At 55.0% G+C, this 457,082-nt stretch carries 396 protein-coding genes, 5 tRNA genes, 1 pseudogene and 2 riboswitches (1 of these 404 running past the window's edge); of the genes and pseudogenes, 149 read left to right on the top strand and 253 right to left on the bottom strand.

All coding sequences use genetic code 11. The features are described 5' to 3' along the window. From HED22_RS07350 to HED22_RS07380, 7 genes are all read right to left on the bottom strand, one after another. Nucleotides 1-830, bottom strand: partial view of a lipopolysaccharide biosynthesis protein gene (locus HED22_RS07350; RefSeq protein ID WP_167720698.1) — the 5' portion only. 598 nt of this gene lie to the left of the window's left edge; only the first 830 of its 1,428 coding nucleotides appear in the window; it begins with the start codon at nt 828-830; its stop codon lies off the left edge, out of view. 62 nt (nt 831-892) lie between these two features. Next, nucleotides 893-1,648: a class I SAM-dependent methyltransferase gene (locus HED22_RS07355; RefSeq protein WP_167720700.1), complete on the bottom strand. Its 756-nt coding sequence runs from the start codon at nt 1,646-1,648 to the stop codon at nt 893-895. Further along, entirely contained in the window at nt 1,645-2,718 is a 1,074-nt protein-coding gene (locus HED22_RS07360) for a GNAT family N-acetyltransferase (protein WP_167720702.1), read from the bottom strand. The genes HED22_RS07355 and HED22_RS07360 overlap by 4 nt, the downstream gene beginning before the upstream one ends. Then, a complete protein-coding gene (locus HED22_RS07365) occupies nt 2,719-4,038 on the bottom strand; it encodes an O-antigen ligase family protein (RefSeq protein WP_167720704.1) in 1,320 nt (439 codons plus the stop codon). It abuts the gene before it with no gap. After that, nucleotides 4,039-5,184, bottom strand: coding sequence for a glycosyltransferase (locus HED22_RS07370; RefSeq protein WP_167720707.1), 1,146 nt, complete (start codon nt 5,182-5,184; stop codon nt 4,039-4,041). It lies immediately after the preceding gene. 74 nt (nt 5,185-5,258) lie between these two features. Next, complete coding sequence (locus tag HED22_RS07375; protein WP_167720708.1) at nt 5,259-6,140, bottom strand: polysaccharide deacetylase family protein; 882 nt, start codon at nt 6,138-6,140, stop codon at nt 5,259-5,261. 67 nt (nt 6,141-6,207) lie between these two features. Beyond that, entirely contained in the window at nt 6,208-7,374 is a 1,167-nt protein-coding gene (locus tag HED22_RS07380; RefSeq protein WP_167720710.1) for a glycosyltransferase, read from the bottom strand. Between the two features lie 313 nt (nt 7,375-7,687). Between HED22_RS07380 and HED22_RS07385 the strand changes: the two genes are divergently transcribed. Then, on the top strand, nt 7,688-8,554 hold the full coding sequence (locus HED22_RS07385) for a trans-aconitate 2-methyltransferase (RefSeq protein WP_167720712.1): 867 nt from the start codon (nt 7,688-7,690) through the stop codon (nt 8,552-8,554). Next, nucleotides 8,554-9,333: a class I SAM-dependent methyltransferase gene (locus HED22_RS07390; protein ID WP_167720714.1), complete on the top strand. Its 780-nt coding sequence runs from the start codon at nt 8,554-8,556 to the stop codon at nt 9,331-9,333. The genes HED22_RS07385 and HED22_RS07390 overlap by 1 nt, the downstream gene beginning before the upstream one ends. Before the next feature lie 132 nt (nt 9,334-9,465). Here HED22_RS07390 and HED22_RS07395 read toward each other — a convergent pair whose 3' ends face one another. Then, complete coding sequence (locus HED22_RS07395; RefSeq protein WP_368484485.1) at nt 9,466-9,927, bottom strand: Lrp/AsnC family transcriptional regulator; 462 nt, start codon at nt 9,925-9,927, stop codon at nt 9,466-9,468. Between the two features lie 179 nt (nt 9,928-10,106). Here HED22_RS07395 and HED22_RS07400 point away from each other — a divergent pair, with 179 nt between their 5' ends. Continuing rightward, nucleotides 10,107-11,078: a nucleoside recognition domain-containing protein gene (locus HED22_RS07400; protein WP_167720719.1), complete on the top strand. Its 972-nt coding sequence runs from the start codon at nt 10,107-10,109 to the stop codon at nt 11,076-11,078. Between the two features lie 10 nt (nt 11,079-11,088). On the opposite strand, the gene HED22_RS07405 is transcribed toward HED22_RS07400, so the two are convergent. Both HED22_RS07405 and HED22_RS07410 read right to left on the bottom strand, forming a co-directional pair. Next, the gene (locus tag HED22_RS07405; RefSeq protein ID WP_254869828.1) at nt 11,089-12,282 is read right to left on the bottom strand and encodes an alpha/beta fold hydrolase; all 1,194 of its coding nucleotides are present in this window, start codon (nt 12,280-12,282) and stop codon (nt 11,089-11,091) included. Then, nucleotides 12,179-12,982: a hypothetical protein gene (locus tag HED22_RS07410; RefSeq protein ID WP_167720721.1), complete on the bottom strand. Its 804-nt coding sequence runs from the start codon at nt 12,980-12,982 to the stop codon at nt 12,179-12,181. The genes HED22_RS07405 and HED22_RS07410 overlap by 104 nt, the downstream gene beginning before the upstream one ends. A 328-nt stretch (nt 12,983-13,310) precedes the next feature. Between HED22_RS07410 and phaR the strand changes: the two genes are divergently transcribed. From phaR to HED22_RS07425, 3 genes are all read left to right on the top strand, one after another. Next, nucleotides 13,311-13,928: a polyhydroxyalkanoate synthesis repressor PhaR gene (gene phaR, locus HED22_RS07415; protein WP_167720723.1), complete on the top strand. Its 618-nt coding sequence runs from the start codon at nt 13,311-13,313 to the stop codon at nt 13,926-13,928. A 278-nt stretch (nt 13,929-14,206) separates the two neighbouring features. Then, entirely contained in the window at nt 14,207-14,563 is a 357-nt protein-coding gene (locus HED22_RS07420) for a hypothetical protein (RefSeq protein WP_167720725.1), read from the top strand. Between the two features lie 167 nt (nt 14,564-14,730). Continuing rightward, the gene (locus HED22_RS07425; protein WP_062956477.1) at nt 14,731-15,126 is read left to right on the top strand and encodes a helix-turn-helix domain-containing protein; all 396 of its coding nucleotides are present in this window, start codon (nt 14,731-14,733) and stop codon (nt 15,124-15,126) included. Between the two features lie 156 nt (nt 15,127-15,282). Here the strand turns inward: HED22_RS07425 and proB are convergent, their stop codons facing one another. From proB to rplU, 4 genes are all read right to left on the bottom strand, one after another. After that, complete coding sequence (gene proB / locus HED22_RS07430; RefSeq protein WP_167720728.1) at nt 15,283-16,407, bottom strand: glutamate 5-kinase; 1,125 nt, start codon at nt 16,405-16,407, stop codon at nt 15,283-15,285. Further along, entirely contained in the window at nt 16,404-17,441 is a 1,038-nt protein-coding gene (gene obgE / locus HED22_RS07435; protein WP_167720729.1) for a GTPase ObgE, read from the bottom strand. Before obgE ends, proB begins: the two co-directional genes overlap by 4 nt. Nucleotides 17,442-17,608: 167 nt before the next feature. Continuing rightward, complete coding sequence (rpmA, locus tag HED22_RS07440) at nt 17,609-17,869, bottom strand: 50S ribosomal protein L27 (protein WP_101245546.1); 261 nt, start codon at nt 17,867-17,869, stop codon at nt 17,609-17,611. Nucleotides 17,870-17,904: 35 nt separating this feature from the next. Next, nucleotides 17,905-18,216, bottom strand: coding sequence for a 50S ribosomal protein L21 (gene rplU / locus HED22_RS07445; RefSeq protein WP_008889408.1), 312 nt, complete (start codon nt 18,214-18,216; stop codon nt 17,905-17,907). A 314-nt stretch (nt 18,217-18,530) separates the two neighbouring features. On the opposite strand from rplU, the gene HED22_RS07450 reads away from it, so the two are divergent. Further along, nucleotides 18,531-18,620: transfer RNA gene (locus HED22_RS07450), tRNA-Ser, on the top strand. A gap of 87 nt (nt 18,621-18,707) precedes the next feature. On the opposite strand, the gene mntR is transcribed toward HED22_RS07450, so the two are convergent. Beyond that, entirely contained in the window at nt 18,708-19,136 is a 429-nt protein-coding gene (mntR, locus tag HED22_RS07455) for a manganese-binding transcriptional regulator MntR (RefSeq protein WP_167720731.1), read from the bottom strand. A gap of 141 nt (nt 19,137-19,277) precedes the next feature. On the opposite strand from mntR, the gene HED22_RS07460 reads away from it, so the two are divergent. The 9 genes from HED22_RS07460 to HED22_RS07500 all read left to right on the top strand — a co-directional run bounded on the left by HED22_RS07460 (nt 19,278) and on the right by HED22_RS07500 (nt 28,981). Next, nucleotides 19,278-20,252 (top strand): metal ABC transporter solute-binding protein, Zn/Mn family, encoded by a 975-nt coding sequence (locus HED22_RS07460; protein WP_167720733.1) that lies wholly within the window; start codon nt 19,278-19,280, stop codon nt 20,250-20,252. Nucleotides 20,253-20,307: 55 nt separating this feature from the next. Further along, nucleotides 20,308-21,108, top strand: coding sequence for a metal ABC transporter ATP-binding protein (locus tag HED22_RS07465; protein ID WP_254869831.1), 801 nt, complete (start codon nt 20,308-20,310; stop codon nt 21,106-21,108). A gap of 5 nt (nt 21,109-21,113) precedes the next feature. Beyond that, nucleotides 21,114-22,343 carry a metal ABC transporter permease gene (locus HED22_RS07470; RefSeq protein ID WP_167720735.1) on the top strand — a complete coding sequence of 410 codons (1,230 nt, stop codon included), beginning with the start codon at nt 21,114-21,116 and terminating at the stop codon, nt 22,341-22,343. After that, complete coding sequence (locus tag HED22_RS07475; protein WP_167720738.1) at nt 22,340-23,290, top strand: metal ABC transporter permease; 951 nt, start codon at nt 22,340-22,342, stop codon at nt 23,288-23,290. The genes HED22_RS07470 and HED22_RS07475 overlap by 4 nt, the downstream gene beginning before the upstream one ends. Nucleotides 23,291-23,335: 45 nt before the next feature. Further along, the gene (locus tag HED22_RS07480; protein WP_167720740.1) at nt 23,336-24,277 is read left to right on the top strand and encodes a hypothetical protein; all 942 of its coding nucleotides are present in this window, start codon (nt 23,336-23,338) and stop codon (nt 24,275-24,277) included. A 148-nt stretch (nt 24,278-24,425) separates the two neighbouring features. After that, nucleotides 24,426-25,277 (top strand): GNAT family N-acetyltransferase, encoded by an 852-nt coding sequence (locus tag HED22_RS07485; RefSeq protein ID WP_254869832.1) that lies wholly within the window; start codon nt 24,426-24,428, stop codon nt 25,275-25,277. 478 nt (nt 25,278-25,755) lie between these two features. Next, nucleotides 25,756-26,529, top strand: a complete 774-nt coding sequence (locus HED22_RS07490) for a motility protein A (protein ID WP_167720743.1) — start codon at nt 25,756-25,758, stop codon at nt 26,527-26,529. A 44-nt stretch (nt 26,530-26,573) separates the two neighbouring features. Beyond that, nucleotides 26,574-27,506, top strand: coding sequence for an OmpA family protein (locus HED22_RS07495; protein WP_167720745.1), 933 nt, complete (start codon nt 26,574-26,576; stop codon nt 27,504-27,506). Between the two features lie 62 nt (nt 27,507-27,568). Continuing rightward, complete coding sequence (locus HED22_RS07500) at nt 27,569-28,981, top strand: pentapeptide repeat-containing protein (RefSeq protein WP_167720747.1); 1,413 nt, start codon at nt 27,569-27,571, stop codon at nt 28,979-28,981. Here HED22_RS07500 and HED22_RS07505 read toward each other — a convergent pair. The 9 genes from HED22_RS07505 to HED22_RS07545 form a co-directional block, all read right to left on the bottom strand. Next, a complete protein-coding gene (locus tag HED22_RS07505; protein ID WP_167720749.1) occupies nt 28,978-29,493 on the bottom strand; it encodes a GNAT family N-acetyltransferase in 516 nt (171 codons plus the stop codon). The genes HED22_RS07500 and HED22_RS07505 overlap by 4 nt on opposite strands. An 8-nt stretch (nt 29,494-29,501) precedes the next feature. Continuing rightward, nucleotides 29,502-31,457 (bottom strand): DNA mismatch repair endonuclease MutL, encoded by a 1,956-nt coding sequence (gene mutL / locus HED22_RS07510; protein ID WP_167720751.1) that lies wholly within the window; start codon nt 31,455-31,457, stop codon nt 29,502-29,504. A 118-nt stretch (nt 31,458-31,575) separates the two neighbouring features. Continuing rightward, the gene (locus HED22_RS07515) at nt 31,576-32,907 is read right to left on the bottom strand and encodes a pitrilysin family protein (protein WP_167720753.1); all 1,332 of its coding nucleotides are present in this window, start codon (nt 32,905-32,907) and stop codon (nt 31,576-31,578) included. Between the two features lies 1 nt (nt 32,908). Next, complete coding sequence (locus HED22_RS07520; protein WP_167720755.1) at nt 32,909-34,333, bottom strand: pitrilysin family protein; 1,425 nt, start codon at nt 34,331-34,333, stop codon at nt 32,909-32,911. A 190-nt stretch (nt 34,334-34,523) separates the two neighbouring features. Beyond that, nucleotides 34,524-35,105, bottom strand: coding sequence for a DUF3035 domain-containing protein (locus HED22_RS07525; protein ID WP_167720757.1), 582 nt, complete (start codon nt 35,103-35,105; stop codon nt 34,524-34,526). Between the two features lie 53 nt (nt 35,106-35,158). Beyond that, complete coding sequence (gene lspA / locus HED22_RS07530; RefSeq protein ID WP_167720759.1) at nt 35,159-35,629, bottom strand: signal peptidase II; 471 nt, start codon at nt 35,627-35,629, stop codon at nt 35,159-35,161. 64 nt (nt 35,630-35,693) lie between these two features. Continuing rightward, complete coding sequence (gene ileS, locus HED22_RS07535; protein ID WP_167720761.1) at nt 35,694-38,531, bottom strand: isoleucine--tRNA ligase; 2,838 nt, start codon at nt 38,529-38,531, stop codon at nt 35,694-35,696. Nucleotides 38,532-38,640: 109 nt separating this feature from the next. Beyond that, entirely contained in the window at nt 38,641-39,597 is a 957-nt protein-coding gene (locus HED22_RS07540) for a bifunctional riboflavin kinase/FAD synthetase (RefSeq protein ID WP_167720763.1), read from the bottom strand. Nucleotides 39,598-39,727: 130 nt separating this feature from the next. Then, nucleotides 39,728-40,165: a MaoC family dehydratase gene (locus HED22_RS07545; protein ID WP_167720765.1), complete on the bottom strand. Its 438-nt coding sequence runs from the start codon at nt 40,163-40,165 to the stop codon at nt 39,728-39,730. 241 nt (nt 40,166-40,406) lie between these two features. On the opposite strand from HED22_RS07545, the gene HED22_RS07550 reads away from it, so the two are divergent. Beyond that, nucleotides 40,407-41,198, top strand: coding sequence for a class I SAM-dependent methyltransferase (locus tag HED22_RS07550; RefSeq protein ID WP_167720767.1), 792 nt, complete (start codon nt 40,407-40,409; stop codon nt 41,196-41,198). Here HED22_RS07550 and HED22_RS07555 read toward each other — a convergent pair whose 3' ends face one another. Next, nucleotides 41,199-41,990: a sterol desaturase family protein gene (locus HED22_RS07555; RefSeq protein ID WP_167720769.1), complete on the bottom strand. Its 792-nt coding sequence runs from the start codon at nt 41,988-41,990 to the stop codon at nt 41,199-41,201. It abuts the gene before it with no gap. Nucleotides 41,991-42,167: 177 nt separating this feature from the next. On the opposite strand from HED22_RS07555, the gene HED22_RS07560 reads away from it, so the two are divergent. From HED22_RS07560 to HED22_RS07570, 3 genes are all read left to right on the top strand, one after another. Then, on the top strand, nt 42,168-43,196 hold the full coding sequence (locus HED22_RS07560; protein WP_167720771.1) for a M23 family metallopeptidase: 1,029 nt from the start codon (nt 42,168-42,170) through the stop codon (nt 43,194-43,196). A 581-nt stretch (nt 43,197-43,777) separates the two neighbouring features. Next, a complete protein-coding gene (locus HED22_RS07565; RefSeq protein ID WP_167720773.1) occupies nt 43,778-44,104 on the top strand; it encodes a hypothetical protein in 327 nt (108 codons plus the stop codon). Between the two features lie 59 nt (nt 44,105-44,163). Further along, nucleotides 44,164-45,027 (top strand): NUDIX hydrolase family protein, encoded by an 864-nt coding sequence (locus HED22_RS07570; protein ID WP_167720775.1) that lies wholly within the window; start codon nt 44,164-44,166, stop codon nt 45,025-45,027. Nucleotides 45,028-45,110: 83 nt separating this feature from the next. On the opposite strand, the gene HED22_RS07575 is transcribed toward HED22_RS07570, so the two are convergent. From HED22_RS07575 to HED22_RS07585, 3 genes are all read right to left on the bottom strand, one after another. Then, nucleotides 45,111-45,593, bottom strand: coding sequence for a hypothetical protein (locus HED22_RS07575; protein WP_167720777.1), 483 nt, complete (start codon nt 45,591-45,593; stop codon nt 45,111-45,113). A gap of 113 nt (nt 45,594-45,706) precedes the next feature. After that, nucleotides 45,707-46,168 (bottom strand): methylmalonyl-CoA mutase, encoded by a 462-nt coding sequence (locus HED22_RS07580; protein WP_167720779.1) that lies wholly within the window; start codon nt 46,166-46,168, stop codon nt 45,707-45,709. 124 nt (nt 46,169-46,292) lie between these two features. Next, nucleotides 46,293-46,955 carry an NnrU family protein gene (locus HED22_RS07585; protein WP_167720781.1) on the bottom strand — a complete coding sequence of 221 codons (663 nt, stop codon included), beginning with the start codon at nt 46,953-46,955 and terminating at the stop codon, nt 46,293-46,295. A 198-nt stretch (nt 46,956-47,153) separates the two neighbouring features. Here HED22_RS07585 and HED22_RS07590 point away from each other — a divergent pair, with 198 nt between their 5' ends. Then, nucleotides 47,154-47,594, top strand: coding sequence for a GcrA family cell cycle regulator (locus HED22_RS07590; RefSeq protein WP_167720784.1), 441 nt, complete (start codon nt 47,154-47,156; stop codon nt 47,592-47,594). A gap of 104 nt (nt 47,595-47,698) precedes the next feature. Here HED22_RS07590 and HED22_RS07595 read toward each other — a convergent pair whose 3' ends face one another. Further along, on the bottom strand, nt 47,699-48,967 hold the full coding sequence (locus HED22_RS07595; RefSeq protein WP_217701871.1) for an MFS transporter: 1,269 nt from the start codon (nt 48,965-48,967) through the stop codon (nt 47,699-47,701). A gap of 256 nt (nt 48,968-49,223) precedes the next feature. On the opposite strand from HED22_RS07595, the gene HED22_RS07600 reads away from it, so the two are divergent. Further along, on the top strand, nt 49,224-49,922 hold the full coding sequence (locus HED22_RS07600; protein ID WP_167720786.1) for a helix-turn-helix domain-containing protein: 699 nt from the start codon (nt 49,224-49,226) through the stop codon (nt 49,920-49,922). Between the two features lie 11 nt (nt 49,923-49,933). Here HED22_RS07600 and HED22_RS07605 read toward each other — a convergent pair whose 3' ends face one another. Both HED22_RS07605 and HED22_RS07610 read right to left on the bottom strand, forming a co-directional pair. Then, on the bottom strand, nt 49,934-50,407 hold the full coding sequence (locus HED22_RS07605) for a hypothetical protein (RefSeq protein ID WP_167720788.1): 474 nt from the start codon (nt 50,405-50,407) through the stop codon (nt 49,934-49,936). A 382-nt stretch (nt 50,408-50,789) separates the two neighbouring features. Next, entirely contained in the window at nt 50,790-51,272 is a 483-nt protein-coding gene (locus tag HED22_RS07610) for a hypothetical protein (protein WP_167720790.1), read from the bottom strand. Between the two features lie 413 nt (nt 51,273-51,685). Here HED22_RS07610 and HED22_RS07615 point away from each other — a divergent pair, with 413 nt between their 5' ends. Beyond that, complete coding sequence (locus tag HED22_RS07615; protein ID WP_167720792.1) at nt 51,686-52,729, top strand: helix-turn-helix domain-containing protein; 1,044 nt, start codon at nt 51,686-51,688, stop codon at nt 52,727-52,729. 134 nt (nt 52,730-52,863) lie between these two features. Further along, nucleotides 52,864-53,793 (top strand): DMT family transporter, encoded by a 930-nt coding sequence (locus HED22_RS07620; protein WP_167720794.1) that lies wholly within the window; start codon nt 52,864-52,866, stop codon nt 53,791-53,793. A gap of 27 nt (nt 53,794-53,820) precedes the next feature. On the opposite strand, the gene HED22_RS07625 is transcribed toward HED22_RS07620, so the two are convergent. The 8 genes from HED22_RS07625 to HED22_RS07660 all read right to left on the bottom strand — a co-directional run bounded on the left by HED22_RS07625 (nt 53,821) and on the right by HED22_RS07660 (nt 62,481). Continuing rightward, complete coding sequence (locus tag HED22_RS07625; protein ID WP_167720796.1) at nt 53,821-54,714, bottom strand: ketopantoate reductase family protein; 894 nt, start codon at nt 54,712-54,714, stop codon at nt 53,821-53,823. Nucleotides 54,715-54,787: 73 nt separating this feature from the next. After that, nucleotides 54,788-55,720 (bottom strand): nitrilase-related carbon-nitrogen hydrolase, encoded by a 933-nt coding sequence (locus tag HED22_RS07630; protein ID WP_167720798.1) that lies wholly within the window; start codon nt 55,718-55,720, stop codon nt 54,788-54,790. A gap of 100 nt (nt 55,721-55,820) precedes the next feature. Further along, nucleotides 55,821-56,861 (bottom strand): extracellular solute-binding protein, encoded by a 1,041-nt coding sequence (locus HED22_RS07635; protein WP_167720800.1) that lies wholly within the window; start codon nt 56,859-56,861, stop codon nt 55,821-55,823. A gap of 85 nt (nt 56,862-56,946) precedes the next feature. Beyond that, nucleotides 56,947-57,741: an ABC transporter permease gene (locus tag HED22_RS07640; protein WP_167720802.1), complete on the bottom strand. Its 795-nt coding sequence runs from the start codon at nt 57,739-57,741 to the stop codon at nt 56,947-56,949. Beyond that, nucleotides 57,738-58,628, bottom strand: a complete 891-nt coding sequence (locus tag HED22_RS07645) for an ABC transporter permease (RefSeq protein ID WP_167720804.1) — start codon at nt 58,626-58,628, stop codon at nt 57,738-57,740. The genes HED22_RS07640 and HED22_RS07645 overlap by 4 nt, the downstream gene beginning before the upstream one ends. A gap of 2 nt (nt 58,629-58,630) precedes the next feature. Further along, nucleotides 58,631-59,725: an ABC transporter ATP-binding protein gene (locus HED22_RS07650; protein WP_167720806.1), complete on the bottom strand. Its 1,095-nt coding sequence runs from the start codon at nt 59,723-59,725 to the stop codon at nt 58,631-58,633. Between the two features lie 251 nt (nt 59,726-59,976). Then, the gene (locus HED22_RS07655) at nt 59,977-61,200 is read right to left on the bottom strand and encodes a CaiB/BaiF CoA-transferase family protein (protein ID WP_167720808.1); all 1,224 of its coding nucleotides are present in this window, start codon (nt 61,198-61,200) and stop codon (nt 59,977-59,979) included. A gap of 90 nt (nt 61,201-61,290) precedes the next feature. Next, a complete protein-coding gene (locus tag HED22_RS07660; RefSeq protein WP_167720810.1) occupies nt 61,291-62,481 on the bottom strand; it encodes an acyl-CoA dehydrogenase in 1,191 nt (396 codons plus the stop codon). A 200-nt stretch (nt 62,482-62,681) separates the two neighbouring features. Here HED22_RS07660 and gcvA (HED22_RS07665) point away from each other — a divergent pair, with 200 nt between their 5' ends. Continuing rightward, nucleotides 62,682-63,599, top strand: a complete 918-nt coding sequence (gcvA, locus tag HED22_RS07665) for a transcriptional regulator GcvA (RefSeq protein WP_167720812.1) — start codon at nt 62,682-62,684, stop codon at nt 63,597-63,599. A gap of 15 nt (nt 63,600-63,614) precedes the next feature. Here the strand turns inward: gcvA (HED22_RS07665) and HED22_RS07670 are convergent, their stop codons facing one another. From HED22_RS07670 to HED22_RS07680, 3 genes are all read right to left on the bottom strand, one after another. Next, complete coding sequence (locus tag HED22_RS07670; protein ID WP_167720813.1) at nt 63,615-65,066, bottom strand: hypothetical protein; 1,452 nt, start codon at nt 65,064-65,066, stop codon at nt 63,615-63,617. After that, nucleotides 65,063-66,229, bottom strand: coding sequence for a hypothetical protein (locus HED22_RS07675; RefSeq protein ID WP_254869834.1), 1,167 nt, complete (start codon nt 66,227-66,229; stop codon nt 65,063-65,065). The genes HED22_RS07670 and HED22_RS07675 overlap by 4 nt, the downstream gene beginning before the upstream one ends. Before the next feature lie 243 nt (nt 66,230-66,472). Further along, nucleotides 66,473-67,609, bottom strand: coding sequence for a homogentisate 1,2-dioxygenase (locus tag HED22_RS07680; RefSeq protein ID WP_167720815.1), 1,137 nt, complete (start codon nt 67,607-67,609; stop codon nt 66,473-66,475). Between the two features lie 209 nt (nt 67,610-67,818). Here HED22_RS07680 and HED22_RS07685 point away from each other — a divergent pair, with 209 nt between their 5' ends. Next, on the top strand, nt 67,819-68,238 hold the full coding sequence (locus HED22_RS07685; RefSeq protein ID WP_167720816.1) for a cupin domain-containing protein: 420 nt from the start codon (nt 67,819-67,821) through the stop codon (nt 68,236-68,238). A gap of 63 nt (nt 68,239-68,301) precedes the next feature. On the opposite strand, the gene HED22_RS07690 is transcribed toward HED22_RS07685, so the two are convergent. From HED22_RS07690 to HED22_RS07705, 4 genes are all read right to left on the bottom strand, one after another. Then, nucleotides 68,302-68,378: transfer RNA gene (locus tag HED22_RS07690), tRNA-Arg, on the bottom strand. Nucleotides 68,379-68,537: 159 nt separating this feature from the next. Further along, the gene (locus tag HED22_RS07695; protein WP_167720818.1) at nt 68,538-69,062 is read right to left on the bottom strand and encodes an acyloxyacyl hydrolase; all 525 of its coding nucleotides are present in this window, start codon (nt 69,060-69,062) and stop codon (nt 68,538-68,540) included. A gap of 88 nt (nt 69,063-69,150) precedes the next feature. Next, nucleotides 69,151-70,107, bottom strand: a complete 957-nt coding sequence (gene pip / locus HED22_RS07700; RefSeq protein WP_167720820.1) for a prolyl aminopeptidase — start codon at nt 70,105-70,107, stop codon at nt 69,151-69,153. 120 nt (nt 70,108-70,227) lie between these two features. Continuing rightward, the gene (locus HED22_RS07705) at nt 70,228-70,947 is read right to left on the bottom strand and encodes a hypothetical protein (RefSeq protein WP_167720822.1); all 720 of its coding nucleotides are present in this window, start codon (nt 70,945-70,947) and stop codon (nt 70,228-70,230) included. A gap of 277 nt (nt 70,948-71,224) precedes the next feature. On the opposite strand from HED22_RS07705, the gene HED22_RS07710 reads away from it, so the two are divergent. Beyond that, nucleotides 71,225-72,703 (top strand): M48 family metalloprotease, encoded by a 1,479-nt coding sequence (locus HED22_RS07710; protein ID WP_167720824.1) that lies wholly within the window; start codon nt 71,225-71,227, stop codon nt 72,701-72,703. A gap of 85 nt (nt 72,704-72,788) precedes the next feature. Here the strand turns inward: HED22_RS07710 and HED22_RS07715 are convergent, their stop codons facing one another. From HED22_RS07715 to fdxA, 3 genes are all read right to left on the bottom strand, one after another. Further along, the gene (locus HED22_RS07715) at nt 72,789-73,592 is read right to left on the bottom strand and encodes a hypothetical protein (protein WP_167720827.1); all 804 of its coding nucleotides are present in this window, start codon (nt 73,590-73,592) and stop codon (nt 72,789-72,791) included. 92 nt (nt 73,593-73,684) lie between these two features. Then, complete coding sequence (locus HED22_RS07720; protein ID WP_008889261.1) at nt 73,685-74,185, bottom strand: CarD family transcriptional regulator; 501 nt, start codon at nt 74,183-74,185, stop codon at nt 73,685-73,687. Between the two features lie 310 nt (nt 74,186-74,495). Then, on the bottom strand, nt 74,496-74,831 hold the full coding sequence (gene fdxA / locus HED22_RS07725) for a ferredoxin FdxA (RefSeq protein ID WP_114120550.1): 336 nt from the start codon (nt 74,829-74,831) through the stop codon (nt 74,496-74,498). A 313-nt stretch (nt 74,832-75,144) separates the two neighbouring features. Between fdxA and HED22_RS07730 the strand changes: the two genes are divergently transcribed. The 5 genes from HED22_RS07730 to HED22_RS07750 are packed head-to-tail and all read left to right on the top strand — an operon-like array spanning nt 75,145 to nt 80,743. Next, nucleotides 75,145-77,634, top strand: coding sequence for a bifunctional diguanylate cyclase/phosphodiesterase (locus HED22_RS07730; RefSeq protein ID WP_254869835.1), 2,490 nt, complete (start codon nt 75,145-75,147; stop codon nt 77,632-77,634). A gap of 60 nt (nt 77,635-77,694) precedes the next feature. Continuing rightward, nucleotides 77,695-78,069, top strand: coding sequence for a response regulator transcription factor (locus tag HED22_RS07735; RefSeq protein WP_167720829.1), 375 nt, complete (start codon nt 77,695-77,697; stop codon nt 78,067-78,069). Then, nucleotides 78,066-78,689 (top strand): chemotaxis protein CheC, encoded by a 624-nt coding sequence (locus HED22_RS07740; protein WP_167720831.1) that lies wholly within the window; start codon nt 78,066-78,068, stop codon nt 78,687-78,689. Before HED22_RS07735 ends, HED22_RS07740 begins: the two co-directional genes overlap by 4 nt. A gap of 12 nt (nt 78,690-78,701) precedes the next feature. Next, nucleotides 78,702-80,321 carry an ATP-binding protein gene (locus tag HED22_RS07745; RefSeq protein WP_167720833.1) on the top strand — a complete coding sequence of 540 codons (1,620 nt, stop codon included), beginning with the start codon at nt 78,702-78,704 and terminating at the stop codon, nt 80,319-80,321. Nucleotides 80,322-80,359: 38 nt separating this feature from the next. Beyond that, on the top strand, nt 80,360-80,743 hold the full coding sequence (locus tag HED22_RS07750) for a MerR family DNA-binding transcriptional regulator (protein WP_167720835.1): 384 nt from the start codon (nt 80,360-80,362) through the stop codon (nt 80,741-80,743). 21 nt (nt 80,744-80,764) lie between these two features. Here HED22_RS07750 and HED22_RS07755 read toward each other — a convergent pair whose 3' ends face one another. Further along, entirely contained in the window at nt 80,765-81,169 is a 405-nt protein-coding gene (locus HED22_RS07755; protein ID WP_167720837.1) for a YbaN family protein, read from the bottom strand. Between the two features lie 146 nt (nt 81,170-81,315). Between HED22_RS07755 and arfB the strand changes: the two genes are divergently transcribed. Further along, nucleotides 81,316-81,732: an alternative ribosome rescue aminoacyl-tRNA hydrolase ArfB gene (gene arfB / locus HED22_RS07760; protein ID WP_167720839.1), complete on the top strand. Its 417-nt coding sequence runs from the start codon at nt 81,316-81,318 to the stop codon at nt 81,730-81,732. A 31-nt stretch (nt 81,733-81,763) separates the two neighbouring features. Here the strand turns inward: arfB and HED22_RS07765 are convergent, their stop codons facing one another. After that, complete coding sequence (locus HED22_RS07765) at nt 81,764-82,378, bottom strand: TetR/AcrR family transcriptional regulator (RefSeq protein WP_167720840.1); 615 nt, start codon at nt 82,376-82,378, stop codon at nt 81,764-81,766. A 141-nt stretch (nt 82,379-82,519) separates the two neighbouring features. On the opposite strand from HED22_RS07765, the gene HED22_RS07770 reads away from it, so the two are divergent. After that, nucleotides 82,520-83,302 carry an acyl-[acyl-carrier-protein] thioesterase gene (locus HED22_RS07770; protein WP_167720842.1) on the top strand — a complete coding sequence of 261 codons (783 nt, stop codon included), beginning with the start codon at nt 82,520-82,522 and terminating at the stop codon, nt 83,300-83,302. A gap of 3 nt (nt 83,303-83,305) precedes the next feature. On the opposite strand, the gene HED22_RS07775 is transcribed toward HED22_RS07770, so the two are convergent. From HED22_RS07775 to HED22_RS07855, 17 genes are all read right to left on the bottom strand, one after another. Next, nucleotides 83,306-83,929 carry a ribonuclease HII gene (locus tag HED22_RS07775; RefSeq protein ID WP_167720844.1) on the bottom strand — a complete coding sequence of 208 codons (624 nt, stop codon included), beginning with the start codon at nt 83,927-83,929 and terminating at the stop codon, nt 83,306-83,308. A 74-nt stretch (nt 83,930-84,003) separates the two neighbouring features. Next, nucleotides 84,004-84,534 carry a GNAT family N-acetyltransferase gene (locus tag HED22_RS07780; protein WP_167720846.1) on the bottom strand — a complete coding sequence of 177 codons (531 nt, stop codon included), beginning with the start codon at nt 84,532-84,534 and terminating at the stop codon, nt 84,004-84,006. A 99-nt stretch (nt 84,535-84,633) separates the two neighbouring features. Beyond that, nucleotides 84,634-85,038 carry a Na+/H+ antiporter subunit G gene (locus HED22_RS07785; protein WP_167720848.1) on the bottom strand — a complete coding sequence of 135 codons (405 nt, stop codon included), beginning with the start codon at nt 85,036-85,038 and terminating at the stop codon, nt 84,634-84,636. A gap of 12 nt (nt 85,039-85,050) precedes the next feature. Further along, complete coding sequence (locus HED22_RS07790; RefSeq protein WP_167720850.1) at nt 85,051-85,320, bottom strand: K+/H+ antiporter subunit F; 270 nt, start codon at nt 85,318-85,320, stop codon at nt 85,051-85,053. After that, nucleotides 85,317-85,808, bottom strand: a complete 492-nt coding sequence (locus HED22_RS07795) for a Na+/H+ antiporter subunit E (RefSeq protein WP_167720852.1) — start codon at nt 85,806-85,808, stop codon at nt 85,317-85,319. The genes HED22_RS07790 and HED22_RS07795 overlap by 4 nt, the downstream gene beginning before the upstream one ends. A gap of 17 nt (nt 85,809-85,825) precedes the next feature. After that, nucleotides 85,826-87,358, bottom strand: a complete 1,533-nt coding sequence (locus tag HED22_RS07800; protein WP_167720854.1) for a monovalent cation/H+ antiporter subunit D — start codon at nt 87,356-87,358, stop codon at nt 85,826-85,828. Next, entirely contained in the window at nt 87,358-87,714 is a 357-nt protein-coding gene (locus tag HED22_RS07805; RefSeq protein ID WP_167720856.1) for a Na+/H+ antiporter subunit C, read from the bottom strand. The genes HED22_RS07800 and HED22_RS07805 overlap by 1 nt, the downstream gene beginning before the upstream one ends. A 1-nt stretch (nt 87,715) precedes the next feature. Further along, complete coding sequence (locus HED22_RS07810; RefSeq protein ID WP_167720858.1) at nt 87,716-90,580, bottom strand: monovalent cation/H+ antiporter subunit A; 2,865 nt, start codon at nt 90,578-90,580, stop codon at nt 87,716-87,718. Nucleotides 90,581-90,760: 180 nt separating this feature from the next. Continuing rightward, nucleotides 90,761-91,969 carry an MFS transporter gene (locus HED22_RS07815; protein ID WP_167720860.1) on the bottom strand — a complete coding sequence of 403 codons (1,209 nt, stop codon included), beginning with the start codon at nt 91,967-91,969 and terminating at the stop codon, nt 90,761-90,763. Nucleotides 91,970-92,028: 59 nt separating this feature from the next. After that, nucleotides 92,029-93,195, bottom strand: a complete 1,167-nt coding sequence (locus HED22_RS07820) for a PLP-dependent aspartate aminotransferase family protein (RefSeq protein ID WP_167720862.1) — start codon at nt 93,193-93,195, stop codon at nt 92,029-92,031. Nucleotides 93,196-93,424: 229 nt separating this feature from the next. Continuing rightward, on the bottom strand, nt 93,425-94,657 hold the full coding sequence (locus HED22_RS07825) for a phenylacetate--CoA ligase family protein (protein ID WP_167720864.1): 1,233 nt from the start codon (nt 94,655-94,657) through the stop codon (nt 93,425-93,427). 61 nt (nt 94,658-94,718) lie between these two features. Further along, the gene (locus tag HED22_RS07830) at nt 94,719-95,501 is read right to left on the bottom strand and encodes an ABC transporter ATP-binding protein (protein ID WP_167721422.1); all 783 of its coding nucleotides are present in this window, start codon (nt 95,499-95,501) and stop codon (nt 94,719-94,721) included. Between the two features lie 155 nt (nt 95,502-95,656). Then, nucleotides 95,657-96,901, bottom strand: a complete 1,245-nt coding sequence (locus HED22_RS07835; RefSeq protein ID WP_167720866.1) for an ABC transporter substrate-binding protein — start codon at nt 96,899-96,901, stop codon at nt 95,657-95,659. A 105-nt stretch (nt 96,902-97,006) separates the two neighbouring features. Further along, on the bottom strand, nt 97,007-98,080 hold the full coding sequence (locus tag HED22_RS07840) for a branched-chain amino acid ABC transporter permease (protein ID WP_167720868.1): 1,074 nt from the start codon (nt 98,078-98,080) through the stop codon (nt 97,007-97,009). An 18-nt stretch (nt 98,081-98,098) separates the two neighbouring features. Then, the gene (locus tag HED22_RS07845; RefSeq protein WP_033067796.1) at nt 98,099-98,992 is read right to left on the bottom strand and encodes a branched-chain amino acid ABC transporter permease; all 894 of its coding nucleotides are present in this window, start codon (nt 98,990-98,992) and stop codon (nt 98,099-98,101) included. Between the two features lie 60 nt (nt 98,993-99,052). Then, a complete protein-coding gene (locus tag HED22_RS07850) occupies nt 99,053-101,002 on the bottom strand; it encodes a long-chain fatty acid--CoA ligase (RefSeq protein ID WP_167720870.1) in 1,950 nt (649 codons plus the stop codon). A 2-nt stretch (nt 101,003-101,004) separates the two neighbouring features. After that, nucleotides 101,005-101,814 carry an ABC transporter ATP-binding protein gene (locus HED22_RS07855; RefSeq protein WP_167720872.1) on the bottom strand — a complete coding sequence of 270 codons (810 nt, stop codon included), beginning with the start codon at nt 101,812-101,814 and terminating at the stop codon, nt 101,005-101,007. Between the two features lie 809 nt (nt 101,815-102,623). On the opposite strand from HED22_RS07855, the gene acnA reads away from it, so the two are divergent. Beyond that, complete coding sequence (acnA, locus tag HED22_RS07860) at nt 102,624-105,311, top strand: aconitate hydratase AcnA (protein ID WP_167720874.1); 2,688 nt, start codon at nt 102,624-102,626, stop codon at nt 105,309-105,311. Nucleotides 105,312-105,472: 161 nt separating this feature from the next. Here the strand turns inward: acnA and HED22_RS07865 are convergent, their stop codons facing one another. After that, nucleotides 105,473-106,120 carry a GNAT family N-acetyltransferase gene (locus HED22_RS07865; RefSeq protein WP_368484486.1) on the bottom strand — a complete coding sequence of 216 codons (648 nt, stop codon included), beginning with the start codon at nt 106,118-106,120 and terminating at the stop codon, nt 105,473-105,475. Between the two features lie 235 nt (nt 106,121-106,355). On the opposite strand from HED22_RS07865, the gene HED22_RS07870 reads away from it, so the two are divergent. From HED22_RS07870 to HED22_RS07920, 11 genes are all read left to right on the top strand, one after another. Continuing rightward, nucleotides 106,356-108,911, top strand: coding sequence for an EAL domain-containing protein (locus HED22_RS07870; protein WP_167720878.1), 2,556 nt, complete (start codon nt 106,356-106,358; stop codon nt 108,909-108,911). A gap of 97 nt (nt 108,912-109,008) precedes the next feature. Further along, nucleotides 109,009-109,761 (top strand): thioredoxin family protein, encoded by a 753-nt coding sequence (locus HED22_RS07875; protein ID WP_254869840.1) that lies wholly within the window; start codon nt 109,009-109,011, stop codon nt 109,759-109,761. A 144-nt stretch (nt 109,762-109,905) separates the two neighbouring features. Beyond that, nucleotides 109,906-110,619 (top strand): heme ABC exporter ATP-binding protein CcmA, encoded by a 714-nt coding sequence (ccmA, locus tag HED22_RS07880; protein ID WP_167720883.1) that lies wholly within the window; start codon nt 109,906-109,908, stop codon nt 110,617-110,619. Continuing rightward, a complete protein-coding gene (ccmB, locus tag HED22_RS07885) occupies nt 110,616-111,281 on the top strand; it encodes a heme exporter protein CcmB (protein WP_167720885.1) in 666 nt (221 codons plus the stop codon). The genes ccmA and ccmB overlap by 4 nt, the downstream gene beginning before the upstream one ends. 60 nt (nt 111,282-111,341) lie before the next feature. Beyond that, nucleotides 111,342-112,130, top strand: a complete 789-nt coding sequence (locus HED22_RS07890; RefSeq protein WP_167720887.1) for a heme ABC transporter permease — start codon at nt 111,342-111,344, stop codon at nt 112,128-112,130. Beyond that, nucleotides 112,127-112,324, top strand: coding sequence for a heme exporter protein CcmD (gene ccmD / locus HED22_RS07895; RefSeq protein WP_167720889.1), 198 nt, complete (start codon nt 112,127-112,129; stop codon nt 112,322-112,324). Before HED22_RS07890 ends, ccmD begins: the two co-directional genes overlap by 4 nt. A 12-nt stretch (nt 112,325-112,336) precedes the next feature. Then, the gene (ccmE, locus tag HED22_RS07900; RefSeq protein ID WP_167720891.1) at nt 112,337-112,825 is read left to right on the top strand and encodes a cytochrome c maturation protein CcmE; all 489 of its coding nucleotides are present in this window, start codon (nt 112,337-112,339) and stop codon (nt 112,823-112,825) included. Between the two features lie 134 nt (nt 112,826-112,959). Beyond that, the gene (locus tag HED22_RS07905; RefSeq protein ID WP_167720893.1) at nt 112,960-115,023 is read left to right on the top strand and encodes a heme lyase CcmF/NrfE family subunit; all 2,064 of its coding nucleotides are present in this window, start codon (nt 112,960-112,962) and stop codon (nt 115,021-115,023) included. Then, complete coding sequence (locus tag HED22_RS07910) at nt 115,020-115,556, top strand: DsbE family thiol:disulfide interchange protein (protein WP_167720895.1); 537 nt, start codon at nt 115,020-115,022, stop codon at nt 115,554-115,556. Before HED22_RS07905 ends, HED22_RS07910 begins: the two co-directional genes overlap by 4 nt. Next, nucleotides 115,553-116,053, top strand: coding sequence for a cytochrome c-type biogenesis protein (locus HED22_RS07915; RefSeq protein ID WP_167720897.1), 501 nt, complete (start codon nt 115,553-115,555; stop codon nt 116,051-116,053). The genes HED22_RS07910 and HED22_RS07915 overlap by 4 nt, the downstream gene beginning before the upstream one ends. Before the next feature lie 46 nt (nt 116,054-116,099). Beyond that, nucleotides 116,100-116,807 carry a cytochrome C biogenesis protein CcmI gene (locus tag HED22_RS07920; RefSeq protein WP_167720899.1) on the top strand — a complete coding sequence of 236 codons (708 nt, stop codon included), beginning with the start codon at nt 116,100-116,102 and terminating at the stop codon, nt 116,805-116,807. 2 nt (nt 116,808-116,809) lie between these two features. On the opposite strand, the gene HED22_RS07925 is transcribed toward HED22_RS07920, so the two are convergent. The 3 genes from HED22_RS07925 to HED22_RS07935 all read right to left on the bottom strand — a co-directional run bounded on the left by HED22_RS07925 (nt 116,810) and on the right by HED22_RS07935 (nt 120,093). Continuing rightward, nucleotides 116,810-117,097 carry a hypothetical protein gene (locus tag HED22_RS07925; protein WP_167720901.1) on the bottom strand — a complete coding sequence of 96 codons (288 nt, stop codon included), beginning with the start codon at nt 117,095-117,097 and terminating at the stop codon, nt 116,810-116,812. 16 nt (nt 117,098-117,113) lie between these two features. Further along, entirely contained in the window at nt 117,114-118,967 is a 1,854-nt protein-coding gene (locus HED22_RS07930) for a lytic transglycosylase domain-containing protein (protein ID WP_167720903.1), read from the bottom strand. Nucleotides 118,968-119,199: 232 nt separating this feature from the next. Further along, a complete protein-coding gene (locus HED22_RS07935) occupies nt 119,200-120,093 on the bottom strand; it encodes a uracil-DNA glycosylase family protein (RefSeq protein WP_167720906.1) in 894 nt (297 codons plus the stop codon). Nucleotides 120,094-120,366: 273 nt separating this feature from the next. On the opposite strand from HED22_RS07935, the gene HED22_RS07940 reads away from it, so the two are divergent. From HED22_RS07940 to HED22_RS07960, 5 genes are all read left to right on the top strand, one after another. Then, nucleotides 120,367-122,004, top strand: coding sequence for an electron transfer flavoprotein-ubiquinone oxidoreductase (locus HED22_RS07940; RefSeq protein WP_167720908.1), 1,638 nt, complete (start codon nt 120,367-120,369; stop codon nt 122,002-122,004). Nucleotides 122,005-122,171: 167 nt separating this feature from the next. Then, nucleotides 122,172-122,795 (top strand): DJ-1/PfpI family protein, encoded by a 624-nt coding sequence (locus tag HED22_RS07945; RefSeq protein ID WP_167720910.1) that lies wholly within the window; start codon nt 122,172-122,174, stop codon nt 122,793-122,795. Nucleotides 122,796-122,991: 196 nt separating this feature from the next. Next, a complete protein-coding gene (locus tag HED22_RS07950) occupies nt 122,992-124,707 on the top strand; it encodes a tetratricopeptide repeat protein (protein ID WP_167720912.1) in 1,716 nt (571 codons plus the stop codon). A gap of 21 nt (nt 124,708-124,728) precedes the next feature. Continuing rightward, complete coding sequence (locus HED22_RS07955; protein WP_167720914.1) at nt 124,729-125,658, top strand: 4-(cytidine 5'-diphospho)-2-C-methyl-D-erythritol kinase; 930 nt, start codon at nt 124,729-124,731, stop codon at nt 125,656-125,658. Between the two features lie 78 nt (nt 125,659-125,736). Continuing rightward, a tRNA-Gln gene (locus tag HED22_RS07960) sits at nt 125,737-125,811 on the top strand. A gap of 95 nt (nt 125,812-125,906) precedes the next feature. On the opposite strand, the gene HED22_RS07965 is transcribed toward HED22_RS07960, so the two are convergent. From HED22_RS07965 to coxB, 14 genes are all read right to left on the bottom strand, one after another. Further along, complete coding sequence (locus HED22_RS07965) at nt 125,907-126,878, bottom strand: sensor domain-containing diguanylate cyclase (RefSeq protein WP_167720916.1); 972 nt, start codon at nt 126,876-126,878, stop codon at nt 125,907-125,909. 176 nt (nt 126,879-127,054) lie between these two features. Continuing rightward, the gene (locus tag HED22_RS07970) at nt 127,055-127,978 is read right to left on the bottom strand and encodes an ROK family protein (RefSeq protein ID WP_167720918.1); all 924 of its coding nucleotides are present in this window, start codon (nt 127,976-127,978) and stop codon (nt 127,055-127,057) included. A 118-nt stretch (nt 127,979-128,096) separates the two neighbouring features. Beyond that, nucleotides 128,097-129,356 (bottom strand): pitrilysin family protein, encoded by a 1,260-nt coding sequence (locus HED22_RS07975; protein ID WP_167720920.1) that lies wholly within the window; start codon nt 129,354-129,356, stop codon nt 128,097-128,099. 47 nt (nt 129,357-129,403) lie between these two features. Then, the gene (thrC, locus tag HED22_RS07980) at nt 129,404-130,801 is read right to left on the bottom strand and encodes a threonine synthase (protein ID WP_167720922.1); all 1,398 of its coding nucleotides are present in this window, start codon (nt 130,799-130,801) and stop codon (nt 129,404-129,406) included. A gap of 190 nt (nt 130,802-130,991) precedes the next feature. Then, the gene (locus HED22_RS07985) at nt 130,992-131,411 is read right to left on the bottom strand and encodes a cyclic nucleotide-binding domain-containing protein (RefSeq protein ID WP_167720924.1); all 420 of its coding nucleotides are present in this window, start codon (nt 131,409-131,411) and stop codon (nt 130,992-130,994) included. A 115-nt stretch (nt 131,412-131,526) separates the two neighbouring features. Next, nucleotides 131,527-133,014 (bottom strand): carboxypeptidase M32, encoded by a 1,488-nt coding sequence (locus tag HED22_RS07990; RefSeq protein WP_167720926.1) that lies wholly within the window; start codon nt 133,012-133,014, stop codon nt 131,527-131,529. Between the two features lie 65 nt (nt 133,015-133,079). Continuing rightward, a complete protein-coding gene (locus HED22_RS07995; protein WP_167720928.1) occupies nt 133,080-133,811 on the bottom strand; it encodes an SURF1 family protein in 732 nt (243 codons plus the stop codon). Nucleotides 133,812-133,817: 6 nt separating this feature from the next. Beyond that, nucleotides 133,818-134,183 (bottom strand): DUF983 domain-containing protein, encoded by a 366-nt coding sequence (locus tag HED22_RS08000; RefSeq protein ID WP_167720930.1) that lies wholly within the window; start codon nt 134,181-134,183, stop codon nt 133,818-133,820. A 27-nt stretch (nt 134,184-134,210) separates the two neighbouring features. Further along, nucleotides 134,211-135,011: a cytochrome c oxidase subunit 3 gene (locus HED22_RS08005; RefSeq protein ID WP_167720932.1), complete on the bottom strand. Its 801-nt coding sequence runs from the start codon at nt 135,009-135,011 to the stop codon at nt 134,211-134,213. Nucleotides 135,012-135,096: 85 nt separating this feature from the next. Then, a complete protein-coding gene (locus tag HED22_RS08010) occupies nt 135,097-135,687 on the bottom strand; it encodes a cytochrome c oxidase assembly protein (protein ID WP_167720934.1) in 591 nt (196 codons plus the stop codon). Between the two features lie 6 nt (nt 135,688-135,693). After that, nucleotides 135,694-135,834: a hypothetical protein gene (locus HED22_RS08015; RefSeq protein ID WP_167720427.1), complete on the bottom strand. Its 141-nt coding sequence runs from the start codon at nt 135,832-135,834 to the stop codon at nt 135,694-135,696. After that, complete coding sequence (cyoE, locus tag HED22_RS08020) at nt 135,831-136,757, bottom strand: heme o synthase (RefSeq protein WP_167720936.1); 927 nt, start codon at nt 136,755-136,757, stop codon at nt 135,831-135,833. Before cyoE ends, HED22_RS08015 begins: the two co-directional genes overlap by 4 nt. Nucleotides 136,758-136,836: 79 nt before the next feature. After that, nucleotides 136,837-138,420 (bottom strand): cytochrome c oxidase subunit I, encoded by a 1,584-nt coding sequence (gene ctaD, locus HED22_RS08025; protein ID WP_167720938.1) that lies wholly within the window; start codon nt 138,418-138,420, stop codon nt 136,837-136,839. Nucleotides 138,421-138,431: 11 nt separating this feature from the next. Beyond that, nucleotides 138,432-139,280 carry a cytochrome c oxidase subunit II gene (coxB, locus tag HED22_RS08030; RefSeq protein ID WP_167720940.1) on the bottom strand — a complete coding sequence of 283 codons (849 nt, stop codon included), beginning with the start codon at nt 139,278-139,280 and terminating at the stop codon, nt 138,432-138,434. A gap of 791 nt (nt 139,281-140,071) precedes the next feature. Between coxB and HED22_RS08035 the strand changes: the two genes are divergently transcribed. Continuing rightward, a complete protein-coding gene (locus tag HED22_RS08035; RefSeq protein WP_254869844.1) occupies nt 140,072-140,896 on the top strand; it encodes a hypothetical protein in 825 nt (274 codons plus the stop codon). 99 nt (nt 140,897-140,995) lie between these two features. On the opposite strand, the gene HED22_RS08040 is transcribed toward HED22_RS08035, so the two are convergent. Further along, nucleotides 140,996-141,574 (bottom strand): YqgE/AlgH family protein, encoded by a 579-nt coding sequence (locus tag HED22_RS08040; protein WP_175581163.1) that lies wholly within the window; start codon nt 141,572-141,574, stop codon nt 140,996-140,998. Between the two features lie 320 nt (nt 141,575-141,894). Here HED22_RS08040 and HED22_RS08045 point away from each other — a divergent pair, with 320 nt between their 5' ends. Then, the gene (locus HED22_RS08045; protein WP_167720944.1) at nt 141,895-144,108 is read left to right on the top strand and encodes a protein-disulfide reductase DsbD domain-containing protein; all 2,214 of its coding nucleotides are present in this window, start codon (nt 141,895-141,897) and stop codon (nt 144,106-144,108) included. Between the two features lie 204 nt (nt 144,109-144,312). Further along, nucleotides 144,313-144,792 carry a peroxiredoxin gene (locus tag HED22_RS08050; protein ID WP_167720946.1) on the top strand — a complete coding sequence of 160 codons (480 nt, stop codon included), beginning with the start codon at nt 144,313-144,315 and terminating at the stop codon, nt 144,790-144,792. Between the two features lie 95 nt (nt 144,793-144,887). Here HED22_RS08050 and HED22_RS08055 read toward each other — a convergent pair whose 3' ends face one another. From HED22_RS08055 to HED22_RS08085, 7 genes are all read right to left on the bottom strand, one after another. Further along, nucleotides 144,888-145,292 carry a hypothetical protein gene (locus HED22_RS08055; protein WP_254869845.1) on the bottom strand — a complete coding sequence of 135 codons (405 nt, stop codon included), beginning with the start codon at nt 145,290-145,292 and terminating at the stop codon, nt 144,888-144,890. A gap of 210 nt (nt 145,293-145,502) precedes the next feature. Further along, nucleotides 145,503-146,420 (bottom strand): protein phosphatase CheZ, encoded by a 918-nt coding sequence (locus HED22_RS08060; protein ID WP_167720948.1) that lies wholly within the window; start codon nt 146,418-146,420, stop codon nt 145,503-145,505. A 204-nt stretch (nt 146,421-146,624) separates the two neighbouring features. Beyond that, entirely contained in the window at nt 146,625-148,121 is a 1,497-nt protein-coding gene (gene gcvPB, locus HED22_RS08065; protein ID WP_167720950.1) for an aminomethyl-transferring glycine dehydrogenase subunit GcvPB, read from the bottom strand. Next, the gene (gcvPA, locus tag HED22_RS08070; protein ID WP_167720952.1) at nt 148,118-149,473 is read right to left on the bottom strand and encodes an aminomethyl-transferring glycine dehydrogenase subunit GcvPA; all 1,356 of its coding nucleotides are present in this window, start codon (nt 149,471-149,473) and stop codon (nt 148,118-148,120) included. The genes gcvPB and gcvPA overlap by 4 nt, the downstream gene beginning before the upstream one ends. Nucleotides 149,474-149,475: 2 nt before the next feature. Continuing rightward, nucleotides 149,476-149,847 (bottom strand): glycine cleavage system protein GcvH, encoded by a 372-nt coding sequence (gcvH, locus tag HED22_RS08075; protein ID WP_167720954.1) that lies wholly within the window; start codon nt 149,845-149,847, stop codon nt 149,476-149,478. 70 nt (nt 149,848-149,917) lie between these two features. Further along, a complete protein-coding gene (gene gcvT / locus HED22_RS08080; RefSeq protein WP_167720956.1) occupies nt 149,918-151,060 on the bottom strand; it encodes a glycine cleavage system aminomethyltransferase GcvT in 1,143 nt (380 codons plus the stop codon). A 139-nt stretch (nt 151,061-151,199) separates the two neighbouring features. Next, a riboswitch (glycine riboswitch) is annotated at nt 151,200-151,297 on the bottom strand. A 101-nt stretch (nt 151,298-151,398) separates the two neighbouring features. After that, the gene (locus tag HED22_RS08085; RefSeq protein ID WP_167720958.1) at nt 151,399-151,956 is read right to left on the bottom strand and encodes a hypothetical protein; all 558 of its coding nucleotides are present in this window, start codon (nt 151,954-151,956) and stop codon (nt 151,399-151,401) included. 258 nt (nt 151,957-152,214) lie between these two features. Here HED22_RS08085 and ispH point away from each other — a divergent pair, with 258 nt between their 5' ends. From ispH to HED22_RS08105, 4 genes are all read left to right on the top strand, one after another. Further along, nucleotides 152,215-153,162 (top strand): 4-hydroxy-3-methylbut-2-enyl diphosphate reductase, encoded by a 948-nt coding sequence (gene ispH / locus HED22_RS08090; protein ID WP_167720960.1) that lies wholly within the window; start codon nt 152,215-152,217, stop codon nt 153,160-153,162. Nucleotides 153,163-153,207: 45 nt separating this feature from the next. Beyond that, nucleotides 153,208-154,176 (top strand): homoserine kinase, encoded by a 969-nt coding sequence (locus HED22_RS08095; protein WP_167720962.1) that lies wholly within the window; start codon nt 153,208-153,210, stop codon nt 154,174-154,176. Nucleotides 154,177-154,200: 24 nt separating this feature from the next. Further along, nucleotides 154,201-154,650, top strand: coding sequence for a ribonuclease HI (gene rnhA, locus HED22_RS08100; protein WP_167720964.1), 450 nt, complete (start codon nt 154,201-154,203; stop codon nt 154,648-154,650). A 269-nt stretch (nt 154,651-154,919) separates the two neighbouring features. Continuing rightward, nucleotides 154,920-157,280, top strand: a complete 2,361-nt coding sequence (locus HED22_RS08105; RefSeq protein ID WP_167720966.1) for a bifunctional diguanylate cyclase/phosphodiesterase — start codon at nt 154,920-154,922, stop codon at nt 157,278-157,280. An 86-nt stretch (nt 157,281-157,366) separates the two neighbouring features. Here HED22_RS08105 and HED22_RS08110 read toward each other — a convergent pair whose 3' ends face one another. Then, nucleotides 157,367-159,424 (bottom strand): protein meaA, encoded by a 2,058-nt coding sequence (locus tag HED22_RS08110; RefSeq protein ID WP_167720968.1) that lies wholly within the window; start codon nt 159,422-159,424, stop codon nt 157,367-157,369. 291 nt (nt 159,425-159,715) lie between these two features. Here HED22_RS08110 and ccrA point away from each other — a divergent pair, with 291 nt between their 5' ends. From ccrA to HED22_RS08125, 3 genes are all read left to right on the top strand, one after another. Then, the gene (gene ccrA / locus HED22_RS08115; RefSeq protein WP_167720970.1) at nt 159,716-160,996 is read left to right on the top strand and encodes a crotonyl-CoA carboxylase/reductase; all 1,281 of its coding nucleotides are present in this window, start codon (nt 159,716-159,718) and stop codon (nt 160,994-160,996) included. A 200-nt stretch (nt 160,997-161,196) separates the two neighbouring features. After that, a complete protein-coding gene (locus HED22_RS08120; RefSeq protein ID WP_167720972.1) occupies nt 161,197-162,864 on the top strand; it encodes an acyl-CoA dehydrogenase family protein in 1,668 nt (555 codons plus the stop codon). A 235-nt stretch (nt 162,865-163,099) separates the two neighbouring features. Then, complete coding sequence (locus tag HED22_RS08125) at nt 163,100-165,190, top strand: methyl-accepting chemotaxis protein (RefSeq protein WP_167720975.1); 2,091 nt, start codon at nt 163,100-163,102, stop codon at nt 165,188-165,190. A gap of 86 nt (nt 165,191-165,276) precedes the next feature. Here the strand turns inward: HED22_RS08125 and HED22_RS08130 are convergent, their stop codons facing one another. The 8 genes from HED22_RS08130 to HED22_RS08165 all read right to left on the bottom strand — a co-directional run bounded on the left by HED22_RS08130 (nt 165,277) and on the right by HED22_RS08165 (nt 173,228). Then, complete coding sequence (locus tag HED22_RS08130; RefSeq protein WP_167720977.1) at nt 165,277-166,614, bottom strand: ferric reductase-like transmembrane domain-containing protein; 1,338 nt, start codon at nt 166,612-166,614, stop codon at nt 165,277-165,279. 238 nt (nt 166,615-166,852) lie between these two features. Then, on the bottom strand, nt 166,853-167,311 hold the full coding sequence (locus HED22_RS08135; RefSeq protein WP_167720979.1) for a hypothetical protein: 459 nt from the start codon (nt 167,309-167,311) through the stop codon (nt 166,853-166,855). Nucleotides 167,312-167,388: 77 nt separating this feature from the next. Next, on the bottom strand, nt 167,389-168,555 hold the full coding sequence (locus HED22_RS08140; RefSeq protein ID WP_167720980.1) for an adenosylhomocysteinase: 1,167 nt from the start codon (nt 168,553-168,555) through the stop codon (nt 167,389-167,391). Nucleotides 168,556-168,658: 103 nt separating this feature from the next. Continuing rightward, nucleotides 168,659-169,363 carry a glutathione S-transferase N-terminal domain-containing protein gene (locus tag HED22_RS08145; protein ID WP_167720982.1) on the bottom strand — a complete coding sequence of 235 codons (705 nt, stop codon included), beginning with the start codon at nt 169,361-169,363 and terminating at the stop codon, nt 168,659-168,661. A 168-nt stretch (nt 169,364-169,531) separates the two neighbouring features. Continuing rightward, nucleotides 169,532-169,972, bottom strand: a complete 441-nt coding sequence (cynS, locus tag HED22_RS08150) for a cyanase (RefSeq protein WP_167720984.1) — start codon at nt 169,970-169,972, stop codon at nt 169,532-169,534. Nucleotides 169,973-170,009: 37 nt separating this feature from the next. Next, complete coding sequence (locus HED22_RS08155; protein ID WP_167720986.1) at nt 170,010-170,918, bottom strand: ABC transporter ATP-binding protein; 909 nt, start codon at nt 170,916-170,918, stop codon at nt 170,010-170,012. Nucleotides 170,919-170,929: 11 nt separating this feature from the next. Further along, nucleotides 170,930-171,760, bottom strand: a complete 831-nt coding sequence (ntrB, locus tag HED22_RS08160) for a nitrate ABC transporter permease (RefSeq protein ID WP_167720988.1) — start codon at nt 171,758-171,760, stop codon at nt 170,930-170,932. 1 nt (nt 171,761) lies between these two features. Further along, complete coding sequence (locus HED22_RS08165; protein ID WP_167720990.1) at nt 171,762-173,228, bottom strand: CmpA/NrtA family ABC transporter substrate-binding protein; 1,467 nt, start codon at nt 173,226-173,228, stop codon at nt 171,762-171,764. A 212-nt stretch (nt 173,229-173,440) separates the two neighbouring features. Between HED22_RS08165 and HED22_RS08170 the strand changes: the two genes are divergently transcribed. From HED22_RS08170 to rbsK, 8 genes are all read left to right on the top strand, one after another. Beyond that, nucleotides 173,441-175,387, top strand: a complete 1,947-nt coding sequence (locus tag HED22_RS08170; RefSeq protein WP_167720992.1) for a sigma 54-interacting transcriptional regulator — start codon at nt 173,441-173,443, stop codon at nt 175,385-175,387. A gap of 86 nt (nt 175,388-175,473) precedes the next feature. Further along, on the top strand, nt 175,474-175,668 hold the full coding sequence (locus HED22_RS08175) for a twin transmembrane helix small protein (protein ID WP_167720994.1): 195 nt from the start codon (nt 175,474-175,476) through the stop codon (nt 175,666-175,668). 46 nt (nt 175,669-175,714) lie between these two features. Next, nucleotides 175,715-176,287, top strand: coding sequence for a cob(I)yrinic acid a,c-diamide adenosyltransferase (locus HED22_RS08180; protein WP_167720996.1), 573 nt, complete (start codon nt 175,715-175,717; stop codon nt 176,285-176,287). Nucleotides 176,288-176,542: 255 nt separating this feature from the next. Beyond that, on the top strand, nt 176,543-177,292 hold the full coding sequence (locus HED22_RS08185) for an electron transfer flavoprotein subunit beta/FixA family protein (RefSeq protein ID WP_167720998.1): 750 nt from the start codon (nt 176,543-176,545) through the stop codon (nt 177,290-177,292). A gap of 15 nt (nt 177,293-177,307) precedes the next feature. After that, nucleotides 177,308-178,243: an electron transfer flavoprotein subunit alpha/FixB family protein gene (locus HED22_RS08190; RefSeq protein WP_167721000.1), complete on the top strand. Its 936-nt coding sequence runs from the start codon at nt 177,308-177,310 to the stop codon at nt 178,241-178,243. 68 nt (nt 178,244-178,311) lie between these two features. Further along, nucleotides 178,312-179,199, top strand: coding sequence for a 3-hydroxybutyryl-CoA dehydrogenase (locus HED22_RS08195; RefSeq protein WP_167721002.1), 888 nt, complete (start codon nt 178,312-178,314; stop codon nt 179,197-179,199). A gap of 160 nt (nt 179,200-179,359) precedes the next feature. Beyond that, nucleotides 179,360-180,826 (top strand): xylulokinase, encoded by a 1,467-nt coding sequence (gene xylB / locus HED22_RS08200; RefSeq protein ID WP_167721004.1) that lies wholly within the window; start codon nt 179,360-179,362, stop codon nt 180,824-180,826. Nucleotides 180,827-180,973: 147 nt separating this feature from the next. After that, nucleotides 180,974-181,900 (top strand): ribokinase, encoded by a 927-nt coding sequence (rbsK, locus tag HED22_RS08205; RefSeq protein ID WP_167721006.1) that lies wholly within the window; start codon nt 180,974-180,976, stop codon nt 181,898-181,900. Nucleotides 181,901-181,916: 16 nt separating this feature from the next. Here the strand turns inward: rbsK and HED22_RS08210 are convergent, their stop codons facing one another. Next, nucleotides 181,917-182,477, bottom strand: coding sequence for a TlpA disulfide reductase family protein (locus HED22_RS08210; RefSeq protein WP_167721008.1), 561 nt, complete (start codon nt 182,475-182,477; stop codon nt 181,917-181,919). Nucleotides 182,478-182,508: 31 nt separating this feature from the next. Between HED22_RS08210 and argH the strand changes: the two genes are divergently transcribed. The 4 genes from argH to HED22_RS08230 all read left to right on the top strand — a co-directional run bounded on the left by argH (nt 182,509) and on the right by HED22_RS08230 (nt 187,964). Then, nucleotides 182,509-183,924 carry an argininosuccinate lyase gene (argH, locus tag HED22_RS08215; protein WP_167721010.1) on the top strand — a complete coding sequence of 472 codons (1,416 nt, stop codon included), beginning with the start codon at nt 182,509-182,511 and terminating at the stop codon, nt 183,922-183,924. After that, the gene (locus tag HED22_RS08220) at nt 183,921-184,067 is read left to right on the top strand and encodes a lipoprotein (RefSeq protein WP_167721012.1); all 147 of its coding nucleotides are present in this window, start codon (nt 183,921-183,923) and stop codon (nt 184,065-184,067) included. The genes argH and HED22_RS08220 overlap by 4 nt, the downstream gene beginning before the upstream one ends. Then, a complete protein-coding gene (gene lysA, locus HED22_RS08225; protein WP_167721014.1) occupies nt 184,064-185,335 on the top strand; it encodes a diaminopimelate decarboxylase in 1,272 nt (423 codons plus the stop codon). Before HED22_RS08220 ends, lysA begins: the two co-directional genes overlap by 4 nt. 172 nt (nt 185,336-185,507) lie before the next feature. Next, nucleotides 185,508-187,964, top strand: coding sequence for a DUF4175 domain-containing protein (locus HED22_RS08230; protein ID WP_167721016.1), 2,457 nt, complete (start codon nt 185,508-185,510; stop codon nt 187,962-187,964). 80 nt (nt 187,965-188,044) lie between these two features. Here the strand turns inward: HED22_RS08230 and HED22_RS08235 are convergent, their stop codons facing one another. Further along, nucleotides 188,045-188,869, bottom strand: coding sequence for a DUF3426 domain-containing protein (locus tag HED22_RS08235; protein ID WP_167721017.1), 825 nt, complete (start codon nt 188,867-188,869; stop codon nt 188,045-188,047). A gap of 350 nt (nt 188,870-189,219) precedes the next feature. Here HED22_RS08235 and ftsE point away from each other — a divergent pair, with 350 nt between their 5' ends. From ftsE to HED22_RS08255, 4 genes are all read left to right on the top strand, one after another. Next, complete coding sequence (gene ftsE / locus HED22_RS08240; protein ID WP_167721019.1) at nt 189,220-189,897, top strand: cell division ATP-binding protein FtsE; 678 nt, start codon at nt 189,220-189,222, stop codon at nt 189,895-189,897. A gap of 68 nt (nt 189,898-189,965) precedes the next feature. Continuing rightward, nucleotides 189,966-190,868 (top strand): ABC transporter permease, encoded by a 903-nt coding sequence (locus HED22_RS08245; protein WP_167721021.1) that lies wholly within the window; start codon nt 189,966-189,968, stop codon nt 190,866-190,868. Between the two features lie 125 nt (nt 190,869-190,993). After that, nucleotides 190,994-191,722 (top strand): YdcF family protein, encoded by a 729-nt coding sequence (locus HED22_RS08250; RefSeq protein ID WP_167721024.1) that lies wholly within the window; start codon nt 190,994-190,996, stop codon nt 191,720-191,722. Nucleotides 191,723-191,812: 90 nt separating this feature from the next. Further along, nucleotides 191,813-192,652, top strand: a complete 840-nt coding sequence (locus HED22_RS08255) for a 1-acyl-sn-glycerol-3-phosphate acyltransferase (RefSeq protein ID WP_167721026.1) — start codon at nt 191,813-191,815, stop codon at nt 192,650-192,652. A gap of 72 nt (nt 192,653-192,724) precedes the next feature. Here HED22_RS08255 and HED22_RS08260 read toward each other — a convergent pair whose 3' ends face one another. The 6 genes from HED22_RS08260 to HED22_RS08285 form a co-directional block, all read right to left on the bottom strand. Further along, nucleotides 192,725-193,699, bottom strand: a complete 975-nt coding sequence (locus HED22_RS08260) for a DMT family transporter (RefSeq protein WP_167721028.1) — start codon at nt 193,697-193,699, stop codon at nt 192,725-192,727. After that, complete coding sequence (locus HED22_RS08265; RefSeq protein WP_167721030.1) at nt 193,699-194,259, bottom strand: gamma-glutamylcyclotransferase; 561 nt, start codon at nt 194,257-194,259, stop codon at nt 193,699-193,701. Before HED22_RS08265 ends, HED22_RS08260 begins: the two co-directional genes overlap by 1 nt. 47 nt (nt 194,260-194,306) lie before the next feature. After that, the gene (locus tag HED22_RS08270; protein ID WP_167721032.1) at nt 194,307-195,188 is read right to left on the bottom strand and encodes a DMT family transporter; all 882 of its coding nucleotides are present in this window, start codon (nt 195,186-195,188) and stop codon (nt 194,307-194,309) included. Nucleotides 195,189-195,268: 80 nt separating this feature from the next. Continuing rightward, nucleotides 195,269-196,234, bottom strand: coding sequence for a prephenate/arogenate dehydrogenase family protein (locus tag HED22_RS08275; RefSeq protein WP_167721034.1), 966 nt, complete (start codon nt 196,232-196,234; stop codon nt 195,269-195,271). Between the two features lies 1 nt (nt 196,235). Further along, complete coding sequence (hisC, locus tag HED22_RS08280; protein WP_167721036.1) at nt 196,236-197,333, bottom strand: histidinol-phosphate transaminase; 1,098 nt, start codon at nt 197,331-197,333, stop codon at nt 196,236-196,238. 51 nt (nt 197,334-197,384) lie between these two features. Beyond that, nucleotides 197,385-198,257: a chorismate mutase gene (locus tag HED22_RS08285; protein WP_254869846.1), complete on the bottom strand. Its 873-nt coding sequence runs from the start codon at nt 198,255-198,257 to the stop codon at nt 197,385-197,387. A 260-nt stretch (nt 198,258-198,517) separates the two neighbouring features. On the opposite strand from HED22_RS08285, the gene HED22_RS08290 reads away from it, so the two are divergent. From HED22_RS08290 to HED22_RS08305, 4 genes are all read left to right on the top strand, one after another. Continuing rightward, a complete protein-coding gene (locus HED22_RS08290) occupies nt 198,518-199,627 on the top strand; it encodes a homoserine O-acetyltransferase (RefSeq protein ID WP_368484490.1) in 1,110 nt (369 codons plus the stop codon). Nucleotides 199,628-199,629: 2 nt separating this feature from the next. After that, nucleotides 199,630-200,277: a methionine biosynthesis protein MetW gene (metW, locus tag HED22_RS08295; RefSeq protein ID WP_167721042.1), complete on the top strand. Its 648-nt coding sequence runs from the start codon at nt 199,630-199,632 to the stop codon at nt 200,275-200,277. A 113-nt stretch (nt 200,278-200,390) separates the two neighbouring features. Then, the gene (locus HED22_RS08300; protein ID WP_254869847.1) at nt 200,391-201,236 is read left to right on the top strand and encodes a hypothetical protein; all 846 of its coding nucleotides are present in this window, start codon (nt 200,391-200,393) and stop codon (nt 201,234-201,236) included. A 23-nt stretch (nt 201,237-201,259) separates the two neighbouring features. Next, complete coding sequence (locus HED22_RS08305) at nt 201,260-201,547, top strand: hypothetical protein (protein WP_167721046.1); 288 nt, start codon at nt 201,260-201,262, stop codon at nt 201,545-201,547. A 28-nt stretch (nt 201,548-201,575) separates the two neighbouring features. On the opposite strand, the gene moaE is transcribed toward HED22_RS08305, so the two are convergent. The 7 genes and pseudogenes from moaE to HED22_RS08340 all read right to left on the bottom strand — a co-directional run bounded on the left by moaE (nt 201,576) and on the right by HED22_RS08340 (nt 208,611). Next, on the bottom strand, nt 201,576-202,031 hold the full coding sequence (moaE, locus tag HED22_RS08310) for a molybdopterin synthase catalytic subunit MoaE (RefSeq protein WP_167721049.1): 456 nt from the start codon (nt 202,029-202,031) through the stop codon (nt 201,576-201,578). 24 nt (nt 202,032-202,055) lie between these two features. Beyond that, on the bottom strand, nt 202,056-202,607 hold the full coding sequence (gene pgsA / locus HED22_RS08315; protein WP_167721051.1) for a CDP-diacylglycerol--glycerol-3-phosphate 3-phosphatidyltransferase: 552 nt from the start codon (nt 202,605-202,607) through the stop codon (nt 202,056-202,058). A 175-nt stretch (nt 202,608-202,782) separates the two neighbouring features. After that, nucleotides 202,783-203,535, bottom strand: a complete 753-nt coding sequence (locus HED22_RS08320) for a hypothetical protein (protein ID WP_167721053.1) — start codon at nt 203,533-203,535, stop codon at nt 202,783-202,785. A gap of 93 nt (nt 203,536-203,628) precedes the next feature. Beyond that, nucleotides 203,629-205,464 (bottom strand): annotated as a pseudogene (gene uvrC, locus HED22_RS08325) (excinuclease ABC subunit UvrC); the annotation flags it as partial. Between the two features lie 806 nt (nt 205,465-206,270). Continuing rightward, on the bottom strand, nt 206,271-206,711 hold the full coding sequence (gene folB, locus HED22_RS08330) for a dihydroneopterin aldolase (protein ID WP_175581164.1): 441 nt from the start codon (nt 206,709-206,711) through the stop codon (nt 206,271-206,273). 102 nt (nt 206,712-206,813) lie between these two features. Continuing rightward, complete coding sequence (locus HED22_RS08335) at nt 206,814-207,584, bottom strand: SDR family oxidoreductase (RefSeq protein ID WP_167721055.1); 771 nt, start codon at nt 207,582-207,584, stop codon at nt 206,814-206,816. 64 nt (nt 207,585-207,648) lie between these two features. Then, complete coding sequence (locus HED22_RS08340) at nt 207,649-208,611, bottom strand: calcium/sodium antiporter (protein ID WP_167721058.1); 963 nt, start codon at nt 208,609-208,611, stop codon at nt 207,649-207,651. A 358-nt stretch (nt 208,612-208,969) separates the two neighbouring features. Between HED22_RS08340 and HED22_RS08345 the strand changes: the two genes are divergently transcribed. Further along, nucleotides 208,970-210,718, top strand: coding sequence for a cation:proton antiporter (locus HED22_RS08345; protein ID WP_167721060.1), 1,749 nt, complete (start codon nt 208,970-208,972; stop codon nt 210,716-210,718). Between the two features lie 91 nt (nt 210,719-210,809). Here the strand turns inward: HED22_RS08345 and phoB are convergent, their stop codons facing one another. The 6 genes from phoB to HED22_RS08375 all read right to left on the bottom strand — a co-directional run bounded on the left by phoB (nt 210,810) and on the right by HED22_RS08375 (nt 216,966). After that, nucleotides 210,810-211,508 (bottom strand): phosphate regulon transcriptional regulator PhoB, encoded by a 699-nt coding sequence (gene phoB, locus HED22_RS08350; RefSeq protein WP_167721062.1) that lies wholly within the window; start codon nt 211,506-211,508, stop codon nt 210,810-210,812. A 16-nt stretch (nt 211,509-211,524) separates the two neighbouring features. Then, nucleotides 211,525-212,247, bottom strand: coding sequence for a phosphate signaling complex protein PhoU (gene phoU / locus HED22_RS08355; protein ID WP_167721064.1), 723 nt, complete (start codon nt 212,245-212,247; stop codon nt 211,525-211,527). A gap of 22 nt (nt 212,248-212,269) precedes the next feature. Continuing rightward, nucleotides 212,270-213,073 carry a phosphate ABC transporter ATP-binding protein PstB gene (pstB, locus tag HED22_RS08360; RefSeq protein ID WP_167721066.1) on the bottom strand — a complete coding sequence of 268 codons (804 nt, stop codon included), beginning with the start codon at nt 213,071-213,073 and terminating at the stop codon, nt 212,270-212,272. 1 nt (nt 213,074) lies between these two features. Then, nucleotides 213,075-214,424 (bottom strand): phosphate ABC transporter permease PstA, encoded by a 1,350-nt coding sequence (gene pstA, locus HED22_RS08365; RefSeq protein WP_167721069.1) that lies wholly within the window; start codon nt 214,422-214,424, stop codon nt 213,075-213,077. Further along, the gene (pstC, locus tag HED22_RS08370) at nt 214,417-215,796 is read right to left on the bottom strand and encodes a phosphate ABC transporter permease subunit PstC (protein WP_167721070.1); all 1,380 of its coding nucleotides are present in this window, start codon (nt 215,794-215,796) and stop codon (nt 214,417-214,419) included. Before pstC ends, pstA begins: the two co-directional genes overlap by 8 nt. Nucleotides 215,797-215,931: 135 nt before the next feature. After that, nucleotides 215,932-216,966, bottom strand: a complete 1,035-nt coding sequence (locus HED22_RS08375; RefSeq protein WP_167721071.1) for a PstS family phosphate ABC transporter substrate-binding protein — start codon at nt 216,964-216,966, stop codon at nt 215,932-215,934. Nucleotides 216,967-217,375: 409 nt separating this feature from the next. On the opposite strand from HED22_RS08375, the gene HED22_RS08380 reads away from it, so the two are divergent. Beyond that, nucleotides 217,376-217,678: a hypothetical protein gene (locus HED22_RS08380; RefSeq protein ID WP_167721072.1), complete on the top strand. Its 303-nt coding sequence runs from the start codon at nt 217,376-217,378 to the stop codon at nt 217,676-217,678. Nucleotides 217,679-217,785: 107 nt separating this feature from the next. On the opposite strand, the gene glcF is transcribed toward HED22_RS08380, so the two are convergent. From glcF to HED22_RS08400, 4 genes are all read right to left on the bottom strand, one after another. Beyond that, entirely contained in the window at nt 217,786-219,111 is a 1,326-nt protein-coding gene (gene glcF / locus HED22_RS08385) for a glycolate oxidase subunit GlcF (protein WP_167721073.1), read from the bottom strand. After that, nucleotides 219,111-220,370: a glycolate oxidase subunit GlcE gene (glcE, locus tag HED22_RS08390; RefSeq protein WP_167721074.1), complete on the bottom strand. Its 1,260-nt coding sequence runs from the start codon at nt 220,368-220,370 to the stop codon at nt 219,111-219,113. The genes glcF and glcE overlap by 1 nt, the downstream gene beginning before the upstream one ends. A gap of 104 nt (nt 220,371-220,474) precedes the next feature. Next, complete coding sequence (locus tag HED22_RS08395; protein ID WP_167721432.1) at nt 220,475-221,959, bottom strand: FAD-linked oxidase C-terminal domain-containing protein; 1,485 nt, start codon at nt 221,957-221,959, stop codon at nt 220,475-220,477. Between the two features lie 16 nt (nt 221,960-221,975). Next, nucleotides 221,976-225,446, bottom strand: a complete 3,471-nt coding sequence (locus tag HED22_RS08400) for a pyruvate carboxylase (protein WP_167721075.1) — start codon at nt 225,444-225,446, stop codon at nt 221,976-221,978. 433 nt (nt 225,447-225,879) lie between these two features. Here HED22_RS08400 and HED22_RS08405 point away from each other — a divergent pair, with 433 nt between their 5' ends. From HED22_RS08405 to HED22_RS08415, 3 genes are all read left to right on the top strand, one after another. Continuing rightward, nucleotides 225,880-227,283 (top strand): cache domain-containing protein, encoded by a 1,404-nt coding sequence (locus tag HED22_RS08405; RefSeq protein WP_167721076.1) that lies wholly within the window; start codon nt 225,880-225,882, stop codon nt 227,281-227,283. Nucleotides 227,284-227,342: 59 nt separating this feature from the next. Then, on the top strand, nt 227,343-228,023 hold the full coding sequence (locus HED22_RS08410; protein ID WP_167721077.1) for a response regulator transcription factor: 681 nt from the start codon (nt 227,343-227,345) through the stop codon (nt 228,021-228,023). A 180-nt stretch (nt 228,024-228,203) separates the two neighbouring features. Beyond that, nucleotides 228,204-228,938, top strand: coding sequence for a Crp/Fnr family transcriptional regulator (locus HED22_RS08415; protein WP_167721079.1), 735 nt, complete (start codon nt 228,204-228,206; stop codon nt 228,936-228,938). 37 nt (nt 228,939-228,975) lie between these two features. Here the strand turns inward: HED22_RS08415 and HED22_RS08420 are convergent, their stop codons facing one another. The 4 genes from HED22_RS08420 to HED22_RS08435 all read right to left on the bottom strand — a co-directional run bounded on the left by HED22_RS08420 (nt 228,976) and on the right by HED22_RS08435 (nt 232,003). Continuing rightward, nucleotides 228,976-229,746, bottom strand: coding sequence for a hypothetical protein (locus tag HED22_RS08420; protein ID WP_254869852.1), 771 nt, complete (start codon nt 229,744-229,746; stop codon nt 228,976-228,978). Between the two features lie 65 nt (nt 229,747-229,811). Continuing rightward, the gene (locus tag HED22_RS08425; protein WP_167721081.1) at nt 229,812-230,171 is read right to left on the bottom strand and encodes a TraR/DksA family transcriptional regulator; all 360 of its coding nucleotides are present in this window, start codon (nt 230,169-230,171) and stop codon (nt 229,812-229,814) included. A 103-nt stretch (nt 230,172-230,274) separates the two neighbouring features. Next, on the bottom strand, nt 230,275-231,489 hold the full coding sequence (locus HED22_RS08430; protein ID WP_167721085.1) for a hypothetical protein: 1,215 nt from the start codon (nt 231,487-231,489) through the stop codon (nt 230,275-230,277). Between the two features lie 154 nt (nt 231,490-231,643). After that, nucleotides 231,644-232,003, bottom strand: a complete 360-nt coding sequence (locus HED22_RS08435) for a hypothetical protein (RefSeq protein WP_368484487.1) — start codon at nt 232,001-232,003, stop codon at nt 231,644-231,646. A gap of 433 nt (nt 232,004-232,436) precedes the next feature. On the opposite strand from HED22_RS08435, the gene HED22_RS08440 reads away from it, so the two are divergent. From HED22_RS08440 to HED22_RS08455, 4 genes are all read left to right on the top strand, one after another. Beyond that, nucleotides 232,437-234,299 carry an ABC transporter substrate-binding protein gene (locus HED22_RS08440; protein ID WP_254869853.1) on the top strand — a complete coding sequence of 621 codons (1,863 nt, stop codon included), beginning with the start codon at nt 232,437-232,439 and terminating at the stop codon, nt 234,297-234,299. A gap of 48 nt (nt 234,300-234,347) precedes the next feature. Beyond that, on the top strand, nt 234,348-236,708 hold the full coding sequence (locus HED22_RS08445) for an ATP-binding protein (protein ID WP_167721088.1): 2,361 nt from the start codon (nt 234,348-234,350) through the stop codon (nt 236,706-236,708). 270 nt (nt 236,709-236,978) lie between these two features. Beyond that, complete coding sequence (locus HED22_RS08450; protein WP_167721090.1) at nt 236,979-237,203, top strand: hypothetical protein; 225 nt, start codon at nt 236,979-236,981, stop codon at nt 237,201-237,203. A 160-nt stretch (nt 237,204-237,363) separates the two neighbouring features. Continuing rightward, on the top strand, nt 237,364-237,591 hold the full coding sequence (locus HED22_RS08455; protein WP_044829259.1) for a hypothetical protein: 228 nt from the start codon (nt 237,364-237,366) through the stop codon (nt 237,589-237,591). Nucleotides 237,592-237,772: 181 nt separating this feature from the next. Here the strand turns inward: HED22_RS08455 and gltB are convergent, their stop codons facing one another. Next, the gene (gene gltB, locus HED22_RS08460; RefSeq protein ID WP_167721093.1) at nt 237,773-242,323 is read right to left on the bottom strand and encodes a glutamate synthase large subunit; all 4,551 of its coding nucleotides are present in this window, start codon (nt 242,321-242,323) and stop codon (nt 237,773-237,775) included. A 28-nt stretch (nt 242,324-242,351) separates the two neighbouring features. Continuing rightward, on the bottom strand, nt 242,352-243,782 hold the full coding sequence (locus HED22_RS08465; RefSeq protein WP_167721095.1) for an NAD(P)-dependent oxidoreductase: 1,431 nt from the start codon (nt 243,780-243,782) through the stop codon (nt 242,352-242,354). A gap of 265 nt (nt 243,783-244,047) precedes the next feature. Between HED22_RS08465 and HED22_RS08470 the strand changes: the two genes are divergently transcribed. Next, the gene (locus tag HED22_RS08470) at nt 244,048-244,878 is read left to right on the top strand and encodes an undecaprenyl-diphosphate phosphatase (protein WP_167721097.1); all 831 of its coding nucleotides are present in this window, start codon (nt 244,048-244,050) and stop codon (nt 244,876-244,878) included. 49 nt (nt 244,879-244,927) lie between these two features. Continuing rightward, a complete protein-coding gene (locus HED22_RS08475; RefSeq protein WP_167721098.1) occupies nt 244,928-245,473 on the top strand; it encodes a GNAT family N-acetyltransferase in 546 nt (181 codons plus the stop codon). Here the strand turns inward: HED22_RS08475 and HED22_RS08480 are convergent. The 8 genes from HED22_RS08480 to HED22_RS08515 all read right to left on the bottom strand — a co-directional run bounded on the left by HED22_RS08480 (nt 245,470) and on the right by HED22_RS08515 (nt 254,257). Continuing rightward, the gene (locus HED22_RS08480) at nt 245,470-246,231 is read right to left on the bottom strand and encodes an enoyl-CoA hydratase/isomerase family protein (protein ID WP_167721100.1); all 762 of its coding nucleotides are present in this window, start codon (nt 246,229-246,231) and stop codon (nt 245,470-245,472) included. The two genes, HED22_RS08475 and HED22_RS08480, sit on opposite strands and share 4 nt — an antisense overlap. Then, entirely contained in the window at nt 246,228-247,538 is a 1,311-nt protein-coding gene (locus HED22_RS08485) for a phenylacetate--CoA ligase family protein (protein WP_167721102.1), read from the bottom strand. The genes HED22_RS08480 and HED22_RS08485 overlap by 4 nt, the downstream gene beginning before the upstream one ends. Beyond that, on the bottom strand, nt 247,535-248,218 hold the full coding sequence (locus tag HED22_RS08490) for a TetR/AcrR family transcriptional regulator (protein WP_167721103.1): 684 nt from the start codon (nt 248,216-248,218) through the stop codon (nt 247,535-247,537). The genes HED22_RS08485 and HED22_RS08490 overlap by 4 nt, the downstream gene beginning before the upstream one ends. Before the next feature lie 128 nt (nt 248,219-248,346). Further along, complete coding sequence (locus HED22_RS08495; RefSeq protein WP_167721104.1) at nt 248,347-248,622, bottom strand: DUF3572 domain-containing protein; 276 nt, start codon at nt 248,620-248,622, stop codon at nt 248,347-248,349. 28 nt (nt 248,623-248,650) lie between these two features. Then, entirely contained in the window at nt 248,651-249,043 is a 393-nt protein-coding gene (locus tag HED22_RS08500) for a hypothetical protein (RefSeq protein ID WP_167721105.1), read from the bottom strand. A 162-nt stretch (nt 249,044-249,205) separates the two neighbouring features. Continuing rightward, nucleotides 249,206-250,063, bottom strand: a complete 858-nt coding sequence (locus HED22_RS08505; protein ID WP_167721106.1) for a protein phosphatase 2C domain-containing protein — start codon at nt 250,061-250,063, stop codon at nt 249,206-249,208. 73 nt (nt 250,064-250,136) lie between these two features. Further along, nucleotides 250,137-251,306 carry a hypothetical protein gene (locus HED22_RS08510; protein WP_167721107.1) on the bottom strand — a complete coding sequence of 390 codons (1,170 nt, stop codon included), beginning with the start codon at nt 251,304-251,306 and terminating at the stop codon, nt 250,137-250,139. 209 nt (nt 251,307-251,515) lie between these two features. After that, a complete protein-coding gene (locus HED22_RS08515; protein WP_167721108.1) occupies nt 251,516-254,257 on the bottom strand; it encodes a cation-transporting P-type ATPase in 2,742 nt (913 codons plus the stop codon). On the opposite strand from HED22_RS08515, the gene HED22_RS08520 reads away from it, so the two are divergent. Continuing rightward, nucleotides 254,256-254,429 (top strand): hypothetical protein, encoded by a 174-nt coding sequence (locus tag HED22_RS08520; RefSeq protein ID WP_167721109.1) that lies wholly within the window; start codon nt 254,256-254,258, stop codon nt 254,427-254,429. The genes HED22_RS08515 and HED22_RS08520 overlap by 2 nt on opposite strands. A 123-nt stretch (nt 254,430-254,552) precedes the next feature. Here the strand turns inward: HED22_RS08520 and HED22_RS08525 are convergent. Further along, nucleotides 254,553-254,639 (bottom strand) — tRNA-Leu (locus tag HED22_RS08525). Between the two features lie 463 nt (nt 254,640-255,102). Here HED22_RS08525 and HED22_RS08530 point away from each other — a divergent pair. From HED22_RS08530 to HED22_RS08540, 3 genes are all read left to right on the top strand, one after another. Next, nucleotides 255,103-256,506, top strand: a complete 1,404-nt coding sequence (locus tag HED22_RS08530) for an autotransporter domain-containing protein (RefSeq protein WP_175581167.1) — start codon at nt 255,103-255,105, stop codon at nt 256,504-256,506. A 135-nt stretch (nt 256,507-256,641) separates the two neighbouring features. Beyond that, the gene (gene bluB, locus HED22_RS08535; RefSeq protein ID WP_175581168.1) at nt 256,642-257,328 is read left to right on the top strand and encodes a 5,6-dimethylbenzimidazole synthase; all 687 of its coding nucleotides are present in this window, start codon (nt 256,642-256,644) and stop codon (nt 257,326-257,328) included. Between the two features lie 9 nt (nt 257,329-257,337). Continuing rightward, the gene (locus tag HED22_RS08540) at nt 257,338-257,592 is read left to right on the top strand and encodes a hypothetical protein (RefSeq protein WP_167721111.1); all 255 of its coding nucleotides are present in this window, start codon (nt 257,338-257,340) and stop codon (nt 257,590-257,592) included. A 50-nt stretch (nt 257,593-257,642) separates the two neighbouring features. On the opposite strand, the gene HED22_RS08545 is transcribed toward HED22_RS08540, so the two are convergent. The 4 genes from HED22_RS08545 to HED22_RS08560 form a co-directional block, all read right to left on the bottom strand. Beyond that, the gene (locus HED22_RS08545) at nt 257,643-257,987 is read right to left on the bottom strand and encodes a hypothetical protein (protein ID WP_167721114.1); all 345 of its coding nucleotides are present in this window, start codon (nt 257,985-257,987) and stop codon (nt 257,643-257,645) included. Between the two features lie 95 nt (nt 257,988-258,082). Then, on the bottom strand, nt 258,083-258,841 hold the full coding sequence (locus tag HED22_RS08550) for a molybdopterin-binding protein (RefSeq protein WP_254869854.1): 759 nt from the start codon (nt 258,839-258,841) through the stop codon (nt 258,083-258,085). Nucleotides 258,842-258,905: 64 nt separating this feature from the next. Next, nucleotides 258,906-259,337 carry an 8-oxo-dGTP diphosphatase MutT gene (gene mutT, locus HED22_RS08555; RefSeq protein ID WP_167721117.1) on the bottom strand — a complete coding sequence of 144 codons (432 nt, stop codon included), beginning with the start codon at nt 259,335-259,337 and terminating at the stop codon, nt 258,906-258,908. A gap of 85 nt (nt 259,338-259,422) precedes the next feature. Continuing rightward, nucleotides 259,423-261,456 carry a tetratricopeptide repeat protein gene (locus HED22_RS08560; RefSeq protein WP_167721119.1) on the bottom strand — a complete coding sequence of 678 codons (2,034 nt, stop codon included), beginning with the start codon at nt 261,454-261,456 and terminating at the stop codon, nt 259,423-259,425. A 281-nt stretch (nt 261,457-261,737) separates the two neighbouring features. Between HED22_RS08560 and HED22_RS08565 the strand changes: the two genes are divergently transcribed. Next, on the top strand, nt 261,738-262,553 hold the full coding sequence (locus HED22_RS08565; RefSeq protein WP_254869905.1) for an alpha/beta hydrolase: 816 nt from the start codon (nt 261,738-261,740) through the stop codon (nt 262,551-262,553). A gap of 53 nt (nt 262,554-262,606) precedes the next feature. On the opposite strand, the gene secA is transcribed toward HED22_RS08565, so the two are convergent. After that, nucleotides 262,607-265,315 (bottom strand): preprotein translocase subunit SecA, encoded by a 2,709-nt coding sequence (secA, locus tag HED22_RS08570; RefSeq protein ID WP_167721125.1) that lies wholly within the window; start codon nt 265,313-265,315, stop codon nt 262,607-262,609. Nucleotides 265,316-265,650: 335 nt separating this feature from the next. On the opposite strand from secA, the gene HED22_RS08575 reads away from it, so the two are divergent. The 4 genes from HED22_RS08575 (at nt 265,651) to argJ (ending at nt 270,513) form a co-directional block, all read left to right on the top strand. Next, on the top strand, nt 265,651-266,766 hold the full coding sequence (locus HED22_RS08575) for a hypothetical protein (RefSeq protein ID WP_167721127.1): 1,116 nt from the start codon (nt 265,651-265,653) through the stop codon (nt 266,764-266,766). 58 nt (nt 266,767-266,824) lie between these two features. Beyond that, nucleotides 266,825-267,949: a hypothetical protein gene (locus HED22_RS08580; RefSeq protein WP_167721129.1), complete on the top strand. Its 1,125-nt coding sequence runs from the start codon at nt 266,825-266,827 to the stop codon at nt 267,947-267,949. Nucleotides 267,950-268,234: 285 nt separating this feature from the next. Beyond that, the gene (locus HED22_RS08585; protein WP_167721131.1) at nt 268,235-269,101 is read left to right on the top strand and encodes a peptidylprolyl isomerase; all 867 of its coding nucleotides are present in this window, start codon (nt 268,235-268,237) and stop codon (nt 269,099-269,101) included. A gap of 182 nt (nt 269,102-269,283) precedes the next feature. After that, nucleotides 269,284-270,513, top strand: a complete 1,230-nt coding sequence (gene argJ / locus HED22_RS08590; RefSeq protein ID WP_167721133.1) for a bifunctional glutamate N-acetyltransferase/amino-acid acetyltransferase ArgJ — start codon at nt 269,284-269,286, stop codon at nt 270,511-270,513. An 82-nt stretch (nt 270,514-270,595) separates the two neighbouring features. On the opposite strand, the gene HED22_RS08595 is transcribed toward argJ, so the two are convergent. Both HED22_RS08595 and HED22_RS08600 read right to left on the bottom strand, forming a co-directional pair. Further along, complete coding sequence (locus tag HED22_RS08595; RefSeq protein ID WP_167721135.1) at nt 270,596-271,870, bottom strand: pentapeptide repeat-containing protein; 1,275 nt, start codon at nt 271,868-271,870, stop codon at nt 270,596-270,598. Nucleotides 271,871-272,051: 181 nt separating this feature from the next. After that, complete coding sequence (locus HED22_RS08600) at nt 272,052-273,323, bottom strand: pentapeptide repeat-containing protein (protein WP_167721137.1); 1,272 nt, start codon at nt 273,321-273,323, stop codon at nt 272,052-272,054. 351 nt (nt 273,324-273,674) lie between these two features. On the opposite strand from HED22_RS08600, the gene HED22_RS08605 reads away from it, so the two are divergent. The 4 genes from HED22_RS08605 to HED22_RS08620 all read left to right on the top strand — a co-directional run bounded on the left by HED22_RS08605 (nt 273,675) and on the right by HED22_RS08620 (nt 278,881). Continuing rightward, the gene (locus HED22_RS08605) at nt 273,675-274,898 is read left to right on the top strand and encodes a response regulator (protein WP_167721139.1); all 1,224 of its coding nucleotides are present in this window, start codon (nt 273,675-273,677) and stop codon (nt 274,896-274,898) included. Between the two features lie 129 nt (nt 274,899-275,027). Beyond that, entirely contained in the window at nt 275,028-276,251 is a 1,224-nt protein-coding gene (locus HED22_RS08610) for a response regulator (protein WP_167721141.1), read from the top strand. Nucleotides 276,252-276,263: 12 nt separating this feature from the next. After that, entirely contained in the window at nt 276,264-277,469 is a 1,206-nt protein-coding gene (locus HED22_RS08615; RefSeq protein ID WP_167721143.1) for an HD domain-containing phosphohydrolase, read from the top strand. Continuing rightward, nucleotides 277,466-278,881 carry a nitrogen regulation protein NR(II) gene (locus tag HED22_RS08620; RefSeq protein WP_167721145.1) on the top strand — a complete coding sequence of 472 codons (1,416 nt, stop codon included), beginning with the start codon at nt 277,466-277,468 and terminating at the stop codon, nt 278,879-278,881. Before HED22_RS08615 ends, HED22_RS08620 begins: the two co-directional genes overlap by 4 nt. Nucleotides 278,882-278,886: 5 nt before the next feature. Here the strand turns inward: HED22_RS08620 and HED22_RS08625 are convergent, their stop codons facing one another. The 3 genes from HED22_RS08625 to HED22_RS08635 form a co-directional block, all read right to left on the bottom strand. Continuing rightward, nucleotides 278,887-279,207 carry a YnfA family protein gene (locus tag HED22_RS08625; RefSeq protein WP_167721147.1) on the bottom strand — a complete coding sequence of 107 codons (321 nt, stop codon included), beginning with the start codon at nt 279,205-279,207 and terminating at the stop codon, nt 278,887-278,889. A gap of 20 nt (nt 279,208-279,227) precedes the next feature. Next, nucleotides 279,228-280,238, bottom strand: coding sequence for an asparaginase (locus tag HED22_RS08630; protein ID WP_167721149.1), 1,011 nt, complete (start codon nt 280,236-280,238; stop codon nt 279,228-279,230). A 185-nt stretch (nt 280,239-280,423) separates the two neighbouring features. After that, the gene (locus HED22_RS08635; protein WP_167721152.1) at nt 280,424-280,846 is read right to left on the bottom strand and encodes a two-component system response regulator; all 423 of its coding nucleotides are present in this window, start codon (nt 280,844-280,846) and stop codon (nt 280,424-280,426) included. 296 nt (nt 280,847-281,142) lie between these two features. Beyond that, nucleotides 281,143-281,311: riboswitch (cobalamin riboswitch) on the top strand. A gap of 122 nt (nt 281,312-281,433) precedes the next feature. Between HED22_RS08635 and HED22_RS08640 the strand changes: the two genes are divergently transcribed. The 3 genes from HED22_RS08640 (at nt 281,434) to meaB (ending at nt 286,762) form a co-directional block, all read left to right on the top strand. Beyond that, nucleotides 281,434-283,482 carry a methylmalonyl-CoA mutase family protein gene (locus HED22_RS08640; RefSeq protein ID WP_167721153.1) on the top strand — a complete coding sequence of 683 codons (2,049 nt, stop codon included), beginning with the start codon at nt 281,434-281,436 and terminating at the stop codon, nt 283,480-283,482. Between the two features lie 2 nt (nt 283,483-283,484). Further along, complete coding sequence (gene scpA, locus HED22_RS08645; protein ID WP_167721155.1) at nt 283,485-285,638, top strand: methylmalonyl-CoA mutase; 2,154 nt, start codon at nt 283,485-283,487, stop codon at nt 285,636-285,638. A gap of 68 nt (nt 285,639-285,706) precedes the next feature. Further along, nucleotides 285,707-286,762: a methylmalonyl Co-A mutase-associated GTPase MeaB gene (meaB, locus tag HED22_RS08650; RefSeq protein WP_167721157.1), complete on the top strand. Its 1,056-nt coding sequence runs from the start codon at nt 285,707-285,709 to the stop codon at nt 286,760-286,762. A gap of 61 nt (nt 286,763-286,823) precedes the next feature. On the opposite strand, the gene HED22_RS08655 is transcribed toward meaB, so the two are convergent. Beyond that, a complete protein-coding gene (locus HED22_RS08655; RefSeq protein ID WP_156518936.1) occupies nt 286,824-286,976 on the bottom strand; it encodes a hypothetical protein in 153 nt (50 codons plus the stop codon). A 334-nt stretch (nt 286,977-287,310) separates the two neighbouring features. On the opposite strand from HED22_RS08655, the gene HED22_RS08660 reads away from it, so the two are divergent. After that, nucleotides 287,311-288,309 carry a tRNA-dihydrouridine synthase gene (locus HED22_RS08660; protein WP_167721159.1) on the top strand — a complete coding sequence of 333 codons (999 nt, stop codon included), beginning with the start codon at nt 287,311-287,313 and terminating at the stop codon, nt 288,307-288,309. An 86-nt stretch (nt 288,310-288,395) separates the two neighbouring features. Here HED22_RS08660 and HED22_RS08665 read toward each other — a convergent pair whose 3' ends face one another. From HED22_RS08665 to HED22_RS08675, 3 genes are all read right to left on the bottom strand, one after another. Beyond that, nucleotides 288,396-310,571, bottom strand: a complete 22,176-nt coding sequence (locus tag HED22_RS08665) for a hypothetical protein (RefSeq protein WP_167721161.1) — start codon at nt 310,569-310,571, stop codon at nt 288,396-288,398. A 244-nt stretch (nt 310,572-310,815) separates the two neighbouring features. Further along, entirely contained in the window at nt 310,816-312,123 is a 1,308-nt protein-coding gene (locus HED22_RS08670; protein ID WP_167721163.1) for an HlyD family type I secretion periplasmic adaptor subunit, read from the bottom strand. After that, nucleotides 312,123-314,621 (bottom strand): type I secretion system permease/ATPase, encoded by a 2,499-nt coding sequence (locus tag HED22_RS08675; protein WP_167721165.1) that lies wholly within the window; start codon nt 314,619-314,621, stop codon nt 312,123-312,125. The genes HED22_RS08670 and HED22_RS08675 overlap by 1 nt, the downstream gene beginning before the upstream one ends. Nucleotides 314,622-315,040: 419 nt before the next feature. Between HED22_RS08675 and HED22_RS08680 the strand changes: the two genes are divergently transcribed. The 3 genes from HED22_RS08680 (at nt 315,041) to HED22_RS08690 (ending at nt 317,106) form a co-directional block, all read left to right on the top strand. Beyond that, nucleotides 315,041-315,934, top strand: a complete 894-nt coding sequence (locus HED22_RS08680) for a M48 family metalloprotease (RefSeq protein ID WP_167721167.1) — start codon at nt 315,041-315,043, stop codon at nt 315,932-315,934. Between the two features lie 6 nt (nt 315,935-315,940). After that, complete coding sequence (locus tag HED22_RS08685; protein ID WP_254869856.1) at nt 315,941-316,276, top strand: HNH endonuclease signature motif containing protein; 336 nt, start codon at nt 315,941-315,943, stop codon at nt 316,274-316,276. 98 nt (nt 316,277-316,374) lie between these two features. Further along, nucleotides 316,375-317,106 (top strand): MarC family protein, encoded by a 732-nt coding sequence (locus HED22_RS08690; RefSeq protein WP_167721169.1) that lies wholly within the window; start codon nt 316,375-316,377, stop codon nt 317,104-317,106. On the opposite strand, the gene HED22_RS08695 is transcribed toward HED22_RS08690, so the two are convergent. Further along, a complete protein-coding gene (locus HED22_RS08695; RefSeq protein ID WP_167721171.1) occupies nt 317,103-317,858 on the bottom strand; it encodes a hypothetical protein in 756 nt (251 codons plus the stop codon). The genes HED22_RS08690 and HED22_RS08695 overlap by 4 nt on opposite strands. A 111-nt stretch (nt 317,859-317,969) precedes the next feature. Further along, nucleotides 317,970-320,351, bottom strand: coding sequence for a 1-deoxy-D-xylulose-5-phosphate synthase N-terminal domain-containing protein (locus tag HED22_RS08700; protein WP_167721173.1), 2,382 nt, complete (start codon nt 320,349-320,351; stop codon nt 317,970-317,972). 363 nt (nt 320,352-320,714) lie between these two features. Between HED22_RS08700 and HED22_RS08705 the strand changes: the two genes are divergently transcribed. Together HED22_RS08705 and HED22_RS08710 are read left to right on the top strand one after the other, a co-directional pair. Further along, complete coding sequence (locus HED22_RS08705) at nt 320,715-321,740, top strand: ABC transporter substrate-binding protein (protein WP_167721175.1); 1,026 nt, start codon at nt 320,715-320,717, stop codon at nt 321,738-321,740. 305 nt (nt 321,741-322,045) lie between these two features. Then, nucleotides 322,046-322,984 (top strand): ABC transporter substrate-binding protein, encoded by a 939-nt coding sequence (locus tag HED22_RS08710; protein ID WP_167721177.1) that lies wholly within the window; start codon nt 322,046-322,048, stop codon nt 322,982-322,984. A gap of 67 nt (nt 322,985-323,051) precedes the next feature. On the opposite strand, the gene HED22_RS08715 is transcribed toward HED22_RS08710, so the two are convergent. After that, nucleotides 323,052-324,278, bottom strand: coding sequence for a methionine gamma-lyase (locus tag HED22_RS08715; RefSeq protein ID WP_167721179.1), 1,227 nt, complete (start codon nt 324,276-324,278; stop codon nt 323,052-323,054). A 225-nt stretch (nt 324,279-324,503) separates the two neighbouring features. Between HED22_RS08715 and HED22_RS08720 the strand changes: the two genes are divergently transcribed. Further along, on the top strand, nt 324,504-326,129 hold the full coding sequence (locus HED22_RS08720; protein ID WP_167721181.1) for a sigma-54-dependent transcriptional regulator: 1,626 nt from the start codon (nt 324,504-324,506) through the stop codon (nt 326,127-326,129). A gap of 104 nt (nt 326,130-326,233) precedes the next feature. Further along, nucleotides 326,234-327,016: a 3-hydroxybutyrate dehydrogenase gene (locus HED22_RS08725; protein ID WP_167721183.1), complete on the top strand. Its 783-nt coding sequence runs from the start codon at nt 326,234-326,236 to the stop codon at nt 327,014-327,016. Between the two features lie 78 nt (nt 327,017-327,094). Here the strand turns inward: HED22_RS08725 and HED22_RS08730 are convergent, their stop codons facing one another. The 3 genes from HED22_RS08730 to HED22_RS08740 all read right to left on the bottom strand — a co-directional run bounded on the left by HED22_RS08730 (nt 327,095) and on the right by HED22_RS08740 (nt 329,625). Beyond that, the gene (locus tag HED22_RS08730; RefSeq protein WP_033070750.1) at nt 327,095-327,277 is read right to left on the bottom strand and encodes a DUF1508 domain-containing protein; all 183 of its coding nucleotides are present in this window, start codon (nt 327,275-327,277) and stop codon (nt 327,095-327,097) included. A 106-nt stretch (nt 327,278-327,383) separates the two neighbouring features. After that, the gene (locus tag HED22_RS08735) at nt 327,384-328,622 is read right to left on the bottom strand and encodes a family 16 glycosylhydrolase (protein ID WP_167721185.1); all 1,239 of its coding nucleotides are present in this window, start codon (nt 328,620-328,622) and stop codon (nt 327,384-327,386) included. Nucleotides 328,623-328,749: 127 nt separating this feature from the next. Continuing rightward, entirely contained in the window at nt 328,750-329,625 is an 876-nt protein-coding gene (locus tag HED22_RS08740) for a LysR substrate-binding domain-containing protein (RefSeq protein ID WP_167721188.1), read from the bottom strand. Between the two features lie 121 nt (nt 329,626-329,746). Here HED22_RS08740 and HED22_RS08745 point away from each other — a divergent pair, with 121 nt between their 5' ends. Further along, nucleotides 329,747-330,871 carry an S-(hydroxymethyl)glutathione dehydrogenase/class III alcohol dehydrogenase gene (locus HED22_RS08745; protein WP_167721190.1) on the top strand — a complete coding sequence of 375 codons (1,125 nt, stop codon included), beginning with the start codon at nt 329,747-329,749 and terminating at the stop codon, nt 330,869-330,871. Between the two features lie 77 nt (nt 330,872-330,948). Beyond that, a complete protein-coding gene (fghA, locus tag HED22_RS08750) occupies nt 330,949-331,803 on the top strand; it encodes an S-formylglutathione hydrolase (protein WP_167721192.1) in 855 nt (284 codons plus the stop codon). Nucleotides 331,804-331,905: 102 nt separating this feature from the next. On the opposite strand, the gene HED22_RS08755 is transcribed toward fghA, so the two are convergent. From HED22_RS08755 to HED22_RS08840, 18 genes are all read right to left on the bottom strand, one after another. Beyond that, nucleotides 331,906-332,502, bottom strand: coding sequence for an energy-coupling factor transporter transmembrane component T (locus HED22_RS08755; RefSeq protein WP_167721194.1), 597 nt, complete (start codon nt 332,500-332,502; stop codon nt 331,906-331,908). Continuing rightward, nucleotides 332,499-333,173 (bottom strand): energy-coupling factor ABC transporter ATP-binding protein, encoded by a 675-nt coding sequence (locus HED22_RS08760; protein WP_167721196.1) that lies wholly within the window; start codon nt 333,171-333,173, stop codon nt 332,499-332,501. The genes HED22_RS08755 and HED22_RS08760 overlap by 4 nt, the downstream gene beginning before the upstream one ends. An 84-nt stretch (nt 333,174-333,257) precedes the next feature. Then, a complete protein-coding gene (locus HED22_RS08765) occupies nt 333,258-333,806 on the bottom strand; it encodes a biotin transporter BioY (protein WP_167721198.1) in 549 nt (182 codons plus the stop codon). Nucleotides 333,807-334,003: 197 nt separating this feature from the next. Continuing rightward, nucleotides 334,004-334,363 carry a helix-turn-helix transcriptional regulator gene (locus HED22_RS08770; protein WP_167721200.1) on the bottom strand — a complete coding sequence of 120 codons (360 nt, stop codon included), beginning with the start codon at nt 334,361-334,363 and terminating at the stop codon, nt 334,004-334,006. Continuing rightward, nucleotides 334,350-334,796: an SRPBCC family protein gene (locus tag HED22_RS08775; protein WP_167721202.1), complete on the bottom strand. Its 447-nt coding sequence runs from the start codon at nt 334,794-334,796 to the stop codon at nt 334,350-334,352. Before HED22_RS08775 ends, HED22_RS08770 begins: the two co-directional genes overlap by 14 nt. 197 nt (nt 334,797-334,993) lie before the next feature. Continuing rightward, complete coding sequence (gene ureG, locus HED22_RS08780) at nt 334,994-335,614, bottom strand: urease accessory protein UreG (protein ID WP_008888415.1); 621 nt, start codon at nt 335,612-335,614, stop codon at nt 334,994-334,996. Continuing rightward, nucleotides 335,611-336,321, bottom strand: a complete 711-nt coding sequence (locus HED22_RS08785) for an urease accessory protein UreF (protein WP_167721205.1) — start codon at nt 336,319-336,321, stop codon at nt 335,611-335,613. The genes ureG and HED22_RS08785 overlap by 4 nt, the downstream gene beginning before the upstream one ends. Next, on the bottom strand, nt 336,308-336,853 hold the full coding sequence (locus HED22_RS08790) for an urease accessory protein UreE (protein WP_167721207.1): 546 nt from the start codon (nt 336,851-336,853) through the stop codon (nt 336,308-336,310). The genes HED22_RS08785 and HED22_RS08790 overlap by 14 nt, the downstream gene beginning before the upstream one ends. 18 nt (nt 336,854-336,871) lie before the next feature. Next, entirely contained in the window at nt 336,872-338,584 is a 1,713-nt protein-coding gene (ureC, locus tag HED22_RS08795) for an urease subunit alpha (RefSeq protein WP_167721209.1), read from the bottom strand. 17 nt (nt 338,585-338,601) lie between these two features. Next, a complete protein-coding gene (locus HED22_RS08800; RefSeq protein ID WP_062956783.1) occupies nt 338,602-338,907 on the bottom strand; it encodes an urease subunit beta in 306 nt (101 codons plus the stop codon). 11 nt (nt 338,908-338,918) lie between these two features. Then, a complete protein-coding gene (locus HED22_RS08805) occupies nt 338,919-339,221 on the bottom strand; it encodes an urease subunit gamma (protein WP_167721211.1) in 303 nt (100 codons plus the stop codon). Between the two features lie 26 nt (nt 339,222-339,247). Next, nucleotides 339,248-340,180 (bottom strand): urease accessory protein UreD, encoded by a 933-nt coding sequence (locus tag HED22_RS08810; protein WP_167721213.1) that lies wholly within the window; start codon nt 340,178-340,180, stop codon nt 339,248-339,250. Between the two features lie 191 nt (nt 340,181-340,371). Continuing rightward, nucleotides 340,372-341,067, bottom strand: coding sequence for an urea ABC transporter ATP-binding subunit UrtE (gene urtE, locus HED22_RS08815; protein WP_167721215.1), 696 nt, complete (start codon nt 341,065-341,067; stop codon nt 340,372-340,374). Between the two features lie 11 nt (nt 341,068-341,078). After that, nucleotides 341,079-341,876, bottom strand: coding sequence for an urea ABC transporter ATP-binding protein UrtD (gene urtD, locus HED22_RS08820; RefSeq protein WP_254869860.1), 798 nt, complete (start codon nt 341,874-341,876; stop codon nt 341,079-341,081). Beyond that, a complete protein-coding gene (urtC, locus tag HED22_RS08825) occupies nt 341,873-343,048 on the bottom strand; it encodes an urea ABC transporter permease subunit UrtC (RefSeq protein WP_167721217.1) in 1,176 nt (391 codons plus the stop codon). The genes urtD and urtC overlap by 4 nt, the downstream gene beginning before the upstream one ends. Before the next feature lie 3 nt (nt 343,049-343,051). Next, nucleotides 343,052-344,644, bottom strand: a complete 1,593-nt coding sequence (gene urtB / locus HED22_RS08830) for an urea ABC transporter permease subunit UrtB (RefSeq protein ID WP_254869861.1) — start codon at nt 344,642-344,644, stop codon at nt 343,052-343,054. 249 nt (nt 344,645-344,893) lie between these two features. After that, nucleotides 344,894-346,168: an urea ABC transporter substrate-binding protein gene (gene urtA, locus HED22_RS08835; protein WP_167721221.1), complete on the bottom strand. Its 1,275-nt coding sequence runs from the start codon at nt 346,166-346,168 to the stop codon at nt 344,894-344,896. Nucleotides 346,169-346,531: 363 nt separating this feature from the next. Continuing rightward, the gene (locus tag HED22_RS08840) at nt 346,532-347,485 is read right to left on the bottom strand and encodes a LysR family transcriptional regulator (protein WP_167721223.1); all 954 of its coding nucleotides are present in this window, start codon (nt 347,483-347,485) and stop codon (nt 346,532-346,534) included. 100 nt (nt 347,486-347,585) lie between these two features. Here HED22_RS08840 and HED22_RS08845 point away from each other — a divergent pair, with 100 nt between their 5' ends. Then, nucleotides 347,586-348,569, top strand: coding sequence for an MBL fold metallo-hydrolase (locus tag HED22_RS08845; RefSeq protein WP_167721225.1), 984 nt, complete (start codon nt 347,586-347,588; stop codon nt 348,567-348,569). A 101-nt stretch (nt 348,570-348,670) separates the two neighbouring features. Here HED22_RS08845 and HED22_RS08850 read toward each other — a convergent pair whose 3' ends face one another. Further along, nucleotides 348,671-349,867: a urate hydroxylase PuuD gene (locus tag HED22_RS08850; RefSeq protein WP_167721227.1), complete on the bottom strand. Its 1,197-nt coding sequence runs from the start codon at nt 349,865-349,867 to the stop codon at nt 348,671-348,673. 279 nt (nt 349,868-350,146) lie between these two features. On the opposite strand from HED22_RS08850, the gene HED22_RS08855 reads away from it, so the two are divergent. Beyond that, nucleotides 350,147-351,058: a LysR family transcriptional regulator gene (locus HED22_RS08855; protein ID WP_167721229.1), complete on the top strand. Its 912-nt coding sequence runs from the start codon at nt 350,147-350,149 to the stop codon at nt 351,056-351,058. Between the two features lie 82 nt (nt 351,059-351,140). On the opposite strand, the gene HED22_RS08860 is transcribed toward HED22_RS08855, so the two are convergent. The 3 genes from HED22_RS08860 to HED22_RS08870 all read right to left on the bottom strand — a co-directional run bounded on the left by HED22_RS08860 (nt 351,141) and on the right by HED22_RS08870 (nt 354,006). Then, nucleotides 351,141-352,178, bottom strand: coding sequence for a histone deacetylase family protein (locus HED22_RS08860; RefSeq protein ID WP_167721231.1), 1,038 nt, complete (start codon nt 352,176-352,178; stop codon nt 351,141-351,143). A 77-nt stretch (nt 352,179-352,255) separates the two neighbouring features. Then, on the bottom strand, nt 352,256-353,425 hold the full coding sequence (locus tag HED22_RS08865) for a methyl-accepting chemotaxis protein (RefSeq protein WP_167721233.1): 1,170 nt from the start codon (nt 353,423-353,425) through the stop codon (nt 352,256-352,258). A 47-nt stretch (nt 353,426-353,472) separates the two neighbouring features. Beyond that, nucleotides 353,473-354,006 (bottom strand): PAS domain-containing protein, encoded by a 534-nt coding sequence (locus HED22_RS08870; protein ID WP_167721235.1) that lies wholly within the window; start codon nt 354,004-354,006, stop codon nt 353,473-353,475. A 455-nt stretch (nt 354,007-354,461) separates the two neighbouring features. On the opposite strand from HED22_RS08870, the gene HED22_RS08875 reads away from it, so the two are divergent. After that, the gene (locus tag HED22_RS08875) at nt 354,462-354,839 is read left to right on the top strand and encodes a hypothetical protein (RefSeq protein ID WP_167721237.1); all 378 of its coding nucleotides are present in this window, start codon (nt 354,462-354,464) and stop codon (nt 354,837-354,839) included. A gap of 133 nt (nt 354,840-354,972) precedes the next feature. Here HED22_RS08875 and HED22_RS08880 read toward each other — a convergent pair whose 3' ends face one another. The 9 genes from HED22_RS08880 to uraH all read right to left on the bottom strand — a co-directional run bounded on the left by HED22_RS08880 (nt 354,973) and on the right by uraH (nt 365,813). Next, entirely contained in the window at nt 354,973-356,055 is a 1,083-nt protein-coding gene (locus HED22_RS08880) for a BMP family ABC transporter substrate-binding protein (RefSeq protein WP_175581169.1), read from the bottom strand. A gap of 207 nt (nt 356,056-356,262) precedes the next feature. Further along, on the bottom strand, nt 356,263-357,183 hold the full coding sequence (locus tag HED22_RS08885; RefSeq protein ID WP_167721239.1) for an ABC transporter permease: 921 nt from the start codon (nt 357,181-357,183) through the stop codon (nt 356,263-356,265). After that, nucleotides 357,183-358,262, bottom strand: a complete 1,080-nt coding sequence (locus tag HED22_RS08890) for an ABC transporter permease (RefSeq protein WP_175581170.1) — start codon at nt 358,260-358,262, stop codon at nt 357,183-357,185. The genes HED22_RS08885 and HED22_RS08890 overlap by 1 nt, the downstream gene beginning before the upstream one ends. Continuing rightward, a complete protein-coding gene (locus HED22_RS08895) occupies nt 358,249-359,856 on the bottom strand; it encodes an ABC transporter ATP-binding protein (protein ID WP_254869908.1) in 1,608 nt (535 codons plus the stop codon). Before HED22_RS08895 ends, HED22_RS08890 begins: the two co-directional genes overlap by 14 nt. Nucleotides 359,857-359,943: 87 nt before the next feature. Then, nucleotides 359,944-360,417: a nucleoside deaminase gene (locus tag HED22_RS08900; protein WP_368484488.1), complete on the bottom strand. Its 474-nt coding sequence runs from the start codon at nt 360,415-360,417 to the stop codon at nt 359,944-359,946. 110 nt (nt 360,418-360,527) lie between these two features. Continuing rightward, nucleotides 360,528-361,562, bottom strand: coding sequence for a xanthine dehydrogenase accessory protein XdhC (xdhC, locus tag HED22_RS08905; RefSeq protein WP_167721241.1), 1,035 nt, complete (start codon nt 361,560-361,562; stop codon nt 360,528-360,530). Nucleotides 361,563-361,565: 3 nt separating this feature from the next. Further along, a complete protein-coding gene (xdhB, locus tag HED22_RS08910; protein ID WP_167721243.1) occupies nt 361,566-363,962 on the bottom strand; it encodes a xanthine dehydrogenase molybdopterin binding subunit in 2,397 nt (798 codons plus the stop codon). Continuing rightward, entirely contained in the window at nt 363,955-365,451 is a 1,497-nt protein-coding gene (xdhA, locus tag HED22_RS08915) for a xanthine dehydrogenase small subunit (protein ID WP_167721246.1), read from the bottom strand. Before xdhA ends, xdhB begins: the two co-directional genes overlap by 8 nt. 8 nt (nt 365,452-365,459) lie before the next feature. Beyond that, nucleotides 365,460-365,813 carry a hydroxyisourate hydrolase gene (gene uraH / locus HED22_RS08920; RefSeq protein ID WP_033070534.1) on the bottom strand — a complete coding sequence of 118 codons (354 nt, stop codon included), beginning with the start codon at nt 365,811-365,813 and terminating at the stop codon, nt 365,460-365,462. Between the two features lie 696 nt (nt 365,814-366,509). Here uraH and puuE point away from each other — a divergent pair. From puuE to HED22_RS08940, 4 genes are read left to right on the top strand one after another with little or no spacing between them, the layout of a single operon-like run. After that, complete coding sequence (puuE, locus tag HED22_RS08925) at nt 366,510-367,424, top strand: allantoinase PuuE (protein WP_167721248.1); 915 nt, start codon at nt 366,510-366,512, stop codon at nt 367,422-367,424. Nucleotides 367,425-367,447: 23 nt separating this feature from the next. Further along, nucleotides 367,448-367,975: a 2-oxo-4-hydroxy-4-carboxy-5-ureidoimidazoline decarboxylase gene (uraD, locus tag HED22_RS08930; protein ID WP_167721250.1), complete on the top strand. Its 528-nt coding sequence runs from the start codon at nt 367,448-367,450 to the stop codon at nt 367,973-367,975. Nucleotides 367,976-368,032: 57 nt separating this feature from the next. Then, nucleotides 368,033-369,049: an allantoicase gene (gene alc / locus HED22_RS08935; RefSeq protein WP_167721251.1), complete on the top strand. Its 1,017-nt coding sequence runs from the start codon at nt 368,033-368,035 to the stop codon at nt 369,047-369,049. A gap of 12 nt (nt 369,050-369,061) precedes the next feature. Then, nucleotides 369,062-369,568, top strand: coding sequence for an ureidoglycolate lyase (locus HED22_RS08940; RefSeq protein ID WP_167721253.1), 507 nt, complete (start codon nt 369,062-369,064; stop codon nt 369,566-369,568). A gap of 2 nt (nt 369,569-369,570) precedes the next feature. On the opposite strand, the gene HED22_RS08945 is transcribed toward HED22_RS08940, so the two are convergent. Continuing rightward, entirely contained in the window at nt 369,571-370,248 is a 678-nt protein-coding gene (locus HED22_RS08945; protein WP_167721256.1) for an HAD family phosphatase, read from the bottom strand. Nucleotides 370,249-370,254: 6 nt separating this feature from the next. Then, nucleotides 370,255-370,947, bottom strand: a complete 693-nt coding sequence (locus tag HED22_RS08950; protein WP_254869863.1) for a tetratricopeptide repeat protein — start codon at nt 370,945-370,947, stop codon at nt 370,255-370,257. Nucleotides 370,948-371,209: 262 nt separating this feature from the next. Between HED22_RS08950 and HED22_RS08955 the strand changes: the two genes are divergently transcribed. Both HED22_RS08955 and HED22_RS08960 read left to right on the top strand, forming a co-directional pair. Continuing rightward, nucleotides 371,210-371,479 carry a type II toxin-antitoxin system ParD family antitoxin gene (locus HED22_RS08955; RefSeq protein ID WP_167721260.1) on the top strand — a complete coding sequence of 90 codons (270 nt, stop codon included), beginning with the start codon at nt 371,210-371,212 and terminating at the stop codon, nt 371,477-371,479. Then, a complete protein-coding gene (locus HED22_RS08960) occupies nt 371,469-371,813 on the top strand; it encodes a type II toxin-antitoxin system RelE/ParE family toxin (RefSeq protein WP_167721262.1) in 345 nt (114 codons plus the stop codon). The genes HED22_RS08955 and HED22_RS08960 overlap by 11 nt, the downstream gene beginning before the upstream one ends. Nucleotides 371,814-371,919: 106 nt before the next feature. On the opposite strand, the gene HED22_RS08965 is transcribed toward HED22_RS08960, so the two are convergent. The 12 genes from HED22_RS08965 to HED22_RS09020 form a co-directional block, all read right to left on the bottom strand. Then, nucleotides 371,920-372,702 (bottom strand): succinate dehydrogenase iron-sulfur subunit, encoded by a 783-nt coding sequence (locus tag HED22_RS08965; protein WP_062956809.1) that lies wholly within the window; start codon nt 372,700-372,702, stop codon nt 371,920-371,922. Between the two features lie 25 nt (nt 372,703-372,727). Then, complete coding sequence (sdhA, locus tag HED22_RS08970; RefSeq protein WP_167721264.1) at nt 372,728-374,524, bottom strand: succinate dehydrogenase flavoprotein subunit; 1,797 nt, start codon at nt 374,522-374,524, stop codon at nt 372,728-372,730. 4 nt (nt 374,525-374,528) lie between these two features. Next, the gene (gene sdhD, locus HED22_RS08975; RefSeq protein WP_167721266.1) at nt 374,529-374,912 is read right to left on the bottom strand and encodes a succinate dehydrogenase, hydrophobic membrane anchor protein; all 384 of its coding nucleotides are present in this window, start codon (nt 374,910-374,912) and stop codon (nt 374,529-374,531) included. Between the two features lie 25 nt (nt 374,913-374,937). Then, a complete protein-coding gene (gene sdhC, locus HED22_RS08980; RefSeq protein WP_167721268.1) occupies nt 374,938-375,318 on the bottom strand; it encodes a succinate dehydrogenase, cytochrome b556 subunit in 381 nt (126 codons plus the stop codon). 318 nt (nt 375,319-375,636) lie between these two features. Continuing rightward, nucleotides 375,637-376,749: an endonuclease/exonuclease/phosphatase family protein gene (locus HED22_RS08985; RefSeq protein WP_167721270.1), complete on the bottom strand. Its 1,113-nt coding sequence runs from the start codon at nt 376,747-376,749 to the stop codon at nt 375,637-375,639. A 114-nt stretch (nt 376,750-376,863) separates the two neighbouring features. After that, complete coding sequence (locus HED22_RS08990) at nt 376,864-377,913, bottom strand: MaoC family dehydratase (RefSeq protein ID WP_167721273.1); 1,050 nt, start codon at nt 377,911-377,913, stop codon at nt 376,864-376,866. 114 nt (nt 377,914-378,027) lie between these two features. Beyond that, nucleotides 378,028-378,906 (bottom strand): CoA ester lyase, encoded by an 879-nt coding sequence (locus HED22_RS08995; RefSeq protein ID WP_167721275.1) that lies wholly within the window; start codon nt 378,904-378,906, stop codon nt 378,028-378,030. Between the two features lie 180 nt (nt 378,907-379,086). Continuing rightward, nucleotides 379,087-380,187 (bottom strand): serine hydrolase, encoded by a 1,101-nt coding sequence (locus HED22_RS09000; RefSeq protein ID WP_167721277.1) that lies wholly within the window; start codon nt 380,185-380,187, stop codon nt 379,087-379,089. A gap of 119 nt (nt 380,188-380,306) precedes the next feature. Next, nucleotides 380,307-380,639, bottom strand: coding sequence for a hypothetical protein (locus HED22_RS09005; RefSeq protein WP_167721279.1), 333 nt, complete (start codon nt 380,637-380,639; stop codon nt 380,307-380,309). 43 nt (nt 380,640-380,682) lie between these two features. Then, nucleotides 380,683-381,246 (bottom strand): EndoU domain-containing protein, encoded by a 564-nt coding sequence (locus tag HED22_RS09010; protein WP_167721281.1) that lies wholly within the window; start codon nt 381,244-381,246, stop codon nt 380,683-380,685. A gap of 42 nt (nt 381,247-381,288) precedes the next feature. Next, complete coding sequence (locus HED22_RS09015) at nt 381,289-382,665, bottom strand: ATP-binding protein (protein ID WP_167721283.1); 1,377 nt, start codon at nt 382,663-382,665, stop codon at nt 381,289-381,291. A gap of 198 nt (nt 382,666-382,863) precedes the next feature. Continuing rightward, complete coding sequence (locus HED22_RS09020; RefSeq protein WP_167721285.1) at nt 382,864-383,718, bottom strand: alpha/beta fold hydrolase; 855 nt, start codon at nt 383,716-383,718, stop codon at nt 382,864-382,866. Nucleotides 383,719-383,846: 128 nt separating this feature from the next. Here HED22_RS09020 and HED22_RS09025 point away from each other — a divergent pair, with 128 nt between their 5' ends. Further along, the gene (locus HED22_RS09025; protein WP_167721288.1) at nt 383,847-384,728 is read left to right on the top strand and encodes a LysR family transcriptional regulator; all 882 of its coding nucleotides are present in this window, start codon (nt 383,847-383,849) and stop codon (nt 384,726-384,728) included. Between the two features lie 162 nt (nt 384,729-384,890). On the opposite strand, the gene HED22_RS09030 is transcribed toward HED22_RS09025, so the two are convergent. From HED22_RS09030 to pspA, 3 genes are read right to left on the bottom strand one after another with little or no spacing between them, the layout of a single operon-like run. Further along, nucleotides 384,891-385,478, bottom strand: coding sequence for a hypothetical protein (locus tag HED22_RS09030; RefSeq protein ID WP_175581171.1), 588 nt, complete (start codon nt 385,476-385,478; stop codon nt 384,891-384,893). Continuing rightward, the gene (gene pspB, locus HED22_RS09035) at nt 385,475-385,732 is read right to left on the bottom strand and encodes an envelope stress response membrane protein PspB (protein WP_254869864.1); all 258 of its coding nucleotides are present in this window, start codon (nt 385,730-385,732) and stop codon (nt 385,475-385,477) included. Before pspB ends, HED22_RS09030 begins: the two co-directional genes overlap by 4 nt. Before the next feature lie 48 nt (nt 385,733-385,780). After that, nucleotides 385,781-386,458: a phage shock protein PspA gene (gene pspA, locus HED22_RS09040; protein WP_167721290.1), complete on the bottom strand. Its 678-nt coding sequence runs from the start codon at nt 386,456-386,458 to the stop codon at nt 385,781-385,783. A 169-nt stretch (nt 386,459-386,627) separates the two neighbouring features. Between pspA and pspF the strand changes: the two genes are divergently transcribed. Both pspF and HED22_RS19590 read left to right on the top strand, forming a co-directional pair. Further along, entirely contained in the window at nt 386,628-387,626 is a 999-nt protein-coding gene (gene pspF, locus HED22_RS09045; protein ID WP_167721292.1) for a phage shock protein operon transcriptional activator, read from the top strand. A 137-nt stretch (nt 387,627-387,763) separates the two neighbouring features. After that, nucleotides 387,764-390,784, top strand: coding sequence for an RNA-directed DNA polymerase (locus HED22_RS19590; protein WP_217701873.1), 3,021 nt, complete (start codon nt 387,764-387,766; stop codon nt 390,782-390,784). A 41-nt stretch (nt 390,785-390,825) separates the two neighbouring features. On the opposite strand, the gene HED22_RS09055 is transcribed toward HED22_RS19590, so the two are convergent. From HED22_RS09055 to HED22_RS09095, 9 genes are all read right to left on the bottom strand, one after another. Continuing rightward, nucleotides 390,826-391,959, bottom strand: a complete 1,134-nt coding sequence (locus tag HED22_RS09055; protein ID WP_167721294.1) for an acyl-CoA dehydrogenase — start codon at nt 391,957-391,959, stop codon at nt 390,826-390,828. Nucleotides 391,960-392,033: 74 nt separating this feature from the next. Continuing rightward, on the bottom strand, nt 392,034-392,654 hold the full coding sequence (locus HED22_RS09060) for a carbonic anhydrase (protein ID WP_167721296.1): 621 nt from the start codon (nt 392,652-392,654) through the stop codon (nt 392,034-392,036). Between the two features lie 142 nt (nt 392,655-392,796). Beyond that, entirely contained in the window at nt 392,797-393,108 is a 312-nt protein-coding gene (locus HED22_RS09065; RefSeq protein WP_167721298.1) for a transcriptional regulator, read from the bottom strand. 4 nt (nt 393,109-393,112) lie between these two features. Then, a complete protein-coding gene (locus HED22_RS09070) occupies nt 393,113-394,087 on the bottom strand; it encodes a sodium-dependent bicarbonate transport family permease (RefSeq protein ID WP_167721300.1) in 975 nt (324 codons plus the stop codon). Nucleotides 394,088-394,252: 165 nt separating this feature from the next. Beyond that, nucleotides 394,253-395,440: an acetyl-CoA C-acyltransferase gene (locus HED22_RS09075; RefSeq protein WP_167721302.1), complete on the bottom strand. Its 1,188-nt coding sequence runs from the start codon at nt 395,438-395,440 to the stop codon at nt 394,253-394,255. Nucleotides 395,441-395,487: 47 nt separating this feature from the next. Then, nucleotides 395,488-396,660 carry an isovaleryl-CoA dehydrogenase gene (locus HED22_RS09080; protein ID WP_167721304.1) on the bottom strand — a complete coding sequence of 391 codons (1,173 nt, stop codon included), beginning with the start codon at nt 396,658-396,660 and terminating at the stop codon, nt 395,488-395,490. A gap of 115 nt (nt 396,661-396,775) precedes the next feature. Further along, nucleotides 396,776-397,240, bottom strand: coding sequence for a PaaI family thioesterase (locus HED22_RS09085; protein ID WP_167721306.1), 465 nt, complete (start codon nt 397,238-397,240; stop codon nt 396,776-396,778). 547 nt (nt 397,241-397,787) lie between these two features. Beyond that, nucleotides 397,788-398,621 (bottom strand): ABC transporter substrate-binding protein, encoded by an 834-nt coding sequence (locus tag HED22_RS09090; RefSeq protein ID WP_167721307.1) that lies wholly within the window; start codon nt 398,619-398,621, stop codon nt 397,788-397,790. Nucleotides 398,622-398,900: 279 nt separating this feature from the next. Further along, nucleotides 398,901-400,673 (bottom strand): DEAD/DEAH box helicase, encoded by a 1,773-nt coding sequence (locus HED22_RS09095; protein ID WP_167721309.1) that lies wholly within the window; start codon nt 400,671-400,673, stop codon nt 398,901-398,903. 408 nt (nt 400,674-401,081) lie between these two features. Between HED22_RS09095 and HED22_RS09100 the strand changes: the two genes are divergently transcribed. Continuing rightward, nucleotides 401,082-402,752: a methyl-accepting chemotaxis protein gene (locus HED22_RS09100; RefSeq protein WP_167721311.1), complete on the top strand. Its 1,671-nt coding sequence runs from the start codon at nt 401,082-401,084 to the stop codon at nt 402,750-402,752. A gap of 74 nt (nt 402,753-402,826) precedes the next feature. On the opposite strand, the gene HED22_RS09105 is transcribed toward HED22_RS09100, so the two are convergent. Together HED22_RS09105 and HED22_RS09110 are read right to left on the bottom strand one after the other, a co-directional pair. Beyond that, a complete protein-coding gene (locus tag HED22_RS09105) occupies nt 402,827-403,687 on the bottom strand; it encodes a prephenate dehydratase (protein WP_167721313.1) in 861 nt (286 codons plus the stop codon). Between the two features lie 68 nt (nt 403,688-403,755). Then, nucleotides 403,756-404,496 carry a 3-deoxy-manno-octulosonate cytidylyltransferase gene (locus tag HED22_RS09110; RefSeq protein ID WP_167721315.1) on the bottom strand — a complete coding sequence of 247 codons (741 nt, stop codon included), beginning with the start codon at nt 404,494-404,496 and terminating at the stop codon, nt 403,756-403,758. Nucleotides 404,497-404,850: 354 nt separating this feature from the next. Here HED22_RS09110 and HED22_RS09115 point away from each other — a divergent pair, with 354 nt between their 5' ends. The 3 genes from HED22_RS09115 to HED22_RS09125 all read left to right on the top strand — a co-directional run bounded on the left by HED22_RS09115 (nt 404,851) and on the right by HED22_RS09125 (nt 407,334). Next, nucleotides 404,851-405,525, top strand: coding sequence for a cytochrome c family protein (locus tag HED22_RS09115; protein WP_167721317.1), 675 nt, complete (start codon nt 404,851-404,853; stop codon nt 405,523-405,525). A gap of 171 nt (nt 405,526-405,696) precedes the next feature. Beyond that, nucleotides 405,697-406,479, top strand: a complete 783-nt coding sequence (gene hisN / locus HED22_RS09120; protein ID WP_167721319.1) for a histidinol-phosphatase — start codon at nt 405,697-405,699, stop codon at nt 406,477-406,479. Between the two features lie 60 nt (nt 406,480-406,539). After that, nucleotides 406,540-407,334 (top strand): inositol monophosphatase family protein, encoded by a 795-nt coding sequence (locus HED22_RS09125; RefSeq protein WP_167721322.1) that lies wholly within the window; start codon nt 406,540-406,542, stop codon nt 407,332-407,334. Between the two features lie 37 nt (nt 407,335-407,371). On the opposite strand, the gene HED22_RS09130 is transcribed toward HED22_RS09125, so the two are convergent. From HED22_RS09130 to HED22_RS09150, 5 genes are all read right to left on the bottom strand, one after another. After that, the gene (locus HED22_RS09130; protein ID WP_167721324.1) at nt 407,372-408,031 is read right to left on the bottom strand and encodes a LysE family translocator; all 660 of its coding nucleotides are present in this window, start codon (nt 408,029-408,031) and stop codon (nt 407,372-407,374) included. Further along, entirely contained in the window at nt 408,028-408,528 is a 501-nt protein-coding gene (locus tag HED22_RS09135) for a DinB family protein (protein ID WP_167721326.1), read from the bottom strand. The genes HED22_RS09130 and HED22_RS09135 overlap by 4 nt, the downstream gene beginning before the upstream one ends. Nucleotides 408,529-408,556: 28 nt before the next feature. Continuing rightward, nucleotides 408,557-409,498: a DMT family transporter gene (locus tag HED22_RS09140; protein WP_167721328.1), complete on the bottom strand. Its 942-nt coding sequence runs from the start codon at nt 409,496-409,498 to the stop codon at nt 408,557-408,559. 127 nt (nt 409,499-409,625) lie between these two features. Continuing rightward, complete coding sequence (locus HED22_RS09145; protein WP_254869869.1) at nt 409,626-411,569, bottom strand: potassium/proton antiporter; 1,944 nt, start codon at nt 411,567-411,569, stop codon at nt 409,626-409,628. A 145-nt stretch (nt 411,570-411,714) separates the two neighbouring features. Further along, the gene (locus HED22_RS09150; RefSeq protein WP_167721330.1) at nt 411,715-412,176 is read right to left on the bottom strand and encodes an Lrp/AsnC family transcriptional regulator; all 462 of its coding nucleotides are present in this window, start codon (nt 412,174-412,176) and stop codon (nt 411,715-411,717) included. A gap of 206 nt (nt 412,177-412,382) precedes the next feature. Here HED22_RS09150 and HED22_RS09155 point away from each other — a divergent pair, with 206 nt between their 5' ends. The 4 genes from HED22_RS09155 (at nt 412,383) to HED22_RS09170 (ending at nt 416,023) form a co-directional block, all read left to right on the top strand. Further along, nucleotides 412,383-413,330: a DMT family transporter gene (locus HED22_RS09155; RefSeq protein WP_303047727.1), complete on the top strand. Its 948-nt coding sequence runs from the start codon at nt 412,383-412,385 to the stop codon at nt 413,328-413,330. Continuing rightward, nucleotides 413,323-414,273: a DMT family transporter gene (locus HED22_RS09160; protein ID WP_167721334.1), complete on the top strand. Its 951-nt coding sequence runs from the start codon at nt 413,323-413,325 to the stop codon at nt 414,271-414,273. Before HED22_RS09155 ends, HED22_RS09160 begins: the two co-directional genes overlap by 8 nt. 4 nt (nt 414,274-414,277) lie before the next feature. Further along, the gene (locus HED22_RS09165) at nt 414,278-415,183 is read left to right on the top strand and encodes a DMT family transporter (protein ID WP_167721336.1); all 906 of its coding nucleotides are present in this window, start codon (nt 414,278-414,280) and stop codon (nt 415,181-415,183) included. 78 nt (nt 415,184-415,261) lie between these two features. Then, nucleotides 415,262-416,023: an SDR family NAD(P)-dependent oxidoreductase gene (locus HED22_RS09170; protein WP_167721338.1), complete on the top strand. Its 762-nt coding sequence runs from the start codon at nt 415,262-415,264 to the stop codon at nt 416,021-416,023. 87 nt (nt 416,024-416,110) lie between these two features. On the opposite strand, the gene HED22_RS09175 is transcribed toward HED22_RS09170, so the two are convergent. The 3 genes from HED22_RS09175 to HED22_RS09185 all read right to left on the bottom strand — a co-directional run bounded on the left by HED22_RS09175 (nt 416,111) and on the right by HED22_RS09185 (nt 417,935). Then, nucleotides 416,111-416,398: a 4a-hydroxytetrahydrobiopterin dehydratase gene (locus HED22_RS09175; protein ID WP_167721340.1), complete on the bottom strand. Its 288-nt coding sequence runs from the start codon at nt 416,396-416,398 to the stop codon at nt 416,111-416,113. Between the two features lie 61 nt (nt 416,399-416,459). Beyond that, nucleotides 416,460-417,095, bottom strand: coding sequence for a uracil-DNA glycosylase family protein (locus HED22_RS09180; protein WP_175581172.1), 636 nt, complete (start codon nt 417,093-417,095; stop codon nt 416,460-416,462). A 3-nt stretch (nt 417,096-417,098) separates the two neighbouring features. Beyond that, nucleotides 417,099-417,935, bottom strand: coding sequence for a glutathione S-transferase family protein (locus tag HED22_RS09185; RefSeq protein ID WP_368484489.1), 837 nt, complete (start codon nt 417,933-417,935; stop codon nt 417,099-417,101). 103 nt (nt 417,936-418,038) lie between these two features. On the opposite strand from HED22_RS09185, the gene HED22_RS09190 reads away from it, so the two are divergent. Together HED22_RS09190 and HED22_RS09195 are read left to right on the top strand one after the other, a co-directional pair. Then, nucleotides 418,039-419,439: a M17 family metallopeptidase gene (locus tag HED22_RS09190; RefSeq protein WP_167721342.1), complete on the top strand. Its 1,401-nt coding sequence runs from the start codon at nt 418,039-418,041 to the stop codon at nt 419,437-419,439. A gap of 104 nt (nt 419,440-419,543) precedes the next feature. Continuing rightward, entirely contained in the window at nt 419,544-419,891 is a 348-nt protein-coding gene (locus HED22_RS09195; protein WP_167721344.1) for a MarR family transcriptional regulator, read from the top strand. A 273-nt stretch (nt 419,892-420,164) separates the two neighbouring features. Here HED22_RS09195 and HED22_RS09200 read toward each other — a convergent pair whose 3' ends face one another. From HED22_RS09200 to gcvA (HED22_RS09230), 7 genes are all read right to left on the bottom strand, one after another. Further along, complete coding sequence (locus HED22_RS09200; protein ID WP_167721347.1) at nt 420,165-420,872, bottom strand: LysE family translocator; 708 nt, start codon at nt 420,870-420,872, stop codon at nt 420,165-420,167. 148 nt (nt 420,873-421,020) lie between these two features. After that, entirely contained in the window at nt 421,021-421,632 is a 612-nt protein-coding gene (locus HED22_RS09205) for a hypothetical protein (RefSeq protein ID WP_254869872.1), read from the bottom strand. A 162-nt stretch (nt 421,633-421,794) separates the two neighbouring features. Next, complete coding sequence (locus HED22_RS09210) at nt 421,795-423,429, bottom strand: ABC transporter ATP-binding protein (protein WP_167721348.1); 1,635 nt, start codon at nt 423,427-423,429, stop codon at nt 421,795-421,797. An 11-nt stretch (nt 423,430-423,440) separates the two neighbouring features. Further along, nucleotides 423,441-424,472, bottom strand: coding sequence for an ABC transporter permease (locus HED22_RS09215; RefSeq protein WP_167721350.1), 1,032 nt, complete (start codon nt 424,470-424,472; stop codon nt 423,441-423,443). 2 nt (nt 424,473-424,474) lie between these two features. Further along, nucleotides 424,475-425,596, bottom strand: coding sequence for a microcin C ABC transporter permease YejB (locus HED22_RS09220; protein ID WP_167721352.1), 1,122 nt, complete (start codon nt 425,594-425,596; stop codon nt 424,475-424,477). Between the two features lie 3 nt (nt 425,597-425,599). Next, complete coding sequence (locus tag HED22_RS09225) at nt 425,600-427,501, bottom strand: extracellular solute-binding protein (protein ID WP_254869875.1); 1,902 nt, start codon at nt 427,499-427,501, stop codon at nt 425,600-425,602. A 225-nt stretch (nt 427,502-427,726) separates the two neighbouring features. Further along, a complete protein-coding gene (gene gcvA, locus HED22_RS09230) occupies nt 427,727-428,662 on the bottom strand; it encodes a transcriptional regulator GcvA (protein WP_167721353.1) in 936 nt (311 codons plus the stop codon). 169 nt (nt 428,663-428,831) lie between these two features. Here gcvA (HED22_RS09230) and HED22_RS09235 point away from each other — a divergent pair, with 169 nt between their 5' ends. Next, entirely contained in the window at nt 428,832-429,041 is a 210-nt protein-coding gene (locus tag HED22_RS09235; protein WP_167721355.1) for a DUF1127 domain-containing protein, read from the top strand. A 248-nt stretch (nt 429,042-429,289) separates the two neighbouring features. Here the strand turns inward: HED22_RS09235 and HED22_RS09240 are convergent, their stop codons facing one another. The 3 genes from HED22_RS09240 to HED22_RS09250 form a co-directional block, all read right to left on the bottom strand. Further along, complete coding sequence (locus HED22_RS09240; protein ID WP_167721357.1) at nt 429,290-430,567, bottom strand: bifunctional 2-polyprenyl-6-hydroxyphenol methylase/3-demethylubiquinol 3-O-methyltransferase UbiG; 1,278 nt, start codon at nt 430,565-430,567, stop codon at nt 429,290-429,292. A 103-nt stretch (nt 430,568-430,670) separates the two neighbouring features. Continuing rightward, on the bottom strand, nt 430,671-431,663 hold the full coding sequence (locus tag HED22_RS09245) for an NADPH:quinone oxidoreductase family protein (RefSeq protein WP_167721359.1): 993 nt from the start codon (nt 431,661-431,663) through the stop codon (nt 430,671-430,673). Between the two features lie 125 nt (nt 431,664-431,788). Continuing rightward, nucleotides 431,789-432,094 (bottom strand): hypothetical protein, encoded by a 306-nt coding sequence (locus HED22_RS09250; RefSeq protein ID WP_167721361.1) that lies wholly within the window; start codon nt 432,092-432,094, stop codon nt 431,789-431,791. A 349-nt stretch (nt 432,095-432,443) separates the two neighbouring features. On the opposite strand from HED22_RS09250, the gene HED22_RS09255 reads away from it, so the two are divergent. After that, nucleotides 432,444-432,533 (top strand) — tRNA-Ser (locus HED22_RS09255). A gap of 56 nt (nt 432,534-432,589) precedes the next feature. Beyond that, entirely contained in the window at nt 432,590-432,868 is a 279-nt protein-coding gene (locus tag HED22_RS09260; protein ID WP_254869876.1) for a hypothetical protein, read from the top strand. A gap of 1 nt (nt 432,869) precedes the next feature. Here HED22_RS09260 and HED22_RS09265 read toward each other — a convergent pair whose 3' ends face one another. Continuing rightward, nucleotides 432,870-433,376, bottom strand: coding sequence for a MarR family winged helix-turn-helix transcriptional regulator (locus tag HED22_RS09265; RefSeq protein ID WP_167721363.1), 507 nt, complete (start codon nt 433,374-433,376; stop codon nt 432,870-432,872). 82 nt (nt 433,377-433,458) lie between these two features. Between HED22_RS09265 and HED22_RS09270 the strand changes: the two genes are divergently transcribed. Further along, nucleotides 433,459-434,346 carry an EamA family transporter gene (locus HED22_RS09270; protein WP_167721365.1) on the top strand — a complete coding sequence of 296 codons (888 nt, stop codon included), beginning with the start codon at nt 433,459-433,461 and terminating at the stop codon, nt 434,344-434,346. A 35-nt stretch (nt 434,347-434,381) separates the two neighbouring features. Continuing rightward, nucleotides 434,382-435,044: an NAD(P)-dependent oxidoreductase gene (locus HED22_RS09275; protein WP_167721367.1), complete on the top strand. Its 663-nt coding sequence runs from the start codon at nt 434,382-434,384 to the stop codon at nt 435,042-435,044. 79 nt (nt 435,045-435,123) lie between these two features. On the opposite strand, the gene HED22_RS09280 is transcribed toward HED22_RS09275, so the two are convergent. The 7 genes from HED22_RS09280 to HED22_RS09310 form a co-directional block, all read right to left on the bottom strand. Continuing rightward, nucleotides 435,124-435,897 carry a pyrroline-5-carboxylate reductase gene (locus tag HED22_RS09280; protein WP_167721368.1) on the bottom strand — a complete coding sequence of 258 codons (774 nt, stop codon included), beginning with the start codon at nt 435,895-435,897 and terminating at the stop codon, nt 435,124-435,126. Continuing rightward, nucleotides 435,894-436,490: an RNA 2',3'-cyclic phosphodiesterase gene (thpR, locus tag HED22_RS09285; protein WP_167721370.1), complete on the bottom strand. Its 597-nt coding sequence runs from the start codon at nt 436,488-436,490 to the stop codon at nt 435,894-435,896. Before thpR ends, HED22_RS09280 begins: the two co-directional genes overlap by 4 nt. Before the next feature lie 55 nt (nt 436,491-436,545). After that, nucleotides 436,546-437,412: a pirin family protein gene (locus tag HED22_RS09290; RefSeq protein WP_167721372.1), complete on the bottom strand. Its 867-nt coding sequence runs from the start codon at nt 437,410-437,412 to the stop codon at nt 436,546-436,548. A 117-nt stretch (nt 437,413-437,529) separates the two neighbouring features. Further along, nucleotides 437,530-438,570: an NADP(H)-dependent aldo-keto reductase gene (locus HED22_RS09295; protein WP_167721374.1), complete on the bottom strand. Its 1,041-nt coding sequence runs from the start codon at nt 438,568-438,570 to the stop codon at nt 437,530-437,532. A 138-nt stretch (nt 438,571-438,708) separates the two neighbouring features. After that, on the bottom strand, nt 438,709-439,827 hold the full coding sequence (locus HED22_RS09300; protein WP_167721376.1) for an FIST C-terminal domain-containing protein: 1,119 nt from the start codon (nt 439,825-439,827) through the stop codon (nt 438,709-438,711). A 145-nt stretch (nt 439,828-439,972) separates the two neighbouring features. Continuing rightward, entirely contained in the window at nt 439,973-440,677 is a 705-nt protein-coding gene (locus tag HED22_RS09305) for a J domain-containing protein (protein ID WP_167721378.1), read from the bottom strand. Nucleotides 440,678-441,645: 968 nt separating this feature from the next. Continuing rightward, nucleotides 441,646-442,371, bottom strand: a complete 726-nt coding sequence (locus HED22_RS09310; RefSeq protein WP_175581173.1) for an arylesterase — start codon at nt 442,369-442,371, stop codon at nt 441,646-441,648. Nucleotides 442,372-442,607: 236 nt separating this feature from the next. Between HED22_RS09310 and HED22_RS09315 the strand changes: the two genes are divergently transcribed. Both HED22_RS09315 and HED22_RS09320 read left to right on the top strand, forming a co-directional pair. Further along, on the top strand, nt 442,608-443,297 hold the full coding sequence (locus HED22_RS09315; RefSeq protein ID WP_167721472.1) for an ABC transporter ATP-binding protein: 690 nt from the start codon (nt 442,608-442,610) through the stop codon (nt 443,295-443,297). Continuing rightward, nucleotides 443,294-445,852 (top strand): ABC transporter permease, encoded by a 2,559-nt coding sequence (locus HED22_RS09320; RefSeq protein ID WP_167721379.1) that lies wholly within the window; start codon nt 443,294-443,296, stop codon nt 445,850-445,852. Before HED22_RS09315 ends, HED22_RS09320 begins: the two co-directional genes overlap by 4 nt. Nucleotides 445,853-445,956: 104 nt before the next feature. On the opposite strand, the gene HED22_RS09325 is transcribed toward HED22_RS09320, so the two are convergent. Next, complete coding sequence (locus tag HED22_RS09325; protein WP_167721381.1) at nt 445,957-447,573, bottom strand: acyl-CoA synthetase; 1,617 nt, start codon at nt 447,571-447,573, stop codon at nt 445,957-445,959. Nucleotides 447,574-447,681: 108 nt separating this feature from the next. Beyond that, nucleotides 447,682-449,232 carry a hypothetical protein gene (locus HED22_RS09330; RefSeq protein ID WP_254869878.1) on the bottom strand — a complete coding sequence of 517 codons (1,551 nt, stop codon included), beginning with the start codon at nt 449,230-449,232 and terminating at the stop codon, nt 447,682-447,684. Nucleotides 449,233-449,491: 259 nt separating this feature from the next. Between HED22_RS09330 and HED22_RS09335 the strand changes: the two genes are divergently transcribed. Then, nucleotides 449,492-450,211, top strand: a complete 720-nt coding sequence (locus tag HED22_RS09335; protein WP_064787759.1) for a Bax inhibitor-1/YccA family protein — start codon at nt 449,492-449,494, stop codon at nt 450,209-450,211. Nucleotides 450,212-450,295: 84 nt separating this feature from the next. Here HED22_RS09335 and HED22_RS09340 read toward each other — a convergent pair whose 3' ends face one another. Together HED22_RS09340 and htpX are read right to left on the bottom strand one after the other, a co-directional pair. Beyond that, entirely contained in the window at nt 450,296-451,915 is a 1,620-nt protein-coding gene (locus HED22_RS09340) for a hypothetical protein (RefSeq protein WP_167721383.1), read from the bottom strand. Nucleotides 451,916-452,107: 192 nt separating this feature from the next. Continuing rightward, the gene (gene htpX / locus HED22_RS09345; RefSeq protein ID WP_167721385.1) at nt 452,108-453,121 is read right to left on the bottom strand and encodes a zinc metalloprotease HtpX; all 1,014 of its coding nucleotides are present in this window, start codon (nt 453,119-453,121) and stop codon (nt 452,108-452,110) included. 295 nt (nt 453,122-453,416) lie between these two features. Between htpX and HED22_RS09350 the strand changes: the two genes are divergently transcribed. Continuing rightward, a complete protein-coding gene (locus tag HED22_RS09350; protein WP_167721388.1) occupies nt 453,417-454,055 on the top strand; it encodes a hypothetical protein in 639 nt (212 codons plus the stop codon). A gap of 74 nt (nt 454,056-454,129) precedes the next feature. Here HED22_RS09350 and HED22_RS09355 read toward each other — a convergent pair. Further along, nucleotides 454,130-457,082, bottom strand: a 2,953-nt coding sequence (locus tag HED22_RS09355; RefSeq protein ID WP_167721390.1) for an efflux RND transporter permease subunit, incomplete at its 5' end; no start/stop codon positions are given.

The raw sequence follows: 457,082 nt of genomic DNA on the forward strand, positions 1-457,082 counted from the left end.
TTCCAATCAGACAATTTGGTATACTTTACCATTTCGGGAAACAACAACCACCAGAGCGGCGCGCCGAGAGCAACAATAGTCGAAAGCAACATCACAGCTGCCACATACTGAGCTACAAACTCGGGCCCGAGGTATCTACCCACGACCAAGCGATCACCGAGATTGGATGCCCACTCCGCCAAACCAGCCAGCATAAAGGGAATACCAGCCAAAAGAGTTCCAATCGCAGGGAGAGAATAAGGACTCTCTATTTCTTCCTTCTGGCAGAAGACCATGACAACAATAAGAATGAAAATGACTACTAGCTTGGAAATACCGAGCAAAACCACCGCGAGCCAAATCGAAAGCGCCCCCAAATAAGCGGCAACAAGCAAAGTTGCAATGTGAACTGCTATTGATGCAAATTGCACATACAGAGACTGTCGTACCTTTTGCATAGCCCGCAAATATTCCTGTACAAGCGCCTCCAGCGCGGCGAGCCATGAGAGAACTGCCACCAAAATCATCAGATTTGTTTCACTGGTGCCCACATCCAATGACAGGAAGGTCGCAACTTCCGAGGAGAAAACACAAAGAAGCGCACCAAACCCCGCACAAATAAGTGAAATCATTGCCGCCGCAACATAAAGCGTTGCTCGGGAACGATTGTCGTCTTTGGATCCTGCGAGGCGCCGAATGACTGAGTAGCCGATCCCGGCAGAAACAACTGGTACAAGTGCGAACGAGAATGCGAGCACCTGGGTGTAGCTTCCGAAAACTGCAGCCCCAAGAGACCATGCAAGCAAGGGAGTTATGACAAAACCACTGCCCCTCGCAGCAGCTTCGGCCACAAACCGTATGCCCAAATCACTTTTGAAAAATGTTGTAACGCTACCTATAGATCGAAGGATCACTAAAGCCCCCTCTTTTTAACCACAAAATAGTGTCGGGTAGCGAATAACGGCATCCACTTCGAAACTATGCCGTCCAAATCGGGATACCTACCATTTTTATGGATTAATCGGCGAAAAACGGGGTACTTGTCAAAAAATGGCAGTAGCAGAAACGGACTCAACACCCCAGTTGGGATGTCTTCAATTATATCTCCGCCTAAGTTATCAATAAGTGAGGTAGCTCGAGTTCGAGAAATCGGGAATATACCTGGGAAACCTCGCTTTCGGTAGTATCTTCGCCAGTAAAGCCAACCGAAATTCCAGACATTTCCAATATCAAGAATTACGATTCCGCCCGGCTTCACTACTCGCATCAACTCTGCGATAGCAGTATCTTGATCAGGCAATAGCAACAGAGTCGCGTAACTCCACGCGATATCAGCTGAAGAGTCCTTTACTGGTAACGAAGGAGCAGAAGCGCAAATTGCATGTAGTCGATGTACCGCATCCTTAGGAAGGGATATAGCATTTGCGCGATTATTCATCGCTACTAGCATACCTTCACTCAAATCTATGCAAAACGTATCACATTCGAATTTTAAAGCGGTATCAATCGCGTGACGCCCGTTGCCTCCCCCTACATCAACGGCACATCCTCCTTGTGGGGTGTATTTCTCAATTAAATGCCACTTCAGCCACTGAGGATACTCCTCGCCAATCTCAGTTTCATAATTAGTTGCTCGAGAATCGAAGTGTCTTTGGGAGTTGGTATTCAAGTCGCTGCTCCACCTTTACGACAATGCCTTAGCATTCCAAGCAAACCTTCAAGCAAAGGCCTGTGGCAAATCGACCCGCGGTAATACGGAAACAACTGTCCTCCAAACGATTTCTTGAAATCGTTCAACCCTTTTTGCTTTCCTTCGTGGACTGCAGGAAAAGCTTCGCCGCACTCAAGATACTCGACGCCTTGGGCCCGGAAATACCGTATAGCTGCCCACATGCCAAAATCATTTGCACAAAGCTTTAACGCATCGTCGCTACTGGCAACGGTCCAGTATAGTGCTGACCCCTTATAAACCAAGAAGTTCTGGATTGTCAGAACCCTGTTGTCATCTCGCACCACGACAGTTTTGCACATCTTTTGTCTGGAAATATTTTCGAAAATTTCCTTGAAATATGCTTGTCGATGGGGGGGAATTCCGTTTCGGCTGCATGTGACAAGATGCAGTCCATAATATGTTTCAAGTAAACTTTGGTCTGGTTCGATTATTTCAGCAATCAGCCCTGAGCGTTTAGCCTTGTTTATTTGCTTTCGGCTTCGGTGTTCGAGCCCTTCCCATAGCTTTTCATCTCCACCCTCGACAAAAAGTCTAAGCATCCAAGTTTGAGTCGACGCATCTTCTGCACCGAAATAACATAGCGGGTTGGGAAAGGGGCGGTGAATAGACCGTATTTCTGGACTTAAGGGGGCAACAGACAGATCCGTTCGCCGTATCCTTTGCTTTCTAGCCAGCCTCGCTATTGTGTCCAAAATACTTTCCTGAACTTTCTTCACTGAACGGCGAGGCAAATCTGGATCGAGCGCGGGACTTCCGGTGCTCTCAAAGTGACCTCCGAGAAGAGAGTTCAGTGATCGCGAGTGCACGAGCACAAGAGGGACGAGCGCAACAATTTTTTGCCCATTTGCAGCATCGCAAACACAAAAACTGAAATCTTCCGTGCGTTTCCAGGTTGCCCTAGCATCGAGCATTTCAGACCGGTGCCACGCCCAGGCAGCAGGAAAGCCATCAGCTGCAGCATCCCAAGCGGCCCTATCGCAATCCTTGCGTTGAACGATTTGGTACATTCAAATCCTCTTTTCCAATTCTGTTCTTTGAAAAGAGAACAACAACCCTACCATGAAGAAAAATATCAGGTGAATGTAGTGAAAACGGGTGACGCTCAAATCAACTGATTGAGCAACGAAAAGCGCGACCAAGGTTACAGAAATGCAACCCATAACTTTATCAATTCGGGAATTGCCATTGAGCTGCCGACTACCAACAAGAATAAAGCTTATCCACATAGCGACGAGCAAAGTTAGCCCAACAACGCCAGTTTCGATAACTGCGTTCATGAATACTGAATGTACAGCCATTTGCCCCGCACTAGCGCCAAACGAAACTTCAGCCCCAACACCGAACCCACCCCCGAAAGCCCAATTCCCCAAAGCAGCTTGAGATGCTTCAAGCAGGAACGGTCCTCTGATACTCGCGATAAGGGATTCTTGCTCAAAAACCCAAGCAGGTAGAATTGATAGCTGAAGCAAGTCTCCTTTCATCATCACGATCACGCTGGGAATGAGCAAAGCTGCTATCACCATCACGGCAACCAAGAACCTGTAATTGGCTACTCGAGATAAGAATAAATACAGGAAGCCTGACACCAAAATAAGCACCGCAGATCTTGAACCGGAGAGGATTACCCCGACAAGCATCAGTGCGAACAGAACTCTGCATGCTTTTGGAGCATCTTGCCTAATCCCCGCCAATAGCAACATGCATATTGCTGCCACCATTCCCAAACCATTCGGATTAGGGAAGAAACCTGAGAACCTTTGCAGTTTGACAAGCTCTCCGTCGATTAGAAAAAGTCTTTGTCCTAAAGTTTGTGAGAACTCCAAACCGAACAAGTAAATCGTTCCTCTTCTAGCCGGATATGTATTCCATAGATCGGCAAATAGGCCGATAACAGCGTAGACAACGCAAATTGTCGTGATCCCGGAAAGTCCAAGGACGAATCCTTTGACCACCGTTTCCGGCTTATCAACGAGCGCAGCAGCAAGATAAAGCATAACTGCCGGGAAAATCGCCAATATTGATCTCTTTAGGGTAAGTAAAGGGTATTCAGACCAGAATACTGAAGCACAAGCATAGATGCACCACAATCCCAGCAAGACAGTCGCCCGTTCTAGCAAAACAGTTTTCAAAGAAGAGATCTTTATAGTGGTTGCAAGTGTCAGGCCGACAAATCCCGCGACAAACACAATGAACTGCAACGCACCCGATAACTCAACGAACTGATAATCTATGCGAATGCGCATGAATGGTAGCAGAATAAGCAGCCCGACCAGAACCCCATACCAAAAATCTGGCACAGGATATCTTTTTTGAAGAAACCCACTCATCTACAGCAACTCATCAATCATTGAGCGAAACTTCGCTCCGACATTGGTAGACTGATACTCTTCAAGCAGTCTGATATTTTTCGTAGAGGGCGCTTTCCTATATGCAACCCACTTTTTCAAGGCGTCGGAGACTGCACTTACATCGCTGGGATCAGCAACCATACCTCCCAGCTTATTCACAACCGTTGTGATAACCCCTTCCCTGCTAAGTGCCAGGACAGGCTGACCACTGCCTATGTAGTCAACAAGCTTAGAAGGCAGATAAATGCTCTTACCCACACCGGGTGCATCCACAAGCACTAACAAATCGGCTTCCTGCATCTTTGATAACGCTTCAATATGAGGAAGTTGCCCCTCATATTTCACACGTTTTAAAGAAGTCTCAGGAAATCGGTGCGTCAAACTCTCGTAGGATTGATACCATGGCCCGTAAATCTCAAGAGTTAGATTCTGTCCATCGTCCATTTTCAATTGGTCGATCGCAGAGAAAAGTACATCAGGCGTTCTGGTTCCGTAGAACGATCCAAACAGCCTCAAAGTAAGGTTGTTATGATCAGGTTCTTTGTGGGCTCGGAACTTCTCATATAGCGCAGGGTCATAGGAATGCGGCACAACCGTGGACTTCCTATCCAGAGATGTTTGATGCACGTTGAAATGTTTCCGCATACCCTCGGTTGGAAAAACTAGGTGATCGGCAACATCCAAAACTTTCATTTCCTGTCGCTTGCTCCAACTGGAGAAAAATGGAATATCTGCTTGATGGTCCGCGTTCGACCAAGGATCTGAGAAACATGCAACCCAAGGGAGATCCGGATACCGTTTTTTTAGGGAGAGGCCTACAAGATGGGCGGAGTGATACTGTGAGCGGGTCACAAGACAATCGTAATGGCCTTCCAATATCAGCTTGTCTGCTTTCCGAAGTACTGCATGGTTGAGCAGCAGCCACCTATCCGGACGAAACGGCAAGCGAGAAAAACGACATATCTCTTGCAGAAGTTTTAGTCCAGAAACCCTGTATACACTGCCGTTGATCTCTTCGGCGTATCGCCCCATACTACAATCGAGGGCTGTTGATACTAGGCCATTTTCAAGTGATAGAACATCAACACGGCAGTCAGGCAAATTGCGCAGCAGCTTTGCTGTCACGACCCCTTCCGGGCTCACAGTCGGCGGATAGCAGTACCCAATAACAAGAATTCGGGGCGAACTACTCATAGCCATCATTTTGCCTTCTCAACCAAAGACAAGATTTCCCTGTCATCCAAGTGCAAAGACCGCCCAACTGACAATTTAGACAAGGCCGCAAGCACCTCTGGTTCGTTCGCTATATCTGCCGGATCGAAGTATAAGTTCAAAAGCAAGGGCACATTTTGCCCAAATAAGCGGGCGTATTCCGCTAGCTCGTCGATGAGTTTCTCCCTGCCAAGAGCATCTGGCGCAGACAGAAACCCCCAACTATCGATTAGCTGAGCCGGTTTATTCAAACAACCATTCAACGGAAGCTCTACCAAACTAGGTGCGACCGTATAAACTCCACCGCTGAGTGCACCTAAAACTGGGAGTGTCGAACTCGACACACGGTAACCCAAAGTATTCAAATACCGATACAAGCTTTCTAATTGCTTCAGGCTGTTGAATTCCCCGAAGTGGGGCGTTCTGAACACTTGCGGCGCCTCCCCTGTCAATTCTGTCAGAAGCTTATGACCAAGCCGGATGTCCTCTTTCCATACGTCCGCCAACACGTCACGATAAGTGAAGGTTGAAAATGGCTTACCCGTTTTTCGATCTACTTCCGCATGGCGGCGATAACCGTGATTGACAAACTTCGCGCCTAGATCAAGTAGTTTGCTGTACTCGTTCCAATTAGCTTCCAGAAGCTCTCCAGGGACTGCAAAGTCTGCAGTCATCCCGTGTTCATGCAAATATCTTTGCACATGAAGTGAGGCTTCGGCGTCCCTGCTTGTATCGCAATCGAAGGAAAGCAATAGAGTTGGCGTTTTTAAGCCAACTTGCTGCGCCCACTGAATAAGTTTTCTCTTGTAAGCACGCGGAAATATCCGGAACTTCGTCCTAGAGAGCAAAACGTTATATCTGTTTATCATATTAATATCGCGAACCGGTCAGCCTGAGGAGCGTAAATCCCAGTTTTCTCCCGGCTTCCAAATTACTTCACATCTCAAGGGAATGATAAACCTGACAGTATCCACGTGCCGACTGCAGAATTGAGAACTCCTCCTTGGCTCTAACCCTACCTGCACGCCCCATTGTGTCGGCAACTTCACGGTTTTCTATCAGGTATGACATGGCTTCGGCTAGCTTCTCAGGATTTCTGGACGGAACAACCATACCGGTCACCCCGTTTACAACCGCTTCAGGATTGCCTCCAACATCAGAAACAATCATTGGAATTCCAGCTGACATGCCTTCCAAAACAAAGTTTGAAAACCCTTCTTCATGCGACACCAACACCCCAACATCTGAGGCAGCTAGATATCTGTCGATGTTGGGTTGCTTCCCAACAAAATGCAACCGCGACCTGATAGAGTATTTTTCTGCAAGTTGTTCCATCTCGCCCTGTTTTCCTGCCCTATTGTCACCAATAATTATAAGGCACCAATCACAGTTCAGAGAATTGGTTGCTCCAAGAAGGCAACAAGCTTTGATGAGGTCCAGCCCTCCCTTGTAAGGCAAAAGATTTGCTACAAACAGAAACACAATCGTTTCTTTTCTTATTCCGAGCTCCTCTCTGACCGATTTAAGATCCGGGCTTGTTGTCTTTGTGAACTCCGGGACACCGTTATATATTAGACTCAGCTGCCTGCTCGAGACGAACTCTGTTTGTTTGAGTTCCTCAACCACCGCCTTCGAATTCGCTAATATTAACGACATCTTACCATGCAAGAATTGTTCAGTTTGACGAACCCATTTCGGATACTTGGTGAGATAACGGTTCAAACTCCGCCTGCTCATAACCTTCTTGGAAGAGTGGAGTAAAGAAATCGGTCCCAGAAGCAGATATGCTGCAGGCAAGAAAAAGTGAACTATGCGCGGATTTCGTGAAAATAAATAGTAAAGGAAAAACAAACAGGTCCAAACCGTCGTAACCGGCTTAAAAACCAGAGGAATATGCTTGGGCCACCCACTTATAGGCGGGGTCACAACCTTGATATTCTCTTCTCGCATTTTTTCAGCGAGTTCACCTGGACGTTCGAAACAAAAAACTTCAATGTCGAAACCTGCTTCGGCAATAGCAGGTAGCGTGCGCAGCAAGTGCGTTTCGGTACCGCCACGCTCAAGTGACCGAATAACAATCGAAATTTTTGTAGCATTAGCCATTCGGGCCAATCCGAAACACCATACGCACCGTTACATTTTCCGAGCAGCCAAGCACATGAGGCAAGTCGCGCTGCTTTCAATCCTAATACAGAAGTCCTAACCTACTTAGCGCAACTGCCCAATCAAAACTTTCCAATCAGAGATCGCGGACTGGGTTTTAAAAAACCAGCAACCAAATTACACACTAGAAAAATTTGATTTTATTTTCGTCGATAGAGCGCCAAACAAACTAACTGTCTGATCATCAATTGTCATCCGGGTATTAGTCTGGCAAATTCCACAAAGTTTCTTTGATTGACACAGGATGACCGGGTTGGATTACCAAACTGAAATTAATGGAGATGGGATCCGAGGCCTCAAGCCGCGCCTTATCTACTTTATTCAAAACTTTCGACGGAATCTACGTCCAGCAAGGAAACTAAAAGCAAGTAACTTTTCGACATCTTCACTATTCAGAACGCCGAATGCAATTCATGCTTGGTCACCGGGGCGCGGCTTATCGGAAGAGTTCATTATTCAGTATCTACCCAAACTCATTTTCGACAAGACCTCAACAAATCCGGAAGGCATTTCCATTCTTGATATAGGGTGTGGATCGGGCAGATCGGTCGAGCTTTTTAAAGAAGCCGGTTTAAACGGTAAATGGCATGGAACCGATATTGACCATCGTTTTGTTGAACGCGACAGCACCAAGTTTGTCACATCTTTCTCTCAAGGGGATATTCTCACTTCCGAGTGGGAACAAGAATTTGATCTGATCTATACTAATTCCGCACTTGAACACATCCCCTTCGCCCATGACTTTCCTAACAAAATAGGGAATTGGCTCAAACCCGGGGGCATGCAGGTCCATATCGTTCCTGCTCCAACTTCCCTGTTCTTGTATTTATGGCATGGGTGGCGCCAGTATAGCCTCAGAAGAATTGAGGAGGAGTTCCAGGATAGCAATATCGAAGTTTTCCCGATTGGAGGCTTTTTCACCTCTGCCCTACAGTTTTTCTTCATTACTTTCTGGGAAAACATCCTCAGAATTTCTATAAGAGAAAAATTCAAAAAGACATATAAATGGCTGTTATTTAGAGCAATAAGAGCCGATCGGCATGCTCCAATTTTTCCGGTCTTTTATGTCGTGATTGCCACAAATGATCCAGCACATACAAAAAACAACAGAGTTTCATGATGAGAGCCGACTATTCAACCAAGTCTGATCCAAGCCTTAATGAAGAAGACCGGCTTGACAATCATTGGACAAAAAACTGGAACAAGATTGATAATCAACGACGCGCACAATGGCGTATAAAAGTAAGGCCAGAGTACAAGGTTGTCAGAAAATACGCACCGCCCCCCGGAGAAAATATAAGAGTTCTTGATGGTGGGTGTGGGCTTGGTGAATGGTGCATCTTACTTAAGGACTTAGGCTACGAGCCTTACGGCCTTGACTTGAGCACACCTACCGTTCAAGAACTTCGTTCCGAATTCCCCGACATGCACTTCGTGCGCGAAGATATTCGCAAGACTTCTTTTGAGGACAACTTCTTTGATCTCTACATTTCCTGGGGAACTTTCGAACATTTTGAAAATGGTCTACAGGATTGTTTTGAAGAGGCATATCGTGTTTTGAAACCTGGTGGCACACTGATCATCAGTGTGCCATTCTACAATCACCGTTTGAGAGAAATTGATGAAAAGAACGGTGTTCCAGTTAAAGATGAAGCTGTCAACGAGTTCTATCAGTGGCGTCTTGAGCCTGATGAATTGGCGAACCAGTTCAAAATCGGCGGCTTCGACACCAAACATATTGAACCGATTTATACGCGCGAGGGGCTGAACCGGCATATGCATCACGCATATGGTGTTCCCTATGGCAAACTTAGCCGCCTGTCGGCGCTGGCGCTGTCTCCTTTCGCAGACCCACATAAATATGCGCATATGCTGATCGGTGTTGGTCAAAAGGTCTAACACACCCTCTTTTGATCAAGCTTTTATGCTCTTCTTCAGGGCCCGGCCATAATTTTCAGGCCGGGCTTGTTTGCTTGCCAACTCATGCTGCCTCACCTCGCCATAGCAGCAAACCCCCGACGCTTAACCAACCTAAAAGGACGGTCCCATTTCATCCTTAAGCGTTTCGGTGATGATATAGGTGCGATACCAGACGATATTGTCATCGGCATCAAACAGGGTTTCGCACAGGGCGGTATATTCGGCCATGTCGCGCATCTGAAGGATCATCACCCCGGTCACCTCGCCGGTGACGACATGGCACTGGCGCACAGCATCCAGTTCACGGACCTTGCGGATGAAGTCCTGGCGGAACTGATTGCCGTGGCGATGAAATTCAAGATTGATCACCGCCCCAAGCGGTCGCCCGACTTGGCCCGGGTCAATCACCGCGACGGTTTTGCGGATCACCCCGGATTGCCGTAACTTGGCGACCCGACGCAAACAGGCCGAGGGGGACAAACCAATGCGGTCCGCCAGCTCTGCATTGGGGATATCGGCGTTTTCCTGCAAGTGACGCAGGATTTTGGTATCGATCTGGTCCAGTTCTGGCACTTCTACGCAACTCCACAGCGTCAACAGGAAAAAAACGCTTCCATATTGCACGAAGTTACCTAAATACGCTGCACCAAAATCGAAAACACGTGGCATGATCGCGGCGTTCGACCAATTTATCTGCGCTCACCACCAACGCCTGAAGCACCACCTTTAAAACCAATACGGAATGCCGCCCCATGCATCGCTATGCCTTTGATCTGATCAACCGCAGCCAGAAACTGTTCATCACCCTGATCAAGGTGATGTTGCCGGTAATGGTGATTGTCCGGATTGCCGAGGAGTTCGGGGCGGTTGACCTGGTATCAGAATGGCTGACACCGGTCATGGCGCTGATTGGCCTGCCGCCGGAAGCCGGGCTGATCTGGGCGACCTGTGTTTTGGTCAGCATGTATGGTGCGGTCGGCGCCTTTGTCGGGCTGGCGGCCCATCTGGATATGACGGGCGCACAGTTGAGCGCGCTGTGTGCGATGATGCTGTTTGCCCATGGCCTGCCGGTCGAACAGGCGATTGTCAAACGGGCCGGGGCGAGCTTCTGGGCGACCACCGGCCTTCGCGTGGGTGCCGCAATTGGTTATGCCGCCCTGGTAACCTGGGTGAGTGATTTGACCGGCTGGCTATCCGAGCCGGTTGATTTTTCCTGGATGGTCGGGGGTGAAACTGCAAATGCCACCGCTGGTCTGGCCGGCTGGATGGAGTGGTCCATTCAGATGGTCAAATCGCTTGTCGTGACCTTTGGCGTGATTGTCGGGTTGTTGATCCTGCTCGATATTTTGGAAAAAACCGGGATCACCGCGCGCATCACACAGGCCATGATGCCGATCCTGCGCATTTCGGGCATTTCGCGCGACGTGGCACCTGTGACCACCATTGGTGTCTTGCTCGGTATCACCTATGGCGGGGCGCTGATCATTGATGAGGCACGCAAGAACAATTACCCCAAACGCACGCTTTTCCTGTCGCTCAGCTGGTTGTCGCTGTCACATTCGCTGATCGAGGATACGGCGATCATGCTCGCACTTGGTGCGGATATCTGGGTGGTGCTGGTGGGCCGGGTCGTCTTGACACTGATCATCATTGCGCTTCTGGCCCGCCTGACCCTGCGCTGGGCGCCAGAGCGCGCACAACTTGCCACCGAAACTGCCGATTAGCGCAAAGACGTCAGTTCTTCTTCGCCAGCCAGTCGACAACCGGCTTCCATGTGGATTTCTCCGCACGCGATCCGACCATCATGCCGATGTGACCGGCAGAAGGATGGAGTTCCTCGCGGATATCCTCGGGGCAGGCTTCAAACAGGGCCTGTGCGCTTTCGGGCGGGACGATACGGTCATTTTCCGGAATGACGGTCAGCACCGGGCAAGACAAATCTGCCGGGGTGATATCAATGCCATCAATCTGCCATTGGCCCTTGGCCGGGCGGTTTTCGACATACCAGCCAATCAGGCAGTCGACCGCAACGCGTCGCGGCAAGGGCACACCATCATTGAGCCAGTCTTCAAGGGCGACAAAATCCTGTGCCCTGGCAGAATCCATTGCCATCGCCTGAAAGCGTCGGAATTTTTCGCCCATCATGAAGGGATCAAGGCTGGCAAACAGGCTTTGCAATACGTCCACAGGAAGCGTGTCATGAATGGCCAGCATCTGTGGCAAGGAGGGCGCAAAGGCGGCAGCAATGCGTGACTGGGTCGGGCCGGCTGCCATGAAGTCCCACGGGGTTGCCAGCAGAACAAGCTTTGACACCTGTGCCGGATCGAGAAGCGTAGCGGCCAAGGCCAGCACACCGCCCATGCAATAGCCGATCATCGGTACTGGTCCGCCATTCATATCCGCGACGTCCTGAAGGATCGTCACCAAGCGGCCAGCAACATAATCATCAAGGCCAAAGTTGGCTTCGTCCATACCGGGATAGCCCCACTCAACCAGAAGCGGTCGATAGCCACATTTGGCAAGATAACGGGCAAAGCTTCGCTTTTCATTGAGATCAAGGATGTAGCCGCGGTTCACCAGCGACGGGACAAGCAAAACGATCTCGCCGGTCTCATCGCCCTTGGTGTCAGCAGTCGGGCCATAGTCATAGACCCGTGTCGATCCCTCTTCCCAGAGGATCGGGATATCCTTGCGGTCCTCATCGCGTGGACGGCGATAGGGATGGCGTTGATAAGCGCGCACCCCGTCATGGAATCCCGCGTGACGGTCAAAGGCGACACGATCAAGCGCCTGAGCGACATCGTCGGGATGAAAGGCCTCCATCTCAGCCAGAAGTGTTTCCGCCTTCTCCTTCAGTTCCGGCTTCCAGGGCAGCAATTGTTTCAGAAAGATCGGCAATGCGGCGCGCGAGCTGAGCCAGCTCGTCATCTCGACTGCCAGATGCATCGGAAGCGGCCTTGGCCCCGCCCGTTTCTGGTTTTCCCGCTTTGGCGGACGTGGCTTTTGATTTGGCGGACTGATCATTCTTCCCCTGCCCCTTTGCAGCATTTTTTGCAGCACGTTTGGTCTTGGAAGTCTTTTTCGGCTTATCGGCGGCGGCTGTTTCCGCGCTGTCTTGTTCGGATGCCTTCCCGGCAGCACCGGCGGCATTGGCATTCGCGGCGTCGGCACCGGCAGTGGTTGTAGACGGTTTTGGTCCCATCCCGGTCATGCCCGCCATGGCCGACATATCCGGCGCAAATGGCATGCCCGCGAATGGGGATGCCGGCAATTCGCGCGCGGCCTTTGCCATCTGATCCATCATCGCCTGTAACGGGTTGGCGGCAGCCATGGCATCCCCCATCGGGTTGCCGACCGCAGCGGACGGGTGCTGGCCCATGGCCATCTGGCCGATCAGCTTGCCCCAGGCTTCGAACCCTTCGCCCATGCGGGTGGTATCAGCCCCAAGAGAGGCATAAAGACGCCCGATGGCACTGGCAGCGTGCGCGCCGTCTGCAGTTGCTGCGACCTGTTCACGCCAGAGTTCGAGAAACTGGCGCGCAAGCTGTTCAAGCCGTTCGTCATCCGGGTCTGAAAACCCGGCCCCTGTTTCTTCGGGTTGGTCCGGGCCGTTTGTCCGCTTGGCCATCGGCGATACCTTCATTATTGCTTGATGCAAAGCATATTTGCTCGGCAACACTATAGAATGTTGGCGGGCATGGGAAAACGAATTCCCGTGCTGTGCTGCAGCAAACTGTATCCAAAGTTGTTTTTCGCACTGCACTTCACGTTGAATACTGGACACATTGGAAAATTCGCGGCACTCTCTTGGTCTTCTGAGCGAATGCAAAATCGAAAATGCTGCGCAACATCGTAAATGCACAACGTGATTTGCCGGGGCGCAAAGCAGGTGGACAGACACCACCGGGAAGTTCGCCAGACAAACGTCCGGGAAACAGGGAAGCAGGAAAGACGCCATGACCAACAAGAAATCAGATGATCAGGATCGCATCATTATCAAGAAATATGCGAACCGCCGCCTCTACAACACGGCGACCAGTTCCTATGTGACGCTTGATCACCTTTCGCAGATGGTCAAAGACAATACCGACTTTGTTGTCTATGACGCGAAATCGGGCGAAGACATCACCCGCCCGGTCCTTACCCAGATTATTGTCGAGGAAGAAAACAAGGGGCAGAACCTTCTGCCGATCAGCTTCCTTCGCCAATTGATTGGCTTCTATGGTGACAGCCTTCAGGGACTGGTGCCGAGCTATCTTGAACAGGCGATGCGCGCCTTTGGCCATAATCAGGAACAGATGCGCGAATACATGCAGGGTACCATGCAGGGCATGTTCCCGTTTGGCCAGTTCGAGGAAATGAACAAGCAGAACATCGCGCTGTTTGAACAGACGATGAAAATGTTCTCGCCCTTCATGCAGGATGAAAACGGCGAACCAACCGGTGACGGTCCGAAAAAGCCGACAGCACCCGCAGGCGCAAAACCGGATGCCTCATTGGATGAGCTTAAAAGCCAGCTTGAAGCAATGCAGGCACAGCTCAACAACCTTGCCGGCGGTAAATCCGACAAATAAGACACCCCGCCCACATCCCGGGGATCACGGTCAAAAAGGCGAAGCCACCAGAAGTGCTTCGCCTTTTTTCATGCCCGCACGTCATGCGCACGCACCAGGGCAAATGATGGCCCCTCCGCGCGGCACCAATCCTGCATAAACCTTTCGTTAACTTTTTTAGAACGCCCGGCACCGCCGACAGGCGGCAATTTTTGCCGGGTTACTGCCATGTCCACATACCGAAACACACGGAGTCCCGAAATACACAGGCAACAATGACCCAATAGACCGAAAAACTTATGACCGCGATCACACCGATTTCCATGCCCCCGGCCCGCAGGACAGAAACTGCGAGCAGTGGAACCGATGGTCCTGCCGGGATCGGAATCGATCAACTTGCGCAAATTTCGCCTGTGGAAAAAATTGCGCAAGATGGTGGCGCGTGGCTGCAACCCCATGATCTTGGGGGCAGTGCAGCATTTTGGACCCAGCTTTTAGGTCAGCTCCTGCCTCAGGAAAACCTTTTGCAACCGCCGGTCATTCAGTCCGCGCATGCCAGCTATGCGCATCATCACAAACCAGACAGCGTAGAAACGAACGTCTTTTTTTCGCCTTCTACACTAGACAAAGACAGTAAAATTGACCTATATAGCTAGCTTCTGGCGGAAAGCTGCAATGATTATCTGACCAATGTTCAGGTACAAGTCATCACATTTCAGAGCCTTAAAGGTGCTGAAATGGGAATGATAAATCGGGAAAAATAACAAGCCCGACAGCATCCGAAGTGGGGAATAATAACTGGCGGTTGATAACGGATTATAACATGACTGAGAATGCTCAAAACGAAGAACCGAAACGCGCAAACCGCGCCACTGACACTGACCGTTATGTTGGTCAGCGTATCCGCGAACGTCGCATCATGCTGGGCCTTTCCCAGCAGCAGATGGCAGACCTGATTGGCGTCACCTATCAGCAGGCTCACAAATACGAGCGCGGCATTAACCGCATCTCTGCTGGTCGCCTTTACGAGATCTCCCAGGTACTTGGCGTTCCGGTAAGCTATTTCTATGAAGGCCTCGAAGGCAATCAGGAAACCGAGCTTAACGCGCGTCAGCGTATGTGCCTCGAACTTGCGCGTAACTTCGCAAGCATCAAGCACGAGAAGCATCAGGAAGCACTGAGCCAGATGGCCCGTGCCCTTGCCGATCAGGCTGCTTAAGTCCGCTTAACCGGACGATAGTGCCACCGCAAAAAAGGCTGCTCTTCGAAATGAAGGGCGGCCTTTTTTATGCTGTATCGCGATTTGCAGGGTCGAAGCACAAATAAAGTGGCGCAAGCGCCCCTTCCCAAGCCTTTTTATAATGCAGGGCCAAAGCTATGCCTCGACCAGCACCAGATCATCGGAATGAATGATGGCATTGCCACGGGTAAAGCCAAGGGTCGCTTCGATATCGCCCGATGCATGCCCCATCAAAAGACGGGTTTCCTCAGCACCATAGGCCGTGATGCCACGTGCGATCTGTTCGCCATCGGCACCCAGCACCCGCACAGCATCCCCATGCTTGAAACGTCCATCCACGCCGGTTATGCCGGCCGCCAGAAGGTTCTTGCCAGCACGCAGAGCCTTGGCAGCACCAGCATCGACCACAATCGCCCCAGACGCCTTGAGCGAGGTTGCGATCCAGTGACGGCGTGCGGCTAGCGGGCTTTCACTGGGCAGAAAGACGGTATTGGGCGCACCTTCAAGCTGGGCTTTAAGCGGATGATAGATGGTGCCGCGCGCAATGATCATGCGACAGCCAGCCTTCATGGCGATTTCGGCCGCCTGCAGCTTGGTCACCATACCGCCGGAGCTGTACATGGTCGGCGCGACACCGGCCATATCGAAAATCTCGGGTGTCAGTTCGCGCACTTCCGGGATCAGGTCGGCATCCGGATTCTTGCGTGGATCGGCGGTATAAAGACCATCGATGTCCGAGAGCAGCACCAGCGTATCGGCCGAGATCATATGCGCGACCTTCGCACCCAGACGATCATTGTCGCCAAAGCGGATTTCCTCGGTCGCAACCGTATCATTTTCATTGATCAGCGGAATGGCACCACGGGCCAGAAGCGCATTCAGCGTGCCACGCGCATTGAGGTAACGACGACGGCCTTCCATGTCTTCGAGCGTGACAAGCACCTGCGCCATGGTCAGACCATTGCGGCCAAGCGCTTCCTGCCAGACCTGCGACAGGCTGATTTGCCCGGTGGCGGCAGCGGCCTGCTTATCGGCCAGACTGATTGTGCGGTGATCAAGCCCCAACAAGCGACGGCCAAGGGCGATCGCGCCACTGGATACCACGATGACCTCCACCCCGCGTTCACGCAGAAGGGCGATGTCATCGGCGAGGGCCTCAAGCCAGGCACGACGGAGCTTGCCGGTATTTTCATCAACCAGCAGGGCCGAGCCCACCTTGATGATCAGTCGCTTTGCATCCGCCAGGGCGTGGTTTGTCACGGCTGGAAGCCCTCTTCTTCGCGACCTTCCATGGCGCGGCGTTCACGCTCCCCATCGATATAGGCGCGGATTTCACGATGGATTTCCTTAAGCCCCTGCTGGGTCGCTCCAGAAACGATATGGACCTTTTTACCGATGCCCTTTTCAAGGATTTCACGCTGCTCCTCGACCATTTCGGGCAGGAGTTGATCGGCCTTGGACAGGGCAACGATCTCTGGCTTTTCGATCAGTACCTCGGCATAGCCTTCAAGCTCTTCACGCACCGTCTTATAGGTCGCGACAGGGTCTTCTTCGGCGCAGTCGATCAGATGAACCAGCACTTCGCAACGCTCGATATGGCCAAGGAAGCGTGTGCCGATGCCCTTGCCTTCGGAGGCGCCTTCGATCAGGCCGGGAATATCGGCCAGAACAAACTCATGATCATCGACATTCACCACACCGAGCTGCGGATGCAGGGTAGTAAACGGGTAATCGGCGATTTTCGGCCGCGCATGCGAGGATGCCGCAAGGAAGGTTGACTTCCCGGCATTCGGCAGGCCAACAAGACCAGCATCAGCGATCAGTTTAAGGCGCAACCACACCCACATTTCCTCAGCCGGCCAGCCTTCTTCGGCGCGGCGCGGTGCCTGGTTGGTAGAGGATTTGAAATGCGTGTTGCCACGCCCGCCATCGCCGCCACGACAGAGCATGTATGTCTGTCCCGGCTTGACCATATCGACAATCAGGGTTTCGCGGTCTTCGGCCAGAACCTGTGTTCCGACGGGGACCTTGATGGTAATGGACTTGCCCGAACGACCGGTGCGCTGCCGGCCCATGCCATGCATGCCGACTTCGGCCTTGAAGTGCTGCTGATAGCGGAAATCGATCAGGGTGTTGAGGTTCTCGACCGCCTCAAGAATGACATCGCCACCGCGGCCGCCATCGCCGCCATCCGGTCCACCATACTCGATGTATTTTTCACGGCGGAAGCTGACCGAACCGGCACCGCCGCGGCCACTGCGCACATAAATCTTGGCTTCATCGAGAAACTTCATAACCGGTCCTTCGGGCGTACCCGTTCATCATTTTGTATTGGCACCCCGGCGCGCGAGGATCGCGCATCAACGAGGCATAAATTTCTATAGCACATACAACAAGGGAGGAATGATTGCTCATTCCTCCCTTGCAAAATTCGGTACGAAGACCGCACCCGACGGGAGGCTTACGCCTCGGCCGGAACGACGGTTACGTAAGTACGACCCTTGAAGCCCGACTTGAACTGGACGGAACCGTCCACAGTCGCAAACAGGGTGTGGTCTTTGGCGAGGCCAACATTGTCACCGGCATGGAACTTGGTACCACGCTGACGAACGAGAATGTTGCCTGCGACAACTGCCTGACCACCGAATTTTTTAACGCCGAGACGGCGACCTTCGGAGTCACGACCGTTGCGCGAACTACCACCAGCTTTCTTATGAGCCATGAAACTCTCCTAAAACTGCATCTTGGCCTGATAAATCAGGCTTTGATGTCCTTGATGCGCAGAACAGTCAGGTTCTGGCGATGACCATTTTTACGACGGTAGTTATGCCGACGCTTTTTCTTGAAAACGATCACCTTGTCGCCCTTGGCCTGTTCGAGAACTTCTGCGGTAACAGAAGCACCTTTGACCAACGGAGCACCAACTTTCGGCGCACCGTCGCCAGCAACCATGAGAACTTCTTCAAGCTTCACGGTATCACCGGCCTGGGCAGCGATCTTTTCGACTTTGATAACGTCGTTGGCAGCAACTTTATACTGTTTGCCGCCAGTTTTGATGATTGCGTACATCTAAAAGTTCCTGAAAAACATTCTGGAAACACAAACGCGCGCTTCGGTGCCGCTGCTAACAGATACCGAACCGCTGCGAAGAACGGGTGAATTACCGCTTTTACCCCGGAGAGTCAACCACAGAGTGACCGACAGAGCCCCGGAACGCGCACGCCCAAGCCGCAGATTTTAGCAGGGTCAGCGCAGTTTGCATTTCCCACAGACCAGCCACGACGGATCGCCTTGTGAAAGAGTGCGCAAAATTTGAGATTTCCCTCTTGCAATCTCGCGCCCATCCCGGTAAACACCGCCTCGAACGCCAAGACCACACATGCGGAGAGGTGCCGGAGTGGTCGAACGGGGCGGTCTCGAAAACCGTTGTACTAGCAATAGTACCGTGGGTTCGAATCCCACCCTCTCCGCCATTCCTCAGAAAAGAAATTTTGCACCATACAAACTCCGAGCGAGTGCAGCAGTACTCGTCTGGAATCTTGGCGCCTTTCTAACAGCAGCTAGAACTTAACTGCTTTGGCAAACACCGCCAATGTCTCCTCACTCACATGATGCTCGATACCCTCAGCATCGAACTCGGCGACCTCGGGATCAACCCCGATCGATACGAGGAAGTTATAGACGATCTGGTGGCGTTCGCGACATTTTTTGGCAAGCGTTTCGCCTTTTTCTGTCAAGAAGATCGAGCGGTAGGGGCGTGAGGTGACGTAGCCGTCGCGTTCCAGGCGTTTGATGGTGTTATTGACTGTAGCAGCCGTCACGCCGAAGCGCTCGGCAAGGGCGACGGAACGTGCCTCCCCCTCCTCAGCGATCAGGTCGCCGATCATTTCCACATAATCTTCGGTCACTTCACGGGCATGTGCGTCACGTAAGCGCGCGAAAACTTCGGCCTTGTTATGGCGCGGATTCAGTTCCGTGTCTTTGCCCATTGGTCTCTCCACTCCAGACTCCTGAAATCTTCATAACAAGTAAGTACGCAAATAGCAATTTAGCCTTGACTAACTTTACAAGTCCGCACATAGATAGTGGGTATTCGTCAGAGTAATTCCAATTTGCCTTCGGAAGCCCAGATGCAATTGTTTTCCGCCGCCCGTCATATCGTTTTTGGCCTTACCCTGTTTTGCGCCGCACTGGCGGCGGGCGTGAGTATTGCGCATGCAAAACCACTGAATGTTGTCGCGACGACATCCATGATTGCCGATGCCGCGCGCCAGGTTGCCGGGGACCGTGCAGAGGTCAAGGCCCTGATGGGGCCGGGTGTTGATCCGCATTCCTACCGCCAGACCCGAAGCGATATCGCCGCCATGGCACGTGCGGACCTGGTATTGTGGCATGGTCTTTATCTGGAAGCGCAACTTGAAGAGTTCTTCCTTGATCTTGAAAAGCGCCGCAATGTTGTCGCGGTCGGCGAAGCCATTGCACGTGACAAGCTTCTGAGTCATGCCGAATATAAAGGCCGGTTTGACCCGCATGTCTGGATGGACCCCAAGCTTTGGGAAACGGTTGTTTATGCTGTACGCGATGCGCTGATCAATACGGACCCCGCGGGTGAGGCGACCTATCGCGCCAATGCCGACGCGCATGTTGCCGAGATCAAGAAACTGATCAGCTATATGACGTCTGTTACCGCGACCGTGCCAAAGAAAAGCCGGGTGCTGTTGACGGCCCATGATGCCTTTAGTTATTTCGGGCGTGGTTATGATTTTGAAGTCCTGGGCATTCAGGGTATCTCCACAGAATCCGAAGCTGGCCTGCGCCGGGTCGAGGAACTGGTCAACACCATCGTGGAGCGCAAGATTTCGGCCGTTTTTGTCGAAAGCTCCGTACCTGAGCGCAATGTGCGCGCCCTGATCGAAGGGGCTGCTGCGCGGGGTCAGGACGTGGTGATCGGGGGGACACTTTATTCTGATGCCATGGGTGATCCGGGCACCTACGAAGGAACCTATATTGGCATGATTGATCACAACGCGACGCTGATCACCCGCGCCCTTGGCGGCCAAGCACCCGCAGGCGGATTTCAGGGCAAACTTGCCGCCGGTTCATAAGCCGGACATATAAAATGCCAGACTTGTTGATTTAAAGCGAAACAGGACAAACACCATGAGCAGCGCCAAACTGGTAGCAGAATCAGGCAAGATACTGGACGCAGCATCCAAGGACGCACCGTTGACCGTGCGCGGCCTGACGGTATCTTATGGCAACAAGCCTGCGGTGTTTTCTATTGATGCCTCTATCCCGGTTGGCTCGATGACAGCCATCATCGGCCCGAACGGTGCAGGCAAATCAACCTTCCTGAAAGGCGCGCTTGGCGTCGTGCCCCGTCTTTCCGGCGAAGTGCGGATTTTTGGCAAGCTGTTTGAAGATGCCCGTGATCGGGTTGCCTATGTGCCGCAACGCGCCAGTGTTGACTGGGATTTCCCGGCGCGCGTAATCGATGTCGTTCTGATGGGGCTTTATGGATCAGTCGGGCTGTTTCGTCTGTGGCGGGCACGCCATCGTGAACAGGCGATGGAGTGCCTCGAACGGGTCGGCATGGCCGACTTTGCCGAGCGACAGATCGGTCAGCTTTCCGGCGGACAGCAGCAGCGCGTTTTCCTGGCCCGCGCCTTGGCCCAGAATGCCGAATTCTACCTGCTGGATGAGCCGTTCGCCGGTGTTGATGCCGCGACGGAGCGTGCGATTGTTTCCGTGCTTAAGGAGCTTAAGACCGAAGGGCGCACTGTGGTCTGTGTCCACCACGATCTGTCGACGGTGGCGGAATACTTTGATCGGGTTCTTCTGATCAATGTCAGGCGCATCGCCGAAGGCCCGGTCGAGACGACCTTTACAGCCGAGAACCTGCAGGAAACCTATGGCGGGCGGCTTGCCGCAACCCATATTGATGAATTGCATCTGGCCTGACGGATATGAGTTTTATTGATTACTTCATAAGCGCTCTTTTCCTGCAGGCTGGCTATAACAGCGCGCTTGTCGCCGTTGGTGCAGGCCTGCTTGGACTGTCGGCCGGCAGTGCCGGGGCGTTTATATTCCTGCGCAAACGCGCACTTGTTTCCGATGCGATCAGCCATGCTACCCTGCCCGGTGTCGGGCTTGCCTTCATTATCATGGTGGCCTTTGGCAGCGATGGGCGCTGGTTGCCGGGTCTTATTCTTGGATCGGCGATTTCATCAGCCATCGGGCTTTTGATGGTGGAATGGATCACCCGCAAAACCCGCCTGACCGAAGACGCCGCAATCGGCGCTGTCCTGTCGGTATTTTTTGGGCTTGGCATTGTGCTTCTGACTGTCATCCAGAGCATGTCATCGGGTCGTCAGGCCGGGCTTGAGAACTTCCTGCTGGGTTCCACCGCCGGCATGCTGATTTCCGAAGCCACCACCATCGCGATTGCCGGGGCGCTGGCCGCCGCGTTTGTTTTCCTGCTCAGGCGTCCGATGACGCTGGTTGCCTTTGATCCGGAATATGCCGCAACCACCGGGGTCAACGTGCGCAATATCGATCTGGCGATGATGGGGCTTGCCCTTATTGTCACGGTGATCGGGCTTAAGATCGTTGGTCTTATCCTGATTGTCGCACTTTTGATCATTCCGCCAGTGGCTGCGCGCTTCTGGACCAATCAGGTCGGCAAGATGATCGGCATTGCGGCCCTGGTCGGGGGGCTGTCGGGATATATCGGCGCGGTATTGTCTGCCGCCGAAGCATCTCTTCCAACCGGGCCGATCATTGTTCTGGTTGCCTTCGGGTTCTTTTTGATCTCCGCGCTGTTTTCGCCGTTGCGTGGCGGGCTGGCATCCGCACTCCGCCATCAACGGTTTCAGCGTCGGGTCCATCGCCGACAAGGACTTCTGTCACTGGCACGGCGTGAACCGATCTATGACGGGCTGACCATTCGCATTCTGCGTCGGGCTGGCATGATCCGGGCTGATGGTGTTGCGACCGCACGCGGGCGAATTGCTGCGGAGAAAGCCGCACGGGATGAAGCCCGCTGGGCGATGGCACGTCGGATGCTGCCCGATGATTCCGCAATTGAACGTTATGACGGACTGACCCCGATCGAACGCATGATGACGCCCGACCAGATCGCCGAGATCGACCGTATGATCCAGAGCGCACAAAACACCGCAGGAGCCAAGGCATGATCGATAATCTGATCACAGCCCTTGGGGCGGAATTTGTCCAGCTGAGCCTGACACCGATTCTGATCGGTATATTGGCTGCCATTGCCTGTGCACTTCCGGGTAATTTCCTGCTGCTGAGGCGTCAGGCGCTGATCGGTGATGCCATCAGCCATGTGGTTTTGCCCGGCATCGTTGCCGCCTTTCTGGTGACCGGATCAATCACCGCCGTGCCGATGATGCTTGGTGCCGGCGGGGCTGCCATCGTTGCCGTTGTCATGATTGAAATTGTCAAACGGCTGGGTCGGGTTGAGCCGGGAGCTGCGATGGGGCTGGTCTTCACCACGTTGTTTGCCGTTGGCGTCCTGTTCCTTGAAATCACTGATACCAGCTCGGTGCATCTGGATGTTCAGCACGCGCTGCTTGGCAATCTTGAAAGCCTGATCTGGTTTGATGCCGAAGGTTGGGGATCGCTTTTTGATCCCGAAGCACTGGCAACGCTGCCGCCACAATTGCCGCGTCTGGCAATTGTCCTGGTCGGTATTGGCCTGTTCATTTTCCTGTTCTGGAAAGAGTTGAAAATCTCGACATTCGACGCCGCCTTTGCCGGTGCGATTGGTATCCGCACCCGCGCCCTTGGCTTTGCCCTTGTCGTGGCAACGGCTGTCGCAGCTGTCGCGGCCTTTGATGCGGTCGGATCGATCATCGTGATTGCCATGTTTGTTTGCCCGCCGGCCAGTGCGCGACTGATGACCAATCAATTGGGGCGTCAGGTTGGCTGGTCGGTTGTGTTTGCCACAATCTCTGCCGTTCTGGGCTATGTGTTTGCCGGGTATGGCCCGGGCTGGTTCGGATCACCCTACGCGGTCAGTGCTGCGGGCATGATTGCCACGGTGTCGGGTGTGATCCTTCTTCTGACCTGCCTGTTTGGTCCGCAACGTAAACGCACGGGCCAGCGGGCCGAAGCCTGACACTTTCCAGTCGCACCAACGCCGGTGGACGGGCATAGTGATCATATGATTGCTTTGGCCCGGACATACCTTCAGCGAATTGGCCTGATTGCGACACTGGTTCTGATCTGTGCCGGTGCCAGCCACGCGCAGGCGACCGCGCCCACAGCAAACACCACCGATCTGGCATCGGAACTCAGAGAGTTCGGGAACATCGACCTGTTGGTCTTTGACGGACGGGAAGACTTCTTAAGGCAGATTGACGAGGCGCTTGGGCTTGGCAACATCAAGAACCCGGATCAGACCTTTGCCAAGCTTCCCCGGTCGCCCTTCACCTTAACCGGTCGCAAAGGTAATGCAGCCTTGGCAACCTGCCGGATTTTTGTCCCGGTCAGGATCACACCGGAAAACAACACCGAAATCTTTGCCGAACTGATGCGCAACTGGTTTGGCACACGGCTTAACTATGCCAGCAATGCCGATCTGACTTATCGCTGGCTGATCTTTCATGAAGTCCGCCATTGCCGCCCGGATCATTTCGGTGGCGATGACCTAAAGGATCACAGTGACGAGCACGAAGCGGATTTGTTTGCCTTTGACGCATTGGCAAATACGCATAACCGCGATCAGCTGGCCACCGATATCATTGCATTTCGCATGATCACATCTGCCCTGATTGCGGAGCCCAGCCACATGACCGGCTTGTCATTAAAACATGCGCTGGAAAGACCAAACGAAGCCCCAACGTTCGATGCCAAACAGGAAATGGTCGCCTTCCGGGCTGTGCGCAGGATGATAAGCCAACGCGCCAACTCAATTGCCACAGCGGCCAACCCAACCAATCGTGAACTGATCCGCGCCATTACCGAATTGCGCAGTGAAATTGATCAGACAACGGTCCCCGCGAACAATCCGCTGATTGCTGACATCCTGAATGCACTTGATAACGCGATTGCACATTTCGCCCCGGACTTGCATCAATCGGTTGCCAATGTCCGAGCGAATTGATCAGCCCCGATCCGCCAAGGGCATGTATTCTCAATTAAAAAATTTCATTGATTTTGCAGTCCCGTGATAGATGTTTGGCAGATGTGTTTGCCTTGCCCTTCTGGGCAAACCCGACATTCATCTGATCATCATAAGTCTGAAAAAAGCGATGCCTGATAAAATCCGCCGTCTCAAATCATTCGAGTTTCCCCTTGCCGTTGAATGGGCTGCCAAAGAAGGCTGGAATCCTGGTCTTGCCGATGCAGAGGTGTTTTTTAACACCGATACGGACGGGTTTTGGGGCGCGTTTGACAAGCAAGGATTGGCCGCCGTGATTTCAGCGGTGCAGTACAGCTCGGATTTCGGGTTTGTCGGGTTTTATATCTGCCGCCCGGATCGGCGCGGATCGGGTCTTGGCTATCGGCTATGGCAGACGGTGCTTGAGGACAGTGTTCTCAAGACCATTGGCCTCGACGGCGTTGTTGATCAGCAGGATAACTATCGCAAGTCAGGCTTTGAATTTGCCCATCGCAATATCCGCTTTGGTGGCGTGGTCACCACGAATGTCGCAATCCCCGATGATCTGATCACGCTTGATCTGCATGACATTGCCATTGTCGATGCCTTTGAACAGACCTGTCATCTGTTCCCTGAAAGTCGGATAAATTTCCTGCGCGGCTGGATCGGCAACGACAAACACACCGCCCTTGCCCTTAAGGGACCCATGGGTATTCGCGGTTATGGTCTGATCCGCCCATGCATTGAAGGCCATAAGATCGGCCCGTTGTTTGCACAGAACGCGGAAGATGCGCAAACCTTGTTTGGCGCCCTTTTGCAAAGCCGTTCTGATCAGAGCAACAAGGTCTATCTGGACGTGCCCGAACCCAATCAGGCCGCAGTTGATTTGGCCAAAGGGCACGACATGGTGCAGGAGTTTGAAACTGCACGCATGTATAAAGGTCCGGCACCCAAGCTTGATCTTGATAATATTTTCGGGATTTCGTCGTTCGAACTTGGTTAGATCGACCCGAGTTTCCTACGCAAAGCACAGAAAAATCAGAATCTGTCAGGATTCCGGTCCTGTTCGCCAACAGCCTCAGCGTGTAAAAGCAATCACAGCACCCCTATGGATAATGACCTATTATTCTTAGGGCGGGGTTGAGCGCTTTGTGAAAGTCTGGCAACAAACATTTAATGCCAAAAGTATAGCGTCAACTAAACCAACGCCGTAATTTTACACGTTGGTGTCCCTGTTTGCGGAACGCTTTTCGCCTTTATGCGCAGGAAGTTGTCGCAAGCATATGGAAAACCGGTAACGCAAACCCAATTTCAGGAGTGTAGTAAGCGTTTCATTTCCATCTGGTAGGTTCCCGTGCAGTCGTTCGCCCTGCATGGCTGTCAGACAACCGATAAGTTATGACCCGCCACGTGTTACCTGCCGTCATTGGGCACCTGCACGTTTCAGGAATTTGTTTTAAAGCCGGATACTAAAAACCGACATGGATATTGCGACACTTATTGGAATTATCGCCGGGATGGGCGTTATTGTTGGCGCCATTTTGCTGGGCGGCAGCCTTGATTCCTTTGTCGACGTGCCGTCGATCATGGTGGTGTTTGGCGGAACAGCGGCAGCAACCCTGATCAAGTTCCCCATGCGCGATGTAATCAAGTCCCTCAAGATCGGGATCGGCATTGCGTTTAAGAACCCCAAGGAAGATCCGCTTTCAATCTATGAAAAGGCCATTGAGCTTGCCGGTATTGTCCGCAAGAACGGCCTTCTCGGCCTTGAAAGCGTCGAGATCGACAACGAAATCATGGCGCGTGGTATTCGCATGTGCGTGGATGGTCACAGCGGCGAAGTCATCCGCAGTTCGATTTCAAGCGAAGTGGAAAAATCGATCCAGAATGACGAACTTGGCGAACTGATGTTTCGGGGCATTGGCGATACTGCACCGGCCTTTGGCATGATCGGCACGCTGGTTGGTCTTGTGCAGATGCTTGCCAACCTGTCTGACCCGGATGCAATCGGCCCCGCGATGGCGATTGCCATGCTGACAACATTCTATGGTGCCGTTCTGGCCAACCTGATCGCGCTTCCTGTTGCCGACAAGCTTGCGCTTAAGGTCGACCGACTGAAAAACACCAAACAGCTGATCATTGAATCGGTCGTGCAAATTCAGGCCAGCCAGAGCCCGATGGTCATGAAGGAAATCCTTGGTCCTTACATTCCGGGCGGTGTTCCGGCCGACGAAGAAGCCGGCGGAGGAGAATGATTATGGTGGCGGCGCGCAAACAGGCAACAGGCTGGGCATAGTCCATGGCAAAGAAACCCGCAGCAGGCGCACCGGCTTGGATGGCGACATTCGCCGATCTGATGTCGTTACTGCTTGTCCTGTTTGTATTGTTGCTGACTTTCGCCGAGATGGATGTCATCCGCTATAAACAGATTGCCGGGTCCGTAAAGGCCGCATTCGGGTTTTCCCAGCAGGATCAGCTTGCCGGGGTGATCGAGCTTGATGGCTCAATAGTCGGCAAATCGCTTAAGGCACCAACCCCAGATACTCCGCGCGTCGTGTCTGAAATTCCGCAGGCTGACACACCAGAGGTCGAAAGCAAGGAAACCGACAGCAAGGAAGAAAAGGCCGAGGCGCTTGAAGAAACGCTGGGCAAGGTTCTGGATAACATGGGCCTTCAAGACAAAGTCGGGCTGGAACGTGTCGACGGTGAAGTCATAGTGCGCTTTCCCAACGAACTGGCTTTTCCGTCCGGCTCATCAGGCATGACAGAGGAATTTGCGGCCATCCTTAACCGCGTTGCGCCGGTCATCAACCAGACCGAAGGCGAAATTCAGGTCGCCGGTCATACCGACAATGTTCCGGTTTCGGCGTCGTCACCCTATATATCAAACTGGGACCTGTCAGCGGCGCGTGCGACATCGGTTCTGCACTTTCTGATCGATCAGAACGGCACCGACCCGACCCGCATGGTCATTCAGGGATATGGCGACAGTCGACCACTGGCCGCCAATGACACACCCGAAGGGCGGGCAACCAACCGTCGGGTCGAAATTACCATTGAAATGCTAGACAGCAACTATGCGCCGGGCAGTGATGGATCAGCAGACGATGGTGAGTTCAGAGCACCATCAGAAGGTGGGGATGAGGTTGGCGACGGTATGATCGCACCAGGCGGTGGAACCGATGATGACAGAAAACGACGCACCTTCAGCATTCCGTCTGACGGGCCCTGACGGATAGCCGTCCAAAGGGCCCGACTGACAAGAACCTTTGAGCAAAGGGAACACCGCGCATCATGGCTGGCCATGACAACAAGAAAAAGACGATCCTGTATGCAGATTACAGCGAACGGAACATCAACGCAGCACGCGCCGCTGTTGAGCCGCTTGGCTTTGGCAAATTTGTCGAGTGTGATGACCGTGACCGTACGGTCGAACTGGTGTCCGAGCTCAAACCGGACCTGGTGTTGATCGGTCTTTATCTTGATGGCATTCGGGGCATTTCCACCATCCGCGCCATCCGGGATTCGGCAACAGATGCCAATCCGCACGGACGCGAGGTTCCGATCCTTCTGGGTGCGCCGAAGCTTGATCGGCGCGGCATGCGCGATGCCGTAGATGCCGGTATCGAGGGCGTTTTCCGCCAACCGGTCGATGCGGAGCGTCTGGCCAAGATCATTGACATGGTTGCCAAAAAACCGCGCCGCTTTGTGTTGGAAGAAAACTATTTCGGCCCGGCCCGTCCACAGGATCTTGCCAAAGCTGGCGGGCCAACACCCGCGCCTGAAAAAACCGGCTCGGCTGTGACGCCCGCACCTGCGTCTGCGTCTGCGTCTGCGTCTGCGTCTTCAGAGGCCGTGGATGGTTCTGATAAAACCGGAAAGCTGGAAAATGATGGTGCCGGTCCCAAAACGCGGACCCGAACACCCACAGCGTCCCCGGCGGTCGGCATCACAACCAATCTTGACATTGCCGATACCCGACCGCGCCTGAATGGCACGGGACAGACATTTGACGATGGCGAGCTTGTCGGCGTTCCGACCGCGCGCGACAAAAAGACCCGCACCCAAAATGTGGAAGCCATGCAATCAGCGCGCGAAGCCTTAAGCCCGGCGATCACACAAACTGAAACCAAGTCAGCCGAACCGCCCGAAGACGAGATTGTCCCCGAAGACACCCTTGAGGCCGAGGATGAAGAACTCGTCGAAATCGATCTTCATGAAGCCCTGATCAGTCACAAACTTTGGGTCGATACAGGCGGACGCGAAGGCACGGTGATGTCCATCGAACATGCCGACCTGCGCGAGGCCGAGCTTGAAGGCATTGACCTCAGCCGGTGCGGCCTGCCCTTTGCCAGTTTTCAGCGCGCCAATTGCAAGGATGCAGTTTTACGCCGCTGCAATCTGATTGCAGCCGACTTTGTGGAAAGCAATCTGGATAACGCCAATCTGGCGGCAAGTCGCCTGTCGGGCGCGCGTTTTAACAAGGCGGTGATGCGCAATACGGTGTTTCTCGGGTCTGACCTGTCCAACGCCAACTTCCGGGGCATGCAGCTACCAAACTGTGATCTGAGTGGTACCAATCTGGCGGGGGCTGATTTTCGCGATGCTGATCTGAGCGGCACACGCGGCCTGTTTGCCGAACAAATCCAGCGCGCACGCGTCAACGCCAATACACGACTTCCCCGTGATCTCAAATTGCGCGATTAATCCGGTTCCCGGACCATATGCAGGCTGGGGAAACTGAAATCCGGGGCAAAGGGGGCGGCAAAATCGCCGATCACCCGAAAGCCGCAGGATTCATAAAACCGTCTCGCCGTAAGCGTGGAATAGCATTCAAAGCGGGTTACGTTTCCTGCTGCCTTGGCATCCTTTACACAGCGATCAAACAGCATGCTGGCAATGCCTTTGCGGGCATGAGCCGGATCAACCGCGAAATGCCGAACATGGGCAAGACCGCTTTGAACATCCCCAGCTGTGCTGCCCGGTCGCACCGCGGTCCAGCCGCCGGCGCCCACAATGTCACCGGCCTCGGATTTGGCAATATAGTAGGTACCTGAATTCAGCAGATCGGGTTTTGCAAAGGTCAGAAACGGCATGGCGCGCGCAAGAATTTCGGGCGCATAGTCATTGGCAAGAAATGTCGAATAGGACCGCGCAAACAACGCACTGACAGCGGCTGCGTCATCAAGTGTTGCAACATCAATCGTGATTTCTGCCATCTGGTTTCCTATCTGCGGCCAAACATCTTTTCGATGTCATTTAGCTTCAGTTCGACATAGGTCGGACGGCCATGGTTACATTGCCCGGAATGCGGGGTGGCTTCCATCTGGCGCAAAAGCGCATTCATTTCATCAGCATTAAGCTTGCGCCCTGATCGCACCGAACCATGACACGCCATGGTGGCGCAGACATACATCAGGCGATCCTTCAATGCCATGCCCTGCCCCAGTTCGGCGATCTCATCGGCCATGTCGCGCACCAGTGCACCAACATCGACCTTGCCCAACAAGGCGGGCACTTCGCGGACCACAATGGCACCGGGACCGAACGGCTCGATCACCAGACCAAGCTCGGCAAATTCTTCGGCCCGATCGCCAATACGATCAGCCGATGCTTCATCAAGCTCGACCACTTCGGGCAGTAACAAGCCCTGTCGCTTCACACCGTTTTCGGCCAGATCGGCCTTCATGCGTTCATAGACAATGCGTTCATGGGCAGCGTGCTGATCGACAATCACCAACCCATCACGGGTCTGGGCGATGATGTAGTTGGCATGCACCTGACCGCGCGCCGCACCCAGCGGATGATCAACAAACTTGCCTTCATCGGCGATGTTATCAATCCGTGCTGATGGCGCGGCTGCGTCATAGCCGCCCGACAGGGCTGCTGCGGCAGCCGCAGCAAAGCCACCGCCCGCCATGTTAGCGCTGTCATCCGTGCCGCCGAACTCGCGCCCGCGATCAAACAGACCGCCATATCCTGTCTGCGGATCGCCTGGTGCCTGTGCCGCATAGTTGCGTTCAACAGCCGAATGGCTTGGAACATTTGGCTGATACTGGCCGATGTTAAATCCGCTTCCACCACCGGTACGGTTACTGCCACCATACGGAAGTGAGGGTCCCTCACCTTCGCGGCGAACAGCCCCCAGCGCCATATCGGCCACCGTGGTTGAGGCACGATGCCCCGCCCCGGCCAGCGCATGTTTGAGCGCGCCAACAATCAGCCCGCGCACCAGTCCCGGATCGCGGAACCGGACCTCGGTCTTGCCGGGATGGACGTTGACATCGACATCACGCGGGGTGAGTTCAAAGAAAAGCGCCAACAACGGATGGCGATCACGTGCCAGAAAATCCTGATAGGCCCCACGTACGGCCCCCTGCAGCAGCCGGTCCTTGACCGGGCGGCCATTGACAAACATGAACTGCATCTGGGCGTTGCCACGGTTCAAGGTCGGCACACCGGCATAGCCGGTCAGGCGGATGCCTTCACGCTCTGCCTCGATCTGAAGGGCATTGTCCTGAAATTCGCGGCCCATGACAGCACCCAACCGTTTGAGGCGGGCGTCAAACAGATCGCCCTCGCAGGCCGGGTAATTCAGGATCGTTTTGTTGTTATCGCCACTCAGCGTAAAGCCGACATCAGGCCGCGCCATGGCCAATCGGTCCATGATTTCACGCGCATACATCTGTTCGGTCCGCGCGGTTTTAAGGAACTTCAGGCGTGCCGGCGTGGCATAGAAAAGGTCACGCACCTCAACCCGTGTGCCATAGGGATGGGCGGCTGGTTCGGGTTCGCCCTTGGCCCCGCCTTCAACCGCCAGCGTCCAGGCGTTTTCAGAGCCCCGCACCCGGCTGGTCAGACGCATGCGCGAGACCGATCCGATAGATGGCAGGGCTTCGCCGCGAAAGCCCATGAAACCGATATTGAACAGATCATCATCAGGCAGTTTCGAGGTCGCGTGGCGTTCGACCGCAAGCCCGAGTTCTTCGGGCGTCATGCCCTTGCCGTCATCGGTGACCGACAACAGTGTCCGCCCGCCATCGCGCAGATTGACGTCCACCTTGGTCGCCCCGGCATCAAGGGCATTTTCCACCAGTTCCTTTAGCGCAGCCGCAGGCCGTTCGACGACCTCACCGGCGGCAATCTGGTTGATCAGGTTCTGTGGCAGGACGCGCAGGGTCATGAAGGCGGTGCTCGTAATGTTCGGATTATTATCTTGGTTGAGATGAACCTATCAAAGCACAAAGCGCGGCGAAATCCCTTTCACCGCGCTTTACAGCTTTTCAGGTTTAAACCTGCGATCAGAAGGCCAATTCACCTTGGGGCTTGCCCACCACGGTAACCGTGACATTGGCCGGGTCCATCAGATTGGCAGCCACCCGGTTGACGTCATCAAGGGTGACGGCATTGACCATGTCATTGCGGCGATCGAGGAAATCCATGCCAAGGTCTTCCTTTTGCATGCCAACCAGCATGCCTGAAAGGTTCCCAAGGCTGGTGAAGCGCAGTGGGAAGGCGCCGGTGAGGTAGGCCTTGGCATTCTGAAGTTCTTCCTGATCTATGCCATCCTGCTTCATCTTGGACCATTCCGCGCTGATCAGCGACAGGCTCTGACCAATCGCGTCATTGCGCGTAGCAACCCCGCCCATCATCATTTCGGCATGATCAAGATCGGCAAGGTAGCTATAGACGCCGTAAGCCAGCCCGCGCTTTTCACGGACTTCCTCGGTCAGGCGTGAAGAGAAACCGCCACCGCCGAGGATGTAGTTCATCACATAGGCGGCATAGAAATCCGGGTCATGGCGTTTGATGCCTTTCTGCCCCCAGATCGCCTGACTTTGCGGAATGTCCTGTTCGATGATTTCGATATCGCCAAACTTTGGCGTGATATCGGCAACTTCGGGCAGATCGCTTTGATCTGGAAGCGTGCCAAAGGCCTCATCAAGCAAAGGACCAAGTTCGTCGGCTGTAATGTCACCGGCAACGCCGACAATCAGATTGTCCTTGGCAAAGGCCCGGCGCACGAAACCGCGAAAGTCATTGGCATTGAGCCCGGCAACCGTTTCAAGTGTACCTGACGGCGGGCGACCATAGGGATGATCGCCAAAGATCGCACCAAAGAAAGTGCGGCTGGCGATATCGCGGGGATTGTTTTCCGCTTGTTTCAGGCCCGAGACGATCTGGGCACGAATGCGTTCAACCGCCGCGTCATCAAAACGCGGCTCAGACAAAGCAAGGCGCAACAGATCAATCGCGGTGTCGCGTTCACGCGTCAAAGTGGTGAGGGAACCAGAAAAATCATCGCGGCCAGCATCAAAGGACAGGCTGATGGAACGATTTTCCATCTCACCGCGGAAGGTCTGGCTGTCCATCGCGCCAGCCCCTTCGTCAATCAGGCCCGACACCATATTGGCAAGGCCAAGCTTGCCTTCCGGGTCGGTCGCAGCCCCGGCACCGGTAAAGGCGATATCCATGGTCATGAGCGGGTTCATGTGATCTTCGATCAGCCAGGCCCGAATGCCGCCATCCGAAATCACTTCCTGAACTTCAACTGCCTTGGCCTGTTGCGCGAAACCAAAACCCAGTGTCGAAGCAAAGGCCACACCGGCAATCTGTTTAAAGAGCTTGTTCATATCAGTGCACTCCTTCGCCAGACGTGATCGGAAGGGCCGCACCCGCCCCAGTGACCGGACCACCTTCGGGCGGCATCAGCCAGCCAGTGACAGACTTCTTGTCATTAAAGACTCGTTTGGCAGCGTCATTGACCTGATCCACCGTCACGGCAGAAATCCGGTCCGGCCAGCTTTCGACCTGATCAACGGTCAAACCGACCGCCAGCGACTGACCAAGAACGCGCGCCCCGGCCGAGAGCGAATCACGGGCAAAGACCGCACTATCAAGCAGCTTTTGCTTGGCACGGTCGAGTTCATCCTGGGTGATACCACCGGCAAGAAGCTTGGCGATTTCGCCGTCAATCGCCTGTTCAAGATCGGCAAGATCAACATCGCCGCGCGGCACGCCATACACCCCGAATGTCGCCAGATCGACAGCGACCGGATTATAGAATGTGCCAACGCTTGAGGCGATTTTCTGATCAACGACAAGCGATTTGAAGAAGCGGCTGGTTGTTCCTGATCCAATGATTTCGCTCAGCACATCAAGGGGTGCCGCATCATTATTGTCATCGGTGTTGTACGATGGGGCAAGATAATAGCGCGACCAGGACGCCTGACCGACCTGCGGGTCGCGCATGGTTACTTTGCGCGGGGCATGTTGAACCGGTTCCTGAACACGGTTGCGGGTCATGTCCTTACCACGCGGAATGACGCCATAGTATTTCTTGGCCATCGGCAGCAGCTCATCCATCGTGATGTCGCCTGCGACAACCAGAATGGCGTTATTGGGCGCATACCAGTCGTGATAAAATTCAAGCGCGTCTTCGGTGGAAAGCTTTTCCATTTCGTTTCGCCACCCGATGATCGAACGACCATAAGGGTGCGCCATATACAGACTTGCACGCATCTGTTCACCCAGAAGCGCGCCCGGATTGTTATCAAGGCGCGAACGGCGTTCTTCAATAATCACGTCGCGTTCCGGCAGAACCACATCATCCGAAAGCTTCAGATTTCTCATGCGGTCGGCTTCCATCTTCATGACCAGATCAAGCCGGTCACGGGCGATATTCTGAAAGTATCCGGTATAATCCCAACTGGTAAACGCGTTGTCATTGCCGCCATTACGCGCTACGATTTTTGAAAAATCGCCCGGCGCAATATCATCGGTTCCCTTGAACATCAGATGTTCAAGGAAATGCGCGATGCCCGACACACCGCGCGGTTCATCAGCCGACCCGACCTTGTACCAGACCATATGGGTCACAACCGGTGCACGATGATTTTCCACCAGCACGACCTGCATCCCGTTATCAAGGGTTGCGGTTTGCGGATTGAATACCGCCGCAAGTGACAAACCCGGCACAAGTGCCAGGGTAAGTGCGGCCAACAAGATCGCAGACAAGAAGCCGCGCGTCTTGGATCGGAAAGTTTCAGGAATTGTCATTGTGGCGTCCCATTCCAATTCAGGTATGGTTGTGCAAAGAGGGGATGAATGCGGCGGGTGCAGAACAGGGCGACCGCATTCAACAGACATTTCTTAAGAACCGAATATGACAGAACAAGGGCGCGAAACCATCGCGCCCTTGCCCTAATTCATCAAATTGTCGTGTGGTCGCAAGACCAAGCCGCCCAGCTTAGAAGATATCTTCCAGCCAGCCTTTTTGTTTGCGTTCGATCACAGGGGTGTCCGCACCACCGGAAACATTGTCACCCAAGGCCTGCTGGTCGCGGATACGTTTGGCTTCTGCGGCCGGGTCAACCACGGATCCGAATTCCGGCTTTTCCTGCCAGAACAGAAGATCATCAACCACACCTTCGCTTTCGGAAATGAAGATCGAGGTTTCACGGTCCACCGTGTTGCGGATGTCGGGATCGGCATATTGCGCGCCGGATGCCGACAGAAGGGCAACCTGACCTTTGCTGCGGGTACCCTCGGTAATATCACGCTTTACGGCGTTGGGATCATCACCGACCAGAATACGGCGTGCCTGATCGGTGGTTGAACCAGTCTGCGGGCGCGGTGCGCCAGGATCCGGGACACGCAGGGTAAAATCCGGCGGCAGGCTTAGCGGTGCACGCGAGACAACCTGAAATTCGTCCGGAGACTGTTTGTTCAGGCCAAAGGTTTCGCGTGTTGATTCACAACCGGAAACGCCAAGCGCAAGTCCGCCCAGCAATGCAATTTTGAAAATTTGTGTCGTCAGTTTCCGGGCCATTTGCGCCTCATTAAAACGTCTAGACCGGGCCTTGCCAGCCCAGTGAAAATTCATCAGCTAGATTTTTTACCGCCAAAAAGGGAATCGATCAACAGTAGCGCCGCACCAACCGTGATTGCGCTATCGGCAATATTGAAAACCGGCCAGTGATATCCTGCAACATGCAGATCGATGAAGTCAGTCACAGCCCCGTGGCGCAAACGGTCCACCAGATTGCCAATCGCCCCACCAATGATCATTGCCAAAGCAAAGCGCAGCATGGAATCGCGCGTGCGTCCCATCCAGATACCAAAGCCGATTGTGATCGCCGCGGTGACGGCAATCATCACCCAGGGCGCCTGCCCCTGAAACAGGCCAAACGAAACGCCCGGGTTCCAGGCCAACACAAAGTTCATGAATGGCGTGACTTCAATCACGCGAAACGGGTTTGAAAGACCATCAATGGCCAGCGCCTTGGTCCACTGGTCGACACCAAACACGATTGCAATGACGATCAGACCAAACACAAAGGCACGATGTTTCATCAACACTCTTTCTGACTTGCCGGGATGCGCCCTGCGATGTCGCAGGGCGTCCCATTTGCCGACCTTATTCGGCGGCAATTCCCATTTCATCAACGGCATCCGCACAGCGGTTGCAAACGGTTTTGTGTTCGGCGTGACTGCCGACTTCCGGCAGGGTTTGCCAGCAGCGTTCACATTTGGCCCCCTCTGCCAGTGCCGGCACAACTCCGACACCTGCAACATCTTCAAGGGTATAGGCACCTTCCGGTGCGTCACCTGTAATCAGTTCGATGTCAGATGTAATGGCAATTTCGGCAAGATTAAGGCCATTCAGCGCTTCGACATATTCTGCTGCCGCATAAACCTTTGGTGCGGCATCAAGGCTTGCGCCAATGCGTTTTTCCGCACGTTCCAGTTCAAGCGCACCGGTGACGACACGGCGAAGCTTGCGGATTTTGGCCCATTTGGTTGCCAGTGCGTCGTCTTTCCAGCCATCGGAAACCGTATTGAAGGTTTCCGCGTGAACCGAGCTTTCCGCACCATAACGCGCACGCCATGCTTCATCGGCGGTAAAGCACAGAACCGGCGCCAACCAACGTACAAGGCAATCAAACACGCGATCCATGACAGTACGAGCCGCACGGCGGCGCAGGCTGCTTGGCGCGTCGCAATAAAGCGCGTCCTTGCGGATATCGAGATAGAAGGCCGACATGTCGAGCGCACAGAAGTTATGCAGTTCGATAAACATGCTGTGGAAGTCGTAGTCTGCCGTCGTCTTACGCACCATGTCGTCAAGGTGGCTCAGACGATGGAGAACCCAACGTTCAAGTTCCGGCAGTTCGTTGTCTGCGACTTTTTCGTCTTCGCTGAATTCGGCGAGGTTGCCCAGCAGGAAGCGCAGCGTGTTGCGCAGGCGACGATAGATATCGGAATGACGCTGAATGATTTCATGACTGATGCGCAGATCATCGTGATAATCCGAGCTCACCACCCAAAGACGCAGAATATCCGCGCCAAGCTTGTTGATCACATCGTTTGGCGCAATGACGTTGCCCAGCGACTTGGACATCTTGCGGCCTTCGCCATCAAGCACGAAGCCATGGGTCAAAACCGCTTCATACGGCGCGCGGCCACGGGTACCGCAAGACTCAAGAAGCGAGCTGTGGAACCAGCCGCGATGCTGGTCCGAACCTTCGAGATACAGGTCGGCGGGCCATTTCAGGTCCTGACGCTCTTCAAGCACGAAGGCATGGGTCGAACCGGAATCAAACCAGACATCAAGCACGTCGGTGACCTGTTCGAAATCATCGGCGTTGTACTTGTCGCCGAGGAAATACTGCGCATCACGGGTAAACCACGCATCGGCACCTTCTTCGCAGAAGGCTTCGTAAACACGATCAAGGACTTCCTGGTCGCGCAGCGGCTGGCGGGTGCTTTTTTCGATGAACACCGTGATCGGCACGCCCCATGCCCGCTGACGCGATACGCACCAGTCCGGGCGGTTGGCAATCATGGAATGCAGACGGTTACGACCGGCTTCCGGCACAAAGCGGGTTTCATCAATCGCCTTGAGCGCCTTTTCACGCAGGTCATTGTCCTGCATGGAAATGAACCATTGCGGCGTGGTGCGATAGATCACCGGTGCCTTGGAACGCCACGAGCACGGATAGGAGTGCTTGAGACGGCCACGCGACAGCAGCGCGTCCACTTCGACCAGCTTGGCGATGACGGCTTCGTTGGCACCGGCTTCCTTGCCGTTTTCGTCATAGATGCGTTCACCCGCAAACAGCGGCACGGTCTGATAATAGGCACCGTCACCATCAACCATTTCCGGAACTTCCAGACCATATTTCAGACCTGTCTGGTAATCGTCCGGACCGTGGGTCGGTGCGGTATGGACAAAGCCGGTACCGGTATCGGTCGTGACATAGTCAGCGGCCAGAAGCGGCACGTCAAAATCATAACCCTGACCGCGGAACGGATGGGCCGAAAGCGTGCCTTCAAGTTCGGAACCCTTGAAGGTACCGACAACCTTGTGAGCGGTAATGCGACCGTTTTTGCACAGATCTTCAAGCAGATCGGTACAGACCGCCATCTTCTCGCCGACCTTCGACCAGGCTTCTTCGGCGGTTTCGGTGACTTCGATGACGGAATATTCGATGTCTTCGCCATACGAAATCGCACGGTTGCCCGGAATGGTCCAAGGGGTCGTGGTCCAGATGACGATGGTCGCATCTTTGAGCAGATCAACCTTGGTCTCGGTGACCGGGAAACGCACATAGATCGTCTTGGAGGTATGGTCGTGATATTCGACTTCGGCCTCGGCAAGGGCGGTTTTTTCCACCACCGACCACATGACCGGTTTGGAGCCCATATAGAGCGAACCGTTCATCAGGAACTTGCCAAGTTCACGCGCAATAGATGCCTCGGCCTTGTAATCCATGGTGACATAGGGGTTGTCCCAGTCGCCCATCACGCCAAGACGTTTGAATTCCTCGCGCTGGATATCAAGCCATTTCTGGGCGAACTCGCGGCATTCCTTGCGGAATTCGGCAATCGGAACATCGTCCTTGTTCTTGCCCTTGGCGCGGTACTGTTCTTCGATCTTCCATTCAATCGGAAGGCCATGGCAGTCCCAACCCGGAACGTAAACCGCGTTCTTGCCCAGCATCTGCTGCGAACGGGTGATGACATCTTTTAGGATTTTGTTCAGCGCATGACCAATATGCAGATGGCCGTTGGCATAAGGCGGGCCATCATGGAGGACAAACATTTCACGATCGGCCGAAATACCGCGAATTTTGCCATAGAGGTCCTCGTCCTTCCACTGCTCGAGCAGGGTGGGCTCCATCTTTGGCAAACCCGCCCGCATCGGGAAATCGGTCTTGGGCAGGATAACGGTTTTCTTGTATTCGACACTCATCGTGACGGTCCTGTCGTCTTGAACAAATTAAAAGGGCGAACCCCCAAAGGTCTCGCGAAAAGCTGATCTTGCGAAAAGCGCGCGGATCATAGCGGGTTCGTCAACAAATTCAAATCTTGCCGAGAATATCCTTGGCAGCGATCACATCTGCCGCGATCTGGGCTTTCAGGGCATCAAGCCCATCGAACTTCTTTTCCCCGCGGATAAAGCCGTGCAGGCGCACGCGCACACGCCGGCCATAGATGTCCTGATCAAAGTCAAAAAGGTGCGCTTCAAGCCCGGCATCATCATCGCCGCCAAAGCTTGGCCGCACACCGATATTGGCGACTCCGGGCACCCAGCGTTCCACGGTTTTGCCATCGGCCTCGGAAACCAGCCCAAGTTCGACAGCATATACACCGAATTTCGGGCGCAGATGATTACCAAGCGGAACATTTGCCGTCGGGAACCCGATGGTCCGTCCACGGGCATCGCCATGGGCGACAGTCCCGCCGATTTCCCAGGGGCGCCCCAACAGGTGCTTGGCGTCTTCGGGGCGTCCATCGCGGAGCGCCTGACGGATTGCGGTCGAGGAATAGATAATCCCGTTATCATGGGTCACAGCACGCACCGCGGTAACGCCAAAACCGGATTTTTCACCGATGGCGCGCAGCAACTCGACATCCCCTGCCCGGCCCTTGCCAAAGCAGAAATCCCAACCGACTACGACATGCTTGGCACCAAGCCCCGTGACCAGAACACGTTCAACGAATTCCTCGGCGGTCATGGCGGCAAAATCGCGATTGAATTCGACTTCATAGAACAGGTCGATATCAATGCCGCCAGCCGCGGTTTCGCGGTCCTCGGCCGAGGTCAGGCGAAACGGCGGATCATCGGCACGAAACAGCATGCGCGGATGCGGCTCAAACGTCAGGATCGCAAGCGGCGCACCAAGATCGCGGGCAATCGCACGGGCCTGATCCAGAAGCTTCTGATGCCCCAGATGCAGTCCATCGAAATTGCCGATCGCCACTACGGCGCCGCGCGCATCGTCGGTCAGGTTCTCAAAAGATCGAAAAACGCGCATTCGCGCTGGTCTCTCTTTGCTGCGGTCCATGCCTGCCGACCTTTTATCGGCAAATCCAGCAGGCAGCTATATAGGGCGCAGGCCCGAAGCGTAAAGACTTTTCCGACAAAAAAGCGAGCCTTCCCTGACCCTAGCCGCGCGATGGTACCATCACCGTTGCTTCGCCCGAGATCACACAGCGATCCCCGACATAGCAATTGGTTTCGAGAATGGCGCGTTTCTTTTCTGGCATCATTTCGCGAACAGTGACGCGCGCGGTTACGGTGTCACCAATGCGGACCGGTGCCTTGAACTGCAAATTCTGGGACAGATAAATCGTTCCCGGACCCGGCAGGCGGGTGCCAAGGACGGTGGAAATGAACCCTGCCGAAAGCATGCCATGAGCAATCCGGCCTTCGAACATTGTGGTTTCGGCATAGTCCTGATTAAGGTGCACCGGGTTGGTATCACCCGTAATCCCGGCAAACATGACGATATCGGTTTCGGTTACCGTTTTGCCATAGCTTGCTGACAGACCAATCTCCAGATCTTCGAAATACAGCCCATGAAGTCCGTCGCGTTCGTCCATTTCCTAGAAACCCTTTGCCTTTTGCGCGCTGGCTCACACTGCAGATGTCGCGCTTATGATTATTTTGCAATGCAATATTTGTAATTTTATTGCGCATTTTTAGAAATGAGCAATGCCTATTTCGTCGAATGACCAATTGTCACACGCTTGAAATTGCCAGAAACGACGACATATCAGGGCATGCCCACCCGGCATCATAAAAAAGAATTCAGAAGATCAAATCTTTAGGGAGCGCCCCACAATGAACACCACAATTGCCGACACCTATGAAATTGCCATGGGTCGATGGAGCCGCCGTCTTTCACGTAGCTTCCTTGATTTTGTTGCCGCACCGTCCTGCGGGGCACTGGTCGATGTTGGCTGTGGGACCGGAAGCCTGACACTGGCGGCGGCAAACCGCTATCCGAATGCGCGGGTTGTCGGCATTGATCTTATTCCCGACTATTTAACCGATGCCCTGCGTCAGGAAGCGGCAAATATCGAACTCAAGACCGGTGATGCGTCATCCCTGCCGTTTGAGGACAAAAGTTTTGATACCGCCTGCTCGCAACTTTTGATCAATGATCTGGAAGACCCGAAACAGGCACTTGGCGAAATGGTGCGGGTGACCAAACCAAATGGGCAGATTGCGGCATCGGTCTGGGACCGGTCGGGAGGTCTGACCTTTATCCGGCTGTTTCTGGATGCAGCGGCCATTCTGGCCGGGGTCGAGGGCGAAAAACTGCGCGAAGAGATTTTCGACGTCCCCTGTGAGGACGAAGATGATCTTTACGATCTTTGGTCGGATGCCGGATTGCAGGATATCGACACGACGACCTTGGCCGTGCGCATGGATTTCATTGATTTCGATGATTACTGGCAATCGCTGATGGGCGCGCACAGCCTGATCCGCAATTTCTTTAACCGGCAATATGCTGACACAGCCTATGAAATTCAGCAGGCCACACGCCTGGCATATCTTGGCGGCAAGACAGACGGGCGGCGATCCCTTGTGGCATCGGCCATGGCGGTGCGCGGTGTGGTTCCGGTTTAATTAACGACGCCCGAACGGCATCCATAAAACACCCAGCAGGCTCTGACTGTCCTTGTCGCGGAATTCGTCAAGGCCGATCTGCATGTCGTGATCATTGACCTTGGTGTGGTCGATATAGCTGACAAACAGTCGATCCCATATCGACAGGATATTGCCATAGTTGCTGTTGGTTTCGCGCATGACGCTGGAATGATGTACCCGGTGCATGTCAGGAGTGACGATCAACATGCGCAAGCCGCGATCAAGGCTTTTGGGCAGATGCACATTGCCATGATTGAACAGGGCAAAGCCGCTGAGCATGCTTTCATAAATCACCACTGCCCAAGGATCGGCCCCGATCAACAGGACAAAGAAAGACTTGTAAAGCGCGGATGCGACTATCTCGAAGGGATGAAAACGCACAGCGGTCGAGACATCAAATTCGGTGTCACAGTGATGCACCCTGTGAAACCGCCAGAAGACCGGCACGATATGCGTCAGGCGATGTTGCCAATAGATCGCACAATCCAGAAGGACAAAGGTAACCAGCCCCGATAACAACGGGGGCAACCCGACAAGGTTATTGATCCCCCAACCGTTTGCCTGTGCCCAAATGGCCGTTGCAATCATCGCCGCCCCGATGGTGAAGCGTGCCAAAGCAGCACTCAGCAGCAAAAGGCCGAAATTGGTCAGCCAGCGCATGGGACGACGCACCGCTTCCTTCGGTCGATAGGGTGCCAAGGCCTCCCACAAGGCCATGACCGCCAGAATGGCGGCAAAGATACCCAGCCGAAACAGTCCGCTCTGATCCATTTCATCCTGCCTTGTGTGATGAGGTCGGGTTCGTATTCGTCATCTTGAAGTGATAGCGGATATCGCAACATGCAAACAATATCTTGAACATCGCGGTATCATCACCTTTATGTTAGAGAAAGGCGATTAACACTGAAACGCCATCTTACAACGGCAAATTTGAATACAGGGGGCTTTATGCCAGAACGATCAGGATCTTTTCGAACACTCTTTCTTTCCGTGTTCGCGACCCTGTCCTTTGGCAGCACTGCCCTTGCAGACGGCCCGCCGTTTGATCTTCCGGTCGATTGTGCGGGCAACACCTGTGACATCGTACATTATGTCGATCATGATCCGGGCCCTCAAATTCGCGATTATGCCTGTGGCACCACGACATATGACGGCCATCGCGGCACGGATTTCGCCATTCCCGACGAAGCCACCATGCTTGAAGGCGTGTCGGTGCGTGCCATTGCCGATGGGACAGTCATCGCTGTGCGCGAAGGGGTCGAAGACATCGATTCCGGTCGCATTTCGCCAAACAGCCTTGAAGGCATTGAATGCGGCAACGGTATTCTGATTGATCATGATGATGGCTGGCAGAGCCAGTATTGCCATCTGCGCCGCAGCTGGGTCGCAGTCAAACAGGGTGACCGCGTCAGCCGCGGACAAGTCATTGGCCGGATCGGCATTTCCGGCCAGGCAACCTTCCCACACCTGCATTTCAATCTGCGCAAGGATGGTGAACTTGTTGATCCGTTCAGCGGCACGGCCATGGGTGCAAGCACACCCAATGACTGCAGTGTTGATAATGCCGCCCTTTGGTCAACTGGGGCCCGTGCCCAGCTGACCTATAATGAGATTACACTTTATGGTCATGGGTTTTCGATGGCACGCCCGACCGCATCGGACCTTAAACGGGGCTATGGCAAGGACCAGGAACTGCCACGCACCAGCCCGGGCCTTTATTTCTGGGCCTATCTGATCGGTGCCAATGACGGTGACGTCATTCGCATGAGCCTGCAAACGCCAGACGGCAAAGGCGGACATCGCGACTTTGCCGTTGATCTGCCCAACGATGCCGGCCCACGTGCGAAGTGGTTCTTCATCAATATGGACCGCCCCGGAAGCTATTGGCCGGCGGGCACCTATCAGGGTGAAATTACCTTTACCCGTGGTGACAATACCCGGCGCGTGATTGGCCAGAGCACCGTTACCATCCGCTAGCTGGCAAAATTTAGCGAATCGTGGCGGGAACTTCGCAAGCGCCGGTGTGTTTTACAACATGGAAAGTCCCACTGTGTGGCCAACAGGCAAGGTCACCGCAATTTGTGACAAAACCGACAGCAAAAACGCGACCTTTTCCATGAGGTTGAAAGTTTTTTGACGTTTTTTGACTCACAGCACTTGTAACTCGCCCTTTTGCCTGCCTATATTTGGACTGTGCCGAGACCTGCACATTGCCACTACCTGTCAGAAGACGGAGTAAACATGATGAATAAGCGCAAAGCCGTTGCAATCGCCATTGCTCGTGAACAGCAGATCGCCCGTTCGATGGAAATCCTGTTCGCCGGTACCATTCTTGCCGTGATCGCATCGCTTCTGGTTCTCTGATCCAGCCTTCGCTTTCATCATTTGCGTCCCCTTTCAAACCGACCGGTTTTGAAGAGACCCTCTATTAAAAAGCTTCATGACACATCACAGCATTCTTTCGGTCATCATTGCGCGAATTATCAGCCCGGTTGTCTAAGGACACCGGGACGTATCTGTTCGCCTTTTTGATGCACTGAATATCTGTGAGCATTGTCATGACTGATCATGCATTTGCTGCGTCCACCCACGACGCGCATACCCAAAAATCCGTTTATTGTTTCTCCGTTCACGCTGCAGCTGAACCCGATGTCATGCCGCGCGTTCTTGAGCTGTTTGCCAAGCGAAACCTCGTCCCGGCAAGCTGGCACTCAAGTGTCGCCGAAGGTTTGCGTGGTTATGAAGAACTGCAGATCGACATTCAGGTCCAGCAGCTTGAAACCAAGGTCGCCGAGCACATCGCACGCTGCCTGCGTCAGATCATCCACGTAAATACAGTTCTGACGTCGGAAAAAGGCTATTCAAACTCGGCGCTTAGCGCTTAGGCTGTCTTGGTGCGCGGCGCTGCACCATTTCGCAGCGCCCTTGCCGACAGGAGTTCGACTTGGCCTATATTGATCACATCCACGCCTGCAATAACGCCAATCTCGCACGCTATGCCCGCTTTAGGATTGGCGATCTTCCGGTCGGGGCCATCCGTTCGGAATTTGCCACCGCGCTGACAGGCCTTGGCGATATGTTCATGCGCGACGAAAACGGTGAGTATGGTTTTGGCCCGCAGATCAAAACTGTTGATGCGCGAAACCGGACCCTGATCGAGGCCACCGAAGCCCTGTGTCAGCAAGGTGTAATCAAACAGCTGCACGGCGAGAAGTTTGATATCCGTAACCGTCTTTCCGATGACCCGCTATGTCAGTTGGATCGGTTTGCCATGCCGTATTTCGGATGCCGGTCATGGGGTGTGCATATGAACGGCTTTGTCCGCAAGGCCGATGGCATTCACATGTGGATCGCCAAACGTGCGATGGACAAACCGACCTATCCCGGAATGCTTGATAATATGGTGGCCGGCGGCCAGCCAACCGGCCTTGGTTTTCGCGAAAACATGATCAAGGAATGTGCCGAAGAAGCCGGAATTCCCGCTGACCTCGCACAGAACGTTTTGCCAATCGGGACCATTTCATACCTTTATGAAACGGACGAAGGGCTCAAGCCGGACGTTATGGTCAATTTCGATCTGGAACTGCCAGAGGATTTCGTCCCGCATTGCGCCGATGGCGAGGTTGAGCAATTTGATCTGCTGCCCATCGCCGAAGTGGCCGAGATTGTCCGCACCGGGTTTGACTTCAAATTCAATTGTGCCCTGGTGGTGATTGACTTCCTGATCCGCCAGGGCCATTTGACCGCCGATAACGAGCCGTCCTATTGCGATCTTGTCACCGGCCTTCACCGCAGCCTTGAGCCCTGAACCGACACTTTGCAATACCTGAAAACAAAAAGGCACCAGCCCGACCGGGATGGTGCCCTTTTGTTTAAAATACAGGTTGTCGTTTACTGACGCGGTGTGTTTGGGCCGCCCATCAGCGCGCCGACGGCCATCACGGTCAGCTTTGCCCGCAGATCCGGGTCAAGCTCATCAAGATCACTTTGCTTGCTGCGCAGCGCCTTGACTGCCTCATTGATCAGTTCCTGACGATGGGCATCCTCTGGCGTTGCGATCTTGCTTTTCTTTTTGCCAAGTTTGGCATCCGCGGCATTCAGGGCCTTCATGATTTCGGTATGCGGGGCGTCTGCCTGCTCGGTCAGGGTTTCAGCAAGGGCCAGTGCACGGGCTTCTTCAACCGACATGCCTTCATCCTGGTGGGCAAGGGCGCGGTCCTCAATGCGGCGTGCCTGACGCGCCTGGGCCGCTGTTTGCTCGGCCGTCGCGCTGTCACGCACGTGCAGGGATTGTGCGTCACTATAAGCCTGAATCGCATCCCGGCCCTTTTTGCCGACAAAGACGCGCATCAGCGTTTCCTTGAGCAATCCCATACATTCGTCCCTTGATTAAACATGCCGCCTCAGAGTGCAACTGCTAAGCGACCAGTATGCGCCCAAAGGGTTTCGAAAACATTGCCCGCCGGTCAGCGAAATTTTGCAATGTTCTAAATATGTTGTGCAACCCGGCCTTCTTCAACTGCCAAAATATAGTCGATCAGGGCTTCGCAATCGCTTGTCTGCAGATGTTCAAGATCACAGACAAAATCAACATTGCCCGCTGCCGGGTCGTCAGCTTTGCCAACGATACCCACTTTGACATACTCGCCGTCCAGCGCATCAAGGGCGGCAATCAGATCGGCAACACTGACACGATCTTCTACCGTCAAGGATGTCCGGATAAGAACCAGCATATCGGCATCGCAATCAATGACCTGTCGGGCGATGGATTGTGCATCGGAATGACCGGGCGCGACATCGACATCAAACCCCCCATCAGCAAACAGGGTGGCAACTTGTTTGTGGTGTTTTTCTTCGACTATCGATGCCGTCGCCAGAAGAAGCCGCGGGTGACGACCTTCCATCTCGGCAAATTTGGCCAGACTGCTCGCAAGTTGAGGAGACGTCATGTTACCTCGCTTGAAACTGCCCTTTGCCGTCCAACACGGCAAACCGGGCCAGCGCAGGTGCCCTGCGCAAGTTACAGTATCCCTGTCAAAACCTTGGCTGACAAGCTTTGCAATAAGAAGCCTGTTACCAACCCGTCATGATAAGCGGATCAACACCAATCACATGACCATGCCCGCCAAGGATAAGAACATAGAGAACAACACCCGCAAGAAGGTCACGTCCCCGGACCGCGCCCTGCAGCAAGCCAGCAGGTGAAAAGCGTCGGGTTGCGCCAAGCAGCGCCGCCTGTTGATCAGGTGCAACTTCGCGCAGACGGATTTTCTCCATGCGCCAGAAACCAATCAGGGCAAAAAGACCGCTGCCGCCAAAGAACATGACAGCCACCACATCACCATTGGCAATCATGTGTCCGATCCCCCAGATCATCATGCCCAGCAAAAGCGGATGGCGGCAGAAGCGATTGATGCCAGGTTTCGCCGGATCAAATCCTGTTTTTCGACCGATTGACAGCGGACAGGGTTGAAGAATGGCACATGCCCACAAAATACAGGCAGGTAACATCACAATAACAAGAAGCTGCGCCTGCCAGGTTTGATGGTCCCAAAGCAAAAACGACTCCGCGACAAGAACCTCGTGAATGACCCAGCCAAACAACAAAATTGACAGGACCGAGAAGCCGACAATGTAGGGACGATAGCCGATACGTCTGACAAGCCTTTCGCGCAGCAGCCCGGGTATGATATGGCCCGCAAGGAAAACGGTAATCGCAATGAAAAACCCGGTCAAAACACGATCCCCTCTTTACATTGTGGCTTCAACATGCAAATTGCCCTGTTCGCACGCGGGCGAAAGGATGCGAATCTCCAAGCCCCTTGCGTTACACGATATTAGCGGATACCTCTGTATCCCTGTTTGACATCGAACAACAAGCCCTTGCCGTGGGATACTCCGACGGCAGACCAAGAAATACGGAATATACTCGAAATGAGCTGGACGCCGGAAAAGATTGAATTGCTGACCTCGCTCTGGAATCAGGGCTGGACCACGGCACGCATCGGTGAGGAACTCGGCGTCGGCAAGAATGCTGTCGTTGGCAAGGCACACCGCCTCGGGCTGCCAAAGCGCCCGTCCCCGATCCAGCGCCGTGCCGAGGAAGCAGAAAAGAAGACGGCACCGGCCCCCAAACAACAGACCAAAGGCATTTCGATCTTTGATCTGGGCCCGGGCATGTGCCGCTGGCCGTTTGGCGATCCGGGCGATGATGACTTCCATTTCTGCGGCAAAAAGAATGTTCCGAGCAAGCCCTATTGCGACGAGCATTGCGCTGCGGCCTATCTGAACGGCAAGAATCCCCGCGAAGACAATCCCCCTGCACAGCAAGGTGCGGCGGGCGCCAAAGGTCCGCAGGCTGCAAACAAGAAATAAGTCGCATGCGTGCGATACGGCATCTCACGATGCCAACAAAGATAAAAAGGCCGCCCATATATCGGGCGGCCTTTTTGTTTATTCGCTGCCCGCTTACGTCGTCCTTAGGCGGGATGAAGCTGGGGAGATTTGTATCCCTTGACCACCTCATTGCCCGGTTCCGGATCGTGCGGCACATTCAGTGCCAGCACCAGTGAAACAAAGGCCATGGCGGCACCTGCCAGGAACACCGCGCCCGGCGAAATCAGCCACAGCAATCCGAAGGCTGCCGGAATGAAGACCGCCGCGATATGGTTGATCGTAAAGCTGACACCGGCCGTCGAGGAAATATCAGCCGGATCGGCAATCTTCTGGAAATAGGTTTTGATGGCGATCGCCAGTGCGAAGAACAGGTGATCAATCACATACAGTCCGCCGGCCAGTACGTGGTTTTCAACAAAGGCGTAGGAGATGAAAACAATGAACAGTCCTGCATATTCAAATATCAATGCGCGGCGTTCGCCCCATTTGCCAATCATCTTGCCGATCTTTGGTGCAAGAAACATGTTGATCACGTGGTTTAGCAAATACAGCAGCGTGATGGTTGCCGCGTCATAACCAAACTTTTCAACCATCAGGAAGCCGGCAAAGACGGTAAAGATCTGACGGCGGGCACCACTCATGAAAGTCAGCGCATAATAAAGCCAATACCGTTTGCGCAGGATCAGTTTCTTGGTTTGCGGGTGGGCATCGGAAAATTTCGGGAATGCCCCCCAGACAAACAGTGCAGCAAGGATCGTCAGCGCCCCGCCGAACAGATAGACATAACGATATTCAACGCTGAACACTTCCAGCATGACCCAGACCATGCCAAACATCACCAGCGACGAAATCGATTTTGCTGAAAGCTGCCGGCCCATGACCATTGCGGTTCGGTCCTTGCGCACCCATTGAAGCGACAAGGCCTGCTGCATCGTTTCAAAGTAGTGGAAGCCGATCGACATCAGAACCGTCGTGCAATAAAGCCCGATCACTGTCGGGAAATAGCCCGAAATCGCAACGCCAATGCCAAGTACAAGCAACGAGATAACGGCAAATGTCTGTTCGCGCAGGATCAACAGCACAAAGATCGCGGTGAAGGCAAGAAAACCCGGGATTTCACGTAGCGACTGCAAAATCCCGATCTCACGCCCGGTAAAGTCGGCCATTTCGATCGAAAAGTTGTTTAAAAGCGCCATCCAGGTCGAAAAGGACAATGGCATGGCCGCTGCCATCACGATCAACAGGACTTCCGGATTGCGCCAGCCCTTATGGACCGGGGCTGCAGGTGCGTTGGTCGCATCACCAAGTGGGGCCGCGTGATTGCTGGCTTCGGGTATGATTTCCTTGGACATTTCTTCTCCTGGGACAGGGCCGCTTTGGTGGCAAAGACCGTGTCTCATCTTGTGCGTTTTGGAATGCGACCAAGTTAAACCTGTCCGATCCGTCTGTCTTGCGTTAATCTGCCATCATATATCGCAATCAGGACATTTTGAGTTTCACCACGGCATGGTTCATATCCTAAACACCTTTGACGGACGCCCGGAGCATCACAACAAGGTCCCTCGCCCCCGGGAATTGCCACGGGCGGTATATGTGCGGGTCAGTGACATGCCAGCGGGCTATCACGTCGCCGCGCATAGCCACGACTGGAACCAGCTTTTATATGCGATTGAAGGCACAATGACCGTGGTGACGGAGGCCGGGATGTGGGTCGTACCACCACAGCGCGCGGTGTGGGTTCCCCCGCACACGCAGCATGCCGTGACCTGTACAGGCTTTACCCGTGCACGCCATCTATATATCGGTCGGGATGTTGACACCAATCTGCCCGACCGTTGCATGGTTCTGGAAGTCAGTCCGCTTTTGCGTGAACTGATTCGCGCAGCAACGGAAATCCCCGTCGAGTATGATGAGGACGGCGAAGAAGGACGGCTGATCCGTGTATTGCTGGATCAGATCAAGGCGCCAGATCAGGACAAGCTCCACCTGCCTGCCCCAAAGGATCCTCGACTGGCAAGAATTTGCGATCATTTGCAAGGTGATCCGGCGGATAACCGCACGCTTGAGGATTGGGCAAAGGTCTGCGGTGCATCCAGCCGCACATTGGCGCGACTGTTCCAACGTGAAACCGGCATGCCGTTTCGCGAATGGCGGCAGAAGCTTCGGCTCCTTTATGCGCTTGAAAAGCTTGCCAATGACCGGTCGATCACGGAAATCGCCCTTGATCTGGGATACGAAACCCCATCGGCCTTCATTGCAATGTTTCGCAAGGTCACCGGACGGACACCGGGAAGTTATTTTCGCTAAGCCCGGAACAGTCAGTGTTCGTATCGCGTCACGCTTGGTTTCGGCGGAAGGATATCGTGGTCCGGTTCAAGATATGTTCCATACCGCTTCGTCACTTTGCCATGATCCACACTGGGCGTTTGCCCGTTTGCGCACATGTTATGAAGCTGGACCATCAATTCTGATGACCAACCGCTTCGTTGGTGCGGCGAACTTCGGTCTGTCTGATTGGAAAACTTGTCATTGCTGAGCCGATCAAGGCGTTTATCCGCCTTCGGTGAGATCGTCCCATCAAGATGCCTGACACGAAGACCTTCGATAAATGCCATCATTTCCATCACGGACTTCAGCATTCTGAAGCTGTCTTCGAAGGTTCGCGTTACCGCGACTGATGCTTCGTCAATATAGTCGGAAAACAATCCATCTATCGCCGTGTCAGAAGGCTCATCACCATTTGTTTCAGTTTCTACCAGAAACTTCCACGCCTGATGATTAGGCTCATTCACGCGACGTCCGGGAAGAATATGGCTGTTAGGCCCCCAATCACGGCCCAAACCGTTACAATTGGCTTCTCCCTTCCGGCGCGCCGGATGTGGTGTACAAGACATCATCTCTAACCCCAGAGAACAACATTAAGCTTCACTGATATTCATGTCCTTAACATGAACGCAGATCTTCCCACTCTGTGAACGGACATGTGTCTTATTATTGCGTGCAATACTATCTCAAGCTGCCTGCTCAAAATGCACATTTCATCCATATAGATATTCAAATTACCCAGAAATGGCGGAAATTGACCGTTCAAGCACTCAAAAGTACTTTGCACCGCCACTGATGGCGCGCCTTGGCGCTACTGCCACGAGATTTCAGGATATCAGGGTCAAGACCCTAGTTTCGCAGTGTTTCCGAATGGTCGGTTGAAGACCTTGTATCGTTGACCGGGACGATCTTCTGCCCAAACAGTTTTGCACTTTGGTGCCTGATTGGTTCCGGGGTCCAGTCACGTTCGAACATGGTTTGGATTTCTGCCAGAACGCCAGGTGCCCAGCCTGTTTTGGCCCCAGTTTGTGCGCCAGAATCTTCGCAATTACCTGTCATTTCGGCGGTACGGTCGGTTGCTGCTGACAATACCTTGTCATTTGCACAAGACCGCATGCCCTCAAGAACGAGGATCATCCGTGCCAGCGGCGCGAGTGTCTCGTGATCAGGTTCGCAAAATTCTGTATTGGCAGATTCAGATGAACACTCATTCTCGGCGTTCATCGTTTTCGCATCATTCAGTTCTGACGGTGCGGCCCTTTCCGGGCGGTCACAGTCGCGCTTTTCCGCGCGCGATGTTAGTCGCGCTGACGGCATCTCAATCAGATCCATATTCTCCCCCAGAGAAAATATCACTTCACACTGATAACTCCGGCCCTTGTTTTTTTATTTTGATCAGAGGCCGGTCATATTTTTCATCCATTTAACATGTGGATTGCAGTCCCGATGCACGAAGCGTCCAAAAAAATATGCAAAGCGTCCAAGATCGACAGATTGTCTCAAGACATACACCAGATTGACGGGTCGTTTGGCCCCGCACCGGCATCGTCGGGCTCGCGACGCTACGAAATCATATTATTTTTGAACATAATAATATTCGGAATTATACCTTTTGGACTTTGACGGGCAGAATAAACTGTTCCTATTATACAAAAGATCTGGAGCTATTCGACTCTAGAGCGTGGCACCAAAATGACCGGCGCAAGTAGCGTTGTTTGCTTTGAAAGCAAAACCGGGGATCAGGCATGACAGACACACCACAGAACACGCACACCTTTTTCACCGTCAATGACCTTCCAATGTCAGTGCGTTATGACATTTGGAAAAGCAGCATTGACTGCATATTCGATGTCGAAACCGTTCCAGAAATCCGCAAAAATGATTTCCATGCGACGGTCGATGCCGATCTTCTGGGATCGATGATGCTGGCACGCACCGTCAGCAAGCATCAGTTCTGGTCGCGCAGCGAAGCCGCAATCGCCAATGACGGCATGGACCATTATATGGTTCAGTATTTCCATGGCGGAGGCATGTCTTCGGAAGAAGGCAAGGACGGTCAAACAATTGCCCATGGCGGATTGCTGTTTCAGGACCTTTCTCAGGTCGCGCGAGCGGTGACGACTGATTTTGACAATCTGGTGATGATCTTTCCAAGGCAGCTTCTTGAAAGTCGTTTGACGCTTCCCGAAGATCACAATATGCGGTTTCTGAGCCCGCGTGATCCGATGGTGCAAATTCTTGCCAGTCTGATGTTGTCTTTCAAGGAAAACGCACATTCTTTCAGTCCCGAACAGGCCAGCGTGCTGGAAAATAGCTTTGTCGAAATGCTGGCCTCCTGCCTGAATTCGGCCCGTGGCGGAACATCTGAAACGACCCACAAGCGCCAAAACCTTGAGACCATGGCTCTGGTCCGCCAATATTTCCGCAAGAACTTCACGTCCCCTGATCTGACACCGGACCGCGCGGCGAAGGAACTTGGGATATCGCGCTCCAAGCTCTATCAACTGATGGAGGATTATGGCGGGGTCTATCGCTTTATCCGCGACTTGCGCCTGCGCCACGCGATGGCTCTGCTCGGGTCCCCGAAAGAAAGCAAGCGGTCTCTTTATGACATTGCGCTTGAATGCGGCTTTGCAAGCGACACCAGCTTCATCCGCGCTTTTCGCGAAAAGTACAACATGACCCCGGGTGACTTCCGCCGTAATGCCCAAAACGGTCGACAGGATATAATTCATCCAAGCGACGAAGAGCGTGATCGACGATACGAGGAATGGCTGCACTCGCTGTAATGCGATCGATTTGTGAGTGAGTGCATTGAATTATCGTGCAGTCTGACATGAGAATTTATCAGTATTGCCCATTCTGAACTTGCGATATTCCTGACAATCAGGTCCGCCACCTGCCACTTTTCAGGAAAATCCCGATGAACAGTTTCTGGTCTGGAATAGGGTTACGCCTTGCCGCGACCGGATTGTTCGGCGTGATGAATTTGTTTGTCCGCTTGGCATCGTTTGATGCCCCAACCGGGCAGATCGTCTTCTGGCGCAGCAGTGTGGCGCTGATACCAATTGTGCTGTACCTCATCTGGCGCAAAGAATTTCCCAGAGCCCTGAGAACCAAACGCCCGCTTGGTCACCTCAAGCGCAGCACATATGGCTGCATTTCGATGTTTCTGGCTTTTGTCTCGCTGGCCTATCTGCCACTTGCCCTTGCCACCGCCCTTGGCTTTCTGGCGCCACTGATCCTGATCCCTGTTGCGATCATCACGCTTCGCGAAAATCCCGGCTGGCTTGTCATCGGTGCGACCATTGGCGGGTTTGCCGGCGTGTTCCTGATGCTGTGGCCAACGCTGTCGACCCCGGGGCTGGATCATAACACCCTGATCGGGATTGGTGCCGGCGTTGCCTTTGCGGTTACCACCGCCTTTGCCAAGGTACAGATCAAGGCGCTTACAACCACGGAGCCATCGGGCACGATTGCCTTTTACTTTGCCGTGATCTGTTCCATCGGTGGGCTTTTGACGATCCCGTTTGGCTGGGCACCACTTTCAATGAACAGTCTTGTTTTCTTAATGGGAGCAGGGCTGACCGGTGGACTTGCTCATATCGCGATGACAGAGGCTTTGGCACGCGCACCTGCCTCGACGCTGTCGGCCTTTGAATATACCGCGATGATTTGGGCGATCATTCTTGATCTTGTGGTATTTGGCGTTTTGCCAGCCCCCGTCAGCCTGATGGGCGGCGTCCTGATCGTTCTGGCCGCGGCATTGGTGATGTTTAACGATCAGATCATCGCACTGGTCGCCCGCGCATTTCGCAAATCAGGCCAAACTGCGGACAGCCCGGCGGAATAATTGCTGATCAGCAAATTCTCTGTGCCATCAGGAACCTTTGCTTTCCTGAAGTTTGGTCAGGGCATGCAGGGCAAGATTGGTCGGGGTTGGAATATCGAGCTCCTTACCTTTGCGCACGATATATCCGTTCAGAAAATCGATCTCACTTGATTTGCCACGCGCCAGGTCCTGTGCGGTTGAGGAAAACTGACCGGGCATGGTATCCGCGATCTTCTCAATCGCCCCCCAGACGTCACCGGGCACCGTCACACCGCATCCCTTGGCGACCGCCAGACATTCATCCACTGCATTGCGCATGACATCCCAAATGCCAACACCCGCCACGACTTCACCATAGGGCCGCTGGGTAATGGCCGACAGCGCGTTATAGGCACAGTTCAGGATCATCTTGGCCCACAGGGCACCTTCGGCATTTTCAGATACCTCGACCGGTATTTTCGCCGGAATGAGGGTATCGACCACGGTCTGACTTTGTGCCGATGGACCGATGACAAGTTCACCGCGTCCGTGATGTTTGACGTGACCCGGCCCACCCATACTGGTTGCCACATAGACCACCACCGGAATGACAGGCTGGCCAAGAACGCCACTGAGGCGTTCGGCATTATCGACACCGTTCTGCAGGCTAAGAACGATGGTGTCGGCGGATATGAACGGCTTGATCTGCTCGCCTGCCTCAATCGTGTCGGTGGACTTGACACAGAAAAGGATCATTTCAGCCCCGGCGACGCCAGCCGCATCGGTATCGCCAGTAACGGAGACATATTCCTGTGACGCGCCAAAATCGAGCAACAGGCCATCACGGTTCATGGCCTCGACATGGTTGGGACGTCCGATCAGGGTAACGTCATTCCCGGCGCGAGCCAGCATTGCCCCATAGTAACACCCGACTGCACCGGCCCCCATTACCGCAATTTTCATCTTAGCCTTGCTCCTGATCGTTAAGTCCGTTGTTTTTTGGCATATGAACGTGTTGCTGCTCCGAAAGCAGCTCCTAGCCGTGCTTGATCACAGAAACATGATCCGCGGTCCAACCGCCCGGCCAGACTTCTGCCTCACCATTGCGCAAGGAACGCACCAAACCAACTGGCACATTCTTGGCAATCAGAAGTTCGCCATCCGCACCGTCATCAAAGGTTGGCTCTGTCTCGGCAAAGCGGCCGATGTGCCCCAGTTCCGGCTCGCACGGGGTAAAGACCGAACAGCCGGAATAGTTGGTCGGGTTGTTGGTGGTGTTCACCGCGGCCCCCGTGGTGCCACAGGCCGCGACAACGGTCATCAATTCAACAGCGCGTGCCTTTGCACAGCCAAACACCCGGTTATAGCCCGAAGGTGTGAGTGTCATCGACGGCACCAGCAACAGATCAATATCAAGCGGTGCAAGCAGGCACGACAATGCCGGCATTTCGATATCCAGACAAATCAGCACCGCAACATTGAGCCCGCGCCATTTGATCACATTGAAAGCCGTGCCCGGGGTCAGGTTCCAGTTTTCCGGCTCCTGCTCACCGGGTGTCAGGGACAGTTTGTCCTGAATGATCGCATCGCCTTCTGGCGTAAAGATCATCGCACTGTTGGTTTGCCCGGCTGCCGGGTTTTTTGGATCAATGTGCCAGGGCATACTGCCCGCAACGAGCAGCATGTCGTGCTTCCTGGCATGCTCGGCGGCGTGTTTGCGGGCCTCGGAGGCAAGGTCGGCCATCCATGCGATTTCCTGACCGGTTTGTAATCCCGTCGGCTTGAAGGCCAGCCATTGTTCGCTGGCATATTCCGGCAGCACGAAGATTTTTGCACCCTGCTTGGCAGCCTCGGCCATCTTGGCATCGATATGGTCAGCCCATCCGGCCAGATCAGCCACGGGTCGACCAAGGTTCGTCGCCCAAAGGGCCAGTGTTGCATATTCAGGGAAGGATGCCGGAGACGTCATGATCAGCGTTCCTTGGAAATCATGGGGTGGTGAGCACAAAATAACATGATCCGGCCATCATACGACAGCCGGATCATATAGATAGAACATGGCGCCAAACTTAGTTTTTAAGCTTGGTCCACACGCGGTTACGCAGATCACGCGCCTTGACCGAGCAGTTCTGCGACGCAATCAAAAGGTCTGCGTATTCTTCAGGCATGTTCACAGCCGGATCACTGGTCAGCGACGGATCCATGAATTCGCCGGTACCCTTGATCGAGTTCATGTAACCGGCATAGTTCGATGCCGCAGCGGCATTTTCCGGTTTCATCATCCAGTTGATGAAGGTTTTGGCGTTTTCAAGGTTTGGCGCGCCATCCGGAATGACGAAGTGGTCAGCCCAGTAGGTCAGGCCTTCCTTCGGATAGACAAAGACCGCTTCCGGGATGCTTTCCTTGGTCCGGTGAGCTGCACCGTTCCACTGCATGTGCATCTGAACTTCGCGCGCCGACATGCGGTCGATGGTCCCTTCAGAGCTGTAAACAGCGATGTAGGGTTTCTGTTTCATCAGAACATCAAGGACCTTCTGGGCCTGTTCCGGGTCTTCGGTGCATTTTTCAACGCCGGCATAGTAGGACGCTGCATTGAACATTTCGACTTCGTCGTTCAGCGCACCGATCTTGCCACGGAATTCTTCACGCGGTTCAAAGAATTCTTTCCAGCTGTTTTCAAGCTCGCCGTCAATGGCAGCCGCGTCATAGGTGAAGCCGGTGGTGCCCCAAAGATACGTCACGGAGTATTCGCGCTCCGGATCGTATTTCATGGTGTCGTGCGGCTTGGCAACATTGCTGAAATTCTCAAGGCTTTTGGCATCAAACTTGGTTGCCAGCCCTTCCTTGATCATCACATCGACCATGTAGTCGGATGCAACAGCGATGTCATAGCCCGACGCACCTGCCTGAAGCTTGGCAAGCATGGTTTCGTTGGAATCATAAACATCAAGGGTCACCTTGATGCCGGTTTCTTCCTCGAACTTTTCCATCAGATCCGGCGGAAAATAGTTCGACCAGTTATAAAAGAACAGTTCGCCAGCGGCCTGCGCCGAACCGGTCGACAGCATGGCGATAGCGGATGCTCCCAGAAGTACGGAACGTAGTTTCATCGTGAGACTCCCAAATAAGGACGGTGCGTTGTTTTGTTATTCGGATGGCCAGCCCGTCCGGTGAACCCGCCATCCCGTTTGGAATTCAGTATCGGATACGATCAATCATGAACGAGATGCTGACAAACACGATTGAGACAATCAGCATCATCGCAGAGACAGCATTTACCTCGGGTGTGATGCCAATGCGGATCATCCCGAAGATATAGATGGGCAAGGTCGTTGACCCGGCACCACCAACGAAATAGGAAATGACAAAGTCATCGAGCGAGATGATGAAGGATAACATCGCGCCCGACAAAATCCCGGGCCACAGCAACGGCAAGGTCACCCGCCGGAAGGCTTTCCAATCATTGGCATAAAGATCATTTGCCGCCTCGACCAGAGCCGGGTCCATGCCTTCCAACCGTGCGCGGATCGGAAGATAGGCAAACGGAATACAAAAGACCGTATGGGCAAGAATCACGGTAAGAAGACCCAGCTTTATGCCCAATGCGACAAAGAACAAAAGGGTCGCAATCGCCGTTACGATTTCTGGCACCAATAACGGCAGGACCAGCATCGCCGAGACGCCCGCCTCCCCCTTGAACCGTCCGCGTGACATCCCCATCGCAGCAAGCGTTGCGGCAATGGTCGCCAAAACGGTTGCCGAGATTGCTACGACAATGGAATTCTGGGCTGCGCGCAGCATGTCATCATTGGAAAGGGCCGTGACATACCAGTCCATGGTAAAACCGGTCCAGATCGTCGCCAGACGGTTTTCGTTAAACGACAGCGCGATCAGCACCACGATCGGCAGATAGAGATAGGCAAAGAAAAACATTGCCGTCGAGGTGATCCCGCGGAAACGCCACAGCGGGTTGGAAGCATCGACTTTCATCGGCTTTCCTCCGGCAATGATTTGAACTTGAACGAATAGATCATCATCGAGATCAGAACGAGTGCCAGCAGCACAAAGCCAAGCCCCGCACCAAGCGGCCAGTTACGTGCAGCCCCAAACTGGCTACCGATCAGGTTGGCAATCATCATGAACTTGCCACCACCCAGAAGTTCCGGTGTGACATATGCGCCAAGGCAGGGAATGAAGACCAGAATGCTGCCTGCAGCAATGCCTGGTGCTGCAAGCGGCAAGATCACCCGGCTCATGGCACGTCGTTTGTCCGCGCCAAGATCAAAGGCGGCCTCGACCAGACGGTGATCAAGTTTTTCAAGACTGGCGTAAATCGGCAGAACCATGAACGGCAGATAGGTATAGGTCAGACCGATCGACACGGCATAGGGCGTGTAAAGGATATCAAGCCCGCCGGTCTCAAGCCCCATCCAGTTCAAAACACCATCGATCAGGCCGCCATTGCGCAGTAACAACATCCACGCGTAGTTCCGCACCAGAATGTTGGTCCAAAACGGGATCGTCACCAGAAAGATCAGGAAGTTCCGGCGGCTTTGCGGTTGGGTTGAAATGTAAAACGCGGTCGGAAAGCCCAGCAAAAGCGCAAAGACCGTCGTCATTGCCGACAAACCAAAGGAGCGGGCAAAGATCTGCAGGTAGTCGGTATTGACCACCAGGTTGTCCATCAGATCGCGTTCAAAGATGAAACTGATATAGGCATCCATCGAAAATGCCCCCCAGTTCACCCCGCCGTAATCGCCGCGTTCCAATATCGAAACATAGGCCATCTGAAACAGCGGCACGGCCATGAAGAAGCCGATATAGACCACCGCAGGCGCGACCAACCAAAATCTTTTGGATCGTAATATGTTGCCCATGATCAGTCTGCCAGTACCCGAATTGCATCGGGCGACATGGTGATGGCAACACGGTCACCCTCCGCAAAGTCGGCGTTGGCCCCGACACCGTTTTGCATCCGGACTGTCAGCCTTGCGTCATTGCCAAGATCAATCTGATAGGTGGTATCCGTTCCGAAATAGATGACGGTGGAAACCGTGCCGGCAAGCTGATCGGCACCGGCTTCACTATCAGCAATCAGACCGAGGCGTTCCGGCCGAACCGAGACAGTCACCTCGCCACTGCGTTGATCTGACACGTCCTGTGTCAGCGCGATCACCTGACCGCCCGCAAGTTTGACGGCACGTTTGCCCGCACCTGCATCAACAAGATCACCAACAAGGAAGTTACTGTCACCGATAAAGTCGGCGACAAACCGATGGGTCGGCGCTTCATAGATTTCGCGCGGCGCACCGATCTGAAGAATTTCGCCGGATTTCATCACCGCAATGCGATCTGACATCGCCAGAGCTTCTTCCTGATCATGGGTGACAAAAACAAAGGTAATCCCGGTTTCGGTCTGCAGGCGTTTGAGTTCGACCTGCATTTCCTTGCGCAGTTTCAGATCAAGGGCAGAAAGCGGCTCATCAAGAAGCAAAACCTTTGGCGCGGGTGCAAGGGCGCGCGCCAAAGCGATACGCTGTTGCTGACCACCGGAAAGCTGGCTTGGCAGGCGATCACCATATTCGGCCAGGCGCACCAGTTCGAGCATCTCTTCTGCGCGGCCATCAGCCTGTTTACGACTGGTACCCTGCATTTCCAGACCAAAGGTGATGTTCTGTTTGACCGTCAGATGCGGGAACAATGCATAGGACTGGAACACCGTATTGATCGGGCGCTTGAAGGGTGGCAGGTCATTCAGTTCCTTGCCTTCAAGCAGGATCTGCCCCGAGCTTGCCTGTTCAAAGCCACCAATCAGGCGCAGGAGCGTCGTTTTGCCGCAGCCCGAGGGGCCCAACATGGTGAAAAATTCGTTCTGAAAGATATCAACCGACACTGAGTCCAGTGCCGTGACCTTGTCTCCGCCCGATCCGAATATTTTGCTAACTGACCGTGCTGAAATGACGACTTCTGACATGTAGTTCCCCGATTTTGTATTTTGTAAAATGATATAAAATCTACAGAGACTTGCAATCCGGGGGAGGCGAAAGCAGCGTTAATTGCAGAAGTTCCGCAATATCCTCGGTAAAAGGGTATGCAAATTGGTACTGATTGCGTCAGATCGCCCGTTTTCAAAAGAATGTGCAGCGCGTCATTCAACCATAAGAGAGGATGATCCGAAAAAGCACAATCTCCAAGAGTTATTCCTGACCCGAATTCAAACTCAAATCACACGATGCCCGCGTCTCTCAGTTTTGCGATTTGCGCATCACTGAGATCAGCCACCTTGCGCAGAATTTCATCACTGTGCTGTCCCAGCATCGGCGGTGCTTTTTCATCCATGATCGGTGTTTTGGAAAACTTGATCGGATTGGCGACGGTGGGAACGGTTCCTGCCGTGGGATGATTGAGCTGTTTGACCATACCGCGATGCTGGACTTGCGGGTTTTCAAATACGCGATCAAGGGTATTGATCGGACCGCACGGCACATTTGCCTTTTCCAGCGCGTCAATCCATTCATCGGTGGTTTTTCCAACCATCGCCTGACGGATCAGCGGCACAAGATCATCGCGATTGGCCACACGCTTGCGATTGGTGGCATAGCGTTCATCAAGCGGCAAGGCATCAAGTCCTGCGACCGCGCAGAAGCTTTTGAACTGGCTGTCATTGCCAACCGCAAGGATCAGGTAACCGTCCGCCGTCGGGAAGGCTTCGTAAGGAACGATATTGGGATGCGCATTACCAAGACGGCCCGGTGCGTTGCCGGTCGCAAGATAGTTCATCGCCTGATTGGCAAGAACAGCTGTCTGCACATCCAGAAGGGCCAGATCGATATACTGCCCCTCACCCGTGGCATCGCGGTGGCGCAAGGCCGCCAGAATGCCAATCGTTGCATAAAGCCCTGTAAAGATATCAGCAACCGCAACGCCAACTTTCATCGGCTGACCACCCGGCGCACTATCGGGGGCACCGGTGATGCTCATCAGGCCGCCCATGCCCTGGATCATGAAATCATAACCCGGCCGGTCCTTATAGGGGCCGTCCTGACCAAAGCCTGTGATCGAGCAATAGACAAGCTTCGGGCTCACCTTGGAAAGGGATGCATAATCAAGTCCGTATTTGGCGAGGCCACCGACCTTGAAGTTTTCCAGCACCACATCACTTTCGGCGGCAAGATTGCGCACAATCTCCTGACCTTCGGGTTTGGTGATATCAATTGTCAGTGATTTCTTGCCGCGATTGGCGGTGAGGTAATAGGCCGCTTCGGTCGTGTCTTCACCCTTTTCATCCTTGGCAAAGGGCGGGCCCCAACCGCGGGTATCATCACCAGCGCCGGGACGTTCGATCTTGATGACTTCGGCCCCCATATCGGCAAGGGTCTGGCTGGCCCACGGGCCTGCCAGTACACGCGAAAGGTCAAGAACACGAAGCCCGGAAAGTGCGCCAGTCATCTGAATATCCCGAAATATCGACTTGGAAAAAGCAGGTAGAACCAAATCGGGCGACAACATTTCTGCTGTCGCCCGATCAGGGTATTTGGATCAGCCTTCGGCGGTGAAGGCCTGAATTCCGGTCTGTGCACGCCCGAGGATAAGGGCGTGAACATCGTGGGTACCTTCGTAGGTATTGACCGCCTCAAGGTTCATCATGTGGCGGATGACATGGAATTCATCGGCGATGCCGTTGCCGCCATGCATGTCACGGGCAACACGGGCAATTTCAAGTGCCTTGCCACAGTTGTTGCGCTTCATCAGTGAAATGGCTTCCGGTGCGCCTTTGCCTTCGTCAAGCAGGCGACCAACCTGAAGTGCACCCTGCAGACCAAGAGTGATTTCGGTCTGCATGTTTGCCAGTTTCAGCTGGATCAACTGATTTGCCGCAAGCGGACGACCGAACTGTTTACGATCCATGGTGTACTGACGTGCAGCATGCCAGCAGAATTCAGCAGCCCCCATCGCACCCCATGCAATGCCATAACGCGCCTTGTTCAGGCACCCGAACGGACCGCCAAGGCCCTTGACGTTCGGCAGCATGTTTTCTTCTGGCACAAAGACATTGTCCATGACGATTTCGCCGGTGATCGACGCACGCAGCGAAAACTTGCCTTCGATTTTCGGTGCCGACAGCCCCTTCATGCCTTTTTCAAGGATGAAACCGCGAATAACACCATCGTCATCCTTGCCCCAAACGACAAAAACATCTGCGATCGGGCTGTTGGTGATCCACATTTTGGCACCCGACAGGGTGAAACCACCATCGGTTTTGCGCGCACGGGTTTTCATGCCACCCGGATCGGAACCGTGGTCCGGCTCCGTCAGGCCAAAGCAACCAACCCATTCACCAGTTGCCAGTTTCGGCAGATATTTCTTGCGCTGCTCTTCGCTGCCATAGGCATAGATCGGATGCATCACGAGCGAGCTCTGCACCGACATTGCCGAGCGATAACCGGAATCAACGCGTTCAACTTCGCGGGCCACAAGACCATAGGCCACGTGGTTGACACCCGGTCCGCCATATTCCTCGGGGATAGTCGGGCCAAGCAGGCCAAGTTCACCCATCTCGGTCATGATTTCACGATGGAAAATCTCATGACGGTTGGCTTCCAGAACGCGGGTCTGGAGGTTTTCCTGACAATATGCACGGGCCGCATCGCGGATCATGCGTTCGTCTTCGCTCAACAGCTCTTCGAGCAGGAGCGGATCTTCCCAATGAAACGGTGCGCGGCTTGCCATTCGCCTGGTCCTTTTATGAATTTTTGTACAGAAAGCAGGGGCAGCGCCATAGAAGGGCGAGATGACGCTACCCCTGAAAAGCTTACTTGCTTATGTGATTAAGCTAGGAATTGGCAGAGCAAGTTGCAAATGATAAAAGCGACATAGGTTATGCAAAAAACTCATGAACTCGTTTCACAGCACGACAACAGGATACCCGTTTGGCCCGTCGCATTCCCAGCCTGAAGGCCCTTAGTTGCTTCGAACAAACCGCCCGGTTTGGCAGCGCATCGCGCGCCGCCGAGGAACTCTATCTGACACAAAGTGCTGTCAGCCGCCAGATACAGGGCCTTGAAACCTGGCTTGGATGCAAGCTGTTTGCCCGCGAAAAACAACGCCTTGTGCTGACGCCAGAAGGCGAAAGCTATATGCAATCCATCCGCCCAGCACTTGATCAGCTTGAAAGTGCGACACTTACCCTTTTGTCCGGCGGTTCGGAAAGCGGGGTTTTGACAGTTGCCGCGCCACCGACATTCGGATCGCGCTGCCTTATTCCATTATTGCCTGAGTTTCGCAGCAAGTTCCCTGAAATCGCCATTAACTTTATCTCGCGCATCGGCATGCCGGATTTTGATCGCGAACAAATTGATATTGCTGTTCTATTTGGCGAAGGACAGTGGTCAGAACTGGATGCCCATATCCTGCATGACGAGGAAATGGTCCCGATTTGCAGCCCACAGTTGGTTGCCGATCTCGGCCGCGCGCCAAAGGCAGAAGATTTGCGGAACTTTCCATTGCTGCATATCGCAACCCGCCCGCGCGGCTGGGCTGACTGGCTTGCGGCAAGTGACTTAAGTGACATTGACGGTGAGAACGGCCCGAAGTTCGAACATTTCACCATGGCCATGCAGGCTGCGGCTGCCGGGCTTGGCGTGGCCCTGCTACCGACCTTTGCGATTGAGGATGAACTGGCAACCGGCAGGATCATCGCCCCGTTCGGGCACCCCAAAGCCAGCCCGTTTCACTATTATGCCTGCTGCCCCAAAAGCCGCGCACGGCTTCCCAAAATACGGGCTTTCATGAACTGGCTTGACCAACTTGATAGCGTCAAAAGCCTTACGCGGGAAATTGCCATGTAAGGCAACAGGATCAGATCAGCTTGCCTTCTGATCCGTGGACAATGCACGCAATGCATTCATACCGCGACGGCGCAACACATCGGCATCATCCGGGCCATCAACGATTTCAAGCAATCGTACAGTTGCCATCAGATTACGCTGCGCGTTCGGAATTTCTTCGGGTGTCAATCGGCGCATGCCATCAACGCCGGTACGTCCGATCTGATTAAGTTTTTTCTTCAGTTCCACCACCGCCTTGGCCGCCGAACTTTGCGCCGCCAGCACATCGGAAATACGCGCCGTTTCAGCAATCGCCTCTGCCGATTTCTCGGCGGCAAGGACCTTCTCGTCGTCAAATTCCTGGGTGAAGATCGGACGGGCAAGTCCGCCACGCCCGGAACCCGGTCCCTGCGCAGCTTCGAGCTTTGGCAAAGCATCAATCACACGTTCCGGCGTTGCGCCAAACATCGTATCGGCCAAGGCCCGTGACACCCGTCGACGTGTATCAAGCAGCTTTTCACCCCAACGCCCGTCCTTGCGAATTTTGAATTCGCGGGTGATGCGGACAAATTCGGATGCATACCAGCGCGCAAGCGAGAGGATATGCGCCTCATCCTTGCCAGTACCGACACCTTGTTCGATTTCCGTCACGGTTTCGGCCAGAAGATCAATGATCAGATCGCCGGTCTCAGCAAGGTTGGTTTTTTCGATGGTTCGGTCGTCAGACTTCGTCGACAACACACGGATCAGTTTGAACAATTCGCTCGGGCGCAGCAGGCGCGACAAAACTGCAAGCAGGAACATTGGCTCGAAGCCGGGCTTGGTCTTGGAGATCGACACGAAAAGATCACGCAACCACTTCACATCATTTGCATCCAGAACCCTGATAGGTGCAGACGGGAAACGTTCGCGCAACTGAGCGATTTCTTCGCCGACTGTCAGGATTTTGCCAACTTCCGCAAAGGCGGTCATGTGCACGCGCGCCCCCAGACGGGTTGCAAGCGCGCGTTCCTGCTTTACGCCACCCTGGGATTCTGCGATCTGCTCTTCGATCGTGCGTGCACCAATCTTCCAAAGCATGCGTTCAGCAATGGCAAGCTTGGCTGTATCGCGCGTGGCCGCAGCCCGTTCAATGTCTTTCATTGCCTTCTGGAAATCAGGCCCACCGGATTCCACGACCACATTCCAGATCGGGATCAACGAAGATCGACTGATCCTGACACTTTTGTCATTCGGCTCGCCGGAGGTCAGCAAATCTTCGAACGGATCGCAGAACTGACGCATTGGTGTGGGATAGCGTTCCGGCTTAAGCGAGGCCAGACGCGGACGCAGGATCTGCAGAATGGTTTCATGCGGCAGAGGCAGCTTGGGATCGACACGGTCGCTTTCGATTGCGCGTGTGAAACGGGCAATCTCGTTGCTGTTGAGTGACTCAAACAGCTGTCCAAGCTGGGAAGCGCCAAGTTTTCCGGCGTCTTCAATCTTCATGCCGACTGTCTCCTGAAGCGTTCGAGACGATCCATCATATCGGCGTCAATTTCGCCACTGCCAAGTTTACGCAATTCGCCGGCCCAAAGCATCTGGTTGACGCGCACATCAACCCAGAACTGTTGCTCGGCGACGGCGATTTCCGATATTGGCAGAACAGGTGCAAAGCTTGCAATTTCTTCGACGGTTTCGCGTTGCTTGGAACGGTCTGTCAGGGAACGCTTTTCCCATACATCAATCAGTTCCTGCCAACCATCAAGCAACCACCAAAGATATTCGATGGTTTTACCGATATCCTTCTTCGCAAGTTCCCAATCGGTCAGAACCTTGCCAAGTTCGCTGTTCCAGCTATCGACCTCGGCTATGCGCTTCAAGGCGTGATCGCTGGTCGAACGGGTCGCGCTTACGATACGACCGGCCATAAAGCGGAAGTCGGATTGCTCGGAATTTGCCCATTCGTCGATATCCTTGGCAAACTTCTTAAGCCCGGTCGCCAAAACACGCAGCTGCCCCTGACAGCCTTCAAGATCAAGGCCAACCGGGGCAATCATTTTGCTCCATTCGCCAAGACTATCAATGATGGTGTCATTGGCGACCTTGTGCTCGGATGCAAACCGGTTAAGCGCCTTTCGAGCGCGAATCTGGCCCTCGGTGGTCATCAGTTCTTCGCGCTTCATGTCCTTGACCGCAGATCCGCCCAGCTGGCGCAGGGCCTGATGTAAAACCGCCATCTGACCAAGTTCGCGCGATGCCTTTTCATTCCAGTTCCGGCGCGTGCACACACGCGCCAACTCCACACCGCCAACGCCGGTGGCGCCGACCGCACGGCTATGTTCAAGAATAGTTTGTGGCCGGATTTCTTCAAGTTCCAGCACGCGATCAAACAGCATGCGATCATGAACCGACAGATCAAACACTTCGCGCAATGTATCAAGCGGCATTTCATAGGTGCCAAGCCCGCCCGACAGGCCCGGCAACATGATCATTTTCCGGCCAGCCTTGCCAATCGACACCCGGGCATAACGCAGGGTCTTGGTCGTAAAAGGCGTCCTGACACCACGTGCCTCAAATGTATGCGGCAAGCACAACAATGGGTCTTCCGGCACCTCATGCGGCTCAGGAGTCTTGTGGCTAACGGATTTTACGATCTTCTGCTTATTCATTATTGGCTTTGGTTAACCGGTATCGGCGCTGATGTCTAGCGGTCACCCTGATACCCCTCAAAATCAGGATTTCCAGCGTTGGGAGGCAATGCGTACGGAACGCCTTGTCATGTTATCCAAACACGTACTTAACGGTTCAAACTACCCCGACAAGTTGACAAATACATTAACAATCTTCCGCGAAATTACCATCAACAACTCGCGGCGCTAAACTGCCATTTTTCGCGCAAAGTCATCAAGTGCTTATAGCGTTTCCTCTGCCTTTTCCCAAGTTTTGACATAGGCTTTCCATTCTGCTCCGGCAGGTATCGATTCATCGATGTTCAGATACACCCGGCTGTCGATCATGATGGCCACCTCGTCGGTCTCGACCGGCGCCTTGATCATTTTATTCTGATAGGCACTTGGGTGGGGACCATGCGGGAAGCCACTTGGATGAAAAGTCGCCATACCAGCCTTGATTTCGCCTCGACTGAAAAACTCTCCGCGATGATAGAAGATGAACTCGTCTGCATCTTCGTTGGAGTGATAGAAGGGTACTCGCATGACGCCAGACTGCCCTTCCCCCACCTTCGGGATAAAGGTGCTGATCGAAAAGGTATCGGTCACAAAGGTACAGTGGGCGGCGGGCGAAGACCGGTGTCCATCTGCGTGCCGTTTTGCCAGATCACGCCAGTTCAGTTTGACCACACAAAGATCCCCTTCCCACCCGATCGCATCCAGTGGATTGAACGGATAGGTCAGGGTCGAAACATGTCCGTTGCGTTTGATATGGATTTCCCAGAAGGCGTCGTCTTGCTGCGCGATAAAGGCATCATCAATCTTTGGCAGGGTGAACAGCATGGGATCAATTGCCCCCTCCCCACTTGATGATGGGTTGGGCAGCTTGAAGGCACCTGCAGTGGCCTCCATCATCATGAATTCCGAGATTTCAGTAGGCTCGATCCGCCATGCTGTCCCACGAGGCAGAAGGATATAATCTCCGTCACGATAAGATAAGTGCCCATAATCACAGAACAATTCACCTGCACCATCATGGACGAATATCAAGGTGTCCCCGTCAGCATTGCGCGCCAGTGCGTGCATTTTGCCTTCGGTTTTCCAATAGCGAAGTTCCATCCGCTCATTATGTAAAACCCGACGCGCCTGAAGCGGACAGGCAGGCCCTGGCGAGAGCTTCGCAAGGGAAAATGCGCGTGGTCGCAAAGGGCCTTCAAACGTTGCCCATCCTGCGGGAGGATGACGGTGATAGATTTGCGCGGCGGGGCCTTGAAAACCGGCACGACCAACTTCGCGCTGATAGGTTTTGCGACCGCCCTGCCCGTCCGGGCGCGAGACACACTCACCTTCACTGTTGGGAAGCCTGATCCAGCTCGTCATTTTATCCTCCCATATCGTTTTATTGGGTAACTGTGCACATCACTAACGTGCACGCCCCCTATCTAGCGATATGAGAAAGAAGCACTTGATTTTCAAGCAATACGAATTGAAGACGCAAAATCACTGAGCATCTTTATGCATTCGCAAAATCAACCTATGATGGCACCACAATTATTCAAAGACACTGCGCATATCAGGGACCGAAAACGATGTCAGATCATGATACTCAGCAGGCCATTTTCCTGGGGCAGGGCAAGGGCCGCAGCTATGACATGGGTCGTATCAAGGCCAATTTTAAGGCGGATGGTCAGGAAACAGCCAATCAGTATTCCATCTCCGAATGGTGGATGGAGCCCAACACCAAAGGTATCGGCGCGCATGCCCATGATGACGGGAACGAGATTTTCTATGTGTTGGAAGGCACAATGAGCTTTCTGATCGGCGAGAACTGGCAGGACGCAGAAAAAGGCAGCTTTATCTATGTTCCGGCAGGCTTGCAGCACGATTTCGAGAACCGCGGCACAGAAAAGGCGGGGGTGCTAAATATCTTCGCGCCAGGCGCATTTGAAGAAAATATGCCCAAGATCGTTGAATGGTTCAAAGAGAACCCACCGCAGGATGCGGTGTGAAACCATCCGGTGTCGCGGAGCCGCATCAGGGTGCGCTTCGTTTTTATGATCATGGAAGGTAAATGGTGCGCCCGACAGGATTCGAACCTGTGGCCCCCAGATTAGGAATCTGGTGCTCTATCCTGCTGAGCTACGGGCGCACTGCTTGGAAGCCGCTTTCCATTAGCAGTAAATCCGGTGGTGATCAATCCGCGAGGGTACGGATTTTACCATATCGCCGGACCCAACCCGTGCCTAAAAGCAAATCAGCCGAGGATGCGATCACCCTCGGCTGATTGAAATCTTTATGAATGATCGCCTTAGTCGAACAGGCGCTCAATCGGGAAGGAATAGGTCAGAGACAGGATTTCCGTACCCGGGTTCTCGTCACCGATGCTGGCGTTCGAGATGTGCGAGATACCAAGGCTCAGACGTTCATGGCTGTCAAAGCGGAAGCCGAGCTCAAGACCCGAACGGAATTCGATCCAGTGACCAAGATCTTCGCCATTGCCCTGATGATATGCACCAACCGAGGTATAGACGCTGGAAACGAAATGATCGCCCCACAAAACGTCAACCGCAAGACCGCCATAACCGTGAACGGCACCTTCGGAGGTCACCATCACACCGCCGATCGGGCGGGTCACATCAAACATCGCGTGCTGGGCACGGTAGTTCAGACGAAACTCGGCTGCTTCTTCATCTTGCGTGATGTCGACCATACCGGTCGAAAATTCCAACAGCCCGGAATCGTTATCATTTCCAAGAATTTGCTGCGCGTGCGCCGTGCTCCAGAAACCGAACAGAACGCAAACTGCAAGCAGTTTCCCCAAAACCAACTTCATTAACCAAGTCCCCACTAGATCAATCGGTAAGCTATACTAACCGACAGTTTTCTAAACTCAACAACACAATGCTGTTTGTACGTTAATTTTACACGAACTTTTTGCCATCAAACCGGTTTGTTGACCGCACCAGTTCCCGGATGATGCCGGGCTCGCTGACCGCATGCCCGGCATCATCAACAATGACCAACTCCGAGCCCTCCCAGGCATTGTGAAGAGCAAGTGCTGAAACCGGCGGACAGACGACGTCATATCGCCCCTGCACGATGACAATCGGCAGATGGGAAATGCGATCCACATTCCCGATCAACTGGTCGTCTTCAAAGAAGCAACGATGGACAAAGTAATGGTGTTCAAGCTTGGCCAGTGCCAAGGCGATCTGATCACCTTCAAAATCTTCGACCAGTCCGTCATCGGGCAAAAGTGTACAGCATGTCGCCTCATAGGCAGACCAGACACGTGCAGCCTCAATGGCGGCCTCTTCGCCGTCCTTGCCAGCAAAAATATCGGCGTAGCGGTCAAGAAGCGGCTGGAATCCCGGATTTTTGCCAAAACCGGCAGCATCAAGGAAGCGGCGTTCTGCCTCGGGGAAGAACCTTCCCATACCTTCCATGAACCATTTGATTTCAGACGTCGTGCCAAGAAAAATGCCACGCAGGACAAATCCGGTAACGCGATCCGGGCAGGCTTGACCATAAGCAAGTGCCAACGTGGAGCCCCAGGAACCACCAAACACCAGCCAGCGGTCAACACCACGCGCTTCGCGTAGGGCTTCGATATCGTCGATCAGATGGTCAGTGGTGTTGTTTTCAAGGCTTCCGAACGGGCGTGATTTGCCCGCTCCGCGCTGATCAAACAGAACGACACGGTACTTTTCCGGATCAAAAAACCGACGACTGTTGGGTGAAATGCCGGCCCCAGGGCCGCCATGCAGGAAGATGACCGGTATACCTGCCGGATTGCCGGTTTCTTCCCAATAGATTTCGTGACCATCGTCACGCGACAGCCATCCTGATTGATGGGGCGAAATTTCGGGGTAGAGCACGCGAAGGACCTCTTTGATTTGATACCAACAAGTCGACTTGGCCGGTGGTGGCGCAGGCAAGAAGTCTCATGAACCGGACCAAAAGAACAAGCCCCAATTGCGACGGACTGCCTATCCCGGCTAACGGGATAGGCATAGCCACAATGGCTCCTGCACTGCGATGTATGGCCCGCCGCGACTTTCGACCATACCGCGCACCCGAACCTTTTGCCCGATCCAGTCGTTCATGGTGCTCTGGAAATCTTCGTCTTGCGCAAAGGCGTCACGTATCGTGGCATCCAACGCGATAGTTAAATCTTCACGCCAGTGTGCCCCAAAATTCAGATAACTGCGCCATTCCTGATGCTCAATGCTCCTGATTTCACCATCAATCACGGCAAACCTGCCAATTGCGTCTCTTGCCGTTGGTGTTGCTTCGGAATCCTCCCGGTCGGCGACACCATAATAGGCCGTGTCCGGATCACGAGCTGACCACATCCCGGTTCGGCCTTTGATTGCACCATCTTCTGCACGGATCAGATCATCAACATTCTGCCCGGTTTCAGGCAAAAGCATCGCCAGACCATCCTTGAGTAACACCGCACGCCAGTCGCCAACATTTTCACTATCAATGCGAACCGATGTGCGACCAAGAAAATCAGGCTGATCGGAAAGGGCTTTGACAGTAACCTTTTGGGCACTGAGTTCCAGCAGCCTTTCTCTTGCCGCGCCCTCATAGTCCGGGACAAACGCGATATCTGCCAATCGGAACAATTTGTTCGGGACTTGAGATGCAGTTAACCCGTCGATCGCATCAATGCCAAGGAACACATTGCGCCATACTTGACCAGGCTCGGACACTGTCGCATCCACGGCCTCAGTAGTATCGCTTCCGCATCGCCAATCATTGGCCACTGCAGGCAGGCTTGCGGCGATAAAGAGGCCAACGAGGACCAACCACAGAGCGCTCGCGCGCGCTGATGGCAAGCTGGCCCAAAAATTTCCCCATTTTCGATGCCATATAGGGGATAGCGAAAAGATTGAATGATCAGGAAACACGCGCTACCAATTCCCGGTTGGTTTCGCAAATACAATTCGCGACAGCTTACGCGGCCAAAGGACACGAGGAAAGATATCAATGGGCTGGCTGAATTTCCGTTCACATAAACACCTTGCCGGCGTGCTTGCAGCAATTGCGCTGAGCACAGCAGTTGCCGGATGTTCGACAAACCGGGCAACCGGTGAAGACAGCTTTACGGCCTTCATGTCGCCCGAGCAGGAAAAACAGATCGGCTCGCAGGAACATCCGAAAATGGTCAAGGAATTCGGTGGCGAATACACCGAAAAGGACCTGCAGGCCTACGTAACCGAAGTCGGTGAAAAACTTGTCGCGGTGTCAGAAACCCCGAATGAGAAATTCACCTTCACAGTGCTGGATTCCCCGGTTGTCAACGCCTTTGCCCTGCCCGGTGGTTATGTCTATATCACGCGTGGTCTGGCCGCCCTTGCCACCAACGAAGCCGAACTGGCCGGTGTTGTTGCCCATGAAATCGGGCATGTGGTTGCCCGTCACTCTGCCCAGCGTTACAGCCGCGGCGTTCTGACTCAGCTTCTCGCTGGCGGGCTTGCAGTTGCAATTGGTAACGGGGCCGGCGAGCTGATTGGCCAAGGGGCGAACGCCTATCTTAAGGCCTTCTCGCGCGAGCATGAATTCGAGGCCGACATGCTTGGCATTCGATACATGACCAAGGCCGGATATGACCCGAAGGCCATGGCATCTTTCCTCAAGAAGTTGCGGGCCCATTCGCGCTTGCAGGCGAAACTCGCCGGGCGTTCGCCAGATGATGTTGACCAGTATGACTTCATGGCAACCCATCCACGCACCCTTGACCGTATCGAGCAGGCCCGTCAAAGCGCCAATGTCACCACAGTAGCCAACCCGGAACTTGGAGCCGTGCCCTATATGACGGCAATTGACGGCATTCTATATGGCGACGGCCCCGATCAGGGGTATGTCCGCGGACAGGAATTTGTTCATGTGCCGTTGAATTTCAGATTTGAAGTTCCTGATGGCTTCACGATGACCAACCAGCCGACAGCCGTTATCGCCCGGGATAACAAAGGTGCGCAGATCATTTTCGAGGGGGCGCCAGGCGCCAAGGACATGCGTCTTGATCACTACCTTCAGAACGGGTTCTCAAAGCAGATTGCCATTCGCAATATCGAGATGCTGGATATCGAAGGCCAGGAAGCCGCCACCGGCAGTGCGGATATATCGCTGCGCTCTGGACCGGCACGTCTGCGGGTGGTCGTGATCCGTCACGGCAACTCCGCCTATCAATTCCTGTTTGTTACGCCGCTTGACCAGGCCGATAGCTATAACCTGCCATTGCGTCGCACGACCTATAGCTTCCGCCCACTTACCGATCGGGAAAAGAAGATTTACACCCCGCTTCGGATCAAGGTGCGGGCAGTTAACCCGGAATATGATCTGCAAACCTTTATCGACGATATGGAAGTCGACAAGGCACCGGCGGAAACCTTTGCCATAATCAATGGCCTTGGCAGCGGTCAGTCCCCGACAGTTGGATCACTGGTAAAAGTGGTTAAACACTAAAACAGTAACCAGAACATCTACCCAAACAAGAAAAGGCAGCATTTTCGTGCTGCCTTTTCTTTTTTTCAGACCGACCTGTATCTGTTTAGCTACTGGTAAGCTGCTCGATGATCGCACCCTGACCGTCAAGGGCTGCTGCGATCAAATAGCCACCTCGTCCCGCCCCGCCGTCCAGCGACAGGGTAAATTCACGTTCCTGCAAACCAGCTTGCCCCTGAGACGCCCCCCGGACAATCCGCGCGCAGTCGTAATAACGTTCGGTAATGGCTTCAAACATAGATCCGCCCCACCAGAAAGTATCGGTCTGACCGGTGAGTGGCCGCGATCCATCAAGTCCGGTATGGACAAAGATCAGACGCCCATCCGTTGAATAGGCAGCATGTTTAAGATCCGACAGCAACGCGTTGTGGCCGCTATGGCGTCGCACGGCATCGGCAAATGCCGATGTCCACTGTGAAATCGCATGTGCGCCCTGATACATGGTCCTTTGGACATTGGCTGGATCAAAGCCATAGGCCTGCACCGTTCCGGCAATGCCGCGGGTTAGCATCCAGTCAAATACTTCTCCGGGGTTCGGGGCAAACTGGATCTGCTGTAACTTGGACAGCATTTCTTCGGCCGCACCGCGCAGGAAGGCGATATCAGCGATATCAACGCCGTCTCTGGCGATGAAAAAGCGACGAAACAGTAACAATTCATTGATGGTGGCAATGACGTTTTCTGCGGTGCCATCGCCCCAGTAATTGCCAAGATAGACGAGCTTGTCACCCGGCTTGATGCGTTGCGCAAGTTTCTGATGAACAGCACTTAATGCGCCTTGGTCACCATTGATTGCACCAACGACCCAGATTCGCTCAGCCGGCTTGATTGGCGCCAGAACTGTACTCATCGCTGTAACCTGCCCAAAACAAAAATAAAACCGGCCCAAGCGTATCGTGCGGGCCGGTTTTTATAAATAGTTGTCTGAAGGGGCCTTCGCAATCAGGCTGCCTTCTGCAAAAGCTTTTCAAGCTTACCTGACGCCTTGTCCTTGTCGATTTTTTCAATCGCAGCCAGTTCGTCCACGAGGCGCTCAAAGGCAGCTTCATAAATCTGACGTTCAGAGAAGGACTGTTCCGGCTGGGTCGCGCTGCGGTGAAGGTCGCGCACGACTTCAGCGATCGAAACCGGGTCACCTGAATTGATCTTCGCTTCATATTCCTGCGCGCGGCGGGACCACATGGTACGTTTAACGCGCGCGCGGCCCTTAAGGGTAATCAGCGCGGAGTCCATCTGCTTTTTCGAGGAAAGCTTGCGCAGACCGGAGTTGCCAACCTTGTTCACCGGCACGCGCAAGGTCATGCGGCTCGATTCAAAGGTAATCACATAAAGGCGTAATTCCTGCCCCGCAATTTCCTGGGTTTCCAGGCCATCGACACAGCCAACACCATGTGCGGGGTAAACAACGTAATCGCCAACAGCAAACGGCAACTTATCCGACATCAAGCATCCTTCCGGCCCAATCAGGCCTGGTCATTCAACTGCAACACTACAGAACCAGCGACGCAAAGAGCTTCACGCGACCAAGCTTTTTGGCAAAGTCGCGGTTCAGACAGGGAATTCAAATACGGAAATCCGACATTTCGGAACGAGCCTGTCGAGCCCTTAGCGCGAATTGTGGACAATAACACAACACGTCATCAGTTTACAGGTATTTTCCCGGCGACCCGTTCAATGCAGCCATGCGCGAAACCCACTGGCGCGAACCAGTGGGTCAAAAATCGCATGTAATATCCGTGGGTTAGCCCAGGAATCAATCGCCAGTTCCGGGTGCTTCGGACAGCATTTCTGTTTTGCCCGATTTGCCGTTCCATTCATCCGCATCCGCAGGCGCGTCGCCTTTGCGGGTGATATTCGGCCAAACTTCTGCGAATTTACGGTTGATCTCCAACCAGTTATCCAGATTCGGCTCGGTATCGGGAATAATCGCTTCGGCAGGGCATTCCGGTTCGCAGACGCCGCAATCAATGCATTCATCAGGGTGAATCACCAGAAAGTTTTCACCTTCATAGAAGCAATCGACGGGGCAAACCTCGACGCAGTCCTGATACTTACACTTGATGCAGTTTTCTGTCACCACATAGGTCATGGTGTAACTCCGTACAGGTTGCGGGGCCAGATTGCGGCTGCACCCGCTTTCGGCCGTGTTCTCTCTCGGGAATTGGGTTATCACGCACTGCTGTTGTGTGCAACTCCAATAAAACCCTAATTTTTTGCGTAGTATAATGTCTGTTTGGCACTGACCTGACGCTTAGAACACAAATCGATTGGGTCCGAGCCGGCTGCAGTGCAGCGCAGACCATACAGATTTCTCGTGGCTTTTCCAGTTCCTAAATGCCGCCGAGAATTGCTTTTGGCACCGCAAAGCCATAGTCTGCTTTGAAGGGGTTAAAACACACGAAATGGCGGGGTTTGGTTTGCCAGAAAAAGGCCTTGATCAACAACGGCTTAGATGGCGCGATCGCTTGTCTGTCAGACAGGCGAGGATTGCGGTCGGGCTTACTTTGCTGATCGGCCTGATGTTTAGTGGCATTCAGATTATCTGGGATCTGCGCGAAGAACAGAACCTGATCGATCGCACAGTCAACCAGGTTCTCGCGACCTTACGCGAATCTGCTACCCAGGCCGCCTACGGTCTTGATGAAACACTGGCCGCGCGCGTCGTTTCCGGCATTTTCGAATATGAGCCTGTCTATGAGGCTGAACTTCGTGACAATTTCGACAATGTCCTTGCCCGGAAGACCGAACAACCGATCAGCTCGAACCGCACCTTCCTGACCCAGATCATGTTCGGGGAAAACCAGGAATACGAAATCCAGCTCAACACTGACGGACCAAATGGGTTGGTTGGTCACCTGAGTGTGAAAATCGATACAGACCTGATCGCCGACGGTTTCCTGAACCGCGCATCGCGTATCCTTTTGTCGGGTGTCATGCGCAACTTGTTGCTTGGTCTGGTTCTGATGGCATTTTTCTATACCACACTGACCAAGCCTCTTCTGGGCATTGCAGCACAACTGCGCAACATCGATCCCGAAAAACCGGACTCTGCGGCCATCGACATTCCGGCCAACCATGCGCGGAACGAACTGGGCCTGATCCTGCAAACGACGCGTGGGCTGATGGAGCGCGTTTCCTCCACACTCGAAAGATTGCTGGAAACCCAGCAAAAAGTACGCGATCGCGAAAGTCGTCTGAGCGCCATTGTCCAGAACGTTGCCGATGGCATTATGACCATCACGCCGAACGGTCACATCGTCGAATATAATGCGGCGACCAAAGAGATCCTTGGCATGATGCGTGATGAATCCCCAAAGGGCCGGACGCTTCATGAATTCCTGATGCCCCGTGCCATCCCCCTTCTTGAACACAGTCTTGAAGAACTGGCAGCGCAAGCACCCAGCGGCGAAACAGTCGAAAAGCGCTTCACGCTGCCAATTATTCGCGCCGATCAGAAGGAAATTGATATATCGATTGCCTTGCGCCTGATCCCCGACAGCGCCACACCACTGATGACGGCAGTAATCAACGACATTACCGTACGCAAGCGCTACGAGGAGCAACTGGTCTACATGGCCAATCATGACACGCTGACCAACCTGCCCAACCGCAGCATGCTTGAAAACAGCCTGTCAAAAGCCTTGCAAAACCATAAAGACAATGCGGCCGAACGAGTTGGTGCAACCGCGATCCTGTTTATCGACCTTGACCGTTTCAAGCTCATCAATGACAGCCTTGGACATGATGTTGGCGACCTTTTGCTCAAGGCGGTTGCGCTTAGACTTCAAAAAGTCATTGGACGTCAGGAGATCGTCGGTCGATTGGGCGGTGACGAGTTCCTGATCATTATTCCTGACCTCAAGGAAACACAGGATGCCGTCATCTTGTCGCAAGCCGTGCTGGATGCTCTAGCGCCAGCCTTTGACATCAAGGGACGTGTATTGTTCGTTACGCCATCCATCGGGATTGCTCTTTATCCATCAGATGGCGAAGATTTCCCGGCCCTGATGCGCAATGCCGACACGGCGATGTATAGCGCGAAATCCAGTGGTGGCGGCACCTATCACTTCTTCACCAAGACCATGAACGAAAGTGCCATGGCGCGTCTCGTGATTGAAAATGATCTGCGCGAGGCATTGGTAAAGGATGAGTTCGAGCTGCATTACCAGCCCAAGGTCGACTTGCGGACCAATCGGGTCTGCGGGCTCGAAGCCCTGATCCGCTGGAAGCAGCCCGGCCGGGGATATATATCGCCCATGCAGTTCATCCCCGTTGCCGAGGAAACAGGACTAATAGGCAAGATAGGCGAATGGGTTTTCCGCGAAGTCTGCCGACAGATTGCTGAGTGGGATGCGCAATCAATTCCGGCAACGCCGATTGCCGTTAACCTGTCCCCCCGCCAACTGATCGAAGGCCGGATCACCGAAACCGTTTCACGTATTCTTTCAGAGACCGGTACACCAGCCGCCCGGATCGTTCTGGAAGTTACAGAAACGGCGATGATGCAGGACATCAAGAAGTCCACGACAATCCTCGAAGAACTGCGCCATTTGGGCCTGAAAATAGCGGTCGATGATTTTGGTACAGGTTATTCGTCGCTGGCCTATCTAAAACGCCTGCCGATCAACACCATCAAAATTGACCGTTCCTTTGTCAGGGATGTCACCATTGATACAGATGATGCCGCAATTACCCGCACTATCATTGCGATGGGTCACAACCTTGGTCTCAAGGTCGTGGCAGAAGGTGTGGAAACAAACGAACAGATGCAATTCCTTAGAGAATGCAATTGTGACGAAGTCCAGGGCTTCCTGATTGCAACACCCCTGCCACCCGGTGAGGTTGTCGAATTTGTTCGACGCCCTGCCGTCGATATTGAAACCGAACTTTAGCCCCGCCGGGCTATTACATTTATATCGGCCCCGGCTGAGCCCCGCATAATCGAGAAGAAGATGCCAAACACAAAATCCGTTTTGCTCGTTGATGACAGCAAGTTCGCCCGCCTTCTGGTCAAGGCGTTCATTTCCAGCAACTTCGCAGATTGGCAAATTGATGAGGCCGAAGACGCCAACAAGGCGCTCGAGATGGTCGAAGCCAAGACCTATGACTACATGCTGGTTGATTTCAACATGCCGGGTATGGACGGGCTCGAACTAGGTGAAAAGTTGCGCGGGCGCTTTCCTGAGGCTGTAATCGCCCTTCTGACTGCCAATATTCAACAGGAAATCCAGAACAAGGCCGAACGCCTCGGACTTGATTTCATTCCAAAGCCCCCAACCGAAGACAAGATTCGCGACTACATCGCGTCGCGGGAAGCAACCCGATGATCGAACTCACCGAACTTGAACATGATACGATCAGTGAACTGATCAATATTGGTGTCGGACGTGCCGCGTCGTCGCTCTCGGAAATGGTCGAGCAACCTGTCGAACTGACGGTACCTGCAATATCATTTGTTGAACGCTTCTCTGACAGCGAGCTTGCCAATGCGCCGACAGAGGTTGTCTCTGCCGTCAGTCAAAGCTTCCACGGTCCCTTCACCGGCGAGGCCATGCTGGTCTTTCCAGAGGTTCGCAGTCTGGAACTTGTTCGTAGCCTTCTGAAAGTTGACGTGCCGCTGGATACGCTGACCGATTTGGAGCAGGAAGCTTTGATGGAGGTTGGCAACATCATCCTCAATGCCTGTCTTGGCAGCATTTCAAATGTATTGGGCGAACCGATAAATTGCTCCATGCCGACATTCCGAAAACGTGAAACCCGGGCGTTGCTTGACGATGATGAGACGGAAGGCAGCGAAGGAACAAATCCCGTTCTGATGATTTTGCATGTACAATTCATGCTGCGTCAGAACGATATTGATGGCTACGTCCTGTTCGTCATGGACCTTGAATCCATCCAGATGTTGCGTGAATTGGTGCGGCGTTTTTTGGCCAACTCCCTTGAGTAACCGGTGGGGTGAATGACAAAACTGCAATCCGAAAAAAAGAGCCCTTCACCGTCCTTTGATCTGAACCGTGACAGTGATGCTGCCGATCTTTTCGCAGCTTTACTTGATACGGCAGACACCGGTCTGATTGCGCTTGCCCCGGATGGCACGATTTGTCATTGGAACCAATGGATGCAAAGCCGATCTGGCAAGGATGCTGACCAGGTGATGGGCAAGGCCTTGCAAGATGTGTTTCCGGATACGAAGCTTGGCCGTGTCAGTCTGGCGATTGAAGATTGCCTTAAATTCGGCATGCCTGCGGTGATTTCGCCGTCCCTTAATCAGGGGGCCTTGCCGCTCCGGCCCTTGCCACAGTTCGCTGCCAGTTTTGATCGCATGGAGCAGTCCATACGCGTTCATCCAATCAAGACCAAGCGCAATGGCACTTTGTGCTCCCTGATCATCCGCGATGTCACACTTGCTGTGCAACGCGACCGGCTTTTACGCCAACAGGCTGCTGAACTGGCCGACCTTGTCACGCAAACCAAACGTAGCGAAGGCCGTACACGCGCCATCCTGCAAAATACCGTTGATGCCATTCTTGTCGCTTCTGATGATGGCAGTATCGAACCGCTCAATGCGCGCGCGCAGGAACTTTGTGGCCCGACCGGCGATCCGGAACTGCGCAACATCATCCGCTTTCTGTTGCCTGACAGCGAACATACTCCGCTGACACCGCCACCGCCCAACCGTCTGTTGACCGACCTTGGCACCGGCGTGATCGAGGTCCTGGCCTCCACGCTTAGTGGGCGCAATGTCCCGCTTGAAGTCGCGATCAGCCATTTTTCCGCCGATCAGCGCTACCATTATATCATCACGCTGCGCGACATTTCCCAACGCAAACGCCACGAAAAGGAAATCCAGCGCACCATGCAGGAGCTTGAGCGCTCCAACGCAGAGCTTGAGCAATTCGCCTACGCTGCCTCACATGACTTGCAGGAACCGCTTCGCATGGTTTCAAGCTATACCCAGTTATTGGCACGCCGCTATGAAGGTCAGCTTGATGACACCGCAGATGAGTTCATTCATTACGCGGTTGATGGTACCCAGCGCATGCAGCGGATGATTGACGATCTTTTGACCCTGTCGCGCGTTGGTCGCCATGGCAAACCATTCAATCCAGTGCCGCTCGATAGCCTGTTTGATGCCATTGTCACCAACTTCAAGCGTGCCGGATCGGCCCCGGAAGGCAACATTATTCGCGAGGGCATTTTGCCGACTGTTATGGGCGATGCCAGCCAACTCTTGCTGCTATTCCAGAACCTTGTGTCAAACGGGCTTAAATACAGCGACCCGACGGATGGGCAGGTTCGTATTTTTGCATCAGAAACGCCGGACAGTTATCGGATTTTTGTCGCCGATAACGGGATTGGCATCGATCCGCAATATCACGAAACGATCTTTGAGGTTTTCAAACGTTTGCATGGTTATGGGGATTATGCCGGAACGGGCATTGGCCTTGCGATCTGCAAAAAGATTGTTGATCGCCATGGTGGTAGCATTGATGTCACCAGCGAACCCGGTGAAGGCAGTACCTTCTGTGTGGAGCTTCCAAAAGAATTGCCGATTGTCGCCGCTGGTGAAAGCATGTAGCTTTCAGTTTACGTAAGCGTAAAGATGATTGAGCCACCATGAACGACAGCTACACCATCACCGACCTTGCCCGCGAATTCGAAGTCACCACCCGAACCATCCGGTTTTACGAGGATCAGGAACTGATCTCGCCCGAACGGCAAGGTCAGACCCGGATCTATAGCCAGCGTGACCGTGTACGCCTGCGCCTTATCATGCGCGGAAAGCGGCTTGGTTTTTCGCTAAAGGAAATTCGCGATCTTCTTGATCTCTACGATGGCGACCGCAGCGAGATCACCCAGCTGACCACGTTGGTCGACAAGGTCAATGAACGGCGCGAGACACTCCGCAAACAGCGCGAAGACATTGACGCGACCCTTGATGAGCTCGATAAGCTCGAAGAAACCTGTCAGGAAGAATTGTCGCGCAAGAAGACTGGCTGACAGCCTTGGCTTTGACCGCCATTATGGCCCTGGATTTGTGGTTTCCTGTACTTTGGCCAGACGGGCCTCGGACGGACGCGACAGGATAAAGCAGCTGACCGGGATGGCGACCAGAAGCTGGATCATCACCACCCAGCGGTTCTCAATCAACACCAGCGACGCCGTAATCACCACAAGAAACGCAACCATTGCCAGGGTCTTGGCACGACGGCTGATCACACCATAGTCGTTCCATTGACGGATCGACGTTCCAAAACGCGGGTGATTGCATATCCAGTCATGTAACCGCGGCGATCCCTTGGCAAAAAGCCAAGCCGCCAACAGCATGAAAGGCGTGGTTGGCAGAAGCGGCAGAAAAATACCGATCACGCCAAGACCAACCGAAAGCCACCCAAGGGCCAGATAGATATGCGAAAGGCGCAGCATTGATTTCCTGTTTACAGTCGGTCCCGCCCCTGACAGGTTAGACCAAGGTAATGTAGGCACAGAAATTCGTAAATTCAATCAATAGCCAACCGTTATACCCAGTTAACTGATCAACTTGAAACGCTCGAAAATCTGCACGGTTTCCCATGCTTGAAATTGAAAATGGCCTCTATCTGGATGAACGCCATCTGAACTTTCAGTTTGTTCGTGCCTCTGGCCCGGGCGGGCAGAACGTCAATAAGGTATCCAGTGCCGTTCAAATGCGTGTGCGCATTGATGACCTGACCGAGTTGCCACTGCGCGTACGCAATCGCCTGCGCGAACTTGCTGGCAGCAAGCTGACCAATGACGGTGAAATTGTCTTTGACGCCCAGCGCCATCGCACACAGGAACGCAACAAACAGGATGCGATTGACCGTTTCCTGGCTTTGCTGCGCAAGGCAGCCGAGCGCAAAAAATACCGTGTCAAAACCCGCCCCAGCCTGTCGGCCAAACGCAAACGCGTGGATTCCAAAAAGAAACGTGGCGACACCAAAAAGATGCGGCAGAAGCCATCATATTAAATGAACATATTTGTTTATTTAATATGGCTCCCTAGCCAAGCGGGCATTTCTGAATCCAGTCTTCCATGAGGGCTGCGATCTCCACAGTGTCGAGACCATTTTCCGACAGGCTGCGCCATGTCGAAAATTGTACCGCATGATGCACAACGGACTGACAGAGCACGCTTCGCTGCCGTATGGCTGGTAAATGACTGAGAATATCATGTTGCATGGTTAGAAGCTGCTGATCGAAGTTGGCCAGCAGCCCCGCCAATTCAGGCAACTTGTCGCGATCCGAAAGCAAGGCAGACCAAAGCAGCGCCTTTTCGCTATAGTAGCTGTAAAGCATACTCAGAATTGCGATTGGCCAGTTTTCAGGTGCCACATCATTGCGCCAGTCATTTGGGTCCGGCATCGGGTTTTCAGACGCAAAGTGTTTTACCACCCCGGCCATCAGGTCCGTTTCCGCGGGGAAATGGCGATAGACCGTCAAACGTTGAACAGATGCCCGTAAGGCTACCGCGCTGATGGTCGTTGCTGCCGGACCAACCGAACAATACAGTTCCTGCGCGGCATCAATAATCCGCTGATGGGTTTCCCGCTCCTTGCTTGCACGTTTGGTCTTATTGTACGCTCTTGCCATTAACGCCCCACCACCTTTGTTCAACATTAATCCCAATACCCGATCTTCACTATGATCATAGCACAGCTGCCAATTTCAAGTAACACATTAGTTCATTGAAATTATCAGTGCGCTCCTTGGCCCACTTGCTTGGCATACCCCCAGCCTTACCTGAAAGGCCGCAAAATGACCCCTGATTGGAACCATATCTGCAGTGCCGAACGTCCAATCAATTGCGGTTGGGCCGGGACATATCGTGTGCGCTATTCCGAAATTGGCAATAACGGAAAGGTTATGCTCCCAGCCCTTGCAGATTACATGCAGGATGCAGCTGGCTGGGGGGCACGCATCCTGAAACTGGCCTATGACGACACGGTTGATCAGGGAATTGCCTGGGTATTGGCGCGCATGGTCATTCATATCCGCGACTATCCCGGTAATGGCGAAGACATTCTGGTTGAAACCTGGCCATCGGGTGTCTCGCGCCGGGTTGCAACGCGTGACTTCCGCCTTACCAATAACAAGGGCGAGGTCATCGGTGTCGCACAAAGTTTCTGGGTGATGTTTGACCTGACAACCCGTCGTGCGGCGCAATGGCCCGATTGGATCGAAGAACGCCTGCCTGATCCCCCCGGCCCCAAACTGATCGAACCGCCTTTACGCCCGCCATTCACCAAGGCCCCCTTACCAACCGTCGACAACATCAAGGCCCGGCCATCGGATCTGGACCTTTACGGGCATGTTAACAATGTGCGTTTGATGCAATGGGTGATGGGTATCGCGGGCCAAGATGGTCGGCCGGATTTTCATCCCGAAAGCCTAGATATTCAGTTCCGTACCGAATGCCGTGTGCATGAACATGTTGCCATCCGTCACACAGATGGCTTTGCCGCCATCACCCGCAAAGAGGATGGCACCGATCTGGTCCGCGCCCATATCGTTCCGTTCAACCAGACTGCCCTAGCTTAACGCCTAGCGGCCATCCATCATGGCATCAAACAGATCGGCAATCGGTTTAAAGCTTTTGCGGTGATGGACAGTGGGGCCGACTTCGCCCAACCCGGCCATGTGTTTCTTGACCCCATATCCCGCATTGCCTTCCCAACCAAAAAACGGGTAGCGTACCGCAAGGCGGGCCATGGCGCGGTCACGTACGACCTTGGCGACAATTGACGCTGCGGCAATAGACAGCGACTTGCTGTCGCCCTTAACAACCGTTTCAACAGCGCATGACAAACCGGGATCCCGATTACCATCGACCAGCGCCTGATCCGGCAAATCATCAAGGCGATTAACAGCACGACGCATGGCGACATATGTCGCCTGCAAAATATTGATCTGATCAATTTCGCGTACAGATGCCGCACCAATGCCGACCTCGGCACAGCTCATGATAACTTCGTAAAGCCGGTCACGCTTCTTGGCCGATAGCTTTTTGGAATCATTGAGCTCCGACACCAGTTCCACCGGCAGTCGGTCATCGCGCGGCAGGATGACGGCGGCAGCAACCACCGGCCCCGCCAATGGCCCACGACCAACTTCGTCGATCCCGGCAATTCGCCCGTGATACTGATCTTCAATGGCAAAATCTGGCATGCTGTATGGCGTCCCTCTCTGCTATTTGTCTTAGCAAGTCCCAAAGCTTCGGACAACAAACGAGAAGCGATAATCTAATCGGGATTTTCCATACAGCCACGAAGAACTTGATAATCTTCCAGTGTCATCGCATGACGCAAATAGCCGTCAATCACCCTGTCAGCCGTCATGCCCAGTTTTTCCGCGAGCTTTCGTGAGGCCATATTGCGTTCATCGATATCAGCAACAATGGATGGAAGTTCGATACGAGAAAACGCGTGATCAATGATTGCCGATGCGGCTTCGCTGGCAATGCCCTGCCCCCAGTAATCGGGATGCAGGCGCCAACCAATTTCGATCTCGGGCCCTGTGCCATCCTCGGGGATCAGCAATATCCATCCCAGAAAGTGATCAGGCTTGGTCTTGGCAAAGATCGACCAGTAACCAAGGCCATTTCCATAATCCTGTTCGATACGCGCCTTGATGAATGCCTTGTGCTGAACCGGGTCATCCCATGGGCCGCGAATGAAATCGACAACGCCCCGCGCTCTGTCCATCGCAAGGCAGGCGTCAAAATCGTCCATTGTCCGTGGACGCAGAATGAGGCGCTCGGTTTCAAAAATCATCGGAATATGGGATCACCATGGTTACGCTATCGACACCATAACAAAAAAACGGCACCGGTTCCCCGGTGCCGCCTGATCTTGTCAAAGGTCCTGACCCTTTCAGGTTTCCTTTTCCTCATATTCTTCGCTGGGGTCATAGCCCTCTGGCCCGATCGGGTCAAAGGTGGCCCAGCCTTCATTCTGATTGCTTGGTGGCAGATCCTTGTTCGGATCAACATTCAGCAGCATGTAGGCCTTGGCAATCAGATTGGCCGTGATCGGCGCAGTCAGGAAGATGAACAGCGTAATCAGCAACTCATGAATGGTGAAATGCCCGCGCTCGACCCAGAAGAACAGCATGGACGCGATCAGCACGCCACCAAGACCAACCGTGCTCGCCTTGGTCGGTGCATGCAGACGCGGCAAAAGATCGCGCAGCTTGATCATCCCGAACGACCCAACCAGCAGAAACACCCCGCCAATCACGATCAGAAGCGAAATAATGAGTTCAACAACAAACGGCATTGTAACGCTCCCTTATTCGATTATGTCGCCGCGCAAGACGAACTTGCAATAGGCCACGGTTGAGACAAACCCGAACATCGCAAACAGCAATGCCCCTTCGAAATACATCGCGGTTGCCTTGCCAATCCCATACAGAACCAGAAGGGCGATACCGTTGATCGCCATGGTATCGACGGCCAAGACACGGTCTGCCGTGGTCGGCCCGACGGTCAGGCGATACAGGTTCATCAAAAGTGCCAGCGCCACACAGACGAAGCCGAAATTCAGTGCATATTCGATCATTCGAAAATCTCCTTCAGACGGCGTTCGTAGCGATGCTTGATGTCGTCGACAACCGCCTGCGGGTCCGGCGCATGCAGGCAATGCACAAGCAGGCTTTTGGCATCGGCACTCAGATCAATCGTCACTGTACCCGGCGTCATGGTAATCGTCCCGGCAAGGGTCGTAATCGCCTCGGGCGAGGTCAGTTCAAGCGGTACGACAACCGACTTTGATTCCAGACTGTCGGTTTTCCGAAACAGGATCAAACCGGCCACAATCACGTTGGCCACCAGAATGTCCCACATCACGATCAAGCCGTACTCGCAAATCGCATAGGCATTGCGCACACGCGGGCGGGCGGGCCAAAAGTTTGCTGTGATCAACGGAATGATGATCGCCAGAATAAGACCAAAGATCACCGCACCGGCCGAAATCTCATTGACGAGAAAGACCCAGACAATAAGCAGCACCAGGGTCAAAAGCGGATGGGGCAGATAACGTTTCATCATCTTTCTATCCTCTCCCCTTATTGACCGACCAGTGCGAGGGCGTTTTCACCCAGCACTGCTTCGATATATTGCGACGTATCAAAGAGCTGCACGGAAACGCCTTGCAGATAATCACTTATCGGCCCGGCAAAGATCGTCAGCGCCACCAAAGCACCGAGCATACCGCAACTTGCGATGATCGGCAGAACTGGCCATTTCGCGCCTTCGACCGTGATTTCACCATCAACCGAGGAGCTCTTCCAGAACAGGACACTGCCTGCCCGGCCAAAGCCGACGATACACATAAGCGAGGTCACAAGTATGATCGACCAAATCCAGATCATGGCATCGCTGTCACGCGCCGCATCAAGGATCTGAAGCTTCCCGATAAAGCCACTGAGTGGTGGCATCCCCGCCATTCCGATTGCCCCGACAAAGAACAGAACAGCAAGGAAGCCGGACTGATGGAAGCGCGGCGCAGTATGCAGGCTGTCACCAAACTGCCCACGGCGTGACACCACAAGATCAGCAATCAGGAACAGGGCCGCTGCCGAGAAGGTCGAATGCAGCAGATAATAAAGACCCGCCGAAATGGCTTCTGGCGTGAACAGCCCGATAGCAATCAACAAGGTTCCCATCGACCCGATCACCGAGAAAGCAATCAGGCTGTTAAGGCGTTTTGCCGCCAGAACCCCGGTCATACCAACTACGAGCGTGATCAATGCCGCTGGCAGGATATAGGGTTCTGCAAGCCATGCCATGTCACCGGCCATATCGCCAAAGGCCAGCGAATACAGCCGCAGAACCGAATAGGCTCCAACCTTGGTCATGATGGCAAACAGGGCTGCGACCGGTGCCGGCGCATTGGCATAGGTGCCAGGCAACCAGAAATGGACCGGAACCAGGGCTGCCTTGACGCAGAACACCAGAAGCAGGATCAACGCCCCCGCACGCAGAATAGCCGCATCGCCAGACGCCACATTAGTCACCTGAATGGCTAGATCGGCCATATTGAGCGTGCCCGTAACGGAATAGATCATGCCAACACCGACCAGGAACAAGGACGACCCGGTCAGGTTGATAACGACATATTGCATGCCCGCTTTTAGTCGATCCGCGCCCGCGCCATGCAGCATCAAACCATATGACGCAATCAGCAGAACTTCGAAGAACACGAACAGGTTAAAGACATCACCGGTCAGGAATGCGCCATTGACCCCCATCAACTGGAACTGGAACAAGGCGTGGAAATGCTTGCCGCGCTGATCCCATTCGCTTGAAGCAAACAGGACAACACCAAGACCAAGAAGCGATGTCAGGAACACCATCATCGCTGACAGGCGATCAAGCACCAGAACAATGCCAAACGGTGCCGGCCAATCGCCCAAGGCATACATTTCCGGATCATGCCCATTGGCAAAGATCACAAGCGACAAGGTCACCGCCACAAGCCCGACGGTCGCCGCAATCGAAAAGACACGCTGCAAAAGGATATCGTGACGCACCGCCAGAACAATCAGAGCGGCCATCACGGCGGGCAGCACTATGGGAACAACAATCCAGTCACCCATCAGTTTTTATCTCCTGCTTCGGATGGCTCGCCAACCGGGCGACCGTCAACATGGTCATTACCAATTTCGAGATAAGCCCGGATCGACAACACAACGATCAGTGCGGTCATCCCGAACGAAATCACAATTGCCGTCAGCACAAGTGCCTGTGGCAAGGGATCGGTATATTCGGTAACCCCCTCACGCAGGATCGGCGGCATATTGATAGTCAGGCGTCCCATGGCGAACAGGAAGACGTTCACCGCATAGGACAACAATGCCAACCCGACAACCACCGGGAAGGTCCGCCCGCGCAGCAACAGGTATGTCCCGCAGGTCGTCAGAAGCCCAATACTGCTTGCGACAAGAAATTCCATATCAGGCCTCCTTTTCCGGCGTTACCAACGGTGCCGACGGGTCGTGATCCATCGGTTCGGCATTTATATCGACATGCTCGGCCATGCGTTCGACCTGCGACAGTTTGGCAAGGGCCAGCATGACAGCCCCGACAACCGTCAGGAACACACCAAGATCAAAGCCCATGGCAGATGCCAGTTCGAACTCGCCTACAATCGGCAGATGGACATGGGTAAAGCCACTGGTCAGGAACGGCAGGCCGGCAACCCAGGCCGCCACGCCGGTAATTGCCGCAGCAATCACACCAAGGCCGATCATGCCGTGGTAATGCACCTTCATACGGTTCTGGGCCCAGCCAAAGCCCGACGCCATATACTGCATGATCAGCGCAACCGAAACGACCAGACCGGCAATAAAGCCGCCGCCCGGCTCATTATGACCGCGCAGGAAGATGTAAACACCAACCATCAAAGACAGCGGCAACATCACACGCGTGGCAACAACCATCATCATCGGGTGACGGTTTGGCGAACGCCGTAGTTCAACCACCCAACTGGCAAGACGTTTTGCAGCATCTCCCTTGGTCACGGTTTCGATCAGGGCAAAGATCGACAAGGCTGCGATCCCCAGAACGATGATCTCACCAAAGGTATCAAAGCCACGGAAGTCAACGAGAATGACGTTCACAACGTTGGTCCCGCCACCTTCAGTCTTTGAATTCGCCAGATGATAGGACGAGATCGTATTGGGCAGATCACGTGTCATGATCGCCCAGATCACACCACCAATACCAAGGCCCGCCGCAATGGAAACAATGCCATCGCGCATCTTGCGCCCAGGCAGACTTTCCTTTGGCGTTTCCTTTGGCAGGATATTAAGGGCAAGCAGCATCAGAATAACTGTCACCACCTCGACCGAAATCTGTGTGAGAGCAAGGTCGGGAGCGGACAGATAGATGAAGCCAAGCGATACGATCAGGCCAACCACACCAACCAGAAGCAAGGTCAGCAAACGGTTGTGATGCATAAAGACCGCAGCCACACAGGTCACGACCAACAACAACCAGCCAATTGCCGCAGGCGGTGAAACTTCAAGAAGCTCCCGCGAGCCAGACTGGAAGTCCGGCTGGGCATAGAAGCCCGAAAGGCCGATACCAATCGCACCGATCACCATGATTGCAAGATAGCGCTGCAGCGACCCGTTATGCAGATTGTCCGAAACCAATCGGCTGAGTGCGACGGATTTGGCAATTCCGCAGTCAAACATTGCCTTGGCATCGGGGCGCGACAGGTTCGCGGTTGCCGACATCAGTCCGCCATGGCGGAGCAATAACAAGGAACCGCCGATAATCGCGATCACGCTCATACCAAGTGCCGGTGTCAGGCCGTGCCAAAGTGAAAGGTGATATTCCGGCAATTCACCACCGACAACAGCACCGGCAGTCGCAGCCACCAGCGGTCCTGCGATGGTAGCCGGGAACAGACCAATCAGAACCACCAGAACCGTCAGCAGTGCGGGCGGTGCCCACATGCCAAAGGGCGGATCATGCGGATGGTGCGGCAGGTTTTCATCACGCGGCTTACCGAGCCAGACATGGAAGATAAACCGGAAGGAATAGGCCACCGAGAACAGGGCACCGACCGTCGCCAGCAGCGGCACAACCCAGTTCTGGTCAAACCACATGGTATGCCATGCTTCTTCCAGCATCATTTCCTTGGAAATGAACCCATTGAACGGAATGATACCGGCCATAGAGGCTGCGGTAATAATCCCGATGGTACCGGCAATCGGCATCAGGTTGAGCAATCCACCGAAGCGACGAATATCACGGGTCCCGGTTTCATGATCGACAATGCCTGCCGTCATAAACAGCGCGGCCTTGAAGGTTGCGTGGTTGATGATGTGAAACACCCCGGCCACTGCGGCCATCGGGGTTCCGAAACCAAGCAACATGGTCACAAGACCAAGATGACTGACCGTCGAATAAGCCAGAAGGCCTTTAAGGTCGTGCTTGAAGATCGCAATCCAGGCACCAAGCACCATGGTCACCAGACCGGCCGTCGCAACGATATAGAACCATTCCGGCGTACCCGAAAGAACCGGCCACATGCGGGCCATCAGGAAGATGCCCGCCTTCACCATTGTGGCCGAGTGCAGATAAGCCGAAACCGGGGTCGGTGCTGCCATTGCATGCGGCAGCCAGAAGTGGAATGGGAACTGTGCCGATTTGGTGAAGCACCCAAGCAGGATCAGGATCAGTGCCGGAACATACATCGGCGATGCCTGAATCAGTTCGGCATTCTGCACGATAACGGTCAGATCATAAGACCCGACAATATCGCCAAGGATCAGCATCCCGGCAATCATGGCCAAGCCACCGGCCCCGGTCACAGCAAGCGCCATGCGTGCACCCTGTCGACCTTCTGGCAAATGTTTCCAGTAGCCGATCAGAAGGAAGGACGACAGCGACGTCAACTCCCAGAAAATCAACAGCAGCAGAATATTGTCTGACAGAACGATGCCAACCATGGCTCCCTGGAACAAAAGCAGGAACACATAGAACCTGCCCATCGGGTCGTCCTTGGAAAGATAGAACCGCGCATAGATGATAATCAGCAAACCGATGCCAAGGATCAGGGTTGCAAACAATAACCCGAGCCCGTCCAGGAAGAAGGTCACATTCAGACCCAGTTCCGGCAGCCAACTATAACTGACCTGAAATACCTCGCCAGCAATGACCGCCGGGGCCTTTGCCATCAGCAGGATCAGGGCAAGCAGCGTGACAGAACCGGTTGCTGTAGCACATGCATTGCGCCCGGCCCTGATCATTATGGCGGGTAAGACCGCCCCAATGAAGGGAAGCAAAACAATGAGGGTGAGACTCATGAAAGACCCTTATTTTTGGATATTCGCCGCATCGCCCCGAACGCGAGACAGCAAGAAAATTCCGCCAGAAGTTAATATTAGTACTGATAATGGTCAAGAAAACCCAAACAGCGCAGCTTTTTAACACCCTACTGTCAAGTGAAGCCGATCACCAAAGATCGCCATTATAGCGGGCAAAACTTACTTTTTACCGCCTGAAAGCTGTATCGCCTCTGGCATCATGCGCAGCCTGAGCATGGCAATCGTTCCCAAAACAGGCCCGACAGCCAACATCGCAAACGCCCCCCACCAGCCGGTTTGATCAGCAATCACCGGCACAAGATGGATCGACACAAGGGCGATCAAAAACCCGATGGCGTTTTGCAGGGTTAATGCTGTTCCAACCTGATGCGGATCGGCCAGTTCAATCACGCAGGATGAAAACTGCGCTGAGTCCGCCACCACAGACACACCCCAAACGATGCAAACGACAAGAAGAAGGATAAAGGGTGCATCAGCCAAACTGCCCGCAATCAGCGCGCAGGCACCACTAACCACCATGGCGGCAATCGTCACCGTTGTCCGCCCAATCCGGTCTGCATAATAGCCCCCCGCCAAAGAGCCGAACGCGCCGACGCCGACAATGGTAAATGTTGAAAGGGCGGACCAGACGCCGGGATTCTCGACCAAACGCTCGGAAAAGGCCCCATACAGGAACAAACCGATCCAGCCCCACATGGCATAGAGTTCCCACATATGGCCGAAATAGCCATAGCAGGCATGGCGCAATGCCTTGTTTGACCAGATTTTGCCAACCATTTTCGGATCAAAGCGGGGAGATCGTCCCGGTGTGCCACCAAGATGGACAAACAATATCGCAATCGCCGCGATATAAGCAGTACCACTGGCCGTGATAATCACATATCGCCAGTCAAGTGGCACTGCTACCGCAAACAGATGCGGCATGGCAGATCCCATGGTCAGCGCCCCGACCAAAAGCCCGACCAAAAACCCGGTATCACCACGTGACCAGGTTGCCACCATTTTCATGCCGATGGGATAAATGCCAGCCATGCACACGCCAGTGATCAGGCGCAGCAGGATCACGACAATACCGTCAATCGGAACGACAAGGATCAGGAGATTAGCCGTTGCAGCGATAATCGCCGATACAGCCCAGAAGCGCCTTGGTTCAATACGATCAGCCAGACCAAGGATCGCACTGGTAACGGTTCCAAGAACAAAACCCAGTGAAACTGTACTGGTAAATAACGAGGATTGCAGTGCGCCAATACCAAATTCACTGCGCAATTGCGGTAGCACCGCCGTCGCGGAAAACCACAAGGCAAGCGCCATCAACTGGCAGACCGTAATCATGGAAACGGCAAAAGCCTTGCCAGTCCTTGCCATTCTTTCCCCAGTGTTGTCTGGTCACGATGGGCTCATCGTGACCAACCACGATCAAAATACTAAGATGCTATCGCATCAACAATTGGCATCAGATCCCGCCACAAATCATCGGGGTCTTCCAAACCAATACTGATCCGCAAGATCATATTGGTGTTGCCGGGCCATGGGAACGTTCTATCTGTGGCGACCGACATCGGTGCCAACAAACTATGCGTGCCCCCCCAAGATGCCCCAATCGAAAAGGTTTTGGCACAATCAATAGCCGCTGTCACCGCTGATAGCTTGTCGTCGGGAATGACAATGCTGAACACACCACTGGCCCCTGAAAAGTGACGTCTCCAAAGTGTGTGCTCCGGGTTACTCGCCAAAGCAGGATGCAACACCAGATCAGGCGATATCCGATCACACATCATCTGGGCGAACTCAAGGGCGATTTTTTCCGAATGACGCAATCTTAGTGGCATGGTTTGAAGACCGCGCAAGACAAGTGCGCAATCATCAGGCGACACACCAAGCCCCATCATGCTCATCATTGACTTCAATGACAGAAACCAATCGCGCGTGCGCACAGAAACCGATCCCATCAAAACGTCAGAATGCCCGCCCGGATACTTGGTCAGGGCTTCGACCACAAAATCCACACCAACCGAAACCGGCTTGAAGTTAAGCGGTGTCGCCCAGGTATTGTCACAACCGACCAAGACGTCTCGGCCATGAGCCTTGGCAACCAGGGCTGAAACATCGGTCATTTCCATCGTGGTCGAACCGGGTGTTTCGACCCAGATCAGGCGCACGGTTTTGTCAAACAACAGCGCTATTTCATCAGTGGATGCCGACGGGTTGTAAACACGGTGATGCATGCCCCGTGGTGTCAGGAAATTTTCACAGAAAGATCGAACTGGTGGATAGGCACAATCAGGAATCAGGACCGTATCACCGGGTTTTAAAACAGACACGAAAACCAACATGATTGCGGCCTGCCCGGATGGCAGCAACAATGTTCCCTCTGCGGTTTGGAGTTCATTGATCGCGGCCTGCAACTTTCGCGTGGTCGGGGTACCACTAAGCCCGTAGGTATAGCCATCTGCTCCGCGCTCTGCCCGATTGGCGTAGGCAGCGCTGTTTGGAAACACGATGGTTGATGCACGATGGACGGATGCAGCCAGACTAGCATAGCCTTCTTCGCTGATTTCCGGAGCCCGAACACAGGTTGTTGTATCACTCATTCGGCGAGCCTTTCTTTGATTATCAAGCTTACCCAAACAGTTGTTACCTGTAACTGTAACTGCAAACGCCGAACAGTCTCTTACATTTTCTCGAATACTGGTCGGGATAACTTTCGAGGATCAGTGACCGATCTTGTTAATCCAACATTGCAAAAAGAAATGCCGCCGGTCGAAACCGGACGGCATCAAGTTTCCCGAGCGGGAATAAAGTTCAAATCAGATAACGCACTCAACCATGATCACGTTGGTCATCAATTACCTTGCCGTCATTGGGCAGGCTGCCGATTTCCGCGGCAAGCACCTGCCCACGCAGCTTGCAAACACTTGCCAAGGTTTCCGCAATAGCTTCAGTCTGGCTGGCCTCAATCCCTTCGCAGGTCAGGGTCATGACGTCATTGTCGTTTTCACGCGTTACGACGAGGCGCGCCTTGGCGATACCGTCATGGCGTTTGACGATCTCTGCAATCTGTTGGGGATGGACAAACATGCCCTTGATCTTGGTGGTCTGATCGGCACGCCCCATCCATCCCTTGATGCGATGATTGGTCCGCCCGCACGGGCTTTGACCGGTTGCAATGGCCGACATATCGCCGGTGGCAAAGCGGATCAGGGGATAATCCATGTTCAGGGTGGTCACGACAACTTCGCCCACCTCGCCATCGGCAACCGGTTCCCCGGTGCCCGGACGGACGATTTCAAGAATGATGTCTTCGGCAACAATCATCCCGTCCTTGGCATCGCTTTCATAGGCAATCAGGCCAAGGTCGGCAGTCGCGTAACATTGCAGCATGTCAATATCGCGTTCGGCAAACCATGACCGCAGTGTTTCCGGCAGGGGTTCGCCTGAAACCAGTGCCCGCTTGATCGAAGAGATATCAGCGCCCAGTTCCTCGGCCTTTTCGATCAGGATTTTCAGGAAGGATGGCGTACCGCTATACCCGGCGGGTTTCAAATCACTGATCGCTTTGACCTGTGCTTCGCTTTGGCCCACGCCAGCAGGAACCACAACGCAGCCGCACGCACGCGCGCCGCTGTCAAAAATGAACCCGCCCGGTGTCAGGTGATAGGACAGGCAGTTATGAACGATATCGCCCGGACGGAAACCGGCAGCAAAAAATGCACGCCCCATCCGCCACCAGTCATCCCCCTTGCCCTGCGGGTCATAAATTGGACCGGGGCTTTGGAACAGGCGTGCCACCGCCGGAACCGGCGTTGCATTCAGTCCCGCCAGAGGCGGTTCCTTTGCCTGCGCGGCAATCAGGTCGGATTTGCGGGTCACCGGCAGTTTTGCCAGTGCTTCACGGGTCGTAATCGTCTGCGGTTCTATATCGGCAAGGACCCGACCATAGGCAGCCGACTGTGATTTGGCATGATGCAAAATACGCGGCAAAGCTGCCATCAAGCCGGCTTCGCGGCTTTCCGGGGTTCGCGTTTCGCGCTCGTCAAAATAAGTCTTAAGCATCAAACCTGTCTTTCATTCAAAGGCGCCAACCACACGCATTGCTGCAATTGGCGCATTCATCCTACAGCCAACGTTTACGGCGCTTGTAGGACTTGATGTTCTTGAAGCTTTTGCGCTCTTCAGAACCGCCACCAAGATAGAACTCCTTGACGTCCTCGTTATTGAGAAGCTCGTCACGGGTACCATCAAGAACAACCTTACCGCTTTCCATGATGTAACCATAGTCGGCAACTTTAAGCGCAAAGTTGGCGTTCTGTTCAACGATGAGCATGGTGATGCCCTGTTCGCGATTGATCTTTTCAATGATCCCGAACACTTCCTTGACCAGAAGCGGCGACAGGCCCATCGACGGTTCATCCAGCAGGATCATCTTGGGCCGCGCCATCAATGCACGGCCGATGGCCAGCATCTGCTGTTCCCCACCCGAAAGGTACCCGGCAAGACCGGTGCGTTCCTTAAGCCGCGGGAAATATTCAAAGACCATTTCGATATCGTCTTTGACCTTGTTGTCCTTGCGCGTATAGGCACCAAGACGCAGGTTTTCGATAGAGGTCATATCCTCGATAATCCGGCGACCTTCCATGACCTGAAACAGGCCAGAGCGCACGATATCCTCGGGATTGCCATTGGCAATCTGGTTGCCCATGAAATTGATGTCGCCGCGGGTGACTTCACCGTCTTCGGTTTTCAGCAAACCCGAAATCGCTTTTAGCGTCGTGGATTTACCAGCCCCGTTTGGCCCCAGAAGAGTGACGATCTTGCCTTGCGGAACTTCAAGTGAAACCCCGCGCAAGACAAGGATCACCTCGTCATAGACGACTTCGATGTTATTGACCGAAAGCATTGGTTCGGCGGTTTCCATTTTGCGGGCCGGCTCTGCCATGGTGTCCCTTTCGAATTATCACCTGCTGATCTCCAGCTGCCGGAGACAGGACATCTTGCGTCTTATGTCCTGGCTCCGAACAGTCTGGGAGACATTCGTCTGTCGTAACGTCGCTCTTAGTAACCGAGCCAGTCGTCACGACGCGGCAGGGTAACGGTCGTTACTTTTTCGACCGTTGCTTCGCCACCTTTGGCGCTGCCGTTATATATGTTGACGGTGTTGATGCCGCGATGGTCTTCGGCGGTCCAGGTCGCTTCCATGCAAACACCTTCAAGACCTTTCGGAACCCAATTTTCACGGGCATACATGCCAGCCTTGATGTTTTCGCCAGTGATGCCACCGTTTGCCTTTGCCCATTCCATGGCTTCTTTCATGTAATAGGCCGAGCAAATGCCGCGGATATAGTGATGGGTGCGGAACTCTTCGCCGGAGCTGTCCGACATTTTCGAGATTTCACGCACCAGATCCATGCCCGGAACACCTTCGTCGGTCCAGAAGCTGGTCATGGCCGGGAAGACGTAGTTTTCAACATCACCGATGGTTTTAAGCGTCTCGTAGTCACCTGCCCAGATGTTGGCCAGCCATTTCGGAGTTGCGCCAACCGTGTCACAGGATTTGACCAAGGACACCACTGATGGACCAAGGTTGCCAAGATAACCGTAATTGGTCCCGGCTTCTTTCAGCGTCAGGCACTGTGCCTTGAAGTCGCCCGGTTTCATGGAAACAACCACCGGTGCGGTCACTTCAAAACCAAGCTCGTTCGCATATTCAGCACACGCTTCTTTCGGAGCGTTCGGATAGGGGTGGTTGTCCCCGATATGCGAGAAGATCGGCTTGCCCGAACCACCGGACTGTTTCCAATCCTCGGCCGCCCACTGAACCAATGCACGGCAGGCATCGGAATAAGACGCACCATAGAAGAAGTTGTACGGTGCCGGTTTGGCGGTTTTCGGGTTCTTGCCGGTCGGGTCGGTCAAATGACCGGAATAGGATGCGGAATAGACCGGGACCTTGTCCTTGGCGACAAAGCTGATCAGGGCTTCGGTATCGCCCGTACCCCAACCCTGCATGGCAACCATTTCATTGCGCGAACGCCATTTCTTGTAGTTCGCAATCGCCTGCGGAACCTTGTAGGCGTAGTCGATGGATTCAGAATCCAGAACCGTGCCATCAATCCCGCCATGGGTGTTGATATAAAACAGCGCATCGCGCACACCATCAGCATAAAACTTGCCGATAAAGCCGGTCGGGCCGGTGATATCCATCAGATGACCGACAAATACCATATCGTCATCTGCCTGGGCTGCCGAGAATGACAGTCCGGTTGCAACCATCGCGGTTGCAGCAATAAGTTTCTTCATAACGACGTCTCCCTTGGACGTTTTCATCAAAGATAGCCTCCCGGTCGCCCCGTTTTGTCCCCGGCCCTTTTGTTTTTTATAAGCGGGCCGGGTTCGGGGTTTTGATCAGTACGAGAAGGGATAAAGCTTCCAGTACGCCCTGATCTGTTGCCAGCGATGAGCAAGCCCATCCGGTTCAAAGATCAGGAAAAGGATGATGGCCAGACCAATTGCCATCTCCTTGATATAAGCCAGACCATCGGTCACAGCCGTTGAGCTGGCCCATTCAAATACGCTGAGTGCACTGACACCGCTTTCCATGACTTCCGGCAACAGCACCATAAACACGGTACCCATCAGTGTGCCTTTGACCGAACCCAGACCACCGATAATGATCATGCCCAGGAACTGGATCGACAGCAGAATGGTGAAGCCCTCGGCCGAGACAAAGCCCAGATAATGGCCATACATCGCCCCGCCGACACCGGCATAGAAAGACGAGATTGCAAAGCTCATCAGACGATATTTCGTGAGGTTAATCCCCATGATTTCAGCCGACAGGTAATGGTCACGGACCGCAACAAAGGCACGACCGTCACGGGTTCGCATCAGGTTGGTACCCAGCAGATACATCACCACCAGGAAGAACAACGCGACATAGAAGAAGCTGAAATCGTCATAGATTTCATAACCAAACACATTGATCGGATTGGCCGCCGCCCCATAGGAACCGCCAGTAAACCATTCAGCACGGGCAAAGAAGTCTTCAAGAATGAACTGCGCGGCCAAGGTGGCAATCGCCAGATAAAGCCCCTTGATGCGGGCGGCTGGCAACCCGAACAGCATGCCGACAGCCGCCGTCATCAGACCGGCCAGCGGGATCGACAGCAGGACGGGAATGCCCGTTGTGTTGTTTATCCAGGCCGATGCAAAGGCGCCAAAACCAAAGAAGGCAGCATGACCGAGTGAAATCTGTCCGGTGAAGCCAACCAGAATGTTCAGACCAAGGGCCGCAATCGCGAAATACGAAATCTGAATGAACAGGTTGACGTAATAGCCATCCAGAACAAACGGGATCATGGCAACGGCAAAGATGCCAAGGATCGCGGCATTGCGGATATAGGTCGTATCAAAGATGCGGGTATCCTGCCGATAGGTGGTTCGGAAGTCACCGCAAGGACGTAGCGAAAATCCAGCCATAGTACTTTTCCTCGTCCCTTAGATACGTTCGATGTCTTTGGTGCCAAACAGGCCGTATGGCTTGATGCACAGGATAATGATCAGCACGTAGAACGGCGCGATCGAGAACAGGTTGCCCCAGTGCAGATACTGTCCGTCAACGAACTCTGCGGTGTTTTCCAGAAGGCCAATGATCACGCCACCGACAATCGCCCCGACGATGGAATCAAGCCCGCCAAGGATCACTGCCGGGAACACCTTGATCCCGATGACCGAAAGTGCGGAAGACACGCCATTGACCATGCCGATCACGATCCCGGCGACCCCCGATACAAGGGCCGAGATTGCCCATGACATCGCGAACACGGTTTTGACAGAGATACCAAGGCTTTGTGCAACCTGCTGATCAAAGGCCGTTGCCCGCATCGCAAGGCCAAGCTTGGAATATTTAAAGAACCAGTAGAACCCGGCCATGATGAACAACGAGATCACGAAACTCATGATATAGGCCGTCTCGATCTGCATTCCGAGCACGTTCAAAGAACGGGTTTCAAACACCTGCGGGTAAGTCGCGGTGGTTGCCCCGAAGATCCATTTGGTCGCCGCCTGGAAAAAGATTGAAAGCCCGATGGTCACCATGATGACCGAAATGATCGGCTCACCAATCATCGGCCGCAAAACGACCATCTGAAGAACGATGCCAAACGCCATCATGAACAGCAGCGTAAACAGGAAACCGAGCCAGAAGGGCATACTCATTTCCACAAGGAACGCATAGCATACCCATGCCCCGATCAGCAGGAACTCACCCTGGGCAAAGTTGACGATCTGGGTCGATTTGTAGATCAGAACAAAACACATGGCGACAACGCCATAGAGTGTCCCGACAATCAAACCGTTCAGCAGAAGCTGGAACAGAAGTTCGAAGTTCATGTTGCCATCCCTGTAATGGCGGCCTAGGCCTTTGGCCCGGGCCACAGTTATGCTGCTGCCTTATTCGGCGGCTTTCGGGGCCGTCTGTGCGGCCTTGTTATCATCAAGATCAACGACCTTCACACTCGTCTGGATGCGGGTTTTCGACCCGTCCTGGAAGGTGATCATGGTGTCGATATCAACCTTGTCATTGCCGGCATAAACCGCATCGATGATGTCAGCGTATTTTTCGGCCACGACGCCACGGCGCACTTTGCGCGTCCGGGTAAGTTCGCCGTCATCGGCATCAAGTTCCTTGTAAAGCAACAGGAACCGTTTGATCCGCTGGGCTTCCGGAAGTGTTTTGTTCACCTCACGGATTTCCTCGGTAATCATGTCATAGACCTGCGGCTGGGCTGACAGGTTGGTATAGTTGGTAAAGGCAATCCCGCGCTGCTCCGCCCATTTGGCCATGATCGAATAGCGAATACAGATCATGGTCGACAGGAACGGCAGGTCCTTGCCAAGAATGACGGCCTCGGCAATGAAGGGCGAGAATTTCAGTTTGTTTTCAATAAACTGCGGCGAATAACGCACCCCGGTGGAGGTTTCCGCCAGATCCTTCATGCGATCAATCACCACAAGGTGCTTGTTCTCTTCCTTGAAGTACCCGGCATCCCCGGTATGCATCCAGCCATCCCTGACATCCTCGTCATAGGCATCCTGATTTTTATAGTATCCGGTAAACATGCCAGACGTGCGGGCAACAATTTCGCCAACCCCGTTTTCGTCGGTGTTGATCACCTTGATTTCGGAATTATCAAAGGCAATGCCGACCGTATCGAAATCAATATCGTCCGGCTGATGGATCGTATAGGCGCCACACAGCTCGGTTTGACCATACAGCTGACGCAGCGGCACACCCATGGCATGAAAGAACTTGAAGGTTTCCGGACCGATTGCCGCACCACCTGTTGCGGCAGATCGCAGATTGGAAAAGCCAAGCCGGTCTTTCAACGCACTCATCAGGATCATATCGGCCATCTTGGAATGACCACCGTTATCGAGTGCCGTGCGGGCCAGCGCCATGCCGAAATCATACATCTTCTGTTTGAACGGCGTTGAATCCATCATCCGTGCGCGGACATCGGCAGCAATGGTTTCCCAGACACGCGGCGCCAGAAGCACAAAGTTGGGGCCGATTTCGCGCAGGTCGGCCATCATGGTTTCCTGCTCTTCGACGAAATTGACGATCTGTCGGCTGATCAAGGACTGACCGACGACATAGACCTGCTCCATAATCCAGGGCAGCGGCAGAACCGAGACATAGTTATCCCCGGGATATTTCGGATCGGCACGCAAATAAGCTGCACAGTGATCAAGGAAATCCAGCGAGTTCAGCATCGCCATTTTCGGCTTGGATGTTGTCCCCGATGTGGTGCACAGAATGGCGCATTCGTCTCCGCGGGTATCGGCAACCATCTGGTCGTAGATGCCCGGATTCTTTTCTTCGAGTTCACGACCCAGCTCATAGAGCTTTTCGACATCCATCAAACGCGGGTCGTCATATTTACGCATGCCGCGCGGGTCACAATAGATGATGTGTTCGACTGTCGGGATATCTTCGCCAAGCTCAAGAAGCTTGTCGCACTGTTCTTCGTCCTCTGCGACCAGAATACGCGCACCGGAATAGGTGATCAGGTAAGCGACTTCTTCGTGCAGGCTGTCCTGATAAAGGCCAACCGACATGCCGCGCAATGCATGGGCGGCGATTTCGGCCCAAACCCATTCCGGGCGGTTTTCACCGATGATGCCGACAACATCACCCGCGCCAAGACCCAGGGCTCGCATGCCAAGCGTCATCCATTTGACGCGGTCGTTGTAATCCTGCCAGGTGAATTCCTGCCAAATGCCAAATTCCTTCTCGCGCATAGCGACTTCTTTGGGCCAATTGCGCGCGTTGTAGGCCAGCACTTTCGGGAAGGTATCAAGCGACTGAACGTCGGCATATTCAGGGATATTGCTGCTCATGTTCAGGCTACCTGCTCGTCTTCGTCTGAGTCATCGTCTTCTTCGCCGAGATAGGCTTTCTTGACGTGCTTGTTGGCCATCACATCATCAGGCAGGCCTTCGGCAATCTTGCGACCGAAATCAAGGACCATCACCCGGTTGGAGATGTCCATGACAACCCCCATGTCGTGCTCGATCATGACAACGGTCATGCCCCACTCTTCGTTGAGGTCGATGATGAAGCGTGCCATGTCCTCTTTTTCTTCGAGGTTCATGCCCGCCATCGGCTCATCCAGCAGGATCAGGTCGGGGCGCAACGCCACCGCGCGCGCAAGCTCAACGCGTTTGCGCAACCCATAGGAAAGCGTGCCTGCAGTTGCCTTGCGGATGTGGGAAATCTCGAGGAAATCGATCACGTCTTCACAGAAACGACGATGCTCAAGCTCTTCCTTCTGCGCCCCGCCAAACCAATAGAGCGGCCCGTTTACGAAGTTGTTCTTAAGCAGGTGATGACGGCCAACCATGATGTTATCAAGCACATTCATGTGCCCGAAAAGCGCCAGGTTCTGGAACGTACGACCAATGCCAAGCTCTGCCCGGTCATTGGGTTTAAGCCCGGTAACATCCTGTCCCTTGAACGACACAGAACCCATTGTCGGGGTGTAGCGCCCAGATACACAGTTCAGCATGGATGTCTTGCCCGCACCGTTCGGGCCAATAATCGAAAAAAGCTCGCCCGGCTGAACGGAGAAGCTGACATCACTCAGCGCACGCACACCGCCGAAAACAAGCGACACGTCGCTAATCTCTAGAATAGGACTCTGTGACGTCATGCCGTCGCATTCCTCCCTGACTTGGGCCGCAAATGCCGCAGAACCGCAATTCGGGCTCTCACGTGCAAAATTCGCAAACCACTGTTCAGTTTCCCTGATGATGTGTCGGTTTATTTTATGACCCTGACCTTACGGAAACCGGGCTTGACACATTTAATAGGCATTTAAGTACCAATTTCAGCATATTGCGTCAATGCAATGATTCTCAAGGGGTTGAGACTTTTCTACAAATTCGCACCGCACAATTATTTGCTGGCAGAAAACTCCGACCATTCTACCCTTAATTACGTAACGTTATCGCAGGGTGCGACTATTTTGGGCCGAACCTGATCGCCGCATTGCAAAAAATTTTCGCGATCATGCACCGCACAATTCCCAACCCGGCAGCCAAGCCGCTTTAATATGCGTATGCGTTCCATCTGAACCGACTCCGGCAAGGAGTCGGTGTCACAGTCTGCCAATCGCTCGGAATGGAAAAACAGCAGTCGCTGGCGCGGTTATCCGCCCGCTTTGAAAAAAGCAGACTCCACAAACAACGCTACTATTGAAAGGCAAATATCCGCGGCACATATCGACTATAGGTTTTTTATCGCTTGTTGGACTTTACCAATACGCTGTGATCAATGGGTTTTCCCCAATACCCCTTTTCGGGGTCTGGACTTTCATGGGGAATTGTGGTGTAACCCCGTTGCACATAGATATGTAGCCGTGACCCGCGTCACGCAACACAGATAGCCCACCGCTCGGCGCTCCGACGGTCGGGGTGTCTTGTCACGACAAGCCCTTTTAACCACCTTGAGGAGGGTCTGATGTCCATTTGTGGCAAAGACAACCTGAAAACGCGCCGCACGCTGAAAGTCGGGGACAAGTCCTTCGACTATTACAGCCTCAAAGTTGCTTCCGAGAAATTCGGCGACGTTTCAAAACTTCCCTTCACGCTGAAAGTCGTTCTTGAGAACCTTCTGCGTTACGAAGACGATTTCACCGTTAAAACCGAAGATGTCAAAGCTGTTGTTGATTGGCTCAAAGAGCACAAAAGCAGCCACGAGATCAACTATCGTCCGGCCCGCGTTCTGATGCAGGACTTCACCGGCGTTCCCGCCGTCGTTGACCTTGCCGCGATGCGCGATGCCGTCGTCAACATGGGCGGTGACGCCCAGAAGGTGAACCCGCTTTCACCGGTTGACCTCGTCATTGACCACTCGGTCATGATCGATTTCTTTGGCACCGACGACGCACTCGACAAGAACATGGAAGTCGAGTTCGAACGTAACGGCGAACGCTATGGCTTCCTGCGTTGGGGTCAGAATGCGTTCAACAACTTCCGCATCGTTCCGCCGGGGGCCGGTATCTGCCACCAGGTGAACGTCGAGCATCTCGCAAAGGTCGTTTGGACCGGCGAAGACGCAGACGGCAAAACCGTTGCTTATCCGGATACGCTGGTTGGTACTGACTCCCACACCACCATGGTGAACGGCCTTGCTGTTCTGGGTTGGGGTGTTGGCGGTCTCGAAGCCGAGGCAGCAATGCTCGGTCAGCCGATCTCGATGCTGATCCCGGAAGTTGTCGGCTTCAAGCTGACCGGTTCCATGAAAGAAGGCATTACCGCAACTGACCTTGTTCTGCGTGTCGTTCAGATGCTGCGTGAAAAAGGCGTTGTCGGCAAATTCGTCGAATTCTATGGCGATGCGCTTGCACATATGAGCCTGCCGGACCGTGCGACCATTGGTAACATGGCCCCGGAATATGGCGCGACTTGCGGCTTCTTCCCGATTGATGACGAAACGCTCAACTACATGCGTGCGACCGGTCGTGACGAAGACCAGATCGCACTTGTTGAAGCATATGCCAAAGAACAGGGCATGTGGGGCGATCCGGCACACGAAGCCGAATACACCGCAACGCTTGAACTTGACATCTCGACGGTTGAGCCGGCCCTTTCCGGTCCGAAACGTCCGCAGGACCGCGTTCTGCTGAAAGATGCTGTCTCAAGCTTCAACAAAACCTTTGCCGAAATGGCACCGGGTGTTGATGCCGACCGTTCTGTTCCGGTTTCGAATGAAAACTTCGAAATGAAGGACGGTAATGTTGTTATCGCCGCGATCACCTCTTGCACCAACACCTCGAACCCGAGCGTGCTGATCGCAGCAGGTCTTCTGGCGAAAAAGGCTGTCGAACTTGGCCTGACCAGCAAGCCGTGGGTGAAAACCTCGCTCGCACCGGGTTCGCTGGTTGTTGCCGACTATCTCGAAAAGGCAGGCCTTCAGGATTATCTGGACAAGCTTGGCTTTAACATCGCTGGTTTCGGTTGCACCACATGTATCGGTAACTCCGGTCCGCTCGCGGCCCCGATTGCCGGTGCGATTGAAGACAAGGACATGCTGGTAACAGCAGTTCTGTCTGGTAACCGTAACTTCGAAGGCCGTATCAGCCCGCACGTCAAGGCAAACTACCTTGCCTCGCCGCCGCTGGTGGTTGCCTATGCCCTTGCCGGTAACCTCAAGATCGATCTGGACAAGGATCCGCTTGGCACCGACAAAGACGGCAACCCTGTCTATATGAAAGACATCTGGCCGACCAACAAAGAGATCGCAGACACCATTGCGTCCTCGATCTCGGCTGCGATGTACAAAGATCGTTACGACAACATCTTTGCAGGTCCGAAACCGTGGCAGGCGATTGAAGTCACCGAAGGCGAAACCTTCGCATGGGATGGGAAGTCCACCTATGTTCAGAACCCGCCCTACTTCGTCAACATGGCGAAAGAACCGGGTGACTTCTCTGAAGTACATGGCGCACGTCCGCTCCTGATTCTGGGTGACTCTGTCACCACCGACCACATTTCCCCGGCCGGTTCGATCAAGGAAGAAAGCCCTGCAGGTGAATACCTCAAGGCAAACGGCGTTGCGGTTCGCGACTTCAACTCGTATGGCGCACGTCGTGGTAACCACGAAGTCATGATGCGCGGTACCTTTGCCAACATTCGTATCCGTAACGAAATGGCACCGGGCACCGAAGGTGGTGTTTCGGTTCATTATCCGTCGGGCGAACAGGGCTGGGTCTATGACGTTGCAATGCGTTATCAGGCCGAAGGCACCCCGCTGGTCGTTGTGGCCGGTAAGGAATACGGCACCGGTTCGTCGCGTGACTGGGCAGCAAAAGGCACCAACCTGCTTGGCGTCAAAGCTGTTCTGGCCGAAAGCTTCGAACGTATTCACCGTACGAACCTGGTCTGCATGGGCGTTCTGCCACTGCAGTTCAAGAATGGTGAAGGCCGTGCGACCTACAAGCTTGATGGCTCGGAAACCTTCGACGTTCTTGGCATCGGTGATGGTATCACCCCGCTTCAGGACGTCACGGTTCGCATCACGCGTAAGGATGGCAGCACCGAAGAGTGCATCGCCACCTGCCGTATCGATACCGAGAACGAAGTTCTCTACTACCAGAACGGCGGCATCCTGCAGTTCGTTCTGCGTAACATGATGAAAGCTGCCTGATTTCGATCTGAAATCACTGGCTAAATGCTGACACCCCGCCGGATTTCTGGCGGGGTGTTTCTTATGTGGACCACTGTCTTGGGAAAACTGTCAAGCTCGACCAGAAATGCCGGAGATTTAGAGCATTGTCTATCAATGTGGTGAAATGCCCAGATCTAAACTTATTGCCGAGGTAGACGATAAACCTCGACCTCGCGTTCACAGGTTGGGTCAATCGTTCTTCGATCAAAGATCATGCCGAGCTTTCGCATGATGCGCGCCGATGCACTGTTCTCGATTTGGTATATGCTCACAATATCGGTGATGCCAAGCTCATTGACGCCGAATGAAAGAGCGGCGGCCGCTGCTTCGCTTGCGTAACCTTTCCCCCAGCTGAGCTTCGAAAATCTCCAACCGATTTCGACGGATGGAAACACTTCGGGCAAGAAGTCCGGCCAAGACAATCCTGTGAAGCCAATCAGCTCACCGGTTTTTCTGGCTTCGACAGCGAACAACCCGAAGCCCCGTTCGCGCCACTCTTTCTCAAATGACGCGATGTATCGTGCCGCGTCGTCCGCAGTTCGCGTCTTGCCATTACCAATGTAGCGCATGACGTCGGGATCACCGCACATTGCCGCAAATGGTGCGTGATCACTAGGCTTCCAGCCTCGTAGCAATAGTCGCTCGGTGTTTATCGTGTGCTGAGTCATGGTGCACTTTAAGCACGTTGCCCAATTACAGCAAAGTCCCGCATGTAAATGCCTCAAGACGAGTGGCGTTGCGGTTCGTGACTTCAACCCGTAAGGCGCACGCCGTGTTAAGCACGACATTTTGATGAAAGCTGCCTGATTTCTTCCTGAAATTTCAGGTTAACATTTCGACATCCCACCGCTTTCCGTTGAGATGTTATTTTCTTTCAATTTGCATCTCTCGGAGATGTTCAATCTCCGCGTGCACACTTGATCCAGAACAATTCTTAAGAGCGCGTAATCTGTTAGGAGTGCCCCCACGAGTCACCCCTTAAAAATAGACGCGAACAAGAACAATCCAGCAGAGCAAACCCTTATGATGCGCCCCACATCCACGGACGGACGCCCGTCTGGTCTGACGGTCGGTACACTCTCACCCGGAACAGTTTTGAACTGCTCCCCGCAGGCGACCCTTGGCGAAGCCATCACCAAGATGCGTCGTGCCAACAGCAGTTCCATCATCGTTGTGGTCGCCAACAAGCCTGTGGGTATTGTTACCGAACATGATTTGCTCTCTTTGCCAGCCACGACTGCCGCAGCACTTTCCGAACCGGTTTCGACACGTATGTCCGAACCGGTTCACACCATTTCAGTCCACGCTACCCCGCAATCTGCGATCGTGCGTATGCGTGATCGCGGCGTGCGCCACCTTGTGACCATTGACGCCGAAGGTTGTCTTGTCGGGATCGTCAGCCAGACTGACCTGATCCGGCACGTTGGTGATAAAAAGCCGTTCATCGCCAATGATGTTGCCGATGCTGTGCGCCAATCGACGGTATTTGCACATAAGGACATTCGCGTCTGGGAACTGCGCCAGCGCATGCATTCTGAAAAATGTGACAGCGCGATCATTTCCGGTTTCCCCGACGACCTACCGGCAGAGCTGCAAACCGGCATCATTACCGAACGCGATATCCTGCGTCATTTGGCAGATGAGCATGAAAACCTGACGGCGGGCGATATTGCCACGCGCCCTGTCACTTTCATCCAGCAGGACATGAACCTAGATGATGCGCGCAACCTGATGATGCGTGACAATTTCCGTCACCTCGTTGTGCATAACCATCATGGCGAGACCATTGGGGTTTTGTCATTTGCCGACCTGCTGGAATTCATCGAACAGGATTATCTGGTTCATCTCAGCAATCTGGCCAATGACAGCAGCAACGAACTGACCAAAGCGCGCCAATCGCTTGCCCTTGCCAACAAGCTGATCGAAAATTCACCAGATTGCGTGATGATCTGCAACGCGACCGGCGAGATCGAGGCCGTCAACCCCGCCTTTACGCGTGTGACCGGCTATCAGGCCGAGGAAGTCATTGGCAAAACGCCATCCATCCTGAAATCGGGACGCCAGAACAAGGCATTCTATGACAAGCTCTGGACGGATCTGAGCCGCACCGGGAAATGGGAAGGTGAAATCTGGAATCGCCGCAAGTCGGGCGAGATTTATGCCGAATGGCTGTCGATCATGGCCGTGCGTGATGGTGAAGGTGCCGTCACACATTACGCATCAATTTTCACCGACATCAGCGGCCGTGAAAAGAACCGCGAGGATGTCCTGCGGATTGCCTTTACCGACGAACTGACCGGCATGCCAAACCGCCGCCGGTTCTCGGAACTGCTGTCCCTTCATATCGGGCGCGCGCGCAGGGTCGGACGTCCCTTGACCATTGCCATGCTTGATATCGATAACTTCCAGCGTGTGAACAATGCCCTTGGGCATAACACGGGCGATGATGTTCTTGTTGAAGTCGCCCGCAGGATCAGTCGCGAACTCGGTCAGGACGCCGTTGTTGCGCGTGTTGGTGCCGATGAATTTGCTGCGATCCTGCCGCATGTGAATACAGAGCAGGAAGCCTTCGATATCGCCGAAAAATTGCTTACCCGACTGGGTGAAGCACATCTGACCCGCAAGAGCGAGGATGTCTATCTTTCGGCCAGCATCGGCATTGCATCCTTCCCCGAGGACGCCAACGACACCAGCAACATCATGCGTTGTGCAGAACTTGCGATGATCCAGGCCAAGGAACAGGGACGAAATCGGGTTGGGCTTTATAGTGTCAATCTGCACAGCCAGAAGGGTGCCGACCTTGCACTTGAAACGGCTCTGCGCCGCGCAATTGACAATGAAGACCTCCATCTGGTCTATCAGCCGCAATTTGATGCCAAAACAGGTGAGATTGCCGGTGTTGAAGCATTGCTGCGCTGGACCACAGCCGAGGGCAAAACGATCCCGCCATCGACCTTCATTCCGATTGCCGAGGAAATGGGTGTGATTGGCGAGCTTGGCCGCTGGGTGATCCGTACGGCTTGCAAGCAGTTGGTCGCATGGCGTCAGGAAGGCCTGCACAATCTGCGCCTTGCGGTGAATGTCTCCGTCCAGCAGTTCTATGGCTCCATGGATTTTGCCGAACAGCTGCGCACCATCATTGTTGACAAGGGCGTTGCCGCCGACCGGCTGGAAATCGAGATCACCGAAAGCCTGTTCATGCGCAACATTGACGATATGCGGGCCAAGTTGCAGCGCTTGCGTGATCTTGGTGTACGGATCGCCCTTGATGACTTTGGAACCGGTTTTTCGAGTCTGAGCTATCTGCGTACATTGCCATTTGATGTCATCAAACTTGATCGCAGTTTTGTCTGGGACATTGAAGACGGCCCGGACGGTGAAACTCTTCCGATCACCATCATCAACATGGCACAGAACCTTGGCAAAACCTGTGTCGCAGAGGGCGTTGAAAACAATCATCAGCTTGAAGTGCTGCGCCATGCCGGTTGCGATCTCATACAGGGGTATCTGTTGGGGCATCCGATGCCAGCCGACCAGATTTCCGAATTGGCCAAATGCCAAAACGCACAGGTTTCTTAGAAAAAACACTGCAAAATCATTGCGTTTTCAAGCCTCGCCCGGCTTTCAAGGCCTTGTGATTGGTCGGTGATGGTGCTTTTCAGGCATGATCAGTGTCATGAAAAACGCTCGCCCCCTTTTGAGTGCCCTTGCACTGACCCTGATGACGGTTTCCGGCCCGGCAATCGCGACTGAAAGCGTTTTGCCGCGCGCCGTTGTCGAACTTTATACCTCGCAAGGATGCAACTCCTGCCCGCCCGCCGATCAGGTCCTGCATGATATGGCAGACCAGCATGATGATTTGCTGTTGCTCTCCTACCACGTCGATTACTGGAACTATCTTGGCTGGGAAGACCCGTTTTCCGATGCCCGTTACAGTGCACGACAACGCGACTACGCCAACCGCATGCGCGAGCGTTATGTCTATACCCCGCAAGTCATCATTAATGGGGATCACGTCGTTCGCGCCACCGCCAAACAGCAGATCGAAGCGACAAGCACCGCCGTACCCCCTTTGCTGAACCAGGCGAACATCCATCTGGGCATGCTTGACCCGTCTCAACCGGCAACGGGCACGATTACCTTGCGTGGCGTTGGCAAACCGGCCCCGGGACAGATTGCCCAAATCTGGCTGATCGGGTTTGATCGCGAACATCAACGTGACGTGCTGTCGGGGGAAAACGCTGGCAAGCGGCTGGTAAATGCCAATGTCGTGCGCGAAATGGTCAGTCTTGGCCAGTGGAATGGCACCAGTCAGCAGAAAATCCCCTTTGCCATGGCTGCCTCCTATGACGGCGGTATTGCGGTTTTGATCCAGAATGGTCGGGGTGGCCCGATCAGCGGTGCCGCCATGATCCGCTTTGGCGACTAGGGTCTGAACCCAATTGATAGTCAGTTTGGATTGATTTGAAACAATGCCATCAGGCCCATTGTCGGTTATTGCATGAATAATCCGCTGGAACGCGTTATATCATGACGTGTTACAGAATGAATTTCCGACAATCTAACGGGTTATATGGCTGATTTTAGCGGTTCTGATCTGACCTGCCTGCGTGGCGAAAGACTGGTGTTTGGCGGCCTGTCCTTTGCAGCCAAATCCGGTGATGCCGTAATGCTGCGTGGTCGAAACGGCGCGGGAAAATCAAGCTTGTTGCGTCTGATGGCAGGACTTCTTGCACCGCGTTCAGGTGTACTTTGCTGGAACGGTGAAAACATCAATGATGATCGCACCGCCCATTACGCCCGCAGCCAGTATCTTGGCCATCAGGACGCAATCAAACCGGTCCTGACCGTGCGCGACAATCTGCGCTTGTGGGGGCAATTGCGTGGTGTGCGCAACCTTGACGCCGCCATTGACGAGGCGCTTGTTGCCCTTCAGATCCATCACCTTTCCCGTGTCACAGGTCGCTACCTTTCAAGCGGTCAGAAACGTCGCACCGCGCTAGCCCGCATATTGATCGGGCAAAGTGATCTTTGGCTGCTTGACGAACCAACCGTTGGCCTAGACCGCGAAAGCTGCGCCGAACTTGCTCAACTGATTGCCGAATTCCGCGCGCGTGGCGGCATTGTCATCTATTCAACCCATGTTGATCTGGATGTCAAAAACCCGACCATTCTGGACCTTGATGATTTTGCCATCCCGATGGTCGAATGGCTGGCCGAACAGGACGATCTCGAAGACATGACCCCGGCGAAGGGTGCGTTGTCATCGCAGGAGGCCGCGCAATGACCGGTTTTCTGGCAATCCTGCAACGTGATCTGCGCCTTGCGCTCCGTCAGGGGGCCGATTCTGTCATGGTGGTCGCATTCTTTATTGTCACAACCACCCTGTTCCCGTTTGGTGTCGGGCCAGAAGTCAATATTCTTGCACGCATTGCATCGGGTGTGATCTGGGTCTCAGCGCTGTTGGCGGCGATGCTGTCGCTTGAACGTGTATTTCAGGCCGACTACGAAGACGGATCGCTTGAACTTTTGACTCTGTCGCCTGTGTCGCTTGAGCTTCTTATACTGGGCAAGGTCCTGGCACATTGGCTGACAACAGGGCTTCCGCTGATCATTGCTGCCCCCTTGATGGCAGTGATGCTGAATATGGATCAGGACGGTTTTGCCATCCTGATGATCGCAATGTTGCTTGGAACACCGGCACTTAGCCTGATCGGGGCGATTGGCGCAGCGCTTATACTTGGCGCGCGACGTGGTGGCGTACTTGTATCACTTCTGGTTTTACCACTATATATTCCAGTACTGATATTCGGGGCCGGTGCGGTTGAGGCTGCCCTGCTTGGCATATCAGCGACCGCGCAATTGCAAATCATGGCTGCCATCCTACTTTTGACACTGGCAGCCGCACCCTTTGCTACCGCCCATGCTGTACGCCAGGCTATGGAATAGAACAAGAAGACGACGAGACGGGATGACCCTTTGCGGATTTCCGCACCAAGGATAATAAAAATGCATCGCTTTGCTAAACCAAGTGTGTTTTTGAAATTTACAGCCCCGATCCTACCGTGGCTGTCGGTTCTGACCGTAATTCTGATTGCGGCAGGGCTTTATTTTTCCCTGATCGGATCGCCGGTTGATTACCAGCAAGGTCACACCGTGCGGATCATGTATATCCATGTTCCTGCCGCTTGGATGGGCCTGTTTTGCTATGTCGGCATGGCGATCTGCGGGGCGATGAGCCTGATCTGGAAACACCCGCTGGCCGATATTTGCGCCCGTGCTACCGCCCCGGTTGGCGCGACCTTTACTGCGCTTTGTCTGATTACCGGTTCGCTCTGGGGTGAGCCGATGTGGGGCACATGGTGGGTGTGGGATGCGCGCCTGACCTCAATGCTGATCTTGCTGTTCCTTTATCTCGGATACATGGCGTTGGTGAATGCTTTTGACGATCCGGAACGCGGATCGAAAGCGGGCTCGGCACTAGCACTGGTTGGTGCGGTCAATGTGCCAATCGTCAAATTTTCCGTCGACTGGTGGAATACCCTGCATCAACCCGCCTCCATCGTGCGAATGGATGGTCCGGCGATTGATCCCAGCATGCAATTGCCGCTTGCCCTGATGATCCTTGGTTTTACCTGCTACTACTTGGTTGTTCTGATCCTGCGTGTCCGTCTGGAACTTAATGAGCGACGCATTCGCGCCCTGCATCTGTCGGGCATGTTTGATGAACACAGCACCCCGGCACCGCCCACGGAACAAAGCTATGATGCGGGTCACAATGCGGAGGCCAAGCAATGAGTGAATTCTTCTCAATGGGCGGCTATGGCAGCTATATCTGGGCAAGTTATGGCCTGACGGCCCTGGCCATGATCGTTTTGCTGATTGCCACCTTGCGCGGCTTGCGCAGCAGCCGCATCGAACGCGATCAGCTTGAGGCCGTCCTGCAATCACGGCGTCCACGCCGCACCAAAAAGCCCCAAAAGGCATCCTGACGGAGAACGACTGTGTCACTTTCCCGCGCAAAAGTCCGCAAACGCCAACGCATGTATGTCATCGGCGCCATTTTGCTCGCCGTTGGCGGTGCAGCGGCGCTGATGCTAACCGCCTTTGAAGATTCCGTTGTGTTCTTCTTCAGCCCGACCGAGATCACCGAAAAGTCGCCGATTGATCCGGATCAGCGATTGCGTATCGGCGGCCTTGTCGTGGAAGGATCAGTCGCCAAGCAGGATGATGGTCAGACCATTGCCTTTGTCGTTACCGACATGGCCGAGAGCGTGCCGGTTTCCTATCGCGGCATTTTGCCTGATCTGTTTCGCGAAGGTCAGGGTATCGTTGCCGAAGGCCACATGAGCAGCGAAGGCACCTTTATCGCATCCGAAGTTCTCGCCAAGCATGACGAAAACTACATGCCGCCCGAAGTCGCCGAATCGCTCAAGAAAAGCGGTTATTGGGAAGAAATCGAAGCCAAGAACGCAGAACAGATGCGCAATTAAGCCACATTCTGCCGCCATAAAGCCCGGCCATACGCTTAAGAAGAACATTGCCGCGACCAATTACTGCTTGATCCGTTCCCGACAGATCAGGCAAGAGGTCGCTGGGGAATTTATTGGGGAAGCCTTAGACGCACATGCTTGCAGAATTAGGACACTTTGCCCTGCTTCTGATGGTGGTCACCGGGATCGGACAGGCCGTCCTGTTCAGTCCGCTGTGGCTGCACTCCTCTCTGCGCATGCTAAGCCCCCAAGGTACCAAGGCCACGCCTGCCGGTACGCCCGATTTTCCAGATGACGAAACTGCCGACCACGTCGGTACGGTGGCAAAACCCTCCAACCTTTACTTGCTGCCCACGACCATCCTTCTGCTTGGCCTTCTGGCCGAGGCGGCATTGCTGAACGCCTTTATCGTCAGCGACTTCACCCTGCCCATCGTTAGCGATGTAAGCCATTCATCCACACCGCTTTTGTATCGCATCGGGGCGGCCTTTACCCCGGATGGCGGGGCGATGTTGCTTTGGCTTGTTGCATTATCGCTGATCAACCTTTTGATGGCGTTCCAGCTCCACAAAGACCGAGAAACCAGCGATGACCGCTTTGGCCGTAACGCGCTTTCAATTCTGGGACTTCTGATCGCCATTCTGGGTGTTGTGACCCTGATTGATGCCGATCCGTTCCTGCGCGCCAGTGTTGCTCCGCTCGATGGTCGGGGCATGAGCCCGCAAAGTCAGGACCTGCTTAAAGTCCTGCGCGAACCGTTTCTCTATCTCGGTCTGGCTGGCCTTGCTGGTATCTTTGCCCTGACACTGGCCGGATTGCTTGAACACAAGATCGACCGCCAATTTGCAGAGACAATGCGTTCCTGGACAATTGCATCCTGGGTCTGCCTTGGTACTGCAATTGCGATCAATGCTTATCGCTCCTACAGCGAACAGGCGTGGGGCGGCTGGTGGTACTGGGATACATCGGAAAACAGCCTGCTTCTGCCATGGTTGCTTACCACGGCCCTTTTGCATTGCCGGGCGGTTCTTGAAAAAACCGCAACCCTGCGCGGATGGACCGCCTTTTTGGGAATCACGGCTCTTGCTGTTGGCTGGTTCGGGATGTACCTGACCCGTTCGGACCTGTTTGCCCCCTTGCCTGAAACGCAATTGCTTCCCAGTGACAGTACCGGGCTTCTGATCGGGTTCTGTATCGTCTTCGGCCTTGCCTATTACCTGTTCTGGCGATCAGTCGATCAGATGGGTGACGGCCGCAGCTTCGAGGTGATTTCACGCGAAAGTGCGATGTTCCTCAACAGCGTCATGTTGTCACTGATTGGTGCAGTGGTTCTGATTGGCACCATCTATCCGCTGGTATTGAAATGGATTACCGGCGAGCCGATCACGGTCGGCGCCCCCTTCTATGTCGATGTGCTGATCCCCATCGTTCTGCCCATGCTGTTTCTGATGGCCTTTGCCCCGGCACTGCGCTGGCGTCAGGATGAGATTTGGATGATCGGACGGCGCATGAAGCTTGCCGCCATCCTGTCCCTCATCACTGTCCTGTTCGTCTCGATCCGGTTCATCGACCTGTCACCGGCCCCACTGATCGGCATCGGCCTTGCCGGATGGGTTCTGACCGCATCGCTCAGCGATCTTTGGGCCCGATTGTGGCGCCACCCGGAACATGGCGAAAGCAAATATCGCAATCTGCAATTGCTGGGCCCGCGCTATGTCAGCATGACGTTGGCCCATATCGGTCTGGCGGTCTTGATCGCTGGCGGATCAGCCAGCAGCATCTGGGAAGAACAGGTTGTCATTTCTGCGCGTGCCGGACAAAGCATCCAGGCAGGCCCATATAACCTGCAATATGAAGGTGTCTCGCTTTTGGCAGGTGAGAACTATGCCACCCGACAGGCGACCTTTATTCTGTATCGTCATTCCCTCCCTGTTGCAGAACTGTTCCCTGAAATCCGCTATTACCCGATCCGTGGTGTTGAAACCCGCGAGGCCGATATCTGGCACGGTCGTGATGGTGATCTGCATGTCTCGATTGGTGACCGCGACGATGATGGCGGCCGGGTTGTGACGGTTCATTACTTGCCCATGATGCCCTGGGTCTGGGGGGGCATGTTACTGATGCTGATCGGTGGCTGTTTCAGTATCCTCACGCGCGTAATTCTACGCCTTAAGAAGTTTGGAGTTCCCGCTTCATGAGATTTTCGATCGCAGTAATCCCGCTGGTTTTGTTTGCCGCCTTGGCCGGAGTGTTTTTGCTCAATATCGACAAGGACTCTTCTGTTGTGCCATCGGTTCTGATCGACAAACCGGCACCGGAATTCTCGCTTCCACCGTTGCCGGGTCGGGATAAGGGCCTGTCGCGCGCTGACCTTACCAAGGGCGAGGTCTCGGTTCTGAATGTCTTTGCAAGCTGGTGTATCCCGTGCCGGGCAGAACATCCGCTGATCAAACGGCTGTCACACGAAGCCAACGTCCCTGTCTATGGCCTGAACTACAAGGAAAAGGATCCCAGGGACGGGGTCAAATGGTTGGCCGAACTTGGTGATCCATATGCCTCGGTCGGGATGGACCTTTCCGGTCGTACCGGCATTGATTTTGGTGTTTATGGCGTTCCGGAAACCTTCATTATCGATGGCAACGGGCAAATCCGATACAAGCATGTCGGCCCTGTCACCGTTGAAGTGCTTGAAAAGGTTCTGCTGCCGAAAATCGAGGAGATAAAGGGATGATCAGACGCTTCAAAATCCTGTTGGGCGCCTTCGCCGTCATTCTACCCGTCCTTGCATCGAACCCGGTACTTGCGGTGAACCCGGATGAAATGCTGTCGAACCCGGTTCTTGAAGAACGCGCACGCGAAATCAGCAAGGAACTGCGTTGTCTTGTCTGTCAGAACCAGTCGATTGACGATTCGGATGCCGAACTGGCGCGCGACCTGCGCGTTCTGGTGCGCGAACGGCTGGTGGCTGGCGATGACAATCAGGAAGTCATCGACTATATCGTGGCGCGCTACGGCGACTATGTCCTTCTGAACCCGCCGCTAAAGCCGGAAACCTATATTCTTTGGGCAAGCCCTGTGGTTCTGGTGGTTCTCGCCCTTCTGGCTGTTTTTGCGTTTTATCGCCGTAAGCAACGCGATGGATCGAGCGCCTCGGCATCCCTGTCAAAGGATGAACAGGACCGTCTTGACGAGCTTCTTGGCACTTCAAAAGACGACGGCAAAGCCTGATGAAATCTAATCGCCTGACATATCGCCATCCGATCGGAGGTCTCCGGTGATCTGGATTGGCTTGACTGTTTTGGCAATTCTGGCCGGTGCGGCCCTTTATGCAAGCCTGCCGAAATCAGCAGGGCACGGATCACGGGTGCGCCGCGTGGCCTTTGCCGTCCTGCCTGTCATGGCGGCATTGGGGCTTTATGCCATGCTGGGCAGTCCGGGCCTGCCATCGCGCCCCTATGCAGATCGCGCAGGCGAACGCAATCTGGCCGCAGCAGCAGCCGTTGCTGACAACGCCACCGATCCCGACTTCAAAACCGATCAACAGATCAGGCGATTGCTTAATCAGATTGTCGTCTCGCTGGAGGTGAATCCGCGCAACCTTCAGGGCTGGGTCGCACTTGCGCGCGGGTCGCTGCGACTGGGCAACATTGAACGCGCAGTTGCCGCCTTCGCACAGGCCTATGCCCTGTCAGGCGAGAACCCTTTGCTTGCGATTGAGTATGCCGATACCCGCATTACCGCCCAAGACGGTCAGATCGACAGCACGTCACGCGACCTTGTCCTGCATGCACTTGGGCAAATGCCCAACCATCTGTTGGCGCGGTACTATTACGGCATGATGCTAAAACAAAATGGCAAGCCGGATCAGGCCCTTCGTGTGCTGAGTGACCTGTATCGCGACCTGCCCAAGGACGATCCGCTGGGCAATGCCACCGAAAGCGAAATCAGCGCACTACGTTCCAACCAGGATGTCGCGCAGTAACCTTACGCTGCAAACAGATAAAGCGCGCCAAGCAGTACAGCCACGATCAGCAACAATGTTCCGCCCAGTGCAAGCAGCTTCATGATGGGATGAAGGCTTTCAAGCTCCCCGGACTGAGGGGCGTTTTCAGAACCTGTTTGTGACGCATGCCCCTCGCCAAACCGGCGCAGCGCTTCTTCACCGCTCATGGGCGGCATCTTGATACGATCAAGGACCGTCCCCTGATCCGGGTGACGGTCCTTGTGATTTGAGGGATGCTTGTGCGGGGTGTCGCCGTTTTTGGCTGTCATCGCAAGTAAGTGTTGCTTAACGCTGCGCCGTCAGGCCGCGATCCGTATCCTGATCCTGCGGCTGATAGGTTGGCCACTCGCCCGCCGCCAGAAGATCCAGCGACGGTGTTTCCTGACCAAAGCGTGAACGATACATCCAAAGGTTCGCCATCACGCGTTCGATGAACAAACGGGTTTCGCGCGACGGAATGCTTTCGATGAAATATAGCGGATCGACATTGTCCTTAAGCGCCTTCTGCCAGCGACCAAGATTGCCAATGCCACCGTTATAAGCTGCCATCAACTGCAAGAAGCCATTATCCACACCATTCTGCTCAAGCAGATGATCGACATATTTCTGTCCAAGCGACAGGTTGACTTCCGGCTGATAAAGCTCTGCGCGTTTGGCTCCGCGATAACGGGTATTGCCGATATAGCTTGCAGTGGCCGGCATCAGCTGCATCAAACCACGCGCACCGGCATGGCTACGCGCATCGGTGTTGAAACCCGATTCCTGACGCATGAAGGCATAGATCACTGCGCGGTCAACTTCATAACCACCTTCCGGTGCCCATGGCGGGACGGGATACAACGCGTTTACAAACACATCACCGGTCTTTTGTGCGATATAGCTGCCAAGACGCATGGTAAGTGATGCAAAGTTGGCGGTATCGGTCAGGGCCAAAACAGCACGACGAAGCGAATCATCATCCTTGGCCGCAGCCTTACGCAGTTCGCGTTCTGCCTCATCGCGCTGCCCAACCTGCAACAACGAAAGAGCACGACGGCCATGCGGATCAAGCTTCAGCTTGTTGGCACGGTTTTCATCAAGCTCAAGGCTGTCCCAGTCAAAGACATCATCACGGCCCAGCGCACGCATTGCCAACTGACCATAGAATGACCGCGGATACTCCGCCGCACGGTTCAACATGACATCAGCTTCATCAAACCGGCCAGCTGCCAGATCAATGCGCGCTGCCCAAAAGGCCCCTGCCGTTCTGGTCCAGCTGGATGCGTATTTATTGGTGCTTAGTGCTGCGAAATGGGCGTGCGACTCATCCATTTTGCCCAGCCGCCACGCGGTCAATCCGGCTGTCCAATGCGCCTGGGGCAGATGCTTGCCCGAACGCTTTGCCGCTTCACCGGCATATTTCAGCGCAAGGTCCGGTTTGCCAAAGTAATAGTAACCCGACGCAATCGCTGCCTTGGCATGGTCCTGCTCGTAGGCATCAAAAATACGCTGTGCTTCGTCACTGTTGAGAACTTCAAGCGCCCCGGTCGGCCAACCATTGCCAATACGATGGCGAATACGACGCTTCAGGGTCGAAACGCGCGAACGCTGTTTCGATGACAGCTTCTTGGTCGACTTGTGGTAATAGGGCGTGATGTTTTCGTAATCATATCCCGCACCGGAAACATAGCTGCCAACCGGCTTCTTCGGATAGTTTGCCGTGCCGCGACGTTTCAGCGCAAGTTTATAAATGCGCGGTGCCTGCGGATGATCGGCATATTTGGCAAGCCAGCCCTTCAATTCCTTGTAACGTGACCGATACGCCGTCGGATGAAGATAACGCTGCGCCATCACGTGCCCCATCAGGACATCATCGGACAGGCGCGAAATCAGGCGGTCGGCATCGTCCCAGCGACCTTGCTCCTGAACGGCAAAAATCTGTTCGTAAAGTTCGGCGTCACGATCGGAAAGTGGTTTGGGGATCGCGGTCGAAAGCGCGTCATCCAAAACCGGGCTGCCAAGAGCTGCCTGTTCCTGCATGCTGGCAGCAGCAGGTGACGCGGCACCCATGACCGTCATGGTGCCAAGAAACGCGAAGAAGAGTCCCTGCCTCAGGGTGCTTTTTACACCCGGCAGGCGTGTTCTTATTGCTTCGATCAAAATCAGTTTCCCCAACGAGGCTTGTTTTCAAGCCGCGTGTTTATCCCGAAGCAGTTTGGTCTCGCAACCCGTTGCCGTCGGTGTTCCCCCTTGTGCAACGGCGATCCTTATAACAGGAATCAGCCAAACCGCGAAATCATTTATCTGGAATCAATCACTTGGCGCATGTCGCACAAAGCACTCCAAATGCATGCATATCTCCCATGCATACACCGAGATTATCGCCAATTCCTTAAAGCTTTTGTGAGATCGCGCGCAAGTCACGCCAAGCAAGGCGTTTCTGTTCCGGCGTTCTGAGAAGATAGGCCGGATGGAACATCGCGGTCAGCTCGGCCTTTTTGCCATCAGCAAAGGAAACTTCCTTCCATGTACCGCGCAAACGCGTAATGCCACGATCTTCTTCCATCAGTGTTTTGGCCGAACTGCCGCCGAGACAGACAACGACCTTCGGACCAATCAGCTCAAGGTGACGGCGAATGAACGGTTCGCACACCGCGACCTCGGCTGTGGTCGGCTGACGGTTCCCCGGGGGCCGCCATGGCAGGATATTGGTGATATAGACCTCTTCGCGGGCCAAGCCGATGGACCGCAGCATTGCATCAAGCAATTTTCCACTCGGCCCGACAAACGGCAATCCCTGACGGTCCTCTTCGGCACCGGGCGCTTCGCCGACCAACACAATATTGGCCTCAACATTACCGGTGCCAAACACCGTATTGCTGGCCGACTTCTTAAGTGCGCATCCTTCGAACTTTTCGATGGCGGCCTTAAGCTCATCCAGACTGTTTGCCGCGGCCGCCGCATCACGTGCGGATTGGCGGGCCTCGTGCGGCGTATCAGACAGCAGGAAACCGCCATCTGCGCCCGCAGGAATCGCTGCCGGACCGCTGGGTCTTGCTGCCTGCGCTGGACGTGCAGAAGCGCTGGCCCGGCCTTGCGCCCCCGGACGGCCATTCGCGCCAAATCCTTGCCGGTTGGCCGCATTTTGCCGCAGGCTTTCCGACGCCTTGAAACGGTCAAGCGGTTCGTCAGCGATGGCCTCGTCCGCGCCCATTTCAAATTGCCATACAAGAGCCTCGAACGCGTCGAGATTATTTACATCAAAGTCTGTAATTGGTTTGCTCATCTACACAAAGGCGATGTATGTTGCACCGCAATCGGGATCGCGGGCACTGCTTGGGAGGACCTTATACGATTTTGGGTCCTTTGTGCCAGAGTACAAACGCGACACCGCTTGTGACTATGGATTGTCAACCGATCCCATGATCGGTATAGCTGTATTCATAGAGATTTATCAGAGAATTCAGGGCTTGGGCGAGACCCTGAACGGTGAATACCGGCTCACGGCCAACGAACGGAAACAGTTCGATAAGGCCGCCAGCCAAAGGAGAGAGGCCAAATGGAACGGGAATCCATGGAATTTGACGTGGTCGTTGTTGGCGCCGGTGTATCCGGTCTGTCAGCGGCCATCAAGCTGATGCAACTCGCCCAGGAACAGGAAAAAGAGATCACCGTCTGTGTGGTCGAAAAAGGTTCCGAGGTCGGCGCACATACCCTGTCGGGTGCTGTGATGGAGCCGCGCTCGATCAATGAACTTTTCCCGGACTGGAAAGAACGCGGCGCACCGCTAAACGTGCCTGCCGGCGAAGACCAGTTCCTGATGCTGAGCGAAACCGGCGCCCAAAAGATGCCGACGCCGCCGCAAATGCACAACAAAGGCAACTATATCGTCAGCCTTGGCAATGTCTGCCGCTGGCTGGGCGAGCAGGCCGAAGCACTGGGTGTTGAAGTTTATCCGGGCTTTGCCGCTGCCGAAGTTCTGTTTAACGACGATGGTTCGGTCAAGGGGATCGCCACGGGTGATATGGGCCTGCAGCGTGATGGCACGCCGGGTCCGAACCATGAACCGGGTATGGAACTGCATGCCAAATACACCTTCTTTGCCGAAGGTTGCCGTGGTTCGCTGTCCGAACAGCTGATCAGGAAATTTGATCTGCGCAAGAATTCCGATCCGCAAACCTATGGCATCGGCATCAAGGAACTCTGGGAAGTCGATCCGGAAGTCCACAAGGAAGGCCTGATCCAGCATACTGTTGGCTGGCCGCTTGACAAGGACACCTATGGTGGATCGTTCCTGTATCATCTGGATAACAATCAGGTGGTTGTCGGTTTCGTCATCGGACTTGATTACGAAAACCCGCATCTCAGCCCGTTTGAGGAATTCCAGCGTTTCAAGACGCATCCGAAAATTCGCAAGATTTTCGAAAACGGCCGTCGCATTTCCTATGGCGCACGTGCGCTGAACGAAGGCGGCTTCCAGTCGATCCCGGATCTAGTTTTCCCGGGTGGGTGCCTGATCGGGTGTTCGGCAGGCTTCATGAACGTGCCGAAGATCAAGGGTTCGCACACTGCGATGAAGACCGGCATGCTGGCGGCCGAGGCTGCCTTTGAAGCCCTGACCAAGGATGAAGTCCCGGCACAGATGGACAGTTATCCGCAGCGCCTTAAGGACAGCTGGGTCTATCCGGAACTGCACAAGGTCCGCAACATCCGCCCAAGCTTTGCCAAATGGGGCTTCTGGGGTGGCTTGGCTTATAGTGCAGTTGATACCTATCTGTTCGGCGGCAAGGCACCTTGGACCTTCAAAAACCACGAAGACCATTCCTGCCTGAAGCCAGCCGCAGAAATGCCGAAGATCGACTACCCGAAACCGGATGGCAAAGTCAGCTTCGACAAGCTGTCATCGGTCTTCCTGTCAAACACCAACCACAGTGAAGACCAGCCGATCCATCTGACGCTGAAAGATGACAGTGTTCCGGTAAACACCAACCTTGCCGTCTATGACGGGCCCGAAGCCCGGTTCTGCCCGGCAGGTGTTTATGAATTCGTCGAAGATGAAGAAAATGGCGGGAACCGCCTGCAGATCAATGCCCAGAACTGCGTGCATTGCAAAACCTGCGACATCAAGGACCCGACCCAGAACATCGTTTGGGTCGTGCCCGAAGGTGGCGGTGGCCCGAACTACCCGAATATGTAAGCCTTGTTGGCTTTCCTCATACAAAAAGGCCCGCTCACTGCGGGCCTTTTTCTTTTGGTCTGATGATTGATTTTCCGATCGCCCAGGCCGCATATAAGTTTTTACTTGTTTCATCTTCAATCTGTGCGTTCAATGGCCGCCCTTTTTAACGCGCAGGCATCATGGACATGAAAATCGCGATTGTGACACTCGATGGCTTCAACGAACTCGACAGCTTCGTTGCGCTGGCGATTCTGAACCGCGCCAAGGCCGATGGCGTGCATGCCGAAAACGTTGGCACCGGCGAAACCGTCACCTCGATGAACGGCGTTTCTGTCTCCGTACAAAAGCCGCTGTCCTTTGCACAGGATGCAGATGCAGTTCTTCTGGGCAGTGGCATACATTCACGCGATCACATCAATGATCCAAACATCATGAAGCACCTGTCACTTGATCCGTCTCGCCAACTGATTGGTGCGCAATGTTCGGGCGTTCTGTTTCTCTATCGCATGGGCCTGCTGCCTGCGACAGTGACAACCGACAGCAAAACCCGCCCCCTGATTGCGCGCACAGACGCGGTCATTGAAGACCGCCCGCTCGTCGCGCAAGGCAACATCGTCACCAGCGGTGGTTGCCTGTCATCAAGCTATCTTGCTGGCTGGTTCCTGGCCAAGGCGATTGGTCTTGATAAGACCATCACCGTTCTTGAAACCGTTGCACCGGTTGGCCAGCGCTCGCAATTTGCCAAACAGGCCCGTGAAATTATTGGCAAACAACTTGATGTCCCGGCAAAGCGCCCGCTTTACTGCTAGCCAAGATGAAGCTCTTGACCGCTGTTGTCGGCGCTTTGCCGATCATTACTTTATTGTGACGGCCTTTGCGTATGGTTCCGTGTTGCAAATGCTTTGCCTTATAATTGCCGACTGAGTAGGCTAATCCCGAAATTCACTATGGCGATGCATGAAACTTTGCATTGCCGAACCCGAATTGCGGACGCAGGAAAAGCCTTTGAAACGTAAACTGTTACATCTCCTCATACCGATGACGGCTATTGCGCTTTCGGCGTGTGGCACCATGCCGCAAAATAGCGACAATGCCGTTTTCGAGTATCCGCAATCCAACGGTTTTTCGGGTAATTTCCTCGCAGGTAAAGCCGCGCAGCTTGAAAGCCAGTCCGGCTTTGCGGCCCAATACCTTTTGCGTGCCCACCAGCTTGATCCCGACAATGCAGAACTGCGCCGGCGTGCCTTTCTCGCCCTGATCAGCGACGGGCGCATCAGCGACGCAGTCAACATCGCCACACAGCTGCAATCTGAAAATGATCAGGATCTGTTTGCCGCCCTGACTGTGATGGATGCGGCCATTCGCGAAGGTCGCTACCAAGATGCGCTTGATGTCGTATCAAGCTTGCCCGAACGTGGCATCAACGCCCTGATTGCCCCGCTGGCAAAGGCGTGGCTTTACACCGGGCTTGATCAAAAGGCCCCTGCCATGGCTGCCCTTGATGGCATGCAGGGCAATGGATCGCTAAACCCGCTTTCGGAATACCATCGTGGTTTGATCCTGGCGCATTTTGGTGATTTTGATGCTGCGGAACGTGCCCTTGCCAGTGCCTATGGCGATCCGGCCGATGCACCGCTCCGCGCCGCCGAGGCCCTTGGCGCGGTCTATGAACGCAAAGGACAGGTTCAAAAGGCATCACTTCTGTATGAAAGCTATATGGACCGACATCCGCAATCGCTTGCCATGCCTTTCCATCTGAAACGACTGGCGCGCAAAGAACCGCCGATCGCCACCATGCTGACCCCAGCCGAGGGTCTGGCAGAAGCCTATCTTGATATCGCAACGCTGCTCAGTCAGGAAAACGCCGTCGATCCAGCCTTGCTGATGGCGCGCTATTCGCTGTCACTGCGCCCTGATGATGACATTACCCGTCTTCTGGTCGGCGAAGTCATGGAAATCCAGAACCGCTTTGAAACAGCGATTGATGTCTATAGCGCCATTCCGGTGTCCTCGCCACACAGCTGGAATGCGCGGCTGCGCACCGCTTCCAGTCTTGAGCAGATCGGCCGTGCCGACGAGGCGATTGATATCCTTGAAGACATGGTCAGTGAACGCCGGGACCGTCCCGATGCCCTGATCCAGCTTGGAGATATCCTGCGCATTCAGCAGGAATATAGCCCGGCTGCCGATGCCTATGACAAGGCCATCGAACGTCTGGGTGGCAAGACCCAGGTTGGCTGGCGTCTGCTCTATCGTCGGGGCATTGCGCATGAACGCGCCGGTGACTGGGCCAAGGCCGAGGCAGATTTCCTTCAGGCGCTCGAAATCGAACCGGAACAGCCCTATGTGCTGAACTATCTCGGCTATAGCTGGGTTGATATGGGCATGAATTTTGATCAGGCCGAAGACATGCTCAAGCGTGCTGTCGAATTGCAGCCTGATGATGGCTATATCGTCGACAGCCTCGGCTGGGTCTACTACAAGCTGGGCCGCTTTGATGACGCGGTTGAACAGCTTGAAAAGGCCGTCGAACTGAAACCCGACGATCCGACCATCAATGATCATCTGGGGGATGCCTATTGGCAGATCGGGCGCTATCACGAAGCCCGTTTCCAGTGGCACCGCGCCCTGTCATTCAATCCGACCGAAGACCTGCGCAGTACCGTAGAAGCCAAAATCAATGGCCAGGTACCCAGTGTGGCCCCGACTGTCGTAAACTGACGCAATTGGGAAGAAACGTTCATGTCTGCGACCTATCGCCAGCAGGCACCTGCCAAGGTTAACCTGTTCCTGCACGTCACCGGCAAACGTGATGACGGCTATCACCTGCTTGAAAGTCTGGTTTGCTTCACCGCGACCGGCGATGTGCTTAAGGGTGAATTGCGCGATGATGGCAAAGTCACCCTGTCCATTACCGGGCCGATGGCCGCCAATCTTTCCCTTGATGACACCAATGACAACCTCGTCATACGGGCCGCACGAATGCTTCAGGACGCCAGCGGGACCAAACAGGGTGCCGACCTGATCCTTGATAAGCGCCTGCCGGTTGCATCGGGCATTGGCGGCGGATCGGCCGATGCCGCCGCGGCAATCCGCTTGTTGTGCGAAATGTGGAAACTTGACCTTGATGGGGACATTTTATCGCGCATCGCCTTGTCGCTGGGTGCGGATGTCCCGGTGTGCCTGCATGGCAAAACCTGCGTGATGTCGGGGATCGGTGAAGAGATCACTGAAATCCCTGACCTGCCGCCCGTACCAGTGGTCCTGATCAATTCGGGCAAGGCGGTTTCAACGCCCGAGATATTCAAGGCCCGTGCTGATGAAGGCTTTAGTGACGCCAATGCGTGGGATACGAAGCAAGTCTTTCAAAGTGGTGCCGCCCTTGCCGACGCACTTTCGGAATGCGGCAATGACCTGACACTGCCTGCCACGGGCATCCTTCCGGAAATTTGCGATGTGATGAATGCATTGGCCCGCGAAGAGGGATGCCTGCTTGCCAGAATGTCGGGCAGTGGTGCGACCTGCTTTGGTATTTACGACACAACTGAACAGGCCGAACGCGCCGCCCATGCCATTGCCGCACAGAACCCGGACTGGTGGATATCGCCCACCCATATCCTGACCGAGAAGACCCGGGAACAGGCCGAGATGGGGGCTGCCTTCCCGGACTGAGCGCGGGACAAAAAAACCTTCAAATAGAGGGTTGCGCTCTTTGCATGAGAGCGCTATTTTCCGCGCCACGCACGCTGATGGGGCGTGGCCAAGTGGTAAGGCATCGGTTTTTGGTATCGTGTATCGTAGGTTCGAATCCTACCGCCCCAGCCAAGACAAACCGCTTTGAGGTTTTCCTCAAAGCGGTTTTCTTTTTTCCGTGTTTCACGGCTTGGCGACACGCGGAAGCGCGCGCCCTGTTATCGAGGTCAGGATTGCTTTGACTGGTGCATGGCGATGCTTGTGCGCGAGACCAGTTTATCAAGCGTATCGCCCTTCTCAGCAATGCCAAGCCCGACGCTGAGTGTCAGTCTCGGATGCTCGCTACCGGCCTGGAAATCCTCCGCACCCACGCGATCTGTCAGGCGCTGCAGGTAGTTCAATGCGCCCGCTGCCCCGGTTTCGGGCATCAGGATGATGAATTCCTTGTCGCTCCAACGCGCGATCACATCGGTTTCGCGCATCATTTCCGATGCCACCTTTGCAAACAGTTTCAGCGCGGCGTCACCGGCATCATAGCCAAAACTTTCATTCAGGTTCTTGAGGTTGTCGAAATAAACCATCCCGGCGACGACTGAATTGCCATAGCGATTTGAACGTTCAAGTTCGGTGCGCAGCACAGTTTCCATATAGCGACGGTTATAAAGCCCCGTCAGCGGATCGGTATTGGCCGAGCGTTCAATATCCTTTTTGGCCTGCTCAAGTGCCTTGCGATCATGGATATGGGCAACCGTCTGACCAATTGAGTCAGCAAACAGCTGCACCAGATCAATGTCATGCTTGGCAAAGGCCGCAACCGGGCTCGGGCTGCCGAATGCAAGCGTTCCGATGCACTCGCCCTCGACCACAATCGGCGCACCGAGATAGGCGGCAAAACCGAACTTTTCACCAGCAGGGTGATCAGCGAGTTCGCTTTCTCTGACATCGTGGAAGGCAGAGACCTTGCTGGCCGAAATCACATGACTGCAGAATGTATCATCGAGATCGAACGCCATCCCCGGGGTCAGGGCATTTTCCGGGTGGAAGACCTGTCGAATTTCATAGGTCTCTTCACCAATGGCACTGAAGATACCGATGGGCAGACCAAACTGCTCGATACCAAGCCTCAGGATCGCCTCAACACGCTGTTCGAACATTTTGGCCATTTCTGCCTGATGATCGGTCTCAAACTCGGTCGTCATGATGTTTCCCATTACTTGACCGGCACGGTTTTACTCCGAGAATCCGGTCATAAAGCCTTGTTATACTGCGACAATTAAAACCCTTGGTCGCGAAAGGTAAATTCTAAACCCTTCACATACCAACGCATAGGCTATTCTTCTGCTTGGATAACAATTTTCTGATATGACCGGGCAAGTTAGTCCGATTTCGGGCGCCCCGGCATCTGATGAAGCAATGCTGCCCCACGCAGGCCACCGTCACGCGCATAGGCCCCCGGAACCACCAGTGGTGCATCATATCGTCCCAGAACCTGTTTTCGGACGCGTTGGTCAATCTCTGCAATCAGGGCCGCCTCTGACGCCAGCCCCCCACCGACCGGGACGCAATCCGGATCAAGGACATTGACCATCAGTGCCAGTTCGCGGGCAACCAGATCACAATAAATGTCGATTACGGGTGCTGCACTAGTATCCCCTGCCTGCCAAGCCGCGGTAATGTCGTTACTGGCAAGTTTCGCACCATGGATTTGTGCATAAATACGTTCAAGACCCCGGGCTCCCCCCCAGACATCCAGACACCCTACACGTCCGCAGCCGCACACAACGGGGGAAAGACCATGCCGGATCAGGGTCCCGGTGACATCATTTCCGTGCCCCCATTCCCCGCGTATGCCACTCTTGCCGCCAACAAACTGTCCATCAAAGACAATGCCGCCGCCAACCCCGGTGCCGAGGATGATCGCAAACACGGTGCGGGCCTCTTTGGCTGCACCCGTTGAGGCCTCCGCCAACGCAAAACAGTCGGCATCATTTTCAACAAGAACCGAACGGCCCAGAATATCGGAAAGTGCTTCCGCAATCGGCCAATCCTTGATCGCGGGAATATTGGCCGAAATCACAGCGCCGGTTTTCGGATCAATCCCACCGGCAAGGCTGATGCCGATATCCGGCGATTTGCCAAATTGCACATCAGCCTCACGCACGAATGCCGACAGTGTTTCGACAAAGGCGTCGCGATCTTCACGCGGTGTCGATGCTTTGCGATGAAGCACAACCACCCCATCCGCATCAAAAACACCGAACTCAATGTTCGATCCACCTATGTCAAAGGCATATTGCATGCTGCACGTTTCCTATCCTGACTGTTATCGGGATACACTAGGCGGGGCACAGCCGCAAAAAGAAACGGCACCTGCCAGGTCAGACAAGTGCCGTTAATAAAGCATCAAAACCCGGGCGTTAGCTGCGCAGGCGTGCCGCCACATCGTCATATGTCGGCATCTGATCGACAGGACCAAGTGCGGTAATCGTCGGCTTGCCATCAAGAAGAGCCTTACCCGAGCGACGCACGCTTTCAAGGTCGACACCGTCGATTTTCTCGACGATTTCTTCCATTGTTTGCGGCTTGCCGAAAATCTGGATCTGACGGGCAAGCGTTTCACAGCGACCGGAATTGCTTTCCATCGCCATGACCACAGATGCCTTAAGCTGCGCCCGAGCGCGCGTGACCTCTTCTTCGGTCACATCGTCGGTGGCACGCACCAGTTCATCACACATTACCGGCATCAGTTCAGCGATGTCATTGGCACCGGTCCCGGCATAGATCGAGAACAGACCACCATCAACATAGTGCGATGAGAAGCTATAGACCGAGTAAACCAGTCCGCGCTTTTCGCGGATTTCCTGGAACAGACGCGATGACATGCCACCACCCAGAAGGGTGTTGAACACCTGCAGGTCATAGAAGCTTTCATCGGTGTAGGACACGGTCGGCAGTCCCATGATCACATGGACCTGTTCAAGCTTGCGGTTTTCAATCCGGCTGCCGCCTTCATATTTCAGGGGCTCGATCGCGTGTTCTTCATGTGCCGGAAGGCTATCAAACTTTTCCGAAACCATATCGACAACGCGCTGATGTTCGACCTTGCCAGATGCAGAAAACACCATGTTTTTCGGGCTATAGCGCCGTGACATGAAATCGAACAAATGATCCCGGTTCAACGACGATACATTTTCAGGGCTGCCAAGGATCGAACGCCCAAGCGCCTGATTTGGCAGGGCGGTTTCCTGAAAATAGTCGAAAATGATGTCATCTGGCGTATCGTTGGCCTGCCCGATTTCCTGCAAGATCACCTGACGTTCGCGTTCGAGTTCCTTCGCGTCCAACGTTGAGTGCTGCAGAATATCGGCAATCACATCAATCGCCAGTTCCTGGTCTTCGTGCAGGACCTTGCAGTAATAGGCCGTATTTTCGCGCGACGTATAGGCATTCATCTGCCCGCCGACTGCTTCGATTTCCTCGGAAATCTGCAATGCAGAACGACGCCGCGTTCCCTTGAACGCCATATGTTCAAGCATATGGGAAATGCCGTTGATGTCAGGCGTTTCGTTACGCGCACCAACATTTACCCAAGTGCCCAAGGCCACCGACTGCACATGATCAAGGCGGTCGGTTGCGACAATCATTCCATTGTCAAGCCGAGTGAGCTCGACTGTCATATAGCATTACTCCTGTTTCGTATTTCAGATCCAAGCATGGCAGGCCTTCAGGCGGCACGTCGGTTTTTGCGAACATGCGCCATCAAAGCAGCCACATCATTGGACATCGGTTCGACCTTCTCAGGCCGGTCATATAGATCAGAAAGACGCGGCGGCAAGTCTGGATAGATACCCGACGCCTGCTTGACCGCATCCGGGAATTTCGCCGGGTGCGCTGTTGCCAGTGCCACCATCGGTACCGATTTGTCACGATTGCACTGACGCCCCGAAACAATGCCGATCACGGAATGCGGATCGACCAGTTCGCCACTGGTTGCCAGCACATCCTTGATCGCGGCCTTGGTTTCTGCGTCATCAAGGCGATAGCCATCGAAATGTTCGCGCGCCCGGCCAAACTGGCCCTGCGACATTTCCATCACCCCGGTTTCGCGGAACGAGGTCAGCATTTCGGCAATCGCCAGACCATCACGGTCATAAAGATCAAACATCAGACGTTCAAAATTCGAGCTGACCTGAATATCCATCGACGGGCTCAGCGACGGTTCAACGCCTTCCATCTTCATGACGCCGGTCTCAAAGAAACGGGCCAGAATGTCATTGCGGTTGGCACCAACCACAAACTGCTTGATCGGAAGGCCCATCTGCATCGCGGCAAAACCGGCATAGACATTACCAAAGTTGCCCGACGGCACAGAGAAGGAAATTTCGCGTTCCGGCGACCCAAGCTGCACACCCGCCCAGAAATAATAGGCGATCTGGCACATGATGCGCGCCCAGTTGATCGAGTTAACGGCCGACAAACCCACTTCATCGCGGAAGCCATGATCATTGAACAGCGCCTTGACCAGATCCTGACAATCATCAAACGATCCCTCGACGGCAACGTTATGCACGTTGTCCGACAGGATCGTCGTCATCTGGCGGCGCTGCACTTCGGAAACGCGGCCCTTCGGATGCAAAATAAAGATGTCGATATTTTCGCGATCACGGCAGGCCTCGATCGCGGCCGATCCAGTATCACCAGATGTCGCACCAACAATCGTAATCCGCTCGCCGCGTTTGGCCAGCACATGGTCAAACAGACGCCCGACCACCTGAAGCGCGTAATCCTTGAACGCAAGGGTCGGACCGTGGAACAGCTCCATGACCCAGTCATTCGGACCAAGCTGCTTAAGCGGCGCAACCGCTTCGTGATCAAAGCCCTGATAAGTGTCTTCGAGAATGGCCTTAAGGGCATCGTCATCAACGGTTCCCGCCACAAACGGCTGGATCACCTTGAAGGCAACTTCCGCATAGGTCAGAGTTCGCAGGGCACGAATATCGTCCTTGGAAAAGGTCGGCCATGTTTCGGGAACATAAAGCCCCCCGTCACGGGCCAGACCGGCAAGAAGAACTTCATCGAACTGCAAAACGGGGGCGCTTCCCCGCGTGCTGACATAGCGCACTAGACCTGCTCCTGCATAAGGCAAATACCGGTTCCGTGCATTCAGGGGACAGTTCGCCCCAAAAACACGGCAAGGCCTGATTTAGTGAGGGTTTGCGCCGCTATAGTCAAGGGTCAATAAAGCAGATCTGGCACGCATCAAGCCTAAAGCACGATCCAGGCAGGGTGCCGCTGTGATCATGCGGCACGGCTTAGCCGTCCAGGGGGATGTCATGTTCCTTGAGCTTGGCCTCAGCAAGGGCTGCACGGCGTACAACCGTGCGGTAGTTGCCCAGAAGGATTCGCAGCACTGCCTTGATGAAGCGGTCAGAGCCCGACATTTTCTTTTCAAACGTTTGACGGTTGATCGCGATCAGAACAGTACGTTCCTTGGCACGCGCGGACGCCATGCGCGGCTTATTATCCACAAGGGCAAGCTCGCCAAACAACCCACCGGCATCAATGGTGCCCAAGATGACTTCTTTGCCTTCGCTCAGCGTCTTGTAGATTTCAACCTTGCCTTCCTGCACGACATAGGCGGCGTTACCAGGCTTTCCTTCGCGAAAAATGACCTGATCAATGGCAAAGACCTGTCGGTCCATGACCTTCTTGTTGCCGTCGGTAATGCCCATCTGTTTGCAGCGCCCATATAAAATTAGCCGGAATTATATCCCGATCATTGATGGCAGCATATATCACCAGTCCATCAATCAATGCTAGCAGATTACCCGGCCCATTCAATTGAATTTAGCGACCGTACCTATTCTCAAGATGGGCCTTGAAAGCATCAACGCCAAGTGCTTTTCCTGTCGCCGCTTCAAGGATGGCATCTGTGGATTTGCTCGATGCCTGACTGTGAATGTTTGTGCGAAGCCACGTCATCAACGGTGCAAAGTCACCGCGCGAAAGTGCGGTCGGAATTTCCGGGTTGGCTTCCTTGGCCGCGGCAAAGATCTGGGCTGCGGCCATTGCCCCTAACGTATAGGTCGGGAAATAGCCCCACGCGCCCGATGGCCAATGGATATCCTGCATGCAGCCATTACGATCATCTTCGGGCACAATCCCAAGAAGCTTTTGCATCATTTCGTTCCAGGCAGCCGGCAGATCCGCAAGCTTCATATCGCCTTCGATTAGCGCGCGCTCCAACCGATAACGCAAGATCACATGCGCCGGATAGGTGACCTCGTCGGCATCAACACGGATCAGGCCCGGCTCAACCCGGGTATAGAGACGATGCAGGTTTGCCGCCTTCCATGCCGAACTGTCGCCCCCAAAAGCCTGCTCGAACATCGGACCGGCATAGGTCAGGAATTCTTCTGACCGGCAGGCCTGCATTTCGACCAGAAGCGACTGGCTTTCATGCATGGTCATGCCGCGTGCCTTGCCGACAGGCTGATTTTGCCAATCGGCGGGCAATCCGCGCTCATACATCGCATGACCGGTTTCATGCAAAACACCCATGATCGCAGAGGTAAAGTCGTCCTCGTCGTAGCGGGTGGTCAGACGCACATCTTCGGGGATGCCACCACAGAACGGATGATGAGAGATATCCAGACGCCCGTGGTCGAAATCGAACCCGACCGCCTTCATAAGATCAAGGCCGATCCGGTTTTGTGTTTCAATCGGGAAAGGCCCCTTTGGTTTAAGTGGCTTGTCCTCGGTTTTTTGGCGTTCGATGACGTCGGCGGTAAAATCAGGCAGGAAGGATTCAAGCTCGGCAAACAGCGTATCAATCCGCTCAGAACGCATCATGGGATCATACTGGTCAAGCAGCGCGTCATAGACCGAGGTCCCAAGCGCCTCTGCCTTGGCTTTGCCAGCCTCAATCGACAGGTCAAGGACCTCCTGCAACTGTGGCAGCAATCCATTGAAGTCATTGTCGGCGCGCGCAGTGCGCCAGGCAACTTCACAGCGGGTCTCGGCGCGAGACATTTTCTCGACCAGTTCCGCCGGAACAGCTGTGCCATGGACCCATGCGCGCCTCATTTCGGCAAGATTGGCCTGTTGCCAATCATCAAGGCTTTCACCCTCGGCACTGGTGATCAAATCACCCAGATCCGGCGCATTGATCAGCTCGTTTTCCAGAACACTCAGCGTTGCCAGCTGTTCAGAACGGGCTTCTGCACCCCCGCCCGGCATGATCACCGCCATATCCCAATGCAACATCCCGCCAATACCGGACAGGACCCTCATACGGTGAAAACGGGCTTCGAGCTTTTTATACGCTTCGGTCATGAGAACTCCTGTGCAGGCAGCAAAGTTACTGTCCGCAGACTATCAATCAAATGGTGGAGGCAAATTCAGGCCGGAGTGTCCTGATCGGTCTCGTCGGACGGGCGGCGATGATACAGAACAAACATCACAATCAGGGTCAGCGCAAGGCTATACCACGTAATCGCATATTCCAGATGGTTGTTGGGCAACTCAACCTTGGCCTGCCCGCCAATCGGAAGCCCACCCGGCACCTCGGTGTCATCAAGTTCCAGATAATACGGGCTTGCAAGCTCCGCCCCACTATCTTCGGCCATGTGATTAACATCGACATAGAACCACTGATTTTTCAGTGCGTCGTTTTCCGGCTGCGCCCAGTGTTTTTCGCGCGGCAGACGCAGAACGCCCGATACCCGAACCTGTCCTTCGATCAGGCTATCCGGACGGGTTTCAGGATCACGGTAATCCTGCGGCACCCAACCGCGATTAACCAGAATGATCCGGCCGTCTTCCTGTTCAAGCGGCGTAATCAGCTGGAAGCCGACATTGCCACGCCGGGTGCGCGCCATCAGGTATTTTTCCTGATCATTCAGGTAATGCCCTTCGGCATATGCCGCACGAAACGCCATATCGGGATCAAGGGTCGTGTCGGTTGGCACGGCAATTGGCGCCATTTCTGCTTGCGCCTGGCGGCTTTCAATCAGGTTTTGTTTCCAGAACAGTCTGTCGACCTGCCAGGAGCCAAGAGCCAAAAGAATAACCAGAGAAAGTCCGGCGCAAATTTTCATCGCCAGACTGGGACGCGTTTTAAGAAGAGGCATGAAAGGTCAGTCCTGTTCGGATGTCGATCGATGGCGATATTGCAGCGCCACCATGATGCCTTTAAGCGGCCTTAGCAAGACCAGTGTCAAACCAATGATCACCGGCCCCCACACAACCGCATGAAGCCATAATGGCGGCATGTAGGTCATTTCGACCCAAAGCGCCATGGGCACCACCAGAAATCCGAGAATAAAGATAATAAAAACGGCCGGACCGTCGCCGGAATCATGGCCGCGCAAATCCAGTCCGCAAACCTCACAGGTTTCACGCACCGTCAAAAAGCCTGAAAACAACTTTCCCCCACCGCAGCGGGGGCATTTGCATGCCAACCCGGTACGAATGGGGGAAAGGTTTGGATAGTAATCATCCATGATCTTGTTCGTTACCTGACGACCGGCTTATTCGCCGCCCCAGATGTAAACGGCAAAGAACAGGAACAGCCAGACAACGTCAACGAAGTGCCAGTACCAAGCCGCTGCTTCGAGGCCGAAGTGATGATCCTGTTTGAAGCCATCCTTCATCGCCCGCACAAGGCAAACCGCAAGGAACACCGTCCCGACAAACACGTGGAAGCCGTGGAACCCGGTCGCCATGTAGAAGGTCGAGGAATAGATGTTATCGGCAAAGCCGAATGCGGCGTGGCTGTATTCATATGCCTGCAGGCACAGGAAGATGATGCCAAGACCAACGGTCAGTGCCAGCCCCTGAACCAGATCCTTTTTCTTGCCTTCGAGGATGCCGTGATGCGCCCAGGTAAGCGTGCAACCCGACAACAACAGGATCAAGGTGTTCAGGAACGGCAGATCCCACGGATCAAGAACTTCGACACCTGCAGGCGGCCATTCGGTCACGCCGGGGCTAAAGATCACAAAGGCGTTGTGGAAGAATGCCCAGAAGAAGGCGACGAAGAACATCACCTCGGATGCGATGAACAGCGACATCCCGTAACGCAGGCCGATCTGAACGACCTTGTTATGATAGATGTGTGATTCGCTGATCACGTTGCTCCACCAACGGAACATCACAAACAGAATGCCCGCAATACCGATCGCCGCCAGCCAGAAGTCAGCCGGCGCACGGTCCGAATGCATGAACATGACCATGCCACCGGTGAACAGACCAGCGGACGCCGCAGCCACCAGCGGCCACGGGCTCGGGTCTACCAGGTGGAACGGATGCTTTTGTGCATGATCACTCATTCCTTGCCCCCCTCAATCCTCATAAAAGAAACTCTAAGTTCGCTTTTTTAACCAAAAACCGTACAGCCCACGAAACCGCGTTCTGTCAGCCTCCCTGATCTTCAGTCCCGCCTACTGCTTCCACCGATGCCTCGGCTTTGAAGAAGGTGTAGGACAGGGTAATCGTCTTCACGTCCTGGGTATTGATGTCTTCGGCAATGGCAGGATCAACATAGAAACTGACCGGCATGTCGACGCGCTCACCCGGTTGAAGGGTTTGTTCGTCAAAACAGAAACACGCGATCTTGCTGAAATACTGCCCTGCTTTCAGTGGTGTTACATTATAGGTCGCCTGACCGGTGATCGGTTTGACGGCCATGTTTTCGGCCATGTAGTGGGCCAGATTATCTTCGCCCAGACGAACCGTAATTTCACGCTGTTCGGGTTTGAACTGCCATTGCAGCCCGGAATTCACATCGGCATTAAACCGGACCTTGATGGTCTTTTCCGAAACTTCCACCGGCGCTTCTTCAGCGACCTGGGTGGTGCCGCCGAAACCGGTGACCTGACAAAACAGTTTGTAAAGCGGTACAGATGCATAGGACAGGCCGACCATGCCGCCAACGACGACAACACAGCTCAGCAAAACCCGCTTGTTGCGTGCCTTTACAGTATCTGTGTGTTTTTGATCAGCCATGATTTCCTAGCTCATCTTCAAAATGGTTATCGCAAAGAACAGGACAATCAGGCTGCTCAGAATAACCAGAAATGCCCAGTTCTTCTTTTTGCGCTTTGCATAAAACGCTTCGAGTTCGGCTTTGCTCATTTCGGGTTGCTCACTCATGCCATCAACCCACCAAGCCAGACATCCGCAACCATTGCCCCGAACAGGACAAACAGATACAGGATCGAATACCCGAACATCTTGTGCGGGGCGCGTTCTTCGGCATTGCGCAGAACACGAACCGCATGGCGCAGGAACCACAGCCCGGTCAGGCCAGCAGTCACCGCGTAGAATACACCCAGCAATCCGGTCGCAACCGGAACAAGCGTCACCGGCAACAGCAGGATGGTGTAAACCAGCATCTGCTTTTTGGTCGCGGCTTCACCGGCAACAACGGGCATCATCGGCACGCCCACCTTGGCGTAGTCGCCACAACGAAACAGTGCCAGCGCCCAGAAGTGCGGCGGTGTCCACATAAAGATAATCATGAACAGCGCGATTGAATTGATATCAATCCCGCCTGTCACCGACGCCCAGCCGATCATCGGGGGGAATGCCCCGGCGGCACCGCCAATGACGATATTCTGTGGGGTGCTGCGTTTAAGCCACATGGTGTAAACGAACACGTAAAACGCAATCGACACCGCCAGCAAAACCGCAGCAGCAATATTGATGGCGACCGCCATCACGGTTACCGAGACAATCGACAACGCAATGCCAAGCGACAAGGCCTCGTCTGCGGGCACCCGTCCGGCCGGGATCGGTCGGTTCTGGGTACGCTTCATGTGGATATCGATATCGCGATCATACCACATGTTAATCGATGCAGCCGCACCACTGGCGACGGCAATACAGGCTATTGCGACGAGTCCCAGGAACGGATGGATGGAACCCGGGGCAATCAACAAACCAACAGCACCGGTGAAAACCACAAGGGTCATCACGCCCGGCTTAAGCAATGCGATGTAGTCGCGCACGTCTGAAACCGGCAGGGATACTGCGTTTTCAAGTGCTAGGGTCTGGTTGGCAACCTGCTTGGTCATTGAACTCTGGTCTTCTCTTTTGGGGCGGTAGGATGTCCCCCGCAAACCAAGGCCTGCGGGGGACTTAAACCAGGATCACTTACTTGATACGCGGCAGTTCGTCAAAGGTATGGAACGGCGGCGGAGAGCTCACAGTCCATTCCAGCGTATCGGCACCTTCACCATACGGATTTGCCTCGGCCTTCCTGCCACGGATGAAGGCATGCGCCACCACACCAAGGAAGAAGAGGGTCGCCGCAAACGAGATGTAGGCACCATAGGAGGAAACCATGTTCCACCCGGCAAATGCATCCGGATAGTCGGCATAACGACGCGGCATGCCAGCCAATCCAAGGAAGTGCTGCGGGAAGAAGGTCAGGTTCACGCCGATGAAGAACAGCCAGAAGTGGATCTTCGCACCGAGATCGGAAATCTCGTAACCGGTCATTTTGCTGAACCAGTAATAGAAGCCGGCAAAGATCGAGAAGACCGCACCAAGTGACAGCACATAGTGGAAGTGCGCCACAACAAAGTAGGTGTCATGAAGCGGCAGATCCATGCCCGAGTTCGCCAGCATCACACCTGTCACACCGCCCACAGTGAACAGGAAGATGAAGCCGATCGCCCAAAGCATCGGCGCGCGCAGGGAGATCGAGCCACCCCACATGGTCGCAATCCACGAGAAGATCTTAACCCCGGTCGGAACCGCAATCACCATCGTCGCCGCAGTGAAGTATGCACGGGTGTCAACATCCATGCCCACGGTGTACATGTGGTGCGCCCAGACGATAAAGCCGACAACACCGATGGCCACCATCGCATAGGCCATCCCGAGATAGCCGAAGACCGGCTTGCGCGAGAAGGTCGAGATGATGTGACTGATGATGCCAAAGCCCGGCAGGATCATGATGTAAACTTCCGGATGACCGAAGAACCAGAACAGGTGCTGATACAGGATCGGGTCACCACCGCCGGCCGGATTGAAGAAGTCCGTGCCAAAGTTACGGTCGGTCAGAAGCATGGTGATCGCGCCACCAAGAACCGGCACCGCCAGCAGCAGCAGGAATGCCGTTACCAGCATTGCCCAGGCAAACAGCGGCATCTTGTGCAGGGTCATACCCGGCGCACGCATGTTGAAAATGGTGGTGATGAAGTTCACCGCACCAAGGATCGAGCTGGCCCCCGCAAGGTGAAGGGCAAAGATAGCCATATCCACTGAGGCATCCGGATGACCAAGAATACCTGAAAGCGGCGGATAAACCGTCCACCCTGTCCCGGCACCACTGCCCACAACAGCAGACAGCATCAACAGGATAAAGGCCGGAACAATCAGCCAGAAGGAAATGTTATTCAAACGCGGGAACGCCATATCCGGAGCGCCGATCATAATCGGAACGAACCAGTTGCCAAAACCGCCAATCATCGCGGGCATGACAACAAAGAAGACCATGATCATGCCGTGTGCGGTTACGAGCACGTTGAAGAACTGGTGATCTTCAATGATCTGAGTTCCCGGCTGTGCCAGTTCCATACGGAACCAGACCGAGAAAGCACCACCGATCAAGCCGGCGATCACAGAGAAGATAAGATAAAGCGTCCCGATATCCTTATGGTTGGTCGACAGGAACCAACGGGTAAAGAAGCCGGGGGTATGATCGTGATCATGTGTGTCAGCGTGAGCCATCAGTCTCTCCCTCACTCTGCCGATGCCACTGATACCGCAGACGGCAGATCAGCAGATGCGAATTCTTCTTGGGCCTTGGCTACCCAGGCCTCGTATTCTTCCATGGTAACAGCTTTTACTGCGATCGGCATATAGGCGTGGTTCACGCCGCACAGCTCAGAGCACTGACCATAGAATGTCGTTCCGGCATACTCGCCTGGAATGCGGGTCCAGGTTTCGTTCAAACGGCCGGGAACGGCATCAAGCTTGATGAACAGCGATGGCATGGCCCAGTTATGGATCACGTCGTCAGACGTCATGATCAGGCGAATATTCTGGTCAACCGGCAGGACAACGGGATTGTCCACATCCAGAAGGCGGTTCATGCCCTCGGCAACGGCGGTTTCCTCGTCAATCATCAGCGAGTCAAAGGTGAAGTTGCCGTTATCCGGATACTCGTAGGTCCAGTACCACTGTTTACCGATAATCTTGAGAGTGAGATCGGCATCTTCAACGCGGTCTGCAAAATACAGCAGGCGGAAAGACGGGATCGCAATAACAAGAAGGATCAGCACCGGAACAACCGTCCAGACCACTTCGAGAAGCGTGTGGTGGGTTGTTTTCGACGGCACCGGGTTGCGTTTCGCGCTGAAGCGGAAAAGAACGTACAGCAGCAAAAACAGAACGACCACGGTAATGATCGTCATCAACCACGTAAGCAAAATAAAGAAATCATGGCCTTCAACAGCCACCGGTGAAACCGGATACTGCAGCCCAAGCTGCCACGGCTCAGGCTGACCAACAGCAAGCGCTGTGCTGTCAAACCCGGTAAGTACCGCCAATCCCAACAAAAGAATGGGAAATAGCTTCTTGATCGACATGCGAATCTGCCCCCTCGCATTACATCTCAAGGCGATATGCCTCACTCTTCCCCACCCTCGTCATCTTTCTGTGACACGGTTTCAGGTTCCTTACTTGGAAGCTTTCCACCATATCAACTAAAGATTAAAATTCGACGAGCCGGAGCATTTCCTCTGACATATCTTATTCTTAAATAGCCTGCACATAAAAGTACATTGGTAACGCAGGCAAATAGCGTATCTTCGGCACCTGTTCCAGAAAAAACCTCGCTGCATTGCACAAAAAATGTATTTGATAATATATCAAATTAGCGCTCTGGTTTTCACTGAAATCGTTCTAAACACCCACCCTTGGATAGAAAAACCGCCATTCCTCTGGCCCGGATTTTGCCATCTTAAGGTTTGCTGCCGTGCAATATATGCGCAAAAGACCTTAGAATCACTTCAACCAATGGCTAAAGCCGTTTTGTTTTAAAACGTACGCAGTCTGAACGCCATCCGATCAACGTGACGCTACGACATCCTGACCGTGCTTCACTAAGTCCCGATTTTAAGCCTTACAGCGCATAAATAAACGCTCCCGGAAGCGATTCGATGCGCAGTTTGAGCTGCACGGAAACGACCAAAAGCAAAAATACTGCCCGAACCCTTTAATTGCGTGGGCTTTTTACCAATATCACGGATAGAAATTCGGTTGGATATATCAGCTTTGCGGACTATTCTACCCAAACGTATGAATTCCCGATGTTCCGTGCAAGGCAGCCGCATAGGCCCTTGCCCGATGCAGACGGTTCAAAGACAGAGGTTCGTCTATGGCACGCTCAGGAAGTAAAAGACTATTTACCGCAGAGATGCGGTTGCTCAACAAACTCGAAACCATGAGCGACATGGTCGCCCTGCCGACCGAAATGCCTGCCGACCCGAACGGTTCCGCCGGTGGCCCGGATATTTCAAGCCTGCACACCGCAATCGAGGATCTCAAGCTTGAGCTGCTTTCCGACATCCGGGTGATGATCGAGGAACAGAAAAAGGCAAATGCAGCTGCAGTGCCGGACGATGATGAACAGGCCGACGCCCGCAACGAACTGCGTCTGGTCAAAAACGAAGTCCGCGCCCTTGCCAATTCCATTCAGGAAACCAAAAAGGAAATCGCTGCCCTTTACACTGCGCCTGAAGATGACAGTGGCACCCGTATCAACATCGTGAAGGGCGAGCTTGATTCCGTCGTTGCCGCCACCGAAGACGCAACAGCGAACATCCTTGAAACCGTTGAAAAGATCGACGCGGTCGCCCACAACATCCGCTCAGCCGCCCCGGATGACTACACCCAGGGGCTGGCAGACGACATTGTCGAGCTGGTGGTGAAGGTCTTTGAGTCCTGTAACTTCCAGGATCTGACCGGGCAACGGATCACCAAAGTCGTCAACACCATGAAATATATCGAGGAACGCGTAAACCGCGTGATCGAGATCTGGGGCGAAGACGACTTTGGCGAGTTCGACCTGCCGCCAGATCCCAAGGGCCTCGACAATCTGGACAAAACCGTCACCAAGGCACCGCAGAATGCCAATCGCGTGTCTCAGGATGAAGTTGACCAGATCTTCTCACAGGAAGAAATCGACGCCCTGTTCGATTGATCCCATCGAACCTGCACAAAACACAAAAGCCTGCCAGTTTGGCAGGCTTTTTCTTTTGCGGGTGATCACGCTTTCACGAATGCGGAACCATGGCCCCAATCAGGCGTGGCCAGCTTCACCCGACAGCAATTCCGGCGCAAAACCAAGCCGCGAGAACGCCTGTTCCCACTTGTCTTCGCAATCCGTATCAAACAGCAGATCCGCATCAGCATCAACGTGAAGCCAACCATTGGCAAGAATTTCACTTTCAAGCTGACCACTGCGCCATCCGGCATAGCCAAGGGCAAGGATACGGCTTTGCGGACCTTCACCGACGGCAATCTGTTCAAGGATATCAACGGTCGCGGTTACCGACACGCCATGATCAACGTGAAGAGTTGCCTCATTGGAAAAGTCGGTTGAATGCAGGACAAACCCACGGCTGCTTTCAACCGGGCCACCGAAATGCACCTGAATGTCTTCGATGGTTGGCGCCGGGCGCGCAATGCCAAGCTGCTCAAGCAATTCCGGAAAGGTGATGCTGTCGATCAGGCGGTTAATCACCAGCCCCATCGCACCGTCTTTGTTATGCGCACAGATATAGACCACACTTTGCGAAAAGCGCGGATCACGCATTCCCGGCATCGCGACCAAGAGCTTCCCGCCGAGATAATCGCCTGTGTCTATACCCTCATCCATATCCAAACTCTCTTTATCCTGTTTCATCAAGCCTAGCGCGAATGCCTTTCCATTACCATCATGAACCCGGGAAACTGCGACAATTTGTCGTTTGACATCACAACTTCCCATATACCGTATGTAGGAATGAATCCTGTCACACGCCAATGAACGCGTTCGCATTTGCTTTGAATCATGCCAGGGTACCATCTGTCTGTGCTAGTGATAGGACGTTCACACAGTCGTGGCTTGATTTGAACACAGGCTCGAACTACGCCTGTTTTGTGCCACAAGTTTAGCCCACACTTAGCCAACCGCTTTTCGTGCTTAAGGAACAACACGTGCTTCGCCACCTTATCGTTCGTTTGACCCTGTTATGTGCCCTCTGTGTTTCAACCATTGGCGCGACCAGTGGCGCTATGGCCGCATCAGACATGGCAACCAACTGGATTGACGAGGACTTTACATCGGTTCGCCTCATCAGTGCGCAGACCGAAACCGGCGGCAAAGAAACACTGCGTCTGGGCCTTGAATACGAATTGCAGCCGGACTGGAAGATTTACTGGCGCAGTGCCGGCGATGCCGGGTTCCCCCCACAACTTGACTGGACCGGGTCAGAAAACGTTGGCGCGGCAAACATTCTGTGGCCTGCACCACATCGCTTTTCGATATTTGGACTGGAAACCTTCGGCTACAAGGATCAGATCATCCTGCCAATTGATGTGACGATCCCGGATCCGTCGCAGCCAGTCTCGGTCCGTCTTGATGTCGATTATCTGGTCTGCAGCGACATCTGTATTCCCGCAACCGCCAACTTCAATCTCGACATTCCAGCGGGCACCTTGGGCAGCAGCGGCGGTTCAATCGCAAGCAACCACGCCCATCAGATCGAAAAATTCGTATCAAAGGTCCCGCTGACCGGCACCGGCCTTCCGATCGATGTCACCAGCATCAGCAGCACAAATCAAGGCGACGCCCACAATCTGCGTCTTGCCATCCGGGGCCTCAATACCGCCGGAGTGACCATTGACGATATCCTGATTGAAAGCGACCTGCGCGCTGGCTTCGGCCTGCCGAAGCCAGCCAACGTTGAGGGCGATAGTGCCGATACGCAGTATTTCGATCTTACGGTTATGGGCCTTGCCGAAGACCAATCATTGAACGGCCAACCATTGACCGTCACCGTCATCGCCGGTCCGTTATCTGTCGAACAAGATCTTGTGGTCGGCACGGCCAACAGCGCGGGGATTATCGAGGGCGACACATCCGGCGCGGCCGCAAACGCGGGCATGAGCTTCTGGATGATCGGGCTGTTTGCCCTGCTTGGCGGCCTGATCCTGAATGTCATGCCCTGTGTCTTGCCGGTTCTGTCGATCAAGGTCATGTCCGCCCTTAAGGCCCGCGAACAGGAAATCAATCGGGTGCGCATTGGATTTCTCGCCAGTGCAGCGGGGATTATCATGTCATTCTGGCTGATTGCCGCCGTTTTGGTTGGCATCAAACTGGCCGGGGGCAGTATCGGTTGGGGCATTCAGTTCCAGCAGCCGCTCTTCCTGACGGTGATGACAATCATCCTGGCCTTGTTCGCCCTGAATATGTGGGGCCTTTTTGAAATTTCCGGCCCGGACCAGCTTGGCAACGCCGCCAATGACGCCATAACGCGCAGCGAAAGCCATGGGCGCCATATCAGCAGCAACTTCCTGACCGGCATGTTTGCCACCTTGCTGGCAACCCCTTGCTCGGCGCCGTTCCTCGGAACCGCCGTCGGATTTGCACTGGCCGGGAGTATCTTTGATATCTTCTGGATCTTCACGCTGCTTGGCATCGGCTTGGCCCTGCCCTATTTCGCCATCGCCATCCAACCGCATGTCGCACACATCCTGCCCAAACCCGGTCGCTGGATGAACGGTGTCAAATTCGTGCTGGGTCTTGCGCTGATCGGCACGGCAATCTGGCTTCTGGGTGTGCTGTCGGTTCAGGTAGGACTGGGCGGCGCGATCGCTGTTGGGCTTGGCCTGATTGTGGGGGGCATCTTTATCTGGGCCCGCCAGCGCACATCAAAGCTGCGTCCACGCTTTGCATTCACCTCGCTTGCCGTGTTGGGCTTTTTGGTTGCGCTGTTTGCACCCGGCTTTTCCAAACCACCATCGTCTACGGGCGCATCGTCAGGCAACGGCAGCCTCGCCTGGCAGGCCTTTGCGCCGGAAACCATCGACACATTGGTGGCCGATGGCAAAACGGTCGTGATTGATGTGACGGCGGAATGGTGCGTGACGTGTCAGGTCAACAAGAAGCTGGTTCTGGAAAAGCCCGATGTGCGCAGCGCTCTCACGCAGGACGATATTGTCCTGATGCAGGCAGACTGGACCCTCCCGGATCAGAAAATCGCCGACTACCTTGCCTCTTATGGCCGCTTTGGCATTCCGTTCAATGCCGTGTTTGGCCCGGGCGCACCGGATGGCATCCTGCTTTCGGAGTTGCTCGGCGTGGATGAAGTTCTTGGTGCGCTTGAATACGCTAACGGATCAGCCAGCCTTGCCAGTTCACAACAGTGATCACATCTGATTGGGGATGCGTATTCTAAACATCCCGGTCTGCACGCAGGACCTTTGCAGGAACAAGTCAGAAAGTGCAGGCGTTACACAGCAAGCAGATGAAACCTGCGTGAAAGCATTGAATGCCAATCAGATTTGGTGTTTGATTCCGGCATGCGATCCAGCGCGCAGTCAACGGGATTGCGCCAATTAACGGAGATACCCATGACCATTTCAGTCGGTACTGAACTCCCGGAAGTTACCCTTTTCCGCGCAACCAGCGATGGCCCCGAAGCTGTCAATTCCAAGGAATTCTTCGCAGGACGTAAAGTTGTCCTGTTTGCGGTACCGGGTGCCTTTACCCCGACCTGCTCGGCAAAACATCTGCCGGGCTTTGTCGCCAAAGCCGGTGAGATCAAAGCAAAAGGTGTCGACGAGATTGTTTGCCTGGCATCAAATGATGCTTTTGTTCTTCAGGCGTGGGCAGATGCCGAAAAGGCAGAAAACGTTACCATGCTTTCGGATGGCGATCTTGCATTCGTCGATGCAACCGGCCTTGAACTTGACCTGACCGGCCGTGGACTTGGCAAACGTGCCAACCGCTTTGCCATGATCGTCGAAGACGGCAAAGTCACCGACCTTGCGGTCGAAGAACCCGGTGCGTTTGAAGTCTCAAGTGCCGAAGCGGTTCTGGCGAAACTCTAGAACCAGCCTGCTTTCCCATTTATGGCAGAAGCGCTTAAAGCTCCGCAGCAACTGCGGAGCTTTTTGCATTCCAGATACGGCGTGTCGCGAATTGATCAGCGCGGCAACAAAACCGGTATCGGGTCTTCCTTGCTGTCATAATCGCATTCAAAGGTCGGGTTGGTGTGCTTGGCAATGAAGTGCACAACACCTTCCCGGAAGCTGTCCTTGATCGGCGACCAGCTCATATAAACACCGCCACGGGAATCGTACTCACGAATATCAGGGTCACGTGCCAGTTCAGCAAAGCTGTGACCGAGATCCTCTGTCGCACCGGCCACAAGCCAGGACGGCTGTAAACCGCCATGCCACAACAGATAAACACCGCCGACGCCATCCAGACTAAGCTCTGAAATGTCGTCAATCATGAACAGGCGGTAATAATCCCCGCGTGGGCTCTTGCGCCATTTGATATCTTGCGCCTTAGGCTGGCGAATAGCACCGAGAGACCAAAATCCCATACTAACCTCCAAGCACGCCAAAACACGTGCAACCGAATGTCACACGCATCCCAACATAGCTTCTTATTCTTATAGGTAAGAATTTACCTTAGCATATATGAACGTTTGGTTGACAAAAGACGCTGCAAAACGCCTGTCACATCCCTTGCAGAAAAGAGACAGCCAAAGCTACTACCCTAAATCACAGGTCAAAACCAAGTATTTTTCGAGTTATTCGAACAACTTATCAATATCGTCCTGGCTGATGCCTTCCCCTTCGAGTTGCGGACCATTCAGCAGATCCGCATCGTCGGGCTTCGCTTCTTCTTCAACTTCCGGCACCGGCAGATCGCTAAAGGCCTCTTCACCCCAGATCGAGATCATGTTGTGCACACGCTCTTCAACGAATTCAAGGGTGCTGACCACCTTGTTAATGCGCTGCCCGGTGATGTCCTGGAAGTTACAGGCTTCGAAAATCTTGGTGACGATAAAGGCAATCTGTTCGACGTGATCGGCGACAAAATCACTCGGCGCCGAGTTTTTCAGTGTCATCGTCAGATCATCGATCTGCTCGGCGGATTCCAGAATGGTGTGGGTCGCCATCTCCGTATCCTTGACGATGGCATCAAGTTCTGACGCTGCACTGACAAGACGGTCGTCCTGCGCCTTTGGATGGCGCAACGATGCAATCTGGACTTTCGCCTTGTGAATATGTTCGTTCATTTCCTCGATCTGGGTGCGAATCAATTCCAGATCATCACGATCCGGCTCTGCTGCACCCGGACGACTGGAATGGGTCGGGTTGCTGCTTACCGGGTCAGGCAAGCTATCCATCGGGGCATCATTTGATGCCTCTGGTGCCTCAAACGACGCATCAACAGCCGGGGTCCCGCCTGATGCCATTGCCTGCCGCAGTTGCGAGACCTCGCCACGCAGCGCACGGATTTCATCAAGCACTGCCTGGCTCATTCCCGAGGTTTCCGGAACACTCGTCTCCGCCGGCAGCGAAGCTGGCATCGGCTCGCCCGCGCCGATCCCGCTTTCAAGCGTCGGATCAAAAAAGGAATCCGACCAATCTTCAACAACACCACCGGTGCGTTCTTTAAGACGACGTTCGGCAGTGAATACTTTTTGCACTCGACGAGACATGACTGACTTCAAACCTCCGGAACGGACAGCGGTCCGATCACAAAATCCCCAAACGCGCCTTTAGGTGACGTCGTTCATTACTATTCTGACAAGTATAAGGGTGCAGATTGCGACAAGTCCAATGGGTTTCAAGTCCAAGTCTTTGAAAAAGAACACCCCGGTCAGATAACCGGGGTGCCCTAAACAGTCAGGTTGCTTGCTTTATCAAGCCGTTTCAGGTTTCCAGCGCAAAACCGGCTTGCGCGCAGCAGCCGTTTCATCAAGCCGTCTGCGCGGCGTCAGATACGGTGCATTCTTGAAGAATTCCGCATCCCCCGACTCGGCTTTGGCAACAAGCGCCAGAATCGCATCGCAGAATTGATCGATCGATTCCTTGGTTTCGGTCTCGGTGGGCTCAATCAACAACGCCCCATGGACCACAAGCGGGAAATACATCGTCATCGGGTGGAACCCTTCGTCGATGATCGCCTTGGCCAGATCCAGCGTCGAAACACCGGTATCCTTCAGGAAGCTGTCATCAAACAGCGCCTCATGCATGCAATAGCCCGGGAAGGCAACGCTGAGCTTGTCCTTAAGACGTGCCAACAAATAGTTGGCATTCAGAACCGCGTCCCCCGATGCCTGACGCAGGCCATCTGCACCATGGCTTTTCATGTAGCTCAGCGCACGAATGAACATGCCCATCTGACCATGGAAGCCCTTCAGACGACCAAACGGTTTCATACCGTCATCTTCGTCTGCGGTTTCGACAAGATGGAAACCATCGCCCTTTTTGACGACATAGGGGATCGGGGCAAACGGTGCCAACGCGTCCGAGAACACAACCGGCCCGGAACCCGGCCCACCACCGCCATGCGGGGTCGAGAAGGTCTTGTGCAGGTTGATATGCATCGCATCAATGCCAAGATCCGCCGGGCGCACCCGACCGACAATGGCGTTGAAGTTCGCACCATCACAATAGAAATAGCCACCTGCTTCATGCACCAGATCGGCAATCTTGCGAACGTCGCGTTCAAACAGGCCGCAGGTGTTCGGGTTGGTCAGCATGATGCCGGCAACATCGTCACCAAGTTTGGCTTCGAACGCAGCCAGATCAACACGGCCGTCTTCGGTGGCCGGGATCGAATCAACCGTGAAGCCACAGGCGGCTGCGGTTGCCGGGTTGGTCCCGTGGGCCGATTCGGGCACCAGAACACGACGACGGTTTTCACCGCGCGCATCAAGGGCTGCACGAATGGCCATCATGCCGCAAAGCTCGCCCTGCGCCCCCGCTGCCGGGGACATGGCAACTGCAGGCATTCCGGTCAGAACCAGAAGCCAATGCGCACATTGATCAATCAGTTCCAGTGCGCCCTGAACGGTGCTTTCGGGCTGCATCGGATGCAGATCAGCAAGACCGGGCAGACGCGCGACCTTTTCATTCAGACGCGGGTTGTGCTTCATCGTGCACGAACCCAGCGGGAAGAAACCGGCATCAATGCCATAGTTCTTCTGCGACAGGCGCGTGAAATGGCGAACGACTTGCGGTTCGGACAGGCCGGGAAGACCAACATCGCTTTCACGATCAAGACCGCCAAGGCGTGATTTGGTGCCCGTCGGTTCCGGAAGATCAACACCGGTTCGGCCGGGCTGACCCTGTTCAAAGATCAGTTGTTCTTCAATGACAAGGCCACGGTTACCGGTATGGGTTGTAAAGGTCATGCCAGCGCCTCCTTCAATGCGGACGCCAGGGCCGCGATATCTTCGTCCGTGTTGGTTTCGGTCACCGCCACCAACAGGTAGTTATCCAGATCCGAGCGGTTCGGATACAGGCGCGACAGCGGCACACCTGCAAGAACACCCTTGGCAACCAGGGCCTCGACCACCTCAGCCGCTGGCTTGGTCAGTTTGACGGTGAATTCATTAAAGAAGCTGTCATTAACCACCGATGCGCCATCAACGGCATCAATCGCATCCGCCGCCTTGCAGGCATTTTCATGGTTCAATGTCGCCAAGCGGCGATAGCCGTCTTCACCCAGCAGGCTCATATGCACGGTAAAGGCCAGTGAACACAGGCCCGAGTTGGTACAAATGTTCGAGGTCGCCTTTTCACGACGAATATGCTGTTCGCGGGTCGAAAGTGTCAGGACAAAGCCACGCTTGCCGTCCTGATCGACCGTTTCACCACACAGGCGACCGGGCATCTGACGCACCAGTTTCTGGGTGGTGGCAAAAAGCCCGACATAAGGACCACCATAGTTCAGGGCATTACCGATTGACTGGCCTTCGCCACAAACGATATCCGCGCCAAAGCTGCCCGGTGATTTAACGGCACCAAACGCCACCGCCTCGGTAAAGACCACGACCAGAAGCGCGCCCTTGGCATGGCAAATCTCTGCCAGCTGGGTGTGATCCTGAATGCGACCAAAGACGTCGGGGTATTGAACCACAACGCAAGCCGTCTGATCATCGATCAGATCATTAAGCTCTTCGGCAGTTGCCTGATGTTCAGGATGACCATCACGTCCGGCAACTTCAGTGTCGCTGTACTGGCAATATGTCTCGGTCACTTCGCGGTAATGCGGGTGCAGACCGCCAGACAAAACAGCCTTTTTGCGACGCGTTGCACGACATGCCATCAAGACAGCCTCGGCGCAGGATGTGGCACCATCCCACATCGAGGCATTGGCAACATCCATCCCGGTGATCGAGGCAACCTGGGTCTGGAACTCGAAAAGGTATTGCAACGTGCCCTGTGCGATTTCCGGCTGATACGGCGTATAGGCGGTCAGAAACTCGCCGCGCTGGATCACGTAATCAACCGTCGCTGGCACATGGTGGCGATAGGCACCTGCCCCAAGGAAACTCGGTACGCTGGATGCGCCCATGTTCTTGGCGGCTAAGGCCTGCATATCGCGTTCGACCTGCATTTCGCCAAGGTGGGATGGCAAATCAACAGGTGCGTCAAGCAACGCACCATCGGGCACGTCGCTGTATAGTTCATCAACCGATGATGCCCCGATGGTATCAAGCATCGCAGCACGATCAGCACGTGTCAGTGGGAGATAACGCATGCTTAGAGACCTTCGACGAAGTCTTTGTAGGCTGCTTCATCCATCAGCTCATCAAGCTGGGATTCATCAGCAAGGGACATCTTAAAGAACCAGCCTTCGGATTCCGGGGCTTCGTTCACCAGGGCCGGATTGGCATCAAGCTCTTCATTGATCTCGACGATCTCGCCATCAAGCGGCGCATAGACGTCACTTGCGGCCTTGACGGATTCAACAACTGCCGCGTCGCCATCCTTGGTCAGTTTTTTGCCGACTTCCGGCAGCTCGACATACACGATGTCACCGAGCGACTGCTGCGCATAATCAGTGATCCCGACAGTCGCTACACCATCTTCGAACTCGATCCATTCATGTTCCTGCGAAAACTTCTTCGTCATTTCCCTTTGTCCCTCTTGATCAATTCAATGCCAATGCGGCCAGCGCCGCTCTCTCAATAATTTCGGATACTCAACCGCGGAAGTAGCGATGCGGTGCAAACGGAAGTTCAACCACCTCTGCCGGGCGCGCCTTGCCCCGGACCATCAGGTCGATCTTGGTGCCCGGCTTGGAAAACTCTATGGCAACATAGCCCATTGCAATCGGACCATCGACAGTCGGGCCAAACCCGCCAGAGGTAATCTCGCCGATTTCTTCGCCGTCCGTGTTCAAAATCTGGGTGTGTTCGCGTGCCGGGGCCTTGCCTTCGGGTTTGATGCCAACACGCTTGCGGTCTGCGCCGTTTTCAAGCTGATCAAGGATCACATCCGCCCCTTTGAACCCGCCTTCTGCACGACGGCGCTTGTTGATGATCCATTTCAGATCGCCTTCAACCGGGGTTGTGGTGGTGTCGATGTCATTGCCATACAGGCAAAGGCCCGCTTCCAGACGTAGCGAATCACGTGCGCCAAGACCAATCGCCTCGACCTCATCCTCGGCCAGCAATTTGCGCGCAAGCGCCTCGGCGTCTGTATTGGGCACCGAAATCTCGTAGCCGTCTTCACCGGTATAGCCCGAACGGGTCACAAAGCACGGAATGCCTGCAATCTCGATCTCGGCAAAGCTCATGAATTTCAGATCGGCAACCGCCGGGGCAAACCGTGACAGCACCTTGGCGGCCTCCGGACCCTGCAGCGCCATCAGCGCGCGGTCATCGATTTCTTCAAGGGAAACGCCATCACCAAGATTGGCACGCATATGAACGATATCATCGTCCTTGCACGCCGCATTGATCACCAGAAACAGACTGTCACCAGCATTGGTGATCATCAGATCGTCAAGGATCGTGCCATCGTCCTGGGTAAAGGCGGAATAGCGGGTACGGCCGGGTTTGAGGATGGCGATATCACCGGGCACCAGCTTTTCAAGCTCTGCCACACGGTGTTCACCGGTCAGGCGCACCTGCCCCATGTGGGATACGTCAAACAGGCCAGCTTTTGCACGGGTATGAAGATGTTCGCCCTTCACCCCAAGCGGGTATTGAACCGGCATGGCATAGCCAGCGAACGGCACCATTTTGGCACCGAGTTCCACATGCAGGTCATAAAGGGCTGTTTTTAGCAGTTCGGTCTGTTGATCCACTCTTCCTTCTCCGGGACAATCGTTGCGAAACATAGCCGACCACTGGCCAACCACATTCCCCCTCTGTCTCGGAGCCTGAAAGAATCACAGCCAATGGCTAAACCGGTCTGCTTACATCTTCGGCGAGGTACATTTTGATCAGCCTGATCACAGCACCTGCTTTCCAGAGTCCCATCTCCGCGCGGTCCTGTTGCCTGAGAGTTTCCGGGGTGGTTGCTCCTTCGGCGTCCGCTTATCCATAAGGACTGCGGCCTCTCCCACGGGGATCATTTGGGTATGTTTCTGTTATACGGGTTTCCGCGCAAACCGACCAGCCCCTATTTGCAAAAGGGGTGATCAAGCGACCCTGAACACCAGAAAAACCCGATAAATCAATCAGTTCCGAAGCGGCGATTATATTCCAGTTGCTCGGCACTCAGCTGAAAACCAAGATAGATTTCATAATCCGGCCCGGTCCAGACATCATCCAACGGAACCGACAAAGTAACCTGTTCATCGCGGATCCGCGCCATGTTCAGATTGTCGGCAAAGGCCATATTGATGTCGAAGACAGATTTCTGGATGAAGTTACCGTCCGGATCACGCAGAGCGACGAAATATTCGAACTGCACAGCACGGTTTTGCGCTGCCGGGCCAAGCTCCGCGGTGATGATCGGGCTGATGATGACATCAAGTTCCTTGTCATCAAGGTCATAGCCACAGTCGCCGATATAGCCGGTGAATTCCGCCTCGACGATCACATCCGTCAGATCGCGGCCACCGCCACTGAATTCGACCAGTTTCGCCGTATCCTTTGGCAGATAAGCCGCCGGGCAAACCGGCACAGGCTGTTCTTCGAACGGGTTTCCGCCGCCGCACGCACTTAGCAATCCGCCAAGCGAGACCATACCCAATGCATAAACGCGCCGAAGTCCGTTACCGATTGTCATCCAAGCCTCTATCAAACCAAATGTTTTCAGGCCTGTGTCTTATTCGAACGGCCCGCGCGCAGTCTATTCTGTCACGTTGGTCGGCACAACCCGCTTGAAGGGTTCACCCCGATAGAAAAGGTCAAAATTCCTGTCTCGGCACAAGGTCCATTTGCCGCAGAGTCATTGCACCACATGATCAGGCGGGTTATGTAACGTCAATGTTTGAAAAATGCGTCGGGAACGCCCGTACGCGATTGGGAAAGCCGGACCTGTATCATGTCTGACAAAGCCAGCCTTCAGATCGTTCTTGCCAACCCGCGCGGATTCTGCGCCGGGGTTGATCGCGCGATTGAGATCGTCGAGAAAGCGCTCGAAAAATATGGCGCGCCGGTCTATGTCCGCCACGAAATCGTGCATAACAAATTCGTGGTCAATCGCCTGCGCGACATGGGGGCGGTTTTTGTTGATGAACTTGATGCGGTGCCCGACGGGGTTCCGGTGATCTTTTCCGCCCATGGTGTTCCGAAATCCGTGCCGGAGGCGGCCGAAACCCGCAAGCTTGAATATCTCGATGCGACCTGCCCGCTGGTTTCCAAAGTCCATCGCGGTGCCGAACGCCATCACGCCGAAGGCAAGCACATTCTTCTGATCGGTCATGCCGGCCACCCGGAAGTCATCGGTACGATGGGGCAGTTGCCACCGGGCAGCATGACCCTGGTCGAAACCGAAGAAGACGCTGAAACCATCGAAATCGCCGATCCGGAAAATCTGGCCTTCGTCACCCAGACGACCCTGTCACTGGATGACACCGCCAAGATCATCGAAATCCTGCAGCGGCGTTTCCCGTCGATTTCGGTCCCGAAGAAGGAAGACATCTGCTACGCCACGACCAACCGGCAGCACGCGGTCAAGCTGATTGCGAACAAAGCTGATGCCATTCTGGTGCTCGGCGCGCCGAACTCTTCGAACTCCAATCGTCTGGTCGAGGTCGCAAAGCGTGAAGGCTGCATGCAATCGGTTCTGGTCGAACGGGCAAAGGATATCGACTGGTCCCGGCTTGAAGGTATCAAAAGCCTTGGCATCACCGCTGGCGCCTCTGCCCCGGAAGTACTGGTCGAGGAAGTCATTGAAGCCTGTCGGGAACGCTATGACGTGACGGTCGAAACCATAACCCTGACCGATGAAAACGTTACCTTCAAACTGCCGCGCCAGCTTGCCAGCTAACGCTGCGGACATGCTTACTTTCAGATCAGGACGACGATAAAACCCATGGCCGTCTATACCGATGTTTCAGACGAAGATATCTCCCGTTTTGTTGCCGAATACGATATCGGGGACGTGGTATCTTTCAAGGGAATCGCCGAAGGTGTCGAAAACACCAACTTTCTGCTCCAGACCACGACGGCACCGTTCATCCTAACCTTGTACGAGAAACGCGTAAATCCTGACGACCTGCCGTTTTATCTTGGCCTGATGGATCACCTGTCCGCCAAGGGCCTGAACTGCCCGACCCCGATCCACGGCAAGGACGGCCTTGCTCTGCGTGCCCTTTGTGATCGCCCGGCCGCCATTACATCTTTCCTGCAAGGCATGTCACCACGTCGTATCCAGCCCCATCATTGCGCTGGTCTTGGCGCAGCTTTGGCCGAACTGCACAGTGCTGGTCTCGATTTCGAGATGCACCTGCCCAATGCGCTGAGTGTTGCGGGTTGGCGTTCGCTGTTTGAAAGCTGTCAGGAACACGCCAATGACGAAGTTCCGGGTCTGGGCGAAATGATCGCCGATGAACTTGATTATCTCGACGCCAACTGGCCGCACGAATTGCCCAAGGGCGTCATTCATGCCGATCTGTTTCCGGACAATGTTTTCTTCTTCCCGGGCAAGGAAGAGGTGTCAGGCCTGATCGATTTCTATTTCGCGTGTAATGACCTGCTTTGCTATGACGTCGCCATTTGCATGAATGCGTGGTGCTTTGAACCTGACAACAGCTTTAACGTCACCAAGGCCAAGAACCTTCTGTCACATTACAGCAAGGTGCGCCCGATCTCAGAGGCCGAAAAGGCCGCCCTGCCCATTCTTGCACGCGGTGCCAGCCTGCGGTTCCTGCTGACCCGGCTTTATGACTGGGTAAACACTCCCAAGGATGCGCTGGTCACACCTAAAAATCCGCGTGAATACATCAACAAATTGCGCTTCCACCAACGTGTGGATAGCGCTGCCGCCTATGGCCTTGACTAAGGCACCGGCAAGGAACACCAAATCATGACTTCAAGTAACGGCGAAGACAACCGTGTCGAGATCTATACAGACGGCGCGTGTAGCGGCAATCCCGGCCCTGGTGGCTGGGGCGCGATCCTGCGGTTCAAGGGCGTTGAAAAAGAAATGTCGGGCGGTGATCCCGAAACCACCAACAACCGCATGGAAATGATGGCCGCCATCAGTGCGCTTGAGGCCCTCAAACGCCCGTGCGTGATCGATATATATACCGACAGCAGCTATGTCCGAGACGGGATCACAAAATGGATTTTCGGCTGGCAGAAACGCGGCTGGAAAACTGCGGACAAAAAGCCTGTGAAGAACGTGGAACTGTGGCAACGTCTGCTGCAAGCCCTTGAACCACATCAGGTTGAATGGCACTGGGTCAAAGGCCATGCCGGCCATCCGGAAAACGAAAGATGTGATGAACTCGCCCGTCAGGCTGTTCCACGGTAACGAATTTTTCGCAGATATTCGGTAAAAATGGTTGAAGCTGAATGACTTCACACCAAAATAGATAAGCTTGCCAGTCGGAGTTGTTTATTTTCTAATCTAACGAAATCGAACTTGCGTTTTCATCAGGTTGCGGTTTGACTTGAGGCTAATTTTAAGGGGAGTTGGCACCCATACGAACGTCGAGTACAGTATATTCGGCTAAACCAAAGTAGGTGCCAGGGAGAGAACGCTTGTCGCGCGGATCGTACGGCTTTTTACAACGGAAGTCCTTGAGCAGTCGGCTGCTATTTATTGCATTGCCGCTTGTGTCGCTGTTCTCGTTGGCGCTTTTCGTTGTCTTTGGCTATGTCAGCTACAAGGTGCTGCGCGACGATTTGAACGGAAAAGTCGAACAAACCGCCGATATTAACGCCCGCGTTCTGGCCACACCTTTCTGGTATCTCGACGTCGATAACATCGAATCTGCACTGAACGCCATGGCGCGTGATCGCGACATTGTTGCTGTGCAGGCCCTTGGTGCCGACGGAACAGAATTTGCCCATACCGGCGTTTCCCAATCAGAATTGAGCGATACGTTGCGCCTGTCGCGCCGTGTCTATTTCGAACGCAACAACGTCCGCCACGACGTTGGCGAGCTGGTCATTTACTTTACCGATGACCGCGTGCAGGACTTGCTGTTCCGCCGTATTGCGATCGACATGATCCTGTTCGGGCTTTTGATTTCGGTCGTGGCCGCCAGCCTTCTGATCGCCAACAAGCGCTCGATCAAGGAACCGCTCAATCGTCTTCTGCATTCCATCCGGATGACCAAGCATGGCCGACTGCGCCGTCCGGTGGAATGGAACAGTTCGGACGAACTGGGTCTTCTGATCCGTGAATATAACGAAATGGTCGCCCTTCAGGGGCAGGCACAGGAAGAAGCCCAGCGTAAACAGGCCCTGCTGGAAGCCACCCTGCATAATATCGGTCAGGGCATCTGTCTGTTCGATCAGGACCTCAATCTGATGGTCTGGAACGAACGCTATATCGAATTGCTCAATCTGCCGCGCGATCTGGTCAAGGAAGGCACGCCGCTTTCCGATATCCTGCGCTATAACGGCGAACGCGGCGAATATGGCGATGTCAGCATTCAGGCCCTGATTTCCGACCGTGTTGCGATTGCGCGGCGTCGCGAACCCTATCGCATGGAACGTACCCGCCCGAATGGTCGCGTTATACAGGTGGATCACAACCCGATGCCGGGCGGCGGTTATGTTGCGACCTATACCGACATTACCGAACGTAAACAGACCGAAGCACGCATGCGCCACTTGGCCGTCCATGACGTTCTGACCAGCCTGCCGAACCGGACCCTGTTCCTCGATCGTCTGCGTCAGGCCTTGCTGTCGGCCCGCCGGTTCCAGCGCGGTGTCACGGTTCTGTTTGTCGACCTTGACCGCTTCAAGGACATTAATGACCACTTCGGTCATGACGTTGGCGATCTGATGATTCAGGAAATGGGCCAGCGCCTGTCGCGTATCATCCGCGATTCAGATACCGCCGCCCGCCTTGGCGGTGATGAATTCGCAATCATTCAGACCGATGTTCAGAACATCGAAGACACCATCGCCCTTGCCCAGCGCATCATTGACGAGTTGTCCCAGCCGTTTGATTGCCGTGGCATCCGCCTGCACTCGACCGCCAGTGTCGGCATCACCCTGTTCCCGGAAGATGGTGAAAACCCCGAACAGCTGGTCAAGAACGCTGATATGGCGATGTATGCTGCCAAGGCCGAAGGGCGCAACAATTACCGGTTCTTCCTGCCCTCCATGCATGAACGGGTCAAGGAACGCAAAACCATCGAGGAAGATCTGCGCAACGCGCTCGAACAGGATCAACTCGAACTTTACTATCAGCCGAAAATCGATTGCCGCACCGAACGCGTCGTCGGTGCAGAGGCACTGGTACGCTGGCATCACCCGGAACGCGGTCTGATCCTGCCGGGCGAGTTTATTTCCGTTGCCGAGGAATGCGGCCTGATCAACCGTCTGGGGGCTTGGGTTCTCGACAAGGCATGCCGACAGACGCGTATATGGCGCGATACATCGCTGCCCGATCTTCGGATTGCAGTCAACCTGTCCCCGGCACAGTTCCAGGATGCCGAACTGGTCGATAGCGTGACCAGGATCGTCAAGGATACCGCCCTGCCCAATGGCACACTGGAACTTGAGATCACCGAATCCATTCTGATGAACAACCCGGAAAAGGCTGTCTCGACGCTCAACGAACTCAAGGAACTTGGTGTTCTGATCGCGATTGATGACTTCGGCACGGGCTATTCATCACTGAATTATCTCAAACGCTTCCCGGTCACCTCGATCAAGATCGACCGTTCATTTGTCAACGACATCCATGTCGATATGGATGACAAAGCGATTGTCGATGCCGTTATCGGCCTTGGCCACAGCCTGAACCTCGAAGTGGTTGCCGAGGGTGTGGAAGAAGTCGAACAGCTTGTGTATCTGCAGGAAAAAGGCTGCGACTTCATTCAGGGCTTCCTGTTCTCCAAGCCGCTACCCGCCTCGACCTTCGAAAGCTGGGTCAGCGAACGTCACGGAACCAAAAAGGAACCTGCGACCGCCAAGTCCTGAGCGCAGGCCTCCCCGAATACAAAACCGGTCGCACCCGACATTGGGTCCGACCGGTTTTTTGTTTAATGGAACTGACTGGTCTTTCGTTAATAAAGCGCAGCATCTTCCTGACTGCCACCGCCGGCTTCTGACGGGGTTGCAGCTTTATCAGAAGACTTGCGGTCGACCAGATCAACGATCTCGGAGATGACCTTGGCCAATTGATAGTCCTTGGGGGTATAGACCGCCGAAACGCCCATCTGACGCAAAACCAGCATGTCTGCTTCCGGGATGATGCCGCCAACAACGACTGGGATATGACCAGCCCCTTGCGCACGCAGCCCATTGACCACTTCACGCACCAGCGGCACATGCGACCCTGACAGGATCGAAAGCCCGATCACATGTGCGCCGTCTTCGATGGCATTGCGCACAAGTTCCTCTGGCGTCCAGCGGATGCCTTCATAAAGCACCTCGATCCCGGCTTCACCTGCCTTGACCGCAATCTGCTCTGCCCCGTTGGAATGGCCATCTAGTCCCGGCTTGCCCACCAGCATCTTCATGCGTTCGCCCAGCTTGTCAGACACCTCATCCACGCGATTGCGCAAATCCTGAAGGTTTTCCTCCTCACCGGTGACGATCATCGATGTAATCCCCGTCGGCGCACGATATTCGCCAAACACGTCACGCAGCGTTTCCGACCATTCCCCGGTTGTCACCCCGGCATGGGCACAGGCAATGGAGCTTTCCATGACATTGCGACCTTCACTGGCTGCCGACTTCAAATCCGACAATGCGCTATCAACTGCCTTCTGATCGCGATCCGAACGCCAGGCTTTCAGTTTTTCAATCTGCTCCTGCTCGGCCATGTCATCGACAGTCAGGATTGATTTCTCACCTGATGTCAGCGGCGATGGCTCGGTCTCGGTAAAGGCATTCACACCAATAACCTTGGTCAGGCCACTTTCGATATCCGCCAGTCGAAGCGCGTTGGAACGCACCAGTTCCTGTTTCATATAGCCGCGATCAACAGCGGCAATCGCCCCGCCCATCTCATCGATCTTCGCAAGTTCGGCCCGGGCTCCTTCCTTAAGGGCGCCCACCTTACGTTCAATCGCCGGGTTGCCATCAAACAGGTCTTCATATTCCAGAAGATCGGTTTCATAGGCCATGATCTGTTGCAGACGCAGCGACCATTGCTGATCCCACGGACGCGGCAGACCAAGTGCCTCGTTCCAGGCGGGCAACTGTACTGCGCGTGCACGCGCGTTCTTCGACAGAACAACTGACAGCATTTCGATCAGGATGCGATAAACGTTATTTTCCGGCTGCTGTTCGGTCAGGCCCAATGAGTTGACCTGCACGCCATAACGGAACCGGCGATACTTCGCGTCTTCAATACCGTAACGCTCGCGCGTAATCTCGTCCCACAGTTCGCAGAACGCCCGCATTTTGCAAATCTCGGTCACAAAGCGAATCCCGGCATTCACAAAGAACGAAATTCGCCCGACCACCTTGGCAAAGTCTTCTTCGGGGACCTGCCCCGAATCGCGCACGGCATCAAGAACCGCAATCGCCGTTGCCAGCGCATAGGCCAGTTCCTGTTCGGCAGTCGCCCCGGCTTCCTGCAGATGGTAGGAGCACACATTCATCGGGTTCCACTTCGGAACTTCGCGATAGGTAAAGGCCGCCACATCGGTAATCAGTTTCAGGCTGGGGGCCGGCGGGAAGATATAAGTCCCGCGCGACAGATATTCCTTGATGATGTCGTTCTGGGTTGTGCCCTGCAGGCTCGCGCGCGCAGTGCCCTGCTTTTCGGCCACCGCTATATAAAGCGACAAAAGCCACGCGGCAGGCGCATTGATCGTCATCGATGTATTCATCTGATCAAGCGGAATGCCGTCAAATAACGTCATCATGTCGCCCAGATGCGCAACCGGCACGCCGACCTTGCCGACTTCACCACGGGCCAGAACATGATCAGAATCGTATCCGGTCTGGGTTGGCAGATCGAATGCCACCGAAAGTCCGGTCTGCCCCTTTGCCAGGTTCTGGCGATACAGCTCATTTGATGCCTGTGCGGAGCTATGCCCGGCATACGTCCGGATCAGCCACGGGCGATCGCGTTCAGAATTTGCTGCATTGCGCTTGTTTTCCATCGACATCGCGACCTCTTGTACTTTTATTACCGGCTTTCTTTACGATAATTACGTGGAAACGTTATTAAATTATCCACTAGACAATGTCCAAGTAATTATATAACAATTTGTGCAACGCGATAAAAGCGAAAACAAATATCGCCCCGGTTTCGCCTGCGACCAAACCCGCAGAAAACCGGGAGATGCCCGGGGAAATAGAATAAATTCCGTGGCTTGGAGGATTCGTCGACCGCAGCGCAACATAGGTAATTTCGTTACCCTGCAACCCGGATCGACCCCGAACAAGGAGTGAAGGCCATGAATACGTCTGCTGAAGTGCTGCCTTTCCGTGGCGGTCAGGAAGAAAAAGATCTTTATGAAATCGGCGAAATCCCGCCACTGGGTCATGTGCCCAAGAACATGTATGCCTGGGCGATTCGCGAAGAACGGCACGGCGAACCCGACACCGCCATGCAGTGCGAAGTCCTGCCGGTGACCCAGCCTGACAGCCACGAAGTCCTCGTCCTCGTGATGGCGGCTGGTGTGAACTACAACGGCATCTGGGCATCGCTTGGCAAACCGATCTCCGTTTTCAATTCCCATGATTGCCCGTTCCACATTGCCGGATCGGATGCATCGGGCATTGTCTGGGCCGTGGGTTCCAAGGTCACGCGCTGGAAAGTCGGCGACGAAGTCGTCATCCACTGCAACCAGGATGACGGTGACGATGAAGAATGTAACGGCGGTGATCCGATGCTGTCTCCGACCCAGCGAATCTGGGGTTACGAGACGCCGGACGGCTCCTTTGCCCAGTTCACCTGCGTTCAGGCACAACAGTTGATGCCGCGCCCCAAACATCTGACATGGGAAGAAAGCGCGTGCTACACGCTGACCCTTGCTACGGCCTATCGCATGCTGTTTGGCCATCGTCCGCACATCCTGCGTCCGGGCCATAATGTTCTGGTCTGGGGTGCATCAGGTGGCTTGGGTTCCATGGCGATCCAGTTGATCACCACTGCCGGGGCCAATGCGATTGGCGTCATTTCCGATGAAAGCAAACGCGATTTCGTGCTGGGCCTTGGTGCCAAGGCCGTGATCAACCGCAAGGATTTCAATTGCTGGGGACAGCTTCCCACCGTCAATGGCCCTGAATTTGGTGACTATATGAAAGAAGTCCGTAAATTCGGCAAGGCGATCTGGGACATCACCGGCAAAGGCAACGATGTTGATATCGTCTTTGAGCACCCGGGCGAACAAACCTTCCCGGTATCGTGTAACGTCGTGAAGCGTGGCGGCATGGTGGTGTTCTGTGCAGGCACGACGGGCTTTAACCTGACATTCGATGCCCGTTTTGTCTGGATGCGTCAGAAACGTATTCAGGGCAGCCACTTCGCCAACCTCAAGCAGGCGGCACAGGCCAATACCCTGATGGTGGAACGCCGGATTGATCCCAGCATGTCCGAAGTATTCAGCTGGGAAGACATCCCGCGTGCCCACATGAAAATGATGCGCAACGAACACAAGCCCGGCAACATGGCCGTTCTGGTTCAGGCCAAACGTCCTAGCATGCGCACCCTTGAAGAAGCAGTCGAAGGATAATCCCACTTTGGGCTCCGGATTCTCCCAAGTCGTCCGGGGTCCGACCTTCGACTGAATGATGGCACCCTGCGCGCATTCTCGCCCGATTTGCGCCGGGGTGCCACCACCCTTGACCATCGATAGACTGCAACACCCGTATCCGATCGACGCAATCGCCCCACTGGATTGCACAACGAGGACCTGAATCGAGGACCCGAACAATGACCGATAACGCCCTTTTGCCTGACCTCGAACGTTTGTGCGATGACGCCCTGGCAGCACTCAGCCCCGTTTATGACGCCGCCGAATATGCGCTGCGCAGTTCCGTAACCGTGGACGGCCGGGTCAATGCCGATGCCTTTGATGACAACCAGTTTGCAGCGCACGGCTTTGCCTGGTTCACAACCTATGTGACCGCCCTTGGTCAGATGAAGGCATGGTCAAACCGCCTCAAGAACCAGGGCAAGTTCGGCAATCTCGAACAGCTGATCCTGCAATCGGCCTTTGGTGAATATCTGGCCCAGATCATTGGCGGCATTCCGATGTCACAGGGCGAGATCATCCGTCTTTCAACACTTGGCGTTGCCGACGACCTTATTGCATCGCTCTTAACGAACCCGTCTGTGGCGACCCTTGCGCAACGCGGCAACTCGGATGCAACCCGTCGGGCCATTGCCGCAGAAATCGAAGACAGCCTTGATACCGGTCGTTTTGGCGAAACCGGCCTTGAGGACGAAACCCTTGATATGGTCCGCGACCAGTTCCGCCGCTTTGTCGAGGAAAAGGTCTCCCCCCATGCCCATGGCTGGCACGAGCGCGACGAACTGATCCCGATCGAGATCGTCACGGAGATGTCGGAGCTCGGCGTTTTCGGCCTGACCATTCCCGAAGAATTCGGCGGCCTTGGTATGGGCAAGACCGCGATGTGCGTTGTCACCGAGGAACTGTCACGCGGCTATATCGGGGTTGGGTCGCTTGGTACCCGCTCTGAAATCGCCGCGGAGCTTATCCGTCTTGGTGGCACGGATGCGCAAAAGGAACATTACCTGCCCAAACTGGCATCGGGGGAAATCCTGCCGACCGCCGTCTTTACCGAACCCAACAATGGATCGGATCTGGCGCATTTGCGGACCCGTGGGGTCAAGGATGGCGATACCTACAAGGTTACCGGCAACAAGACCTGGATCACCCATGCTGCACGTTCGGATCTTATGACGCTTCTGACCCGCACCAACCCGGACGAAGCAGGTTACCGTGGCCTTTCAATGCTTTTGGCCGAAAAACCGCGCGGCACGGATGACAATCCGTTCCCGGCTGACGGCATGTCTGGCGGCGAGATCGAGGTGCTTGGCTATCGCGGCATGAAGGAATACGAACTGTCCTTTGATGGCTTCGAAGTGCCCGCCGAGAACCTTTTGGGTGGCGAAGAAGGTCAGGGCTTCAAACAACTGATGGCGACGTTTGAGTCTGCACGTATTCAAACCGCCGCCCGTGCGGTCGGTGTTGCGCAGAACGCGCTTGAGATCGGCATGCGCTACGCCAAGGACCGCATTCAGTTTTCCAAACCGCTTTATGCGTTCCCGCGGGTATACGGAAAAGTTGCATGGATGGTTGTCGAAACCATGATCGCACGCCAGCTGACATACTTCTCTGCATTTGAAAAAGATCAGGATATTCGCTGCGATATCGAGGCAGGCATGGCCAAACTTCTTGGTGCGCGCGTTGCTTGGTCGAATGCCGATAATGCGCTGCAGATTCATGGCGGCAATGGTTATGCGCTGGAATATCAGATCAGTCGTGTGCTGTGCGATGCCCGAATTCTGAACATTTTTGAAGGGGCTGCCGAAATTCAGGCACAGGTCGTCACGCGCGGCATTCTGAGCCGGTGAACCCCATAACATTCTGAAATACTGTTAAGATTCGTATTTGAACCGTGGCCCCTGTGAACAACAAGGGCAAACTCGGCCCGCCAACACTGGCGGGCCTTTTTCCATATCAACCTAAAGTATGATATATTTTAGACTTACCTGTAGTGATACACTCCCCAAAAGCACACACAGACTGCCAAAAGTCTGTGAAAAATAGGGCTAAAAGGCCCGCCGGGAATAAGGGAGATAATGCCAAATGAACCACAGTTCTGCAATGCCGGACAATACAATCTATGCGCGCATTAATGCCGCGAAAGATTTGTTTGCGCAAAATGGAGAACAGCTTGCAGAGAACCTGGTCACAGAACTGCTGGGGACCGGCCAAAGCAGCGCTGTACGAAGTGATCCGCAACATCATGTTACCGAGATGTCCCGACGTTTTGCGTCACTCATCAACGCAAACAGCGCAGATGCATTCAACCATTGCTTTAATGAGCATGTTCTGGCCGATGCCGCCATCGGATTGGCACCCGAACATATCGTGATGGCCTATCACAAGGTCGCGGCCGATTGTGCCGCGCTGGCCGCGCGTACCAAAGGCAATGCTGCAACAGCAGACGCGGCGCGCTGTCTTTTGATGGCCGACATGGGAAGCCTGATGTCTGCCCGGCAGAAAATACTGGCTGGCGAGCGGTCTGCATCCGAAATCCAGTCGATGTCGGAAATCATCGAACGCGAGACAGACAATATCATTTCCGAAGTCGGCTTCCAGGCCGGGCGCACCAACGATGTCGCGCAATCGATGGAAAGCGACGCCGGTGAACTGTCTGAATTGGTCGAACGCATCACAGCAACCACCGAGATCGCAAGCAGCAATGTCGCAACCGTCGCATCCGCGACCGAGGAATTGCAGGCATCCAGCCACGAAATCGCCGAGCGCATCCACAAAACCAACGATATTGCTGCTCAGGCCGTGACACGTGCGCAGGAAACATCAACCACGATGGGCAGCCTGTCGGAAACCGCGACCGAAATCGGCAAGGTTGTCGATATCGTCAAGCGCATTTCCGATCAGACCAAGATGCTCGCACTCAATGCCACGATTGAAGCCGCGCGCGCCGGTGATGCCGGCAAGGGCTTTGCCGTGGTCGCAAACGAGGTCAAGAACCTCGCTACCCAGACCGAAAAAGCCATCCTCGACATCAATGCGCAAATCACCGCTATTCAGGGCGCCACCTCCGAGGCCGTAACCGCGATTGAAGGCATCGGCGGCGCGATTGATGAGGTCAGTCAGCTTTCAAGCGACATCTCGGCCTCTGTCGAACAGCAAACCGCAGCCATTGGTGAAATCTCGACCAGTGCACAGGAAGTCTCCACGCACATGCAGGGCATCTCGAGCGATATCGGACTCGCCAGCGAGAAATCGCACAATGCCAGCCAGACGGCCGAAAACCTGCGCATTCTGTCTTCGAATATCCGCAACGATATCAACGAGATGGAAACCCGCTTCCGCATGGTTCTGCGCAGTGCCGACAACACCAACCGGCGTCACACGGAACGCGTGCCGATTGCCGTTGATATCAATGTCGACTTCGGCAATGGCGATGTCCGCGAAGGTGTCACCGCCGACATGTCGATTGCAGGCCTTTTGGCGCGTATCGAAGCCAGTGAAGAAGACCGCAACAAGGTGATTACCATCACCATGGAAGACGGCACGCGGCTTATGGGGATTGTCAAAGCACACTCGACCCTTGGCACCCACATCCAGTTCACCGAAGTTGACGACGCCGCAACGCAGGTCATTCTCGGACTGCTTAAGAAAACCAGCGAACATGACGAAAAGATCGCCGGTCTTGGCAAGGAACTGGCAGCAGATCTGGGCAAGGTTCTTGAAACCGGTTTGCGCAATCAGGAATTCACCCATGATGACCTGTTCAATACCCGCTATGAACCGATTGACGGCACTGATCCCAAGCAGTTCATGACGCCATATATCCCGTTCACGGACCGCAACTTCACCCCGCTTCAGGAAGCCATGCTTGATAAGGACGAACATATCGTCTTTGCCGCCGGGGTCGATACCAACGGTTACCTGCCGACCCACAACAAGGTTTACAGCCAGCCGCAGAAACCCGGTGAACCGGCATGGAATATGGGCAACTGCCGCAACCGACGGATCTTTGACGATCGTGCCGGACTGATGGCCGGGCGCAATACCAAGCCCCATCTGCTGCAGACCTATTTCCGTGACATGGGCGACAGTGTCGTCTTCATGAAGGAATGTGACGTTCCGATCATGGTTAATGGCGAACAGTGGGGTAACCTTCGGATCGGTTACAAATCCTAGGAATCCACAAACCAAACTGGATAACGAGCAAGCTGAAAGCGGGCGGTTCAATCATGAACCGCCCGCTTTTTCGTGCATCGCATTGCTTATCTGAAATCAAACAGTTCCTGATGAAAGGCGCAACTTGGCAACCCCGCCCCGACCAGATCGTTTTTGATATCCTCGCCAAACTGGCGTGGCCCGCAGAACCAGACGCTTGCCTTTTGCCAATGCACGACATCGCTGCGCAGTTTTTCACCGGTCAGGAAACCATCCCGCGCATCGCGCCATTCATGCAACCGAACCCCTGCGCGTTCCGACAGATCCTTGATCCGCGCCATCAGTTTGGGATCGCAATGCGGTGCAACCTGATAGAAATCGATCTCAAGTTTTGCCGGATTGGCCACCAGATCCTCAAGCCAGGCCACAAAGGGGGTTAAGCCGATGCCTCCGGAAATCCAGATTTGATGGCTCTGTCCACGATCCAGTGTAAACGTGCCGTAAGGGCCCTCCAGCACCACCTTGTCACCGGGCTTCAACGTTTCCTGAAGTGTGCTTGTATAGTCGCCCAGCTTCTTGGCGATAATCGTCAGCCCCGGAACGCCGTCACGCCAAGCAGATGCAATGGTAAACGGGTGCGGCTCGTTGCTATTGCCAAAACGGACAAAGGCAAACTGCCCGGCAAGATGGCCTTTCCACCCGCCATCGGATTTGATCGCGATCTGAAGCGATTTCATCTCGGGCAGAAAATCAACGTCTACCACTTCGCCGGTTGATCGACGTCCCGCGCCGACCTGTCCAACCAGAACGATGATTGACGACACCGTCCCGATCATCAACATCGCAGCCAAGGCGTAACCAACAGGCGTCGCCCAGTTCGCGAAATCAAGCAAAACGATACTGTGATAGACCAGCACAAGGTAAATCACGGCCAGAAGCGTATGTGTCTTGGCAAACCAGCGATACGGAATGCGCTTGATCAGCGCGATAAGGATCAGGGCAACGGCAATATAAAATGCCCATTCCCCGACCGTTTCCGCCAGTCCGCGCTGCTCACTAAACAGGGATTGCGCCCAGTGCATGCCCGATCCATCCGGCCTCGGCCCACGCCGCCGCCGTTCAAGAAGACCAAGCGCCACCGCCCATTTTGGTGCCATCCGAAAGGCCCAATGAAGCGTCGCCACGACAAGCACCGTGATGCCAAGCCACTTATGCAGGCGATATGCCTTATCCAGCCCGCCTATGCGCCGTGTCAGCCAGACAGGTCGGACGGACAAAAACACGATCAGGCTCATCATGCCTATGGCCAGAAAACCGGAATATTGAACCATCAGGTTGCGAAAGCCGATGAAGTCGTTCGCCCCGAAAATATCGGGATTCACTGACAACCACAAAACCGAGAGGGCGATCAAACTGCCAAAATAGATGCGCGTGATGTTTTTCATGGGTCCGCTTCCTGAAAATCCGTTGAAGGCCCGTGAAATCAAGATACCAACACGCGCCATACGACGCTTTGATCTAAACAAACAGAATTCGCAAAATTATCCCCGAAACCCCCGAAAAGTGTATCAGATCGTATCAGGGAAAGCTGCGGGTCGGCTGCAAGTCCTGTCTGCACAGCCGCGACAAGACGAAGAGTAAACGAAAAACACCCCGGTTTTCTGACCGGGGTGTTCATCGCGCTTACGTCTCTGTCAGTTGGCCAACATCAATCAGGTCAACTTCACGGCCAAGCCGACGCTTATAGGCAATCAACTGGTCACGTGCCATGACCGGGATCGTACAGCCGTCATAGGATCGTTGCTCGGCACTGTCATAATCAATGACAAGCTCCACCCATTCACCCGATACGCCATCCTGAATGCGCGGGTGATCATCGCTGCCAATTTCGATTTTCACACCATCATAGACAAACTGCACATAGGTCAGATCCCAGCCTGCCTCACACTGCCGGATTGCCGGTTTGCGGATATAGGCCGCGAGTGCTTCGACAAGCGGCTCGAAATACGCAGCAGGCACAAACAAATCAATGTCGTTTAACCGCCGCGTACCGCCATAGGCCAGCACGGCCAAGCCACCACAATAAAGCCGCGGGGTCCCGACCGCGCGAATTTCGACTTCAATCCATTCCAGTGCTTTCATCGGGATCTTCCCGGTTGGTGTGGTGATGGCATGTGCAGCGTTAACCCGCGCATCGTGAGATGCCCCAAGTCAAAACCCTAGCTGTGCGAGTGCAGGATGGCTTCGGCGATTTCGCGCTCGACATCTTCCGGGTAGGCATAAAACCCCGGCTTGAACGATGCCGCACCACCCGATGCCAGCCAGTCGATCCCGCGGATCAGAATGGCCGAAAACGGATCAAACAGATCCTTGCCCGATCCGCCCATACCCGGTGCCAGGTTCAGCAAACTGCCCCGGTTAAGCAAATAAACCTCGCGGCTGTTATCCAGCTCGAACCGTTCGATATGGCGGCGCATTCTTGTGCGTGTCTGGGTATCCAGCCATTTGACGTCAATCTCGGTATTGGAATGCCCGACATTGACCAATATCGCCCCGCGACGGCACTGTTTGATCTGGCTCGCCCCAAGAATGCCGCTCAGGCCGGTGGCAGTAACAATGATCGCGTTTTCTTTCAGGCCATCCTCAAGGCTGACAACCCGGCAACCATGATGCTGTGCTTCAAGGGCACGGACAGGATCACGTTCGGCAACCGACACCACCGCCCCAAGATTGCGCGCACGTTCAGCCACACCACGCCCGACCGGGCCAAAGCCGATCACAAGGACCGTCCGTCCATAAAGCGCAAGCCCCGTCACATTGGAAAAGACCGGCCACATTTCCTGTGCCACATGGTGACGGTTATGCAGGCGGTCCTTGATCGCGATGTCGTTCCAGTTAAAGACCGGGAAGGAATAATCAAGCTTCTCAACCCGGTGCACACCGGTCGTGGTGGCTTCAAGCGCGCCTTCGACCTTGTGGCCTTTTTTGACAAACGCTTCGATCAGCTCGCCACCCATATCGGCAATGATGTCAGCGGGTTCGGACGACAGGATATCAATGCTTTTGGCGTATTCTTCGGGTGTCATCCCCGAAAAGGCATGAACCTCGACCCCGTTGGCAGCAAGGTAGGCAGCCGCCGCATCATCGGTGCTGTCAGGGTTACAGGCGCCAACCTTGACCTTTGCACCGGCCTTCACGAACGGCAGCAAGGTGGGGATGGTGTCTTCAAGAACGTGCTGGAAACTAACAATGGTTTTGTCGCGCAGATCGCGCTTGGCGACGTAGTTTCCGTATTTTGCCGTCACCGGACAAATCACCTCGCGCCAGGCAAGGGTCTCGTCGGTGATCTGTTGGGCTAGGGCGGCGTCCTTGATGCGGCTGGTCATGGTTTAGGTCTCTTAACTTCGTGGGACAATCAATCATCCCATTAATTAAGACCAGCCTGACCGGATGGAAAGCATTTGTATCCATCCGGTCAAATCAGTGGGCTTAATCCCGCGCGGGAATATTCACTCCACGCTGAACAGCCGGACGTTCAAGCGCCCGTTCAAGCCAGGCCGGAACGTTTTTGAACTCGTGATAATCAACAAGATCCCCGGCATCATAAAAACCGATCAGGTTGCGCACCCAACCCAGCGACGCAATATCGGCGATGGTATATTCATCGCCCATGATCCAGTCACGCCCTTCAAGGCGGGTTTCAAGCACACCCAGAAGGCGTTTTGACTCGTTGCGGTACCGATCAAGCGGGCGCTTGTCCTCAATCTCCTTGCCGGCAAACTTGTGGAAGAAACCTAGCTGGCCAAAGATCGGGCCGACCCCGCCCATCTGAAAATACACCCACTGAATTGCTTCAATGCGTTTTGCCGGATCAACGGGCAGGAACTTACCGGTCTTTTCAGCCAGATACTGAATGATGGCACCTGATTCAAACAGGCCAAGCGGTGCACCATCGGGTCCGTTCGGATCAATGATCGCCGGGATTTTGCCATTGGGGTTCAATGACAGAAATTCCGGGGTCCATGTTTCATCTTCGCCGATATTGATCAGATGCGGCTCATACTCAAGCCCGGTTTCTTCGAGCATGATCGAAACCTTCACCCCGTTCGGGGTCGGCAGGGAGTAAAGCTGGATGACATTCGGATTTTGCGCAGGCCAGCGTTTGGTAATGTCGAAGTTCGACAGATCAGCCATGATAAAGCCCTTTCCAAGTCAATGTGTTGTTGACCATAAGATTTAAACCATCATGGCAATTGCGCCACCGGGAATCTGGCAACTTATTGTTTCCCGATCCGCAAACAGCAAAACCGGCCTGCATGAAACAGACCGGTTTTAACTTTGCGACTGGGCGCAAGGCGTTGGTTACCAGGCGCGGTATTTCAGGAATTTGCCATCAAGGGTAATGACAACGCGGTCACCCTTGGGGTCTTCCTTGCGCTCGATATACATTTCGTAGTCAATCGCGCTCATGATGCCATCACCGAATTTCTCGTGGATGATTTCCTTGATGGTTTCCCCATAAACACCAACCACCTCATACAGGCGGTAAATCGCCGGATCGGTCGGCACTGCCTGATCCCAGACCTTCATCGGGCATTCCTGCAAAACAGCCGATGCTTCGGCTGGCAGTTCAAACAGGGCAACGAGCATATCGGCCTTGTCCTTTGGCGCGGAATTCATGCCAAAGCAAACAGACGTGGTCCAAACCGGCGACATGCCGATCTTGCTTGCAACTTCTTCCCAGCCAAGGCCTTTGGCCTTTTTGGCTTCGATGATCATTTCTTTGACATCTGCTTTTTTCACAGCTTTTCTCCTTCTCAGTAATCAGGGTGCGATTGGTTTATTCCACCTGGCTGGCAGCCGGTTTGCGGTTGTCTTTCGGGTCCGCAACCACGCCATGCGCGCCAAAACGCACGATGGATGGCTCTGCCACGGATCCTTCCTCCTGCTTACCGGCAAGCGCCTTGGAGCGGGTGGCAAGGAATTCGACCAAGTGGTTTCGAATGTCGTAATAGTCGGCATGGTGGATGATGTTGGCGCGTTCGCGCGGACGCGGAATTTCGACCTGAACCGATTCCGCCACACGCGCATACGGCCCGTTGGTCATCAGCAAGATACGATCTGCCAGCAGGATGGCCTCATCCACATCATGGGTGATCATGAAGACCGTCTGATCAGACCCGGACCAGATGCGGATCAGTTCATCCTGGATGCTGCCGCGTGTCAGGGCATCAAGGGCCCCGAACGGCTCATCAAGCAGCAACAATTCCGGCTGAATTGCAAAGGCACGGGCAATCGAGACACGCTGACGCATGCCGCCCGACAATTGCGATGGCTTGCGAAGCTCTGCCCCGCCGGCCAAACCGACCATTTCCAGATACTTCATCGAATGATCGTGAACCTGCTTCTTGCTCCAGGATTTGTATCTGGCCTGAACGGCAAAGGTGACGTTCTTAAGGGCCGATAACCACGGCAGCAGGGAATAGTTCTGGAACACGATCCCGCGATCAAGACTGGGGCCGGAGACCTCCTTGCCATTCATGATGACCGCCCCTTCGGATGGCTCATCAAGACCGGCCAGAATGTTCAGGATCGTTGACTTGCCACAGCCGGAATGGCCGATGATGCAAACGAACTCCCCCTTCTCGATCCCCAGATTGACGTTTTCAAACACGGTCAGGGCGTCACCGCCCTTTGGCGCCTGAAAACGTTTGGTCAGGTTTTGCAAACTCAGGAATGGTGTCGACATATCAGGTCTCCTTATTCCTGGTACTGCACGAGACGTGCGCAATAGGCGAAGGCGGTATCAAGCAACATGCCGACAACACCAATCATCAGGATCGAGAACACCACGCTGGTCAGATCAAGGTTGTTCCATTCGTTCCAGACGTAGTAGCCAATCCCCGTCCCACCGACGAGCATCTCGGCAGCCACAATCACAAGCCACGCAATGCCAATCGAAATCCGCATGCCGGTCAGGATGGTGGGCGCCGCCGCTGGAAGAATGACGATCCAGGCGGTTTTCAATGGTCCAAGTTCGTGGGTACGCGCCACATTGACCCAATCCGAACGCACACCGGCCACACCAAAAGCGGTGTTGATCAACATCGGCCATATCGAACAGATAAAGATGACAAAGATCGCCGATGCCTGACTGTCCTGAATGACAAACAGGGCAAGTGGCATCCATGCCAGTGGGGAAATAGGGCGCAGCACCTGAATAAACGGATCAAGCGCCTTGTACATCAGGGGCGACATCCCGATCAGGAACCCAACCGGAATGGCAATTGCCGCCGCAAGGAAATAGCCGGTCAGAACGCGATAAAGCGAATAGCCGATCTGGATACCGATCCCCTTGTCGTTGGGACCGGCGTCATAGAACGGATTGCTCAGCTCTTCCCATGCCTTGGCGATCACGTCTGAGGGGGGCGGCACAGCGGCCTTTGGCTCTGCCCCACCCATCAGAAGTTCATATTCTGTAAGTTCGCCAGCAAGTTGTTGCTTTGGGCTGGCGGCCTCCCAAAGACCAAGGAAGACCGCCAGAAGTACAAGTGACAACACCAAAGCCCTGGCATTGAGCGATGCCAGCATATCAGCTTACCCCTTTACCGATGGCAAAGCTGTTGACATAGGCTTCAGGCTGATCGGGATCGAACGTCTTGCCCATGATGGTATAGCTTTTGTAAGTCTCGGTCGGCGCTTCATAGCCAAGCTCTTTCATGATCTTGGCGCAATCGGTCGCGACATAGACTTCTTCGGCGATTTTCTTGTAATCGACATCGCCTTCGATATAGCCCCAGCGCTTCATCTGGGTCAGGATCCAGACGCCCATCGAATGCCATGGGAACGGATCGAAATCGATGCGATCCGGCACGTTTTTGACCTCGCCCAGACCATCGGCATAGCGGCCGGTCAGAACCTGCTCGATCACCGGAACCGGTTGGTTCAGATAGTTGGTCGGTGCGATTGCAGCCGAGATTTCCTTGCGGTTTTCGGCCTTGGATGCGTACTGGGTCGCATCAACGATGGATTTAAGAAGTGCACCATAGGTATTTGGCAATTCTTCGGAAAACGCCTTCGAACATGCAAACGCACAGCACGGATGACCTTCCCAGATATCCTTGGTCAGCGTGTGCAGGAAGCCGATCTTTTCCCAAACGGCACGCTGGTTGAACGGATCTGGCGACAAATAGCCATCAAGGTTACCGGCACGCAGGTTTGCCACCATCTCGGGCGGCGGAACGACACGGATCTGGATGTCTTTATCCGGGTCCAGACCATGCTCGGCGACGTAATAGCGCAGCAGGAAGTTGTGCATGGAATATTCAAACGGCACACCGAACTTGAAGCCTTTCCAGTCTTTCGGGTCGCGCTTGTCCAGATGGTCGTTATGCAGAACGATGGCCTGACCATTGATGTTTTCAACAGCTGGCATCAGGAATGGCGTTGCTGTCGAACCCGCCCCCATCGAAATCGCCAGCGGCATCGGGGTCAGCATGTGCGACGCGTCATATTCATTGTTCAGCGACTTGTCGCGGGCAACCGCCCAACCGGCCGTTTTGATGACATCGACATCAAGACCGTATTTCTCATAGAAGCCCATCGGCTGGGCCATGATGATCGGCGTCGCGCAGGTAATCGGCACGAAGCCAATATTCAGCTTGGATTTCTCCGGCGTGCCAAGATCATCAAGGATCGCCGCCTTGACCTTGTCAATCGGCAGGACCGAGGCAAGTGCCCCCATCATGGTGCTGCCACCAACCATCTTGGCAAATGAACGACGCGAAATGTCGTTATGACCAAACACCGAACGGACAATTGCGCTGTCGATGGCACGATCCAGCATTTCCTCGCTGGTTTCCGGTGTTTTGGCATCCATATCGCCCATATCGCTATGGGCTGGCATGCTGGCCAGATCGTGTTTCACGCCATGGTCATGATCTTTATGTGATGCATGCGTATGTCCGGTTTTTGACGAACAGTCCTCACAACCACAGCCCTTGCTGTGCCGCAAATCGGTATCGCCGCTAAATGGATTGCCCAGACTTTTGACTGACATGTGATCACCCCCTGTTGTTGTTACGCCGCCTGATCGGCAGCACCAGATGTTCACAGTCCCTACAGCAACGAGCGTGCCATTTTGTGCAATGCGTCATTTTTCGTTGAAAATGCTGGACTCTTGGCGGGGAGGGTGCGACGCTTACCCATCACGAAAATTCGTAATTTACGAAATATCGTATCAAATATTACGATATTTCGTAGGAGTTACTGATGGGACTGAATGAAATCAATCCGATACCGGTGATGATTGAAAACCTGCACTTGCAGGCATTACTGGCGCACACGCACCCAACTTTGCTGATTCACCCGAAATCTGACCGGATTGTCTTTGCCAATCAGGCGGCTGCCAACCTGCTGGGACGCAGCATCGAAGAACTTTTGGCGACCTCCATGAGTGCACTGCACAAAGGACAGGTGCCCAGTCTGGTGGTGTTTAGCGAGGCGGCCTTTTATCACGGATTTGCCTGGACCCGCGGACTGGACCTGACCCGCCCGGACGGCACCGAACTGAAACTCGAACACGAAGCCCGCCCCCTGATCCTTGAAGGACAGGAATACCTGACCGTGACGATTTCCGATCTTGATGCCCGTCATCGCCGCGATGTCGATTCCGAGGCGGATGATTACTTGCGCGAAGGCATTGCCGAATGGCGGCGCGCCGAACGGTTTTTCCGCGAAATTGAACGTGAAAACCAACTGATCCTCGGCGCTGCTGGCGAAGGCATTTACGGGGTCAACAGTGACGGGGTAACGACATTCGTAAATCCGGCCGCCGAACGCATGCTGGGCTGGACAGCCGAGGAACTGGTTGGTCGCGAAGTCCATTCGATCATCCACCATTCCCACATCAATGGCGATCCGTATCACGTCGAACACTGCCCAATTTATAATGCCTTTCGCGAAGGTATCGTGCGGCGCGTCGATGACGAAGTTTTCTGGCGCAACGACGGCAAACCGATCCGCGTGGAATATACCTCCACCCCGATCCGCGACCATGGACTTGTGATCGGTGCGGTGATTGTCTTTCGTGACATCACCGAACGTAAAATTGCCGAGGAAAAGCTGCATGCCGCCTTGGCAGAGGTCGACCGTCTGCGTGAACGGCTTGAGCTTGAAAACGCCTATCTGCAGGAAGAAATCCTGTCGACCAACAACCACCATGAAATCATCGGACAATCCGATGCCATTCAGGGCGCGCTTAAACAGATAGACCTTGTCGCCCCCACCGAGGCCAACGTCCTGATTACGGGCGAGTCCGGGACAGGCAAGGAACTGATTGCACGCGCCATCCATCAGGCAAGTGCACGGTCTGACCGTGTTCTGGTGCGCGTGAACTGTGCTGCGATCCCGCACGAACTGTTTGAAAGCGAATTTTTCGGCCATGTCCGCGGCGCCTTTACCGGGGCTGTGCGCGATCGTGTCGGACGGTTTGAACTGGCTGATGGCGGCACGCTGTTTTTGGATGAAGTCGGGGAAATCCCGCTAGAACTGCAAGGCAAGTTGTTGCGCGTTCTACAGGACCAGAAGTTCGAGCGCATCGGCGAAGAACGCACCCGCGAGGTCAATGTCCGCCTGATTGCCGCGACCAACCGCGATCTCAAGGAAGAAGTCCGGCTGGGTCGTTTTCGCGAAGACCTTTATTTCCGTCTTAACGTCTTTCCCATTGAATGCCGCCCGTTGCGTGAACGGCCCGACGACATCCCGCCACTGGCATCACACTTCCTGCGCAATATCTGCCAGCGCCTGAATATCGCCCAGCCGACACTGACAAAGGGGCAGGTCCGCACCCTGCAAAACTACGGCTGGCCGGGGAATGCGCGCGAACTGGAAAACGTCATCGAACGGGCCGCCATCCTTGCCCATGACGGCAAATTGCATTTCGACCTGCCCGAACATGGTGGGCGCGACAGCCGCAATTCACCAACACCTGAAACCACCCCGGAAAGCAAACCGCAAAAAGCCGTTCTCACCCGCGATGAACTGCGCCAGACCGAATATGACAACATCATCCATGCCCTGACGATGACCAAGGGCAAGGTGTTTGGCAAAAATGGTGCGGCTGCTCTTCTGGACATCAAACCAACCACGCTGGCCTCGCGTATCAAGAAATTCAAAATCGACCGTCGCAGCTTCGGCGAAAACGAAACCATCGACTAATTGCCAAAATTGCCATCGTCTGGTTGCCTGTTGCGTCCGTTTGGCGCAGCATGTCGCCGCCGGTTAGAAACAGGGAAGAAACAGGTATGGCTGCTTTTTTACAGATTGGTGTTTTGCTTGCGATGGCCGCGGTCGCCGGGGTCCTGATCATGGGCATCGTTTCCATGGCGCGCGGCAAGGATGCGCGCAAACAAAACAAACTGATGCAAATGCGCGTCCTTTTGCAGGGCCTGGCCCTGCTGCTGCTTTTCATCCTGTCGCTGATGGCGGTCGGTTCCTGAGACGGGCTTAAGGTCCAACCTGATTAACCAAGAACACGGACGGCACATGGTTCAACTGACTCGTATCTATACAAAATCCGGTGACAAGGGAAAAACCGCCCTTGGCAATGGCACACGCGTTGCCAAAAACGATGTTCGCGTGGAGGCCTATGGCACCGTGGATGAAACCAATGCCGTGATTGGCGTTGCGCGCCTGCATGCCGAAGGGGCAGTGGACGAAATGCTCGCCCGAATCCAGAACGATCTTTTTGATCTGGGGGCTGATCTTTGCACGCCGGGCGATGGCAGCGATGACAATCCTGAACAGCCCGCCCTTCGCATCACCGCCACACAGACCGAACGTCTGGAAACCGAGATTGATCAGATCAACGCAGCGCTTGATCCGTTGAAATCCTTTGTATTGCCCGGGGGCAGTGCTTTGTCGGCACACCTGCATGTGGCGCGCACGGTTTCGCGCCGGGCCGAACGCCTGATCGTTGAGCTGGCTGCGATCGAAACCATCAATTCCGAAGCCGTTCGTTACATCAACCGCCTGTCAGACCACATGTTTGTCCTTGCCCGCCACGCCAATAGTGACGGCAGGGAGGATGTCCTCTGGCAGCCCGGCCTGACCCGGTAATCCGGCCCGATAACAAGTTTATCGGACAAAATCCTTGTTCCCTTGCGGATTTTTGCCGTATCAAGACTGCGAAGGGCATCAAGATTTTCGTGAAGAAGTTGTCGTTAACGTCAACACCTTTACGTAAATTGACAACCTGCGTAGCACTACTTATTGTGCGTCGCGGGGAAAACATTACCATGCGGGTCCGCTTGCGTTCTGCCTTGGCAGGGAGCAAAGCCCGCAGTTTCGACAACAAAAACGAACAGGTCTGTCATGAAGGTTCTTGTCGCCGTTAAGCGCGTTGTGGATTACAACGTCAAGATCCGTGTCAAACAGGACCAGTCTGGCGTTGAGTTGAACAACGTTAAGATGTCCATGAACCCGTTTGACGAAATCGCCGTTGAAGAGGCCATCCGCCTCAAGGAAGCAGGCACCGCCACCGAAGTGGTTGCTGTCTCGCTCGGCGTTAAACAGTGCCAGGAGACCCTGCGCACCGCCCTTGCCATGGGTGCCGATCGCGGCATTCTGGTCGAAACCGAGGACGAACTCCAGCCGCTGGCTGTTGCAAAGCTCCTGAAAGAAGTCGTTGCCAAGGAAAGCCCGGATCTCGTGATCCTCGGCAAGCAGGCAATTGACGATGATGCCAACCAGACCGGCCAGATGCTGGCCGCACTGCTGGATTGGCCGCAGGGCACCTTCGCGTCCAAGGTTGTCGTCGCTGACGGCAAGCTTGATGTTACGCGTGAAATCGACGGTGGTCTTGAAACCATCAAGATTGATCTTCCGGCAATCGTTACCACCGACCTGCGCCTCAATGAGCCGCGCTACGCGTCGCTGCCGAACATCATGAAAGCCAAGAAAAAGCCGCTCGATACCATGAGCCCGGCCGACCTTGGTGTTGATACCGCGCCGCGCCTGAAAACCCTGAAAGTTTCCGAACCGGAAGCACGTCAGGCAGGTGTCAAAGTTGCCGACGTCGCAGAGCTTGTCGACAAGCTCCGCAACGAAGCAAAAGTAATCTAAGCGGGGATCAATCAAATGAGCATTCTTGTTATTGCCGAACACGACAATACCGAACTGAAGGGTGGCACGCTTAACACCGTTGCTGCTGCTCAGAAAATCGGTGGCGACATCACCGTTCTTGTGGCCGGCGAAGGCTGCCGCGCTGTGGCTGACGCCGCAGCCAAGGTCGAAGGTGTGTCCAAGGTTCTTGTCGCGGACAACGCTGCCTACGGTCACTTCCTTGCTGAAAACATGGCGGGTCTGGTGATCGAACTGGCTGGCGATTACAGCCACATTCTGGCTCCGGCGTCTTCTTCGGGCAAAAACTTCATGCCGCGCGTCGCCGCAAAGAAAGATGTCGCACAGATTTCCGACATCACCGATGTTGTCGATGCCGATACCTTTGTGCGTCCGATCTATGCCGGTAACGCCATGGCGACCGTGCAGTCGGCAGACAGCTTGAAACTGATCACGGTCCGGACCACCGGCTTTGATCCGGTTGCGGGCGAAGGCGGTTCTGCTGCCATCGAAGACGTATCTGTTGCTGCTGATGCAGGCAAATCCAGCTTCGTTGGTCAGGAATTGACCGAGTCGGAACGTCCTGAGCTCACCGCCGCTGGCATCGTCATCTCTGGTGGCCGTGGCATGGGTTCGGGTGAAAACTTCCACCTGATCGAGCCGATTGCCGACAAACTCGGCGCTGCTATTGGCGCTTCTCGCGCTGCGGTTGATGCGGGCTATGCCCCCAACGACTGGCAGGTCGGCCAGACCGGCAAAGTTGTTGCACCGCAGCTATACATTGCTGTAGGCATTTCGGGTGCTATTCAGCACCTTGCCGGCATGAAGGACAGTAAGGTCATTGTCGCGATCAACAAGGACGAAGAAGCGCCGATCTTCTCGGTAGCGGATTACGGACTTGTCGGTGACCTGTTCGAGGCCCTTCCCGCTCTGGCGAGCGAACTCGACAAATAATCTGATCCCCTTTAGGGTCAAAGCAACGCATACTCTTGTTTTGACCCTTGGGGACGAGTGGGGAACAAATGGCTTCGTTGGAAGATATCAAAACCATTGGCGTAATCGGCGCCGGTCAGATGGGCAATGGTATTGCGCATGTGATCGCTCTTGCCGGCTATGACGTCCGAATTCTCGACATCTCGCAGGATGCCCTTGATAAGGCCATCGGCGTGATGGAAAAGAATATGGACCGACAGGTCAAGAAAGAGATCATTACCGCAGCGCAAAAAGAATCGGCGCTGAAATTGATCTCAACCGGAACGGAATATTCCTTCCTGTCTGACTGTGATCTGGTTATCGAAGCGGCCACCGAGAACGAAGAGATCAAAAAACAGATCTTCAAGGCTCTGTGCCCGGTGCTTGGCCCCGAAGCGATCATCGCAACCAACACCTCTTCGATTTCGGTCACCCGTCTGGCGTCCTATACCGACCGCCCGTCGAAGTTCATGGGCATGCACTTCATGAACCCGGTGCCGCTGATGAAACTGGTGGAACTGATCCGTGGTATTGCCACGGACGAAACCACCTATCGCACCATTCATGAACTGACCAAAAAGCTCGGCAAGGACACGGCAAGTGCCGAAGATTTCCCGGCCTTTATCGTCAACCGCATCCTGCTTCCGATGATCAACGAGGCGATCTACACCCTTTACGAAGGTGTGGGGAACGTCGAGTCCATCGATACCGCGATGCGCCTGGGTGCAAACCATCCGATGGGTCCGCTGCAGCTGGCAGACTTTATTGGTCTCGATACCTGCCTGTCGATCATGCATGTCCTGCATGATGGTCTGGCCGATACCAAGTATCGCCCGTGCCCGCTTCTGGTCAAATATGTCGAAGCCGGATGGCTTGGCCGCAAGGCTGGCCGTGGCTTCTATGACTACAGTGGTGACGAACCGACCCCGACCCGCTGAGCGGTCGCGTGCCGACTTTGGCATCAAGACATCAAAGCCGCTGCTCCGCAGCGGCTTTTTTTGTTGCATTCGCAGCTGCAACCATCTGGAATAGTATTCTGTTTAACCCGCGCAATCATGATGTCGGGAAAAATCAAACGGTTCTGGAGGCCGTCCGAAAATGTATCTCGGAATTGATGTCGGCACGTCGGCAGTCAAGGCACTACTGATTGACGAAAACTCGGTCACCCTCGCCGAGGCAGATGTCCCCTTGAGCGTTTCCAGCCCCCAACCGTTCTGGAGCGAACAAGACCCCGAAGACTGGTGGGATGCCACCACACGGGCAATCGACGCATTGCATCGCCAAAACCCCGCAGCAGTCGCCGAAACCCGCGCGATTGGGTTGTCGGGGCAGATGCACGGCGCAACCTTGCTCGGCGCCGAAGACACCCCTCTGCGCCCGGCGATCCTGTGGAATGATGGCCGCGCCATGCAGGAATGCGCTGAACTCGATGCTGCCCTGCCCGATCTTGGCCAGCGGGCCGGGGTCGCGACCATGTCGGGCATGACCGCCCCCAAACTGATCTGGCTGCAAAAACATGAACCCGATGTCTTTGCCAAGATCAAAACCATCCTGCTGCCCAAGGATTACATCCGCTTTTGCCTTTCAGGCGACAAAGTCACTGAAATGTCCGATGCGGCCGGAACCCTTTGGCTTGATGAACAAAGCCGAAGCTGGAACCAAAGTGCGATCAAGGCCTGCGGTCTGACACCTGATCAACTCCCCCGACTGGTCGAAGGATCAGATATTACCGGCACCCTCCGGGAACCGCTGGCAAACCGCTGGGGCATGACAGGGAACGTCATCATTGCCGGGGGTGGCGGTGATGCCGCCACCGGTGGCATCGGGGTCGGGGCGGTTGCCCATGGCGATGGCTTCATTTCGCTTGGCACCTCATCACAGATCTTCGTCGCCTCGGACAAGTACCGCCCCAAGCCCGAAGAGCTGCTGCACAGCTTTGCCCACGCCATACCGAACCACTGGTTCCAGATGGCGGTGCTGCTGAATGGGGCAAGCTGCCTGAAATGGGCGGCTGACCTTCTGGGCGAAGGGGATATCACCGCCTTGCTCAACCGGGTGGAGGCACAGCACAAATCCCCATCGGATGTTCTGTTCCTGCCGTATCTCAACGGTGAACGCACCCCACACAACAACCCCTATGCCCGTGGCGTTTTCTTTGGTCTGGGCAGCGACACTGATCGCGAAACCATGGTTCAGGCCGTCCTTGAAGGGGTTGGCTTTGCGCTGAGCGATGCCAAGTCCCGCCTTCATGCGGCCGGAACGCATTGTGATCTGCCCGGCGTCATTGGCGGCGGGTCGCGCAGCCGCTACTGGATTCAAATGATCGCTGACATTCTTGGCAAACCGCTTGCCCGCTATGAAGGTGCAACCAAGGGCCCTGCATTCGGGGCGGCTCGGCTTGCCCGTCTGGCGCTGACGAACGAACCGGTCACTGATGTCTGCGTCAAGCCCGCGATCGAGGAAGTCATCGAGCCCGACCTGTCACGCCATGACGCCTATCAGCCACGCTTTGCCAAGTTCCAGCGCATTTACGCCGCCCTGTCCGACGAATTCACCCCGCAATAAGCGCTAATTGCCTGATCCACAGGACCCTGCAATCGCCAATCGATGATATTTTCTCAATCTCGGTCGATTTTGGCGTAATTGCCCTTTAAACACCTGATTTAGGAACAACATTAAACTAGTGGAATTAATTCATAGACGCGGACAGATATGACCATTGTAGTTGTTGGAAGCTCGAACTTTGATTTTGCCGCCCGTGTGGCAAAGCTTCCCACGCCGGGCCAAACGGTTTCCTCCCAGGGCTATAAAACCGGGCCGGGCGGCAAAGGCTGCAATCAGGCGCTCGCCGTAAGACGCCTTGGCGTATCACCGGTGTTCGTCTCCAAGGTTGGCGATGACATGCTCGGCAATCAGCTGATCGAAACCCTTGCCGCCGAAGGGCTGGAAACCAATCATCTGATCGTCGCGGATGAGGCACAAACCGGCATCGCCCTGATCTCGATTGATGAGACCGGTGAAAACATGATCACGGTCGTTGGTGGTGCGAACATGACCATGACCCGCGCCGACCTGCACGAAAAGCAGGATTTGCTGCGCGATTGCGACTATATGCTATTGCAGCTGGAATGTCCGGTGGTGGCCATTGATTGTGCGATCAAATACGCCCGCGAAGGTACGGCAACGGTCATTCTTGATCCGGCCCCGGTTGCTGATCTGATTGTCATGCGTGATCTGCTTGCACACACGCATATCGTCACCCCGAACCAAAGCGAATGCCTGGCCCTGACCGGCATTGATCCTGTCGACGAAGCCACCGCGCGCGCAGCCAGCATCAAACTGCATGAAATGGGACCGAAAACCGTCATCATCAAAATGGGTTGTGCGGGCGCGTTCTATTCATCGAACGGGCAAACGGGCATTGTCGCCGGCTTTGCGGTTGATACGGTTGATACGGTCGGTGCCGGGGATTGCTTTAACGCCGGTTTGGCTGTGGCATTGCATGGCGGGCAATCGATCAATGATGCCGTGCGCTTTGCCTGCGCGACCGGTGCGCTATCCACGACAAACAACGGCGCGGCCGACGCCGCACCGCGTCTTGAAGATGTTCTGACCCTGCTTGAAACCGGCGCCGCCTGAAACCGTGCTTAACGGATCAGGATGTCTGATCAATCAACTGATCGAAATACGTGATGATAGCGGGCGCGTCCCAGCGTGCAATACCTTCGAGCTTGCCACGAAGCGCACCCTTGGCGTCATAAACAAAACTGGTCGGAAGCCCGCGCGCGCCCATCTTTCGGGCAATTGCACCACGCGGATCGAGAACGACATCAAGGTTCTCGATTCCATTCTCATCAAAGAATTCTTTGACCGCATCCGCACCGCCGCGGTCCTGACTAAGGGCCAGAACGCGGAACGGCTTGTCTCCCATTTCGACAGCCAGTCGATCCAGATCAGGCATTTCCTTGACACAGGGCACACACCACGTCGCCCACAGATTGACCAGAACAACCTGTCCTTTCAGGCTATTAAAGGCGATCTCATCTCCATTTTCATCGACAAAGGCCAGGTCTTCGGGCAAAGAACCACCATCGGACGGCACGACCATTTTTGAAAGTTCTTGCGGTAATTGCGTATCAGCAAAGGCGGGGGTTGCATAAATGCCCGATATGACGACAATCACGCCAAGTTTTACGTAACGAAGCAATGCTTTCACAACACCAACCTTTCCAAGACTGCGGATCACGATGACCGATCAAAACGCCACTGACCAGAATAACGCAAACTCCCTTTGGGGCGGCCGCTTTGAAGCAGGCCCGTCAGCCATCATGGAAGAAATCAACGCTTCCATCGGCTTTGACAAGCGCCTCTACGCCCAGGACATCCAGGGCTCCAAGGCCCACTGCGCCATGCTGGTCAAGCAGAACATCATTCCTGCAGAAGATGGCGAAAAGATAACCAACGGTCTAGACCAGATTCTTCAAGAAATCGAGAGCGGCGAATTCAAATTCTCCGCTGCCCTTGAAGACATCCACATGAATGTCGAAAGCCGTCTGCGCGAACTGATCGGCCCGGCGGCCGGCCGCCTGCATACGGCACGCTCACGTAACGATCAGGTCGCGACCGACTTCAAACTCTGGGTCCGCGATGTTGCCCTGGGTGATCTCGAAGCCGGCCTCAAGGGCCTGCAGGAAGTCCTTATCGCACAGGCCGAAACCCATGCTGAAACCATCATGCCGGGCTTCACCCACCTTCAGGCAGCCCAGCCGGTCACCTTTGGTCATCATCTTCTGGCGTATGTCGAAATGTTTGGTCGTGATCGCGGGCGTGTTGCCGATTGCCGGGCACGTGTGAACGAAAACCCGCTGGGCTCAGCTGCCCTTGCCGGTACTCCGTACCCGATTGATCGTCACATGACGGCAAATTCACTTGGCTTTGATCGCCCGACGGCAAACTCGCTTGATGCGGTGTCGGATCGTGACTTTGCGCTTGAATACCTGAACGCTGCATCGATTGCCGCCATGCATCTGTCGCGTCTGGCTGAGGAAATGGTCATCTGGTGTTCTGCCCAGTTCCGCTTTATTGGCATGTCCGACAAATTCTCGACCGGCTCGTCGATCATGCCGCAGAAACGCAATCCCGATGCGGCTGAACTGATCCGCTCCAAGATCGGGCGAATTGTCGGCTGTTATAACGGCTTGATGCTGTCGATGAAGGGCCTGCCGCTGGCCTATTCCAAGGACATGCAGGAAGACAAGGAACCGGTCTTTGAGGCCCATGACCATCTTGGTCTGTGTGTCGCCGCCATGACCGGCATGATTGCCGACATGAAGGTCTTTGCCGATAATATGCGTGCGGCGGCCGGTGCGGGTTATACCACCGCAACCGACCTCGCCGACTGGCTTGTGGCCGAACTTGGCATGCCGTTCCGTGATGCCCACCACGTTGTCGGCGCGACCGTCAAGCTTGCGGAAACCAAGGGCTGTGATCTTGATCAGCTGTCACTTGAAGACCTGCAAGGCATCGAGCCCAAGATCACCAATGCGGTCTATGACGTGCTCACGGTCGAGGCATCTGTTGCCGCCCGCCAAAGCTTTGGTGGCACTGCCCCGGTCCGTGTGAAGGAATCCGTCGCGGCAGCAAAGGAAAGGTTTCTGAAATGACCAACAGCTTGCTCAAACGTGGCACCATCTTGACGCTTGCCATCATGCTGGGGCTTTCGGTTGCGGCCTGCGGCAAAAAAGGCCCGCTCGAACCGCCGACCGATGCCGGACAGGAATATCCAAGGGATTACCCGAGCCAATGAACCATTTTGAATATATCAACGGTGAACTGTACGCCGAAGGTGTGGCGATCCGGGAAATGGCTGACAAGGTCGGCACCCCGTTCTTTTGCTATTCGACCGCGACCCTTGAACGCCATTATCATGTCTATGCCGACGCCTTCGAGGGACTTGATGCCACCGTTTGCTTTGCGGTCAAGGCGAACTCCAATCAGGCGGTTTTGAAAACCCTTGCCAATCTTGGTGCGGGTGCGGACGTTGTATCGGTTGGTGAAATGCGCCGTGCGCTGCGTGCGGGCATGCCCCCGGCGAAAATCATATTCTCTGGCGTTGGCAAGGCCGATGCCGAAATACGCGAAGCCCTTGCCGCCGACATTGCCCAGATCAATGTCGAAAGCATCCCTGAACTGAACGAACTGAACCGTGTTGCAATCGATATGGGCAAAAAGGCGCGCATTGCGTTGCGCGTCAATCCTCATGTGGATGCCAAAACCCACGAAAAGATCGCGACTGGCAAGGCCGAAAACAAGTTCGGTATCGACTGGACCCGTGCGATTGAAGTTTACCGTGATGCGGCGGCCATGGATGGCATTGAAGTCACCGGCATCGCCATGCATATCGGTTCCCAGTTGACGGATCTGGCCCCCTTCCGCGAGGCCTTTACACGTCTGGCCGGTCTGGTCGAACAGCTGCGGTCCGAGGGCATCGATATTCGCAACCTCGATCTTGGGGGTGGTCTTGGCATTGCCTATCAGGGCGAAACACCGCCGCTTCCGGATGCCTATGGCCAGATGGTGCGTGAAACCGTTGGCCATCTTGGCTGCCATATCACGTTGGAGCCGGGCCGTTTGATTGCCGGTAATGCCGGGATCATGGTTTCGCGTGTCATGTATATCAAGGAAGGCGAGGCCAAGCGTTTTGTCATTCTTGATGCTGCGATGAACGACCTGATCCGCCCGACGCTCTATAGCGCCTATCACGAAATCATCCCGGTGGATGAACAGGGTGATGACGATAAACAGGTCAAGGTCGATGTGGTCGGCCCGGTTTGTGAAACCGGTGACACGTTTGGCAAGGACCGCGACCTTCCCGACGACCTCAAGGCAGGCGATCTGGTCGCCGTGATGTCAGCCGGGGCCTATGGTGCTGTGATGTCATCGACCTACAACACCCGTGCGCTGACACCTGAAGTACTGGTCAAGGGCAACAACTTCGCCATTGTGCGTCCACGTCAGGAAATTGACGACCTGATCAATATGGATCAGGTCCCTTCATGGCTCAGCAACGCATAACGCGGCGTTCCTGATCAGCTGTACTTTTGGGGCGGTTGGCATATGTCAGCCGCCCTTTTATTTTGTTCCAAACGTCCGAACTGCTTGACCCACCCTCGCAAAACCCCAAGCTGTAAAGAAGCGGGTTGTGCTAGAATACGCTTTATGTCGGCAAGCAGGGACCACCGAACCCATGTCGTTGATACCGCCCTATCCCAAGATGGAACGTCATGTGCGCAAGACGCGCATGGTGATGCTGTGGGAATCTGTCTGGCCCTGCCTGATCCCGCCCCTTTCCGTCGGATTGCTGGTTGTTGGTCTGACGCTTACCGGGGCGTTCGAAATTCTGCCGGCCACCGGTCATATTATTTTGCTGTCGGTCCTGTCGGTGGCAATGATGGTGTCGATCGTTGCCCCCTGGCGGCATTTCAAGAAGCCGACCCGGCGTGATGTTCTGCATCGGATCGAAATCGACAACCATCTTGATAACAACCCGCTGCAAAGCCTTGAAGACCACATCCCCGAAACCGATGACCCCCTGACCAGCCTTCTGTGGCAACGCCAGCTTGGCCTGCATGAAGCAGCCCTGGCAAAGCTTCGGCTGTCGCGCCCCCTGCCCGCGATTACCCGCATTGATCGCTTTGGTCTGACAGCCATTCCCGTGCTGCTGTTGTTTGTCGGGCTGATGACCGGGTCTGATCATGTCGCTGAACGCTTTTCCAAGGCCTTCAGCCCGCTTCAACGGCTGGGCGCAGCGGACTTCACCGCAACCCTTTGGGTGACCCCACCGGCCTATACCGGGCAAATTCCGCGCATCTTGCAGTTCAGTTCGCTATCTGACGATACCGGTAGCCGCACGGGCAACGCGACCGATACAGCATCCGGCGGAACCAGCGATGTCATGGCCGTTCAGGTCCCGGCAGGATCGACCCTTGATGGCAGCATCTCAAGCATCTGGGAACCGACCCTGACCACGCCCAATGGCAAGCAAGCCTTCACCGAAAGCAGTGAAAACAGCTATGTGCTCTCTACCGCCATTGATCAGCCGGGCCTTTGGCGGATCTCTGTCTGGGGCAATGATCGTCTGACGCTTGATATCGAACTGCTGGCCGATAATGTGCCAAACCTGTCCTTTGTCAGTCCGCCGACCGTCACCCGCCGCGATCATGTCCGTCTTGATTACGTTGCCAGCGATGATTACGGGCTGGCCAGCCTCGACCTTGTCATCACGCCGGCCGCCGAGGAAGGCACGCTCAAGCAATATGGCCCGATTGATCAGGTCGTCATTGATCTTAAGGGTGATGCAGGTGGCGCGGGTGCTGCGGGCGGTAATCTTGGCACGGGTGCGATGCCAACCCGCATTGACGGGCCACGCTTTGTTGATCTGGTGGCCCATCCATGGGCGGGTCTGCCGGTCAATATCCAGATGGTCTCACGCGATAATGCCGATCAGGCGGGTCAAAGTGATATCCGCTCCCTGGTGCTGCCTGAACGTGAATTCACCCATCCGGTGGCGCAAAAGCTGATCGCCATCCGGCGCGGCTTGCTGCGCTATCCCGACCGCGCTGTTGAAATGCATCAGGCTTTGCTTCCGGTGCTGTTTGCCCCGCAGGCCTTTAATGGTCATCTCGGTGTGTTCCTGACCCTGTCTGTCGCCGAAAACCGCCTGGCTGCCAACCTGCATAACCGTGACACCCATCAGGATGTCGCAGGCCTTTTGTGGCATGTCGCCGAGGAGATTGAACGTGGCAGCTACGGCATTGCCGAGCGTAACCTGATGGAGGCCGAGGAACGCCTGCTCGAAGCCTTGGCCAACCCCGATGTCACCGAACGTGAAATTGCCCGTCTGATTGAAGAATACCGTCAGGCCTTGAATGAATATCTCGCTGCCCTGATGCGCGAAAGCCCGGAGGCAACCGACGAACAACCAGCAACCAGCGCCACGCTTGAACAACAGGACCTGTCACGCATCATTGATCAGATTGATGCCCTGATGCGCGCCGGTGCCCGTGATCAGGCCCGCCAGTTGATCGACCGCCTGCGCGAACTGGTCGAAAACATGCAGGTCACCACCGGCGAAGGCGGCATGGACATCACATCAACCCTTCGCGAGATGCTTGATGGCATGCGCGATCTGTCGCGCCGCCAGCAGGACCTGATGAATGATGGCGACAATGCCTCCACCCAAAACGGCAATGGCCCGCGCGCAAGCCAGCAACAAGGCCTTGCTGATGATGCAGGCGAAATCCTCGATGATCCCGGTCTGGGTCAGTTTGGCGATGTCAGCGGCATGAATTCGGTGATTGATGCCATGCGTGGCGCTGCCGAGGCGCTTGAACACAACCGCTCCCACGAGGCCCTGCAATATCAGCGACAGGCCATGGACGCCCTGCAACAGGGCATTGGCGAGATCAGCCGCGCGCTGGAGGGCCTGAGCCAGATGGCGCCGATGCTTGAAGATCTTGACGGGTCGGGCCGTCGGGACCCGCTCGGCCGTCCGGTCGGTGGCAATGGCACCACCATCATCCCGGATGTAAACACCCTTGAGCGCGCCTGGCGCATCTTGCAGGAACTCCGCCGTCGCTCCGGCGATCCGGACCGTCCCGAGATCGAACAGGACTATATCGACCGCTTGCTCAAACGGTTCTGATCCCTCGCCTAAACACCAACACAAAAAAGGCAGCACGTCCTGTGCTGCCTTTTTCATTATCGGGTGAATTACCTGATGGCTTAAGGCTCGATCGCCTCGCGCGGGTCAAGGAAGGTCACCTGCAAACGCGTCGCCGTCGGGTTCGGACGGCGGATTTTGGTTTCGACCTGCATGCTTTCATTGACCGGAAGCATCTGTTCCTGCATCGGCATTTCCGCACCGGTCGAGACCAGCGATTCATCATAGATCAGCGGAACCTTCTTGCGCTGGACCACACGATCAAGCGGATCAAGCAGCTCGATCAGAAGGTATGGCAGGGCACGCGGCTCTTCGCTGATATTGACGATCTCGGCCCGGACCACCAGAACATCCACCCCGTCCTCTTCTTCACGGGTCGGCGGCAGTTCGCGGATATCAAGGCCTTCGCCAACATGCGGGACATCAAGCCCGACCATGTCATAGACCTTGGCAATCGGCGGCCACAGTTCGATGATCTGATCCTTGGCGAAATATCCGCCCGCACCAATCCCGCCCAGCAACAGCAGGAAGATGATCCAGCCAACGATGCCCTTTTTCTTTTTGGGCTCCGGCTTGGGATTGTTGCGAATCAGCTGCTGGGGAATCGGGGGCGGATCAGGAATCTTTTCGGCATCTTCAAAGCCCGGATCAACCGGTCCTCCGCCCATCTGATCTGCATTGAAATCAGCACCCAGCGATCCCTCTTCGTTGAACGGGGCCGGGATATCACTTTCCGGTGCCGGGGCCGGTGCGGCCTTCTTTGCGCCGGGCGGATCCTGATGCCAGCTATTGCCGCAGCTTTTACAGCGCACGGTTCGGCCTTTCGGGCCGATGGCTTCTGTTTTGACTGAGTATTTCTTGGAACACTCTGGGCAAGTAATGATCATTGCAAACCTGGCATATCGATGACGGCGGCCTCAAACATGGGGGAGGACAAGAAGCTGGTTGCGACTGACGTTCCCCCTGTACCGTCAGTGAAGACTTACACTATATGTAAATAGCCGCGATTTAACAGACTGTTAAGCACAGATAACAGAAGCTGCCCGGATTTGGGTATCAAACCATTGCCTGACCGGGCTGTTGGTCACCCTCAAAAATGCATGACAAACCGCTCTAAACGGTTATTTCATTTTCGATATTGTCATGGCAGCGGTACTTTCCAACCCTGTCAGATAATGACGAAACCCGTTATAAACTGCTATGCATCGACCGTCATTGCCCAGATGGAGCACAAATTTTGACCGACGTCGTCAGTTTCAGGAATGTCGGAGTCCGCTATGAATCCGGACCAGAAATCCTGCGCGACCTTAATTTTTCTTTGGGCCGCGGCAGTTTTCACTTCCTGACCGGTGCTTCGGGTGCGGGCAAATCAACGCTGATGCGGTTGTTATATCTGGCATTGCGACAGACGCGTGGTGAAATTTCGATCTTTGGTCGCGACAATATCCGCATCCCGCGTGAAGAACTGCCGGCGATTCGCCGCAAGATCGGCGTCGTGTTTCAGGACTTCCGCCTGATCAACCATCTGACCACCTTTGAAAACGTTGCCCTGCCGCTACGCGTCGCGGGTGTCGATGACCTGCAGATTCGCAAAAACGTTACCGAACTTCTCGAATGGGTTGGTCTGGGCGATCACGTCAACGCACCCCCTTCGCGGTTATCCGGCGGGCAGCAACAGCGCGTTGCCATCGCACGCGCGGTCATTGGCCGTCCGGCCCTGCTTCTGGCCGATGAGCCGACCGGGAACGTCGATGACCGAATCGCCATGCGGCTGCTTTATCTGTTTGAAGAGCTCAACAAGCTCGGCACCACCGTTCTGATTGCCACCCATAACCGTAATCTTGTCAGGCGGTTTGGCCATACCCAATGGCTGCTTGAAGGTGGTACCTTGCATGACGTCACCAGCAGCGGCTGAAAACTGGCCCTAACCATCAAGGCTCGTAACCAACCGATCAACAGGATCAACAGGACCAACACACGATCATGGCATTTCGCGCACCACCATCGCACCTTCCCCTTGAAAGCGATTCTTCCTCGCGCTTTTTGCCGAGCATCGTCGCCCTGATGGTTGCGCTTCTGACCTTCTCGATTGTCGGGCTTGCCGCCCTTCATGACAGTGTCGGTCAATGGTCAGGTCAGATCGAAGGCAGCCTGTCGATCCAGGTTCCCCCGACCGAGCTCGCCAACAGATCGCCAGCTGAACGCGAAGCCGCCCTGCAGGGAACCGTCGACAGCATCATCGAACAGGTCTCTACCATGCCCGGCATCGCCCGGATCGAGGAACTCAGTCCCGATACCATGGCAGCCCTGCTTGAACCTTGGCTTGGCCCGGACGAAGTCATCAGCGAACTCCCGATCCCGCGTATCATCGAAGTCACACCTGAAACCGGTTTCAACTTTGATGCGGTTGAACGGCGTTTGGGCGTCATTGCGCCCGAAGCCGTTCTTGATGATCACCGCATCTGGATCGAACGCATTGCCGATGTTGCCTTTTCAGTCGAACTTGCACTGGCACTTTTGATCATTGTGCTGTTTGGCGCAACCATGCTGTCCGTCGTCTTTGCCACCCGCTCGGGGCTTTCGATCCATCATCGCATCATTGAACTGCTGCATCTGATCGGCGCACAAGATGGCTATATCGCCCGTCAGTTCGGCCGCCACAATCAACGCTTGGCCTTCTTTGGTGCGCTGATCGGTCTGTTGATTGCGCTGCCGGTTTCGGCCCTGATCGGCTGGCTTGGCATGCGGGCCGGTTGGCCGGTGCCGTCACTCGTCCTCAGCCCGACCTTTATCGGCCTGATCGTCGCCATTCCCTTCATCGTTGCGATGGTCGCGGGCATTACCGCGACCAGAACCGTGCTACGAGTCCTACACCGGATGTTGTAACCGCTTGGCGGTCTTCGTATAGTCGGTTGTCACCACTTCCCTTTTGGGATCATGGCCTTGGCCCTCTTTGTCCCGTTGAGGAGATCCGAATTCATGCCAGATCGCCGCTATTCAGGCACGCATACATGAACAAGCCCCCACTGAGTGTGCAGCATCGCCGCCGCTTTCGGCGGTTTCGTTTTTTGCTTTCGACCCTCATCGTCTGCGGGCTGATCTGGGCAGCGGGCTTTGTCTGGTATGTCGATTACATTCCCAAAACCGTCGATAACCCGACCGAAAAAACCGACGCCATCGTCGTTCTGACCGGCGGCAGCGAACGCCTGTCCGAAGGGCGTCGTCTTCTGGTGGATGGTCTTGCCGACAAGCTGTTTATTTCCGGGGTCTATCGCGGCGTCGAAGTCGATGAACTGTTATCCGTTGGCAAATCCGACCCGCGCCTGATTTCCTGCTGCGTCGTTTTGGGCCATGTTGCGGAAAACACCCGCGGCAATGCGATTGAAACTGCCGTCTGGATGTATGAGGAAGGCTATCAAAGCCTGCGCATCGTCACGGCCAACTACCACATGCCAAGATCGCTTCTCGAATTCAAAAGCCTGATGCCCGATGTTGAAATCATCGCCCACCCGGTTTTCCCCGATAACGTCAAGATCGACAATTGGTGGCGCTTCCCGGGCAGCACAGCTCTGATTGCCAGCGAATATAACAAGTATGTTTTTGCCAGCCTGCGCAACACCCTTTTGAACTGGTTGCCAAACGGCGACCGCAAGGCACTGCGCAGCCCCGGCGGCACATCCGGCGACGCGCCCGACCCTGATGATTATTCGGCATCAAACGTTTCGGCCAAGGATGGTTGAACAATCGGCATTTTCTGATCGTCATATTGCTGTTACAAAACAGCGGATATTTAGGGTCATGAGCCTTCGCCCATAAAGGATTTTGTCTGAATGATAGCTCTGCGCGCGTTGCTCTTTAACGTGTTGTTTTTCGGCGGCACTGCAGTTCTTTGCATTGTGCTGACGCCATTGATGGTGTGTGGTCGCAAGGCCAACCAGTTTGTCGGGCATGCCTGGTGTCGGCTGATTCAATTCATGCTGCGCTATTCGGTTGGCATGCGCAAACGCTTCACCGGCTTGGAAAATCTGCCCGAAGGTCCGTGTATCATTGTCGCCAAGCACCAATCTGCATGGGAAACCCTGACCTTCCACACGGTGGTTCCCGATCCGGCCTATATCCTGAAAAAGGAACTGACCCGCATTCCATTGGTCGGACAATTTCTGATTCTGTCCGGTCAGATCGCCGTTGATCGCTCAGCCGGCAGTGCTGCACTCAAAGACATGATCAAGGGGGCGTCCAAGGCGCTTGAGGAAAATCGTCAGGTGATCATTTTCCCCGAAGGCACACGCACGCCGCCGGGCTCCAATCGTCCGTATCATCCGGGGATCTTCGCGCTGTATAAAGCCTTTCCCGAAACCAAGGTCATTCCGGTCGCGCTCAATTCCGGCATGTTCTGGGGCCGTGACAGCTTCATGAAGTATGGCGGTCGCGTCACCATGGAATTCATGCCCGCCATGGAACCGGGCCTTGATCGCAAGACCTTCATGAAGGAAATCAAGACCCGCATCGATACCCGCACCCGCGAGCTCGAAGCGGAGGCACAGGCAGAATTCAACCTGCCGATGCTCACCTCTGATGACATTGATGCGAAACAGGAAAAAGAGGACGCGCAGATCGGTGCCATGGCCAAAGAGCCCGGCAAAGACCCGAGCACAGATAAGGTTTCCTGACCGGTCTAGCGACAGAAATACAAAGGCCCGCAACACCATATGGTTTGCGGGCCTTTTATTTGGGTTTGGAGCTTAAGGCTTTGTAACGCGAACGCGCTCGGTCTTTTTACGGGTGACAAGCCAGATGCCCGATACGATCAGGACGATCCCCGCCAGATGATAAAGATGCAATGCCTCGCCCAGAAAGGCGATGGCAAGGCCGCTTGAACAGACCGGGATCAGATACATGAACACCCCGGCCTTGGCCGGACCGACCATCGACACACCCTTGTTCCAGAACATGTAGCCCAGAAACGCCGGCCCCGCCCCGATATAGAAAATCTTGATCATATCCGGCCAGACCGGATCAAGCGTTGTGAAGAACGGCTTTCCATTCACAACCAGCGCCCAGACATAAAGCGGCGTCAGGAAACACAAGCCGATCAGGGCAGAAACAAACACCAGGCTCAGCGGATGCACGCCTTTTGGCGCGCGTTTCAAAAACATCGAATAGGCCGCCCAGACCATGGCAGACATCATCGCCAGCACATCGCCCAGAACGAAATCCATTCTGGCAAAAACCGATGGATCGCCCTTGGCAATAATCGTCGCGGTTCCCGTGCCCGCAATCAGCACCCCGGCCCATTGACCAAGTCGCGGCTTGTCGGCTGTCAAAAGGGCAGCAAACAACAACACCCAGATCGGGGTCGTGGCATTCAAAAGCCCGGTATTGACCGCTGTCGTGTTATAGGCCGCCAGATAAATCACCACCGAGAACAGGAACACGCCGGTAAAGCCGATCAGAAACATCGACAGCTTGTGTTCGGACATGATCGCGAGGTCACGGCGCAAATATTTGAAGCAGAAAGGCAGCAACAAACAGATCGCAACAATCCAGCGCCAGAAAGACAGGGCTTCAAACGGCACCGTTTCATTGATGCCGCGCGCAACAACGTGGTTTGACCCCCACATCAGCGTGCAGCAAACCAGCATCAGATAGGCCACCGTCAGCGGCGTTTGCGAACCGGACTGGCTGCCGGAAACGGTCGATGCGTTTGACTGGCTCATCAGATACCCGCCCCCATATTGATTTCGCCATATTCGCGGCGCACCAGATCCATCAGGTCATGCAGGGGCGGATCAATGATGCCCATTTCATCAAGGTGGCTCACCGTGTTTTCCAGATATTCAAGGTTGGGGCCGACATTACCGTGGGCGGCAACAATGATTTCGACTGCTGTGCGCACCGGCAGGTTCCCGGCATATTGCTCATGGGTCGGATCGGCGACATAGGTATGTGCAATCACCTTGCGGCCGTCATGAAGCTCGACCTCGACATCGGCCGGAATATAGGTGTTGGTCACAAGTTCGCGCTCATCAAGATAGGCTTTCACCTTTGACCAGTTTTCCGGCGCAATGCGAAACGCGTTACCGACGCATTCGCCGCCCTTGTTCAGGCCAAGAACCAGACCGGGGTTTTCCGGCGTGCCGCGATAATGATGGGAATAGATACAAAACGAGCGATGATAGCCGGGCAGCAACGCACGTGCGCACTCGGCAAACTCAAAGCCCGGCCGCCATAACAGCGACCCATATCCAAAAACCCATTTTTCGCGGGCGTTGGTCACGCATTCCTCCAGTAACTTGTTTTCCGGTTTCGTAAATTTACGCGAAACTACCGCTTCATGATCACCAATGCCACCCCAAGGGCGGCGATTGCAAATCCGGCAAAGCCAAGCACGCCAAGTTGCTCGTCAAACAACACCCAGGCAAAGAACGCAGCTGTTGGCGGCACCAGATAGAACATGCTGGCGACCCGTGTGGCTTCGCCCTGTTTGATCAGAACCATCAACAGCATGATCGCCCCGATCGAAAGCACCAGCACCAGCCAGGCCATCGCCAGAATGAAATCCATGCTCCATTCGACATGCAATGGCTCCTTGAACAGGGCAACGATGCCAACAAAGATACCGGCGGCAACATATTGAACGACCGTGCCGCTCATTAGTTCCATGCCGGTGCAAAAACGCTTCTGATAAAGTGTGCCCGCCGTCATGCCAAACAGGGCGGCAACCGCCAAACCGATGCCAAACGGCGTAATGCCAACGCCATCCCCGATCTTGGGCAGCAGAACAAGCGCCACCCCGATCAGGCCAAGGATCAATCCGCCCCACTGGCGCATCGAAACCCGCTCGCCAAGCAGGGACCCCACGACAGACGCCGTAACAACCGGCTGCAAACCGACAATCAGGGCGGCAAGCCCGGCAGGCAGTCCGGTATCAATCGCCCAGAACACCCCGCCAAGATACACCCCATGCACCAGCACGCCCGTCGTGCCGATATGGGCCGCCTCACGCCAGGTCTTTGGCCATTTCGCCCCCATTAGGAAGATCACCGGGATCATCAGGATCAGGACAATGACAAATCGGACAAACAGGAAAACGAACGGATCCGCATAGGGCAGACCAAACTTGGCCCCGACAAAGCCGGTGCTCCAAAGGAACACAAACACGAACGGCATAACCCTGGCAAATGCTGGGTGGTTGGTGGCAGACATTTCATTCCCCTTGGACCGAACGGTGCAACATGTGGGGCTGTTGTCCGTCGGATTAGCCCGCAAACGCGGGCATCACGGTATTATTCGTTTGGCTTTTTCTTGCTTTTTTCATCGCTCTGACGGTTTTCGCCCTCGGCCGAGAAATTGGCAAAATACTGTCCGGCGTCGACAATGCCGCGACGAATTTCACGCGTGCGCGAAAACAGCTCAAACAGCTTCTCGCCCTCGCCCCAGCGAATGGCACGTTGCAACGCCATCAGGTCTTCCTGAAAACGGCCCAACACATCCAGAACAGCTTCGCGGTTATTCAGGAACACATCCCGCCACATGGTCGGATCGGATGCGGCAATACGCGTGAAATCACGAAAACCGGTTGCGGAAAACTTGATCACTTCCTGGCGCAGGGCATCTTCAAGATCGGTTGCCGTACCAACAATCGTGTAGGCGATCAGGTGCGGCAGATGTGACGTGATGCCAAGGATACGATCATGATGATCGGCATCCATGCATTCGACGAACATGCCGCAGGCTTCCCAAAGCGCCTTGACCTTGGCCACAGCATCCTCATTTTCGCCCGGGACCGGGGTCAGGATGCACCAGCGTTCCTCAAACAGTTCAGGGAAACCGGAATCCGGTCCCGAATGTTCGGTACCCGCCAACGGATGGCCGGGCACGAAATGCACGCCTTCGTCCAGATGCGGCGCAATGTCGCGTATGACCGATTGTTTGACCGAACCGACATCCGAAACAATCGCACCCTTTTTAAGGACACCGGTCAGTTGCGCACCAATCGCTTCGTTGGCCCCGACCGGTGCACAGACCATCACCAGATCCGCATCACCAACCGCCTGCTTGATGTCGCAATAGGCCTCATCGGCAATACCAAGTTCAAGAACCCGGTCACGGGTCGCCTCAGAGCGAACCGCACAGGTAATCTTGTTGGCAAGGCCGTCGCGCTTGATGCGACGTGCCATGGACGAGCCAATCAGGCCCATGCCGATAAAAGCGACAGTTTCAAACAGCGGTTGGGATGCAGTTTTGGTCATTTTATGGGTTCACAAAGTCTTTGATGGTCTGCAGGCAGATTTCCATTTCTTCCTTCGTACCGATAGAAATACGAAGCATCTGCGGCAGGCCATAGGCACCGATTTTGCGCGGGATCACGCCACGGGCCATCATGAAATCATTGGCGGCATCGGCGTTCTTGCCCTCTTCCTCGGGGAATTCGACCAGAACGAAGTTGCCATAGCTCGGATGTGCCTTGATACCCGAAATCGCATTGATCTCGTCACGGAACCACGAAAGCGTTTCCGCATTGTGGCGCACGCATTCATTGACGAAATCATCATCATCAAGGGCAGCAGCACCGGCTTCCTGGGTCGGCAGTGGCACATTGAACGGGTTGCGCAGGCGGTGCAGCACATCGGCAATCGCTGGCGGCGCATAGCACCAGCCCAGACGAATACCCCCAAGACCATAGATCTTGGAAAATGTGCGGGTCATTACCGTGTTGTTGCCCGCTTTCACAAGCTCTTCACCGGCCGAATAATCTTCCTGACCCGTCATGAATTCGGCGTAGGCCGCATCAACCACCAGAACGATGTCGTCACGCAGACCATCACGCAGGCGCTTCATTTCCGCGTCCGTAATATAGGTGCCCGTCGGGTTGTTCGGGTTGGCAACAAAAACGATCTTGGTTTTGTCAGTTACCGCCGCCAGAAGTGCATCAACATCGGTCGTCATGTTGGTTTCTTTGGCGGTCACCGGGGTCGCACCAACGCCCATGGTCGCAATCGGATACATCAGGAACCCGTGTTCCGAATACAGCACCTCATCGCCCGGACCGGCATAGGCGCGGATCAAAAGGGTCAGGATCTCGTCGGATCCGTTGCCGCAAATCAGCTGATCAAACTCCAGACCGTATTTTTCAGCCAGCTTGTGACGCAGAACATCGCAACCGCCATCCGGATAACGATGCAAACGGGTCGCAGAGTTACGAAGGGCTTCCATGGCCTTGGGGCTCGGGCCAAGTGCGCCTTCGTTCGAAGACAGCTTGATCACGCGCTGAGCACTGTCAGCACTGGATTTTCCGCCTTTGTACGGCGCAATATCAAGAATTCCGGGGCGTGGGGTGGGCGCAGACATCAGGTAGTTCTCCCAAGGGAAATGGCGGCCAATGGTGGCCTACCAGGCATATTAACTCAGTGCGTCTTCGGCAAGCGGCACGGCATAGGCGCCAACCACCCGCAAACTTTCGGGGCGAAGACCTCGCGCGGCCAGCGTCGCCTCAAACGCGTTGGTGCGATTACAAAAGAATCCCGGCACATCAACAAGCACAAAACGCCGATCTGTCGCCACGTCGTCAGAAAAGCCAAGGATTACCGATCCGTCGATGCCATCCGCAATTTTTTTGCGCGCCGTGTCCATCGAAATCTCTTTCGACAGGCTGACCACGAAAAGGGTCCGGTCATCACCACTGTCTTCAAGATCAATCGCGGCCAGAACAAAACCTTCGGTCGTCTCGCCGCGTCCGACAGGGCGTCCCCCGAATGGCAGCTTTGACACAACGCGCACCGGGCTTTGTTCTGTCAGATAAACCCACCATGGCTGGGCCTCGCCCAATTGTGGCTTGGGAAACACACCAACCGCCGCACGACCGTCTTCAAGTGCGTTAAACGCTTCGCGCGGGGTATCAAATTCAATGATCTCGTTCAGGCAGCCGAAATTCAGACGTGCCAGTTCCCAGCAATCAAGACCTTCGGCATTCCGGCAAAGCGCAATCGTGTATGGCGCTTCAAGGCGCGTTCCGGCCGCGATCATTTCGCGCCAGATCTGAATCAACGCTGTTTTCGGAAAGGCCCCTTCGTGGCGAGCCACCAGGGTCCGCATGATGCGGGCTTCACGGGCCGGGCGATAGGGCACCTTGACCTTGCCACCAGCTGCGATCACGCGGTCCTTGTAGGCCCCGACAGCCTGCACAACTTTTGTCCGGCGAATGATCAGCGATTGCAGCGCCTGATCGATCTCGTCGATCTCGCTGCGCAGCTCATCCAGGCCAAGATTTGCCAAATTTTTATCGTCAGACGCCATAATCTACTCTTCTTTTGAACGGCGCACAGTATTAGGACAGGGCCGCAGAAATGCAAAGAAAAGATTGACTAAACCCCGGTCTGCTTCATAGCTAGAGCAAGCGACTTTTCGCCAGATTTGGCTGCCGCCCCGTCGCGCAGCGCCAGTTTGGCTGAAAATCCATCACATAACAGGGATACCGACCTAATATGTCCACCGCGACCAACACACAAAAGCGCCCTCCGCTTCCGGGTCACCATATGGTGCTTGGCGAAACGGAAAAGCTGCGCCTTGATAGCGGTGTGGAATTCGGCCCCTTCACCCTGGCCTATCAGACCTATGGCGAACTTAATGCCGACAAATCAAACGCGATTCTGGTCTGTCATGCCCTGACAGGTGATCAGTATGTTGCCGATGACGTGCACCCGATCACCGGCAAGGAAGGCTGGTGGTCGGAGATTGTCGGTCCCGCCAAGATCATTGATACCGACAAATATTTCGTCATCTGCAGCAACGTGATTGGCGGCTGCCTTGGCAGTACCGGGCCCAAGGAAATCAATCCTGAAACCGGCAAGCCATGGGGTCTTGATTTTCCGGTTATCACCATTGCCGATATGGTGCGTGCCCAGACCATGCTGATTGATGCGCTTGGCATCGACATGCTGTTTGCCGTCATTGGCGGTTCCATGGGCGGCATGCAGGTTCTTGAATGGTGCAAAAGCTATCCGGAGCGCGTTTATGCCGCTGCCCCGATTGCGACCTCGTTCCGCCATTCGGCGCAAAACATCGCCTTCCACGAAGTCGGGCGTCAGGCCGTTATGGCCGATCCGGACTGGTGCGGGGGCAATTACCTGCTGGAAGGCAAGAAACCGTCGCGTGGCTTGGCTGTCGCGCGCATGACCGCGCACATCACTTATCTGTCGCAGCCAGCATTGCATCGCAAATTCGGGCGCAAGCTGCAAAACCGTGGCGCGATCACCTATAGCTTCGATAATGATTTTCAGATCGAAAGCTATCTGCGCCATCAGGGCAAAAGCTTCGTCGACCGGTTCGATGCCAACAGCTATCTCTATATCACGCGTGCGATGGATTATTTCGATCTGTCGCTTGAATATGACGGGCGGCTGGCAGAGGCGTTTCAGGGCTGCAAAACCCGGTTCTGTGTCGTGTCGTTTTCCAGTGACTGGTGCTTTACCACGGCGGAAAGCCGGATCGTTGCGCATGCGCTTAACGCCGCATCGTGCAATGTCAGCTGTGTCGAAATTGAAAGTGACAAGGGCCATGACGCGTTCCTGCTTGATGAACCCGATTTCCACATGGTTCTGAGCGGCTTTATCGAAGGTGCCGCCGAAGGCCGGGGGCTGAAATAATCATGGATGAAACAATTTCGAACAGCACGGCCATTCCAGCGCACAGCGACCGTATCCGTGTCGACTTGCAGCTGATTGCCGACATGATCGAACCGGGTACGCGCGTGCTTGATATCGGCTGTGGCGACGGTGAACTTCTGGGCTATCTGACCCGCACCAAAAAGGTTGATGGCCGCGGGCTTGAGCTGTCCAACGAAGGGGTGCGCAATTGTGTCGCGCAAGGTCTTCCGGTGATGCAGGGCGATGCGGATCGTGATCTGGCGGATTATCCCGATGGCGCATTTGACTACGCCATTCTCAGCCAGACATTGCAGGCGACCCAGCGGCCGAAGGAAGTCTTGTCCGAACTGCTGCGCATCGGCAAACAGGCGATTGTGTCCTTCCCGAATTTCGGCCATTGGCGCGCGCGGTTTGATTTGATGTTCCGGGGTCGTATGCCGCAGAACCCCAACCTTCCGATCATGTGGTACGAGACGCCAAACATCCATTTCTGCACGGTTCTGGACTTTGTTGCCCTGTGCAAAGAGATGGATTTGACGATTGAACGGTCGATGGTTCTCAATGAAAGCGGATCGAAGCTCAGCCTGGGCAGCCAGACCCGATTTTCCAACTTTTTGGGCAATCAGGCACTTTTCATGCTGAGCAAATAATAAAGTCGATTATTCATTTTTATCGAATAGTCAGCCCTGCCCGATCACAAACCGATCCCTTCCCCGTCTGAAATCTGATGCCCAATCGGGCAAAATCATCAGACGGGGCCGATATGAACTTTTCAATCCTCATACAATTTGTTCGCCGCAGTTTTCTGATCGGCACGATCACCCTGCTTGCGGCGTGCAGCCAGAAGGCCGAGACGCTTAAACTTTCAGTCACACAGTTTGGCAGCGCGACCGAACAGGCGTTCGACAAATATGACGACGCCTATAGCACGCAGTTCGCCCCCTTCCCGAAATCCGACAGCGCAAAGCGCAGCACCTTCGTTGCCAATATCGAGGATTTCACAGGCACGGTCACGCCGGCCAATATCGACACATTGCTTGATCCCGATGCGGTCAAGATCGACCCCGGCGTGCAGCGCCAATGGCAGGACGCGCTAAAGGGCCTGCGCAGCCAGTATCAGCAATTTGTCGCGATCTTTGACAATATCGAAGCCGGATCCGCCCTGGGTGCATCAGCGGTGACCAAATCCGGACTGATATTGGAAAAACTGCGCAAACAGCTTGCCACCATCAGCGATGATTTTGCCCGCACCCCGCCTCAATTCCTGACCCGGCGCAGCACCCTGATTGCCGAGCTAAACCAGATTCGCAGCAAGGAACACAACAATCCGGAAGCCGAAAGCCTTCTGGTGCAGGCCTGGTGGCAGAAATGGCAGAACCTGATTACGGCGGAAAGTGCGATGCAGACAGAAACCCTGCGCGCGTTTGTCACCGCCTCCGCGCTTGGCAGCAAGCTGCAAGGCCAGATCGACAATTATGCCAAGCTTGATATGGCATCCCTGATCGCGGCGGTCGAAGACGGCATCAAGCTTTCCAGCCAGATCGGCAAACTCAGCCCGGCGGAACTCGTGACACAGGGCACCGGCCTGCTTGAAACAGCCACCAACTAGAAAAGAAGAAAGGGAATATTGCCATGAGCCAGACACTCGGTGCCCTGATTGCGGATGCGCAGGAGGCCTACGCCGCGGCAGCTGTGACCTATCAAGGGGCAAGCATTGACCAGAAGGTCAAATCCAAACCTGCCCTTGATAAAGCCGCAACGCAACTTGCAGCGCTTCAGCTCAAACAGCTTGATGAGGCCAAAGAGGTCGACGCACAGGATGAAGCGGCCATGACGCTCCTGCGCGAGCAGGTCAATAACGCCGCCACCCTGCAAACAGGGTTGATGACACTGGTGTCAGTCCTGACGAAGTTTATCTGAGGGGCGCCCAAGGGCCCAAACCAAGTGGTCATTTCCAACGGTCGGCATCGGCATCATCGGATGCCTTTGCCGTGACCCACTTATCCCCACCATCCGGGGTTTCTTCGCGTTTCCAGAACGGTGCGCGGGTTTTGAGGAAATCCATGATGAAGTCGCAGGCCTCAAACGCGGCACGGCGATGGGCCGAAAGCACAATCACCAGAACAATCCGTTCGCCGGGCAACATCCGGCCAAAACGATGCACGATGCGGATATCATCAAGCGGCCAGCGACTGGCGGCCTCCTCGGCGATCTTTTCGAGTTCGCGTTCGGTCATGCCCGGATAATGATCAAGGGTCAGCGCCGAGACGTTTTCCCCGCCGTGAATATCGCGCACCAGCCCAACAAAACTGACCGCCGCACCGATATCGGTGCGGCCGTCTGTCAGGGCTGCAAGTTCTGCGCCCGGATCAAAATCATCTTGCTGAACAGAAACGCGTGACATGGCCGCCGTCCCGTAATGCGCGAATTAATCGAGGTGTTTCAGGCCGGTCCGCATATAGATATAGCCGGTCTGGACCGTGACGATCCCGGCAATCCACAGCAGGATATCACCAATCAGGATCGAGGGGATCAACTCAGGCGATGCATCGCCCACCAGAAGGAACCCGATGGCCAAAATCTGGGCCGTGGTTTTCCATTTGGCAAGCACCGTCACCGGCAACGGCACCTTGAGTTCGGCCAGATGTTCGCGCAGGCCCGACACCATGATTTCACGGCACATGATGATCACGGCGGGCAACACCGAAAGCCCGGCAATCCGTTCAAAGGCCACCATCATCATCAGGGCGGCGGCCACCAGAAGCTTGTCGGCAATCGGATCAAGGAACCGACCGAGTGGGGAGACGACATTCATGCTGCGCGCCAGATAGCCGTCAAAGAAATCGGTCACACCGGCAAAGGCGAACAGGGCAAAGCCAATCCAGTTGCCAACAGGGCCATCAATGTAAAACGATGCGACCAGTGCCGGGATCACGATAATGCGCGACATGGTCAGCAGATTGGGAATCTGGTTCTTCATAAACGGAGCCTGTTTGACGGATTTTATGGAGATGGCGTCAGGGTTGTCGTCATGGCATGGGGCAGATAATCGCCCAAAACCGCGCAATTATTAATGGCTTCAAGAGCATACCACAAGGGCTGCTTAAGATTTTGCTGCAACCTGTTCAGAACAAGCAACCTGAATCGGCATAATACTAGAAAAGGAAACTCGATATCTTCGCTAGAACATTAGAAATCTCGTGAGGCAGACCACCAGAGTTCGAAACTCCATAAGCCGTTCCCGCCGCAATAGCGGCAGCTTTGGAAAAGTCCGTAATTCGGTCGCGCATCCATAGCACACAGTTCAAACCAAATTCGGCGACGATCCTTCGTGCTTGGTCCAGCTTGTTTCTATCAATATTCTTCTTCTGAACCTCTTCTTGAATTGATCGAACCGCCTCAATCACTTCGGCGTTTTCAGAGCACTCCAAACGCATATCTTCGGGAGGATTGTTGTGACCAAAATTTGGAGAGGTTTGGTTCAAGTCAGATAAGAGTAAGATTCGACTCTTTAAGTTTTCCAGCTCCTCTACCAGCCCAGAAGCTGTATGTTTTCCGGCATGTGGGTTCTGCTGATTGTCTTGCAGTAGCTGAATGAACTCGCGAGAATTATCCAGAATGTTTTCTATTTTCTCGCGTACATTTTTTCCAACTGCTGGAGCAGGAGAATAACCCTGTAAAACCGGCAAACCTCGCTCACTTAAAATGTGAGAAATGTTTCTTAACCGATAACGAATTGAAGCACCGTTTCTATCCACTAGATGGCCTTTTCCAGCCATACCCTCTACTTGACGGGAAGACAAAGTAATCCCAGACCGCTCGAGTTTAAGTAGGTATAAATAAGCTTCGACCGCAGCTTCCAATTCATTGTTAGTCCAAGACTGATGCCTTGCATTTGTTTGCGACATCCACCATTCCCCAATTGCCGAACGAGCTAAGATATTAAAAAATATCGTAAACCGACCAACGCTCTATAAAGAAGAAAATTTGCTTCCCTGTTCTTACTTTCCTTCGTGGAAATGGTCGTAGATCTTGCGGGCAAGGGCGGCACTGATGCCATCGACCGCCTCAAGATCCGACAATCCGGCGTCTGCGACCCCGCGGGCGGAGCCGAAATGATGCAGCAGTGCCTTTTTTCGTGCGCCACCGACACCGGGCACCGAATCCAGAACGCTTTTGCCGATCTGCTTGCCCCGTTTGGCGCGGTGGGTGCCAATCGCCCAACGGTGGGCCTCGTCACGCAGGCGCTGGATGAAATAAAGCACCGGGTCCTTCATATCGAGCCGTACCGGGGCCTTGCCGGGGATGTGCAGCACTTCCTTGCCAGCATTGCGATCGACACCCTTGGCAACACCGACAAGCATGACGTCTTCGATGCCCAAATCTTCCAGCACAGAGCGCGCCACACCAAGCTGGCCCAGACCACCATCAATCAGGCACAGGTCGGGCCAGGTGCCGTTTTCGCGGTCCGGGTCTTCTTTTTGCGCGCGGGCAAAGCGGCGGGTTAAGACTTCGCGCATCATGGCAAAGTCATCACCGGGCGCAATATCGCCCTTGATGTTGAATTTGCGATAGGCGTTTTTCATGAAGCCTTCGGGTCCTGCGACAATCATGCCGCCGACCATGTTGGTGCCCTGCGTGTGGGAGTTATCGTAAACCTCGATCCGTTCCGGCGTGCTTTCAAGATCAAGCTTGTCGGCCAGATCTTCGAGCAATTTGCGTTGGGTGGCACTTTCGGCCAAGCGGCGACCCAAGGCATCCTTGGCATTGGTCAGGGCATGTTCGACCAGCTTGCGCTTGCCACCACGTTTGGGCACCAGCAATTCGATCTTGCGGTCATTGTTCACGCCAAGGGCAGTTTGAACCAATTCCTGGCCTTCGATTTCGTGCGACAGGAAGATTTGTTTGGGGGCCGGTTTGTCGGCATAGAACTGCCCGACAAAGGCCGAGAGGATTTCCGGGACTTCGGCCGACTGTTCATGGCGCGGGAAGTAGGACCGGTTGCCATAGTTCGAGCCAGAGCGGAAGAAGAAGACCTGCACACAGCTTTGCCCGCCTTCCTGATGCAGGGCGATGACATCGGCCTCTTCGACGCCTTCGAGATTGATGTCCTGATGCGAGCGGATCTGGCTGAGCGCGCGAATACGGTCGCGATACATCGCAGCCTGTTCGAACTCCATCTTTTCGGACGCGTCCATCATGTCGGCTTCGAGCTGCTTGAGGATTTTCTGACTGCGCCCGGTCAGGAAGTCGCGGCAGATATCGACCAGCTCTTCATATTCGGGCTTGGAGATACGATCCACACACGGGCCGGCACAGCGTTTGATTTGATAGAGCAAACAGGGCCGCGAACGGTTGGAAAACACACCATCGGTGCAAGAGCGCAGCAAAAAGGCGCGTTGCAGATGGTTGATCGTGTTGTTGACCGCCCAGGCCGAGGCAAACGGGCCAAAGCAACTGCCATCCTTGGCGCGCGCACCGCGATGTTTGACGATGCGCGGATAGTCGTGATCCTCGGTGATCAGGATATAGGGGAAGCTTTTGTCATCGCGCAGCAGGATGTTGTAGCGCGGTTTCAGCTTTTTGATCAGGTTGGATTCAAGAAGAAGGGCTTCGGCCTCGGTATGGGTGGTGATGATTTCCATCTTCACCGTCTGGGCCACCATACGGGCAATGCGGATCGGCAATTGCATGATGCGGGTATAGGACACCACGCGCTTTTTCAGGTTCTTGGCCTTGCCGACATAAAGCACACGGTCCTTGTCATCGATCATGCGATAGACGCCCGGCGATCCCGGCATGGTTTTCAGCGCATTTTTGATCGCCTCGACCCCACGCGCCGCCCCGCCGTCGATTTTGTCACCATCCAGAGACAAACCGATTTCCCGCTTCGGGGTGTCATCCCCGGTCGGGTTGTCGGGGGAAACAGGTGGCTTCATCAAGGCACTCCGTGACTAGAGTCTATTGCGGCTATCTTGAACCGTTTTGCCGAGGCCATTCCTCTGTCCAGCGAGGAAAGGATTGCAGAGCGTAGCGGTGCTACGGTCCAGATCCTTAACGCTGCGGGGCAGAGGAATGGTCCGGCCCTAAGGGTTTGTGTTTGGCGATGTTTCGTGTCGTTACACCGCTTGAACGATGCACCACATCGTCCTTCGCGCTGTGCCTAACCAAACTATTCGCCAAACACAAACAAAAGCGATGCAAGATAACCGCAATAGACTCTAAAAATACATTCAAAGTTGTGACGGTCGTCACTTGCAAACGCGCATTGAAACATAGCGGAAAAGATTAACATCGCAACCGCGCCAAGGGGAATCGCGATGCCAAAAAAGATGTCCACCAAGACTGTGGATAACTATGTGGGTAATCGGGGGGTGACTTCCTGCACCCCTTGAGAGTCTTAACGTTCTGTGAAGTGCACAATTATTGAGCAAAACAGTTAAGCTATTGATTTTAAACAACAAAAATACTGTCAACGTGAAATCATTCGGTAATAGAGTTGTAAAAAATGAATATTTCCCTTTGATTCATATTCGCCAGATGCTTGTGAATAAGCGCCATAGCGATTCGCGCCAGAGGAATCAAAGAGTCCCTTGGATCACACGTCTGAAAAAGTAAATTTTTTGGTGAAATCGCTTATCGATCAGCGCGCGTTATTGTGGCGTTCGATTTCAACACCGACTGCCGTGACGTCTTCAAACACGTCGAGCTTTTCAACCCTTACGATCACCTTGCGCACGCGCGGATCGGCAAGGCACATATCGGCGAGTTTTTCCCCAAGGGTTTCCACAAGGTTGGTGTGACCATCCTGGCAAATGCGACGGGTACCGACCACCAGATCTTCGTAGCTGAGCACGGTGGTGATGTCGTCATTCTGGACACCATCGCCTTCGAGCACTTCGAGATCAAGATTGATGCGGACACGTTGCGGGGCTTCTTTTTCATGTTCATACACCCCGATCGAGGTGTGAATGATCATATCACGCACAAAGACACGGCGCAGGCTGCCAGCCAGATCAGCATGGGGCAAATCGGCAAATGGCAGTGTCGTAATTTTGGCATCCTTTTTAAGGCCTGCGGTCATATTCCGGTCTTCCCTGTGCTGCTTTCCTGTGCGGTTTCATCAACAGAACCACACATGTCCGGCCCGATGTTTGGCAGCGATTTCTCACTTCACCGCCGGGCATCATTCAACTGGCTTGTCCTCGTCGCCACTGGGCGCCCAATCAAGGTGCTGCCCGCCGTCAAGCGCTAACATTTGCCCGGTGATGGCCGGCGCGGCAAGGAAAAATCGAACCGCGTCGCAAATCTCTTGCGGGTTTGTCCCTATTTTCAGGGGTGTTTTCGCGCATTGCGCATCGAAATCTTCCTGTGTTTGTCGGCTACTAGGCAGTGCCGGCCCCGGTCCGATGGCATTGACCCGAATTTTTGGTGCCAATGCCAGCGAAAGCGTCTGGGTCAGGGTCCAAAGGCCTGCCTTGGACAAGGTATAGGTCATAAAGTGCGGGGTCAGATTCCACACCCGCTGATCAATCAGGTTGATGATCGCGCCCTTGCAGTCATCGGGTAAATACTTGGCAAATTGCTGCGAGAGGATAAACGGGGCGCGCAAATTGGTTTCCATATGCAGATCCCAGCTTTCGCGGGTCGCACTGTTCACATCATCAAATTCAAAGGTCGATGCGTTATTGATCAGAACCCCGATCGGGCCAAGTTGCCCGGTGGCGTCAGAGACCAGACGATGAGTGTCATCCTCGTTGGTCAGATCGGCCGAAACAACACAGGCCTGCCTGCCAAGATCGCGTACTTCGCTGGCCAGCGTTTCGGCATCGTCGCGTGACGAGTGGCAATGCAGGGCAATGTCATAGCCAGCCTGGGCCAGCTCAAGTGTGAGCGCGCGTCCGATGCGCTTTGCCGCGCCGGTAATCAAAACCGTTTTGGGAAGCTGACCTGTCATTGCTGCCTCGATCCGTTTGAAATGTGCGAAGGCGCCTGTCGCCCATCCCCGGCACAGGGGATGACTATGCTACGACAAGTTGGAAGACATAGACCAGATAGGCCGTCACGAATACCACGCCGGTGATCCGCGAAATCTTGCGCAAGGCATAGGCAACGATCAGCAGGGCAATCGTCACCGCCAGCATGATCCAGATGTCGGAATTCATGATCTGGTCAGGAACCGGGATCGGTGCAATCAGCGAAACCCCGCCAATAATCACAAGCAGGTTCAAAAGGTTCGAGCCAAAGACATTGCCAAGCGCAACGTCGGAATGTCCCCTGAAGGCGGCGACAACCGATGCGGCCAGTTCCGGCAAGGACGTGCCAAACGCCACAAGGGTCAGGCCAATGACGGCTTCTGACACGCCAAACTGACGGGCCACCGACACACCGCCTTCGACCAGCCAATCGGCGCCTAGCATCAGGCCGACAATACCGATCAGGGTTGCAATGATCGGTTTGGTCCAGCCTTTTGGCTTTTCACCGATTTCGTCGACTTCTTCTTCGTGCAGATGGGTGGCATCGCTCGGCGCGTTTTTGTCGTGCTTGTAGGTGAAGTACCAGATTGCGGCCAACACACAGAGCATGATCGCCCCTGCCCAGCGTTCGATCGCGCCGAACATGCAAAACCCGATAAACACGGCCGTGCCCAGCAGCATGGTGCCACCATCACGGACGACCGTCACACGCGAGGCCGCAACAGGTTTAAGTAATGCAACCGCCCCCAGAATAAGCAGAATATTGGCGATGTTGGAGCCAACGACATTGCCCATGGCAATGTCGGCTGTATCTTTGAGAGATGCATTCAGCGAGACGACAAATTCCGGTGCCGACGTCCCGGCCGCGACAATCGTCAGACCGACAATGACCTTCGATACGCCCAGCAACAGCGCCAGACCGACAGCACCCCGAACAATGAATTCACCACCCGCGGTCAGTAAAACAAGACCTGCGATGATTTGTATGTAGGGGATAAACTGTTCCAAAATGTCTGCTCGTCTGAAAAGCGATTAAACCGGCCCCTGATCGGGCCCGCGGAAGATGGCATTTGGCAACCCGAAAGGCAAGTCATCTGGCGATGACATTCATCACGTTGCGCCATTCCTGGCTCACATATCCGTCGCCTCAGCGCCATCAGCGAGATTGTTTGGCAGATGGCATGGCCAGACGCCATGGCCGGGCGGGCGTATTTCGCAAATGCTTCAAATTTACCCACGACTGCACGGGTTATTTTCGTTATCCTGTTAATCTCGTTATTTTCAGTTATTTAGGGTCAGGATCCCAGGGTTTTGGTCCGAGCTGACCCCGCAAACTGTTTGACCGCATTCCGGATCGATTTCTGCCATGCATCACAGCGTTCTGTTTGAGCTGTTCCTTATTCTGACTGCGGCAATCGTCGCGGTCCCCATCGCGCACAAGCTGCGTGCGAATTCGATCATCGGTTTTCTGATTGGCGGTTTCTTTATCGGGCCGTTTGGCTTTGGCCTGATTACCGAACGCGAAGACATTTCCACCGTTGCCGAACTTGGCGTTGTTTTCCTGCTGTTCATGATCGGGTTGGAGCTGTCACGCGAACGTTTGCGCGTCATTGGCGGACGGTTTGCCGGCTTGGGCGTTTTGCAGATTCTGGTGTCGATGGCGGCCCTTCTGGGGCTTCTGGTCGTCATGGAATTCCCATTGCCGACGTCACTGGTGATCGCAGGCGCCCTTGCGCTTTCATCAACAGCCATCATCCTCAAACAGCTTTCCGATGACCGGCAGCTCAATACCCGGTTCGGACGTGCGGCCCTTGCCATTTTGCTGCTGCAGGATGTGGCGGTCGGTCCGTTCCTGATTATGGTTCAGGCGGCAGGCAATGCCGGGACGGAAACCAGCCCGTGGATCAGTATCCTGCTTGGGTTTGGCTCTGTGGCCCTGTTGCTGCTGGTCGGACGGTATTTACTGCCGCGTCTGTTTCGCTATATCGCATCGCTCAAGAACCCGGAACTGTTTGCCATTGGCACGCTGTTTGTCGTTCTGGCGGCCAGCACGCTGACCGAGGTATCCGGGCTTTCGATGGCGCTCGGCGCGTTCATTGCTGGTGTGATGCTGGCCGAAACCGAGTTCCGCCATCAGATCGAAGCAGATATTGCGCCGTTCCGTGGGGTGTTCCTGTCGCTGTTCTTCATGTCGGTGGGCATGTCGGTCAATGCCGATGTGGTTTACAACGAGTTCGGCACCATCATCATGTGGCTGGTGTTGTTGCTGGCGATCAAAACGGCTGTACTGTTTGGTCTGGCAAAGGCCATGCGGTTTGAAACGGGCCTGGCGATCCGTGTTGCCATGAGCTTGGCAGCCGGTGGCGAATTTGCCTTTGTGATGTTTGCCCTGGCCGCCCAAAACGGGGCGGTACCGCTCGATCTTGCCGGGGTACTGATCCCGGTGGTCGCCATTTCCATGGCGCTGACCCCGACCCTGATCAGCCTGGGTCACAAGATCGAAGAAAAGCTTCATCCCAAGGAAGAAGACCAGCTTGGCAAGATTGCCGAGGATTCCGAGGGCATTCAGCAGCATGTTCTGGTGATCGGCAGCGGGCGCGTGGGCCGGGTTCTGGCCCGGTTGCTTAAAACCCGGAACATTCCGTTTCTGGTACTTGATAGTGACGCACAACAGGTTTCGCGTGGCCGGGCCGAAGGCCTGCCGGTTTATTTTGCAGACGGATCAAGGCCGGAAACTTTCCGGGCCGCGCACACGGACGAAGCAAAAATTGCGGTTGTTGCCATGGGGAACCCGCACGCGACCGAGAAAACCGTTGCGCTGCTGCGCCAGCATTACCCGCATTTGAAGATCTTTGCGCGTGCGCAGGACATTACCCATATCGGACCATTGTCACGTCATGGGGCGGATGCGGCGATCCCCGAGGTTCTTGAAACCGGGTTGCGCCTGTCGGACCATGTTTTGGCGGCGTGCGATGTACCGCAGGAAGATATTGATGCCGAAATCGCCAAGTTCCGCCGGGCCGACATGCTGTTGATGAACGAACTGGCACCGCGCATGCAGCGCAAACCAAGCAATCCCGACACTTCGGACAAGCCGGCAGAGGAAAAATCCTAAGCCCGACCGCAAGCCGTTACGCCCTTAAAACAAAAACCCCCGCAGCACACCGCTGAGGGGGTTTTTCATGAGATTGTCTATCGAAACCGGCTTAGGCAGCGGTTTCTGAATCCAGCGCATAACCGGCCGCACGGACGGTGCGGATGATATCGCGCGTTCCTTTGACGTCATTCAGTGCCTTGCGCAGGCGGCGGATATGAACATCAACCGTGCGGGTTTCGACATAGATGTTCGGGCCCCAGACGGCGTTAAGCAACTGTTCGCGCGAGAAAACACGTCCCGGATGTTCCAGGAAATAACGCAGCAGACGGAATTCCGTCGGGCCAAGATGGATGGCCTTGCCGTTGCGACTGACACGGTGAGCGGCGAGATCCATTTCGATATCGGAATAGATCAACTGCCCTTGTGGTTGCGCCGGACCGGACCGGCGCAAAAGTGCACGAATACGGGCCAGCAACTCGCCAATGGCAAAGGGTTTGGTGACATAGTCGTCAGCACCGGTATCAAGACCACGGATGCGATCACCTTCTTCGCCGCGTGCGGTGACCATGATCACCGGCAAATCGCGGCTTTCGGGTTTGCGACGGATCTGGCGGCAGACTTCGATGCCCGACATCACCGGCAGCATCCAGTCGAGCAAAACAAGATCGACATGGGTTTCTGCCATGATTTTCAACGCTTCGTCACCGTCCCCGGCTTCGACAACCTGCATCCCCTCGCGTTCGAGGTTGTAGCGCAACATGGTTACGATTGCAGCCTCGTCCTCGACGATAAGAATCGTTGGGTCCATCTTTTATGCTCCAGTGTCACTCATTTGGTTCGACAACAGCAAAGTTTGCTGCGTCGTTTTTTGGCCGGTCAACACCCGGCAGGTCTTCACCCTTGATCCGGTAATAGATCGTTTCGGCGATGTTGGTGGCGTGATCGCCAATACGTTCGATGTTTTTGGCAATGAACAACAGATGGGTCGATGCGGTGATGTTGCGCGGGTCTTCCATCATGTATGTCAGCAATTCGCGGAACAGCGAATTGTACATGTCGTCGACTTCCTGATCGCGTTCCCAGACGCGGTGCGCCTTGTCGGCATCGCCTTCGATATAGGCATCCAGGACATCCTTAATGATTTCCTGGGCCAGTTTGGCCATGTTCGGGATCGCACTTACCGGACGAATCGGCGGGATCTGGTTAAGGACCTGGGCGCGTTTGGCAATGTTCTTGGCCAAATCACCGATGCGTTCAAGATCGTTCGACAGCTTGAGCGCGGTGACAACATGACGCAGGTCATCGGCCATCGGCTGACGCAGGGCAAGGAAGCGCACCACGAAATCCTGAACTTCCTGTTCAAGCACATCAATCCGCTGATCCGACAGAATGACTTTCTCAGCCAGTTCGGAATCGCGTTTGACGATGGAACGGATCGACGAAATCAGTTGGCTTTCGGCAAGCCCGCCCATCTGCGAAATGATGTTGTTGAGGCGAGTCAGCTCTTCGTCGAACGAACTTACAATATGTGTTTTGTCTTCAGACATCTCATCGTTCTCCTGACAGCGCTTAACCGAAGCGACCGGTGATGTAACCCTTGGTGCGTTCGTCCTTCGGGTTGGTAAAGATCTGATCGGTTTCGCCGACTTCAACGAGTTTGCCCAGATGGAAGAATGCGGTGCGCTGTGACACACGCGCAGCCTGCTGCATGGAGTGGGTCACAATCACGATCGTGTAGTTCGAGCGCAGCTCGTCGATCAGTTCCTCGACCTTGGCGGTTGCAATCGGATCAAGGGCCGAGCACGGCTCATCCATCAGGATGACTTCCGGGCTGACGGCAACCGCGCGTGCAATGCACAGGCGCTGCTGCTGACCACCGGAAAGACCGGTTGCCGGTGACTGCAGGCGATCTTTGACTTCCTTGAGAAGACCGGCACGTTCAAGCGAGGTCATGACGATTTCATCAAGCTCGTCACGCGAATTGACCAGACCATGAATGCGCGGGCCATAAGCCACGTTGTCATAGATCGATTTCGGGAAGGGGTTCGGTTTCTGGAACACCATGCCGATGCGCGCACGCAGCTGAACGACGTCAATGCGCTTGTCATAGATGTCACGTCCATCAAGGGTGACTTCGCCCTTGATGGTGACACCGTCAATGGTGTCATTCATGCGATTGAGGCAACGCAGGAAAGTGGATTTACCACAGCCCGACGGACCAATCAGCGAGGTCACCTGTTTTTCGGCGATATCAAGATTGACCTCGTAGAGAGCCTGATTTTCGCTATAGAAAAGATCAAGGTTACGCGCGGTCATTTTCGGTTTTTCGACCGAAGACTCTACCGTCATTGCGCTCTGGGATACAGCAGCCATTTTACCACTTCCGTTCAAATTTTTTGCGCAGATACACAGCCAGTCCATTCATCAGGACGAGGAATGCCAGCAACACCATAATCGCTGCCGAGGTTTTCTCGACAAAGGCACGTTCCGGGCTGTCTGCCCACAGATAGATCTGCACCGGCAGAACCGTTGCCGGGTCAAGCGCCCCGCCCGGGATATCAACAATAAAGGCCACCATCCCGATCATCAGAAGCGGTGCGGTTTCCCCCAAAGCCTGGGCCATGCCAATGATCGTGCCGGTCAGAATGCCGGGCATGGCAAGTGGCAAGACATGATGGGTGACGGTCTGAACCGGTGACGCGCCAAGACCAAGGGCGGCCTGACGGATCGACGGTGGCACCGCCTTGATCGCCGCACGCGAGGCGATGATGATCGTCGGAAGCGTCATGAGTGCGAGCGTCAAGCCCCCGACAACCGGGGCCGATCGCGGCAGATGCATGACATTGAGATAGACCTCAAGACCCAGCAAGCCAAACACGATGGACGGGACTGCTGCCAGGTTGTTGATGTTGACCTCAACAATCTGGGTAAAGCGGTTTCTCGGCGCAAACTCTTCGAGATAGATCGCGGCCAGAACCCCAATCGGGAAGGACAATGCCAGTGTGACAATCAGGGTGTAGAACGACCCGACAGCCGCCCCCCAAATCCCGGCAAGTTCCGGTTCGCGGGAATCGCCGTTGGTGAAGAAGCGGGTGTGGAACTGTTTTTCTACCGCGCCGGCTTCGACCAGTTCGTTATACCAGCTGACTTCCTGATCGTTCAGGCGACGCGAGCCTTCCTCGACATCGGCATCGATATAGCCCTTGTTGAGCATATCGAAGTCATCGCCGGAGATCAGCCAGATGCTGCGCGTTTGCCCGATCAGGCTCGGATTCTCGAGAACCCGTTCGCGCAGGTCATAAGACGCCCCACCCGATACGATGCCATACAGATTGCGCTTTTCACTGCGCGAGGTCACGTCCGGGAAACGATCACGCAGGGCCTGTTTGATCAGACCATCAAAGTTCGCACGCCCGATCACCTCGGGATCACCGGTGCCTTCCGGATCGATCACGGCGGGATCAAAGGTCACTTCGAGCTGGACATAGGTCTGATAAAAGGCGCTGTAGCCTTTTGAGCCGATGGAAAGTGCCAGCGTGCAAAGCGCCAGCAGCGCCAAACAGATCGCAACCAGACCATAGATTTTAAAGCGGCGTTCGGCTGCGTAACGTTTCTTGATGTTACGGGCGATTTTCGGGCTGTCCCAGTCAACCGGCTTGCGCAGATTGTCAGAGATCACTTTGGCCGCAGCTCTGTCTTCCATAAGAGATGCCATATCAGTCATATTTCTCGCGATACTTCTGAACAACCTTAAGGGCAAATACGTTCAGCCCCAAGGTGACAAGGAAAAGAACCAGCCCCAACGCGAAGGCCGAGAGGGTTTTTGCACTGTCGAACTCCTGGTCGCCGACCAGAAGCGTCACGATCTGCACGGTAACAGTCGTCACAGCCTGAAGCGGGTTGACCGTCATGTTCGCAGCAAGACCGGCCGCCATGACAACAATCATGGTTTCACCAATCGCCCGCGAAACGGCCAACAGAACCGCCCCGACAATACCGGGCAAGGCGGCCGGGAAAATCACCTGCCGAATGGTTTCCGATTTGGTCGCCCCCAATGCATAGGACCCGTCACGCAGCGATTTCGGCACCTGCGACATCACGTCATCAGACAGCGAGGAGACAAACGGAATGATCATGATGCCCATGACAAGACCAGCGGCCAGCGCACTTTCCGAACTGACATCGAGGCCGAGCATCGCGCCGTTGTCGCGCAGGAACGGTGCCACGGTGAGCGCGGCAAAGAAGCCATAGACAACCGTTGGCACGCCCGCCAGAATCTCAAGTGCGGGTTTGGCAACAGCGCGAAATTTAGGCGCGGCATATTCGCCCATATAGATGGCCGAAAACAGGCCGACCGGCACCGCGACACACATGGCAATCAGCGTAATCAGCAAGGTACCGACAAACAGCGGAATCATGCCAAACGCCCCCTCGGACGCCACCTGATCGGCACGGATCGCGGTTTGCGGGCTCCATTCCAGACCAAACAGGAAGTCGAGCGGGTTGATCTTGCTAAAGAAATGCAGGGTTTCGAACATCAGCGAAAAGACGATGCCGACCGTTGACAAGATCGCAATCGCCGAACAGACAATCATGATCGCGCGCGAGATGCGTTCAACATTGTTGCGCGCGCGCATATCCGCTTCAATCCGTCGATAGGACAGGACAAGACCGGCAAGCGCAACCGACAGCATGACAACGACCAGCGCCGCATTGGCGATGGTTTGCAAATTGGCAAGTCTGCGCCCGGCATCAACAATTTCCGGCGACACGGTGAGATGTTCACCGCCACCGGCGGCGATCTGTGAAATGCTGTTGAGCGCCAGCGACAGACGACCGGAGTCACCCAGTATTTCCTGCGGCAGGTCCGATATGATTAGAGCTTCAATCACCGAGCCCTGGAACATGTACCAGATCAGAAGCAGCGCCAGCGCAGGAAGCCCGCACCATGCTGCTGTGTAGGCCCCGTAGTGAACCGGCAAGGAATGAAGATTGCTGTGTCGGCCACCAGAAAGGGCAACAGCCCGCTGGCGCCCGAAATAAAAGGACAGCGCGCAAAGTGCGGCAACCGCGAGCAACAGGAAAGACAGGGACATTGTGTTAGATCCGTTCGCCAGTTGAGCCTGCAAAGATCAGGACATGAGGCCAATAGGACAGAAACAATAAACAAATCAAGCAAAGACATAAAGAAACCGGTGGCGACAAAGGCCGCCACCGGTTGAAAGATCGCGTTACATGCTCAGCGGCGAAAGGTTCATCGCTGCATTGCGAACAGCTTCACGCTCTGCTGCATCCATCGGGATGAGGCCACGGTCAGCAAGGTAACCTTCGTCACCGAATGCTTTGTCAGCGGTGAATTCAGCAAGATATTCCTTGATGCCCGGGATGGTGCCGACGTGCGCGTTCTTCACGTAGAAGTAAAGCGAACGGGAAACCGGGTAATCACCAGCAGAGATTGCTTCGAAGGTCGGAGCAACGCCACCGATCAGCGAGCCCTGGAGCTTGTCGCCGTTCTGGTCAAGGAAGGAGAAGCCGAAGATGCCAAGGGCATCGTGGTTTGCTTCGAGTTTCTGAACGATCAGGTTGTCGTTCTCGCCAGCTTCAACATAGCCACCGTCTTCACGAACGCCAGCGCAGACAGCTTTGAACTGGTCTTTGTTGGTTTCTTCAAGAGCGGCGATAACCGGGAACTCTTCGCAAGCTTCTTCGAGTACCAGCTCGGTGAAGGCATCGCGGGTACCGGAGGTCGGCGGCGGGCCGAGAACTTCGATTTTAACGTCCGGCAGGCTCGGATCGATTTCCGACCAGGTGGTGTAGAAGTTATCTACGAGCGACTTGCCGTCTTTGGACGGAACGGTTTTCGCCAGAGCAAGGAAGATCTGTTCCTTGGTCAGGTCAAGCTGCGGTGCATCGTTGGAGTTCGACAGAACGATACCGTCGTAACCAACTTTAACTTCGGTAACTTCCGAAATGCCGTTTGCAGCACATTTTTCAACTTCGGACTTCTTGATGCGACGCGAAGCATTGGTGATGTCCGGATGCTGTTCGCCAACACCGGCGCAGAACAGCTTCAGACCACCGCCAGAACCGGTGGATTCAATAACCGGCGTTTTGAAGGAGGTGGTTTTACCGAATTCTTCTGCAACTGCGGTTGCAAACGGGAAGACGGTGGACGAACCAACGATACGAATCTGGTCGCGTGCTTCGGCAGCGCCAGCAAGGGCAACGCTCATAAGCGCCGCAACAGCAAGAGTCTTCTTCATCATAAATTCCCCAATGGTAGTTCCACTTCGGAACGGTGCAACGATCTGCGAGGCGGACTCTAACGCTGGGTGCTTACGGTATTGTGTCGCTTTTGTTAACGTTATGTGACAACGTATCAGAGTGGTAAAAACAAACGATTTATACTTTTAAAATCAAATGCTTAAGATATTTTCACGCGCACCTGAACATGGCACATTTTCGTTTCAACATGTTGCCTGGCGGCCAATTGCGACAAACTGCAACAAAAACTGTAACAATTACCCAAACCAGCCCGCCCGGCCTGATCGGCATCGCCAAATGGCGATAATTGCCTTCTAGGCCTTTACATGGCTCCCATTACACGCAACTGTTGCGCATAAGGGATCAAGAAATGCCGCGCGCGATTGTGTGCAGCCATAACAGGAGCAAAATATGAGCAACGCCTCACTCGACGAGATTCAGGAACTGATTCAGAAGCTGTCTGGCGAACTCGGAGACATGTCAGAAGCCGCATCGCGCCATATTGACGATCTTCATGTCGCGGTGAACAACGTGGCATCCCACGTTCTGGCAATCGAAGCAGTCCTGACTCAGGTCGCGCAGAAAGTGGATGTCGATGAGGCGGCAGCCGTACAGTGGATTCGTGACAAGACCGCGGCCTATGCCGAAGACAGCAGTGAAAGCTCTGCTGCCGAGGGAATTGTCAAAAGCCTGCTTGGCAACGAAGAAGAATAAGGCGCCATCTGGCGCGACATCCAAACACGGATGGTCTGAAACCAAAAGGACGGCAGGGAAAACCTCTGCCGTCCTTTTGTTCTTTCAGGTCACGAAAAGACCGCAGCCTAGCTTGCCAGTTCAGCCGCCTTCATACGGTCCCGCAGTTTTTCCGGCACCGGGCCGCCAGATGCCCAATCAAGCAACTGCACGGTATGAAGCACTTTCAGGTCATCGGTTTCGATCTGGACCATGCAGCCGATATTGCCCGTTGCCACCAGATCAGGTTGGGTTGCGCGAATATTGCCACGTTTGCGTTCCTGAAGCTGACCAGCAATTTCGGGCTGCAACAGGTTATAGACCCCGGCAGACCCGCAACACAGATGGCCTTCGGCGATTTCGGCAACCTCGAACCCGGCCTGTTTTAAAAGATCGCGTGGTGGTCGGGTGATTTTCTGACCATGTTGCATCGAGCACGCCGAGTGATAGGCCACGCGCGGATTGCCGTGGTCTGCCCCGGCAAAGACAGCAGGATCAATATCAAGGCCTGCAAGATATTCGGTAATATCCTTGGCAAGACCCGATACAGCTGCAGCTTTGTCGGCATAGGCCACATCATGGCGCAACATATGGCCGTAATCCTTGATCGTCGTGCCACAGCCCGATGCGGTAATCACGATGGCATCAAGGCCTTCGCCGCTGATTTCAGCCGACCAGGCATCAATATTGCCCTTGGCCTGGGCATGCGATTGTTCTTCCTTGCCCATATGATGGACAAGCGACCCGCAGCATCCGGCCCCCTTGGCAACCACCACCTCGATACCAAGGCGGGTCAATAGACGAACCGTCGATTCGTTGATTTCGGTTTCAAGCACCTGCTGGGCACAACCGATCAGGATGGCAACGCGACCTTTGCGTTCGCCAATCGCCGGGATCACCTGTGGTTTATCAACCCAGCTTGGCGCATGCATCGGGCGTGCGCCCATTTTAACCATGCCCTTGAGACGACCGGGCATAAAGCGCGCAAAGGGCGCGGCAAATTTCGCCCCGATCAGAGACATCCTAAACAGGGTCGGGTTGGGCACGACAATCGACAGCAACTTGCGCAGCAAGCGGTCACCCAGCGGGCGATCATAGTTTTCTTCGATATGGGCGCGTGCATTGTCGATCAGGTGCATGTAATCGACACCTGACGGACAGGTGGTTGTGCAAGACAGACAGGATAGGCAACGATCAAGATGTTTGACCACCTTTTCGGTTGCCGGCTTGTCATTTTCCAGCATGTCCTTGATCAGATAAATGCGCCCGCGCGGGCTATCAAGTTCGTCACCCAGCGTCACAAATGTCGGGCAGGTCGCGGTACAAAAACCGCAATGCACGCATTTGCGCAGGATCTGTTCGCTTTCGGCGATGGCCGGGTTTTCAAGCTGGGCTGCGGTGAAGTTCGTCTGCATTACGCGCCCTCCCCGTTCTGTGAAACGGGTGCAATGCGCCCCGGATTGAGGATGCCGTGCGGATCGAAGTTCTCCTTGATCCGGGCATTGATGCGCGCAAGTGCGGGGTTTTCCGGATGGAAGACCGGGACGGTATTGCGCATCTCGCTTGGCGCACGCACCAAATCAGCCTGCCCGCCAGCAGATGTGACAACGTCACGGATCGTGCCCGCCATGCCATCTGCTGCATCCGACCCGGCAAGCTGCAACCAGATCCGGCCACCGGCCCAATCCATCATTGCGCGTCCGCCGGTTTTTTCGATCAGATCGGCACAGACATCGCCACCGCTTGCCGGTGGGACCGATACGCGCCACAGAAGACTATTGGTGTTTTCCGATGCCACAAACGGCGCGACATCAGAGACGACCTTCCAGATACTATGGCTATGACTTTCGGGGACTTCGTGACATTCGCCGAACTCGGCAAGCGCACGACACAGTGCGTCAGCCCGCCACGCGACCGAGGGATGAGGTCCTTCGAGGCGCAAGGCTACAAGCCCACTGCCGTATTCGCCGGCCAGTGGCACATCAAGATGCGGTGCGTCTTCCGGCGCAATCCAGGCCGCGGCCGAGACTTCGTTTTCACTGCGCATGGCCAATGTCATGGCTTTGCCAGCTTTACGCGGGTCGCTGCAGGCAACAATCACGGTGGCCGATGTTTCGTCATTGGGCATGACTTTGAGTGTCACCGTATGCATCACACCCAGCGTGCCAAACGAACCCGCCATCAGTTTCGACAGATCAAAGCCGGTGACGTTTTTCATCACCCGACCGCCGGATTTGAAATCCTCTGCCCGGCCAGACACGGCTTCAAAGCCCAGAAGGTGATCGCGTGCAGCACCCACCTTGATGCGGCGCGGCCCGGCAAGGTTACATGCAACCAGCCCGCCAATTGTTCCGGCATCCGGGCCAACACCACCATTCACAAGGGCCGGAAAATTGCCCGGTTCAAAATGGAATTGCTGATTTTTCTCGGCCAGCGCGGCCTTGATGTCGGCCAATGGTGTTCCGACACGCGCCGAGATCACCAGTTCTTCGGGCTGGTAAAACAAAATTCCCGACAATTGCGAACAATCAAGCACCGCATTGGTCTGAACAGCATGCCCGAAAGCGCGCTTGCTGCCCGATCCGATGATTTCAAGCGGGGTCTCTGATCCAAGCGCCCAACCAACAGCGTCACGCAGTTGGTCTGGCGTGGTGGGGGAAAGTACGTCCACCATAACTCTCTCTTTTCCTCTCCTGAGCCTGATCAACCGGATTTGCGGGAGCCGATTGGCAGGCCTTTGTTTTGTCTTGTTTGTTTCTTGTGTCTTGGGGCGGTGTTCTAGAAGCGCGGGATATCCGGGAATTTGTCGGCGACCGCCTTGGCATGCAGGGTTTTAAGCTCCCCACAGCCATGCAAGGTCGGGAATACCTTGCCGGGGTTCAGCAGCTGGTCCTCGTCAAAGGCCATCTTGATGCGTTCCTGATGCTTCATGTCGTCACTTGTGAACATCTCGCCCATCAGGTCGCGCTTTTCGACACCGATGCCATGTTCACCCGACAGCACACCACCCACGGCAACACAGAGTTTGAGGATGTCGGCCCCAAAGGCCTCCGCCTTTTCAAGGTCGCCCGGCTTGTTGGCATCAAACATGATCAGCGGATGCAAATTGCCATCACCGGCATGGAAGACATTGGCAACACCCAGCCCGTGCTGTTTGGACAGATCCTGCATACCGGTCAGAACTTCGGACAGACGGCCACGCGGGATGGTGCCATCCATGCACATATAATCCGGTGAAATGCGGCCAATGGCGGGGAAGGCGTTCTTGCGCCCGGACCAGAACAGCAGGCGTTCTTCGTCGCTATCGGAAATGCGCGAATAGACGGCCCCGCAATCCTTGGCGATTTTGCCAACACGGTCGATCAGGTAATCGACTTCGACCTGCGGGCCATCAAGTTCGACAAGCAGGAGTGCTTCGACATCAAGCGGATAGCCCGCCTGAACGAATTCCTCGGTCGCCTTGATCGCCGGGGCATCCATCATTTCAAGCCCGCCCGGAATGATCCCGGCGGCAATGATGGCCGCAACGCAATTGCCGCCTTCTTCGGATGAATTGAAGCCCAGCAACAGCGCACGCGCCGTTTCGGGTTTACGCAGGATACGCACCGTCACCTCGGTCACAATCCCCAGAAGGCCTTCGGACCCGGTAATGATGCCGAGCAAATCATAGCCCGCCTGATCAAGGCCCTTGCCGCCAACACGCAGAATGTCGCCTTCGATGGTGACCATTTCAACGCCAAGCACGTTGTTGGTGGTAAGCCCGTATTTCAGGCAATGCACCCCGCCGGAATTTTCGGCGATATTGCCGCCGATCGAACAGGCAATCTGGCTTGAGGGATCGGGGGCGTAATAGAAACCTTCATGTTCGACCGCGCGCGTGATGCCAAGGTTGGTGACACCGGGCTGAACGACGGCCGCCCGGTTGTCCCAGTCGATATCAAGCACGCGATTGAATTTCATCATACTGATGGTAATCGCATCGGCCATCGGAAGCGCCCCACCGGACAAGCCGGTGCCGGCACCGCGCGGAACGACACGGATTTTGTGGGTATGACAATATTTCAGGATGGCTGCGACCTGCTCGGTATTTTCGGGCAGGACAACGATCATCGGCAATTGCCGATAGGCCATCAACCCATCGCATTCATAGGGCCTGAGCTGATCATCATCGACAATAACCCCACCCGGTGACGGGATGATGTCTCGCATCGCGGCGATAATGTCCTTGCGGCGAGCAAGCGTGTTCTGATCAGGCTCAGGCATCCTAAGCATCGGTAGGTTACTCCGTTAATTCGACCAGCAGGTCCTTGGCTTCGACCTGTGTACCAGCCGGGGCGTGGATTGTGGCCACGGTGCCATCCTTTTCCGCGTGAACCGCGGTCTCCATTTTCATCGCTTCGAGCGAGCACATCACATCACCCGCCTTGACCTTCTGGCCCTCGGACACATGGACTTCGACCACAAGACCGGGCATCGGTGCTGCAACATGCAGCTTGTTGCCATCTTCGGCCTTTGGTTTTGTCTTGCCCGTGCCAGCCAACGTCTTGTCGGCGACCTTGACGGTACGCGGCTGACCGTTGAGTTCGAAGAACACGGTACGGTTGCCTTCCTCGTCGCCTGCTTCTGAGGTTGTCAGATAGCGGATGACAAGGGTTTTGCCCTTTTCAAGGTCGACCGAGATTTCGTCGTTCTGGTTCATCCCGTAGAAGAAGACAGGAGTTGGCAGAACCGAAACGTCGGCGTTGTGGCTGCGATGTTCTGCGTAATCAAGGAACACCTTGGGATACATCACATAGGATGCAACCTCTGCATCGGTGATATTGCTGCGATGGGTTTTCTTTTCGATTTCCTTGCGGGTCGCTTCGAAATCAATCGGCGGCAATGATTTTCCCGGACGATCCGTCAGGGCTTCGGCACCTTTCAGCACCTTTCGCTGCAGGGCTGGCGGGAAACCACCAACCGGCTGACCGATTTCACCACGGAAGAAGGAAATGACGCTGTCAGGGAAGGTAATGTCCTTTTTAGGATCAAGAACGTCTTCCTCGGACAAACCGGATGTCACCATCATCAGGGCCATATCGCCGACAACCTTGGAGCTTGGCGTTACCTTGACGACATCACCAAACATCCTGTTGACCGCGGCATAAGCCTTGGACACTTCGGGCCAGCGATCTTCGATCCCCAGTGCACGGGCCTGCTGACGCAGGTTGGTGTACTGGCCGCCCGGCATTTCATGGACATAGACGTCCGAGGTGCCACTGCGGATGTCGCTTTCAAATCCGGCATAGTAGCGACGGATTTGCTCCCAATAGGTCGAGACTTCCTTGAGTGCCTCGGTCTTGAGCCCCGGATCGCGCGGCTGACCGATATAGTTATTGGCAATCGAGCCGAGGTTGGGCTGGGATGTCAGACCCGACATCGAATCCATTGCCGCATCGACCGCATCCACCCCGGCATCAATGGCGGCAATCACGGTGGCCGCCGAAATGCCACTGGTGTCGTGGGTATGGAAATGGATAGGGATATTGACCGTATCCTTGAGTGCCGTGATCAGTTCGGTCGCAGCGGCCGGACGCAGGACACCCGCCATATCCTTGAGACCAAGAATATGGGCACCCGATGCTTCGAGTTCGCGGGCCATATTCATATAGTAATCAAGGTTATATTTCGGGCGATCCTTGTCATAGATATCGCCGGTGTAACAGATGGTCGCTTCGCAGAGTTTGTCGGTTTTCAGAACCGATTCCATCGCGACCTTCATGTTTTCAACCCAGTTCAGGCTATCAAACACGCGGAAGACATCCATGCCGTGTTCAGCCGCCTGCTTGACGAAGTAATCCACGGCATTGTCGGGATAGTTCGTATAGCCGACCGCGTTTGAGGCACGCAGCAACATCTGAGTCAGGATATTGGGCACGCGTTCGCGCAGTTTGACCAGACGATCCCACGGATCTTCTTTCAGGAAGCGCATGGCAACATCAAAGGTCGCGCCCCCCCAGCATTCGATGGAAAACAGTTCCGGCAGCCCATGCGCGTAATAGGGCGCAATTTCGAGCATGTCATAAGTGCGCATGCGGGTTGCCAACAGCGACTGATGGGCATCACGCATGGTGGTGTCGGTCATCAGGACGCGTTCCTGATCCTTCATCCAGCGCGAGAAACCTTCTGGCCCCAACTGATCAAGCTTTTGCTTGGTGCCCGGGCGGATTTCGCCAAGGTCGATGGACTTTGGCATCACCGGGTCATGCAGATTGGTCGGCACGACACGGCCTTCGACCTCAGGATTGCCATTGACCGCCACTTCGCCGATGAAGCGCAGCAAACGGGTGGCACGGTCACGACGGCGCACGAACTTGAACAGATCGGGCGTTTCATCAATGAAGCGGGTTGTGTATTCGCCAGCCCGGAATTTCGGGTGATTGATCAGGTTTTCAAGGAAGGCCAGGTTGGTGGCAACACCACGAATACGGAATTCGCGCAATGCGCGGTCCATACGGTCCACCGCTTCGCGCGGGGTGCTGCCCCATGCGGTGACCTTTTCAAGCATGCTGTCATAGAACGGTGTGATCACCGCCCCGGAATAGGCCGTTCCGCCGTCAAGACGAATGCCAAAGCCGTTCGCACCACGATAGACCTTGATGATCCCGTAATCGGGGACAAAGTTGTTTTCCGGGTTTTCGGTGGTGATACGGCACTGAAGCGCGTGGTCGCGCAGCTTGATCTTTTCCTGCCAGGGGATACCGGTTTCGGACGGGAAGCCGATGCGGCCACCCTGGGCGATCAGGATCTGTGCCTTGACCAGATCAAAGCCGGTGACGCATTCGGTGACGGTGTGTTCGACCTGAATGCGCGGGTTGACCTCGATGAAATAGAATTTGGATGTGTCGACATCCATGAGGAATTCGACCGTCCCGGCATTGACGTAATTGGCCGCCTTGCCAAGACGAATGGCGGCGTCACAGATTTCCTTGCGCTGATCATCATCGAGATACGGCGCGGGGGCGCGTTCGACGACCTTCTGGTTGCGGCGCTGAACGGAACAGTCACGTTCATAAAGATGAACCAGCGTTCCGTGGGTATCGCCCAGAAGCTGTACCTCGACATGGCGGGCGCGGCGAATCAGCTTTTCAAAATAGACCTCGCCATTGCCAAAGGCGGCCTCGGCTTCGCGGCGTGCGGCCAGCACCTGCCCCGCCAGATCCTTGCCATTTTCGATGACGCGCATGCCTCGGCCACCACCGCCCCAGCTTGCTTTGAGCATCAGCGGGTAGCCGATATCCTCGGCAATGCGGGTGACTTCTGCCATGTCTTCGGGCAGCGCACTTGAGGCGGGCATAACCGGCACACCGGCACTTTCGGCCAGATTTCGCGCGGAAACCTTGTTGCCAAGAGTGCGCATGACATCAGAGTCCGGACCGATAAACTGAATGCCGGCCTCGGCACAGGCATCGGCGAATTCGGGATTTTCCGACAGGAACCCATAGCCCGGATGGATGGCATCAACATCGGCATCGCGTGCGACGCGCAGGATGTCTTCGATATCAAGATAGGCGCGAATGGGTTTGTTGCCCTTGCCCACCGTATAGCTTTCATCAGCCTTGAAACGGTGAAGGGCGAAGCGGTCCTCGTCAGAGAAGATCGCAACTGTACGAATGCCAAGCTCGTTGGCGGCTCGTAGAACACGAATCGCAATCTCGCCACGGTTGGCGACCAGAAGTTTACGGATACGCTTTGGTGCTGAACGCGTCATGGACACCGGGCTCCTACCACATTTTCCTGGCAGGAACGTGCCTGTGCGCGCCTGCCAAAACCAAGTGAAACGCCACGATATGGTCCCGGAATGCGTTGCGGTGCGGGATGCCTGCAACGCCATACCTTTTGTGGCGGTACGGGATGCCAGCACGTTGAGATCTTGTGCAATGCATCCAGAGCTTTTGGCGCCCGGTGGGCAGGCGACGGTTCTGGTATATGCGCATTGCCCTCTCCCTGTCAAAGCATGATCTCGTAAATTGGTAATACCAATTTTTGAAAATACGGACCAGTTTCTTTTCACCATACGGAACAGTGCCTGTCGGCTTTCTCAATCACAGCGACCGGAAAACCGCGATCTTTCAGCGACTTTTGGTGCGGATATGCTATTGTCCGCCGACGAAAAAACTGAAAATCCCGAAACGGTTGCGCCCATGCCGAAGCTAAATCTTCGACTAAAGTTTTTGCTGCTCTCGATCCTGCCGCTGGTTCTGGCGGCTTCTGCGATCTCCTGGCTGGTCTTCGCCCAGGCCGAACGACTGGCCGAGGCCGAAATCAGAACCTTTGAACGCAACATCCTGCAAGCGCGCAAGGCAGAGCTTAAAAGCTATCTTGAACTCGCGATGGCCTCGATCGATCACATCTATTCGGTGGCAAGCCCGCTTGATGCGGTGTCCAAGGAACGGGTCAAGGCGATCATCGAAGACCTGTCTTATGGCGAAGATGGCTATTTCTTTATCTATGACCGTGATGGCACCGCCCTTGTCGACCCGCCAGAGCCGTGGCGCCTGGGGCGGACCTATTGGAACCTCCGCGACATCAATGGCAACTCGGTGATCCAGGGTCTGATATTCAATGCCGAAAAGGGTGGCGATTTCATGCGCCATGTCTGGGACAAGCCATCAACCGGCGAGCCGACCGAAAAGATCAGCTATTCTCTGATGCTTGATAAATGGGACTGGATGATTGGCACAGGGATTTATATCGACGACATTTCCGAGCAGGTCACAGAGATCGAGGCCGAGGTTTCCACCCATATCCGCGAAACCACGATCTCGATCATCGGGGTGACCATTCTGGCGGTATTGCTGGTGGGGATTTCGGGCACGGTTGTCACCCTTTCGGAACGCAAACTGGCCGACTCAAAGCTTAAGGAGCTGACCCACCGGGTTGTTGATGTGCAGGAACAGGAACGCCTTCGGGTGTCGCGCGAACTGCATGACGGCATCAGTCAGATCCTTGTGTCGGTGAAGTATGCGGTCGAAACCGCCATTGCGCGCATCACCCAAAACCGCGACAACGCGATTGAACCGATGGAAAAGGCCGCCAACCGGTTGCAGGACGCCATCCATGAAGTCCGGCGCATCTCGCGCGATTTGCGCCCGGCGGTCCTTGATGATCTTGGCCTGAAACCGGCGATCGAGAGCATGTGTGCCGAACTGCAAGACCGTTCATGCATCCTGATCGAGGTGAAATGTGAAAACATCGACGGGCAGCTTGATATCGGCAAGAAGACGACGCTGTATCGCGTGTTGCAGGAAACGCTGACCAACATTGAACGCCACGCTGATGCGACGGTTGTCAAAATATCCATCAAGCGCGAAGGCGAAAGCATCGTGATGCGCATTGCCGATAACGGGGTTGGTTTCGAGACCAACCGTTATATCCGAAATCGTGATCCGCGCGCAGGGATCGGGCTTCGCAATATGCGCGAACGCATGGAATTCCACGGCGGCGGGCTTTCGGTGCGATCCGAACCCGATGATGGTACGAAAATCACTGCATTTATTCCGGCAAACCGCCAAAATACCCTATCAGAGAACACTATCAGCGGTTAATCTGGCCTAGGGCCCCGCCCTACAACCCGACAGACACGCGACAGGAACTCGTTCGATCCATGACCAATGTCACCAATGCCAACGAAGTTTATTCCACCGATCGGCCATTGCGAATTTTGCTTTGCGACGATCACGCGCTTGTAATGGATGGCATCCGGTCGCGTCTGGAATGCTTTGAACATATCAACATCATCGGCGAAGCAGGCAATGGGGCGGAAGCACTGACCATGGCGGGTGATCTGCATCCTGATATTGTGCTGATGGACATTTCAATGCCGGTGATGAACGGCCTTGAAGCGGCTGAAAAGTTCCGTGAAACCCTGCCTGATGCCAAGGTCGTGATCCTGTCGATGCATGAAAACCCGGAATATCTGCGCACCGCCCAACAGGCTGGCGCAAAGGGCTTTATCCTCAAAGACGTGTCATCGAATGACATGGTGCGCGCGATTGAAACCGTCGCCAATGGCGGGGAAGCGTATAGCTCCACCTTTGATCGCATCACGGATGGCGAAAACATCAACAATGATGGCCTGCCCCTGACATCACGCGAACGCACGGTGTTGCGCCTTCTGGCCAAAGGAGCAAGCAACAAGCATGTCGCGCGCGAACTCGACATCAGTGTGCGAACTGTTGAAACCCATCGGCGTAACATCAAGCGCAAGCTTGATATCGACAGTTCGGCCGGGTTGGTGCGCTATGCCATCGAAAAGGGTCTGGTGACCCTTGATTCCAGCAGCTGAAATCACAATCTGGTTCACACATGTGACTAAGGTCCCATCCTTGGACCAGCATGACTATGCATTGATTTCACATTCTGGTACGGTAGATTAGGTCGAAAGTTGGACTCATTATATTTTCGATACCGGCGTAACCGGGATTGACCCGCAATCCGGATCAGCCCGGCGTCATGGGTGGCACGCGTGAACCATACAACAAGCTACACATTCCGACCCGAACTTGCGCGATGCCGCGAATGCGGTGTGCGGAAATTTGCCCTGTTCAACAACCTGACGGACGAGGATTTCAAACTTGTCCATATGCCGGTTGAGGACATCGCGCTGCCCAAACGCAACACGCTTTACAATGCCGGGGATCAGGCACAATCGATCTATACGCTGCGTTCAGGTCTGATCAAGCTTGTGCATTACCTGCCCGATGGCAATCAGCGCGTTGTGCGCCTTGTAAAACCCGGCGGCACCATCGGGCTTGAGGCACTGGTCAGTGATTGCTTTACCCATCACGCCGAGGCACTGCAGGACAGCAAGCTGTGCCGCATTCCGATTGCCGTGATTGAAAAGCTTGATAGTGAGAGCCCGCGTTTACACAAACAGGTGCTTAACCGCTGGCATCAAGCCGTGATGGAATCGGATAACTGGCTGACCCAGATGTCGACAGGAACTGCGCGCGAACGTGTCGCACGGCTTTGCCTGTTTCTGCATGATGACGTGACCGATACCTGCACCCTGCCGGGGCGCGAAGATATTGGTGCGATGCTGGGCATCACCACCGAGACAGCCAGCCGTATCATTGCCGATTTCCGACGTCATGATTTGCTTGAGTTTAAATCACGCAACATCTTCGGGCTGGACCTTGCCGGACTTCGAGAAGTCGCCGGAATTGAGGACAGCACCGGTTCAAATGGCTTTGAAGACTGAGCCGTTCCGGGCAGATGATTGCAGGATTTTCAAAAGGCTATCTGAGCGCATCCTGCAGATCCGTCTGAAAGGCAGAGTTCGGCCCACAGGCCAGTGAAAGTCTTTCATATTCCTGCGGGGTATCTATTTTCCGGTGCTGTTCGCGGCTGCGTCGGCGAATGTCATTCAGCCGTCTTTTGAAATCGCGACCATATTCCGAATGAAGCCGACGCATGGCACCCGGCACGTTGTCAGCGGGCATCGGAAACATCGCCCCGACCTTGCCAACGATATCTTTGACCAGATCATCGAGGGCCACACGAATATCATCTTCCATACCCTGATTGATTTTGACGTGTTCGCCTTCGTGGGCATAGACGACGTCATATTCACAGGTACCACGTTCCAGTTCGGCCGGGATATAGACCAGATGCTTGACCACATCGACCTTCGGGTTGACCAGAACGGGATCAAGACAATATCGCCCGGGACCGACTTGGCGTGGTTCAATGCGCATATCAAAGGATGCATTCACCTCGTATTCGGTCAGACCCGTGACGAGATAACGCGAATCCCCGCCGGCACGGCTGTTTAACCAGCGAATGGAGCGATAGCGATCAAGCATCGGGTCCATGCGATTAAATTCGAGGAAGGCCTTTGGCGCGCTGATCGGGGCGCAGCTTCCTTGTGCACGGGCGGATCCGGGCAACATAACCAGAACAGCCAGAACGGTTAAAAGCACAAACAGGATGCTGCCCTTTCCGATCTGATTTTTCTGTAGCCCCAACGCTGGCAACCGCTTCTCCCGATTCTTAGGGTCCAGACTCATTCAAAACGCTGCGCACAGAACAGTCCGCACGCAGCATTCACTGGATTTATATCTACGATGAAATGTCAGACGTGGCTCACATGATCGGCACAGTCGACACAGAGCGGTGTGGTCGGATCGGCTTCCAGACGCTTTTTCTGGATCGGCTCACCGCAATTGTGGCAATGGCCGTATTCGTCGTCATCCATGCGCTTGAGAGTTTTTTCGATCCGCTCCAACTCGACCGTGCGGCGACGTTCCTGTTCAAGGTGCATTTCCTGATTTTGCAGGGCATCCATCCGCGACAAACGGCCCACCGCCTGCTGGTCAAGTTCGACCGGCTTGCGATAATCTTCTGAATGCGTGGAATGCGATAGAATTTCCGCCCGTCGTTCCTCCAGACGGGTTCGCAATGCCGCAAGATCAATGTCTGTTCGATCGGTCATCCGAAACCTCATTACATGTTGTTGTTCTTACTCATTCAATATGGGGATAGAATTGCCCTCTCCGCCAATACATAAGTCAAAATAACCAAAAAAAACCGGACCATCAGGCGCAATTGCCGCAAGCATCGACGAGTTTCTCCATTGCTGCCTTGGCCTCATCATCATCAAGGCCTTCGGATTTGATGTTCTTTTGGATTTTGCAGCAAAGTGCCGGACCGTCCGGGAAGGGTTTGTCGGTCCAGAACGGCGCGGTAGTGCCGAAATATCCCGCCTGATCAAGGAACGAGACCCCGTAATAGTAAGCCGCCCCGACCGAGTTATAAAACGTCGGGTCATCAATGAACCCGCCATCGGGTGTCATGGATTTGGTCAGGCACCAGTGCAGCACCAATGCGATGTCTTTGGACGCGGCAGCCTGGGTCGCAGTATCAACCTGCCCCCAACCAAGATCGAAAATCTTGGTGACGTCGTAATTGTTGTGATTGTTGAAATCACCATTGTGCTTCCAGCCAAACGGATATGCATCGTCACGGATCGCAAGGGTGGTGTTGAAAATCTGCGTCCACAGATCGACCTTGCCGTGCTGATAGGAAATATTGTGGAAGGTCAGGCTGAGATCGCTGCTTTTAAGCACGCCCTGATCCTGTGTTTCAAACCAGCCGCCCCAATATCCGCTTTGATCATCCTGCCAGTCATCCAGCCACGATTTGTAGGCGCTGATATACGCATCGGTCAGTTCAAATCCCTTCACATTGGCTTTGAAATAATCGCGGATTTCGCTTTTAAAGCACATCTGTGACAGGGCGGCTGTGACCGCGCCAAGGGCATCACGGCGGTCAAGGCCATCAGTGAAAATCGTTGATGTCTTCTGGCCATCAAGCCAGGCAATCATTTTGTCCGGCGTGGCAATCGGTTCAAGAAAAGTAAGCGGATATTCGGGTGCCTGCCCTTCATCAGCCAATGTATTGACCGCATCAATCATCGCATCAACTTTCAGGAACCACTGGTCGTAACACGGCCCCCAGGAGCCGTCACTTGCCACCTGTTTTTCCGCCCACGCCTGATCGGGGTTGTTTAACGAGTTGGCAAAACCTTCCAGCTTGTCATCCAACGTTTTCCAGTCGGCGGTATATTGCAGCAACCATTTGCATTCGATCATTTGCTGATCGGAGGCCGCCATACTGTTTCCGGTTTTCTGCGCTGCAATCAGCTTTTCCTGAAGTGGGGCCAGCTTTGCGGCGTAGTTTTTTTGCTGCGCGATATAGTCGGGATCAAAGATACAAAACTGGTCTGTGATCAGCTTACTGAAATCTGTCAAAGCACGCCCCCTGCCGCTTGTCGCTGTATTGCCTGCACAAAACCATGACAAAAACCGGAGCATATCCAAAGCATTATCGACAGCCGGCCTTGCGGTGCCGACCAAACCCTTGCTTAAGCAGGGTATCAGGAGGGCCAGAGACGAGGTCAGTCCCCTAATCTTCAAGCAGCCAGTTGCGGATCACGCGCAGAGCCTGATCAGGATCGGTTTCGACAATTTTCGCAGCGACATTGGCCTTCTTGCGATCAATCATGCCTTCAATCCCCGCAACACTGAAGCCGTCCGTGTCTTGCCCCACCGGAAGAGAGCCGACACTCATCGATAAGCCCCGCAATCTTTCACGCAGCGCCTGATCCGATCCCGATTCGTAACGCGGGATCGGCGCAGCAGGCTTGGGCCCCGGCAAAAAGGACGCCCCGTCATCGGTCTGATCCGAATTGTCAGATTGCGTCATCGTCACAACTTTCGTCTCGTATCGGTCCGGGTCATCATACCCGATCATGTTCGCGGACACCAATTGGCCTCTTTGAGGTATTTTAGCACCCCCAATCCACCAGATCGTTATATTAGACTGAAAGAAACTTTGATTCCCTAAGGTTAAGGGTGCTACGCTTGGTTTTTAATAAATAAAAACCAACACTGACAACAGCTTGCGAGATCAAGCTACCAGATGTTTTCAGTCTTGGAATGCGCGCTCAACACATTGCTATGTTGGCTTATGAAGTTGCAGCCCTGGTAACCTTGACGCGCAAAGACCAGATACAAAAAACGCATGATTGCGAATTTTGTACTTTAACAAATCTTCATGTCTATCTAGTTTGGAAGGCTCAATGCGCCACCCCTTAAGGGTAGCCGTTGCAATACTTTTGAAGAAAGCGCACAAATCCACGGGGGCAGAGGTTTTTGTGAGGCACCATACTTTTATTCTGATTTTGGCAGTTGCGGCAATGCTTTCAGGCATTGGCACCGCGCACGCTGTTGAGTTTGGTGAGGCACCAGAACTTGCCAAGCAGGTCGCAGACGGCACCCTGCCGCCGGTCAAGGACCGCTTGCCGACCACCCCGATGATCGTCACACCCACGGACAGAATGGGTACCTATGGCGGCACGTGGAAAATGGCGCAACGCAACCGGCGCGACCATGCCCTTTTGATCCGTAACATCGGATATGAGCCTCTGCTGCGCTGGACACCGCAATGGTCTTCGACCATCCCGAATGTCGCCCTGTCTTTTCAACCAAGCAGCGATGCAACCGAGTTCTTTTTCAGACTGCGGCCCGGTATGCGCTGGTCAGACGGTGAGCCATTTACCGCAAACGATATTGTTTTCTGGTACGAGGATATCCTGAACAACCCTGCGTTCGGCGATTCTGTTCCCGAATGGCTGACGTCAGGCGGCAATCCGGTTCAGGTCGACGCCATTGACCTGCATACCGTCGCATTCCGGTTCAGCAAGCCATATGGTTTGTTCCCGACAGCACTTGCCCGCCCAGAGGGTGTCGAGCCGGTAAGTTACCCCGCGCATTTTCTTAAGCCGCTTTTGCCGAAATACAACAGCAAGGCAGACAGCACCGCCAAGCAAATGGGGTATGCCGGCTGGAAAGAACGGTTTGTCGATGTGTTTGGCCAACCCGGCACGATTGACGATCCGTCGCGCTGGAATAATCCTGATGTACCAACCCTGAATGCCTGGGTCCTTGACGGGGTATACGGCCAGGATGACCCGCTGATCGCCAAGCGTAATGCCTATTACTGGAAGATTGATCCTGCCGGTCGCCAGCTTCCTTATATCGACACGGTTTCCATGGCCCTTGTGGCCTCCAAGGAGGCTGCAGGAAAAGCCGCAATCGAAGGCAAGGTCAACATGCAGGAACGTCATGTCAGCAAACATGCCGATGAAGTCCTTGCACAGAACAAGGATCTGTTGCCCTTCACGCTGGTGGAAAGCGATATGAATATCCTGACCTTGTCGCTGAACCTTAATGACAAGGATCCGGTGCTGCGCAAAATCTTCCAGAACAAGGATTTCCGGGTAGCTCTGTCTTATGCGATTGATCGCGAGAGCATCATTGACCGTTTTGTCCCCGGCGCGCTGCCCCATCAGGCGGCACCACGACCGGAAAGCCCGCAATACCATACCGTATTGGCGCGGCAGTTCATGGCGCATGATGTTGAGCTTGCCCAAACCTATTTGGAAAAGGCCGGACTGACGGATCGGAATGAGGACGGCATGCTGATGCGCCCGGATGGCAAGCCGCTTGCGTTTAGCATTGATACCGAGGGTGCAGAGCGGTTCGAGATGCTTAAAGGTGTCATGCGCTACTGGCGCGACCTTGGCATTGATGTCACGGCACGCAATCTGCCGCGTGACGAATTCGTCGCCTTGCGCGAAGGCAATAATCATCACGCCAGCGCCTGGGGGGGTGATGGTGGCCTTGATGCGATGGTGATCCCGATCAATTACCTGCCGATGTCTTCCGAATCATCCTGGTTCGCCACCGGCTGGGCCCATTGGTACCTCAATCCCGACAGCCCGGATTCAATCACACCGCCCGAAGCAGTGCAAAATCAGCTGGCGCTTTATGACCAGCTCAAGGCGACTGCAAATACAAAAATCCAGAATCAACTTATGCGCGATATTCTCGACATCAGCGCCGATCAGTTCTACGTTATGGGAATCGCGTTACCGCCAAACAGAAAAGGCGTTGTTGCCCGGAACTTCCATAACGTTCCCAAGGTGATGCCTGCTGCATGGAGTTACGCAACACCCGCGCCAACGAATCCAAGTCAGTATTTTATTGAAACCGAATAAAATCACAGCGCGAGAAATACATCATTCCGGGTGGGGAGCCAAAAGCACTTGAGGACGCTGTTTGACCGATTGATCGGCAGTCTGGTTTTCAAGATCGCGCTTGCGATCATTGTCGTGGAAACCATGCTTTTTGGCCTGTTTGGCGGGTATTATGTGAACTATTTCGGGGCGGAGATTGACCGCCGGATTGCCGAAAAGATCAGCACACCCGGACGGCTGATTCAGCAGGAACAACTCAAGGTTTCCATTCTGAGCGATCCTGAACAGATGGAATTGCTGCTGGGCCCGCATTTGCAGCAGGCCATGGCAATCGGTTTTGACGGTACGATTTATCATTCGATTGATCCGCTGCTGACAGGCACGTCCATCAGGAACCTACCAGAATTTCCAGCAGATCAATTGCGTGAAGACATGACCGACCAAATGCTGATGACGGTTGATGGCGAAACCGGATCAAGCATGGTCAGTATTACACCGATTTTTAATCTGACGGCCAATCAGCCCTTTATGTATGTCTATCTCAAGGTGTCCACCAAAGGCCTTGAAGAAAGTCAGCGACAGATGCAGTCGGTACTGCTTATCGGATCGCTGTTGTGCGTATTGCTGACCTCGGCGCTGATCTTTCTGTTTACCCAGCATACGGTCCTCAAGCGCCTGATCGCTGCCGCGCAGTTCGTCAACAAGATCCAGATTGGCAAGCTGAGCTCGCGCCTGACTCCGATGGGGCGGGACGAGATTGGCACCCTTGAGCGTGGCCTGAATGCCATGGCCGAAAGTCTGGAACGACGCACCCAACAGCATCAGGCAGCACAGAATGCCTTGCGCGACAGTGAAGAACGTTTCCGTGACTTTACGTTGTCTTCTGCCGACTGGTACTGGGAGATGGGCAGCGACTTTAAGATCGCGTTTGCCTCTTACAAGTTTTATCAGCTGATCGAGGAAATCAACGGATCCCCACAGGGTCAGTCTTTTGACAAGCTTGGCCTGCATCCCGAACATCCCGATGGCTGGCAACAGCTGAAACGCCAACTCGATGAGCACAAGGCGTTTTATAACATCGAGTTCTCCTGGACGGCGCGAAATGGCGAAAAGCAGTTCGGACGCATCAACGGCGTGCCGGTCTTTGCGCTTGATGGCCGTTTCAATGGCTATCGCGGGACCGGCAGCAACATTACCGACCAAAAGCGTGCCGCCGAAGAACAGCACGCGCTGCAGCGACAGCTTGCCACGTCGCAAAAACTTGAGGCCGTTGGCCAGATGGCAGGCGGCGTTGCGCATGAATTCAACAACTGTCTGGCCGGTATTCTGAGTTTCGCGGAAGTCGCGCGTGCCAAGATTGACGATCCTGAACGTGTGAAGGAATACCTTGAGCATGTCATCTCACTTGGCGAACGGGCCACAGGTGTTGCCGATCAGCTTTTGATGTTCTCGCGACGCAGGATCGATCAGCCCAAAAATGTCCGGGTTGCAAGCATCTTTGCCGAGATGGAAAAGCTGCTGGTGACGTTGCTGGAACACCGGATTGATCTGCAAATCTGGTCGGATGAACCGGAACTGCATACCAGGGTCGACCCGACCCAGCTGTCAGCCTGTATTTTGAACCTTGCGATCAATGCGCGTGATGCGATGCCCGAGGGGGGCACGTTGCAGATATCATGCAGCAGTGCCGATATCCCGCCATTGGCAAAGCGCACCGGGGATGAAGATGAGGATATCTTCCCGCCAGAGGTAGAAGGTCCGTTTGTTGTCATTACGGTGCAAGATACCGGCACCGGCATCCCCGAAGACGTTGTTAGCCATATTTTTGAGCCCTTCTTCTCGACCAAGGAGCCGGGCAAGGGCACGGGCCTTGGACTTTCCATCGTCCATAGCTGGGTTGAGGAGTCGCATGGCTTTATCAATCTTGAAAGCGTCGAGGGCGAAGGCACGACCTTTTCGATCTATCTGCCCCGCACCGAACCGGGCACGGAGCCGGTGCACGAAGTCGATGAAATCGGCGAATTCCCCGGCAATGGCGAGCGCGTTCTGATTGTTGATGATGAACAGGCACTGCGCACCACGGCACAAATCATCCTTGATGACGCCGGATACAAGACCGAAACCGCCAAAAGCACCGAAGAAGCCTTGGTGATCCTTGCAAAGAATGCTGACGATGAACCCTTTGACATCATTCTGACCGATGTTGTCTTGCCAGGGCGTAGCGGGCCGCAACTGATCATCGAAGCCCTGCGGCAAAACCCGCGTTATGGCGTGGTCTTCATGTCGGGTTATCCCGCACGTTCGCGCAAGGAACTGGATAATCTTCTGGGCAACTACGTCTTTGTCAAAAAGCCGTTCCGACCGGGTCATTTGCAAAAGGCCGTTCATGACGCGCTCAAACTTGCAGCAGAGCGGACCCATTCGAGCTAAGGTCACTTTGAACGGCTCGATTCCCCAACCCTGACCACCGCGAACAGACGTCCTTTTCGCCGATTGGTTAAAAAAATCTTACCCGTCTATATTAGCTAAAATGGTTGCAAACCAAGCCGTTGGCGCGCAGTCGATGACGACGGCACTGGATAGTGTGACAACCGTCACTTATATCTAGATGACAAAACCATACCGTGGTTTTCAGAAAGTTTTTAACCACCCCGGTCGTGATGAGGGCAAGCCCTTCCGGGATCAAGTGATGAGGTCAGGATGATCGGCTCAGTTCAAGGTTCAGGACTAAGTGCAGCGGCACAGGCCGCAAACGAAGCAATTACGCCCAATGGTGGTGCAGAACCGTCTTTGCCTTTCGCAGCCGCAGAAGGCGCGATCAACAAGGCAACCGGTCTTGCCAAGGTTATCGGTTCCATCGTGACCGAGCACCAGCCGCTTGAAACCAGCGGCAACCGTGGCACCAAGGTTAATATCCTAACGTGATTTTTCCCTCTCGTTAGCTTCCTCCGGGGTGGTCTTTGATGGCCACCCTTTTTTCTGTCCGGATTCTGGACAGAAAAAAGGGTCGCCCCGCTGTTGCGCAATCATGACAAATGCCTGACCACGTGATAGGGTAATCGCACTTTCAAACGTGGATGATCAGATGGCGACCAACAGAATTGGCACAGGCTCCTCGCAAACCGGGCTTCAGGATGCACGCGCGCGTCCGCAGGGCGCCATTGCGTCGCGTGGCCGGGTCAGCGCCAATTCCGACCAACCATCATCTGACAGCTTTATCGCATCCCAGCTTGCCCGTTTGCGCAACCTGATCGCCACCGATCAGATTGATCACAATGCCCGGCGCGGAACTTACCTGAACATTCTGCTTTAACCGGCAATGCATAACTGCGTTTCGTCATGGTGTTCCAGACTGGAACGCATTGATTTGGCGTGCATGTCGCTCAAAATCCCGCACCACCGCCGACAAAGAAAAAAGCCCCGTACCGAAGTACGGGGCGAGTTCATTTGTCCAGGTGTGTTGGACAAGGGAGCTTGCGCAAAAGCGTGAGGGATCACGCAGTTGCCTGGTTTTCGCTCTCGGAGCGAATGGGGTGTTCCAGCTTGTCGACGATTTCCTTCGGCACGATCTGCCAGAAGTTGCCGCGTTCGCGATCCCAGTTATCGAGGATGGTGCGCGCAAAACCACTTTCGGTTTCATTCACATGCTCTTCGATCAGAGAACGGCAATGTTCGTCCCAATGCTGGGTTTCAATGCGCTGATACAGGATGGAGCCATCATTGACGACATCGGCAAAGGTGCCTTCGGTGTCATAGATGAACGCCATGCCACCGGTCATGCCGGCACCGAAGTTTTCACCAACGGAGCCAAGGATGACAGCCGTGCCGCCGGTCATGTATTCACAACCGTTCGAGCCACAGCCTTCGACGACAACAGTCGCCCCGGAGTTACGCACACAGAAACGTTCACCGGCCTGACCCGCGGCAAACAGCTTGCCTGCGGTCGCACCATAGAGAATGGTGTTGCCGATGATGGTGTTTTCGTTGGTCTTAAGCGAGCTTGAAGGCCGCGGACGCAGAACAATCGTCCCGCCCGAAAGGCCCTTGCCGACATAGTCGTTGGCATCGCCCTGCACTTCGATCTTAAGGCCCTGCACCGCAAAGGCACCAAGTGATTGACCAGCCGAGCCACGCAGACGGACATGCAGATGACCCGGTTTCAGGCCGCTCATACCGTATTTCTGCGTGATCAATGACGACATCCGGGTGCCAATCGCACGCTGGGTGTTCTGGATGTTGTACTGCAGCTGCATCTTTTCGCCGTCTTCAAGAAGCGGACGGGCATCCTTGATCATCTGGGCATCAAGGGTGTCAGGCACTTCGTTACGGCCTTCGATGGTGCAGAAGCGCGCATGATCACCGGCATCTGCCTGTGCCAGAAGCGGGTTAAGGTCAAGGTCAACAAGGTCCTTGGCGCCACGGTGAACCTGATGGAGCAGATCAGAGCGGCCAATGACCTCTTCAAGACGGGTATAACCAAGCTCGGCCAGAACGTCTTTGACTTCTTCGGCCATGAAGGTGAACAGGTTGACCAGCTTGTCTGCGGTACCGACGAATTTGGCACGCAGGGCCGGATCCTGAGTACAGACACCCACCGGGCAGGTGTTGGAATGGCACTGACGGACCATGATGCAGCCAAGGGCAATCAGCGATGCCGTACCGATACCGAATTCCTCGGCACCGAGCATCGCGCCCATGACAATGTCACGGCCGGTTTTGAACCCACCATCAACGCGCAGCTTGACCTTGTCACGCAGGTTGTTGAGCGTGAGCACCTGGTTGACTTCCGACAGGCCCATTTCCCACGGAACACCGGCATATTTGATCGAGGTCTGCGGGCTTGCGCCCGTACCGCCGTCATACCCGGAAATCAGGATCACGTCGGCTTTTGCCTTGGCAACGCCAGCGGCAATCGTGCCGACACCCGAACGCGACACCAGTTTGACGCAGACGCGGCAACGCGGGTTGATCTGTTTGAGGTCATAGATCAGCTGTGCCAGATCTTCGATCGAGTAGATGTCATGGTGCGGCGGCGGCGAAATCAGGGTCACACCCGGCGTTGCATGACGCAACTGGGCGATTTCCACCGTGACCTTGAAGCCCGGCAGCTGACCACCTTCACCCGGTTTTGCTCCCTGGGCGACCTTGATCTGGATTTCTTCGCAGTTGTTCAGATATTCGGCGGTGACACCGAAACGACCTGATGCAACCTGCTTGATCGAGGAACGCGCATTGTCACCGTTCGCACGCGGACGGAAACGTTCACGCGATTCACCACCTTCACCGGAGTTCGATTTCGCACCGATGCGGTTCATGGCAATCGCCAGGGCTTCGTGGGCCTCGGTCGACAGCGCGCCATGGGACATGCCCGGCGTGACAAAGCGTTTGCGGATTTCGGTGATGCTTTCGACCTGATCCTGACGCACGGCTTTGCGGTCAGAACGGAAATCAAGCAGATCACGCAAATGCAGCGGTTCACGCGAGCGCAGACCATCCGAGAACTTCTTGAACGAATGGTAGCTGCCAGAGGTCACAGCCGACTGAAGCGTATGGATCAGCGGACCGGTCCAGACATGACGTTCGCCACTGCGGCGGTATTTATAAAGACCACCCACCGGCAGAACCACAACATTGCCGTTAAAGGCTTCTTTGTGCTGGGCGATGGTGCGGCGCTGAATGCCCTGAAGGCCGATCCCCGAAATGCGCGACGGCATGCCCGGGAAGAATTCGGCGACGAGCGAACGCGACAGGCCGATACTTTCGAAGTTATAACCACCCCGATACGAACTGATGATCGAGATGCCCATTTTCGACATGATCTTGAGCAAACCGGCATCAATCGCCGCCTTGAAACGCTGCATGACTTCGGCGGTGCTGTTCACATTCGGGAACAGGCCACGTGCATAACGATCAAGCAAGCCTTCCTGTGCGAGATAGGCGTTTACCGTGGTCGCGCCAACACCGATCAGAACGGCGAAGTAATGCACATCCATGCATTCGGCTGAGCGAATGTTGAGCGAAATATAGGTGCGCAACGAGGTCTTCACGAGGTGGCTGTGAACACCACCGGTCGCAAGGATCATCGGGATTGCGGCACGGGTTTCAGAGATGCCTTCGTCGGTCAGGATGATGTGCAGGGCACCGCCACGCACAGCTTCCTCGGCTTCGCGCTGAATGCGCGAGATCGCTTCGCGCAGCGCCAACTTGCCACCATTGATGTCAAAGGTGGTATCGATTTCGACCGCACTGCTGCCCATATAGCCGCGCATTGCGTCATATTCGGCATTGGTCAGAACCGGGCTTTCGAGCTGCAGCAGATCACACTGGCTTTCATCCTCGTCAAGGATGTTGCCAAGGTTGCCCAGACGGGTTTTCAGGCTCATGACGCGCGCTTCACGAAGGGAATCGATCGGCGGGTTGGTCACCTGCGAGAAGTTCTGACGGAAGAAGTGATGCAGGCCGCGATACCGATCCGACAAGATCGCAAGCGGGGTGTCATCACCCATCGAGCCAATAGCTTCCTTGCCGTCCTCACCCATCGGATGAAGGATCAGTTCAAGGTCTTCGTGGGTCAGCCCCATCGATTTCTGCAAACGCAGCAGACGTTCTTTTTCAAGATATGCCGGTTCGGTGCGTTCCGGTGAAATCAGGTCATCGAGCACTTTGGTACGACCGACCCATTTCGACCAGTCACGACGTGCGGCGAGCTTGTCTTTGAGCTCGGCATCATGAAGCAGTTGACCTTCTTCAAGGTTGACCGCAATCATCTGACCCGGGCCGAGGCGGCCTTTTTCAATGCAGGCTTCTTCGTCGATATGAACCATACCGGCTTCGGAACCTGCAATCAGAAGACCATTGCCGGTAACAGCATAACGCAGCGGACGCAGACCATTACGGTCGGTCCCACCCATCAGCCATTTGCCACCATAGGCCGCAAGAGCGGCCGGGCCGTCCCACGGTTCCATCACGGCGTTGCAATAGGCATAGAGGTTCTTATAGCTGTCAGGCGTAGAGGCCTTTTTCGACCAGGCTTCCGGCACCATCATGGTTTTGACCATCGGCAGGTCGCGACCGGCACGGACCATCAGCTCAAACACGGCATCCAGCGCCGCCGAGTCAGACGAGCCCGGCTGGATCACCGGCTTGAGGTCATCAATGCTGTCGGCATAGGCATCATGTGCCATGCGTGCTTCGTGGCTTTTCATCCAGTTGACGTTACCGCGCAGCGTGTTGATCTCGCCGTTATGGGCCAGAACACGGAACGGCTGTGCCAACGGCCAGCTCGGGAAGGTGTTGGTCGAATAGCGCTGGTGATAAACGCAGAAGTTCGAGATGAAGCGTTCGTCGCGCAGATCCGGATAGAAGGTATCAACGTCTTCGGCAAGGAACATGCCCTTGTAGATCACCGAACGGCACGACATCGAGCAGATATAGAAATCCTTGATCGCCTCGGAAAGCACGGCCTTCTCGATGCGACGACGGATGGCATAAAGATCAATCTCGAATTTTTCTTCGCTGACATCTTCGCGCACACCAATCAGGACCTGCTCGATTTCCGGGCGGGTCTGGTTGGCTTTTTCACCGATGACCGACACATCGACCGGCACCTGACGCCAGCCGAGAATGCCGTAACCCTGCTTGAGGATTTCGGTTTCGACAATCGCACGGCAACGTTCCTGTGCGGCCATATCGATACGCGGCAGGAAGACCTGACCAACAGCGATCAGGCTGTCCGGGGCTTCCTGGTTGATGACTTTAAGGTACGCCTTGAAGAAATCCTGCGGGATCTGAAGGTGAATGCCTGCGCCGTCACCGGTCTTGCCATCGGCATCAACAGCACCACGGTGCCAGATGGCCTTAAGCGCCTCGATCCCGGCTTCAACAACTTCACGGCGCGGTTTGCCGTCAATGGCACCGACCAGACCCACACCACAGTTGGCGTGCTCTTCTGCCGGATCATACATCCCGCTGGCTTCAAGATGAGCCGCGTTCTTTTCAAAACGGGCGATATCACTTGCGCCCTTGCTGTGAACGATCTTGTTCATAACTCTCTCTCCTAATGCGGCAGCGGGATTAAGCGGCAGCTTCTTTGCGCGCCAGCAAATATTCGTCAATCCGGTCAGCCGCATCACGGCCATCACGAATTGCCCAGACCACAAGCGATGCCCCACGGGCGATATCACCCGCAGCAAACACGCCATCCAGATTGGTCATCATGGTGCGGAAGTCGATTTTGACCGTGCCCCAGCGCGATACACCGAGTTCCGGTGCGTCAAACAGGGTCGGCAGGTCTTCCGGCTCGAAACCAAGGGCCAGAATGACCATGTCGGCATCCATGGTGTAGCTTGAGCCTTCGATGATTTCCGGGCTCTGACGACCACCGGCATCCGGAGCACCAAGGCGCATCTTGACCGCACGTACACCGGTTACCTTGTCATCGCCAACAAACGCTTCGGGGTTGGTCAGCCAGACGAATTCAACACCTTCTTCCTCGGCATTGGCGACTTCGCGCTGCGAACCCGGCATGTTGGCACGGTCACGACGATAGAGACATTTGACCGATTTCGCCCCCTGACGGATGGCGGTACGGACACAGTCCATGGCGGTATCACCACCACCAATGACCACAACGTTCTTGTCCTTGGCATTAAGGGTTCCGTCTTCGTAGGCAGGAACCTTGTCGCCAAGACCATGACGGTTGGACGTGGTCAGATATTCAAGAGCCGGATAAACATTTTCCAGACCGGCACCGGGCAGTTTCAGGTCGCGGGCCTTGTAGACGCCGGTCGCGATCAGAACGCTGTCGTGTTTCTTGCGCAGGTCTTCAAGGGTTGCATCGCGGCCAACTTCGAATTCGGTGTGCATGATAACGCCACCTTCTTCGAGAAGCTTCACGCGGCGTTCAACCACGTCTTTTTCAAGTTTGAAGCCCGGAATACCATAAACCAGAAGCCCGCCCATGCGGTCATAACGGTCATAGATATGGACTTCATATCCTTTGAGGCGCAGCTGTTCTGCTGCGGCCATGCCGCCCGGACCACCGCCGATGATGCCCACCGACATACCGTTTTCCTTGGTCGGTTTCGGCGGCTTCACCCAGCCATTCGCAAAGGCGGTATCGGTGATGTATTTTTCGACAGAGCCGATGGTCACAGCGCCATGAGTCGATTGTTCGATCACGCAGTTGCCTTCACACAGGCGGTCCTGCGGGCAAATGCGCCCCGTAACTTCCGGCATGTTGTTGGTTGCAGCCGAGATGGCATAAGCCTCTTCCATGCGACCTTCGGTGGTCAGGCGCAGCCAATCGGGGATGTTGTTATAAAGCGGGCAATGTGCCTGGCAGAACGGAACACCGCACTGCGAACAGCGCGCTGACTGGTCTGCAGCACTTTGGTCCTCAAACGGCTCATAAATCTCGTTGAAATCCGTGCGGCGCTCTGACGCCTCTCTTTTGTGCGGATATTTTTGTTCGAGATGAACAAACTTCAGCATCTTTTCTGTCATGACGGCCCTCTGGAAGGGTTTTATGTTGCGGGTTTTGCTCTGTATACGTGTCGAAAAGGCAAGAATCCAGTACAAAATCGCATTTAGGTCAATAAAACTGACTTAAATATCCCGATAAATTTTCCGGTTTTTCAAGATGACCCCACCAAAATCGCTATAAGATTATTTCAATAGTACCATAATGGTACTATTTATGCGTTTCGCCAAAATGGGCTAAACTGCTATAAGCGATCAGTTTTTGCAGCGAACAGGCACAGAGGCCGGCGTGACCCTACAGCACATTATTCTTCTGGCGATCGTTCAGGGGATCACCGAATTTCTTCCGATCAGCTCATCTGGCCATCTGGTTCTGGCCCCTGCCATCACCGGCAGTGCGGATCAGGGTTTATTGGTAGACGTTGCGGTGCATGTCGGCACTTTGGCCGCTGTTTTGATCTATTTTTGGCGTGATGTGTTTGCCATGCTTGCCGGATTCGTCCGGCTGTTTACCGGGCGAATCAACGCTGGTGCCCGCCTGGCCATCCATATCGTGCTGGCGACCATCCCGGTGATCGCTGTTGGATTCTATTTCAAGGTGTCCGGGATTGAAGAACAGCTGCGCTCTGTCGAAATCATCGCCTGGACGACGCTTGGCTTTGGGGTGTTGCTGTGGATTGCTGACAAGGTCGGCATGACGATCAACCGTCTTGAACATATGCGTTGGGGCGGTGCGTTGTTCATTGGCTTGGCCCAGGTCCTTGCGCTTGTACCCGGCACCAGTCGTTCGGGCATCACCATGACCGCAGCACGTTTCATGGGCTATGAGCGCTCGGACGCAGCACAGTTTTCGATGCTGATGTCGATCCCGGTAATTTTGGGTGCCGGATTGCTGGCAGGGATTGACCTGCAGCAGGCTGGCGATATCAACCTGACCGAGGACGTTCTGCTGGCAGCTGGCTTGTCGTTTATCACCGCCTTGATCGCCATTGCCCTTCTGATGAGCTGGTTGAAACGATCCAGCTTCACGCCGTTTGCGATCTATCGCATTTTGCTGGGCGGCGGGCTTCTGGTCTGGATTTATGTTTACGGTAGCACGCCCCTGCCCTTCATCGGTTAGGCCACACCCCCGACCATCCCCATTGTGATCCATAAACGAAGTGCCTGACATGTATCTGCGCCCCCTTGATCCGGTAACCGACGGCCCGGACCTGCACGTGATTTTTGGTGATGATGATTGTTGCCTTTGGCTGCCTGAGCCAGCCTTTCCCGATGTTGCAGCGACCATTGCAAAGCTGAAAAGCTGGAACGAGGGGTTTGAGGCAACCTCGTGGGTTGTGTGTGAAGTACCCGATGGACCCGCCCTTGGCCGTATTGCCCTTTATAATGCCGGGCACGACAAGGATATCTGGGAAGCAGCCTGCATGATCACACCGGCCGCGCGTGGACAGAACTATGCCGCACGCGGATTGGCAGCAGCAATCGATGATCTGTTTGCCACCACGTCAGCCCGCCGGGTCTTTGCCGATATCGACCCGGACAATCACGCATCGCAAAAGACGTTTGAAAAGCTGGGCTTTACCCGCGAGGGCATTTTACGCGGTGAATGGGAAACCCATATCGGCATCCGCGATTCGGTAATTTACGGATTGCTGCGCAGCGATCCGCGGCCCGATACCGATGGAAAACCGGAACTGCTTGACCGACGCCGTTAAAAGGCGCTGAGCAGTTCCGTGGTTTTAGGATCAAGGAAACCGGCAACCGTCGCATCGGTTTCAAGCTGCAAGGCGCGGTGCATATCTGATGTCGCAACCGAATTCAGCACACGCTTCATGGCGCGCACCGAAAGTTCGGGCAAATTGGCAAGATCGTTGGCGACTGTGCTTGCCTCTGCCATCAGATCGGCATCATCGACCACGCGCCAGGCAACACCGACTTCATGCAATTCCGCAGCATCATAGCGTTTGCCAAAGAACAGCATTTCACGCGCCTTGTTCAGACCGACAAGGGCGGGCAACAAGGCGGTCACCGCACCGGTGACAAACAGATTAAGCGACACTTCCGGGAAAAAGGCACGCGCCGAGCGCCCCCAGATCGGAAAGTCGCAATTGATCGCCCATTCAAATCCGCCACCAACAGCCCAGCCATTGATTGCGCCCACTACCGGTTTGGGACCCAGCGTGATGGCATGGGTGGCGCGCTGAATGGCGTTTACAAGGTCACGTGCCTCGCCCTCGGTTTCCGGGTGGACATGTTCGCGGCGGTCATCACCTGCACAGAATGCCTTGCCCGCACCGGTGAAAATGATCACCCGTGTTTCAGGGTCTGTATTGGCATCTTCGAACGCACGCGCAACATCATCAATCAGGCCACGGTTCATGGCATTCAGACTATCGGGGCGGTTCAGGGTGATGGTCCGAACGCCGTTCTCACCCAATTTGCTCAGAACAGTTTCATAGGTCATCTGGCTCATTCGTAGCTCCTGATCACGCGTTTGGTTTTGCCTTCTGTTACCGGGAAGGACCCGGCAGGCAGGATGGTCACCCGGGCAGTCGCGCCCAGCACCTTTTTGATTTCTTTTTCCACGGTTGCCGCCAGACCATCGGGAATATCCCCATTTTGGTCCTTGGCCATTTCGACCGATACGGGCAACACGTCATAAGGGGGTGGCTGGTCAAGCGGGATGCGGTAATCGCCAGACAGCTCGGCGAACTGGCCGATGACTGCCGCCACCATGCTGGGAAACAGATTAAGCCCGCGCACCACGACCATATCGTCTGACCGCCCGACCACCCGGAAGCGGAAACCGGTACAACCGCAGACGCATGGTTCGGTTTCATCAATCGCGATGATGTCACCGGACCGGAAGCGCACCAGTGGCTGACAATCGCGGATCAGATGGGTCAGAACCAGTTCGCCCTTCGCCCCGGCGCGCAATTCAAGTGGCGCGCCGGTGTCGGGATCAATCAGTTCGGGATAAAGAACATCGGACGCCAGAAAATGCAGGCGTGTGTCATGCGGGCATTGCGCCGCGAAATTGGAAAAGACATCGGACACGCCATAATTGGCATTGCGCGGTTCCATGCCCCAGACCGAGCGCAGTCGGTCGCGAAATGCCGGATCATCGAGCCCCGGCTCCCCGCCAAACAGGCCAAGTTCAAGACCAAGGTCACGCGGCTTGAGGCCGGGGAATTTTTCGGCAATCACGCGTTCCAGTACCGCCGGATAGGACGGCGTGCAGGAAATGGCGGTAATGCCGACTTCCTGAATGGTGCGCACCAGAAGTTCCGTGCCGCCAACCCCGAACGGCACGACCAGTGCGCCGGTTTCCTCAAGCGTCATGTGATCGGTCAGACCACCCATCCACATCTGATAATTCAGGCAATGCACGACAGTGTGGCCCGGTGTCAGGCCAGCCGTGCGATGGCTGCGCCCGCCGACGATCTGGGTGATTTTGGTATCCCGGTCGGACAGGGCAAGGTTCATCGCCTGCCCGGTGGTGCCCGATGTCCGATGCAGGCGCACGGCCTTGTCCCGGCCAGATGCCAGATAATTGCCAAACGGGGGATGATCGGCCTGTGACACGCGCAGCTGCGATTTGTCCGACAGCGGCAGCTCGGCAAGGTCGCGGATATCCTTGGGCGGTGCCTTGCCCTGCCACAGGTCGCGGTAGAGTGCGGAGTTTTGCGCAACATAATCGGCCTGGCTTGCCCAGGACGATTGAATGTGGGGTATCAGTTGATCGATGGGTGTTTTGTCCGCGTCGCGCACGACAGTCATGGTTCAAGCCCCCGTTGCCACAGCAGACTGAGGGTATCAATGACCGCATCCCGCCCCTGTGAAATGGTTACGAGTGTTGGATCCCCGATCAACAGCAACCCGGACAGATACTGATCGGTCATTCCCCCCAGCGCATAAGCGCGCCGCATCAGTTCTTCATGGCTGATGTCATTTTGTTTGCCGTCTTTTGCCAGTCGGTGCTCGATCCGCGAGACCACAGTGGTGATCCATTCGCGGTTCAGCTTCTGGAAGGCGTCCTGTGCTTCCGGGAAGCTTTCGATATTGTGCACCAGGCATTTCATCAGGCCGGGGTTCTGTTCAAACAACATGAAATAGGCCGCCGTGGTCGCACGGATGGACGCATCCGGATTGGCATCGGCCACCGCCAGCATGGCTTGTTGCACAAACCCGACAAAACCAAGGGTCAGGTCACTGACCAGAATGTGACGGTCGGGAAAGTAGATATAGAACGTGCCATGGGCGACCTTGGCCGCCTTGCAGATCGCGGACACTTTAAGATCAAACAGGCTTTCCCGATCAAGCAACTGGCAGGCGGCAACGCAGATTTCAGCACGCGTGCGTTCGCCTCGGCGCTGCCCCTGCGCAGCTTGGCGCAAAGCAACGGCATAGCTGAAGCTTTCGGGTCGATTGAAGTCAAAATCAGCTGCCGTTGAGGTCATATGCCGGGCCTGCCTTATTGATCATTTTATGAACATGACATCAATTTCATATTTTAGATCGCGCACAAGGTCAAGTCACCGCGAGGTTTTTCAAGGCGGGAAATTGCATTTCAAGTTTTGAACGGGGATCAGTCCTGCCAGATGGGGCCGCCGGACAGAACGATTTGCGCACGTGCCGGATCTTCGGGGGCATAGTCCGAATCCTCGACAAAGCGCATCAGAAAGGGTTCGTGCGACAGCAGAAATTCAAGGGCCCCAAGCTGCACTTCGTTTGACCCGATCCCGGCTTTGAGGTCATCCAACCCCATGCCGGTTTGCGCGATCAATCCCTGCAGCAATTCTTCATCGCTGGCGATATGAGCAATAGCGCGAATGGCCAGTGTTTCCGCTGCGTCCTTGTTCATGGTTTTGAATGCCTGCCTGAATGCGTTTTTATTTGAACCATTGGGCCTTGGACATGGCGCGCCAGATGACAAGACCGGCAACCACAATGACGCCTGCGGCAATCCCGCCAAGGCTATTGCCCGCCATCAGTACCAAGCCCCAGAAGCCAACCGTGCCAAAGCCGATTGCCAGACTAAGAAAGGCGGATTTGGTCAGGGTGTCCTGATTTTTCTGCGCCATTTCGGCGCGCTTGATTTCATCAACGATCTCATACCAGGCCAGTTGCTGCCAACGGGAATATTTCAGCCCCTTGCTTGGCCCTTTGCGCAGGAATTCATCAAGCTGCTTGACGATATTGGCCGCGCGTTCTTCGGGGGCAACATATTTGCCAATCCGTTCTTTCTTGCGCGGACCTTCGTCTTCTTCATCAGGTAGGGGCATGGGGGCCTGGCATGTGGTTGCGGCGAAGTGTCATGGATAGGCGACATCTGCTTTACATCCGGTAAACATCACCCTGTCTTGCGTTTCTGCCAGTGTCGCAGGAAAGCCTTTTCAATTTCGACCAGGACAAAGACGCTAGGCCCGATATCCGCGCCCACAGAATCAATCTGAACTGCGATGCAATCGAAGAATTAGTGCTGTAACATCATCCTTTGGCTTTAGCCTTGGATACTGCACGCAATTGATATCTTTCTCTTCAATTTTACGCAAATCCTCGTACAACTTCTCCAATCCAAACCTCAGAGCCGCTGAGAACAAAGACTTATCATCGTAAACTCCAAACGTATCACACAACCTATAGAAACCGTCTGAAGCAAGCATGACCGATCCAAGAGACTGAAGAGGTATCCGCTTTGTTCGTAATTTATCGGCAGATTCCGGGTCGACACTGATGATGCTATAACCGCCTTCTGAGTTCATCAGGGATCTATGCCTTCTTAAAACTGGCAGTATTTTCTGTCTAATCTCATCAAAATTGGCAGAGCTAGAAGCAAGACGTCTCACCTCGTCAATAACGAGGTTATCCAGCTTTTCCAGCCTAGTACCTTTGCCGAGTACTCGCATACCGTCAGATTTGTTGATGTGTATTTTACAATCCCCGACAACAGCTGCCTCTAAATACCCATTCTTCAAACGTGTAATTGCAAGACTCGCGGATGGGAGCTCATAGGGCTTTAGGCCAACCGGCAAATTCCTATCTTTAAAATCCTCATACACGGCCGAGAGAGCTTTTTTGACAATCTTTTTAAGTGACCAAGCACGATTGCTTGCCCAGCGTTCCAGCTCTCGATTAAGCAAGGAAACAAACCAGCTAGCGTCGCTACCTTGCTCAACGAGCATATTCCCGCCCAGACCAGTTGCACCATCTAAAACCCACGCCACATTTTCCACACCACCTAGAATATCTTCATTTACCTTCGACCATGGCTTGGATATCGAATCAGTGACACTCAGAAACATTCTCTCACGGAACCTCAAATCCAGCCTTCGCCGGACAACAAAATCGTTAAGTTAAAACAAGGGTGCAAAATAGTCATTTTGCTTGTTTCTCGATATCAGGCAGCTCGATCAACGCTGCTACTGCCCCTTCTGCACGACCGAATTCCGCATGAGAAACTATTGCAACAATAGAAATTATTATTGCAATAAGAACCATGAAAGCTGCACGACTCAAGTTGTCGATCCCGTGCACAATGAACGAAAATGCAGCAAATGAAAAAACCATAGCCGCCGTCAAAAACAAAATAACAACAATAGATTCTGAAACATTTATGTTCGCAGAAACGCTCACGCCAGAAACGACTAGCCCAATGACGCCAGCAAAAAAACCTACCGCTTCAATACTGGTCATTTTTGCTTTTTCAACATCACTCATAAATTTCTCAGAAATACTTTTGATGTTACCTTCAGCTTCACTGAGTTTTTTCGATATTTCGAATATTGCCTGTTGGTGTTTGATAGCGATTTTGACTGCTTGGTAATCCTGATACCGAATGAAATAGTCCTTCCCGCTTGAAGGTTCCAGATCAATCGCCTTTTCAATCGCCTTTTTCGCTTCTATGAAGTCACCGTTGAGCGAAAACAACCGGGCTTGCGTCGAGTAGAACTTTGGATAATCAGGGGTAAGCTTAAGTGCCTTAGCCAACCTTTCCAGCGCCTTTTCCAGCACACTTTCGCTGTTATGCGGTTTATCAAAGTCTTCCAAAAGTTGAGCCGCAGTTGCCGCATACGAATGCAGAACACCCGCATTATCAGAGATTTTGTCACAAGCTCTCTCTGCTGCAGACAAAGCTGCATGAAGATTTTCCGGCCCAAGCTGACTCAAAACCATAGACAACAAATGGTCATACGTCGGAAAATTCTTGAATTCGTGCTCATGCGTCAGAAGCGCGTTACGAGCTTTATTAATATGCTTATATCTACGAAGATATGTCACATACACGAAGAAAGCCGTATATCTAACCTTCTCATCTAAGGTATTGTTCTGGAATATTTTTTCCAAATGATCGCCACACACACCGAAGCACTGCTCTCCAGGCAACTTCGCGACCAAATCAGTAATAATGAGTTCGTAATTACGACTGCTCTCTTCCTCCAAAAGCGCGCAAAAATCACTGAACCTCTTGACTAGTAGACTTTTATCATCGTTCTCACATAAGTCTTTAGCAATCTCATTAACGTCAACAGTCATATCTTCAGTCATTGAGATCACCTCCAAAAAATAGTCTTCAATATTCCTTAGACTATAAAATACCCGTTCTGTCAGATTTCGCTTTTCAAGAGCCACACACCTCAAAATCTGCTCTTTCTCGCAGGCATTGGCCTTCTTCATGAAGCAAGGGTGTTAACACCATATGTGTTCTCGGTAGATGTGTCATGGATAGGCGACATCTGCTTTACATCCGGTAAACATCACCCTGTCTTGCGTTTCTGCCAGTGTCGCAGGAAAGCCTTTTCAATTTCGACCAGCACAAAGACGCTGAACCCGACCCCGACAGCTATAACCCAGCCAAGTGGCGGGATCGCGACGCTTTCAAACAGATACTGCATCGGCGGCGCATAGGTGTAGATCAACTGAAAAACCACAACCAGTGCGGCGGCAATCAGTACCGCCCGACTGCCAAAAAGACCCTTTCTGGTAAGGGCCGATGCGGTCAGGAAACGCGCATTGAAAAGATAGAACAACTCGAACATCACAAGCGTATTGACCGCCACCGTGCGGGAAACTTCCAGATCAGCACCCCGGTTCTGGAACCAGACAAAGACACCGAACGTCCCGGCCACTAGAATGAGCGAAACAAAAATCGTCCGCCAGATCAGAAATTCTGACAGCAGCGGCGCGTCCCGTCGGCGTGGTTGACGCTTCATGACGTTATCTTCCGCCGGTTCAAACGCAAGAGCGAGTGCGAGCGTCACCGCCGTGATCATATTGACCCACAGAATTTGCGGCGCGGTGATCGGCAGCAACTGCCCCAGAGCCAGCGCCATGACAATGGTCAGGGCCTCCCCGCCGCTGCTGGGCAGGATGAACAGGATCGATTTGACCAGATTGTCATAGACCGTGCGGCCTTCCTCCACCGCCGCAGCAATCGAGGCAAAATTGTCATCGACCAGCACCATCTCGGCGGCTTCCTTGGCGGCTTCGTTGCCCTTCTGGCCCATGGCAACGCCGACATCGGCACGCTTGAGTGCGGGGGCATCATTGACCCCGTCGCCGGTCATCGCGACAACATGACCTTCGGCCTGCAGGGCCTTGACCAGACGCAGTTTATGTTCGGGGCTGGTGCGGGCAAAAACGTGGGATTTTTGCGCCACATCCCGCAGGGCAGTGTCATCAAGCCCGTCAAGCTCGTGACCGCTGACCACGCGTTCGCCGTCGCCAAGACCGAGTTGCCGGGCAATCGCCGCGGCCGTTATCGCATGGTCGCCGGTGATCATTTTGACCGCAATGCCAGCAGCACGACATTTGGCAACCGCGGCGACGGCTTCATCGCGGGGCGGATCGACCAACCCGTAAAGCCCGATCAACACCAGATCCTGTTTGACGTCATCAAAGACCAGTTGGTGATGGCCGTTATGGGTGGGGCGAAATGCCAGTGCCAGAACCCGCTGACCATTTTCGGCCATTTCCTGCATCCGGGCTTCCCAATAGGGACGATCAAGGACCTCCTGAAATTCCGGCCCGCCCTGAGTGCTGCACATGCCAAGAATACGTTCGGGCGCGCCTTTGACATAGATGAAGCCATGACCTTCGGCATGATGATGCAAGGTCGCCATGAAGCGATGTTCGGATTCAAACGGGATGACATCGTGGCGCGGCAAGGTGCGGTTTTCGGCACTTGGTTCGAGTTCCGCCTTCATGGCAAGCGCCACCAGCGCGCCTTCGGTCGGATCACCATCAACCGACCATTGGCCGTCCGTTTCATGCAGACCGGCATCACTGCACAGCAACGCGCCGCGCGCCATTTCGGTCAATCCCGGATGATCATCCAGCGTGACTGGTTTGCCATCCAGCTCAAAACCGCCTTCCGGGCGATATCCTGTGCCGGTAACAGCATAAAGGTGCTTGCCGGTGGCAAGCGACTGCACGGTCATTTCATTGCGGGTCAGCGTCCCGGTCTTGTCCGAACAAATCACACTGACCGATCCCAGCGCCTCGACCACGGGCAGACGGCGAATGATTGCACGCCGTGACGCCATACGCTGCACGCCGGTAGCAAGCGCAATGGTCATGATGGCGGGCAGGCCTTCGGGGATGGCCGCCACGGCCAGTGCGACCGCGCCAACGAACATGTCGGCCGCCGCCCTGCCATGCACCCAGACGCCAATGACAAAGGTGACAAAGGCAACCGCCATAATCGCCGCACTCAGCTTGCGCCCGAAGGTCGACATTTGCCGCAAAAGCGGTGTGGTGAGTGTCGTGACTTCGGACAGCAGCGCACTGATACGTCCGATTTCGGTTTTGGCGCCCGTGGCAACAACCACGCCACAGCCCTGCCCATGAGTAACCATGGTGCCGGAATAGGCCATGGAAAAACGATCCCCCAGTGCTGCGTCCTCTGCCACCGGGGAAACCGCCTTGTCGACGGGGACAGATTCGCCGGTCAGGATGGCTTCCTGAATTTGCAGGCCCTTGACCCGGATCAGGCGCAGGTCGGCAGGCACCTTGTCGCCCGATTGCAGATGGACGATGTCGCCGGGTACCACATCCTCGGCGGGGATTTCGGTTTTGCGTCCGCCGCGTTCGACGATGGCGGCCAGCGACAGCATATTGCGGATCGCCTCAAGCGCGCTTTCTGCCCGGCCTTCCTGAACAAATCCGATGATGGCATTGATCACCACCACCGCCAGAATAACGGAAGTATCCACCCAATGCGCCAAAGCCGCCGTGACCACAGCCGCCAGCAGCAGGACATAAATCAGCACATTGTTGAACTGGCCAAGAAACCGGATCAGCGGCCCGCGTCGGCGCGGCGGTTCCAGCCGGTTGGCACCATATTGCGCCAGACGTTCTAATGCTTCATGCGCATCAAGTCCTTGCGCGCTTGTTTGGAAGTTATCCAGAGATTGCTGGGCAGGCAAAGCGTGCCATACCGGGTCTTTTTGCTCCGGGTTCTTTGAAATCCTGGCGGGTTTGGCGGCGACGTTGTTCATGGCAATGCTGACCTGTTGGTGGCGTTTTCAGCACATCACAAATCATGCCGCACCGCAACATTACTTGCAAGAAGTCATAAACCAATCATCAGGTTACAACAAACACGGTGGCGGCAATCACACCAATGGCAATCAGATGGATCATCATCGTTCTCCTGCATTCATGAAGTGAGAAACATCCACGGCAAACCGGCGCATGGAAGCTTGCAGGATGAAAAACAAAGCAGGGGATATGATGACGGGAATTCGGCAATTTGGTGCCGGGACCCAAAAAGTGGTCCATCAACTGATGCGCTGGTGCGGGCGGCCGGACTTGAACCGGCAAAGCCTTAGGGCTGACGGATTTTAAGTCCGCTGCGTTTACCAATTTCGCCACGCCCGCGACGCGCGTTGGAACCGGCCAAAGCCGATGAAAAGCGTTCTAGCGCGGCTTGGTTTTTGACGCAACATTCTATTGGCCCGGATGGCAACCTTTGCGGCCCAGACATCAATGGGGCAGAACTGCCCGTCTTTCTCCACATTCCCTGCATTTTCCTTTGTCAGGTTAGGGCCAGGTCACATTAGTTTGGTTTAAATGGTTGACCGGATTTGTGCGGATACGCGGAGCAAAGCAGCAGGAAGATACTTATCTTTCAATGCTTTGCGACAAAGTAGCCCGTGCAAATCCGGTTAATCCGAAGGACAGACGTTATGTTTGCGAACTCCTGCGTCAAATCCCTTGGCCGGGATGCCGACCCGCTCTACGGGCTTTTCCTCGGGTTTCACAAACATAACGTCTGCCATTCAAATCAAACTAATGAGGCCTGACCCTAATCACTGACCAGAACAGAGATGTTTAACGTCAGATGCACAAGCCCTTTCAAACCGCCGTGATTGCCACGGTCTGTCTGGCGGCCATTACGTATGTCCTGCGCCGCGAGACAAACCAGCCGCCCATCATACCGCAGGCCCTTGCCCGCGATGATGTCGCGCGGCCCGATGCCCCGGTTTTGCGCAATGAAACAACCACCCGCATGGAAAACCAGCGTCGGCATATGAACCGGCTTTATGACAAGATGGATGAAGACCTTTATGACAGCAGGCTCGCCCCGCTTCTGTCCGAAAGCTTCCTTGCCCCGCCGCAACAGGCCACCGAACATCTGCAATTTGGTTCCGGCACACCAACAGCAAGCGAAATTCTGGCCGGTCGCAGCGCGTTGTCATCGCTGGCGCGCAGGATTGATTTTGACAGTGCAGCGGGCACCTTCCCCACACAGTCACGTAGTGCGCGCAGCCCGATCAGCATCTGGCTTGCGGGCAATCATGCCGAACTTGAAAACCGCATCACCGGATCGGGGTATGATCCGGGTTTGAGTGGCGATACGCTATCAATTGATAGCGGCGTTGATTACCTGATTGATGACGGGCTTGTCATTGGCATGGGGGTTGGCTGGGGCAGCACGGTTGGTGAATCAAGCACCCGCCAGTTGCGCTACCGCGAAAACAACCTGGCGCTTTCGCCCTATTTCGTATCACGGGTGACCGACTGGTTTAACCTGCGCGGCAGCATCAGCCTTGGCCAAAGCACCATCAACCAATCCCCGATTGGTGTTGTTCCCGATGATCTGCGCTATGCCGAGACACTTGAAAGTACGAGCATTGCCAACAGCATCGGCTTTGGCACCAGTTATGAATTTGGCGCCTTACCCCTTAGCATCCAGCTTGATGGCGACATGATCACGGCGCGCGAAGTTGTCGATGCCGCGCGCGCCACCAATGGCGGGCTTGTGCCCGGAAGCATTGCCACCACGCAGCTTTTTGATGCCTCTGTCGAGGCCCGCTATCGCCTTGCGCTGGGTCACCACGAAATCATTCCGTTTGCAGGCCAAGACGAAACCATCTCGTTGCTTAATCAGAATTACGGGCGCAGCGGATCGACGCGATATTATGCCGGAACCGACTATGCCTATGATCCGTTGAATTTTGATCTCAGCCTTCAGGGCTTTCGCGATGTTGCCACGGGAGCCGAGGACATTACCGGTATTCGATCAGAGTTCTCCCTGATCCATGACGTTGCGCGATCCTCGATGACGCTTGAACCGTTTGTCAGCATCGAAAGTACTAATCTATATCTCGACACCGGGGGTGGCATTAGCCAGCAATGGGGCCGTTATCCTGCCAGTGTCCGTTTCGAGCTGCGGCGAAAACTGACCTATGAAGTGGCGCACGGGAATTATACCGGCCTTCTGTCCATAGACGTGCCGTTCTAATCGGCCCCGGCACCATGTCGCGCAAAAAGCGATGGCAATTGGTTGGCGAGATCATCTTGCTATTGGCGATAGCGGTGCTGACAGGTAGGGTGCAAAACAATTGAGAATTACCCCGCATTTCATCAGGCCCACGCCATGACCCAACAAGATCAAGTTGCCGTAGACGATGCCCAAGACACGGACCTGACGCCGCCGGTTTTTGACCAGGCTTTCCAGAAGCAGTTCATCAACCTGTTGCTGTGGCGGCGCGATGTCCGGCGTTTTCGCACTGACCCGATCCCGCAAGACGATATCGACGACCTGATCAAGGAAGCCTGCCTTGCGCCGTCCGTCGGCAATTGTCAGCCATGGCGCTTTGTGAAGGTCAATGATCCGAAACGTCGCAAACTGATCCGCGACAGTTTCGAGCGGGCCAATGACGAGGCGCTTAATGACTATCACGGCGAACGCGCCAAGCTCTATGCATCGCTGAAGCTTCAGGGCATGGATCAGGCCCCGGTACAACTGGCCGTCTTTGCCGACGAGGAAACCGAAGCAGGCATGGGGCTGGGTCGCAAAACCATGCCCGAGATGCTGGATTATTCGGCCGTCGCGGCAGTCCAGTTGCTTTGGCTGGCCGCGCGCGTCAAGGGCATTGGCGTTGGCTGGGTTTCGATCCTTGAACCGGATGTTGTGGGCAAAACGCTTGATGTGCCCGACCACTGGCGCCTGATTGCCTATCTGTGCATTGGCTATCCGGAACAGGATCACGTCGTGCCCGAACTGGTGCGCGAAGGCTGGCAGGATCGCATTGATCCCGATGCCCTGACACTTGAACGATAGGAAGACCAAATGTCCGGTGCGGAAAGCGAACAGAACACGTCCGAACAGCCGCCGAAAAAGAAGGGGCCATCAAGCGGGGTCTATTTCAAGATTTTCGGCTATATCCTGACCGCGGGTTGGATCGGGTTCGTGCTGGCAGCATCGGGTGGGGAATCGAGCCACCCGCTTTTTGACTATATCTTTATCGTGCCGCTGGCAGGCTGGATCATCGGCATGCTGGTTGCGCGCTTCATCGCCAAGAAGTCAGAGACCAATCCGTCCTGATCGCGCGCACCTCAACCAACGAAAAAAGGCGCCGTTGATCGGCGCCTTTTTTATTTGTAGTCGTTGTCATTGCGGTTGCGCGTGCGCTCATCGCGGTAGCGGTCATCATCGGAAAAACCGCCCATGGTCATGATCCCGATCCCCAGACTGATGCTGCCAAAGGTCACAAACAGACCGAAAAACAGCAGGAAGATGAAGATCGGCGCATCGCGCGACGACATGGCAAGCGTGTAGATCCCGCCAATATCGAAAAACAGAACCAGTGCGCCGAACACCAGCGCGCCAAATCCGCCATAGGCGGTGTGTTCAATCATGAACTTCACGATGGAGCGCGCTTCGCGGGCGGCCAGACTGTTGCGCGCATCATCGTGCGGATCGTGGTTTTGCTCGGTCATGTTGTCTTCCCGTCAAAAGGTCAGAACAATTCTAGACACGGCGCACGATGATTGCGTTGACCAAACGCAATCCACTATTGGCAGGACATGCTTGATCAAACAGCGCCGGTATCTTCGATGACATCCTTGCCGCCTTCGATGATGGCAAGGCGGATGCGATCAGATGCCTGATTGACGTCATCGTGGCTTTCGCCACGCACGACCAATGTGGTGCCAAGTTTGCCTTCGCGCAGGAACGGATAGGACCCGATATCGGTTTCCGGGAAGTCACCCTGAATTTCCGCCAGTACCTTGGCAATCGTGCCTTCGGGGATATAACCACCGACCGAGCGTGATACCATCGGCTTGCCACCGATCAGCTGATGTTTGATGCCCTGGAACATCGCCTGCATGATCATGGGTACGCCAGCCATGACATAGACATTTTCCATGCGGAAACCCGGTGCCTTGGAAATCGGATTTTGGATCAGTTCCGCCCCGACCGGAATACGCGCCATGCGCAAACGCGCCTCATTAAGGTCTTCGGGGTTTTCGTAGTGGCTTTTAAGCAAGGCGTGGGCGTCGGCATTAAGCTCAATCTCAACGCCAAACGCCTTGGCAACGCATTCGGACGTGATGTCATCATGGGTCGGGCCAATCCCGCCGGTGGTAAAGACGTAATCAAACGCCGCCCGGCATTCGTTAACCGTGGCAATGATGGTGTCTTCGATATCCGGAATGACGCGGGTTTCGGCCAATCGAACGCCAAGCTTGTTCAGTTCCTCTGCCAGATAGGGCAGATTCTTGTCATGGGTGCGGCCAGACAGGATTTCATTGCCGATAATAATCAGACAGGCACGGACCGGATCAGACATCATATCCCCACAACTTCATTCAAATTCTTATGCCCAAGCCATACGCTGCAAACGCGCCAGTGGCTCACAGGAAATCGCGCAGCATCGCCACAAGCGGCACATCGGCCGGCGGCATCGGGTAATCCCCCAGACGTACCGGGCGTACCCATTTGACCTGCTGACCTTCCATCGGGGTGATTTCACCCTTCCAGACGCGACACAGATAAAGCGGCATCATCAGATGGAAGTCATCATAGGTGAACGACGCAAAGGTAAACGGGGCCAGGCAGCTTTCGGTGATATCAATGCCGAGCTCTTCTTTCAGCTCACGCACCAGCGCCATTTCAGGCGTTTCACCCGCCTCGACCTTGCCACCAGGAAACTCCCAGAGGCCTGCCATGGATTTGCCTTCAGGCCGCTGGGCGATCAGCACGCGATGATCGATATCGACCAATGCCACCGCACTGACGAACACGGTTTTTTCCGGGGTTTTGCCCTGGCGCAGGTCAACCGACATGCAGCCTTTATCTGGTTGTTGTATTGTCATGGCACTGTTTTATCGCGCCATTAAACCTTCGCCAAGTGCAGAAAGCACGCTGACATCACACTTCGATATCGTCGGGCGGCAATCCTTGCAAAAAGCGATCATACGCGGCCTCAAAGCCTGCTTCGAGATCGCGGGTATAGCCTTCCGAGTCAAACAGCGGGCAGGTCTTGATCTGTTCTTGCAACTTCTGCTTCAACGCGATGGTTTTTTCAGGATGCAAAGCCAGATCAAGGGCAATGGCCTCATATTCGGCCTCATCCTTGGCAATAAGCTCCGGCAAGTTTGCCGCAGTCAGGATACTAGCCGCCACACGAGCAGCAAATTGCTCACCGGGCAGGGTTACAAGCGGCAGGCCGGCCCACAACGCATCACTCGCGGTCGTGTGGGCGTTGACGTTAAAGGTATCAAGGAACAGGTCCGCGTGCTTATGGCGTGCGAGATGTTCTGCCTCAGGCAAGTGACCTGCGAAAACAAGCCGGTTTGGATCAATGCCGCGTGCCTTTGTTTCCTCGCGAAGGTTTATCACCGCATCGTCATTGCCCTGGAACAGCCAAAGGACTGAACCTTCAACCTTATCCAACAAGCGCATCCATATATCAAATTCACGCGGTGAAATCTTGTAGCAGGCATTAAACGAGCAGAACACGAAACCATCCTCGGGCAGGCCAAGTTCCGTGCGGGTTTGTGTATTTTCCGGATATACCCTTCCACCGTCATTTGGCTGGTAACAATGCGGCATGTAGATGATTTTTTCGGCGTAGGCATCTCTCTGCGCATCGGGAATCACGGTGTGATCGGCAACAAGATAATCAATACAATTCGTTCCCAAAGTTCCCGGATAGCCAACATAATTCACTTGGAGTGGTGCCATTCGATGCGCAAACAGCCGCGGGCGGGCAAATTGGGTATAGCCCTTGAGATCGATCGCAATATCAATGCCCTGTGCACGCGCGTGTCGGACAATCTCATCATCCGAGGCACTCTGCACATCCCAATTCTTATCGACCATTTTCTGAAGCTTGCTGCGTCGCCAACCCTCGGTGATATTGCCGTAACTATAAGCGTGAATTTCAAACCGGTCTTTGTCATGCAACGCCAACAGTCCCATCATTAGAGAAAGAGTCGCATGATTATGAAAATCGGCCGAAAAGTAGCCGATTTTAAGCTTTTTCGGGCGAGAAGCTGGACGCTGGAACGTTGGCGGCTGGTTTTTAACGACATAGTCCAGTGACCGGATTTCCGATCGCTTGCGCTGCGCGAGTGGATCATCTTCGAAATGCAGCATCGAAAATGGCGAAATTGAATTTCCTGGTCGTCCCAATGGCTTGGTGATGCGCAATTCAGGCGGCAATGGCGACCAATCACAGATTTGCGCCCGCACATAGAGATATTCGCCAAGGGCAGACATATCATCCGGCTTGAGCTGTACGGCTTTTTCAAATGCCTGCTTTGCGGCGGCATGCTTCCTTCTGCGATAGAAGATGATGGCAAGATTATTATAAGCGCCGCTTAGGTCTGGTTGTTTCTGGATGGCGCGAACACAGAACGGCTCAGCCTCATCAAGACGGCGCAAAGAAATCAGAATACCCGCGATGCTGTTGAGTAAACCACCGTTTTCCGGATCAAGATAGCTGGCATTTTGAAAGGCTTTGAGTGCGAGTTCCAACCTGTTCTGGGCATAAAACAAGGTCGCAAGATTAACCCATGCCACACCGAAATTTTTATCAATTTCAATTGCTTTGCGCAGATATCTCTCTGCTTCAACTGGCTGGTTATCCTGGAAACAGGCCGTCCCCAGAAGGTTCCAGACCGGGGCGTTATCGGGCAACTTTTCGACAATCTGCTGAGCAAGGGCAATGCCGTTTGCGAGTTCACCCCGTTCAATCAATTTTCGGGCCGTTGTGTAGTCGTCCTGAACCTCATCAGCGTCGGCAGATACAGATGAGCGCAGCTTCTCTAGCATAGCCTGTGCACGTGTGTTTTTTGGGAAGTCCTGAAGAAACAACTCGTACAGTTTTATGGCTTCGCCGGTCTGGCCGTTGGCTTCCAGTTTTTTCGCACGTCTGGACACCTGATTGAATGAAGACACCTTACCCAACTTTTTCCTCTCACAATATGGCGGTGAGTCTAGTGGGGTGGAACTTAAGGAGCAATAAACGTTGCTGTCATCCTGCCCGTCGATGTGAATTTACCCGAAAACAAGCCCTTAAAGCACGAACACAAGACGCATATCTTTGCAACAGAGGATTTGTAAACGGATCGGCTGACGGTAACGTAACAAGCAACAGTGCTTTTAACCCCCAATTCGGAACCCGGATGCTTTCCAGAAAATTCTTGAACGTCACTTCAAATTCACTGATCGCAATAGTGATGCTCGCCGGCTGCGACAAGCTGGCGGCTTACAACCATTGGCAAGCTGGCGATTTAAAACCTGACGTCGCAGCACTTTCCTATGGCCCGGATGATCGACAGGTTCTGGATCTTTACCTGCCAGAGCAATCCATGCAGCCGGCCCCACTTCTGGTCTGGTTTTACGGTGGTTCTTGGGATTCCGGAGATCGCGCCAAATATGCCTTTGTCGCCAAACGCTTCAACGAGCTTGGTTATGCCGTTGCGATCCACGATTACCGACTGGTGCCGGATGTGCATTTCCCAGCCTTTATCGAGGATGGGGCGTCGGCGGTTGCCTATGTAAAACAGTATGCTGCGCAACATCCCGAGCAGATCAAAGATGGCCCCATCATGCTGGCTGGTCATTCTGCCGGGGCGTACAACGCCGTTCAGATGGTTTCTGATCCGGTCTATTTGAAGGCGGTTGACCTTGATCGCAGCGCCATCGCCGGGATTATTGGCCTTTCGGGGCCGTATGATTTTTATCCCTATGATGTTGCAGCGACCCAAAACGCATTTGGCGATACACCCGCCAGTGAAAGCCAGCCGGTCGAGATGGATCTGGCGCATATGCCGCCCCTGTTGCTGGTGACCGGCACGCGTGATCACACCGTTTATCCAAGAAATTCGCGCCGACTGGCGGAGCTGGCACCAAAGGCGGAGCTTGTTGAAATCCCGGACACCGGGCATGCCGGAACGCTGATTGCGCTTGGCTTCTATCTGACAACCGATGAACAGGTTTTGGCACCGGTCAAACAGTTCGTCAGAGAACATCTTCCAACAGGGAAGCAATAAAAAAGCGCGCGTCCCGAAGGAGGCGCGCTTTTCTTAATTTCATCGGCTTTTGATCAGCTCAGCTGGCCATGGCAATGCTTGTATTTCTTGCCAGATCCGCACGGGCAGGCCTGGTTACGGGCAACACGACCCCAGGTCGACGGATCGTTGGGGTCAACATTGCTTGATGCCTGACGCGACTGAACCGTTGCACTGTCAGCGCCCTGCTCGGCTGCTTCAAGTTCATCACGGTTTTCGTGCATTTCCTGCTGCGGACGCCGTGCCTCAAGGTCTTCGGGGCGCGGGGTCGACTGCAGTTCGACATGCGACAGCATCTGGGTCACGCGTTCGCGCAAGCCCACAAGCATGGCTTCAAACATGTTAAACGCTTCGCGCTTGAACTCGTTGAGCGGGTCACGCTGACCATAGGCGCGCAGGCCAATGCCCTGACGCAGGTGATCAAGTGCCAGAAGATGTTCTTTCCACGACTGATCAAGCAGCTGCAGAACAAGGCTTTTTTCAACCTGGCGCATGATATCCGCACCATAGTTGGCAACCTTGGCCGCCATTTTCGCATCAGACGCCTTTTCAAGGCGTTCGCGCATGACTTCCTGATCAATGCCTTCTTCCTTGACCCAATCAGAAATCGGCAGATCAAGCCCCAGAAGGCGGGTGACTTCTTCGTGCAAGCTGGTGACTTCCCACTGCTCCGGATAGACCTTGGCCGGGCAGTATTTGTCGACCATATCTTCGATGACTTCGGCGCGCATGTCGGCGACGTCATCGGCGACATTTTTGGCCTGCATCAGATCGCGGCGCTGTTCATAAACGACCTTACGCTGGTCATTCATGACATCATCAAACTTCAGGACGTTCTTACGAATATCGAAGTTCCGTGCCTCGACCTTTTGCTGGGCTTTTTCCAGCGCCTTGTTGATCCATGGATGGTAAATTGCTTCACCTTCCTCCAGACCAAGTTTCTGGAGCATGCCGTCCATGCGCTCAGACCCGAAAATACGCATCAGGTCATCTTCAAGCGACAGATAGAATTTCGATCCGCCCGGGTCACCCTGACGACCTGAACGACCACGAAGCTGGTTATCCACACGACGTGATTCATGGCGTTCGGTACCGATCACAAACAGACCGCCAGCCGCCAGAACCTTTTCCTGATCGGCTTTGACCTCTGCCTTGATCTTTTCGATCGCGGCTTCGCGTTTGGCTTCGTCGGTGACGTTGGCCAGTTCGTGTTCAACGCGCATTTCAACGTTGCCGCCAAGTTTGATGTCGGTACCACGACCGGCCATGTTGGTTGCAATCGTGATCGCGCCCGGCGCACCGGCCTGTGCCACGATCAGGGCTTCGCGTTCGTGCTGCTTGGCGTTGAGAACTTCGTGCGGGACTTTCTTCTTTTTCAGAAGGTCGGACAGGATTTCCGATTTTTCGATCGAGACCGTCCCGACAAGGGCCGGCTGACCGCGTTTGTGGCAATCTTCGAGCTGCTCGGAGATCGCGATCCACTTTTCTTTGGCGGTCCGGTAGATCTCGTCATCGGCATCGATACGGGCAATCGGGCGATGGGTCGGGATTTCGACAACCTGAAGGTTGTAGATTTCCTCGAATTCCTCGGCCTCGGTCATTGCCGTACCGGTCATGCCGGCAAGGGTCGGATACAGACGGAAATAGTTCTGGAAGGTGATGGATGCCAGAGTCTGGTTTTCGTTCTGGATCTTTACCTTTTCCTTTGCCTCAAGCGCCTGATGCAGGCCATCGGAATAGCGGCGGCCTTCCATCATACGACCGGTAAATTCATCAATGATGACGACCTTGTCGTCCTTGACGATATAGTCGGTGTCTTTCTGGAACAGCTTGTGCGCACGCAGCGCCTGATTGACGTGATGGACAAGATGAACGTTGGCAACGTCATAAAGCGTGCCTTCGGTCAGGATTTCCATTTCCATCAGAAGCTGTTCGGCGTGTTCGGTCCCCTCTTCGGTCAGGGTAACCGCGCGCGCCTTTTCGTCCTTTTCATAGTCTTCTTCGACCAGTTTCGGGATCAGCGCATCAATCGCGCGATAGAGCTCCGAACTGTCTTCGGCCGGGCCGGAAATGATCAGCGGGGTACGGGCTTCGTCAATCAGGATCGAGTCGACCTCATCAACGATGGCAAAGTTGAATGGGCGCTGCACCATGTCTTCGAGACGGAACTTCATGTTATCGCGCAGATAATCAAAGCCGAGCTCGTTATTGGTCGCGTAGGTAATGTCGCAGGCATAAGCTTCGCGGCGCTGGTCATCTGTCATGCCATGCATGATCACACCGACCGTCAGACCCAGGAAACCGTAAACCTCGCCCATCCATTCGGCGTCGCGGCTTGCCAGATAGTCGTTGACCGTGACCACGTGAACGCCCTTGCCTTCAAGCGCGTTCAGATAGACCGGAAGGGTTGAAACAAGGGTTTTACCCTCACCGGTTTTCATTTCGGCAATTTTGCCAGAGGTCAGGACCATGCCACCCAAAAGCTGCACATCATAATGACGTTCGCCGCGCACACGTTTGGACGCCTCGCGGATGGTGGCAAAGGTATCAGGAAGGATGTCAGTCAGAGTCTCGCCATTCTTGAGACGGTCGCGCAGCCAATCGGTACGGGCGCGCAATTCATCATCAGAAAGCTTTTCGACTTCGGGTTCCAGGGCATTGATTTGCTCGACCGTGGCCCGCAGGGCTTTGACTTCACGATCGTTAGCTGAACCGAAAATTTTCCGGGCAATAGCGCCGAGCATTAATACGTTCCTGAACAAATAAATTAAGACACAATGAGCACCGGCAGAAAGCGGAGCCCGATCACAGATAGAACCCTGCCTGCCATCTGTCAACGGAACGAACCAATATCGGGAATGAAGAGCGGGAAATTACCGTTTATCGCACCGGATTGCCGCCAAATCCGTGCATCTTCACATTGTCGTTTAACTGTGTTGATCCATTCTTGCTTGAGAAATACGAAGAATGGTCGTATTATTTTCACCATAGTTTTGCACCCTAACAGAGCATGTAGCTCGTTTTGGCACGCGGGAAAGTCCCGAAGACGCTGCCAAATCAAGTCCTCAGGAGGAGGATTATGGTCGATTTCTCAGCACTTAATCCGTTTCGACAGGGCCAGTCTGCCCTGCAAGATGCGCGTCAGCCTCTTGGCAAAACCAATCCGGATGCCAACGACACTGCCGCGCAGTCCCGTCCTGATGGGCGTACCCGCATTGATCCGGTCGCGTTGTCTGATGATGCGCTTGCCGCACATAATGACAGCCAGAAGCTTGCCCCCGCGACGGGCAAATCACTTTCCTCCGAGCCACTTAGTACTGACGCGCTGTTCGAGCGCGCGCTTGATGCGTCGCTTGAACTGATCCGGGGCAGTGTCGAGGAAATGTTCGCACTGTCAGGCATGTCAGAAGAAGACGCGATTGCCGCGACCGACGCCATGTTCAATGGCATTCGCGATGCCGCCAGCGGCCAGGACCAGTTCGAGTTTTCCTTTGATCAGGCCATCGCCAGCCACAGCAAAACCGCCATTTCCTATGCCGGTGCCAATGGTTCGGCGGTTGGTGTATCCGAGTCCGCGATGATGGCGGTTCAGTCACTTGATATCAGCATCAATAATGATACCGGCGAATTCTCGTTTAACTACCAGGCCGCCAAGGTTGAAGTTGTCCGCACCGAGGCCGTTGCAATTGGCAACAGCATGGGGGCGGCCCTTGGCGCACTTGGCAATGTCATGGATGGACTGGGCGGCGGTTCGCTGGTTGACGTGCTTGGCAACCCGGCCAGTGCCGAGAATGGCGGGCTTCTGTTTGATATCAACGACAACGGAGTCGCCGAGTTTATCCGTGAACTGATGAATGCAACTGTCGGATCTGACGAGACCGCGAACGAAGGCGAAGATGGCGCGACGGCAGGTGCCGCGCAGACCAATGGTCAGGCGATTGCCGCCGAACGTATGGCCGCACTGAACGCCCAGATCACCGAACAGTTCATGGAACAGGCAACCCTTATTGTCCGCAGCATCAATCAGCCCGCACCGGATGCCGGTGAAGGCAGCGGTCCGCTGCAATTGACCGTTGATATGATGATGCCGATGGGCCGCTTTGGTCAGGATGACGGCAATGCCACCTTCACCTTCCCGAATGGTGAAACCGTGCCTGTCATTGACCCGACACAGGAACAGGATGTTCTGATTTAACTGCGACGGGATGTCCTGACCGGCATCCCGCAGCCCTTCAGGAAGGAGGCGCTGAATTATGTTTGACCCGAACATGGTCACCTCACAGCAAACCGCCAATGCGGGCATGGATGCCTATGTTGGTGCACATGCAGCAGCCAAGACTGCTGCCGAAAACGTTGCCGCTCCGCAAATAAATACGGAGCAGATGAGCAAGGTCCAACGCGCAATTGCAGATCAGGTTGATCTGAGCGCGAAAGCCAACGAAAAGCTTGAAGAAGAAACTGAGCAGCCATTTGCCCATTTGCCGGTTTTTGAAGTGCAAACCAACGCGCTTGATGTCCTGAGCGCTGTCAAACCAGCCATTCAGGATGCACAGGGCCGAATGAACAATGATGCCTTCATCATTCTGTCGATGATGGGAGTTCCGCCCGAAAAAGCACGTCAGATGGCATCTGATATGGCGGATGGTCCACTCGGCGATGTTGCGATCAGCGGTGTTGACGGCGTACCTGACAGCATTTCGGTGGAATCACTCGTATCAGGGATTGCGTCGGGCGACATAAGGGCCGATGCCGGTTCCCTGCAGATGATATCCCAAGCCGTCAATATTGACCTCACCCAGATTCAGGGGCGCTCTTCGGGCCGGATGGATGGCGCTATTTCCGTGTCCGAAATCAAGGCCAAGATTGAATTTGTCAGCATCGAAATCCGGCGGATTTACCAGCAGGATCCGCTTATTCTTGACCTTGATGGCAATGGCATTGATGTCACCGATGTTGCCAACGGCACCCAATTCGATATTGATGGCGATGGCGACCAAGATCAAACCGCCTGGGTCAGTGGCGGGGATGCGTTGCTTGCGCTTGATCGTAATGGGGATGGCAAAATCAACGACGGCACCGAATTGTTTGGCGACCAGAACGGCGCAAAAGACGGCTTTGCCGAACTGGCCAAGTATGACGACAACCAAGATGGCGTGATTGACGAGAACGATGCCGTGTTCAGTTCGCTTGTTTTGCTGCGCGCAGATGGAAGCCAGACTGATCTGGCAAGCGAAGGGATCAAATCGATTTCGCTGACCATGATCACACCGTTGGACGAACGCCTTGTTGGCGGTGATCTGGTGGCCAAATCCGGCTTTACCCGTGCCGATGGTTCGCAAGGGATGGTCGGTGAAGTGTTGTTTGACGTTGAGGCCTGAACCCCACGCGAACACCACCGCCCGAAGCATCAAAATTTCACGTAATTGTCGCCAAGTCCTCACCACCCTTGGCGGGTGATACCCGGATGCGCCCAAAAGCGGGCGTACAGGACGGCATCACAACATGCAGACAAGCAAATTTAGGTTCTTCACATTTTGGACAGATTGCTTTGTCAAAAGGTGCGTCATCCACGGCGAAGCCTTGTGCAGGCACCACTTATGTGTTTTACCCGTGGACAGAGGCACCGGGCACAAGCCCGTCTGAAATTAAAGTCTGGAGAAACTATGCTGCGCAAATCCCTTCTTGCCGCGTCCCTGGCAACCGTCATTTTTGCATCCCCTGCCATGGCGCAGGACGCTGCACCGGCAGAAGATCCGGTGCTGGCGACGGTCAATGGTGAGGAAATCCTTGAGTCCGAAGTCCGCGCAACCCAGCAGGGCCTGCCGCAACAGTATCGCCAGCTTCCGTTTGAAATGCTCAAGGCCGATCTTCTGACCCGCGAAATCAACCAGCGCCTGCTGATGAATGCCGGCAGCGAAGCCGGTCTGGCCGATGACGCAGAAGTCAAAGAACAGATCGCCGCCCTTGAACGCCGCCTGATCGCAGAAACCTATCTTGATCGTGCGCTGAATGACGCGATCACCGATGAGGCAATCCAGGCAAAATACGACGAATTCGTCGCTACCAACGAGCCGGAGCCGCAGGTTCACGCCCGTCACATCCTGCTTGAAAGCGAAGAAGACGCAAAGGCCGTCATCGCCGAACTGGACGATGGTGCTGACTTTGTCGAACTCGCCAAGGAAAAATCTACTGGCCCGTCCGGCCCGAATGGTGGTGATCTTGGCTTCTTTAACCGTGCAGACATGGTCGCACCGTTTGCCGAGGCAGCCTTTGCGATGGATGCAGGCACCTATTCCAGCGAGCCGGTTCAGACCCAGTTCGGCTGGCACGTGATCAAGGTCGAAGAGAAAAAAGAAGGCACCCAGCCGTCGCTTGACGAAGTTCGTCAGCAGTTGGTGGCTGAAATCAGCCGTGATGCCTTCACCGCACTTGTTGAAGAGCTGCGTGCCGATGCCGATATCGTCAACAATGTCGAGATCGAAGCTGAAAAAGCAGCAGAAGAAGCTGCCAAGGAAGCACCGGCTGAATAATTCGGATAACAGGGCGATCAACCTGCTCTAAGTCTTTCCAACATCATCAAACGGGGTGCAGCCATTGGCTTCGCCCCGTTTTTTGTAGATCATTTTTGATCTTGCAGATGCATTCTGGCGCTTGCTTTTCGTCACCGTTGCGGCAGGATGGGCCTACTTCTCCAATAAAGGAAACTGCACAGATGGTTGCGACTGCCATTTCCCCGCTTGCCCCTGCGGCATTCCCCGATCTTCCGGCTGTTGCCGGTGTCAAACTGCACACCGCAACTCTTGGCATTCGCTATAAGGGGCGCCCGGATGTTCTGTTGGCAGAACTTGAACCCGGCACCCAGGTTGCTGGCGTCTTTACGACATCGACCACCGCATCGGCTGCGGTGCGCTGGGGACGCGAAGCGCTTAAAGGTGGTACCGCACGTGCATTTTTCGTAAATGCAGGCAACTCGGTCGCCTTTACCGGCAAGGCTGGCGAGAAGTTCGTCGCTGACAAGGTCGAAACAGCCGCCAAGGCGCTTGGCTGTGACAAGACTGAAATCTTTACGGCTTCGACCGGTGTGATTGGCGAACCGACGACGGCAAACCGCATTACAGATGCCATGGAAGACATCCTTGCCAATGACGCAAGCTGGTTGGATGCCGCCAAGGCAATCATGACCACCGATACCTTCCCCAAGGGGGCCTCGGCCACCGCCACCATCAATGGCACCGAAGTGACCATTGCAGGCTTTGCCAAGGGATCGGGCATGATTGAGCCGAACATGGCGACCATGCTGGGCTTTGTCTTTACCGATGCAGCCTTGCCGCACTCTGTTCTGCAGGCACTGCTGGCTGATTGCAACAATCGCAGCTTCAATGCCATCACCGTCGATAGCGATACCTCGACGTCTGACACCGTTCTTCTGGCGGCGACCGGCAAGGCGGGCAATGATACCATTTCGGACGTCAATGATCCGGCATTGGCCGGTTTCAAAACGGCACTTGAGGATGTCTTGCGTGATCTGGCCCATCAGATTGTGCGTGACGGCGAAGGTGCAACCAAGTTCATCACCGTCAATGTCACCGGTGCGGTGAGTGAAAAAGAAGCCAAGATTGCCGCCAAGGCCATTGCCAACTCCCCGCTGGTGAAAACTGCCATCGCCGGTGAAGACGCCAACTGGGGTCGTATTGTCATGGCGGTTGGCAAATGCGGCGTGACGGCAGACCCGAACAAGCTGACCATTTCAATCGGCGGCATCGCGCTGGCCAAGAATGGCGAACGGGTCGAGGATTACGACGAAGCCCCGGTCGAAGCCCACATCAAGGGCCAGTATATCGACATTGATGCCGATCTTGGCTTTGGCGATGGTACGGCCACTGTCTGGACCTGCGATCTGACCCATGGCTATATCTCGATCAATGCGGATTATCGCAGCTAGGCACCCAATCGCCGCGAACAATCAAAAACGCCGCCTTCGATAAGGGCGGCGTTTTGCGTTTCACGTAAATGCCGGGCAAAGACTATTTCTTGCCGGGAATATAACCGTTCAGGATCAGGCCGACATTCGCACCTTCAAGTTCGGCATTGCTGAGGTCCGTCGCCCCAAAGGCCACACCGGCAATATTGGCCTTGGTCAGATTGGTGCCGTTCATCTGCGCTTCGTCAAAGACCGAGTTGCGCAAGTCTGCCTGTTCGAAATTTACATCCGTCAGATCTGCCCGCCAGACAGTTCCGGTTTTCGCGCCCTTCTTGTCGCGCTGCTCGATCCCGCCGAATTGAACACCCTGAAAAATCCCCTCAGAGCAATCGGAATTGGCCATACGAACGCCATCCATAACTGCGCCATTCATGCGGACCTTATGCATGTCGGCTTCGCGCATGGAACACATGGCAAGAATGGTATCGACAAACAACGCCCCGCGCAGAATGCATTTGTCAAACACGGCCCCGGACAAATCCATGCCCGAAAAGTCCATCCCCGACAGATCACGCCCGGCGGCAATCATCGGCATGCCGGTTTTACCACCTGTGGAAAGCCATTCGCTATGGCCATTGACCAAATCACGGATGTCATCATTAAGCGGCGCAGTTGGCGCCCCGCCACCGATGGAATGGGATGTATTGGCCTGCGTCAGGTCAACATCCTTCATGTCGACATTGCGCAGGTTCGCCCCGCTCAGATCTGCGCCAACCAGTTCGCATCCGGCAAGCTTGGCCCCCTTGAGATTGGCATTGCGCAGCTTCGCCCCGTTAAGGATACAGCCGGTCAAATCTGCACCTTCGAGGTTAACAGCAAACATGTTGGCGTCGCTCATATCGGTATGGGCAAGACGCGACCCGGACATATTGGCGCCGGCCATGTTTGATCCCCACATCATCGCGCCTTCAAGATCGGCATTGGACATGTCGGTTGCTTTTTTGACCGTCCGTTCCTGCGCACCTTCGACCACCACCATGATGCCTGCACGCAAATCAATGCCGCTGAGATTGGCATTGCGCAAACTGGTGCGTGCCATGTTGGCACCGCGCAGGTCGGCGCGCTCGAATGTTGATCCTTCAAGATCGGCTTCAACAAAGTTGGCGCCAAACAGGTCACAGAAATCAAAGCATACCTCGCGCGCGGATGCCTGAATAAAATTTGCCCCCGGAAGCACGGCTTCTTTCAGGCTGATCTTGTTCATCTTGATGCGGGAAAGATTACAGTTGCGCTTTTGCATGCGCACGCCGCCCGGCTTTTGATTGAGATAAAGTTGATGCTTCTTGATTGAATCAATCAATTCAGAACGCGACGACATACAGAAGGAAACCCCAAGATTCTAAATTAGATTTTTATTATTCTGATTTATAGAATGCAGTTGTTCGTCTGCAACGCAACATGTTTAAGACATTGCGCCTTATCGAGACCGTTTTGGTCCGTAGAAAGTAGGGGAAAACTATCCGGATGCTTAGTAAGCAGTCTTACGGCAGGGTCGGATTTTAGACCTTTCCGGGGATAGTGCCGGTCAGAATCGAGCCGACATTGGTGCCCTCAAGATCAACGTCGTTCAGGTCCGTTTCGCCAAAGGCGACACCTGAAATATTGGCCTTGTAAAGCTTCGCCGCTTTCATCTGCGGCTCATCAAATACCGAGTTCCGCAGATCGGCATACGAAAAATCTGTTGATTGCAAATCTGCGCGCCAGACTTCGCCTGTTTTCTGTCCCTTGGCGTCTCGCTGTTCAACACCACCAAACTTGACCCCCTGCAATACGGCCTTGCTGCAGTTGGCAAAGGACATCCTGACACCATTCATGATCGAACCGCTTAGACGTGCGCGGGTCAAATCCGCGTTGCGCATTGATGCCATTACGAGAATGGTATCAACCAGCAAAACACCCCGCAGGATGCAATCATCAAAGCAGGCTGCCGACAGATCAAAACCGGTAAGATCAAGCTCTGTCAGATCACGCCCTGTGACATCCAGCCTTGCCCCCGATGCGCCGCCACTTGTCAGCCATTCGGTATGGGCGTTGAGAAGAATACGGATGTCTTCAGGCAACGGGGTTGCTGACTTGCTGCCAATCGAGTTTGAGGTATTGGCCTGCGACAGATCGACATTGGACAAATCAACATTGCGCAGATTTGCACCGGACAAATCCGTTCCAAGCAAAAGCGTGTCCCTGAGCTTTGCCCCCTTGAGGTTCGCATTCTTGAGCTTTGCGCCTGTAAGGTTGCACCCTGACAAATCAGCACCCGCAAGATTTACGGCAAACATGTTGGCATCACTGAGATCGGCATCGGCAAGCCTGGCACCGGACATGTTGCTTTCTGCCAGATTGGCGCCAGACATAATCGACCCCTGAAGGTCGGCATTCGCAAGATCGGTAATACGCTTGACCTGTTTTTCGCGCCCGGCATCGACGATTACCATTACACCGGATCGAAGGTCGGCACCTTTCAGATTGGCGTGACGCAATTTTGCGCGCGCCATATTCGCGCCGCGCAGATCGGCGCGCATGAAGCTTGACCCTTCAAGGTCAGCCTCGACAAAGTTTGTGCCAAACAAGTCACAGAAATCGAATTTTACGTCGCGGATTGCGGCCTGAATGAAATTGGCACCGGGAAGCACGGCATCTTCGAGACTGATTTTGCTCATTTTGATTCGCGAGAGATTGCCATTGCGCAAATGCAATCGCTTTCCACCAGGCTGCTTCATCACATAGAGCTGATGCTTCTTGATGGCATCAACCAGTTCCGTTCGCGTTGTCATATAGTGGATCGTACTCCCGGCCGATCAGGAACGGCTTGTATTCACGAAGATTTTGAAATCATTAAAATTGTAGGCATGGTTTGCACCGCACAGTCTGACAAATTATGACAATCACACCAGAAATAACGACGACATGGGTATATCAACACACAGTCGCTATACGATTGTATGGTTTCCTGTTGTGCATTTTGGATCTGACACCCGATCATTCCACTCAGGACGGCAAAAACATCGGAAAGGTGTTACGCTGTCTTGGTCGAGTCGTTCAAATCGGCGGTTCGTGATCTTTCGATCTTGCAGGGCACTTCGGCTGCCCCCATCTGAACAGTGTTTCGAAAAGTATCGGTTCCAATGCACCACATTCTTTTTGTCGATGATGATTCCAATATTCTGAACGGGTTGCGCCGACGCCTGCGCAGTGCCCGCCCGGCGTGGAACCTGCATTTTGCCAATAGTGGATCTGAGGCCATCGACCTTGCCGAGAACAAGGATTTCGACGTCATTGTTTCAGATATCCAGATGCCCGGCATGGATGGCGTCACCTTGCTTGAAACCTTACAGAAAACCCATCCTGACGCAGTTCGGATCATTCTGACCGGCCATGCGGATAATGCGTCCTATCTGCGCACCATTGGCCCGGCCCATCAGTTCCTGAGCAAGCCGTGCGATCATGAGACCCTGATCGAAAGCATTGAAAATGCCCTTGGCCTGCGGCAGTTGTTGTGCAGCCCCGAACTTCGAACCCTTGTCGCAGGATCAAAAAGCCTGGCATCGCCGCCTGACACCTATATGCGCCTCGAAACGGCCTTTTCTGATCCCAATTACTCGCTTGATACCATCAGCAAAATCGTCGAATCCGATATCGCGCTGACGACAGAAGTTCTGAAACTGACCAATTCTTCCTATTTCGCCGTGACCCAGAACGTTTCATCGGTCGCGCATGCCGTGCGCATGCTGGGAATGGAAACGCTTAAGGCTCTTGCCCTGTTTGTCGGGCTTTATCGCGGATTTGATGGCCCGGCCAGTCAGGCGGCAAACCTCAAACGCCTGTGCCACCGATCCCAGCAAATCGGTGTCACAGCCGCCCTGATTTCAGAATATGAACGGCTGCCACGCGAAATTTGTCATGCAGTCCCATCCATCGGGATGCTCAGCCACATTGGCAGCCTGATCCTTTACACCAATCGGGCGGATGAAATGCAGGCGGTTGTTGAACGGGTCGAAAAAGAAGGCATTTCGATTGATCAGGCCGAGAACGAACAGTTTGGTGCCGGACATGCCGAAATCGGCGCTTACCTGTTGGGGTTATGGGGTTTTCCGGCGCCCGTCATTCAGGCCGTTGCCTATCACCACCGCCCGATGGATTTGGCGCATCAGGAAATGACAGCGTTAACCGCAATCTATGTTGCGCAACATCTGACCCGCGAGATTGCGGATCGGGATGCGGGACTGAATGTGGATAGCAGCATTGATACCGACTACTTGTCGAGTATCGGCAAGGATGGCCATCTCGAAGAGTGGGCCAACATTGCCGCCGTTGTTTCAGACAAATATCGCGAACTGACCAACAGCTGATCACACGCATCCATTTGCCCCGTCAGTAAAAAAAGCGGCAAAAGGGTCACTACCCTCCACATATGCGGACTATCAAAGATCCTTTGCAGGCCCCATGTATCAACCATGGAGCACACGCATGAGGTGAAAATGAGCGTCATCCTTTTTGTCGATGATGACAAAAACATTCTGGACGGTTTGCGCCGCCGGTTACGCTCGGTCCGGTCCGGCTGGGAGTTGCATTTCGCGCATGACGCGGAAAGCGCCCTGGCGGAGGCTGCCGAAGTGGAACCCGACGTGGTCGTTTCCGACATGCGCATGCCCGGAACCGATGGTGCTGCGCTTTTGACTATCATGCAGGAAAGACACCCGCATAGCGCGCGGATCATTCTGTCAGGCTTCGCCGAGGAAGAAGCCATTCTGCGCACCGTTGGTCCGGCGCATCAGTATCTGGCCAAACCATGCGATGATCAGTTGCTGATCGAGACGATCGAAAATGCCCTTGATCTGCGCAATCTTCTGACCAATCCGGAATTGCGTGGACTTGTTGGCGGGATCGACGCGCTTGCCTCCCCGCCGACGACCTACACCAACCTTGTCAAAGCCTTGGAAAACCCGCTGGTCAGTAACGAACAGCTGACAGCCATCGTTGCGTCCGACATTGCGCTAACAGCCGAAATTTTGAAGCTGACCAATTCAGCCTATTTCGCGATCAGTCAGAAAATCACATCAATCTCACAAGCCATCCGCATGATCGGTGTCGATACGCTTAAGGCACTGGCATTGTTTATCGGCCTGTTTCGCAGTTTTGATGGCCCCAAACCGGCGGTAACGCGGATGATGCAACTGTGCCGGCGCAGTCAGCAACTTGGCGTTATTGCAACCCTGATCGCAGAACAGGAAAAACTTCCCAAAGAAGTGGTTAGTGTCATGGCAGCGATTGGCATGCTGAGCCACACCGGCAGTTTGATCCTTTATGCCTATCGCGCCGATGAAATGGCCGAGGTCGTCAAACGGGTCGAAGCCGAAGACATTCCGATTTACGTCGCCGAGCGCGATCAGTTTGGCGCAGCACACCCGGAAATCGGTGCGTACCTTTTGGGTCTTTGGGGCTTTCCGAGTGCGATGGTGCAGACCGTTGCCTATCACCACCGCCCGCAAGACACGCCGCATACGGAAATGAATGCGCTGGCGACCATTTATATTGCGCAGCATCTCGCACGTGAAGTCGCGATTGAGCAACGCACCGGCACCGCCCCGGAAAGCCGTATTGATATGGAATATCTTGATCGGCTGGGCAAACGCGACCGCCTGCCGGTATGGCGTGAAACTGCGCATGTCGTGGAAGAGAAATACCGCGAGATGGACATGTAAGGGAGAGAGATGATGCCACAGAATCCCCCCGTACTCTTCGTTGATGACGATGAAAACCTGTTGATGGGCCTTAAACGCAAATTGCGCGGCAGGTTCGACTTTGACACGGCCGTTGGCCCACTGCAGGCCCTTGAAAAGATCAAGGCTGGCAAGAAATACGCCGTCTGTGTCGCAGACATGCGCATGCCCGAAATGGATGGTGTGCAATTGCTGGCCGAAGTTGCCAAGCTCAGCCCCGATACGGTCAACATGATGCTGACCGGGAATGCCGATCAGCACACTGCCGTCGAGGCGATCAATCGCGGGCATATCTTTCGATTTTTCAACAAGCCGTGCGAAGACGAAGACCTGATTGCCGGCGTCAATGCGGGCTTGCGCCAGTATCAGTTGATCACGGCTGAAAAGGCCCTGATCGAACAAACTTTGGCTGGCAGTGTAAAGGTCCTGACAGAGGTTCTCGCCCAGCTTAATCCGGCGATCTTTGGCAAGGCGATGCGCGCCAAGATCTGGTGCGATACCATTGCCAAATCCATCGGTTATCCGCACCCGTGGGAGTTGGGCCTGGCCGCACTGCTGGCACCGATTGGCTATGTCTCGTTGCCGCCGGAAATCCTTGCCCGCCTGGGCGAAGACAAACCCCTGCAACCGCTTGAACGGGATATTGTTCGCCGCACGCCCGAGGTTGCGCAAAGACTGATTTCCAATATCCCGCGTCTGGAACAGGTCGCTGGTATCGTCTATCTGCAAAACCGCAACTTTGACGGATCAGGCTTCCCGGCCGAAGGTCCGGTCGGCGGTGACATTCCGCTGGGTGCCCGCGTGCTGCGGATTTTCAATGACCTTGGCAAGCTGGTGGACAGTGATCTTGTGGTCAAACAGCATTTTGACGAATTGCGCCAGAAGCCCAATCGCTATGACCCTGATCTGCTTGATCAGATTGAGGGGATCCTTGCCAAGGAAGATCCATCCTATGACAAGGTCGCCTACCCCAAAGGGACCGAGCACGACATTTACCTGAAAAACCTGCGGATCGGCGATTTCCTTCTGACTGATATCGAAACGCGCGACGGGCATGTCTTGCTGACCCATGGCAATTTCGTTTCGGAAATCCAGATCCAGCGGTTGCGTGTGTTTCAGGAACTCCATCAGTTTCATGAACCCATTCGCGTCCGCCGCGGCGGTCACGATCCAGATGCTCCTGCCGGGGAGGCCTCATGACCGAAGACCAGGCCAACATCGAAGCACCAAAAATCCTGAGTGGCGGCGCTGAAGCAACATCTGGCGAGGATTTGCTGCAAGCCGCACAGGAAATAGACGCACCGGAAGAAATCCGCGCGCATTTCCTAGCGCTTATGAATGAGCAGAAACGCCGCAAGCAGGAAACCACGCAGCGGTTAAAAACGATCCTCGACAGTGTTGTTGAAGGTATTCTGATTATCGATGCCACAGGGATGATTCACGACTTCAACAAATCAGCGGCCGAAATCCTGCGTGCAACGGGTGATGAGCTTCTGGGCACCTCGGTCGATGTCATGTTCATCGACCGCAAGGCCACGGTTCGCCACAAACTTCTGAACCGCTGCATCAATATCAGCAGTGGTGTCCTTAAATATGACTATACCGAAACCATGGCCCAGCGTCTGGATGGCGACACGTTTCCGATGGAAATCATCGTAAGCCCGGCCAATTTCGGATCGGAAATGAGCTATCTGTATATTTTCCGTGACATTACCCGGCGCAAGAATGCGGAAGTCGCCCAAAAGAAGCTTGAAGAAGACCTGCGCGAGGCGCTTAAGCTGGAAGCGATTGGTCATCTGGCAGGCGGCATCGCGCATGAAATCAACACGCCAAGCCAATATATCCGCGACAATCTGAAGTTCCTCAATGACAGCTATGGGTCGCTGTCACGCATGCTGGGGCTGGCGTTGCAGACCTTGTGGAAGAACCGCATCCATCTGCCGCCCAACACGTTTGAGGATTTCGCCCGCCAGATGCGCGATTCCGATCTTGAATTCCTGCTTGAGGAAATCCCGAATGCGACCCAGCAGTCGCTAGATGGCATCAATCAGGTGGCGCGCATTGTGCTGTCGATGAAGGAGTTCTCCCACCCCGGGGGCACGGAAAAAACCACGACCGATATCAACCGGGTTCTGTCAAACGTGATCGTGATTTCGCGCAATGAATGGAAACATAATGCCGACATCACCGAAAAACTTGATCCGGAAATTCCGCATATCCCGTGTCATATCAACGAGGTCAATCAGGTCTTCCTGAACCTGATCGTCAATGCCGCACAGGCCATTCAGGCAGCAAACCGCAAACCCGATGAAGGTCATATCACGGTCAAGACGACGTCCCTTGATGACAGTATCCTGATTTCGATTTCCGATAACGGAACAGGTATCGCCAAGGAAGACCGATCCAAGGTGTTCAACCCGTTCTTCACCACCAAGGAAGTTGGAAAAGGGACCGGACAGGGATTGTCGATCACCCATGACATCGTCACGGTTCGACATGGGGGGAGGATCTGGTTTGAAACCGAAATGGGCAAGGGAAGCACATTCCACGTTCTTCTGCCTGCCGAGGATAGAACCGGAAACAAGCCTGAGGAAAAGTCTGAAAAAGCCTGAGCGTATTAGCGCGGTGCAAACAGGATAATGCCGGCACCAATCAGACAGACAACAAGCCCGGTTATGTCCCAGCGGTCCGGCATGCTGCGTTCAACCGCCCACATCCAGAAGATTGATGCGGTAATGTAGATCCCGCCATAGGCCGCATAGGCCCGCCCGGCAAAATCGGCTTCAACCCGTGTCAGAAGCCAGGCAAACACGATCAGGGATGCGATACCGGGGATCACCCAGAAAACGGACTTCCCCGATCGCAACCAGGCCCAAAAGGCAAAGCATCCGGCAATTTCAGCAATGGCTGCAAAGATATAGGCCGCGATGCTTTGCATCTGTTCCCCAATTCAGTCGATCAGAAGGCGGGGCGCAGATCGCCTGCATATTTGCCCGCCCAGTTGGTCAGGACCGGGGTCAGGTAACTTTTCAGGACCTCGGCATTGGCGTCATCAATCACGCCATGTTTGCGCAAGATTGCCCCCATCGCAACCTCTGCCCCGCGTTGGGTGCCATCATCGATTTTAAGCGCCACACCGAGCCCCTGTTTGGGGAAGGCTGCGCAATACACGCCCTCTGCACCGACTTTGACCAGCGCATCCTCACCGCATTCTTCCATGATGCCGGTGCAAAAACGCCCGGTTCCAGCCACCATGAACGGGGCATTTGCACATCCCCTGCGGATGCGTTTGATGGCATCAACGCGTTTTTCATCAAGTCCGGCCGGATCGGCCATCCGGGCCATGGCAAGCCCCAGATCGCGCAACCGCATGCCAATCACCGGAATGCCACAACCATCAATACCGCGCGGGGTGGAGGACAAATCGCAATCGCCCATTTCCTCAAGCACCTTGATCAGGCGCTGCTGAACCGGATGGGCTTCTTCGATATATCCCGTCGGGTCTTCACCAAGTTGCTGGACGGTCGACAGGAACCCGGAATGCTTGCCAGAGCAATTGTTATGCGCCTTGGTCAGGGTGACATGATCGGATGCCTGTTTGATGCCCGCAGCTTGGCTAAGCGAATAATGCGGCGCACATTCAAGGGTATCGACCGAAAGACCGATCTTTTCGAGCCACGCCTTTACGGTTTGGGCGTGTTCTTCCTCGCCATTGTGCGATGAACAGGCAAGCGCGATGTGTTTGTCCTCAAGCCCGAATGCCTCGACAGCCCCGCTTTCCAAAAACGGAATGGCCAGAAGCGGCTTTATCGCCGAACGCGGATACATCAACGCATCAATATCACCACCCTGGTCAACCACGGTCCCATCAGCTTTCATCACCACATAGCGACCACGATGGAAACTTTCGACCATGTCGCCACGGGTGGCTTCAACAAGAATCGGATTGGCAGCAAGGGATTGTGGCATTACGCGGAGCTCCGGGATTTGATCGGCTTGGTCTTGGACGTGTTCATAGACTTGGGGGCGTACACCCTGATCATGCTATGCCCGAAATATGGGAACCAAGGCAAGCAAGACCAGCCTTCGCAGATATAAAAAAACGCCCTGCCAGATGCAGAGCGTTTATCATCGCAATGTCGTGATTGAAGCGCTTAGCAGGCGCTTATGGAGTTGCCGAGAACACGGTTGAGCTGTTCAAGAACCACTTTCGGGCTGGCATCCTTGCTGATGAAGTCAGCAGCACCAAGCGCATCAGCCTGTGCGCGGGTATCGGCATCATAATGGGCCGAGAAGAAGAACACCGGCACATTTTCGCTGTTGGGATAGCGGCGGCGAATCTCGCAGAAGGCTTCAAAACCGCTCATGCCCGGCATTTCGATATCCAGAATGATGGCGTTGGGGCACATGCCGTCCAGCTGATCAATCAGATCATCGGCACAATCAAAACCGGCCACGTCATATCCTGCCCGACGCAACACTGTTTCAAGGGCTGCCTTGGCGCTGGGACTGTCGTCGGCGAACGCAACAAGTCCATCAGGACAAAATTGCGATGGCATGGCGCGAAGCGCGTTCATGGATGGTGATACTCCGAGAATTGGGACAAGCCCAAATTGCCAGATGAAAATGTCAAATTGGTTAAACACGCCAAATTTTTGCCACGCAATGTTCTGCCTTCACCCCGCTTTGGAACCTTTGCCGCGAAAGTATAAGCCCGCAATGATCGCGGCCACGCAGCGCACACACAGCAAGCAAGCCAACAAAACTCAATGTCTGCGAAGACATAACGTTACGGAAACCTGATCTGTAAGGGGGCTTATTCGCCTAAATAGGTATTTCCATGCCTATTTACGGAATTAGGGACAGGTGCTATAAACCGCCATGTCGCGAATGTGACCGGAAAACATGGTCGGGAATCCGGTGCGGCCCTGCCTTACGGCGTTATGGCCAAGCCCGGAACTGCCCCCGCAACTGTAAGTGCAGAGCAATTTTTCAAGGCTTTTGCGCGAGTCAGGATACCGATGATGTTTTCTTGGTACGAAATGGGCCGGGCGGGGTGTACCGGGTACTGGGAATCCGTAGTAGAATAAAATTTGGAAGCGTTCCGTGCCCCGACCCATATGGAGTCGCAGACAGGCCGGAGCCAACCAAGCCGGGAGAAACCATGTCCGACCCGCTAAAGCTCGCATCAGAATTTCCATCCGCTGATTACGCAAGTTGGCGCAAGCTTGCCGAAGAGGCGCTTAAAGGCGCGCCGTTCGAAAAGAAACTTGTGACAAACACGCTTGATGGTTTTGCCGTTCAGCCGATCTATACCAGCGACGATCAGGATGATGCGACCCGGTTGATCCACGAAGTTCTGAATGCCACGGTCGAGCCGCGCGAAACTGTCACCGGCTGGGACATCCGCCAGCTGCACACCCATCCCGATCCCAAGGCAACCAACGCCGCGATCCTTGAAGACCTTGAAAATGGCGCGACCTCGGTCACGCTCAAGCTTGATGCCGCTGCACGCAATGGCCGGGAAATCAGTTCTGCCGAGGTTGGTGTTGATGGCATCGCCATTCATTGTCTGGCGGATCTCGATGCCGCCCTTGAAGACGTTTATACCAACCTAGCCACCATCGGGCTTGATGCCGGTGCGGCGGGTGTTCCGGCAGCTGCCCTGTTGGCTGCCCATATTGCAAATTCCGAGGGTGCCGACGAAGCAGCACCGGCCTTTAACATGGATCCGATTGGCACCCTGGCTACGACCGGCAACCTGCCCTGTGGCGCACAGGATGCGGTTGATCACGCAGCCAATGTTGCGGTTGAGCTGATTGATCTGTTCCCGCTGGCGACTGCGATTTCGGTCAATGGGGCCCCTTACTATAATGCCGGTGCCACCGATGGTCAGGAACTCGCATGCCTTCTGGCAAGCGGGGTGACCTATCTTCGCGCCCTGACCAATACCGGAATGGCGGTTGATCAGGCCGCCGGTGCAATGGTGTTTAACGTCGCCATCGGCACCGACTTCTTTGCCGGGATCGCCAAGCTGCGCGCCCTTCGCATGATGTGGAGTCGCATCCTTTCGGCATCGGGTGCCGAGGATGCGACAATCACGATCAATGCGGTTTCGGCCGAAATGGCGATGACCAAGGTTGATCCGTGGGTCAATATGCTGCGCACCACGGTAACCAGCTTTGCTGCCGGTCTTGGCGGGGCGGATAGTGTGACCTGCTTGCCCTATGACCATCTGATTGGCCTGCCTGATGGCTTTGCGCGGCGCATTGCGCGCAACACCCAACTGATCCTGCAGGAAGAAAGCAACGTGCACCGGGTCATTGATCCGGCGGGCGGTTCGTGGTTCATTGAAAACCTGACCAAGGAACTGGCGAAAACGGCCTGGTCGAAATTCCAGTCGCTTGAAAAATCGGGCGGCATTCTAAGTGCACTTGCCAATGGCAGTCTGAAAACCGAGATCGAGACTGTCTGGAACGCACGCGAAAAACGCCTGTCGACGCGCCGTGATCCGCTGACCGGTGTTTCGGAATTCCCCAACATTACAGAAGCCAAGGTTGAATGCGAAACACCCGACCTTGAGGCGATCGTTGCTGATGCCAAGTCCCGCCAGACCAAGTTTGATGGCACGGTCGGCACGACACTTGCGTCCATGATAGAAGCCGCACGTAACGGGGCCACCATCGGCCATATGTTTACCGATCTTTATGGCACCAGTGCCTCGACACGTATCGGTGCTTTGCCAGCCCATCGCCTTGCCGAAAGTTACGAGGCGCTCCGCAAGCGTTCCGATGCACACAAGGCCAAGACCGGCACCTTCCCGCAGGTCTTCCTGGCCAATCTTGGCAAGGTCGCCCAGCACACCGCACGCGCGAGTTTTGCGCGCAACTTCTTTGAAGCTGGCGGCGTTGAGGCGATCAGCAATAACGGCTTTGCCGATGCGGATGGCGTTGCCAACGCCTTTGCCGAGAGTGGGGCAAAAATCGCCGTTATCTGTGGCTCGGACAAACAATATGCCGAAATGGCGACAGACGTTGCCAAGGCACTTAAATCCAAGGGTGCCAGCCTTGTTTATCTTGCTGGCAATCCCGGCGATGCCCGATCCGACTACGAGGCTGCTGGCATTGATGAATTTGTCTTTGTTGGTGCCGATGTGCTTGGCATTTGTGGTACCGCGCTTGATCATCTTCTTGGCGCACAGGGGGAGAAATAACCATGACCCGCATTCCTGATTTCTCTGACCTGCCACTGTTTGATGGCGCTTCTGCCGGGGCCAAAGACCCGTTTGACAGCACGCCTTGGACGACGCCTGAAGGGATCGATGTCAAATCATCCTATGGCCCCAAGGATCTGGATGGCATTGATCACCTGGGTACCATGCCGGGCATGCCGCCATTTTTGCGTGGCCCCTATCCGACCATGTATGTGCAGCGTCCCTGGACGATCCGCCAATATGCCGGGTTCTCCACCGCCGAAGAATCCAACGCGTTCTATCGTCGCAACCTGGCTGCTGGTCAAAAAGGCCTTTCGATTGCCTTCGACCTTGCCACCCACCGTGGCTATGACAGTGATCATCCGCGTGTGGCCGGTGATGTCGGCATGGCCGGTGTGGCGATTGACAGCATCTATGATATGCGAACCCTTTTTGATGGCATTCCGCTTGATGAAATGTCGGTTTCCATGACCATGAATGGCGCGGTGTTGCCTGTCATGGCGCTTTATATTGCGGCGGCTGAAGAACAGGGTGTGAAGCACGAACAGCTTTCGGGCACCATTCAGAACGACATCCTCAAAGAATTCATGGTGCGCAACACCTATATCTATCCGCCGAAACCCTCGATGCGGATCATTTCGGACATCTTTGCCTTTACCTCGCAAAACATGCCGAAATTCAACTCGATCTCGATTTCCGGCTATCACATGCAGGAAGCAGGGGCGACCGCCGATCTTGAGTTGGCCTATACGCTGGCCGATGGCATCGAATATGCCCGGGCTGGTCAGGCCGCTGGCCTTCCGATTGATAAATTCGCGCCGCGTCTGTCGTTCTTCTGGGCGATTGGCATGAACTTCTTCATGGAAATCGCCAAAATGCGCGCGGCCCGCATGATCTGGGCCAAGCTGATCAAACAATTCGATCCGCAGAACCCGAAATCATTGTCTTTGCGCACACACAGCCAGACATCGGGCTGGTCGCTGACAGCCCAGGACGTGTTTAACAACGTCATCCGGACTTGTGTTGAGGCGATGGCATCAACGCAAGGCCACACCCAGTCGCTGCATACCAATGCACTGGATGAGGCATTGGCATTGCCGACCGATTTCTCGGCCCGGATTGCACGTAATACGCAGCTTTTCCTGCAACAGGAAAGCGGCACCACCAATGTCATCGATCCGTGGGGTGGTTCGTACTATGTCGAACGCCTGACACGCGATCTGGCCGAAAAGGCATGGGCCCATATCGCCGAGGTCGAAGAACAGGGCGGCATGGCCAAGGCGATTGAAGCCGGCATTCCGAAAATGCGCATCGAAGAAGCAGCTGCCCGCACGCAGGCCCGGATCGATAGCGGCCGCCAAAGCCTTGTCGGTGTGAACAAATACCGTGTCACCGATGATCGCCCGGTTGATGTGCTTCAGGTCGATAACGCCGAAGTCCGCCGTCAGCAGATCGCCAAACTTGAACGTCTGCGGGCCGAGCGAGACAACCCTGCTGTTGAAAGTGCCCTGACTGCACTGACCAATGCGGCCGATGGTGGCAATGGCAACCTGCTTGAACTGGCTGTCGAAGCCGCGCGTGCCAAATGTACGGTTGGCGAGATTTCCGATGCGCTTGAAAAGGTCTATGGCCGTCATCAGGCCGTGATCCGATCCATCTCGGGTGTTTATAAAACAGAAGTCGGTGCGGATAATGAGGCGCTGGCCAAGGTCGATCGCCTGATCACAACGTTTGAAGAAAATGAAGGTCGCCGTCCGCGTATCCTGATCGCAAAGATGGGTCAGGATGGTCATGACCGTGGTCAGAAGGTGATTGCAACTGCCTTTGCCGATCTTGGCTTTGATGTCGATATTGGCCCGCTGTTCCAGACCCCGGAAGAAGCCGCCAAGCAGGCGGTCGAAAACGATGTTCATATCGTCGGTGCAAGTTCGCTTGCCGCCGGTCACCTGACCCTTGTACCGCAGCTTCGCGCCGAGCTCGATAAACTCGGTCGTGATGACATCATGATTGTTGCCGGTGGCGTGATCCCGCCGCAGGACTTCGACAAACTGTTCGAAGCCGGGGCAGAGGCGATCTTCCCGCCCGGAACGGTCATTGCCGAAGCCGCAGGCGACCTGCTAGAAAAGCTTAATCAGTCTGGTGAGGAAGCGGCTTAACGGCCCCTTCCTGTCAAGGCTCAACGCTTTGCTGGCATGGATAATTTGCCAAATTCAAGGAACGCCTGGTGAAAGAAACACTGCGCACCATACCTGCAGGATCGGGCGGCACAGTCAGCCCGCGCAAGGCCGTGCGCAGGCGTGTGCTTTCGACCGATGAAATCGTTGAAGGTGTTCTGGCAGGCGACCGCACCATTCTGTCACGCGCGATCACCCTGGTCGAAAGCCGCAATCCCAAACATTTCGAACAGGCGCAGGCGGTTCTGGCCGAATTGATGCCCAAAACGGGCGGATCGCAGCGCATCGGGATTACCGGTGTGCCCGGTGTGGGCAAATCAACCTTTATCGAGGCGTTTGGCAAAAACCTGACCAAGGCAGGCAAAAAAGTCGCCGTGCTGGCGGTTGATCCAACCAGTGCACGATCCGGCGGGTCCATTCTGGGGGATAAGACCCGGATGAACGAACTGTCGATCGATCCCAATGCCTATATCCGCCCTTCACCCAGCAGCGGCTATCTGGGCGGGGTCAATCGCATGACGCGTGAGACCATCCTGCTGTGTGAGGCTGCCGGTTTTGATGTGGTTCTGGTCGAAACTGTTGGGGCCGGGCAAAGCGAAACCATGGTCGCCCAGATGACGGACTTTTTCCTTGTCCTCATGTTGCCCGGTGCGGGGGATGAGCTTCAGGGCATCAAGAAAGGCGTTCTTGAAATTGCCGATCTGATCGCGGTTAACAAGGCCGATGCCGACCCGGCAAAGGCGCGCGAAGCCAAACGTGAGTATTCCTCAGCTTTGCGGATTATGCAGCCAAGCAGCAAACATTGGCGGCCGCAATCCGTGATGGTTTCAGCCCTGATCAATGACGGGCTTGATAACATCTGGGATCTGATCAACCAGCATCGCACCGTGATGGAAAAGGAAGGCGAATTTGCCGCCAAGCGGGCCCGTCAGCAACATGACTGGATGTGGACCATGTTGCGTGACCGGTTGCTTGAGACCTTTACCGCCCGCGATGACGTCGCAAGCCGAATTAAGGCACTTGAATCTGAAGTCCTTTCAGGCACGACCAACCCGACTGCCGCAGTCGAGGACTTGCTGAGCCTGATCAAGACTGTCGCGAAATAGGCAAAACAAAAGGCCGCACGCGGAACGGTACGGCCTTTGACTTCTGAATGGTACGCTGAGCTTACTTGTTTTCAGCGGCTTTCAGCTTTTCCTTCAGGACTTTCAGCTTTTCGACCGCATCGTTGATTTCCTGATCAAGATGCTTGAGGCCTTCGCGCTTTTCGGTCGGCACGGATTCGAGCTCATCCAGGGCTTTTTCTACGATATACAGCATCCCACGATCCTCCTTATTTTGATATCGGCGACGTCATATTGGCAAGCTTGGTGCCTCTGACATTCACGTGGGTAATGATATAGCACCAAGCGATGCATAAATTCAAAGACATGGATCAAGATTAACCCGAAAGTATCAGCAAGCGGTCTGTTCAAGACCCTCCTTGAGCACCTGAAAGCCTTCAGAAGTTGTCCGAAAAACCTGATCAAGGCCGGAGAAATTTTCGCGGCCTGCGTGCGCAACGGCAAGGCTGATCTGTGATTTTTCACCGACAGGTTTGGTCCATTTATGCTAAAAGCCGCCAACTGATTTTCTAAAACCGGAATTGATCGCGATGACGCATCTGGTGCTCGCACCAATGGAAGGACTTGTTGACTGGCGCGTTCGGCAATTGCTGAGCGCGACCGGCGGGTTTGACCTGTGCGTCACCGAGTTTATCCGCGTATCGCAAAACCTGTTTCCCGCCCATGTGTTTCATCGCTATTGCCCGGAACTCCTGAACGGTGGCAAGACCCTGTCGGGTGTGCCGGTTCTGGTTCAGTTGATGGGTCATGATCCCGAACTGATGGGCGAAAATGCCGTTGTCGCGGTTGAGCTTGGCGCACCGGGGATTGATATCAATTTCGGCTGCCCGTCCAAGACGGTGAACAAACGCGAAGCCGGTGCATCGCTTTTGAAATGCCCGGAAAACCTTTATGAAATCGTATCGGCCGTGCGCCGTGCTGTGCCGGACCACATCCCGGTCAGTGCGAAGGTCCGCCTTGGCTACTCCGACAAGGAGATGTTCCTTGAAATCGCACGCGCGGTTGAAGCCGGTGGTGCGCAGCATCTGACCGTGCATGCGCGTACCAAGATGGAAGGTTATAAACCGCCGGCGCACTGGGAGTACCTCGCACGCATCCGCGAGGCGATTTCGATTGGCATGACCGGCAATGGTGAAATCTGGGATGTTGCGGATTATCAGAAATGCCGCGATATTTCGGGCTGCGACAGCTTTATGATCGGACGCGGCGCCATCGCCGCCCCAGACCTTGCCACCCGTATCAAGGCGTTTGACGGTGGTACGCACCTGCCCAGGGAAAGCTGGGCAGATGTTCTTGCCAAGCTGCTTTCCTATTGCGATTTGATGGCAGAGGACGGCGCATCGGAAAACCATCAGGCCGGGCGCATCAAGCAATGGATGGCCCTGATTCGCAAAAGCCACCCGCAAGGGGCGCAATGCTTTGAAGAGATCAAACGCATTCGCGCGATTGACGAGCTGCGCACCAAGCTGCAGCACGACATGTCATTACCGGAAAACCAACGGACAATTGATCTGATAGCTGCCGAGTAGACAGTTATTTCAACGAAAACTCAAAAATAAAACGGGCGGTTACCATAACCGCCCGTTTTTTGTTCGTTCAACCTGTCAGGTATTGATCAGGTACCAAAGCCAAAGTCATCGGCATCCAGATCATCCGGGTCATCAACACCCATCAGGGTGACAGAGGCATCATTGCCAAGTTCGATAACGACATTGCCATCGGTATCAAGATGCATGTCATTCAGGACCTGGTTGAAGTTGTTGTAGTTCCACTCCGACAGATCGATGATGTCTTCGCCCGGCGTGAAATCGGTAATGATGTCATGCCCATCGGCCTTGCCGATCTGGAAGGTATCCCAGCCGGTGCCACCGGTCAGGGTGTCATCCCCGGCACTGCCATAAAGATGGTCATCGCCAGAACCACCCAGCAACAGGTCATCCCCGGCATTACCCCACAGCGTATCGTTGCCCGCACCACCATCAAGGGTGACGTCGCCATAGCTCTCCGTCTCGCTGGTCAGATCAATGATGTCATTGCCGTCACCGGCTTCGATCACTTCGACGCCGCTGATCCGAACCGTGGCGTCACCGTCGCTGATGTCGTCATCAAGGAACAGGGCATCATTGCCGCTGGTCATTTTCAGGGTGTCGACACCATCGCCACCGATAAAGACATCGTTCGACTGATTATAGCCGCCCAGATTGACGGTATCGCCTGTACCAGAATCACCGCCATCATTGTGCCCCCAGCCATTGCCGTGGAAATGATGATGACCCCAGCCACTGTCATTCTGATGACCATCTTCGCCAGGTGAACCTTTGTTCACCGCGTACCAGTTATTGTCCCAGACACCATCAGCGTTGTACTGCAGGACATCATCACCGGCACCGCCATTCAGAACGTCCTCACCAGCACCGCCGCCGATCGTATCAGCACCCGAACCACCCCACAGGGTGTCGTTGCCAGCACCACCGTCAATGACGTCATCGCCCGCGTTGCTCCAGACGATATCATCGCCGGTGCCACCCAGAACCGTGACGTCGCCATAAGACAGCGTGTCGCTGGTCAGGTCGATGATGTCATCACCGTTGCCGGCATCGATGACTTCGACGTTGGAAATGCGCGGGCTGGTGCCCGGATCAGTCAGTCGATCTTCAAGGAACAGGGCATCGTTGCCGCTGGTCATGGCCAGCGTATCGGTGCCCGAACCACCATCAATGATATCCTCGGAACGGGTATAGCCGGAAAGATTGATCTGTTCGTTGGTGCCATCCATGCCCGGATCGCCAACGTTTTTCGCAGCATAGCTGCCGGTCCAGTTCGCATCTTTCTGATATTCGATGTAATCGTCGCCAGCACCGGCATCGATCAGGTCGGAACCCTTGCCGCCATTGATGCTGTCATTGCCATCACCGCCCCAGATGGTGTCATCCCCGTCATCACCGCCAAGGATGTCATTGCCATCAAGACCAGACAGCAGGTTCGCGCCGTCATCACCGAACAGGTAATCGTTAAAGTCCGAACCGATCAGATCCTCGATCGAGCTCAGCTTGTCATTGCCGTTGCTGCTGCTTGCCGTGCCGCTTTCAAGGCTTGCGGCAACGGCTGTGGTCGAGTTGGCATAGCTTGCGGTATCACGACCAGCGCCACCGACAAGGCTGTCATGGCCAGCACCACCCATCAGGGTGTCATTGCCTGCATCGCCATACAGTTTGTCGTCGCCATTGCCGCCTTCGATGGTGTCATTGCCATCGCCGCCATAAAGACGGTCGTTGTTTTCACCACCATCAATCACGTCGTTGCCAGCACCGCCAAGGATGCTGTCATCGCCGGTGCCGCCATTGATGGTGTCGTTGCCAGCTTCGCCATACAGCTTGTCCTGACCCTGACCACCAGTAAGGGTATCGGCACCTTCGCCACCCCAAACACGGTCGTCACCCGATCCACCATCAAGGGTATCATCGCCGATACCGCCCGTGACGCTGTCCTGACCACTGCCGCCTTCGATCAGGTCATTGCCCGCATCACCCGAAAGCGTGTCATCGCCGTCACCACCATAGAGGCTGTCATTACCGTCCATGCCAGTGATGGTGTCCTGACCATTCAGGCCATAGACGGTGTCATCACCCGACAGGGCTGCAATCGTGTCATTGTTGCTGGTGCCATAGAGCAGATCATCATTTGGCGTCGGACCGGATGTGGACTGTTCGATACCAACAAACATGTCGGCATCAAGCTGGCTCATCGAGACACCGACAAGCGTGAGCGTGCCCTGACCATTGAGGTTGATCACGGTGTCATTGCCGACCTGGGTCATCTGGTCTTGCAGATCATCCCAGTCATCAATGTCGAGCGCGGCCAGATTGATCTTGTCTTCATTGGCGTTGAAGTCGGTAACGACCTTGTCGCCGGAATTGTTGGAAACAATGATTTCATCTGCGCCCGAACCACCGGTGTAGGTATCATCACCCGCACCACCATCAAGCGTATCATTGCCCGATCCACCCAGCAGGGTATCGGTGCCGTCGGTTCCGGTCAGGGTGTCATTACCGGCACCACCATCCATCAGGTCATTGCCATTGCCACCCGACAGGACGTCATCGCCGTCACCACCGAGAAGCGTGTCGTCACCATCACCACCTGCGAGCATGTCATTGCCGATGCCGCCATCAAGGGTGTCATTGCCAGCGTCCCCGGACAGCAGGTCATTGCCTGCACCACCGGCGATGCTGTCATTGTCATCACCGCCATAGATAACGTCGTCGCCGCCTTCGCCATCCAGCGAGTCATTACCGGCAGAGCCATAAATGGTGTCGGTTTCGTCGCCACCGGTGATGGTGTCGTCACCTTCCATGCCGTCGATGTAATCATCGCCGCCGCCGCCATCCATGACGTCGTCACCGGCATGACCGATCAGGGTATCGTCACCACCATTCCCGGCAATGACATCGTTGCCTTCATTGCCTTCGAGACTGTCATTGCCATCACCGCCGGAAATGACATCTTCACCGCTACCGCCCGTGATGGTGTCATCACCAGCGCCGCCCGAAAGCGTGTCATTGCCGTCCATGCCATTGAGGGTGTCATTACCGGCACCACCATCGACAGTGTCATCGCCCGCCAGTGCATCGATATAGTCATCCTCGCTAGTGCCCAGCAGGACATCGTCAAACTGGGTCGGGCCGCCATCATTTTCGATGCCGACAAACATATCGTACGAAACATCGTTCAGGCGCACACCGCGCAAGGTGACAGACCCCTGATCACCCAGATCAATAACCGTGTTGCCGTTTACTTCGGACAGAAGCGGGGCCAGATCCGACCAGGTGCTGATATCAAGCGCATCAAGCGAAATCTGATCGACGCTGGTGTTGAAGTCCGTGACGACCTTGTCACCAACCAGGCTGGTGACCTGAACAACGTCGGCACCCGAACCGGTGTGAATGACGTCATCGCCAACGCCACCATCAAGGGTATCGTTGCCCTGATCGCCATAAAGCGTGTCGTTGCCGGCACCACCGTCAAGGGTGTCATCACCGCGTTCGCCATGCAGCTTGTCGTTGCCTTCGCCACCCATCAGGGTATCGGCACCATCGCCAGTCCAGATCGTGTCATTGCCTTCGCCGCCATCGACGGTGTCTTCGCTGATCTCGGCTTCGACATTGTCAAACGTGTCATTGCCGTCACCCAGATCAACCTCGTTGTTCTGGCTGTTGCCATAGACATAGTCGTCATGGGCGGATGCGATGACCTTTTCGAAGTTGGCAAGGATATCGCCAACCGCATCACCACCAAAGGCACGTCCGCCATCACCCGGATTGTGGGTGTGGGCATCGGTATCACCGAGGAAGATTTCAACGCCTTCGTCGGATCCTTCGTAGCTGATGGTGTCACGGCCATCGCCGCCATCAAGATAGTCGCCACCGGCACCACCTTCGATGGTGTCATCACCGGCACCACCGAGCAGGGTGTTATCACCGCTTGATCCGGTCAGAACATCGTCACCATCCGATCCGATGACGTTTTCGATGTTGCTGATGGTGTCCGAACCGGTTTCAGCCGAGGTCGCGGTTCCGGCCGACAGATCAACCGTCGCACCATTGGCGGCCGTCATATCAAGGGTATCTTCGCCGTCGCCACCATCAAGCGTGTCGTCGCCAGCAGCCGCTTTCAGGGTATCGTCACCGGCACCAGCATCGACAACGTCATCGCCCGCGCCATCATCAATGACGTCGGCACCGTCGCCTGCAGCAATCGTATTGTTGGCCGCATCGCCGGTAATGGTATCTGCCGCAGCACTGCCGATCACATTTTCAAAGCCGGAGATGGTGTCATTGCCGGTTTCGGAACTGCTTGCCGTACCCGCAGACAGATCAACCGTGGCACCGCTGGTTGCTTCAGCCAGATCAAGGGTATCGTCACCTTCACCACCGGCAAGGGTGTCATCGCCCGCACCTGCCATGACCGTATCATTGCCCGCACCGCCATCAACGAAGTCTGAACCGGCACCGGCATCGATCACGTCGCTGCCTTCGCCGCCAGTGATGGTGTCATTGCCTTCGCCACCATCAAGGGTGTCGTCACCGGCACCGCCTTCAAGCACGTCATCGCCAGCGCGGCCCGAAAGGATATCGTTGCCGAGCCCACCGGTCAGGGTGTTGTTATCGTCCGAACCGCTCAGCTGGTCGTTGCCATCAGAACCAACAAGGTTCTCGATGCTTGAAAGCTTGTCGGTTTCGCCAGCACCGACCTGTGCCGTGCCGGTTGCAAGGTCGGCATTTACCGCGCCATTTGCATCGCTGTAATCAGCAGTATCATTGCCATCGCCGCCGACCAGGGTGTCGTTACCGGCACCACCCGACAGCGTGTCATCACCGGCACCACCATCCAGGATGTTGGATTTGGCATCACCGGAAATCGTGTCGTCATGATCGGAACCGGTGACATTTTCGACCTGATAGATCGCGTCACTACCGGCACCGCCGGTTGCAGTGTAGTTCGCCAGATCGACATCAACGCCCGACGTCGCCTCGTCATACATGACGGTGTCTTCATCTGTGCCACCAACAATGGTGTCATTACCGACACCACCGCGCAGGGTGTCTTCGCCAGCACCGCCAAGCAGCGTGTCATCGCCAACGCCGCCTTCGACGATATCGTCGCCGTAACCACCATCGACATAGTCACTACCGGCACCACCATGCAGATTGTCATGGCCAAGTTCGCCATTGATGGTGTCATCGCCTTCGTTACCCCAAAGGGTATCTGAGCCCGAACCACCATTGATGGTGACGTCACCGTAAGAAATTGTGTCGCTGGTCAGGTCGACAACATCATCACCGGCACCGGCATTAATGACTTCGACCCCGTCAAGACGCGCACCATCGGCCGTCTGTTCATCAACAGTTGTTTCAAAGCTGATCGAGCGGACGAAATAGTCACTGCTGTCAGAGCCCGAAGAGCCATTGGCGTAAGGTTCGCTTTCGAACGCGATATAGCGGAACTCGACCGGGTTGCCGCTGCCATCGGTCGCATTGATGGTCGCCGTGCCGACACCGTTGCTGGTGTAGTCAATCGTAGTGTCATCAAGCGTGCCCGAAGCAACAAGGTTGCCATCCGCATCAAAGGCCTGCCACGAACCGATCTCGCCGCCGCCTTCGCCAGCCATCAGGTTGGAAACCTGAACCGTGGCGGTATTTGCGTCTGCACCAAGGTCGACAACGACCGCTTCGCTTTCGCCAGACTGGGCATCATGGTTGATCTGGCCACCGGCAGGGCTGCCACCGTCATTGCCAATACCGTTGCCGTCGAAATTGACGGTGTCATCGGCAGCCGCAAGGTTCAGCTTGCCATCGCCATCAACATAGGACGTGCCGAAGTCAAAGGCATAAAGGTTGGCATCCGACCAGGCCGCCTGCATATCAGCGGAACTTGCAGAATCTGTCAGGCCAAGGGTGCGGGTTTCAGTCGTCGGCGTTGTGGTCTGGCCATCGCCAAGCTTCGAACCATCCAGCACCAGCGCATCACCGCCATCAGACATATCAAGGGTGTCATCACCCTCGCCACCGATGAAGGTATCGTCGGAGATGTTCTTGCCGCTGATGTCGGCAACATCGCCTGTGCCATCTACGCCCGGGCTACCGGTGTTTTCGGTGGTATCGCCGCTGGTCGCGGTTTCGTCAGCTTCGAAGTTCAGAACGTCGTCGCCCGCACCACCGTCAAGAGTATCATCCCCGGCACCGCCGCTGAGTTCGTCATTGTCGGCACCACCCGTTAGTGCGTCGTCGCCTTCGCCGCCCGACAACGTATCGTTGCCAGCACCGCCATCAAGACTGTCATTGCCGGTAGCACCGTAAAGGGTGTCAGCACCCTCATTGCCCAGCAACGTGTCATCGCCGGCACCACCGGAAACCGTATCGTCACCGGCAAGGGCATCGATGGTGTCATCATCATCGGTGCCACTGAGGGTATCGTCATTTGGCGTTGCGCCATCGGTGATGTTGGTGAAGTCATCGGCACTGAGTTCACTTAGACCAATACCGACAAGGGTCACCGTGCCGCCCGCCGGCAGGTTCAGGACCGCATTGCCTTCGCCATTTTCACTGAGCAACGGTACAAGGTCGCCCCAGTTTTCAATGCCAAGATCATCAATCGAGATTTTGTCTTCGCCGCGGGTAAAGTCGCTGACGACATCATCATCGGTGCCATCGGCAAAGATGAAGGTATCGGCACCAGCCCCACCGGCAACCGTATCATCCCCCGAACCACCGTCGATGGTGTCATCCCCGGCACCTGCATCGATGACGTTATCGCCGTTCGAACCGGTAATCTGGTCATTACCGGCACCGGTCGTGACATTTTCGATGTTCGAGAACTGATCATCACCGGTTTCAGCGGAGCTTGCCGTACCCGCACCAAGATCGACAACCGCATCACCCGATGCGTTGGTCATATCAAGGGTATCGGTACCATCGCCACCATCAAGGCTGTCATTGCCAGCACCCGCGATGACCGTATCGTTCCCGGCACCTGCCATGACAAGGTCACTGCCAGCGCCATCGGAAACAACGTCGTTACCCGCACCGGCATCAATCAGGTCGATGCCATCGCCACCATCAATGGTGTCGGCGCCGTCACCCGTCGAAAGGGTGTCATCGGCGCTACTTCCGGTAACGGTATCGTCACCGGCACCGGTGGTTACATTTTCAAATCCGGAAATGACATCATCGCCGGTTTCGCTGCTATTGGCGGTACCATTCTGCAGATTGACCGCAATGTCGGCGTCAACATCGGACATATCAAGCGTGTCAAAGCCGTCGCCACCCGAAAGCGTATCGTTGCCAGCACTGCCGACGACCGTGTCATTGCCGGCACCGGCATCAACAATGTCGTTGCCCGCACCGGCATTGATGTGGTCATTGCCATCGCCACCGCTGATGCTGTCATTGCCTTCGTTGGTCCAGACGGTGTCATCACCGGTTCCGGCATCAACCGAAACATCGCCATAGGATTCAGTCTGGCTGGTCAGATCGACAACGTCGTCGCCAGCACCCGTGTCGATGACTTCGACATCGGAAATCGACGGTGTGTTCGATGCGTCTGCGTGATCGTTATCCAGAATGATTGCATCACCAGCCGACGTCCCGACAAGGGTATCAACCCCTTCGCCACCGTCGAACTGGTCATCACTCAGGCCAAGACCTTCGAGGTCGGCAACTTCGCCGGTGCCATCAACACCCGGGCTACCGGCATGATCGGTTTCGTCCCCGGCCTGGCCAGTACGATCAGCTTCGAACTGAAGGACGTCGTCACCGTCACCACCATCAAGGGTGTCGGTACCTTCGCCACCGCCAAGCGTGTCGTTGCCGCCACCGCCAATAACGGTGTCATCGCCCGAACCACCACCGACAGTATCATTGCCATCGCCGCCATCTACGGTGTCGTTACCGTCGCCACCATCGACCGTGTCGTTACCCGTACCGCCGCCGACTGTGTCATTACCGGTACCACCGCCAACGGAGTCATTGCCATCGCCACCGTCAACGGTATCGTCGCCGTCACCGCCATCGACCGTGTCATCACCGCCGCCGCCGCCAACAGAATCATTGCCGGTACCACCATCAACGGAGTCATTACCTTCACCGCCGTCAACGGTATCGTCACCATCGCCACCGTCGACCGTGTCGTTGCCCGTGCCACCACCGACAGAGTCATTGCCGCTGCCACCGTCAACGGAATCATCGCCGTCACCGCCCTCGACGGTATCGTTGCCATCGCCGCCATCGACGCTATCATCACCGGCGCCACCGTCGACAGAGTCATCGCCTTCACCACCGCCAAGGGTGTCTTCACCCGGGGTCCCGACATTGTCGATACCGGTGAAGTGATCCGGGGTCAGGTCTGCGACCGACACACCCGACAGGGTTACCGTGCCACCGGAAGGCAGGGTAATGACCGCACCGTCAGGTCCGTCAGACAGCAGCGGTTGCAAATCGGTCCAGGCCGAGATGCCCAAATCCGGCAGAGAAATTGCGTCAGATGTCAGATCGAAGTCACTGACAAGATCGGTGTCTGTGCCGTCTTCAAAGACGAAAGTATCGGCACCCGCGCCACCCGAAAGCGTATCATTGCCCGCACCGGCCGCGATGGTGTCATCCCCGGCACCGCCAGACAGAATGTCGTCACCAGCACCACCATCAAGGGTGTCGTTGCCCGCACCACCATCAATGACGTTGGCGTCATCGGAACCGGTAATAACGTCGGCGTCATCCGAGCCGGTTACATTTTCAAAGTTCGTGATGGAGTCCGATCCGGTATTGGCACCACTTGCCGTTCCGGCCGCAAGATCGACCGTAACACCACCGGTGGTGCCAGAAAGATCAAGCGTATCAACGCCATCGCCGCCATCGATATCATCATTGCCGCCATCAAGGGTGACGGTGTCATTGCCGGCACCACCATCAATCGTGTTGTCCCCAGACGAACCGATGATGGTGTCTTCACCGTCGGTAGCAATAACATTTTCAAAGCCGGAGATACCGTCACTGCCGGTTGCATCGCTGCTTGCCGTACCTGCGCCAAGATCAATGGTCGCACCATCAGCAGAAGACATATCCAAGGTATCGTCGCCATCGCCACCGATCAGGATATCGTCGCCTGCGCCAGCTGCGATGGTGTCGTTGCCTTCGCCGCCGTCGATGGTGTCAGATCCTTCGCCACCATCAAGGACGTCATTACCCGCACCGCCATCAAGGGTGTCGTTCCCGGCACCGCCATTGATATTGTCGGCACCGTCGCCGCCCAGCAGGACGTCATCACCATCGTTTGACCAGATGGTGTCATCACCCGCACCACCATCAACCGTCACATCGCCATAGGAATGGGTGTTGCTGGTCAGATCGACAACGTCATTGCCGTCACCGGCATCAATGTTTTCGATATCAACGATGGACGGATTGGCCGCACCGTTTTCATGATCACGATCAAGAATGATTGCATCGTCACCGGAACCGGCAACCAGCGTATCATTGCCTTCGCCGCCAACGAAGCTGTCATCAGAAAGGTTCTTGCCCGAAATATCGGCAACATCGCCCGTCCCGTCGGTGGTCGGGCTACCGACATGATCGGTGGTTTCACCATCTGCGGCAACGCTGTCACCTTCAAACGACAGGACGTCATCACCGGCACCGCCATCCACAAGGTCGGCACCATCGCCACCGGCAAGCGTATCGTTGCCCGCACCGCCTGAAAGGGTGTCGTTACCAGCGCCACCAGCAAGGATGTTGTCACCGGTCGACCCGGTCAGGGTGTCATCACCGGCACCACCGGTCGCACCTTCGATACCATCAAGGGTATCGGTGCCATCGCTCGCCACCCCTGTACCATTTTCAAGATCGACAACCACACCATCGGTCTGGTCGGCGTAATCAACGATATCGTCTCCCTCGCCACCGATCAGGGTGTCATTACCCGCACCGCCCGAAAGCGTGTCATTGCCCGCACCGCCATCAATGACGTTATCAAACGCATTGCCTGCCAGCGTGTCATCATGATCGGAGCCGGTCAGGGTCTCGAAACCGTCAATGGTGTCATTTCCAGCACCACCGGTTGCGGTACCTGCATCAAGGTCGACATTCACACCTTCTTCAGCACCTTCGTAGGACAGAACGTCTTCGCCCTCGCCACCGATCAGGGTGTCATCGCCCCCATTGCCAAAGACCGTGTCATTACCTGCGCCACCGTCAAGAATGTTGGCGTTTTCATCACCGACCAGAACATCATCACCATTACCACCGGTAACGTTTTCAATGCTTTCAAGGGTGTCGTTGCCTGCATCCCCTGTCGCGGTGCCCGCACCCAGATCAACGGTGACACCGTCAGTGGTATCGGAATAATCGGCGGTATCATTGCCTTCGCCACCGCGTAGCGTATCGTCGCCTGCGCCACCGATCAGGGTGTCATTACCTTCGTCGCCATAGATATCATCATCGCCGGCCTGACCATCGACGATGTCGTCGCTTTCAAGGGCGTGGATTTCATCACTGATCTGGCTGCCGGTGATATCGTCTTCGAACTCGGTGCCAAAGATGGCGTCATAACCAAAGAAGTTTTTCTGACCAAGATCGTCAACCGAAACACCTTCAAGGGTGATGCTGTCGCCATCGCCAAGGGTGATGACCGCATTACCGTTTTCGTCATCGGCCATCTGGTCGCGCAGGGCTGCGTAATCCTCGATCCCGTAGGCCGACAGATCGATGATGTCTTTGGCAACATCAAAGTCGGTTACGGTGTCATTGCCGCTGCCAGGTTCGAGAACGATCAGGTCTTCGCCTTCGCCGGTGATCAGGACATCATCGCCATCCCCACCGACCAGGGTATCGTCGCCCGATCCGCCATCAAGGGTGTTGACCCCGTCACTGCCGACCAGTGTATCGGTATAGTCAGTGCCAACAACGCGTTCGAAGTTCCGAACGATGTCGTCACCCCCGCCGCCAGTTGCGTATTCCTTGACCAGATCGACTGTGACACCGGAATCGACATTCGAATAATCGACGGTATCAAGATCGCCAGCGCCACCATCAAGGATGTCGTCGCCTGCATCACCATAAACCCAATCATCGCCAGACCCGGCTTCGACAATATCATCGCCTTCACCACCGGTGATGGTGTCATTGCCCGCTTCACCCAGAAGGATGTCGCCACCGACACCGCCGCTGATGATGTCATCGCCCGCACCACCGCTGATTTCGTCGATGCCTTCGCCGCCATCAATGACGTCGTTGCCGGCGCCAGCATTGATCGCGTCACCGCCAGCCCCGCCGGAAATGGTGTTGCTGTTCTCGTCACCGGAAATCTTGTCGTTAAAGTCGGAACCAACGACGCCTTCGATGTCGGTCAGGATGTCGTTGCCGTCACCGGTTGCTGTCCCTGCCGCCAGATTAACGCTAACGCCCTGGGTCGCATTGCTGTAATCGGCGGTATCGGAACCTTCACCGCCATCAAGCACGTCATCACCTGCACCACCGACAAAAGTGTCATCACCATCAAGGCCGGTCAGGGTATTGTTTTCGTCATTACCCGACAGCGTATCGTCAAACAGGGTACCTGTTACGTTTTCGATACCTTCAAGGACATCATCGCCATCGCCACCGGTAACTGTGCCAGCCTCAAGATCGGCCTCAATCCCGGCACCTTCGGTCGCGTAATCTGCGGTATCGTTGCCGTCACCACCGCGCAGAACATCCGATCCGGAATTGCCAACCAGCGTATCGTTTCCGGTACCACCATCGATGGTGTCATTGCCCTCGCCACCGATCAGACGGTCGTTTCCGGCGCCGCCATCAACGGTGTCATCGCCTTCACGGGCATTGATGATGTCATCGCCACTGCCGCCGATCATGTCGTCGGCATTTTCGGAACCAAGGCGGACATCAACACCGATGAAATTGTCGGCAGTCAGTTGCGATGGGGTAACCCCTTGCAGGGTAATGGTATCTCCACTTTCAAACGTGATGGTCACATCGCCATTGGCGTCCGTGCCAAACATGTTTTCAAGAGCGCCATATCCGGCAACATTGAAGCTGGTCAGGTCGATGGTGTCGGCATCGGGGTTGAAATCCGTAATGGTATCGCTGCCGCCACCCGGATTGAAGACAACCTGATCCGAACCGCTTCCAAGCGTCAGGGTATCGTTGCCGGCACCGGCATCGAAGGTGTCATCGCCAGCGCCACCGATAAAGGTATCGCTTTGACCGCCACCGATGAAGGTATCACTAAAGTCAGAGCCCTCGATGGCTTCGATGCCTTCGAGCGTATCGGTACCGGTTGCTGTACCGGAAACGGTATTGTTGCTGGTATCAACTGTGACCGCGGCCTCAGAGTCGACATAGCTTGCAGTATCAACGCCCTCGCCACCGATCAGGTGGTCATCCCCTTCGCCGGACAGAAGCGTGTCATTGCCTGCGCCACCATCCAGCGTGTCGGAACCCGCACCACCCGATATGGTGTCGTTGCCCGCGCCGCCTTCGACCAGGTCATCGCCGCTGCCTGATGAAATGACGTCATTACCTTCGCCGCCAAGAACGGTATCGGCACCATCCCCGGTATCGATAACATCATCGCCCGCACCGCCATCAACGAGATCGAAACCTTCACCAGTGGTGATGACGTCGTCGCCTTCGCCACCTTCAACTGTGTTGTCGCCGTTTCCGGCATTGATAACGTTGCCAGCATCATCACCAATGATCACGTCATTGCCGTCACCGGTCGTAACATTTTCAATATTGGTAAAGGTGTCGGTATCGCTGCCATCGGTCGCGGTACCGTTGGTGAAATCAACGGTCTGGTCACTGGAAAGGTCGCCAAGATCAAGGGTATCGTTGCCCGTGCCACCATCGATGGTGTCACTGCCCGCACCGCCGCGCAGCGTATCGTTTCCGGCGCCCCCCAGAAGGACGTCGTCACCTGCGCGACCATCAAGAACATCATTGCCGGCCTCACCCGAAAGGGTGTTGCGACCCGCGTCACCACGCAGGGTGTCTGCGCTGGCTGAACCGACAATGTTTTCAAAGTTCGAAATCGTATCGCCGGTGCTGGTTGCACCGGTCTGAAGGTCAACCGAAACACCGGACTCACCAGTGAACGAAAGGGTATCTTCACCCTCTCCGCCATCAAGGATATCGGTGCCAGCGCCGCCAGAAATTGTATCGTTGCCCGAACCACCTTCGATGACGTCGTTACCGGCACCACCGGTTACGCTGTCGTCGCCGTCTCCGGCAAGAATGGTGTCGTTTTTGCTGCCACCCGTGATGACATCATCGTGGTCGGATGCAATGATCTGTTCGATGCCGCTGAAGGTATCGGTGCCGGTATCTTCGCCGGTTGCAGTGTTGGTCGCCAGATTGATGTCCAGACTCGATGCCGCGTCGGAATAATTCAGAGTGTCGGCACCCTCGCCACCAATATAGGTGTCATTGCCGAGTTCACCGACAAAGCTGTCATCGCCTTCGCCGCCATCAAGAACATCATCGCCCGCACCACCGGTCAGCATGTCATTGCCGGCACCACCATTGATAGTGTTGTCGGCTTCGTTGCCGGTGATTGTGTCGTCAAATTCGGTCCCGGTGACGTTTTCGAACCCGGAAAGCGTATCGTTGCCACCTGCACCGGTTGCGGTTCCGGCAGAAAGATCGATGTTCTGAGCACCGCTTGCTCCGGAATAATCAAGGGTATCGGTCCCTTCGCCACCCGAAAGGGTGTCATCGCCGGCACCGCCCGCGATCAGGTCATTGCCGCCACGGCCATCAATGGTATCGTCACCAGCACCACCCGAAAGGGTGTTTGCCGCATCCGAACCACCAATGCTGTCATCGGCATCCGAGCCAATCACATCTTCAATGTTGCTTAGCTGATCGGTACCGTCTGCCTTGTTGGTCGAACCTGCTTCAAGGTCAACATCAACACCGGTTTCACTGTTGCTGTAATCAACAACGTCCTGACCAGCACCGCCGTCGATCACGTCATTCCCGGCGCTGCCTGTGATGGTGTCGTCGCCCGCACCGGTCAAAATAGTGTTGTCTACGTCCGACCCGGTAATGGCATCATTCAGCCCTGATCCAACAACGTTTTCAACATTGAGAACCGTATCGCCGGTGTCTTGGTCAGTTTCACCTGTTGCCAGATCAAGGTTAACCCCGGCTTCTGCATCAGAGTAATCGACGGTGTCAACACCGTCGCCACCATCAATCAGGTCGCTGCCCAAACCGCCATTCAGCGTATCGTTACCCGCACCACCAAGAAGGGTGTCATTGCCACCACCGCCGGACAGGGTGTCATCGCCATCTTCACCAGAGAGGACGTTGGCGGACAGATTACCCGTGATGGTATCGTCATAATCCGAACCGCTCAGATTCTCGATACCCTCAATCTGGTCAGTGCCAAGACCGCTGACGGTGCCAGCACCAAGATCAGCAGTAATTCCGCCGGTCGCATTACCATAGTCGACGGTATCAATACCTGAACCACCACGCAGCACGTCATTGCCACTGCTTGCAATCAGGCTATCGTTGCCTGCGCCAGCATCAATCGTGTTGTCGTCACCGTCGCCAGCCAGTGTATCCGCATGGGCCGAACCGGTAATATTTTCGATGCTTTCAAGGGTATCTTCGCCTGCTGCACCACTTGCTGTTTGCCCGGCCAGATCAACGTTAACACCGCCTTCGGCATTGGCGTAGCTTACCGTGTCATTGCCTGCACCGCCCGACAGAGTGTCATCTCCGCCAAGGCCTTCAAGGACATCATCGCCTTCGCCACCTTGAAGAACGTTGTCAGCGTCAGAACCGGTCAGCGTATCATTGCCCGCACCGGCAACGATGTTTTCAACATTCCGAATCTGGTCATTGCTATCAGGTCCCGTGGCCGTTCCGGTCCCGAGATTAACATTGATGTCCGCGATCTCATCGGAATAGTCGACAGTATCGACACCGTCACCACCATCAAGGATGTCGTTGCCTTCGCCACCGATCAGGGTGTCGTCACCTGTACCGCCAAAGATACTGTCATCGCCTTCAAGACCATCAATAATGTCATTGCCATCAAGGCCCGACATGGTGTCCTGACCGTCGGTCCCCGACATGCTTTCATCACCGGACGTTCCGACAATGTCGCGCACGCCGATGAAGTTGTCAGCTGTGATGTCATCCTTGCTGACACCTTCAAGCACCATGGATGTACCTTCACCGAAATCGATGACAAGGTCACCGTTTTCGTTTTCGGACATCATTTCATAGAGATCGCCATAGGTATCAACACCAAGGGCCGTAATATCAATCTGGTCTTCGCCAATGGAGAAGTCGGTTACGGTATCTGCACCGTCATCTGGTCCGACAATATATACGTCGGCACCCGTACCACCGGTCAGAGTGTCATCACCAGCACCACCTGTGATGGTATCCGAACCACTACCAGCATTGATGATATTATCGCTATCATCGCCGATAATGGTGTCGGCCTGGCCGGAGCCAACGACGTTTTCAACACCACTGATGGTATCGGTACCATTTGCGCTGGTTGCCGTCCCTGCGGCCAGATCAATGGAAACCGCGCCCTGGCCTTCGTAGTCGACGGTGTCGTTCCCTTCACCACCCTTGATGGTGTCATCGCCAGCGCCACCAAACAACAGATCGTCACCGGCACCACCATCAAGGATGTCATCACCAGCACCACCGCTCAGGGTGTTATTGGCGTCATCGCCAATCAGGGTATCGTCATGATCAGAACCCTGAACGTTTTCGATGCTTTCAAGGGTGTCGTTGCCTGCGGCTCCGCTTGTGGTCCCCTCAGAAAGATCAACCGTCACCGAACCGTCTGAATCGCTGTAATCAGCTTTATCTGTGCCTGATCCACCGACAAGGGTGTCATCACCTTCACCACCGGAAAGGATATCATCACCAGCCCCACCGAGGACCGCGTCATCCCCCGCACCGCCAGAAATGACGTCGTTACCAGCACCACCGATCAAGGTATTCGCGCCAGTGTCACCTGCAATAACATCATCCTGGTTAGACCCAGTGACATTTTCGATGTTCGTCAGAGTGTCTTCACTACCAACACCTCCCGTACCGGCTTCAAGATCAACCTGAACCCCGCTGCTGGAGGTGTAATCGACAGTATCTTCACCCGCACCACCGTCAATAACGTCTTCGCCAACACCACCGGTGATCGTATCGTCACCATCGTTGCCGAAAATGGTGTCGTCACCGGAACCACCATGAATGATGTCGTTGCCCGCAAGACCGTCAATGATTTCAGCAGACGATGACCCCTGCAGGGTGTCGTCACTTTCAGTCGCGCCAAGCGTTTCAAGATCAACAAAGTTATCGGCAGTCAAATCTTCCGGCGATACACCATTCAACGTCATGGTGTTCTCATTGAGAGTGATTACCGCATTGCCGTCATAATCGGTGCTGATCATTTTCTTGAGAGCTTCAAAATTCGGAATATTGAAGCCAACAAGATCAATCTTGTCTTCCGCCGGACTGAAATCGGTTATGACCGTGTCGTCGGTTCGGGTGCTAAAGACAAAGGTATCAGCACCTTCACCACCCGACACCAAATCTTGGCCCGCACCAGCGTCAATGGTGTCGTCACCGGCACCACCTTCGATGGTATTGTCGGTCGTAGATCCGGTCAGCACATCATCATAATCGGACCCGATAACGTTTTCGACAGACGCCAGCGTGTCATCGCCATCCGCGCCAGATGCTGTTCCAGAGGCAAGATCAACACTTACACCGCCCGATGCGTCCCCGTAGGTAACGGTATCCGATCCAAGACCACCATCAATCGTGTCATTGCCTGCACCGCCCACCATAGTGTCAGAACCGGCACCGCCACTGAGAACATCATCCCCGCCACGGCCATCAAGAATATCGTCGCCTAATGCGCCTTCTAGAGTGTTAGCAGTTTCATCCCCGGCCATTGTATCGTCATACGAGGACCCAGTTACATTCTCGAAATTGGCGATCGTATCTGTGGCATCTGCGGTTTTAGCCTGACCTGTCCCAAGGTCCACATCGACACCACCGGTGGTCCCTTGATAGCTCAGCGTGTCATTACCATCACCGCCATCAAGCTCATCACTGCCATCGCCACCATTGATGGTGTCATCACCCGCACCACCAGTGATGTTATCAGCGCCAGTTCCGCCGGTGACCAAATCGTTGCCGTCACCACCATCAATCGTATCGTTACCCGCACCACCGGAGACCGTGTCGTCACCGGCTTTTGCGGTGATGACGTCGCTACGGTCTGTACCGTTTAGGACATCTTTCTCCTCGGTACCTTCAAGTGAGCGGATACCTTTGAAGTTGGCATAGGTCAGACTGTCGGGATTAACACCTTCAAGGGTAATCAACGCGTCACCGACCGTGATCGTGGCATTGCCTGCAGCATCTTCACCAATAAAGTCGGCGACATCAGAAAACAGTTCAAGACCATCAATTCCCTGGATATCAATGATATCGTTAAGCGGATTGAAGTCCGTCACAATGTCGTTGCCACTGTCAGGCGTGACAATAAAGGTGTCTGCACCCGATCCACCGCTCAGCGTGTCGTCACCGCCGCGACCATCAATGGTGTCGTTACCATCCCCCGCCATAAAGACGTCGTCACCACTGCTACCGAGCATGGTGTCCTCGGTCGAGGTCCCCTCGATTTCCTCGAAACCGGAAATCGTATCAGTGAAATTGTTGCCGGTAACAGTTCCGTCTTCCAGGTCTACTGTGACACCAGCACCCAGATCTTCTGCGCCGGAATTATAGCTCAGCGTATCATTGCCATCGCCACCAACCAGAGTGTCATCACCCGCACTACCATAAACAGTGTCGTCACCTGCACCGGTATCAATCAGGTTAGTGTCGCCGCTGGTATAGACGATATCATCCCCAGATCCGGTAACAACGTTTTCAAAACCGGAAATCGTATCATTGCCATCGCCGGTGGCTGCGCCATCCGCAAGATCGACGGTAACACCACCGTCTACACCGGTGTAATCGACGGTGTCATTACCTTCGCCACCAAACAAAACGTCATTGCCACCGCCACCCGAAATGGTGTCATCACCACCCATGCCAGACAGTGTGTTGGCACCTTCGTCACCACTGATAACGTCGGCGTTTTCCGTACCGATCACATTTTCAAAGTTGGAGATCTGAGACGAGCCGGAATCGGTTGTGGCTGTTCCCGCGGCAAGGTCAACATTCAGACCAGTCTGGCTGCCAAAGCCAATGGTATCATTGCCCTCACCGCCATCAACTGTGTCATTGCCCTCGCCAATTCCGCGAACAACATCATCGCCGGCACCGGTTGAAATGACGTTGTCGTCATCCGAACCAATTACGGCGTCATTGCCCGCACCAGTAATGACATTCTCAATACTGCTGAGATTGTCGCTTTCCCCTGTTTCTTCATCGCGCGCCGTACCACGAGCAAGATTGACGTTCTGCCCGCCTTCTCGCGCACTCAGATCAAGGGTGTCACTGCCTTCACCACCGATGATGATGTCGTTACCATCTTCGCCAATGAACAGGTCGTCGCCATCGCCACCATCAAGGGTGTCATTGCCACCACGTCCGACAAGGGTGTCATTGCCCGCACCGCCGCGCAGGACGTTAACGCCGTCATCGCCGTTCAGTTCATCGTCATAGTCCGAGCCGGTCGCATTTTCGATACGATCAAGAACATCGTCGCCATCAGCACCGGTCGCGGTGCCATCGGCAAGGTCGACCTGCACACCACCGTTTGCGCCGGAATAATCGACCGTATCGATACCTTCCTGACCGCGCAGGGTGTCATTGCCAGCACCACCCGAAACCGTATCGTCGCCATAGCCACCCGATACAACATCATCGCCAGCACCACCGCCAAGCGTGTCGTCACCGCCATAGCCATAAAGTGCGTCGTTGCCATCTGTCCCGGCACCAACGTCGTTGTCTTCGGTCTGGAAAATCCGGCCAAAGCCACGGAAATCATCAGCTGTCAGGCTGTCGCTGCTGACCCCTGCAAGGGTCAGGGTACCCTGATCACCGAATTCGATAACGGTGTTGCCGTTACCATCGTCGGACATCATGGTCTGCAGGGTCGCAAAATCCTGAATGCCAAGCCTGGAAAGATCGATAATGTCTTCCGAACCGGCAAAGTCGGTGATCGTATCGTTGCCGAAATTCTCGGTCAGTTCGAAGTCATCCTCGCCAGCACCGCCGGTCAAGGTATCGTTACCCTCACCACCGGTCAGCGTATCGACGCCGGCACCACCTTCAAGAAGGTTATCGCCATCATCGCCGGTGATGTGATCGTCATGGTCCGAGCCGGTAACATTTTCGACCATCTGGACAACGTCATTGCCCGCGCCACCAGTGGCGGTCTCGTCGGCAAGGTTTACGGTGACCGCACTTTCGGCATCGCTATAGCTGACCGTATCAACGCCGCTGCCGCCCTGGATATGGTCATCGCCCTGACCGCCCCGCAGGAAGTCATCACCCGATCCGCCAGCCATGACATCATTACCGTCACCGCCCACCAGAAGGTCGTCATCGGCACCGCCTTGCAGGAAGTCATCGTCCGCACCACCAAACAGGCTGTCACTGCCGTCTCCGCCCTGCAGAACATCACTGCCGTTCTCACCGCGCAGAACATCATTCCCGGCACCACCCTGTAGCAGGTCATTACCGGTACTGCCTTCGAGCGTGTCGTCTCCGTCATTGCCCTGAAGGGTATCGTCGCCGGCACCGCCACCAAGTATGTCGCTTTCATCGCCGCCCTGCACCACATCAGCACCAGCGGTCGGCGTATTGTCAAAAGCGTTTGCATCACCTTCGTCGGCATCAGTTACGCCAGACTCGGCATCGTCGCCATCGGATGCATCGCTGCCCGTCGCGTCTTCGCCGGTATCTGCTGCACCAGAAGTGTCGCTGGCACCTTCACCCTCGGACGCACCGGCTTGTGTACCGGCATCCGTTTCACCGTCACCGGTGGCGTCGCCGCCCGACGCGGTATCTTCTGCGGTCGTTTCAGCATCAGAACCGGACGTCACGTCACCGTCTGACTCGCCAGTTTGCGAACCGGCTTCAGCAGAAGCATCGCCAGATTCCGCATCACCAGCTTCTTCGGTCGTCTCACCAGTGGGTTCGGTTCCCGTCTGCTCGTCGCTCGACGTATCGTTCGCATCCGAACCGGTCTCGGCACCGGCCTGCGCGCCAGAGGTCGTGTTATCTTCTTCGCTCTGGTCGCTTTCGCCCGTCTGGGTTTCTGCTCCACCTTCTTCACTGGTGGATTCTTCGCCAGAACCTGACTCCGTCCCGGTTTCGCCGGACGTCGTATCGCCCGCAGACGCACCATCGTTATCTGTTTGCGAACCAGAGGTCTCATCCCCAGCCGCCTCGTCTACTTGCGGCTCGGAACCTTCTGCTGCGCCGCCGGATCCCGTGCTGTCAGGATCGGTTGCACTATCTTCGGCATCGCTGCCGGAATTTGGCGAACCTTCATCACCCGCATCGAGGGTGTCGTCACCGCTGGTACCGGATGCACTGTCAGAGCCACTCTCGCCAGTGGTTTCGCCGTCAGAAGTATCTTCAGTTGAAGTTTCACCGCCCGCGGCCGTTTCCGAACCGGTGTCAGAACCTGTATCCGTGTCGGTTACAGCATCACCACCTTCGGAGCCCGACGTTTCTTCGCCAGCAGAAGCGTCCGTAGACCCAAGGTCACCCGTGGATTCTGCGTCGGAAGAGGTTTCGTCACTGGTGCTGTCACTGCCTGAAGAACCTGACGTTTCACCATCGGCTTCTTCGGAACCGGATGCATCACCAGAACCGGTATCGGTTTGTGTTTCCGACCCGGCATCGCCAGTGCTGCCAGTTTCGCCAGTGCTTTCCGAACCGCCAGAAGAGGCCTCGCCCGAGGTGGCATCTTCCTGTGTTTCAGAGGAGCCTGTTGAACCGGTTTCCGTTTCCGTGTCGCCAGATGTGGTTTCACCCGAATCACTTGCGCCACTGTCGGTGCCGCCATCGGTCTGACCCGTTTCTTCACTGCCAGATGCGTCGCCAGAGGTTTCATCGGAGCCCGTTGCGCCGGTTTCTTCGGCGCTGTCCGAACCACTTTCTGTACCACCGGCCCCTGAATCGCCTGCGCCAGCATCACCTGTCGCGTCGCCACTTGTGGAGCCTTCGGTTGATGTACCGGAATCGCTCTGCGATCCGGTTTCTTCGGCGTCATTTGCACGACCGGCACCGGAGTCCAGATTAACTTCAACACCCTGCTCAGACTGGCTGTAGTCGACGGTGTTTTCGCCCGTACCGCCTTCGATAGAGTCCGCGCCCTGGCTGGCATTGAAGGTGTCATCACCGTCGCCGCCCGACAGGCTGTTGTCGCCGGAATCACCGGTCAGGACATCATCGCCCGATGTGCCGCGCAGGTTTTCAATACTTTCAAAGGAAACGCGATTGGCGCCGGTAGCATCCGTAGCCGATCCTTGCGAAAGGTCGGCGCGCACGCCGTCTGCCGCCCCATCCAGAGACAGGGTATCTTCGCCCGCACCGCCATCAATGTTGTCGATACCACCGCCTGATGAAATGACATCGTCACCATCAGAACCGACAATGGTGTCATTCCCTTCGCCGCCTTCAATGACATTGGCTTCGCCATCACCCGACGATGCATCGCCACCATCGGTCGCGACAGACACCTCGTTGATTTGCGGAACGTCAACCAGCGTCACATTGGCAAGTTCTGCTTTCGTGACACCTTGGAAGACGACCTTGTCACCGGTCGAGAAAACGATGAATGCATTGCCCGCCGCGTCTTCGCTGGCCAGCGTCATCAGTTCACTGACACTGTCGACACCAAGGTCACTCAGCGCCAGTTCGTCTTCATCAACGTTGAAATCGGTAATCGTGGTCTGTGCGAAACCACTTTGGAGCACAAAGGTATCGCGGCCTTCGCCGCCGGTAACAACATCCTCACCCTCGCCCGATTCGAGAATGTCGTCGCCTTCGCCGCCAATCAGGGTGTTGTCACCATCATCGCCCACCAGAACATCGTCATAGGCGCTGCCGATGACGTTCTGAATGTTGGTGAAGACCTGAGTTGCTGCAGATTGCGGATTGCCATCGCCCGAAGAGCTGGTACCAGAATCATTTTTGGCCGCGTCAGAATCACCTTCTGAGCGGCCATCAAGTACCTCATCAATGTCGGTGTCGGTGATTCCAACACCATCGTCTTGGTTGGCGGGCGAGACCAAAGCACATACTCCCTACATGGGAATTGTTTTTACCAATTCTGCGGCGGACATCCGCCTCAGAATCCATTTATACCGTAGTATAGATTAGGATTTTGCGATTCAGCAAGAGCAAATGACTCTCTCTGGGACGGATAATGCACTTTTTCTCATATTTTCCGTTGATTTGGAACGGAAAAGCCCAGCATGTCAGAATCTGTCAGGTTGTATGTAACCACCCACCATGACCTATACGTTCTTTGGGGGTCTACTGTTCGCGGAATGCGCGATCAAAGCTGGTGGTGATAGGGGAAAACAGGTATGCGAGAATCGTTCTGGCGCCAGTCACGATCTCCAATTGGGCGGGCATGCCGGGCGACAGAATCATACCTTCATGCTCGGCAAGGCTGTCTGCATCAATCTCGACCATTGCCTGAAAATAGGACCGGCCTTCCGAGTCCGTAAGACGGTCCGGCGAGACATCGGTGACCGTTCCCTTGACGGGTGCAAACCAGCGCTGGCTGAAGGACGTTACCCGGATGTTGACCGGAAGCCCGGTCGACACAACGTCAATGTCGTTTGGTGAAACACGGGCCTCGATCACAAGGCGATCATCAGCCGGCACAATTTCAAGCACCTGTGCACCGGGCGGGATCACCCCGCCGACGGTGGTGAATTGCATGTTTGTCACAGTCCCGTTGCGCGGTGCCTTGATGTCGGAGCGCACCAGGATATCCTCGGCCGAGCGCAAACGTTCATTGAGATCGGAAATCTCGCTTTGGACATCGCGCAGTTCGGTATTGATCGACTGCAGATGATCACGCATCAGCTGAGACTGGCTGGCCTTGACCTGCTGGATCTGCTGTTCGATCCGCGCAATGTCAGCCGAAAAGCGTCCAATATTACCAAGCGTTTCAACCAGTCGGCTTTCAAGCTGGAGCAACCGGGTTCGCCGTGCATAGCCGAGTTCGACCATCGGCTTGACCATGGCGAGCTCTTCCTTGACGATCCCGACTTGCTGTTCGGCGGCAACCTTTTGCTCGCGCGTGCCGACAATCTCGCGACGCAGCTCCTTGATCCGCTCGTCATACAGTTCCAACTCGCCCTGAAACGCGCTCCGGCGGCTTTGAAACAGCGTCCGCTGCGCATCGGTGATCGAGAAATAGCGCGGGTCTTTAAGTGGTGCAGGGAAAGTCAGATAGTCTTCCTGTGCGCGTTCAGCGATCAGGCGGGTCTGGGTGGCAAGCGCATTGAGATAGCGGTTGTTCAGCAAATCAAAGCTGGCACGTGACCGCGTATCATCAAGACGCACCAGCACATCACCGGCCTTAACCCGCGCACCATTGCGCACCAGAATTTCGCGAATGATGCCGCCTTCAAGATGCTGAACACTCTGGCGACCGGAAAACGGTGCAACCACACCGCTGGCCGTGGCGGCCGAATTGACTTCTGCCGTTCCAGCCCAAAGCAGCACCGACCCGAACCCCAGAAACAGGATCAAAAAGCCGATCCGCACCAATGGTTTGACATCGGTGCTAAGCTCGCGCGCGGTTGGAAGTTGCACACCACCAGACATCAGGCACCACCCTGTCGACGCTCGGCCGATCCTTCAACCACACGCAATTGCGGGCGGCCACGCCGGGTGCTTTGCGCGCGCACCTGTTCACGCTCTGCCGGACGTTCCGCATCTTCAGAAGGTCTGCGGCGCGGCGCGCGCTTGGCAGCCGCACGTTCGGCATCCTCACGCACCTTGCGCATGCGCAAGGCGGCTTCTTCCCGGGCCTTGGCAATCGCTTCGACCTCGCTTATCTTACGCTGTGCTGCAGGCTTGCGGGCAGGCTGTGCCGCGCGTTCAGGCTGCGTTTTTGGCTTCGCTGCCGGGCGCTTTGGCGCAAGATCGGCGGCACTTGCCGGACGGGCTTCTCGTGACGAAGCTGCCGGTGGATCCTTGCGGGCCGCATTCCTGCTTGCTACCGGCTTTTTGCTGACCGGTCGCATCGTCATCATTGTGCCACCCGGGGTCGGTTGCGGTTTCATTTCCGTTTTGGCGATCCCGGCGGCCTGTTTTGCGGCCTCTGCCCGACCCGACCCAGCGTCGCCAGTCGTGCCGAAATCAGCAATTTCAGGCATTTCTTCGATCTCGGGTTCAGGCTGGGTCGCAGGCTCTGGTGCGCTTTTCGCTGCTGCCGGATGTGTATTCGGCGCGCTGTTCTTTTCGACGATCGGACGCGGCGCATCCGGATTGGGCACTTCGATCTGTTTGGGTTTGATGCGCATCTGACCATCAGATGAAGGTGCATCCGATGCAGATTCCGTCGGGCGCGCCGCAGGTGGCAAGCCACGGGTGATTTCATCATTTTCCGGTGCGGATTTCGGCGCCGCAGGTTTGCCCGCACCCTTGACCGGGACGACCTGAATTTGGCCATCCGCCAAGGCCAGAATGGCGTCAGCATGCGCAAGAATTTCGCGTTCATGACTGACGATAAAGGTCGTGATGCCATTACGGCGCAGGACCTCGATCAGCTCAGTGATATGGGCAACACCGCCGTCATCAAGGGCCGTTGTCGGCTCATCCAGCAGCAACAGGCGCGGACGTGAAAACAGGGCCGCAGCCAGGGCAATCAATTGCCTCTGCCCGCCCGAAAGGTTACGGCCGCCACGATCGACACGCGTGTCATAGCCGTCAGGCAGATCAAGAATAAACTGATGCGCCCCGGCCAATTCAGCCGCCTGAATGATGTCGCGCATTTCCGCATTACCAAGACGCGCAATGTTTTCGGCAATCGTGCCGGGGAACAGGAACGGGTTTTGCGCCAGATAGCCGATCTGCGCGCCCATTTCGGTGCGATCCGCCCGGGATGCTTCGACATCGTCAAGCTTCACCGACCCCGACCCGGGCAACCAGATGCCCATGATCAGTTTCAAAAGGGCGGTCTTGCCAACCCCGTTAAACCCGGCAATCGCAATAATCTGCCCCGGCCCGGCCTTGAATGAAAACCCCTTGAACAAAACGTTGCGGCTGTTGGGCGGCGCAAAGACAAGACGATCAACACTCACCGCCATCCCCCGCCCGCGCGGCATCGGTGCCGGGGCGGTCTGACGTTTTTCAAGCAGGATATTGTTAAGCCGTTCAAACGAACTGCGCGCGGCATTCCAGCTCCGCCATGCGGTTACCGCCCCGTCAAACGGCGCAAGACCGCGCATGCCAAGGATCATGGAGGCCACCATGATGCCGATCGTAATGCTTTCCGACAGAACCAGATAGGCGCCAACACCGATAAAGCAGACCTGCATGGCAAGACGGACAAAATGCGATAACGTGGTCGATGTGCCAACCCGTCGGCTGGCCTGTCCTTCCCAATACAGCGCATCAGATTGATCCGCCTGCCAGCGCTGACGCGCTGACTGGGTCATGCCCATGGCTTCCATCGCTTCGGCATTGCGGACATAGGTTTCTTCCTGCGCAATGCCGCGGTTCTGGCTTTCTTCGGATCGGTCGACGGATATCTTGGCCGCGGCCTCGTTGGCAATCGCAATCACGATCAACAACAACGCACCGCCGCATGCCACCATGCCAAGGCGGGTGTCAAAGATGAATACCACCCCGATATAAACCGGCGCCCACATGAAATCGATCAGGGCAAATGGCCCGCTGCCGGTCAGAAAACCGCGCAATCCATAAAGATCACGCAAGGGGCGCTGGCGCATCTGGCTGCCGCGCGCGGATTGCTGCACGACATGGGCAAACAGATCCCCGCCCAAACGCAGATCAAGCGCAGTCCCCACCCGGATCAGAACCCGCGATCTGAGTTGCTCCATCGAGGCAATGAAAACCAGCACAAGACCGATGCCAAGGGTCAGAAGGGCCAGCGTATCAACCGACCGGCTGGAAAGAACGCGGTCAAATACCTGCATGGAATAAATCGGGATCACCATGTTAAGCAGGTTGATCACCATCGAGAATCCGCCGACAAGCGCAATCGACCGCCAGAACAACCGTTCCAGCGGGGTACGATCCCCCTCGCGTCCCGCATCCGTTTTGCGGGTTGGCCGGATTTTATCCAACAGGCCCATTCGTTCCTTCCGCTACACCTGCCCGAAAATGCGGGCAGACCCCTTATATCTGTTGCCTTTGGCCATTTGCCAATCACGCATGACAAACCACCCACGCAGCGAAGCCACAACGGGTATCCTAGCCATTGGCATACTCCCACTATTCTAGTCGAATATATAAGGATGTGTTAAAATTTTGCCGCAAAACCCTTTATTTCATTGCCTTACCGCGCCATCACATCGTGCAATTCTGGCCAAATTCCGACGTCGGATCCTGACAAATTCCCACCTGATCAGACCTGTTCTGAATCAATGCGGTTCACAGATTGTCTGGCATAGAGTTTTTTTCATCGCAACGCAGGTTGCATTTGCGCATATGTGTTCATCATCCCTATCTTTGAACATGACCCCAACCCGAAACCCCGACAGGCAAACACTTTATGGCTGACAACACGCCGCAACTTCCCGACTTCATTCAACGGTTTCTCGCCATTCAACCGGGCGGGATTTCTCACGCGGGCGGGCTGATGGCGTGCATGATCGGCGTGCTTGCGGCCTGTGCATGGATGTTGGGTGGTGTGTCGATGATGATATCAGCCGGGATTGCGGTCGGCTTGATGCTCGCACTTTCCCCCATGATCTCGCCCGACATCCTGATGAAGATGCTGCGTGCCAGCCCGCTTTCGGGCGAGGATTATCACGCCATTCATGAAATGAGCCGCCTGCTGTCCGAACGCGCAGGCCTTGATCACAAGCCGAAACTTTTCCTGCTGCCGGGCAAGGGGGTTAACGCGATTACAACCGGCACGGATGACAACACCACGATTGCCATTTCAAGCGATGCGGTGCATGGCCTGTCACCACGTCAGATGCGCGCCATTCTGGCCCATGAAGTGGCGCATGCCTGGCATGGCGACACCCGGATATTGCTGATTACCGATGTGCTGTATCGCGCAACATGGACCATCGCGCTGTTTGGTCTGGCAATCTTCATCTTTGGTGATTTCAACCCGCCAGCCTGGATGATTGTTCTGTTTGGTGCTGTGCCGACCATCAGCTTCCTGTTCCAGCGTGCCGTCATCCGTGATCGCGAATTTGCCGCCGATCACGGGGCAAGTGATCTGCTGAACGGCCCCGAAGACATGATTGATGCGCTTTTGCATATTGATCAGATCAACCGCAAACGCCTCGGACTTGTGCCCTATCGCAGCACCCAGCCACCCAGCCTGCTTGATACCCATCCCTCGGTCAGGGCCCGGATCAAGGCATTGCGCGCGCTTAAGCCCGGCACATGGCAGAAGTTCTTTGAAAACCGGCGCATGCCGCCAGAATAATCGACCATGACAATACCCGGAAATTCCAACAGCTCTGATCTTGGTCCCTGCCCGATTTGTGGCCGCCCAATGATCGAGGGCCCGACCGTGGACCGCCATCACTGGCGGCCAAAATCACAGGGCGGCACGGGAACCGAATGGTTGCATCGTGTCTGCCATCGCATGATCCACCGCCTGTTTAATGAGGCCACCCTTGCACGCGACTTCGATCATCCCGACAAGCTGACCACACATCCCGACATGATCAAATTCATCAAATGGGTGCGCAAGAAACCGGCGGACTATATCGATTACCCGGAAAGTGCCGGCCGATATGGCCGCAATCGCGGCAAACGCCGCTAGATCCTTCCGGGGAAAGAACTGCCAATTTAACCATTTACCTGCCAAGATAGGCGCAATATACGCATCCGTCGCGCAACCGCCGAAAGCAGGAAGAACCGATGCCAAGCCTAGATATGCTAAATGATCTGATCCCGGTCTTTGTCACGCTGTTCGTGATTATTGACCCGCTCGGTCTGGTGCCGGTTTTCATCGTCCTGACACAGGGCACAAGTGCTGCCCATCGCAGGCGGATGGCGATCCGGGCGTGTTTGACGAGCTTTTTCATTTTGGCCGCCTTTGCCCTGATCGGCGAAGGGTTGCTTGGCGTGTTTGGCATTCACATGCCCGCCTTCCGGATTGCCGGGGGGACGTTGCTGTTTTTGATCGCACTTGAAATGCTGTTTGAGAAACGCAGCCAGAAACGTAACGAGCGCGCCGAACAGGTCCATCAGGAACTTGAAGAAGATCACGAAGCGGAAAAACCAAAGGTAAAGGCAAAAGCCAAATCCAGTCCGGCCAAATCAAACGGCGACGTCACCATCCCCGATCATGAGGCCGACGATATCTCGATCTTCCCGATGTCGATCCCGTTCCTGTCCGGTCCCGGTGCGATTGCATCGGTGATGCTTTTGATGGGCAAGTTCGAAGACAATATCGCGATGCAGGCCAGCGTCATTGGTGTGGTTGCAGTGGTGATGGTCATCGCCTTTGTCTTCTTCCTGCTGGCAAACGTGGTCGCCAAACGCCTGAGCCCGACCGTCGCCACAGTGGTCTCCCGCCTGCTTGGTATGATCCTGGCGGCCCTTGCGGTTCAGTTCATCATTGATGGGATTAAGCAGGCGTTTTTCTAAACCCTTCCGAACAGAAACAGTATGCCAAACATGATCAGTAGCAATACGAGAAGAACACTCACATCCCATAGCGTATTTAACCGCTTGGCCTGTTGCGTCAAAAACATCTGATTATGAGCTTCCGAACGGATTTGGTCTCTCCTCAAACGCATCAATACCCACACGACAAGCAGTGCAAAAACCCAGCCGCCATACTCACTAAAGAACTGTTCGCCAATTTCCTGGTTCGTTGTAGCTCTACCAAAGGCTATAATTAAACCACCAAGAGCTCCGAAAAGTGTTGCCCAAACCACGCCACTACTGCCGACCAAAAGAAAATATTTAATTGGCGGCTGTCGAAAATCTTTCTTCACCTTAGGGAATAACATGCCCAAGGCCTTAAAGCGAATTGGGGCCATAAGCGCATATATGTAGATCCCCAGAAATGCTAGGCAGAACAGCAGGCCATAAGCTAGGTACTGCACTTGAGCAACACGGGTAGAGTATTCCGCACCGCTAAGACCTGATATGTTAGGTGCCATTGTCTTGAACAGGCTCCCATAGACCATCGATCCAGCACACCCGCAGAAAAGGGCGGGCGAGAAAGGCAACCCCCAGCCTGTCAGCCTAGCGAACATCCCCTTAGTTTTATCCAACTCTACAAAATCTGCAGGCGTTACCACAAAAGGGGCCAGCAGTAAGAGAAACCACCTGCCTTTAGGGTTGTTCATCAAGAAACGCTTGAAAGCAACATACAGCCTAGCAATACGCATTTTTCATCCCGAACAAAATCTCCAATGCAATTTCGGATAATTTTTCACTGAATGATAATCAACTTAAAAATGCACATCTACTAGGAAATGATGCCTTCAACATACGCCCAACTACCAACGCTTCGCCGCGCGCAGGATCGCATCGGTGCCGATCTGGTAATGGTCATAAAGCGCGATGCTGTCCCCGCACTGACCAAAGGCATTCACACCCAGCGGGGCAACCGCATGACCGCGCACACCACCAAGCCACGCAAGGGCGGCCGGATGGCCGTCAATCACGGTGACAAGGCGGGCATCTGACGCCAGCGGTTTCAGCAGGTTTTCGACATGCGCCATCTTGCCATCGGCCTTGCCTTCAAGACGCGCACGCTCAAGATCCTGCCATTCGTTATAAAGACGATCGGTCGAGGTGACGGCAAGCAGACCCAGGCCCGGATGGTCATCCGACAGCTTTTCCCAAGCCGCAATTGCTTCGGGTGCCATGGCACCGCAATAGGCAATCGCCATTTTGCAATCTTCGCCCGGCTTGCGCAGCCAGTAGCCACCCGAAATAATTTCGGTTTTTTCGGTATCTGACAGGTCACGTTCCGGCTGCGACAGCGGCTTGGTCGACAAACGCAGGTAAACTGATCCCCCGTCTGGGTCCTGCATATGGTCAAACGACCAGCCCATGATCGCGGCCAGTTCATCACCAAAGCTTGGTTCGAAACTGGTCAGGCCTGGCTGACCCATGCCGATCATGGGTGTGCTGATCGATTGATGTGCGCCACCTTCCGGGGCGAGTGTGATGCCGCTTGGTGTTGCCACCACCATGAACCGCGCATCCTGATAGCAGGCGTAATTCAACGCATCGAGGCCGCGCGCAATGAACGGATCATAAAGGGTTCCAATCGGGAACAGGCGTTCGCCAAACAGGCTGTGGGACAAACCAAGGGCGGCGAGATTGAGGAACAGGTTGTTTTCGGCAATGCCAAGCTCAACATGCTGCCCACTTGGCGATCTGATCCATTTCTGGGCCGAGGGGACCTTGCGTTCCTTGAATTCATCAGCCAGTTCTTCGCGACTAAACAAGCCACGCTGGTTCACAAACCCGCCAAGGTTGGTCGACACCGTCACATCGGGCGAGGTGGTCACGATGCGATCGGAAAGGTCACTTCCTTTCATCTTGGCCAGTTCATTCAGGATCTTGCCAAAGACTTCCTGCGTGCTGGACGTTTCCGTCCGCGCGTAGGGCATTTCGGGGATAGTGATGTGTTTGGCCAATTTGTTGCGCGGGGCATCATCGTTAAACGGTGCCTTGGCGATGTAATCACGTATCTGATCAGCACTGATATCAAGGCCCGCGGCAAGATCCCATTCCTGCCCGTCGGCAACGTTGTTTTGCAGCTTGAAGGCATCCATTTGTGGCACGTTCATCAGGCCGGCATGGTTGTCCTTATGCCCCTGAAGCGGCGTGCCATAGCCCTTGACGGTATAGGCGATAAACACAGTCGGCTTGTCATTTGGGACCGCATCAAAGGCGCTGAGCACCGCTTCCATGCAATGGCCGCCCAGATTGGTCATCAGGTCATGGAGCTGATCGTCGTCATAGTCGCCAAGCAGGCTTGCCAGCGCATTGTCGCCGTCCATGTCCGATGTAATCTGTTTGCGCCATGCTGCCCCACCCTGGAAGGTCAGCGCGGAATAGATGTCATTCGGTACATCATTGAGCCATTTCTTAAGCGATTTCCCGCCCGGCTTGGCAAAGGCATCATGCAGCTTGCGGCCATATTTGATGGTAATGACGTTCCAGCCGACAGCGCGGAAGAACCGGCCGATTACGCGAAACAGATGGGCATCAATCATGCCATCAAGGCTTTGGCGGTTGTAATCAATCACCCACCAGACATTGCGAATGTCATGTTTCCAGGTATCAAGCAGCGCCTCATAGATGTTGCCTTCATCAAGTTCCGCATCACCCACAAGGGCGACCATGCGACCGGGCGTTTCACCCTTGGGCAGCATGTCCTTGTAGCGCAGGTAATCCTGTGTCAGGGCCGCAAAGTTCGTCACCGCCGCACCGAGGCCGACAGACCCGGTCGAGAAATCAACCTGATCACTATCCTTGGTGCGTGACGGATAGGACTGCGCCCCGCCAAAGGACCGGAAGTTTTCAAGCTTTTCCTTGGTCTGGCGGCCCATCATGTAATTGATGGCATGGAATACCGGGCTGGCATGCGGCTTGACCGCGACCCGGTCCTGCGGGCGCAGAACATTGAAATAAAGCGCGGTCATCAGGGTGGTCATCGACGCACAGCTGGCCTGATGGCCACCGACCTTGATCCCGTCGCGTTTCGGGCGCAGATGGTTGGCGTTATGGATCGTCCAGCTTGAAAGCCAGCGCACTTTCTTTTCAAGCAGACCAAGCATCTCAAGGTCTTTGGAATTCACCTGACCGGTGCCGGTTGCTTCGATAATTTCGCCGATTTCCGGCGCGCTATCCTGTGCTGACATTTCCTGTTCGCCTTCTTTAAACGCCCGATGTTTCGGGTCTTGCGCGGGCTGAATAAATCCGCCCGCAATATTCCGGTATTGGATTGCCGATTTTTATGTCTGCGCCGCAGAAATCAAGGGACTACACCATCATTTCACACAAGATTCGCCGATTTTGCCAAAATCGTGGAATCGGCTGCGGCGATCCCGGTCAAAACTTCGAATTTCCCGTCTGAAACATTATTTCGCGGTGACTTTCTGCGCTTCTTGAAGCAACGATTCGCCAGCCCCATCTGTAATCCGGAGTGTGAGAAAGTGGACCATTCATACGCGCCTGCCCCACGATAGGCGCGCCCAATTGCGATCCGTAAAGACCGAAAAACGATGAAAAATCTTTTCGCAGGACCACGGGCCAAACCCATTGGGTATCTCCTGATCAGCTTGATGCTGACCGGCCTGCTATCGGTCAACCCCGTGCAGGCAAAAGCCCAGGACGCCGCAGCAAAAGCCAGCAGTCTTGAGGTCAGAATATCTGTTGATGAGGAAACACCGTTTTGCGCCGGAAAGACAACTTGGGATCAGGTCAGCTGGTACCACATCGATCTGCTGCGTCTGGCTGCACGCTTCTCGCAAATGCCTTTCACCATCACACCCGTTTGCCGTGACCATCCGACGGAGGATGGCAGAGTGGCGATGCTGCGCGATGGCAGCACCATCAATCTGGCATTTTTTGGCACCAGCAGCGCGCGCGAACGGGATCTGTTCGCCATTTACTTTCCCGTCTATCTCGGCACAACGGGCCTGCGCCTGTTCTTTACGCGAACTGACATCGAAACTGATCTGAAAAACATTCATACATTAAACGACCTGCAGAAATTCACCTTTGGTCAGGAACGCAGGTGGCCCGATACGGCGATACTGGAATTTAATGGCATGCGGGTCATTGATGCCCGTTATCCTCATCTGCACAACATGCTAATGGCTGGTCGGTTTGAGCTTTATCCACGCGCCTATTGGCAGGCATTTTCCGAACTCGACCAGATGCGACAGACCGCACCTGACATTGTACTTGCGACAGATGTTGCACTTTATTACCCCATGCCGATCTATTTCTTTGTCAGCCCTGATCAATCCGCGCTGCACGATGCCATCCTTGATGGTATGACGCGCGCGCATGCGACCGGAAAGGTGCTTGAACTGCTTCGAACCCATCCACAAACCAGCGAGGCATTTAAAAAAGCGCCATTGGCAGACCTTCGGGTGATTAACCTGCTAAACCCCAACCTTTCTGATCAATCACGTGCTGCACTTGCCCGCTTTGGCATTGCCCAACATCTTGAAAAGCACCCAAGGCAAGACCGCGCAACTGCAATCCCCGAAGAAGGCTCTTCAAGGCAGGCTGCGCAATAATCTCACTGGAATTCGCATAAAGCCGCACATACGCCGCAGGTCACAGGGCGAGTGGATTGAACACGAAGGACCGAAAAGTTCACCCTGGGGCGAGCGTCTGGCTGCAGTCTGTTTGAACGCCTTGATCTAAATTCTTTGCCCCGCAATATATTATACTGATATATATGTTTCCCCTCCTAAAGTTCGCTTTCGGTGAATTGCAAATTGCCAAACTTTCGTCCTTTCCCATCACTTTCCCTGATTAAAGTTGCTTCATCCCAATGACAGGCGGGATCAGAGCAATTCCAGATGCATCAGCTGCCGTGATGAACCCGTTCATCGCCATCAAAGATGCTGTCCGACGATTGCTCTGCCTGATGCTTGTCACGGCACCCCTGTTCGGTGGCGTGCCCGCACATGCGCAGTCCGAAAGCGGCAATGATCCGATTGTCGTGCGCATCCCGATGGATACGCCGTCGGTCTTTTGCCGCGGTGAGGTCACCTGGGAAGAACATCGGGAATATCATATTGATTTGTTGCGGCTGGCCCTGAGGCTGAGCGGAACGGATGCCACCCTTGTGCCGGTCTGCATGGATTACCCGACTGAAGAGCGGCGCATTCCCATGCTCGAATCCGCAGACCAGTTCGACACAGTTTTCTTTGGCACCAATCCGGAGCGCGAAGAAAGACTGCTTCCCGTCTTCATCCCGATCTATCTTGGCACCACAGGTTTGCGACTGTTCATGCTGCATGAAGATGCGAAAGAACCGTTCAGCCAGGTTCAGACGCTTGACGATCTCAGGAAACTTTCGATGGGTCAGGGACTTGGATGGCCTGACAGCGAGATTCTGGCTGATAACGGCTTCAACGTCGTTTCCGGGCGCTACAAGACACTTCATCGCATGCTTGATGCGAAGCGGTTTGATCTTTACCCGCGTGCCTACTGGCAGATTGTCGGCGAATGGAACTGGATGAAGTGGGATGCGCCGGGCATCGAAATCGCCCACACGACGGCGCTTTATTACCCGCAGCCGATCTATTTCTTTGTCAGCCGCAAAACACCGGAACTGCACGACATTATCGAAACAGGCCTCAGACGTGCCTTTTCAAATGGCATGATGCTGGAGCTGTTGAAAACCCATCCCGATACCGCACCCTCATTCTCACAGATTGATCTGCGCAATCTCAGGGTTTTGCGCATTGAGAACAAGAACCTGTCAGACCGATCCCGCGAAGCGATGGATCGCTACAGCCTGTTTGATTAACTAGCACAGGCTGAAAACAGCAAAGCGGAATGACACCAAGCCATCCCGCTTTGCATGTACTCTGATTTTACTCGGCAGCAATCGCCATCTCACCGCCATCAAGGGCGTTTGACAGATCAGCAAGAATATCATCGATGCTTTCAAGCCCGGCCGACAGGCGGATCAGGCCATCGGTGATCTGATATTCAGCACGTTCTTCGGCGGTGTAGGTTGAATGGGTCATCGATGCCGGATGCTGGATCAGGGTTTCTGCATCGCCAAGGCTGACCGCACGGGTAATCATGCCAAGGCCGTTCATCAGTTTGCGGCCTTCCTCGATCCCGCCTTTAAGCTCGAACGCGATCATGCCGCCAAAACGGTCCATCTGTTTTTTGGCCAGCTTATGCTGCGGATCGCTTTCCAGCCCCGGATAGTAGACTTTCTCGACCTTCGGATGCGCGGCAAGGAAATCGGCGATTTTCTCGGCATTGTCGCAATGGCGCTCCATACGCAGCTCAAGCGTTTTAAGCCCACGCATGACAAGGTTGGCATCCTGTGCGGACAGAACCGCACCGGTCATATCCTTAAGCCCGACCAGACGCACCTGCGTCATGTCTTCAAGCGACCCGATCACTGCACCGGCCATCAGATCGCCATGACCGCCAAGATATTTGGTCGCGGAATGAACAACGATGTCAGCACCGAGTTCAATCGGTCGCTGCAGGTACGGCGTGCAATAGGTGTTATCGACAACGACCTTGGCGCCATGCTTGTGGGCAATGTCGGAAATGGCTTCGATGTCGACCAGACGCATGTTCGGGTTGGCCGGTGTTTCGAAATAGACAATCTTGGTTTTGTCCGAGATCGCCTTTTCAAGTTCTGCCGGATCGGTCAGATCCACATGGGTGTGCTTGATGCCGAACTTTTCCAGACCGTGACGGAAATAGGCGAAGGTGCAACCATACAGCGTGCGATCGACAATGATCTCGTCGCCCGGCGCAATGAAGGTCCAGAAGACCGACGTAATCGCGCCCATGCCCGATGCGGTCGCAACAGCGGCTTCACCGCCTTCAAGCACCGCCAGACGCTTTTCCAGCAGATCAAGGGTCGGGTTGGCGATACGGGAATAGATAAAGCCCTGCTCGTCACCGGCAAAGAAACGCCCGCCCTGCTCGGCTGTTTCGAACGCAAAGGTCGAAGACATATAGACCGGCTGGTTCAACGCACCATTGTGGCTTTGCGGATCATAACCGTGATGGATCGCACGGGTGGCAAAACCGGATTTAGCGGTGTTGTGTTTGTCATGGGCAGACATCGGAAGGCTCCTTGAAATGCGTTTATTCTGCCCACATCACCGCAAGCACCGTGCCAGATTTGAAAACCCCCTGTTTTCAAGGACTTGCAGAAATCACCAGCTGGATGGATGTAAATATTTATTTACACACCGACATCAATCGACCGCAGAAAGCGCAAATACGCTGGATTTCAGAACTCTAACGTCGTAAACCTATCGTTACAGTGTAAATTTTTCGGTACAGTCATGCGGTTCGAAATTCGCGGCGAAAACAGACTTGGCATTACGCGTGACGTTATCAACGTTCTGACCGATCAGGGCCTGGACATCCGCACGTTTGAAGTCACCACCCATCACATCTATGCTGATATCCCGGCTGTGCGCCCTGAACGCTTTCTGCTGCTGTCGCACGCGCTTAAACAAATTCCCGGCATTTTCGACATCACCGAAATCGACCGGCTGCCGACCGAACGCCGCCGCGCCCAACTGCATGCCACCCTTGCCGCCCTTGGCGATCCGGTGATTGCGGTTGATGCCAATGGCCTGATCGCACAGGCCAACCCGGCTGCACAGGCGATTTCAGGCACCCCAGAAAAACCACTGCGTGACCAGCATATATCAGACATACTTGTCGAACCATCGATTGAAGATTTACGCCAAGGTGGTTTTCGACTGCCCGAACGCGAAGTGACCCTGGGTGGGCAAACCTATCTTTTGCAGGTCGAACCAATTGGCCATGTCGATGATGGATCGGACGTCACGGATGATGCCCCGTGGGGCGGGGTGATGGTATTTCATCGCGCAGCACGACTGGGCCGGGTGATCACCGCCCTTCAGGATCGCAGCCATACCGACTTTGACGATATTATCGGCACCAGCCGCGCAATGACCCGTGTGAAGTCGCAGGCACAAAGACTGGCCGCCATTGACGCCCCGATCCTGATTCTGGGGGAAACCGGGACGGGCAAGGAATTGTTCGCCCGCGCCTGCCACCGCGCAAGCCCGCGGTCCGATCAACCGTTTCTGGCCCTTAACTGTGCGGCCATGCCCGAAGGGTTGGCTGAAAGCGAACTGTTTGGCTATGCCGCTGGTGCCTTTACTTCTGCCCGGCGGGGCGGCAAGCCGGGACTTCTCGAACTGGCTGATGGCGGTACCTTGTTTTTGGATGAAATCGGTGAACTGACACCGTATTTGCAGGCCAAGCTTTTGCGGGTACTGCAGGATGGCAGCTTCCGGCGTGTCGGCGGCACCGATGAAATCACCGTTGATGTTCGGGTGATCAGTGCGACCAACCGCGACCTTGAAGCCATGTCGCATGACGGCACATTTCGCGAGGATCTTTATTTCCGCCTCAATGTACTTGGCATCACCCTGCCACCGCTCCGCGACCGGATCGAAGACATTGCCGATCTGGCCGCCTTTTTCATCGACCGAACGGCCCAACAGACCGAACGAACGACCCCGCGCCTGGCCGCCGACGGATTGAATTGGCTGCGCAGCCACGACTGGCCGGGCAATGTCCGCGAACTTGAAAACACGCTGTTTCGCGCCGTCGCACTTTTGGATGGCGATGTGCTTGGCGCACGTGATCTGGCCGATGCTGCATCAGGCACGGCAAGCGCACCTGAACCCAGCCCGCAAAACACATCCGAAGCCGCACAAGACGCCTCCGACAAACCGACTGAGCAAACCGATCTGATTGCCACCGCCCTTGCGCAAAGCGATTTCAACAGCGGCATGGATTTGCTTGAACGTGAAATGCTTACGCGCCTTTACCCGGATTACCCCAGCTCACGCAAGCTGGCGGCACGGCTGGGTGTCTCGCATACATCGATTGCCAACAAATTGCGGAAATACGGCATCGGCACGTAAAAAGCCGAGCCCCGGCTACAGCATTTCTTGCCAGTTACATTGCACTGCGGCATGATCTTCCTAAATCAAAGGGTAGAAAGCCCATTTCACAGGGAGAAGACAACATGCTGACAGGTAAACGCGCACTCGTGACCGGCTCGACCAGCGGGATCGGCCTTGCCATGGCCAAGGCCCTTGCAGGGGCTGGTGCCGATGTGATGCTCAACGGCTTTGGCGATGCTGACGAAATCGAGGCCACCCGCAAAAGTCTTGAAACCGATTATGGCGTAACCGCGCACTATAACGGGGCCGACCTGTCCAAACCCGATCAGATCGAAGCGATGATGAAGGACGCCGAAGCCAAGTTTGGCGGCGTCGACATCCTGATCAACAATGCCGGCATTCAATACACCGCCAATGTCGAAGACTTCCCGCCGGAAAAGTGGGACGCGGTGATTGCGATCAACCTGTCATCGGTCTTCCACACCACACGTCTTGCCGTGCCTTATATGCGCAAGAAAAACTGGGGCCGCATCATCAACACGGCCTCTGCCCACGGCCTTGTCGCCTCTGTTCAAAAGGCCGCCTATGTTGCCGCCAAGCACGGTGTCGTCGGCCTGACCAAGGTCACCGCCCTTGAAACCGCCGAAACCGGCATCACGGCAAACGCCATCTGCCCGGGCTGGGTGCGCACCGAACTGGTCGAACGCCAGATCGAGGCACGCGCGAAAGAAAACAACATTTCCGTTGAAGAATCCGCCACTCGCCTGGTGTCGGACAAACACCCGTCCAAACAGTTCGTCACCCCCGAACAAATCGGCCAGACAGCACTTTACCTGTGCTCGGACGCCGCATCACAAATGACCGGCACGCACCTCTCGGTCGATGGCGGCTGGACCGCGCAGTAACGCAAACGCACCCTCCAAACGACAAAGCCCCGCGGCCTGTGCCAGCGGGGCTTTTTCTTTGCGCCGGATGATCTCGACCTAGCTCAGATCGCAATCACACGCCGGACGTTTGGCGTTGGCAATGCAATCAGACTTTTTCGAATAACCTTGCGTCGAAGCCCCAACAATCTCGCCATTCTTGGCCGTGCGCCGCCAGCGCCAGCCATCCTTGGCCTCATAAACTTCCCAAAGATCACCTAGGGAATCCCTGCATTCGGACATTTCAAACCTCATCAAATCCTGAAAAATTGTGCGGCCTTTTATGACGCAATTCATCAGCATTTGTGATTGAGAAAGACCAGATACTCAGGCCGAGCCAAAAGCCCTTCTAGCCATAGGCTTCTATGATTTTTTTAATCAGCTCCTGGATTTCGTTGATGTCTTTATCAAAGGGAACGCTGCCGCATGTGGTACCGTTGATGGCTACCGGCGATACGTTTTGTTGGCCGGTTGCCTGCTGCTGATAGACGGCAAATTGATTGATCAGATTGCTCTTGGGCGTTTTCAGCGGATAATTTGGCGGCCCATATTTTCCGTAGTTGCGATTATCCACCCAGTTATGAAACGCAAGCCCGATATCGGGAATGTATTTCCGGTGATCGGCCACCAGCATATTATCGACAAAATACTGCACGGACTTGCTTGTCCATTCGATACTGTACTGATGCCAATCGTAGATGCTGTATTTTTCGGGACTAAGTGGCGTCAGGCAAAAATCCAAGCTCGAACCGCCGCGCACAGTCATCATCCAAACGTTGTTGTCAAATCCGGAGCTGGGCGGTTTTTTCTCAGTGGTGATCTCCATAAACCATGCGAATTGCATCACCAGTGGATTCATAGTGGTATTCCAATAGCCCCACCCCCTGCTGCCACCACCCGTGCCATCTGCACGAACATTTGCAACAATCCGGCTTGAGACCGCGTCATCCGCCAAATAAATGTTGTTGAAGCCGATGTCCCGATACCATTTCCACAGCGCCTCTTTATCTGCGATCAATGCCAGATAGTTGTGCGCGATATTGGTCGTTGTTGTTGTGTTCCAAGAGTCCTCGGCAAAGGGGCCCTGTTTCGCTACACCGTCAATCGGGCGGTAAGGATAGGGCAGGTCACAATATTTCTGGATATTGGCATGCAGTTTGGTCGGTTGAATTAGCGTTATCGACTGCAAAAGTGGATTTACCGGGTCAAGCAATCGATCATAAGGCTGCTTATCGGGATGCCCCGGCCCTTGCCGCGCGCATGAATTGTTATACATCTCCGCATTTATGTAGGGTGGTTTTGCATCACCTGATTGCAGGTACACGGGCGCAGTTAGCTTGACGCAGGGCGCATCCGCAAAACACCCTTTCTTGTCGGGCCCCGCATTCCCCGGCGTGTCGATGTAATTGAAAACATGGGTGCCTGTCGCATCCTCACGCCAGAACCAAGTATTGAATTTTGCATTAAAAGGCTTTGTGGCCGGGTAACTGTAATCGTCTTCGTACACCGTTTGCCATGTCTGGCACCCCGTCATGGCAAAAAGAGAAAACAATATTCCCGAAACGACAACGCACTGACGATTTATCATGGAAATCCCCCTGACACAGCTTCCACAGAACACGAAACTCAACCGGCCTTGCGTCAAGGATTACACCTTTTGAGATAAATACAACGCAAAATACTATCGTATTTGGTTAATTTTTATCGGCTGCACCCTACCCCAGATACCTTCCCAAATGCTCGACCAGCATGCGGATCTTGGGGCTGAGGTGCCGATTGGTCGGGTAGATCGCCCAGATGCCTTCGTCAGATGGCTGGTATTTGGTGAGAACTGGCACAAGATCGCCGCTGGCGATCCATGGATCGACGTAATAGTCGGGCAGCTGCACGATGCCGATGCCCTTGCGCGCCGCATCGACAAGCGCCTGACCGCTATTGGCGTGGATGGAGCCATGGATGCGCACGGTGCGTTCGCGGCCGTCTTCTTCGAACCGCCAGTAATCGAGTGTCCCGACCAGACAGTTATGGTGGTGCAGTTCGGACAGGGAATAGGGCTCCCCGCGTTTGGCGATATAGCTGGGGGCTGCACAGGCATACAGGCGCCGGGTTGAAAGCTGTTGCGTCATCAGGCTGCCGGCTGTGCCCTCCAGACGGCCCAAACGGATCGCCATATCATAGCCTTCCAACACGAGATCAAGCTTCTGGTTGGTAAAGCGGCATTGCACTTCCAGATCGGGATAGCGGGTGACGAAGTCATTGACCAGTGGCGCAATCACGGTTTCGCCGTAGGTCGTGGGCGCGGTCAGTTTCAGCTTGCCGCGTGGCAGTTCCGTCAGGTTGCCAATCGCGCGCTCCGCCTCGCCCAGCCCATCGAGCAATTGTCGGCAATGCTGATAGTAAATCTGCCCCGCCTCGGTGACGCTGACCTTGCGCGTCGTGCGGTAGAAAAGCTGTACGCCAAGCTTCTCTTCAAGCGCTGTGACCTGCCGGCTGACCTGGGCGACCGAAATACCAAGCTGCTTGGCGGCCGCCGTAAAGCTTTGCCGCTCCGTGACGGCGATAAACTCGCTGATCCCGTCCCAGGCATTCATCGCCCGACCTCATCTTGATTATTACACATACGTAAAAGTGAATTACCAAAATAGCGGATTATCATATCAAGGGAAATAAATAGACTGTTGTCATTACATATCCAAACATCGGAGTAGCGTCATGAGCGCCGAAACCATTACCTGCAAAGCCGCCATCGCCTGGGAAGCGGGCAAACCGCTGTCGATCGAAGAAGTTCAGGTCGCCCCGCCGAAAGCAGGCGAAGTGCGCGTCAAGATCGTTGCAACCGGCGTTTGCCACACCGATGCCTTTACCCTGTCGGGCGACGATCCCGAGGGCATCTTCCCGGCCATCCTTGGCCATGAAGGCGGCGGTATCGTTGAGTCCATCGGCGAAGGTGTGACCAGCGTTTCGGTTGGCGATCACGTGATCCCGCTTTACACCCCGGAATGTGGCGAGTGCAAATTCTGCAAATCGGGCAAAACCAACCTGTGTCAGAAAATCCGCGAAACCCAAGGCAAGGGCCTGATGCCGGACGGCACCACGCGTTTCTCGCAGAATGGCAAGCCGATCTATCACTATATGGGTTGCTCGACCTTCTCGGAATATACGGTGTTGCCGGAAATCTCGCTGGCGAAGATCAACAAATCCGCCCCGCTTGAAGAAGTTTGCCTGCTTGGTTGCGGGGTCACCACCGGCATGGGGGCCACGGTTAACGCGGCCAAGGTGCAGAAGGGTGACTCCGTGGCCGTCTTTGGCCTTGGCGGCATCGGCCTTTCGGCCATCATCGGCGCACAGATGGCCGGTGCCGGTCGCATCGTTGCCATTGATCTGAACGAAAAGAAATTCGATCTCGCCAAGAAACTGGGCGCGACGGACTGCATCAACCCGAAAGACTATGACAAACCGATCCAGGAAGTCATTGTCGAGCTGACCGATGGCGGTGTTGACTGGTCGTTTGAATGCATCGGCAATGTCAATGTCATGCGTTCCGCGCTTGAATGCTGCCACAAGGGTTGGGGTGAGTCGGTCATCATCGGTGTTGCCGGTGCCGGCCAGGAAATCTCCACCCGTCCGTTCCAGCTGGTTACCGGTCGCGTCTGGCGCGGTACAGCATTTGGCGGTGTCAAAGGCCGCTCGCAGCTGCCGGATTATGTTGAACGCTACCTTGCTGGCGAGTTCAAACTCTCGGACTTCATCACGCACACCATGAAGCTCGAAGGCATCAACGAAGCATTCGATCTGATGCATGAAGGCGAAAGCATCCGTTCGGTTATCCATTACTGATCATAAAATAAATCTTTGAATAATCACGCCACTGCCGGATTTATTCCGGCAGTGGCCGATCAGAAGGAGGCCCCGAAATGGGTATCGAGAATTCTTCAAGCAACAAGGTCTTTGGCGGCTGGCAAAAGCAATATACCCACCCGTCGACCACGCTTGGCTGCGACATGCGCTTTGCGATCTTTCTGCCGCCCCAAGCCAGCAACGGCACCAAGGTCCCTGTCATGTACTGGCTATCGGGCCTGACCTGCACGGATGAAAACTTCATGCAGAAGGCGGGCGCATTCCGCATTGCGGCCGAACTCGGCATCGCCATTGTCGCCCCGGACACCAGCCCGCGCGGCGATCATGTGCCTGATGACGAGGAAGAAGCCTATGACTTCGGCAAGGGGGCTGGCTTTTACGTCAACGCCACCCAGGAACCATGGGCCCGCAATTACCGCATGTATGATTACGTGACCAAGGAATTGCCAGCGCTCATCAAGGATCACTTCCCGGTCAATGATGATGCGGTGATTTCCGGTCATTCGATGGGCGGTCACGGGGCGCTGATGATTGCGCTTCGCAATCCGGGCGTGTTTAAGTCCGTCACCGCCTTTGCCCCGATTTCCAACCCGGTCAATTGCCCGTGGGGCCAGAAGGCGCTTGGCAATTATCTGGGGGATGACAAATCAGCCTGGAAAGACTGGGACAGCTCGGAACTGATGAAGGCGGCAAGCTCGCCCGATGTTCAGACCCCGGCCCTTGTCGATCAGGGCGGTGCCGATGGCTTTTTGGCCGAGCAGCTTAAACCCGAAGTGCTTGAAGCAGCAGCCAAGACATCCGGCTATCCGGTCACCATCCGCATTCAGGATGGCTATGACCACAGCTACTATTTCATCTCTACCTTCATCGAAGATCATATCCGCTTCCATGCCAAGCATCTTGGCCTGTAGTTGATTGCACCAAGATCTTCGACTTCCCCGGCACGCCACCCCCCAATCCCCCCGGCGTGTCGGGGCTTTTTTTGGGGGGACTTCGGTGAAAGACGCCAGGCCTTAGTCGAAACTGCGCGCATCAATCGCATCGGCGACGTCATCGGCCATCTTCAGCGTTCTGATAATCAACGGCACCACCATCGCAACGACGGATCGATCCAAACCGCGCGCACGCTGGGCATCGCGGATTTCGGATGCCACGGTTGAAATCACCGGGATAAAGCGCAGCACCATTGAAATCGCCAGACTGACCTTTTCCGGGTTCACGCCAATCGGGCGCAGTGGCTGCATGGCGCGTTCAAGCGATGCCAGCAGGTCAGATGTTTTGGTGGTCAGGGTCACAAGCGACGCAAACATCACAATCGCCGCAATCCGGGTGACGACCAGCAATCCCGCCTGCCAGTCATTCAGCCAGAACTGAACGGCAAAGAAGATCACCAGCAACCAAAGGATCGGTTTGATCTGCGCCCAGATAATGCGTGGGCCAAACCCCGAAACCGGATAAAGCAACAAAACGGTCGCCAGAACAAACGCCACCACCGGCCAATCGGGGATCAGGAACACCCCCGTACCAAGAGCGATCATGGCAAGGATCTTGGCCCCGGCTTGCGCCCGGTGCAGTGCAGATTGCCCGTCGATATAAAGACCCGCGATCACGCCATCATCTCCCGATATTTCGGAAGAACTTCAGCAGGCCGACCATCCAGCACGACCTTGCCGCCGTCAAACGCCAGCACCCGGTCATAATCGGCGATCAAATCCAGATCGTGCGACACCGTGATCACCGTCTGATCCAGTTCGGCAATCGCGCGTTGCACCCGGTTGCGATTGCGCAAATCCAAAAGCGTGGTTGGTTCGTCAAACACGATATAGCGCGGCTCCATCACCAACACGCCCGAAATCGCCAGCAACTGCTTTTGCCCGCCGCTCAGCAAATGGCTTGGATGGGTTTTGAAATCCTGAAGGTCATAACGCGCCAGCACTTCGTCAATGCGTCGATTGACTTCGTCTTTCGAAAGCTTCAGCGGCTTGAGGCCAAAGGCAATGTCTTCTTCGACCACCGGATAGACGATCTGGTTATCCGGGTTCTGAAACACAAACCCGACATGACGCCGAATTTTACGGCCGTCCTTTGCCGCATCGAGATCATCAACCAGAACCCGACCGGTGCTTGCAGTTTGCAGGCCATTGAGCAACCGGACAAAGGTGCTTTTGCCCGATCCATTCGCACCGACGATGCCGATCCGCTTTTCGGTCAATTCAAGTGTGATGTCCTCAAGGACGCGTCGCTGGTCAAACTGCACAGAGACATTTTCAAGTCGGATCATAAAGCTGCTGTCCGGGGTTATCTGGGAAGTGTTGGATGAGCGCAAATCGGGCGCAAGCACCAACATGCTTGCGCCCATAAGACGTTAGCCCGCCTTGGAAATCAAGGGATAGGAACGCCGGACTGCAAGGCACACGACAGTCGCAATCACGACCTTGATCGCATCGCCGATCAGGAACGGTGCTGCACCGACGGTGGCCTGCCAATAGCTGATCTCGGCCACCACCGCGACCCAAGCATTGCCAATGGCATAGAGCACCACAATCCCGCCAAAGGCGATGGACAGGGCGGCATTGAAAACGTTCAGGCGGTTCCAGAACTTCTCGATCAGAAGCCCGATGACAAAGGCCGAAATGGCCCAGCCAAACATGAACCCGCCGGTCACACCAATCATCACGCCAAAGCCACCGCGCCCGCCGGACAAAAGCGGCAAGCCAACAGCAACCAGCACAAGGAAGAGAACAATCGAAAGCCCGCCACGACGGGCACCCAGAATGGCCCCGGCCAACATCGGGCCAAGCGACTGTGCGGTGACCGGCACACCGGTAACTGGAAGGGTGATTGGCGGAAACAGCCCAAGAACGGCGGTCAGGGCTGCAAACAGGGCGATATAGACAATATCTTTGGTCTTCATGTAACGGTTTCCCATTCCCGTTATAAGGCAGAACTGCAATCAACCCCTTGCGCAGAACTGCCTCTCGTTAACCGGTCCGCCCGACCGGCTCAACGCGATATGGGATACCCGCAAATGTCATCGACGCCAAGAAAAATGACACCGGATATCGCGCAGATCATCTTAGACAAACGCGATATCCAATGAATTTCAAAGCTTTACGCAGGATCCTCTTCGACAAAGGACTTAAGCCGCATCAGGGCAGATTCCCAACGTCCCGCCACCTGATCAAGATAGGCACGCGCTTCGGCCAGCTGTTCAGGGCAAAAGGCATACTGGCTTTCACGCCCGACCCGGTGGTTCTGCACCAATCCGGCGGCTTCCAGCACACGCAGATGCTTGGTCACCGCTTGCCGGGTCATATCGGCATCATCAGACAACACCGAGATCGAGCGCGGCTTGCCATCGGCCAGACGATCAAAGATCGCCAGCCGTGTGGGATCGCCCAAAGCGGCAAACATGACGGAGAAATCCTTGTCATGTTTGCCATTGTCCGAATTATTTTCAGGTTTCTGCATGTTTCTTGATGTTTTCAAGCTGGTGTTCCCAGCCATGTGTATTGGCCCGCAGCGCATCAGCAATGCGATGGAGTGGTAGATTATCAAATCCGGTTTCCCGCACCTTTACCGATGTCGTGCCGGATGTTTCTTCAAGCCAGAATTCGACAAGGGTTTCAGGTTCCCCACTGTAATCGACTTCGGGGTCCACCGCATAGGGGTGCCATGTATAGGCAAAGTAACCCGGTTCCTCCATGGCCTTGATCGTCGAGTTCCATGGCACATGCGTGAAACCTTCGATGGTCATCATGCCCCTGGACACCTCGCCAACGACAAACGGGGCTTTGATATCAATCCCGAACCATGTGCCAAACTCCTGATGATCTGTCAGGGCCTGCCAGACACGTGAACGGGATGCCTTGATTTCAATCGACTTCTCAATGGTATTTGACATAGTGCAACCTCCTGGTTGCATTTAAACTGCCAGAAGATATTTTTTATGCAACTAAAAAGTTGCATTTTTTGTTTGGCCCTGAAAACACAAACGCCCGACTGTTGCCAGCCGGGCGATGCGTGCTCCCGTCATCCTTGGGTCAATGCCGCTCTCAATGAAGCTGGCAAAGCCCGTGCAGCTTTCCGTATATCCCCATATCAGGATGCTGCGGATTGGCGGAGCCCCCCTGTCTCGATGATGAAGTTTTTCACGTCTTCAAGGCCATCCATCGCCTTGAGGTTGGTGAACAGGAACGGCCGGTCGCCGCGCATTTTCTTGGCATCGCGATCCATCACACCCAGATCAGCACCCACCAGCGGCGCCAGATCGGTCTTGTTGATCACAAGCAGATCAGAACGCGTAATGCCCGGCCCGCCTTTACGCGGGATTTTGTCGCCGGCAGAAACGTCGATGACATAAATCGTGATGTCGGCCAGTTCCGGCGAGAAAGTGGCAGACAGGTTATCGCCACCCGATTCAATAAAGATCGCCTCAAGCCCGGCATGCTTGGCCGCCATATCTTCGACCGCCGCCAGATTGATCGAGGCATCTTCACGAATGGCCGTATGCGGGCAGCCACCGGTTTCAACCCCGGCAATGCGATCAGCCGCCAGCGCACCTGATCGGGTCATGAATTCGGCGTCCTCGCGGGTATAGATGTCATTGGTGATGGCGGCGATGTTGAATTCATCGCGCATCGCCTTGCACAGGCGTTCCAAAAGGGCGGTTTTACCGGACCCGACCGGACCACCAATTCCGATACGAAGGGGAGAGCTCATGATCTAAATAGCCTCGTATATTGGGTTTCGTGTTTCATCGACGTCCAGTCGACCATCGGTGCCGCGGCACCCAGATCGGCAAGGTCGGTTTTCATGGCGTGATCGACTGCAACTGTCACCGCCTGATCAAGCGATGACAGGGACCGCACACCATCTGTCTGACCCAGCGGCACCAGGCGCACCGCACTGGACACAAGGTTTGCCGCCATCGCATGCAAATAGGCGGTCAGCGCATCACGCAGCGGTACATCAGACTGGGCAGCAGCAATTCCGACCGCGACGGGATAGGATGGCAGGCGATCATCCTTGCGCATGGCACTGGCCCAGCGGGTGATCATGCCTGCGCCCCAGACCTTTTCCGTGGTCGAGACAAAGGCACGTCCTTGTGCGGTTGCTTCCAACGCCATTTCCGATGTGCCACGCCAACAATCGGCCTCAACCCCGATCTCAAACAGCGCGTTTTCATCTCTGGCACGCGCAGCCCGCCACGCGGCACAAAACAGCACCGCATCAATCCGCCCGGCACCAAATTCCAGAACCCCTTCGACCCAGTTGATCAGGCTATCGGCCGATGTCACCCGACCGTCCTCGACGGCATATTCCACGCCGTGCGAATAGGTATAGGCCCCCACCGGAAATGACGGGCTAAGCCACGTCATCAACCGCATCAGGCCAGTGGGATTAAGGGTCAGATCATCCGTGGTCATGGGTATGCCCGTGATGATGGGAATGCTTGTGGTCATGTGCTTGATCATCATGCTCGAAATGATCGTGGCCATGACTATGACCATGCGCGCCACCAAGCCCGTGATAGGCGCCATTCAACGGATCAAACGGGGCGATTTCATTTTCGACCACACCGCCAAGACCGGTGATCATGTCGCGCATCACATGGTCATCAATGATGCGCAAACGCCCGTCATTCAAAACCTGAACGGGCGTATGACGGTTGCCGATATGCCAGGCCAGCTTGGCGGTCGCAATCGGACCAGCCGCGGTAATGGTCAGAACCGGTTCTTCGGCCGCGCGGACGACGATCACCCCGCCATCCGCAAGGCGCAACCGATCCCCATCCGCCAGACGCACCGCATGCGGCAAATCCAGCAGGAACGGCTCGCCCGCATCATCATGCAAGCGAATACGGCGACGATGCCGGTCGGAAAAGGCCAGCGTGACCGTGCCACGCACTTCGGATGTGTCGGCACGGTCAACCGGGATATGTTCAATAGCGTGACGCATGGACTTGTCTGCCACCGATCAGAACAGGAAGTAACGCTGCGCCATCGGCACAACATCAACCGGCTGACAGGTCAGAAGTTCTCCATCCGCGGTCACCTGATAGGTTTCCGGATCAACTTCCATCGCAGGCAAAGCATCATTTAGCTTCATGTCCTTCTTGCCGATATTGCGCGTATTCGACACCGCCAGAAGGCCTTTCGACAGGCCGAATTCGGCAGCAATACCCGCATCGATGCCCGCTTGCGATACGAACGAGAAGCTCGATTTTGCAAGTGCATTGCCATACGAGCCAAACATCGGGCGATAGTGAACCGGCTGCGGGGTCGGGATCGATGCGTTCGGATCGCCCATCGCGGCTGCGGCAATCATGCCGGCCTTGATGACCATGTCGGGTTTGGTGCCAAAGAACATCGGTTTCCAGACAACAAGATCGGCGATCTTGCCAACTTCGATGGAACCGACATGCGCGCCAATGCCCTGCGCAATCGCCGGGTTGATGGTGTATTTCGCGACATAACGCTTGGCACGGAAGTTATCATTGCCCGCACCGGCATCCTCGGGCAGTGCCCCGCGCTGCTTTTTCATCTTGTCGGCGGTTTGCCAGGTGCGGGTGATGACTTCACCGACACGACCCATGGCCTGACTGTCTGAGGAGATGATCGAAAACGCGCCAAGATCATGCAGTATATCCTCGGCCGCGATGGTTTCACGGCGGATACGGCTTTCGGCAAAGGCAACGTCTTCGGGGATTTTCGGATCAAGGTGATGGCAGACCATCAGCATGTCCAGATGTTCGTCAATCGTGTTGACCGTAAACGGACGTGTCGGATTGGTCGAGCTTGGCAAGACGTTGGCTTCACCACACAGCTTGATGATATCGGGCGCATGGCCACCACCGGCACCCTCGGTATGGAAGGTGTGAATGGTGCGTCCCTTGAACGATGCACGGGTATGTTCGACAAAGCCGCTTTCATTCAAGGTATCAGTATGGATCATGACCTGCACATCAAGGTCATCGGCCACCGACAGGCAATTATCAATCGACGCTGGCGTCGTGCCCCAGTCTTCATGAAGCTTAAGCCCACATGCCCCTGCCTTGACCTGCTCGATCAGCGATCCCGGCAGGGTCGCATTGCCCTTGCCAAAGAAACCGATATTCATCGGAATGCCGTCTGCTGCCTGCAGCATGCGGGCAATGTGCCACGGACCCGGCGTACAGGTGGTGGCGTTCGTGCCCGCTGCCGGGCCGGTGCCGCCGCCCAGCATGCTGGTCACACCGGAATAAAGCGCGTCTTCAACCTGCTGCGGGCAGATCCAGTGAATGTGGGCATCAATGCCACCGGCGGTGATGATATTGCCTTCACCGGCGATCACCTCGGTCCCCGGACCAATGATGATATCAACACCGGGCTGCACATCCGGGTTACCGGCCTTGCCGATCCCGGCAATGCGGCCATCGCGAATGCCGATATCGGCCTTGATGATACCGGTGTAATCAAGGATCAGCGCATTGGTAATCACGGTATCGACTGCACCATTGGCGCGCGTGGTCTGGGATTGCCCCATGCCATCACGGATCACCTTGCCACCGCCGAATTTGACTTCTTCACCGAGCGTAGTGAAGTCTTTCTCGACCTCGATGATCAGGTCGGTATCAGCCAGTCGTACCTTGTCGCCCACGGTCGGGCCAAACATGGCCGCATAGGACGGACGATCAATTTCATAAGCCATTTATTCCATCCCCCCGCTTAAAGCTTGCCGTTGATCTTGGCGTTAAAGCCGTAGACCGTGCCGGTGCCGGCATATTTCACCAGATTGACGTCGCGCGACTGGCCCGGTTCGAAACGAACCGCAGTACCGGCCGGGATATCAAGGCGAAAGCCACGTGCGGCTTCACGGTCAAAATCAAGACCCGGATTGGTTTCATAGAAATGATAGTGCGACCCGACCTGCACCGGACGGTCGCCGGTATTGGCAACGGTGATGGTTTTGGTTTCACGCCCCTCATTGAGGATGAGGCTGCCTTCCTTGGTAATGATTTCACCTGGAATCATGGCCTGTCTCCTTAGCGAATGGGTTCATGAACGGTCACAAGCTTCGTCCCGTCCGGGAAGGTCGCTTCGACCTGGATTTCGTGGATCATTTCGGCAATGCCATCCATCACCTGATCGCGCGTGATCACGGTCGCCCCGTCGCGCATCAGATCAGCAACAGAACGACCATCACGCGCACCTTCAACGACATAGTCGGTGATGATCGCGATCGCTTCAGGATGGTTCAGCTTCACCCCCCGTGCAAGGCGATTGCGCGCCACCATGGCGGCAACCGAAACCAGCAGTTTGTCCTTTTCGCGTGGCGTCAGATTCATGCCTGCCTACTCCTTGGCTTCATCAATTAAATCTCCCACAAACGCGGCAAGCGTGCGGGAAGCCCCCTTGTTTGATGGCGGAATGTTTTCCACCACGCGCCATAGACCCGGCGCAATTTCATCGGATCACGCGCCATGAAACGTGCAATCACAATTCCCTTCATTGCGGTCGCGGCACACAGAACATCTTGCGCCTCCAACCCGTCTATTGCCTGTGTCAGACAGTCACGTGCTGCCTCAAGATTTTCTTCCGCGCCCTGCCCGACCAGAATGGCGGTCGCATTGGCGCGTGCCCCGTCAAAGGCCGCTTCGTGATCAAGAATGCGCAACACATCGCCTTCAAGATGCAGCGCATCACGCCAGATCGGGCGACCGTCAATCGAAACATCCCACGCATCACGCGCCAGACCGGTCTTGAAAACCTCGCCGCGCGCAAGGCGACCAAACACCATCATCTCGCCGGCCATGACCATGCCGGTACCAACTGCGCGCACGGTTGTTTTGCGTTTCAGGCGCGCCTGATCAAACAGGATGCTTTCATGGGGCAACCATTCAAGCCACCCGCCATCGGCCACATCCAGATCAACCGACATTTCGCAATCCGGCCCGACCGACCGGTAAATCTTTTCTGCCGCCTGGGCTGTAAACAGTGCCGATGCGCCTGCCTCGACCTTGCCGGCAAAGGCCAGCTTGTCGCCACCGACCATGCCGCCCGAAGTGGTGACCAGAACAGCCGTCGTAAGGTCCCCGGCCATCGGGCGCGGGAACAGGATTTTCATCGGGTCACGGTAATAAAGATGATCAAGTGCCGCATGCCCGCCCTGATGCGCCGCACCACTGCCCTGACGGAACGTCACCTCGGCCCGGCCATCGGTGATGATGCGGGCAGGCGTTGCTGGCGTTTCCATCTCCGCATTCGGATTTGCGGATGTTGTCGGTTCAAGTTTGCGAAGCTGCACAAAGACACCTGACTAAAGCGGACCACTTACGGGACCTTAGGGCCAAACACATTCACATGGCTAACCCGAATACCAAGGGGCTACACAGCAAGATGCGGGCCAACCACCAACACCCTGCCGATGCAGCGATTTTGGCGGTCTTTGGCCAGTTTGAAAGCACGCTATTTGCGCAAAATTTTGGCAAATGCTGATCAAACAGTCAGATAGGCGCGGACTTTTTCGCGATCCAAAGTCTCTTTGGCACCTGAAAGAACAACCTCGCCACGTTCAAGCACGACAATCTCGTCAGCCAGTTCATGGGCAAATTCGAAGTATTGCTCCACCAGCAGGATCGCCATATCACCGCGATCGGCCAGCTGTTTGATGACGCGCTGAATGTCCTTGATGATCGACGGCTGAATACCCTCGGTCGGTTCATCGAGCACCAGCAGACGCGGACGTGTCACAAGTGCGCGCCCGATGGCCAATTGTTGCTGCTGCCCACCTGAAAGATCCCCACCGCGACGGCCCAGCATGTCGCGCAGTACCGGGAACAGCTCGAAAATCTCATCCGGGATATGGCGCAGGGGACGTGGCAACGCGGCAAACCCGGTTTCAAGGTTTTCCTTCACGGTCAGAAGCGGGAAGATCTCACGCCCCTGCGGGACAATCGCGATACCATTGGCCGACCGTCGATAAGACGGATCGCGCGAGATATCCTTGCCTTCCCATTTGATGTTGCCATCGGCAATCGGATGTTGGCCGACAACAGCGCGCATCAGCGATGTTTTGCCAACCCCGTTACGGCCCAGTACCGCTGTCACCTTGCCGGTTTCGGCATTTAGCGACACCTTACGCAACGCATGGGACGCACCGTAAAACAGATCAATATTGCTGACATCAAGCATGACAGTTTCCCCTAGCGTCCCAGATAAACTTCAATGACCCGCGGGTCATTCTGAACGTGATCAAGGCGTCCTTCCGCCAGAACCGATCCTTCGTGCAGAACGGTGACCTTGCAATCAAGGTCACGGACGAATTCCATGTCATGCTCAACGACCACAACGGAGTATTCCTTGGAGATCGACCGCAAAAGCTTCGCTGTTTCTTCGGTCTCGGAGTCCGTCATCCCGGCAACCGGCTCATCGACCAGAAGAAGTTCGGGTTCCTGCATCAACAGCATGCCGATTTCCAGCCACTGCTTCTGCCCGTGCGACAGATTGGCCGCCATTTCATCACGCTTGTCTTCCAGCATGATGGTGACCAGCGCCTTTTCGATCTTGATCTTTTCCGCGTCACTAAGGCGATGGAACAGCGCCTGAAACACACCGCGCCCGCCCGAACATGCCAAAAGCAGGTTGTCAAACACGGTATGGCTTTCAAACACGGTCGGTTTCTGGAACTTGCGCCCGATGCCCAGATTGGCAATTTCGGCCTCGTCCATCTTGGTCAGGTCGATCTCGCTTTTAAACAGGACGTCGCCGGTATCAGGCCGGGTCTTGCCGGTGATGATATCCATCATCGTCGTCTTGCCCGCACCGTTCGGGCCGATAATGGCACGAAGTTCGCCCGGCTCGACATAAAAGGACAAGTTGTTCAGCGCCCGGAACCCGTCAAAGGTGACCGAAACGCCGTCAACATAAAGGATGGTTTCCGACTTGGCGGATTTGACCTGTTCCTCGTCCGAGGCATTCATTTGAACAGCTGCTTCGCTCATGCCTTGCCTCCTTGGTTTGCGCGGCGTTTGCGCCAGGTGGTGATGATGGATTGCCGATCTGCCGATCCAAATGCCGGGATGGCACCAATCACACCTTTTGGCAGGAACAGGGTCACCGCAATGAACAACCCGCCCAGGAAGAACAGCCAGAAGTCCGGCATCGCGCCAGTAAAGAAGGTCTTGGCATAGTTGACGATAAACGCGCCAAGCACCGCACCATACAGCGTCCCGCGCCCGCCAACCGCCACCCAGATGACGATTTCAATCGAAAGGGCCGGGGCAAATTCACCCGGATTGATGATGCCGACCTGCGGCACATAAAGCGCGCCAGCGATGCCTGCCATCACGGCCGAAACGGTAAAGACAAACAGCTTGTAATATTCAACGCGATAACCGGTGAAGCGTACCCGGCTTTCGGCATCACGGATGGCGATCAGAACCTTGCCCAGACGGGACTGGGTAATGCCGCGTGCCACCGTATAACAGATGCCAAGGAACACACAGGATGCGACAAACAGCCCGGCACGGGTGCCATCTGATTGCAACGAATAGCCCAGCAAATCCTTGAAGTCCGTCAGGCCGTTATTGCCGCCAAAGCCCATGTCGTTGCGGAAAAACGCCAACAGCAATGCATAGGTCATCGCCTGCGTGATGATCGAAAGATACACCCCCGTCACACGCGACCGGAAGGCCAGGAAGCCAAATACGAACGCCAAAAGCCCCGGCACGAACATCGCCATGACAATGGCAAACCAGAACATGTCAAAGCCGTACCAGTACCAGGGCAGTTCCTGCCAGTTCAGGAAGACCATGAAATCCGGCAGGATCGGGTCACCATAAACGCCGCGATCACCGATCTGACGCATCAGATACATGCCCATCGCATAGCCACCGAGTGCGAAAAACGCCCCGTGGCCCAGCGACAAAATCCCGCAAAAGCCCCAGATCAGATCAACACTGAGTGCAAGCAGCGCATAACACAGATACTTGCCAAGCAGGCTGACCATCCAGGTCGGCACATGAAAGGCCGAGCTTTCCGGCAACAACAGGTTGCTGGCAGGCACCAGAATGGCGGCCGCAATCAGAATACCCAAAAGGATCATCCCACCACGGTCATTCATGAGCCAGCCAATCACCGGCGTCATTTGATATTTTTGACGATAATCGGTCATGGATCAGGCCTCCACCGCGCGGCCCTTAAGGGCAAACAGCCCCTTGGGTCGTTTCTGGATAAACAGGATCAGCGCAATCAGGACAAAGATCTTGGCAAGCACCGCACCTGCAACCGGTTCGAGGAATTTGTTGACGATACCAAGGCTGAATGCACCCAGCACCGTGCCCCACAGGTTCCCGACACCGCCAAACACGACGACCATGAAACTATCGATGATGTAGGTCTGACCAAGGTTCGGGCTGACATTGGAAATCTGGCTCAGCGCCACACCGGCAATCCCGGCAATGCCCGATCCCAGACCAAAGGTCAGCGCATCGACATAACCGGTACGAATACCAACCGATCCGGCCATGCGCCGGTTTTGCGTCACCGCGCGCATCTGCAAACCGAACGCGGTATAGCGCAGCACCGCGGCGATGCCTGCCACGACGATCACGCTAAACAGGATGATCCACAGACGGTTATAGGTCAGCACCAGACCGGTTGAAAATTCGACCGCGCCACTCATGAAATCAGGTGCCATAACCTGTTGGTTGGTTGCACCAAAGATGGTGCGGATTCCCTGCTGCAACACAAGGCTAACCCCCCAGGTTGCAAGCAGGGTTTCAAGCGGACGCCCATACAGGAAGCGGATGACACAACGTTCGATCACGACACCGACAGCACCGGCGACCAGAAAGGCCGCGGGGACTGAAATCGCCAATGACCAAGCCGATCCCGAAGGCAGAATGGATCCCAATGCCTGTTGCACCATGAACGTGGTGTAGGCACCGATCATGATCATTTCACCATGCGCCATGTTGATGACACCCATCACACCAAAGGTGATGGCAAGACCAACAGCGGCAAGCAACAGGACAGAACCCAGACTGATGCCGCGATAAACATCCCCCACCGTTTGCCAGGTCGACAGTCGCCCTTCAACAGACTCCAGCGCATCTTCCGCGGCGGCAACCACTTCGGGCTCATAACCTTCGGCCTCGGCACTGGCAACAAATTGCGACAGCACCGCGCGGATCTGCGGGGTGGTTTCGCTTGCCAGAACTTCAATCGCGCTCAGGCGTTCTTCGGTGGTTTCACCGGCCGCCAACGCCATGGTGGCACGTGCCAGTTCCATCCGGGCCAGAAGCGTTTCATCTTCTTCGCGGTCAATCGCGCGCAGAAGCAACGGCAACATTGCCGGATCGCGCGCATCCATGATCTGTTCAACCGCGTTCGAGCGCACAGCCAAATCCGGGCTAAACAGGTTAAGTGTTGCCAACGCATCGCGCAGCACACCGCGCAGACGGTTATTGACCTTGATCTTGGAAATTTCCTTTGATCCGCTTTCGCCGACCTCTTCACCGCTGACAATGTCGATATGGGTATAGACCTTGCCCTGTTTGCGGGTGATCACAACGTGCTCGTCGCTATCGCGGACATAAAGATCGCCCTCAAGCATCGCACGCAGGATCGGCGCAACACGGGGGTCCCCGTCTGCTGCCATTTCCTCGATCACTTCGATTTTCTTGGTAGAACTTTTGACATTCAGACCTTCGGCCACGTTGCGAAGTTCTTCATCGCTATAGGCCATCGCCGTATCAGGGACGGCCATGAAAATTACCAAAAGACAGGCCAGAACGGCGCCCCATAGATTGCCGGGTCGACTGCCGGATTTCCGGACCTCTTGAAGGCAAAACGGAGAACGGCGCAGCATCGAAAACATGTCATTGCGCATGATCGCCAAACCTTTGAATGCATAACAGAAAAGGAAATAAAGAATGGGCGGGCATGGCCCCACAGAAAGGCCGCCTCAAAGTGAACAGGCCGGTCGCATACCCGCGACCGGCCCATCCAAAACCAATTAGTACATCGGTTTTTCACAGTTGCCGCAGACCCACGGATAGGTCCAGTCGGCGGTCAGCTTTGCGCTTTCCGGCAGGAAGTCCGACCATGCATCGCCAACGACGGTGCCTTCGGTTTCCCAAACGATGTCAAACTGACCATCATCCTGAACTTCGCCGATCAGAACCGGCTTGGACAGGTGGTGGTTGGTGTTCATGACAGCGGTACCGCCGGTCAGGTTTGCAACTTCCTGGCCATACATTGCCTGGCGAACGGCATCGACGTCGGTGGTGCCAGCCTGCTCAACAGCCTGTTTCCACATGTTAAAGCCGATATAGGTTGCTTCCATCGGGTCGTTGGTTACACGCGACTCATCGCCGATGAAGGCATGCCATTTTTCGATGAAGGCAGCGTTTGCATCTGCTTCAACCGACTGGAAGTAGTTCCAGGCAGCAAGGTGACCAACAAGCGGCGCGGTGTCGATACCGGCCAGTTCTTCTTCACCAACCGAGAAGGCAACAACCGGAATGTCTTCGGCCTTGATGCCCTGGTTTGCCAGTTCCTTGTAGAACGGCACGTTCGCATCACCGTTAATGGTCGAAACAACCGCAGTGTTTTTGCCAGCAGACGCAAATGCTTTCACGTCAGCAACAATCGACTGCCAGTCGGAATGACCGAACGGGGTATAGTTCTCCATGATGTCTTCATCGGCGATACCCTTGCCGTTCAGGTAGGAACGCAGGATTTTGTTGGTGGTACGCGGGTAAACATAGTCAGTCCCCAGAAGAACGATACGTTCTGCGCCACCACCATCTTCGCTCAGAAGATAATCAACAGCCGGAATGGCCTGCTGGTTCGGCGCTGCACCGGTGTAGAACACGTTGCGCGAGCTTTCCTCACCTTCATACTGAACCGGATAGAACAGCATGCTGTTCAGTTCTTCGAAGACCGGCAGAACCGATTTACGCGAAACTGACGTCCAGCACCCGAACACCACATCGACCTTTTCCTGCTCGATCAGCTCGCGGGCTTTCTCGGCGAAAAGCGGCCAGTCAGAAGCCGGGTCAACGACCACTGCTTCGACTTCCTTGCCAAGCAGACCACCGTTTTTGTTCAGATCATCAACCAGCATCAGGACGGTGTCCTTCAGCGTGGTTTCGGAAATCGCCATCGTCCCGGAAAGAGAGTGCAGCACACCGACCTTGATGGTCTCTGCTGCCTGTGCGGCTGACATTGCCATCGCAGACACTGCCATGGCCCCGGCGCCGATAAGCGCCTGAAGCTTCTTATTCATTTATAGCCTCCACTGAGTTTTTATTGCACCGCACGCTCACTTGCTAAAACCGTGCCAGACTCAGAGAGCAAATCGAATAAAATCACGAATCGAAGGATTCCCACGCAATAAGCGACGATTTTACATCTCTTTTGGGGAAAATATTTGCGCACGTCACTATTGGTATGACTATTTTTACATCAATGGTCATATTTTGATTATTTTTTGACCACATTGACGTTGGTGGTTTGGCGACCTATTTGGAATGCGGAAACTTTGCCTTCACTGAGCTTATTGCACCACAATCTGCCCTGTGCTGGCCAGGTTCCCGCCCCGTCGGGAAACCGGCGGGGCGTTTTGATCTTTTCGTGGATTTGATTCCGATTACTCTGCCGCACGCAGATCATGATCGGGTGCAATAGAATCAATTACCGTGCGGATCTGATCACGCAACCAGACCAAACCGACATCCTTGTCCGTCCACACTGGCCAATTCATTGTCACCGGCGGAAACGCCACATCAATTGGCATCGGGCAATAGGACAACCCAAACAGCGGCGCATATTGATTGGCAATGCGACACGGCACGGTGGCAATCACGGCACTGTTCCGCGCCGCAGCCAGAAGCGGCATGAAATCGGGTGTCGCCAGAACAACATCAAGCTCAATCCCCTGCCCCTGAAGCGCGACGCCAACACACCCGGCGACATTTTCTGTTTGCGACAGAACCGCATGACGTGACGCCAGATATTGCGCACGTGATATCGGCAACGGCAGATCAAGGATGTCCGGATTAAAGCAACAGGCAACTTCCGAATGAAACAGAACTTCGCCGCAATGTGCCGCCGCAAGCGGGCTTTTACAGCCAATCGCGATATCGATCTCGCCGCCATTCATCATCACATCAACCGTGTCGGCTGTAATGGTACGGCTGAGGATTTTGACGCCCGGCGCCTGCTGCTGCAAATGCCGCAACAGAATCGGCAGCAAAATCATGTCCATTTCACCGGTTACACCCAACCGAAAAACCCGCTGGGCTGTTTGCGGATCAAAACAATCGGTCGCATGAAGGGCGTTCTGTGCCTGCGAAAGTGCGGCACGGACCGGACCAGCCAAGGTCCGCGCCTTGGCGGTTGGCTGCATCTTTTGTCCGACACGCACAAACAGATCATCGGCCAGCAACATCCGTAACGTATTGAGATTGTGGCTCATCGCCGACTGACCAATGCGCAGCTTTTCAGCCGCCTTGGTCACGCTCATCTCTTGCATCATTGCGTCGAACGCAACCATCAGGTTGAGATCAAAGGACCGTAAATTGAAATGATCAATATTATCCATGACTGACATCGATTTGATTACTGAATAGGTGCACTATAGCTTTTCCCTATCGGTTTTCAACTGGCCGGTTTGAACCGGCATGATTTGAGGGAAAAATAAAATGTTATCACGTCGCGATTTGCTCAAAAGCACGCTTGCCGCTGGCGCCGTTGGTGCGGTTGGCAGCACGGTCTTTGTCCCACTTGCCGCCAAGGCAAAGGCACCAATGGTCGGCACACAGGCACCGGGCTATTACCGCATCATGGTCGGTGATGTCGAAGTCACCGCCCTTTCCGATGGCGCCGCCCAGTTCCCGATGGCTGACCTTTACATCAACACCACACCAGAACAGGCCCGCCTTGCCCTTGCCAACGCATTTCAGGGCACGCCGACTTACCTTTCGGTCAATGCCTATCTGCTGAATTTCGGTGAGCGCCTTGTCCTGCTTGATGCCGGCACCAGCGATTTGATGGGACCGGCACTGGGCAAACTTCCGGCCAATATGATTGCGTCGGGCTATCACCCTGATCAGGTCGATGATGTTGTGATTACCCACATCCATCCCGACCATACCGGAGGCCTGACACTTGGCGGCAAAAAGGTCTTTGCCAATGCCACCGTGCATGTCCCAGAAGCCGACGCCGAGTTCTGGCTTAGTGCCGAAAACAAGGCAACCGCGCCTGAAGACACCAAAGCCTTCTTTGATCAGGCCGTCGCAGCCCTGACCCCCTATATCGATAGCGACACGCTTGTGAAATATGCCCCCGATGCCCCGGCCATCCCGGGCATGGTCAACACCACATTCCGTCCCGGCCATACGCCGGGCCACAGTGCGCTCTGGATCGAAAGCAACGGCGAGAAGTTCGTCTATTGGGGCGACATTACCCACGGCGATGTCGTGCAGTTTGACGACCCGAATATCGCCATTGCCTTTGATGGTAATTCCGACATGGCAATCAAATCACGCGAGGCCGCCTTTGCCGAAGCGGTAAAGGAAAAGTATTTGGTGGCCGGTTGCCATGTCGCCTTCCCGGGCTTTGGCCATGTGCGCGAAGATGCGACCATGTATGACTGGGTTCCGATGAACTATCGCGCTGACGTCTAGATCGAAAACATCCCCCTCCCCGCCGATCTGGAAAAGCCCGTCAACGCAAAAGAGCGGTCGCAATGCGACCGCTCTTTCTGTTTGGGAAGTGCTCCGTCAGATTATTCCGGCATGCCCGCCCGGATCCACTGACCAAGCTGGGCACGCTCTTCGTCGGTCATTTCCGTCAGATTACCCAGCGGCATGGCACGACCGATGACGGACTGCGCCAGCACGCGCTGGGCATTGGCTTCGATCTGGGCCAGATCATCAAACATCACGCCTGCCGGGGCCTCGTCGAAACCCTCGTCCGTCGGATTTGCCGAATGACATGCCGTGCAACGCGTCTGCACAATCGCAAGCGCATGATCGGCCGTGATGATGTCTTCATCTGCCAGCTTGACGGCACTGGGGTCATAGCTTGCAAACATCGCCAAAACCGCCATCCCCACACCTGCCGCCGGAAGCTGCCAGGCAATCGCCTTGCCGGTACCACCTGCATTGCGCGTGTTAAAGAAATGGCGCACCAATCCACCAATGATCAGGATCAATCCGACAATCAGCCAGGACTGGTCGTGCGAAAACAGCATCGAATAGTGGTTGCTGATCATCATCAGCAAAACCGGCAACGTCAGATAGTTATTGTGCGTTGAACGCTGCTTGGCTTGCAGACCCAATGCCGGATCGGGCTTTTCACCGGCCATCAGGCTGGCGACGACCTTTTTCTGATTGGGGATAATGATGCGAAATACGTTGGCTGCCATGATCGTGCCAATCATCGCGCCGACATGGATGAACGCGCCGCGCCCGCTAAACACATGCGTAAACAGATAGGCGGCCGCCATGATCAGGATGAACAGTGCCACGGCCAGCTTGCCGGTGCTTTTGCCAATCGCGCTTTTGCAAATGATGTCATAGATCACCCAACCGGCAAACAGACTGCCAAGACCAATCAGGATCGCATCCATTTTGGTCAGCGCCAGCACGCTCGGATCGATCAGATAGCTTTCGGCACTCCAGTAATACATGGTCACCAAAAGCGCAAAGCCGGTAATCCAGGTGAAATAGGCCTCGTATTTGAACCAGTGCAGTTCGGGCGGCATGGAGCTGGGTGCCACCATCCATTTGTTCACATGATAGAAGCCGCCGCCATGGACCATCCAGGCTTCGCCGTAAACACCTTCATCCATGCCCGGACGCTTGCGCAAGGACAAGTCCAGCCACACGAAATAGAACGAAGACCCGATCCAGGCGATGCCCGTAATCAAATGCGCCCAGCGCAGGATCAGATTGATCCAGTCCTGAAACAGAATATCCACGTGCTTGAAACCTCCGTCTCGCCCATGCGCGGTTTCCGGCGCGCTGGCAGCCCTGCCTTGATGATGATACCCGGGACTTTTGAAGTCGCTCTGATGGCTTTATCCGGGTTCAATCCAGTCGATCTGTTTCCTAACACAGTCACCCGACCGGCTCTATTATTTAGGGGTTGAGCATAATCGAAATGACTTTCAAAATAATCTTTAAAATGGCACAGTGTGCCCGCCAATTTGCACATAGAATAATGCAAGAGACCTCAGACATCAGGAGCTTCCCGCGCCATGTCCGACTTTGAGGACATCCAGATTTTTGTCCGTGTTGCCGAACTTGGCAACCTTTCTGCTGCCGGGCGCGAATTGCGCCATTCGGCTGCCGTGGTATCAAACCGGATTGCCCGCCTTGAAGAACGCCTTGGCGTGCGCTTGCTCAACCGCACCACGCGCCGGGTCAATCTGACGACCGAGGGCGATGTTTATTACCGGCACTGCCTGCGCATTCTTTCCGAAATGCAGGAAGCCGAAAACGCGATTGCCAATCAGAAAAACACCACGCGCGGACCGGTCACGCTGACCTGCCCGGTGGCATTCGGCAACAAGTTCGTCGCCCCGATTATACCGAAATTCGTCGAACAGAATCCGGATGTGCAAATCCGGCTGCACCTGTCTGATCGGTTGCTCGATCTGTTGCAAGACAAGGTCGATCTCGCCATCCGCATTGCAGAGCTCAAGGAAAGCTCACTGATTGTCCGCAAACTGGCGGCCAATAAACGCATGCTGGTGGCAAGCCCGGATTATCTTGAAAAGAACGGCACCCCCAAGGTGCCCGCAGACCTTTTGAACCACAATTGCCTGCTTTTGCGCTTTCCGGGATCGCAGCAATATCAATGGACATTGCAAGGCCCCGGCGATGACGCGCCCGTAACCTTGGCGGTTGCAGGCTCCATGGATTCAGATAACAGCGAAGTGCTGACCCGCTGGTGCCTTGACGGGCATGGCATTTCATTGAAATCCAATTGGGAAGTCGATGAACACCTGCGCGACGGACGCCTTACCCGCGTCCTGCCCGATTATCAGCCGCCATCACATGCAGTCTATACGCTCTATCCGGAAAACCGCTATTTGCCGACCCGTGTCCGCGCCTTCGTCGATTTTCTGGTCGCGGAATTTGGCGGCACGCCGCCCTGGGAACGCTAAACACTGTACCTTGAAAACTGAACGCCAAAAGAAAAACGCCCCGACATCGGTTCGGGGCGTTGCTTATTCTGGTCTGGTCGGCCTAGTTTTTCGAAAGCTCAAGATAGCCCTTAAGAACCGCGGCCACATTGTGCCCGATCACATCATGGGCATAGCCGCCTTCCATGGTGAAGACGGTTTTAAGGCCCAACCGTCCGATCATCTGGCCAATACGGTTGAAATCATCGGTCTGGAGTTTGAAATCACAAATCGGCTCCGCCTCGTGGGCATCGACACCCAAGGCAACCACCAGCGCATCAGCCTTCCAGGTCAGAAGTTTCTGCATGGCCTTGGCAAATCCCTGCCCCCACGCACCAAAATCACTGCCGCCCGGAAGCGGGATATTCAGGTTTGCGCCCTGCCCGTCATTGCGCCCGGTTTCATTGGCATAGCCCATGAAGAACGGGAACTGATGGGTCGGATCGGCATGGATGGATATGGTCAGGACATCGCCACGTTCATAGAAAATATCCTGCGCGCCGTTGCCGTGATGGTAATCGATATCAAGGATCGCAACCTTTTTCGCGCCCTTGGAAATCATGTGCTGGGCGGCGATGGCGGCATTATTCAAGAAACAATACCCACCATACCGATTGCCATGGGCATGGTGACCGGGCGGGCGGGTCAGTGCAAAGGAAGATTCATCCTCGCTCCAGGCGGCTTCGGCAGCCGAGATCACAGTCTGCGCCCCCCAATAGGCGGCCTTCCAGGTGCCTTGCGTAATCGGCGTGTCCGATGAAATGGCATACTGGCCCAGACGCGCACTGATATGTTCGGGCTTGCCGCCGGAAAAACCGCCCGTCGGCCAGACATAGGGGAAGGCATCCCCTTTGTTGCCAGCCTTGGTCCAGCCATCCCACGCGGTTTCAAGGAATTCGATATAGTCGGGATCGTGGATTGCGCGGATCGGGTCCATGCCATGATCCTTGGGATCAAACAGCTGCGCCTTGATGGCATGGGCTACCGCATCGCGAATGATCGGAATACGCCGGGCATTCTCGAAACACGGCACCATGCGCCCGTGATGCATTTCGCCAGCCCCGTCATGGGCATCGTGACGCGAATTGAAGAAAACCCGCATGGCACCGCTCTCCTACTAAAACTCTATATCGGCCACCATCATGACGCCCGATACGCTGTGTTGCACGCAGAAAGCGGTTATTTCTTGGCGGTATAAAGCAGTTTTTCGATGGTATCGAGGAACACACCCAACTGATTGCGCAGATTTTCCGACTGATCAGCAAGGCGGTCGGCCATATCACGTGTGGTATCGGCAGCCTCGCCGGTACGTCCGGCCATGTCGGAAACAACCGTGATGTTATCGGTCACTTCCTGTGCGCCGCCCGATGCCTGTTCGACATTGCGGGTGATGTTGGTCGACAGGTTCGCCTGGGTTTCGACATTGCCCGAAATCGTGTCCGAACGTGCCGCCAGATCATCAATCACGCCAGCAATCTCACGGATCGATCCGACCGACTGTTCAATGGCGGTCTGGATGTCCTGAACCTTTTCCTCGATGCTTTCGGTTGCCTTGCTGGTCTGGTTGGCAAGTCCCTTGACCTCGTTGGCAACCACCGCAAAGCCTTTGCCGGCTTCACCGGCACGGGCGGCCTCGATGGTCGCATTCAGCGCCAGAAGGTTGGTCTGGGCGGCAATGTCACGGATGAAGCTGACCACTTCGACAATCTCGCCAGCAGCCGCTTCAAGCTGTCCGATACGACCATCGGTTTCCTGGGCAAGACCATTGGCCCGGTTGGCAATTTCGACTGATTCGCGGGCCTGCTGGGAAACGTCGCGGATCGACTCATTAAGTTCCTCGGACGCTGCGGAAAGCTCGCTCACATTGCTTGCGGTCTGACGCGCGGCTGCGGCCACGTTGGTCGACCGCGAACTGGTTTCATGGGCGATCGAATTGGCATCACCAGACGCATCGGAAAGCGCGGACGCCGCATTGGCGATGTCATCCACCGCGGCAAAGGATCCGCTTTTGAATTCATCGAGAATATCGGCAAAACCTGAGAGCTTCTGCTCGATCGAGGCACTGGCCGCATTGATGCGCTTGGCCGAAGACAGATATTCACCGACAAGGCCGGTTTCGACGATGCGCCGGTAATAGCGGTTCTCGGAAACAGCCCCCATCGATGCCGCACTTTCACGCAGAAACGCGTCATTGCGGTCAATCAGACGGTTGATTGCAATGAACAGTTCACGCATGTCCGGATGACTGTCGACATTGGTAATACGGGCTTCGTAATCACCATCTGCTGCGGCCAGAACCACATCCAGTGCTTTTTTGATACCTGATTTTGAACCACCAAACAGCGACATTAGAACCTCGAACCTTCGATTTCTCGGGCGGGGAGACACCCAAATTTCTAGAGACTTTGTATAAACTCGTCGTAGGACATACCCGCATCAGACAGCTTCTGCATCAAAGCTTTGGACGCGGCATTCATCCCGTCCTTCCGATTGGGCGTGCTTTCCTCGATCTTGCGGAGCTCCGCATACAGAGGAATGATCTTTTCGCTCAGAACTTTCGGGTCCGGCACCCGACGGTTGGAATGATACCCAATCACATTGTGATTGGCATCAAAGGTTGGCGTGACATGGGCAAAGACCCAGTAATGGTCGCCGTTGCTGGCCATGTTCACGACATAGGCAAAAATCTCGTGCCCGCTCGAGATCCGGTCCCACAAAAGCTTGAAAATGCAGCGCGGCATATCCGGATGGCGGATCATTGCATGCGGCTGGCCAAGCACTTGTTTTTCCGTATAGTCGGAAAGGCGCAAGAACACCTCATTGGCGTAAGTAATCCGCCCTTTGAGGTCAGTCTTGCTGACGATCAATTCTTCCGGTTTGAAATGGCGTTCCCGTCCTGAAGGCTGAATGCCAGAAGGCTTGTCGCTCACCGTAAGACCCCGTTTCTTTTGTAAGACATGCCGGCAATCTTGGTTGCGGCGAAATGAATTACTTTATTATCATTTAATATAAGCAATGCGAAGCTAAATGTCTGGTCTTCTTACGCTTCTTTGCCAATAACTAACAGACTAATCTGGAATTATTATTGGTGAAAGTATTATCGCACCAAAGACTATTCAACCCCCGCGCAATAAAGAAGACATGTCTTCCAAACAGCGTCTCGACTTTTGGACCTCAAAGCTGAGTTAATCGTCCTTGATACAAATTCGGTCTCTTGATGCGGGAAAACATGGACTTATCACCAATTGGAATGTGAACCACCTCCCAATGGATCATGCGACCCCATGCAACAGTATGTGAAATTTGGCACACAGATGAATTAAGCATCTTCGTAACGGATTTCATGTATCATCAACCCAAACGGGAACCGTCAGGGACACAGTCGATGTCGAAAGATCTTCGGAATTTTCCATATCGCGTCGTCATTCATGAACAGCAGTCAGCACAAGCTGTGCTGGATTGGCTCGATACCAATGTCATGAGCAGGAACTGGACGATGGGGATTCGAAACATCGAAATCCCGCGGTCCGGTCAGTCGGATCCAATCGTCGATATGGTGATCTATTTCAACCGCCGTGGCGACATGGAACGCTTCCGCGACAAATGGGCGGGCAAGGCACGTGAACACAAGGTCAAGCTGCATGGCTGGCGCGCTGCCCTTTATGCCCTGCGTCATCCACGGACCGAAATGGTCGCCTATGAAAAGGCCGAGGAACCCAAACCCAAACCCATGGACAAAGACAAAGCCAAGAAGGCCGACTGATCAATGGCGCTGCGACACGTTGCGAGCCGATCCGCAAGCTCCGTTCCCGGCCCCTTCGCATGAAAAAAGCCCCGCGCAACCTAATGCACGGGGCTTCGTCATTTAGCCGACCCGGATGGATCGAAAGTCTGACTTATTTCGGCAGTTCGGCATCAATGCCCTGGATGTACCAGTCCATGCCCAGAAGCATGCCGTCATCAGCAACTTCGCCTTCTGCAACACGCAGTTCGCCAGCCTGGTCATAGATCGGGCCGGTGAACGGGTGGAATTCACCCGATGCGATTTTGGCAGCGGTTTCTTCTGCCAGTGCTTTCACGTCATCAGGCATGTTGGTGTACGGTGCCATTTCGACCATGCCGGTGTCGATGCCACCCCAGGTGTCCATGGATTCCCAAGTACCATCAGCAACCGCTTTGGCACGTGCCACATAGTAGCTGTCCCAGTTATCAACAATCGCGGTCAGCTGTGCTTTCGGTGCGAACTTGATCATGTCAGATGCCTGACCGAAACCAAGAACGCCACGGTTTTCAGCAACCTGAAGCGGTGCCGGGCTGTCGGTGTGCTGAACCATGATGTCTGCACCCTGGTCAATCAGCGCCTTGGCCGCATCGCCTTCCTTGCCCGGATCGTACCAGGTGTTGGCCCATACGACTTTGACTTCAACGTCCGGGTTCACCGACCATGCACCCATCATGAAGGAGTTGATGCCACGGACAACTTCCGGGATCGGGAAGGAACCGACATAGCCAACAACGTTCGACTTGGTCATTTTACCGGCAATCACACCAGCAACATAACGGCCTTCATAGAAACGGGCAGCATAGGTCGACAGGTTGTCGGCACGCTTGTAACCGGTTGCATGCTCGAACTTGACGTTCGGGAACTGCTTGGCAACTTTTTCGGTCGGGTTCATGTACCCGAACGAGGTGGTGAAGATCAGGTTGTGGCCGGTCTGGGCCATCTGACGGATCACACGCTCGGCATCGGCACCTTCCGGCACGCTTTCGACATAGCTGGTCGATGCAGCATCACCGAGTTCGGCTTCAATCGCCTGACGGCCGATGTCGTGACGATACGACCAACCGTGGTCACCAATCGGGCCGACATAGACGAAACCGACTTTGACGTCTTCGGCCTGGGCTGCACCCATGCCGGTTGCGAGGGCACCAACAGCCGCCACAGCGGCAAGTGTGCGCTTCACGAGGCTTGCATTCATAATTTAGTCTCCCTGTTAGACACTCAATCAGGATTTATACGTAATTCCTGATCGCAATCAATGACGCGTTCCTGCACAAACCAAATCTCAGACAAACCGGCCACGCCGTGCCCGGCTTGTGTGAGGTTTGGCAAGTACAGTCTTCCTCCCGTCGGGCCAAAACATCATTTGACGTGTTTCGGTCCCGTACACAAAGCCGCCAAAACCCTATTGGGCGGCCCTGAACGCCTGACCAATACAGGCCGGCGCATTCAGTCTGATTTTCGCGCGGTCGCTTGAAATAATCACCAGCACAATCACAGTTGCCAGATACGGCAGCATCGACATGAACTGGCTGGGCACATGAATACCCGCACCCTGCGCATGCAACTGCATCACCGAAATCAGGCCAAACATATAGGCCCCGGCAACCAAGCGTCCCGGACGCCAGGTGGCGAACACCACCAGTGCCAGTGCGATCCAGCCACGACCGGCCGTCATGTTTTCGGCCCACATCGGCGTATAGGACAGCGAAAGATACGCACCGCCAAGGCCCGCCATCGCCCCGCCAAACATCGTGGCAAGATAGCGGATCTTGATCACGGAATAGCCAATCGCATGTGCGGAATGATGAGAATCACCAACCGCCTTCAGCACAAGTCCGGCACGCGATTTCGCGAGGAACCAGCCCACCCCGATCACAGCCGCAATCGACAGATACACCAGAAAATCCTGCCCAAACAGGATCGGCCCGACAATCGGAATGGCGCTGATGCCCGGGATCGAAAGACCCGGCAGCGGTTCAATCGCAAAGCCGACAAAACCCGATCCGACAAGGGCAGAGAAACCAACCCCGAAGATCGTCAGCGCCAGACCCGTCGCCACCTGATTGGCCATAAGTGTCAGGGTCAGAAACGCAAAGATCAGCGACATCAAGGTTCCGGCCACAACGGCTGCCAGAATGCCAAGGGTCGCCGACCCGCTTGAGGCCGTCACGGCAAAACCGGCAATCGCGCCGACCAGCATCATGCCTTCAACGCCAAGGTTGAGAACGCCGGACTTTTCGGTCACCAACTCACCGGTTGCCGCCAGCAAAAGCGGGGTCGAGGCGGTAATCACCGTCAGGATAAAGGGAACAATCCATTCCATTATGCGGTTCTCCCTTTTGCCGCGATGGAGCCGAAACGAATGCGGTACTTGGTCAAAACATCACAGGCCAGCAGGAAGAACAGCAAGATCCCCTGGAACAACCCGGTCACGGCATTTGGCAAGCCCAACGTAATCTGCGCCAGTTCACCCCCCAGATAGGTCAGCGCCATGATCAAACCGCCAAACAGAATACCCACCGGATGCAACCGGCCAAGGAACGCGACAATAATCGCGGTAAAGCCATAACCCGGTGAAATGGATGGCTGAAGCTGCCCAATCGGCCCTGCCACCTCAAACAATCCGGCCAGACCGGCCAATGCCCCACCCAAAAGCAAGGTAAACCACACCATGCGTTTCTGACGGAACCCGACATGGCGGGCCGCCTGCGGGGCCTTGCCGACAACACGCAGCTGGAAACCGATCACGGACTTTGACAGCAACAACCACCCGGCAATCACCACAAACACTGCAACCGCCGTCCCAAGATGGACACGCGTGCCGTCATAAATGATCGGCAACAAACCCGCATCCGGGAACGGACGTGATTCCGGGAAGTTGAAGCCTTCCGGGTTACGCCACGGCCCATGGACAAGAAAGCTTAGGAACAGCGTTGCGACATAAGTCAGCATCAGGCTGGTCAGAATTTCGTTGGCGTTAAATCGCGTGCGCAGCAAAGCCGGGATCGCGCCCCAAAACGCACCGCCCAGCGCGCCTAGAACAAACATCGCCGGCATCAAAAGGATGCTTTCGCTGTCATGGAAATAAAGCGCAAGACCCCCGCCGAAAATCGCCCCCATGGTCAGTTGGCCTTCAGCCCCGATGTTCCAGACATTGGCCCGGAACCCCATGGCAAGACCGACCGCAATGATGACAAGCGGGGTCGCCTTCACCAACAGCTCGGAAATGCCATAGCTGTTATTGATCGGCAGAATGAAAAACGTATAAAGCGCGTCAAACGGGTTCTTGCCCAGAAAGGCAAAAATGATCCCGCCGACGACAAGCGTCATAAGGATTGCCAGAACCGGCGACAGATAAACCATCGCCTGTGAATGCTGGCGACGGGGTTCAAGCCTGACCAACGCGACCTCCTTCAACTTCCATGTCGTTCGCCGGGGTCGCGTTGCCTTCAAGATCATGAAGCCCCCCCATCAACAGACCAATTTCTTCGATGCTGACATCGGCCATCGGGCGCGGCTTGGACATTTTGCCCTCCGCCATCACCACCACCGAATCACAAATGGCAAAAATCTCGTCCAGGTCCTGCGAAATCACCAGAACCGCCGTGCCCTTGGCTGCCAGATCGAGCAATGCCTGATGAATGGCACTGGCCGCCCCGGCATCAACGCCCCAGGTCGGCTGGGAAATCACGAGAACACCCGGGTCCTGCAAAATCTCACGCCCGACGATAAATTTCTGAAGGTTGCCGCCCGAAAGCGATCCGGCCTCCGCCCCCGAACCGGTGGTCCGCACATCAAACGTCTTGATGATGTTATCGGCGAATGACTTGGTCGGCACTTCACGGATAAGCCCCTTGGCCGAAAGCGCCATACGCCGAAACGCGGTCAAAAAACCGTTTTCCGACAGGCTCATATCAGGTACCGCGCCATGCCCGTTACGTTCTTCAGGCACGAACGTCGCGCCCAGACGACGCCGACGGCGCGGACCGAAATGCGCCACCGACTTGCCATCAATCTTGATGCTATCAGGTGCCGCTTCCTGTTCGGTTTCACCGGCAAGGGCACGGAACAGCTCGTTCTGGCCGTTCCCGGCCACCCCGGCAACGCCCATGATTTCACCGCCGCGCACCTCAAGGTTAATGCCCTTAAGGTCGGTTCCAAACTGTTCATCACTGGCAAGCGACAGGTCGGAAACCGCAAGGCGCACATCACCAAATTTGCGGGCCTCGCCCCGATCCGGTGCGGTCAATTTCTGGCCGATCATCATTTCGGCCATCGATTTGGCAGTTTCTTCGCGCGGGTCACAGCCCCCGACAACCTTGCCACCACGCAGCACCGTCGCCTTCTGGCACAGTGCCTTCACCTCATGCAGCTTGTGGCTGATATAAAGGATTGCACATCCTTCATCGGCCAGTCGCCGCAGGGTTTCAAACAGCTTTTCGACTTCCTGCGGGGTCAGGACCGAGGTCGGCTCATCAAGGATCAGCAGTTTCGGGTTTTGCAGCAAACACCGGACGATCTCGATGCGCTGACGTTCGCCCACCGACAGGGTGTAAACATGGCGATCGGGATCAAGCGGCAGACCATAGGTCTTTTCAACTTCCTCGACCTGCTTGCGCAGCGCATCCATATCGCGCACGTCATTCATCGCCAGCGCAATGTTTTCAAGCACCGTCATGGTTTCAAACAGCGAGAAATGCTGGAACACCAGACCGATCCCCATTTCGCGCGCATCATGCGGGCTATGGATCGTGACCGGCTTGCCTTCCCAGATCAGCTCGCCCTCATCGGCCTGCAGCACGCCATAGATGATTTTCACAAGCGTACTTTTACCCGCCCCGTTTTCACCGAGCAGCGCATGGATTTCACCAGGCTCAATACGGAAACTGATATCGTCATTGGCGAGACACCCCGGAAAGGCCTTGGTCACACCGCGCACTTCAAGTTGCGCAGGACCTGCCCCCTTCATGGCTTCTGTCCCGGTTTCACCGGTCATTGACGTCACTGTTGCCACCCCCATTTAGCGATATGTCTTGCACCCGACACGCGGTTTTACCGCATAACGCACTGCAATCAAACGGTCTCAATAAGCAATCTTGTCGGCTTTGAGATCCCAGGCGGCAAAGACTTCGCGCGCCTCGGGCAAATCGACATGAACAATCGGCAAGGAACGATCACTGATCGGCTTTGCCACCTCATCATACAGGAACTGATCATCAAAGCCGATGGCAGCAGCATCTTCGCGACCATTGGCATAATAAATCTTGTCCAGACGGGCCCAATAGATCGCCGCAAGGCACATCGGGCAAGGTTCGCAGCTGGTATAGATTTCGCAGCCCGACAGATCAAACGTGCCCAGCTTCTCGCAGGCCGCGCGAATGGCGCTGACCTCGGCATGGGCGGTCGGGTCGTTCTTGGATGTCACGTTGTTCCATCCTTCCGCAATCACCTCGTCCTTGCGAACGATGATTGCCCCGAACGGACCACCGCATCCCTCTTCCATCTTCTGCCGCGACAAATCCACGGCATGGCGCATATGGCCCTTGGCGTCACACACAGCCAAACTCTCCTCTACGAAACCTCAGGTCCGGTTTCCCGAACCGCCTGATTAGGCCGTCATTGCGCGGCCCTTTATCATTTATATTGCGCTCAAAGAAGGCCTTAAACTCAACCCAACCCGTCTGACGCGGATTTGGGCGTTTGTGTATTCACCATCTGTGCTTCACGCACCGACAACACCTGTGCGGCAACCGATGCTGCAATCACTGCGGGCTGTTTGCCGCTAATGCCTTGAATTCCAATCGGAGTGGTCAGACGACCGATTTCAGCCGGGCTCAACCCCCGATCAGAAAGACGTCGGATGAAGCGTGCACGCTTGGTTTGGCTGCCAATCATGCCAACAAAACCAAGATCACCCCGCACCAAAGCCGCCCGACAGATATCGAAATCAAGCGCATGGTTGTGGGTTACGATCAAAACATGCGCGCCTGCGGGAATATCTGCGACCTCGGCTTCGGGTTTATCACTTTGACAAACCTGAACATTTTCGCCTTCAACGCCCGCCAGAAAGTCGTCGCGCGAATCGATCAGGCGAATGTCAAACGGCAGCGGTGCCAAGGCCTGCACCACCGCCTTGCCAACGTGACCAGCGCCAAAAATCCAGATCGGCGTGCGCGCATCATCAAGGCGCAAACACAGCGTTTCCAAACCGTTAAGCGTCACAATCCCGCCGCGCGCAGTCCCGAAACTGCCAGACAGCATTTTGGCATGCGCAGCACTGACCCGGGCGATGTCGCTGCAATCAGTCGGCACAGTTACCCAATGGCCATCGGCGCTGACCGGTGCCGTCTCGATCTCTGTCAAAACACTGCGCAGCGTCTCTTTCGCGACACCGCCCAACAGATGAAAACCGACCTCGACCGATCCACCGCAACACTGCCCAAGCCCCGGTCCCAACGGAAACCGAACGATCTCGCCAAGGGTTACTGTATCGACACCTTGGGCAAATCCGTCACGCACCCGACGTGTCACCTGATGTTCAAGGTTGCCGCCCCCAATTGTGCCCGAAATCGCATCCGCCGTGATCAGCATGAAGGCCCCGACCTCACGCGGGGTTGATCCGCGAATGGCCGCGACACTGACCAGCATCACCGGACCGGATGCCGACAAAAGCCTGATATGATCGCGCCGCGACAGGGTCATGGCCTATTCCCCTACCATTGAATGGGCTGAATGGGCGTTCTCAATCATGCGCTTGGCACAATCGGCAACCGCATGCAGAACCGCCTCGGGCGTTGCCGGGGTATTCAGCGCCGGGACGATCTTGTGATCCGCGACCGAGGCCACCGCATCGGCAATCGCCCGATGCACCGAAATCGCCAGCATCAAGGGCGGCTCACCAACTGCCTTGGATCGATGGATGGTTTTTTCAACATTGCGTCCGGATGACCATAGTTCCATCCGGAAATCTTCCGGCCGATCCGAACATGCCGGGATTTTATAGGTCGACGGCGCATGGGTGCGCAGGCTGCCCTTGTCATCCCACCACAATTCTTCGGATGTCAGCCAGCCCATCCCCTGAATAAAGCCACCTTCAATCTGGCCAAGGTCAATCGCCGGGTTCAATGACCGCCCGACATCATGAATGATATCAACCCGGGTCACCTTGTATTCCCCGGTCAGGGTATCGATCAAAACTTCCGAGCACGCCATGCCATAGGCAAAGTAATAGAATGGCCGTCCCGATGCGCTTTCGCGGTCATAATGAATTTTTGGCGTCGCGTAATAGCCGGTCGCCGACAGCGACACACGCGCCAGATAGGCTTCCTTGATCAGATCGGCAAAACCCAATTCAGCTTTGTCACCCACAATCACCTTGCCCGGCACAAAGCGCACGGCACTTTCTGCAACACCGTATTTCTCGGCGGCAAATTCGATCAGGCGGTTCTTGATCGTCATCGCTGCATCGCGTGCGGCCATGCCGTTCATGTCTGCCCCGCTGGATGCGGCCGTGGCCGATGTGTTGGGGACCTTGCCGGTATTGGTCGGCGTGATCTTGATCTGATCAAGATCGATCTGGAATTCCTCGGCAACGACCTGGGCAACCTTGATAAACAGGCCCTGCCCCATTTCCGTCCCGCCATGGTTCAGATGCACCGAGCCATCCTGATAGACATGGATCAGCGCACCCGCCTGATTGAGGAAAGTAGTGGTAAAGGAAATCCCGAACTTCACGGGGGTCAGCGACAGCCCCTTTTTCAGAACCGGGCTTTCGGCATTGAATGCCGTAATTTCTTCGCGGCGTTTGCGATAATCGCTGGCTTTGACGATATCGTCGGTCAGTTCCGGCAGAACATTGTCTTCGACCACCATATGGTACGGCGTCGTATTGCGATCCTTGCTGCCATAATAGTTGGCAATCCGCACATCCAGCGGATCACGGCCAACCGTCATGGCAATCTCATCAATAATCCGCTCAATCGCCACCATCCCCTGCGGCCCGCCAAAGCCCCGGAAGGCTGTGTTGGACACAAGGTTGGTCTTGCAGCGATAGGACCGGATTTCGACATCGCCAAGGTAATAGGCATTGTCGGTATGGAACATCGCCCGGTCGGCAATCGCCGCCGACAAATCAGCCGAAAAACCGCAATTGGCGGCATACTGGATATCCAGCCCGCAAATCCGTCCGTCATCATCAAAACCAACATCGTAATCGACGATGAAATCATGGCGTTTGCCGGTCATGACCATGTCGTCATCGCGGTCCAGACGGAACTTGGCCGGGCGTCCTGTTTTGGTCGCAACGATGGCGGCCAGTGCCGCCCATTGCATCGCCTGCGTTTCCTTGCCGCCAAACCCGCCGCCCATGCGGCGCACCTCGACCGTTACCGCATTGGCCGGACGGCCAAGGACATTGGCAATATTGTGCTGCACCTCAGACGGATGCTGGGTGGAGCAATGCAGCAACACATCGCCATCCTCGCCCGGAATGGCGAAGCTGATATGGCCTTCAAGGTAAAAGTGATCCTGCCCGCCAATATCCATCCGACCAGTTTGGCGATGCTTGGCACGCGAAAGTGCGGCCTTGGGATCGCCCTGCTTCATCACATGCGGCGGCGCGACGAAAAGCTGCTTTTCAAGTGCCTCGGCAACATCCAGAACGGCTGGCAGTTCTTCATATTCAATCTCGGCCAGTTTCGCGGCCGCACGGGCCTGCGCACGGGTTTCGGCCGCCACGCAAAAGACCGGCTGGCCATAAAACTGCACGATGCCATCGGGCAAAACCGGCTCGTCATGGGTGTGTGCTGGGGAAACGTCATTTACACCGGGGATGTCATCGGCGGTCAGAACACTCACCACACCCGGGGCCGAACGCACCTTTGACAGATCCAGTTTGGTGATCTTGCCATGCGCAATGGTTGCCGCACCCGGTGCCAGATGAAGTGTGCCAAACGGTTCATTGATGTCATCAATATAAACCGCTTCACCCGCCACATGTTTCGGGCCGCTGTCATGTTTGGAGCTTGACCTTACCCCACCGCTTAGGCCTGCGGTCGGTGCAATCACCTCGTCATTGTCAGCTTTCAAAACCTGATCAGACATGGGCGGCCTCCTTGCCAACAAGGCGGGTGGCAACGTCGGGCGCACTGGTTTCGATAAACAGCTTGGTCAACAGGTTTTGCGCGACCAGCATCCGGTATTCCTTGGAGGCACGCATGTCTGTCATCGGCTCAAATTCGCTGGCCAGTGCCATTTGTGCGGCATTAAGGCTGGCTTCATCCCAATCCTTGCCGATCAGAGCCGCTTCGCATTTTTTGGCCCGCATCGGGGTGCCTGCCATACCGCCAAAGGCCGCACGGAATTCGACAACCTTGCCGGCATCGTCGACCTTGATGGCAAAGGCTGCCAAAACGGCCGTGATATCCTGATCAAACCGTTTGGAGATTTTATAAGCCTTGAACACCAAGCCGCTTTTGGGTTTGGGCACAATCACGCTTTCAACAAACTCGCCCGCAACCAGGTCCTGTTTGCCATAGGTGATAAAGAAGTCTTCCAGCGGCACTTCACGCCGAACATCGCCCATGCGCAGCACGATCTTCGCACCCAACACGATCAATGCTGGCGGCGTGTCACCAATCGGCGAACCGTTGGCAATATTGCCGCCCACCGTGCCAGCATTACGGATTTGCCGTGATCCGATGCGGCGCACAAGCTCGCCCACATCACTTGCCACCCGGCCCAGCGCTTCATGCGCCCGGCTATAGGTCACACCAGCTCCGATAATCAGCGCATCTTCAGTTTCATAAACCGATTGGATATCTGCGACATCGCCAATGTAAATGATCGGATCCAGACGCTTGAGCATCTTGGTCACCCAAAGCCCGACATCCGTGCCCCCGGCCAGAACCGTCGCATCCGGATGCGCCACCAGTAGTTCGGCCAACGCATCAGATGTGCGCGGTGCAAAATAACGCCCGGCGGGATGTTCAAGTGCAAGCATGCCGGCATCCTCGACCATCGCGGTCAGCTTGGCGGCAATATCAGCCCGGCGTTTTTGCTCTGCACTGTCATTGGCGGCAACGCCACCTGCCTTGCGCGCGGCCTCGATGATCGGGCCATAGCCGGTGCACCGGCAAAGGTTACCGGCCAGCGCATCATTGATCGCACCCCGGTCATCCTCGCCACCATCAAGCCACAGCTGATAAAGGCTCATGACAAAACCCGGCGTGCAAAAGCCACATTGCGACCCGTGGGTATCAACCATCGCCTGCTGCACTGGGTGCAACGTGCCATCGGTGGATTTAAGGTGCTCGACCGTCAAAAGCTGCTTGCCATCAAGGGTCGGGACAAACTGGATACAGGCATTGACCGTGCTGTACGCCATGCCACCTTGGCCATCCGGTTCACCCAGCACAACCGTGCAGGCCCCGCAATCGCCCTCGGCACAGCCTTCCTTGGTGCCGACCTTGCGCTCATCAAGGCGCAGATATTCAAGAACCGTCATCTGCGGATCAACATCACGCAGGCTGCGTTCCTCGTCTCCCAGCAGGAAACGGATATCAGAACGAAGGGGTCCGGTCGCACTTGCCATGTCTGACCTCAGCTGCCGCGATAGGTGGAATAGCCAAACGGCGACAGCAACAGCGGCACATGATAATGCGCCTGCCCGTCGGAAATTCCGAAGCGGATCACCACCTGATCCAGGAATTTAGGATCGGGAAGCTCGGCACCGCTGGCATCCAGATAGTCGCCCGCATGGAAAACAAGCTGATACTGGCCCGGTTTGAACGAGGCACCTTCAAGCATCGGCTTATCGGTGCGGCCATCGGCATTGGTCACGGCCTCGGCAACCATGTCATCATGGCCATTGCCAAAGCGATGCAGCTCAATGCGGATTCCGGCAGCCGGGCAGCCTTTCGCCGTATCCAGTACATGGGTGGTCAGTCGTCCCATGCCGGGCCTCCTCTCTCGTTCTAGGGTCAGGACTAATTAATTAGGTTTGAATGGTTAAACAGATTTGTGCGGATACGCGGAGCGAAACCGCAGGAAGATACATATCTTTCAAGGTTTCACGACAAAGTAGCCCGTGCAAATCCGTTTAACCCGAAGGACAGACGTTATATTTGCAAACTCCAGCGTCAAACCCCTTGGTCGGGATGCCAACCCGACCCGCGAGCTTTTCCTTGGATTTCACAAATATAACGTCTGCCATTCCAATCTAATTAATTGGTCCTGACCCTCAATTCTATGAGCGGTCGCTTCTCCCCGGGAACGGCATTCTGTTTGTGTTTTGTGCCGAACCATTTTTTGAGCGATTTAAAAGGGTCGCATTAGGACCCACCCTCGGGAAAGAGGGGATAAAGTGAAACTATATCAACAATTCTTTGAAAAACGAATACAGCAGTTTCAGGCACTATGAACGGAAACACAGGCGAAACGCCTTGATAGACCGCGAAAAACGTGGCTCAAATCTGATCCCGTCCAGGAACATTATCAAAACAGCCTTGATAGTGCGGCACGTCTTTGGCCCGCCACGCACAGGTTTCTTTCTTGCTGCGCTGCGGCCGATGGTTAATGCTACACCAAACAGGCCCGACAACAAAGCCGGGCGTACGGGATCAATCCCACAGAATTCAGGAGAAGGTTCGCATGAACGACCAGACATATGCGCGTGATTTGATCGGTTATGGGGAAAACCCGCCCAAGGCCAACTGGCCAAACAAGGCGCGCGTCGCGGTGCAGTTCGTCCTGAACTATGAAGAAGGCGGCGAAAACTGCATCCTGCATGGCGACAAGGCCTCGGAAGCGTTCCTGTCTGAAATGATCGGGGCCGACATGCGCGAAGGTGTCCGCCATATGAGCATGGAGTCGATCTATGAATATGGTTCGCGGGTCGGTGTCTGGCGCATTCTGAACCTGTTCCGCGAACGCCAGATTCCGATCACCATCTTTGCAGTTGCCATGGCCCTTGCCCGCCATCCACGGGTCGGCGAAGTTGCGATGAAAGACGGTCACGAGATTTGCTCGCACGGCTATCGCTGGATCGACTACCAATACATGCCTGAAGATCAGGAACGCGAACACCTGCATAAGGCAATTGAGATCATCAAGGATGTCACCGGTGAACGCCCGCTTGGCTGGTACACCGGCCGCACCAGCCCCAACACCCGCCGTCTGGTGGCAGAAGAAGGCGGCTTCCTTTATGATGCCGATGACTACAGCGACGAACTCCCGTTCTGGAGCACGCAGACCGAAACGCCGCACCTGATCGTGCCCTACACGCTTGATGCCAATGACATGCGCTTTGCCGCCATGCAGGGTTTCAATTCCGGCGAACAGTATTTCCAGTATCTCAAGGACAGCTTCGACACCCTGTACGAAGAAGGGACCGAAACCCCGCGCATGATGTCGATCGGCCTGCATTGCCGCTTGGTCGGGCGTCCGGGCCGGTTCGCAGCCCTTAAGCGCTTTGTTGATTATGTACAAAGCCACGACAATGTCTGGTTTGCCCGCCGGATCGATATTGCGCGCCACTGGCGTGAACATCATCCCTTTGGCGGCTGATTAAAAAAGAACACAAGGTCCCAATGACAGAAACCACTCAATCCCTGTTTGAAACCCGCCCGCCGAGCACCCTGGCCGAAAGCGCCTTTGTCTCGCTCTATGGCTGGGTCTATGAACATTCCCCCTGGGTCGCCCATCAGCTCTATGAGCGCGGCATCCCAAAGGATCTCGACACGCCCGCGGCCTTGGCCGATGCCATGGCGGCTGTGGTCAATGGCGCGGTTGATGATGACAAACTCTCACTTTTGCGCGCTCACCCGGATCTGGCAGGCAAGCTCGCACTGGCCGATCTGACAGCGTCATCGCAAAACGAACAGAAGGGTGCCGGGCTCGATCAATGCACACCTGATGAACTTGCCCGCTTTACCGAGCTCAATGATCTCTATAAACAGAAGTTCGGCTTTCCGTTCATCTTTGCGGTCAAGGGTTATCAACGCACCGACATCCTCGAGGCGTTCGAGCGGCGCGTGAAAAACGATCCGGAAACCGAATTCAATGAGGCGATCAATCAGGTTCACCGCATTGCCAAATTGCGGCTTGAGGCGCTGTAGCAGCACCCGAACCGATTTCTGCCATATAATAAACGACTATTTCAGGATAATACGATCATGAGCCATCAGGAAAACATCGACGCGCCGGAATTTACACGGCGTTTTGTCAATCTTGCCGATGAACGTCTGGGTGCCGCAGCAATCTTTGCGACCGATGATTTCTTCGCCGACAAGCAGCGCATGCTGCAAACCGCCGATGCGGTGTTTTATCCTGACCGCTATGACGATCACGGCAAATGGATGGATGGTTGGGAAAGCCGCCGCAAACGCGTTGAAGGCCATGACTATTGTGTCGTGCGCCTCGCAACTTCGGGCCGCATTCACGGTGTTGATATCGACACCAGTCACTTCACCGGCAACTTCCCGCCTGCCGGATCGCTTGAAGGCTGCTATTGCCCGGATGGTGATCCGGGTGATGATGCCAAATGGGATGAAATCGTCGCCCCGATGGGCCTTGGGGCCAGTGCGCATCATTATGCCGCTGTGACGTCAGACGCGATCTATAGCCACGTTCGCCTGCACATCTATCCTGATGGCGGTGTCGCACGTCTGCGCGTGTATGGTCGCCCGAACCGCGACTGGACGGAAATGGCCGCCAAGGGTGAACAGGTCGATCTGGCTGCCATGATCAATGGCGGCGTGGTTGTCGATTGGTCGGATGCCCATTACGGCAACCCGAATGCCATTCTGGCACCGGGTCGCGGGGTCAATATGGGTGATGGCTGGGAAACCCGCCGTCGGCGCGAACCGGGCAATGAATGGCTGATTGTCGAGCTTGGCAATCCCGGCGAGATCGAAAAGATCATCGTTGATACCTGCCATTTCAAGGGCAACTATCCCGACCGCGTTTCCATCGAGGGTGCCTTTGTTGACGGTGAAAAAGACAAATCATTGCGCGCACGTTCGATGTTCTGGTCGACCCTCCTGCCCGAAAGCAAAATGCAGGCGGACCACATTCATGAATTTGATGCCTCCGCGCTTACCGTCAATGGTCCGGTCACCCATCTGCGCGTCAACTCGATCCCCGATGGCGGCATCAGCCGTTTGCGCATTCTCGGCAAGCCGACCAAGTAACGGGGCAAGTTAATGCAGCTTTCCATCGAACATCTGAGCCCGGATGCCTTCGCCCCGTTTGGCGAGGTCATCTCAACCGACACCGCGCGCGATACCTACAAGATCAACCAAGGCACCACGACCCGGTTCCATGACATCTCGCGCGTTGATGTCGGGGACGAGGGCGGCACCCCGATCATCAGCATCTTTCGCGGCACGCCCCGGCCCAAGCCGATTGAAATCAAGATGATGGAACGCCATCCGCTGGGATCACAGGCCTTCATCCCGCTTGCAGGCCAAAAGTTCCTGATTGTCGTCGCATCGGGCACCGAAACGCCCAACCCCGAAGACCTGCGTGCGTTCCTAAGTGATGGCACCCAGGGTGTGACCTACGCCAAAAACGTCTGGCATCACCCGTTGCTGGTTCTTGAAGAAGACAGCGACTTTCTGATCGTTGATCGCACCGGCCCCGGTAATAACCTTGATGAAGTCGACCTGCCCTTGGTCGATGGCGAGGTCATCACCCTTGACTGGGCCTGATCCTATATCGCGCTGATCACGCCGATCTGGTGCAGGTAACCGCGCAATTCCGTGTTGTTACCTGCCACATGCGCCGCCCCGGCATCGCGCAGGATATCGGCATCATCATTGCTGCGATGCGCCCCGCCCAGAAAACCAACCGACTGCATGCCTGCCGCCTTGGCTGCAAGAATACCTGACGGGCTGTCTTCAATCACCAGACAATGCTCTGGCGTCCAGCCGCATGTCTCAGCCGCCAACAGGAAAACATCCGGGGCCGGTTTGCCGCGCGTCACCTGTTCTGCTGAAAACACCCTGTCTTCAAAAAAGTGCGCAAGGCCAACCAGTGACAGACACTGATCAAGCCGGGCCAGATCACTGCCCGATGCCAGCGCAAAGGGTACCGACAAATTTGCCAGCAGGTCATGGATACCCTCAATGGCCCGCAAATCCGTTTCAAAGGCCCGCGCCAGCTCGGCTTCGCAGCGTTCCTGATAGGAAACGGCCGCGATATTCGCCCCAAACCGGGCATTCAGCGCCGCGATCATTTCGCCGTAGGTCACACCACCAAAATCGCGCGCCAGTTCGCTTGCGGTAATCGTCACACCATAGTCTGGCAACAGCTTCTCATCGACAGCAAACGACAAAATCTCGCTATCGATCAGAACGCCGTCACAATCAAAGATGATGTGCTGGATCATGAAAACTTACTGTGCCGGGGCCTGGGCCGGGGCCGCCGCCCCGCCATTCAGGTCCAGCGCCAGCAAGCGTTTCTGAATGGTCTGGGATAGAACTGGCCCTGCCCCTGCCTGCAATGCGCGCTGATAGGCCGCACGCGCCATTTCGGTCTTGCCCATGGCCAGTGCATTGTCGGCGAAATGCGCGATATGCTCGGCCGTCGGCATGGCCTTGTTCACCCGGATAAACACATCCTCGGCCTGTTGGTAGCGCCCCTGCCGATAAAGGATCAGGCCATAGGTATCAAGTGATCCTGGATCATCCGGGGCAACCTGAAGCGCCTGCTTGGCAAGGCGTTCGGCTTCCTGCAAATTCTCACCGCGCACCGCGTAATGATAGGCCAGCCAGTTGGCCGCCCCCATATTGCCCTGCCCGGCGGCCTGATAGGCTTCGGCCGTCATGGTATCGCGATAGGATGAAATCACGCTTTCGATGGAGGCCTGATCAAGCCCGTCGACCCATGTCAAACCCACCCGAACCGCCTTGCAGCCTTGCGCATTGGCCTGTTGGCACATCGCAACCGCTTCTTCAACAGCCCCGATCACCGTGGCATTTGGCCCGGCGGCATATTCCTTGCCCGCCGCATCACGGGCCATGGCCTTGAAGTCGATCATCGCCCGATAGCGATCATCGACCTTTTGCTCGGTGGGGGCGGCAAACATATCCTGCGCCTCCCACTTCGGGCCGGTTTCCCCGCAGGCGGCCAAAGCCAACAACAGACCTAGACCAGCAAACGGGGCCAAAGCGCGAACAAATGGAATAAAGCGTTGGGCCAAGATGAACGTTCCCTGCTTGATGAAAACCCGAACAGCACTGTAGCGGTTTTACGTAAGACAGATATTAACAAAGCACGACAAAATCTCAGCCGGAACTTGACATGAATACTACTGGGTAGCACCATTCAGGATATGAAGGAGGCCGCCAATGACCGTGAAATCGTCTATTTCTTTGACAGACAGCCAGAACGCCTTTGCGCGCGAGCTGGTTGCGCAGGGCAAATACCCCAGTGTCAGTGCCGTGCTTCAGCAAGGTCTCGAACTATTGCGCAATAAATCCGAAACCGAGTCCCTTGAAACCGAGGCACTGCGCCAGATCATTACAGCACGGCGCAAAGGTGAGTTTGTCTCAAGCACAGAAATGAAAGACCGGATTTCAGCGATCACAGCCAAAAAGCATGCGTCGCATGACCTATGAGGTCATCTATTCAGCGGATGCCGAACGTGACTTTGAACTGATTTTCGACTTCCTGTTTAAGAGCTATGTCGAATTTGGTGAAGCTTCCGACAGTGCGGCTTTACATGCGCAGCAACGCCTACTTGATATCCACGACGACATCGAAAAACTCGGAAATGCACCTTATTGCGGCACATTGCATGACGCCATAGCTTCCGGGCTCCGCCACGTAACGCTTGGCCGTGCCATTGTTTGGTTTGACATCAACGAAGACGAGAGGACCGTCCGTATCCTCGCCATATTTTTTGGCGGGCAGGATCATGTGCGGCACATGCTGGCACGGCTTCTTCAGTAGTCATCCACGACCAGACCTGCACGAAAAAGCCGCCGGGATCATTGATCCACAGCGGCTTTAACACGCTGGCGTCAAACGCCAATATCAGGGCAACACTGCCAAGCGCCTAGGCGCGGCGTTCTGCGATCATCTTCTTGATTTCGGTGATCGCAAGCGCCGGGTTCAGGCCTTTCGGGCAGGTGTTGGTGCAGTTCATGATCGTGTGACAACGATACAGGCGGAACGGATCTTCGAGCGCATCGAGACGTTCACCGGTATATTCGTCACGCGAATCTGCCAACCAGCGATATGCCTGCAGCAGAACCGCCGGGCCGAGGTAACGGTCCGAGTTCCACCAGTAAGACGGGCACGCGGTCGAGCAGGAGAAGCACAGAATGCATTCCCAAAGACCATCAAGCTTGGCGCGTTCTTCACGCGACTGCAGACGTTCGCCATCCGGCGGGGTCGGGCTGTCGGCCTTAAGCCACGGCTCGATCGAGGCAAGCTGTGCATAGGGCTGGGACAGATCCGGCACCAGATCCTTGACCACCGGCATATGCGGCAGCGGATAGATCTTGACCTCGCCCTTGATGTCATCAATCGGCTTCAGGCACGCAAGCGTGTTACGGCCATCGATGTTCATCGCGCACGAACCGCAAATGCCTTCACGGCAGGAACGGCGGAAGGTCAGGGTCGCGTCGATCTCGTTCTTGATCTTGATCAGCGCGTCCAGAACCATCGGCCCGCACTTGTCGAGGTCGATGTCATAGGTGTCGGTCCGCGGGTTATCGCCACTGTCCGGATCAAAACGGTAAATCTTGAACGCACGGACATTCTTCGCGTCAGCCGGCGCAGAGAACGTTTTGCCCTCTTTGACGACCGAATTGGCGGGAAGATTGAATTCTACCATCTCTCAAATCCTCTCTTGCCGCGCCTTAATAGACGCGCTCTTTCGGCTCGATATACGACACTTCATCGGTGAGGGTGAAGTTGTTGACCGGACGATAGGTCAGATCAACGCCATAACCCTTGTCGGTGTTCACGGTCGCAATCGTGTGCTTCATCCAGGTTTCGTCATCACGCTTCGGATAATCTTCGTGGGCATGTGCACCACGCGATTCATGACGCGCTTCTGCCGAATTCATGGTGGCTGCGGCACAGGTCATCAGGTTCTCAAGTTCGAGAGTCTCGACCAGGTCCGAGTTCCAGATAAGGGAGCGATCCGAAACACCAACGTCGGTAAGCGTCTTGGCGGTTTCAGAAAGCTTGTCCTTGCCCTCTTTAAGAATTTCCGAGGTCCGGAACACGCCGCAATTGCTTTGCATGACGCGCTGCATTTCAAGGCGGATATCGGCCGTCGGGCGCGAACCCTTGGCCCAGCGCAGACCGTCAAAGCGGGCAATCGCTTCTTCACCGTCCGTGCCTTTGATCTCCTTGAAGGATGCCTTGGCATCGACCACTTCAGCGGCATGCAGACCACATGCACGGCCAAACACAACAAGGTCGAGCAACGAGTTCGTACCCAGACGGTTTGCACCGTGGACCGAAACGCAGGCTGCTTCACCCGCTGCCATCAGGCCCGGAACAATCGCGTTCGGGTCTTTGGCGGTCGGACGCAGAACCTCGCCCTTATAGTTGGTCGGGATACCGCCCATGTTGTAATGGACCGTCGGCAGGACCGGGATCGGCTCCTTGGTCGCATCAACACCGGCAAAGATTTTTGCGGTTTCGGTAATGCCCGGCAGACGTTCCCACAGCACTTCCGAACCAAGATGTTCAAGGTGCAGGTGGATGTATTCGCCGTGCTCGCCAACACCACGACCATCACGGATTTCCTGTGCCATACCACGCGACACAACGTCACGCGATGCAAGGTCCTTAACGGTCGGCGCGTAACGTTCCATGAAACGTTCGCCTTCGGAGTTGGTCAGATAACCACCTTCACCACGGGCACCCTCGGTGATCAGGCAACCTGAACCGTAAATGCCGGTCGGGTGGAACTGAACGAATTCCATGTCCTGCAGGCCAAGACCCGCACGGGCCACCATGCCATGACCGTCACCGGTGCAGGTATGTGCCGAGGTGCAGCTAAAGAATGCACGGCCATAACCGCCGGACGCCAGAATGACCATCTTGGCGTTGAAGCGGTGCAGTTCACCGGTATCGAGATCCCAGGCCACCAGACCTTTGCACGAACCGTCATCGTCCATGATGAGATCAAGGGCGATATATTCGACAAAGAATTCTGCTTTGTGCTTCAGGCACTGCTGATACAGGGTATGGAGCATGGCGTGACCGGTACGGTCAGCCGCAGCACACGCACGTTCAACCGGTGCTTTACCGTGGTCACGGGTGTGACCGCCGAACGGACGCTGATAGATTTTGCCATCTTCGGTACGCGAGAACGGCATGCCGTAATGTTCAAGTTCATGAACCGCCGGAACGGCGTTACGGCACATATATTCGATTGCGTCCTGGTCACCCAGCCAGTCGGAACCCTTGACGGTGTCATACATATGCCACTGCCAGTGATCCTCGGACATGTTGCCAAGCGACGCACCGATACCACCCTGGGCAGCAACGGTGTGCGAACGGGTCGGGAAGACCTTGGTGATACATGCGGTTTTCAGACCGGCTTCAACCGTGCCCAGCGTCGCGCGAAGACCCGCGCCACCCGCACCCATAACGACGACATCGTAGTTATGGTCGATAATTTTATAAGATTCACTCATTGGCTCAGGCTCCGGCAAAAACGATACGCAGGACTGAAACGATCGCAGCAACAGACAGGAAAGCTGCCACCGCCTTGATCAGCATCAGCGAGATCATTTCTGCTTTACGGTTATGCACATAGTCTTCGATCACGACCTGCAGGCCATGCGTGAAATGCACGGCCACGCTGACAATCATCAGGATCATCATGGTCGAATGGAAATACGAGCTCAACCAAGCGTGAACGGCATCGTAGTTTGCCGTGTGCCCGGCAAGAATCGAAATAATGAACCAGATGCCGAGCGGAAGGTTTGCAGCAGCCGTAACGCGCTGGGTCCACCAGTGCGAAGAGCCACTTTTGGCAGAACCGAGACCGCGGACACGGCCCAGATCGGATTGCATCTTCATGACGAATTGTCCCCTCTTGCCCGGCCTAGACCAGACCGATGATCCAGGTGATGATGGTCAGCACGACTGCCGCGCCAAGGACGATCGGGTTGCCTTTGTCAGCACCCTCATTCGTCAGGCCGCGACCGGTATCCCAGACAAGGTGACGGATACCGTTGCAAGCGTGGTAATAAAACGCCGCCGTCCAACCGAACAGCAGCAGCAGACCAAACCACGAGGTGAAAAATCCGTGATAGCCATCAAAGGCCTCACGACCAGCGCCGGCACCAATCAGCCAGGACGCCAAAAATACGAAACCAATGGCAAGGCCGACACCCATCACGCGGAAAGAGATGGACATCTTTGCCGTCATCGGAAGCCGGTACACCTGCAAGTGCGGAGACAGCGGCCGATTGGCTTTGCTCATAACGGAATTGCCTCTTCTCAAAGTAGCTGGCGGGAAAGCAGGGTTTATTTACCCATGCAGCGGGTTTGAGTCAATCTGAACCCCTTTGCAAATCAAAGATTTCAGTGACAAAACACCCAAACTGCCTCCGTTAAACTACGTAGGTTAACCTCTCAGACACCGTAAACACCCTGCGGGAAGGGCGTATGAATGACACGGGTCGTTCACATACGGCGTAACGTGCTTTTAGCAATCGCACAATTAGACCTTCTTACGCAAGGAAACAGACAGTCGATCAAGGTCTAACTCATTCAAACATGATGACCCTGCCCCGGGCGATCAACTCCCCTCGCGCACGTTCTCAAGATAATCTGTGGAAAAGTCTGTCCGAACCTCGCACCAAAGCAGCTTGTGATCCGACATCTGGTGCTTGCGGTAATATTTGCGGAAATAGGCCTTCTTCTTGTCATGGTCGCGCACATTATTATTGCTGTCGTGATCAAACGCGTTGCCCCAGACATGATCGATATACTGTTCGGCGTCTGTATCGCGATAGATCACATCAAACATGTCAAACACACCTGATCGCAACAGTCTGAAACGGTCATCGGCAAGGCGAAAGGCAATCTGGTCATAGTGATGCTTGCCCGATAGGCTTGATGGCGCATCCTTGATCGCGTCAGGCACGACAAAACCCGCATCTTCAAGCGCTTCCATCGTCTTGTGTTCCGGGGATACGATGTTGAAATCACCCAGCAGGATGAAGTTTGCCGCCTTGTCGTGGACTTCCTGCTCGCGGGCCTGGCGATCGGCCAGAAACCGCGCGATCCGTTCGATTTCTTCGCGGCGCTGCCCCATTTCCGGGCTATTTTCTGACGCCTTGCCGTAATAGATATGTACCGTGCACAGCTTGAATTTGAACCAGCCGGACTGGAACGCAACGGAAAACGGGGTTCGGGCAAACTGGACCGACGGATCGGCCGGGGCATCTTCCCCACGTTCAAGAATGCGCTGCCCGATTGGCAGAACAATCTCGCCAGCTTCGCGGCGGAACATGACCTTTGACTTGCGAAACACAAAGGCCAGCCGTTCGCTGTTGCCACGATCCCCCTCGGTCGTGTCGGTGACGATGTAATCCCATCCGTCCCCAAGATGATCACGCATCAGGGTTTCAAGCGCGTCGAGATTGTCGTTCACCTCCTGAACGGCAACCAGATCGAAATGATCGATGATCTCGGCGATATACATCATCGATTCGACTTCGCGCTCATACGCCCCGGCGTTACCGAAATGCATCAGGTTCCATGATGCCAGCCGCAGGCTTTGGGTGTCGGCCTCGGCCCCATCAAGGACTTGCGATTTCAGCTCTGCCTTAAGACGCAACAGGGCCTTTGCGACAAAACGGCGATGAACGACCGGTTCAATCGCCTGGATGGGTTTGACATTGGTCATGACTGGTCCGCCCCTTCAATTAAAGTGGTTAAATAAGCTTACGCTATTCAACCTGAAATTAAAGTGACAGTTTGCGAGACAACCCTTCATCGCACCTTCCGGACGATGATATGCCTATCTCGGGATCAAAACCGTGTAGTCGAAATCAAGCAACACATCAGACTGATATTTGCCGTCTTCGCCCTTAAGCGGGAAATCACTGGCCTGACGATCCCGCACCGCCACAAGACGCAAGCGAAGCGCCCCCAGATCACGACGACCGGGCACTTCAAATTTGCCCAGCACTTCCGACCAGGCAAAGATCGTATCCCCGGCAAACGCCGGATTGGCATGTGCGCCGGCATTGATGGCGGCAATCCGGAACGCATTGCCCAGCCCGTTAAACGAAAGCGCACGGCACAGCGAAATGATATGCCCGCCATAAATCAGCCGCTTGCCAAATCGGCCACCATTGGCGGCCACCTGATCGAAATGGACCTTGGCGGTGTTTTGATAAAGCCGGGTTGCGATCTGGTGTTCGGCTTCTTCAAGGGTCATGCCATCGACATGATCAATTTTCTCGCCGACATAATAGTCATCCCAGCAATGCGGTGATCCCGCCAGTTGGGTCGAATAGGCCGATACGTCCAGTCCGACCGGGATCTGGAATGCTTCGGGTGCGACCACACCGGGCAGTTCGGGCAGGACCGTTTCCGGGGCCGGGGCATTTTCATCACGTTTGCGCACCATGACCCAGCGATTGTAATCCAGCACCATCTCGCCGCGCTGGTTGCGCCCGACGGAATTGACGTAAACAACACCTGTCTTGCCGTTGGAATTTTCCTTGATCCCGGTCACGGTCGATACCGAACTGACCGTATCGCCCGGATAGACCGGAACGCCAAACACACCCCCGGCATAGCCCAGATTGGCAACTGCATTGAGTGATACATCCGGCACCGTCTTGCCAAACACCATATGAAAGGCCAGCAGGTCATCCACCGGGGCGGCCTTATAGCCGATGCTTTGGGCAAACTCGTCGGATGACTGCACGGCAAAGCGCGGGCCATACAGCCCGGTATAAAGCGCAACATCACCGCTTGTGATCGTGCGTGGTGTGGCGTGGCGGATTTCCTGTCCGATCTGGAAATCCTCAAAATAATTGCCCGGATTGGTCTTTGACATTCGATTGCCTCCCCTGAAAGGCCGGATTTTTGATGAAATGCCGATGCGCGCCGCTTTGACTGTCTCGTTTTTTTATCCGGCGCGAACCGTTTTGCCTGAATGCAGGCAGGCCTGTCAGGCGGCGTCCATTTCCGCGATCAAATCGGCCATGGCGACCAGCTTCTTGGCGGAAACCACATGCAGATTTTCAATCAGCTTGCCATCGACCACAACAACACCCTGGCCCGCCGCACTGGCTTCTTCGTGGGCGGCAATGATCTTGCGCGCCCATTCGATCTCGGCTTCTGCCGGGGCAAAGGCTTCGTTGGCCGCGGCGATGGTTTTGGGATGAATAAGCGTCTTGCCGTCAAAGCCGAACTCGCGGCCCTGCTTGCAGGATGCCTCAAACCCGGCATCGTCAGACAGATCAAGATGCACCCCATCCAGGATCGCCAACCCAAAGGCACGCGCCGCCAGCACGCACAAACCAAGGCTGGTCACCATCGGCAGACGATCGGGCGTATGTGCGCAGTTCAAATCCTTGGCAAGGTCCGACGTCCCCATGACAAAGCCGCCCAGACGCGGATGCGCACCGGCAATTTCCTTGGCATTTAGCATCGCAAGCGGGGTTTCCATCATGCACCAGATGGTCATGTCGGCATGCGCGCCTTCGGCTTCCATGATATTGGCGACCTGACGCACGGTATCGGCACTTTCGACTTTGGGCAGCAGGATGGCGTCCGCCGATGTTTTTGAGGCCGCGACAATGTCGGCATGACCCCACGGCGTGTTCAGGCCATTGGTCCTGATCTGGATTTCGCGTTTGCCATAGCCACCCTCGGAAAGCGCGCTGACAATCTGGTCGCGGGCCGTATCCTTGGCATCGGGTGCCACGGCATCCTCAAGATCAAGAATAAGCCCATCAGCCGGAAGCGTTCTGCCCTTTTCTAGGGCACGCGCATTGGAGCCTGGCATATACAAAACAGATCGGCGCGGACGTGGGGCAGCAGCCATCAGGAATCTCCCGTTTGATAATATTCGTACAATATTTGAACTTTATTTTTACGAAAATTACTCAAACTTGTTTTTCACTGCAAGCCACTTTTTGCGCTGCGGTATAATTTGCCCCGATCAACACGGGCCTTATCTGGCGATACAGCCAAAGACCGGATACGCAGGCGGGTATCAGAAAATCTATTCCGGCTTTCCGAACAAACCGGTCATCAACATGCTGGTTACCGTTGGCACCTCGTTAAGCGCCCGTCCATTGGCAAGGAACACCACCACCGTGTCCTGTTCCGGGAACCAGGAAAACTCCGCCGAATACCCAAAATAGATCCCGTCATGCCCCCAGACCGGGCCCCAGTCGCTTGCCCCGATCATAAGCCCGTACCCATAGGATCCATCACCGGCAAAGGCAGTGTCGGTTGTGGCACGTTCCAGCGCATTCGGCCCCAACAGCACACCGTCCACAAAAAGTGCGCGGGCAAATTTGACCATATCTTCGGCTGTGGAAATCACCCCGCCATCGGCCAATTGATCACCCACATCATAATCAGTGACATCTTCAAGCTGCCCATCGCCATCGGCATCGTCAAAACCACGTGCCAGCAAGGCGGGCCTTGGATAACGGCCAAAGGACGTATTGATCATCTCGGCCGGTTCAAAAATCCGGCGATTAAACACCGCCTCGATATGATCGCCCTCGACCGCCTCAATCATCACACCCAGCAGGATGAAATTGCTGTTTGAGGGCGCATAATTTGTGCCCGGCGCGAAATAGGCATCCCGATCTGCAATCAGCGACAACAGCTCGACATTTCGCCAGCCATGCTTGGGGTCGCGCCCGACCAGCTCAAAAAAGAATTCACCATCAAGGTAATCGGGAATCCCCGAACTGTTGCGCAACAAATCACGAATGGTTGCGCTGTTGGCATTGGCGATGCGGTCGCGGAATTCTGCGGGCAGGTATTTGCCAATCGGATCAGCCAGATCAATCCGCTTTTCGGATGCCAGTTGCAAGGTGACAACTGCCGTCATCATCTTGGTCAGCGATCCGATATAAAACTGTCGGTCGCGCGTCATGCCGGTTTCGGGCCGGACACTGGCATACCCCGTCGCGGCGTAACGCACATTGCCAGCACCATAGCCAATCGCCACCACTCCCCCGGGCAAACCGGCATGCTCGACATATTGATGCAGGAATTTTTCAAGCGGATCAGACGGCGCGGGCTTGTCGCCACTGGCTTGCGCAAATGCGAAATGGTGCGGCGCCATGACAAACGCAGCCGCCATTATGATCATCGCACACTTGAAAATATGCGAGGTGGGAATACGCCAGAATGCTGCGTTCAATTCGCTTTACTCATCTTGCCCAACCATGCCCACATTCAGGCAAATTGCTTTCCGCCCGGTTAATCCGGGCTTTCTGACAGCCTTGATATCCAGGCTCGTAGCGCCACCTCAAGATCGGCGGTGCGCACCGTCACCGGGCTTTCACCCGACTCATCATAGACCGGCAGGATATCACTTGTTTCCGGCCCGACTTTTAAAATGTAGGCATTCATTGCCATTTCCCAAGAGGCTTCAACACCCTGGCGCACGTGATCAACATGTGACAGCACCTCAACCCCCCAGTGGGCCGCGCACTGGATATCCATCACCAGACAGGCGGCAATGCGATCATGCCCGACCTCACCAGCCACCTTTCCCGGCCAGTCCGGGGCAGGTAAATTATGACCTGTCATCGTTAACCACCTTCACAATCTCTCGATCCACGCCGGCACCCGATTAATACAGCGGAAAGGCCGTATTGATATTTCCCGCATTTGCCCCGTGACTAAGCGTTGCAAAGGCGATGTAAAAACCTGTCTCTGACGATGAACCAACGCAATACCCCTCCGCCGGTCCGCCGCCCGGTCGATTGAGCCCGCACGATGCCCAATGCGGCGCGCCCGCTGGACACGCCACAGGATTGTCAAAGGCATGAAGGATGGATTTTTCAACCTCGGCCTGACTGCAACTGTCTGGAAACATCGTGGAAAACTTCGACGGATTGGCGCCATGGGGGTTCACCAGCGTCACAGTCGCACCAAAGACGCCACTGGCATTGGGTTCTTGCGTGATTTTGACATCGGCAACACTGGCCGGATTGATGCCACCCGGGCGGGAATGAAATCCCTTGGCCCGGTTGCCATCGACCTCACCGCAAAAAACATGATCGATATTGATCGGTGGTGTGGTCGCACTCCAATGCGGCTTGGCCGGACAAACCACCTGTGCCTGCACAGACGCATTGCCCAGCAAAACCGCCCCGGCGACAAGCACAAAGCAAAACCTCAGAAGTCCAATCATGCGTAGCCTCCTTTGCCGCGTACCGCCGATCACGGGCACTGCTCAAAGCTGCGAAAACTCAAGTCCGATCCGAAGGGCCAGCACACTGGCTGGTTCAAAGCGCATCGGCACCCCGCCAAGCTTGCCGCCATGCCACTGCGCCTTGGTCAGGACAAACGCGCCAAGCGGCAGCTCATGACTGCCCCGGAAATTGACCAGTGCGCGGATTTCCTTGGGCTTTCTGATCGCCTCATCGCGCCACAGGCAGTGATAGGCAAACAACGGCGTCCCTGACCGGCGATCCAGGAAGACAAACGGCACTTCATATTGGCCCCAGCGCGCATAATACAGGCTTTCCATGCCCACAGCAGAGGTCAGAAACTGCGTCTGGATCGCGGTTTCGGCCAATCGCGTAATTGTTGCGCTATCGGATGCCCGCCCGCCAATCAAACCGGTGCGAAGCCCCGGATGAATCAGATGGACCTTGAACGCGACCGCGCGCTGAAACGGTTTGGCATCCTGATCAACCCGTTCAAGACGGCGCACAAGCCACGCACTTTCAAGATATTCAAGATACCGTCTGAGCGTATTCTTGGCGAGATCAAGCTCGCGCGCCAGCGTCTCTATCGAAAATTCCGAGCCGGTATTATAGGCCAAAAGCGCGAATAACCGATGCAAGTCCGACGGGCTTGAAATGCCATGCAGGCCCGGCAGATCCGAATGCAGCGAGCGATGAATGGCCCCGGCTTCGCCGTTGGCATCGTGGAAGCCGCCTTCATTGATGTAATTTTCAAACAGGTCGTTCAGCTCAACCAGCCCGTCTGGCACATCGGCGGTATAACGGCTGACATTGGGGGTTTCGGGCAAGACATCACTGGGCGCGATGCCCTTTTGCTCAAGATATTCGGCAAAGCTGAAGGGTGGTAAAAACAGGCTTTGGATATATTCCGCATTGTCGCCCGCAGGCGCCAGCGCACTGACCGCCACCACACGCAACATCGGATCAGACGCAAGCAGTTTGACAAGGCTTGCCTCCCAGTCGCGCTGATAGGACACCTCATCGATAAACAGCCACAGCGGATGATCGGCCGAAATACCCCGCATGGAGCGCAGCAATTTCGGCAGACGCGGCAGGTCTATTTCCAGAAACAGCGGATGTTCAAGTGACACATAGCAAACATGGCGACGCGGCGTGTCGGCATTCAAAAGCTCGGCCACCGCCTGACGCATCATCACGGTCTTGCCGACCCCGCGCGGACCGGTCAGAACCAGCGCCTTTTGGCCATCATTCTTTTCAATCGCGCCCCAGAACCGCTTGAAAAACGCCCGCTGCGGCAGGCCTTGCACCTGATCATCGGTCACACCATCCCACCACGGGTTATCAAGCATCAATCGATGCAGAAAATCCTGTTCCCCGGGATGTTCGATCATGGTCGCCATATGATGTTCCCCAAAACGCTGCCAGCCCTATATCCCACTATATGGGCAATTTTCCCGACTTTGCCGGGAAAACCTTTAAATTAGGTATAGTGATAAACGCTATTTGGGAGTTTTTCTGCAAAGAACTGCAAACAAACAGAAAAACCGGACCTCACCCGTCTGGCAAGGTCCGGCATACTGAATTTCAATCAAAACCAATCAGGCGTCGCGATGCCGATCCAGAAAATCAAGGATCAGGGCGGTGATCTCATCAGGCTTGTCTTCAAGGGCAAAATGCGCCGCCCCCTCAACAAAGGTCAGCTCGGAGCCCGGAATGTCACCCTGCAGGCGCTCTGCCCAGTCCGGTGTTTGCCAGATATCATCAGCGCCCCAGATCAGCTTGACCGGCTTATTGCCAAGCTCCCCCAATCGGTCGGCAACCTTCATGGTATGGATCGGATCATAGTGGCGAATTTGATGCTGAAACAGGCTCGCCTGACCAATCGGACCGGAAATGTAGTCCACATAGGCATCAAGAGCGCCAGCTTCGAACGCCTCGGTGTCCACCACGGCTGAACGTACCCAGTCGCGGAAATGCGCCCGGTGTTCCGCATCCGGCGCCTTTGCCAGCACATCAAGCCCGGCTGCCATTTGCTGACGCGTGCGCTTTGATGGATAGCTGTCGTAACTGACCGCATCAATCAGCGTGATGCTGCGCGCCAGTTCGGGCCGAAGGACCCCGACCTGCTGGGCAACCGCCCCGCCAAAATCATGGCCGACAATATGGGCCGATGTCAGCCCCCAGTGATCCATCAATCCTTCAAGAACGGGCAATTGCCCACTGATCGAGGTATCAATATCCGGGTCCCACGGGCGCTCCGAAAGCCCATATCCCAGAAGGTCGAACAAATGAACCTTGTATCCGTGGCCAACCAGCTTTTCGATGCTGTGACGCCATATCAGGGATGATGACGGCGTACCATGCATCAGAATGACCGGCGTGCCATCGCCATATACGCCATGGGCAATACGGCTATCGTTGATCAGGGCATGTCGGGTTGCGACCGGTTTCATCGGCGTCTCCTTGCATCGGTAATTTTGGTGATGAACCGATGATGCGCCGACCTTTGACATGACACAAATGAATAGATATCATATTTATATCTGAAATTGTCATGCACTGCACATTTAACGAGGCCCCCATGACCCGTCTGGATATCGGAAGCCTGGAGGCACTCTGTGCCATTGCCGATCATGGTGGCATTACCCGTGCGGCAGACCACCTTGCCCTGTCACAATCGGCGATCTCGCACAAGATCAAGCGCCTTGAAGACGGGCTTGGTTATGCCATTCTTGATCGCCGGGCGGGCGTATCGAAATTCACGCGCGAAGGTCAGCAATTGCTGGCCTATGGTCGACGGATCCTTGCCATCCACGAAGAAGCCCTGATCAGCCTTGCACGCAAACCTCTCAAAGGCCGCTTGCGCCTTGGCATGACCGAGGACATGGCCAATAACGGCCTGCCGAAAATCCTGGGCCATTTCAAAAAGCTTTATCCCGATGTCGCGGTAACCACGACCACCGCCCAAAGCCTGCATATCGCAAGGCAGCTTGAAGATCGCGAAATTGATATTGGCGTGTTTGATATCTTTGAGCACCTCACACACCCGACAGACATCACGTTGCGCCAGACACCCCTGCACTGGGTAAAGGCCCCGGATTTCGAATTTGACTGGTCAAAACCCATCCCGTTTCTGGCCTTTGATCCCGATTGCTTCTATCAGAAATGGGCCATGGAAACCGGTCTGGCGCATGATGCGGGCTTTGAAACCATCCTGACGTGTGCGAGCAGCAATGCCATCGTCGCAGCCGTTTCATCCGGGCTTGGCGTTGCGCTCATCGGCGATCACTGCCTGACACCCGATATTGACGTCATCACCGATAGCTTCCCCCGGCCACCATCCGTCGCCACCGTGATCCGAACATCACGCCAGGCGCACTCAGACGCCGCATCGGCCCTGCAAGCGTGCATCCGTGATGCCTTCACACCCGCAACACGTCCGGCTGAAAGACGGATCGCCTGATCATATCGCCGATACGCTCACAAGAAAAAACCGGACTGCCTTGGCAATCCGGTTTGATGTTTGACGACGGTCCTTCGGGTCAAGGCCCGTGCTAACGCGAGGGGGGATTGGGGTAGCTTATAAAACCGTCGTCAATCTCGATCCGTCAAACCTCTCAAAGACTTACGCCTTTGGTTCATCTGACTTTTTGTCCTTTTTGTCCTGATCGGCCTTGTCGGCAGCGTCATCCTCTTTCATCTTTTTGAACTCGGATGCCATGCGGTAATCACCGGATGCGACAAAGCCTTCCATCGAACCGGTGCGCCGTTCCAGATCGTCAAACTGCTCGCGCAGATCTTCCATCCAGCTTTCTTCATAATCGACACCGACCGTCGGGCGCGCGTCTGCAGCATTGGCGGCATCCGCAGAATTGTGGTTCTGGCGTGCGGTGCGTCCGGCAGCGGTACTCTGTGCTGCCCCGCGCGCTTTACCGCGAAGGCTGGCAAACCATTCCGGGTGATGAACATAGGCCCATGCCAGGCCAAACAGCATCACGCCAACCGGGAAGCTGAAAATCAGAACCAGAATGAAGGCAATCAGCACACCCTTGCGCGGAATACCAAAGGCTTCTGAAATGCCGCGCGTGGTCCGGCCGATCACGCCGTGGCGTTTGGACCCGTCCGGGTTCCGCCGGGGGCCACATCCACAGTGTGACCGTTTTTTGTGACTGCGCCCAAAACCGTCACCGGCAGTAGCTTGCTGAGCAGTCATATCCTGTTCCTCCATTCGGCAACCTCGGCATCTAACAGGCGTTCAAGTGTTTCAACACGCGTCTCGAGTCGCTCTGCCCGTTTTTTCAGACCCGCCATCATTTCTTTTTCACGGGCCGACTGTTCCGGGCTTTGCGGGCGTTGCTCCGCCTTCATGCGTTTCCAAACCGTGATGTAATGAAACACCACCCAGACCGGGCCGACAACGGCTATTAAAACGATAAGGGGTACGGCAATCGCCCACATGTTTGACATCTCGTTCTTTCAAGCAGGCTCACACGTCGAAACACGAAAACCCGTTACTTATTTGTCTTTCTTCGCGTCGCTCTTCACGCGTGCTTTCAGTTCCTTAAGATCATCCTCGATCCCGAGTTCGGCCTCAAGGTCTTCGAACTGTTCTTCAAGGCTATGTCCGCGACCAAGGTCCCAGGAGTCCGCACTTGCTTCAAGTTCGTCAATCCGGCGTTCCATCTGCTCATAGCGCAGAAGCGCTTCGTCGATCTGACCGGAATGCAGCTTTTCTTTCATTTTGACACGCTTTTCTGCAGTCTGCATGCGGATTTCAACCGTCCGCTGTTTGGCTTTGGCTTCATTAAGCTTGTTCTGAAGCTTGTTGAGGTCCTCGTCATATTTGCCAAGGGTCTCTTCAATCACTTCCAGTTCACGCTCAAGCACAAGGCTCTGATCGGCCAGACGACGGCGCGCCATCAGCGCACCCTTGGCCAGATCATCACGGCCTTTGGAAACGGCAAACTCTGCCTTGGTATCCCATTCGACCTGACCGTCATGAAGTTTTTTAAGCTTGCGCTCAACTTCCTTCTTGTCGGCAATCGCCTTGACGGCGGCAGAACGAACTTCAACCAGGGTGTCTTCCATTTCCTGGATCATCAACCGCACCATTTTCTCCGGATCTTCGGCACGATCCAGAAGCGAGTTGATGTTGGCATTTACGATATCGGACAAACGCGAAAACACGCCCATTGTCTGATCTCCTTAATTAATCGGGGGACGCACAAAATTCTGCACTCTCTATTTCAAATGCCGTGCCAGTTTTGACATCCAATAAAATCAATGACTTAGAATTGTCCCTCTTTTCCAATTAACTTTTATCGCGACAATTTTGTCGTTTTTCGATAACGTTTTTCGCGAAATGGACAGCTTGCAACCGATATTGGGCGAAGACCCCGTTTTTCTGGCCGCCCTTGAGCATGTTTCACGTCTGGCGCCGATTGAACGCCCGTGTCTGGTGATTGGCGAACGCGGCTCGGGCAAGGAACTGATTGCCGCCCGCCTGCACTATCTGTCGCGCCGCTGGGGTGGCCCACTGGTCAAGGTCAATTGCGCAGCACTTACGGAAAGCCTTCTTGATACCGAACTGTTCGGCCACGAAGCCGGCGCCTTTACAGGCGCGACCAAACGCCATGTAGGGCGGTTCGAACGTGCGCATGGCGGCACCATCATTCTTGATGAAATCGCCACCGCAAGCCCCGTGGTTCAGGAAAAGCTTCTGCGCGTTGTCGAGTATGGCGAGATCGAGCGTGTCGGCGGGTCTGAGGTGATCGAGGTCGACACACGCGTCATTGGTGTGACAAATGAAAATCTCCGCGAACTGGCCAAAACCAACAAGTTCCGCGCCGATTTGCTTGATCGTCTGGCCTTTGACGTCATCGCCGTGCCGCCACTGCGCCAAAGGTCTGATGATATCCTCTTGCTCGCCGAACAGTTCGCGCTTGAGATGACCAAACGCCTGGGACGCAGCGTCTTTCCCGGCTTCTCGCGCCCGGCTGCCGAACAACTTCTCCGCCATTACTGGCCCGGCAATATCCGCGAACTGCGCAACGCGGTTGAACGCAGCATTTACCTGTCCGAAGACGACGAAACCCCGCTGGCCCACATCACCCTTGATCCGTTTGATGGCATTTGGTCAGAAACCGACCGGGACACACCGACACCTGCGGCAGAGGTCGACACCCCGGAACCCGACACAAATATCGACTTCAAATCACAGGTCGCCAATTTCGAAATCAAGCTGCTTGAACAGGCCCTGCGGCAAAACGCAAACAACCAGACCGAGGCCGCCAAAAGCCTTGATCTGAACTATCACCAGTTCCGCAGGTTACTTGATAAATACGCAATAAAAAAAGCTTAAGAACGACTTCGCTAATTTAATTTCTTATTGATTATATAACCCCAAACAACCAACCTGAAGTAGCATGCGTGATGAACAGCCCCCCGCCGACCTAAGCCATGGAAACATAAGATCACCAATCGGAAGAAACCATTGAGATGTCATTTCAAGTTGAGATCGAACACATACTAGCAACCTTCAAAATTCTGAAGAGTTACGCGTATTACGAAAACCTCAACTTATTCCTAAAAAGGCGGATCGCTGAGTTCGAAACTACACATATTCACAACACCATACAAAGAGCAGCGACAAACGAGGCCCCCCTAGCTGAAACTTCCATCGTCAACAAAATCAAAGAGTTTTTATCAAGCTCACCTGATCAACGCCTCAGTAGATTAATTTCACTACTCAACTCAGAAGCACCAGAAAATCATCCTTTTTTTGATGCACTCCTTGAAGAAATAGACTTCAAAATTATCCCCAAGAAAGTAAGCATATCGCAAGAAACCCAAGAAAAAAATGGACCATTATTTCTAACAAACAAAAAAACTTCTGATAGTTACAATATAGAGAAGTTTAATTATTTAATAGATGCACCATCCGAAATACATATTATTGAAATGATGTGGTCTGCCATCTGCGGGCCAACAATTGATGGTGAGATAAACTCGAATTCATATGGGAATCGCATAAGCGATGAAATCAAATTTTTCCGGAGAAATTTCTACAACAATGAAATCTCCGAGAGCAGTCAATGCGAAATATTCAAACGCTACATAGAACGTTATTCGAAATGGAGAGATGGCGCGATTGATTCCGCAAAAAGCTCCATCGAAAATGGAAAAAACTCAGCAATATTCTCAATCGACCTAAAGTCTTACTTCTACAGCACAGAAATCGACTTTGATGAAATTCGAAATCATTTAAGTCAAAATAAAGGTGACAATTATTTCGAGATAAAACTCACAAATCTTTTGGAAAAAATATTCATATACTATCACAATAAAATATATCCTTTCTTACAGTTAACACATCCAGATGAAAGCCAAACACTTGGCCTACCTATTGGGTTTGCATCTTCATCTATTCTTGCAAACTGGCACCTTCGAAAATTCGACAATCATATATCGAATAATATTCGCCCTGCATACTATGGCAGATACGTTGATGACTTAATATTCGTATTTAGTGACCCAAATATAAATACGTCAAAAAACGGAAACGAGGTAGATTCATTCATAAAAAATCACTTCAAACAAACACTACAAAGAAAAGGGAATTTATATCTTTTAGATAAAAAATTTCACGGACTTATATTACAAAGAGATAAAATAATACTTCATTATTTTGACAAGAACCACACACTTGCTAGCCTAGACCTATTCGAAAAAGAAATAGAAGAACGCAGTAGTGCGTTTCGATTTCTACCAGATGACCATATTGAGGCGGATATGGAAAAATTTTCCTATGACCTCCTATATGCTGGATCAGCAAATAAGTTTCGCAGCCTAGTCGGCCTTGCAGAAAATGAGACCAACCTCTCGAAATATCTTTCATCTCACATCATTGCTCACAGACTTTGTAAAATCAGCGCAAAGCACGACCCAATCCCTAAGATTCAGAAATTCTTTAAGGGAGAGAACGCGATCAAATTCTTCCGTCTTTGGGAAAAGGTAATAAGTTATGCGTTGATCAAAGACGGCCAAGCACGAATTCATTTTGCGCGAGAGTTCCGCGAGGAAATCAGCCGCCTGATCAAGCTTACGGTCGGCTTAGACTATGCCGGCAAAGAGTCCGCCTCCCTCACCGAAAAATCGCGCATAGATTTACATGAATACTTAAATATTTCTACATTCCTTCCTTTGTCATTATTAGACAAAAAGAACTCTGAAAGTGTAATTTTCAGCAAAAACTCTCCAGAATGGATATTTAATTACAGCAATATTGTCCATTCATTGAGACAATCCAACATGTTTAGACACGCTTATGTTGCGTGGCCCCTATTCAACTACACAGATTATGAAGGCGAGCTTTGTGACTCAGGCGTTACAGACACACATACAACTCCGAAAATATCTGAATTGAAGACACTGCTGACGCCACGCTTCATTCACTTCGACGAGTGGCAGGTTTTCCAAGCTTACGTAAATCTCCAAAAAACCTCCTCAAACCCTTTCTATTCGTTCGCTTTCGACGCCCTTGAACAATACAAAACACAGAATAGTAACTCGAAAATTCAAGTGCTGATAAATCAGGTTGATAGAGGCGACGGTCGGCCATCTTTTCACAAGATCGATATCAACGATAATCGTAGTAGCCGCAACAACAAGCGGGAACTTAAAATTGCGATAGCAAACTTAAAAATACCGGTTGAAGACATTGAAAGAGCCTTCCGAAAAGACAGAGAACCGAATGTCAGCTACGAAAGACAACAAACCCTGTGGAAGATCCTAAACGAGGCAGAACTGCAGGGCGTTGAATTACTCGTTCTTCCCGAGGTATCGGTACCGGTTAGCTGGCTACCATTCATGATATCACATGCACGCAGGCATCAGATTGCCCTCATTTTTGGACTAGAACACTGGGTTTGTGGGAATAAAGCTTACAACCTACTTGTTGAAGCATTTCCCTTCCGAACCACCGGACAATACAAGTCTTGCCTAGTAAACATGCGTGTGAAAAACCACTATGCCCCAGAGGAGAAAAGAACTCTTGAGAAATTTCGGCTCCTCCCTGCCGAACCGCAAACCGACAATTATTTCTATAATCTTGTAAACTGGAATGGCATCCAACTTTCATCATATAACTGCTTTGAACTTGCGAACATTGAGCACCGTTCTTTATTCAAATCAGAACTTGATTTGTTGATAGCTTGCGTTTGGAACCGCGATACCTCTTACTACGCGCACATCCTCCAATCCGCTACTAGGGACCTGTTTTGCTATGTAGTGCAGTCCAACACATCTCAATACGGCGGCTCTTGCGTATTAAAACCATCTCGCACTATTGAGTCGGAGATCATTAAAGTTAAGGGTGGCGATAACGGCTGCATCCTGACGACAAAACTGGACATATCCGGCTTACGAGACTCACAACATAAGTCAACCCGCGGACCAGAGGACTCCGCCTTTAAGGCGACACCACCGGGCTATGATCACGAACGTGTCTTGAAACGATGAAATAGAAGCAAAAATCTCTGATCAAACCCGGTACCAACCCGTCAATCCGCCAACGCCCGCGCAATCACCATGCGCTGGATGTCAGATGTGCCTTCATAGATCTGGCACACCCGGACATCGCGATAGATCCGCTCGACCGGGAAGTCTTTGAGATAGCCGTACCCGCCATGAATTTGGATGGCGGCGGAGCAAACTTCCTCGGCAATTTCTGACGCAAACATTTTCGCCATGCAGGCCTCGGTCAGGCACGGCTTGTGATCATCGCGCAGTTCTGCGGCGCGATGGACCAAAAGCCGGGCGGCATCGATCTTGGTTGCCATATCGGCAAGGCGAAATGCCACCGCCTGATGTTCGATGATCTTTTTGCCAAAGGTTTCGCGTTCGTTGGCATAGTCCTTGGCGGCTTCGAACGCGGCGCGTGCCATGCCGACCGACTGGGCGGCAATGCCGATGCGCCCGCCTTCAAGGTTGGCGAGTGCGATCTTGTAGCCTTGCCCTTCCTCGCCCAGCATATTCTTGGCTGGCACGCGGCATTCAACAAAGGTGATCTGGCAAGTGTCCGACGCATTCTGCCCAAGCTTTTCCTCAACCCGGGATACGACATAGCCCGGCGTATCAGTCGGCACGATAAAGGCCGAAATACCGCGCTTTCCGGCATCCGGGTCGGTGACGGCAAAGACGATCGCAACATCCCCCTCCGAGCCCGAGGTGATGAATTGCTTGGCGCCATTGATAATCCAGTGATCGCCATCGCGGACCGCGCGGGTGCGCAGCGCACTGGCATCCGATCCGGCCTGCGGTTCGGTCAGGCAAAAGGCGCCGATCTTTTCGCCTTGTGCCATTGGCACCAGGAATTCCTGTTTTTGGGCCTCGGTGCCGAATTTCAGGATCGGCATACAGCCTACCGAATTATGCACCGACATGATGGTTGATGTTGCCCCGTCACCGGCGGCAATTTCTTCGAGTGCCAAGGCATAGGCGACGTGATCCATGCCCGCCCCGCCATAGTCATCGGGGACCAACATGCCCAAAAAGCCAAGCTCGCCCAGGCCTGCAATCGCCTCGGCCGGGAAGGTATGATGTGTGTCCCATTTTGCGGCATTGGGTTTGAGTTCGTTTTCGGCAAACTCGCGCGCGGTATCGCGCACCATGATCTGATGTTCTTCCAACCGCATGGCGGTCACCCTCCCGGTTTACGTTCGGTGGGCGATGTACGGCCTTTTGATCAGAAGTCGTTTACGATCAGACCTTATTCATCACCCTGAACAAATTTGTCCTGTGTGGCATCAAAGTGCCACAGGATGCCTTCCTTCATGCCGTACCACCAGCCATGCAGCTTGAGGGTTCCGGCTTCTACCCGTTCCTTGATGAACGGGAACGACATTAAATTTTGCAGCGAATTGCGGACCGAATGGCGCGATACCTCGTCAACGTCTGTTCCATGCTCCAGACAGCATTTGGCAATGCTGACCCACTCGCCAATAAAGTCACGATCGGGGACTTTGCCCGCTTCGCCATGTTCGACCAGTGCTGTAAAACCACCACAGGCCGAATGACCCAGAATAACGATATCCTTGACGTTAAGGTCCCTGACCGCGAACTCGATGGCCGCCGACGTGCCGTGATAATTTTCATCGGGCTCATAGGGCGGGACCAGATTTCCAACGTTACGTATGACAAACATCTCGCCCGGTTCGGCATTGGTCAAGATGGCCGGATCAACGCGGGAATCAGAGCACGCAATCAACAGAACTTCAGGCTTCTGGCCCATATTGACCAGATCTTCGACGCGTTCCGGGCGCTGTTCATAATACATCGCCTTAAAGCTCTTGAAACCGGCAAGCATCCGGTCAACGGTCGGCTTTGGCATCTCGCGAAGTCCCCTGTTCAGTCAGTATCTGGCGACAAAATACGGGCAATTTCCGCAACTTGATAGCCCTCATTCAGCGTCATCCAAACCGTCTTATTGGTAATATCCTCCTTTGCGAAATACACGGTAACATCAAATGTCGCTAGAACCGGTCGGCACGCAGCACCTGACAATCACTGATCGTGACCACGCCGATATGGCGATCAACCACCTCAAAGGCGGCTTCCAGCAATGCGTCGAGTTTTGACGGGCGAATGATGCAAATCACCTGCACCATGCCGCCACCACGTGAAATGGTGTCATCACGGGTCCAGTTTCCTGAACGGCCCGACCCTCCAAGGACCGGCAAAACGGAAAACCCGGTAACACCCGCCCCTTGAAGCGCCTGACGCAGGCGCCCTTCCATGACAGATTCAATGATGATCGCGACCCGTTTGGCATCGTGTTTTTCCATGGGATTAACCTCCGTGAACGGCGTTGGCCATCGCCAGATAAAGCGGAATGCCAAGCGTCAGGTTGAAGGGGAATGTCACGCCAAGCGACAGCGTAAGATAGACCGACGGATTGGCTTCCGGCAGGGCCACACGCATCGCGGCAGGCACCGCGATATAACTTGCCGAGGCCGCCAGAACCATCAGCAACACCGTACCGCCAAGCGACAATCCAATCAGCATCGCAAAGGCCAGTCCAAGGCAGGACCCGATCACCGGCATCAGCATCCCGAATGCCAGCGGCCCAAGCCGCAAAACAGCACGCCCCTGTCGAAGGCCGCGCCCCGCGACCAGCCCCATATCGAGCAGGAACAGGCAAAGAACCCCCTGGAATGGGGACACAATCAGCGCCTCGATCTTGGCCATGCCCTCGGCCCCGGTGATCCAGCCGATAAAGAAACTGCCCACCAGCAAGACAATCGAACCATTGAGCAGGATTTCGCGGATCAGCGCGCCATCCATCCGGCCCTTGCCGCCCGTTGAGACCAGCAACAAGGCCGCAAAAATCGCCGGTGCTTCCATCGCCGCAGCAACAGCAACCATATAGCCTTCTGCTGCGATGCCCGAACTTTGCAGCACCGAGGTCGCGGCAACAAAGGTGACGATCGAGATCGAGCCATAATGCCCCGCCACCGCCGCGGCATCGGTTCGGCTCAGTTGCGATATCCAGCGCAACAGGGCAAAGGCAATGAACGGCAACACGAAAGACAGGATGACGCCGGCCATCAACGTCATGCCAAGGGTCAGGTCGATCCCGTTATTTGAAACCGCAACCCCGCCCTTGAACCCGATGGCAAACAGCAGATAAAGCGATATTCCCTTGGCGACCGCCTCGGGGATTGTCAGATCCGATCGCGCAAGCGCCGCCCCAACACCCAAAACGAAGAACAGAACGATGGGCGACAAAAGATTTTGCGCCGCCAGGCTCAACACATCTTGCATGGCTGTCCCTTGACTATGATACCCCGATATTGCGCAAGCGGCCCCGCGCCTGCACCCAAACCGTGGTTCGGATAGCAGGCTGACGGTTTTCTGTCATCAGAAAGCCCCGCATGCCAAACCATAGGCGCAATCTGGTTCACATCACCTTAAAGGGTATGGCAAGCCTTACAAAAGCTCGACCGCGACCGCCGTTGCCTCGCCCCCGCCGATGCAAAGGGATGCAACCCCCTTGGTCCCGCCATGGGTCTTGAGCGCATGGATCAGTGTCACCAGCAAACGCGCACCGGTCGCCCCGATCGGATGGCCCAGTGCACAGGCCCCGCCATGCACATTGACCTTGCCATGATCAAGTGCGAGGTCACGAATGGCCGCCATGGCGACAACGGCAAAGGCCTCGTTGATTTCCCAAAGATCGACATCGTCCTTGGACCAACCGGTCTTGGCCAGAACCTTCTTGATGGAGTCAATTGGCGCCGTGGTAAACCAGCACGGTTCTTGCGCGTGGGTCGCCTGACCGGTGATTTTCGCCAATGGCTTCAGCCCGCGTTTCTCGGCTTCGGATGCGCGCATCATGACAAGGGCGGCCGCCCCATCGGAAATCGATGCGGAATGGGCGGCTGTCACCGTGCCATCCTTGGCAAAGGCCGGACGCAGGGTCGGGATTTTTTCAGGCTTGGCTTTTGGCGGTTGTTCATCGGCATCAATCGTTACCTCCCCCTTGCGGGTGGCGAAGGTCACGGGTGCGATTTCTTCTGCAAAATGACCGGCCTTGGCGGCATCCTGCGCACGTGTCAGCGAGGTGATGGCATAATCGTCCTGCTCTTTGCGGGTAAAGCCGTATTTTTCCGCCGTTGCCTCGGCAAAGGTACCCATGGAACGGCCCTTGTCATAAGCATCTTCGAGACCATCAAGCGCCATATGGTCATAAGCCATGTCATGACCGTATTTGTGGCCCGAACGCATTTTTGGCAGCAGGAACGGTGCATTGGTCATGCTTTCCATACCACCGACTGCCATGACATCGGCATTTCCGGCCACCAGCGTATCATGGGCAAACATGACGGCCTTCATGCCCGATCCGCACATCTTGTTGATCGTGGTTGCCCCGGCGGCACGCGGGATTCCGGCATGCCATGCAGCTTGGCGCGCCGGGGCCTGACCCTGACCGGCGGGCAGGACATTGCCCATGATGACTTCATCAATGTCATCAGGCGATACCCCGCCGCGTTCAAGGGCTGCCTTGATGGCAACACCGCCCAGCTCGGACGCAGTCACGGTTGCGAAATCCCCCTGCAGGCCGCCCATCGCGGTACGGGCACAGGAAACAATGACGATCGGATCAGAAGTGCTCATGGTAAGGGTCCGTTTTCTTCATGGGACGAATTTGGGGTTTGTCAGGCTCAGGCGGTTTCGCCAAACAGTTCGCGGCCAATCAGCATGCGGCGGATTTCACTGGTGCCGGCACCAATTTCATACAGCTTGGCATCGCGCAACAATCGGCCCGTCGGATATTCATTGATATAGCCATTGCCGCCCAGGGTCTGAATGGCTTCAAGCGCCATCCAGGTGGCTTTTTCCGCCGCATACAGGATCACACCGGCCGCGTCCTTGCGCGATGTTTCATCGCGATCGCACGCCTTGGCAACCTCGTAAACATAGGCACGACACGCATTCATGGTCGTGTACATATCGGCAATCTTGCCCTGCATCAGCTGGAACTCGCCAATCGCCTTGCCGAACTGTTTGCGCTCATGGATATAGGGCACGACCACATCCATGCAGGCCCGCATGATCCCGGTCGGACCGGCGGCCAGAACGGCCCGTTCGTAATCAAGGCCGCTCATCAGAACGCGCACGCCGCCATTGAGCTTGCCCAGAATGTTTTCCTCGGGCACTTCGCAGTCCTGAAATACCAGCTCACAGGTGTTCGAGCCCCGCATCCCAAGCTTGTCGAGCTTTTGCGCGGTCGAGAACCCCTTGAAGGTCTTTTCAATGATGAAGGCGGTAATGCCCTTGGCGCCAAGCTCGGGATCGGTTTTGGCGTAAACCACCAGCGTATCGGCATCCGGGCCGTTGGTGATCCACATCTTGTTGCCATTCAGGATGTAACGATCACCCTTTTTCTCGGCCTTAAGCTTCATCGAAACCACATCCGACCCGGCACCCGGCTCGCTCATGGCAAGGGCCCCGATATGTTCGCCGGTCATGAGTTTGGGCAGGTATTTGGCCTTTTGCTCGGCTGTCGCGTTACGCTTGATCTGGTTGACGCACAGGTTGGAATGCGCGCCATACGACAGGGCGACAGAGGCTGACGCGCGGCTGATCTCTTCCATGGCGATCACGTGTTCAAGATAGCCAAGGCCAGTGCCGCCATCTTCCTCGGACACGGTCATGCCGAGCAGACCAAGATCGCCGAATTTGCGCCAAAGATCATTGGGGAACTGGTTGGTTTCATCGATTTCGGCGGCGCGCGGCGCGATTTCCGCCTCGGCAAAGGAGGAGACGGTTTCGCGGATCGCTTCTGCGGTTTCGCCAAGATCAAATTTCAATCCGGGAAAGTCGAAAAATGCCATGATGGTGTTCCTGCCCTAAATGTTTTCTCTGTGTTTTCCGAGTGTTTCACGCCTGTTTCACAACGGCTTCACACCGACGGTCTCATTTTTTGACAAAAGTGAATAATCAACCTGATTATGCGGCATCACTTAATAATTCCGGTGGCAGCTTCATGACCTTCAGCGTCTGAAGCGCCGTCGTGCACAGAACCGGTTCATCATTCCTCATACCAAAGACATCGATGCGGGTGACAATGATCGACCGACCGCGTGAAACAACCTCGCCGACCGCGCGCAACTGATCGCCAAGTCCGGGGGCGACGATGTTGAGTTTGTATTCAATCGTCAGCATCCCCTGATCGGCTTCCACGAGGCTCCAGCCGGCAAAACCACCGGCGATATCGGCAAGCCCTGCGATCAGGCCGCCGTGGAAATAGCCGTTATGCTGAATAAGATCATCGCGTTTTGGCACAATCACTTCGACCCGGCCCGGCTGCACATCGGTGACTTTGGCCCCGATCGACAGATTGTAGGGCTGCTGGGCAAAACGCTTGCGCACTTCGGCAGCATAGTTCGGGTTTTGCGGTTCAAACGAAGCCATGTCGCGATCCTGTGGTGAGGCCGGTGCAGCCATGGTTGAACGCACCGGGATATGACGCGACTCTGTTGTAGTTAACGTTAACGTTAACGTCAAATCAAATCCGCATAGCTATACCAATTTATTTCCAAACCCCGATTGAGGCACGGTATGGGCGGATTTTCCCCAGGCAGGCGGCGTGGGTCCGAGAGTGATGGAGGGCCGGGTTGTTGGAGGGTCGGGTTGTTGGCGGGCGGAAGGTTGGCCCGGTTTCCGTTGTCGCCTGATTGCCCGGTGGCTTGCTTGCCTTGTTGCTGGCACGGTTGCCGTTGTGCGGATGGCGTGGAAAGCGCTGGCGCAGGCGGGAATGATGTGGGTTGGGCGGATTGATCGCGTTGTGGGAGCTGCCGGGAGACTGCAATAAAGCCGCATCTGTGCGGGTGGCAGTGGGGCAGATCGGTCATGAACGCCGGAGTCACTGGCCACGATCAGCCACAGAGCGGGCGCGTTGGCCCGCTGGGCCTCTGTCCCGAAAGCGCTTTGGCTCAGGCGTCAGTGCTGGCAATGGGGCCTAGTTGGTTTGTTCGCCCCATTCCTGAACGCTGGCTTCGAGCAGTTCAGTCATCACCCCGCGCGAGACGAGGTCAAAAACGGCACGCGACACGCGGCCGCGCAGGTCGCCCGTGTTGCATTCGGAGCTGTGTGACATGGTCAGATACAGGTTTTCGGTGCTGACCGGGGTTTCGTAGCTGCGGATATTGTTGATGTTTTCATGCACAGCCACTGCCTTGCCCGGGAATTCCTCGTAGATGAGGTATTCCGTCCGACCAAGCGACAGCATCTGCAAGCCCTGTTCAAGGCTTGGCACTTCACGAATGGTGAGGTTATGGCGGGCATAGGTATCAAAGGCCTGCCCGAAACTGTTATTGATGACCGTGAGGCCATCAATCCCGACAAGATCGGACCACTCGCGATAGCGCAGATCAAGATTGTCACGTGTCCAGATCACGGTACGCGTGCCCTGAAACGCCGGATAGAAATAATCCATATAATCCAGTCGCGGCAGGGTCAGGAAAGCGCCGGCAATCAGGTCAATCGTGCCATCGCGCATATGTTGCTGCACGCGGCCCCAGTTGCCCGAATAAATCACATCAATCTCGACACCGGCGATTTCGCCGACACGCTTGATGAATTCAGCCGCAGCACCTTTGAGGGTTTCACCATCACGTGCCACCCAGAGATAAGGCGGATAATCCGGATTGCCCGATGCCACCAGACGGCTGCAATCGCGCGGGCTATCGGCATCAGAGACAAAACCGCTATCAGCGCTTTGCGCACGCAGCGATCCCGAACCAATCACGGTGGCCAATAGCATGGCCAAAGATGCAAGCCTGATCCTCATCATTACCACTCTTTCCCTGCTTGCTGCCCAATCCTGAGATGAACGCAGAACAGAAACCTTACGCTTAGGTGTAGTATATTTAGACCAATTCCACACTTAGGAATAGGTCTAAATATATATTATTCGAAATTTGCGACCCGGAAACACACGTAAAAATGGCGAAGGACCAGCTGTCGCCAGCCGGTCCCCCCATTTTGATATGTTTCTTTACGGGCCCCCGCCCGGACTGCATCAGGTGCGCGCGTTACGCACGCACCAAATGCACGTCAGATCCAGTGCAGATTACGCCGAACGGCGCTTCATGCCCTGGTTGCCACCGCGACCTTCGCTGCGACCACCTTCGGAACGACGCGGACGGTCGTTGAAGTCACGACGGACGCCATCACGGCCACCGTCTTTGCCACCATCACGACCGCGGAAATTACCGCCGCGATCACCACGTGGTTTGTCAGCAAAGCGACGTTCGTCACGGTTGCCACCTTCACCACGCGGGCGGAAGTTGCCACCGCGGCCACCGCTGCGCTCTTCACGATCACCGCGCGGTGCGCGATCATCATTGTCAAAGCGCGGCTTGCGATCATTGCGGAAATCACCGCCATCACGACGCGGACGATCGCTGAAATCACGACGCGCGCCATCACGACCACCGAAACCGCGTGCTGCGCGATCACCTTCTGCGCGGGCGCCATCACGGCCACCGTCACGCGGGCCGCCGAAACCACGACCGCGACCACCGTCACGATTGTCACCCCGTGCACCATCGCGGGCACCATCACGACCACCGCCGAAGCCACCACGGCCACGACCGCCATCACGGCCGCCAAAGCCACCGCGACCACCGCCGCCGAAGCCACGACCACCGTCACGGCCACCACGACCGCGACCACCGCCACCAGCACCGAATGAACGGGGCGGCGGAGCAGCATGGAATTCGTGATCTTCGTCGATCCCGACATCCTGTTTGATCAGGCGTTCGATGTTGCGAAGCAGGCGAATGTCGCGCGGCTCACAGAACGAAATCGCGATGCCTTCGGCACTGCCACGACCGGTACGACCGATACGGTGAACATAGCTGTCCGCATCCTGCGGCAGATCATAGTTCACAACGTGGGTAATGCCCGGAACGTCGATACCACGTGCAGCAACATCGGTCGCAATCAGGACCGGGAAGCGGCCATTGCGGAAGTTGCGCAGGATTTTCTGACGGATGCGTTGCTGTTTGTCGCCATGGATGGCATCGCTATCAATACCTTCATCGCGCAGCTGGAACGACAGTTCGTCGGCATCTGCCTTGGTTTTGGTAAAGACCAGAACGCGGTCGGTGTCATCACGGTTGAGAATCTGAACCAGAAGCTTGGTCTTGTCGTGACGTTTCACGAACATGCCAACCTGGGTCACACGTTCGGTGACACTTGCCTGCGGTGCGGTTTCAACCTTGACCGGATCTTTGAGAAGACGGTCGGTCAGATGTTTGACTTCGGCCGGCATGGTTGCCGAGAACATCACGGTCTGATGATTGTTCGGCAGAAGCTCTGCCACGGTCAGAACGTCTTCGGAGAAGCCCATATCAAGCATACGGTCGGCTTCATCAAGGATGAAGATTTCGACATCGTCGAAACGTACCGTGTTACGCGACATGTGATCGAGCAGACGACCCGGGGTCGCAACCAGGATATCCACGCCACGGCGCAGTTCCTGAATCTGCGGGCCCATCGGAGAGCCACCAAAGACAACAGAAGAAAACAGGCGGATGCCTTTTTTGAAATCACGCAGGCACTGGCCGATCTGGGTGGCCAGTTCGCGGGTCGGTGCCAGAATAACGGCACGCGGCTGACCCGGTTTCGGGCGCTGCGGGTTTTCGGCAAGACGCTGCAGCAATGGCAGGCAGAATGCGGCCGTTTTGCCGCCACCCGTATGGGAAATACCCATCAGGTCCTTGCCTTCGAGAAGTGCCGGGATCGTCGCGGCCTGAATTTCGGTCGGCGCGGTGAAACCGGTTGCTTCAACATTGCGCAGCAGGGGCTCGATAAGGTTGAGCCCATTAAAATCGGTCATAAAGGAAAGTCCTTCGTTTATCCGGTCGGCGACATGTTAACGCCTGTGGTGCCTGCCCAAACGCAGTCAAGACCGGTGCTTGGCAAAGCGCCAGCGTCGGACCCGCATGAGAGGCAAATGATGTGAGGCCATACCGTCATCACGATACAGCCGCCCTCGCCTTTTCATACAGTTCCTGACAGCTGATTCTGTCTTTGCAAGCGAAGGAATGAGCGGGGTGATACAGGGCATTTGACCAGAAGTCAAACAATCCCCGCGCTGATCAGCCATGCAAATTCAATCGGTCAGCTTATTGATGCCCAAACCCGCCATCCCCAAGTAATCAAAAAATTACGTTTAACATTCATGATTTGGCCCTCGGATCATGTGCAAAGATCTGAGCCATCATAATCGCCAGAGGGTACAAAAATGCGGTTTCGGGTCGTCACGGGGATTTTTGCAATCCCCGCCATTTGCTTGCTGGTCTTACTGGCCATCATTGCAACCGTCTCTTTCAACTATCAGACAAGTCTTCGAAACGGGAAGTTTGAGCAGATTTCGAATCTGACCGAAGGCGCTGTCACCATCGCCAATCACTATATCGCCAAAGCCAAGAGCGGCGAGATGACCGAGGATGAGGCCAAGGCAGCAGCGCTGGAGGTTCTCAATGCCTATCGATTTGACGGGCAGAACTATATCTATGCGACAGACTACAATTACTGCATGCAGCTCGACCCGCTGAGCCCCGAAGACGTTGGCAAGTGCAATCCGGACAGCAAGGTGCGCAACATGATCGTTGCAGCAGCCAAAGCCGGTGGCGATGTCATCCTTTATGAAACCAAAAAGCCCGGCGAAGGCGACAAACTGATCGAGAAAGCCGCCTATGTCCGCCCGATCCCGGAATGGAACTGGGCCATTGGTGCCGGCGTCTATATGGATGATGTTCAGGCAGAATTTATTTCTGTCATGCAACGCATCGCGATCATTTCCGTTATCGCGATCATCATCGCCGGTGTCTTGTCATGGCTTGTCGGTACGCGGATTACCCGCAGCATTGTTGGCCTGAACAGCAGCATTCGCACGATTGCCGACGGTGATTATCAGGCACCGGTCGAAACCGAATCGCGTTTCGTTGAAATTGGCGACATGGCAGCCGGTGTTCTGGCGCTGCGTGACAAGTCGGCACAGGCGCAGCAGCTTGAAGCTGATGCGGCCGTGCAGAAACAAAAGGCCGAGGAAGAACGTCGCAGCAATATCCGGTCAATCGCCGAAAAGCTTGAAAGCGAAGTCGGTGGCATTGCCAAGTCGGTTGATCATTCGGTTCAACGCAGTAATGATCTTGCGATCAGCATGTCACAGAGTGCAGACGGCATTCTGGGACAAAGTCAGCAGGTTGCCCATGCCGCGGGTGAGGTGTCGCAGAATGTTGATGCGGTTGCCGCCGCGACCGAGGAACTTTCTTCGTCGATTACCGAAATCAACGTGCAGATTTCACAGATGTCCAACACGGTTGAACGGGCAACGGATGAAAGCCAAAGCGCATCAAACGATGTGGCGGGCCTGTCCGAGACTGTCGACAAGATCAAGGAAATCATTGGCCTGATCAACGACATTGCCGGTCAGACCAACCTGCTGGCCCTGAACGCGACCATCGAAGCGGCGCGTGCCGGTGAAGCGGGCAAAGGATTTGCGGTTGTCGCCAACGAGGTCAAGAACCTTGCCACCCAGACGGCAAAGGCGACCGATGAGATCGCAGCCCAGATCAACGATATTGTTGATGGCACTGAACGTGCCGTTACGGGCATTTCCCGGGTTTCGGAAACCATCGAACAGGTCCGGGGCGCATCGACCGCCATTGCGGCCGCCATTGAAGAACAAGGTGCGGCAACACAGGAAATCTCGGGCAATGCCAATCGCAGTGCGGATGGTGTGAAACAGATTTCCCAGAGCGTTGACGAAACCATGAAGAACGCGCAGGGCACGACAAATGATGCCGATGAGCTGAAATCGGCATCGGCAGAGCTTTCAGATCGCTCGGCCGAACTGAGCCAGATCATTCATCGTTTCTCGACCGACTTGAAGAACCAAGCCGGGGCGTAATCTACTGATCAAAGAATAAAGGGCCGGACATTAAGTTGTCCGGCCCTTTTTTGATTCTGACGCCTGATACAGGCCTATTCCGCCGGGGGATGGTTTTCCTTACGGAAGGGATGCGCCGGATAGACGCCCAGGATACGCACTTCGTGCGAGAAGAACTGCAGTTCTTCAAGGGCGTGGCGCAGGCCGAGCTGTTCGGGGTGGGCTTCGACCTCGGCGAAGAATTGGGTCGCGGTGAATTGGCCTTCGACCATGTAGCTTTCAAGCTTGGTCATGTTGATGCCGTTGGTGGCAAAGCCGCCAAGCGCCTTATAAAGGGCGGCCGCGACGTTGCGTACACGGAAGACAAAGCTGGTTACGACCGGGGTGCCGTCATTGGCGATATCAAGCGGTTCACGCGCCAGAATGATAAAGCGCGTGGTGTTGTGTTCGGCGTCTTCGACCTCGGTCCGCAGGACATCAAGACCATAAATCTCGGCGGCCAGAACCGGGGCAATGGCGGCAATGGATTTATCACCGCGATCGGCGACTTCCTTGGCACAACCCGCCGTATCAGGACCGACCACGGCATTCACACCGAGTTCCTTGCGCAGCTTGCGGCATTGGCCGAGCGCATGGACGTGGCTGTGGATTTCCTTGATCTCTTCGATCTTTGTGCCGGGGACCGCGACCAGCGCATGGTTAATGCGCAGGAAGGTCTCACCGATAATATGGACACCGGATTCTGGCAAGATGTGGTGGACGTCGGCGACACGCCCGGCAAGGGTGTTATCAATCGGTATCACCGCCAGATCCACGTCGCCTTCTTCGAGCGCCCCAAATGCGCCTTCAAAGGTCCTGTACGGTACTGTCGTTGCACCCGGAAAGGCGCGTCGCGCAGCCTGATCCGAATAGGCACCGTGCATTCCCTGAAAAGCGATCTTTTGTTGCGCAGTCATCTGGCTGTTTCCTGAATGGTCATGTATTTTGGTTATCACCTTAAAGCACTTGAGGCGGGCTTGCGCAACTACGCGCCCAGCACCTTTCGTGCGCGTTCAAGGTCTTCCTGGGTGTCGACGCCGAGCGGCACACCATCGACCAAAGCGACCGCGATCACCATGCCGTTTTCAAGCGCGCGCAGCTGTTCGAGCTTTTCGCGTTGTTCCAGTTCGGCCGGGGGCAGGGCGACAAAACGATCAAGGGCGGCACGGCGGTAGGTATAAAGACCAATGTGATGATAAAGCGGTCCGTCACCATAGGGCGCGGTTGCGCGGGTGAAATAAAGCGCGCGCGCCACCCGGCCAGCACCAAACGCCGCGACCGCCTTAACCACGTTGGGGTTGGTGCGTTCCTCGTCACGTTTGATTTCAGCCGCCAGCGTCGCGATATCGACATCCGGATCATTCAGCGGTTCAAACACGGCGCGGATATCGGCAGCATCAATGGTGGGCAAATCGCCCTGCACATTGACTACGGCATCAAACTTGCCATCGGGATCGAAAGTCTGAAGTGCCTGATGCACGCGGTCCGACCCGCTGGGCAAATCGGGATCGGTCAGAACAGCGATGCCACCGGCAGCGGTGATCGCGTCGGCAATTTCCTGTTCCGCACAGGCGACCAGAACCGGGCCGATTCCGGCCTCGGATGCGCGACGCCAAACCTGAACTATCATGGGTTCGCCACAGATATCGGCCAACGGTTTGTTGGGCAAACGCGTGGACGCCATGCGGGCGGGAATTACAACAACAGGATTGCGCGGGGTCGACATTTCTTCGCTCCAGTAAGGCACAAATCACCTGTTCTTTGATCTTGCGCAAAGCATGATGTGAACCAGCGATGGCAGAAACAGGTATGAATCGGCGCGACATTAGCCGGTTTTGGTGGGGAGACGAAAGGTGGAATCGCTTTCTGAATAACACTAGACGAAAGTTCTAAAGCATCCATATTCGCCTTGGTGTTTAAGAAAGGTTGATGCAAATCGCTGAAACGTATAGTTTCCCACCGACCAGTTTTGCCAGCGGTTACGCGTGTGTTTCTCTTCAACGAGGATTGCCGGGGACGCATGGGTAAACTGACGAACAAATAAAACCTGAGAGTGATTAGGCTGTAACGGGGTCCCGTCATGAACACGATGGAAATCAATAAGATCGTAGCCGGCGTTATCTGTGCTGTGCTTCTGGTAGTGGTTGTCGGCAAGGTCGGCGGCGCGCTGGTCCATCCCGAGGAATTGGAAGCACCGGTTTATCCGTTCTCCGAAGATGTAATGGCAGGCGCAAGTGCCCCTGCTGCTGCACCTGCGGCACCGGCCGGACCTGAACCAATTCTTGCCATGTTGGCTTCTGCCGACCTTGGTCAGGGTGAAAAAGTCTTCAAGAAATGCGCATCCTGCCATGACGTCGAAAAAGGTGGTCCGAACAAAACCGGCCCGAACCTTTATGGCATCGTTGGTGCGGCCTTTGCGCACAAGGATGACTTCTCCTACTCTGACGGTATGGCAAACCACGGTGGGAACTGGGGCTTTGAAGAGCTGAACGAGTTCCTTTACAAGCCGCGTGACTATATCGATGGCACCAAAATGAGCTTTGGCGGCCTGAAAAAGGCATCTGATCGTGCAGCGGTTATTGCCTGGCTGAATACCCTGTCTGACAACCCGGTTGAGCTGCCTGATCCGGCTGCAGTCGAAGCCGCAAATGCGGTCGAAGATGCGGTTGAAGAAGCCGTAGACGAAGCGGCAGCAGCCGTTGAAGATGCCGCAGAAGGCGCTGCTGATGCGGTTGAGGAAACCGTCGCGCAGTAAGCTGCCTGCTCAGACATTCTGATCAGCATTTGAATTTTCACAGGGGACAGGAAACTGTCCCCTGTTTGCGTTTTGGGGATTTATCGATGGCGTCCTTGCCTTCTGGGTCCAAAGCGGAAATATTACCCGCCAAGCCACCCTTTGACTCTTTGCCCGCAGGGATATGCATTCATGGAAGACCTCGACCAATTTCTGGAAATCGCCCACAAACTGGCAGATGCCGCGCGCCCGGTTGTGCGCAAATATTACCGCACCCCGGTGGCGGTTGACGTCAAGGCCGATGACAGCCCGGTGACGATTGCCGACCGCGAAGTCGAACGCACCATGCGCGATATCCTGAATGCCGAACTGCCCGATCACGGGATTCTGGGCGAGGAACACGGTCGGGAAAATGTCGATGCGGAATATGTCTGGGTGCTTGACCCGATTGACGGCACGAAATCGTTCATTTCCGGCAAGCCGAGCTTTGCGACCCTGATTGCGCTTTGCCATAACGGAACCCCGGTTCTGGGCATCATTGATCAGGCGATTACCGATGAACGCTGGGTCGGCGTGATGGGTCGGGCCAGCACGATGAATGACACCGAAATCAGTGCGCGCGAATGCGAAGACCTTAAAAGTGCGACCTTCTTTACCACCGCGCCGGAGCTGTTTACCGGCGATGCCGCCAAGGCCTATCAGGCGGTATCGAAAGGCTGCCGGGTGCCGATGTACGGGGTGGATGCCTATGCCTATGGCCTGACAGCACTCGGTCTGGCCGATACGGTGGTTGAGATCGGGCTTCAGGCCTATGATTTCTGTGCGCTGGTGCCCGTTGTTGAGGGTGCTGGTGGTGTTATGACGGACTGGGCAGGCAAGCCCCTTCATATGGACAGTGCTGGCGATGTTGTCGCCAGTGGTGATGCACGCTGCCATCAGGATGTTCTGGCCACGATCAAGACGGCGATGGCCTGATCACCCCGACCTTCTGACCGCGCTGCCCCGGCCCCACATATGCCCGACACAGGAAATCCGATGACCAACACTGCCCCGTTCCTTGCCATGGCCCACAAGCTTGCCGATGCGGCGCGCCCTGTGCTGCAAAGCTATTATCGCAAGCCGCTTGCGATTGACGAAAAGGGTGATGCCAGCCTTGTGACCGATGCCGACCGGGCGATTGAGCGCACCATGCGCGATCTGATCAATTCGGAACTGCCCGACCATGGCATTCTGGGCGAGGAATACGGGCCGGAAAACCTTGATGCCGAATATGTCTGGATCCTTGATCCGATTGACGGCACCAAGTCGTTTATTACCGGCAAGCCCAGCTTCAACACCCTGATTGCACTGTGCCGCAATGGCAAACCAGTGCTGGGTGTGATTGATCAGGCGATCCTTGATGAACGCTGGATCGGGGTTGAAGGGCAACCGACCACGCTAAATGGCGACGTCGTCACAGCGCGTGAATGCGAACACCTGAAAGATGCCATCATTTTCACCACCGGGCCGGATCTTTTCGTCGAAAACAAGGCGATTGCCGGATATGAGGCGATTTTTGGTGCCGCCAAGCAGCCGATTTATGGCATCGATTCATATGGCTATGGCCTGATTGCGATGGGGTTTGGCGATGTGTTGGTGGAATCGAACCTGCAGCCCTATGATTTCTGTGCGGCAGTGCCGGTGATCGAAGGTGCTGGCGGCGTGGTTACCGATTGGGCGGGCAAAAGCCTGACAATGCATAGTGGCGATCTGGTGATTGCCAGCGGGGATGCACGTGCCCATGCCGAGGGATTGGCCGTCTTGCAGAAGGCTGCTTCCCTGGCGGGTTAGCAGCAGACCAATCCTGCGGCTGGGCGCAGCCAACTGCCTATTGCTGTGAGATGGCAAGGCGGACGCCAAGGGCAATAAACATGGTACCCAATGCACGATGAAGCCAGGCACCAAGCCTGCGGCTACCCTTGATCCGGTTAGCTGCCGAGGCCACCGCCATCACCAGCATCCCTTCGACGAAAAAGGCGATCAACAGCACCATCAGGCCGAGCAGAAGGAACTGCACCGCGCCATTGCCCATGGCCGGGTCAACAAATTGCGGCAAAAAGGCCATGAAGAAGATCGCCACCTTGGGATTGAGCACATCAATCATCACCCCCTGCCGCCAGGCGCCAAAGGCGGTCATCGGTTTGGTGGAAATCGGTGTCGAGGGTTCTTCAGAACAAGGTTCTGTTTCGGATTTGGCGAAGCTGCTGCGAAGCGCCCCGATACCAAGCCACACCAGATAAGCCACCCCGATCCATTTGACAATGGCAAAGGCCAGCGCCGAGGTGGCAAGGATGGCCGACAGACCAAAGGTTGCCGCCAAAACATGGACAAAGGCGCCGGAAATCACGCCAAGCGATGAAAACAGGCCGATCTTGCGGCCATGCACGGCGGTTTGCCCGACGATATAGGCCATGTCCGGCCCCGGCGAGATATTGAGCAGAAGTGCTGCGATCAGAAACGGCGTGTAGGCGACAACAAGATCGATCATGCCAACTGTTCCCGGGCGAAATAGATCAGATCGATTTCAAGCGGGTCAGCGCCCGCTTCGATCAGCATGTTCGAGAGCTGGCCGCGATGATGGGTCTGGTGGTTGAACATGTGCCCCAGAACAAGATCGCGCGGCATGGTATAGGCATCACCGGCGACCGAGTGATAGGTCAGATCCGCGGTGACTTCGGCATCGGTCAGGTTGCCCGTGAATTCAATGATCGCCTGATCTTCGGCCATCCGCGCTGTGCGCAATTCATCGAACTTTTCATACAGCACGGTATTGAGCGGCATGGAGATCGAAGAGCCGAGCAGGCGACTCATCCAGATGCGATCGGCCACAAGGATATGATTAAGCGTGCGCATGATCGACGGGAAGAAGGCGGCACGCGGGGCATCCAGTTCGGCCACTGGCAATTTCGCGCACATCTCATAGGCCTTTGCATTGGCCCAGAGATTATATTGCGCCATGCGTTCGAAATAGGCCGTACCGTTCATCTTCTTACTCCGTCTTCAGGCATCGCGATCAGGGCTTCGCTGTCGGGGTTGTTGCGCAGGCAGGCTGTACCGGTGCGACCTGTTCGAGCACCTTGGTCGCCGGTTTGGGGACACGTTTGGTCAGAATAACCACGTTGCCCACCAATGTCAGCGCAACACCGAAGACGATGTTACCGGTCCAATGGAAATCCTCAAACCAGGTCGACAGCAACAATGCGACAATCGGGAACATGACGGAACTATAAGCCGCCCGATCAGGCCCGATCTTGCCCAGAAGGGTCAGATAGAAACCAAACCCAAGCACCGATCCAAACAGCGCAAGATACACCCATGCAGCAATGAAGCTGGGGCTGGCGTCAAAGGAAAGTGGGATACCGGCAAGCGCGATATAGCCAAACAACAACAGCGTGCCATAAAGCATTCCAAAGGCATTGGCCTGCATGACCGGCACGCCGTGCGCATGGTTGCGTGCAGAGGCCATATTGCCAAGTGATGCGATGTAGCTGCCCGCGAGCGACACCAGAAGCCCGATGCTGCCGCCCGTGGTCAGATCAAAGGCGGCCAGATCATTGGCAAAAACCAGCGCGATCCCAGAAAGGCCGATCGAGGCGCCAATCACGGTGCGGGTTTCGGGGCGGCGGCGGAAAAAGATCGCGCCATTAATCATATTCATGATGACGATGGTTGAAAACACCACCGCCAGAAGCCCCGATGTCAGATGCACACTAGCGACATAGATCAGCACATAATTGAGCGAAAACAGGCAAACGCCCAAAACAGCCATGAAGAAATGATCACGCAAGCCAAAGCGCATCGGCAGACGACGAACAGCACACCAGGCCATCAAGATCAGCGTTGCCAAGGCAAAGCGATAGGCCACGGCAACTTCGGGGGCGACGGAAAGCTGATACTGGATGGCGATCCAGGTTGATCCCCAGATCAAGACAACTGCTGCATAAAGACCGAACATGGCCCAAGGACTCCAACAAGAATTGAAGTCGCAATTTAGGCCAGCTTGGCGCGGCCACCAAGCCAGCATTTTTGATCATGGCATTAGTTGAACTAATCCATTTTGCAGCAATCTAATCCATTGCTAATCAGGTCTTTGTAACCGGATCAGGCTGACTGGATTCGGCTGTGCTGTCTTTTGGCTCAGCATCCGCCGGATCAGATGTTTCAGACCCGTCTTCGATCTGCTTGTCGTCAGACGCATCCTGACCACGCAGGGCAGCGTTCTTTTCCGCCCGTTTGCGTTTCTGCCAGTCCTTCCAGATTTCAAGCAATTCACTGCGTGACTGGAAGATCGGGATGCGGCGTTTGGGTTTGGCCTTTTGCTGTTCGACCGCAAGCCCGGCCTCGATCAGGTTATGTTCGTCATCGGTGCGGCGCACGATCAGTTCGACGGTGCCATAGGACACGCGATCACCCAGTTCGAGGTCGCCTGGAAGATACCGGCTTAGAATTTGCGCCACCGTCAGATCGATATCGGCTTCATCAACGGCAAAACCGTACAAACGGCCAATATCGGCAATTTTGGTGTCATGCGGGAAGCTGAAATCACCGAACAATTCGACATCATTGGCCCCCTCGGCCGGACCGGCAAACAGCTGATCGAGCAGTTCGACATGACGCGGCGGGGTGATGATATAGACCTGATCACCGCCCTGAATGTGACCGGCAGAATGCGGACGCAATGATGCGCCATCCCGCAGGATCAAGCTGGGTCGTGCCCACCGCGGAATACGCTGCCCGGTGGCAACCGCACTGGCTTCGTGGACGCGATAGACAACGATTTCCTGATTGGCATTGCCGGGCAGTTCCAGATCAATACGATCCACCGGCCCATGGCGGGCCGGCACAATAATACCCAACCAGTTGGCCATCCGACGAATCGTCCAGCCCTGCAAGAGAAGCGAGGTGATCACGACGATAAAGGCCGTGTTAAACAGCAATTGTCCTTCGGGCACGCCTTCGACCATCGGCACGATGGCAAGCAGGATCGATACAGCACCGCGCAAACCGACCCATGAAATAAAGGCGGTGTCATTGCGCGAGAAGTTAAAGAACATCAGGCACAACCAGACCGCCACCGGGCGGGCGACAAACACCAGCACCAGAGCCAGAATCACACCCGGGATGATCACATCGCCAAATTCCGATGGTGTGGCCAGCAGGCCCAGGGTGACAAACATCGCAATCTGGGCAAGCCAGGTGGTGACATGCTGAAAACGCCGGACACCGACACTCATCTTCATGTTGCTGTTGCCAGCATAAAGACCCGCGACATAGACAGCCAAAAAACCACTACCACCAAGAATACTGGTCGCGCCAAACAGGCTGAGTGCGAGTGCCATGGTAATGATCGGCACCAACCCCGGTTCAAGTTTGATCCGGTTGATCATCCAGACCAGCGCATAGCCACCGGCAAGGCCAAAGATGCCGCCAAGACCGATCTGCAGAATGAAGCGTTGCAGCAGTTCGAGCGCGATGTTTTCGCCGCCGCCCAGAATGATCAGTTCGACCAGCGAGATGGTCAGAAACACCGCCATCGGGTCGTTTGATCCGGATTCAACTTCGAGCGTGCTGCGCGTGCGATCACGCAGATTGATGCCGCCAACGCGCAAAAGGAAAAACACCGCCGCCGCATCGGTCGAACTGACAATCGCCCCAAACAACAGGGCCACAAGCCACGGCACATCAAGCACCAGCCAAGTCACCCCGCCAATCACACCGGTGGTGATCAACACCCCGATGGTGGCCAGAACAAGTGATGGTCCGGCGGCAATTTTTAACGTTCTAAGCTGGGTTTCAAAGCCACTGTCAAACAGGATCAGGGCAAGCGCGATGGAGCCGATAAAATAGGCCAGCGGCGCATTATCAAACATGATGCCGCCAATGCCGTCCTCGCCCGCACCAAGCCCGACAAACAGAAACACCAACAGCAAGGGCGCACCGACCCGGAAGCTGACCAGACTGGTAAAGACAGCCACCACCACCAGAATCGATGCAATCAGGATCACCAGATTCATCGATTCAATCATTTCGGGGGCTCCTGTGTCGGGATATCAAAATGGGTTCGGTGGGCGGCTCGCGATTTACTATCACATCAGATACTTAGGAAATGATGACCGGCAATGCCATCATCCCCCGGTGATTGATAAAAATTGTCCGAATTTCGTGAATTGGTCAGTCTGTCTCGGCCTGAGCCGGAACAAACAGGGTTTCCTTGGAGGTCGACAAGGCAATTTCCGGCAGAACTTCGACCACGCCGGGCATTTCCTTGATCGTATCAGAAATAAAGGATTCGAGATGGGCCGTATCGCGCAGGCGCAGTTTGACCAGAAAATCAAAGCGCCCGGTCATGTGATGACATTCAAGAACCTCGTCGGCCTTGATCAGGGATTTGACCAGTTTCTTATTGCCCTTGGCCGGATCGGTGCGCAGCCAGACCAGTGCGGTGAGCGCCCGGCCAATCGCCTGCGGGTCGACCGAAATGCGATAGGCCTGAATGATCCCCTGTTCGCGCAGCTTGCGCACCCGATCATTCACCGCAGAAACAGACAGCCCGACCTTCGTTCCCAGAACCGAATAGGACAGTGATGCGTCTTCCTGCAGGATGTCGATCAGTTTGCGATCAATTGCATCCATTTATCTTCCCCCTGAATGGATTTTGCTGATTGCCTTGATCTTACACGAAAAACGGGTGGGCGCGAACTGTTCGCCAAATTTGCCGGGTCTGCCATGCGCCGTCGCCATGCCATATCCCTTTCGCGAGACTGGATTTTTTCCGGATAGCTGCGTAAACCTTAACTGTAATGATTTTACATCGCCCCGCCTCTGAAAATGCAGCCCTGATGGGCGCCCTTCTTATGATCAGTGCTGCAATGTGTTTTGCGGTGATGGCGGTTTTCATCCGCTATGTCACTGCAGACCTGCACCCGTTCGAGGCCTCGTTTTTCCGTAACCTGTTTGGCTTGTTACCAATGGTGCCGTGGATGATTTCCCACGGACGGAGCGGATTAAAGACAGCGCGGTTCAAACTGCATTTCCTGCGCGGCGTGTTTGGCTTTGGGGCGATGTCGTGCATTTTCACCGCCCTGTCGCTGTCACCCGCCGCCCAGGTTATTGCGATCAACTTTACCCTGCCGATCCTGACCACGGTTCTGGCCGCCGTGGTCGTGCGCGAAACGGTGCGGGCGCGTCGCTGGAGTGCAATTGCGATTGGCTTTGTCGGTGCGATGATTGTGATCCGCCCATTTGGACAAAGTTTTGAAACCGGCGCGATTCTGGCCCTTGGCGCGACCCTTTTCATGGCGGGCGCCTTGACCACGGTCAAAATGCTGTCGCGGACGGAAAGCGCAAATGCCATCGTGACGTGGATGGGCCTTGTCATGACGCCACTGTCACTGATCCCGGCCCTGATATACTGGCAGGGGCCGACTGTTTGGCAGCTTTTCATTCTGTTGGTGATAGCGGTCACCGGAACGGCCGGGCAGCAATTGCTGGTGCGGGCCTATCGCACGGCCGATCAGTCCTATGTGATGATCTTTGATTTCCTGCGCCTGCCCTTTGTCGCCATTCTGGCCTATATCATGTTTGGTGAGGTGGTTGATTTCTGGACTTGGGCCGGGGCGGGTTTGATCATCGGGTCGTCTTTGTATATCGCCCGGCGCGAGGCGGTTCTGGCAAAAAAGGCCAAGGCGCAACTTCGAACACCAACCACCGCCCCGGCAGACCCGCAGGCGATCCCCATAAGCCCGATTGATCGTGATGCCAGCCCAAAGGACAAACCCGATGCGTGACTGGTTTAATGGTTTACCGCCCTATTTGCAGGCAACCGCCTTTGGCCTGATGGCGTCGATCAGTGCGGCGATCTTCTCGATCTTTGTGCGCCTTGCGACCGAGCATATCCACCCGTTGCAGGCGGTGTTTTTCCGCAATTTCTTTGGCCTTCTGTTCATCGCACCACTGGCGCTTAGAGCCGGACTGGTGCCGCTTAAGACCAAACGGTTTCCGATGTTCTGCCTGCGTGCGGTTCTGTCGATGGGGGCGATGAGTTTCTGGTTTTCCGCCATTGCCTATATGCCATTGGCCGAGGCCACCGCGCTTAACTTTACCGTGCCGCTGTTTGGCACCCTTCTGGCTGCGATTTTTCTGGGTGAAAAAGTCCGCAAATATCGGTTTGCCGCCCTTTTGGTCGGCTTTTGCGGGGTTTTGGTGATCATCCGCCCGGGGGATGAAACGGTGCAACTGGCAAGCCTGTTGCCGATTGCAGCGGCCATCTGCATGGCCAGTGCCGGGCTGACCATCAAATCCCTGTCGCGGACCGAAAACCCGACGACCATCATTCTCTACATGATGGTGCTGACCACGCCGATGACATTGATCCCGGCCTTGTTTGTCTGGGAGACACCCAGCCTTGAGGCGATATTGCTGATGGTGGCGGGGGCGTTTATGGCCAACCTGACGCAGATCGGCAACACCAATGCCTTCCGGGTTTACGATTACAGTTTTGTCGTCGGGTTCAATTACCTGCGCCTGCCCTTTGTTTCGGTTATCGCACTGGTGATGTTTGGTGAAGTTCCCGAAATCTGGCTTTTGCCCGGTGCGGTCTTGATTATCGGATCCGCGCTTTATATTGCGCGGCGCGAGGCGAAGCTGAACCGCGAAGCCAACCGGATCAAACGCGGCCTTTCATCCACTGCCAGCGATCTTGATCCGCCGCCAAGCAACGAGAGATCCTGACAGGATGCAGGCATGGTTTAACGCGCAATCCGATGTGATGCGGGCCAGCTTTTTTGCCCTGTTGGCCGCCATTCTTGCAGCCTGCTTTACCCTGACCATCCGCTATGCCACCGAGGAACTGCATCCCTATCAGGCAGTGTTTTTGCGCTTTGCCTTTGGCTTGATCCTGATTTTGCCGATGGTGATGAAGCGCGGGGTTGGCAGCCTTGCGACCAAACGGCTGCCGCTTTTTGGATTGCGCGGGATCCTGTCGGCCGCAGAAATGTGTTTGTGGTTCATGGCAGTTCTTTATTTGCCGCTGGCAGAGGCCACGACGCTGAATTTCACCGTGCCACTGTTCGGAACCATCCTTGCAGCTGTTATATTGCGCGAACGGGTGCGTATTCATCGCTGGCTTGCGATTGTTATCGGGTTTGTCGGTGTGGCGCTGATCATTCAGCCCGGAACAGATACCATGCAGGCGGCAAGCATCCTGCCGATTGCTGCTGCAATCTGCATGGCTTCCGCCGGGATGATGACAAAGCAACTGGTTACGACGGAGTCCACGACCTCGCTTTTGTTTTACCTGATGATCATCACAACACCTGTATCTCTGATCCCGGCCTTGTTCGTTTGGCAAACACCCAGCTGGAACGCCCTTGGCCTGATGGCGGTTGCGGCACTGATGATGAATGTGATGCAGATTTGCAATGTCAAAGCCCTGCAATTGGCCGATTACAGTTTCTTTGTCGGGTTTTCCTATTTGCGCCTGCCGATCATTGCGGTGCTGGCCCTGATCCTGTTTGGCGAAATACCCGATATCTGGATCCTGCCGGGCGGGGCAATGATTATCGGGGCGGCGGGCTATGTCGCCCTTCGGGAACGCAAGCTTGCACACCGCGCAGCCGACCCTGAAAACACCCCAGAATAGGCCTTGTCGGCGAAAGATATAATTTGGTATATAAATACCAAATTAATCAGAATAGCGCGCGTCGGGAGGCTTAACGTCATGCAAATCAAGGGTTCGATCGCCATTGTGACCGGGGCTGCATCCGGTCTGGGTGCGGCAACGGCAGAGACACTGGCAAATGCCGGGGCACGGATTGCGGCCTTTGATCTGAACGAAGACGGGGCGAAGGCGACCGCCGAAAAACTTGGCGGTATCGGTTACGGCGTTGACGTTTCGAATGCCGAAAGTGTCGAACACGCGGTTTCCGAGGTGGTCAAGGATATCGGCATTCCGTCGATCCTTGTGAACTGCGCCGGGGTTGTCCATGGCGAACGTATTGTCGGGCGCGAAGGCCCGGCCGATCTGGCAGCCTTTTCCAAGGTCATCACGGTCAATCTGATCGGCACGTTCAATATGCTGCGGGTTGCCGCCACCGCGATGAGCCAGAATCCCCCAAGTGAGTCCGGCGAACGCGGGGTGATTATCAACACGGCATCGATCGCGGCATTTGAAGGCCAGATCGGACAGGCGGCCTATGCGGCATCCAAGGGCGGGGTTGCGTCCCTGACCCTGCCAGCGGCACGTGAATTGGCGCGCCACGGCATTCGGGTGGCCTCAATCGCGCCCGGCCTGTTTGGCACGCCGATGCTGATGGGCCTGCCCGATGAGGTTCAGGAAAGCCTGGCTGCCAATACGCCGTTCCCGAAACGGTTGGGCGATCCGTATGAATATGGCCGTCTGGCGATGCATATCTGTGAAAATGAAATGATCAATGGCGAGACCATTCGCATTGATGGCGCGGTCCGGCTGGAACCGAAATAGTCCCACACCATTTCGCTTCTTTATCACCGCAGCCAATGCGCCCTGCCGACCCCCAGCGGCAGGGCGCAATTCTTTGCACCCGATTTGTTACGCAGCCGCGCTTTGACAGAAACGGGCGAGATCAATGTCCTTTTGCGTGACGCCCCCGGCATCGTGCGTGGTCAGCGTCATTTCGACCTTGTTATAGACATTGAACCATTCGGGATGGTGATCCATCTTGTCCGCCATCAGTGCGACCCGGGTCATGAAGCCAAAGGCAGCATTGAAATCGCCAAATTTATAGGTGTGACCGATAGAAAGGCCATCATCGGCAAGCGCCCAGCCGGGCAGTTCGGTCAGGGCGGTTTCGATCGCGGATTTTTCAAGTTTACTCATATGCCGTGCCTCCTTTTGCTTGGGGCATTGGAACATACATTCTGCACCAACCCAAATCGGCCTATGTCAGCAGGGCATTTACCCGCCCGCGCAGGACCGGCAAAAGATCGCTTTCAAACCACGGGTTCTTTTTAATCCAGGCGGTGTTGCGCCAGCTTGGATGGGGCATGGGCAGGATGTCATCGCCAAGAAATTCATCAAAACGATGGACGGCTTCGGTCATGGTTTTGGCGCGGCGTTCGCCGAGATAGCGGGTTTGCGCATATTGCCCGATCAGAAGGGTCAAGCCGATATCGGGCAGATGTTGGCGCAGGGCATCATGCCAGGTCGGCGCGCATTCCGGTCGCGGTGGCAGATCACCACCGCGATCAAACCGGCCGGGATAACAAAACCCCATCGGCATGATGGCGAGTTTTGCCGGATCATAAAAATCATCGACCGACAGACCCAACCAATCGCGCAACCGGTCGCCAGAGGCATCATTCCACGGCAGGCCGGTTTCATGCACCCGCGTGCCGGGTGCCTGCCCGATGACCAGGATGCGGGCCGATTTTGCCAGTCGCACGACCGGGCGCGGACCAAGAGGCAAATGACCGGCACAGATGCGGCACGCGCGGACCTCAGCCAGCAACTCATTCAAGGCCGCATCGCCGCCCATCGGATCAATTTCGGGCAGTTGGCCGCTTAAGCCCGGCATGGGTTACTTGACCTCTTCTGCCTCGATGACCCACTCTTCGGTGGCAGCCGCCGCGTACCATTCCTTCATGTCTGGCAGGGCAAGGATGGTTTCCATATAGGCGTTGCCAACCGGATCAAGCGAAACGCCATAGGTTTTGAACCGCGACACCACCGGGGCATACATGGCGTCCGCAATCGAGAAATGACCAAACAGGAAATCACCGCCCTGCCCATATCGGGTCCGGCACATCTTGAAGATTTCGCCGATACGGTTGATATCCTTTTCAACGCCGGGGCCGCGCCCCAGACCGGGCAGGCTTTTACGACAGTTCATCGGCATGGAACTGCGAAGCGGGCCAAAGCCGCCATGCATCTCAAGCGACACCGAACGGGCAATGGCGCGTACATCAACATCAAGCGGCCACAGCATGGTGTCGGGCTGGCTATCTGCGATGTATTCGAGAATGCCCAGTGCTTCCCAAATGGTTTTCTGGCCATCGAAAAACGCCGGGACCTTGGCACTTGGTGAAAAGACCGGGGCCTTTGCCGCCCATTCCTCGGTCCGCAGGGGAACGAGCTTTTCCTCGAACGCGACGCCGGCAACGCGCAGGCCAAGCCAGGCGCGCAGCGACCAGGAAGAATAGTTTTTGTTGCCGATATAGAGCACGGGAAGGTTTTGCATGGCAGGCCCTTTGAGCTTTGCGCGATGGACGCGCACGGAATGACAGCGACGCATACTATCTGGCGTTTGGGCGTTGGGTTCAAGCGCGAGCTTGCGCAAGACAACGTGAACAATCACACCCGATGATGTGAATGCGTTTTGACCCCAAGGGGTGGCCGCCGTAAGATCGGGCATCATATCTTTTGAACCGGTCGCATCTGGTCTGGTGGCCTTTGGCCGCTGCCCTTTCATCGACCGTCATCTGTTACTTGTCACCCGTCACCAGCAGGGAAGTCATAAATTGTACGACCACATCATCGCACGCGATCCTTCTGCCACCCCGACCCCGATTACCCCCATTCTTGAAAGCGGTTTTGAAAGCTGGCTTGCCAAGCAATCCGATGCCACCAAGTCATGGATTGCCGCCAACGGCTTTGAGGGCAAGCGCGGAACCCAGCTTTGCCTTCCGGGTGCGGATGGATCGGTTGGCACGGTTTTGGTCGGATATGGTGATGATGCAAAGGCGATCTGGGATTTTGCCGGTCTGCCGAAATCGCTTCCAGCCGGGACCTATGCCCTGTCAGATGATTTAAATGATCAGGCCGATCTTTATGAAAAGGCCGCCCTTGGTCTTTATCTGGGTGGTTATCAGTTTGATCGTTATCGCAAGGATGACGGCAAAAAGGACAAGCGCGCCAAAATTGCCCTGCAGGACAATGACGCCGCCAAGCGCGCCGAAAACATTGCGCGCGGCATCGGGCTTGCGCGCGATCTGATCAATACACCGGCCAATGACATGGGCCCGGCCGAACTTGAAGAAGCCGCCAGAGGCCTTGGTGCGCAATTTGGTGCCACCGTGAATGCAATTGTCGGCGAAGAACTTTTGAAGCAGAACTTCCCGGCCATTCACACGGTTGGCCATGGCAGCGACCGCGCCCCGCGCCTGATTGACCTGACGTGGGGCGATGAGAGTGCGCCGAAAATCACGCTGGTTGGCAAGGGTGTGTGTTTTGACACCGGTGGCTATGACCTGAAACCATCAAGCAACATGATCCTGATGAAAAAGGATATGGGGGGGTCGGCACAGGTTCTTGGTCTGGCGCGCATGATCATGGCGGCCGATCTTCCGGTGCGGCTGCGCGTTCTGATCCCGGCAGTTGAAAACATGGTGTCGGGTCGGGCCTATCGCCCAAGCGACATCTTGCAAACCCGTAAAGGGATCACGGTCGAAGTCGGCAATACTGATGCCGAAGGACGCATCGTGCTTTCCGATGCCCTGACCGAAGCCGCATCGGAAGACCCCGACATGTTGCTTGATTTCGCCACCCTGACGGGGGCGGCACGTGTTGCCCTTGGTTTGGGTCTGCCTGCGCTGTTTTCCAATGATGATGATCTGGCAAACGGATTGATGGAAACGGGCATGGGGGAAAATGATCCGCTGTGGCGTTTGCCGCTGTGGGATGATTATCGCAGCCAGCTTGATAGCAAGGCAGCCGACATGAACAATATTTCCGGAAGCCCGTTTGGCGGTGCGATCATTGCTGCCCTGTTTTTGGATCGGTTTGCCGACGGGGCAAAAAGCTGGGCGCATATCGATCTGATGGCATGGAACCCGTCTGATCGGCCGGGTCGCCCGACAGGCGGCGAAGCGCAAGGCATACGCGCTGCTTTCAAGCTGATCGCGGATCGTTACGGTAAGTAAACCAAAAACGGGAATTTACATATTTCCCAATTACACCTTTGACATCACTACCGGGGTCAGGTAGAGATTACGTATTCGTAACAAATAAATTGTTGGGCACAAGTATGTCGATCGAGATCAATCCGTCCAAGGCGCTCGACCTTTGGCGTATCGCGATTGTTGAAAGTGTGCGTCGGGAATCCCCCGACCTGTCGGCCCGACAGATGGCCTTGTTGCTTAGCGTTTACCTGACCCCGGCCCCGCATACCGTGCGTGGTCTTTCCGAGGCGCTTAATATTTCCAAACCGGCCATTACCCGTGCGCTTGATCGTCTGAGTTCGCTTGGCATGGTCAAACGCAAGGTCGACGAAGACGACCGTCGCTCGGTCCTGGTTCAGCGTACCGTCAAGGGGTCCGTCTTCCTGCGTGAATTTGGCGATATCATCGTTGGTGCCGGTCTTGAGACCGAATGATCCGGCTGTAAAACAAACCGACACGTGCCTGAAGCCCGATCGCAATTGACGTTCAAGGCCCGGTTAGAGGCCGAAGCTGCTTGAAAATGGCGTTTTAGGGCAGCAAAACTTCCCCATCTTAAATGCATGACCTCTGATATGGCGAAAAATCGCTATATACAGACTGGTTGGTCTGTAGTGCGTCCCTCTAGCGCACACTATCGGACCGGATTTTATCATTATATATCAAATCATTAGCGCTGAATCTGGTGACCATCGCACAATCTGATGGCGCTATTGGGTCGATTCCTGGCTCATTGGCGGCTCAGCGGTCTGATGGGGCCCGGCCATGGTTTCAGGCATCTCGATCAGGGCCAAAAGCCCCGCTGCAACGATCAAAACGCCGCCGGACAGCCGTGCGATCACGTTATTGCCGCCGCGTCTGACCAGCCAGGGCATAACCCGTGCCGCCCCCATCGCGTAAATCATTACGAAACTGTAATCAAGAAAGACGAAGGTCGCGCCAAGGATCATCAGTTGAAGTGCAAGCGGCTGGGCCGGATCGACAAATTGCGGAAACAGCGCGCCAAAGAATGCGATGGCCTTGGGGTTTCCGGCCGCAACCAGAAAGCCTTCGCGAAACAGACGCCAGGAACTTGCCGCCTCAAAGCGTGCCTGAATATTCGTTTCGAAACCGGTCTTGATACTGATTTCCGTGGGCTTGCGGAAGAAAGACATCAATCCGATCACCAGAAGGAAACCGACCCCGCACCATTTAACCATGGCAAAGGCGGTTGCTGATGTCGCCAGGACAGCCCCTACACCGAGGGCTGCGATCAGCATCTGGATCATGTTGGCAGTGACATCACCAAGGGCGGTCATCAGGGTTGGTCGTGCGCCATAACGCAAGGCATGTGACATGCCAATCAGGATGCTTGGGCCCGGTGTCAGGACCAGCAAAAAAACAAGCAGGGTAAAACTGAGCCAGATTTCAAAAGACATGTTCGGGGCAACTCCGGTGACGATGATCCCCGGATATCACAGCCCCGATGACAGACAAGTGCCGGTTTTGGCAATGGGGCATGCGCAAAATGCGCAGGCTGTCAGCCGGCACCATCATAATGGACAGTTTGAAGGGCCTTGCAGAAGTTTAGCGCTTCTTGGCGTCGGCCGGCCAGAAGTCATAGAACATGCGGATCTGGACAGAGCGCAAGGTATCGGGCGGCAGGACGCCCTGACCGGTGCGCAGCAGTTTGTTCTGAAGCGCTGCGAAGTAACGATTGCTTGCCGGCTGGAACGGGTTGAAGGGCGGTTCCTTGACGATTTCCTCGCCGTTTTCTTCAGCCAGCTTGGCTGCCTCGGCTTCGGCAGCAAGTTCTTCCTCGGTCTTGGGGGGCGGAGGCGGCAAAAGATCGGGCGCGACATATTTAAAGCTGCGCTTACCGGGTTCGCGTGCTTCAAAGCGCTGTTCGGTATCGCGATACATCAGGCGCTGCAGATCGACCAGAAAGGCGTTGATGACCTTGGGCAGGCGCTGTTCGATCACACCTGCGGCCTCCCTGCTGGTGGCTTCCAGCCAGATGGTAAAGACAACCTGGCGGATGGTGCCGCTTTTACGCAAGACAACGGTCAGCGATACCGGATCGGGAACAACGACGGTTTCCGGAATTTCAGGAACAGCGGGTTCTTCGGTCTCTTCGGTTTTTGCGTCATCGGCGGGGGCATCACTGGCCCGGGCCGTTGGCAGATTGACTGAGAACAATAAGAAAGCCAGTACAATAACAAGTGCCTGGCCCCAAAGACGATGTCCGGTTCGATTTTTCATCGCACGTGACAACATATCCACCTTTTAACCTGCCTTTGCGGTTCTGTTATTCCTGTTTTTGCATATGGGTTGTAACCGATCACACGCGAGATAACATCCCTACTTGCTGACAAATTCTGTCCCGGCCGCCCGAAGATCAAGGGCCGCGGCCAGAAGGGCCTTGGTGTAAGGCTCACTCGGATTGTCAAACACATCAGATGCCGCACCGCTTTCGACCAGTTTACCACCCTGCATGACCATCACACGGTGTGACAATGCACGCACTACGCGTAAATCATGACTGATAAACAAGTATGCCATTTTATGGCGCGCCTGCAAATCACGAAGTAATTCAACGATTTGCGCCTGTACCGACATATCAAGCGCGGATGTCGGTTCATCCAGTACGATAAAACGCGGCTTAAGGACCAAGGCACGCGCAATCGAAATGCGTTGCCGCTGACCACCGGAAAATTCGTGCGGATAGCGATCCATGGCATTTTGCGGCAGATCGACTTCGGAAAGCGCCTCTGCAATGCGGGCTTCGCGTTCCTTGACCGTCAGATCGGGTTCATGGATTTCAAGGCCTTCGCCGACAATCTGGGCGATCGACATGCGCGGGCTGAGCGAGCCAAACGGGTCCTGAAACACCACCTGCATGTCGCGACGCAGTTTGCGCAGATCAGCACCGGCAAATTCACGGATGTCCTCACCGGCAAAGCGAATATCGCCCGTTGATTTCAAAAGCCGCAAAATCGCCATCGCCAGCGTGGTCTTGCCCGAGCCACTTTCCCCGACAATGCCAAGGGTTTCCCCCTGCTTGAGCGTCAGGGAAATCTGATCGACCGCATTGAGATAATGATCCGGTCGCCCAAGGATACCCTTGCGACCAATCGGGAACTGCACATGGATGTTGCTGGTTTCAAGCAATTCTGCAGCATTTTCCGGCAATGGCGGGGCTTCGCCACTTGGCACGGCCGAAAGCAGTTTTTTGGTATAGGCGTGCTGGGGCGCATCAAACAGGGCGCGGGCCTGCCCGGCCTCGACAATTTTGCCGTCCTTCATGACACAGACGGTTTGTGCCATTTTCTGAACGATCTGCAGATCATGGGTGATCAGCAACAGCGCCATACCAAGCTTGTTTTGTAAGTCCTTGAGCAGTTCGAGGATTTGCGCCTGAATGGTGACATCAAGAGCCGTGGTCGGCTCATCCGCGATCAGCAGTTCCGGCTCGTTGGCGAGCGCCATGGCAATCATCACGCGTTGACGTTGCCCGCCGGAAAGTTCGTGTGGCAAGGCCTTGAGCCGTGATGCCGGATCGGGAATACCGACAAGTTCCAGCAGTTCAAGAATACGCGCCCGTGCCTTGACACCGCGCAGGCCTTTATGGAGCAGCAATACTTCACCAACCTGCTTTTCAATGTTGTGCAGCGGGTTGAGCGAGGTCATCGGTTCCTGAAAAATCATGGAAATGCGGTTGCCACGGATCTTGCGGAGCGTGCGTTCCTTGGCCCCGACCATTTCCTGCCCGTCAAAAATGATTGAGCCGGACGGATGGCTGGCGCGCGGATAAGGCAGCAATTGCAGGATCGAAAGGGCCGTGACCGATTTGCCCGAGCCACTTTCACCGACAAGCGCCATGGTTTCACCGCGATCAAGGGTAAAGGACACATCCTTTACCGCCGTCAGATCGGCGAACTTGACCGAAAGGTCCTTGATGGTCAGGAGTGGCTGATCGGCAGATTGTTCTGTCATTGTCCTACTCCTTAAAATGTCTTACGCGGATCAAACGCATCACGGACCGCCTCGCCGATAAAGATCAGAAGGCTGAGCATGACGGCGATGGCAAAGAAGGCCGTGATGCCAAGCCATGGCGCCTGCAGGTTGTTCTTGCCCTGCGAGAGCAATTCACCCAATGACGGCGAGCCCGGCGGCATGCCAAGCGACAGGAAGTCGAGCGATGTGAGCGCCACAATCGAGCCGTTCAAGACAAACGGCAGGAAGGTGATCGTCGCGACCATCGCATTGGGCAGAACATGTCGATACATGATCCGGGTGTCGGTCATGCCAAGCGCACGTGCCGCGCGGACATATTCGAAGTTACGGGCGCGCAGGAATTCGGCACGGACAAGTCCGGTCAAACTCATCCAGCTAAACAGCACGAGAATGAATAGCAACGTCCAGAAACCCGGCGCAAACAGGCTGGCGAGGATGATCAGGATGAAGAGTTGCGGCAAGCCGCCCCAGATTTCGATCACACGCTGGAAACCAAGGTCCACCCAGCCGCCGAAATAGCCCTGGACCGCACCAGCAGCAATGCCGATCACGGAACTGACGGCCGTCAGCGCCAAACCAAACAGGATCGAAATCCTGAACCCGTAAATCAGGCGGGCCAACACATCGCGGCCCAATTCATCGGTACCCAGCCAATGCCGCGTTGAGGGCGGGGCGGGTTGCGGTTCACGCATTTCGAAATCGATGGTGTCATAGGAAAACGGGATCAGGGGCCAGATGGCAAAGCCGTTTTGGGCGATTTTGCCCTGAATATAGGGATCATAGAAATCGGTCTCTACGTCAAAATCCCCGCCATAAACCGTTTCGGGATGGTTCGATATGATCGGCACATACCAGTCATCGCCATACTGAACGAAAATCGGTTTGTCATTGGCAACCAGTTCGCCCACCAGACAGATGACAAACAGAATGGCAAAGATCACCAGCGACCAATAGCCGCGCTTGTTGGCCTTGAAGTTTGAAATGCGACGCTGATTAAGCGGCGAGAAAACAGCACTGAACATGATCAATTCCCCCGCGCGTCAAAGTCGATCCGGGGATCAACCAGGTGATAGCTCAGGTCACTGATCAGGTTCATGATCAGGCCAAACAGCGTGAAGAAATAAAGGGTGGCAAACATCACCGGATAATCACGCGTCATCACCGCGTTAAAGCCAAGCAGCCCAAGACCATCAAGTGAGAAGATCACTTCGATCAGGACCGAACCGGTAAACAGCATTCCAACCAGCGCACTGGGGAAGCCTGCAATAATCAGAAGCATGGCGTTGCGGAAAACATGGCCATAAAGCACACGCTTTTCGGTCAAACCCTTGGCGCGCGCCGTCACGACATACTGCTTGTTGATTTCATCCAAAAACGAGTTCTTGGTCAGCATGGTGAGCGTGGCAAAGCCCGAAATCGTCAACGCGATAATCGGCAAGGTCAGGTGCCAGAAATAGTCAACGATCTTGCCAAACAGCGACATTTGATCCCAGTTTGACGACGTCAACCCGCGTAACGGGAACCAATCAAGATAAGCCCCGCCCGCAAAGACCACGATCAGCATGACGGCAAACAGGAAGCCCGGAATGGCAAAGCCGAAAATGATGGCAGCGGATGACCAGATATCGAAGTTCGAACCGTCGCGCACTGCCTTGGTGATGCCAAGCGGGATTGAAATGATGTAAATGATCAGCGTTGACCAGATCCCCAGCGAGATCGAAACCGGCATCTTATCAACCACCAGATCAACGACGTCGCGATCCTGGAAATAGCTTTGGCCGAAATCGAAGGTCAGATAATTCTTCATCATCATCCAGAAGCGTTCATGGGCTGGCTTATCAAAGCCAAACTGCACTTCAAGCTGTCTGATGACTTCGGGATCGAGGCCCTGTGCACCACGATAGTTCGAGTTCGAGGAGAAATTGTTGCCCGATGGCGATGATGCGGCTGATCCGCTGCCGCCGCCACTATCACCGCCCTGATTGGTAATGCGTGCGGTTGAAGAAACAGCCGTTCCCTGAAGTTGGGCAATGACTTGTTCAACCGGACCGCCGGGGGCAAACTGAACGATCGCGAAATTCAGCACCATGATGCCAAACAATGTGACCGGGATCAGAAGCAAACGCCGAATGATATAGTTCAGCATGGCTTAATATCCCCCCATCTTGAGCTTGGCTGATTTTTCCGGATCGATCCACCAACGCATGACCGATGCGCCTTTGAGCGGGACTTCATCGGGGCGACCGAACACATCCCACCAAGCCAGACGTTCACCGCCAAGATAGTATTGCGGGATAACGTAGTATCCCCACAACAAGACCCGGTCGAGCGCCCGGGTGGCGGTCACCAGTTCGTGCCAGCTATGGGCGGATGCGACCTTTTCGATCATGGCATCGACCACGGGGTTTTTGATGCCGGCAAAGTTGCGCGATCCGGGTTGGTCAGCGGCCTCGGAGCTCCAGAATACGCGTTGCTCGTTGCCCGGTGTCAGGGATTGCGTCCACCAGAAAGTGGTGACTTCAAAATCATACGCCTGAATACGGTTAACCCACTGGCCGGTGTCAATCAGACGGATATCCATGGTCACGCCAAGCTGTTTGAGGCGGGCCTTCATCACCAGGGCGATCTTTTCCAGACCGGGCTGACGAATGATCAGTTCGAACCGGAAGGGTTGCCCTGTTTCCCTGTTCACCAAGACCTTGTCGCGCAATTCCCAACCGGCTTCGTTCAAAAGCGTCATGGATTCACGTAACGCCTTTCGGCGGCCATCCGCTTCGTCAAAATTCGGAAGCGTGAAGGGCTGGGTAAACAGTTCGGGCGGCAATTGATCGCGATAGGGTTCGAGCAAGGCCAGCTCATCCCCCGTCGGGATGCCGCTTGAAGCCAGGTCGGAATTGACGAAATAACTGTCGGTCCGCTTGTAGGCCCCATAGAACATGGCCTGGCTTAGCCATTGGAAATCAAAACCGTATTGCAGTGCCTTGCGCACCCGCCAATCGGAAAACAGTGGCAGGCGATTGTTCATCACATAGGCCTGCATGCCAACGGGCAGGTGATCGGGAAGGAATTCCTTCTTGATGTCACCGCGCTCGACCGCCGGGGTCTTATATGCGGTGCTCCAATCACGCGATGAATGTTCCGACCGCACCATGTATTCGCCGGCCAGAAAAGCCTGACGCTGCACTTCCGGGTCGAGATAAACATCGTAACGGATGGTGTCGAAATTGTTCTGGCCGCGATTGACCGGAAGATCGGCGGCCCAATAATCAGGATTACGTTTATAGGTAATCCGGCGTCCGGCTTCGATGCTGTCGATCATATAGGCGCCACTGCCAACCGGAAATTCGAAGGTGGTTTTGGAGAAATCCTTACCTTCCCAGAACTTCTTGGGCATGATCGAAATGCCCGCTGCCGTCATGGGGGTTTCACGGTTATTGCCCGGCTTGAAGGTGAATTTGACGGTCAGCTCGTCAAGCGCCTCGGCCCCTTCGATCTGGGAAAAATATTGCCGGTAAACCGGGCTGCCTTTTTCGACCAGTATTTCATAGGAGAACACAACATCTTCGGCGGTGATGTCGCTGCCATCCTGAAACCGTGCGCGCGGATCAAGATGGAAAATCGCAAAGGATCGGTCTTCGGGGACTTCGATCTCGCGCGCGATCAAGGCATACATCGCATAGGGTTCATCCGCGCTTGCAGCCATCAGGCTGTCATAGATCAGGCCGATGCCCGCTGCTGGCGTGCCCTTCAGCGTAAAGGGGTTGAGCGTATCAAACGGCGCGATAGAGGATTGCACCAATGTGCCGCCCTTTGGCGCATCGGGGTTCACATAATCAAAGTGATGGAAGTCCGGCCCGTATTTCAGATCACCATACAGCGAAATGCCATGGGATCGGGTGGTGAGCGGCGCCAGATCGGCCTCGTCCACGGCGACTGTCGGCGCCGGATTGATGGTGGGGGTGTCGCCTTCCTGCGCGTTTGCGCCCGAAGTCGAGAGGACGGCGCCAAACAGGGTGATTGCAATGGCAAAAAGGATGGATGTCATAGCCATGCCCAGCCGTCCCCGACCCGGCATTTTCATGCTGGCTGTGTACGAAATCATGTGATTGTCGTCTTCCCCTGATGCAAGCTGATCACTGTTTCATTATGTGGTGTTAAACTATGCGACGCAATCGATGGCCTGCAAACGCTGTGAGCCAAGATGATGCGCCTGTGAACGTCGCCACACTAGAAGCATCTGATATTCACTGCTAAATCGTTCAATTTCAAGGCACCATCACGTGACCCGGTTGTTTCCCTGATCCTTTTTCGACAGTTTTTGCCTTGCGGTTTCAAGCTTGATCTCGGCCATCAACCAGTCACGAAAAGCCTTGACCTTGCGCCGCTCCAGACGCCCGCGTGGATAAACCAGCGAATAGGCATAGGGACTGTCGATCGGTAAATCAAACGGCACGGTCAGACGATTGGTCACGACATACTCCCCGATCATCGCCGGATCGGAGATTACTACCCCAAAGCCGCTTGCCGCGGCCTCCATCGCCATATCAAGGGTGGCAAAAACCGGTCCCTTGGTGCCATCGACCCCCTGAATGCCCGTCCCCGCAAGCCAGATACGCCAGTCTTCACGCTGAGCAGAGCAATGCAAAAGCGTCACCCCGGCCAGGTCTTCGGGGGTTTTGAGTTGCTTTGCCAGACTTGGATGGCAGACCGGCAGCAGACGTTCACCGGTCAGGAATTCATGGACAAGCTGTTCATTGGCGTGATCGGCGAAGCGGATGGCAATGTCGACCTCGTTAAAATCGACCGAGGCCAGATCATCACTGTAGGTGCCCAACTGGACCTGAAAATCGGGATATTCCATCTGAAACCGGCCCAACCTTGGTACGATCCAGCGCATGGAAAATGTCAGCGGGGCCGAGACAGACAACAAGGTGTCATCGACACGGTCTTCAACCTTGGCAACCGCATCTTCGATGGCGTCAAAAGCCGGGGTCAGGGATTCCAACAGGTTCTGACCTGCACGCGTCAACCGCAGGCTTCTGTGGTGGCGTTCAAACAGCTTGCGACCCAGAACTTCTTCAAGGTGTTGCACCTGCCGACTAACTGCCCCCTGGGTCACGTTAAGCTCATGTGACGCTTTGGTGAAGCTTTCAAGTCTTCCGGCTACTTCGAAGGCCCGAAGCGCATTTAGCGGCAATGGACGGCGTTTCATGACAGTTGCTTTGCATGACTAAAACTCATGCAATGATGACAAATGGTGGTTTGAGCGCAAGCTTTTTTTCAAGTAACCCTGAGTTTAACGAGATTATTGACACACGCATCATGGATGCACGGGCCGCTGAATTGTTGAGAGCAGGCCTAGTTTCAAAAGGATTAGAGCAATGGTTGCTATCACCAAAGAAGCCGGCGCATTTGTCGCCACCCGCCGCCATCACGACGCTTCCAGCCTGCTGGATCTGCCGCGCACTTGGGTCAAACGTCATGACCTGCGTCAGAAACTGGCCGACATGGATGCACACATGCTGCGTGATATCGGCTGGACCGTTTACGACGCAAAACGCGAAGCGGCCAAGCCGTTCTGGAAAGCTTAACCCGCGCAAGAGCGCATAACCGAGTATTTTGTCATGCAGAACAATGTATCCCCGCTGCACAGCGCAATTACTTTCCCGCTCCAGGTTCTGATTGAAGCCCTGATGGATGCGTGGAAAGGCCTGAGCCTTCGTTAAGGCTTACCCAAGAGATCCCTGAACGCAATTCCAGCCTCCCCCGGTTGGAACGCGTACATAAATGCCGGTCACACCCCCTGTGACCGGCATTTTTTATTGGCTGGGGGAAAGAGTTACTTCTTCGCGGGATAGCGCAGATACATCAGGTTTGCGGCATTCAATACCGAATACATCACTGCGAACTGCGCATTGAATTCGAACTTTTCGGGTTTCGGGTCAAACATCTCGTAAATCTCGCCGATGGAGCGTATGCCATCAATGCGCGACAGAATCGCCGGCGACGCCGAGGGCATGGTGCGGGTCACGGCAAGGCCGGTAAAGGTGATCTTGATATTGCCGGTCTTGGCGACCGAACGGGCGAGTGACGCACCATCGACACGGGTAAAGGTCGGGATCAGTTCGGGCGACGGGACCGGTGGTTTGACCTTGTTCTTGGCCTTGACGACATAAAAGGTGTGTTTGGTGATGTTGCCGGCCATCAGTTCGGCAAGGGCCGCGCGTTCGCGAAACGGCACATGCATCGCCTTATCAAGAACGTCATGACGCGAACAATAGGTGGTCGGGTCATAGCGCATCGGTTCGATAAAGTTTTGCAGGCGCAGACCGGCGGCCTCGACGAAATCAAAGACTTCATCCACGCGATAGGCGCGATCCTGTTGATGGAGCAGCAGGTCGTAAAACCCGGCGTCACCCCCATGAATATGATCGCCAACAAACGGATTGCGTTTGAGCCAATTGGTCCCGGGCAGAGAATTAAACAGCGCCTTGCCGAAATTCAGGCGCTTGGCCCCGCCGGCCTCGGCATTAAGGCGTTCCATCATTTCCTGCATGTGATAAACGCCCTGACGCCCCAATTCCCCATAGACCATCAGGCCCATGCCACCATTGGGTTTCAGCGCATCGGCAAGTGCCTTCAGCCCGGCATCGGGATCGGGCAGATGATGAAGCACCCCGCAGCAATCAATGTAATCAAACGGGCCATATTCAGCGGCCAAATCAACAAATGAGCCGGTGACAAAAGTGACGTTCTTTTCAAGACTACGGCGTTTGATGCGGGCCTCGGCAATGGCGCGCGAGCTTTCGGACAGATCGATATAGACGATGTCGGCCTTGGCTTTGCGGTCACGGGCCTGCTGGGCCAGCATGACCAGCGCATCACCCGTTCCCCCACCGGCGACAAGAATTTTGATCTTGCCACTTTTGGTCTGTGCCGATGGATCGCGCCCGCCAAAAACAAAATGAACAACCTCGTCCCAGTTGCCAGGCGATCCGGTAATCAGGCGCTTGTCCTCATCGTCTGGATTGCGGTCCGGATAAGGATAGGTTTCGTACTGATCACGGGTCTTTGCGGAAGACTGGACGTGATCGGGCCTGTTTTTATCGTCGGGCATTACTGCGAAATCCGGCAGAGAAGTGGTTGGGACGCGGGTATCCTATACCAACGAATCAGAGCGTGTTGAGCTAAATCTGCTGATATCAGGAAAATCTGTTTATTTACCTGTCCGGCCGACAATCAATCACGAGCTTGCCGGTTGCTGTACGATCCCGGATGGCGGTCAGGGCGTCCATGGCGTCTTCGAGACCATACACACGCGAGATCATCGGGCGGATCGCCCCGGATTTCAGGCGATCAAGCAGTTCTGCCATGCCTTGCTGTGCGATATCGGGGTTCTGTTCGAGATAGGCGCCAAAATAAAAGCCGATTGCCGTGACATTCTTGACCAGCAGGATGTTGGCCGGGATTTGCGGCACGGTACCGCTGGCAAAGCCGATCAGAAGGATGCGCGCGCCCGGTGCGACACACCGCAGGCTCTGATCAAAGACATCGCCCCCGACCGGGTCATAAACAACGTCCGCCCCCTTGGGCTGCCCAAGGGGGGTGGTGATTTCGCGCACGCGATCGCGGATATTTTCCGATTTGTAGTCGATGACATAATCCGCGCCATGATCGCGCGCGATCTGGCATTTATCAGCGCCGCCAGCCGTTGCAATCACGGTCGCACCCAAAAGCTTGGCACATTCGACAGCGGTCAGACCGACCCCGCCCGCCGCGCCATGAACCAGAACAATCTCGCCCGGTTTGACATCAGCGCGATATTTCAGGGCGAACCAGCTTGTGCCATAGGCAATTTGAAAGGCAGCGGCGTTATTGAAATCAACGCCATCAGGCAAGGGGATCACAAGGCTGGCATCGGCAATAACCTGCTCGGCGTAGCCGCCCCAATCGGGCATCGCCATGACGGCGTCACCGACTTTGATGTGGGTAACGCCATCGCCAACCGCGCGCACGGTACCACTGACCTCAAAGCCGGGGGAAAAGGGACCGTCGGGGCGTTTTTGATATTTGCCAAGCAGGATCAGGGTATCGGCGAAATTGACCCCGCAGGCAGCGACATCAATCAGAACCTGACCCGGTTGCACGGCCAGCTCGGGGGCATCGCGCCATTGCGGTTCTTCGCCAAATGCGGTGCAGATCCACGCCTTCATCCCAGTTTTCCTGCCTGTTGCCATCATGATTGCAGGCAGTCTGCTGTGTGCATCAGCCGGAAACAAGGCGACAATGGGCTAAACCCGCCGTTCGCAGACAGCCCAAGGAAACAGGTGAAGGAAGATCAGAAAATACGCTGACGCTTGCGCTTGCGAGTCAGCAAAAGAAGGATTGCGGCTGGCACAAACAACACGACAAGAGCCGGGGCAAGCAAGACCGGCACAAAGATGGTGTCCCAAGCCCAGACGGAAATGTAGCGCTGAATGACGGACTGCAACAGGTTCAGGCTGCCGGTATCAAGGCGATACCAGAGCTCCCCGGCGGCGACCAGTCGAAAACTGCCTGTCTGAAGCGCGGTGATGGAATCATCGACCAGCACGGCGATGCTGGCAAAAAGCAGCAACCATCCCAACGCCCGGAAAAACCACATTATTCTCTCCAAGCGACCATTCAGGGCCGGTACATTAGAAAAACAAAAACGACCCTAAGGGTTTGCACAAACCGGGTAAAGAACTGCATTTGTATAGCAAGATATTACCCAAGAGATTCAAACGCCTGACACCAAACTCTAATGACCAGACATCAACAAGAGGTAAAGATGACGACAAGCTTCGTTTTTCCAAGGACTTACAACGAATAAATGCCCGAATAACCGCAAGTATCAGAGCCCTGACAAGATGATTTCAGCAAAGTGAAAAAAGAGGCTGATTGGGCCTTGTCAAGCGCGGGCGTCTCGGCTAATGTCCGCCCGCTTTCGCGATATATCAAAGATCGCATGTGGAGAGGTGGCCGAGTGGTTTAAGGCGCACGCCTGGAAAGCGTGTTGGGGTGTAAGCCCCTCAGGGGTTCGAATCCCCTCCTCTCTGCCACTGACTGCAAAAGCATTTTTCCAAGCCATACAAACCAGATCGACCGGCGCATATACATGTGCTGGATGTTGGTTTTGCATGCCTTTGGTGCGGCTCCTGACAACAAGCTGTCAGGGAGGATTGGTCATGATGTGCTTTTGCAAGGAAGCATGATGATCAAATACCTTTATCCTGACGGCAGCCATTGTTACCGCGCCCTGCATACAGCGCACGCGGTCTTTCGCGATGGAGATGGCAAACTGATTGCCCGCGCCGAAAAGGCGGACGGATCAGGCATGTATGAGTTTGAAATCGCGGGCTTTGAACTGTTAAGCCCCGGGATCGTTTATGACTGATCTAGCTGTCTGTTGAATTCCCGGCTGAATTCATCGCTGCCAGCCATTTGCGCAACAGACTATCAAGCTGTTCGCGCTCTTGCTCGCTCAGTACTTCCATCATCTGATGCTGGTTGGCGACGTGCTCGGTGACGGCAGCATCAATCAGCTCAAACCCCTTGTCCGTCAGGGCGATCACAAAACCGCGCCCATCTTCGGGGTTGCGCTTGCGGGTGATCAGCCCGGCTTTTTCAAGCTTATCAAGCCGGTTGGTCATGGTGCCCGACGTCACCATCGTCCAGTCGATGAGTTCCGAGGGGCTCAGCGCATAGGGCGGGCCCGACCGGCGAAGCGTTGCCAGAACATCAAAACTTGCCGGCGACAGATCGTATTTTTTGAAAACACGTTCATGGGCGGCACTTAACTGATTGCGCAATCGCCCCACCCGCCCGATGACGCCCATTTGCGCGACATCAAGGTCGGGTCTTTCGCGGCGCCACTGCGCAAGAATGCGATCAACTTTATCCATAGATCGAATTCATCCCAGAATTTTATCTTGACGTCAAGATTTCTGAATGTATCTTGACGTCAAGATAAATGGAGTTACCCCCATGAACCGAACAACTGATTTATGCCTGACGGCCCTTGCCCCGATCATCTGGGGCAGCAGCTATATCGTCACCACGGAAATGTTGCCCGATGGCTTCCCGTTGACCGCGGCCCTTTTGCGCGCCCTGCCCGCCGGTTTGATCCTGCTGCTTGTCGTGCGGCAATTGCCGCCTGCTGGATGGCGCGGCCGGGTATTCATTCTGGGCGCACTGAACTTCGCCGTGTTCTGGTCGATGCTTTTCGTTGCGGCCTATCGCCTGCCCGGCGGGGTGGCGGCAACGCTTGGCGCGATCCAGCCGTTGCTTGTGCTGTTTCTGGCCCGCATCGCACTGGGATCAGGCATCACCCTTCTGGGTATTTTTGCCGCCATTTCCGGATTGATCGGGGTGGCGATGCTGGTCCTTGGCCCGACAAGCAACCTTGATCCGATTGGCATTGCCGTCGCCCTTGCCGGCGCGGCATCGATGGCAGCGGGTACGGTGATGACGCGCAAATGGCAACCGCCCGTCTCGCCGCTGACCTTTACCGCCTGGCAATTAACCGCGGGCGGGATCCTTTTGATCCCGGTTGCGCTGATCCTTGAGCCCGGTTTTCCCGTTCCGACGCTGACCAATCTGGCTGGGCTGGTCTGGCTGGGTCTGATCGGGGCGGCACTGACCTATTACCTGTGGTTCCGGGGCATTGCGCGCCTGGGCCCGACGACGGTGACAAGCTTTGGTTTTTTAAGCCCGACCAGTGCGGTGATCCTCGGCTGGGTCATTCTGGGCGAGGCACTCAGTCCGATTCAGATAACCGGGGTCGCGGTCGTTCTGATCAGCATCTGGCTGGGTCAGCGGGCCGCACGCCCGGCACCGGCGCCAATAACCATCCCTGCCCCGCGCACCACCTAAAAATCAAACGCCCACATTTATAAAGGAAACGTCTGATGAAAATTGTTCTCTTTGGCGCCACTGGTGATGTTGGCAACGCAACCCTGCAAGAAGCCGTAAAGCGCGGCCACACCATCACAGCGATTGCGCGCAACATCCATAAATTGTCGGATTTACCCGAAGGTGTTGCACGCGAAAGCCTTGATGTGCTGGCCAACCCGGACCGTGTTGCTGAGCTGATGGCAAGCCATGACGTTGTAATCAGCGCACTGCGCCCAATCAGCGGATCAGAAGACTTTCTGGTCGAAATGAGCCAGGTTTTGCTCGATGCTGCGCGCAAAACCGGCGCCCCGATTTATCTGACCGGTGGGGCTGCGACCCTGAAACTGGCCGATGACAGCGGGCATACAGTCCTGAGCGCGCCGGACTTCCTGCCAGATAGCGTGCGCCCGATTGCAGAGGCCTGTGCAGATCAGGATGCGTTACTTGATCAGTATGACGACGTTCAATGGACCTGCCTGCGCCCGCCCGCAATGCTGATTGATGGCCCACTGACAGGCCTGTATGTCCGTGGCACCGATACACTGGTTCCTGATCATGACGGAGTGGCACGCATTTCCTACGCCGATTTCGGCTATGCCATGGTCGATCTGATCGAGGGTGGCAATGGCGGGCAGCAACGCCTGACGGTGGGCTATCAGAACCGGGCGGCGGCCTGAGGCAGGACTCGCGCCTTATATAAAGAACAGAAAAACGGGCGGCTAATAGAGCCGCCCGTTTTGCATTGTCAGATGGCGCTTATGAAGAGGCCTTTATCCGGGCAAAGACTTCATCGAGGGCAGTATGGATTGCATCGGTGCCCTTTTCGCGGATGAAGGTTTGCGCGACCTGTTCATTGAGCCCGCCTGCGGTGATGTGGCCTTCGTAAAGATCCGCAAAGCTTTGATCAGGGGATTTGTCGGTGTTTTCCGCAAGGCCCGAAAACAGGGCGGCAAGATATCGCCTTGAGTCACCGTAATCAGAGCCATGTTTGACCATCCACTGGGCTGCACTTTCAAGCACGGTGAAATAGGTCGCCATCAGGGCACTGCCGGTGGCATAGCCATCAAAGGCATAAATGGTTTCAGCCGCCACGGCGCCACCGAGTTTTTCAAACAATGCCATCACATCGGGCGAGCCGGGATAGACCGCGGTGACACAGGCATGATGTTCGACCGGTGGCAGGGGAATGGCGCGATCACATTGGGCATTGGTGCCAAGCCAAACTTTGAGATCGGCAATCGGAATGGTGGCGATCAGACTGACAATCTGTTTGTCATCGGGCACGCGCAAGTCGGAAAGAACATCACCGGCAATCTGCGGCAAGACAGCGAGAAAGATCATGTCGGATTGATCAATGATCGCCTGATTGTCATCTTCGACCCGCACGCGGTCAAAATCGGCGGCGAGTTTTTCCGAAACATGCGTGCTTCGGCGCGAGACGATGATTTCATCGACCTGATAGTCTGATGTCAAAAGACCACGAATGACCGCATCACTGATCGCGCCGGTTCCGATAAAGCCAAGTTTCATTGAAAATCCTCTGTGACAAAGGCGTCGGACAGGTCAGGCTCCTTGATCGGGCCATCCTTGCCATCATAGGCGGCAATGACGCGAAATTCAGGGCCATCCACCGTTGAATGGCTTTCATAAAGACAAAAACGATCGACGGTGAATACCCGTGAGGACACATCGCCATAATCGACAATCGCCTGTTCGATGGAGGCGCGCGCCGCATCCCGGTTGCGGCCCAGCGTGATGTGCGGGGTAAATTTGCGCATATCCATATCGGGGCACTCATCAAGGGCGACAAGTGCGTTTTCCACCCGATTGGCGAGCCGGCGCAAGGCCGGTTGATCCTTTACCCCGGCCCAGAAAATGCGGACCTTGCGGTTTGAGGCAAACATATCCAGGCCAGACACCTGCAGATCAAACGGTTCAAACGCCACTTGTGACAGGGCCTGATCAATCTCGCCCGCAAGGCCGGGATCAACATTGCCGATGAATTTCAACGTGATGTGCATGTTTTCCGGGGTCTGGGCATCCAGCCCCTTGATCGCGCGCCCCAGCGGATAGAGGTCAACCGCAATATCGTGGGGAATTTCCACACCAACAAACAAACGCATTTCTTCAATCCAATTCAAGTCCGGGGTGGCTTTACAGTTCAACCCGTTGTGGAAATTATCCGGTCGAGCGTTCTGGCAGCGGCAAAGCATCATCTTCGCCATCCATCTGCGGGAAATTGCCAGATGCCCAGTCGGATTTGGCCTTTTCAATCCGGTCCCTGCTGCTGGAAACGAAGTTCCACCACAAATACCGGCGTCCGACGGGCAAACCGCCCAGCAACATCACCCGACAATCGGTCTTGGCGATAATGTCGGGGATTTCATCGGGTGCTATGTAAACAAGACTGTGTTGTTCATGGCTTTCGCCATCAATCAGAAGCGTGCCGGAAACGATATAGACAGCACCTTCCTGATTTTCGCCGGGCAGCAAAAGCTGCGCGCCTTCGTCCATGGCGACATCAAGGTAATAGAGCTTTGATTTGACCGGCACGGGGGCGGTTTTGCCAAAGGCCTCGCCCGCGATCAGGCGCATATGCAGCCCGGCATCCTCAATGATCGGCAGGTCATCCCTGGAGACATGATAAAAGGCGGGATCGGTTTCCTCGGCATCCTCGGGCAAGGCTACCCACAGCTGCAAGCCATGCAGGGCGTGAACGGAATTACGCACCATTTCGGTTTCGCGTTCGGAATGGGTGATGCCGCGTCCGGCATGCATCCAGTTGAGATCACCCGGGGTGATTTCAATATCGCTGCCCAGACTGTCGCGATGCAGGATCGTTCCCGTAAACAGATAGGTCACGGTCGCAAGGCCAATATGAGGATGCGGGGGCACATCAATGCCCTGTCCTGGCTCGAACGTTACCGGGCCCATGTGATCAAAGAAAACGAACGGGCCGACAGAGCGCACCTCGCGATGGGGTAAAACGCGGCGAACGGATATATCCCCGAGATCGGCTTCCTTGCCAACTATCGTCTTAACCATGCGTCGCCTCCGTCCAGGTGGTGGGGAATGCGGCGGGTTTGACCGCCGCATTCACGAAGCTGTTCGTCAGAGTCTGAGATCAAAATCTGACGATCCTGTGACCGTATGGCAAACGCCTTATGGGCACGGATAGGTATAGATCTGGTGGATTTTCTCGATCTCTTCGAGAACGGTATCCGACAGCGTGATGTTGGCCGAACCGATATTGGATTTCAGCTGTTCCATGCTGGTCGCACCAATGATGTTGGACGTCAGGAACGGACGTGAATTGACATAGGCCAGCGCCATCTGGGCCGGATCAAGACCATTGTCCTTGGCAAGCTTGACGTAAGCTTCGGTCGCCTTGACACCATTTTCGGTCAGATAACGGCCAAAATATTGCGGCCAGATCGACGAACGCGCGCCTTCCGGACGCGCCCCACCCAGATATTTGCCCGAAAGCGCCCCGCCACCCAGCGGCGAATAGGCCAGAAGACCGGCATCTTCGCGGATCGAGCATTCGGCAAGACCGACTTCATACTGACGGGTCAGAAGGCTATAGGGGTTCTGAACCGAGACAACGCGCGGCCAGCCGTTCTTTTCGGACAGCTCCAGGAACTTCATCAGGCCCCACGGGCTTTCATTCGACAGACCGATATGGCGGACCTTGCCGGCCTTGACCAGTTCATCAAGGGCACCAAGGGTTTCTTCGATCGGTGTGAATTGCTCGTCAGCGTCGTGGGTATAGCCAAGTTTGGAGAAGAAGTTGGAATTCCGATCCGGCCAGTGCAGCTGATACAGATCGACATAATCGGTCTTGAGGCGGGTCAGTGACGCGTCGATGGCTTCAAAGATCTGGTCACGGGTCAGACGCGGGCCACCACGGACATACGGGAAACGATCCGCCGGGCCGACAACCTTGGTGGCAAGGACCAGATCATCACGACGCCCGCGTTTTTCAAGCCAGTTGCCGATGATGGTTTCGGTGGCGGTGAAGGTTTCCTCCATCGCCGGGACCGGATACATTTCGGCGGTATCGATGAAATTGACTTCGTTGGCAGTGGCGTAATCAAGCTGTTCGAACGCTTCGTCCTGTGTGTTCTGCTGGCCCCAGGTCATGGTGCCGAGACAAATTACGCTGACATCGATGTCAGTACGCCCCAATCGACGATATTCCATATGAAATTCCCCTGTTTTGCGCCGCCCGACGCACTGGATCGGTGCGACACATGATTTTGCAATGGATTGAATATATCCGCTTGTCCGCGCGATGAAACCGTTCGGGGGAAATTTCTTGTGATCGGGTTTTACGCAGCGTCAGATAAACAGGGTCAGAACCCCGGTATAACCGTAGAAGCGGTCATTGCAGATTTCGCCATTGCCGTAGAAGCCGGTCAGCGGCAAATCACCCAGTTCATCACGGATGATCATCATTTCACGGCTTTCGGTGCCAAACAGATGCGGGCCACGGGCGACACAACTGCAATAAAGGGCGCCGCGCGGTTTGCCCGGGAGGCGTTTTTGCAAATCGGCCAGCATGCGGCGCAGATCCTGTTCGGCCGCCGCCCCGTCACGGCGGACAAAACGGATGGCATCGCCCGCCTGCACATCGCCGCTGATCGCGATCATGTGGTTATTGGGATCAATCCCCATCAGATTGCGCACGACAAAATCACCGGTATCGGAGCCCGGCACCATCAGGGCCGCATGATAACGACCCGATGCCATGGATTGTTCACCGCCATCTGCTTCGAGTTCTTCCTTAAGCACATCAAGGGCGGGGCGATCATCAAGGGTGGAGACAATACCTTCGCGGCCTTCGGTGACGCGATGCACCGGACCGACCGGCGTGCAGGCCTGACTGATGCCGACCTGAACGCTGGTTTTGCCATCAAACAAAACGCCTGACAGCCCGCCATCAACAACGCGATCGGCAATCTGTGGCGCGCCGCGTTCGCCCGATGCGATCCCGCCCACAAGATAGGTCGAGCCCAGACGCGCAAGTTCTGCCAGTTGCCCAAGGCTGTCAGGCGCCCCGGGATCACCATGGACAAGTCCAAAGATCGGCTGCAGACGGTCAATTGCCTTTTGCAGTTCTGGCGTATCGAGATCGGCTTCGGTTTTGAGCGGTTCAAAGATATGAAAATCGTCACTGGCAAAGGGTGCCACCATGACAGACGCCGCCGGCACCCCGAAATAGGCCCGGCCCGATCCGCACACCCCAACGCCAGAGGTTCCGATCCAGTGTTCAATCGACAAACGCGAGCGCAGGAAGGTCAGGATACTGCCAAGATCCGCAGCGAGTGGTTCGGAGACATACAAAAAAGCCAGTGCCTGACTTGGCAGTGGCTCTTTTTCCAGAAGTTCGGCAAGCTCGGATGCGACCGAGGCCCAGTTTTCACCGCTGGCATGTGCCGCCCGAAATTCCGCCGTCATGCTGTCTCCCGTCATTGTCTGGCCAAGGTGCCCGGGTCTTGAGCCCGGTCGATAACCAGAAATCCACTTTCATACATCTAAGCATTGCGCCAACCCTTCCACAAGGGCTTGAGCGGCGGTTTGTCCACAAACGCAAAACGGCGGATCAGGAAACGTGCTTGCGCAAAATTTCCATGGCGGCATTTAGTTGGGTCATGCGCTGGTGGGAGCCATAATTACTGTCCGGGTGGTGGATGGCCGCAAGAACGCGGTACTTGGCGCGGATCGCGCGCATATCGGGCCGCGCACTGGGGGCAAAGCCCATGACATGCAGCGCTTCGTTAAAGGTCGTGACACCCCGATCAAGCGGATCAAAAGCCAGATTATCAACGATCTGACGCAGGCGTTCGAGTTCCTCGCGCGATTGCAGAAGTTCGACGGGGGGCTCTGCCTGGCGCTTTTTAAGGGCGCGGGCTTCTTCAAGGGCGGCACGTTCGGCAGCCAGAACGTCGGATTTCTCCACGCGCATGTTCACATCGCCCGCATCGAAATCGATCGCCATTTTCAGCGCCTTACGCACCGTGACCACCGAAAAGCCCGGCGGCAGGCGCAATTGCAAGCGGGGTTTGCGCCGCCAAGGCCGTCCTTCGGCGGGGCCGGATTTCAAGACGATGGTTTCACGATCCCCCTTGGGCGGGTCACCGGGGTCCTGATACTCGTCAATCGCCTTTTCCGGGACAATCAGCATGACCGAACGCGCCAGATCGGCGGCATTCACGCCGCGCCGTTCGGCCAGTTGTAGCACCGCATCACGAAAGATCGAGGAACAGGGAATGGTGTAGGACTGCTTGACGGTGGAAGAAGACGACACAGAACAATCCCTTTAAGGCACTGAAATACATGACTTAAATCGGAAGTCGAAAATGCAGGTCATGCCTGCTATCGACCCGATAAGGATGAAGTGTATCGACGGATTCCGGCCCCTGCAACTGCATTTGCAGTCAAAATTGAATCGCTTCCGATTCATTCACAGGCCAATTAGCGACTCGTTGAGAATGCAAGGAGTCCACAACCATATATCAACATATTGATATCGCTTGTTGTTTTGGATGTGACGCACAGAAATCAAGAAATACGGCCTAGTTTGATCTCCGATGAGTTATCCACAGGCCCCATTCGGGCGCGATAAGGGAGAATGCGATTAAGTAATTGATATTAAAAGATTTAAGCAAGACCGCCCATTGAACAACAAGGGCTTACTGGCGGCACAAGAAATTTCAAAATCTCTGTGCGATTGCGTTGCTTGGTCGGCACCCTTCTTTAAAAACAACTTATGCAGTTAGCCTAAAGCCAGTTCGAAACATAACCGAAAGTAAATGAGGTGTTAATTTCACACCAAACACCGTGTTTTGGTCCTCAAATGGGGATTTTCAGGCCAAATTCAGGGATTTCACACCCCTCGTAAAACCCTGTTATTATATTGATTTATATAATATTTTTAGATAACCCACGCGAGCAGAAGTTGCCTGAGACGTCGAGTGCACCAATCATTTCGGGTTGTTGACGTTTTCTATCTACATATGCAGTTTTTTGACGTCGCGAAGCGTCATAATTGCGCTGATTTAAGGTTTTGCGAAATTTTATGACCTGCTGGAGGCCGCATAAACCCTTGGAAAGTGGACCGTTTTGCACCACGCCCTGAAACCGGGCGCAAGAAATGTTAAGCCAACGGTTTTAACGGCGCCTGTCGTCGGGAAGTGGGGGTGTCTTAACAGAACAGGGTGCGAGGATGGCGGGCAGAGACAGTATTCGTCCCAGCGCGGGCCGGGCTGCCGTGGTTTAGCTGGCGTCCGTGCCTTGCAGCAGATCAATCACGTCAGGCAGGATCCGCTTGACGATAACATCAACACCATCGGCATTGGGGTGCATGCCGTCATCCTGGTTAAGGCCGGGTTCGGCAGCGACGCCTTCAAGGAAAAACGGATAAAGATCAACCTGATAGCTGCTGGCAAGGTCGGGATAGATGCTGTTGAATTCCGCGCCATAAGCCTTGCCCATATTGGGCGGCGCCATCATGCCGGCCAGCAGGACATCGACATCCATGCCGCGCAGCTTCTCGAGAATGGCGGCAAGGTTTTCGCGGGTCTGGGACGGCTCCATACCGCGCAGGGCATCATTGGCACCAAGTTCGAGCAAGACGGCATCGGGCTTTTCAACCAGCGCCCAGTCAAGACGGGCAAGGCCCGCTGCCGTGGTGTCGCCTGAAACCGAGCTGTTTACGACCTGAACGTCATGGCCTGCTTCCTTAAGCGCTGCTTCGAGCTTGGGCGCAAAACCGTTTTCATGGGCAAGGCCATAGCCCGCCATCAGGCTATCGCCAAATAAAACAAGGGTTTTTGGCGTTTGATCGGCATCCTGTGCCTTGGTTTCATAGGCAAAGCTGGCCAGACCAAAGGTTACGACAGCAAGCGTGGCAAGGAGCAAACCGGCGGATTTGCGCAGCCGCGACGCCAGCTTTTTCGTGAACTTGATTACAGTGCGACCTTGCCCAAACGCCAAATTCATTACACATCTCACCTTTATCTGCTGCGTTCTTGCCGGAGCGGTTTGCAAACGTTTACCCTAAAAGAACGCATACAGAAGTCATTCAGATCAAAAGAAGTCTGAACCAGAAACGTCCTGATCCGTAAGCTTATGTAACCTGCTTTGCCAATCTTGCAACGGACAACCCGATAGGACCCGAAATGAGTGTGACCGAAACCACCACGATACCGGAACAAAATGTCGCCGCGTCTGGTGAGATGCCAAAACAGACAATTGATGTTCAAGACCTGAAGCTTAGGCTGCAGGGTCCGGCCGGGATTGTCGAAATCCTCAAAGGGGTCGATCTTTCGATTGGTGCGGGTGAGCGCGTCTCCCTTGTTGGTCCGTCAGGCTCTGGCAAGACATCGCTTTTGATGGTTATTGCCGGACTGGAACAAGCCCAGGAAGGTGTGGTGAAGGTCTGTGGCAAGGACTTGCGCGCCCTTGATGAAGACGGGCTTGCGCTTTATCGCCGCCACCATGTCGGCATCGTGTTTCAGGACTTCCATCTGATCCCGACGATGAGCGCGTTGGAAAACGTTGCGCTTCCGATGGAATTCGCCGGACGCAAGGATGCCTTTGAAAAGGCGCGCGAGGAATTGGAACATGTCGGGCTGGGTCGCCGCACCGATCACTATCCCGGACAGCTGTCTGGCGGGGAGCAGCAGCGCGTCGCCCTGGCCCGTGCCCTTGCGACGGACCCGGAGCTTCTGCTTGCCGATGAGCCGACCGGTAACCTTGATGGCACCACGGGTGAAACGATTATTGAATTGCTGTTTGACCTGACCAAACGGCGCGGGTCGACCTTGCTTCTGATCACCCATGATCCGAGCCTTGCCGAGCGGTGTGACCGCACAGTGATGCTGCGTGACGGCGAAATCGTTTCGCAACTGGAATCGCAATCATGAGCACGTCCATTTCCCCCACCGAAGGCGCGGACCGGCTTTGGTCGATTGCCTGGCGTGTCTGCCGACGCGAGCTGCGTGGCGGACTGTCGGGTTTTCGTATTTTCCTGGCGTGTCTTGCGCTTGGCGTCGGATCGATTGCCGCTGTCGGAAACGTTTCGGAATCCGTTCTATCGGCCCTTGAGCGTGACGGCCGGAAGCTTTTGGGTGGTGATGTCGAACTGCGTCTGACCCATCAGGAAGCCACCGGCGACCAGATTGAGTGGTTGCGGGCAAACACCGAACGTGTGGCGGAGCTCGCCACCATGCGCACCACCGCCTATGGCCCCGACCAGCGCCGTCTGGTGGAGCTTAAGGCGGTTGATGATGCCTATCCGCTGTTTGGCGAGATGGAGCTTGTCGATGGGGTGCCGTTTGACGGGATCCTTGATCAGAAGGATGGTGTCTGGGGCGCTGTAACCGAGGCAGGCTTGCTTGAACGGCTTCAGATCAATGTCGGGGATACGGTTGCCCTTGGCGATATTGATGTTCAGATCCGTGGCGTGATTGCGACCGAGCCTGACAAGGCAGTTGGCTTTTTCAACTTTGGCCCGCGCCTGATGGTGTCGATGGACGGGTTGATGGACACCGGGCTGGTGCAGCCGGGCAGTCTGATCCGCTATTATTACGCTTTGGATATCAATGATAATGAAACCCCGACCGCCTTTCGTGAACGGCTTGAAGATCGGTTTGAAGAAGCAGGCTGGCGCATTCGCGATACAGCCAATGCCAACCCGGGCCTGAAACGCTTTATCGAACGTCTGACTTTGTTCCTGACCCTTGTTGGGCTGTCGGCGCTTCTGGTTGGCGGGATCGGGGTGGCCAATGCGGTGCGCAGCCATATCGAAAGCAAAACATCTGTTATCGCCACGCTGAAATCCATCGGGGCGTCGCATGGCTTGGTGCTTCGGATTTACTTCCTGCAAATCCTTGTTCTGGCCCTGATCGGGATTGGGATCGGGCTTTTGATCGGGGCAGTGACCCCGGCATTGATTGCGCCGGTTCTTGCCGGACGCTTGCCGATTGATGTGACCCTTGGCCCGGCATTGCCATCGCTGATCATTGCGACGAGCTTTGGCATTCTGACCACGCTGGTCTTTGCCCTGCCATCGTTGCTGCGCGCGCGGGAGATTCCGGCAGCACGCCTGTTCCGGTCCAGTGCGGGGCTGTTTAGTGGCAGCCCGGTGCGCAAGCGTGACCTGCCCTATATCGGTGTGCCACTGGTGCTGTTGTTGGTGCTGACAGTACTCACCGCAACTGACAGGGCGATTGCGCTTGGCTTTATTGGCGGGTCGGCCGCGGCTGTGGTGATTTTCACCTTTGCAGGTCTTGGTATCGTATCCCTTTCGAAACGGTTGATCACGGGACGCAGCGCCTTTTCCAGACTGGCACTGGCCAACCTGCATCGTCCGGGGGCCAGCACCGTGCCGGTTGCCTTATCGCTTGGACTGGGTCTCACATTGTTGGTGACGATTTCGGGGATCGAGGGCAACCTTGATAACGAGATCAACGAGAACCTGCCGGACTCTGCCCCGGCATTCTTCTTCCTTGATATTCGCCCCGATCAGATCGAACAGTTCCGTGGCCAGCTTTTGGCAAAGGACAATGTTTCGGATGTCGAACAAACACCGATGCTGCGCGGTCGGGTGACGGCGGTTGACGGGGTTGATTCCAACGATGTCGGTCCGGGTGATGATCGCTGGTTCCTGCGCGGTGACCGTGGCCTTACCTTTGCCGCCGCCCCGCCGCCGGAAACCAAACTGGTGCGTGGTGAATGGTGGCCTGCGGATTATAACGATGCGTCCAGGCCGCTTGTGTCGATCAGTGCCGATATCGGGCGGGCCTTTGACCTTGAGCCGGGCGATACCTTGACCATCAATATTCTGGGGCGTGACATCACGGCCGAGATCGCCAACTGGCGCGAAATCGAATGGCAAAGCCTGCGGATGAATTTCGCCATGGTGTTTTCACCGGGCCTGATCGACAAGGCGCCCTATAGCCTGATCGCGACTGCGCACATGCCGCGAGAAATGGAAGAACCGGTTGATCGCATGATCGGCCTGGACTTCCCGAATGTCTCGGCGATCCGGGTGCGCGAAGCGCTTGAGGCCGCCAATGCCATTCTGGCCGGGATTGGAACCGCATTGAATGCGACCAGCATGATTGCGATTGTGGCTGGCGTACTGGTGCTTGGCGGGGCGGTTGCGGCCGGTCGCCGCAAACGCATCTATGATGCCGTGGTGCTCAAGACATTGGGTGCTACGCGCGCCAACATCCTTTATGCCTATGCGCTGGAATACGGGATCCTTGGTCTTGCCACCGGGGTGATCGCAGCGTTTGTCGGGTCGGTTGCAGCCTGGTCGGTGCTGGTTCTGATCATGGAGGCCAATTGGGTTCTTCTGCCGATGACCATCATCGGGCCGATTGCGATTGGCCTGTTTGCCACGCTGGCGGCGGGTTTTGTCGGCACATGGCAAGCGCTGCGCAGTCCGGCAGCCCCGTTGCTACGTAACGAGTAGGACCGCTAACACAGCACTCAGATAGACAAGGCCGGATCCAGATGGACCCGGCCTTGTTTTTTGGAAAACCATTTCGAAATCGTTCTGAAGTCGCACCGTGATGATCAGGCAATATCGCGCAAGGCACGTCGAACGACCTTGCCGGTCGTGGTCATCGGCAATTGATCCAGAAAAGCAATCTCGCGCGGGTATTCGTGCGCGGCCAAACGGGTTTTGACGAAGTTCTTGATTTCGCTTTCAAGTTCCGGGCTTTGGGCAAATCCATCCGCCAGCACGACAAAGGCCTTTACGATCTGGCCGCGCTGTTCATCGGGCTTGCCGATCACACCGGCCATGCGAACAGCAGGATGGGCGATCAGGCAATCCTCGATCTCGCCCGGGCCGATGCGATAGCCAGCCGAGCTGATGACATCATCATCGCGCCCGACAAAGCGGATATAGCCATCCTGATCAATGCAGCCCATATCGCCGGTCAGAAGCCATTCACCGACAAACTTGTCGCGGGTGGCTTCGGGATTGCGCCAATATTCAAGGAACATCACCGGGTCGGGTGCGCGCACGGCAATGCGGCCCATTTCACCGGGCTCAAGCACCTTGCCACCAAGATCAATCACTGCCACGTCATGACCGGGCACGGGACGGCCCATGACACCGGGTTTGGGGTCCATGATCGACTGACAGGAACTGACCACCATGTTGCATTCGGTCTGGCCGTAAAACTCGTTAATGGTGACATCAAACACCCGACGTCCCCAATCAAGAAGTTCCGCACCCAATGTTTCACCACCACTTGCTATAGAACGCAGTTTGAAATTGAACCTTTGCGCCATTTCATCACCGGCGGCCCGCATCATCTTTAGCGCCGTAGGCGGCAGGAAGGTATTGCGCACGCCATATTCAGCCATCAGGCGAAAGGCATCCTCGGGCGTGAATTTTTCAAACCGGTGGGCAACAACGGGCACCCCATGATGCCAGGCAGGCAACAGCACATCCAGAAGCCCGCCAATCCACGCCCAGTCAGCCGGGGTCCACATAACATCCCCGTCTTCGGGGAAGAAATCATGTGACATTTCGACACCGGGCAAATGGCCAAGCAACACGCGATGCGCATGCAAGGCCCCTTTTGGCTGGCCAGTGGTGCCGGATGTGTAAATGATCAGAGCCGGTTCATCGGCCCAGGTGTTGACCGGTTCAAATTCGTCGCTGGCCTCGGATGACAGGGCCTTGAAATCAAAACAGCCGTCCGGCGCACCATCAATCACATAGACATATTCAAGGGCCGGCAACAGATCACGGATTTCAGCGATCTTGGCGGCACCTTCCTTGTTGGTCACCAAAGCCTTGGCCGCACAGTTGCCCAGACGGTATTCCAGCGCATCCACCCCGAACAGGGTAAAGAGCGGCACGGCAATACCACCCATTTTATAGGTCGCGACATGGGCAATTGCGGTTTCCGGGCTTTGTGGCAACAGGATCCCCACCCGGTCGCCGCGCCGTATGCCATGACGGCGCATGACATTGGCAAAGCGGTTCGACAGGCGTTTGATCTGTGAAAATGTGTAATCACGGCGCGTGCCATCGCGCCTGCGATGCATCAGAGCCAGACGATCCGGATCATCCGCCCATTTGTCGCAAACATCGACGCCGATATTAAAGTGGGTTGGTACGTTCCAGGCAAATCGAGAACGCACCGAAGCATAGTCAGAACGACTGCCCAGCATATTTCCTCCCTGTATTCGCCGCTGTTCTTGTTTTTTTGGCTGCGGCAAATGTTGCAATGCATGCTAGTTGCAATCGTCCGAAATTGGAAGTTTTCTCTGTTCCTGACCCTAGCTGCCCGGATCCAGCAGGAAGGTAAAGTTGGCAATTTGCCCGGCATCACTGGTTGCCCTTGCATGACAGCCCAGGCAGGTGGCATCCGACTGATCCTGCATGAAGCTTTCAAGCGTGCTGTTGGTCAGAAAGCGCGGCACTTCACCAACACCAAAAGGCGCCCCGCCCGGATTGCCGATCCATTGCGTGCCAAGCAGCATGTAGTTTGCAAGAACGCTACCCGACAGCCTGCCCTGCCAGACAAAGTTGCTTTCTGCCGTGCCGGAAAACAGCCGCCAGCATCGCACGATATCGGGCGATGTGGCCTGCCCCCCCGATGACAGACGGGCATAGGGCGTGTGATCGGCCCATTTCAGGGTTTCAGAGATTGGCTGATTGGCAGGATCGCCTGCAGCCCCCATCCCGCCATAAAAAGCATATTGCTGATCCACCGCACCTGGCGCCAGACACCCGTTTTCAAACGGTTCCTTGGTGATGATGCTGTTGGGACGTCGCGCATTGGCCGCCAAAGGGACATTGTCGACATGTTCGAAACTCGACCAGATCCAGCGATCCCCATTGCCACTGGCAACCCGTTGCACAAGATGCATGCCGACCAGGCCGACCATGACATCAAGGCATTTCGCCCGACCATCAAGCGTCTGATCACCGGAAAGCGATATTCGGGCGGGGCGGGTCAAGTAACGGCTATTCTGCGCTGCATCGTCGGTTGGCAAAATGCGCCATGCAAATTTCAGCAATTGCGCCCCCATCACGCCGGGGGCAGCGGGCGGGATAGCCGGGTCAGCGTCGGATATGGCGTTCTTCGCAGGATCCTTGGCAGAAGCCTTGGTCGAAACCGCACTCACCACCTTGGCCAGATCGGCCTGCAAATGGCCGGTCGGGAAATCAACGGCCTGCCCGGATTGTGCAAAAGCCGCCCGACCGGAGCGCGTTTGCAGATTATTGGCGGTGATATAGTCTGCGGCGACCGGATTGATGCGGGTTTCAAACAAAACGAAGTTGCCGGTCTGATCAATCAGAATATCCCCGGTCGATTGCAGATAGCTTGCCAGCAACAAATGCCCGTCTGGCAGATCCTTGCCGCAGGCCGGGTTGGGAAAAGTGACCTCGGCGAACAGATCGCGCTTTGTCGGAAAGGTTTCCCACCGTGCGGGCTGGTTCGGGCGATGCAGCGGGTCCATCAGCGATGTGAAGGCCTGCCAGGAAAACCGATCGAACGGGCGTTGTGCGTGATAGGCGAGAAACCGGTAGACGAAGCTGGCATCGAATTCCGGCACATCGACCGGGGCGATGGCGCAAGGCGCATCACTGCTGCCATCCGCACAGAATTCCGATCCGTCATAGGCATCGGTAAAGACCGGAATGTCACCATCACCCGGGGCGCGTTGAAGGCTGGCATTTTGAGCCTGCCCGACCGAAGCGCCAATAGAGCTTGTGGCAAACAGACAGCCCACGATCAACCCGCCTATAGCCAACCCACGCCCAAAAACCCGAAACCGGAACGGGTCTGAAAGCGACATATCGGATAAGATTGGACGTGACATTGGGCCGGACCTGTATGCGTTTAAACAAAGCTTTGCGAGTCCCGCAGTGGCACCATCATAGACCGGTTTACATAACCTGTCGTCATCGGACGATTTCACGATAGCGTCATATCAAGGGTGAACAAGTTCACATCTGACGGCGGCCCAGCGCAGGACAATCTGTCAAACCGTTGCTTTTCCCGGAAATCCTGCCATATTTTGATCATCGCAGAATTGTATAACTATGTTCTGCTCACAATTGGATCAAAGAGGGATTTCAATGGCTTTTGAAACGCGTCAACGCGGCTATGACGTCTCGGTTGGCCGGTCGGCGGCCGAGATCGATGAAGGTCTCCGCGCCTATATGCTGCGTGTCTATAACTACATGGCATCCGCACTTGCCCTGACCGGTATCGTGGCAATGGCTGTGTCGACCAGCCCGACCCTGATGCAGGCTATTTTCGGCACCGGACTGCACTGGATTGTCATGCTGGCCCCGATCGGGCTTGTGTTCTTCCTGAGCGCGCGCATCCACAAGATGAGCTTTGGTGCCGCACAGGCGACATTCTGGATCTATGCTGGCCTGATGGGTCTGTCCCTGGCGTCGATCTTCCTGGTTTATACCGGTGAGTCGATCGCGCGCACGTTCTTCATCACCGCGGGTACCTTTGGTGCGATGAGCCTGTTTGGCTATACCACCAAGAAAGATCTGTCGGGCTGGGGCAGCTTCCTGTTCATGGGCCTGATCGGTATCATCATTGCAATGGTGGTGAACATCTTCCTTGCCAGCACGATGCTGCAGTTCGTCATTTCGGCGGCTGGTGTTCTGATCTTCACGGGTCTTACCGCCTATGACACCCAGAAAATCAAGGAAGAGTACCACGAGCACGATGATGCAACCACGGCAGGCAAAAAAGCCCTGTTCGGTGCGCTGCGTCTGTATCTTGATTTCGTGAACCTGTTCATCATGCTGCTGCACTTCTTTGGCAATCGCGAATAGAAGTCACACGGCATACGCAGTCAAAACCCCCGCAGCGCCTGCTGCGGGGGTTTCTTTTTGTCCGGGCAAAACGGTAGGCAAAAGTCAGGAGGCGTCCGCGGTATCCTTGTCTGTCGCCGCATTGCCATTTCCGCCCGTTGCATCCATCACCGCCTTGCGATGGCCAAGTTGGGAAAGAAAGTTTTCTGATCGGGTATAGCCGCCAGAAGCAGCACGTGCTGCGCCCTTGGCGCCGGCTTCGGTGAATGCCTCGTAAGACTGAGAGTAGCTCATCCGCGCATGGGTGAGCATTTCGATATCCTTATGCAGGTTGCCATTGGTCAGATAGACGGTCGCGAGTGCAAACATGATGCGGCCCCAGATATAGGGATGATCGCGACGCGTGCAGACCTTGAGCGCTGCCTGAAAGACGGGAACAACCTGGGTATCGGGGATGGTGACATCACGGATGGTCGCAGACGACACAATCGCCTCGGCCAAACCATAGGCGATTGTTGCATATAGCGGACCATGCACGCGGGCATTGATCATGCCAAGCGCCCGTCGGTAATGGCCAGCCCCCTTGTCGACAAGGCTGGCATCTTCCTTATCCTTGCCGGTAAGCACCATGGCCTCGCCAAGTTTACAGATCGAAAGAGCCCGATCCACCGGCGATCCCATGGAGAGTTCGATGCGGCGCTCCAACATGCGCCAAATCGCAACCGCAAGAGCCCCGGAGCGCGTTTTAAGATTGGCGACCAAGGACCAGTTCACAAGCGATCCGTAAAGGGCGAGTGCTGCTGTGGTGCGCGGGTCTACCTTGGAGAAATCACTAATCCGGTCGAGAAGATCGGACAGCTGGTTTTCCTGCCCACCCTGATCATTTCCATCGAGCGCCTCGCCCTTAAGTCCGCTCGGCGCTGCGGTTTTGGTTTTACCGGCTGCTGCCGTCGGTTTATCAGCGATATCGCTGACCATCTGGCGGATATGGGGCTCCATAACGCGCAGCGCCGTCGCGCAATAGGAACGATCCCCGGTTTCCGAAAGGACGAATGCCCCAAATCCATAGGCAAGGGCCACCCCGGAACCCGCCTGTAAAAAGGTATCACCTCCAAGTACGCGGTCCTGCAGGTCTTCAAGAATGGCAGCCAATCGCGCAATCTGAAGGGCACGCTGTTCGCCACCACGTGATTTCAGCACAAGCTGAGCATTCAAAAGGACACGCAGCGCCTCGGAAACATCAGCATGGCTGGGCTGGCGGAAACTGTAGGTCTGGGGCAACATCAGGTCATAGAGCGACGATGTCAGTGCGTCACTGACCATATGCAGATCGACATAGCCGTTGCCCGGATCCTCACGGCCCCAGAAAACCGTATCGGAATCCTTGCGATGCGCCACGTTGAGAACCCCCAACTGGGCTTCTCGGATGGCTTGGAACAGATCGGCAGCGTCGGGATTTGGCGAAAAGAACTGATCGATCCTGATCCCGCTGGTTTCCGGAACAGATTTCAAGGCAGCGCTTACAAGTTCGGAAACGTTATCGGCAGAATCGGCGCCAATATGGGCATTGGTATCAGCAGCGGTGAAACGGGCAATGCCATATCGGCACAGAACATCATCGGCCGCCAGATCATCCCCGGCGCCATCCCCCATGTCATCGACAGTGTCAGAGCCCGTGATCAAGGATTTGAACACGAGGCCAACTATTGACCAGAAACCAGCCATTCTTGTCCTTATCCGTCCCCTGCAGTTCAGAGCCTGGATAACAGGGGCCTTAAGACTTTTGTCGGATCATTTTCCTCTTACAAATCAGGATGGTCAATCCTGCGCGTGGGAATATACCTCATACCCAAGAATAGGATACCTGCCCCCAAAATAGGTGAGCAGACCATCCAACCACACAGATTTTTGACGAATTCAGGATTCCCACGGACGTTTGCGCTGTCGCGACGCAGAACGACCTTTCGCAACAGGGGTCTGCGATTTACGTGCCCATGGCCCCGCAGATCTTCCTGTCTTTGCAACATGTGCAGGCTGGCGGACCGGCCCGCCTTGTGGTCCCTGCGCATTTCCGCCCGACGAACGGGTCATGGCCTTGAGACGTGCAATTCGATTGGCCATGTTGGGATGGGTTGAAAACAGGCTATCAACGCCCTTTCCCGACAAGGGATTGGCGATATACATGTGCGCGGTTGCCGGGTTGCGTTCAGCATCCATGTTCGGCACTGCGTGCACGCCCTTATCAAGCTTGTTCAGCGCACTGGCCAGCCACATGGGATGACCACAGATTTCAGCCCCGATCTTGTCGGCCTCGTATTCGCGGGTGCGTGAAATCGCCATCTGCACGATCATTGCCCCCATCGGGGCCAAGATGGCAATCAGGATCATGCCGATCCCGCCCAGCGGATTGTTATTGTCGCTGCGTCCCCCGCCAAACATTCCGGCAAACATCGCAAAGTTTGCAAGGGCCGAAATGGCACCGGCGATGGTCGCCGTGATCGTCATGGTCAGGGTGTCACGGTTTTTCACGTGCGCCAGTTCATGGGCCATGACGCCCGCGATTTCATTGCGGTCCAGTAGCTTGAGCAGCCCGGTAGTCGCGGCCACCGCCGCATTTTCCGGATTGCGTCCGGTGGCAAAGGCATTTGGTTGGGGGTTTTCAACCACATAGACCTTGGGCATCGGCAGATCGGCATTGCGCGCCAGCCCCCGCACCATGGCAACCAGTTCAGGTGCGGTTTTGTCATCCACCTGGCGTGCACTGCGCATGCGCAGCAACATGGCATCGGAATTCCAATAGGCAAACACATTCATCGCGGCTGCAAACAGCAGCGCAATGATCATGCCCTGTTGCCCGCCAATCATCATGCCAACCGCGCCAAACAACGCGGTCAACCCGGCGAGTAACAAACCTGTACGGATGTAATTCATCCTCGAATACCTTTTTGGCTAACAGTCTTTGCGAAAGATAGGGCGTGGTTTTGCGTTGGCAAGCACCCGGCAATTATGAACCGGTCTTTCCACAATAGTATAGGCCATCTCCCGTTTGGTGTAGGCAGTTTGTTCCCTCTAACCATCTGACTTAAGGGAATAATTGCGTCCTTGTTTGCCCACGTGACCAACATCACAGAACAGGCACCAAAGATATCAAAGGATTCCCGCACTACACGCATGAGTGGCATTGATATTGCTTGTTTTCCCAACCGTCACAGCAGGAGATATCGCAATGGTCAACATTCAGGGACAATTTTCATTGGTTGGGGCGCAGATGCTGCTGCTCAATCGGCCGATTGACATGAAAACCGGTGAATACACTACCGAATATAGTGCCGAGGAATGGAAAGAACGCATGCTTTCCCGTCAGGCAGAGTTCAAGGAAATCCGAAAGAATGCGGAAAACAACCTTTCGAACTGGCTTGATGACAACAGCGATGCTGAGGTAACCCGTGCCTATTATCTGGACGGGGAACTCACCGCCGTTTTTGGCACCGAAAACACCAATGTTTCGAACGGCATGGATTACGGCTTTGAGTACAGGCTTGCCAAAAGTGACGGTGAACAGCGCGGGCTAAGTGGCGATGAGCTAAACGAATATGTGGAAAACCGAATTGAGTTCGAGCTCAAACGCAAATATGGCAACCGCCTGGAAGTCAGGGAAGGCGCTGCAGGTACAATGGGCACGGTTGGCGACTACCGTGAAGAGCTGTTTGGCGGGGAACGCTGGCCATCAGTCGAAAACATTCCACAACATCCGGAAATTGACTGGGACGCACCGTCACCGAAACAGGCTGGCACATGGAAAGGCCCGATAGACCTTAATACAACGGCGTTTCTGGCGATGCGCGAGCAAGCCAATAACGCCTGACAGGAAAAGTAAAGCAGCCGGACCGGCGGGGTCGGGGGAAAAAGACGGTCCGGCTGCTTATGCAACGATATCGGTCACTCCGCAGGCTGATGTGCATCAGCCTCATCAAGTGAACGAACATCGTTACGCCGGCCAATCATGCGTACAAGAACATAAAAGACCGGGGTCAGGATCAGGCCAAATATCGTCACACCCAGCATGCCGGAAAATACCGCAATACCAATCGCGTGGCGCATCTCGGCACCGGCACCACTGGACAGAACCAGCGGGACGACACCCATGATGAAGGCCAAGGAAGTCATCAGGATCGGGCGCAGACGAAGTCGGCTGGCCTCGATCGCGGCCTGAACGGTGCTGCGGCCCTGATGTTCAAGTTCGCGGGCGAACTCGACAATCAGGATGGCGTTCTTTGAAGCCAGTCCGGCCAGCACAAACAGGCTGATCTGGGTGAAGATGTTGTTATCACCCCCGAACAAATAGACACCAAAGACAGCTGACAGGATGCTCATCGGGACGATCAGGATCACCGCCAATGGCATGGTCAGGCTTTCATACTGAGCCGCCAGAACCAGGAATACGAGCAGGATACAAATCGGGAAGACAAAGATCGCTGTATTGCCCGCGAGGATCTGCTGATAGGTCAGTTCCGTCCATTCATAGGACATGCCCGGCGGCAATGTTTCATCGAGGATCTTTGTAATTGCCGCCTGTGCTTCGCCACTGGAATATCCCGGTGCTGCATTGCCATTCAGATCAGCAGAACGGAACGCGTTATACCGCATGGCCGTATCGGGCCCGAATGTTTCAGAGACCGAAAGCACGGAGCCAAGCGGCACCATATCCCCGTCTGCATTGCGTGTTTGCAGTCGCAGGATGTCTTCCGGGCTTGAACGGTATGGCTTGTCGGCCTGTGCGATCACCTGATAGGTGCGACCAAAGGCGTTGAAGTCATTAACATACATCGAGCCGAGATAGACCTGCATCGTGCGGAAGACTTCATCAACCGGGATGCCAAGCTGCTGGACCTTGGTACGATCAAGCGTCGCCTGAAGCTGCGGCACGTTGATGTTATAGCTTGAGAACACACCGGTCAGTTCCGGTGCGGCCCATGCCTTGGCCAGGACCTGTTTCATTGCATCATCAAGCGCGCGATAGCCCTGATCGGAGCGATCCTGCACCTGCAGCTTGAAACCACCGACCGTGCCAAGCCCCTGCACCGGCGGTGCCGGGAAGATGGCAACAAAGGCCTCGTCAATGGCACCGAATTTCTGTTGAAGCTTGCCAGCGATGGCAAGGCCTGACAGATCGTCACTTTTGCGTTCGGCAAAGTCGGTCAGCGTGACAAACACGATGCCCGCACTTGAGCTGTTCACAAAGCCGTTGATCGAGAGCCCCGGGAAGGCCACAGCACTTTCAACACCGGGTTCATTGAGTGCGATATCAGACATTTCGCGAATGACATCTTCGGTTCGGTCCAGCGTCGAACCCTGCGGAAGCTGGGCAAAACTGACAAGATACTGCTTGTCCTGAAGCGGCACGAAGCCGGTCGGCAGGATCTGGAAGCCCTGATAGGTCAGGACGAGAAGACCGGCATAAAGCACCATCATGATGGTCTTTACCCCGAGCAACCGTTTCACGCCACCGGCGTAAAGTTCGGTACTGCGGTTAAAGAAGCGGTTGAAGCCGCGGAAGAACCAGCCAAAGACAAAGTCCATACTGCGTGTCAGCCAGTCTTTTGGCGCATCATGACTGCGCAGAAGCACAGCCGACAAAGCCGGACTCAGCGTCAGCGAGTTGATGGTGGAAATGATCGTCGCAATGGCAATCGTCAGGGCAAATTGCTGATAGAACTGACCGGTCAGGCCAGAAATGAAGGCAATCGGCACAAACACACCGGTGATCACAAGCGATGTCGCAATGATCGGTCCGGTGACTTCGCGCATGGCAGCAACCGTTGCATCGCGCGGCGACAGACCACGTTCGATGTTACGTTCGACGTTTTCAACAACAACAATCGCGTCATCGACCACGATGCCGATGGCCAGGATCAAACCAAACAGCGACAGCACGTTGATCGAAAAGCCCAACAGCAGCATCAGCGCGAAGGTACCGATGATCGACACCGGTACGGCTAACAGCGGAATGATCGAGGCACGCCATGTCTGCAAGAACACCGTTACCACAACAACAACAAGGGCAATCGCTTCAAGCAAGGTCATGATGACCGACTTGATGGAACCACGGACGAACACGGTCGGGTCATAAACGATCGAGTAATCCAGATCGTCCGGGAAGCTTTGTTTGAGCTCTTCCATGGTTGCGCGAACGTTGCTTGAAATATCAAGCGCGTTCGAGCCCGGCGATGCAAAGATCGGAATCGCAACGGCCGGCTTGTTATCAAGTAGGGAGCGCAGCGCATATTGCTGGGCTTCCATTTCAATCCGCGCGACATCACCCAAACGCGTGATCGTGCCGTCGGCTTCGCGTTTGATGATGATGTTTTCAAATTCGCCGGGGCTTTCCAGACGGCCGCTTATATTGATCGGTAACTGGAATTGCACACCGGTGTCATAAGGCGCGCCACCAATGATACCGGCCGCGACCTGAACGTTCTGGCTTTGGATGGCGGAAACCACCTCGCCCGCGGTCAGATTGCGTTCGGCAACCTTGTCCGGATTGAGCCAGACACGCATGGCATAATCACCCGACCCGAACAGGCCGACCTGACCAACACCCGAAATGCGCGCCAGACGATCACGCACATTCAGCGTCGCGTAGTTGCGCAGATAAAGCATGTCATAGCGTTCATTGGGCGAACGCAAATGCACGACCATGGTCAGGTCGGGCGACTGCTTTGACACCGTCACACCAAGCTGGCGGACGATATCAGGCAAACGCGGTTCGGCCTGCGAGACGCGGTTTTGGACTTTTTGCTGGGCCAGATCGGGGTCGGTACCGATTTCAAATGTCACAGTCAGTGACAGGTTGCCATCGGTGGTCGCCAGCGAGTTGATATAGAGCATCCCC

This window comes from Thalassospira sp. HF15 (assembly GCF_011806525.1).
GTDB lineage: Bacteria > Pseudomonadota > Alphaproteobacteria > Rhodospirillales > Thalassospiraceae > Thalassospira.

What these genes read in the sequence shown, in the direction of transcription:
- HED22_RS07360 (WP_167720702.1), bottom strand. Translation starts at nt 2,718, where the DNA reads ATGTACCAAATCGTTCAACGCAAGGATTGCGATAGGGCCGCTTGGGAT.
- HED22_RS07365 (WP_167720704.1), bottom strand. Translation starts at nt 4,038, where the DNA reads ATGAGTGGGTTTCTTCAAAAAAGATATCCTGTGCCAGATTTTTGGTAT.
- HED22_RS07375 (WP_167720708.1), bottom strand. Translation starts at nt 6,140, where the DNA reads ATGATAAACAGATATAACGTTTTGCTCTCTAGGACGAAGTTCCGGATA.
- HED22_RS07380 (WP_167720710.1), bottom strand. Translation starts at nt 7,374, where the DNA reads ATGGCTAATGCTACAAAAATTTCGATTGTTATTCGGTCACTTGAGCGT.
- HED22_RS07390 (WP_167720714.1), top strand. Translation starts at nt 8,554, where the DNA reads ATGAGAGCCGACTATTCAACCAAGTCTGATCCAAGCCTTAATGAAGAA.
- HED22_RS07400 (WP_167720719.1), top strand. Translation starts at nt 10,107, where the DNA reads ATGCATCGCTATGCCTTTGATCTGATCAACCGCAGCCAGAAACTGTTC.
- HED22_RS07405 (WP_254869828.1), bottom strand. Translation starts at nt 12,282, where the DNA reads ATGACGAGCTGGCTCAGCTCGCGCGCCGCATTGCCGATCTTTCTGAAA.
- HED22_RS07410 (WP_167720721.1), bottom strand. Translation starts at nt 12,982, where the DNA reads ATGGCCAAGCGGACAAACGGCCCGGACCAACCCGAAGAAACAGGGGCC.
- phaR (WP_167720723.1), top strand. Translation starts at nt 13,311, where the DNA reads ATGACCAACAAGAAATCAGATGATCAGGATCGCATCATTATCAAGAAA.
- HED22_RS07420 (WP_167720725.1), top strand. Translation starts at nt 14,207, where the DNA reads ATGACCGCGATCACACCGATTTCCATGCCCCCGGCCCGCAGGACAGAA.
- HED22_RS07425 (WP_062956477.1), top strand. Translation starts at nt 14,731, where the DNA reads ATGACTGAGAATGCTCAAAACGAAGAACCGAAACGCGCAAACCGCGCC.
- obgE (WP_167720729.1), bottom strand. Translation starts at nt 17,441, where the DNA reads ATGAAGTTTCTCGATGAAGCCAAGATTTATGTGCGCAGTGGCCGCGGC.
- rpmA (WP_101245546.1), bottom strand. Translation starts at nt 17,869, where the DNA reads ATGGCTCATAAGAAAGCTGGTGGTAGTTCGCGCAACGGTCGTGACTCC.
- rplU (WP_008889408.1), bottom strand. Translation starts at nt 18,216, where the DNA reads ATGTACGCAATCATCAAAACTGGCGGCAAACAGTATAAAGTTGCTGCC.
- mntR (WP_167720731.1), bottom strand. Translation starts at nt 19,136, where the DNA reads ATGGGCAAAGACACGGAACTGAATCCGCGCCATAACAAGGCCGAAGTT.
- HED22_RS07460 (WP_167720733.1), top strand. Translation starts at nt 19,278, where the DNA reads ATGCAATTGTTTTCCGCCGCCCGTCATATCGTTTTTGGCCTTACCCTG.
- HED22_RS07465 (WP_254869831.1), top strand. Translation starts at nt 20,308, where the DNA reads ATGAGCAGCGCCAAACTGGTAGCAGAATCAGGCAAGATACTGGACGCA.
- HED22_RS07470 (WP_167720735.1), top strand. Translation starts at nt 21,114, where the DNA reads ATGAGTTTTATTGATTACTTCATAAGCGCTCTTTTCCTGCAGGCTGGC.
- HED22_RS07475 (WP_167720738.1), top strand. Translation starts at nt 22,340, where the DNA reads ATGATCGATAATCTGATCACAGCCCTTGGGGCGGAATTTGTCCAGCTG.
- HED22_RS07480 (WP_167720740.1), top strand. Translation starts at nt 23,336, where the DNA reads ATGATTGCTTTGGCCCGGACATACCTTCAGCGAATTGGCCTGATTGCG.
- HED22_RS07485 (WP_254869832.1), top strand. Translation starts at nt 24,426, where the DNA reads ATGCCTGATAAAATCCGCCGTCTCAAATCATTCGAGTTTCCCCTTGCC.
- HED22_RS07490 (WP_167720743.1), top strand. Translation starts at nt 25,756, where the DNA reads ATGGATATTGCGACACTTATTGGAATTATCGCCGGGATGGGCGTTATT.
- HED22_RS07495 (WP_167720745.1), top strand. Translation starts at nt 26,574, where the DNA reads ATGGCAAAGAAACCCGCAGCAGGCGCACCGGCTTGGATGGCGACATTC.
- HED22_RS07500 (WP_167720747.1), top strand. Translation starts at nt 27,569, where the DNA reads ATGGCTGGCCATGACAACAAGAAAAAGACGATCCTGTATGCAGATTAC.
- HED22_RS07505 (WP_167720749.1), bottom strand. Translation starts at nt 29,493, where the DNA reads ATGGCAGAAATCACGATTGATGTTGCAACACTTGATGACGCAGCCGCT.
- mutL (WP_167720751.1), bottom strand. Translation starts at nt 31,457, where the DNA reads ATGACCCTGCGCGTCCTGCCACAGAACCTGATCAACCAGATTGCCGCC.
- HED22_RS07515 (WP_167720753.1), bottom strand. Translation starts at nt 32,907, where the DNA reads ATGAACAAGCTCTTTAAACAGATTGCCGGTGTGGCCTTTGCTTCGACA.
- HED22_RS07520 (WP_167720755.1), bottom strand. Translation starts at nt 34,333, where the DNA reads ATGACAATTCCTGAAACTTTCCGATCCAAGACGCGCGGCTTCTTGTCT.
- HED22_RS07525 (WP_167720757.1), bottom strand. Translation starts at nt 35,105, where the DNA reads ATGGCCCGGAAACTGACGACACAAATTTTCAAAATTGCATTGCTGGGC.
- lspA (WP_167720759.1), bottom strand. Translation starts at nt 35,629, where the DNA reads ATGAAACATCGTGCCTTTGTGTTTGGTCTGATCGTCATTGCAATCGTG.
- ileS (WP_167720761.1), bottom strand. Translation starts at nt 38,531, where the DNA reads ATGAGTGTCGAATACAAGAAAACCGTTATCCTGCCCAAGACCGATTTC.
- HED22_RS07540 (WP_167720763.1), bottom strand. Translation starts at nt 39,597, where the DNA reads ATGCGCGTTTTTCGATCTTTTGAGAACCTGACCGACGATGCGCGCGGC.
- HED22_RS07545 (WP_167720765.1), bottom strand. Translation starts at nt 40,165, where the DNA reads ATGGACGAACGCGACGGACTTCATGGGCTGTATTTCGAAGATCTGGAG.
- HED22_RS07550 (WP_167720767.1), top strand. Translation starts at nt 40,407, where the DNA reads ATGAACACCACAATTGCCGACACCTATGAAATTGCCATGGGTCGATGG.
- HED22_RS07555 (WP_167720769.1), bottom strand. Translation starts at nt 41,990, where the DNA reads ATGGATCAGAGCGGACTGTTTCGGCTGGGTATCTTTGCCGCCATTCTG.
- HED22_RS07560 (WP_167720771.1), top strand. Translation starts at nt 42,168, where the DNA reads ATGCCAGAACGATCAGGATCTTTTCGAACACTCTTTCTTTCCGTGTTC.
- HED22_RS07565 (WP_167720773.1), top strand. Translation starts at nt 43,778, where the DNA reads ATGACTGATCATGCATTTGCTGCGTCCACCCACGACGCGCATACCCAA.
- HED22_RS07575 (WP_167720777.1), bottom strand. Translation starts at nt 45,593, where the DNA reads ATGGGATTGCTCAAGGAAACGCTGATGCGCGTCTTTGTCGGCAAAAAG.
- HED22_RS07580 (WP_167720779.1), bottom strand. Translation starts at nt 46,168, where the DNA reads ATGACGTCTCCTCAACTTGCGAGCAGTCTGGCCAAATTTGCCGAGATG.
- HED22_RS07590 (WP_167720784.1), top strand. Translation starts at nt 47,154, where the DNA reads ATGAGCTGGACGCCGGAAAAGATTGAATTGCTGACCTCGCTCTGGAAT.
- HED22_RS07595 (WP_217701871.1), bottom strand. Translation starts at nt 48,967, where the DNA reads ATGTCCAAGGAAATCATACCCGAAGCCAGCAATCACGCGGCCCCACTT.
- HED22_RS07600 (WP_167720786.1), top strand. Translation starts at nt 49,224, where the DNA reads ATGCCAGCGGGCTATCACGTCGCCGCGCATAGCCACGACTGGAACCAG.
- HED22_RS07610 (WP_167720790.1), bottom strand. Translation starts at nt 51,272, where the DNA reads ATGGATCTGATTGAGATGCCGTCAGCGCGACTAACATCGCGCGCGGAA.
- HED22_RS07615 (WP_167720792.1), top strand. Translation starts at nt 51,686, where the DNA reads ATGACAGACACACCACAGAACACGCACACCTTTTTCACCGTCAATGAC.
- HED22_RS07620 (WP_167720794.1), top strand. Translation starts at nt 52,864, where the DNA reads ATGAACAGTTTCTGGTCTGGAATAGGGTTACGCCTTGCCGCGACCGGA.
- HED22_RS07625 (WP_167720796.1), bottom strand. Translation starts at nt 54,714, where the DNA reads ATGAAAATTGCGGTAATGGGGGCCGGTGCAGTCGGGTGTTACTATGGG.
- HED22_RS07630 (WP_167720798.1), bottom strand. Translation starts at nt 55,720, where the DNA reads ATGACGTCTCCGGCATCCTTCCCTGAATATGCAACACTGGCCCTTTGG.
- HED22_RS07635 (WP_167720800.1), bottom strand. Translation starts at nt 56,861, where the DNA reads ATGAAACTACGTTCCGTACTTCTGGGAGCATCCGCTATCGCCATGCTG.
- HED22_RS07640 (WP_167720802.1), bottom strand. Translation starts at nt 57,741, where the DNA reads ATGAAAGTCGATGCTTCCAACCCGCTGTGGCGTTTCCGCGGGATCACC.
- HED22_RS07645 (WP_167720804.1), bottom strand. Translation starts at nt 58,628, where the DNA reads ATGGGCAACATATTACGATCCAAAAGATTTTGGTTGGTCGCGCCTGCG.
- HED22_RS07650 (WP_167720806.1), bottom strand. Translation starts at nt 59,725, where the DNA reads ATGTCAGAAGTCGTCATTTCAGCACGGTCAGTTAGCAAAATATTCGGA.
- HED22_RS07655 (WP_167720808.1), bottom strand. Translation starts at nt 61,200, where the DNA reads ATGACTGGCGCACTTTCCGGGCTTCGTGTTCTTGACCTTTCGCGTGTA.
- HED22_RS07660 (WP_167720810.1), bottom strand. Translation starts at nt 62,481, where the DNA reads ATGGCAAGCCGCGCACCGTTTCATTGGGAAGATCCGCTCCTGCTCGAA.
- HED22_RS07670 (WP_167720813.1), bottom strand. Translation starts at nt 65,066, where the DNA reads ATGAAGATTGAAGACGCCGGAAAACTTGGCGCTTCCCAGCTTGGACAG.
- HED22_RS07675 (WP_254869834.1), bottom strand. Translation starts at nt 66,229, where the DNA reads ATGAATAAGCAGAAGATCGTAAAATCCGTTAGCCACAAGACTCCTGAG.
- HED22_RS07680 (WP_167720815.1), bottom strand. Translation starts at nt 67,609, where the DNA reads ATGACGAGCTGGATCAGGCTTCCCAACAGTGAAGGTGAGTGTGTCTCG.
- HED22_RS07685 (WP_167720816.1), top strand. Translation starts at nt 67,819, where the DNA reads ATGTCAGATCATGATACTCAGCAGGCCATTTTCCTGGGGCAGGGCAAG.
- HED22_RS07695 (WP_167720818.1), bottom strand. Translation starts at nt 69,062, where the DNA reads ATGAAGTTGGTTTTGGGGAAACTGCTTGCAGTTTGCGTTCTGTTCGGT.
- HED22_RS07710 (WP_167720824.1), top strand. Translation starts at nt 71,225, where the DNA reads ATGGGCTGGCTGAATTTCCGTTCACATAAACACCTTGCCGGCGTGCTT.
- HED22_RS07715 (WP_167720827.1), bottom strand. Translation starts at nt 73,592, where the DNA reads ATGAGTACAGTTCTGGCGCCAATCAAGCCGGCTGAGCGAATCTGGGTC.
- HED22_RS07720 (WP_008889261.1), bottom strand. Translation starts at nt 74,185, where the DNA reads ATGTCGGATAAGTTGCCGTTTGCTGTTGGCGATTACGTTGTTTACCCC.
- fdxA (WP_114120550.1), bottom strand. Translation starts at nt 74,831, where the DNA reads ATGACCTATGTGGTGACAGAAAACTGCATCAAGTGTAAGTATCAGGAC.
- HED22_RS07730 (WP_254869835.1), top strand. Translation starts at nt 75,145, where the DNA reads ATGGCGGGGTTTGGTTTGCCAGAAAAAGGCCTTGATCAACAACGGCTT.
- HED22_RS07735 (WP_167720829.1), top strand. Translation starts at nt 77,695, where the DNA reads ATGCCAAACACAAAATCCGTTTTGCTCGTTGATGACAGCAAGTTCGCC.
- HED22_RS07740 (WP_167720831.1), top strand. Translation starts at nt 78,066, where the DNA reads ATGATCGAACTCACCGAACTTGAACATGATACGATCAGTGAACTGATC.
- HED22_RS07745 (WP_167720833.1), top strand. Translation starts at nt 78,702, where the DNA reads ATGACAAAACTGCAATCCGAAAAAAAGAGCCCTTCACCGTCCTTTGAT.
- HED22_RS07750 (WP_167720835.1), top strand. Translation starts at nt 80,360, where the DNA reads ATGAACGACAGCTACACCATCACCGACCTTGCCCGCGAATTCGAAGTC.
- HED22_RS07755 (WP_167720837.1), bottom strand. Translation starts at nt 81,169, where the DNA reads ATGCTGCGCCTTTCGCATATCTATCTGGCCCTTGGGTGGCTTTCGGTT.
- arfB (WP_167720839.1), top strand. Translation starts at nt 81,316, where the DNA reads ATGCTTGAAATTGAAAATGGCCTCTATCTGGATGAACGCCATCTGAAC.
- HED22_RS07770 (WP_167720842.1), top strand. Translation starts at nt 82,520, where the DNA reads ATGACCCCTGATTGGAACCATATCTGCAGTGCCGAACGTCCAATCAAT.
- HED22_RS07775 (WP_167720844.1), bottom strand. Translation starts at nt 83,929, where the DNA reads ATGCCAGATTTTGCCATTGAAGATCAGTATCACGGGCGAATTGCCGGG.
- HED22_RS07780 (WP_167720846.1), bottom strand. Translation starts at nt 84,534, where the DNA reads ATGATTTTTGAAACCGAGCGCCTCATTCTGCGTCCACGGACAATGGAC.
- HED22_RS07785 (WP_167720848.1), bottom strand. Translation starts at nt 85,038, where the DNA reads ATGCCGTTTGTTGTTGAACTCATTATTTCGCTTCTGATCGTGATTGGC.
- HED22_RS07790 (WP_167720850.1), bottom strand. Translation starts at nt 85,320, where the DNA reads ATGATCGAATATGCACTGAATTTCGGCTTCGTCTGTGTGGCGCTGGCA.
- HED22_RS07795 (WP_167720852.1), bottom strand. Translation starts at nt 85,808, where the DNA reads ATGATGAAACGTTATCTGCCCCATCCGCTTTTGACCCTGGTGCTGCTT.
- HED22_RS07800 (WP_167720854.1), bottom strand. Translation starts at nt 87,358, where the DNA reads ATGGGTGACTGGATTGTTGTTCCCATAGTGCTGCCCGCCGTGATGGCC.
- HED22_RS07805 (WP_167720856.1), bottom strand. Translation starts at nt 87,714, where the DNA reads ATGGAATTTCTTGTCGCAAGCAGTATTGGGCTTCTGACGACCTGCGGG.
- HED22_RS07810 (WP_167720858.1), bottom strand. Translation starts at nt 90,580, where the DNA reads ATGAGTCTCACCCTCATTGTTTTGCTTCCCTTCATTGGGGCGGTCTTA.
- HED22_RS07815 (WP_167720860.1), bottom strand. Translation starts at nt 91,969, where the DNA reads ATGGCAAGGACTGGCAAGGCTTTTGCCGTTTCCATGATTACGGTCTGC.
- HED22_RS07820 (WP_167720862.1), bottom strand. Translation starts at nt 93,195, where the DNA reads ATGAGTGATACAACAACCTGTGTTCGGGCTCCGGAAATCAGCGAAGAA.
- HED22_RS07825 (WP_167720864.1), bottom strand. Translation starts at nt 94,657, where the DNA reads ATGCTTAAGACTTATTTTGACGAGCGCGAAACGCGAACCCCGGAAAGC.
- HED22_RS07830 (WP_167721422.1), bottom strand. Translation starts at nt 95,501, where the DNA reads ATGCTTTCGGTCAATAACATCGAAGTCGTCTATGACGAGGTGATCCTT.
- HED22_RS07835 (WP_167720866.1), bottom strand. Translation starts at nt 96,901, where the DNA reads ATGAAGAAACTTATTGCTGCAACCGCGATGGTTGCAACCGGACTGTCA.
- HED22_RS07840 (WP_167720868.1), bottom strand. Translation starts at nt 98,080, where the DNA reads ATGGCTGGATTTTCGCTACGTCCTTGCGGTGACTTCCGAACCACCTAT.
- HED22_RS07845 (WP_033067796.1), bottom strand. Translation starts at nt 98,992, where the DNA reads ATGAACTTCGAACTTCTGTTCCAGCTTCTGCTGAACGGTTTGATTGTC.
- HED22_RS07850 (WP_167720870.1), bottom strand. Translation starts at nt 101,002, where the DNA reads ATGAGCAGCAATATCCCTGAATATGCCGACGTTCAGTCGCTTGATACC.
- HED22_RS07855 (WP_167720872.1), bottom strand. Translation starts at nt 101,814, where the DNA reads ATGACGTCACAGAGTCCTATTCTAGAGATTAGCGACGTGTCGCTTGTT.
- acnA (WP_167720874.1), top strand. Translation starts at nt 102,624, where the DNA reads ATGTCCATTTGTGGCAAAGACAACCTGAAAACGCGCCGCACGCTGAAA.
- HED22_RS07865 (WP_368484486.1), bottom strand. Translation starts at nt 106,120, where the DNA reads ATGTCGTGCTTAACACGGCGTGCGCCTTACGGGTTGAAGTCACGAACC.
- HED22_RS07870 (WP_167720878.1), top strand. Translation starts at nt 106,356, where the DNA reads ATGATGCGCCCCACATCCACGGACGGACGCCCGTCTGGTCTGACGGTC.
- HED22_RS07875 (WP_254869840.1), top strand. Translation starts at nt 109,009, where the DNA reads ATGAAAAACGCTCGCCCCCTTTTGAGTGCCCTTGCACTGACCCTGATG.
- ccmA (WP_167720883.1), top strand. Translation starts at nt 109,906, where the DNA reads ATGGCTGATTTTAGCGGTTCTGATCTGACCTGCCTGCGTGGCGAAAGA.
- ccmB (WP_167720885.1), top strand. Translation starts at nt 110,616, where the DNA reads ATGACCGGTTTTCTGGCAATCCTGCAACGTGATCTGCGCCTTGCGCTC.
- HED22_RS07890 (WP_167720887.1), top strand. Translation starts at nt 111,342, where the DNA reads ATGCATCGCTTTGCTAAACCAAGTGTGTTTTTGAAATTTACAGCCCCG.
- ccmD (WP_167720889.1), top strand. Translation starts at nt 112,127, where the DNA reads ATGAGTGAATTCTTCTCAATGGGCGGCTATGGCAGCTATATCTGGGCA.
- HED22_RS07905 (WP_167720893.1), top strand. Translation starts at nt 112,960, where the DNA reads ATGCTTGCAGAATTAGGACACTTTGCCCTGCTTCTGATGGTGGTCACC.
- HED22_RS07910 (WP_167720895.1), top strand. Translation starts at nt 115,020, where the DNA reads ATGAGATTTTCGATCGCAGTAATCCCGCTGGTTTTGTTTGCCGCCTTG.
- HED22_RS07915 (WP_167720897.1), top strand. Translation starts at nt 115,553, where the DNA reads ATGATCAGACGCTTCAAAATCCTGTTGGGCGCCTTCGCCGTCATTCTA.
- HED22_RS07925 (WP_167720901.1), bottom strand. Translation starts at nt 117,097, where the DNA reads ATGACAGCCAAAAACGGCGACACCCCGCACAAGCATCCCTCAAATCAC.
- HED22_RS07935 (WP_167720906.1), bottom strand. Translation starts at nt 120,093, where the DNA reads ATGAGCAAACCAATTACAGACTTTGATGTAAATAATCTCGACGCGTTC.
- HED22_RS07940 (WP_167720908.1), top strand. Translation starts at nt 120,367, where the DNA reads ATGGAACGGGAATCCATGGAATTTGACGTGGTCGTTGTTGGCGCCGGT.
- HED22_RS07945 (WP_167720910.1), top strand. Translation starts at nt 122,172, where the DNA reads ATGAAAATCGCGATTGTGACACTCGATGGCTTCAACGAACTCGACAGC.
- HED22_RS07955 (WP_167720914.1), top strand. Translation starts at nt 124,729, where the DNA reads ATGTCTGCGACCTATCGCCAGCAGGCACCTGCCAAGGTTAACCTGTTC.
- HED22_RS07965 (WP_167720916.1), bottom strand. Translation starts at nt 126,878, where the DNA reads ATGACGACCGAGTTTGAGACCGATCATCAGGCAGAAATGGCCAAAATG.
- HED22_RS07970 (WP_167720918.1), bottom strand. Translation starts at nt 127,978, where the DNA reads ATGCAATATGCCTTTGACATAGGTGGATCGAACATTGAGTTCGGTGTT.
- HED22_RS07975 (WP_167720920.1), bottom strand. Translation starts at nt 129,356, where the DNA reads ATGACAGTCGAGCTCACTCGGCTTGACAATGGAATGATTGTCGCAACC.
- HED22_RS07985 (WP_167720924.1), bottom strand. Translation starts at nt 131,411, where the DNA reads ATGGGCATTACCGACGGCAACAAGAAGGTCATGGACCGACAGGTCTTT.
- HED22_RS07990 (WP_167720926.1), bottom strand. Translation starts at nt 133,014, where the DNA reads ATGACCGAAGCGTATAAAAAGCTCGAAGCCCGTTTTCACCGTATGAGG.
- HED22_RS07995 (WP_167720928.1), bottom strand. Translation starts at nt 133,811, where the DNA reads ATGCCTCTTCTTAAAACGCGTCCCAGTCTGGCGATGAAAATTTGCGCC.
- HED22_RS08000 (WP_167720930.1), bottom strand. Translation starts at nt 134,183, where the DNA reads ATGGATGATTACTATCCAAACCTTTCCCCCATTCGTACCGGGTTGGCA.
- HED22_RS08005 (WP_167720932.1), bottom strand. Translation starts at nt 135,011, where the DNA reads ATGAGTGATCATGCACAAAAGCATCCGTTCCACCTGGTAGACCCGAGC.
- HED22_RS08010 (WP_167720934.1), bottom strand. Translation starts at nt 135,687, where the DNA reads ATGGCTGATCAAAAACACACAGATACTGTAAAGGCACGCAACAAGCGG.
- HED22_RS08015 (WP_167720427.1), bottom strand. Translation starts at nt 135,834, where the DNA reads ATGAGTGAGCAACCCGAAATGAGCAAAGCCGAACTCGAAGCGTTTTAT.
- cyoE (WP_167720936.1), bottom strand. Translation starts at nt 136,757, where the DNA reads ATGACCAAGCAGGTTGCCAACCAGACCCTAGCACTTGAAAACGCAGTA.
- ctaD (WP_167720938.1), bottom strand. Translation starts at nt 138,420, where the DNA reads ATGGCTCACGCTGACACACATGATCACGATCATACCCCCGGCTTCTTT.
- coxB (WP_167720940.1), bottom strand. Translation starts at nt 139,280, where the DNA reads ATGTCGATCAAGAAGCTATTTCCCATTCTTTTGTTGGGATTGGCGGTA.
- HED22_RS08035 (WP_254869844.1), top strand. Translation starts at nt 140,072, where the DNA reads ATGGCACGCTCAGGAAGTAAAAGACTATTTACCGCAGAGATGCGGTTG.
- HED22_RS08040 (WP_175581163.1), bottom strand. Translation starts at nt 141,574, where the DNA reads ATGGATGAGGGTATAGACACAGGCGATTATCTCGGCGGGAAGCTCTTG.
- HED22_RS08050 (WP_167720946.1), top strand. Translation starts at nt 144,313, where the DNA reads ATGACCATTTCAGTCGGTACTGAACTCCCGGAAGTTACCCTTTTCCGC.
- HED22_RS08055 (WP_254869845.1), bottom strand. Translation starts at nt 145,292, where the DNA reads ATGGGATTTTGGTCTCTCGGTGCTATTCGCCAGCCTAAGGCGCAAGAT.
- HED22_RS08060 (WP_167720948.1), bottom strand. Translation starts at nt 146,420, where the DNA reads ATGTCTCGTCGAGTGCAAAAAGTATTCACTGCCGAACGTCGTCTTAAA.
- gcvPB (WP_167720950.1), bottom strand. Translation starts at nt 148,121, where the DNA reads ATGACCTTTACAACCCATACCGGTAACCGTGGCCTTGTCATTGAAGAA.
- gcvPA (WP_167720952.1), bottom strand. Translation starts at nt 149,473, where the DNA reads ATGCGTTATCTCCCACTGACACGTGCTGATCGTGCTGCGATGCTTGAT.
- gcvH (WP_167720954.1), bottom strand. Translation starts at nt 149,847, where the DNA reads ATGACGAAGAAGTTTTCGCAGGAACATGAATGGATCGAGTTCGAAGAT.
- gcvT (WP_167720956.1), bottom strand. Translation starts at nt 151,060, where the DNA reads ATGTTTCGCAACGATTGTCCCGGAGAAGGAAGAGTGGATCAACAGACC.
- HED22_RS08085 (WP_167720958.1), bottom strand. Translation starts at nt 151,956, where the DNA reads ATGACAATCGGTAACGGACTTCGGCGCGTTTATGCATTGGGTATGGTC.
- ispH (WP_167720960.1), top strand. Translation starts at nt 152,215, where the DNA reads ATGTCTGACAAAGCCAGCCTTCAGATCGTTCTTGCCAACCCGCGCGGA.
- HED22_RS08095 (WP_167720962.1), top strand. Translation starts at nt 153,208, where the DNA reads ATGGCCGTCTATACCGATGTTTCAGACGAAGATATCTCCCGTTTTGTT.
- rnhA (WP_167720964.1), top strand. Translation starts at nt 154,201, where the DNA reads ATGACTTCAAGTAACGGCGAAGACAACCGTGTCGAGATCTATACAGAC.
- HED22_RS08110 (WP_167720968.1), bottom strand. Translation starts at nt 159,424, where the DNA reads ATGTCGATGGAAAACAAGCGCAATGCAGCAAATTCTGAACGCGATCGC.
- ccrA (WP_167720970.1), top strand. Translation starts at nt 159,716, where the DNA reads ATGAATACGTCTGCTGAAGTGCTGCCTTTCCGTGGCGGTCAGGAAGAA.
- HED22_RS08120 (WP_167720972.1), top strand. Translation starts at nt 161,197, where the DNA reads ATGACCGATAACGCCCTTTTGCCTGACCTCGAACGTTTGTGCGATGAC.
- HED22_RS08125 (WP_167720975.1), top strand. Translation starts at nt 163,100, where the DNA reads ATGAACCACAGTTCTGCAATGCCGGACAATACAATCTATGCGCGCATT.
- HED22_RS08130 (WP_167720977.1), bottom strand. Translation starts at nt 166,614, where the DNA reads ATGAAAAACATCACGCGCATCTATTTTGGCAGTTTGATCGCCCTCTCG.
- HED22_RS08135 (WP_167720979.1), bottom strand. Translation starts at nt 167,311, where the DNA reads ATGAAAGCACTGGAATGGATTGAAGTCGAAATTCGCGCGGTCGGGACC.
- HED22_RS08140 (WP_167720980.1), bottom strand. Translation starts at nt 168,555, where the DNA reads ATGACCAGCCGCATCAAGGACGCCGCCCTAGCCCAACAGATCACCGAC.
- HED22_RS08145 (WP_167720982.1), bottom strand. Translation starts at nt 169,363, where the DNA reads ATGGCTGATCTGTCGAACTTCGACATTACCAAACGCTGGCCTGCGCAA.
- HED22_RS08155 (WP_167720986.1), bottom strand. Translation starts at nt 170,918, where the DNA reads ATGTCGACACCATTCCTGAGTTTGCAAAACCTGACCAAACGTTTTCAG.
- ntrB (WP_167720988.1), bottom strand. Translation starts at nt 171,760, where the DNA reads ATGCTGGCATCGCTCAATGCCAGGGCTTTGGTGTTGTCACTTGTACTT.
- HED22_RS08165 (WP_167720990.1), bottom strand. Translation starts at nt 173,228, where the DNA reads ATGTCAGTCAAAAGTCTGGGCAATCCATTTAGCGGCGATACCGATTTG.
- HED22_RS08170 (WP_167720992.1), top strand. Translation starts at nt 173,441, where the DNA reads ATGGGACTGAATGAAATCAATCCGATACCGGTGATGATTGAAAACCTG.
- HED22_RS08175 (WP_167720994.1), top strand. Translation starts at nt 175,474, where the DNA reads ATGGCTGCTTTTTTACAGATTGGTGTTTTGCTTGCGATGGCCGCGGTC.
- HED22_RS08180 (WP_167720996.1), top strand. Translation starts at nt 175,715, where the DNA reads ATGGTTCAACTGACTCGTATCTATACAAAATCCGGTGACAAGGGAAAA.
- HED22_RS08185 (WP_167720998.1), top strand. Translation starts at nt 176,543, where the DNA reads ATGAAGGTTCTTGTCGCCGTTAAGCGCGTTGTGGATTACAACGTCAAG.
- HED22_RS08190 (WP_167721000.1), top strand. Translation starts at nt 177,308, where the DNA reads ATGAGCATTCTTGTTATTGCCGAACACGACAATACCGAACTGAAGGGT.
- HED22_RS08195 (WP_167721002.1), top strand. Translation starts at nt 178,312, where the DNA reads ATGGCTTCGTTGGAAGATATCAAAACCATTGGCGTAATCGGCGCCGGT.
- xylB (WP_167721004.1), top strand. Translation starts at nt 179,360, where the DNA reads ATGTATCTCGGAATTGATGTCGGCACGTCGGCAGTCAAGGCACTACTG.
- rbsK (WP_167721006.1), top strand. Translation starts at nt 180,974, where the DNA reads ATGACCATTGTAGTTGTTGGAAGCTCGAACTTTGATTTTGCCGCCCGT.
- argH (WP_167721010.1), top strand. Translation starts at nt 182,509, where the DNA reads ATGACCGATCAAAACGCCACTGACCAGAATAACGCAAACTCCCTTTGG.
- HED22_RS08220 (WP_167721012.1), top strand. Translation starts at nt 183,921, where the DNA reads ATGACCAACAGCTTGCTCAAACGTGGCACCATCTTGACGCTTGCCATC.
- lysA (WP_167721014.1), top strand. Translation starts at nt 184,064, where the DNA reads ATGAACCATTTTGAATATATCAACGGTGAACTGTACGCCGAAGGTGTG.
- HED22_RS08230 (WP_167721016.1), top strand. Translation starts at nt 185,508, where the DNA reads ATGTCGTTGATACCGCCCTATCCCAAGATGGAACGTCATGTGCGCAAG.
- HED22_RS08235 (WP_167721017.1), bottom strand. Translation starts at nt 188,869, where the DNA reads ATGATCATTACTTGCCCAGAGTGTTCCAAGAAATACTCAGTCAAAACA.
- HED22_RS08245 (WP_167721021.1), top strand. Translation starts at nt 189,966, where the DNA reads ATGGCATTTCGCGCACCACCATCGCACCTTCCCCTTGAAAGCGATTCT.
- HED22_RS08250 (WP_167721024.1), top strand. Translation starts at nt 190,994, where the DNA reads ATGAACAAGCCCCCACTGAGTGTGCAGCATCGCCGCCGCTTTCGGCGG.
- HED22_RS08255 (WP_167721026.1), top strand. Translation starts at nt 191,813, where the DNA reads ATGATAGCTCTGCGCGCGTTGCTCTTTAACGTGTTGTTTTTCGGCGGC.
- HED22_RS08260 (WP_167721028.1), bottom strand. Translation starts at nt 193,699, where the DNA reads ATGAGCCAGTCAAACGCATCGACCGTTTCCGGCAGCCAGTCCGGTTCG.
- HED22_RS08270 (WP_167721032.1), bottom strand. Translation starts at nt 195,188, where the DNA reads ATGTCTGCCACCAACCACCCAGCATTTGCCAGGGTTATGCCGTTCGTG.
- HED22_RS08275 (WP_167721034.1), bottom strand. Translation starts at nt 196,234, where the DNA reads ATGACCAAAACTGCATCCCAACCGCTGTTTGAAACTGTCGCTTTTATC.
- hisC (WP_167721036.1), bottom strand. Translation starts at nt 197,333, where the DNA reads ATGTCTGCGCCCACCCCACGCCCCGGAATTCTTGATATTGCGCCGTAC.
- HED22_RS08290 (WP_368484490.1), top strand. Translation starts at nt 198,518, where the DNA reads ATGGTGCTTGGCGAAACGGAAAAGCTGCGCCTTGATAGCGGTGTGGAA.
- metW (WP_167721042.1), top strand. Translation starts at nt 199,630, where the DNA reads ATGGATGAAACAATTTCGAACAGCACGGCCATTCCAGCGCACAGCGAC.
- HED22_RS08300 (WP_254869847.1), top strand. Translation starts at nt 200,391, where the DNA reads ATGAACTTTTCAATCCTCATACAATTTGTTCGCCGCAGTTTTCTGATC.
- HED22_RS08305 (WP_167721046.1), top strand. Translation starts at nt 201,260, where the DNA reads ATGAGCCAGACACTCGGTGCCCTGATTGCGGATGCGCAGGAGGCCTAC.
- moaE (WP_167721049.1), bottom strand. Translation starts at nt 202,031, where the DNA reads ATGTCACGCGTTTCTGTTCAGCAAGATGATTTTGATCCGGGCGCAGAA.
- pgsA (WP_167721051.1), bottom strand. Translation starts at nt 202,607, where the DNA reads ATGAAGAACCAGATTCCCAATCTGCTGACCATGTCGCGCATTATCGTG.
- HED22_RS08320 (WP_167721053.1), bottom strand. Translation starts at nt 203,535, where the DNA reads ATGTCGCAAACAAATGCAAGGCATCAGTCTTGGACTAACAATGAATTG.
- folB (WP_175581164.1), bottom strand. Translation starts at nt 206,711, where the DNA reads ATGACCGCAGGCCTTAAAAAGGATGCCAAAATTACGACACTGCCATTT.
- HED22_RS08335 (WP_167721055.1), bottom strand. Translation starts at nt 207,584, where the DNA reads ATGACAGGTCAGCTTCCCAAAACGGTTTTGATTACCGGCGCGGCAAAG.
- HED22_RS08345 (WP_167721060.1), top strand. Translation starts at nt 208,970, where the DNA reads ATGCATCACAGCGTTCTGTTTGAGCTGTTCCTTATTCTGACTGCGGCA.
- phoB (WP_167721062.1), bottom strand. Translation starts at nt 211,508, where the DNA reads ATGGACCCAACGATTCTTATCGTCGAGGACGAGGCTGCAATCGTAACC.
- phoU (WP_167721064.1), bottom strand. Translation starts at nt 212,247, where the DNA reads ATGTCTGAAGACAAAACACATATTGTAAGTTCGTTCGACGAAGAGCTG.
- pstB (WP_167721066.1), bottom strand. Translation starts at nt 213,073, where the DNA reads ATGGCTGCTGTATCCCAGAGCGCAATGACGGTAGAGTCTTCGGTCGAA.
- pstA (WP_167721069.1), bottom strand. Translation starts at nt 214,424, where the DNA reads ATGACTGATATGGCATCTCTTATGGAAGACAGAGCTGCGGCCAAAGTG.
- pstC (WP_167721070.1), bottom strand. Translation starts at nt 215,796, where the DNA reads ATGTCCCTGTCTTTCCTGTTGCTCGCGGTTGCCGCACTTTGCGCGCTG.
- HED22_RS08375 (WP_167721071.1), bottom strand. Translation starts at nt 216,966, where the DNA reads ATGATGAAGAAGACTCTTGCTGTTGCGGCGCTTATGAGCGTTGCCCTT.
- HED22_RS08380 (WP_167721072.1), top strand. Translation starts at nt 217,376, where the DNA reads ATGAGCAACGCCTCACTCGACGAGATTCAGGAACTGATTCAGAAGCTG.
- glcF (WP_167721073.1), bottom strand. Translation starts at nt 219,111, where the DNA reads ATGCAGACGAACTTCACCGCAGCCCAGCTTGAAAACCCGGCCATCGCC.
- glcE (WP_167721074.1), bottom strand. Translation starts at nt 220,370, where the DNA reads ATGGTGGACGTACTTTCCCCCACCACGCCAGACCAACTGCGTGACGCT.
- HED22_RS08395 (WP_167721432.1), bottom strand. Translation starts at nt 221,959, where the DNA reads ATGCCTGAGCCTGATCAGAACACGCTTGCTCGCCGCAAGGACATTATC.
- HED22_RS08400 (WP_167721075.1), bottom strand. Translation starts at nt 225,446, where the DNA reads ATGACGCGTTCAGCACCAAAGCGTATCCGTAAACTTCTGGTCGCCAAC.
- HED22_RS08405 (WP_167721076.1), top strand. Translation starts at nt 225,880, where the DNA reads ATGCCGAAGCTAAATCTTCGACTAAAGTTTTTGCTGCTCTCGATCCTG.
- HED22_RS08410 (WP_167721077.1), top strand. Translation starts at nt 227,343, where the DNA reads ATGACCAATGTCACCAATGCCAACGAAGTTTATTCCACCGATCGGCCA.
- HED22_RS08420 (WP_254869852.1), bottom strand. Translation starts at nt 229,746, where the DNA reads ATGAGTCTGGACCCTAAGAATCGGGAGAAGCGGTTGCCAGCGTTGGGG.
- HED22_RS08425 (WP_167721081.1), bottom strand. Translation starts at nt 230,171, where the DNA reads ATGACCGATCGAACAGACATTGATCTTGCGGCATTGCGAACCCGTCTG.
- HED22_RS08440 (WP_254869853.1), top strand. Translation starts at nt 232,437, where the DNA reads ATGCTTTCAGGCATTGGCACCGCGCACGCTGTTGAGTTTGGTGAGGCA.
- HED22_RS08450 (WP_167721090.1), top strand. Translation starts at nt 236,979, where the DNA reads ATGATCGGCTCAGTTCAAGGTTCAGGACTAAGTGCAGCGGCACAGGCC.
- HED22_RS08455 (WP_044829259.1), top strand. Translation starts at nt 237,364, where the DNA reads ATGGCGACCAACAGAATTGGCACAGGCTCCTCGCAAACCGGGCTTCAG.
- gltB (WP_167721093.1), bottom strand. Translation starts at nt 242,323, where the DNA reads ATGAACAAGATCGTTCACAGCAAGGGCGCAAGTGATATCGCCCGTTTT.
- HED22_RS08465 (WP_167721095.1), bottom strand. Translation starts at nt 243,782, where the DNA reads ATGACAGAAAAGATGCTGAAGTTTGTTCATCTCGAACAAAAATATCCG.
- HED22_RS08475 (WP_167721098.1), top strand. Translation starts at nt 244,928, where the DNA reads ATGTATCTGCGCCCCCTTGATCCGGTAACCGACGGCCCGGACCTGCAC.
- HED22_RS08480 (WP_167721100.1), bottom strand. Translation starts at nt 246,231, where the DNA reads ATGAGCCAGATGACCTATGAAACTGTTCTGAGCAAATTGGGTGAGAAC.
- HED22_RS08485 (WP_167721102.1), bottom strand. Translation starts at nt 247,538, where the DNA reads ATGACTGTCGTGCGCGACGCGGACAAAACACCCATCGATCAACTGATA.
- HED22_RS08490 (WP_167721103.1), bottom strand. Translation starts at nt 248,218, where the DNA reads ATGACCTCAACGGCAGCTGATTTTGACTTCAATCGACCCGAAAGCTTC.
- HED22_RS08495 (WP_167721104.1), bottom strand. Translation starts at nt 248,622, where the DNA reads ATGAACAAGGACGCAGCGGAAACACTGGCCATTCGCGCTATTGCTCAT.
- HED22_RS08500 (WP_167721105.1), bottom strand. Translation starts at nt 249,043, where the DNA reads ATGCCCCTACCTGATGAAGAAGACGAAGGTCCGCGCAAGAAAGAACGG.
- HED22_RS08505 (WP_167721106.1), bottom strand. Translation starts at nt 250,063, where the DNA reads ATGTTTCTGAGTGTCACTGATTCGATATCCAAGCCATGGTCGAAGGTA.
- HED22_RS08510 (WP_167721107.1), bottom strand. Translation starts at nt 251,306, where the DNA reads ATGACTGAAGATATGACTGTTGACGTTAATGAGATTGCTAAAGACTTA.
- HED22_RS08520 (WP_167721109.1), top strand. Translation starts at nt 254,256, where the DNA reads ATGGCAATGCTGACCTGTTGGTGGCGTTTTCAGCACATCACAAATCAT.
- HED22_RS08515 (WP_167721108.1), bottom strand. Translation starts at nt 254,257, where the DNA reads ATGAACAACGTCGCCGCCAAACCCGCCAGGATTTCAAAGAACCCGGAG.
- HED22_RS08530 (WP_175581167.1), top strand. Translation starts at nt 255,103, where the DNA reads ATGCACAAGCCCTTTCAAACCGCCGTGATTGCCACGGTCTGTCTGGCG.
- bluB (WP_175581168.1), top strand. Translation starts at nt 256,642, where the DNA reads ATGACCCAACAAGATCAAGTTGCCGTAGACGATGCCCAAGACACGGAC.
- HED22_RS08540 (WP_167721111.1), top strand. Translation starts at nt 257,338, where the DNA reads ATGTCCGGTGCGGAAAGCGAACAGAACACGTCCGAACAGCCGCCGAAA.
- HED22_RS08545 (WP_167721114.1), bottom strand. Translation starts at nt 257,987, where the DNA reads ATGACCGAGCAAAACCACGATCCGCACGATGATGCGCGCAACAGTCTG.
- HED22_RS08550 (WP_254869854.1), bottom strand. Translation starts at nt 258,841, where the DNA reads ATGTCTGATCCGGTCCGTGCCTGTCTGATTATTATCGGCAATGAAATC.
- mutT (WP_167721117.1), bottom strand. Translation starts at nt 259,337, where the DNA reads ATGTCGGTTGACCTGCGCCAGGGCAAAACCCCGGAAAAAACCGTGTTC.
- HED22_RS08565 (WP_254869905.1), top strand. Translation starts at nt 261,738, where the DNA reads ATGCTCGCCGGCTGCGACAAGCTGGCGGCTTACAACCATTGGCAAGCT.
- secA (WP_167721125.1), bottom strand. Translation starts at nt 265,315, where the DNA reads ATGCTCGGCGCTATTGCCCGGAAAATTTTCGGTTCAGCTAACGATCGT.
- HED22_RS08575 (WP_167721127.1), top strand. Translation starts at nt 265,651, where the DNA reads ATGGTCGATTTCTCAGCACTTAATCCGTTTCGACAGGGCCAGTCTGCC.
- HED22_RS08580 (WP_167721129.1), top strand. Translation starts at nt 266,825, where the DNA reads ATGTTTGACCCGAACATGGTCACCTCACAGCAAACCGCCAATGCGGGC.
- HED22_RS08585 (WP_167721131.1), top strand. Translation starts at nt 268,235, where the DNA reads ATGCTGCGCAAATCCCTTCTTGCCGCGTCCCTGGCAACCGTCATTTTT.
- argJ (WP_167721133.1), top strand. Translation starts at nt 269,284, where the DNA reads ATGGTTGCGACTGCCATTTCCCCGCTTGCCCCTGCGGCATTCCCCGAT.
- HED22_RS08595 (WP_167721135.1), bottom strand. Translation starts at nt 271,870, where the DNA reads ATGTCGTCGCGTTCTGAATTGATTGATTCAATCAAGAAGCATCAACTT.
- HED22_RS08600 (WP_167721137.1), bottom strand. Translation starts at nt 273,323, where the DNA reads ATGACAACGCGAACGGAACTGGTTGATGCCATCAAGAAGCATCAGCTC.
- HED22_RS08605 (WP_167721139.1), top strand. Translation starts at nt 273,675, where the DNA reads ATGCACCACATTCTTTTTGTCGATGATGATTCCAATATTCTGAACGGG.
- HED22_RS08610 (WP_167721141.1), top strand. Translation starts at nt 275,028, where the DNA reads ATGAGCGTCATCCTTTTTGTCGATGATGACAAAAACATTCTGGACGGT.
- HED22_RS08615 (WP_167721143.1), top strand. Translation starts at nt 276,264, where the DNA reads ATGCCACAGAATCCCCCCGTACTCTTCGTTGATGACGATGAAAACCTG.
- HED22_RS08620 (WP_167721145.1), top strand. Translation starts at nt 277,466, where the DNA reads ATGACCGAAGACCAGGCCAACATCGAAGCACCAAAAATCCTGAGTGGC.
- HED22_RS08625 (WP_167721147.1), bottom strand. Translation starts at nt 279,207, where the DNA reads ATGCAAAGCATCGCGGCCTATATCTTTGCAGCCATTGCTGAAATTGCC.
- HED22_RS08630 (WP_167721149.1), bottom strand. Translation starts at nt 280,238, where the DNA reads ATGCCACAATCCCTTGCTGCCAATCCGATTCTTGTTGAAGCCACCCGT.
- HED22_RS08635 (WP_167721152.1), bottom strand. Translation starts at nt 280,846, where the DNA reads ATGAACGCGCTTCGCGCCATGCCATCGCAATTTTGTCCTGATGGACTT.
- HED22_RS08640 (WP_167721153.1), top strand. Translation starts at nt 281,434, where the DNA reads ATGTCCGACCCGCTAAAGCTCGCATCAGAATTTCCATCCGCTGATTAC.
- scpA (WP_167721155.1), top strand. Translation starts at nt 283,485, where the DNA reads ATGACCCGCATTCCTGATTTCTCTGACCTGCCACTGTTTGATGGCGCT.
- HED22_RS08655 (WP_156518936.1), bottom strand. Translation starts at nt 286,976, where the DNA reads ATGCTGTATATCGTAGAAAAAGCCCTGGATGAGCTCGAATCCGTGCCG.
- HED22_RS08660 (WP_167721159.1), top strand. Translation starts at nt 287,311, where the DNA reads ATGACGCATCTGGTGCTCGCACCAATGGAAGGACTTGTTGACTGGCGC.
- HED22_RS08670 (WP_167721163.1), bottom strand. Translation starts at nt 312,123, where the DNA reads ATGTCTGGTGGTGTGCAACTTCCAACCGCGCGCGAGCTTAGCACCGAT.
- HED22_RS08675 (WP_167721165.1), bottom strand. Translation starts at nt 314,621, where the DNA reads ATGGGCCTGTTGGATAAAATCCGGCCAACCCGCAAAACGGATGCGGGA.
- HED22_RS08680 (WP_167721167.1), top strand. Translation starts at nt 315,041, where the DNA reads ATGGCTGACAACACGCCGCAACTTCCCGACTTCATTCAACGGTTTCTC.
- HED22_RS08685 (WP_254869856.1), top strand. Translation starts at nt 315,941, where the DNA reads ATGACAATACCCGGAAATTCCAACAGCTCTGATCTTGGTCCCTGCCCG.
- HED22_RS08690 (WP_167721169.1), top strand. Translation starts at nt 316,375, where the DNA reads ATGCCAAGCCTAGATATGCTAAATGATCTGATCCCGGTCTTTGTCACG.
- HED22_RS08695 (WP_167721171.1), bottom strand. Translation starts at nt 317,858, where the DNA reads ATGCGTATTGCTAGGCTGTATGTTGCTTTCAAGCGTTTCTTGATGAAC.
- HED22_RS08700 (WP_167721173.1), bottom strand. Translation starts at nt 320,351, where the DNA reads ATGTCAGCACAGGATAGCGCGCCGGAAATCGGCGAAATTATCGAAGCA.
- HED22_RS08705 (WP_167721175.1), top strand. Translation starts at nt 320,715, where the DNA reads ATGAAAAATCTTTTCGCAGGACCACGGGCCAAACCCATTGGGTATCTC.
- HED22_RS08710 (WP_167721177.1), top strand. Translation starts at nt 322,046, where the DNA reads ATGAACCCGTTCATCGCCATCAAAGATGCTGTCCGACGATTGCTCTGC.
- HED22_RS08715 (WP_167721179.1), bottom strand. Translation starts at nt 324,278, where the DNA reads ATGTCTGCCCATGACAAACACAACACCGCTAAATCCGGTTTTGCCACC.
- HED22_RS08720 (WP_167721181.1), top strand. Translation starts at nt 324,504, where the DNA reads ATGCGGTTCGAAATTCGCGGCGAAAACAGACTTGGCATTACGCGTGAC.
- HED22_RS08725 (WP_167721183.1), top strand. Translation starts at nt 326,234, where the DNA reads ATGCTGACAGGTAAACGCGCACTCGTGACCGGCTCGACCAGCGGGATC.
- HED22_RS08730 (WP_033070750.1), bottom strand. Translation starts at nt 327,277, where the DNA reads ATGTCCGAATGCAGGGATTCCCTAGGTGATCTTTGGGAAGTTTATGAG.
- HED22_RS08735 (WP_167721185.1), bottom strand. Translation starts at nt 328,622, where the DNA reads ATGATAAATCGTCAGTGCGTTGTCGTTTCGGGAATATTGTTTTCTCTT.
- HED22_RS08740 (WP_167721188.1), bottom strand. Translation starts at nt 329,625, where the DNA reads ATGAATGCCTGGGACGGGATCAGCGAGTTTATCGCCGTCACGGAGCGG.
- HED22_RS08745 (WP_167721190.1), top strand. Translation starts at nt 329,747, where the DNA reads ATGAGCGCCGAAACCATTACCTGCAAAGCCGCCATCGCCTGGGAAGCG.
- fghA (WP_167721192.1), top strand. Translation starts at nt 330,949, where the DNA reads ATGGGTATCGAGAATTCTTCAAGCAACAAGGTCTTTGGCGGCTGGCAA.
- HED22_RS08760 (WP_167721196.1), bottom strand. Translation starts at nt 333,173, where the DNA reads ATGATCCGACTTGAAAATGTCTCTGTGCAGTTTGACCAGCGACGCGTC.
- HED22_RS08765 (WP_167721198.1), bottom strand. Translation starts at nt 333,806, where the DNA reads ATGAAGACCAAAGATATTGTCTATATCGCCCTGTTTGCAGCCCTGACC.
- HED22_RS08770 (WP_167721200.1), bottom strand. Translation starts at nt 334,363, where the DNA reads ATGCAGAAACCTGAAAATAATTCGGACAATGGCAAACATGACAAGGAT.
- HED22_RS08775 (WP_167721202.1), bottom strand. Translation starts at nt 334,796, where the DNA reads ATGTCAAATACCATTGAGAAGTCGATTGAAATCAAGGCATCCCGTTCA.
- ureG (WP_008888415.1), bottom strand. Translation starts at nt 335,614, where the DNA reads ATGAGCTCTCCCCTTCGTATCGGAATTGGTGGTCCGGTCGGGTCCGGT.
- HED22_RS08785 (WP_167721205.1), bottom strand. Translation starts at nt 336,321, where the DNA reads ATGACCACGGATGATCTGACCCTTAATCCCACTGGCCTGATGCGGTTG.
- HED22_RS08790 (WP_167721207.1), bottom strand. Translation starts at nt 336,853, where the DNA reads ATGCGTCACGCTATTGAACATATCCCGGTTGACCGTGCCGACACATCC.
- ureC (WP_167721209.1), bottom strand. Translation starts at nt 338,584, where the DNA reads ATGGCTTATGAAATTGATCGTCCGTCCTATGCGGCCATGTTTGGCCCG.
- HED22_RS08800 (WP_062956783.1), bottom strand. Translation starts at nt 338,907, where the DNA reads ATGATTCCAGGTGAAATCATTACCAAGGAAGGCAGCCTCATCCTCAAT.
- HED22_RS08805 (WP_167721211.1), bottom strand. Translation starts at nt 339,221, where the DNA reads ATGAATCTGACGCCACGCGAAAAGGACAAACTGCTGGTTTCGGTTGCC.
- urtE (WP_167721215.1), bottom strand. Translation starts at nt 341,067, where the DNA reads ATGCTTGATGTCAGCAATATTGATCTGTTTTACGGTGCGTCCCATGCG.
- urtD (WP_254869860.1), bottom strand. Translation starts at nt 341,876, where the DNA reads ATGAGCGAAGCAGCTGTTCAAATGAATGCCTCGGACGAGGAACAGGTC.
- urtC (WP_167721217.1), bottom strand. Translation starts at nt 343,048, where the DNA reads ATGACCGATTATCGTCAAAAATATCAAATGACGCCGGTGATTGGCTGG.
- urtB (WP_254869861.1), bottom strand. Translation starts at nt 344,644, where the DNA reads ATGGCCGTCCCTGATACGGCGATGGCCTATAGCGATGAAGAACTTCGC.
- urtA (WP_167721221.1), bottom strand. Translation starts at nt 346,168, where the DNA reads ATGAATAAGAAGCTTCAGGCGCTTATCGGCGCCGGGGCCATGGCAGTG.
- HED22_RS08840 (WP_167721223.1), bottom strand. Translation starts at nt 347,485, where the DNA reads ATGGATAATATTGATCATTTCAATTTACGGTCCTTTGATCTCAACCTG.
- HED22_RS08845 (WP_167721225.1), top strand. Translation starts at nt 347,586, where the DNA reads ATGTTATCACGTCGCGATTTGCTCAAAAGCACGCTTGCCGCTGGCGCC.
- HED22_RS08855 (WP_167721229.1), top strand. Translation starts at nt 350,147, where the DNA reads ATGTCCGACTTTGAGGACATCCAGATTTTTGTCCGTGTTGCCGAACTT.
- HED22_RS08860 (WP_167721231.1), bottom strand. Translation starts at nt 352,178, where the DNA reads ATGCGGGTTTTCTTCAATTCGCGTCACGATGCCCATGACGGGGCTGGC.
- HED22_RS08865 (WP_167721233.1), bottom strand. Translation starts at nt 353,425, where the DNA reads ATGTCGCTGTTTGGTGGTTCAAAATCAGGTATCAAAAAAGCACTGGAT.
- HED22_RS08875 (WP_167721237.1), top strand. Translation starts at nt 354,462, where the DNA reads ATGTCGAAAGATCTTCGGAATTTTCCATATCGCGTCGTCATTCATGAA.
- HED22_RS08880 (WP_175581169.1), bottom strand. Translation starts at nt 356,055, where the DNA reads ATGAATGCAAGCCTCGTGAAGCGCACACTTGCCGCTGTGGCGGCTGTT.
- HED22_RS08885 (WP_167721239.1), bottom strand. Translation starts at nt 357,183, where the DNA reads ATGGAATGGATTGTTCCCTTTATCCTGACGGTGATTACCGCCTCGACC.
- HED22_RS08895 (WP_254869908.1), bottom strand. Translation starts at nt 359,856, where the DNA reads ATGACCGGTGAAACCGGGACAGAAGCCATGAAGGGGGCAGGTCCTGCG.
- xdhC (WP_167721241.1), bottom strand. Translation starts at nt 361,562, where the DNA reads ATGACCCTGTCGCGGCGCGATCATATCAGGCTTTTGTCGGCATCCGGT.
- xdhB (WP_167721243.1), bottom strand. Translation starts at nt 363,962, where the DNA reads ATGTCTGATCAGGTTTTGAAAGCTGACAATGACGAGGTGATTGCACCG.
- xdhA (WP_167721246.1), bottom strand. Translation starts at nt 365,451, where the DNA reads ATGGCAAGTGCGACCGGACCCCTTCGTTCTGATATCCGTTTCCTGCTG.
- uraH (WP_033070534.1), bottom strand. Translation starts at nt 365,813, where the DNA reads ATGGGACGACTGACCACCCATGTACTGGATACGGCGAAAGGCTGCCCG.
- puuE (WP_167721248.1), top strand. Translation starts at nt 366,510, where the DNA reads ATGAACGACCAGACATATGCGCGTGATTTGATCGGTTATGGGGAAAAC.
- uraD (WP_167721250.1), top strand. Translation starts at nt 367,448, where the DNA reads ATGACAGAAACCACTCAATCCCTGTTTGAAACCCGCCCGCCGAGCACC.
- alc (WP_167721251.1), top strand. Translation starts at nt 368,033, where the DNA reads ATGAGCCATCAGGAAAACATCGACGCGCCGGAATTTACACGGCGTTTT.
- HED22_RS08940 (WP_167721253.1), top strand. Translation starts at nt 369,062, where the DNA reads ATGCAGCTTTCCATCGAACATCTGAGCCCGGATGCCTTCGCCCCGTTT.
- HED22_RS08945 (WP_167721256.1), bottom strand. Translation starts at nt 370,248, where the DNA reads ATGATCCAGCACATCATCTTTGATTGTGACGGCGTTCTGATCGATAGC.
- HED22_RS08950 (WP_254869863.1), bottom strand. Translation starts at nt 370,947, where the DNA reads ATGTTTGCCGCCCCCACCGAGCAAAAGGTCGATGATCGCTATCGGGCG.
- HED22_RS08955 (WP_167721260.1), top strand. Translation starts at nt 371,210, where the DNA reads ATGACCGTGAAATCGTCTATTTCTTTGACAGACAGCCAGAACGCCTTT.
- HED22_RS08960 (WP_167721262.1), top strand. Translation starts at nt 371,469, where the DNA reads ATGACCTATGAGGTCATCTATTCAGCGGATGCCGAACGTGACTTTGAA.
- HED22_RS08965 (WP_062956809.1), bottom strand. Translation starts at nt 372,702, where the DNA reads ATGGTAGAATTCAATCTTCCCGCCAATTCGGTCGTCAAAGAGGGCAAA.
- sdhA (WP_167721264.1), bottom strand. Translation starts at nt 374,524, where the DNA reads ATGAGTGAATCTTATAAAATTATCGACCATAACTACGATGTCGTCGTT.
- sdhD (WP_167721266.1), bottom strand. Translation starts at nt 374,912, where the DNA reads ATGAAGATGCAATCCGATCTGGGCCGTGTCCGCGGTCTCGGTTCTGCC.
- sdhC (WP_167721268.1), bottom strand. Translation starts at nt 375,318, where the DNA reads ATGAGCAAAGCCAATCGGCCGCTGTCTCCGCACTTGCAGGTGTACCGG.
- HED22_RS08985 (WP_167721270.1), bottom strand. Translation starts at nt 376,749, where the DNA reads ATGACCAATGTCAAACCCATCCAGGCGATTGAACCGGTCGTTCATCGC.
- HED22_RS08990 (WP_167721273.1), bottom strand. Translation starts at nt 377,913, where the DNA reads ATGTCAAAGACCAATCCGGGCAATTATTTTGAGGATTTCCAGATCGGA.
- HED22_RS08995 (WP_167721275.1), bottom strand. Translation starts at nt 378,906, where the DNA reads ATGGCTGCTGCCCCACGTCCGCGCCGATCTGTTTTGTATATGCCAGGC.
- HED22_RS09000 (WP_167721277.1), bottom strand. Translation starts at nt 380,187, where the DNA reads ATGGCGGCTGCGTTTGTCATGGCGCCGCACCATTTCGCATTTGCGCAA.
- HED22_RS09005 (WP_167721279.1), bottom strand. Translation starts at nt 380,639, where the DNA reads ATGACAGGTCATAATTTACCTGCCCCGGACTGGCCGGGAAAGGTGGCT.
- HED22_RS09010 (WP_167721281.1), bottom strand. Translation starts at nt 381,246, where the DNA reads ATGATTGGACTTCTGAGGTTTTGCTTTGTGCTTGTCGCCGGGGCGGTT.
- HED22_RS09015 (WP_167721283.1), bottom strand. Translation starts at nt 382,665, where the DNA reads ATGGCGACCATGATCGAACATCCCGGGGAACAGGATTTTCTGCATCGA.
- HED22_RS09020 (WP_167721285.1), bottom strand. Translation starts at nt 383,718, where the DNA reads ATGAAACCGGTCGCAACCCGACATGCCCTGATCAACGATAGCCGTATT.
- HED22_RS09025 (WP_167721288.1), top strand. Translation starts at nt 383,847, where the DNA reads ATGACCCGTCTGGATATCGGAAGCCTGGAGGCACTCTGTGCCATTGCC.
- HED22_RS09030 (WP_175581171.1), bottom strand. Translation starts at nt 385,478, where the DNA reads ATGACTGCTCAGCAAGCTACTGCCGGTGACGGTTTTGGGCGCAGTCAC.
- pspB (WP_254869864.1), bottom strand. Translation starts at nt 385,732, where the DNA reads ATGTCAAACATGTGGGCGATTGCCGTACCCCTTATCGTTTTAATAGCC.
- pspA (WP_167721290.1), bottom strand. Translation starts at nt 386,458, where the DNA reads ATGGGCGTGTTTTCGCGTTTGTCCGATATCGTAAATGCCAACATCAAC.
- pspF (WP_167721292.1), top strand. Translation starts at nt 386,628, where the DNA reads ATGGACAGCTTGCAACCGATATTGGGCGAAGACCCCGTTTTTCTGGCC.
- HED22_RS19590 (WP_217701873.1), top strand. Translation starts at nt 387,764, where the DNA reads ATGTCATTTCAAGTTGAGATCGAACACATACTAGCAACCTTCAAAATT.
- HED22_RS09055 (WP_167721294.1), bottom strand. Translation starts at nt 391,959, where the DNA reads ATGCGGTTGGAAGAACATCAGATCATGGTGCGCGATACCGCGCGCGAG.
- HED22_RS09060 (WP_167721296.1), bottom strand. Translation starts at nt 392,654, where the DNA reads ATGCCAAAGCCGACCGTTGACCGGATGCTTGCCGGTTTCAAGAGCTTT.
- HED22_RS09065 (WP_167721298.1), bottom strand. Translation starts at nt 393,108, where the DNA reads ATGGAAAAACACGATGCCAAACGGGTCGCGATCATCATTGAATCTGTC.
- HED22_RS09070 (WP_167721300.1), bottom strand. Translation starts at nt 394,087, where the DNA reads ATGCAAGATGTGTTGAGCCTGGCGGCGCAAAATCTTTTGTCGCCCATC.
- HED22_RS09075 (WP_167721302.1), bottom strand. Translation starts at nt 395,440, where the DNA reads ATGAGCACTTCTGATCCGATCGTCATTGTTTCCTGTGCCCGTACCGCG.
- HED22_RS09080 (WP_167721304.1), bottom strand. Translation starts at nt 396,660, where the DNA reads ATGGCATTTTTCGACTTTCCCGGATTGAAATTTGATCTTGGCGAAACC.
- HED22_RS09085 (WP_167721306.1), bottom strand. Translation starts at nt 397,240, where the DNA reads ATGGCTTCGTTTGAACCGCAAAACCCGAACTATGCTGCCGAAGTGCGC.
- HED22_RS09090 (WP_167721307.1), bottom strand. Translation starts at nt 398,621, where the DNA reads ATGATGAGGATCAGGCTTGCATCTTTGGCCATGCTATTGGCCACCGTG.
- HED22_RS09095 (WP_167721309.1), bottom strand. Translation starts at nt 400,673, where the DNA reads ATGACCGATTTTAATGGGCTCAACCTTATCGAGCCCCTGCTGCGCAAT.
- HED22_RS09100 (WP_167721311.1), top strand. Translation starts at nt 401,082, where the DNA reads ATGCGGTTTCGGGTCGTCACGGGGATTTTTGCAATCCCCGCCATTTGC.
- HED22_RS09105 (WP_167721313.1), bottom strand. Translation starts at nt 403,687, where the DNA reads ATGACTGCGCAACAAAAGATCGCTTTTCAGGGAATGCACGGTGCCTAT.
- HED22_RS09110 (WP_167721315.1), bottom strand. Translation starts at nt 404,496, where the DNA reads ATGTCGACCCCGCGCAATCCTGTTGTTGTAATTCCCGCCCGCATGGCG.
- HED22_RS09115 (WP_167721317.1), top strand. Translation starts at nt 404,851, where the DNA reads ATGAACACGATGGAAATCAATAAGATCGTAGCCGGCGTTATCTGTGCT.
- hisN (WP_167721319.1), top strand. Translation starts at nt 405,697, where the DNA reads ATGGAAGACCTCGACCAATTTCTGGAAATCGCCCACAAACTGGCAGAT.
- HED22_RS09125 (WP_167721322.1), top strand. Translation starts at nt 406,540, where the DNA reads ATGACCAACACTGCCCCGTTCCTTGCCATGGCCCACAAGCTTGCCGAT.
- HED22_RS09130 (WP_167721324.1), bottom strand. Translation starts at nt 408,031, where the DNA reads ATGATCGATCTTGTTGTCGCCTACACGCCGTTTCTGATCGCAGCACTT.
- HED22_RS09135 (WP_167721326.1), bottom strand. Translation starts at nt 408,528, where the DNA reads ATGAACGGTACGGCCTATTTCGAACGCATGGCGCAATATAATCTCTGG.
- HED22_RS09140 (WP_167721328.1), bottom strand. Translation starts at nt 409,498, where the DNA reads ATGTTCGGTCTTTATGCAGCAGTTGTCTTGATCTGGGGATCAACCTGG.
- HED22_RS09145 (WP_254869869.1), bottom strand. Translation starts at nt 411,569, where the DNA reads ATGATTGAATCGATGAATCTGGTGATCCTGATTGCATCGATTCTGGTG.
- HED22_RS09150 (WP_167721330.1), bottom strand. Translation starts at nt 412,176, where the DNA reads ATGGATGCAATTGATCGCAAACTGATCGACATCCTGCAGGAAGACGCA.
- HED22_RS09155 (WP_303047727.1), top strand. Translation starts at nt 412,383, where the DNA reads ATGGGCGCCCTTCTTATGATCAGTGCTGCAATGTGTTTTGCGGTGATG.
- HED22_RS09160 (WP_167721334.1), top strand. Translation starts at nt 413,323, where the DNA reads ATGCGTGACTGGTTTAATGGTTTACCGCCCTATTTGCAGGCAACCGCC.
- HED22_RS09165 (WP_167721336.1), top strand. Translation starts at nt 414,278, where the DNA reads ATGCAGGCATGGTTTAACGCGCAATCCGATGTGATGCGGGCCAGCTTT.
- HED22_RS09170 (WP_167721338.1), top strand. Translation starts at nt 415,262, where the DNA reads ATGCAAATCAAGGGTTCGATCGCCATTGTGACCGGGGCTGCATCCGGT.
- HED22_RS09175 (WP_167721340.1), bottom strand. Translation starts at nt 416,398, where the DNA reads ATGAGTAAACTTGAAAAATCCGCGATCGAAACCGCCCTGACCGAACTG.
- HED22_RS09180 (WP_175581172.1), bottom strand. Translation starts at nt 417,095, where the DNA reads ATGCCGGGCTTAAGCGGCCAACTGCCCGAAATTGATCCGATGGGCGGC.
- HED22_RS09185 (WP_368484489.1), bottom strand. Translation starts at nt 417,935, where the DNA reads ATGATGCCCGATCTTACGGCGGCCACCCCTTGGGGTCAAAACGCATTC.
- HED22_RS09195 (WP_167721344.1), top strand. Translation starts at nt 419,544, where the DNA reads ATGTCGATCGAGATCAATCCGTCCAAGGCGCTCGACCTTTGGCGTATC.
- HED22_RS09200 (WP_167721347.1), bottom strand. Translation starts at nt 420,872, where the DNA reads ATGTCTTTTGAAATCTGGCTCAGTTTTACCCTGCTTGTTTTTTTGCTG.
- HED22_RS09210 (WP_167721348.1), bottom strand. Translation starts at nt 423,429, where the DNA reads ATGACAGAACAATCTGCCGATCAGCCACTCCTGACCATCAAGGACCTT.
- HED22_RS09215 (WP_167721350.1), bottom strand. Translation starts at nt 424,472, where the DNA reads ATGTTCAGTGCTGTTTTCTCGCCGCTTAATCAGCGTCGCATTTCAAAC.
- HED22_RS09220 (WP_167721352.1), bottom strand. Translation starts at nt 425,596, where the DNA reads ATGCTGAACTATATCATTCGGCGTTTGCTTCTGATCCCGGTCACATTG.
- HED22_RS09225 (WP_254869875.1), bottom strand. Translation starts at nt 427,501, where the DNA reads ATGGCTATGACATCCATCCTTTTTGCCATTGCAATCACCCTGTTTGGC.
- gcvA (WP_167721353.1), bottom strand. Translation starts at nt 428,662, where the DNA reads ATGAAACGCCGTCCATTGCCGCTAAATGCGCTTCGGGCCTTCGAAGTA.
- HED22_RS09235 (WP_167721355.1), top strand. Translation starts at nt 428,832, where the DNA reads ATGGTTGCTATCACCAAAGAAGCCGGCGCATTTGTCGCCACCCGCCGC.
- HED22_RS09240 (WP_167721357.1), bottom strand. Translation starts at nt 430,567, where the DNA reads ATGCCCGACGATAAAAACAGGCCCGATCACGTCCAGTCTTCCGCAAAG.
- HED22_RS09245 (WP_167721359.1), bottom strand. Translation starts at nt 431,663, where the DNA reads ATGAAGGCGTGGATCTGCACCGCATTTGGCGAAGAACCGCAATGGCGC.
- HED22_RS09250 (WP_167721361.1), bottom strand. Translation starts at nt 432,094, where the DNA reads ATGTGGTTTTTCCGGGCGTTGGGATGGTTGCTGCTTTTTGCCAGCATC.
- HED22_RS09260 (WP_254869876.1), top strand. Translation starts at nt 432,590, where the DNA reads ATGTGCTGGATGTTGGTTTTGCATGCCTTTGGTGCGGCTCCTGACAAC.
- HED22_RS09265 (WP_167721363.1), bottom strand. Translation starts at nt 433,376, where the DNA reads ATGGATAAAGTTGATCGCATTCTTGCGCAGTGGCGCCGCGAAAGACCC.
- HED22_RS09270 (WP_167721365.1), top strand. Translation starts at nt 433,459, where the DNA reads ATGAACCGAACAACTGATTTATGCCTGACGGCCCTTGCCCCGATCATC.
- HED22_RS09275 (WP_167721367.1), top strand. Translation starts at nt 434,382, where the DNA reads ATGAAAATTGTTCTCTTTGGCGCCACTGGTGATGTTGGCAACGCAACC.
- HED22_RS09280 (WP_167721368.1), bottom strand. Translation starts at nt 435,897, where the DNA reads ATGAAACTTGGCTTTATCGGAACCGGCGCGATCAGTGATGCGGTCATT.
- thpR (WP_167721370.1), bottom strand. Translation starts at nt 436,490, where the DNA reads ATGCGTTTGTTTGTTGGTGTGGAAATTCCCCACGATATTGCGGTTGAC.
- HED22_RS09290 (WP_167721372.1), bottom strand. Translation starts at nt 437,412, where the DNA reads ATGGTTAAGACGATAGTTGGCAAGGAAGCCGATCTCGGGGATATATCC.
- HED22_RS09295 (WP_167721374.1), bottom strand. Translation starts at nt 438,570, where the DNA reads ATGGAATATCGTCGATTGGGGCGTACTGACATCGATGTCAGCGTAATT.
- HED22_RS09300 (WP_167721376.1), bottom strand. Translation starts at nt 439,827, where the DNA reads ATGACGGCGGAATTTCGGGCGGCACATGCCAGCGGTGAAAACTGGGCC.
- HED22_RS09310 (WP_175581173.1), bottom strand. Translation starts at nt 442,371, where the DNA reads ATGAATTTGGCGTTTGGGCAAGGTCGCACTGTAATCAAGTTCACGAAA.
- HED22_RS09315 (WP_167721472.1), top strand. Translation starts at nt 442,608, where the DNA reads ATGCCAAAACAGACAATTGATGTTCAAGACCTGAAGCTTAGGCTGCAG.
- HED22_RS09320 (WP_167721379.1), top strand. Translation starts at nt 443,294, where the DNA reads ATGAGCACGTCCATTTCCCCCACCGAAGGCGCGGACCGGCTTTGGTCG.
- HED22_RS09325 (WP_167721381.1), bottom strand. Translation starts at nt 447,573, where the DNA reads ATGCTGGGCAGTCGTTCTGACTATGCTTCGGTGCGTTCTCGATTTGCC.
- HED22_RS09330 (WP_254869878.1), bottom strand. Translation starts at nt 449,232, where the DNA reads ATGTCACGTCCAATCTTATCCGATATGTCGCTTTCAGACCCGTTCCGG.
- HED22_RS09335 (WP_064787759.1), top strand. Translation starts at nt 449,492, where the DNA reads ATGGCTTTTGAAACGCGTCAACGCGGCTATGACGTCTCGGTTGGCCGG.
- HED22_RS09340 (WP_167721383.1), bottom strand. Translation starts at nt 451,915, where the DNA reads ATGGCTGGTTTCTGGTCAATAGTTGGCCTCGTGTTCAAATCCTTGATC.
- htpX (WP_167721385.1), bottom strand. Translation starts at nt 453,121, where the DNA reads ATGAATTACATCCGTACAGGTTTGTTACTCGCCGGGTTGACCGCGTTG.
- HED22_RS09350 (WP_167721388.1), top strand. Translation starts at nt 453,417, where the DNA reads ATGGTCAACATTCAGGGACAATTTTCATTGGTTGGGGCGCAGATGCTG.